432 protein-coding genes, 3 tRNA genes and 11 pseudogenes (1 of these 446 only partly in view) are annotated in these 454,906 nt (G+C 62.8%); 203 read left to right on the top strand and 243 right to left on the bottom strand.

All coding sequences use genetic code 11. The features are described from left to right. The 9 genes from X727_RS160970 to X727_RS161010 form a co-directional block, all read left to right on the top strand. Positions 1-127, top strand: partial view of an aldehyde dehydrogenase family protein gene (locus tag X727_RS160970; protein WP_023744177.1) — the end only. It extends 1,259 nt beyond the left edge of the window; 127 of the gene's 1,386 nt are visible here — the last part of the coding sequence; its start codon lies off the left edge, out of view; it ends in the stop codon at positions 125-127. Positions 128-145: 18 nt separating this feature from the next. Next, a complete protein-coding gene (locus X727_RS160975) occupies positions 146-1,318 on the top strand; it encodes an iron-containing alcohol dehydrogenase (RefSeq protein WP_023744178.1) in 1,173 nt (390 codons plus the stop codon). A 239-nt stretch (positions 1,319-1,557) separates the two neighbouring features. Next, positions 1,558-2,664, top strand: coding sequence for an ABC transporter substrate-binding protein (locus tag X727_RS160980; RefSeq protein WP_023671169.1), 1,107 nt, complete (start codon positions 1,558-1,560; stop codon positions 2,662-2,664). 63 nt (positions 2,665-2,727) lie between these two features. Continuing rightward, complete coding sequence (locus X727_RS160985; RefSeq protein ID WP_023671170.1) at positions 2,728-3,642, top strand: ABC transporter permease subunit; 915 nt, start codon at positions 2,728-2,730, stop codon at positions 3,640-3,642. Further along, complete coding sequence (locus X727_RS160990) at positions 3,639-4,430, top strand: ABC transporter permease (RefSeq protein ID WP_023671171.1); 792 nt, start codon at positions 3,639-3,641, stop codon at positions 4,428-4,430. Before X727_RS160985 ends, X727_RS160990 begins: the two co-directional genes overlap by 4 nt. A gap of 30 nt (positions 4,431-4,460) precedes the next feature. Continuing rightward, positions 4,461-5,525 carry an ABC transporter ATP-binding protein gene (locus X727_RS160995; RefSeq protein ID WP_023725205.1) on the top strand — a complete coding sequence of 355 codons (1,065 nt, stop codon included), beginning with the start codon at positions 4,461-4,463 and terminating at the stop codon, positions 5,523-5,525. Positions 5,526-5,673: 148 nt separating this feature from the next. Further along, positions 5,674-7,227 carry a sodium:proton antiporter gene (locus X727_RS161000; RefSeq protein ID WP_023704038.1) on the top strand — a complete coding sequence of 518 codons (1,554 nt, stop codon included), beginning with the start codon at positions 5,674-5,676 and terminating at the stop codon, positions 7,225-7,227. Between the two features lie 88 nt (positions 7,228-7,315). After that, on the top strand, positions 7,316-8,224 hold the full coding sequence (locus X727_RS161005; RefSeq protein WP_023833586.1) for an endonuclease/exonuclease/phosphatase family protein: 909 nt from the start codon (positions 7,316-7,318) through the stop codon (positions 8,222-8,224). A 7-nt stretch (positions 8,225-8,231) separates the two neighbouring features. Continuing rightward, the gene (locus X727_RS161010; RefSeq protein ID WP_023833585.1) at positions 8,232-9,077 is read left to right on the top strand and encodes an EamA family transporter; all 846 of its coding nucleotides are present in this window, start codon (positions 8,232-8,234) and stop codon (positions 9,075-9,077) included. Between the two features lie 119 nt (positions 9,078-9,196). Here X727_RS161010 and X727_RS1000000166045 read toward each other — a convergent pair. From X727_RS1000000166045 to X727_RS161080, 14 genes and pseudogenes are all read right to left on the bottom strand, one after another. Further along, positions 9,197-9,466: pseudogene (locus X727_RS1000000166045) on the bottom strand (MFS transporter); the annotation flags it as partial. A gap of 109 nt (positions 9,467-9,575) precedes the next feature. After that, positions 9,576-9,893, bottom strand: a complete 318-nt coding sequence (locus X727_RS161020) for a Dabb family protein (protein WP_023683219.1) — start codon at positions 9,891-9,893, stop codon at positions 9,576-9,578. A gap of 20 nt (positions 9,894-9,913) precedes the next feature. Continuing rightward, entirely contained in the window at positions 9,914-11,542 is a 1,629-nt protein-coding gene (locus tag X727_RS161025; protein ID WP_023833584.1) for a choline dehydrogenase, read from the bottom strand. Between the two features lie 12 nt (positions 11,543-11,554). Then, complete coding sequence (locus X727_RS161030) at positions 11,555-12,316, bottom strand: 3-ketoacyl-ACP reductase (protein ID WP_023825182.1); 762 nt, start codon at positions 12,314-12,316, stop codon at positions 11,555-11,557. After that, positions 12,313-13,815 (bottom strand): GMC family oxidoreductase, encoded by a 1,503-nt coding sequence (locus X727_RS161035; protein WP_023833583.1) that lies wholly within the window; start codon positions 13,813-13,815, stop codon positions 12,313-12,315. The genes X727_RS161030 and X727_RS161035 overlap by 4 nt, the downstream gene beginning before the upstream one ends. Before the next feature lie 5 nt (positions 13,816-13,820). Beyond that, positions 13,821-14,936 carry an ABC transporter ATP-binding protein gene (locus X727_RS161040; protein WP_023671180.1) on the bottom strand — a complete coding sequence of 372 codons (1,116 nt, stop codon included), beginning with the start codon at positions 14,934-14,936 and terminating at the stop codon, positions 13,821-13,823. Positions 14,937-14,956: 20 nt separating this feature from the next. After that, the gene (locus tag X727_RS161045) at positions 14,957-15,916 is read right to left on the bottom strand and encodes a carbohydrate ABC transporter permease (protein ID WP_023671181.1); all 960 of its coding nucleotides are present in this window, start codon (positions 15,914-15,916) and stop codon (positions 14,957-14,959) included. Next, the gene (locus tag X727_RS161050; RefSeq protein WP_023671182.1) at positions 15,913-16,863 is read right to left on the bottom strand and encodes a sugar ABC transporter permease; all 951 of its coding nucleotides are present in this window, start codon (positions 16,861-16,863) and stop codon (positions 15,913-15,915) included. The genes X727_RS161045 and X727_RS161050 overlap by 4 nt, the downstream gene beginning before the upstream one ends. 253 nt (positions 16,864-17,116) lie before the next feature. After that, complete coding sequence (locus X727_RS161055; RefSeq protein ID WP_032888198.1) at positions 17,117-18,370, bottom strand: ABC transporter substrate-binding protein; 1,254 nt, start codon at positions 18,368-18,370, stop codon at positions 17,117-17,119. A gap of 58 nt (positions 18,371-18,428) precedes the next feature. Continuing rightward, on the bottom strand, positions 18,429-19,940 hold the full coding sequence (locus X727_RS161060; protein WP_023833582.1) for an aldehyde dehydrogenase family protein: 1,512 nt from the start codon (positions 19,938-19,940) through the stop codon (positions 18,429-18,431). A 10-nt stretch (positions 19,941-19,950) separates the two neighbouring features. Further along, positions 19,951-20,727, bottom strand: coding sequence for an enoyl-CoA hydratase/isomerase family protein (locus X727_RS161065; protein WP_023744185.1), 777 nt, complete (start codon positions 20,725-20,727; stop codon positions 19,951-19,953). Then, positions 20,720-22,321, bottom strand: a complete 1,602-nt coding sequence (locus X727_RS161070; RefSeq protein ID WP_023833581.1) for an acyl CoA:acetate/3-ketoacid CoA transferase — start codon at positions 22,319-22,321, stop codon at positions 20,720-20,722. Before X727_RS161070 ends, X727_RS161065 begins: the two co-directional genes overlap by 8 nt. Then, positions 22,318-23,328 (bottom strand): Gfo/Idh/MocA family oxidoreductase, encoded by a 1,011-nt coding sequence (locus tag X727_RS161075; protein ID WP_023833580.1) that lies wholly within the window; start codon positions 23,326-23,328, stop codon positions 22,318-22,320. The genes X727_RS161070 and X727_RS161075 overlap by 4 nt, the downstream gene beginning before the upstream one ends. Further along, complete coding sequence (locus tag X727_RS161080; protein ID WP_023744188.1) at positions 23,325-24,383, bottom strand: LacI family DNA-binding transcriptional regulator; 1,059 nt, start codon at positions 24,381-24,383, stop codon at positions 23,325-23,327. The genes X727_RS161075 and X727_RS161080 overlap by 4 nt, the downstream gene beginning before the upstream one ends. A 229-nt stretch (positions 24,384-24,612) precedes the next feature. Between X727_RS161080 and X727_RS161085 the strand changes: the two genes are divergently transcribed. The 9 genes and pseudogenes from X727_RS161085 (at position 24,613) to X727_RS1000000165480 (ending at position 33,372) form a co-directional block, all read left to right on the top strand. Further along, complete coding sequence (locus X727_RS161085; protein ID WP_023804702.1) at positions 24,613-25,767, top strand: dihydrodipicolinate synthase family protein; 1,155 nt, start codon at positions 24,613-24,615, stop codon at positions 25,765-25,767. Positions 25,768-25,871: 104 nt separating this feature from the next. Continuing rightward, positions 25,872-26,942, top strand: a complete 1,071-nt coding sequence (gene gmd / locus X727_RS161090; RefSeq protein WP_023804703.1) for a GDP-mannose 4,6-dehydratase — start codon at positions 25,872-25,874, stop codon at positions 26,940-26,942. Between the two features lie 9 nt (positions 26,943-26,951). After that, positions 26,952-27,920, top strand: a complete 969-nt coding sequence (locus tag X727_RS161095; protein WP_023833579.1) for a GDP-L-fucose synthase — start codon at positions 26,952-26,954, stop codon at positions 27,918-27,920. An 81-nt stretch (positions 27,921-28,001) separates the two neighbouring features. Further along, positions 28,002-28,208, top strand: coding sequence for a hypothetical protein (locus X727_RS161100; RefSeq protein ID WP_023710933.1), 207 nt, complete (start codon positions 28,002-28,004; stop codon positions 28,206-28,208). Positions 28,209-28,612: 404 nt separating this feature from the next. Further along, positions 28,613-28,813: pseudogene (locus X727_RS0133255) on the top strand (heat-shock protein); the annotation flags it as partial. Beyond that, positions 28,794-29,198 carry an Hsp20 family protein gene (locus tag X727_RS0133250; protein ID WP_031203865.1) on the top strand — a complete coding sequence of 135 codons (405 nt, stop codon included), beginning with the start codon at positions 28,794-28,796 and terminating at the stop codon, positions 29,196-29,198. The pseudogene X727_RS0133255 and the gene X727_RS0133250, both read left to right, overlap by 20 nt. A 64-nt stretch (positions 29,199-29,262) precedes the next feature. Continuing rightward, complete coding sequence (locus tag X727_RS161105; protein WP_306413578.1) at positions 29,263-29,685, top strand: DUF982 domain-containing protein; 423 nt, start codon at positions 29,263-29,265, stop codon at positions 29,683-29,685. A 112-nt stretch (positions 29,686-29,797) separates the two neighbouring features. Further along, positions 29,798-30,085, top strand: coding sequence for a DUF982 domain-containing protein (locus X727_RS161110; protein ID WP_245260022.1), 288 nt, complete (start codon positions 29,798-29,800; stop codon positions 30,083-30,085). Between the two features lie 614 nt (positions 30,086-30,699). Further along, the gene (locus X727_RS1000000165480) at positions 30,700-33,372 is read left to right on the top strand and encodes a toll/interleukin-1 receptor domain-containing protein (RefSeq protein WP_023833578.1); all 2,673 of its coding nucleotides are present in this window, start codon (positions 30,700-30,702) and stop codon (positions 33,370-33,372) included. On the opposite strand, the gene X727_RS161120 is transcribed toward X727_RS1000000165480, so the two are convergent. From X727_RS161120 to X727_RS161150, 6 genes are all read right to left on the bottom strand, one after another. Beyond that, positions 33,369-33,953, bottom strand: coding sequence for a recombinase family protein (locus tag X727_RS161120; RefSeq protein WP_023833577.1), 585 nt, complete (start codon positions 33,951-33,953; stop codon positions 33,369-33,371). The genes X727_RS1000000165480 and X727_RS161120 overlap by 4 nt on opposite strands. A 291-nt stretch (positions 33,954-34,244) precedes the next feature. Continuing rightward, entirely contained in the window at positions 34,245-34,712 is a 468-nt protein-coding gene (locus X727_RS161125) for a hypothetical protein (RefSeq protein WP_023833576.1), read from the bottom strand. 836 nt (positions 34,713-35,548) lie between these two features. Further along, entirely contained in the window at positions 35,549-37,051 is a 1,503-nt protein-coding gene (locus tag X727_RS1000000167715) for a hypothetical protein (protein ID WP_155923514.1), read from the bottom strand. 53 nt (positions 37,052-37,104) lie between these two features. Beyond that, on the bottom strand, positions 37,105-37,947 hold the full coding sequence (locus X727_RS161140; RefSeq protein ID WP_245274112.1) for a site-specific integrase: 843 nt from the start codon (positions 37,945-37,947) through the stop codon (positions 37,105-37,107). Between the two features lie 281 nt (positions 37,948-38,228). Continuing rightward, positions 38,229-38,303: transfer RNA gene (locus tag X727_RS161145), tRNA-Val, on the bottom strand. A 114-nt stretch (positions 38,304-38,417) separates the two neighbouring features. Continuing rightward, positions 38,418-38,780: a response regulator gene (locus tag X727_RS161150; protein WP_023671195.1), complete on the bottom strand. Its 363-nt coding sequence runs from the start codon at positions 38,778-38,780 to the stop codon at positions 38,418-38,420. 164 nt (positions 38,781-38,944) lie between these two features. Between X727_RS161150 and X727_RS161155 the strand changes: the two genes are divergently transcribed. Further along, complete coding sequence (locus X727_RS161155) at positions 38,945-39,886, top strand: N-formylglutamate amidohydrolase (protein ID WP_023683232.1); 942 nt, start codon at positions 38,945-38,947, stop codon at positions 39,884-39,886. Between the two features lie 337 nt (positions 39,887-40,223). Further along, a complete protein-coding gene (gene hisN / locus X727_RS161160; RefSeq protein WP_023683233.1) occupies positions 40,224-40,997 on the top strand; it encodes a histidinol-phosphatase in 774 nt (257 codons plus the stop codon). A 12-nt stretch (positions 40,998-41,009) separates the two neighbouring features. Here the strand turns inward: hisN and X727_RS161165 are convergent, their stop codons facing one another. The 4 genes from X727_RS161165 to X727_RS161175 all read right to left on the bottom strand — a co-directional run bounded on the left by X727_RS161165 (position 41,010) and on the right by X727_RS161175 (position 43,503). After that, positions 41,010-41,840 (bottom strand): AraC family transcriptional regulator, encoded by an 831-nt coding sequence (locus X727_RS161165; protein WP_023683234.1) that lies wholly within the window; start codon positions 41,838-41,840, stop codon positions 41,010-41,012. A gap of 125 nt (positions 41,841-41,965) precedes the next feature. Next, positions 41,966-42,205, bottom strand: a complete 240-nt coding sequence (locus X727_RS161170) for a DUF1127 domain-containing protein (protein WP_023683235.1) — start codon at positions 42,203-42,205, stop codon at positions 41,966-41,968. 3 nt (positions 42,206-42,208) lie between these two features. Continuing rightward, on the bottom strand, positions 42,209-42,379 hold the full coding sequence (locus X727_RS1000000168420) for a hypothetical protein (protein WP_023683236.1): 171 nt from the start codon (positions 42,377-42,379) through the stop codon (positions 42,209-42,211). A 164-nt stretch (positions 42,380-42,543) separates the two neighbouring features. Continuing rightward, entirely contained in the window at positions 42,544-43,503 is a 960-nt protein-coding gene (locus X727_RS161175) for an alpha/beta hydrolase (protein ID WP_023683237.1), read from the bottom strand. A 458-nt stretch (positions 43,504-43,961) separates the two neighbouring features. Here X727_RS161175 and X727_RS161180 point away from each other — a divergent pair, with 458 nt between their 5' ends. Then, complete coding sequence (locus tag X727_RS161180) at positions 43,962-44,429, top strand: Hsp20 family protein (protein WP_023671202.1); 468 nt, start codon at positions 43,962-43,964, stop codon at positions 44,427-44,429. A 157-nt stretch (positions 44,430-44,586) separates the two neighbouring features. Continuing rightward, positions 44,587-45,351, top strand: coding sequence for a sulfite exporter TauE/SafE family protein (locus tag X727_RS161185; protein ID WP_023686418.1), 765 nt, complete (start codon positions 44,587-44,589; stop codon positions 45,349-45,351). Here the strand turns inward: X727_RS161185 and X727_RS161190 are convergent. Beyond that, positions 45,348-46,244, bottom strand: a complete 897-nt coding sequence (locus X727_RS161190; protein ID WP_023833571.1) for an MBL fold metallo-hydrolase — start codon at positions 46,242-46,244, stop codon at positions 45,348-45,350. The genes X727_RS161185 and X727_RS161190 overlap by 4 nt on opposite strands. An 18-nt stretch (positions 46,245-46,262) precedes the next feature. Then, positions 46,263-47,312 (bottom strand): low specificity L-threonine aldolase, encoded by a 1,050-nt coding sequence (locus X727_RS161195; protein WP_023833570.1) that lies wholly within the window; start codon positions 47,310-47,312, stop codon positions 46,263-46,265. Positions 47,313-47,821: 509 nt separating this feature from the next. Between X727_RS161195 and gltB the strand changes: the two genes are divergently transcribed. Both gltB and X727_RS161205 read left to right on the top strand, forming a co-directional pair. Next, the gene (gene gltB, locus X727_RS161200) at positions 47,822-52,573 is read left to right on the top strand and encodes a glutamate synthase large subunit (RefSeq protein WP_023833569.1); all 4,752 of its coding nucleotides are present in this window, start codon (positions 47,822-47,824) and stop codon (positions 52,571-52,573) included. Between the two features lie 140 nt (positions 52,574-52,713). Continuing rightward, a complete protein-coding gene (locus X727_RS161205) occupies positions 52,714-54,168 on the top strand; it encodes a glutamate synthase subunit beta (RefSeq protein ID WP_023686414.1) in 1,455 nt (484 codons plus the stop codon). On the opposite strand, the gene X727_RS161210 is transcribed toward X727_RS161205, so the two are convergent. Together X727_RS161210 and X727_RS161215 are read right to left on the bottom strand one after the other, a co-directional pair. Beyond that, positions 54,165-55,370: a DUF459 domain-containing protein gene (locus tag X727_RS161210; protein WP_023744195.1), complete on the bottom strand. Its 1,206-nt coding sequence runs from the start codon at positions 55,368-55,370 to the stop codon at positions 54,165-54,167. The two genes, X727_RS161205 and X727_RS161210, sit on opposite strands and share 4 nt — an antisense overlap. A gap of 103 nt (positions 55,371-55,473) precedes the next feature. Further along, positions 55,474-56,697, bottom strand: a complete 1,224-nt coding sequence (locus X727_RS161215; protein WP_023744196.1) for a lytic murein transglycosylase — start codon at positions 56,695-56,697, stop codon at positions 55,474-55,476. Positions 56,698-56,903: 206 nt separating this feature from the next. On the opposite strand from X727_RS161215, the gene galU reads away from it, so the two are divergent. Beyond that, positions 56,904-57,809: a UTP--glucose-1-phosphate uridylyltransferase GalU gene (gene galU, locus X727_RS161220; RefSeq protein ID WP_023671956.1), complete on the top strand. Its 906-nt coding sequence runs from the start codon at positions 56,904-56,906 to the stop codon at positions 57,807-57,809. Here galU and X727_RS161225 read toward each other — a convergent pair whose 3' ends face one another. Next, positions 57,810-59,594, bottom strand: coding sequence for an outer membrane beta-barrel protein (locus X727_RS161225; RefSeq protein ID WP_031203860.1), 1,785 nt, complete (start codon positions 59,592-59,594; stop codon positions 57,810-57,812). A gap of 150 nt (positions 59,595-59,744) precedes the next feature. Here X727_RS161225 and X727_RS161230 point away from each other — a divergent pair, with 150 nt between their 5' ends. Then, positions 59,745-60,740, top strand: coding sequence for a KpsF/GutQ family sugar-phosphate isomerase (locus X727_RS161230; RefSeq protein ID WP_023671954.1), 996 nt, complete (start codon positions 59,745-59,747; stop codon positions 60,738-60,740). 87 nt (positions 60,741-60,827) lie between these two features. Here the strand turns inward: X727_RS161230 and X727_RS161235 are convergent, their stop codons facing one another. From X727_RS161235 to X727_RS161290, 12 genes are all read right to left on the bottom strand, one after another. Continuing rightward, positions 60,828-61,292, bottom strand: coding sequence for an NfeD family protein (locus X727_RS161235; RefSeq protein ID WP_023701036.1), 465 nt, complete (start codon positions 61,290-61,292; stop codon positions 60,828-60,830). 96 nt (positions 61,293-61,388) lie between these two features. Continuing rightward, entirely contained in the window at positions 61,389-62,339 is a 951-nt protein-coding gene (locus tag X727_RS161240; RefSeq protein ID WP_023701037.1) for an SPFH domain-containing protein, read from the bottom strand. 158 nt (positions 62,340-62,497) lie between these two features. Further along, positions 62,498-63,562, bottom strand: coding sequence for a ferrochelatase (gene hemH, locus X727_RS161245; RefSeq protein ID WP_023686407.1), 1,065 nt, complete (start codon positions 63,560-63,562; stop codon positions 62,498-62,500). A 156-nt stretch (positions 63,563-63,718) separates the two neighbouring features. Beyond that, the gene (locus tag X727_RS161250) at positions 63,719-65,746 is read right to left on the bottom strand and encodes a bifunctional UDP-sugar hydrolase/5'-nucleotidase (protein ID WP_023701038.1); all 2,028 of its coding nucleotides are present in this window, start codon (positions 65,744-65,746) and stop codon (positions 63,719-63,721) included. A gap of 197 nt (positions 65,747-65,943) precedes the next feature. Further along, complete coding sequence (locus X727_RS161255) at positions 65,944-66,321, bottom strand: hypothetical protein (protein ID WP_023671949.1); 378 nt, start codon at positions 66,319-66,321, stop codon at positions 65,944-65,946. A gap of 185 nt (positions 66,322-66,506) precedes the next feature. Continuing rightward, positions 66,507-67,952: a homospermidine synthase gene (locus X727_RS161260; RefSeq protein WP_023833567.1), complete on the bottom strand. Its 1,446-nt coding sequence runs from the start codon at positions 67,950-67,952 to the stop codon at positions 66,507-66,509. A 126-nt stretch (positions 67,953-68,078) separates the two neighbouring features. Continuing rightward, entirely contained in the window at positions 68,079-69,317 is a 1,239-nt protein-coding gene (locus X727_RS161265; RefSeq protein ID WP_023833566.1) for a hypothetical protein, read from the bottom strand. A gap of 2 nt (positions 69,318-69,319) precedes the next feature. Then, on the bottom strand, positions 69,320-70,243 hold the full coding sequence (locus tag X727_RS161270) for a DUF3445 domain-containing protein (RefSeq protein WP_023704010.1): 924 nt from the start codon (positions 70,241-70,243) through the stop codon (positions 69,320-69,322). 52 nt (positions 70,244-70,295) lie between these two features. Continuing rightward, positions 70,296-70,958, bottom strand: coding sequence for an aminotransferase class IV family protein (locus X727_RS161275; protein ID WP_032888325.1), 663 nt, complete (start codon positions 70,956-70,958; stop codon positions 70,296-70,298). Further along, a complete protein-coding gene (locus X727_RS161280) occupies positions 70,907-72,052 on the bottom strand; it encodes an aminodeoxychorismate synthase component I (RefSeq protein WP_023833564.1) in 1,146 nt (381 codons plus the stop codon). Before X727_RS161280 ends, X727_RS161275 begins: the two co-directional genes overlap by 52 nt. A gap of 163 nt (positions 72,053-72,215) precedes the next feature. Then, positions 72,216-72,932, bottom strand: coding sequence for a protein in NADH-ubiquinone oxidoreductase complex (locus X727_RS161285; RefSeq protein WP_023751323.1), 717 nt, complete (start codon positions 72,930-72,932; stop codon positions 72,216-72,218). 414 nt (positions 72,933-73,346) lie between these two features. Continuing rightward, complete coding sequence (locus tag X727_RS161290; RefSeq protein WP_023833563.1) at positions 73,347-75,185, bottom strand: M3 family oligoendopeptidase; 1,839 nt, start codon at positions 75,183-75,185, stop codon at positions 73,347-73,349. A gap of 145 nt (positions 75,186-75,330) precedes the next feature. Between X727_RS161290 and X727_RS161295 the strand changes: the two genes are divergently transcribed. The 3 genes from X727_RS161295 to X727_RS161305 all read left to right on the top strand — a co-directional run bounded on the left by X727_RS161295 (position 75,331) and on the right by X727_RS161305 (position 79,279). Next, a complete protein-coding gene (locus tag X727_RS161295; RefSeq protein WP_023686396.1) occupies positions 75,331-76,869 on the top strand; it encodes a sigma-54 dependent transcriptional regulator in 1,539 nt (512 codons plus the stop codon). Between the two features lie 389 nt (positions 76,870-77,258). Then, complete coding sequence (locus tag X727_RS161300; protein ID WP_023671939.1) at positions 77,259-79,085, top strand: DUF882 domain-containing protein; 1,827 nt, start codon at positions 77,259-77,261, stop codon at positions 79,083-79,085. 120 nt (positions 79,086-79,205) lie between these two features. Beyond that, positions 79,206-79,279 (top strand) — tRNA-Gln (locus X727_RS161305). A 137-nt stretch (positions 79,280-79,416) separates the two neighbouring features. Here the strand turns inward: X727_RS161305 and X727_RS161310 are convergent. Further along, positions 79,417-80,055 (bottom strand): 2-dehydro-3-deoxy-phosphogluconate aldolase, encoded by a 639-nt coding sequence (locus tag X727_RS161310; protein WP_023704005.1) that lies wholly within the window; start codon positions 80,053-80,055, stop codon positions 79,417-79,419. Positions 80,056-80,229: 174 nt separating this feature from the next. On the opposite strand from X727_RS161310, the gene X727_RS161315 reads away from it, so the two are divergent. Beyond that, entirely contained in the window at positions 80,230-81,156 is a 927-nt protein-coding gene (locus tag X727_RS161315) for a rhodanese-related sulfurtransferase (protein ID WP_023704004.1), read from the top strand. A 23-nt stretch (positions 81,157-81,179) separates the two neighbouring features. On the opposite strand, the gene X727_RS161320 is transcribed toward X727_RS161315, so the two are convergent. Continuing rightward, positions 81,180-81,542 (bottom strand): nuclear transport factor 2 family protein, encoded by a 363-nt coding sequence (locus tag X727_RS161320; protein WP_023733472.1) that lies wholly within the window; start codon positions 81,540-81,542, stop codon positions 81,180-81,182. 203 nt (positions 81,543-81,745) lie between these two features. Between X727_RS161320 and X727_RS161325 the strand changes: the two genes are divergently transcribed. After that, a complete protein-coding gene (locus X727_RS161325; RefSeq protein WP_023671935.1) occupies positions 81,746-82,483 on the top strand; it encodes a tellurite resistance TerB family protein in 738 nt (245 codons plus the stop codon). 357 nt (positions 82,484-82,840) lie between these two features. Beyond that, positions 82,841-83,602 (top strand): SDR family oxidoreductase, encoded by a 762-nt coding sequence (locus tag X727_RS161330; RefSeq protein WP_023683264.1) that lies wholly within the window; start codon positions 82,841-82,843, stop codon positions 83,600-83,602. Between the two features lie 12 nt (positions 83,603-83,614). On the opposite strand, the gene X727_RS161335 is transcribed toward X727_RS161330, so the two are convergent. Continuing rightward, positions 83,615-84,799, bottom strand: coding sequence for a pyridoxal phosphate-dependent aminotransferase (locus X727_RS161335; RefSeq protein ID WP_023707642.1), 1,185 nt, complete (start codon positions 84,797-84,799; stop codon positions 83,615-83,617). Between the two features lie 83 nt (positions 84,800-84,882). Here X727_RS161335 and X727_RS161340 point away from each other — a divergent pair, with 83 nt between their 5' ends. The 5 genes from X727_RS161340 (at position 84,883) to denD (ending at position 87,881) form a co-directional block, all read left to right on the top strand. Then, positions 84,883-85,569, top strand: coding sequence for a GNAT family protein (locus tag X727_RS161340; RefSeq protein WP_023701049.1), 687 nt, complete (start codon positions 84,883-84,885; stop codon positions 85,567-85,569). A gap of 15 nt (positions 85,570-85,584) precedes the next feature. Continuing rightward, a complete protein-coding gene (locus X727_RS01000000164380) occupies positions 85,585-86,277 on the top strand; it encodes a cation diffusion facilitator family transporter (RefSeq protein WP_245274111.1) in 693 nt (230 codons plus the stop codon). Continuing rightward, a complete protein-coding gene (locus X727_RS1000000168850; RefSeq protein ID WP_245274110.1) occupies positions 86,277-86,621 on the top strand; it encodes a hypothetical protein in 345 nt (114 codons plus the stop codon). Before X727_RS01000000164380 ends, X727_RS1000000168850 begins: the two co-directional genes overlap by 1 nt. Positions 86,622-86,679: 58 nt before the next feature. After that, positions 86,680-86,886 carry a hypothetical protein gene (locus tag X727_RS161345; RefSeq protein ID WP_023671929.1) on the top strand — a complete coding sequence of 69 codons (207 nt, stop codon included), beginning with the start codon at positions 86,680-86,682 and terminating at the stop codon, positions 86,884-86,886. A gap of 11 nt (positions 86,887-86,897) precedes the next feature. Beyond that, a complete protein-coding gene (denD, locus tag X727_RS161350) occupies positions 86,898-87,881 on the top strand; it encodes a D-erythronate dehydrogenase (RefSeq protein WP_023671928.1) in 984 nt (327 codons plus the stop codon). Between the two features lie 10 nt (positions 87,882-87,891). Here denD and X727_RS161355 read toward each other — a convergent pair whose 3' ends face one another. From X727_RS161355 to X727_RS161370, 4 genes are all read right to left on the bottom strand, one after another. Further along, positions 87,892-89,076, bottom strand: coding sequence for a nickel/cobalt transporter (locus tag X727_RS161355; protein ID WP_023671927.1), 1,185 nt, complete (start codon positions 89,074-89,076; stop codon positions 87,892-87,894). Next, on the bottom strand, positions 89,073-89,741 hold the full coding sequence (locus X727_RS161360) for a DUF1007 family protein (RefSeq protein ID WP_023671926.1): 669 nt from the start codon (positions 89,739-89,741) through the stop codon (positions 89,073-89,075). Before X727_RS161360 ends, X727_RS161355 begins: the two co-directional genes overlap by 4 nt. A gap of 89 nt (positions 89,742-89,830) precedes the next feature. Beyond that, complete coding sequence (locus X727_RS161365) at positions 89,831-90,730, bottom strand: LysR family transcriptional regulator (protein WP_023671925.1); 900 nt, start codon at positions 90,728-90,730, stop codon at positions 89,831-89,833. Positions 90,731-90,732: 2 nt separating this feature from the next. Continuing rightward, entirely contained in the window at positions 90,733-91,932 is a 1,200-nt protein-coding gene (locus tag X727_RS161370) for an amidase (RefSeq protein ID WP_023740970.1), read from the bottom strand. A gap of 536 nt (positions 91,933-92,468) precedes the next feature. Here X727_RS161370 and odc2 point away from each other — a divergent pair. Both odc2 and X727_RS161380 read left to right on the top strand, forming a co-directional pair. After that, the gene (odc2, locus tag X727_RS161375) at positions 92,469-93,602 is read left to right on the top strand and encodes an ornithine/lysine decarboxylase (protein ID WP_023671923.1); all 1,134 of its coding nucleotides are present in this window, start codon (positions 92,469-92,471) and stop codon (positions 93,600-93,602) included. 147 nt (positions 93,603-93,749) lie between these two features. Next, on the top strand, positions 93,750-94,421 hold the full coding sequence (locus X727_RS161380; protein ID WP_023833562.1) for an N-acetyltransferase: 672 nt from the start codon (positions 93,750-93,752) through the stop codon (positions 94,419-94,421). Between the two features lie 69 nt (positions 94,422-94,490). Here the strand turns inward: X727_RS161380 and X727_RS161385 are convergent, their stop codons facing one another. From X727_RS161385 to flhA, 7 genes are all read right to left on the bottom strand, one after another. Beyond that, positions 94,491-94,775, bottom strand: coding sequence for an SCP2 sterol-binding domain-containing protein (locus X727_RS161385; protein WP_023714024.1), 285 nt, complete (start codon positions 94,773-94,775; stop codon positions 94,491-94,493). A gap of 194 nt (positions 94,776-94,969) precedes the next feature. Beyond that, positions 94,970-95,518 carry a hypothetical protein gene (locus X727_RS161390; protein ID WP_023714023.1) on the bottom strand — a complete coding sequence of 183 codons (549 nt, stop codon included), beginning with the start codon at positions 95,516-95,518 and terminating at the stop codon, positions 94,970-94,972. Positions 95,519-95,546: 28 nt separating this feature from the next. After that, entirely contained in the window at positions 95,547-95,963 is a 417-nt protein-coding gene (locus tag X727_RS161395) for a hypothetical protein (protein ID WP_023671919.1), read from the bottom strand. A gap of 13 nt (positions 95,964-95,976) precedes the next feature. Continuing rightward, positions 95,977-96,549 (bottom strand): rod-binding protein, encoded by a 573-nt coding sequence (locus tag X727_RS161400; RefSeq protein WP_023703994.1) that lies wholly within the window; start codon positions 96,547-96,549, stop codon positions 95,977-95,979. Positions 96,550-96,840: 291 nt separating this feature from the next. Next, positions 96,841-97,224 (bottom strand): hypothetical protein, encoded by a 384-nt coding sequence (locus X727_RS161405; protein ID WP_023740974.1) that lies wholly within the window; start codon positions 97,222-97,224, stop codon positions 96,841-96,843. A gap of 1 nt (position 97,225) precedes the next feature. Continuing rightward, the gene (gene fliR, locus X727_RS161410) at positions 97,226-97,978 is read right to left on the bottom strand and encodes a flagellar biosynthetic protein FliR (RefSeq protein ID WP_023686374.1); all 753 of its coding nucleotides are present in this window, start codon (positions 97,976-97,978) and stop codon (positions 97,226-97,228) included. A 72-nt stretch (positions 97,979-98,050) separates the two neighbouring features. Continuing rightward, positions 98,051-100,138 (bottom strand): flagellar biosynthesis protein FlhA, encoded by a 2,088-nt coding sequence (gene flhA / locus X727_RS161415; protein WP_023671908.1) that lies wholly within the window; start codon positions 100,136-100,138, stop codon positions 98,051-98,053. A 122-nt stretch (positions 100,139-100,260) separates the two neighbouring features. Between flhA and X727_RS161420 the strand changes: the two genes are divergently transcribed. Continuing rightward, positions 100,261-100,560 (top strand): putative quinol monooxygenase, encoded by a 300-nt coding sequence (locus tag X727_RS161420; protein WP_023817284.1) that lies wholly within the window; start codon positions 100,261-100,263, stop codon positions 100,558-100,560. Positions 100,561-100,599: 39 nt separating this feature from the next. Here X727_RS161420 and X727_RS1000000167710 read toward each other — a convergent pair whose 3' ends face one another. Further along, the gene (locus X727_RS1000000167710; RefSeq protein ID WP_155923513.1) at positions 100,600-100,914 is read right to left on the bottom strand and encodes a hypothetical protein; all 315 of its coding nucleotides are present in this window, start codon (positions 100,912-100,914) and stop codon (positions 100,600-100,602) included. Between the two features lie 170 nt (positions 100,915-101,084). Between X727_RS1000000167710 and X727_RS161425 the strand changes: the two genes are divergently transcribed. From X727_RS161425 to X727_RS161460, 8 genes are all read left to right on the top strand, one after another. Beyond that, the gene (locus X727_RS161425; RefSeq protein WP_023744218.1) at positions 101,085-101,351 is read left to right on the top strand and encodes a hypothetical protein; all 267 of its coding nucleotides are present in this window, start codon (positions 101,085-101,087) and stop codon (positions 101,349-101,351) included. 90 nt (positions 101,352-101,441) lie between these two features. Further along, positions 101,442-102,095, top strand: coding sequence for an XRE family transcriptional regulator (locus tag X727_RS161430; protein WP_027049833.1), 654 nt, complete (start codon positions 101,442-101,444; stop codon positions 102,093-102,095). A gap of 37 nt (positions 102,096-102,132) precedes the next feature. Beyond that, positions 102,133-103,209, top strand: a complete 1,077-nt coding sequence (locus X727_RS161435) for an extracellular solute-binding protein (RefSeq protein WP_023728389.1) — start codon at positions 102,133-102,135, stop codon at positions 103,207-103,209. A gap of 22 nt (positions 103,210-103,231) precedes the next feature. Continuing rightward, on the top strand, positions 103,232-104,104 hold the full coding sequence (locus X727_RS161440) for an ABC transporter permease (protein ID WP_023744219.1): 873 nt from the start codon (positions 103,232-103,234) through the stop codon (positions 104,102-104,104). Then, complete coding sequence (locus tag X727_RS161445) at positions 104,104-104,901, top strand: ABC transporter permease (protein ID WP_023744220.1); 798 nt, start codon at positions 104,104-104,106, stop codon at positions 104,899-104,901. The genes X727_RS161440 and X727_RS161445 overlap by 1 nt, the downstream gene beginning before the upstream one ends. Then, positions 104,898-106,013 (top strand): ABC transporter ATP-binding protein, encoded by a 1,116-nt coding sequence (locus X727_RS161450; RefSeq protein ID WP_023744221.1) that lies wholly within the window; start codon positions 104,898-104,900, stop codon positions 106,011-106,013. Before X727_RS161445 ends, X727_RS161450 begins: the two co-directional genes overlap by 4 nt. Before the next feature lie 50 nt (positions 106,014-106,063). After that, positions 106,064-107,449: an FAD-binding oxidoreductase gene (locus tag X727_RS161455; protein WP_023744222.1), complete on the top strand. Its 1,386-nt coding sequence runs from the start codon at positions 106,064-106,066 to the stop codon at positions 107,447-107,449. 58 nt (positions 107,450-107,507) lie between these two features. Continuing rightward, entirely contained in the window at positions 107,508-107,876 is a 369-nt protein-coding gene (locus tag X727_RS161460) for a cupin domain-containing protein (RefSeq protein WP_081725355.1), read from the top strand. Positions 107,877-107,899: 23 nt separating this feature from the next. Here the strand turns inward: X727_RS161460 and X727_RS161465 are convergent, their stop codons facing one another. The 33 genes and pseudogenes from X727_RS161465 to X727_RS161620 all read right to left on the bottom strand — a co-directional run bounded on the left by X727_RS161465 (position 107,900) and on the right by X727_RS161620 (position 138,827). Beyond that, a complete protein-coding gene (locus X727_RS161465) occupies positions 107,900-109,543 on the bottom strand; it encodes an MFS transporter (RefSeq protein ID WP_023744223.1) in 1,644 nt (547 codons plus the stop codon). A 222-nt stretch (positions 109,544-109,765) separates the two neighbouring features. Beyond that, entirely contained in the window at positions 109,766-110,734 is a 969-nt protein-coding gene (locus X727_RS1000000169530; RefSeq protein WP_280805917.1) for an asparagine synthase C-terminal domain-containing protein, read from the bottom strand. Between the two features lie 14 nt (positions 110,735-110,748). Then, the gene (locus X727_RS1000000169525; protein WP_023833560.1) at positions 110,749-111,741 is read right to left on the bottom strand and encodes an asparagine synthetase B; all 993 of its coding nucleotides are present in this window, start codon (positions 111,739-111,741) and stop codon (positions 110,749-110,751) included. Positions 111,742-111,812: 71 nt separating this feature from the next. After that, positions 111,813-112,079: a flagellar biosynthesis protein FliQ gene (gene fliQ / locus X727_RS161480; protein WP_023671896.1), complete on the bottom strand. Its 267-nt coding sequence runs from the start codon at positions 112,077-112,079 to the stop codon at positions 111,813-111,815. A gap of 24 nt (positions 112,080-112,103) precedes the next feature. After that, positions 112,104-112,511, bottom strand: a complete 408-nt coding sequence (gene flgD, locus X727_RS161485; RefSeq protein WP_023671895.1) for a flagellar hook assembly protein FlgD — start codon at positions 112,509-112,511, stop codon at positions 112,104-112,106. After that, on the bottom strand, positions 112,511-112,954 hold the full coding sequence (gene flbT / locus X727_RS161490; RefSeq protein ID WP_023744226.1) for a flagellar biosynthesis repressor FlbT: 444 nt from the start codon (positions 112,952-112,954) through the stop codon (positions 112,511-112,513). The genes flgD and flbT overlap by 1 nt, the downstream gene beginning before the upstream one ends. After that, positions 112,951-113,298 carry a flagellar biosynthesis regulator FlaF gene (gene flaF / locus X727_RS161495; protein ID WP_023671893.1) on the bottom strand — a complete coding sequence of 116 codons (348 nt, stop codon included), beginning with the start codon at positions 113,296-113,298 and terminating at the stop codon, positions 112,951-112,953. The genes flbT and flaF overlap by 4 nt, the downstream gene beginning before the upstream one ends. Before the next feature lie 30 nt (positions 113,299-113,328). Further along, the gene (locus X727_RS161500) at positions 113,329-114,372 is read right to left on the bottom strand and encodes a flagellar hook-associated family protein (protein WP_023683291.1); all 1,044 of its coding nucleotides are present in this window, start codon (positions 114,370-114,372) and stop codon (positions 113,329-113,331) included. A 3-nt stretch (positions 114,373-114,375) separates the two neighbouring features. After that, on the bottom strand, positions 114,376-115,830 hold the full coding sequence (gene flgK / locus X727_RS161505; protein WP_023833559.1) for a flagellar hook-associated protein FlgK: 1,455 nt from the start codon (positions 115,828-115,830) through the stop codon (positions 114,376-114,378). Between the two features lie 176 nt (positions 115,831-116,006). Then, positions 116,007-117,260, bottom strand: a complete 1,254-nt coding sequence (locus tag X727_RS161510; RefSeq protein WP_023691731.1) for a flagellar hook protein FlgE — start codon at positions 117,258-117,260, stop codon at positions 116,007-116,009. Positions 117,261-117,351: 91 nt separating this feature from the next. Beyond that, the gene (locus tag X727_RS161515) at positions 117,352-118,020 is read right to left on the bottom strand and encodes a response regulator transcription factor (RefSeq protein ID WP_023683295.1); all 669 of its coding nucleotides are present in this window, start codon (positions 118,018-118,020) and stop codon (positions 117,352-117,354) included. A gap of 220 nt (positions 118,021-118,240) precedes the next feature. Continuing rightward, complete coding sequence (locus X727_RS161520; protein ID WP_050587388.1) at positions 118,241-118,834, bottom strand: transglycosylase SLT domain-containing protein; 594 nt, start codon at positions 118,832-118,834, stop codon at positions 118,241-118,243. Then, entirely contained in the window at positions 118,761-120,146 is a 1,386-nt protein-coding gene (locus tag X727_RS161525; RefSeq protein WP_023686354.1) for a flagellar hook-length control protein FliK, read from the bottom strand. Before X727_RS161525 ends, X727_RS161520 begins: the two co-directional genes overlap by 74 nt. Then, a complete protein-coding gene (locus X727_RS161530; protein ID WP_023744229.1) occupies positions 120,143-121,573 on the bottom strand; it encodes a chemotaxis protein in 1,431 nt (476 codons plus the stop codon). The genes X727_RS161525 and X727_RS161530 overlap by 4 nt, the downstream gene beginning before the upstream one ends. Beyond that, positions 121,570-122,916, bottom strand: coding sequence for a MotB family protein (locus X727_RS161535; protein ID WP_023686352.1), 1,347 nt, complete (start codon positions 122,914-122,916; stop codon positions 121,570-121,572). The genes X727_RS161530 and X727_RS161535 overlap by 4 nt, the downstream gene beginning before the upstream one ends. 31 nt (positions 122,917-122,947) lie before the next feature. Further along, positions 122,948-123,574, bottom strand: a complete 627-nt coding sequence (locus X727_RS161540; protein ID WP_023686351.1) for a hypothetical protein — start codon at positions 123,572-123,574, stop codon at positions 122,948-122,950. Between the two features lie 3 nt (positions 123,575-123,577). Beyond that, positions 123,578-125,218 carry a flagellar basal-body MS-ring/collar protein FliF gene (gene fliF, locus X727_RS161545; protein WP_023686350.1) on the bottom strand — a complete coding sequence of 547 codons (1,641 nt, stop codon included), beginning with the start codon at positions 125,216-125,218 and terminating at the stop codon, positions 123,578-123,580. Between the two features lie 189 nt (positions 125,219-125,407). Beyond that, positions 125,408-126,292, bottom strand: coding sequence for a flagellin (locus X727_RS161550; protein WP_023683302.1), 885 nt, complete (start codon positions 126,290-126,292; stop codon positions 125,408-125,410). A gap of 281 nt (positions 126,293-126,573) precedes the next feature. Then, positions 126,574-127,458, bottom strand: a complete 885-nt coding sequence (locus tag X727_RS161555; RefSeq protein WP_023683303.1) for a flagellin — start codon at positions 127,456-127,458, stop codon at positions 126,574-126,576. A 210-nt stretch (positions 127,459-127,668) separates the two neighbouring features. Then, positions 127,669-128,410: pseudogene (fliP, locus tag X727_RS01000000164375) on the bottom strand (flagellar type III secretion system pore protein FliP). Continuing rightward, positions 128,407-128,907: a flagellar basal body-associated FliL family protein gene (locus X727_RS161560; RefSeq protein WP_023686347.1), complete on the bottom strand. Its 501-nt coding sequence runs from the start codon at positions 128,905-128,907 to the stop codon at positions 128,407-128,409. Before X727_RS161560 ends, fliP begins: the two are co-directional and overlap by 4 nt. Positions 128,908-128,924: 17 nt before the next feature. Beyond that, entirely contained in the window at positions 128,925-129,629 is a 705-nt protein-coding gene (gene flgH, locus X727_RS161565) for a flagellar basal body L-ring protein FlgH (RefSeq protein ID WP_023673654.1), read from the bottom strand. Further along, positions 129,626-130,201 (bottom strand): MotE family protein, encoded by a 576-nt coding sequence (locus X727_RS161570; RefSeq protein ID WP_023833558.1) that lies wholly within the window; start codon positions 130,199-130,201, stop codon positions 129,626-129,628. Before X727_RS161570 ends, flgH begins: the two co-directional genes overlap by 4 nt. Before the next feature lie 9 nt (positions 130,202-130,210). After that, positions 130,211-131,452 carry a flagellar basal body P-ring protein FlgI gene (locus tag X727_RS161575; protein WP_023833557.1) on the bottom strand — a complete coding sequence of 414 codons (1,242 nt, stop codon included), beginning with the start codon at positions 131,450-131,452 and terminating at the stop codon, positions 130,211-130,213. Next, positions 131,449-131,976, bottom strand: coding sequence for a flagellar basal body P-ring formation chaperone FlgA (flgA, locus tag X727_RS161580; RefSeq protein WP_023737678.1), 528 nt, complete (start codon positions 131,974-131,976; stop codon positions 131,449-131,451). Before flgA ends, X727_RS161575 begins: the two co-directional genes overlap by 4 nt. A 6-nt stretch (positions 131,977-131,982) precedes the next feature. Then, positions 131,983-132,771, bottom strand: coding sequence for a flagellar basal-body rod protein FlgG (gene flgG, locus X727_RS161585; protein ID WP_023673650.1), 789 nt, complete (start codon positions 132,769-132,771; stop codon positions 131,983-131,985). Positions 132,772-132,783: 12 nt separating this feature from the next. Continuing rightward, positions 132,784-133,119, bottom strand: a complete 336-nt coding sequence (locus X727_RS161590) for a flagellar hook-basal body complex protein FliE (RefSeq protein WP_023737680.1) — start codon at positions 133,117-133,119, stop codon at positions 132,784-132,786. Beyond that, entirely contained in the window at positions 133,119-133,535 is a 417-nt protein-coding gene (gene flgC / locus X727_RS161595; RefSeq protein WP_023686341.1) for a flagellar basal body rod protein FlgC, read from the bottom strand. Before flgC ends, X727_RS161590 begins: the two co-directional genes overlap by 1 nt. Positions 133,536-133,537: 2 nt before the next feature. Further along, complete coding sequence (gene flgB / locus X727_RS161600) at positions 133,538-133,918, bottom strand: flagellar basal body rod protein FlgB (protein WP_023683310.1); 381 nt, start codon at positions 133,916-133,918, stop codon at positions 133,538-133,540. Positions 133,919-134,003: 85 nt separating this feature from the next. Then, entirely contained in the window at positions 134,004-134,870 is an 867-nt protein-coding gene (locus X727_RS161605) for a hypothetical protein (RefSeq protein WP_023673646.1), read from the bottom strand. Next, on the bottom strand, positions 134,857-136,278 hold the full coding sequence (gene fliI / locus X727_RS161610) for a flagellar protein export ATPase FliI (protein WP_023751306.1): 1,422 nt from the start codon (positions 136,276-136,278) through the stop codon (positions 134,857-134,859). The genes X727_RS161605 and fliI overlap by 14 nt, the downstream gene beginning before the upstream one ends. A gap of 4 nt (positions 136,279-136,282) precedes the next feature. Continuing rightward, a complete protein-coding gene (gene flgF / locus X727_RS161615) occupies positions 136,283-137,008 on the bottom strand; it encodes a flagellar basal-body rod protein FlgF (protein ID WP_023671749.1) in 726 nt (241 codons plus the stop codon). A 7-nt stretch (positions 137,009-137,015) separates the two neighbouring features. Continuing rightward, on the bottom strand, positions 137,016-138,827 hold the full coding sequence (locus X727_RS161620; protein ID WP_023686338.1) for a DUF1217 domain-containing protein: 1,812 nt from the start codon (positions 138,825-138,827) through the stop codon (positions 137,016-137,018). Between the two features lie 144 nt (positions 138,828-138,971). Between X727_RS161620 and motA the strand changes: the two genes are divergently transcribed. The 6 genes from motA to X727_RS161650 are packed head-to-tail and all read left to right on the top strand — an operon-like array spanning position 138,972 to position 143,823. After that, on the top strand, positions 138,972-139,847 hold the full coding sequence (motA, locus tag X727_RS161625) for a flagellar motor stator protein MotA (RefSeq protein WP_023671751.1): 876 nt from the start codon (positions 138,972-138,974) through the stop codon (positions 139,845-139,847). A 35-nt stretch (positions 139,848-139,882) separates the two neighbouring features. Further along, positions 139,883-140,815, top strand: a complete 933-nt coding sequence (locus tag X727_RS161630) for a FliM/FliN family flagellar motor switch protein (protein WP_023683478.1) — start codon at positions 139,883-139,885, stop codon at positions 140,813-140,815. A gap of 33 nt (positions 140,816-140,848) precedes the next feature. Beyond that, positions 140,849-141,238 carry a flagellar motor switch protein FliN gene (gene fliN, locus X727_RS161635; RefSeq protein ID WP_023683477.1) on the top strand — a complete coding sequence of 130 codons (390 nt, stop codon included), beginning with the start codon at positions 140,849-140,851 and terminating at the stop codon, positions 141,236-141,238. A 38-nt stretch (positions 141,239-141,276) separates the two neighbouring features. Beyond that, the gene (locus X727_RS161640) at positions 141,277-142,293 is read left to right on the top strand and encodes a flagellar motor switch protein FliG (protein WP_023683476.1); all 1,017 of its coding nucleotides are present in this window, start codon (positions 141,277-141,279) and stop codon (positions 142,291-142,293) included. A gap of 13 nt (positions 142,294-142,306) precedes the next feature. Next, a complete protein-coding gene (gene flhB / locus X727_RS161645; protein WP_023683475.1) occupies positions 142,307-143,389 on the top strand; it encodes a flagellar biosynthesis protein FlhB in 1,083 nt (360 codons plus the stop codon). Beyond that, positions 143,386-143,823 carry a hypothetical protein gene (locus X727_RS161650; protein WP_023671756.1) on the top strand — a complete coding sequence of 146 codons (438 nt, stop codon included), beginning with the start codon at positions 143,386-143,388 and terminating at the stop codon, positions 143,821-143,823. The genes flhB and X727_RS161650 overlap by 4 nt, the downstream gene beginning before the upstream one ends. 31 nt (positions 143,824-143,854) lie before the next feature. Here X727_RS161650 and X727_RS161655 read toward each other — a convergent pair whose 3' ends face one another. Continuing rightward, positions 143,855-144,625, bottom strand: coding sequence for a helix-turn-helix transcriptional regulator (locus tag X727_RS161655; RefSeq protein WP_023683474.1), 771 nt, complete (start codon positions 144,623-144,625; stop codon positions 143,855-143,857). Continuing rightward, entirely contained in the window at positions 144,622-145,332 is a 711-nt protein-coding gene (locus X727_RS161660) for a helix-turn-helix transcriptional regulator (RefSeq protein ID WP_023683473.1), read from the bottom strand. The genes X727_RS161655 and X727_RS161660 overlap by 4 nt, the downstream gene beginning before the upstream one ends. A 507-nt stretch (positions 145,333-145,839) precedes the next feature. On the opposite strand from X727_RS161660, the gene X727_RS161665 reads away from it, so the two are divergent. Further along, positions 145,840-148,746: a pitrilysin family protein gene (locus tag X727_RS161665; protein ID WP_023833556.1), complete on the top strand. Its 2,907-nt coding sequence runs from the start codon at positions 145,840-145,842 to the stop codon at positions 148,744-148,746. Between the two features lie 60 nt (positions 148,747-148,806). After that, positions 148,807-150,000, top strand: coding sequence for a TMEM43 family protein (locus X727_RS161670; RefSeq protein WP_023744235.1), 1,194 nt, complete (start codon positions 148,807-148,809; stop codon positions 149,998-150,000). Positions 150,001-150,087: 87 nt separating this feature from the next. On the opposite strand, the gene X727_RS161675 is transcribed toward X727_RS161670, so the two are convergent. After that, a complete protein-coding gene (locus X727_RS161675; protein ID WP_023725145.1) occupies positions 150,088-151,119 on the bottom strand; it encodes a histone deacetylase family protein in 1,032 nt (343 codons plus the stop codon). Between the two features lie 24 nt (positions 151,120-151,143). Further along, positions 151,144-151,797, bottom strand: coding sequence for a TetR/AcrR family transcriptional regulator (locus X727_RS161680; RefSeq protein WP_023686329.1), 654 nt, complete (start codon positions 151,795-151,797; stop codon positions 151,144-151,146). A 277-nt stretch (positions 151,798-152,074) separates the two neighbouring features. Here X727_RS161680 and X727_RS161685 point away from each other — a divergent pair, with 277 nt between their 5' ends. The 9 genes from X727_RS161685 (at position 152,075) to X727_RS1000000165475 (ending at position 162,943) form a co-directional block, all read left to right on the top strand. Then, positions 152,075-153,754, top strand: coding sequence for an amidohydrolase (locus tag X727_RS161685; protein WP_023833555.1), 1,680 nt, complete (start codon positions 152,075-152,077; stop codon positions 153,752-153,754). A gap of 156 nt (positions 153,755-153,910) precedes the next feature. Next, complete coding sequence (locus tag X727_RS161690) at positions 153,911-155,011, top strand: ABC transporter ATP-binding protein (RefSeq protein WP_023833554.1); 1,101 nt, start codon at positions 153,911-153,913, stop codon at positions 155,009-155,011. A gap of 2 nt (positions 155,012-155,013) precedes the next feature. Then, positions 155,014-155,934, top strand: a complete 921-nt coding sequence (locus X727_RS161695; protein WP_023691712.1) for an ABC transporter permease — start codon at positions 155,014-155,016, stop codon at positions 155,932-155,934. Next, positions 155,927-156,727: an ABC transporter permease gene (locus X727_RS161700; RefSeq protein ID WP_023671766.1), complete on the top strand. Its 801-nt coding sequence runs from the start codon at positions 155,927-155,929 to the stop codon at positions 156,725-156,727. The genes X727_RS161695 and X727_RS161700 overlap by 8 nt, the downstream gene beginning before the upstream one ends. A gap of 23 nt (positions 156,728-156,750) precedes the next feature. Next, positions 156,751-157,785: an extracellular solute-binding protein gene (locus X727_RS161705; RefSeq protein WP_023683465.1), complete on the top strand. Its 1,035-nt coding sequence runs from the start codon at positions 156,751-156,753 to the stop codon at positions 157,783-157,785. A gap of 62 nt (positions 157,786-157,847) precedes the next feature. Then, a complete protein-coding gene (locus X727_RS161710; protein WP_023833553.1) occupies positions 157,848-159,044 on the top strand; it encodes a serine hydrolase in 1,197 nt (398 codons plus the stop codon). Positions 159,045-159,077: 33 nt separating this feature from the next. Next, positions 159,078-160,259 carry a serine hydrolase gene (locus X727_RS161715; RefSeq protein ID WP_023683463.1) on the top strand — a complete coding sequence of 394 codons (1,182 nt, stop codon included), beginning with the start codon at positions 159,078-159,080 and terminating at the stop codon, positions 160,257-160,259. A gap of 114 nt (positions 160,260-160,373) precedes the next feature. Further along, positions 160,374-162,695, top strand: a complete 2,322-nt coding sequence (locus X727_RS161720; protein WP_023833552.1) for a Tex family protein — start codon at positions 160,374-160,376, stop codon at positions 162,693-162,695. A gap of 65 nt (positions 162,696-162,760) precedes the next feature. After that, positions 162,761-162,943 carry a hypothetical protein gene (locus X727_RS1000000165475; protein ID WP_023725140.1) on the top strand — a complete coding sequence of 61 codons (183 nt, stop codon included), beginning with the start codon at positions 162,761-162,763 and terminating at the stop codon, positions 162,941-162,943. 11 nt (positions 162,944-162,954) lie between these two features. On the opposite strand, the pseudogene X727_RS01000000164370 reads toward X727_RS1000000165475, so the two are convergent. Then, a pseudogene (locus X727_RS01000000164370) lies at positions 162,955-163,870 on the bottom strand (LysR family transcriptional regulator). A gap of 106 nt (positions 163,871-163,976) precedes the next feature. Between X727_RS01000000164370 and X727_RS161725 the strand changes: the two are divergent. The 11 genes and pseudogenes from X727_RS161725 (at position 163,977) to X727_RS161770 (ending at position 179,402) form a co-directional block, all read left to right on the top strand. After that, complete coding sequence (locus tag X727_RS161725) at positions 163,977-165,173, top strand: acyl-CoA dehydrogenase (protein WP_023691708.1); 1,197 nt, start codon at positions 163,977-163,979, stop codon at positions 165,171-165,173. A 250-nt stretch (positions 165,174-165,423) separates the two neighbouring features. Further along, positions 165,424-168,783: a transglutaminase family protein gene (locus X727_RS161730; RefSeq protein ID WP_023833551.1), complete on the top strand. Its 3,360-nt coding sequence runs from the start codon at positions 165,424-165,426 to the stop codon at positions 168,781-168,783. Between the two features lie 6 nt (positions 168,784-168,789). Beyond that, a complete protein-coding gene (locus X727_RS161735; RefSeq protein WP_023833550.1) occupies positions 168,790-171,201 on the top strand; it encodes a circularly permuted type 2 ATP-grasp protein in 2,412 nt (803 codons plus the stop codon). 1 nt (position 171,202) lies between these two features. Continuing rightward, positions 171,203-172,087 (top strand): transglutaminase family protein, encoded by an 885-nt coding sequence (locus X727_RS161740; protein WP_023683456.1) that lies wholly within the window; start codon positions 171,203-171,205, stop codon positions 172,085-172,087. Positions 172,088-172,188: 101 nt separating this feature from the next. Next, positions 172,189-173,124, top strand: coding sequence for a glycosyltransferase family 2 protein (locus X727_RS161745; protein WP_023686317.1), 936 nt, complete (start codon positions 172,189-172,191; stop codon positions 173,122-173,124). Continuing rightward, entirely contained in the window at positions 173,117-173,995 is an 879-nt protein-coding gene (locus X727_RS161750) for a glycosyltransferase family A protein (protein WP_023833549.1), read from the top strand. The genes X727_RS161745 and X727_RS161750 overlap by 8 nt, the downstream gene beginning before the upstream one ends. After that, the gene (locus X727_RS161755; protein WP_023686315.1) at positions 173,992-174,753 is read left to right on the top strand and encodes a hypothetical protein; all 762 of its coding nucleotides are present in this window, start codon (positions 173,992-173,994) and stop codon (positions 174,751-174,753) included. Before X727_RS161750 ends, X727_RS161755 begins: the two co-directional genes overlap by 4 nt. 63 nt (positions 174,754-174,816) lie before the next feature. Further along, a complete protein-coding gene (locus tag X727_RS161760) occupies positions 174,817-175,917 on the top strand; it encodes a DNA topoisomerase IB (protein ID WP_023744241.1) in 1,101 nt (366 codons plus the stop codon). Positions 175,918-175,999: 82 nt separating this feature from the next. Next, entirely contained in the window at positions 176,000-176,374 is a 375-nt protein-coding gene (locus X727_RS161765) for a YciI family protein (protein ID WP_023671781.1), read from the top strand. Next, positions 176,371-177,712 (top strand): annotated as a pseudogene (locus X727_RS01000000164365) (RNA polymerase sigma factor). Before X727_RS161765 ends, X727_RS01000000164365 begins: the two are co-directional and overlap by 4 nt. A gap of 175 nt (positions 177,713-177,887) precedes the next feature. Further along, positions 177,888-179,402, top strand: a complete 1,515-nt coding sequence (locus X727_RS161770; RefSeq protein ID WP_023744242.1) for an aldehyde dehydrogenase family protein — start codon at positions 177,888-177,890, stop codon at positions 179,400-179,402. Between the two features lie 207 nt (positions 179,403-179,609). Here the strand turns inward: X727_RS161770 and X727_RS161775 are convergent, their stop codons facing one another. Continuing rightward, positions 179,610-180,479: a hypothetical protein gene (locus X727_RS161775; RefSeq protein WP_023828185.1), complete on the bottom strand. Its 870-nt coding sequence runs from the start codon at positions 180,477-180,479 to the stop codon at positions 179,610-179,612. Positions 180,480-181,062: 583 nt separating this feature from the next. Between X727_RS161775 and asnB (X727_RS161780) the strand changes: the two genes are divergently transcribed. Genes asnB (X727_RS161780) through nadE form a run of 4 tightly spaced genes read left to right on the top strand, consistent with a single transcriptional unit; the run spans position 181,063 to position 185,858 of the window. Next, positions 181,063-183,000: an asparagine synthase (glutamine-hydrolyzing) gene (gene asnB, locus X727_RS161780; protein WP_023744244.1), complete on the top strand. Its 1,938-nt coding sequence runs from the start codon at positions 181,063-181,065 to the stop codon at positions 182,998-183,000. 22 nt (positions 183,001-183,022) lie between these two features. Further along, on the top strand, positions 183,023-183,286 hold the full coding sequence (locus tag X727_RS161785; RefSeq protein WP_023671787.1) for an acyl carrier protein: 264 nt from the start codon (positions 183,023-183,025) through the stop codon (positions 183,284-183,286). A 23-nt stretch (positions 183,287-183,309) separates the two neighbouring features. Continuing rightward, on the top strand, positions 183,310-184,857 hold the full coding sequence (locus X727_RS161790; RefSeq protein WP_023744245.1) for an AMP-binding protein: 1,548 nt from the start codon (positions 183,310-183,312) through the stop codon (positions 184,855-184,857). After that, positions 184,854-185,858 carry an NAD(+) synthase gene (gene nadE / locus X727_RS161795; protein ID WP_023691696.1) on the top strand — a complete coding sequence of 335 codons (1,005 nt, stop codon included), beginning with the start codon at positions 184,854-184,856 and terminating at the stop codon, positions 185,856-185,858. Before X727_RS161790 ends, nadE begins: the two co-directional genes overlap by 4 nt. 69 nt (positions 185,859-185,927) lie before the next feature. Here the strand turns inward: nadE and X727_RS161800 are convergent, their stop codons facing one another. The 5 genes from X727_RS161800 to X727_RS161820 form a co-directional block, all read right to left on the bottom strand. Next, on the bottom strand, positions 185,928-187,043 hold the full coding sequence (locus X727_RS161800; RefSeq protein WP_023683445.1) for a hypothetical protein: 1,116 nt from the start codon (positions 187,041-187,043) through the stop codon (positions 185,928-185,930). Further along, positions 187,040-187,699: a HemK/PrmC family methyltransferase gene (locus tag X727_RS161805; RefSeq protein ID WP_081726034.1), complete on the bottom strand. Its 660-nt coding sequence runs from the start codon at positions 187,697-187,699 to the stop codon at positions 187,040-187,042. The genes X727_RS161800 and X727_RS161805 overlap by 4 nt, the downstream gene beginning before the upstream one ends. Before the next feature lie 238 nt (positions 187,700-187,937). Then, on the bottom strand, positions 187,938-189,044 hold the full coding sequence (locus tag X727_RS161810; protein WP_023744246.1) for a glycosyltransferase: 1,107 nt from the start codon (positions 189,042-189,044) through the stop codon (positions 187,938-187,940). Position 189,045: 1 nt separating this feature from the next. Further along, positions 189,046-190,425 carry a GumC family protein gene (locus X727_RS161815; RefSeq protein ID WP_245261702.1) on the bottom strand — a complete coding sequence of 460 codons (1,380 nt, stop codon included), beginning with the start codon at positions 190,423-190,425 and terminating at the stop codon, positions 189,046-189,048. A 453-nt stretch (positions 190,426-190,878) separates the two neighbouring features. After that, positions 190,879-192,141: a VpsF family polysaccharide biosynthesis protein gene (locus X727_RS161820; protein ID WP_023833548.1), complete on the bottom strand. Its 1,263-nt coding sequence runs from the start codon at positions 192,139-192,141 to the stop codon at positions 190,879-190,881. Positions 192,142-192,522: 381 nt separating this feature from the next. On the opposite strand from X727_RS161820, the gene X727_RS26785 reads away from it, so the two are divergent. Continuing rightward, a complete protein-coding gene (locus X727_RS26785; protein ID WP_196814969.1) occupies positions 192,523-193,626 on the top strand; it encodes an acyltransferase in 1,104 nt (367 codons plus the stop codon). Between the two features lie 42 nt (positions 193,627-193,668). Here X727_RS26785 and X727_RS161825 read toward each other — a convergent pair whose 3' ends face one another. Further along, positions 193,669-194,709 carry a hypothetical protein gene (locus X727_RS161825; RefSeq protein WP_245274109.1) on the bottom strand — a complete coding sequence of 347 codons (1,041 nt, stop codon included), beginning with the start codon at positions 194,707-194,709 and terminating at the stop codon, positions 193,669-193,671. Between the two features lie 609 nt (positions 194,710-195,318). Here X727_RS161825 and wecB point away from each other — a divergent pair. The 3 genes from wecB (at position 195,319) to X727_RS161840 (ending at position 198,603) form a co-directional block, all read left to right on the top strand. Next, positions 195,319-196,473 (top strand): UDP-N-acetylglucosamine 2-epimerase (non-hydrolyzing), encoded by a 1,155-nt coding sequence (wecB, locus tag X727_RS161830; protein WP_023833546.1) that lies wholly within the window; start codon positions 195,319-195,321, stop codon positions 196,471-196,473. Continuing rightward, positions 196,466-197,803: a UDP-N-acetyl-D-mannosamine dehydrogenase gene (wecC, locus tag X727_RS161835; RefSeq protein WP_023833545.1), complete on the top strand. Its 1,338-nt coding sequence runs from the start codon at positions 196,466-196,468 to the stop codon at positions 197,801-197,803. Before wecB ends, wecC begins: the two co-directional genes overlap by 8 nt. Positions 197,804-197,889: 86 nt before the next feature. After that, entirely contained in the window at positions 197,890-198,603 is a 714-nt protein-coding gene (locus tag X727_RS161840) for a WecB/TagA/CpsF family glycosyltransferase (RefSeq protein ID WP_245274108.1), read from the top strand. 40 nt (positions 198,604-198,643) lie between these two features. Here the strand turns inward: X727_RS161840 and X727_RS161845 are convergent, their stop codons facing one another. Further along, the gene (locus X727_RS161845; RefSeq protein WP_023828180.1) at positions 198,644-200,083 is read right to left on the bottom strand and encodes a polysaccharide biosynthesis C-terminal domain-containing protein; all 1,440 of its coding nucleotides are present in this window, start codon (positions 200,081-200,083) and stop codon (positions 198,644-198,646) included. Between the two features lie 167 nt (positions 200,084-200,250). Between X727_RS161845 and X727_RS161850 the strand changes: the two genes are divergently transcribed. Next, positions 200,251-201,369: a glycosyltransferase family 4 protein gene (locus tag X727_RS161850; RefSeq protein WP_023833543.1), complete on the top strand. Its 1,119-nt coding sequence runs from the start codon at positions 200,251-200,253 to the stop codon at positions 201,367-201,369. Positions 201,370-201,387: 18 nt separating this feature from the next. Here X727_RS161850 and asnB (X727_RS161855) read toward each other — a convergent pair whose 3' ends face one another. Then, positions 201,388-203,277, bottom strand: coding sequence for an asparagine synthase (glutamine-hydrolyzing) (gene asnB / locus X727_RS161855; RefSeq protein WP_023833542.1), 1,890 nt, complete (start codon positions 203,275-203,277; stop codon positions 201,388-201,390). A 223-nt stretch (positions 203,278-203,500) separates the two neighbouring features. Then, a complete protein-coding gene (locus X727_RS161860) occupies positions 203,501-204,742 on the bottom strand; it encodes a cellulase family glycosylhydrolase (protein WP_031203845.1) in 1,242 nt (413 codons plus the stop codon). A 16-nt stretch (positions 204,743-204,758) separates the two neighbouring features. Here X727_RS161860 and X727_RS161865 point away from each other — a divergent pair, with 16 nt between their 5' ends. The 3 genes from X727_RS161865 (at position 204,759) to X727_RS161875 (ending at position 209,112) form a co-directional block, all read left to right on the top strand. Further along, positions 204,759-206,765, top strand: coding sequence for a heparinase II/III-family protein (locus X727_RS161865; RefSeq protein ID WP_023833540.1), 2,007 nt, complete (start codon positions 204,759-204,761; stop codon positions 206,763-206,765). Between the two features lie 203 nt (positions 206,766-206,968). After that, positions 206,969-207,961, top strand: coding sequence for a sterol desaturase family protein (locus tag X727_RS161870; RefSeq protein WP_023820700.1), 993 nt, complete (start codon positions 206,969-206,971; stop codon positions 207,959-207,961). Beyond that, positions 207,958-209,112, top strand: a complete 1,155-nt coding sequence (locus X727_RS161875; protein WP_023833539.1) for a GNAT family N-acetyltransferase — start codon at positions 207,958-207,960, stop codon at positions 209,110-209,112. The genes X727_RS161870 and X727_RS161875 overlap by 4 nt, the downstream gene beginning before the upstream one ends. Before the next feature lie 311 nt (positions 209,113-209,423). Here X727_RS161875 and X727_RS161880 read toward each other — a convergent pair. Then, a tRNA-Met gene (locus tag X727_RS161880) sits at positions 209,424-209,500 on the bottom strand. A gap of 236 nt (positions 209,501-209,736) precedes the next feature. On the opposite strand from X727_RS161880, the gene X727_RS161885 reads away from it, so the two are divergent. Next, positions 209,737-210,696 (top strand): Gfo/Idh/MocA family oxidoreductase, encoded by a 960-nt coding sequence (locus X727_RS161885; protein ID WP_023699712.1) that lies wholly within the window; start codon positions 209,737-209,739, stop codon positions 210,694-210,696. Positions 210,697-210,759: 63 nt separating this feature from the next. Here X727_RS161885 and mnmA read toward each other — a convergent pair whose 3' ends face one another. Then, positions 210,760-211,950: a tRNA 2-thiouridine(34) synthase MnmA gene (mnmA, locus tag X727_RS161890; RefSeq protein ID WP_023683624.1), complete on the bottom strand. Its 1,191-nt coding sequence runs from the start codon at positions 211,948-211,950 to the stop codon at positions 210,760-210,762. A 257-nt stretch (positions 211,951-212,207) separates the two neighbouring features. Between mnmA and X727_RS161895 the strand changes: the two genes are divergently transcribed. Further along, on the top strand, positions 212,208-212,483 hold the full coding sequence (locus X727_RS161895; protein WP_013529904.1) for a DUF1153 domain-containing protein: 276 nt from the start codon (positions 212,208-212,210) through the stop codon (positions 212,481-212,483). A gap of 67 nt (positions 212,484-212,550) precedes the next feature. On the opposite strand, the gene X727_RS161900 is transcribed toward X727_RS161895, so the two are convergent. Next, positions 212,551-213,480, bottom strand: a complete 930-nt coding sequence (locus X727_RS161900) for an NADP-dependent oxidoreductase (RefSeq protein ID WP_023833538.1) — start codon at positions 213,478-213,480, stop codon at positions 212,551-212,553. A 92-nt stretch (positions 213,481-213,572) separates the two neighbouring features. Here X727_RS161900 and X727_RS161905 point away from each other — a divergent pair, with 92 nt between their 5' ends. Then, positions 213,573-213,974 (top strand): helix-turn-helix domain-containing protein, encoded by a 402-nt coding sequence (locus X727_RS161905; RefSeq protein WP_023725005.1) that lies wholly within the window; start codon positions 213,573-213,575, stop codon positions 213,972-213,974. A gap of 101 nt (positions 213,975-214,075) precedes the next feature. Here the strand turns inward: X727_RS161905 and X727_RS161910 are convergent, their stop codons facing one another. Further along, complete coding sequence (locus tag X727_RS161910) at positions 214,076-214,453, bottom strand: flagellar export protein FliJ (RefSeq protein ID WP_023669945.1); 378 nt, start codon at positions 214,451-214,453, stop codon at positions 214,076-214,078. Positions 214,454-214,902: 449 nt separating this feature from the next. Here X727_RS161910 and ctrA point away from each other — a divergent pair, with 449 nt between their 5' ends. Then, positions 214,903-215,598 carry a cell cycle two-component system response regulator CtrA gene (gene ctrA, locus X727_RS161915; RefSeq protein WP_006203583.1) on the top strand — a complete coding sequence of 232 codons (696 nt, stop codon included), beginning with the start codon at positions 214,903-214,905 and terminating at the stop codon, positions 215,596-215,598. Between the two features lie 85 nt (positions 215,599-215,683). Here ctrA and X727_RS161920 read toward each other — a convergent pair whose 3' ends face one another. Both X727_RS161920 and X727_RS161925 read right to left on the bottom strand, forming a co-directional pair. Continuing rightward, the gene (locus X727_RS161920; protein ID WP_023669946.1) at positions 215,684-216,052 is read right to left on the bottom strand and encodes a response regulator; all 369 of its coding nucleotides are present in this window, start codon (positions 216,050-216,052) and stop codon (positions 215,684-215,686) included. A 243-nt stretch (positions 216,053-216,295) separates the two neighbouring features. After that, entirely contained in the window at positions 216,296-216,925 is a 630-nt protein-coding gene (locus X727_RS161925; protein ID WP_023669947.1) for a histidine phosphotransferase family protein, read from the bottom strand. Positions 216,926-217,315: 390 nt separating this feature from the next. Here X727_RS161925 and X727_RS161930 point away from each other — a divergent pair, with 390 nt between their 5' ends. Beyond that, positions 217,316-217,852 (top strand): EipA family protein, encoded by a 537-nt coding sequence (locus X727_RS161930; protein ID WP_245259859.1) that lies wholly within the window; start codon positions 217,316-217,318, stop codon positions 217,850-217,852. 155 nt (positions 217,853-218,007) lie between these two features. Then, on the top strand, positions 218,008-219,168 hold the full coding sequence (locus tag X727_RS161935; protein ID WP_023737769.1) for a hypothetical protein: 1,161 nt from the start codon (positions 218,008-218,010) through the stop codon (positions 219,166-219,168). 38 nt (positions 219,169-219,206) lie between these two features. Here the strand turns inward: X727_RS161935 and X727_RS161940 are convergent, their stop codons facing one another. The 6 genes from X727_RS161940 to X727_RS161965 form a co-directional block, all read right to left on the bottom strand. Beyond that, entirely contained in the window at positions 219,207-220,001 is a 795-nt protein-coding gene (locus tag X727_RS161940) for an RNA methyltransferase (RefSeq protein ID WP_023737770.1), read from the bottom strand. A gap of 71 nt (positions 220,002-220,072) precedes the next feature. Further along, positions 220,073-220,411, bottom strand: a complete 339-nt coding sequence (locus X727_RS161945) for a metalloregulator ArsR/SmtB family transcription factor (RefSeq protein WP_023669951.1) — start codon at positions 220,409-220,411, stop codon at positions 220,073-220,075. A 153-nt stretch (positions 220,412-220,564) separates the two neighbouring features. Next, the gene (locus X727_RS161950; RefSeq protein WP_023705952.1) at positions 220,565-221,335 is read right to left on the bottom strand and encodes a HugZ family protein; all 771 of its coding nucleotides are present in this window, start codon (positions 221,333-221,335) and stop codon (positions 220,565-220,567) included. A gap of 35 nt (positions 221,336-221,370) precedes the next feature. Next, positions 221,371-222,537: a CaiB/BaiF CoA-transferase family protein gene (locus tag X727_RS161955; RefSeq protein ID WP_023705951.1), complete on the bottom strand. Its 1,167-nt coding sequence runs from the start codon at positions 222,535-222,537 to the stop codon at positions 221,371-221,373. Between the two features lie 6 nt (positions 222,538-222,543). Then, positions 222,544-223,305 carry a 3-hydroxyacyl-CoA dehydrogenase gene (locus tag X727_RS161960; protein ID WP_023833537.1) on the bottom strand — a complete coding sequence of 254 codons (762 nt, stop codon included), beginning with the start codon at positions 223,303-223,305 and terminating at the stop codon, positions 222,544-222,546. A gap of 106 nt (positions 223,306-223,411) precedes the next feature. Continuing rightward, positions 223,412-223,948: an N-acetyltransferase gene (locus X727_RS161965; RefSeq protein ID WP_023669955.1), complete on the bottom strand. Its 537-nt coding sequence runs from the start codon at positions 223,946-223,948 to the stop codon at positions 223,412-223,414. A gap of 271 nt (positions 223,949-224,219) precedes the next feature. Here X727_RS161965 and X727_RS161970 point away from each other — a divergent pair, with 271 nt between their 5' ends. Then, positions 224,220-225,206 (top strand): glutathione S-transferase family protein, encoded by a 987-nt coding sequence (locus X727_RS161970; RefSeq protein ID WP_023705949.1) that lies wholly within the window; start codon positions 224,220-224,222, stop codon positions 225,204-225,206. A gap of 16 nt (positions 225,207-225,222) precedes the next feature. Here the strand turns inward: X727_RS161970 and X727_RS161975 are convergent, their stop codons facing one another. Then, positions 225,223-225,723 (bottom strand): NUDIX domain-containing protein, encoded by a 501-nt coding sequence (locus tag X727_RS161975; RefSeq protein ID WP_031195895.1) that lies wholly within the window; start codon positions 225,721-225,723, stop codon positions 225,223-225,225. 71 nt (positions 225,724-225,794) lie between these two features. Between X727_RS161975 and X727_RS161980 the strand changes: the two genes are divergently transcribed. Continuing rightward, a complete protein-coding gene (locus tag X727_RS161980; protein WP_023695843.1) occupies positions 225,795-226,721 on the top strand; it encodes a metallophosphoesterase in 927 nt (308 codons plus the stop codon). Here the strand turns inward: X727_RS161980 and X727_RS161985 are convergent, their stop codons facing one another. The 4 genes and pseudogenes from X727_RS161985 to leuA form a co-directional block, all read right to left on the bottom strand. Continuing rightward, positions 226,722-227,339 carry a hypothetical protein gene (locus tag X727_RS161985; protein ID WP_023686189.1) on the bottom strand — a complete coding sequence of 206 codons (618 nt, stop codon included), beginning with the start codon at positions 227,337-227,339 and terminating at the stop codon, positions 226,722-226,724. It abuts the gene before it with no gap. Positions 227,340-227,423: 84 nt separating this feature from the next. After that, positions 227,424-228,226 (bottom strand): annotated as a pseudogene (locus tag X727_RS01000000164360) (alpha/beta fold hydrolase). A gap of 103 nt (positions 228,227-228,329) precedes the next feature. Next, positions 228,330-230,099 carry a hypothetical protein gene (locus X727_RS161990; protein ID WP_023833536.1) on the bottom strand — a complete coding sequence of 590 codons (1,770 nt, stop codon included), beginning with the start codon at positions 230,097-230,099 and terminating at the stop codon, positions 228,330-228,332. Between the two features lie 192 nt (positions 230,100-230,291). Further along, complete coding sequence (leuA, locus tag X727_RS161995; RefSeq protein WP_023833535.1) at positions 230,292-231,968, bottom strand: 2-isopropylmalate synthase; 1,677 nt, start codon at positions 231,966-231,968, stop codon at positions 230,292-230,294. A 482-nt stretch (positions 231,969-232,450) separates the two neighbouring features. Between leuA and X727_RS162000 the strand changes: the two genes are divergently transcribed. The 3 genes from X727_RS162000 to X727_RS162010 are packed head-to-tail and all read left to right on the top strand — an operon-like array spanning position 232,451 to position 234,713. Next, entirely contained in the window at positions 232,451-233,617 is a 1,167-nt protein-coding gene (locus X727_RS162000) for an ATP-grasp domain-containing protein (protein WP_023751274.1), read from the top strand. 5 nt (positions 233,618-233,622) lie between these two features. Beyond that, entirely contained in the window at positions 233,623-234,399 is a 777-nt protein-coding gene (locus tag X727_RS162005) for an esterase family protein (RefSeq protein ID WP_023705945.1), read from the top strand. Beyond that, positions 234,399-234,713 (top strand): nuclear transport factor 2 family protein, encoded by a 315-nt coding sequence (locus tag X727_RS162010; RefSeq protein ID WP_031192978.1) that lies wholly within the window; start codon positions 234,399-234,401, stop codon positions 234,711-234,713. The genes X727_RS162005 and X727_RS162010 overlap by 1 nt, the downstream gene beginning before the upstream one ends. 10 nt (positions 234,714-234,723) lie before the next feature. On the opposite strand, the gene X727_RS162015 is transcribed toward X727_RS162010, so the two are convergent. Continuing rightward, on the bottom strand, positions 234,724-236,259 hold the full coding sequence (locus X727_RS162015) for an MFS transporter (protein ID WP_023744264.1): 1,536 nt from the start codon (positions 236,257-236,259) through the stop codon (positions 234,724-234,726). A 146-nt stretch (positions 236,260-236,405) separates the two neighbouring features. Between X727_RS162015 and X727_RS162020 the strand changes: the two genes are divergently transcribed. Further along, positions 236,406-237,302 carry a LysR family transcriptional regulator gene (locus tag X727_RS162020; RefSeq protein ID WP_023744265.1) on the top strand — a complete coding sequence of 299 codons (897 nt, stop codon included), beginning with the start codon at positions 236,406-236,408 and terminating at the stop codon, positions 237,300-237,302. Between the two features lie 56 nt (positions 237,303-237,358). Here X727_RS162020 and X727_RS162025 read toward each other — a convergent pair whose 3' ends face one another. From X727_RS162025 to X727_RS162045, 5 genes are all read right to left on the bottom strand, one after another. Next, complete coding sequence (locus X727_RS162025) at positions 237,359-238,111, bottom strand: SDR family NAD(P)-dependent oxidoreductase (protein WP_023669968.1); 753 nt, start codon at positions 238,109-238,111, stop codon at positions 237,359-237,361. Positions 238,112-238,156: 45 nt separating this feature from the next. Beyond that, complete coding sequence (locus X727_RS162030; RefSeq protein WP_023744266.1) at positions 238,157-239,245, bottom strand: AbrB family transcriptional regulator; 1,089 nt, start codon at positions 239,243-239,245, stop codon at positions 238,157-238,159. Between the two features lie 80 nt (positions 239,246-239,325). After that, on the bottom strand, positions 239,326-239,634 hold the full coding sequence (locus tag X727_RS162035) for a putative quinol monooxygenase (RefSeq protein WP_023691624.1): 309 nt from the start codon (positions 239,632-239,634) through the stop codon (positions 239,326-239,328). A gap of 79 nt (positions 239,635-239,713) precedes the next feature. Further along, positions 239,714-240,493: an SDR family oxidoreductase gene (locus tag X727_RS162040; RefSeq protein ID WP_023669971.1), complete on the bottom strand. Its 780-nt coding sequence runs from the start codon at positions 240,491-240,493 to the stop codon at positions 239,714-239,716. A 73-nt stretch (positions 240,494-240,566) separates the two neighbouring features. Then, complete coding sequence (locus tag X727_RS162045) at positions 240,567-240,995, bottom strand: DsrE family protein (RefSeq protein WP_023683648.1); 429 nt, start codon at positions 240,993-240,995, stop codon at positions 240,567-240,569. 100 nt (positions 240,996-241,095) lie between these two features. Between X727_RS162045 and X727_RS162050 the strand changes: the two genes are divergently transcribed. The 3 genes from X727_RS162050 (at position 241,096) to X727_RS162060 (ending at position 242,878) form a co-directional block, all read left to right on the top strand. Continuing rightward, positions 241,096-242,184 carry a hypothetical protein gene (locus tag X727_RS162050; RefSeq protein ID WP_023744267.1) on the top strand — a complete coding sequence of 363 codons (1,089 nt, stop codon included), beginning with the start codon at positions 241,096-241,098 and terminating at the stop codon, positions 242,182-242,184. Between the two features lie 65 nt (positions 242,185-242,249). After that, the gene (gene vapB, locus X727_RS162055) at positions 242,250-242,495 is read left to right on the top strand and encodes a type II toxin-antitoxin system VapB family antitoxin (protein WP_023724992.1); all 246 of its coding nucleotides are present in this window, start codon (positions 242,250-242,252) and stop codon (positions 242,493-242,495) included. Further along, positions 242,492-242,878: a type II toxin-antitoxin system VapC family toxin gene (locus tag X727_RS162060; protein ID WP_023744268.1), complete on the top strand. Its 387-nt coding sequence runs from the start codon at positions 242,492-242,494 to the stop codon at positions 242,876-242,878. Before vapB ends, X727_RS162060 begins: the two co-directional genes overlap by 4 nt. A 6-nt stretch (positions 242,879-242,884) precedes the next feature. On the opposite strand, the gene X727_RS162065 is transcribed toward X727_RS162060, so the two are convergent. Further along, entirely contained in the window at positions 242,885-243,832 is a 948-nt protein-coding gene (locus X727_RS162065; RefSeq protein ID WP_023683651.1) for a cation diffusion facilitator family transporter, read from the bottom strand. A 5-nt stretch (positions 243,833-243,837) separates the two neighbouring features. Further along, positions 243,838-246,027, bottom strand: coding sequence for an anthranilate synthase (locus tag X727_RS162070; RefSeq protein ID WP_023741042.1), 2,190 nt, complete (start codon positions 246,025-246,027; stop codon positions 243,838-243,840). A gap of 321 nt (positions 246,028-246,348) precedes the next feature. Here X727_RS162070 and X727_RS162075 point away from each other — a divergent pair, with 321 nt between their 5' ends. Then, a complete protein-coding gene (locus X727_RS162075; RefSeq protein WP_023744269.1) occupies positions 246,349-247,119 on the top strand; it encodes an isocitrate lyase/phosphoenolpyruvate mutase family protein in 771 nt (256 codons plus the stop codon). 1 nt (position 247,120) lies between these two features. On the opposite strand, the gene X727_RS162080 is transcribed toward X727_RS162075, so the two are convergent. The 4 genes from X727_RS162080 to X727_RS162095 all read right to left on the bottom strand — a co-directional run bounded on the left by X727_RS162080 (position 247,121) and on the right by X727_RS162095 (position 251,411). Then, complete coding sequence (locus tag X727_RS162080) at positions 247,121-248,176, bottom strand: succinylglutamate desuccinylase/aspartoacylase family protein (RefSeq protein WP_023744270.1); 1,056 nt, start codon at positions 248,174-248,176, stop codon at positions 247,121-247,123. 91 nt (positions 248,177-248,267) lie between these two features. After that, on the bottom strand, positions 248,268-249,446 hold the full coding sequence (locus X727_RS162085) for an MFS transporter (RefSeq protein ID WP_023833534.1): 1,179 nt from the start codon (positions 249,444-249,446) through the stop codon (positions 248,268-248,270). A 115-nt stretch (positions 249,447-249,561) separates the two neighbouring features. Beyond that, a complete protein-coding gene (locus tag X727_RS162090; RefSeq protein ID WP_023833533.1) occupies positions 249,562-250,953 on the bottom strand; it encodes an FAD-containing oxidoreductase in 1,392 nt (463 codons plus the stop codon). Then, positions 250,950-251,411, bottom strand: coding sequence for a membrane protein (locus tag X727_RS162095; protein WP_023669981.1), 462 nt, complete (start codon positions 251,409-251,411; stop codon positions 250,950-250,952). The genes X727_RS162090 and X727_RS162095 overlap by 4 nt, the downstream gene beginning before the upstream one ends. A 154-nt stretch (positions 251,412-251,565) precedes the next feature. Here X727_RS162095 and X727_RS01000000164355 point away from each other — a divergent pair. Continuing rightward, positions 251,566-252,122: pseudogene (locus X727_RS01000000164355) on the top strand (sugar O-acetyltransferase). Between the two features lie 15 nt (positions 252,123-252,137). Here X727_RS01000000164355 and X727_RS162100 read toward each other — a convergent pair. Then, the gene (locus X727_RS162100) at positions 252,138-253,133 is read right to left on the bottom strand and encodes a helix-turn-helix domain-containing protein (protein ID WP_023695825.1); all 996 of its coding nucleotides are present in this window, start codon (positions 253,131-253,133) and stop codon (positions 252,138-252,140) included. A gap of 123 nt (positions 253,134-253,256) precedes the next feature. Between X727_RS162100 and X727_RS162105 the strand changes: the two genes are divergently transcribed. Next, complete coding sequence (locus tag X727_RS162105; protein ID WP_023686167.1) at positions 253,257-253,895, top strand: isochorismatase family protein; 639 nt, start codon at positions 253,257-253,259, stop codon at positions 253,893-253,895. 521 nt (positions 253,896-254,416) lie between these two features. Continuing rightward, positions 254,417-255,733 carry a hypothetical protein gene (locus tag X727_RS162110; RefSeq protein WP_023833532.1) on the top strand — a complete coding sequence of 439 codons (1,317 nt, stop codon included), beginning with the start codon at positions 254,417-254,419 and terminating at the stop codon, positions 255,731-255,733. Between the two features lie 61 nt (positions 255,734-255,794). Here the strand turns inward: X727_RS162110 and X727_RS162115 are convergent, their stop codons facing one another. The 3 genes from X727_RS162115 to X727_RS162125 form a co-directional block, all read right to left on the bottom strand. Further along, positions 255,795-257,474 (bottom strand): formate--tetrahydrofolate ligase, encoded by a 1,680-nt coding sequence (locus X727_RS162115; RefSeq protein WP_023683662.1) that lies wholly within the window; start codon positions 257,472-257,474, stop codon positions 255,795-255,797. A 312-nt stretch (positions 257,475-257,786) separates the two neighbouring features. Beyond that, positions 257,787-258,911 carry a DUF2333 family protein gene (locus X727_RS162120; RefSeq protein ID WP_023686165.1) on the bottom strand — a complete coding sequence of 375 codons (1,125 nt, stop codon included), beginning with the start codon at positions 258,909-258,911 and terminating at the stop codon, positions 257,787-257,789. 16 nt (positions 258,912-258,927) lie between these two features. Further along, positions 258,928-260,232: a DUF6638 family protein gene (locus X727_RS162125; protein WP_023744273.1), complete on the bottom strand. Its 1,305-nt coding sequence runs from the start codon at positions 260,230-260,232 to the stop codon at positions 258,928-258,930. A gap of 127 nt (positions 260,233-260,359) precedes the next feature. On the opposite strand from X727_RS162125, the gene X727_RS1000000167705 reads away from it, so the two are divergent. After that, complete coding sequence (locus X727_RS1000000167705; protein ID WP_023686163.1) at positions 260,360-260,497, top strand: hypothetical protein; 138 nt, start codon at positions 260,360-260,362, stop codon at positions 260,495-260,497. Positions 260,498-260,565: 68 nt separating this feature from the next. On the opposite strand, the gene X727_RS162130 is transcribed toward X727_RS1000000167705, so the two are convergent. From X727_RS162130 to X727_RS162155, 6 genes are all read right to left on the bottom strand, one after another. After that, positions 260,566-262,476: an ATP-binding protein gene (locus tag X727_RS162130; RefSeq protein WP_023833531.1), complete on the bottom strand. Its 1,911-nt coding sequence runs from the start codon at positions 262,474-262,476 to the stop codon at positions 260,566-260,568. A 24-nt stretch (positions 262,477-262,500) separates the two neighbouring features. Next, the gene (locus X727_RS162135; protein WP_023686161.1) at positions 262,501-263,646 is read right to left on the bottom strand and encodes a hypothetical protein; all 1,146 of its coding nucleotides are present in this window, start codon (positions 263,644-263,646) and stop codon (positions 262,501-262,503) included. Positions 263,647-263,673: 27 nt separating this feature from the next. Further along, positions 263,674-264,762, bottom strand: a complete 1,089-nt coding sequence (locus X727_RS162140) for a hypothetical protein (RefSeq protein WP_023669990.1) — start codon at positions 264,760-264,762, stop codon at positions 263,674-263,676. 321 nt (positions 264,763-265,083) lie between these two features. After that, positions 265,084-265,467, bottom strand: a complete 384-nt coding sequence (locus X727_RS162145) for a cytochrome c family protein (protein ID WP_023669991.1) — start codon at positions 265,465-265,467, stop codon at positions 265,084-265,086. 84 nt (positions 265,468-265,551) lie between these two features. Continuing rightward, positions 265,552-266,730, bottom strand: a complete 1,179-nt coding sequence (locus X727_RS162150; RefSeq protein ID WP_023691608.1) for a glycosyltransferase — start codon at positions 266,728-266,730, stop codon at positions 265,552-265,554. Positions 266,731-266,744: 14 nt separating this feature from the next. Continuing rightward, a complete protein-coding gene (locus X727_RS162155) occupies positions 266,745-267,356 on the bottom strand; it encodes a thymidine kinase (protein ID WP_023833530.1) in 612 nt (203 codons plus the stop codon). A gap of 237 nt (positions 267,357-267,593) precedes the next feature. Here X727_RS162155 and X727_RS162160 point away from each other — a divergent pair, with 237 nt between their 5' ends. The 3 genes from X727_RS162160 (at position 267,594) to choV (ending at position 270,698) form a co-directional block, all read left to right on the top strand. After that, positions 267,594-268,529 (top strand): choline ABC transporter substrate-binding protein, encoded by a 936-nt coding sequence (locus X727_RS162160; protein ID WP_023686157.1) that lies wholly within the window; start codon positions 267,594-267,596, stop codon positions 268,527-268,529. A 136-nt stretch (positions 268,530-268,665) separates the two neighbouring features. Beyond that, on the top strand, positions 268,666-269,520 hold the full coding sequence (gene choW, locus X727_RS162165) for a choline ABC transporter permease subunit (protein ID WP_023669995.1): 855 nt from the start codon (positions 268,666-268,668) through the stop codon (positions 269,518-269,520). Further along, positions 269,517-270,698 carry a choline ABC transporter ATP-binding protein gene (gene choV / locus X727_RS162170; protein ID WP_023669996.1) on the top strand — a complete coding sequence of 394 codons (1,182 nt, stop codon included), beginning with the start codon at positions 269,517-269,519 and terminating at the stop codon, positions 270,696-270,698. The genes choW and choV overlap by 4 nt, the downstream gene beginning before the upstream one ends. A 97-nt stretch (positions 270,699-270,795) precedes the next feature. Here choV and X727_RS162175 read toward each other — a convergent pair whose 3' ends face one another. Continuing rightward, on the bottom strand, positions 270,796-272,823 hold the full coding sequence (locus X727_RS162175; RefSeq protein ID WP_023741054.1) for a transcriptional regulator: 2,028 nt from the start codon (positions 272,821-272,823) through the stop codon (positions 270,796-270,798). Between the two features lie 203 nt (positions 272,824-273,026). Between X727_RS162175 and X727_RS162180 the strand changes: the two genes are divergently transcribed. Beyond that, positions 273,027-274,112 (top strand): pyridoxal-phosphate dependent enzyme, encoded by a 1,086-nt coding sequence (locus tag X727_RS162180; protein WP_023691604.1) that lies wholly within the window; start codon positions 273,027-273,029, stop codon positions 274,110-274,112. Positions 274,113-274,131: 19 nt separating this feature from the next. Then, positions 274,132-275,607, top strand: coding sequence for an aspartate aminotransferase family protein (locus tag X727_RS162185; protein ID WP_023701549.1), 1,476 nt, complete (start codon positions 274,132-274,134; stop codon positions 275,605-275,607). Between the two features lie 18 nt (positions 275,608-275,625). On the opposite strand, the gene X727_RS162190 is transcribed toward X727_RS162185, so the two are convergent. The 3 genes from X727_RS162190 to X727_RS162200 form a co-directional block, all read right to left on the bottom strand. Beyond that, a complete protein-coding gene (locus tag X727_RS162190) occupies positions 275,626-276,030 on the bottom strand; it encodes a YciI family protein (RefSeq protein ID WP_023691602.1) in 405 nt (134 codons plus the stop codon). Between the two features lie 93 nt (positions 276,031-276,123). Further along, entirely contained in the window at positions 276,124-277,533 is a 1,410-nt protein-coding gene (locus X727_RS162195; protein ID WP_023683676.1) for an ATP-binding protein, read from the bottom strand. Beyond that, positions 277,530-278,246: a response regulator transcription factor gene (locus X727_RS162200; protein ID WP_023833529.1), complete on the bottom strand. Its 717-nt coding sequence runs from the start codon at positions 278,244-278,246 to the stop codon at positions 277,530-277,532. Before X727_RS162200 ends, X727_RS162195 begins: the two co-directional genes overlap by 4 nt. 258 nt (positions 278,247-278,504) lie before the next feature. Between X727_RS162200 and X727_RS162205 the strand changes: the two genes are divergently transcribed. From X727_RS162205 to clpS, 4 genes are all read left to right on the top strand, one after another. After that, complete coding sequence (locus tag X727_RS162205; RefSeq protein ID WP_023683677.1) at positions 278,505-278,807, top strand: hypothetical protein; 303 nt, start codon at positions 278,505-278,507, stop codon at positions 278,805-278,807. Between the two features lie 39 nt (positions 278,808-278,846). Then, on the top strand, positions 278,847-279,077 hold the full coding sequence (locus X727_RS162210) for a hypothetical protein (RefSeq protein WP_023670004.1): 231 nt from the start codon (positions 278,847-278,849) through the stop codon (positions 279,075-279,077). A 156-nt stretch (positions 279,078-279,233) separates the two neighbouring features. Continuing rightward, the gene (locus X727_RS162215; protein ID WP_023670005.1) at positions 279,234-279,581 is read left to right on the top strand and encodes a hypothetical protein; all 348 of its coding nucleotides are present in this window, start codon (positions 279,234-279,236) and stop codon (positions 279,579-279,581) included. A gap of 133 nt (positions 279,582-279,714) precedes the next feature. Continuing rightward, a complete protein-coding gene (gene clpS, locus X727_RS162220) occupies positions 279,715-280,020 on the top strand; it encodes an ATP-dependent Clp protease adapter ClpS (RefSeq protein ID WP_023670006.1) in 306 nt (101 codons plus the stop codon). 42 nt (positions 280,021-280,062) lie between these two features. On the opposite strand, the gene X727_RS162225 is transcribed toward clpS, so the two are convergent. From X727_RS162225 to X727_RS162240, 4 genes are read right to left on the bottom strand one after another with little or no spacing between them, the layout of a single operon-like run. Continuing rightward, complete coding sequence (locus tag X727_RS162225) at positions 280,063-282,147, bottom strand: membrane protein (RefSeq protein ID WP_023754937.1); 2,085 nt, start codon at positions 282,145-282,147, stop codon at positions 280,063-280,065. 4 nt (positions 282,148-282,151) lie between these two features. Beyond that, positions 282,152-284,977, bottom strand: coding sequence for a DUF4159 domain-containing protein (locus X727_RS162230; protein WP_023833528.1), 2,826 nt, complete (start codon positions 284,975-284,977; stop codon positions 282,152-282,154). Then, positions 284,974-285,888, bottom strand: a complete 915-nt coding sequence (locus X727_RS162235) for a DUF58 domain-containing protein (RefSeq protein WP_023744281.1) — start codon at positions 285,886-285,888, stop codon at positions 284,974-284,976. The genes X727_RS162230 and X727_RS162235 overlap by 4 nt, the downstream gene beginning before the upstream one ends. Then, a complete protein-coding gene (locus X727_RS162240; protein ID WP_023744282.1) occupies positions 285,888-286,892 on the bottom strand; it encodes a MoxR family ATPase in 1,005 nt (334 codons plus the stop codon). Before X727_RS162240 ends, X727_RS162235 begins: the two co-directional genes overlap by 1 nt. A gap of 144 nt (positions 286,893-287,036) precedes the next feature. Between X727_RS162240 and X727_RS162245 the strand changes: the two genes are divergently transcribed. The 3 genes and pseudogenes from X727_RS162245 (at position 287,037) to X727_RS162250 (ending at position 289,642) form a co-directional block, all read left to right on the top strand. Next, positions 287,037-287,666: a DUF1285 domain-containing protein gene (locus tag X727_RS162245; RefSeq protein WP_023670010.1), complete on the top strand. Its 630-nt coding sequence runs from the start codon at positions 287,037-287,039 to the stop codon at positions 287,664-287,666. Further along, positions 287,666-288,374, top strand: a pseudogene (locus X727_RS01000000164350) (CoA pyrophosphatase). Before X727_RS162245 ends, X727_RS01000000164350 begins: the two are co-directional and overlap by 1 nt. Beyond that, positions 288,371-289,642 carry a CCA tRNA nucleotidyltransferase gene (locus X727_RS162250; RefSeq protein WP_031203840.1) on the top strand — a complete coding sequence of 424 codons (1,272 nt, stop codon included), beginning with the start codon at positions 288,371-288,373 and terminating at the stop codon, positions 289,640-289,642. Before X727_RS01000000164350 ends, X727_RS162250 begins: the two are co-directional and overlap by 4 nt. A gap of 6 nt (positions 289,643-289,648) precedes the next feature. Here the strand turns inward: X727_RS162250 and X727_RS162255 are convergent, their stop codons facing one another. The 3 genes from X727_RS162255 to hemF form a co-directional block, all read right to left on the bottom strand. Next, the gene (locus tag X727_RS162255) at positions 289,649-289,834 is read right to left on the bottom strand and encodes a DUF1059 domain-containing protein (RefSeq protein WP_023670013.1); all 186 of its coding nucleotides are present in this window, start codon (positions 289,832-289,834) and stop codon (positions 289,649-289,651) included. Positions 289,835-290,066: 232 nt separating this feature from the next. Continuing rightward, entirely contained in the window at positions 290,067-290,327 is a 261-nt protein-coding gene (locus X727_RS162260; RefSeq protein ID WP_023737803.1) for a DUF1344 domain-containing protein, read from the bottom strand. A gap of 238 nt (positions 290,328-290,565) precedes the next feature. Continuing rightward, the gene (hemF, locus tag X727_RS162265) at positions 290,566-291,480 is read right to left on the bottom strand and encodes an oxygen-dependent coproporphyrinogen oxidase (RefSeq protein ID WP_023686143.1); all 915 of its coding nucleotides are present in this window, start codon (positions 291,478-291,480) and stop codon (positions 290,566-290,568) included. A gap of 275 nt (positions 291,481-291,755) precedes the next feature. On the opposite strand from hemF, the gene X727_RS162270 reads away from it, so the two are divergent. Continuing rightward, positions 291,756-292,013: a hypothetical protein gene (locus X727_RS162270; RefSeq protein ID WP_023683688.1), complete on the top strand. Its 258-nt coding sequence runs from the start codon at positions 291,756-291,758 to the stop codon at positions 292,011-292,013. Here X727_RS162270 and soxR read toward each other — a convergent pair. Then, complete coding sequence (gene soxR, locus X727_RS162275; protein WP_023691595.1) at positions 292,010-292,456, bottom strand: redox-sensitive transcriptional activator SoxR; 447 nt, start codon at positions 292,454-292,456, stop codon at positions 292,010-292,012. The genes X727_RS162270 and soxR overlap by 4 nt on opposite strands. Before the next feature lie 146 nt (positions 292,457-292,602). Then, positions 292,603-293,061, bottom strand: coding sequence for a tRNA (cytidine(34)-2'-O)-methyltransferase (locus tag X727_RS162280; RefSeq protein ID WP_023833527.1), 459 nt, complete (start codon positions 293,059-293,061; stop codon positions 292,603-292,605). Between the two features lie 445 nt (positions 293,062-293,506). Here X727_RS162280 and X727_RS0133195 point away from each other — a divergent pair, with 445 nt between their 5' ends. From X727_RS0133195 to X727_RS162300, 5 genes are read left to right on the top strand one after another with little or no spacing between them, the layout of a single operon-like run. Beyond that, positions 293,507-293,914 carry a hypothetical protein gene (locus tag X727_RS0133195; RefSeq protein WP_023670019.1) on the top strand — a complete coding sequence of 136 codons (408 nt, stop codon included), beginning with the start codon at positions 293,507-293,509 and terminating at the stop codon, positions 293,912-293,914. Between the two features lie 27 nt (positions 293,915-293,941). Beyond that, on the top strand, positions 293,942-295,837 hold the full coding sequence (locus tag X727_RS162285; RefSeq protein ID WP_023833526.1) for an ABC transporter ATP-binding protein: 1,896 nt from the start codon (positions 293,942-293,944) through the stop codon (positions 295,835-295,837). A 10-nt stretch (positions 295,838-295,847) separates the two neighbouring features. After that, the gene (locus X727_RS162290; protein WP_023833525.1) at positions 295,848-297,731 is read left to right on the top strand and encodes an ABC transporter ATP-binding protein; all 1,884 of its coding nucleotides are present in this window, start codon (positions 295,848-295,850) and stop codon (positions 297,729-297,731) included. A gap of 3 nt (positions 297,732-297,734) precedes the next feature. Further along, positions 297,735-298,211, top strand: a complete 477-nt coding sequence (locus tag X727_RS162295) for a GNAT family N-acetyltransferase (protein WP_023833524.1) — start codon at positions 297,735-297,737, stop codon at positions 298,209-298,211. Position 298,212: 1 nt separating this feature from the next. Beyond that, positions 298,213-298,521: a DUF6665 family protein gene (locus tag X727_RS162300; RefSeq protein ID WP_023683695.1), complete on the top strand. Its 309-nt coding sequence runs from the start codon at positions 298,213-298,215 to the stop codon at positions 298,519-298,521. A gap of 20 nt (positions 298,522-298,541) precedes the next feature. On the opposite strand, the gene X727_RS162305 is transcribed toward X727_RS162300, so the two are convergent. The 3 genes from X727_RS162305 to X727_RS162315 are packed head-to-tail and all read right to left on the bottom strand — an operon-like array spanning position 298,542 to position 299,589. Then, positions 298,542-298,886 (bottom strand): cupin domain-containing protein, encoded by a 345-nt coding sequence (locus tag X727_RS162305; RefSeq protein WP_023683696.1) that lies wholly within the window; start codon positions 298,884-298,886, stop codon positions 298,542-298,544. Between the two features lie 5 nt (positions 298,887-298,891). Then, positions 298,892-299,314, bottom strand: coding sequence for a type II toxin-antitoxin system VapC family toxin (locus X727_RS162310; protein ID WP_023670025.1), 423 nt, complete (start codon positions 299,312-299,314; stop codon positions 298,892-298,894). Continuing rightward, positions 299,314-299,589 (bottom strand): type II toxin-antitoxin system Phd/YefM family antitoxin, encoded by a 276-nt coding sequence (locus X727_RS162315; RefSeq protein ID WP_023701566.1) that lies wholly within the window; start codon positions 299,587-299,589, stop codon positions 299,314-299,316. Before X727_RS162315 ends, X727_RS162310 begins: the two co-directional genes overlap by 1 nt. A 259-nt stretch (positions 299,590-299,848) precedes the next feature. On the opposite strand from X727_RS162315, the gene petA reads away from it, so the two are divergent. From petA to X727_RS162340, 5 genes are all read left to right on the top strand, one after another. Then, positions 299,849-300,409, top strand: a complete 561-nt coding sequence (petA, locus tag X727_RS162320) for a ubiquinol-cytochrome c reductase iron-sulfur subunit (protein ID WP_023670027.1) — start codon at positions 299,849-299,851, stop codon at positions 300,407-300,409. Positions 300,410-300,425: 16 nt separating this feature from the next. After that, positions 300,426-301,769, top strand: a complete 1,344-nt coding sequence (locus X727_RS162325) for a cytochrome b N-terminal domain-containing protein (RefSeq protein ID WP_023683697.1) — start codon at positions 300,426-300,428, stop codon at positions 301,767-301,769. A gap of 23 nt (positions 301,770-301,792) precedes the next feature. Beyond that, positions 301,793-302,665 (top strand): cytochrome c1, encoded by an 873-nt coding sequence (locus X727_RS162330; RefSeq protein ID WP_023833523.1) that lies wholly within the window; start codon positions 301,793-301,795, stop codon positions 302,663-302,665. Positions 302,666-302,850: 185 nt separating this feature from the next. Beyond that, positions 302,851-303,996 carry an alpha-hydroxy acid oxidase gene (locus X727_RS162335; RefSeq protein ID WP_023833522.1) on the top strand — a complete coding sequence of 382 codons (1,146 nt, stop codon included), beginning with the start codon at positions 302,851-302,853 and terminating at the stop codon, positions 303,994-303,996. 9 nt (positions 303,997-304,005) lie between these two features. After that, the gene (locus X727_RS162340) at positions 304,006-304,551 is read left to right on the top strand and encodes an adenine phosphoribosyltransferase (RefSeq protein WP_013529989.1); all 546 of its coding nucleotides are present in this window, start codon (positions 304,006-304,008) and stop codon (positions 304,549-304,551) included. A gap of 90 nt (positions 304,552-304,641) precedes the next feature. Here the strand turns inward: X727_RS162340 and X727_RS162345 are convergent, their stop codons facing one another. From X727_RS162345 to X727_RS162375, 7 genes are all read right to left on the bottom strand, one after another. Then, complete coding sequence (locus tag X727_RS162345; protein ID WP_023833521.1) at positions 304,642-305,106, bottom strand: MaoC family dehydratase; 465 nt, start codon at positions 305,104-305,106, stop codon at positions 304,642-304,644. Further along, positions 305,103-305,564 carry a MaoC family dehydratase gene (locus X727_RS162350; protein WP_023670033.1) on the bottom strand — a complete coding sequence of 154 codons (462 nt, stop codon included), beginning with the start codon at positions 305,562-305,564 and terminating at the stop codon, positions 305,103-305,105. Before X727_RS162350 ends, X727_RS162345 begins: the two co-directional genes overlap by 4 nt. A 78-nt stretch (positions 305,565-305,642) precedes the next feature. Next, entirely contained in the window at positions 305,643-306,617 is a 975-nt protein-coding gene (corA, locus tag X727_RS162355; RefSeq protein ID WP_023695808.1) for a magnesium/cobalt transporter CorA, read from the bottom strand. Between the two features lie 211 nt (positions 306,618-306,828). Beyond that, positions 306,829-307,932 carry a redox-regulated ATPase YchF gene (ychF, locus tag X727_RS162360; protein ID WP_023833520.1) on the bottom strand — a complete coding sequence of 368 codons (1,104 nt, stop codon included), beginning with the start codon at positions 307,930-307,932 and terminating at the stop codon, positions 306,829-306,831. Positions 307,933-308,027: 95 nt separating this feature from the next. Beyond that, on the bottom strand, positions 308,028-308,768 hold the full coding sequence (gene pth / locus X727_RS162365; RefSeq protein ID WP_023744293.1) for an aminoacyl-tRNA hydrolase: 741 nt from the start codon (positions 308,766-308,768) through the stop codon (positions 308,028-308,030). 21 nt (positions 308,769-308,789) lie between these two features. Further along, positions 308,790-309,434, bottom strand: a complete 645-nt coding sequence (locus tag X727_RS162370; RefSeq protein WP_023686131.1) for a 50S ribosomal protein L25/general stress protein Ctc — start codon at positions 309,432-309,434, stop codon at positions 308,790-308,792. Between the two features lie 265 nt (positions 309,435-309,699). Continuing rightward, complete coding sequence (locus X727_RS162375; RefSeq protein WP_023744294.1) at positions 309,700-310,986, bottom strand: ROK family transcriptional regulator; 1,287 nt, start codon at positions 310,984-310,986, stop codon at positions 309,700-309,702. Positions 310,987-311,172: 186 nt separating this feature from the next. Between X727_RS162375 and X727_RS1000000166030 the strand changes: the two genes are divergently transcribed. The 4 genes from X727_RS1000000166030 to X727_RS162390 all read left to right on the top strand — a co-directional run bounded on the left by X727_RS1000000166030 (position 311,173) and on the right by X727_RS162390 (position 316,609). Next, on the top strand, positions 311,173-313,734 hold the full coding sequence (locus tag X727_RS1000000166030; protein WP_023833519.1) for an ATP-binding cassette domain-containing protein: 2,562 nt from the start codon (positions 311,173-311,175) through the stop codon (positions 313,732-313,734). Continuing rightward, positions 313,731-314,720, top strand: a complete 990-nt coding sequence (locus X727_RS162380) for an ABC transporter permease (protein WP_023670040.1) — start codon at positions 313,731-313,733, stop codon at positions 314,718-314,720. The genes X727_RS1000000166030 and X727_RS162380 overlap by 4 nt, the downstream gene beginning before the upstream one ends. Before the next feature lie 46 nt (positions 314,721-314,766). Then, a complete protein-coding gene (locus tag X727_RS162385) occupies positions 314,767-315,768 on the top strand; it encodes a rhamnose ABC transporter substrate-binding protein (RefSeq protein WP_031203833.1) in 1,002 nt (333 codons plus the stop codon). 79 nt (positions 315,769-315,847) lie between these two features. Beyond that, a complete protein-coding gene (locus X727_RS162390) occupies positions 315,848-316,609 on the top strand; it encodes a glutamine amidotransferase (protein WP_023744297.1) in 762 nt (253 codons plus the stop codon). A 22-nt stretch (positions 316,610-316,631) separates the two neighbouring features. Here X727_RS162390 and X727_RS162395 read toward each other — a convergent pair whose 3' ends face one another. After that, a complete protein-coding gene (locus tag X727_RS162395; protein ID WP_023744298.1) occupies positions 316,632-317,063 on the bottom strand; it encodes a MarR family transcriptional regulator in 432 nt (143 codons plus the stop codon). Between the two features lie 138 nt (positions 317,064-317,201). Here X727_RS162395 and X727_RS162400 point away from each other — a divergent pair, with 138 nt between their 5' ends. Beyond that, on the top strand, positions 317,202-318,056 hold the full coding sequence (locus tag X727_RS162400; protein ID WP_023833518.1) for an alpha/beta hydrolase: 855 nt from the start codon (positions 317,202-317,204) through the stop codon (positions 318,054-318,056). A 98-nt stretch (positions 318,057-318,154) separates the two neighbouring features. Here X727_RS162400 and X727_RS162405 read toward each other — a convergent pair whose 3' ends face one another. Continuing rightward, the gene (locus X727_RS162405) at positions 318,155-319,069 is read right to left on the bottom strand and encodes an alpha/beta hydrolase (RefSeq protein ID WP_023744300.1); all 915 of its coding nucleotides are present in this window, start codon (positions 319,067-319,069) and stop codon (positions 318,155-318,157) included. Positions 319,070-319,210: 141 nt separating this feature from the next. Next, positions 319,211-320,455, bottom strand: coding sequence for an MFS transporter (locus X727_RS162410; protein ID WP_023833517.1), 1,245 nt, complete (start codon positions 320,453-320,455; stop codon positions 319,211-319,213). A 203-nt stretch (positions 320,456-320,658) separates the two neighbouring features. Here X727_RS162410 and X727_RS162415 point away from each other — a divergent pair, with 203 nt between their 5' ends. Next, positions 320,659-321,531: a helix-turn-helix transcriptional regulator gene (locus X727_RS162415; RefSeq protein ID WP_023686122.1), complete on the top strand. Its 873-nt coding sequence runs from the start codon at positions 320,659-320,661 to the stop codon at positions 321,529-321,531. A gap of 35 nt (positions 321,532-321,566) precedes the next feature. Here the strand turns inward: X727_RS162415 and X727_RS162420 are convergent, their stop codons facing one another. The 9 genes from X727_RS162420 to X727_RS162460 form a co-directional block, all read right to left on the bottom strand. Continuing rightward, positions 321,567-322,538, bottom strand: a complete 972-nt coding sequence (locus tag X727_RS162420; RefSeq protein WP_023833516.1) for a tripartite tricarboxylate transporter substrate binding protein — start codon at positions 322,536-322,538, stop codon at positions 321,567-321,569. 146 nt (positions 322,539-322,684) lie between these two features. After that, entirely contained in the window at positions 322,685-323,200 is a 516-nt protein-coding gene (locus tag X727_RS162425) for a hypothetical protein (RefSeq protein ID WP_023833515.1), read from the bottom strand. Positions 323,201-323,292: 92 nt separating this feature from the next. After that, positions 323,293-324,228 (bottom strand): ribose-phosphate pyrophosphokinase, encoded by a 936-nt coding sequence (locus tag X727_RS162430; RefSeq protein WP_023686119.1) that lies wholly within the window; start codon positions 324,226-324,228, stop codon positions 323,293-323,295. A gap of 141 nt (positions 324,229-324,369) precedes the next feature. Next, positions 324,370-324,957: a hypothetical protein gene (locus tag X727_RS162435; protein WP_023737819.1), complete on the bottom strand. Its 588-nt coding sequence runs from the start codon at positions 324,955-324,957 to the stop codon at positions 324,370-324,372. Positions 324,958-325,012: 55 nt separating this feature from the next. Next, positions 325,013-326,164: a Xaa-Pro peptidase family protein gene (locus tag X727_RS162440; RefSeq protein WP_023833514.1), complete on the bottom strand. Its 1,152-nt coding sequence runs from the start codon at positions 326,162-326,164 to the stop codon at positions 325,013-325,015. Further along, positions 326,164-326,958, bottom strand: coding sequence for a peptidoglycan editing factor PgeF (gene pgeF / locus X727_RS162445; protein ID WP_023705898.1), 795 nt, complete (start codon positions 326,956-326,958; stop codon positions 326,164-326,166). Before pgeF ends, X727_RS162440 begins: the two co-directional genes overlap by 1 nt. Before the next feature lie 151 nt (positions 326,959-327,109). Beyond that, the gene (locus X727_RS162450) at positions 327,110-328,174 is read right to left on the bottom strand and encodes a class I SAM-dependent methyltransferase (RefSeq protein ID WP_023683719.1); all 1,065 of its coding nucleotides are present in this window, start codon (positions 328,172-328,174) and stop codon (positions 327,110-327,112) included. Beyond that, positions 328,171-329,055: a prolipoprotein diacylglyceryl transferase gene (gene lgt, locus X727_RS162455; protein WP_023672032.1), complete on the bottom strand. Its 885-nt coding sequence runs from the start codon at positions 329,053-329,055 to the stop codon at positions 328,171-328,173. The genes X727_RS162450 and lgt overlap by 4 nt, the downstream gene beginning before the upstream one ends. Before the next feature lie 103 nt (positions 329,056-329,158). After that, positions 329,159-329,398 carry a BrnA antitoxin family protein gene (locus X727_RS162460; RefSeq protein WP_023683720.1) on the bottom strand — a complete coding sequence of 80 codons (240 nt, stop codon included), beginning with the start codon at positions 329,396-329,398 and terminating at the stop codon, positions 329,159-329,161. A 397-nt stretch (positions 329,399-329,795) separates the two neighbouring features. On the opposite strand from X727_RS162460, the gene X727_RS162465 reads away from it, so the two are divergent. The 3 genes from X727_RS162465 to X727_RS162475 all read left to right on the top strand — a co-directional run bounded on the left by X727_RS162465 (position 329,796) and on the right by X727_RS162475 (position 331,282). After that, on the top strand, positions 329,796-330,098 hold the full coding sequence (locus X727_RS162465) for an accessory factor UbiK family protein (protein WP_023711152.1): 303 nt from the start codon (positions 329,796-329,798) through the stop codon (positions 330,096-330,098). Positions 330,099-330,415: 317 nt separating this feature from the next. Next, on the top strand, positions 330,416-330,916 hold the full coding sequence (locus tag X727_RS162470; protein WP_006202532.1) for a YbjN domain-containing protein: 501 nt from the start codon (positions 330,416-330,418) through the stop codon (positions 330,914-330,916). A 6-nt stretch (positions 330,917-330,922) separates the two neighbouring features. Beyond that, complete coding sequence (locus X727_RS162475) at positions 330,923-331,282, top strand: tRNA-binding protein (protein ID WP_023672028.1); 360 nt, start codon at positions 330,923-330,925, stop codon at positions 331,280-331,282. A 10-nt stretch (positions 331,283-331,292) separates the two neighbouring features. Here the strand turns inward: X727_RS162475 and X727_RS162480 are convergent, their stop codons facing one another. From X727_RS162480 to X727_RS162495, 4 genes are all read right to left on the bottom strand, one after another. Beyond that, positions 331,293-332,315, bottom strand: a complete 1,023-nt coding sequence (locus X727_RS162480) for a glycosyltransferase family 1 protein (protein ID WP_023833513.1) — start codon at positions 332,313-332,315, stop codon at positions 331,293-331,295. A 222-nt stretch (positions 332,316-332,537) separates the two neighbouring features. After that, the gene (locus X727_RS162485) at positions 332,538-333,953 is read right to left on the bottom strand and encodes an ATP-binding protein (RefSeq protein ID WP_023817463.1); all 1,416 of its coding nucleotides are present in this window, start codon (positions 333,951-333,953) and stop codon (positions 332,538-332,540) included. Positions 333,954-334,028: 75 nt separating this feature from the next. Continuing rightward, positions 334,029-334,748 carry a response regulator transcription factor gene (locus tag X727_RS162490; protein WP_023672025.1) on the bottom strand — a complete coding sequence of 240 codons (720 nt, stop codon included), beginning with the start codon at positions 334,746-334,748 and terminating at the stop codon, positions 334,029-334,031. Beyond that, positions 334,735-335,268 (bottom strand): MarR family transcriptional regulator, encoded by a 534-nt coding sequence (locus X727_RS162495; RefSeq protein ID WP_023734975.1) that lies wholly within the window; start codon positions 335,266-335,268, stop codon positions 334,735-334,737. Before X727_RS162495 ends, X727_RS162490 begins: the two co-directional genes overlap by 14 nt. Before the next feature lie 245 nt (positions 335,269-335,513). On the opposite strand from X727_RS162495, the gene X727_RS162500 reads away from it, so the two are divergent. From X727_RS162500 to X727_RS162510, 3 genes are all read left to right on the top strand, one after another. After that, complete coding sequence (locus X727_RS162500) at positions 335,514-336,407, top strand: branched-chain amino acid aminotransferase (RefSeq protein ID WP_023672023.1); 894 nt, start codon at positions 335,514-335,516, stop codon at positions 336,405-336,407. 145 nt (positions 336,408-336,552) lie between these two features. Further along, positions 336,553-336,867: a hypothetical protein gene (locus tag X727_RS162505; protein WP_023672022.1), complete on the top strand. Its 315-nt coding sequence runs from the start codon at positions 336,553-336,555 to the stop codon at positions 336,865-336,867. Between the two features lie 230 nt (positions 336,868-337,097). Then, the gene (locus X727_RS162510; protein WP_023711154.1) at positions 337,098-337,736 is read left to right on the top strand and encodes an MBL fold metallo-hydrolase; all 639 of its coding nucleotides are present in this window, start codon (positions 337,098-337,100) and stop codon (positions 337,734-337,736) included. 65 nt (positions 337,737-337,801) lie between these two features. Here the strand turns inward: X727_RS162510 and X727_RS162515 are convergent, their stop codons facing one another. From X727_RS162515 to X727_RS162525, 3 genes are all read right to left on the bottom strand, one after another. Beyond that, positions 337,802-338,227 carry a BA14K family protein gene (locus X727_RS162515; RefSeq protein ID WP_023672020.1) on the bottom strand — a complete coding sequence of 142 codons (426 nt, stop codon included), beginning with the start codon at positions 338,225-338,227 and terminating at the stop codon, positions 337,802-337,804. A gap of 192 nt (positions 338,228-338,419) precedes the next feature. Continuing rightward, the gene (locus tag X727_RS162520) at positions 338,420-338,632 is read right to left on the bottom strand and encodes a cold-shock protein (RefSeq protein WP_023672019.1); all 213 of its coding nucleotides are present in this window, start codon (positions 338,630-338,632) and stop codon (positions 338,420-338,422) included. A gap of 352 nt (positions 338,633-338,984) precedes the next feature. Then, positions 338,985-339,197 carry a cold-shock protein gene (locus X727_RS162525; protein WP_006202520.1) on the bottom strand — a complete coding sequence of 71 codons (213 nt, stop codon included), beginning with the start codon at positions 339,195-339,197 and terminating at the stop codon, positions 338,985-338,987. Between the two features lie 484 nt (positions 339,198-339,681). Between X727_RS162525 and X727_RS162530 the strand changes: the two genes are divergently transcribed. Beyond that, positions 339,682-340,098, top strand: coding sequence for a Kazal-type serine protease inhibitor domain-containing protein (locus tag X727_RS162530; RefSeq protein WP_023833512.1), 417 nt, complete (start codon positions 339,682-339,684; stop codon positions 340,096-340,098). 555 nt (positions 340,099-340,653) lie between these two features. Here the strand turns inward: X727_RS162530 and X727_RS1000000168415 are convergent. The 3 genes from X727_RS1000000168415 to X727_RS162540 are packed head-to-tail and all read right to left on the bottom strand — an operon-like array spanning position 340,654 to position 341,361. Then, positions 340,654-340,791, bottom strand: a complete 138-nt coding sequence (locus tag X727_RS1000000168415) for a hypothetical protein (protein ID WP_023683725.1) — start codon at positions 340,789-340,791, stop codon at positions 340,654-340,656. Positions 340,792-340,828: 37 nt separating this feature from the next. Beyond that, positions 340,829-341,095 (bottom strand): hypothetical protein, encoded by a 267-nt coding sequence (locus X727_RS162535; RefSeq protein ID WP_023683726.1) that lies wholly within the window; start codon positions 341,093-341,095, stop codon positions 340,829-340,831. Then, a complete protein-coding gene (locus X727_RS162540) occupies positions 341,092-341,361 on the bottom strand; it encodes a hypothetical protein (RefSeq protein ID WP_023672014.1) in 270 nt (89 codons plus the stop codon). Before X727_RS162540 ends, X727_RS162535 begins: the two co-directional genes overlap by 4 nt. A gap of 322 nt (positions 341,362-341,683) precedes the next feature. Here X727_RS162540 and X727_RS162545 point away from each other — a divergent pair, with 322 nt between their 5' ends. Both X727_RS162545 and X727_RS162550 read left to right on the top strand, forming a co-directional pair. Continuing rightward, a complete protein-coding gene (locus X727_RS162545; protein ID WP_023805992.1) occupies positions 341,684-341,866 on the top strand; it encodes a hypothetical protein in 183 nt (60 codons plus the stop codon). 203 nt (positions 341,867-342,069) lie between these two features. Beyond that, complete coding sequence (locus X727_RS162550) at positions 342,070-343,704, top strand: sulfotransferase (protein WP_023724948.1); 1,635 nt, start codon at positions 342,070-342,072, stop codon at positions 343,702-343,704. Between the two features lie 7 nt (positions 343,705-343,711). Here X727_RS162550 and X727_RS162555 read toward each other — a convergent pair whose 3' ends face one another. Further along, the gene (locus tag X727_RS162555) at positions 343,712-344,065 is read right to left on the bottom strand and encodes a DUF1428 domain-containing protein (protein WP_023833511.1); all 354 of its coding nucleotides are present in this window, start codon (positions 344,063-344,065) and stop codon (positions 343,712-343,714) included. 71 nt (positions 344,066-344,136) lie between these two features. Beyond that, a complete protein-coding gene (locus X727_RS162560) occupies positions 344,137-344,565 on the bottom strand; it encodes a glyoxalase/bleomycin resistance/extradiol dioxygenase family protein (RefSeq protein WP_023724947.1) in 429 nt (142 codons plus the stop codon). 218 nt (positions 344,566-344,783) lie between these two features. Here X727_RS162560 and X727_RS162565 point away from each other — a divergent pair, with 218 nt between their 5' ends. Further along, positions 344,784-345,398, top strand: coding sequence for a glutathione S-transferase family protein (locus tag X727_RS162565; RefSeq protein WP_023833510.1), 615 nt, complete (start codon positions 344,784-344,786; stop codon positions 345,396-345,398). Between the two features lie 49 nt (positions 345,399-345,447). Here the strand turns inward: X727_RS162565 and X727_RS1000000168410 are convergent, their stop codons facing one another. The 4 genes from X727_RS1000000168410 to X727_RS162580 form a co-directional block, all read right to left on the bottom strand. After that, on the bottom strand, positions 345,448-345,621 hold the full coding sequence (locus X727_RS1000000168410; RefSeq protein WP_023672009.1) for a hypothetical protein: 174 nt from the start codon (positions 345,619-345,621) through the stop codon (positions 345,448-345,450). Between the two features lie 147 nt (positions 345,622-345,768). After that, positions 345,769-347,295: an ABC-F family ATP-binding cassette domain-containing protein gene (locus tag X727_RS162570; protein WP_023833509.1), complete on the bottom strand. Its 1,527-nt coding sequence runs from the start codon at positions 347,293-347,295 to the stop codon at positions 345,769-345,771. A 339-nt stretch (positions 347,296-347,634) separates the two neighbouring features. After that, positions 347,635-350,811 (bottom strand): excinuclease ABC subunit UvrB, encoded by a 3,177-nt coding sequence (gene uvrB, locus X727_RS162575; RefSeq protein ID WP_023744307.1) that lies wholly within the window; start codon positions 350,809-350,811, stop codon positions 347,635-347,637. A gap of 122 nt (positions 350,812-350,933) precedes the next feature. Continuing rightward, positions 350,934-352,199 carry a hypothetical protein gene (locus X727_RS162580; RefSeq protein ID WP_023744308.1) on the bottom strand — a complete coding sequence of 422 codons (1,266 nt, stop codon included), beginning with the start codon at positions 352,197-352,199 and terminating at the stop codon, positions 350,934-350,936. Positions 352,200-352,345: 146 nt separating this feature from the next. Here X727_RS162580 and X727_RS162585 point away from each other — a divergent pair, with 146 nt between their 5' ends. Together X727_RS162585 and X727_RS162590 are read left to right on the top strand one after the other, a co-directional pair. Next, on the top strand, positions 352,346-353,392 hold the full coding sequence (locus X727_RS162585; RefSeq protein ID WP_023833508.1) for a CapA family protein: 1,047 nt from the start codon (positions 352,346-352,348) through the stop codon (positions 353,390-353,392). A 46-nt stretch (positions 353,393-353,438) separates the two neighbouring features. Continuing rightward, positions 353,439-354,407 (top strand): DUF3137 domain-containing protein, encoded by a 969-nt coding sequence (locus X727_RS162590; protein WP_023833507.1) that lies wholly within the window; start codon positions 353,439-353,441, stop codon positions 354,405-354,407. 115 nt (positions 354,408-354,522) lie between these two features. Here X727_RS162590 and X727_RS162595 read toward each other — a convergent pair whose 3' ends face one another. Both X727_RS162595 and X727_RS162600 read right to left on the bottom strand, forming a co-directional pair. After that, positions 354,523-355,017 (bottom strand): DUF2314 domain-containing protein, encoded by a 495-nt coding sequence (locus tag X727_RS162595; protein WP_023744311.1) that lies wholly within the window; start codon positions 355,015-355,017, stop codon positions 354,523-354,525. A 100-nt stretch (positions 355,018-355,117) separates the two neighbouring features. Beyond that, complete coding sequence (locus tag X727_RS162600; RefSeq protein WP_023744312.1) at positions 355,118-355,633, bottom strand: hypothetical protein; 516 nt, start codon at positions 355,631-355,633, stop codon at positions 355,118-355,120. A 286-nt stretch (positions 355,634-355,919) separates the two neighbouring features. On the opposite strand from X727_RS162600, the gene X727_RS162605 reads away from it, so the two are divergent. Continuing rightward, positions 355,920-356,552 carry a hypothetical protein gene (locus tag X727_RS162605; RefSeq protein ID WP_155923215.1) on the top strand — a complete coding sequence of 211 codons (633 nt, stop codon included), beginning with the start codon at positions 355,920-355,922 and terminating at the stop codon, positions 356,550-356,552. Positions 356,553-357,552: 1,000 nt separating this feature from the next. Further along, on the top strand, positions 357,553-358,491 hold the full coding sequence (locus X727_RS162610) for a diacylglycerol kinase family protein (RefSeq protein WP_023737831.1): 939 nt from the start codon (positions 357,553-357,555) through the stop codon (positions 358,489-358,491). A gap of 92 nt (positions 358,492-358,583) precedes the next feature. On the opposite strand, the gene X727_RS162615 is transcribed toward X727_RS162610, so the two are convergent. The 3 genes from X727_RS162615 to X727_RS162625 are packed head-to-tail and all read right to left on the bottom strand — an operon-like array spanning position 358,584 to position 362,325. Then, entirely contained in the window at positions 358,584-359,501 is a 918-nt protein-coding gene (locus tag X727_RS162615) for an NAD(P)-dependent oxidoreductase (protein WP_023683741.1), read from the bottom strand. Next, complete coding sequence (locus X727_RS162620) at positions 359,498-360,712, bottom strand: mandelate racemase/muconate lactonizing enzyme family protein (RefSeq protein ID WP_023711165.1); 1,215 nt, start codon at positions 360,710-360,712, stop codon at positions 359,498-359,500. Before X727_RS162620 ends, X727_RS162615 begins: the two co-directional genes overlap by 4 nt. Continuing rightward, on the bottom strand, positions 360,709-362,325 hold the full coding sequence (locus tag X727_RS162625; protein ID WP_023833506.1) for a GMC family oxidoreductase N-terminal domain-containing protein: 1,617 nt from the start codon (positions 362,323-362,325) through the stop codon (positions 360,709-360,711). Before X727_RS162625 ends, X727_RS162620 begins: the two co-directional genes overlap by 4 nt. Positions 362,326-362,549: 224 nt before the next feature. On the opposite strand from X727_RS162625, the gene X727_RS162630 reads away from it, so the two are divergent. Beyond that, positions 362,550-362,945: an acyl-CoA thioesterase gene (locus X727_RS162630; RefSeq protein WP_023671995.1), complete on the top strand. Its 396-nt coding sequence runs from the start codon at positions 362,550-362,552 to the stop codon at positions 362,943-362,945. Positions 362,946-363,445: 500 nt separating this feature from the next. On the opposite strand, the gene X727_RS162640 is transcribed toward X727_RS162630, so the two are convergent. After that, complete coding sequence (locus X727_RS162640) at positions 363,446-363,814, bottom strand: helix-turn-helix domain-containing protein (RefSeq protein WP_023683744.1); 369 nt, start codon at positions 363,812-363,814, stop codon at positions 363,446-363,448. Between the two features lie 89 nt (positions 363,815-363,903). Here X727_RS162640 and X727_RS162645 point away from each other — a divergent pair, with 89 nt between their 5' ends. Then, on the top strand, positions 363,904-364,509 hold the full coding sequence (locus tag X727_RS162645; protein WP_023671992.1) for an NADPH-dependent FMN reductase: 606 nt from the start codon (positions 363,904-363,906) through the stop codon (positions 364,507-364,509). A 165-nt stretch (positions 364,510-364,674) separates the two neighbouring features. On the opposite strand, the gene X727_RS162650 is transcribed toward X727_RS162645, so the two are convergent. Next, positions 364,675-365,967, bottom strand: a complete 1,293-nt coding sequence (locus X727_RS162650; protein ID WP_023833505.1) for a glucoamylase family protein — start codon at positions 365,965-365,967, stop codon at positions 364,675-364,677. A gap of 258 nt (positions 365,968-366,225) precedes the next feature. On the opposite strand from X727_RS162650, the gene X727_RS162655 reads away from it, so the two are divergent. Beyond that, on the top strand, positions 366,226-367,104 hold the full coding sequence (locus X727_RS162655) for a DMT family transporter (RefSeq protein WP_023701605.1): 879 nt from the start codon (positions 366,226-366,228) through the stop codon (positions 367,102-367,104). A 28-nt stretch (positions 367,105-367,132) separates the two neighbouring features. Here the strand turns inward: X727_RS162655 and X727_RS162660 are convergent, their stop codons facing one another. Both X727_RS162660 and X727_RS01000000164340 read right to left on the bottom strand, forming a co-directional pair. After that, a complete protein-coding gene (locus tag X727_RS162660; protein ID WP_023705877.1) occupies positions 367,133-368,443 on the bottom strand; it encodes a hemolysin family protein in 1,311 nt (436 codons plus the stop codon). A 70-nt stretch (positions 368,444-368,513) separates the two neighbouring features. Then, a pseudogene (locus X727_RS01000000164340) lies at positions 368,514-369,229 on the bottom strand (LssY C-terminal domain-containing protein). A gap of 142 nt (positions 369,230-369,371) precedes the next feature. Here X727_RS01000000164340 and X727_RS162665 point away from each other — a divergent pair. Further along, positions 369,372-370,085 carry a gamma-glutamylcyclotransferase gene (locus X727_RS162665; RefSeq protein WP_245260587.1) on the top strand — a complete coding sequence of 238 codons (714 nt, stop codon included), beginning with the start codon at positions 369,372-369,374 and terminating at the stop codon, positions 370,083-370,085. Here X727_RS162665 and X727_RS162670 read toward each other — a convergent pair. The 3 genes from X727_RS162670 to X727_RS162680 form a co-directional block, all read right to left on the bottom strand. Next, positions 370,082-370,873: an extensin family protein gene (locus X727_RS162670; protein WP_023733327.1), complete on the bottom strand. Its 792-nt coding sequence runs from the start codon at positions 370,871-370,873 to the stop codon at positions 370,082-370,084. The genes X727_RS162665 and X727_RS162670 overlap by 4 nt on opposite strands. A gap of 132 nt (positions 370,874-371,005) precedes the next feature. Further along, the gene (locus tag X727_RS162675) at positions 371,006-372,082 is read right to left on the bottom strand and encodes an extensin family protein (RefSeq protein ID WP_023728209.1); all 1,077 of its coding nucleotides are present in this window, start codon (positions 372,080-372,082) and stop codon (positions 371,006-371,008) included. 198 nt (positions 372,083-372,280) lie between these two features. Then, entirely contained in the window at positions 372,281-372,706 is a 426-nt protein-coding gene (locus X727_RS162680) for a DUF3775 domain-containing protein (protein WP_023683751.1), read from the bottom strand. A gap of 229 nt (positions 372,707-372,935) precedes the next feature. Here X727_RS162680 and X727_RS162685 point away from each other — a divergent pair, with 229 nt between their 5' ends. Together X727_RS162685 and greA are read left to right on the top strand one after the other, a co-directional pair. Then, positions 372,936-373,472, top strand: coding sequence for a tetratricopeptide repeat protein (locus X727_RS162685; protein WP_023683752.1), 537 nt, complete (start codon positions 372,936-372,938; stop codon positions 373,470-373,472). 288 nt (positions 373,473-373,760) lie between these two features. Beyond that, positions 373,761-374,234, top strand: a complete 474-nt coding sequence (gene greA, locus X727_RS162690; RefSeq protein ID WP_023671981.1) for a transcription elongation factor GreA — start codon at positions 373,761-373,763, stop codon at positions 374,232-374,234. A 24-nt stretch (positions 374,235-374,258) separates the two neighbouring features. On the opposite strand, the gene waaC is transcribed toward greA, so the two are convergent. Genes waaC through rfaD form a run of 3 tightly spaced genes read right to left on the bottom strand, consistent with a single transcriptional unit; the run spans position 374,259 to position 377,160 of the window. After that, a complete protein-coding gene (waaC, locus tag X727_RS162695) occupies positions 374,259-375,233 on the bottom strand; it encodes a lipopolysaccharide heptosyltransferase I (RefSeq protein WP_023833504.1) in 975 nt (324 codons plus the stop codon). Further along, a complete protein-coding gene (waaF, locus tag X727_RS162700) occupies positions 375,230-376,237 on the bottom strand; it encodes a lipopolysaccharide heptosyltransferase II (protein WP_023833503.1) in 1,008 nt (335 codons plus the stop codon). Before waaF ends, waaC begins: the two co-directional genes overlap by 4 nt. Further along, positions 376,210-377,160, bottom strand: coding sequence for an ADP-glyceromanno-heptose 6-epimerase (rfaD, locus tag X727_RS162705; protein WP_023691545.1), 951 nt, complete (start codon positions 377,158-377,160; stop codon positions 376,210-376,212). Before rfaD ends, waaF begins: the two co-directional genes overlap by 28 nt. Before the next feature lie 133 nt (positions 377,161-377,293). On the opposite strand from rfaD, the gene X727_RS162710 reads away from it, so the two are divergent. The 5 genes from X727_RS162710 to X727_RS162730 all read left to right on the top strand — a co-directional run bounded on the left by X727_RS162710 (position 377,294) and on the right by X727_RS162730 (position 381,958). Next, on the top strand, positions 377,294-377,926 hold the full coding sequence (locus X727_RS162710) for a LysE family translocator (protein ID WP_023671977.1): 633 nt from the start codon (positions 377,294-377,296) through the stop codon (positions 377,924-377,926). A gap of 124 nt (positions 377,927-378,050) precedes the next feature. Continuing rightward, positions 378,051-379,544: a D-glycero-beta-D-manno-heptose-7-phosphate kinase gene (rfaE1, locus tag X727_RS162715; RefSeq protein WP_023671976.1), complete on the top strand. Its 1,494-nt coding sequence runs from the start codon at positions 378,051-378,053 to the stop codon at positions 379,542-379,544. Between the two features lie 8 nt (positions 379,545-379,552). Continuing rightward, the gene (locus X727_RS162720; protein WP_023671975.1) at positions 379,553-380,125 is read left to right on the top strand and encodes an SIS domain-containing protein; all 573 of its coding nucleotides are present in this window, start codon (positions 379,553-379,555) and stop codon (positions 380,123-380,125) included. Further along, positions 380,118-380,771 carry an HAD family hydrolase gene (locus X727_RS162725; RefSeq protein ID WP_023833502.1) on the top strand — a complete coding sequence of 218 codons (654 nt, stop codon included), beginning with the start codon at positions 380,118-380,120 and terminating at the stop codon, positions 380,769-380,771. Before X727_RS162720 ends, X727_RS162725 begins: the two co-directional genes overlap by 8 nt. Positions 380,772-380,977: 206 nt before the next feature. Then, positions 380,978-381,958 carry a phosphodiester glycosidase family protein gene (locus X727_RS162730; protein ID WP_245261277.1) on the top strand — a complete coding sequence of 327 codons (981 nt, stop codon included), beginning with the start codon at positions 380,978-380,980 and terminating at the stop codon, positions 381,956-381,958. A gap of 422 nt (positions 381,959-382,380) precedes the next feature. On the opposite strand, the gene X727_RS162735 is transcribed toward X727_RS162730, so the two are convergent. Continuing rightward, on the bottom strand, positions 382,381-382,857 hold the full coding sequence (locus X727_RS162735; RefSeq protein WP_023671972.1) for an Lrp/AsnC family transcriptional regulator: 477 nt from the start codon (positions 382,855-382,857) through the stop codon (positions 382,381-382,383). 255 nt (positions 382,858-383,112) lie between these two features. Here X727_RS162735 and trxB point away from each other — a divergent pair, with 255 nt between their 5' ends. Together trxB and X727_RS162745 are read left to right on the top strand one after the other, a co-directional pair. After that, a complete protein-coding gene (gene trxB, locus X727_RS162740; protein WP_023671971.1) occupies positions 383,113-384,087 on the top strand; it encodes a thioredoxin-disulfide reductase in 975 nt (324 codons plus the stop codon). An 80-nt stretch (positions 384,088-384,167) separates the two neighbouring features. Next, positions 384,168-385,064 (top strand): LysR family transcriptional regulator, encoded by an 897-nt coding sequence (locus X727_RS162745; protein WP_023671970.1) that lies wholly within the window; start codon positions 384,168-384,170, stop codon positions 385,062-385,064. Positions 385,065-385,086: 22 nt separating this feature from the next. On the opposite strand, the gene X727_RS162750 is transcribed toward X727_RS162745, so the two are convergent. From X727_RS162750 to X727_RS162755, 3 genes and pseudogenes are all read right to left on the bottom strand, one after another. Continuing rightward, positions 385,087-385,584 (bottom strand): isoprenylcysteine carboxylmethyltransferase family protein, encoded by a 498-nt coding sequence (locus X727_RS162750; RefSeq protein ID WP_023671969.1) that lies wholly within the window; start codon positions 385,582-385,584, stop codon positions 385,087-385,089. 725 nt (positions 385,585-386,309) lie between these two features. Then, positions 386,310-388,437 (bottom strand): annotated as a pseudogene (locus tag X727_RS1000000165470) (elongation factor G). A 247-nt stretch (positions 388,438-388,684) separates the two neighbouring features. Next, positions 388,685-389,545: an alpha/beta hydrolase gene (locus X727_RS162755; RefSeq protein WP_023671967.1), complete on the bottom strand. Its 861-nt coding sequence runs from the start codon at positions 389,543-389,545 to the stop codon at positions 388,685-388,687. A 146-nt stretch (positions 389,546-389,691) separates the two neighbouring features. On the opposite strand from X727_RS162755, the gene X727_RS162760 reads away from it, so the two are divergent. Together X727_RS162760 and X727_RS162765 are read left to right on the top strand one after the other, a co-directional pair. Then, positions 389,692-390,243, top strand: coding sequence for an isoprenylcysteine carboxylmethyltransferase family protein (locus X727_RS162760; protein WP_023833501.1), 552 nt, complete (start codon positions 389,692-389,694; stop codon positions 390,241-390,243). A 48-nt stretch (positions 390,244-390,291) separates the two neighbouring features. Next, entirely contained in the window at positions 390,292-390,687 is a 396-nt protein-coding gene (locus X727_RS162765) for a cupin domain-containing protein (protein ID WP_023833500.1), read from the top strand. A gap of 60 nt (positions 390,688-390,747) precedes the next feature. On the opposite strand, the gene X727_RS162770 is transcribed toward X727_RS162765, so the two are convergent. Continuing rightward, positions 390,748-391,950 carry a pyridoxal phosphate-dependent aminotransferase gene (locus X727_RS162770; RefSeq protein WP_023671964.1) on the bottom strand — a complete coding sequence of 401 codons (1,203 nt, stop codon included), beginning with the start codon at positions 391,948-391,950 and terminating at the stop codon, positions 390,748-390,750. A 274-nt stretch (positions 391,951-392,224) separates the two neighbouring features. Between X727_RS162770 and X727_RS162775 the strand changes: the two genes are divergently transcribed. Together X727_RS162775 and X727_RS162780 are read left to right on the top strand one after the other, a co-directional pair. Continuing rightward, positions 392,225-393,124: an EAL domain-containing protein gene (locus X727_RS162775; protein ID WP_023671963.1), complete on the top strand. Its 900-nt coding sequence runs from the start codon at positions 392,225-392,227 to the stop codon at positions 393,122-393,124. Next, positions 393,121-393,981 carry an EAL domain-containing protein gene (locus X727_RS162780; RefSeq protein ID WP_023833499.1) on the top strand — a complete coding sequence of 287 codons (861 nt, stop codon included), beginning with the start codon at positions 393,121-393,123 and terminating at the stop codon, positions 393,979-393,981. The genes X727_RS162775 and X727_RS162780 overlap by 4 nt, the downstream gene beginning before the upstream one ends. A 101-nt stretch (positions 393,982-394,082) precedes the next feature. Here X727_RS162780 and X727_RS162785 read toward each other — a convergent pair whose 3' ends face one another. Then, entirely contained in the window at positions 394,083-394,283 is a 201-nt protein-coding gene (locus X727_RS162785; protein ID WP_023748189.1) for a hypothetical protein, read from the bottom strand. 233 nt (positions 394,284-394,516) lie between these two features. After that, on the bottom strand, positions 394,517-394,729 hold the full coding sequence (locus tag X727_RS162790) for a cold-shock protein (RefSeq protein WP_015316174.1): 213 nt from the start codon (positions 394,727-394,729) through the stop codon (positions 394,517-394,519). Positions 394,730-395,027: 298 nt separating this feature from the next. Here X727_RS162790 and X727_RS162795 point away from each other — a divergent pair, with 298 nt between their 5' ends. Beyond that, the gene (locus X727_RS162795) at positions 395,028-395,354 is read left to right on the top strand and encodes a hypothetical protein (RefSeq protein ID WP_023748190.1); all 327 of its coding nucleotides are present in this window, start codon (positions 395,028-395,030) and stop codon (positions 395,352-395,354) included. Between the two features lie 163 nt (positions 395,355-395,517). On the opposite strand, the gene X727_RS162800 is transcribed toward X727_RS162795, so the two are convergent. Next, positions 395,518-396,099, bottom strand: a complete 582-nt coding sequence (locus X727_RS162800; RefSeq protein ID WP_023833498.1) for a methylated-DNA--[protein]-cysteine S-methyltransferase — start codon at positions 396,097-396,099, stop codon at positions 395,518-395,520. 177 nt (positions 396,100-396,276) lie between these two features. On the opposite strand from X727_RS162800, the gene X727_RS162805 reads away from it, so the two are divergent. After that, a complete protein-coding gene (locus X727_RS162805; protein ID WP_023833497.1) occupies positions 396,277-397,206 on the top strand; it encodes a lytic transglycosylase domain-containing protein in 930 nt (309 codons plus the stop codon). Between the two features lie 5 nt (positions 397,207-397,211). Further along, positions 397,212-397,700, top strand: a complete 489-nt coding sequence (locus X727_RS162810; protein ID WP_023833496.1) for a GNAT family N-acetyltransferase — start codon at positions 397,212-397,214, stop codon at positions 397,698-397,700. 287 nt (positions 397,701-397,987) lie between these two features. Here X727_RS162810 and X727_RS162815 read toward each other — a convergent pair whose 3' ends face one another. Continuing rightward, a complete protein-coding gene (locus X727_RS162815) occupies positions 397,988-398,326 on the bottom strand; it encodes a hypothetical protein (protein ID WP_023833495.1) in 339 nt (112 codons plus the stop codon). A 330-nt stretch (positions 398,327-398,656) separates the two neighbouring features. Between X727_RS162815 and X727_RS162820 the strand changes: the two genes are divergently transcribed. From X727_RS162820 to X727_RS1000000166010, 5 genes are all read left to right on the top strand, one after another. Further along, on the top strand, positions 398,657-399,208 hold the full coding sequence (locus X727_RS162820) for a DUF4142 domain-containing protein (RefSeq protein WP_023691533.1): 552 nt from the start codon (positions 398,657-398,659) through the stop codon (positions 399,206-399,208). Between the two features lie 303 nt (positions 399,209-399,511). Continuing rightward, positions 399,512-399,976 (top strand): cupin domain-containing protein, encoded by a 465-nt coding sequence (locus X727_RS162825; protein WP_023672418.1) that lies wholly within the window; start codon positions 399,512-399,514, stop codon positions 399,974-399,976. 238 nt (positions 399,977-400,214) lie between these two features. Then, a complete protein-coding gene (locus X727_RS162830; RefSeq protein ID WP_023833494.1) occupies positions 400,215-400,607 on the top strand; it encodes a RidA family protein in 393 nt (130 codons plus the stop codon). Positions 400,608-400,818: 211 nt separating this feature from the next. After that, positions 400,819-401,520: a DNA methyltransferase gene (locus X727_RS1000000166015; RefSeq protein ID WP_081726030.1), complete on the top strand. Its 702-nt coding sequence runs from the start codon at positions 400,819-400,821 to the stop codon at positions 401,518-401,520. Continuing rightward, positions 401,520-402,632, top strand: coding sequence for a DNA methyltransferase (locus X727_RS1000000166010; protein WP_081726029.1), 1,113 nt, complete (start codon positions 401,520-401,522; stop codon positions 402,630-402,632). The genes X727_RS1000000166015 and X727_RS1000000166010 overlap by 1 nt, the downstream gene beginning before the upstream one ends. A gap of 15 nt (positions 402,633-402,647) precedes the next feature. On the opposite strand, the gene X727_RS162835 is transcribed toward X727_RS1000000166010, so the two are convergent. The 4 genes from X727_RS162835 to X727_RS162850 all read right to left on the bottom strand — a co-directional run bounded on the left by X727_RS162835 (position 402,648) and on the right by X727_RS162850 (position 409,364). After that, on the bottom strand, positions 402,648-403,472 hold the full coding sequence (locus X727_RS162835; RefSeq protein WP_081726028.1) for an IS5 family transposase: 825 nt from the start codon (positions 403,470-403,472) through the stop codon (positions 402,648-402,650). A gap of 77 nt (positions 403,473-403,549) precedes the next feature. Then, the gene (carB, locus tag X727_RS162840; RefSeq protein ID WP_023833492.1) at positions 403,550-407,053 is read right to left on the bottom strand and encodes a carbamoyl-phosphate synthase large subunit; all 3,504 of its coding nucleotides are present in this window, start codon (positions 407,051-407,053) and stop codon (positions 403,550-403,552) included. Between the two features lie 234 nt (positions 407,054-407,287). Next, positions 407,288-408,340 carry an SH3 domain-containing protein gene (locus tag X727_RS162845; protein WP_245274107.1) on the bottom strand — a complete coding sequence of 351 codons (1,053 nt, stop codon included), beginning with the start codon at positions 408,338-408,340 and terminating at the stop codon, positions 407,288-407,290. Positions 408,341-408,587: 247 nt separating this feature from the next. Beyond that, positions 408,588-409,364, bottom strand: coding sequence for a metallophosphoesterase family protein (locus X727_RS162850; protein WP_023672422.1), 777 nt, complete (start codon positions 409,362-409,364; stop codon positions 408,588-408,590). A 178-nt stretch (positions 409,365-409,542) separates the two neighbouring features. Between X727_RS162850 and X727_RS162855 the strand changes: the two genes are divergently transcribed. After that, positions 409,543-410,013 carry a nucleoside deaminase gene (locus X727_RS162855; protein WP_023833490.1) on the top strand — a complete coding sequence of 157 codons (471 nt, stop codon included), beginning with the start codon at positions 409,543-409,545 and terminating at the stop codon, positions 410,011-410,013. Between the two features lie 20 nt (positions 410,014-410,033). Here X727_RS162855 and X727_RS162860 read toward each other — a convergent pair whose 3' ends face one another. Further along, on the bottom strand, positions 410,034-410,390 hold the full coding sequence (locus X727_RS162860) for a helix-turn-helix transcriptional regulator (protein ID WP_023683780.1): 357 nt from the start codon (positions 410,388-410,390) through the stop codon (positions 410,034-410,036). A gap of 199 nt (positions 410,391-410,589) precedes the next feature. On the opposite strand from X727_RS162860, the gene X727_RS162865 reads away from it, so the two are divergent. Next, on the top strand, positions 410,590-411,768 hold the full coding sequence (locus tag X727_RS162865; RefSeq protein WP_023833489.1) for an MFS transporter: 1,179 nt from the start codon (positions 410,590-410,592) through the stop codon (positions 411,766-411,768). Between the two features lie 28 nt (positions 411,769-411,796). Here the strand turns inward: X727_RS162865 and X727_RS162870 are convergent, their stop codons facing one another. Next, positions 411,797-412,261 (bottom strand): MarR family winged helix-turn-helix transcriptional regulator, encoded by a 465-nt coding sequence (locus X727_RS162870; RefSeq protein WP_023672426.1) that lies wholly within the window; start codon positions 412,259-412,261, stop codon positions 411,797-411,799. Positions 412,262-412,442: 181 nt separating this feature from the next. On the opposite strand from X727_RS162870, the gene X727_RS162875 reads away from it, so the two are divergent. Next, on the top strand, positions 412,443-413,237 hold the full coding sequence (locus X727_RS162875; RefSeq protein WP_023672427.1) for an SDR family oxidoreductase: 795 nt from the start codon (positions 412,443-412,445) through the stop codon (positions 413,235-413,237). 159 nt (positions 413,238-413,396) lie between these two features. Here the strand turns inward: X727_RS162875 and X727_RS162880 are convergent, their stop codons facing one another. Further along, positions 413,397-413,996 (bottom strand): LysE family translocator, encoded by a 600-nt coding sequence (locus tag X727_RS162880; protein WP_023833488.1) that lies wholly within the window; start codon positions 413,994-413,996, stop codon positions 413,397-413,399. A gap of 96 nt (positions 413,997-414,092) precedes the next feature. Between X727_RS162880 and X727_RS162885 the strand changes: the two genes are divergently transcribed. Further along, the gene (locus X727_RS162885) at positions 414,093-414,962 is read left to right on the top strand and encodes a LysR family transcriptional regulator (protein WP_023683786.1); all 870 of its coding nucleotides are present in this window, start codon (positions 414,093-414,095) and stop codon (positions 414,960-414,962) included. Between the two features lie 63 nt (positions 414,963-415,025). On the opposite strand, the gene X727_RS162890 is transcribed toward X727_RS162885, so the two are convergent. The 3 genes from X727_RS162890 to X727_RS162900 all read right to left on the bottom strand — a co-directional run bounded on the left by X727_RS162890 (position 415,026) and on the right by X727_RS162900 (position 418,063). Next, a complete protein-coding gene (locus X727_RS162890; RefSeq protein WP_023833487.1) occupies positions 415,026-415,676 on the bottom strand; it encodes a dihydrofolate reductase family protein in 651 nt (216 codons plus the stop codon). A 117-nt stretch (positions 415,677-415,793) separates the two neighbouring features. Further along, the gene (locus X727_RS162895) at positions 415,794-416,651 is read right to left on the bottom strand and encodes a protein-L-isoaspartate O-methyltransferase (protein WP_023833486.1); all 858 of its coding nucleotides are present in this window, start codon (positions 416,649-416,651) and stop codon (positions 415,794-415,796) included. Between the two features lie 53 nt (positions 416,652-416,704). Continuing rightward, positions 416,705-418,063 carry an Nramp family divalent metal transporter gene (locus tag X727_RS162900; RefSeq protein WP_023672432.1) on the bottom strand — a complete coding sequence of 453 codons (1,359 nt, stop codon included), beginning with the start codon at positions 418,061-418,063 and terminating at the stop codon, positions 416,705-416,707. Positions 418,064-418,320: 257 nt separating this feature from the next. Here X727_RS162900 and mntR point away from each other — a divergent pair, with 257 nt between their 5' ends. Together mntR and X727_RS162910 are read left to right on the top strand one after the other, a co-directional pair. Continuing rightward, positions 418,321-418,776, top strand: coding sequence for a manganese-binding transcriptional regulator MntR (gene mntR / locus X727_RS162905; protein ID WP_023672433.1), 456 nt, complete (start codon positions 418,321-418,323; stop codon positions 418,774-418,776). A 91-nt stretch (positions 418,777-418,867) separates the two neighbouring features. Next, on the top strand, positions 418,868-419,056 hold the full coding sequence (locus X727_RS162910) for a hypothetical protein (RefSeq protein ID WP_023672434.1): 189 nt from the start codon (positions 418,868-418,870) through the stop codon (positions 419,054-419,056). Between the two features lie 28 nt (positions 419,057-419,084). On the opposite strand, the gene X727_RS162915 is transcribed toward X727_RS162910, so the two are convergent. Then, positions 419,085-421,151 carry a hypothetical protein gene (locus tag X727_RS162915; protein ID WP_031203825.1) on the bottom strand — a complete coding sequence of 689 codons (2,067 nt, stop codon included), beginning with the start codon at positions 421,149-421,151 and terminating at the stop codon, positions 419,085-419,087. Positions 421,152-421,337: 186 nt separating this feature from the next. Here X727_RS162915 and X727_RS162920 point away from each other — a divergent pair, with 186 nt between their 5' ends. The 3 genes from X727_RS162920 (at position 421,338) to X727_RS162930 (ending at position 424,707) form a co-directional block, all read left to right on the top strand. Beyond that, positions 421,338-422,273, top strand: coding sequence for a neutral zinc metallopeptidase (locus X727_RS162920; protein WP_023828078.1), 936 nt, complete (start codon positions 421,338-421,340; stop codon positions 422,271-422,273). A 176-nt stretch (positions 422,274-422,449) separates the two neighbouring features. Next, a complete protein-coding gene (locus X727_RS162925) occupies positions 422,450-423,715 on the top strand; it encodes a tetracycline resistance MFS efflux pump (protein ID WP_023701149.1) in 1,266 nt (421 codons plus the stop codon). Beyond that, positions 423,712-424,707, top strand: a complete 996-nt coding sequence (locus tag X727_RS162930) for an aldo/keto reductase (protein WP_023833485.1) — start codon at positions 423,712-423,714, stop codon at positions 424,705-424,707. Before X727_RS162925 ends, X727_RS162930 begins: the two co-directional genes overlap by 4 nt. A gap of 9 nt (positions 424,708-424,716) precedes the next feature. Here the strand turns inward: X727_RS162930 and X727_RS1000000168840 are convergent, their stop codons facing one another. From X727_RS1000000168840 to carA, 3 genes are all read right to left on the bottom strand, one after another. Continuing rightward, complete coding sequence (locus tag X727_RS1000000168840; RefSeq protein WP_245260145.1) at positions 424,717-424,836, bottom strand: helix-turn-helix transcriptional regulator; 120 nt, start codon at positions 424,834-424,836, stop codon at positions 424,717-424,719. Positions 424,837-424,840: 4 nt separating this feature from the next. After that, entirely contained in the window at positions 424,841-425,101 is a 261-nt protein-coding gene (locus tag X727_RS01000000164325; RefSeq protein ID WP_245274106.1) for a hypothetical protein, read from the bottom strand. Between the two features lie 321 nt (positions 425,102-425,422). After that, positions 425,423-426,640, bottom strand: a complete 1,218-nt coding sequence (gene carA / locus X727_RS162935) for a glutamine-hydrolyzing carbamoyl-phosphate synthase small subunit (protein WP_081726027.1) — start codon at positions 426,638-426,640, stop codon at positions 425,423-425,425. Positions 426,641-426,900: 260 nt separating this feature from the next. Here carA and X727_RS162940 point away from each other — a divergent pair, with 260 nt between their 5' ends. Both X727_RS162940 and X727_RS162945 read left to right on the top strand, forming a co-directional pair. Further along, positions 426,901-427,350, top strand: coding sequence for a GatB/YqeY domain-containing protein (locus tag X727_RS162940; RefSeq protein ID WP_032888139.1), 450 nt, complete (start codon positions 426,901-426,903; stop codon positions 427,348-427,350). Positions 427,351-427,459: 109 nt separating this feature from the next. Next, positions 427,460-428,017: a GNAT family N-acetyltransferase gene (locus X727_RS162945; protein WP_023672441.1), complete on the top strand. Its 558-nt coding sequence runs from the start codon at positions 427,460-427,462 to the stop codon at positions 428,015-428,017. A 7-nt stretch (positions 428,018-428,024) separates the two neighbouring features. Here X727_RS162945 and X727_RS01000000164320 read toward each other — a convergent pair. Both X727_RS01000000164320 and X727_RS162950 read right to left on the bottom strand, forming a co-directional pair. Next, positions 428,025-429,205: pseudogene (locus tag X727_RS01000000164320) on the bottom strand (MFS transporter). A 95-nt stretch (positions 429,206-429,300) separates the two neighbouring features. After that, complete coding sequence (locus X727_RS162950; protein ID WP_023833484.1) at positions 429,301-430,965, bottom strand: Na/Pi cotransporter family protein; 1,665 nt, start codon at positions 430,963-430,965, stop codon at positions 429,301-429,303. A 388-nt stretch (positions 430,966-431,353) separates the two neighbouring features. Between X727_RS162950 and X727_RS162955 the strand changes: the two genes are divergently transcribed. The 5 genes from X727_RS162955 (at position 431,354) to X727_RS162975 (ending at position 437,205) form a co-directional block, all read left to right on the top strand. After that, positions 431,354-431,722, top strand: coding sequence for an RcnB family protein (locus X727_RS162955; RefSeq protein WP_023672444.1), 369 nt, complete (start codon positions 431,354-431,356; stop codon positions 431,720-431,722). A 171-nt stretch (positions 431,723-431,893) separates the two neighbouring features. Beyond that, the gene (gene dnaG / locus X727_RS162960; protein ID WP_023683795.1) at positions 431,894-433,834 is read left to right on the top strand and encodes a DNA primase; all 1,941 of its coding nucleotides are present in this window, start codon (positions 431,894-431,896) and stop codon (positions 433,832-433,834) included. Positions 433,835-434,246: 412 nt separating this feature from the next. Next, a complete protein-coding gene (gene rpoD / locus X727_RS162965) occupies positions 434,247-436,271 on the top strand; it encodes an RNA polymerase sigma factor RpoD (protein ID WP_023672446.1) in 2,025 nt (674 codons plus the stop codon). A 190-nt stretch (positions 436,272-436,461) separates the two neighbouring features. Next, positions 436,462-436,755 (top strand): GYD domain-containing protein, encoded by a 294-nt coding sequence (locus X727_RS162970; RefSeq protein WP_023672447.1) that lies wholly within the window; start codon positions 436,462-436,464, stop codon positions 436,753-436,755. Positions 436,756-436,824: 69 nt separating this feature from the next. Then, positions 436,825-437,205, top strand: a complete 381-nt coding sequence (locus tag X727_RS162975; protein ID WP_023833483.1) for a DCC1-like thiol-disulfide oxidoreductase family protein — start codon at positions 436,825-436,827, stop codon at positions 437,203-437,205. A 45-nt stretch (positions 437,206-437,250) separates the two neighbouring features. On the opposite strand, the gene X727_RS162980 is transcribed toward X727_RS162975, so the two are convergent. Beyond that, positions 437,251-437,508 (bottom strand): DUF2798 domain-containing protein, encoded by a 258-nt coding sequence (locus tag X727_RS162980; RefSeq protein ID WP_023672449.1) that lies wholly within the window; start codon positions 437,506-437,508, stop codon positions 437,251-437,253. 272 nt (positions 437,509-437,780) lie between these two features. On the opposite strand from X727_RS162980, the gene X727_RS162985 reads away from it, so the two are divergent. Beyond that, positions 437,781-438,458: a PadR family transcriptional regulator gene (locus X727_RS162985; protein WP_023733292.1), complete on the top strand. Its 678-nt coding sequence runs from the start codon at positions 437,781-437,783 to the stop codon at positions 438,456-438,458. A 101-nt stretch (positions 438,459-438,559) separates the two neighbouring features. Further along, positions 438,560-438,853 carry an HlyU family transcriptional regulator gene (locus X727_RS162990; protein ID WP_023701148.1) on the top strand — a complete coding sequence of 98 codons (294 nt, stop codon included), beginning with the start codon at positions 438,560-438,562 and terminating at the stop codon, positions 438,851-438,853. Position 438,854: 1 nt separating this feature from the next. Here the strand turns inward: X727_RS162990 and X727_RS162995 are convergent, their stop codons facing one another. The 4 genes from X727_RS162995 to X727_RS163000 form a co-directional block, all read right to left on the bottom strand. After that, complete coding sequence (locus X727_RS162995) at positions 438,855-441,431, bottom strand: polynucleotide kinase-phosphatase (RefSeq protein ID WP_023833482.1); 2,577 nt, start codon at positions 441,429-441,431, stop codon at positions 438,855-438,857. Then, on the bottom strand, positions 441,428-442,006 hold the full coding sequence (locus X727_RS1000000168835) for a methyltransferase domain-containing protein (RefSeq protein ID WP_245274105.1): 579 nt from the start codon (positions 442,004-442,006) through the stop codon (positions 441,428-441,430). The genes X727_RS162995 and X727_RS1000000168835 overlap by 4 nt, the downstream gene beginning before the upstream one ends. A gap of 11 nt (positions 442,007-442,017) precedes the next feature. Continuing rightward, positions 442,018-442,860, bottom strand: coding sequence for a 3' terminal RNA ribose 2'-O-methyltransferase Hen1 (locus tag X727_RS1000000168830; protein ID WP_245274104.1), 843 nt, complete (start codon positions 442,858-442,860; stop codon positions 442,018-442,020). Positions 442,861-442,970: 110 nt separating this feature from the next. Further along, positions 442,971-443,606 (bottom strand): FMN-dependent NADH-azoreductase, encoded by a 636-nt coding sequence (locus tag X727_RS163000; protein ID WP_023672454.1) that lies wholly within the window; start codon positions 443,604-443,606, stop codon positions 442,971-442,973. 109 nt (positions 443,607-443,715) lie between these two features. On the opposite strand from X727_RS163000, the gene X727_RS163005 reads away from it, so the two are divergent. Continuing rightward, the gene (locus X727_RS163005; RefSeq protein ID WP_023748198.1) at positions 443,716-444,672 is read left to right on the top strand and encodes a LysR family transcriptional regulator; all 957 of its coding nucleotides are present in this window, start codon (positions 443,716-443,718) and stop codon (positions 444,670-444,672) included. Here the strand turns inward: X727_RS163005 and X727_RS163010 are convergent. Then, the gene (locus tag X727_RS163010) at positions 444,605-445,231 is read right to left on the bottom strand and encodes a TetR/AcrR family transcriptional regulator (RefSeq protein ID WP_023748199.1); all 627 of its coding nucleotides are present in this window, start codon (positions 445,229-445,231) and stop codon (positions 444,605-444,607) included. The genes X727_RS163005 and X727_RS163010 overlap by 68 nt on opposite strands. Before the next feature lie 66 nt (positions 445,232-445,297). On the opposite strand from X727_RS163010, the gene X727_RS163015 reads away from it, so the two are divergent. The 3 genes from X727_RS163015 to X727_RS01000000164310 all read left to right on the top strand — a co-directional run bounded on the left by X727_RS163015 (position 445,298) and on the right by X727_RS01000000164310 (position 446,728). Continuing rightward, a complete protein-coding gene (locus X727_RS163015) occupies positions 445,298-445,723 on the top strand; it encodes a VOC family protein (RefSeq protein ID WP_023748200.1) in 426 nt (141 codons plus the stop codon). Positions 445,724-445,817: 94 nt separating this feature from the next. Beyond that, entirely contained in the window at positions 445,818-446,096 is a 279-nt protein-coding gene (locus X727_RS1000000168825) for a hypothetical protein (protein ID WP_245274103.1), read from the top strand. After that, entirely contained in the window at positions 446,093-446,728 is a 636-nt protein-coding gene (locus tag X727_RS01000000164310) for an arginase family protein (protein WP_348524521.1), read from the top strand. Before X727_RS1000000168825 ends, X727_RS01000000164310 begins: the two co-directional genes overlap by 4 nt. Positions 446,729-446,732: 4 nt before the next feature. On the opposite strand, the gene X727_RS163020 is transcribed toward X727_RS01000000164310, so the two are convergent. Further along, positions 446,733-447,683 (bottom strand): trypsin-like peptidase domain-containing protein, encoded by a 951-nt coding sequence (locus X727_RS163020; RefSeq protein ID WP_023672459.1) that lies wholly within the window; start codon positions 447,681-447,683, stop codon positions 446,733-446,735. A gap of 169 nt (positions 447,684-447,852) precedes the next feature. On the opposite strand from X727_RS163020, the gene X727_RS163025 reads away from it, so the two are divergent. The 3 genes from X727_RS163025 to X727_RS163030 all read left to right on the top strand — a co-directional run bounded on the left by X727_RS163025 (position 447,853) and on the right by X727_RS163030 (position 450,427). Further along, entirely contained in the window at positions 447,853-448,725 is an 873-nt protein-coding gene (locus X727_RS163025; RefSeq protein WP_023833481.1) for a S1C family serine protease, read from the top strand. Between the two features lie 8 nt (positions 448,726-448,733). Continuing rightward, the gene (locus X727_RS1000000168405; protein WP_196814968.1) at positions 448,734-449,441 is read left to right on the top strand and encodes a helix-turn-helix transcriptional regulator; all 708 of its coding nucleotides are present in this window, start codon (positions 448,734-448,736) and stop codon (positions 449,439-449,441) included. 119 nt (positions 449,442-449,560) lie between these two features. Beyond that, the gene (locus X727_RS163030; RefSeq protein WP_023833480.1) at positions 449,561-450,427 is read left to right on the top strand and encodes an NAD(P)-dependent oxidoreductase; all 867 of its coding nucleotides are present in this window, start codon (positions 449,561-449,563) and stop codon (positions 450,425-450,427) included. A gap of 130 nt (positions 450,428-450,557) precedes the next feature. Here the strand turns inward: X727_RS163030 and X727_RS163035 are convergent, their stop codons facing one another. After that, positions 450,558-451,073, bottom strand: a complete 516-nt coding sequence (locus tag X727_RS163035) for a TIGR00645 family protein (RefSeq protein ID WP_023672463.1) — start codon at positions 451,071-451,073, stop codon at positions 450,558-450,560. Between the two features lie 326 nt (positions 451,074-451,399). Continuing rightward, positions 451,400-453,610, bottom strand: a complete 2,211-nt coding sequence (locus X727_RS163040) for an OmpA family protein (RefSeq protein ID WP_023689763.1) — start codon at positions 453,608-453,610, stop codon at positions 451,400-451,402. A 202-nt stretch (positions 453,611-453,812) separates the two neighbouring features. On the opposite strand from X727_RS163040, the gene X727_RS163045 reads away from it, so the two are divergent. Together X727_RS163045 and X727_RS01000000164305 are read left to right on the top strand one after the other, a co-directional pair. Further along, entirely contained in the window at positions 453,813-454,259 is a 447-nt protein-coding gene (locus tag X727_RS163045) for a YcgN family cysteine cluster protein (protein ID WP_023672465.1), read from the top strand. A 220-nt stretch (positions 454,260-454,479) separates the two neighbouring features. Then, complete coding sequence (locus X727_RS01000000164305; protein WP_023672466.1) at positions 454,480-454,824, top strand: hypothetical protein; 345 nt, start codon at positions 454,480-454,482, stop codon at positions 454,822-454,824. The last annotated feature ends 82 nt before the right edge of the window (positions 454,825-454,906 follow it).

Genomic DNA, 454,906 nt, shown 5'->3' with positions numbered 1-454,906 from the left:
CGACTACCTCGATCCGGCGCTGGTCTGGACCGGCGTCAAGGACACCGGCAAAGGCGTCGCCCTTTCGGCGCTCGGCTACGACAATCTGACCCGGCCGAAATCTTTCCATCTGCGCGAAGCCATCTGATTTTTTGAAAGACAAGACATGTCCAAGCTGATCTCCAAATGGAACTACCCGACCACCGTCCGCTTCGGCGCCGGGCGCATCAAGGAACTGCCTGAGGTGCTCGCTGCCACCGGCATTAAGCGGCCGCTATTCGTCACCGATCCGGGGTTGGCGAAACTGCCGGTCGTCGCTTCGACGCTGAAAATCCTCGACGACGCCAAGGTATCCTATGGCGTGTTCTCCGAGGTGAAGCCGAACCCGGTCGATTCCAACCTCACCGCCGGCATCGCCGTGTTCAAGAAGGGCAAGCATGACGGCGTCATCGCCTTCGGCGGCGGTTCAGCGCTCGATCTCGGCAAGCTGATCGCGTTCCAGGCTGGCCAGACGCGGCCGATCTGGGACTTTGAGGATGTCGGCGACTGGTGGACGCGCGCCAATTCGGATGCCATCGCGCCGATCATCGCCGTGCCGACCACTGCCGGCACAGGCTCGGAAGTCGGGCGTGCCGGCGTCATCACCAATGAGGCGACGCACACCAAGAAGGTCATCTTCCATCCGAAGCTTTTGCCGGCAATCGTTATTGCCGATCCGGAACTGTCGGTCGGCATGCCCGGCTTCATCACCGCCGGCACCGGCATGGATGCGCTGGCACATTGCCTCGAAGCCTATTGCGCGCCGGGCTATCACCCGATGGCCGACGGCATTGCCGTCGAAGGTGTGCGCCTGGTGTTCGAGAACCTGCCCAAGGCCTACGCCAACGGCAAGGACCTTGTCGCGCGCGCCCACATGATGAGTGCGGCCGCCATGGGTGCTGCCGCCTTCCAGAAGGGTCTTGGCGCCATCCACTCGCTGTCGCATCCGATCGGCGCGCTCTACGACACCCATCACGGCATGACGAATGCGGTGTTCATGCCCTATGTCTTGGCCTTCAATCGCGACTCCATCGAGGAGCGGATTGCCCGGCTCGCTGCCTATTGCGGCATCAAGGGTGGCTTCGACGGCTTTGCCAAAGCGATCATCAAGCTGCGCAAGGAATTGAAGGTGCCGCATGCGCTGCCCGATCTGATCAAGGGGCTCGACATGGACAAGAAGCGCAAGGGGCTGATCGCCGACATGGCGGTGGTCGATCCGACAGCCGGCGGCAACCCGGTCAAGCTGACCAAGAAAGCAGCGCTGACGCTGCTCGAGAACACTATCGCCGGCACTGTCTGAGGCGGTTTCTGCGCCGGACGTGATCTAAAAACGAAGGGAAAGGAAGGGCAAGGGGGCAAAAAGCAAGGCAATAAACCATTAGCCGGGAAATTAAGTCGAGGCTAATTGCTACAGCCGGTTAAAAAGAGTTAACTTTTCGTACCGCCGGGGGCCAGTTTCAAAAAGCTTTCATCTGGCTGTCATATGAAACCGATACCGCATCGCAGGCGTCCAGGACGCCAGTTCAACGGAGAGAACACATGTTCAAGTTCACAGGGAAAGTGCTTTCCCTTTCGGCCGTCGCCCTCATGGCGACCTCTGCTATCTCGTCGGCCCAGTCCATGGATGAACTGGTTGCCGCTGCGAAGAAGGAAGGCCAGCTCACGACAATCGCGCTGCCGCATGACTGGTGCGGCTACGGCGCCGTCATCGACGGCTTCAAGGCAAAGTATCCTGAGATCACCATCAACGAACTCAACCCCGATGCCGGCTCCGGCGACGAGGTCGAGGCGATCAAGGCCAACAAGGACAACAAGGGCCCGCAGGCGCCCGACGTCATCGACGTTGGCCTGTCCTTCGGCCCGACCGCCAAGGCTGACGGCCTGATCCAGCCCTACAAAGTGTCGACCTGGGACTCGATCCCCGACAGCGCCAAGGATGCCGATGGTTACTGGACCGGCGACTACTATGGCGTGCTATCCTTCCTGGTGAACAAGGACCTCGTCAAGGAAGCGCCTGCTGACTGGGCTGACCTGCTGAAGCCGGAATTCGCCAACACCGTGGCGCTTGCCGGCGACCCGCGCGCCTCGAACCAGGCCATCCAGGCCGTCTACGCGGCCGGCATTTCCGGTGGTGCGGCTGCCGGCGAAGCTGCTGGCACTGCTGGTCTCGACTTCTTCAAGAAGCTTAACGCCGCCGGCAATTTCGTGCCGGTCATCGGCAAACCGGCGACCCTGGCACAAGGCCAGACGCCGATCCTGGTGACCTGGGATTACAATGCACTTGCCGGTCGCGACACGCTGAAGGGCAATCCGCCCGTCGACGTCGTCGTGCCCAAGACCGGTGTGGTTGCCGGCGTCTATGTGCAGGCGATCAGTGCTTTCGCACCGCATCCGAACGCTGCCAAGCTCTGGCTGGAGTATCTCTACTCCGACGAAGGCCAGATCGGCTGGCTGAAGGGCTATTGCCACCCGATCCGCTTCAACGATCTTGCCAAGAACGGCAAGCTCCCGGCGGACGTGATGGCCAAGCTGCCGCCGGCCGAGGCTTACGCTGCCGCGGTGTTCCCGACGCTGGACGAGCAGGGCAAGGCAAAGGAAGCCGTCACCAAGAACTGGGATGCCGTCGTCGGCGCCAACGTCAAGTAAGGCTTGAAACCAACCGGGCGGCCTCGCGGCCGCCCGGTGTTCCTCGGAGACGGTAGCCGGCGCATGACAGATATCTCGCTTTCCGATCACGCAGTTGCCGGGAAGACCGCGCCCCCCAGTGAGGCGCGTGCAATGCGACTGCCGACGCAATGGCTCGGCGTTGCGCCATTCTTCATCTTCGCCATCATGTTCCTGATCCTACCCACGCTCTATCTGATGCTGGGTGCATTCCAGAACGATGCCGGCGAATTCACGTTCGAAAACATAGCAGCACTGGCGCAGCCATCGATTGTCGCCGCCTACTGGATCTCGCTCAAGGTCAGCCTTTCCTCGTCGCTGATCGGCGCCTTCGCAGGTCTCGGCATCGCCATCGCCATCGTGCGCGGCGGCCTGCCGGAGTGGATACGTTCGGCGACGCTGACATTCTCCGGCGTGGCTTCCAATTTCGCCGGCGTACCGCTGGCCTTCGCCTTCATCGCCACGCTCGGACGCCTCGGTCTCGCCACGGTGCTGCTCAACACCGTGTTCGGCCTCAACATTTATGCGCACGGCTTCAACATCCTATCGTTCTGGGGCCTGACGCTGACCTATGTCTATTTCCAGATTCCCCTAATGGTGGTCATCATCACGCCGGCGATTGACGGCTTGAAGAAGGAGTGGGGCGAGGCTGCGGCGACGCTTGGCGCCACCCAGACGCAATACTGGCGCATGGTGGTCATCCCGGTGATCTGGCCGAGTTTCCTCGGCACGGTCATCCTGCTCTTCGCCAATGCCTTCGGCGCCATCGCCACCGCCTATGCGCTGACCGGCTCTTCACTCAACATCGTACCGATCCTGCTCTATGCGCAGATACGCGGTGACGTGCTGCACAATGCCCATCTCGGCTATGCGATCGCCTTCGGCATGATCGTCATCACCGGGCTGGCCAATGTCTTCTACATTTGGTTCCGGACGCGCTCGGAGAGGTGGCTGAAATGAAGTCCGGAAAATTCTGGGCCTGGGTCGTCTTCGGGCTGGGCGCGGCCTATTTCTTCATTCCGCTGATCGCGACGGTGGAATTTTCCTTGCGCATGCGGCGCGGCGCTTATTCCTTCGACGCCTATCAGATCGTGCTTGGCGACCCTCGTTTTCAGGCGACCTTTGGCTACTCAGTGCTTGCCGCCATCTTCACCATCATTCTGGGCGTGTTGATCGTGGTGCCCGCCGCCTACTGGATTCGACTGCGCCTGCCGCAACTGCGGCCGATCGTAGAGTTCATCACGCTGCTGCCGCTGGTCATTCCCGCCATCGTCATCGTCTTCGGCTATATCAGGATGTACGGTTCGAATTCGCCGCTGCCGTTCCTGGCGACCGACATGGGCACAAATGCCTTGCTGGTCATCGGCTATGCAATGCTGGCGCTGCCCTACATGTATCGCGCGGTCGATACCGGACTGCGCACCATCGACGTCAGGACGCTGACCGAAGCGGCGCAGATCCTTGGCGCCGGTTGGGGCACGATCATTGGTCGTGTGATCCTGCCCAATGTGCTGATCGCCGTGCTGTCGGGCGCCTTCCTTACCTTCGCCATCGTCATTGGCGAATTCACCATGGCCAGCTTGCTCAACCGGCCCGCCTTCGGCCCCTATCTGCAAAACGTTGGCGCCAACCGCGCCTATGAGCCGGCGGCGCTTGCCATCATCGCCTTCGCCATCACCTGGGGCTGTATGTCGCTGATCCAGATCCTGTCCCGTTTCGCGCCGAGATCGGCGAACCGCCCGAACTGATCGACAAAGTACTGATCGAAAGAAAAAGCCATGGCCGAACCATTCCTCTCCATCCAGCATGTGCGAAAATCCTTCGGCGCCACCACCGTGGTCGAAGATTTCAATCTTGATGTCGAGCCGGGCGAGTTCGTTTCCTTCCTTGGGCCATCGGGTTGCGGCAAGACCACCGTGCTGCGCATGGTCGCCGGTTTCGAAGAGCCGTCGGCGGGCAAGATCGTCGTCGCAGGCAAGGACATCACGAGGCTGAAGCCCAACCAGCGCAATGTCGGTATGGTGTTCCAGGCTTACGCGCTGTTCCCGAACCTGACCGTGGCGCAAAATATCGGCTTCGGCCTGAAGGTCGCCGGCATGGCAAGGGCAGAGATCGATTCCCGGGTCGCCGAGATGCTCGACATCATCAAGTTGCCGCAGATGGCGGACCGCTATCCCTATCAGCTCTCGGGCGGCCAGCAGCAGCGTATCGCGCTGGCGCGTGCCATCGCGCCGAAGCCGAAGCTGCTTCTGCTCGACGAGCCGCTGTCGGCGCTCGACGCCAAGGTACGTGTGTCGTTGCGCGAGGAAATCCGCTCGATCCAGAAGAAGCTCGGCATCACCACCATCTTCGTCACACATGACCAGGAAGAGGCGCTGTCGATCTCCGACCGCATCGCGGTGATGTATGGCGGCAAGGCCGAGCAGGTCGGCACGCCGTTCGAGATCTACAACCGGCCGGCGACCAAGTTCGTCGCCAATTTCGTCGGCACGCTGAACGTGCTCGAAGGCACTGTCACCGATGCCGCGTCCGGCAAGGTGCGCGTCAACACGCAGGAAGTCTCGCTAATGGGCAAGCTCAACGGCTCGAAGTCCGGTGACACGCTGTCGCTGGCGCTGCGACCGGAGGCGATTTCGCTCGGACGCCAACCCGGGCGCGATTCAAGCCTGTCGGGCGAAATCTCCGAAGTGCACTTCCTCGGCTCGGTCATTCGCGTTCGCGTCGGCATCGGCGGCAACACGGTGTCGCTCGACACCTTCAACAGCCCGGCAACGCCACCGCCCGCGGTCGGCGAGAAGGCCGACATATCGTTCTCATCAAGCGATATGCTGGTGCTGCACTAGCAAGCAGCATTTTGGCGCGACCGAGGCGGTCGATTCGAGCTGGCGCGATGAACGGCCGTATCATTGCCGGACCCCGAGTGCTGGATAATCAACAGCATCTTGCCATCCAGCCACTGCCCATGATGCCGCTTCGCCGCTACGATGGGCCATGGCGCTATTCGAACTTACCCTCATCCTGCTTCTGGCTGCCGTCGCGCTGACGGCGCTGTCGCGGCGGCTGGAAATTCCCTATCCGTCCCTGCTGGCTCTGGCCGGCGTCGCGATTGCCTTCGTACCCGGTGCGCCGACGATCGAGATCGATCCGGAGCTGGCGCTTGCCCTGTTCATCGCGCCGGTGCTTCTCGACGCCGCCTATGACACGTCGCTGCGCGACCTCAAGCGCTACCGGCTGTCGCTCGCGTTGCTCGCGCTGGGCGCCGTGGTCTTCACCACCGTGGTGGTTGCCTTGGTCGGCTGGAAGATGGCCGGCCTGCCGATCGCGGCGGCAATCGCGCTTGGCGCCATCGTCGCGCCACCGGATGCGGTGGCCGCATCCGCCGTGCTCAGCCAGTTCAAGGTACCGCACCGCATCACCGCCATCCTGCAGGGCGAGAGCCTGCTCAACGATGCCACGGCGCTGCTGATCTACCGGCTGGCGGTTTCGGCCGCGCTTGGCACGATCATGCTCAGCAACGCCGTTCCGGTGATCCTGCTGGCAACGATCGGCAGTGTGATCGCGGGCTATCTGTTTGGCCGCGTCTCGCTGCTGGCGCTCGGCCGCATCGAGGATGCGGCGAGCAGCACGGTGGTGCAGTTTGCCGGAACCTTCGCCGTGTGGATCATCGCCGACAGGCTCGGCCTTTCCGCCATCATCACCATCGTCGTCTATGCCATGACCATTGCGCGCAGGGCGCCGCGCCAGTCGTCGGCGAGACGCCGCGTCAGCACCTATTCGGTCTGGGAGTCGGCCGTGTTCGTGCTCAACGTGCTGGCTTTCGTGCTGATGGGCCTGCAGGCACGCACGATCGTTGGCAGGCTGGCCGGCGACGGGCAAGGCGAAGCATTCCTTTTCGCCGCAACGGTGCTGGTCGTCGTTATCGTCGCGCGCCTTGTCTGGGTGGCGAGTTACGTCGCGATCATCCGGTGGCTTGCCCGCTTCGGCAGCCAAGAGGCAAGGCGGGAATTGCCGACATTCGGCGGCGCCGTCATTGTGGGCTGGTGCGGCATGCGTGGGTTGGTGACGCTGGTGGTGGCCATTGCGCTGCCGGCCGATTTTCCCGGCCGCGACCCGATCGTGCTTGCCGCCTTCGCGGTGGTGCTGGGCACGCTGGTGCTGCAAGGCATGACGCTGAAGCCGCTGCTGCGCTGGATCAACTTCGACCCCGATAGAACCGTCGACAATGAGGTGGCGCAGGCGCGCGTCGCCATCATGCAGGCAGCACTGGACGTGCTGAGCCGCAAGACATCTGCGGCCGCCGCCGTCGTGCGCGAACAGTATGAAGCGCAGCGCCTGATTGCGGAAAACCCGGAGGACGCTCAGGCGGCGACCGAATACGACCGGCTGCGCCTCTATGCCATCAACCGCCAGCGCGACACGCTCGAGGAGTTGCGCAGCAACGGCACGATCGGCGACGAAGCCTACCACCGGCTGGAGGAAGAGATCGACTGGGCCGAACTGGCGGCATCGCCGGCGGGCCGGTTCCAGCCGCTGACCACATCATAGACGCTGGCCCAGTTCCGCCGTCGTGCCGGTACATTGCAACCAATCTGCCGAACCGCTACTGCCAAAGCGAAATTGAGCCGGATAAGCAATGAAGCTGGTCAGCTACAACATCCAGTACGGGTTCGGCGGCGATGGCCGTTACGATCTTTCGCGCGGCACCAAGCTGGTCGACGGCGCCGATATCATCGCGCTGCAGGAGGTCGAGCGGCATTGGCAGCGCACCAATGAGGACGACCAGCCGGAGGTCCTGTCCAAGCTGCTGCCTAGCTATTACTGGGTCTATGGCCCGGCCTTCGACATGGACGCCAGTGAGCAGCGCGACGGCCGGGTCGTCAACCGCCGCCGCCAGTTCGGCACCATGCTGCTGTCGAAGCTGCCGATCGCCTGGTCGCGGCTGCACGCGCTGCCCATGCGCCGCACGCTGCGGCCGCTCAACACGCGCAACGCCGCGCTCGAATGCATGATCCGCACGCCGGCCGGACCGGTAAGGGTCCTGTCGCTGCATCTCGCCCATATCGCGGCGGAGGAGCGTCTGGAGCAGATCGACTATCTCTTGGCCGAGCATCGCCGCGCGCCGTCCGAGGGCGGCCCGTGGAGCGGCGCGGACGATGAGCCTTCGCGCAACTGGACCAGCGGCGAGGCCGAGCCGGAGAACCCGACGGCGGCGATCTGGATGGGCGATTTCAACATGGAGCCTGGCAGCGCCGAATACAGCCGCATCGTCGGCAGCACGCCCTATCATCGCGGGGCGGCCTATCTCGACGGCTTTGTTGATGCCGCTGCCGTCGCTAGCGAGCCGGCTGCCGATTACCACACCCATGTGAAAACGATCGACAGGAAAGTGGCAAAACGCCGGCTCGACCATTGCTTCGTCGGCGGTATGTTCGCCGACCGTGTGCGCTCGGTCAGTGCCGATATAGGCGAGATCGCTTCAGACCATTTTCCGGTCCGGATCGATATCGATCTCGAAACGCCTTTGAGCTCGGGAGATCGGTGAGCCCTCGATGACGCTTTTCGTCTTCTTCGCGGTGCTTGCCGCCGCCGCCATGCACGCGATCTGGAACGCGCTGGTCAAGGTCCATCTCGATCGCTTCCTGTCGATCACGCTGATGACACTGGGCATGGGGTTTGCCGCGCTTTTCGTGCTGCCCTTCGTCGAGTTTCCGAAGGCCGAAGTGTGGCCTTTCATCATCGCCTCGGTGATTTTCCACATGGGCTACCGGACCTTCCTCATCGGCGCCTACAAGGCCGGCGATTTCGCCCAGACCTATCCGCTGGCGCGCGGCACGGCGCCGCTTTTGACCGCCCTCGGCGGCGTTGTCGTGGTGCAGGAGATGCCGGCGCCTTTCGCCATCCTCGGCATCCTGCTGCTGTCGGCCGGCACGTTGGTGATGTCGTTTCGCGGCGGCGCGCATCTGGAGCGGATCAATCTGCGGGCGGTCGGCTTTGCGCTCGGCACTTCGATCTTCATATCCAGCTACACGCTCTCCGACGGCAGCGGCGCGCGGCTGGCCGCAACGGCAACGAGCTATGCCGCATGGCTGTTCATCTGCGATGCCACGTGGGCGCTGGTGCTGTGCCTCATCTTTCGCGGGCCCAAGGCGCTGCCCGTGCTGGCGCGCGACTGGAAGGCAGGCCTGTTCACCGGCGTGCTTAGCGGCGCGGCCTACTGGATCGTCATGTGGGCGATGACCAAGGCGCCGATCGCCTCGGTGGCGTCGTTGCGCGAGACGTCGATCCTGTTTGCCATGATGATCTCGGTTTTCGCGCTCGGCGAGAAGATGACAGGCTGGCGCGGCGCCGCCGCGCTCAGCATCGTCGCCGGTGTCGTGGCCCTCAGACTGGGCTGAGAGCCTGATACTTCAGCAGAGCACCGTCATCACCTGTCCGCGCCGTTCCGGACTGAAGCGGATGACGACGATGATGCAGACGGCGACCACGCCGGCAAACAGCGCCAGCGCGTAGCCACGAGATTGGGCGAGAAGGCAGCCAGCGCGCCGATCACCGAATAGCTGACGATGTTGAGCATCAGAATGGGCTTGCGGCCATATTTGTCGGCCAGCCTGCCGAAGAAGAAGGCGCCGATGAAGCGTGTCGCCAGCGTCAGGAACAACGCTTTGGAGACTGCCGGGACGTCAGTGTTGAATTCGGTTGCGATATCGGTGAGCAGGAACGTCAGAAGGAAGAAATCAAAAGCGTCGAGCGTCCAGCCGAGGAAGGAGGCAAGGACGGTTTCTTCTGCTGCGCGGTGAGAGCCACGACGTTCCTCCTAAACGCCCCCGGGGAACGATATGTTCCTTGGGGCGCAAAAGAGAACAGGCGTCAGCCGGCTTTCGAAAGAAGCGCGGTCACTTTTTCGTAATGTCGAGATCGAACACCATCAGCCCGTCGGTGCCGCCTTCGAGCGCTGCGACCAATCGGGCGCCGGCGCGCTGATGCGCTTCATGCACGAGATAGGCGTCGCGGGCGGCGGCATCGCGGAAGTCGATGGTGAAGGCATGGCTGAAGCCGCGCGCGAACGGCTCCGGGCTGACATTGGTGCTGAAATGGACCGTGTCCATGCCGTCGACGACGGAGCGCAGTGCTTCGAGATCGGCGTGGATTGCCGTGCGCTCGGTGGCGGGCACATCGCTGCGGAAGCGTACGAAGACGCAGTGTCTGATCATTGGTTCGTTCTCCTAAGTGGCTATGCGGCCCGATTGCCGGAGAACACCGCCGGCGGAAGCGGCTCGCGGCCGAGGATGATGTCCGCGCCTTTTTCGCCGACCATGATGGTCGGCGCATTGGTGTTGGAGGAAGGCACGCGCGGCATCACCGAGGCATCGCAGACGCGCAGGCCCTCGATGCCGCGCAGGCGCAGGTCCGGTGTGACCACCGCCATATCGTCATGGCCCATGCGGCAGGTGCCCACGGGGTGATGGTCGGTCTTGGCGGTGCGGCAGGCATAGTCGATCAGCTCGTCATCGCTGGCGAGCGATCGTCCGGGCAGCACCTCGCGCAACACGTAAGGTGCAAGCGCCTTCTGCCGCATGATCTCGCGCGCAAGCCTGAGGCCCTTGATCGACATGGCGCGGTCATAAGGGTCCGACCAATAGTTGGGATCGATCAGCGGGTGGTCGGCCGGGTCGGCGCTGCTCAGCCGCACCGTGCCGCGCGAGCGCGGGCGCAGGAAGGCCGAGTTCAAGGTCACGCCGGGGTTCTTCAACCTCTCGACGCCGGCCTCGATGCCGGAGCCGAGTCCCAGATGGAACTGGATGTCGGGCGAGGCGGCGGTCGGATCGGCGTACCAGAAGCCGCCGGTCTCGAACAGGCTGGAGGCGACCGGCCCTTTCTTCAGCAGCAGATACTGCAAGCCGGCCCACGCGGTGCGGTGCAGCTTGGCGTAGTTGTCATAGGTGTGGTCGCCGGTGCATTCGGCGATGACGAACAAATCGAGATGGTCCTGCATGTTGGAGCCGACACCGGGCAGATCATGCACCGGCGTCACGCCGACCGATTTCAGGTGATCAGCCGGGCCGATGCCCGACTGCATCAACAGCTTCGGCGAACCGATGGCGCCGGACGAGACGATCACTTCGCGCTCGGCGCGCATGATGGTCTTCTCGCCGCCGGGTTTGTCAACGATCTCGACGCCGGTGGCGCGGCCTTTCTCGACGACGATGCGGGTGACCAGCACATCGGTTCGGACCGTCAGGTTCTTGCGGGCGCGGATGGGCTTCAAATAGGCGACCGAAGCGGATGAGCGCCGGGCGTCCTTCTGGGTCAGCTGGTAGTAGCCGACGCCTTCCTGGCTAGCGCCGTTGAAATCCGGGTTGAAGGGGATGCCCATCTCTTGGCCGGCGCGGAAATAGGCCTCGCAAATCGGCAGCGGCGAAATCGGGTTCGACACGCCGAGCGGCCCCTGGTCGCCGTGAAAATCGTTGGCGAAGCGCTGGTTGTTCTCGGCGCGCTTGAAATAGGGCAGCACGTCGCGATAGCCCCAGCCCGCGAGGCCCTCTTCCTTCTCCCATGCGTCGTAGTCGCGAGCGTTGCCGCGCGTGTATATCTGGGCATTGATGGACGAGCCGCCGCCGACCACCTTCGCCTGCGTATACCAGAAGACGCGGTCCTGCATGTGCCTCTGCGGCACAGTCGACCAGCCCCAGGAAGCGATGCCCTTGGTCATCTTGGCAAAGCCCGCCGGCATGTGGATGTAGGGGTGCCAGTCCTTGCCGCCGGCCTCGAGCAGCAGCACGGAATTCGCTGGATCCTCGCTCAGCCGGTTGGCCAGAACGCAGCCGGCCGGGCCGGCACCTACGATGATGTAGTCGGTCATAACTCTATCCACCTACAGTCGAGGCACGGAGAGCGCGCCGTCGACATTGATAATCGAGCCTGTGGAAAAGCCGAGCTTGCCGGCGGCAAGCGTCGCCACCACGGCGCCGATGTCCGATGCTTCGCCCCAGCGTTTTGCCGGCACCAGGCCGCTGTCGATAAGCGCGTCGTATTTGGCTGATACGCTCGCGGTCATGTCGGTGCGAATGATGCCGGGCCGCAGTTCGAACACGCCGATGTTTTCCGGCGCAAGCCGTAGCGCCAGGTTCTTCACCCACATCGAAAGGCCGGCTTTCGAGATGCAGTAGTCGGGGCGTTCCGGCGAGGCCATATCGGCGCTGACCGAGGTGATGGTGATGATCGAGCGCGGATGATTGCTGGGAGCCGCCAGCATCGCCTTGGCGACGGCCTGGCTAAGGAATACGGTGCCGCGCAGATTGATGCCGAGCGCACGGTCGAAGTTTTCGGGCGTCAGTTCCAGCAGGTCGCCGCGCACCACGGCGCCGACGCCGGCATTGTTGACGAGGCAGTCGATGCGGCTGAAGGCACGTATGGCGGCGTCGACGAGGGCCGTGTGATCCTCGAGGTTGGCGATATCACAACGGACATAGGCGAACTCCGCACCCCGTGCGGTGATGTTGGCGGCCAGTTCGTCCGGCGCTTGTTCGGCAAGGTCGGCGATCAAAATGTCGAAGCCGTCCCCGGCCAGCGCCTCGGCGCAGGCGAGCCCAATGCCGCGCGCACCGCCGGTGACGATTGCTGCGGGGCGGGTCATGCCGCGAGGTCCGTTCGGCGAATATGCTCGGCCACGCGCAGCGCCTGTGCCGCAATCGACAGCGCCGGATTCACGGCGGCCGAGTTCGGCAAAAAACTGGCGTCGACAACGAACAGGTTCGGGTGGTCGAAGGCGCGGCAGAAAGGGTCGAGCGGCGACGTCGCCGGATGGTCGCCCATTTTCACCGTGCCGCACTGGTGCGAGGGCGTGCGCTTGTCGAAGGGACGCGACAGCACGATGGGATAACCGCAGGCGCGGAAGTTCTCACGCATCACCCTGGTCAGCCCGTCCAGCGACTGCATGTTGGAGCGCCGCCATTGCATGACGATGTCCTTGCCGTCGACCATGATGCGGCTTTCCGGATCGGGTAGATCCTCGCACATCAGATACCAGTCGACAGCGTGACCGGCCATGTAATCGAGCGCGAATTTCGGCACGTGTTTGACGTTGGCCTTCAACATGTTGCCGTCGATCTTGCCGAGCAGCTGGACGTTGCCGAGCGGCTTGCCGCCTTTGCCGTCGGAGAGATAGTAGTCATTCAGCATCAGCGTCTTCTGGTAGACGCTGTCGTTCCTGCGGCGCGGATCGATCGCCAGCATGGCGCTCGAATTATGGTTCATGAAATTGCGGCCGACCTGGTCGGAGCGGTTGGCGAGGCCTTTGCCATCTGGTGAAGGCGAGCGCAGCAGGATGACGGCGGAATTGACCGCGCCGGCGGACAGGATGACCAGCTTCGGCGCGACTTTCTTCAGCTCGCCATTCTGACGGTAGTGAACGGCAGCGATGCTTTTGCCGTCGGACGACGCTTCGAGATATTCGACATGGCAGCCGGTTTCGAGCCGGATATTGCTGTCCTTGAGTGCAGCCGTCAGCGGTCCGGTCTGCGCATCAACCTTGCCCTGGGCGGTGTTGGGGAATGCGTCCCAGCCGGTCTTGCCCTCTTTCAGCCAGGTGTCGATGTCGACGCCGAGCGGCAGCGAGGCGGGGTGCAGGCCCAGTCCCTTCAGCTCGGCGCGGGCGCGCGCAATCGGCGCTTCGTCGGGCACCGGCTTGAAAGCATAGGGGATCGAGTGGAACGGTTCGGTCGGGTCCTCGCCGAGCGAGCCGCGGACGCGAAACAGCTGCTCGGCTTTCGAATACCAAGGCTCGAATTCATCGTAGGAAAACGGCCATGCCGGCGAGACGCCACCGAAGTGCTCCATGGCGGCGAAATCCTCTTTGCGGTAGCGGATCAGCACCGCGCCGTAGAATTTCGAATTGCCGCCGACATAGTAGTAATTGCCGGGGTTGAAGGCGCCGCCGCCGGGCTCGCGCCACATCTCCTTCGGACGGTAGTGGCCATCGACGAAGATCGAGCGCGTGTCGCGGGCATGCGGCGTTGCCGGCAAGGGCTCGCCGCGCTCCAGCATCAGGACCGAGGCGCCGCTGCCGGCCAGGCCGGAAGCGATCGTAGCGCCGCCGATGCCGGAGCCGATGATGACGATATCGGGGCTGACCATCTCGATCAGCGGATGCGGTGTTCGGTCGCCGGATCGAAGAACACGGCCTTGGTCAGGTTGAAGGCGAGCGGCGTGCTGGTGCCCGGCTGGATGTTGGCGTCGGCCCGCAACCGCGCCACCACGCCCTTGCCGCCGAGATTGGTCACCGCGAACGTGTCGGACCCTGCCGGCTCGACCACTTCGATGTGCAGGTCGGCAGTGGCAATGTTGGAGGCGTTGCGTTCCGCACCTTCCGGATCGGTCAGCGCTTCCGGGCGCACGCCGAAGATGATCGGCTTGCCCTGGAATGCCGAAAGACCCGCCGGCGCGTTGGCCATCGGCAGCGTGATCGGCTCGCGCGCCTCGCGCTCCAACACGACGGACAGCGCATTGCCCGACGTGGCAATGGTCGCCGGGATCAGGTTCATCGCTGGCGAACCCATGAAGTCGGCGACGAACAAATTGGTCGGGTTGTTGTAGATCTCGGCCGGGGTGCCGAACTGCTGCACCTCGCCGTCGCGCATGACGGCGATCTTGGTAGCCAGCGTCATCGCCTCGATCTGGTCGTGGGTGACGTAGACGATGGTTGTGCCGGTGGTGGCATGCAGGCGCTTGATCTCGATGCGCATGTCAACGCGCAATTTGGCGTCGAGGTTGGACAAAGGCTCGTCGAACAGGAACAGCTTGGGGTCGCGCACCAGCGCCCGGCCCATGGCGACGCGCTGGCGCTGGCCGCCGGAAAGCTGGCTCGGCTTGCGCTGCAGGAGGTGGCCGATCTGCAGGACCTTGGCCACCTTGTCGATCGCCTTTTGGCGTTCGTCGGCCGGCACGCCGCGCATCTCCATGCCGAAGGAGATGTTTCCGGCCACCGTCATGTTCGGATAGAGCGCATAGCTCTGGAACACCATGGCGATGTCGCGCTTGGATGGGTGCAGATCGTTGATGGCGCGGCCGTCGACGCGGATTTCGCCCTCGGTGATCTGCTCCAGGCCGGCAATCGTGTTGAGCAAGGTGGACTTGCCGCAGCCGGACGGGCCGACCAGCACCAGGAAGCCGCCCTTTTCGAGCTCGACATCGATGCCCTTCAGGATCTCGACATTCCCGAAGCGCTTCTTCAGCCCATCAATTTCCAGAAAAGCCATGGTCGTTCCTTCCGAATTGATCAGCCCTTGACCGCGCCAGCCATCAGCCCGCGCACGAAATAGCGGCCGGCGACGACATAGACGATCAGGGTGGGCAGAGCCGCGATCATCGCGGCCGCCATGTTGACGTTGTATTCGACGACGCCGGTCGAGGTGTTGACGACGTTGTTGAGCGCCACCGTCATCGGCATGGAGTCGCCTGTGCCGGCGTAAGCCGAAGCGAACAGGAAGTCGTTCCAGATGTTGGTGAACTGGTAGATGACGGTGACGACGAAGATCGGCATCGAGTTCGGCAGCATGATGCGGCGGAAGATCTGGAAGAAGGAGGCGCCGTCGACCTGTGCGGCCTTGATCAGCTCGTTCGGGAATGCCTCGTAATAGTTGCGGAAAAACAGTGTAGTGAAGCCGATGCCGTAGACGACATGGACGAAGACCAGGTTGACCGTCGGATTGCCGAGACCGAAACTCGTACCCGTCGCATTCTGCAGCTTCACGCCGAAACGTCCCAGGCTGCCGAGGATGGTCGCCATCGGCAGCAGCACCGACTGGAACGGAATGAAGCAGGCAAACAGCATCAGCCCGAACACCAGCGTGGCGCCGCGAAAACGCCATTTGGTCAAGACGTAGCCGTTGAGCGCGCCGAGCATGGTCGAGATCAGTACGGCTGGAACCACCATCTTGATCGAGTTCCAGAAATAGCCCTTGATGCCGGCGCAGGTGAGGCCGACGCAGGTCTCGCCCCAGGCCTTCAGCCACGGGTCGAAGGTCGGCGCCGTGGGCAACGCCAGCATGTTGCCGTTCTGGATCTCGTCCATGGTCTTGAACGAGGTCACCAGCATGACGAACAGCGGCATCAGATAAAACAGCGCAAACAGCGCCAGAAGCCCGTAGATGACGATGCGGTTGAGGGTCTTGGTGCTCATGCCGCCGGAGGCCTTTTGGGAAGCAGCGGGGCGGGCAGGGGTGGCGACAGCGCTCATCGCGGCTTCTCCCGCAGTTCGGAATAGAGATAGGGCACGATGATGGCGACGATGGTCATCAGCATGATCACGGCACTGGCCGAGCCGACGGCCATTTCGTTGCGCTTGAAGGTGTACTCATACATGAAGTTGGACGGCAGCCAGGCCGAGCCACCGGGGCCGCCGCTGGTCAGCGCCACCACGAGATCGTAGGACTTGATGGCAAGGTGCGCGAGCACGATGAAGGCCGACAGGAAGATTGGCCGCAGCAGCGGAATGACGATGCGGCGGTAGAGCTGAAAGGTGGTGGCACCGTCGATCTGCGCCGCCTTCATGATCTCGCCGTCAATGCCACGCAGGCCGGCCAGGAACATCGCCATGATGAAGCCGGAGGCCTGCCAGACGCCGGCAATGACCACCGTGTAGATGACGAAATCCTTGTTCTTGATCCAGTCGAAATGGAAGCTCGTCCAGCCCCACTGATGCAAGGTCTGCTCAAGACCGAGGCCGGGGTCGAGGAACCATTTCCAGGCGACGCCGGTGACGATGAAGGACAGCGCCATCGGGTAGAGATAGATCGGCCGCAACACGCCTTCGCCGCGAATCTTCTGGTCGAGCAGGATGGCCAGGAACAGGCCGAGCGCCAGGCAGATGGCGATGTAGAGAAAGCCAAAAATGCCCATATTGACGATCGACGTGTACCAGCTCGATGGCGGGTCGGAGTCGAACGTCCAGCCCCACAGCCGTAGATACGCGCGTGGTCCGGTAATGACATAGGACGGGAAGGTCTTGGAATTGGTGAAGGACAGATAGACAGTCCACAGGATAAAGCCATAGACGAAGACGATGGTGATGGCGAAGCTCGGCGCCAGCACGATCTTCGGCAGCGCGTCCTGCAATCGCGCGCGCACGGAGGGGCGAGACCGCTCGGGTGTCAGCTTGATCTGGGTCGTCGCTACACTGCTCATGAGGCTCCTCCCGTTAGGGTCGTCCGTGCTCTGCCGTCAGGAGGCAAGGCGGCCCCGTGCATACGGGTCTCTGGTCGGCATGGTGTTCAAGAGGGTTTCACCGTTTCACGGAAACGGCGAACCTCTCTAACTCTTTCTTTTACGCAATTCCGGCCGGAAAACCGCTCACACTTTTCCTGGAATTGCGCCAGCCGGCCAATCCTGAGGCGACCCTTCCCCGCCGAAGCGGGAAAGGTGTCTTGCTGGCCAGGGCTTACTTGGCGTCGTCGATTGCCTTGACCAGTTCGGTCACGGCTTCGTCCGAGGTCTTGATCTGACCGTGGACGAACTTCGAAACGACGTCCTTGTAGGCATTGGCGACCGCCGGAGGCGCGCCATAGCCCTGGGCAAGCGAGCCGAACAGTGTGCCGCCTTCGTTGGCAGCCTTCAGGTCGGCGATGCCCTTCTTGCCGCACGCGTCGAAGTCGGTGTCCGGAACGTCGGTACGGGCGGGAACCGAACCCTTGACGACGTTGAAGGCCGACTGGAAGCTCTTCGACAGGGTGGCGGTGGCCAACGCGACCTGGGCGGCCTTGCGGTCGTCCGGAACGTTGAACATGCCGAACATGTCGGAGTTGTAGACCACCGAGCCTTCCGTGCCCGGGAAGCGATAGCACAGGAAGTCGGTGCCCGGCGTTTTCTTGGCGGCGTTGAACTCGCCCTTGGCCCAGTCACCCATCACCTGCACCAGGGCATCGCCCTTGATGACCATGGCGGTGGCAAGGTTCCAGTCGCGGCCCGAGAAGTTCGGGTCGACATAGGTGACGAGCTTGGCGAGGTTGTCGAACGACTTCTTCATCGTGTCCGACTTGAGGGACTCGTCGTCGAGGTCGTTGAAGGCCTTCTTGTAGAACTCAGGTCCGCCGGTCGACAGCACAACCGAGTCGAACATGGTGGCTTCCTGCCAGTTCTGGCCGCCAAGGGCGAGCGGAATAACGCCAGCCGCCTTGGCTTTGTCGAGCAGGGCGACGAAGTCGTCGAAGGTCTTTGGCTCGGTGCCGCCGATCTTGTCCATCACCGCCTTGTTGATCCACAGCCAGTTGACGGAGTGGACGTTGACTGGAGCAGCGACCCACTTGCCGTCATAGACGGAGAACTTCTGCAGGGCTGCCGGAACCGACTTGTCCCAGCCTTCCTTCTTCGCCGTCTCGGTCAGGTCGCCCATGACGCCGGCCGCCGCATAGTCGAGCACGGTGTAGCCGAGCATCTGCGACGCGGTCGGGTAATTGCCGGCCGCGACCATCGCCTTCAGCGCAGTCATGGCGGCGTCGCCGCCACCACCGGCCACCGGCACGTCCTTCCAGGCATAGCCTTCCTTGGCAAGGTCGCCCTTGAGGACGTTGAGAGCAGCCGCTTCGCCGCCCGACGTCCACCAATGCAGCATCTGCACTTCCTTGACGTCCTCGGCATGGGCCGAGAAAGCAAAGGCCGTCGCCAGAGCCGTTCCGATAAGCATTTTGCGCAACATGTTCTACCTCCCTTGTTGCATTACACGACCGGTGGAAGCCCACCGGGTTCTTCCAAACTCAGCCGACCCACCAACCGGTGCGCTGGCCGCGATGAAACTGGATTGTCTTTTCCTCGGTATAATCCTCGACAGCGCGTTTGCCGAGTTCGCGTCCGATGCCGGACTGCTTGTAGCCCCCGAATGGCAGCTCGGGAAAGCCTTCCATGAATGTGTTCACCCAAACGGTCCCCGAACGCACACCACGCGCCACCGACATACAAGTGTCGATGCTGGCGCTCCACACCCCTGCCGACAGACCATAGGGCGTGTTGTTGGCGATGTGCAACGCCTTTTCAATCGATCCAAAAGTCAGCACGGAGAGCACCGGGCCAAACACTTCCTCGCGCGCAATAGCCATGTCTTCGGTAACGCCGCGAATGATGGTCGGATCGAGGTACTGGCCGGCATTGGACGCCAATTGGCCGCCACCGCTATAGACATTGCTGCCGTCTTTTGCTGCTGCCGCAACGTAATCTGCGACCTTGGTCAGATGGTCGGCGGAAATCATCGCGCCAACCTTGGTTCGGTCGTCGAGTGGGTCGCCGACCGTTACCTTGGCGGTCAGGGCCTTGACAGTGGCGAGGAAATCGTCGGCGATGGCTTCATGCACGATCAGCCGACTGCCGGCATTGCAGCATTCGCCGGCGTTGAAGAAGCCGCCGAACACTGCTGCGTCAGCGGCCGCCTCGAGATCGGCATCGGGGAAGACGATCTGGCCGTTCTTGCCGCCGAGCTCCATCGAGACTTTCTTCAGCGACTGCGCGGCGGAAGCCATGGTCATCTTGCCGACGCGGGTAGAGCCGGTGAACGACACCATCTCGACCAGCGGATGGCTGACCATCGGCCCCCCGACATCGGCGCCGAGGCCGGCCAGGATGTTGACGACGCCCGCGGGCAGGCCGGCCTGCATCAGGATGTCGCCGAGCACGAAGGTCGAGGCCGAGGTCATTTCGCTCGGCTTGACCACCGCGGTGCAGCCGGCGGCGAGCGCGAAGGGCAGTTTCTGGCTGACGATCAGGAACGGGAAATTCCACGGGGTGATGATCGAGACGACGCCGATCGGCTCGCGCAGGACCACGCCCAGCATGGCGTCGCCGAGATTGGCGTAGCTTTCGCCGTGCAGCGTGCGGGCGAGCGAGGCGGCATAGCGCCAGATGTCGATGGCGCCGCCGATCTCGCCGCGCGCCTGGGCGATCGGCTTGCCGGATTCCAGCGCATCGAGTCGGGCGATGTCTTCGAGCTGGGCCTCGATCAGGTCGGCCGTCTTGAGCAGGATGGCTGCGCGCTCGGCCGCCTTCGTGCGCGGCCACGGGCCGGTCTCGAATGCCTTGTGCGCGGCCTGCATGGCCGCCTCCACCTCGGCCTCGCCGGCCTGCGCATAGCGCGAAACGGTGAAGCCATGGCCGGGGCTGTTGCGCGCAATCGTGCGGCCGTCACGGGCATCGACATGCTTGCCGTCGATCAGGAGCTTGTAAACCTTCGGCGCCTTGGACGCCTCGGCCGGCATGGAAATGTTGAGCGGTGCGTTCATCATGCTTTCTCTAAGATCTGGAAAAGGCCGGCCTCTGCTTGGCCTTGAAGGCGCTCACGCCGGCTTTGAGGTCGCCGGTCAGCGCAACGAAGCCGCTGGCGAGCGCCTCGGTGGCGGCCGCACTTTCCTCGCCTTCGGCGACTGCGATCATCAGCTTGGCGGCTTCGGTTGCGAGCGGCCCGCGCCCGGCGATTTTTTCGGCCCAAGTCCTGGCCTCTGCCAGCGCCTGGCCGGTCTCGACCACACGATCGACAATGCCGAGGGCGAGCGCGTCGGGGGCGGCAAAGACCTCGCCGCCGAGCGCCATGCGGCGCACGATCTGCGCCCCGAAGCGGCGCACGGCGCGCTGCGTGCCGGACCAGCCGGGGACGACGCCGATCGATGTCTCGGGAAAGCCGAGCTTCACCTGCGTTTCGGCGACACGGAAGTCGCAGGCGACTGCCAGCTCCAGCCCGCCACCCAACGCATGGCCGGAAAGCACCGCGATGGTCGGTTGCCGCAGCCGCGCCAGTCGGTCGAAGACGCGGTGGCCGTAGCGCACCCATTGCACCTGAAAGTCGGCAGCGCTCATCTCGCCCCAGGCCTCGACATCGCCGCCGGCGCAAAAGCCCTTGCCTTCGCCGCGGATCAGCGCGACGCGCACGCCTTCAGCCATTTCGGCTTCGTCGAGCGCTGTCTCGAGCGCGCGCAGCATTGGAATGTCCAGCGCGTTGAACTTCTCCGGCCGGCGCAGCGTGACGATACCGATGGCGCCGTCCTGCTCGAAGGTGACGAGGCGCTCAGCCATGCGCGCCTCCGAGAGAAGCGCCGCCATTCAGCGACAGGCCGATCGGCCGATCCTGGTACAGCGCCGCCGGTGTCACCTTGAGGTCGTTGGCGACGCCGAGCGGTGTTTCGGACTGCGCCAGCACATCGCGTTCGAGGTCGATGCCAGGCGCCAGTTCCGTCACCATCAGACCGTCCGGCGTCAGCTTCATCACGCAGCGCTCGGTGACGTAGGTGATGTCCTGCCCTTGTGCGACGGCGCGCTTGCCGGAGAAGGAGATGTGCTCGACCTCGTTGACCACCTTCTTCACCTTGCCTTCTGCATCGATGCGAATGCCGCCATCGGCGAGCGACAGTTTTGCGCCGGCATTGAAGAAGCCGGAGAAGACGATCTTTTTCGCCCGTGCCGTGATGTCGACAAAGCCGCCGGCCCCGGCGGTGACATGTGGCCGGGCCGAGAGTTTCGACACGTTGACGGAGCCATGGCGGTCGATCTGCAAGAAGGAGAGCAGCGAGGCATCGAAGCCGCCGGCCTGGAAATAGATGAACTGGTGCGGCGAGGGCATGATCGCCTCGGCATTGGAAGCGCAGCCGAACTTGAAGTCGAGCAGCGGCACGCCGCCGACGGCGCCCTGCTCGATCACCCAGGTGACTTTGCCGTGCTGGTCTTCCTCGAGAAGGATACGCGGCACGTTTGCCGAGATGCCGAAGCCGATATTGACCGCCATGCCGTCGCGCAATTCCATGGCGACGCGGCGCGCGATTACTTTCTGGACGTTCATCTCAGCGTTGCGGAAGCTGGACAACGGCCGGAAGATCTCGCCCGAAATCGCCGGGTCGTAAGGCGTCAACGTCGTCTGCAACTGGTTCGGCGCCACCACGATGTGGTCTACCAGCACGCCGGGCACGCGCACGTCATGCGGCTTCAGCGTGCCGTTCTCGACGACGCGCTTGACCTGCGCAATGACGATGCCGCCATTGTTGCGCGCGGCGAGCGCCTGTTCGAGGCCGCCCAAATAGGCGCCTTCATGCTCGTAAGTGAGGTTGCCGCGCTCGTCGGCGGTGGTGGCGCGGATGATCGAAACGTTGGGCACGATCGAGCGGAAATAGAGCCATTCCTCGCCGTCGAACTGCTGCACCGAGACGATCGGCTCGCTTGCAGCCTCATTCATGGCGCAGCCCTGGTGGCGCGGGTCGGCAAAAGTGTCGAGGCCGACCTTGGTCAGCACGCCCGGCCGCTTGGCGGCGGCCTCGCGGTGCATGTCGAAAAGGATGCCGGAGGGCACGTTGTAGGCGGCGACCGAATTGTCGCCGATCATCTTCCATATCTGCGGCGGCTCGGACGAGGAGGGGCCTGAGGGATAGGAGCCGCAGAGCGTGCGCTTCAACAAGCCGGGCTTGGCCAGATGGTCGATGCCCTTGATGCCATACATGTCGCCGGCGGCGATCGGATGCAGCGTGGTGATGTCTTTCGGATGGCCTTCGGCGTCGAAGCGCTCGCCGATGGCAGCCAGGACGGCGTCAGGGCAGCCAAGGCCGCTCGACGACGAGACGGAGACGGTCATGCCGTCCTTGATGAGGCTTGCTGCTTCAGCGGCGGAGACGAGCTTGCTCACACGACACCTTTCGGATCGATAGTGACGGCCTTGCCGGACTTTGCCGACTGCAACGCTGCTTCGGCTGAGGCCAGCGACCAGACGCCGTCCTCGCCGGTGGCGGAGGGCTGGCCTTCTCCACGCATGGCGGCATGGAACTGGCGCAGCGACCTGGCGTAGAGGTCTTCTCGGTCGAAGCTCAGTTCTTCCTCGCCTTTGGCGGTGCGTAGCAGCACCGAGCCGACTGGCTTCTGCGTCATCACATTTTTTGCGACCAGCGAACCTTCGGAACCATGCACCTCAAAGCCGGTATCGGCGAACTTGGTTGTGAAGCCTTCATGCGACTGGGCGATGATGCCCGACCCGAAGCGCCAGATGCACATGGCGCCGTCTTCCAGCCCGCTGCTGGCCATGCCGGCCAACTGGGTGAAGGCCGAAATCTCGACCGGGTCGTCGCCGAGCACGAAGCGCAGCGTGTCGGCATCATGCACGGTGATGTCGAGCACCACGCCGCCGCCGGACTCAGGCTTGGTAATGCGCCAGCCCTGCAGGTTTTCCGGCAAATAGACGGAATGGAAGACGCGCGCGGCAATCGGCTTGCCGATATGGCCGGCTGATATGGCGTCGCGCATGGCGCGGTGGGCGCCGGCATTGCGCAGATGATGATTGGTGCCAAGCACGACACCGGCTTCCTTGGCGGCGGCGACCATTGTGCGCGCGTCGGCGCTGTTCAGCGCCAGCGGCTTTTCGCACAGAACATGCTTTCCCGCCTTGATCGCAGCCAATGCCTGTTCGAGATGCAGTTCATTGGTGGTCGAGATGTAGACGGCGTCGATTTCGGCGCCGAGCAGGTCGTCCAGCCTCGAGACGGCAAGCGGAATATTCTGTTCCGCGGCATAAGTCTTGGCGCGCTGCGGACTGGAGCTCATCACCGCCGCGATCTCGCCACCCTCTTGCGCGCGGATGGCGTTGATCATGAACTGTTTGGCGATCGTGCTGGCGCCGATCAGTCCCCATTTGACGCTCATGCCGCGTCTCCCATTCCTGCTGATGTGTCCTGGGCGCCGCGATCGGGACCGCAGCTGTCCCTGACGACTAGATTGACGGCGCCGATATGGTCCTCGGCATGCGTGATGCGCGACTGGATCATCTTCAGCATGACGTGGGCGGCGCGTTCGCCGAGGCCGGGTGTGTCCACCGAGACGCTGGTCAGCGCCGGCATATAATGCTCGGCCTCGACCACGTCGTCGAAGCCGACGACGGCGAAATCCGCGCCGGGCTCCAGCCAGCGCTTGCGCAGCGCCAGCATGACGCCGAAGGCGACGGCGTCGTTGAAGCACAGCGCCGCCGTCGGCGGCTCGGCCATGGCAAGGGCGGTTTCCAGGCAGGCGATCCCGCCCCTGCGGCTGGTCTCGCCTTCGACGACAAGCACGTCGCGTCTGGCCATGCCCAATGTCTCGCAAGCTTCACGAAAACCGCCCAGGCGCTCCTGATAGACGACCAGGTCGGAGGTGCCGCCGAAGAAGGCCAGCCGGCGATGGCCCTTGCCGATCAGATGGGCGGCGGCGAGATACGCGCCGCGATGGTTGTCAGGAGCGATCACCGGGATGCGGCTGTCCGGCAGGCGGCGCATGGCGAAGACGACCGGCACGCCCGCCATCTCGAGGCGACGGAAGGCGCCCGGCGTGGTGCCGCGTGCCGGTGACACGATCAGGCCTGCGACGCCCTGTTCCATCAGCGACTTCAGCACTTCTTCCTGGCGCACCGGGTTCTCCGCCGTGTTGGCGATGAAGGGCACGATGCCGGCCGACTGGAAGACGCGCTCCATGCCGACCGCCAGCTCGGCGAAAAAGGGGTTGGTGAGATCGTTGATGACCATGCCGATGACGTTGGAATGGGCTTTGCGCAGATTGGCGGCGCCGCGGTTGTAGACATAGCCGACATCCTCGATCGCCTTGCGAACCTTGACCGCGGTTTCAGGCCGGATCAGCCCTGAGCCTTGCAGCACAAGCGACACCGTCGATTTGGACACACCAGCCTCGCGGGCGATGTCCAGGATCGTTGCCTTGGCCCGGCTGGCCATGTCGGTGGTTTCCTCCGCCTAAATGAGAAAATCTATTGGAACGTTCTAATCACTCTGCCAAACGAGAGTCAATCGGGATTCTTGCGGAGATCGAAAAGGTGATGAATGTGGTTCCGAGCAAGGACTCTTAGCCTTCTTCAACGTTTGGGCCGGTTCAATCGCCGGAATCATAAAGTTTCTTGATTTATTGGAACGTTCCATTTATAGGATGCCGAAAACGGAGGTTGCCATGGATATCACCCTGCCTACGCAGAATGGCGGCCGCGTCAGCTACAAGCTCGCGGGCAGTCCGGTCGAGCCCGTAATCGGTGCGGTTTTCCCGCGCATCGCCTATGCCGCGGCCCATGTCGTCGCCGACCCTTTCGCGATGACCGACCCCTGGTCGAAGCCTGCGGTCGACTGGGACAAGACGATGGCGTTTCGGCATCATTTGTGGCGGCTTGGCTTCCGCATCGCCGAGGCGATGGACACCTCGCAGCGCGGCATGGGTTTCGACTGGGCGAATGCGCAGGAATTGATCCGGCGCTCGATCGCCGAGGCGCGCAGCGTCGAATGCGCAGACCTCGCCTCGGGCGCCGGCACCGATCATCTGGCGCCGGCCAATTCGAGATCACTCGAAGATGTGATCGCCGCCTATGAGGAGCAGTTCGCTTTCATTGAAGGCGAGGGCGGCAAGGCGATCATGATGGCCAGCCGGGCGCTGGCAGCGGTCGCAAAGGGTCCGGACGACTATATCAGGGTCTACGATCGCATCCTCAGCCAGGCATCCGGCAAGGTCATCCTGCACTGGCTGGGCGACATGTTCGATCCTGCACTGAAAGGTTATTGGGGCAGCGGCAATTTCGAGGCCGCGCTCGACACCGTCGTCGCCATCATCGAGCGTCATGCCGGCAAGGTCGAGGGGATAAAGATTTCCCTGCTCGATGCCGGCAAGGAAGTTGCCTTGCGCAACCGGTTGCCGGAAGGCGTCGTCATGTTCACCGGCGACGATTTCAACTATCCCGAACTGATTGCCGGCGACGGGAAGCGGCACTCGCACGCCTTGCTCGGCATATTCGACGCCATCGCGCCGGTCGCCAGTGCGGCGCTCGCGAAACTGGCTGACGGCGACCGCGCCGGCTTTGACGCGCTGATGGCGCCGACAGTGCCGTTGTCGCGCAAGATCTTCGAGGCGCCGACGGAGTATTACAAGGCCGGCATCGTCTTCATTGCCTGGCTCAACGGCCATCAGGACCATTTCGCCATGGTCGGCGGCATGCAGTCGGCGCGCGGCATCCTGCACTATGCCGACATCTTCCGCCTTGCCGACCAGGCAGGGTTGCTCGCCGATCCCGAGCTTGCGCTGGCCAGGATGAAGCATTTCTGCGCGGTTGCAGGTGCCTGAGAACGACACAATCGCTGGCTGAAACCTGTCCCCCGTATGGGGGATTTGCGTTCTCGCGCCAAATCTGTATTCGGTTGCCGGGATTGGATGCGGACGGAGCGGCAATGACGGAAAAAGTGGCGCTCATCACCGGGGTTACCGGGCAGGACGGGGCCTATCTCGCAGAATTGCTTCTGCAGAAGGGCTATATTGTCCATGGCGTCAAACGCCGCTCGTCCTCGTTCAACACCGAGCGCGTTGACGACATCTATGTCGATCCGCACGAGCGCGGTGCGCGTTTCTTCCTGCATTATGGCGACCTGACCGACGCGACCAACCTTATTCGCCTGGTGCAGGAGACACAGCCCGGCGAGATCTACAATCTCGGCGCCCAGAGTCATGTCCAGGTGAGTTTCGAGACGCCGGAATACACCGGCAATGCCGATGCGCTGGGAACACTCAGGCTGCTCGAGGCGATCCGCATCCTGCGCCTGGAGAAGTCGGTGCGCTTCTATCAGGCATCGACGTCGGAGCTTTACGGCAAGGCGCGCGAGGTCCCGCAAAGCGAGGCGACGCCCTTCCATCCGCGCTCGCCCTATGCCGCGGCCAAGCTTTACGCCTACTGGATCACGGTCAACTACCGCGAGGCTTACGGCATGTTCGCCGCCAACGGAATCCTGTTCAACCACGAAAGCCCGACACGCGGCGAAACCTTCGTCACCCGCAAGATCACGCGGGCCGTCGCCTCGATCCATCACGGCCTTCAGGCCACGCTCTATCTCGGCAATCTCGACGCCAAGCGTGACTGGGGCCATGCGCGCGACTATGTGGAGGGCATGTGGCGCATTCTGCAGCACAGTGAAGCCGACGATTTCGTGCTGGCGACTGGTGAGGCGCATTCGGTGCGCGAATTCGTCGAACTGGCTTTTGCCGAGACCGGACGCACCATCCGCTGGCAAGGCGAGGGTGTCGATGAAGTTGGTGTCGATGCCGGTTCGGGCACTGTCCTGGTGCGCATCGATCCGCGCTATTTCCGGCCGACCGAGGTCGATCTGCTGCTCGGTGACCCCGCCAAGGCCAAGGCAAGACTTGGCTGGTCGCACACGACCGGATTCAGGGATCTGGTGACGGAAATGGTGCAGGCCGATCTGGCGCGCGCGGCCGGCGGCACGCGGCAGAACAGCCGTTCTGCGTGAGGCAGGCCGATGGACGCGACATTTGAGCTGAAGGGCAAGCGTGTCTTCGTCGCCGGGCATCGCGGCATGGTCGGTTCGGCCGTCGTGCGCCGGCTGGCGAGCGAGGACTGCGAGATACTCACCATCTCGCGCGACAGGCTCGACCTGCTCGACCAGGCAGGGGTGCAGCGCTGGATGGCCGAGCACAGGCCGGATGCGGTGGTGATGGCGGCCGCCAAGGTCGGCGGTATCCTGGCCAATGACCGGTTCCCGGTCGATTTCCTGCAGGACAATTTGGTCATGCAGGGCAATGTCATCGACGGCGCCTTTCGCAGCGAGGTCGGCAAGCTTTTGTTTCTCGGCTCGTCCTGCATCTATCCAAAGCTCGCGCCGCAGCCGATCAGGGAAGACGCCCTGCTGACCGGGCCGCTCGAGCCGACCAACGAATGGTACGCGATCGCGAAGATCGCCGGGCTGAAACTGTGCCAGGCCTATCGGCGCCAGCATGGGGTCGACTATATCTCGGCGATGCCGGCCAGCCTCTACGGACCGGGTGACAATTTCGACCTGCAGAGCAGCCATGTCGTGCCGGCCCTGATGCGAAAGGCGCATGCGCTGGCGCTGAGCGGCGGCAACAGCCTCAATGTCTGGGGCTCGGGCACGCCACGGCGTGAATTCCTGCATGTCGACGACGCCGCCGATGCCTTGGTCTGGCTGTTGAAGAATTATGCCGGCGACGGCCACGTCAATGTCGGTTCGGGCGAGGATGTCACCATTGCCGAGCTTGCCCAGACCGTCGCATCGGTCGCCGGCGTCGAGGCTAATATCGCCTTCGATACGACCAAGCCAGACGGCACGCCGCGCAAGTTGATGGATGTTTCGCGGCTGTTTGCAACGGGATGGCGCCCGCGCTACGCACTTCGCGGTGGATTGGAACAGACATATGCGTGGTTTCTCAACCATATTGGGAAGGGTGGTGTCCGCCTCGGCGCGGCCTGATTCCAATTTTCCTTGAACCATTTCGCTGCCGCCCGCGACCAAGCGGTGTGTAGCAAACACGGTCCATCAAGGAGAACGTCAATGTTTATCACTTCAAGAAACGCATTTCTCGCCGCCATCGCGGTTTCGGTGCTGGCAGGGTGTCAGACGGCACCGCCGAGGGAATGCGAGAAGACCAAGCCCGGTGTCACCTACAACGGCAAATGCTGCGGCATCGGCACACCGTGCCGTGAAGGCAACAACACCCCTCATGACAAGCCCGACAGGCCCGATCCGCGGCCACAGTGATCCGCGAGCCAGAAACGTCCCGGCACGTGCCGGGACGTTTCGCCCCCGACAGGGCGGATACGGATCGGAAGGCCGCTACCCGGTTCCTTGCTGGCCGGCATTTGAACACGAAACGGGACGGCGGGGCAGTAGACGATGCGGTCGCGCAGATCGCGCGAAAACTTCCCGCCGGATCTGTACTTCAAGGGGCTGTTCGACTGTTCGAAGGGAAGGTCCCGTAGAAACTCAGATTTCGCTTTCCGTCGATGCGAAGGATGCTACTAAAAAAAATTCGAGATGCTCTTGAACTCATTTGGGGCGCCTCCTAATTCGATTTCCGCCAAGGCCATAAGGCTCGGCAAAAAATGGCGGCGCCGCACAGGGCGGCGTCCTTGTACCCATGTTGCTTCAAGGAGGATGTGGCTATGAGAACCTTTGATACCCTCTATCGGACCACCGTCGGTTTCGACCGGCTTTTCGACATGCTCGACAGCGGCACGCGTCCAGACTGGCCGCCCTATAACATCGAGAAGGTCGACGAGAACGATTACCGTATCTCGATGGCCATCGCAGGCTTCAGCCAGGATGAGGTTGAGCTGACCCAGCATGGACCCGAACTGGTCGTGNGACTGGCCGCCCTATAACATCGAGAAGGTCGACGAGAACGATTACCGTATCTCGATGGCCATCGCAGGCTTCAGCCAGGATGAGGTCGAGCTTACCCAGCATGGACCCGAACTGGTCGTGGTAGGCCAGAAAGCTGATGATCAGAGCGGACGCCAGCTGCTGCACCAGGGCATTGCCTACCGCAGTTTCAGGCAGACGTTCAAGCTTGCCGACCACATGAAGATCAAGGCAGCCAAACTGGAGAATGGCCTCCTCTCGATCGACATTGTCCGCGAGATTCCCGAAGAGCTGAAGCCGCGCCGCATCAGCATCGGCGTGGGCGACACGCCAACGGCCGCCACTCAGATCACGCAAGACACGGACCGCGCGCGTAAAGCCGCGTAATCCTGTCGATCTGTCACACTTTGAACTGCGGGTCCGCCTCCCGGTTCCGGCCGGGAGGCTGTGATTGCGGAGAAACGAAGATGATCACTGCAGGACCTACTGGCGCGCCTCTGTCGCGCGCCTGCAGTTGGCCTGGACCGCGCAAACCATGAAACTCAATGGTTCGTTCAATTTGGAGGATCATATGAACGATCGGATGTTTGACAGCGCCGTTTTCGTGAAAAGCGGCGACAACCTTGTTCAGGAAATCACGTGTCTCGAGGACGCTCTGGAGTTCCTCTATGAATGGCCGAAGGACAGGCGCGGCCCCATTCACCAAACCGCATTGCGGGCCTGCCAGCGAGCTTTCGATAGCGATTATCCGCTTTCCGCAGCCAGAGACGCGTTCAGCGGTTTTGCGAAAGCAGCCAGAATCCTTGAGGAAGTATCCACGACAATGCCGTGGATGATGGGCAGAGGTGGCGAAGGCGGAGGAGTGACTGCCTAAAGCGCGTCGCGAAACGGATTCATGCGACACGCTTTAAGTCTTTGTTTTGATGCATGTCGTTGTCCCAGAACGGCGGCATACTTCTGGGTGACATGCATTAGGAAAGGAGGTCATGATGCTATCGAAACCTTTTGAAAAGCCAGTCCGGGTGTGGGTGGGATTGGGCTTTCCCCGCCAACTCAACACGGTCGCAGATGCCTATCAATTCGCAGCCGAATGGTGTGGCAACAGCCCGGAGCAGAGAGCTGCTATTCGCGCTTGCAAAGCCGCTCTGATTGGTGATGTGGAACCCGAGACAGCACGAGGCGTCTTCGTCGCGTTCGCTCGCAAGAAGGATATTCTTATGGAGGACGGCATCGAGCCTGCGCCTTCAAGGACGCTAAGCCCGCACCACGTCTAAAGCGCGTCGCGTTTGAACGGACTCAGACGACGCGCTTTAGGTCTTTGTTTTTATGCATGTCGTCGTCTCAAAACCGGGGCCACTTTTGAGCGCCATGCATTAGAATGTCCACAAACACGAGGCGGCTGCCACAAGCGGTGGCCGCCTTACCGGCTAAGTCGTCGAAGGGGTGCGCCAAAAACGGGCTTGGCTAAGTTATTGAAAGGATGGTGGGCGTGACAGGGATTGAACCTGTGACCCCTGCAATGTCAATGCAGTGCTCTCCCGCTGAACGTCGCCTTCGCTCCTGTCGAAAGATTGAAAAAATTCAACTGCTTACGCAGTCTACGATCTTTCTCGGCTACACGCAATCCTCAACAGAAAAAGACGCTTTCGAGTGGCTTGGTGTGACGTGAGTGTGACAGGAAGAGAAGGACGAAAATTTATAGATGGTAATTGCTACCGAGTGCGAAAATAATTGTGGTCTCTCTCAGCTAGACGGTGTGCGGCCATTGAATCATCGCTGGAAAGGCTTACAGAACTGAAAGTCGCGGCGGCTGTAAGTTGCCTGGCGCGCCGAAAAGCGATTCCTTGAAATAGATAAGCGACGACGAAACGATAACAGCGAGATAATAATGTCACCTTTTTCCGTGTTTCTTTCGTATAGTCACAATGACGAGTGGTTGAAGGATGAGTTGGTCAAGCATCTGTCGGCTTTAAAACGGAGTGGAATTATCGATGTGTGGCACGACCGCTTAATTCCAGCAGGTAAAAAGCTCGGTGATGCCATTGACGAAAAAGTTAATACATCAGACATATTTCTTTTCCTGATAAGTTCTGACTTCCTCCACTCTGATTACTGTTTCCACCGCGAGTACGAGATCGCAAAGGTACGCCACTTGGCGGGCGAGGCCGAAATAGTCCCAATAATAGTGCGAGATTGTGACTGGGAGGCGGGGGACCTTCGAAGTTTCAATGCTTTACCGATCGATGGTAACGCTGTGTCCAGAAACGCCGGTTCCAAGCCGGACTCACAGCAGAGGGACGCCGCGTGGCTGAGCGTCATCAATGGCGTTAAGGTCGTGATCGCTGAACTCAAAAAAAAAAATACGCCCCCTTCATTAAGTGATGTTTACATTGATCGTCTGTTCCAAGTCGATTTCATCAAACACCCCAATGTCGAAGCATTTGATGAGCGACGAATTTTTATCGACCCGGACATTTATTGGGAAAATCAGAAGGAACAGCTCACGAGCTTTGAATCATTCGCGGATGCGGTGATGAGTGAGAGGGCATCGATTATTACCGGAGAGGACCGCTCAGGAAAATCTCTCCTCGCCAAAAAGCTGCAAGTTTACCTCGACAGTCTATTGAATCCTGCTGTGCTCATTAAGGGCAAAGCAATTCGGAATGCCCAAATCGAAAAGTTGATTAATAGCTCGCTCACGACGCAGTACGGACAAACCGAGTTCCCAAAGCGTAGGTTTACGATAATCGTAGATGACTTCGACGAATGTGGCCTTCCGGACCGCGTAAAAGAATCTATTATTAAGGATATGGTCTACTCGTACGGCCGCTTGGTCATTTTGTCGTATTCGAGTGCTGCGTCAGTGTTATTCACCGCTGACGAGCTTCCAGACCCGTCAATATTCAAGATCAATGAGCTGACAAACGACAAACTCTACCAGCTTGTTGGAAAATGGAAGTCAGTAGGGCTGGCGCATGACGTTCTACCCGACGACAAAGAAGTTCTCGTTGCTCACGACAAGATTCAGCTGATATTTAATCACTCGGAAGTGGAGCGGTTTGCTTATACTGCGGTTACGTTCCTGGAACTTCTTGACTCGGCGTCTGGAGGAGATCTGGCTGTAGCCTCCTTTGCTGCATGCTATGATACGCTCGTGACGAACAGGCTTCATAAGGCTGGTGTAGATTGGAGAGCGTTCGATGAATCGAAGAATTTCTTGTCCTATCTCGCTTACTCGTCCTTCATAGAGACAGAATCGAAGGAGTTTAAAGAAGAGCTTTTTACTAAATCTCTAGATTTTTACCAAGAGACTTATCTGTCATCCCGGGTTACACTACGCAAAATGGCTCTTTCGTCTTTCTTGGCGAAGGAAGATGACGAGGAAAGCGGGTTCTTCTTTCGCGAAGAGTACCTCTGGTATTTCTTTTGCGCTCGCTTCGTCGCCAAGCAGCTGTCCAAGGATGAGAATGAAAAATACAAATCATTTATAGATCACTGCGCCAAAAATATTTTCCAAAAGAAGTACGCTAACATGATTATTTTCGTGGCGTATTTCTCCGACGATGATCATGTGATGGGATGCCTTCTTGGTACACTGGACGGTCTTTTTTCGAAGGCCGATTCCTGGTTGCTATCGGACCGCGCAAGGGAGTTGATGCTTGGCATAACCTTGGAAGAGAAGCCCGATATTGAAGCTACATCCAAGATTGATGAGAACCGAAGGGTCATTCTGCGAGAAAAGGTCCAAGACATAATTGGCCAAGCCAACAAGGTTGTAGCGCGCTACACATTGCCATTTTTAAGTTCGAGCATAGGCGATTCAGAATTTGTCACTGAGATCAAGCAAGGCGAGATAGACGGCGATTCATATATGCGGAGCGTGAACGCCCTATTCCGTATTCATTCTGTCCTCGGGCAGGTTCTATCGACTAGAGCCGGTACTTATAGCGCCAGCTCTGTGTTGGCTTGCATTACAAAGATGGTTCAAGCTAGCGGCCGATATGCGTCCTTGAATCATTCGGTTGCCACGGTGCTAATGTTTGATGCCGAGAAATCGAGGGCAGAGGTAGATATTGCAATCAAGGGCGAATTGTCGCTGGACGAAAAAATGCGAAAGGTGCAACGAATATTTGCTTTCTGGTCTGTTTACCTCTCACAAGCAGGCTTAGCTAGATACCTTAGTCACAGCCATTCCATTAGAGCGCTAGAACGCCTTGTTGAGCAGTACGAAGGCAGCGATACCTCTGAGCAATACCCCTCATTTAACTTCACTAGTGTGTTGATGGTAGCGAAGCTGTACGAAACTGGGCGTGTAAGTCGGGATGGTATTGACCAGTGTATTAAGAAATATGGTGAAAACAGTGCTCTGATGCTGGTGCTTCGCGTCGCGCTTCAAATCTACTCGTACTATATGCCTATGGATATCGAGGAGAAGCAATGGGTGTCGGCACGTTTGGGGTTGACTGTGAGGCGTATCGAGGCACAACGGTTCAAAGCTTCCAAGCTCGGAAGTGGGATAGTTAATGCGACCCGACGTCTTCCGAATCCGAAAAAGGACTAAGGGGTCTGCCTTAGCAAATGGTGGGCCGTCCCGACCGATATCCGGTGTTTCGCTGCGATTTGGCGCACAGTTAGACCACTTTTTCGATCTTCGTTAATTGAAACACGGTCTGCTGGAATTCGTGGTCTGCCAAGGGTGATACCCTGGGACTTGGCACGCACTAGGCCCGCTTTCACGCGTTCTCGGATCATCGATCGCTCAAATTCGGCGAATACACCCGTCATCTGGAACATGGCTTTGCCTGAAGGTGTCGTCGTATCGATCGCCTGCTGATGCAAGTAGAGGTCAATCCCTTGAGCGTGAAGCTCGTCCAGGGCGGTCACCAGCCCCGCTAAGCTCCTTCCGAGACGGGAAACGTCCCAAGCCATAATCACTTCGAATTTGGCTCTGACAGCATCTTTTAGCAACCGGTCATAACCTGGGCGTCTGTCACGACCCTTTGCGCCGCTAATGCCCTCGTCTTCGTATATGGCCGTCATCTGCCATCCCCTAGCCGTAGCGACTCGTTCCAATTCGATCCGCTGGTTCTCGGTTGTCTGTTCCTTCGTGCTTACCCTGAGATACAACGCTACCCGTTTCATGCTTGCCTCCTGTGTTCAAGAAACACTCCTTTTATGAACGCCGGTTTTGACTTTTTCAAGGCCTTGGAAATCAAAGAGCTACCAAGCCGTAGTCAATAGGGGTTTTTTGAACGGTGACTGTACGCACCTTAGCCTTCAAGTGGGAGGCGCGCCTCGGCAGAAGTTATGCCGATATCGGTGTTGCCTGTAACAACCAAAGTTGGCCGGAGATGGACTTTTCCGCTGGGCCATCCTGATTAGCTTGGGTGGCATCTATCGGAAATTGTGGCGCAAATCCTCACTAATGTACGCTTATTGACAATTGAGTTCTGGCACGTCTGTCTTTGATGATCGGATGACTAAATTCGTTCCCTCGCAGACGTCTTTGTCCTTAACTTTCTCGCAGAGGTCGCGGTTAGAAGCAATTTCATTTGCCTCAAAGCCACTAGCTGGTCCCATCTGTGCGTTCATGGCTGTCATTGCACAGGCCATTTCAGTCTCTTGACGAAACACGGCCCCGCCACAGGTGAGGAACTCTTTTATTTCGGTATCCCTCAAAACCATTGCTGATCGCACACAGTACGCCTCATCAGGGTCGCGATTGCATTTTTTTATCAGATTTTTAAGCTTGGCAGCCGGTTTGTCATGTGCTTGGGCGTCGAGTTCATCGCAGGCGATATCCCATTCGGTCTTACCTCCGGACTTAGCGATTTGAACGCTGCTTACAAGCCATAGGCTGCATAGCCCAATCATAAGGAAACTTTGCATGGGGCGAAACATTTGCGTCTTTCAGCCTCGCTGCTAGTGTACATGGGCAGAGGGGAGATTCTGCCTCCCAAGTTTGTAAACTACGATTATTCGTCGACCCAAGGCCGCTAGATCAATTCTGGATGGACAGCGGGCAGAGTTCAACCGAGCTAATGGTTATGGCGGCCTCGGATCCCAGGCAATCATAGTAGCAGATCTTATTCATCCCTGACGTACGCTCGCCAGTCTTGAAGCACATTACCGCCACCTGAACATTCCCCTCTCGGGTGGTAGATTGCGTTGCACCGCTTAAGGGTAGCGTGGAGATTACAGCCAAGAGCAGATATCGACCCATTTTTTCCTCCTTTTCAATGATAGAATAGCGTACCACCTAGCACGATTGCTCGTGTAGTCCTTTGTTGGCTAGGTGGGCATGTTGCGTTTGCTCGAAACTTTACACAAGCAGAATTCCAAATCCGTAGTCGACGCCGTCACCCTCCTCCTGAATTGACAGACTGTAAACATTCCGAAAGACGCACCGACGACTGTACACTCGGACAAGTTTGGGGCAGGCTTGGACAGGTGACATGCCGGAGGGCATCAGATGTATATACAACGTCGGCGTATTTGGAGTAATTCGAATTTTGTAAACAATTGAATTGTGTATTATATGGGGGCTATCAAAGTCGACCAATTTAGTATTTAAATATATTGAATTCCATATGAACTCTATATAAGCCATATAAGCCCCGTGAGAGGTCTTTACTATTCTTGGCTCCCATCTATGCTGAAGTACGCTGAAGCCTCTGTACGGGCTTCTGTGTGTCATCTAGGGGCATTGGTGCAAAGATGGCCACTAAATAGATCCGTTAATAGAGGAAATGGTGTTCATGCCCCCACGGTTCGCCCTTGGCATTCAGGAAAGCGGCTTTCCGACGTCGATAGTTGTCGTATTCGGGTCGCTGCTCCTGTTCTGCTATCCAATCAGTTAGATCGCGAACGCCTAGCTGGTCCAGTTCGATTGCCTCTGCCGGTAGCTGCTCCATCCATGTGGGATTGGCATCTACGTTGATCTCAAAGCCCAGATGCTCCCTGTAGGCCTCAATCATCACTTCTCTAAGCAGGCCCTGCTTGCCTTCCTCAACGACGAAGCTGTCGTGAATGGGGAGAACGAGCGTACCCTCATCTTTCATCCTGAGCATGACGGTCTCGGCTATGTCAGCGTCCCTCTTTTGGAGCCTGATGCCTTCACCTGTGCCGAAATACTTAGCGATAGGGCGGTGTTTCTCCCTGACGGCATCCATAAGTTGTCGCCAGGTCCACCCTTCAGGAAGCTCGGTTTTCCTTGCTGCGCGTATCTGTCCATCGGCATTGACTATTTTGAAGACGGTTCGCTTGATTAGCTTGCGGTGCGTCAACGGAATGCCTTCAATCTCATATGCGTCGCCTTCAAGAACCAGCCCCTCATCGGCGTACAGCATGACGATCTGCATGTTCGAGTAGTCCAACTCGGCGGTGGGGAAACCGTTGATCGTCAGATGCCTCCGAAGACCGCTGGGAACCCCTTGCCACCATCCTCCGTAAAATCTTCCGCCGTCACTGAATCGACCGTTGTTGAACACACGATAGAGCGAGTTTCTCGAGAGGATATCAAGGTCGAAGCGCCTGTCATCTTCGTCACCAAACTCGTCTGGCTCGTGGTCAATCCTTCTTGAAAGGGCGTGGAACTCGTGGTCAGGAATGAGGATGTCTATCCAGTGATGGTCGAAAAGAAACCCATTGTACGCGGCTAAGTTGGCCTCCATGCGCATTGTGTCTTGGGTTGGCTCGAAAGAGAGCAGGGGAGCTTGGCCTCCTCGGGTTGGTTTTTCCCCCTTCAGCAATACTGTAGGCAATGGCTCCTGTCTAAAAAGGTAGGAAAGCAGAGGTGATTGGGGGTTATCCCTCAAAGTGTTCCTAATAAGACCCGTTGGATCAAGATCTTCTCGCAGTTCTTCTGGTAGTAAAGATTCTTCTACCTCTCTTATTAACTTACTCATCGCCCTAAACCTAGTGGTATATCCCCGTCCAGTTAGAGGGTCATAGTTACCTCCTCTTCGCTCAACATACATATTATCGTCAGAAATCAGATAGTTAATGCAATCTTGAATAGATCTTCGATTGATATTGAGAGGATTATGCCGACCTATTGGGTATCCGTCATTGCTTCTATCTATTATTACGTACCTGTTCTCATCTGTGATATGAGACCTATATATATTTCCAATTATAACGTTGAGTGCAATGCTCAAGTTTCTTTTTGACGTCAGCCCGATCTGCTCTTCCCGCGTTGAGCCTGACTCGTTCGGCCATCTCCTCGATGAAAAAATCAAAGTCGACCCCTAAGCGGAAATTTCTCCGCAACCATTTGGCGTGGCTAAAGTCGTCAATAGCTGGAGCTCGGTAGGGCATCTTCGTCATTCTTTCCGTCAAGCTTACAACGGACGCGTTTCGTATCAGCATGAGCGTATCGCATGAGCATTCTGATGTCGCGGTGTCCGCTGATCGAACCCACTTCGGGCATGGTTAGTCCCTTCTCAAAAAGCCTGCTGATGGCTTCATGCCTCAAATCATGGAAATGAAGGTCGACAAGTCCAGATCTCGCAATAAGCCGATCCCATGCCAACCGGAATGCGACGGGTGTTATTGGGAACACATTGGTTTCGTTGCCCCTCCGAAGGTTCGCCAGGATTTCCTTCGCGCTCATAGTCAAGGGGATCGACCTTGAATCACCGTTCTTTGCCTTTGGGATGACCACTGAGCGGCGGTCTAAGTCCACGGAGTCCCACTTCATGGAAAGAAGCTCTCCGCGCCTCGCGGCCGTCTCTAAGGCAAACAGGATGATTGGGAGGATAAGTGGATTCCTCGTTGCCTTTGAGGCCGAGACAAGTCGTTCAAGCTCGCCGTTTCGAAGGCGCCTTTCCCTGCGGTTGTCTTGTGCGCCAATTCTCAGGCCGGACAGTGGATTGCCTCTTAGAGGAAGGCTCCACTCTCGTTTGGCTATGTTGAACATGTGGGAGAGAGGAGCCAATTGCCGAGCCAGCGTGGTCCGCGAAATGCACGTCAGGCGTCTATCCCGATAAGCCGCGAAATCTGTTGTGGCGAGTACTGAGAGCTTCTTTTTGCACAAGGGGTCGCGCAGAAAAGCATTAAGCACAATGGTTTCATCGACAACTCCACGCTTTGTGACGACAACCTCATCACGGTATCGCTCTACGAGCTGACCCAATGAAATGGCACCCAATGCTTTTGTGTTGACCGGTAGCTCGTTTCGATCTGCCTTGGCCTCCCAATGTCGTGCCCATTGTTTAGCGTCTGCTTTCTTCGAAAACGACCGTGAAATGGTGGGGAACCCCTGGCGGCGAATCTGCACTTGCCATTTGGTCCCGCGCTTCCGAACTGTAGCCATTGCGTCGCACCCCCTGTGACAGAGTTGTGACAGCAGCGAATTGGAACAGACCTCAGGAAAGCTTACAGATCGAATTTCTCTTTGTTTTCAATCTGTCTGGATGGTGGGCGTGACAGGGATTGAACCTGTGACCCCTGCAATGTCAATGCAGTGCTCTCCCGCTGAGCTACACGCCCATCCGAAGCCGCGCATACACCATTTTTGGTCCAGCGCGTCAATAGCCGGAAAGGGAAAGAAAGGCTCGTTTTGTCGCGCCGCCGACGAAGCGGCGAGATCACACTGTGCGTGCTTCAGGCGGCCTGCAGCATTTTTTCGACCTCGTTGACGAGATCGCGCAGGTGGAAGGGCTTGGACAGCACCTTGGCGTCTTTCGGCGCCTTGGAATCGGGGTTGAGCGCGACGGCCGCGAAACCGGTGATGAACATCACCTTCAGGTCGGGATCGATCTCGGTGGCGCGGCGGGCGAGTTCGATGCCGTCCATCTCCGGCATGACGATATCGGTCAGCAGCAGGGAGAAAGGTTCTTCGCGCAGCCGCTCGTAGGCGCTGGCGCCATTGTCAAAATCGCTGACGTGGTAGCCGGCCCGCTCCAGTGCCTTGACCAGGAACCGGCGCATGTCGTCGTCGTCTTCCGCCAGCAGAATGCGTGCCATCTTGTCCCGTCCGAATCACCCCAGCCAAGCCTGCCGTCCGGCAAGCCCGTTAACCATCCTGTATATGAGGAGCTGACGGTAAACATCAAGTGAACGTTGGCGGCATTAATCCTGATTTGACGGGGTTCCTGACATGCCGAAATGCTGGACATGCGGCCGATGAGGTGGCAGTTTCCCATCATGATGCATTGCTGTTTCCGGGTTCGTTCAAATTGACGACGGCAGCCGAAGATTTTTCGGTCGTTCCACCCTTCGAAATCCGATCGGGCGCCGAGCAGCGCGTTCCCTTCGTCTTCAACTCACCGCATAGCGGCCGCTATTATCCAGACCGCTTCCTGGCCATGGCGCGGCTCGACCGGAACGCCATCCGCCGCTCCGAGGACTGCTATGTCGACGAGCTGTTCGGCAGCGCGGTGGCGCTGGGCGCGCCGATGCTGGCGGCGAATTTTCCGCGCGCCTATCTCGACGTCAACCGCGAACCCTGGGAACTCGACCCGCGCATGTTCGCCGAGCCGGTGCCGTCCTTCTGCAACATCCGCTCGGCGCGCGTCGCCGGCGGGCTCGGCACCGTGCCCAAGCTGGTGGGCGAGGGGCTCGACATCTATTCCGGCCGTCTGCCGCTGGCGGAGGCCGTCCAGCGCATAGAGGTGGTCTACAAACCCTATCACGAGACGCTGAAGCGGCTTTTGACCAGAACCCATGCCAGGTTCGGCTATGCCGTGCTGATCGACTGCCATTCGATGCCGGCGAGCATCAGGGTGGGCGACAGCGGCCTGCGGCCGGATTTCATCGTCGGCGACCGTTTCGGCATCTCGGCCACGGCGGCCCTGACCGAGACGGCGATCGGCCTGCTCATCGGCATGGGCTACACCGTCGCGCACAACAAACCCTATGCAGGCGGCTTCATCACCGAGCATTACGGCCGGCCGGCGCGCCATCTGCATGCGCTGCAGATCGAGGTCAATCGCGGCCTCTACATGAATGAGCGGACGTTCCAGAAATCGGCCGGCTTCGATGCGCTGGCCGACGATATGGCGCGCTTTTCGGCCGACCTGATGGCGATGCCCGACCACCACTTCGTCGACCTGCCGCTGGCCGCCGAATGACGCCGGAGCGGCGGCTGTTCATGCAATCCCGCGCTGGCCATCCCGCAGCGTAAAAAAAGACCGCATCGTTTGCACGACACGGTCGAAGTCTAGGGAGGAAACGCCCAAGGAGGGCATGGACAGGAAAACCTGTCCGAGAACAAATTTATTGTGCGATGCACAAATGTCAATCGATCCCACGCTTTTTTAATTCACTCTGATGTGAAAATGCGTTTCGATGGTCCCGATGTGTGACATTTCAGCAACGCTGATGTCTCTGATAAATCGATAAACCGGCTTGTTTTGGCGGGAAAGTGCCGGCAGACCGGGTTGGCACTCTGTAATGCGGGAGAATCACGTGGACATCAGCATCGATTTCATGCGCCGGATCGCGCAAGCGGCGGCGGCTGAAACCTTGCCGCGTTTCCGCGCACAGGGCGCCGTGGCCAACAAGGAAAAAGGCAGTTTCGACCCGGTCACCGAGGCCGACCGCGAGGCCGAGCGCGCCATTCGGGCGCTGATCTCGGCTGAGTATCCCGATCACGGTATCCTTGGCGAAGAACATGGCAGCGAAAACATCTCCTCAAGGCATGTCTGGGTGATCGATCCGATCGATGGTACCCGCGCCTTCATCTCAGGCCTGCCGGTGTGGGGAACGCTGGTCGGGTTGACGGTCGACGGTGACGCCGTCGCCGGCATGATGGCGCAGCCGTTCACCGGCGAGCTGTTCTACGCCAACGCTTCCGGCTCCCACTACGAAGGCCCCGGTGGGCCGCGGAAGCTGTCGACCCGCAAGAGGACGAAGCTTGACGAGGCGACCTTGTTCACCACCACGCCGGCGCTTTTCAAGGGCGAGGCGCGCACCCGCTACGACGCGTTCGAGGAACAGATCCAGCTCGCCCGCTACGGCGCCGATTGCTACGCCTTTGCCATGATTGCCTCGGGCAGCGTCGACATCGTCGCCGATCCCGGATTGAAACCCTACGACATCGTGGCGCTGATCCCGATCATCGAAAAGGCCGGCGGCGTCGTCACCACATTCGAGGGCGGTCCGGCGGAAAAGGGCGGCGACATCCTGGCCGCCGCAACGCCGGAGCTTCATGCGGCTGCAATGGCAGCCCTGCGGGGCTGATAGTCGACCCGATCAGCGCGGCTTGATCGAGCGCTGGAATTCCGCCGGCGTTCGCCCGTAGACCTGCCTGAACGCGGAGCTGAAATGGCTGTGGCTGGAGAAGCCGAGGTCCAGGCCGAGCGTGGTCAGATTGTCGTAGCGGCCAAGCAGGTCGAGCGCGCGCGCCAGCCGCAGGCGCAGATGGTAGCGATAGAGCGGCATCGCCTCGACCTGCTGGAAAACCTGCGTGAGATAAACCGGTGATACCCCGACTTCAGCGGCGATCTCGGCCAGCGTCCAGCGCCGCGAAAGATCCGAGGACAGGACGAGCTTGGCGCGATCGACCAGCTTCTGCCGGCCAGCGCTGGCGCCGGCGGCATGCGAGGTGCTCTCGCCGAGGGAGCGCCGCACCAGCGTCAGCGCCAGGGTTTCGGCCTCCAGCGTTTCGGCAATGTTGCGGCTCAGGCTGTAGCGCAGCACCGCCACCAGCGCCTGAGCCCGCGGGTCGATGCGGCGGCGCTGACGACGAAACGCCACGGCGCTGCCCGAGCGCAACTGCTCCTTCGGCGTCAGCTCCTGCAGTTGCGCCTCCTCGACAACGAGATCGAGGCAGGAATCGCCACCCTCGACGGGATGGCTGATCCGGTAGCCTTCGGCGTTGTTGAAGAACAACAACTGGTTGGCTTCGGCGACCGCATCGTTGCGGCCGACATGGCGCACGAAGACGCCGCGATAGGGAAACACAAGATGCGTGGCAGCGGTGCACTCTTCTTCGCTCTTGTGCCGGCATTCGCCGCTGCAGAGGACATCCCTCACCCTGACGGTGCCGGTGTCCAGAAGCGTCTGTACCGTGAACTGCGACATGGTGAGCTGAGACATGGCCGTTGCGTTCTACCCTTGCGCCGAAAGCTGCTCCGGCACATTAGGCGATTGGCTTGTCCAAACCTGTCAGGAGACTTCACCTGTCGGGCCCTTCGTACGGCCATGGCTCAGTCCCACAAACGGCGCATGTATTCGCAGTGAGCTTGGCTGCGCGACAGGCCGATGTCCTTGAGCTGTTCGTCGGTCATTTCGAGCAAGGCAAGGCGGCTTCGGCGCCTTTCCAGTTGACGGCCGATCCAGTTGGCCGCCGCGATGCCTTGTGTCCGCAAGGACCGCCGGAACGTCGCGGTTTGAGTTGTCGGCTGATGTGCGAGGCATTGCGCCGCCGCTGCATGATCGGGGCGCATCGCTCAGGCTTCCCCGTTGCCGGCCACTGATGCGCCGGCCACTGATGCGCCGGCTTCGTTCAGCGCAATCGCGCATTCCTCACAGCAGACCTCGACGGTCTTGCCGCCGACCTTGACGCGGATCGGATTGGCGTCCAGCTGGCAATCGCAGGCAGCGCAGGTTTTCTCGGTCATGACGTCATCTCCTTGGCGTTCGGTTCGACACGGAGAGATGAGCATTCCGGGGCGGCACCGGCTGTCAGAATCTTTAGCTCTTTGTGTGCTGCCGACGCTGCTCCTGACAGAAGGCTGTCAGCAGGCGCAAGCTCAAGGCGCCGCAACATGCAGCGCCGGTGGCATCAGGCTGTGGGGTCGTCGTTGCCGGGTATGAAGGCGTCGAAGGCGGCGAGCAACTGCTCGCGATAGACATCGGCCTCCTGCAGGATCTCGTGTTTCGAGCCATCGATCATCAGCAGCGAGCCGAGGCGCAGACGCCTGGCGTAGGCTTCCACGGCCTTGGTCGAGACGACCTGATCGGCGCCGGCGGCGATCATCAGCAGCGGCACCTGGATCCTGGCCATGAAGTCGGGCTCGCTGATGGCTTCGCCTGCCTTGATTGCCGCCTGCAGCCAGCGGATCGTCGGCCCGCCGAGCGCCAGTTGCGGATAGTGCTCGTAGATTTTCGTGTTGCGCTGATAGCGCCCGGGGTCCGATGTCACCTTGTTGAGGGCGAAGGGCAGGGTTTCCCTGGGACGCGGACCCCAGGCGGCGTAGAGCCGACCGAAGCCGAGAAAGCACAATACCGAGCAGACGCGGCGCGCCATTTTTGCCGACACGGGCGAGTCGGGCACCGTCAGGAAAGGCGCAATCAGCACCATTCGACGCACCCGGTTGACCATCGACGGCGCCGCGAGCAGCGCGATCACGGCGCCCATCGAATGGGCGAGGATGTAATACGGGCCGCGGCAGTCGGGCAGCACGATGTCCTCGAAGAACTGTTCGAGGTCGCCGGTGTAATCGTAGAAGGAGCGGACATAGCCGCGTTGCGGGTCGGCGATCAGCCGGTCGGAATCGCCCTGGCCGCGCCAGTCGAGCGTGGCGACGCCGAGGCCGCGGTCGGTCAGGTTGCGGATGGTTTCGAAATACTTCTCGATGCACTCGTTGCGGCCGGGCAGCAGCACGACGGTGCCTTTCAGCGGCCGGGTGACCGCGGCAAACAGGCCGTAGCGGATCTTCTTGCCGTCGCGCGTGGTGAAAAAGCCGCCGGCGACATTTTGCGGCGGCGGATTGCCTGGCGTGGGATGGAAGAGATCCGTCATTAGGCGCTTGCGTCTTCGTGGTGTCTCACCCGGCAGGGCGTCGGCATGGTGATAGACGCCAATGGATGAAAAGCAAAGGGAGGACGCCAAGGGGGCGGACGAACGACAAGCAAGGCCGGAAGCAGCCTGCGGCGGCGTGCTTCCGGCCTCTGTCGATCCGGGAGGAAGGGACGTTACACCCGGTCGGCCTCGTCGCGGCGCTTTCATCCGGCGCCGCCTGGTTCTTTATCCTGGGGGCACTCTAGCGCCGGCCGGCTGAACGGGCGCCGAAGCAGCGGTTCATCTGCCGTTCATCGACGCCTCGATTGGCGCTCTTCAAAAATCCTTGAAATGCGCTTTTGCGCTCCCCAAATGTCGGATGCAGCCGCCGATGTCGGGGCTGCTGGTCCACCCGAAACGCCTTTCCAGGGTTTCGCACCGGCCACACGCAAACATGTTGCTCAACAGGAGAACACCTCATGCGTCACGTTGATTTTTCCCCGCTCTATCGCTCGACCGTCGGCTTCGACCGCCTGTTCACCATGCTCGACTCGCTGGCCCAGCCCGATGGCGCGCAGACCTATCCGCCCTACAACATCGAGCGCACCGGCGAGGACGCCTATCGCATCTCGATGGCGGTTGCCGGCTTCTCGGACGAAGAGATTTCGATCGAAGCCCACCGCAACGTGCTGACCGTCAAGGGTGAGCGCAAGGAAGAGGGCAATGGCGAAGGCTCCGAGCTGCTCTACCGCGGCATTGCCTCGCGTTCGTTCGAGCGCCGCTTCCAGCTTGCCGACCATGTCGAGGTCGTCGGCGCCACCCTGAAGAACGGCCTGCTTTTCGTCGACCTTAAGCGCAACATCCCCGAGGAGCTGAAGCCGCGCAAGATCGCGATTACCGCCTCTTCGGCCAACGCCAAGCAGATCGAGGCCAAGAACGCCGCGTGATCAAGACGGCGGCGTCACAACGCCCAAGGTTGAAAGCGTCTCCTCCCGAGACGAAAGCGGCGCCGCGAGGCGCCGCTTTTTTTCGCCGCAGCCTCTGTCACCCCAACCGAAGAGTTCTGGCTCTTTTGCGGCGGGCGCCGTCTTCCCATGAAGGGCGATGTCTGATCTTTCGGCTGATTTTTCCCTGGCCCTAACGGCAACCATTGCGGTGACCTTCCTGCTGGCCGGCATCGTCAAGGGCGTTACCGGTATGGGACTGCCGACGTTGGCGATGGGGCTGCTGGGCACAATCATGCCGCCGGTCGCCGCGGCTTCGCTGCTGATCGTGCCGTCCTTCGTCACCAATATCTGGCAGCTGTTTGCCGGCCCGAGCTTCGGATGGATCCTCAGGCGGCTGTGGCTGATGATGGTCGGCATCGTCGCCGGCACGCTGGCCGGCTCATGGCTGCTGGCCAGCGACAATGTCAAATGGACGACGGCCGGCCTCGGGGCGGCGCTGATCGTCTATGCCGTCTATACGCTGCTGGCGCGGCAGTTGACGGTTCCCGCGTCAGCCGAGCGCTGGTCGTCGCCCATCGTCGGTTTCCTTACCGGCATCGTCACCGGCGGCACCGGCGTGTTCGTCGTGCCCGCTGTACCTTACATTCAGGCGCTGGGCTTGAGCCGTGACGATCTGATCCAGGCGCTCGGCCTGTCCTTCACCGTGTCGACGATCGCGCTCGCTGCCGGCCTTGCCTCGCACGGCGCGTTCCAGGTCGGGCATGTCGCCATGTCGTCGCTGGCGGTTGCGCCGGCCTTGCTCGGCATGTGGCTCGGACAGTTGCTCCGGCAGCGGATCAGCCCGGCGACCTTCCGGCGCTGGTTTCTTGTTTTCCTGATCTTGCTTGGCCTCGAGCTTTTGGCGCGGCCTTTCCTTGCTTAGCGATCGGTGCCGGTTGCGAGAACGGCCTCGACGTTTTGCCGGTGGACGGGCTCGTACAGCGCGAAGTACTCGACCGCGCCCGTGGCGAATATGTCGGCGCCGCAGGTTTTCAGATCCTGCTTCGCAAGATCAGGCTCACGCCGGCAGCGAAGCAGTTGTTGAACGTAGGCTTGCGTCGCGGCGATGAGGCCTTTGTCGTAGCCGCCTCGCTCAATCGCTTCGAGCGAGCCGTGATTGGGCAAGATGCGGTCTATCGACCAGCCGGCCATGCGTTCGAGATCGACCAGATGTTGCGCCAGCCGATCCGCCTCGCTGACATAGGTGATCGGATCCTCGAGCGTGTCGCCCGCCAGGAGCAGGCCGGTTTCGGGCATGAACAGCACCGTGCCGTCATGGCTGTGGATTTCGACCTGACGCAGTTCGACGGCGATCGATCCAACGGCGAGGTCAAGACTGCCTGCGAAGGTCCTGTTCGGCAGCACGAGAGGCTTGATCGGTGGAACACCGCTTTCGATCTCAGCCCGGTTGTTCGCGAGCGCCGAGGCGGTGAGCGTGTTGGCGATAATCTCGCAATCCTGAAACACCTCATTGCCGGCAATATGATCGTCATGCCAGTGGCTGAGCACGACCCGGATCGATGTTGCGCCCATGTCTTCGAGCGTCTGCCTGATGAAGCGCGCGTGAGGCAGCGAAATATGCGTGTCGTAGACAAGCGCCTGCGAACCATCGACGATCGCATAGGTGCAGATGCCGAGGGCATAGGCGCCGTCGTCCAGCCAGTTCGGCTCGTCCGACCAGGCGCGAACGCCGTCAACGCGGCCATCGTAGAAGCCGAGCACGTTTGGCGCCGGGCGAACCAGCCGCATGGTTGAGCCGAGAGGTGGCTTTGTCATTGGCGCGGTCTCGCGGGTTCAGGCGATCATCTGGCCGAAGCGATCGACCTCATCTGAAGTCGTGGCAAAGCTGGTGACGAAGCGATAGAGCAACTCGTCCTCGCCGACATGGCCGTCGAAGCCGTGCGGCCTGTGCCAGTCGTAAAAGGCTGCGCCGACGGATTGCAGCCTTTCGGCTTCCGCCTTTTTCATCACCGCGAACACCTCGTTGGCCTGCGGCAACCAGGCGAGCTTCGCCGTTGCCGAATCCTCGATCGCAGCCGCCAGGCGCGCGGCCATGGCATTGGCATGACGGGCCGTGTCCAGCCACACGCCGTCTGTGAAGTAGGCGTCGAACTGCGCTGCGATGAAGCGCGACTTGGAGAACAGCTGTGCGGCGCGCTTGCGCAGGAAGGACAACTCCTTGGCGCGGTCTAGATCGAACAGCACGACCGCTTCGGCGCACCAGCAGCCGTTCTTGGTGCCGCCGAACGAGACGATGTCGACGCCGCGCTTCCAGGTCATTTCGGCCGGCGTCGTCTCAAGCGCGACCAATGCGTTGGCAAAACGGGCGCCGTCCATATGCAGCGGCAGGGAAAAGCGTTTGGCGATCTCCGAAATGGTGGAAATGTCGTCGAGCCCGTACACTGTGCCGACTTCGGTCGATTGGGTGATCGAGACGGCCGTCGGGCGTCCCCAATGGACGATTTCGGGTGCGAAACGGGCGACGGCGCGTTCAAGATTGTGCGGATCGATCTTGCCCAGGGCGCCGTCGACAGCATGGAGACGCGAGCCGCCGCTGAAATATTCCGGCGCGCCGCATTCGTCCTCGATGATGTGCGATTCGCGGTGCGCAAAGGAAATGCCGCCGGGCTTGTTGTAAGCGGCCAGGGACAGCGAGTTGGCCGCCGTGCCGGTAGCGACGAAGAACACCGCGACCTCGCGTTCGAAGATCTCGCTGAAACGCTGGTAGACGGCCCGGTCGAGATCGCCATCGCCATAGGCGGTCGAAAAGCCGCCAGCATTGGCTGACAGCCCGGCGGCAATGTTGGAATGGACGCCCGCCCAGTTGTCGGATGCAAAGAACATCAGGAAAGTCCCTGCCTGGTTGAGAAAGTCTGGTTGCGACAAGAGCGCGACCATGGCCGTTTCGGGGTTTGACGCGCAAGGGCCAAGGGCTGAAAAAGCGGTAAAGCCAAAGGCGATCACGAAGGAGTGCCGGGACCGAAATTTCGTTTCAACAGCGCCCGCCGTAATTTTCTGTCGCCAAACGTCCAAGAATTTGGTGAATCGGTCTTGTGTGCGCCCAGGATTTCTGCCATAAAAATTTAGGACAGTAGTGCTGTCTTATTTTGTCGCACAAGTCAGGCTGGATTGGCGTATCATTTGGGCCACTCCGGCCGTTGCCGCGAGCGACGGGTAGACGGCTCGGCTGTGGCCTGTACGATACCGGATACGAACCGGCGGTGCACCGCACGGTCCGCCAAGGATTTCGAAAAGACGTGCCGCAAGAATGAGAGCGGAAGCCAGTCGCTTCCCAAGGTAGACCAGCGCCCCAAATGCTAGACGTGCAAGGGGCCGGATCGGAGGACAGGACGATGACGGAACTGACGCCATCTGCGATTATCGGCCAGGCCGCGCAGACGAAAGCGGCAGCCGTTAAAAATACCGTTCTGACCAAAGAAGGCCGAACCACCAACGGCCTGACCGGCAACGGTATGGCCGCGCAGGGTCTCTACGATCCGCGCAACGAGCATGACGCGTGCGGCGTCGGCTTCATCGTCAACATGAAGAACGTGAAGTCGCACCAGATCGTCAAGGACGGGCTCTTCGTGCTCGAAAACCTGACGCATCGCGGCGCTGTCGGCGCCGATCCGCTGATGGGCGACGGCGCCGGCGTGCTGGTGCAAATCCCCGATCATTTCTTCCGCGAAGAGATGGCGGCCCAAGGCGTCGAACTGCCGGCGGCAGGCCAATACGGCGTCGGCCACTGGTTCATGCCGCAGGATGCGGCACTGCGCGCCCATATCGAAGAGATCATCGCCGAATCGGCGCAGTCAGAAGGGCTGCCGCTGCTCGGCTTTCGCGACGTGCCGGTCGACAATTCATCGCTGTCGAAGGCGCCCGATATCGCGGCCTCCGAACCGTTCCATCGCCAGGTCTTCATCGGCCGCACATCAGACATTCCAGATGACGAGGAATATGAGGCCAGGCTGTACCTGCTGCGCAAGGTGATTTCCGGCCGCATCTACGCCGAGAACAACAACAAGGATATCGGCGCCTACTGTGTGTCGCTATCGGCGCGTACCATCGTCTACAAGGGCATGTTCCTGGCCTACCAGGTCGGCGCCTATTACAAGGATTTGTCGGATCCGCGTTTCGAGACCGCGCTGATCCTCGTCCACCAGCGCTTCTCGACCAACACCTTCCCGTCATGGAAGCTCGCGCACCCCTACCGCATGGTCGCGCATAATGGCGAGATCAACACGGTGCGCGGCAACAACAACTGGATGGCGGCGCGCCAGGCCTCGGTCGATTCCGAACTGTTCGGCAACAACATCTCCAAGCTGTGGCCGATCTCCTATGACGGCCAGTCCGACACGGCGTGCTTCGACAATGCGCTCGAATTCCTATTCCAGGGCGGCTACAGCCTCAGCCACGCCATGATGATGCTGATCCCGGAAGCCTGGGCCGGCAACAAGCTGATGGATGCCGACCGCAAGGCTTTCTACGAATACCACGCAGCCCTTATGGAGCCGTGGGACGGGCCGGCCGCGGTCGCCTTCACCGACGGTCGCCAGATCGGCGCCACGCTCGACCGCAACGGTCTGCGCCCGGCGCGCTACATCGTCACCGACGACGACCGCGTCATCATGGCGTCAGAGGCCGGCGTGCTGCCGGTGCCGGAGGAGAGGATCGTCAAGAAGTGGCGGCTGCAGCCCGGCCGCATGCTTCTGATCGACCTCGCCAAAGGCCGCATCATTTCCGACGAGGAGATCAAGTCGGAGATCGCCACCAGGCATCCCTACAAGACCTGGCTCAACAACACGCAGCTGATCCTTGAGGATCTGAAGCCGGTCGAGCCGCGCGCGCTGCGCAAGGATGTCAGCCTGCTCGATCGCCAGCAGGCTTTCGGCTACACGCAGGAAGACACCAAGCTGTTGATGTCGCCGATGGCGACCACCGGCCAGGAAGCCGTGGGTTCGATGGGCACCGACACGCCGATCTCGGCGATGTCGGACAAGTCGAAGCTGCTCTACACCTATTTCAAACAGAATTTCGCCCAGGTCACCAACCCGCCGATCGACCCGATCCGCGAGGAGCTGGTGATGAGCCTGGTGTCCTTCATCGGGCCGCGGCCGAACATCTTCGACCTGGTCGGCAATTCGCGCCGCAAGCGGCTCGAAGTGCGCCAGCCGATCCTGACCAATGGCGATCTGGAAAAGATCCGCTCGATCGGCCACACAGAGGACCGTTTCGACACCAAGACCATCGACATCACCTACGGGTCGAGCGAGGGCGCGGCCGGCATGCAGGGCGCCGTCGAGCGTCTGTGCGAGCGCGCCGAGGCGGCCGTTGCCGGCGGCTACAACATCATCATCCTGTCCGACCGCCAGGTCGGTCCCGACCGTATCGCCATTCCGGCACTGCTGGCGACGGCTGCGGTGCACCATCACCTGATCCGCAAGGGTCTGCGCACCGCGGTCGGCCTGGTCGTCGAATCCGGCGAGCCGCGCGAAGTGCATCATTTCTGCTGTCTCGCCGGCTACGGCGCCGAGGCGATCAACCCCTACCTTGCCTTCGATACGCTGCTCGACATGCACAAGCGTGGCGAACTGCCGGCGGAGGTCGACGCCTACGAGGTGGTCTCGCGCTACATCAAGTCGATCGGCAAGGGCATCCTCAAGGTGATGTCGAAGATGGGCATCTCCACCTACCAGTCCTATTGCGGCGCGCAGATATTCGACGCCATCGGGCTGAAGTCGGATTTCGTCGACAAGTACTTCACCGGCACAGCGACGCTGATCGAAGGTGTCGGCCTGGACGAGGTCGCGGCTGAGACGCTCAGCCGCCACACCGACGGTTTCGGCAACGATCCGGTGCTGCGCAACAGCCTCGAGGTCGGCGGCGAGTACATGTACCGCATGCGCGGCGAAGCCCATATGTGGTCGCCCGACGCCGTCGCCACCTTGCAGCACGCCGTGCGCCAGGGCTCGTGGGAGACGTTCAAGGAGTATTCCGCGCAGATCGACAGCGAGACGGCCCGTGCCCAGACCATACGCGGCCTGTTCAGGATCAAGCTTGCGGAAGAGACCGGCCGCAAGAAGGTGGCGATAGAGGACGTGATGTCGGCGGCCGATATCGTCAAGCGCTTCTCGACCGGGGCGATGTCGTTCGGCTCGATCTCGCGCGAGGCACACACGACGCTGGCGCGCGCCATGAACCAGATCGGCGGCAAGTCGAACACCGGCGAGGGCGGCGAAGAGGCCGACCGCTATCTGCCGCTGCCCGGCGGCAGCAAGAACCCCGAACGTTCGGCGATCAAGCAGGTCGCCTCGGGGCGGTTTGGCGTCACCGCCGAGTATCTCGTCAATTCCGATGTCATGCAGATCAAGGTCGCGCAGGGCGCCAAGCCCGGTGAGGGCGGCCAGCTGCCCGGCCACAAGGTCGACGCCACCATCGCCAAGGTCCGGCACTCGACGCCTGGCGTCGGCCTGATCTCGCCGCCGCCGCATCACGACATCTATTCGATCGAGGATCTGGCGCAGCTGATCTACGATCTGAAGAACGTCAACCCGGCGGCCGATGTCTCGGTAAAGCTGGTGTCGGAAGTCGGTGTCGGTACGGTTGCGGCCGGCGTCGCCAAGGCACGCGCCGACCACATCACCATATCGGGCTATGATGGCGGCACCGGCGCGTCGCCGCTGACCTCGCTCAAGCATGCCGGCAGCCCGTGGGAAATGGGCTTAGCCGAGACGCACCAGACGCTGGTGCTGAACGGGCTGCGCTCGCGCGTTGCGCTGCAGGTCGATGGCGGCTTGCGCACGGGGCGCGACGTCATCATCGGTGCGCTGCTCGGTGCCGACGAGTTCGGCTTCTCGACCGCGCCGCTGATCGCGGCCGGCTGCATCATGATGCGCAAGTGCCACTTGAACACCTGCCCGGTCGGCGTCGCGACGCAGGATCCGGTTCTGCGCAAGCGTTTCAAGGGCACGCCCGAGCATGTCATCAACTTCTTCTTCTATGTTGCGGAAGAGGTGAGGGGGCTGCTGGCCGAGATGGGCTACACCCATATCGACCAGATCATCGGCGACAGCGACCTGCTGGAAAAGCGCGAGATGATCCAGCATTGGAAGGCGCGTGGGCTCGATTTCGGCAAGATGTTCTTCAAGCCGGACGCGCCGCATGAGGCGGTGCACTGGACCGAACGGCAGAAACATCCGATCGACGACGTGCTCGACCGCAAGCTGATCGAACTGGCCAAGCCCGCGCTCGAAAGCAAGCAGCCGGTCAAGATCGAGGTCGACATCCGCAATGTCGATCGCTCCACGGGCGCCATGCTATCGGGCGAAGTCGCCAAGCGCTTCAGGCACAAGGGCCTGCGCGAGGACACGATCCAGGTGAAGCTGACCGGCACAGCCGGCCAGTCGTTCGGCGCCTTCCTGGCGCGCGGCATCTCGTTCGAACTCGTGGGTGCGGCCAACGACTATGTCGGCAAGGGCCTGTCGGGCGGACGCATCGTCATCCGGCCGCCGGAGGAGTCCAGGATCGTCGCGGCGGAATCGATCATCGTCGGCAACACCGTCCTCTATGGCGCGACCGAGGGCGAGGCCTATTTCGCCGGTGTCGCCGGCGAGCGCTTCGCGGTGCGCAATTCGGGCGTCGCCGCCGTCGTGGAAGGCGTCGGCGATCATGGCTGCGAATACATGACCGGCGGCATCGTCGTCGTCATCGGCCAGACCGGTCGCAACTTCGCTGCCGGCATGTCGGGCGGCGTGGCCTATGTTCTGGATGAGGCCGGCGATTTCGCCGCGCGCTGCAACATGGCGATGGTCGAGCTGGAGCCGGTTCCGGAAGAAGACGATCTGATGGAAAGGCTGCTGCATCATGGCGGTGACCTCGACCACAAGGGTCGCGTCGACGTCTCGGGCGACATGACCACCCATGACGAGGAACGGCTTTACCAGCTTATCTCGAACCACGTCCATTTCACCGGTTCGGTACGCGGCCGCGAGATACTCGACGACTGGACGACCTTCCGGCCGAAATTCCGCAAGATCATGCCGGTCGAATACCGCCGCGCGCTGATCGAGATGGAACGCATGCGCATGGGCGTGGCGGCGGAATAGGTTTTTCGACTTGCCGGGAGGCGCAGGCTTCCCGGCGGAACTTTCAGCGACAGTTTGACCTCGGATGCAAGGTTGCCACGGCTGCCTCAAGGGGTTAACGGGTGCGAAAACCGCACCATCTGGACAGCAGGAACTGGACTATGGGCAAGGTAACAGGCTTTCTCGAAATCGACCGGCAGGTGCACAAGTACCAGCCGGCCTCCGACCGCATCCGGCATTTTCGTGAATTCACGCTGCCGATGTCGGACAAGGAGGTCGAGAAACAGGCGGCGCGCTGTATGGATTGCGGCATCCCGTTCTGCCACGGGCCGACCGGTTGCCCGATCCACAACCAGATCCCGGACTGGAACGACCTCGTCTACAATGGCGACTGGGACAATGCGATCCGCAACCTGCATTCGACCAACAATTTCCCCGAGTTCACCGGCCGCATCTGCCCCGCGCCCTGCGAGGAAGCCTGCACGCTGAACCTCGAGGACATTCCGGTTGCCATCAAGACTGTCGAACAGGCAATCGCCGACAAGGCTTATGAAACCGGCCATATCCGGCCTTATCCGCCAGAGAAGAAGACGGGCAAGCGGGTCGCTGTCATCGGCTCCGGCCCGGCAGGGATGGCGGCGGCGCAGCAGCTTGGCCGCGCCGGCCACGAGGTCAGCGTTTATGAGCGTGAGAGCCGTCCCGGCGGGCTGATGCGCTACGGCATTCCCGACTTCAAGATCGAGAAGCACTATATCGACCGCCGCATCGAGCAGATGCAGGGCGAGGGCGTGACCTTCCATTGCGGCGTCAATGTCGGCGTCGACAAGCCGGTGGCAGAGTTGCTCGCCGGATACGATGCGGTGCTCTATTGCGGCGGTTCGGAATCGCCGCGTCCGGCCAATATTCCGGGCGACGATCTCGGCGGCGTCTATGACGCCATGCCCTATCTGGTGCAGCAGAACCGCCGCGTCGGCGGCGAGCCGATCCAGTCGGTGGCCTGGCCGTCGCATCCGATCATCGCCGGCGGCCAGCATGTCGTCGTCGTCGGCGGCGGCGATACCGCGTCCGACTGCGTCGGCACCGCCTTCCGCCAGGGCGCGGTGCGTGTCACCCAGCTCGACATCCGCCCGCAGCCGCCGGAGAAGGAAGACAAGCTTTCGGTCTGGCCTTACTGGGCGACCAAGATGCGCACCTCGTCCTCACAGGCCGAAGGTGCGGAGCGCGAATTCCAGGTGGCGACGCTCGAATTCATCGGCGAGGACGGCCAGCTGACCGGCGTCAAATGCTGCGAAGTCGACGAGAAGCGCAAGCCTATCCCCGGCACCGAATTCGTCATCCGTGCAGACCTCGCCTTCATCGCCATCGGCTTTGCCGGACCGGCTGCCGCCGGCGTCGCGAAAGAGCTGGACGGTGAGATGAAAATCACCACCGACAGCCGCCGTTCCCGCAATGTCGAAGCCAACGATCGCGACTACAAGACCAGCGTCGACAAGCTCTACGCCGCAGGTGATGTGCGCCGCGGCCAGTCGCTGGTTGTGTGGGCGATCCGCGAAGGCCGCCAGGCCGCGCGCTCGATCGATGAAGCGCTGATGGGGTCGACGGTACTCCCCCGTTAACGGTTGATCGCCGTCGTCGTATCCGTCGCGGCAGCGGCCTTGGGCGGCCACGAGAAGTCGTCGGCGCGGCCGGGCGAGGCCTCGGGCGCCTTGCCTTCGAGGATTAGTTTTTCGCCGGGCAGATCCGGATTGGCTTTCGGCGCCGCCGCCGCACCGAGAAGTTCGGTACCGCCGTCGAGCGCCGGATCGTTGAGCAGCATCGGAACGGTGCGGTCGACCACGATCGGGGCGGCGGGCAGCGACGGCGCCTCGACCGGGGCGCCGGCCGGTGCGGCAGCCGTCACCACGCTTCCCGGCGCTGCCAGGCCGAGGATCTTGGCCAGCGGCTTTTCGGTGTAGAAGGCGAGCTTTCGCTTGCCGGCTTTCGAGACGTTGATGCCGTCGTCGGAGCGCAGCCGCACGGCCTGGCCGTTAATGTCGGGGCCGGTCGAGACAAAGGCGCCGTTCTCGTCGACGAACCCATCCCAGACATCGACGAATTCGCCGCCGTTCTTCTCGGCAGCCGAGTGGTAGATGTCGTTGAATGCCAGCATGTCGGAGGTCATCTTCGGCGTCTTGAAGGCTGGCATGCCGACCCACAGATAAGGCACCTTGGTCGCCGCCAGTGCCTTTCCCAAGGCTTCGGTCCGGCGTTCGTATTCCTTGGTCCAGTTCTCGGAGCGCGGCTGCTCGCGCACTTCGTTGACGCGCATCTGCTGGCGGTCGTTGGAGCCGAGCATGACGACGACCACGGAGGGTTTTTCGGTCTCGACCAGCGATTTGACCTGTTCGGGCCAATTGTAGACATCATCGCGCACGAAACCCGAAGAACCGTTGGCGCGCTCGACGATCCTGACGTTGGCATTGTCGGCAAAGGCTGTTTCGAGGCCTTCGGCCAGGCCGTAGGCCATGAAATCGCCGATCACCAGAACGACGCGGGCATCCGGTGTCTTCTCGACAATCGGAGCGGAAGGTTCAACGGGTGCACGGGGCTTCTTCTTGACCTTCGGCTTTGCCTTGCGGACGTCGAGCGGCGGCTCGATGCGTTCGCTGCGGCGCGGGAACAGAAGGTCGCGCAGCGACCAGCCGCGGTTCTGCGGTTGTTCCTGCGCCAAAGCCGGTGTGTCGAAACTGCCGGCGACCCCCGTCGCCAGGACAACGATGGCCAGAACGAGGATCGGCAAGCGGAAAACGATCACACGGATACGCGCTGCCGAAACCAAGCACCCTCTCCATCCCTTGGTGCATGGCCCTCGCAGCGGATCATGCACACATCAATGCTACGGCATCCCTTGTGCGCCGCAATGCGCGGCGCTGCCGATGGCTCTATTTCTTTCTGAGCCATTTGAGCACTTCCATGCTCGGATACCCGTCCTGGGTCAAGCCGACCGTTGCCTGATAGGTCATGATGGCGGTTTTCGTGCCGTCACCGATCTTGCCGTCGAACTTGCCGTCGTAAAGTCCGTGCTGCGAAAGCCGCTTCTGCAACTCCTGCCTTTCCTCGAAGGACAGTTTGGTGAAAGGCCGCTTCCAGTCCTGCACCAGACCATTAGAACCGGCGATTTCGTCGGCAAGAAGGCCGACGGCCAGGGCATATTTGTCCGCGTTGTTGTAGGCCTTGATGACGGAGAAGTTCTTGATCATCAGGAAGGCCGGTCCGCCGCGGCCGTCCGGCACTTTCAGGGTCGCCTTGTCGGTTGCGTTCTTGAACGGCTTGCCATTGGCCCTGGCGACGCCGAGCGCCTGCCACTGCGCCAATGTCTTCGAGCCGGCCGGCAGTTTGCCCGCCGGAATGGTGACCTCGTAGCCCCAGGTCTTGCCGCCCTGCCAGCCATTCTTCTTCAGCAGATTGGCTGATGTCGCCAACGCATCGGGGATCGAATTCCAGATGTCGCGCTTGCCGTTGCCGTCCATGTCGACGGCATAATGCTGGTAGCTGGTCGGGATGAACTGGGTCTGGCCCATGGCGCCGGCCCAGGAGCCCATCAGGTGGCTTTCGTCGATGTCGCCGGTCTGCAGGATTTTCAGCGCGGCGACCAATTGGGTGCGGGCGAATTTCGAACGCTTGGCGTCGCCATAGGCGAGGGTTGCCAGCGAGCGGATGACATTGCGCATGATGTCGTCGCGCTTGAGGATCTCGCCATAATTCGATTCCATCGACCAGATGGCGAGCAGGATGTAGCGGTCGACGCCGAACCTGGCTTCGATCCGGTCCAGCCACGGCTTCCATTTCCTGGCCATCTGCTGGCCGACGGCAACGGACTGGTCGTGGACGCGGTTGTCGAAATAGTCCCAGGCGGGCGCGGTGAACTCGGGCTGGGTGCGTGCCTTTTCCAGCACCACCGGGTCGGGTTCATTGATGCCCCGGAACGCTCGGTCGTAGACCGCGCCGGAAACGCCGCCCGCCACGGCCGTGGCGCGGAAGCCGGCGACCCATTGCCGAAACCCGGCATCGGCGAAGGCCGGTCCGGCCGGCATCAGCAAGGCGAGCGAGAGGCTGGCCGCCGTCAGCACGCTGGTAAAGAGTTTTGCGGCACTGCGAACGGACATATTTTCCCCTTTCTCTATCTCAGGAAAGACCATTCATCGCCGAACCGGGTTAGCAATTGGTTTACCATAGGCGGCGCCTGGAACGAAAAGACACCTGGATGCTTTACCGGTTGATGTTCCCTCAATGGCCCGATAATCCACAATTCCGGCGCGAAAATGTCGCGAGGCGGGATTGCCGGGCACGCCCTCAAACGGATAATTGACGCATGAAGCGAGTTCGCAAGGCAGTTTTCCCGGTCGCCGGTCTCGGCACACGGTTTCTCCCGGCCACCAAGGCCATTCCCAAGGAGATGCTGACCGTCGTCGACCGGCCGGTCATCCAGTATGTCGTCGATGAGGCGCGCGAGGCCGGCATCGAACATTTCATCTTCGTCACCGGCCGCAACAAGGCGGTCATAGAAGACCATTTCGATATCCAGTTCGAGCTCTATGATACGCTGGCACAGCGCGGCAAGGACGATCAGCTGGCCCGCTTGCAGCGGCTGCAGCCGGCGCCGGGGCAGACCTCGTTCACCCGCCAGCAGGTGCCGATGGGGCTCGGCCACGCCGTCTGGTGCGCCCGCGAACTGGTCGGCGACGAACCCTTCGCGCTGTTGCTGCCCGACATGATCATGCAGTCGGAGAAGAGCTGCACGAAGGCCATGGTCGAGCTCTACGAGGAGACGGGCAACAACATCATCGCCGTGCAGGAATGCGATCCGGCCGAGACCCACAAATATGGCATTGTCGGCCGCGGCGAGGACACGCATCACGGCTTCCGCATCACCGAGATGGTCGAAAAGCCGAAGACCGGCACCGCACCGTCCAATCTCTACATCAACGGCCGCTACATCCTGCAGCCCGAGATTTTCAAGATCCTCGAAAGCCAGGAAAAGGGCGCCGGCAACGAGATCCAGCTCACCGACGCGATGCTGAAGCTGGAAAAGCAGCAGCCCTTCTTTGGCTACCACTTTCAGGGCCGCACCTTCGATTGCGGCTCGCCGGAAGGCTTCGTCGAGGCCAATGTCGCCTTCGCGCTGTGGCGCAGCGACATGAACGAGAACATGGCCGGCGTCATCCGCACGCTGCTCGATGAGATGAAGCCGTCCGAGCGTCGCGGCGCTGCTTTTTAGCTACCGCTGCAGCTTCAGCCCCAAATAGATGCTGTTGGCGGTGTAGTTGCGCCCGGGCAGATTGCTGGTCAGCTTTTCGGTGCGGGCGCGGCTGGTGAGGCCGACATAGCGGTTCAGCCACCAGGTCAGCCCGGCCTCTGCACTCAGCGTCATGTCATGGCCGTCGGAGCCGGTGTAATTGCGCCAGTCGAGCCCAAGGGCTGCGTTGCCGGTCAGGTCGGCGCGGATCTGCCGCTCGCCGGTGAGGCGGCCGGAATAGAGGATGTCGCCGCTCTCACCGGCATTCGTTGTGCCTTCGACCGTGGTTCGCCCGGTGAGGCCGATGATGGTACCGCGCTCGGGCGACCATTTGAGGTCGGCATTGATGGTGGCTCCCGAAATCGCCTCCAGGTTCTTGTCGTCGATCGCCTCCCTCAGCCAGCCGGCCGAGAACTCACCCTTGAGCTTCTCGCCCATGTCGACTTCGATACCGGCGCGTGCGCCAAGCCGGGTCGAGGAGCGCTCGAAGCCCTTGTTGTCGACCCGTTGGTCATATACCCGGCGGCCGAGCTCAATCTCAGCAAAGGGCGTCAGAGCCGGGGAAATTTCATAGCCAGTCCGCAACGTTGCGGTGTAGAGCGTGTTGTCCTGGTCCTTCTGCGACAGCGAGGTGCCATCGGTAAGTTCGGCATCGCCATAGATGTCGTGGGAGACGGCGCCGGTCAGCGCAAAGCGCAGCTTGCCGACATCCTTCTCGACGGCGAGGCTGCCGTCGACAGTCTGGCGGATCGGCTGCGATTTGACGCCGGCAATGGCGTCGGGCGCGGAGGCCGATTCCGGTGCAATCTCGTAGCCGAGCTTGGCGATGGCGCGCAGTTCATTGTCGAGGTCGACATTGTACGTGCCTTGGATACGGCCGCGTGCCTCATTGATCTTCTGGCCCGAAATGGTGTTGCGGAAATTGCCGTAGCCGTCGATGACCGCCGAATTCTCGCCCCAATCGGAGGCGGCGGAGAAACGCAGCGCCGTTTCGGACAGCACCGCCGACTTGCCGCCAGCGCTGGAATCGGCGTTCGACGTGACGGCAACGCCCTGCTCGAGCGTCGGCCGCAGCAGGAACGAGCCGACCTTGATGCCGGTTGCCGCGTACGGGTCGTCCTCGAGCTTCTTCTTCAGGCCCTCGATGGCGTCGGTGCGCTCGGCGCCGGGGTCGAGCTTTCGTCGGTCGACGCCGTCGACGGTGAGGACACGGCGGTTGGCTATGTCCTGATCGGCGTCGCCTGCCGCAGTGCCGTCCGGAGTCGTTCCGGTGGTGGTCTGGTCCGTGGCTTTGCCAGGCTTCTTCTTGTCGGCAGCCTTGGTTTTGTCCTTGGCCTTGTCTGCATCCGCGTCGGCGCGTTGCTTTGCCGTCGACGGGCGGCGTGGCAGGACGGTTGGCGGCTTGTCGGCGAACGAATCGTCGATGGTCGCCGGCGGGTCGAAAATGCTGTTTGCGCCGGCCTGTGACGGGTCGGTGTCATCAGGCAAGGCGCCATCGCTGGCCGGCACATAAGCGGTTGGCGTGTTTCCCGTGGGGGCGGTGTCGGCAGGGGCGGGCTTGACCTGCGTGTTGGCCTTGCTCAATTGCCTGGCCCGGCGCTGCTGGTCGGACAGGATCGCCGATTCCGAAACTTCGCCGCGCAGCTCTGTCTCCTGGGCATGAAGCGCAGTTGGCCGCAGCAAAGCGAGCACGCTCGTCGCCAGAAGCAGAGCGCAAAACGCTCTGCCCGTTCGACCTTTTTTCTCTTGAGGTTGGGCCCGCGACATCGTCACCACTGCTTGCGCGGCGCAAGCGCGCCATACTTACCGAACCGTAAACGGGGATGGTTAACGGAGGGTTGAAGGGGTGCCTGTCGGACATGGCTGGACGGCAATTCTGTTGGACAGGCGAACGGCAAAGCGCTAATCGCATCAGCCATGCATGCGGGATCCCAAGAAAAGAAGCCTTTGGAGGCTTCGATCGCCTCGGCGCTGAGAACGGTAGCCACGGAACAGGCCGGCGTGGCGGCATTGGCCGCCGCGCTGGAGAACGAACTGGCCGAACCTTTCGCCCGCGCCGTCGACATGGTGTCGCGCATCAATGGCCGCGTCATAGTCACCGGCGTCGGCAAAAGCGGCCATATCGGCACTAAGATCGCGGCCAGTCTGGCTTCGACCGGCACGCCTGCCTTCTTCGTCCATCCGGCGGAGGCCAATCATGGCGACCTTGGCATGATCGCCAGAGACGATGCCATCATCGCCATGTCATGGTCCGGCGAGAGCAGAGAATTGATGGGCATCGTCGCCTATTCCAGGCGCTTCTCGATCCCGCTGATTGCGATTACCGCGGGCGCGGCCTCGGCGCTGGCGCGCGCGGCCGACGTGGTGCTGCTCCTGCCGTCCGTGCCGGAAGCCTGCCCGCACGGCCTGGCGCCGACGACATCGACCCTGCTGCAACTGGTGGTCGGCGATGCGCTGGCTATAGCGCTGCTCGAAGCGCGCGGCTTCACGCCCGACCATTTCCGCACATTCCACCCCGGCGGCCAGCTCGGCGCCAATCTCACGCAGATCCACGAGATCATGCATGTCGGCGAAAGGCTGCCGCTGGTGGCTTCCGGCACGGGCATGCGCGAGGCGATCCTCGAATTGTCGAACAAGGGCTTCGGCTGCGTGGCGATCGCGACGGCGGATGGCGCGTTGGTGGGCATCATCACCGATGGCGACATCAGGCGTCACATCGGCAGCAATCTCATGGAAATGAGCGTCGATCAGGTGATGACGAAAAAGCCGAAGACGGCCACACCGGACACGCTGGTGGCGACGGCGCTGCAGATTATCAACAATTCGGCCATTACGAGCCTGATGGTGGTCGAAGGCAGGCGGCTCGTGGGACTGGTTCATCTGCACGACCTGCTGCGCATCGGCGCCGCCTGAAAAAATCAAAGGACGCGTCGCGTTCGGGAAGCCCTACGCGACGCGCCCTGATTTTCCGGATCGAAAGCGCCATGCGCTTTCGAAATGTCAAACAGCCTCGACGGTCAGTTCCAGATCGGTGTCGGCCGAACTGACGACGCGCACCTGCGTGCCGGCCGGCAGGTCGGGACCGGAGACGCGCCACAGCGTGTCGCCGAGCTTGATGCGGCCGCGACCGTCCTTGATCGGCTCGGCCAGCGTTGCCATCCTGCCGACCAACTGCGCGCCGCGCCGGTTGAGCAGCGGCTGATCACTCGGGACATTACGCCCGCCGACTAGTTTCTTGCCGACGAAGGCCGAGACCAGCGACAGCGCCAAGAAGGCGAGGACCTGGACTTCCCAGGCCCAGAAGCTTGCGTCCCAGATGAGCAGGGAAATCACACCGATTACCAATGCGGCGATGCCGATCCACAGCATGAATATTCCTGGCGCGATGACCTCCATCACCAGGAGGACGAAGCCCAGAACCATCCAGTTCCACGGACCAAGTTCGGAAATGATGCGGTCAAACATGGGCGTGCGCTCCTACTTCCTGTGGAGCATGATCTTTTCCGAAAACCGGTTCCCACTTTTCGGGATCATGCTCGCGACCTCAGTTCTCGTCAGGTCTCAGTTCTCATTCGGGCGAACCACCGGAGGGCGGCCTGCCTGCCTGGCGGCGCCGGCGGTGCCTTCGCTGCGGAACACCTCCCTGGCGATCTCGCTTATGCCGCCGAGCGTGCCGATCAGCGCCGAGGCTTCCATCGGCATCAGCACGACCTTGCTGTTGTTGGCGGTACCGATCTTGCCCATCGCTTCGGTGTATTTGAGCGCCACGAAGTAGTTGAGTGCCTGCACGTCGCCCTTGGAGATGGCTTCCGATACAACCTGGGTGGCTCGCGCTTCGGCCTCGGCCGAGCGTTCGCGTGCCTCGGCGTCGCGGAAGGCGGCTTCCTTGCGGCCTTCGGCCTCGAGGATCTGCGACTGCTTGAGGCCTTCGGCGGCGAGGATCTGCGCACGCTTGTTACGTTCGGCCGTCATCTGACGACCCATCGATTCGATGAGGTTGGCCGGCGGATTGATATCCTTGATCTCGACGCGGGTGATCTTGATGCCCCACGGATGCGCCGCTTCGTCGACGACGCGCAGCAGGCGCTCGTTGATGGCGTCGCGGTTCGACAGCAATTCGTCGAGGTCCATCGAGCCCATGACGGTACGGATGTTGGTCATCGTCAAATTGAGAATGGCGTTCTCCAGGCCGGCGACCTGGTAGGCGGCCTGCGCCGCATTGAGGATCTGGTAGAAGGCGATGCCGTCGACGCCGACAATGGCGTTGTCGCGCGTGATGATTTCCTGGCTCGGAACGTCGAGCACCTGCTCCATCATGTTCATCTTGGCGCCGATGCGGTCGACGAACGGCACGATGAGGTTGAGGCCGGGGCTTAGTGTTTTGGTGTAACGGCCAAAGCGCTCCACCGTATAATTATAGCCTTGCGGGATTGTCCGGATGCCTTTGATAAGAAGCACCAATACCAGAAAGGCAAGCGCACCAATCGCAATACCGAAACCACTGAAGTCCATTTGAATCTCCCTCAGATGCCGGCCATGGCGTTGATTCCATGCAACCGACTTCACCAAACACTTAGGTGTGTTTCAATAATGTTACAATCAGGTGATCGTTGATTATTGGTGCATGGAATAGCGCAACTGCGGCGATCGATCGCCGCAACGTGGCGGCCTCAGACCCAGCCCGACAGCTCGCGCCGCACCATCGCCTCGATCACCGCCATGCCTTCTGCACTGTCGTTGAGGCACGGGATGTGGGCGAATTTCTCGCCGCCGGCGTGATGGAAGGTCTCGGCCGCCTCGCGGCCGATTTCGTCCAGCGTCTCGATGCAGTCGACGGAAAAGCCTGGGTTGACGATGGCGATCGATTTCACGCCGTCCTTCGCCAGTTTCTCGACCGTCTTGTCGGTGTAGGGCTGCAGCCATTCCTGGGCGCCGAAGCGCGACTGGAAGGTGATGATCAGCTTCTTTTCATCCCACCCCAGTCGTTCACGCAACAGCCGTGTCGTCTTCTGGCAGTGGCAGTGATAGGGATCGCCCTTCTCGAAATAGGGCTTCGGGATGCCGTGATAGGAGGTGATGACCACCTCGGGCTCGAAGTCTAGCGTTGCCAGATGCCGTTCGATCGAATGGGCGAGCGCCTCGATGTAGACCGGCTCGTCATAGTAGGGCGGAACACTGCGCACGGCAGGCGCGCGGCGCATCTTCATCAAGGCGCGAAACAGCTGGTCGTTGGCGGTCGCGGTGGTGGTCGCGGAGTATTGCGGGTAGAGTGGGAACGACAGGATGCGGTCGCAGCCTTGCTCGACCAGCCTTTGAGCGACGCTCGCGGTCGAGGGGTTGCCGTAGCGCATCGCCCAGTCGACCACGACATCGGGTAGGTCGATGAGCGCTGCGGCCAGCTTTTCGCCCTGCGCGCGGGTGTAGGTGCGCAGCGGCGACTCGTTCCTCTCGCGGTTCCATATCCTGGCGTAATTGGCGCCGGACTTCTTCGGTCTGGTGGTCAGTACCAAGCCGTAGAGGATCGGATACCAGATCGCCTTGTTGAGTTCGATGACGCGCGGATCGGACAGGAATTCGCGGAGATAGCGCCACATCGGCTTGAAATCGGTACCGTCGGGCGTGCCGAGATTGACCAGCATGACGCCGATCTTGCCTGCCTTTACCGGCGGATGTCCGGCCGGTAGCGGGTCGAGCGCTTTCGCGGCTTTGGGGTCGACAGGCGTGGAAAGCGTCATGAAGGTCTCCCGACACCGCGAAAACCGACGATGTCGGGCGAAACTAGCGATGCGGCGCGAGTTTTCAATGCTGCGTCTGGCCGCACCTTACCTTGAAAGCCAAAAACCCCGCCGGTTACCCGGACGGGTTTTGCTGGTCGCAAGTGCGAAGCGAGGTTACTTCGCCGGAATGGTCAAGGTCGCGCCGACAGGAAGCCGGCGTGGTTCGTAGCCTTTGTTGGCCTCGGAGATCACCTTCCACTTGGCGCCGTCGCCGTAGGCCTTCTTGGCGAGATCCCAATAGGTATCGCCGGCGACGATGACATGGCTGGCTTCGGCCGGGGCGGCGTCAGCCGGCTTTGCCGGAGCAGGTGCGGCTTCGGCCGGTTTTGCCGGTTCGGCCGGAGCCGGCGTTGCCGGGGCGGTTTCCGCCGGGACAGTCGGCGGCGTGGTGGTGATGTCGCCGGAGCCTGCCGGCAATGCGGGCATCGCCGGCTCCGCCGGTGCAGCCTCGGCCGGTTTTGCCGGTTCCGCTGGAGCAGGTGCCGGTTCGGCTGGTTTTGCCGGCTCGGCGGCCGGGGCAGCCGCTACGGTTGCGGTAACCTCGGTGATGCGGCCGTCGAGCTTGGGCGTATAGGGCCGGTGCGCGGCGAGATAGTCGGCGACCACCTGTTCGAGGCCCGGGCCGTAATCATAGGCGTTCTTGGCCTTCTCGGCGAAGACCTTGTAGCCGTCGCCGCCCTGGCGGACGTAATTGTTGGTGGCGACCAGATAGTCCTTGTCCGGATTGATCGGCGCCCAGGCACCGTTCTGCATCACCTCGACCGACTTGACTCGGCCGGCATTGGGCGCGACCGACTTGTCGAAGGAGTATTTGAGACCTGCCACCTGCGGGAAGCGGCCGCCGCCGTCCTCGACCTGGCTGACGCCGTTTTCCAGCCCGGCAACCAGATCCTTTCCGGAAATCTGGAAGGTCGCCAGCGTGTTCTGGAACGGCAGCACGGTCAGCACCTCGCCCATGGTGACGGTGCCCTTGTCGATCGAAGCACGCAGGCCGCCGCCATTCGAGACGACGATCTCGACGCCCTGTCCCTTGACGCGGTCGAGGATGGCGTCGGAGACGAGGTTGCCCATCGCGCATTCCTTGGTGCGGCAGCTTTCGCGGCTGCCGTCGATGGCCTCGGTGGTCTCGGCCACTTCCTTGTTCTTCAGCGCCTCGATCGGCGCGCCAAGCTCCTTGATGCGGGCAAGAACGGCCGGATCGGGAGTGATCGACTTGTCGAGGAAGATCGGGTCGCCGCTGGCTTCCTTGACGTTGCCATTGTCGTCGAACACGACCTTGAATTCGCCGAGATATTTCGAATAGGACGCGGCCTGCACCACAGGCACCTTGGAGCCGTCGGGGTTGTCGACCATCGTCGGGTAGGGGCCTTCAGCCTTCGGGTCGGTGTTGGACAGAAGCGAATGGCTGTGGCCGCCGACCACCACATCGATGCCCGGGATCTTGGCGATGACATCGCGCTCGCGCCTGTAGCCGATATGGGTGACGGCAATGATCTTGTTGACGCCTTGCGCCTTCAGCTTCTCGACCTCGGCGGTGATCGACTTGACGTCGTCGGCGATGGTGATGTTGGGGCCGGGAGAGGCGAGTTCCGGCGTGTCGTTGGTCACGGCGCCGACAATGCCGATCTTCTGGCCGCCGACCTCAAGCACAATCGACGGCTTGATCTTGCCTGCGGCGCCGGACTTGTCGTTGGGCACGACATTGGCGCTGACGATCGGGAACTTCGCCTTGTCGAGATAAGGCACCAGCGCGCTCTCGCCATCGTCGAATTCGTGGTTGCCGAGCGTCACCGCGTCGGGCTTGATCTGATTGAGGAATTCCTCCTCCGCCGTGCCCTTGTAGGTGATGTAGAACAGCGATCCCTGAAAGCTGTCGCCGGCATTGAGCAGCAGCACGTTCTGGCCTTCGAGCTTCTTGCGCTCCTGTGCGATCGCGGTGACCAGCCGGCCGGCGCCGCCGATGCACTCACCCTTGGTCTCTTCCTCGGCCGAGCAGGTCGACTCGTATTTGTTGTTGCCTTCGATGCGGCTGTGCCAATCGTTGAAATGCAGGATGTTCAACGTGTAGTCGGCAAAGGATGGTGCGGCCGACAGGCCGAGTGTCGAGGCAGAGAGGGCGGCAATGGCGGCGAGCTTCTTCATCTTCGTCTCCCGGATATGATCAAAGGCGTTTAACGCTCTTGCCCGACTGCAGGATAACAGCCAGCATTTCGGGTATGTTCACATCGCGGTTGTGGCGATGCAAGAAGAATCAGGGCGGATAACCGGCATCGGTTTGCCGGCATAAAAAAGGCGGCGGCATCGCGCCGCCGCCATCCGCAAAGCCGCATGGGAAAGGTTCAGCCGCGCCTGGTCAGCACGAAGTTCTGCCCGGCGGAGCTGGTGCAATTCAGCTGGTTTATGGACACCAGCAGGCAGTTGAAAGCGATTGGCTGCTGCCGGATCAGCGAGGTTCCGTTGATCTCGACCGAGGTGGCGCCGGTCTTGGTGTAGCTGCCGTCAGCGAATTTCTCACCGGTCTCCGCCGAAACGGTGGTGAAGACGCCGCCGTTCAATGTCGAGACCGCCTTGCCCTCGGCGTTCAGCCAGGAGCCTTCGACGCCTCGCGCCTGCGATGAGATCGGTGGCCCGTCGGAACCGCCGGTGGTGCAGGCGGCAAGCATCGTCGCAAGAACGCCCGCCGCGCCCGCAGAAAGAATTTTGCGCGCAATCGTCATATCAAATCCTCTCCTGGCGCATCGGCCCAATCGCCAAACGACGTTTGGGGAACCGATGTGCGTGGCCTCAGTTTCCAGAGCCGTCCCTCGTGCGTCCAAACGGATGCACACTGCTCTCGTCCGCATCCCTTCAATCGCCCGATTTCCGGGCGATTGCAAGGCAGTGGGGCAGGGGTATGGAACCGCTATCGAACGAGGATGTTGCGGAATTGCCACGGGTCGCTTTTGTCGAGGTCCTCGGGAAACAGGCCCGGACGGTTATCGAGCGGCGTCCAGTCGGTGTAGTAGCCCTTGACCGGTCCGAGATACTGGGACTGAACTTCCAGGCAGCGCTTGTAGTCCATCTCGTCGGCCTCGACGATGCCGGCTTCCGGGTTTTCCAGCGCCCAGACCATGCCGGCGAGCACGGCCGAGGTGACCTGCATGCCGGTAGCGTTCTGGTAGGGCGCCAGCTTGCGGGCTTCGGCCAGCGACAGCTGCGAACCGTACCAGTAGGCGTTCTTGGCATGGCCGTAGAGCAGCACGCCAAGCTCGTCGACGCCGTCGACCAGCTCGTTTTCGTCCAGCACATGGTGCACGGGTTGCGCCTTGCCGGCGGCGCCGAACATTTCGTGCAGCGACAGCACGGCGTCGTTGCAGGGGTGATAGGCATAATGGCAGGTCGGGCGGTATTGGACCTTGCCCTTCTTACCGCGCACGGTGAAGAAGTCGGCGATCGAGATCGCCTCATTGTGCGTCACCAGGAAACCGTATTGCGCGCCCGGCGTCGGGCACCAGGAGCGCACGCGGGTGTTGGCGCCGGGCTGTTCGAGATAGATCGCAGCCTTGGAGCCATGCTTGTGCTCCTTGCCGTTCTTCGGCATCCATCTCTCATGCGTGCCCCAGCCGAGCTCGGCCGGCTGCAGCCCTTCCGAGATGAAACCCTCGACCGACCAGGTGTTCCAGAACACGTTCATCGGCTTCGGCTTCTTGGTGCGCTGGGTGTCGCGCTCGGCGATGTGGATGCCCTTGACGCCGGCCTTCTTCATCAGCTTCGCCCAGCCGTCACGGTCGTCCTGCGCCGGTTCGGAAAACTCGAGGCCGAGGTCGCCGGCAAGGTTCAGCAGCGCCTGCTTGACGAACCACGAGACCATGCCCGGATTGGCGCCACAGGTCGAAACCGCGGTAGCGCCGCCGGGCTTGTCGTGCTTCTCCTTGATCAAGGCTTCGCGCAGCGCGTAGTTGGTGCGGCTGGCATTGTCGGCCTTGGCGTCGAAATAGAAGCCGCGCCACGGCTCGACGACGGTGTCGATGTAGAGCACGCCGAGCTTGCGGCAGAGCCGCATCAGGTCGACCGAGCCGGTATCGACCGACAGATTGATGCAAAAGCCCTGGCCGCCGCCATTGGTCAAAAGCGGCGTCAACAGTTTCTTGTAGTTTTTCTCGGTCACGTGCTCCTGGACGAAGGCGATGCCGCGCTCGTCGAGCAGCTTGCGGTCGGTGTCGAGCGGGTCGATGACCGTCATGCGCGACTTGTCGAATTTGAAATGGCGCTCGATCAGAGGCAGCGTTCCCCGTCCGATCGAACCAAAGCCGATCATCACGACAGGGCCGGTGATTTCACCGTAAACGGGCCAGTTTTCATTCGCCATTTTATCGAGCACTCCTTCAAGCAACGCGCCAAACGGCCGTTCGACCGCCGCGCGACAAACCATAGATCATTGTCACAATAAAGCGAAAAGCAGGGATAAGGTTAGTTCCCGGCCGTGCAGATACGCCTACGGTTCGAGCAGTTTCGCGAATTCCGGTGTGAACAGCGCTTGTGCTTCGGAGACCGGCATTTCAACGAGATCGCCGCCGCAAGCCTGGATGACGTTGGGCAAACCTTGCAGGCCGAAGACCAGAACCTGCCTGTCGCCATCGCGCTTCAGGCTGGCGCCGAGATAGTCGCCGATCAAATCGTCGATGCCGCATTCGGCCTCGTAATCCACCTCGGTCTGGTCGCTGGGCTTCTTGCGCTTCTCTTTGACGAAGGTGGCCAGCGAGGGGCCTGGCTTGCCGTCGACCGTATCGGAAAACATGTCCTGAAGGGTAAGCAAGGCGCCACGGCGCACGTCCATGACATAGGCGTCGGAATAGTTGTTCGGATGCGCACCGCCGCAATAGAGGCTGCCGGATTCGGACCAACTCATCAGCTTCGGCGTCAATGACGTAACTTTGAACGTCGAGTCTTCATAGCCGCCAAGCGAATCGTCATCCATGCCCTCCATCGGTGGTCCATCGTGGAAGCCGGCGTATTGCAGCGCCGCGCACGTCAAGGCGCTGAGGCTGTCATGCCAATGGCGGTTCTGCAGCAAGGCATTGGCGGCTTCGATCGGCGCGCCGCCGGCGAGATCGACGATGCGCGGCCTGGCGAATTTGGTGCGCGGATCGGTGACATAGCTGTAGGCTGCATCCGGCCAACCTTCCTTGGCGTCTGCCTCGGGCGCGAAATCCAGCTTGAGATAGTCGTAGGGCGATGCCGCCATGGTGATCGGCGCATCGTCGCCCGAGAATGTCATGTCGGTGAAATCATAGAGATCGCGTGGCGTCGTCGCCGGCGTCTCCGTCTGGGCACGGCTGGCGATCCTTGTCAGCTTCAGCGGCAGGGTCTTTTTGGCCGTCCAGGTGCCTTCCAGCGTCTTGCCCTTGTCGGCGGAACTCAACCGCCAGACGGCGCCGATGGGTGGAGCCTGGCCGTCGCCGCACTTCTTGGCATCGCAGGCTTCTTCCTCGGCCAATTGAAAGGTGGCGCCCTTGCTCGACTTCGCCTGCAGAGGAATATCGACGCCCTTGGAGCGGTAGAAATAGCGCGCCGCCAGTGCCTCTCCAGCCGTCGCCGGATCACCGGTAAACTCGACGACGATGTCGATGTTGCCGAGCTTCCCCGCATAGGTCACCGGTTCCGCATGCGCTGTTGCCGGCAACGCCAGGAATGCACCGAGCAGGACGGCTAGCTTCAGAACATGTCGGATCATCGTCACTCCTTAGCCATGGTTTGCAGGCGTTGCACCAGCCGGTCACGGTCTGATGTCATCCCCTTGTAGTCGAGTTGAGCCTCATCCAGCGCCTGCAATTGCGCCGCGAAAGAGGCGGCAAGCGTTGCCCGGTCGGGATGCCGCGCCAGCACTTTCAGCGGGTCGAGATGGATGCGGATGGTGAACAGGATGTCGCGCGACAGAGGCAGTTTGCGCAGCGTCTGGCGCTCCACGCGGATGAAGGCATGGGTGTTGACGTCGCCGTCGGGAAATCGCGAGGGGCGCCTGGTGGCGCGGTCGATGCGCTCGACATTGGAGAGCGGATGATAGAGCGCGTCGCCGGCCTGGATCGACCAGTTGAAGCGTTCGACAGCCTGACCCTGCAGGCCGTCGAACATGCGGTTGATGAGCTCGGCCGGCCTGGTGCCCGGACCGAAGCCGGGCACCGGTGCGTGGATCTGCTGCAGCGGCCGGCCGAATTTCTCGACCAGCGACCAGGATGACGGGAAGCACAGCGAGCCGGCGGCGAGTCGCCAGCCCGTGTCGTCACGGCGCATCAGGATCAGGTCTTCCTGGACGAGCAGCGACGCTGCGACCAGCGGGGCATCGGGGAAGGTGGCGTCAGAGTCGGCTTTGGCGCCAATGACCTCAACCCCGGCATTGGTGCGCCGGTACATCCCGGGAAATGTCGACAGCAGATGTGCTTCGATGAGGCCGCGCACTTCGCGCTGGGCGTCGCGCGTGCCGTCTTCCTCGACAAACACCTTGTCGGGGATTTCGGCATACAGCCGGCGCTTTTCGGCGAGATGGTCGAAGAGATACCGGTCGACCTCGATCCACTTGTCGAGTTCGAGCGGCTTCAGCCCGATGGTGAAGAGCTTTGAGGAGCCATCATAGGGCGTGTGCGTGGGCTGACGAGAATTCATGCTTCGCTAGAAAGTGTCCAATGCCGGCGGTTATTCTCGCAGCCGCTTCGTATCAGGCCAATGTTGCCGGGATCAAGCCGCGCAGAGAATTGCCGACGAACAGTGTTTTGGCGGATTTCAACTCGTCATAGCTGTAGATCGCCTCCTGGGCGCGGCCTTCGTCCAGCAGCTCGGCGCGCAATACGCCAGGCAGCAGGCCGCAGTCGAGCCTGGGTGTCATCAGCATGCCATCACCGAAATCGGCGAAGACGTTGGTGATGGTGCCTTCGCAGATTTCGCTGCGCTCATTTGCGAGCAACACTTCGTCGGCCTGGGTGATCAGATATTCGGAGCGGGCGTGGGTGTAGATCTGTCGCCGGCTGGTCTTGTGGCGCAGCAGCGCGTCCGAGGAAGAGAGCCGGACCCGCGCCAGTCGCAGCCGCCAGACCTTGTCGGCGGCGAACGGCTCATAGGGCTGGACCGAGGCGGTCACTTCGCCATTGCGCTGCAGGGCGAGCCGGGTGCGCAGCGCCGTCTGCTGCGCCCCGATAGTATTCGCCAGCACCTCGCCGATTAGCTGCGGATCGCAGGCAAAGCCGAGTTCTTCCGCCGAGCCGTAAAGGCGCGCGAGATGGCGTTCGAAGCGCAGAAAGCCCTGGCCGGGCTCCCAGCGCATGGTCTCGATCAGCTCGAAATCGGCGGTGTCCCCGTCGCGAAGCGCGCCTTCAGCAGACACTCCTGATACTCCTCTTGCGCCGTCGAATCGAAGACGACGCCGCCGCCGACATTGTAAACGGCCTCGCCACTGGAAAAGAGCGATATGGTGCGGATCGCCACCGAAAAGCGCATCATGCCGCCAGGCGCGATCCAGCCGATGGCGCCGCAATAGACGTCGCGCGGTGTCTCTTCCAGCTCGTGCAGGATTTCCATGGCGCGGATTTTCGGTGCGCCGGTAATCGAGCCACAGGGAAACAGCGCGCCAAAGATTTGGCGGATGCCGAGATCAGGCAGAAGCTTCGCCCGCACACGGCTCACCATCTGATGGACGGTCGGGTAGCTCTCGATGCGGAACAGTTCCGGCACTTCGAGCGTGCCGATCTCGCTGATCAGGGAGATGTCGTTGCGCAGGAGATCGACGATCATCCGGTTCTCGGCCTGGTTCTTTTCGTCGCTGCGCAAGAAGGACTTCAACCGCGCGTCCTCGGCCTTGGTCGCGCCGCGCGGTGCGGTACCCTTCATCGGATGGGTTTCGATCATGCCTTCGGCATTGATCTCGAAGAACAGCTCGGGCGAACGCGACAAGACGATGGGATCGCCGAGCGAAATCAGTGCGCCATACTTGACCGGCTGGCGTCCTGTCAGTGCGTCGAAGGCAGCAACCGGATCGCCCGACCATTGGGCACGGACCGGAAAGGTCAGGTTGCCTTGGTAGCAGTCGCCCTTGCGGATGTGGTCGTGAAGGCGCGCGAAGCGTTTGGCGTAGTCCTGAGCGGACCAACTGGCCCTGGCGTCGAAGATGGGGCCATTGGTGGCCGGCGCATCGTTGCGCGGCACGGCCTCTTCGGCCGGAGCATCGAAGACACCCAGACAAACCAATGGCGCGCGCCGGCCTTCAGGCAGCAGCGGCACGAGTTTCGGTTCGAGCAGATAGCCCGCTTCGTAGGAGAAATAGCCGGCCAGCCATTTGCCGGCATCGCTCGCCGCCTGCGCAGCCGCCAGCGCCGGCAGAAAATCCTTGGCATCATAGGCAATGATGATGTCGGCCGGGTGGTCGAAGACCAACTGACGGCCGCTTTCATCGTTGCGGAAAATGGCAGAGGGCAGGGGCATGGGGCTCGGGTACTGCGGTCGATGACGCCAGAACCGCTCTATATGGGGGCCGGGCGGCGTGCAATCGAGGGAGCGGCGTCGCAGGGCGCAAAGACAGTGGCGAATGCAAAAACAAAGACGGCGCCCGAGAGCGCCGCCTTCTGGTTATGTTGCCGATGACGGATCAGCTGTTGTTGGCGGTCCCGGCGCTCGGGAATTGGCGTGCGAACTCCTTTTCGTCGCCGGCGGCAAGCAGCTTGGCCTGCTCGACCCACTTTTCGCGAGCGATGCGGCCGTCGAAATTCAGCGTGTCCTCGATGCGCTTGACGTCGGCCGCGGTCCAGCCGGCGATCTGCGCGTAGGTCGTGACGCCAAGGCCCTTGAGCAGTTTGTCGTTGACCGGGCCGATACCGATCAGGCGGCGCAGATTATCGGCCTTCCCAGCTGCCGGGGCGGCCTTCTTCGGGACGGCGGCGGGCTTTGAAGCAGCGGCTTTGGGCGCGGCCTTGGCGGCGGCAGGTTTGCTGGCCGCTGGTTTTGCGGCCGCGGATTTGGCCGCAGCTGGTTTGGCCGCGGCGGGTTTGGCGGGGGCCGGTTTCGCGGCCGGGGCGGACTTGGCCTTTGCCGCTGTCGATACCAGCGCGGCCGGCGCCGAACTTGAAGGCTTGGCGGATGGAGCCGATGTTTCACGCAGCCGGCGTTCGAGATCGGCGCGGGTCTTGCCGCAGGCGTCGAGTTCGCCAGTCAGGCGATCGGCGTCGGCGCGCAGTCTGTCACGCTCGCTGCGGGTGCGGTCGAGATCGCCGCGCAGGCTGTCAAGTTCGCCGCGCAGCCGGCCCCAGATAAACCAGCCAACCAACACACCTACAAGGAACGCCAGGACAATGTAAAAGAAGGTCATCGTCTCTCTCCAGTCGGATCCGTCCGCCGCCGTCCCAAGTCATGACCTTGGCAGATCGGATCATCCAATGTGGTTCGGCGGCTCAGGGAACAGCCGGTCTGTCGTCGAGTGTCGGCGTTCGGCTTTGCCGCCCATTGCCAACCGTCGCTGTCGCATTCGTCAGACCGCTGCCATGGGCCGGGATGCTGTCCGGCCTTAAGCCGCGCGCCCGGCTGAGCTTCGGTCGGAAAGCTATCATACGGCTTCGGGAAAGCTAACGGAAAATTTCGCCGGAGAGTTATTCAAGAACAGGTATTTAGAACAAGAACAGCGCTGCCGTCACATGCATCCCGGCTAAACTGTTCTGCGATTCTGCAAAGTCGAGGCCGCTGCTGAACCTGCCACTCTGCGCCATCGGTCCAATGGGTGCGCGCATTAACTGTCGAGCGCTTCCAACTCGTCGATCAGGCCGCCGATCACGCCAAGCCCGATCTGCCAGAAGGCGGGGTCGGTGGCGTCGAGGCCGAAGGGCGCGAGAAGCTCCGAGTGATGCTTGGTGCCGCCGGCGCGCAACATCTCGAAATACTTATCCTGGAAGCCATGCTCAGCGTTCTGGTAGACCGCGTAGAGCGAGTTCACCAGGCAGTCGCCAAAGGCATAGGCGTAGACGTAGAAGGGGGAGTGGACGAAGTGCGGGATGTAGGTCCAGAAGACCTCATAGCCCTCGCGCAGCTTGATCGCCGGCCCCAGGCTTTCGGCCTGCACCTCGAGCCAGAACTGGCCGAGCTTGTCGGAGGTCAGTTCGCCGTTCTTGCGCTCTGCATGCACCTTGCGCTCGAACTCGTAGAAGGCGATCTGGCGCACGACCGTGTTGATCATGTCCTCGACCTTCTGGGCGAGCATCGCCTTGCGCTCGCGCTTGTCGGTGGTCTGGTCGAGCAGCGAACGGAAGGTCAGCATCTCGCCGAACACCGAGGCCGTCTCGGCCAAAGTCAGCGGCGTCGAAGCCATCAGCGCGCCCTGGCCGCCGGCCAGCACCTGATGCACGCCGTGGCCGAGCTCATGCGCCAGCGTCATCACATCGCGCGGCTTGCCCATGTAGTTGAGCAGCACGTAAGGGTGCGCCGAAGGCACGGTCGGATGGGCGAAGGCGCCGGGCGACTTGCCGGGCCTGACCGGCGCGTCGATCCAGTTGCGGTCGAAGAAGGTGCGGGCGATCTCCGCCATGTCGGGGGAAAAGCGCTGATAGGCCGACAGCACAGTGTTCCTGGCGTCGTCCCAAGGGATCACGGCCTGCGGCGTCTCGGGCAAGGGGGCGTTGCGGTCCCAGTGGTTCATCACCTCCATGCCGAGCCAGCGCGCCTTCATCGCGTAGTAGCGATGAGACAGGCGCGGATAGGCTTCGCGCACGGCCGACGCCAGCGCATCAACCACGCTGCGCTCGACGCGGTTGGCGAGATGGCGTGAATCGGCGATGTCCTCGAAGCCGCGCCAGCGGTCGGAAATCTCCTTGTCCTTGGCCAGCGTGTTGGTGATCAGCGTGAAGGTGCGCAGGCTCTTGCGGAAGGTTGCGGCCAGCGCTTCGGAGGCGCGGCGGCGGACCTCCCCATCGGCGTCCTGGAGGCGGTTCAGCGCCGGCTCCAGCGTCAGTTCCTCGCCGTCTATGTCGAAGCGCAGATCGGTCATCGTCTCGTCGAACAGCCGGTTCCAGGCACCGCGTCCGGTGATCGATTTCTCATGGAACAGCTGCTCGACCCGGTCCTCGAGCTGGTAGGGCTTGTCCATTCTGAGGTCGAGCACCCAGGGGCGGTAATGGGCAAAGCCGGCGTCGGCGGCGAGGGCTGCTTCGAGCGCCTTGTCGTCGATCAGGTTCAGCTCCAGCGCGAAGAACAAAAGATGCGCGCTGGCGTCGGTCATCTTCTCCTGGATGTCGCCATAGAGCTTTGCGCGCTGCGGATCGGCGGTGTTGCCGGCATAGATCAGGCCGGCATAGGAGACGATGCGGCCGATCAGTTCCTCCAGCGCCTCATAGGCTGTCAGCGCCTCGCCAAGCCTGCCGGCGCTGCCGCGCTCGGCCTCCGCAGCCAGCGTGCCCTTCCAGCGGTTCTCGAAGGCGACGGCATCGGCCGCCGCCTTGGCAAGGTCGCGCTTCAGTTCGGGCGCCTCCATGCCGGAATAAAGATCGGCGAGATTCCATTCCGGCAGGTCGCCGAGTTCCGCCGCGCTTTGACCGGACGCTACCGCCGCAAGCTGCCGATCGAGAATCCTGCTCATCAACAATTACCTTCTGGAATCAAGGGGAAAGGACAAGCCGGTCAAATCCTAAGGAATTCGTTCACCGGGTTTTTTGAAACCTTGTTTAGAACCCTGTGCCAAGATGATCCATGGGAATTTCCCAGGCGGGCAACTCAAATCAGTCATGACAGGTTCCATTCTTATAGTCGATGACGATCCCGTGCAGCGCCGGCTGCTCGAGGCGGCGGTGACGAAATTCGGCCACAGCGCCATCGTTGCCGATGGCGGCGAGGCCGGTCTGAGCGCGCTTGACGGACCCAATGCGAGGGATATTTCGGCAGTCATCCTCGACCTTGTCATGCCGGGCCTCGACGGCATCGGCGTGCTGAAGGCGATGCGCGAGCGCGGCATCACTGTTCCCGTCATCGTGCAGACTGCGCAGGGCGGCATCGAAACGGTGGTTTCGGCGATGCGCCACGGCGCTTTCGATTTTGTCGTCAAGCCGGCGTCTCCCGACCGGCTGCAGACCGCGATCGGCAACGCGCTCAAGGTCGAGGCCGTCGAGGACGAGGTCAAGCGCACGTCGCGGCGTCGCGGCGGCCACCTGACATTCAAGGACATGATTACGCACAGCCCGGCGATGGACCGGGTTATCCGCCTCGGCCAGAAGGCTGCGGCCTCCAACATCCCGATCCTGATCGAGGGCGAATCGGGCGTCGGCAAGGAATTGGTGGCGCGCGCCATCCAGGGCAGCGGCGAACGCCGCACAAAGCCGTTCGTCACCGTCAATTGCGGCGCCATCCCCGACAATCTGGTCGAATCGATCCTGTTCGGTCACGAAAAAGGTTCGTTCACCGGCGCCACCGAAAAGCACACCGGCAAGTTCGTCGAGGCGCATTCGGGCACCCTGTTCCTGGATGAGATCGGCGACCTGCCGCTCGACGTGCAGGTCAAGCTGTTGCGCGCCGTGCAGGATGGCGAGGTCGATCCGGTCGGCGGCCGTTCCACCGTCAGGGTCGACATCAGGCTGATCTCGGCCACGCACCGCAACCTTCTGCAGCAGGTCAAGGACGGCAAGTTTCGCGAGGACCTGTTCTACCGGCTCAACGTTTACCCGATCGTCGTGCCGCCGCTGCGCGACCGCCGCGACGACATCCCCTATCTGGTCAAGCATTTCATGGACAAGGTGGCGCCGGCGGGCAATCGCCTGCACGGCATCTCGGATGCCGCACTGGCCATGCTGCAGGCCTATGATTGGCCGGGAAACATCAGGCAGCTGGAAAACGCCGTGTTCAGGGCCTCGGTGCTTGCCGAAGGCGATGTGCTCACGACTGACGAATTTCCGCAGATCCGGGCGCAGGTCGACGGCACCGTCAATCTCGACGCCGATGCGTCCTTGTCGGACCCCGGCATGGCCTTGAGCACCGGATCGCAAGGCGATGGCGCGCAGACTGATGATGCCGGTACTGCAGCTGCCGAGCTCGCCCCTCCGGCCAGGTTGCTTCAGCGTTTCGGCACATTGAGGGCGCTGGACGAGCGTGGCAATGTGCGTGCGCTGGCCGATGTCGAACTCGAAATGATCAAGCTCGCCATCGACCATTACAACGGCCAGATGAGCGAGGTCGCACGGCGTCTCGGCATCGGCCGCTCGACGCTCTACCGCAAGCTCAAGGAATACGGCATCGACCCGGAAACCGGCCGCCTCGACCGCCTTGCCTCCTGAACGCCGAATTCCACAGCTTGCCAACGCAAGGCCGGGACCAGCTTGCCATGCCACATCCGGCGCTGCATAAGGGTTGGGGCGGGAATATGGCTGATGCGGACAGCGTTGTTCACGCATTAAGGCCAGCGGTAACAGATCGTGTAGCGGGAAAAGGCTGAATCTTGATCTAAACCAGCAGTTTACCAAGAAATCCTGTGTATTATTTTTGACGGGATATCGCCACGGTGTTACCGCATTTCGGCTTCAATAAGCGATGATTAACCATTAGGATCGATATTCGGATGTGAGAACCACGCATCCGTTTGGACAAATCCGGGGACAAACGGCAGCCTGCAAGGCCTTTTGATTTGAACAAAGTCGAACGACACAGAAACGGGCGGCGCGATCACATGGGCGTCTGGCCGAGATGGCTGGCAGCGTTGATCGTTGCGTTCGCTTTCCTCGCCGCAACTGCTGCCGGCGCCAGCGCTGAAACGCGCTCGCTCAAGCTCTATCACCTCCACACGCACGAAAAGGCCGAGATCGTCTACAAGCGCAATGGCCGCTACGATCCGGCAGGCCTCAGGAAGATCAACATCATCCTGCGCGACTGGCGTCGCAACGAACCGACCAAGATGGATCCGCGCCTGCTCGATCTGGTCTGGGAAGCTTACCGGCAGGCCGGCGCCACCGACTACATCCAGGTCGTTTGCGGCTATCGCTCGCCGTCGACCAATTCGATGCTGCGCAGCCGCAGCCGCGGTGTCGCCAAGGAAAGCCAGCATATGCTGGGCAAGGCGATGGACTTCTACATTCCGGGTGTGCCGCTGAAAAAGCTGCGCAACATCGGCCTGAAGATGCAGGGCGGCGGCGTCGGCTACTATCCGTCGTCGGGTTCGCCCTTCGTCCACATGGACGTCGGCAATGTGCGGCATTGGCCAGGCATCAGCCGCCAGGAACTGGTCAGCCTGTTCCCCAATGGCAAGACGCTGCATGTGCCGAGCGACGGCAGGCCGTTGCCGGGTTATGACCAAGCGCTCGCCTCCTACAAGGCGCGCAAGGGCGCCGGTTCTCCTGCCATCATGATGGCCAGCGCAGGCGGCAGCACCAAGAAATCCGGTGGCTTCCTGTCCGCGTTCTTTGGCGGTGGCGGTGAAGACGAAGCCGACGACAGCGCCGATGTCGCTACCGCCGCGCCGCCGCCGAGAAGCGTGAAGCCGGTGCTGGCTGCCACGAGCAACAACAACAGCAATCTGCCTGGCATCGCGATCGTGTCGCCGCAGAACGCCAAGCGCGCCAACATTCCGCAGCTTGCCGACGACAGCGCTGACGATTCGGAGCCGCAGGACACGCCGGAGACGATCATCGCCGCGCTGCCCGCCAAGGAAGTGCCGCTGCCCGCTTTCGCACCGCGGCCGAAGGCCGATGTCGGCGCGCAACAACCTGAGACCGTGCCGTTCGGCGTGGCCGATGCCACCACCGAACAGACGGTGGCGACGGCGCAGGCGCCGGCCAATGTGCCGTTCGGCACGGCCGATGCGAGCAATGCCGACCAGGGGGCCGATCAAGCTGCCGCTCCGGCGCAGGTCGCGGTCAACGTCCCGTTGCCGACCTGGCGTCCCGACCGCTCTTCGCCGCCGGCTGAGCTTGCGCCGCAGGACAAGGGCGTTCTGCTGGCGCTGGCCGATACGGCTGCCCACAAGCAGACCGCAACCGACGCGTTCTCGGTGCTGCCGTCGCAGCGTCCGGACGAGGTCAAGGCGGTTCTCGAACAGGCCAGCGCCGCCGATACAGCCGGTGCTACCGACGACTATCAGGTTGCGTCGCTCGAGCCTCGCTCGGCGTTCAACGATCCGTCAGGTGTCGATGCCGCATCGCCGCGCGGTGCTATTGCTGCCCGTCCCGCCGGTACCGATCCAGCCTCGGTGATCGGCGCCGGCGTCAAGACGACACGCAAGGAAGCAAGGGCTTCGGCTCGCGACCTGAAGCCAGGACCGAAGGCAGTGGTGGTGGCGGCCGAACCGCAGGCGACGCGCTGGGCGCTGAGCAGCGGCGACAACATCGCCACCGTTTCCAGCCCGACGACTGCGCCGCGCTATGCCTACAACATCGTGCATACGCCGCCGAGCGAGGTCTACACCGCAGGCTTCCAGGCGGACAACCAGATGGCCGATGCCAACCGCTTCACCGGCAATGCCGTAAAATTCCTTTCGGTCGCCCGCTTCCAGACGAAGTAAGGGCGTGACCGGGGCGTTATCGACTCGAAGCCGCGCTGGGCAACCCGTGCGGCTTTTGTTTTTAGCGAGATCTCGAGCACTGGCTTCCATCGCCACAGAATGCTAACCACCAAGCTGCATTCCCGCTTCGTCTAATGGTAGGACAGCGCCCTTTGAAGGCGTGAATCGAGGTTCGAGCCCTTGAGCGGGAACCAAAATCTCAACGCGTAGCAAACCCGGTCGGCGCAGCTGGCGGGTTTTTGTGCCGAGTGCAATTCCGGGAACACTGTGATTTTCCCGGGAAAGCGCGGAGCGCTTCCCTTGGGATTGCGCAAAGATAAAGTAGCGGAGGTTATTTTCCGAGCTTGCTCGCGGTCTGTGCGAGCGCCTCGATCTCATCCCACTTGCCGGCCTTGACCAACTCGTCCGGCGCCACCCACGAGCCGCCGACGCAGATAACGTTGGACAGGCTGAGATAGTCGGCGGCGTTCTTGGCCGAGATGCCGCCGGTCGGGCAGAATTTCACGTCGGCCAGCGGCGAGGCAAAGGCCTTCAGCGAGGCGATGCCGCCGGATTGTTCGGCCGGGAAGAATTTCAGGAACCGCAGGCCGGCCTCGCGGGCAGCCATGATCTCGCCGGGCGTGATGGCGCCGGGCAGCAAGGGAACGTCGCTGTCCTTGGCCGCCGCCAGCAACTCGCGCGTGATGCCGGGGCTGACGATGAACTTCGAGCCAGCCGCCGCTGCCTGGTCGAACTGCTTGGCATCGAGAATTGTGCCGGCGCCGACAATGGCGCCCTCGACCTCACCGGCCACGCGGCGGATCGCTTCCAGCGCATCGGCGGTTCTCAGCGTGATCTCGATCGCCGGCAGGCCGCCGGCGGCCAGCGCCTGGGCGAGCGGGACGGCGTCCGCGACATTGGCGATCTTCAGCACCGGAATGACCGGCTGGCCATTGAGCAGCGACAGGAGCTTTTCGGTCTTGCTGGGCATTGGCTTTTCTCTCCCTGGGTGATTTCAACCGATTAGCAGAAGGCCGATTCCGAGTCCACGAAACTCGGCCTGCCGCGATGTCACATGTCGGCCAACGAGCCTGCGGGCGAATACCGACGAAGTGTCTTTAGCTCTGCCTTGAATCCGCTTTGACCACGGTCTAGTGGCTTGGCGATGACCAACCATGAACCCGTGCGCGTCGCCGCGCTCTACAAATTTGCGAGGCTGGGCGACTTCGACGCGCTGCGGGTCTTGCGCACGCCGCTTGCCGCCTTCTGCTGCGGGCGCGGCATCAAGGGCACGCTGCTTCTGGCGCAGGAGGGCATTAACGGCACGGTCGCCGGCAGCGAAACCGACATAGCCGACCTGATCGCTTATCTCGAGGCCATCGAGGGTCTTGCCGATCTCGAGGTCAAATACAGCACTGCCGCCGAAATGCCGTTCCATCGCATGAAGGTGCGGCTGAAGCGCGAGATCGTCACCATGGGCGTCGAAGACCTCGACCCGGCGACGGGTGCGGGGACCTATGTCGCGCCGGCCGACTGGAACGCGCTGATCTCGGACCCCGGCACCATCGTCATCGACACACGCAACGCGTACGAAGTGTCGATCGGCACGTTCGAGGGCGCGGTGGACCCGCGCACGTCGAGCTTTCGCGAATTCCCGGCCTGGGTGGAAAAACACCGCGACCAACTCGACGGCCGCAAGGTTGCGATGTTCTGCACCGGCGGCATCCGCTGCGAAAAGGCGACGGCCTATGTGAAGTCGCTCGGCTTCGAGGATGTGTTCCATCTCAAGGGCGGCATCCTCAGATATCTCGAAGAGGTGCCGGCCGAAGACAGCCTGTGGCAGGGCGAGTGTTTCGTCTTCGACGAGCGGGTCTCGGTGTCGCATGGGTTGACCGAAGGCGAGGCCGAACTCTGCCGCGCCTGCCGGCATCCGCTGACGCCGGAGAACCGGCTGTCGCCGCATTTTTCCACCGGCGTGTCATGCCCGCATTGCTACGAGGCACGCTCGGATGAGGATCGCACCCGCTATGCCGAGCGCCAGCGCCAGGTCGAACTTGCGCAGGCGCAGGGCAGGGGACATATCGGCAGTTAAGTGCCGCCGACGCCCTGACTGGATCACCACACGACAGAATAGCGGTCGATCACCCACAGCCATGTGCCGTCGGCCTGCCGGCGCGCGACCTCTGAGGTTATCGAGCCGTCGGCAAGCCTGGTCGACGTCAACGCGAGTTCGCCGTTAATGGCCGCCGGGCGCTGCTCGCCGCGCTGGAATTTTCGCCAGCTCGCGGCAAAGGCTTCGAACAAAGCGCGGATCGCCTCATGGCCACGCGTCAATTCGGCTGCTCCGGTGTCGATGACGGCATCGGGTTCGAACAGCGCTACCATGCCCTCAATGTCTCCCGCCCATTGCCGATCAATTAGCAGGCGCTCCAGATCCTGGGGATCTCGTGCTTGGTCGCGGTCTGGCTGATCGGTCACGGCAAAACTCCTCCCTCGCCGACGTTGCGGCGACACTAACCGAAGCCGAGGCGGGTTTCGACACATCGAATTTGATTTGCGGCATTGCCGGCGCCGATAGCAAAGCGCCGGTCCGTCATTGTAATGTCAACAATCGGGACCTACGTCTGCAACGTCCAAAACCTGCCCGTCCACGTTGGCGCGGGCCCTTTTCTGGAGGCACCATGTTCGACCCCAAGAAGCTTCTCGACGATCTGCTCGGCTCGCAAGTTCCCGGCACAACCGGCACCGTTCGCGACAAGGCCGGGCAGGCTGTGCAGATGGCCAAGGACAATCCGCTGGCCGCCGGTGCGCTGGCCGCGGTGCTGCTTGGAACCGGCACGGGACGGCAGGTCACCGGCACGGCCGTGAAGCTCGGCGGACTGGCTGCGATCGGCGGTCTCGCCTACAAGGCCTACCAGAATTACAAGGCCGGCAATGCACCCGAGCAGGCGCCGGCGGCCGGCCAGCCGGAATTGCTGCCGCCGCCCGCCGACACCGGCTTTCATCCTTCACAGGCGCCACAGGGGGAGGACGAGTTCACGCTGACCCTGGTGCGGGCGATGATCTCGGCGGCCAAGGCCGATGGCCATGTCGATGACGCGGAACGCCAAAAGATCGCCGGCAAGCTCAGTCTGGCCGGCATCGGCACGGAAGCGGAAAAGTTTCTGATGGCCGAGCTGGACAGCCCGCTCGACCTCGATACGCTGGTCGCAGGCGCCAAGACCGATGAGCAGAGGCTCGAGCTCTACACGGCGTCCCGACTGACGATCGACCCCGATACGCGCGCCGAACGCGGCTATCTCGACCTGCTCGCCGGCCGGCTCGGCCTGCCGGATGCGCTCGTCGATCATGTCGAGGCGACGGTGTCGGCGGCCAAGGTGCCGGTTCCGTCAGGCACGGCGCCGAACCCGCGCTGGTAGACAACGCAGCCGCGCGCCTGGGGCAGGGGCGCCGAGGCCGGAAAAAATGCGTTAACGTCTCGTTTACCGAGGAAGCGCATGATTTTAGTCAGTCGGATCGGCTTTTCCTCCTCCCAAGCCCGGTTCAGATCAGGGGGCGGTCGCCAATGACCGCCCTTTTTGTCGGACCGATCACATAAAGCGCGTGGCGCTTCATGTTTTTGTCCTGATGCATGTCGTTCTCTCAGAACCGGGGCCACTTTTGAGCGACATACATTAGTGTCCGGCTTGCCATGATCGCCCTCATTTGCGATGGGTCGGTGCATTCGGATGCACCCCGATCTGTGCCGGGGATGCGCGGCGCGCAGGAGCAAAATCATGACAGTCCTCACAGAGAAAACCGCCATTGTTACCGGCGCCGGCACCGGCATCGGCAAGAGCGTCGCCACGGCGCTGCTCAAGGCGGGCTGGAACACGGTGTTTTGCGGCCGCCGCAAAGCGGTGCTCGATGCCGCCATTACCGAGGCCGGGAAAACGGACGCCAAGGCGCTGGCGGTTGCCTGCGACATCAGCAAGGCCGGCGAAGTCGATGACCTGTTCGAGACGGTGGCCGCAGCCTTCGGCCGCGTCGACCTGCTCTTCAACAATGCCGGCATGAGCTACAAGTCGACGCCGATCGACGAGATCCCGGTCGAGGTCTGGAACGATATTGTCGGCGTCAATCTCACCGGATCGTTCCTATGCGCCCGCGCCGCCTTCGGCGTCATGCGCAAGCAAAAGCCAATGGGCGGCCGCATCATCAACAATGGCTCTGTGTCGGCCTATGCGCCACGGCCGGGCTCGGTGCCCTACACCGCGACCAAGCACGCCATATCGGGGCTGACCAAGACGCTGGCGCTCGACGGCCGGCCCTATGACATCGCCTGCGGCCAGATCGACATAGGCAACGCGCTGACCGATATGGCGCACGCAATGACGGTCGGCGTGCCGCAGGCCAATGGCACCATCGCCGCCGAAGCGGTGATGGACGTCCAGCGCGTCGCCGACGCCGTCGTCCACATGGCCAGCCTGCCGCTCGATGCCAATGTGCTGTTCATGACGGTGATGGCGACCAAGATGCCGTTCGTGGGGCGTGGGTGAAGAGCCGAAGGCCTACCTCTTCAAAAACGACTCGATCCGCTCCAGCGCGCGCAAGATGTTCTCTTCGGAATTGGCGTAGGAGAGCCTGATGTAGCCTTCGCCGAGAATGCCGAAATCGGGGCCGCCGATCAGCGCCACGCCGGCCTCCTCGAGCAGTGCCGAGGCGAGCTTCTTGGCCTTCCAGCCGGTCTTCGAAACATTCGGGAAGGCATAGAATGCGCCCTTGGGCGTGATGCAGGAGACGCCGGGCAGCGCGTTCAGCCCCTCGACCACGATCTTCCTGCGGTTGTCGAAGGCGCGCATCATCTTGTCGACATCGTCCTGGGGGCCGTCGATGGCGGAGATGCCGGCGAACTGGCTCGGCGCGTTGACGCAGGACCAGCAATTGACCGCCAGCTTGCGCACCTTGTCGTAGAGATGCGCGCCCTTGTCGCCATTCGGCCAGATCGACCAGCCCATGCGCCAGCCGGTCATCGCCCATGTCTTCGACCAGCCGTTGAGCACGATCAGCCGGTCGCGAATTTCCGGAAAATTGAGCAGCGAAAAATGCGTCTCGCCGTCATAGGTCATGACGTCGTAGATTTCGTCGGAGAGGATAGCGACCTGCGGATGCGCTTGCAGTCCCTTCACCAGCTTCTCGATCTCGGCGCGCGGCGTGACGCCGCCGGTCGGGTTGGCCGGTGAGTTGAGGATCAGGAGCCTCGTCTTCGACGTGATCAGCGCCAGCGTCTCTTCTGCCGAGAAGGCAAAGCCGTTCTCCTCGCGGATCGGCACCGGAATGGGCGCGGCGCCGGTGAACTCGATCATCGAGCGGTAGATCGGAAAGCCTGGGTCTGGATAGAGGATCTCGGCGCCGGGTTCGCCGAACATCAAGATGGCCGCGAACATGGTCGGCTTGCCGCCGGGCAGGATCATCACATTTTCCGGCGAGACCTCGACGCCGGTGGTGGCCAGCGTGCGCCGCACCACCGCTTCGCGCGTCGCCAGCAGGCCGTTGGCCGGGGTGTAGCCATGGTGACCGTCGCGCAGCGCCTTGATCGCTGCGTCGACAATGTGCTGCGGCGTTTTGAAGTCGGGCTGGCCGATGCCGAGATTGACGATGTCGCGGCCCTGTTGAGCCAGTGCAGTGGCGCGCGCCAGCACGGCAAAGGCGTTTTCCTCGCCGAGGCGGTCGAAGGCCGAAATCGTGTGGAGCATTTTTCCCGTCCGTGTGGTTCTTGCTGTTAGGTCGCGTTTTTGTGAGCGTCTGCTCACAAAAGTCAAACGGATTGGAGTTTTGCGTGTCGGAAAATCTCAAAGATTGGCAAGCGCGTCCGCGGCCCGAGCGCAAGCCCATTGACGGCCGCTATGTCCGGCTCGAACCGCTGAGCGCCGAAAAGCACGGCGATGGGTTGTACGAGGCGTCGTCCGTGCCCGACATCGATGGACGCTTTGCCTGGCTGCCCGACTACCCGCCGCAAACCCGCGCCGATTTCCAGCCATGGCTGGATAAGGTCGAGGCGAGCGAGGATCCGCTGTTCTTCACCGTCATCGACAAGGCCAGCGGCAAGGTCGCCGGGCGACAGACGCTGATGCGCATCGATCCCACCTATGGCGTCATCGAGATCGGCAACATCTATTGGGGGCCGCTGATCTCGCGCAAGCCGGCAGCGACCGAGGCGCAGTTCCTGTTCATGAAGTATATTTTCGACGGGCTCGGCTATCGCCGCTACGAGTGGAAATGCAACAACCGCAACGAGCCGTCAAAGCGCGCGGCGGAACGGTTCGGCTTCAAGTTCGAGGGCATTTTCCGCCAGCATCTTGTGGTCAAGGGTGAAAACCGCGATACCGCATGGTACTCGATCATCGACAAGGAATGGCCGGCGCTGCGCAAAGCCTATGAGGCATGGCTCGATCCCGCCAATTTCGATGGCGAAGGCCGGCAGAAGCGGCGGCTCGAGGATTTCCGCGCCGAGTTCGGCGCGTAACAGGAGTTTTTTCCGATGGCGCACAGCCATGATCATGGTTCGCATGCTGGGCATGGCGCCGGCCACGTGCATGGCTCGACCGACAAGAAGCGTGTGCTGATCGCAGCCTGCCTGACCGCCGGCTTCATGGTGGCCGAAGTGCTTGGCGGCCTTTTGACGGGATCACTGGCGCTGCTGGCCGACGCCGGCCACATGCTCGCCGATTCGATCGCGCTCGGCCTTGCCTGGTATGCCTTCCATCTTGGCGGACGGCCGGCGACCGTGCGCCTCACCTATGGCTTCGGCCGGGTCAAGACGCTGGTCGCCTACACCAACGGCATCGCCATCTTCGCCATTGCGCTGTGGATCGTCTACGAAGCCTGGGGCCGGCTGATGACGCCGGCGCCGGTGCTGGGCGGGCCGATGCTGGTGGTGGCGATCATAGGGCTCCTGGTCAACATCGCCTCGTTCTTCGTGCTGCATGGCGGCGACCGCGACAGTCTCAACATGCGCGGCGCCATCCTGCATGTGCTGGGCGACCTGCTCGGCTCGGCGGCGGCGATCGTGGCGGCGCTGGTCATTCTGGCGACCGGCTGGACGCCGATCGACCCGATTCTGTCGGTGCTGGTCTCCGTGCTGATCTTGTCCACCGCGTGGTCGCTGATGCGCGAAGCCGCTCATGTGCTTCTCGAAGGCGTGCCGGCAAGCCTCGACCGNCGTGGTCGCTGATGCGCGAAGCCGCTCATGTGCTTCTCGAAGGCGTGCCGGCAAGCCTCGACCGCGACCTCATCGCCAAGGACATTGCCGGCACCGTCAAAGGCGTGCGCGAAGTGCATCACATGCATGTCTGGTCGCTGGACGGGTCCAGCAACATGGCGACGCTGCACGCCTGCCTCAATGATGGCGTCGATGCGCACCAGGCGGTCAGCGCCATCAAGAAGCGGCTCGCCGCCGAACACGGCATCAGCCACGCCACCGTCGAGCCGGAATTCGGCCAGTGCGCTGACAGCTATGACGAGCACGATCATGACCACGACCATGGTGCGCCACCGCATCACGGCCATTACCACTGACAGGGAATTTCATGGCATTGGCATCCGAGTTGACGAGTTCCCGCTGTAACGGGACGGCATGATGGATCGCGACAACAGAAACGCGCTGATTGCCGCAGCCTGGATCATGCTGCTGTTCGGCATCGCGGCGTTCTATCTGCCGACGGTGATGCTGGCTGTCGGCAATATCTCGACCGTACTTGCCGGCATCGTCGGCATCGCCTTCGTGCTGGCATTCTTTCTGGTGTTCTGGTTGCGGGGTCGCAGCCAGAACAAGGGCAAATAAGAGGCTTTGAAATGCGCATCCTGATTACTGGCGCCGCCGGCATGGTCGGCCGCAAACTTGTCGACCGGCTGGCCAAGGACGGCACGCTCAACGGCCGCAAGATCACCGGGCTCGACCTGCACGACATCGTGCCGCCGCAGGCGCCGGCGATGGATGGCATCAGCATCGCCACGCATACCGGCGACCTTGCCGACGCCGGTGCTGCCGAGAGCCTGGTCGCCTCACGCCCCGACGTCATGTTCCATCTCGCCGGCATCGTGTCGGGTGAGGCGGAAGCCAATTTCGATCTCGGCTACCGCGTCAATCTCGACGGCACACGGGCGCTGTTCGACGCCGTGCGGCTGGCGGGCTTTGCGCCGCGCCTCGTCTTCACCTCGTCTATCGCCGTGTTCGGCGCGCCGTTCCCGGATGTGATCCCGGACGATTTTCATCCTACGCCGCTAACCTCCTACGGCACGCAGAAGCAGATGAGCGAAGCGCTGCTGGCCGACTATTCCAGGCGCGGCTTCTTCGACGGCATCGGCATAAGGCTGCCGACCATTTGCGTGCGGCCCGGCAAGCCGAACAAGGCGGCGTCAGGGTTCTTCTCCGGCATCATCCGCGAGCCGCTGAGCGGCCATGAGGCGATCCTGCCAGTGCCGCGCTCGGTGCTGCACACCCATGCCAGCCCGCGCTCGGCGGTGAACTTCCTGATCCATGCCGCCGGGATCGACAGTGCCGCCGTCGGGCCACGCCGCAACCTCACCATGCCGGGCGTTGCCGTCACCGTCGGCGAGCAGATCGAGGCGCTGGAACGCATTGCGGGCACCAAGGTCGTGAAGCTGATCCGCGAACAGCCGGATGAGACCATCTGGGCGATCGTCAAGGGTTGGCCGACGCGCTTCGAGTCGCGCCGTGCAAGGGACTTCGGCTTCAGCGCCGAAAACAGTTTCGATGAAATCATCCGCGCTCATATCGAGGATGAACTGGGCGGAATGATCGCGGGTCAGGCCTGACCCGCCGAGGTCATACAGTTCCGGACAGGCACGCCGACAACAGCAACAGCCCGAACAGGAAGACGAACGCGGCGCCGCCGATTTCGACGACTGTGTGGATACGGTTGCCCATGCGGCCATCGCCGGCGAAATAGACCGCCCAGTTCTTGGCTGTCACCGCGATCGTCGCCAACGCCGAGACTGTGATGGCGGTGCCGATAGACATCGCCAGCACCGACAGCAGGCCGCCGAGCCACAGGCCGTTGAGCAGCGCGAAGCTGAGCACAATCAGCGCGCCGGAGCAGGGGCGGATGCCGACGGCGGCTACAGCCGACCAGGCCGTGCGCCAGTCGAAGCGATCGCCCGACAGCAGCGCCGGATCAGGCGCATGCGAATGGCCGCACGTGTCGCAGACCTCGCCGGCCGGTTGATCGTGAGCGGCGTGATTGTGATGAGCGTGGTCGTGATGGGAATGATCGTGTGTGTCGTGGTCGTGCGCAGCGTGATCGTGATGATCATGCGAATGGTCGTGATGCACATGCAAGGCATGCGAATGCGCATGCGCCGCGTGGCTGTGAGCGGCATGCGAATGGCCGCCATGGGAATGACCGGCGTGGGCTGCCGACAGGCTGTAGGCGGGCGCCTTGCCGAACCAGCGCAGGACCGTAGGCCCGAGCTTGCGCCACAGCAGCCAGGCGCCGAACAAAGTGACGAATACATAGCTCATGATCTCCATGAACCAGGCTGCGTCGGTCATCGAGATGGCGGTGCCGCGCAGGACGAAATAGGCAAGCAGCATCACCAGGATCGCGGTCAGGCCCTGCAGCAGCGCTGAGACGAAGGACAGCAGGATACCGCGCCTGAGCGCCACTTCATTGGCCACCATGTAGGACGAGATCACCGCCTTGCCGTGGCCGGGGCCGGCGGCGTGGAAAATGCCGTAGGCGAAGGACAGGCCGATCAGCAGCCACATCTTGCTGCCGTCCTCGCGCATTGCTTTCATCGCCGTGGCCAATGCGCGGTAGAATTCCTGCTGGCGCAGATTGATCCACATCAGGATGTGGGCGAACGGGCCGGTGGTGGGCGCCATGCCGTCATTGACACCGATGCCGAGTGAACTCTGGGCATGGGCCTGCCCGAGAAAGTGCGTCATCAGCAGGGCAGCGGCCACGAGGCCGAATGCCAAACGCAGGGACGTTTTCATCACCGGATCTATCCTTCTGGCGGGCAATTCAGTTCGAGCTTGGTGGCGAAGATCTTGCTCATGTCGGTGCCTGTCGGGTCGTTGAAGAACGCGTCCGTCAGGGTCTTCTGGTTTTCCTTGATCGCCTCGTCCGGGTCGGGCCGGATGACGCTCTTGGTGCAGTTCGAGGGCAGGCCTTCCACCGTGATGTTGCTATCCTCGGTGAAGTCGATCGCTGTGTAGAAGGTTGGATCGTAGACGCCGAAATCGATCTTGCCGGCGAGCTTGATCGGCACCTTGGGTTCGGATTCGAACAGGATGATCAACTGGTCGTTGTCGAAATTGGCCATCAGATGCGGTGGCGGCGTCATAGGCACGTCCTTGCCGTCGACGGTGACGAGCTGGAAATAGTTGAATTCGGCCAGCGAGGCATGAACGGTGTCGGCGACATCCTTCAGCTCCTTGTCGTCAAGCTTCAGGTCGGAGTTCTTGTCGAACTCCATCATCACCGTACTCGAAAACAGATCATCGAAACGCCAGAGGTGACGCAGCGCTTTCACACTTTGGTGATCCGGCGAGAGGATCACGTCGAGGCGGGCCTCGGCGAAGACATGAGGATGCGCGCCAGCCGCTCCGACGGAGGCAAAAGTCGTCGCCAGGGCCGAAGCCAGCATGATTGCGTGCCGTTTCAGATGCATTCTCGGTCGCTGTTCCATCGGCCTCGGAGAGATTTCGAGAGGTTACCAGAAACGGGGCGAAATTGGGACCGCGGCACGGCAGGACCGGCTCAAGCGCTCTCGCGGTTCTTGAACCATTGCACCAGGAAATCGACGAAGACACGGACCTTGGCCGGCAGATAGCGGCGGTGCGGGTAGACGGCGAAAATGCCGCTGCCCGACTGGATGCGGTCGTCGAGCAAGGACACCAGCAGCCCGGATGCGAGGTCGGGTGCGGCGATGAAATCCGGCAGGATGGTGAAGCCCAGACCGGACACGGCGGCGGCTCGCGCGGCCATCGGGCTGTTGACCTCGATCGGACCCGATACGTTGACACTGACAGACTCCTCGCCATCGCCCCTGAAGCGCCAGTTGGCGAGCGAGCGGCCATTGGTGTCGACGATGCAGGGCAAGTTGGCGAGATCCTGCGGGCGCGTCGGCTTGCCGTGCTTGGCGATCAGCTCCGGCGAGGCGCAAAGCTTGATCGAAAACGGCCCCAGGCGGCGGGCGATCAGCGATGAGTTCTCCAGCCGCGAGATGCGCACGGCAAGATCGAAACCTTCCTCGACCAGATCGACAAAGCGGTCGTCGAGATGGATGTCGAGCACGATGTCGGGATGCTGTTTGGCGAAGTCGATGAGCGACTGGCCTATCGGCGCGTCGGCGAAGGTGCGCGCCGCGGAGAGCTTGATCCTGCCGCGCACGTCGCCGGAGGATTCGCGCACGGCGTCGGCTAGGCTGTCGACCTCGCGCACGATTTCCGAAGCGCGGCTGTAATAGGTATGGCCGGCCTCAGTCAACGAGAACTGCCGCGTGGTGCGGTTGAGCAGCAGCGCGCCGAGTTCGTCCTCGAGTTCGCGCACATATTTCGACAGCAGCGCCTTGGAGCGACCGATCTTGCGCGCGGCCGCCGAAAAGCCTTCGGCCTCGACGACGTCGATGAAGGCGCGCATGCGGGTCAGTGTATCCATCATCAGGCCTTTCGTGCCGCATCGAGAATTCGCCGGCCGAGCCGTATCAGGGCAATGTCGCTGCCGGGAGGGCCGAGCAGCGAGAGGCCGAAAGGGGCACCGTCAACCGAGCCCAGCGGCAGGGTGATTTGCGGAAAGCCTGACAGACCCGAAAGGCACAAAAGATGCAAGGCCCTTTCGCGGTAGGCCTGGAGCTGCTGCGGCTCGCTTTTGACCAGAGGTGCGGGGCCTGGAACGGTGGGCAGGACAAGAAACCCGTCCTGGCCGAGCAGCGCGGCTAGCTCGGAGCGGAACGTCAGGCGGCGCACCGCCTCGGCCCGCGCGGTCTTTTCGTCGATCGTGCGGCCAAAACCAAAGCGCTCCTCGACGCCCGGCCCGAGATCGCGCTCGCCAGAAATGATCCAGGCGCCATGCTGCTGCCAGGCCTCGGCGGCCTGGAGGCGGCGAAAGCACCAGTAGAGCTCGTCGGGGAAGGAGGCGAAGCTGTACTCTTCCGGCGCCGGCTCACCGATAAGACTGGCGGCCAGCGCTCTCATCCTGGCATATTCGGCTGCCTCAGCGGGGCCGGCCACGAAAGCGTCCAGCCAGCGGATCGAAAGCGGCCGGGTGAGCGGATACGGATGCGGGTCGCGGCCGAGCAGCAATTTGCCGATCGTCTCATAGGTCTCGATGTCGTCGGCGAACCAGCCGAATGTGTCGAAGCTCGGCGCCAGCTTCATCGTGCCTTCGAGCGAAATGCGGCCATGCGTGGTGCGCAGCCCGATCAATCCGCAAAAGCTCGCCGGGGCGCGGATCGAGCCGCCGGTGTCCGAGCCGGTAGCGATATCGGCAAGCTTGCCGGCCACCGCCGCCGCCGAGCCTGACGAGGAACCGCCGGTGACGCGATCGGGAGCGGCCGGGTTCACCGGAAACGGAAAATGCGCGTTCTGGCCCATCAGCGAGAAAGCGAACTCGTCGGTCTGCGTCTTGCCGATGAAGCGCGCGCCGGCGTCGAGAATCATCTGCACGGCCGGTGCCGTGCTGGACGCGGCATGCGCCTCGTCGAACTTCACCGGATTGCCGCAACCGGTGCGGTAGCCGGCGACGTCGTAAATGTCCTTTACCGCCAGCCTGAGCCCGGCCAGCGGCCCCAGTTCCGCATTGGCGACCGGCATGCGGCGCAGGTCAAGAAAGGCGTTGAGCGGGCCGTGCGTGCCTGGCATCGTTCGATATCCGTATACAGGCCCAGCATTGTTCGATGCCGGAAATTTTACAACCTAGGATACGATTTTTATTGATTGTGAAATCTTTCGATCTTATATCGCGCTTGCCCAAAGTCGCACGTGCCTGTGGGTGTCCGCCGATCCTCGAATGGTGAGGGAAATCGGTAAGGTAACTGGAGCTAACCCCTCCAGTCGGTCTAGCGGCCAACCGCCAGCCCGAGGACACCTTGAAGCAACGACGGTGCGGGCCTTTCTGGTGTTCTGCCGGTCGTCCAAAGACCGGGGTTACTGAAGAGGCACACCTTCATTGCCGGCAGTGCGGACGGGTCTCCCATCCAAGCCAAGGCAGACAAAGCGAACCGAGGCCGGGCAAGGCCAAGGTTCACCGCCGCGAGACGGCGTTTCATGGTTCCGGGGTCTCCACCGGCTGGTTCCATGAACTTCCGTCCCGCCTTTGTTTGACCGCGCGTCGCGAGGCCGAGAGCCCGCGTCCGCAGCCTTATTGCGCGCCGCAAGGCGTTAATGGAGAGACCCCGATGGCCACTCAGCGCATCCTCGACTTCCTCGCCACCCGACGTCCGTCCGGCCCCTGCCTCGTCGTCGACCTCGATGTCGTGCGCGACAATTTTCGCGCCTTCGAAAAGGCGCTGCCCGATTCCCGGATCTACTATGCGGTGAAAGCAAATCCGGCGCCGGAAATCCTGCGCCTGCTTGCTGCGATGGGCTCATCCTTCGACACCGCTTCCGTTGCCGAGGTCGAGATGGCGATGGACGCCGGTGCGCCGGCGGACCGTATCTCCTTCGGCAACACCATCAAGAAGGAGCGTGACATTGCACGCGCCTACCAGCTCGGCATTCGGCTGTTTGCCGTCGATTGCGTCGAGGAAGTCGACAAGATCGCCCGCGTCGCTCCCGGCGCCCGCGTGTTCTGCCGCGTGCTGACCGACGGCGAAGGCGCCGAGTGGCCGCTGTCGCGCAAGTTCGGCTGCGTGCCGGCGATGGCCGTCGACGTGCTGCGCCATGCCAGGACGCTCGGCCTCGACGCCTATGGCGTGTCGTTCCATGTCGGCTCGCAGCAGACCGACCTGACGGCGTGGGACCGTGCGCTGGCCGACGCCAAGAAGGTGTTCGCCACGCTCGCCGATGAAGGCATCGTCCTCAAGATGGTCAATATGGGCGGCGGTTTCCCGACGCGCTATCTGCGTGACGTGCCGGCGGCCCAGGCCTATGGCCAGGCCATCTTCTCGGCGCTGCGCAAGCATTTCGGCAATGCGATCCCTGAGACCATCATCGAGCCGGGTCGCGGCATGGTCGGCAATGCCGGCGTCATCAAGTCGGAAGTCGTGCTGATCTCGAAGAAGGCCGAAAACGACAATGTGCGCTGGGTGTTCCTCGACATCGGCAAGTTCGGCGGTCTGGCCGAGACGATGGACGAGGCGATCCGCTATCCGATCGTCACCCGCCATGACGGTTCGGAGACCGCACCTTGCGTGCTCGCCGGCCCGACCTGCGATTCGGCCGACGTGATGTACGAGAAGACGCCGTATCCGCTGCCTCTGTCGCTGACCATCGGCGACGATGTGCTGATCGAAGGCACCGGCGCCTACACGACCACCTACTCGGCGGTCGCCTTCAACGGCTTCGAGCCTCTCCGATCCTACGTGATCTGACGGCTTCGGCCTTCAGATCACCCCAGGCGGACGTTTGCGTCCGCCCGGGTTCGCCTGTGGAACAAGCTCCGCTCGTGAAGGATCGCGGAAATGGACATTGTAAATTACATTGACGGTGCCGTGGGAATCTCCCCCCTCGAGGGGGAGATGGCAGGCAGGCCAGAGGGGGTCGTCTCGCGTGAAGCGCCGGCATCCCTCGTCCACGACGCGGTGTCGCGTCAGGTCGTGCCGACCCCCTCTGTCGCCTTCGGCGACATCTCCCCCTCGAGGGGGGAGAGTGCCCGCGCCATTGTTGTCGTCGCCGAAATTGCGGCAGACATTGCATCGCGTGAAGCGTTGCTCGATCGCGCCATGGGGCCGATGCGGCGCAAGAAATCGTCGGAGAAGCTGCGGCGTGGCCGCCGGCCTTCCGAAGGCCTCGCCTTCGTGGCGCGTGATGCGGCGGGCGCGGTGATCGGCACTGTGCGGCTGTGGGATGTAAGGCTGGGCGAGGGCGGCCCGGCGGCGCTCCTACTCGGGCCGCTCGCCGTCGATCCGGCGCTGAAGAACGCCGGCATCGGCTCAGCGCTGATGCGCCACGCTTTGGCCGAGGCCGCGCGTCTCGGCCATGCCGCGGTGCTGCTGGTCGGCGATGCGCCTTATTACGGTCGCTTCGGCTTTTCGGCGGAGAAGACCGGCGCGCTAGCCATGCCTGGTCCGTACGAGCGGCACCGCTTGCTGGCGTTGGAGCTGATCGAGGGTGCGCTCGACGGCGCGCATGGCACGCTGAGGGCTGCAGGTCGCAAGCTCAAGGCACAGAGGCTGTCGCTGGCCGCCTGATTGTCCAAAAACAAACGCCGCCGGTCCTTTGCATTTCAGCGAGGGCGGCGTTTTGTTTTTGCGAAGGGCTCAGCCGATCAGCTGGCTGAGCGCCATGGCGACCGACATATCGCCTTCGACCTTTATCTTGCCGGACATGAACGCCATGGTCGGATTGAGGTCGCCGGCGATCAGCGAATCCAGATCGTCGAGCGACAGCTTGATGGTGCAGTCGGTCGGCGCATCGGTGTTTGAGACGGTCGCGCCATCGATGACGATGACGCCGTCGGTGCCGGTGTCGAACTTCACGGAATGTTCGAACCCGGCGCTCGCCACGCGCGACCTCATCTTCTCGGCAATGTCCTGAACGCTCATGACTGTTCTCCTGGTCTCGTTGCGTTTTGCCGCGCTTCAGTGACCGGCCTCCGCCGAAGTCGCTGTCTCGCGCGTACCGCGATCCTGGTCGCTTGGCGCATATAGCTTCGAGTTGACGTAAACGTCAACGCGCGATGCGTCATCTCGTTTCAGTCGGAAGGAATGCGGCAGAGACATTCACCCTGCGATGAAGGTTAGTGTTCAGCAGCGGACTTCGCCGCCTCGGCCTGGGCCGATTCCGCCGGGGCCGGTTCGGTCGGCGTGGCCGGATCCTTGCGGCGGCGCATGGCGTTGTCGCGGATTTCGTCCTTGGTCAGGAAGTTGACCTGGTCGATCAGCACTTCATGCACCAGGTCGGCGCCGACGCGCGCGTTGACGGTGTCGCGTATGGCCTTGCGGAAGGCATCGAGATCGATGGTTTCCTTCTTGGTGAAGTCGATCTGAGGATTGGAGTAGAGATAGGAATAGACCTGATCGGTCATCAGGGCTTCGGCCGGAATCGACATCTTCTTTATCTCGGCCGGCTCGACCGTGTAGACGAGCTTGGTGAGGAAATAGCCGTCGATCTTGGAATCGCGGATCAGCGGCACCGAGATGATGTCGGTCTTGACGTAGTCGAGGCCACCCAGCATCGGTTTCGGCGTCTCGCCGACGCCGCGCTCACCGGCCGCCTGGAACGAATAGAACACGGCGCCCAGCGTGGCGGCGCAGATCCAGATCGCGGCGGCGATGAATTTGATCACCGGTTGTTCCCGCCTGGTGCCGAGATCATCAGCTCGCCCAACCGAATTCGCCGGCCGAATAGGTGCCGTCGGCTTCGGCGCGCTGAATGGCGTTCTTCAACAGCGTGGCGACTTCGTTGACCGCGTTGAGGTGGGCGAGGATTGCAGCCTCGTTTTTCGCGAGCTTCTGGCGCAGCCGCGCCAGACTGTCGCGATGCTGTTCCAGGAATTCGATCTCGTTGGCGCCCTTCATGGCGCGGGTCAGCTCATAGAGGTAGCGGCTCTTGCGGGCGTTGGAGGCCTTGAGGTCATAGCTGGTGTCGTTCTTCAAACCGGCCGTCTCTTCCTCGACCGCTTCCTCGATGCGGCCGATGATGGCGGCAAGGTTGCCCGGCCGTGCAAACGGGATCGGCGCTTCGGACGTACGCGCCGGCAGGTTGGAAGAGTATTTTGAAAAATCGGCCATTGAAAATCCTGGTCTAGATCTTGATTTCGGTTTTGATGGTCGTCTCGTCGCCGGTCATCGACCGTGCGGCCTTGCGCTGCAATTCCTCGACCAGCGAGGTGGACAGCCGGGTCTGCTGGTCGATCTCGGTCTTGTGCGGCCCGGTTGACACCGGGCCGATCGGCACGGTGCGCTTGCCGTCCTTGTAGTGGTCGGCGAGCAGCGATTTGGCGATGCCGATCCCGCCGCGCTCGGCCATGACGTCGGCGACACGCTCGGCAAGCTGCGATTTCCACATGTCGCCGGCCAGCCCCTTGCCGTAGACGCCCTCGGTGTCCTTGGGCAGCATGTTTTGGATGAAGGTCTGCAAGACCATCGCCTCGAACTTCTTGAACTTGCTGGCGGGATCGGCATTTGCGGCGGCCGTGTCGGCGGTAGCGCGCGACAGGATCGAGCCGGCATCGACCGAAGCAGCCATGTCGACAGAAAAATTACCGCCAACGCCGTTGGCCCGCTTGGCCAGCGCGGCACGGGCAGCCTCGATATCCGCCGGGTCGACGGCTCGGGCAACATCGAGAACGATGTCACTGGGTGGAGAAATCGCCAAGAAAGTCCGCCTCTTTGCCGGGTTTCCTGAGCGACCATGCCGCAACAAGCTTGTGGCAGGCTTGCCGGTTTGAAATCCTTCGCCGGATGCTGGGCCATTGCTATCAGCAGCGGCAAGTCCGGCTGGGTCGATGCGATCTGGTCGTTTGCGGTGGGCGCTGCCGGCGTCGCCATGGTCAGATCGTAGGTGGCGTAGGCGCAGAGGCCGAACACGGCGCCGTACACCCAATACAGCCCGCCGCACGGAACGAAACCGAACGCCGTCCGCAAGTGACGCGGCTTTAACTTTCGATTATTCCTGCCCGCGCTTCTGCGCGATCAGATCGAGCCGGTCGCGGTCGGAGCGTTCGCGTTCGTCCTGTCGGCGCACGTCCTTGTAGGCGCGCTCGACCATGTTGGTGCGCGCCGTCGCAGTGGCGATGAGCGTGACCTCCTGCCTGGCGCTTTCCAAGCTCGCTTCCTGCCGGACCAGCGCATTGGCGATGCGGCGATGGTAGAGGTCAGGGAACAGCACCGCCAGCGACTGATCGGCGTCGAAATGCTGGACAAGTTCCCTGGCTTCGGTCTCGGCGGTTGCGGCCGCCGCCAGGAAGGCCGCATGGCGCGTCTCGTGCAGGGCCTTCAGCTGCTCCTGCACCTTGACCAGTTTCTTCAGCCGTTCCTTGCGCGTGCTCATCTCACCTCGCCAGCGTCAGATCGACAAAGCCGTCGACGAACAGCGACAGCATGGTGCCGATGGCGAAGTAGAAGATGATCATGCCGCCGGCGATGACGAAAGGCAGCGAGATGAAGTAGACCGGAATCTGCGGCGTCAGCTTGTTGACGAAGCCGATGGTCAAATTGACGAGGATGGCATAGGCGATGAACGGGCTGCCGAGCCGGATGACCAGGAAAAAGGCGTCCGACACCGTGTCGGTGAGATCGACCAGTGCGGCCTGCGGGTTGAAGAAGACGTTGACCGGCGCCACCGTGTAGGAGGCGACCAGAGCGCGGATGATCTCGTGGTCGAAATCGAAGACGAAGAGCAGCAGCAACGCTGAAAACGAGATGATGGCGGCGAGGGCCGCCTGCGGCTCCGGCTCCTCGATGGCGGGGCCGCCGGTGCCACCATAGCCGATCAGCATGGCGATGGCCGAACCCATGAAGCGCAGCGCCTCCATGTAGAGCCTCGTCATCGCGCCGATCAGCCCGCCGACCAAAAGTTCGGAGATGATCATCGGCGCCAGCACCTGCGGACGCGCATCGACGAAGGGAAAGATCTTGTCCCACAGGAAGGCGAGCAGGCCACCGGTGGCGGCGATCGACGCGAACAGCCGGACCTGGATCGGCACGCGGGCGCTGGACAGGCCCGGCATCAGCATGAAGCAGGCGCCGATGCGACAGAAGGCGAGGAAGGCGGCGATGACGACGCCTTGCGACAGTATGTTCACGAGNCATGAAGCAGGCGCCGATGCGACAGAAGGCGAGGAAGGCGGCGATGACGACGCCTTGCGACAGTATGTTCACGAGATCGTCCCGAGCACCTTGATCTCGACGCCCTTGGCGATTTCGACATGGGAGAGAACGGGAAGCGTCGTGAACAGGCGCTCGATGATCATGCGCACATAGGGGCGAGCATCGGGCGCGGTGACGAGGACAAAACGCTCGCCGGCCTCGAGATGCTTGCGGATCGCCTTGGTCGCGTCCTGGCCGAATTCCTCCAGCTGGCGCGGGTCGATGTCGAATTCGCGCACCTCGCCCTTGGCGTCGCGCTTGAGGCTCTGGTGGAAGGCGAGGTCCCAGCGGTTGCCGAGCCGCAGCACCTTGAGCATGCCGCCCTCGGAGAGATCGCCGCAGATCTGCTGGGCCATGCGGATGCGGACATGCTCGACGATCTGCTCGGTGCGGCGCACATGCGGTGCGATCTCGGCGATAGCCTCGATGATCAAATGCAGGTTGCGGATCGATACGCGTTCGGCCAGCAGCAGTTTCAGCACCGCCTGCAGGCCGGGGTAGGAGATGTGCGAGGTGCATATCTCGTCGGCCAGCTTGCGGTATTCCGGATCCTGGCGCTCGAGCAGCGCCTTCATGTCCTTGTAGGACAGAAGCTGCGGCAGGTTGTTGCGGATCACCTCGGACAAATGGGTGAGCAGCACCGACATGTTGTCGGCAAAGGTATAGTTCTCGCGCTTCAGATCCTCGGCGAAGGTTTCCAGCACCGAGAAGGCGCGCATGCCGAAGGCCGGCTCGCGGATTTCCTCGCCGGGAACGTCGGGCAAATCCCGGTTGCCGAGCAGCACCATGATCTCGCCGACGCGCATCTGGTATTCGGCGACGACGGTGCCGTGGACCTTGATCTGATAACTCTTCGGCGGAATGCCGAAATCGTCGGCGACGCGCACTTCCGGCACAACGAAGCCGTATTGCGTGGCAAACTTCTTGCGCATCTTGGCCATGCGGAACACCAGTTCCTGATGCGACACCAGCAGCCGCGTCGACAGCTGCTTGCCGATCAGAAGCTCGATCTCGGCGGTGGTCAGCGAAGCCTTGACCGAGTTCTTCTCTTCCTCGACCTTGTTCGCCTTCTCCAGATCCTTGATCGCTTCGGCGGCGGCAGCCTCGCGGTTGGCGCGCATCGGGATGACGTAGCCAAGGCCGGCCATGCCGGCGGCTAGCGTGAAGAACGGGAAGAACGGCAGGCCGGGCATCAGGCCGAGCAGGACGAGCAGCGAGGCCGCGACATAGAGCGCGCGCGGATGCGCGCCGAGCTGGCCGAACACCGCCTGGTTGGTCGAGCCGCGTGTGCCGCCCTTGGACACAAGCAGGCCGGCGGCGAGCGAAACGATCAGCGCCGGGATCTGGGTGACCAGGCCGTCGCCGACCGACAGTTTGATGAAGACATCGGCGGCTTCGCCCATGCCCATGCCGTGCCTGATATAGCCGATGGCGATGCCGCCGACGATGTTGATTGCGGTGATGATGAGGCCGGCAATGGCATCGCCGCGCACGAATTTCGAGGCGCCGTCCATCGAGCCGAAGAAGGAGGATTCCTCTTCCAGCTCGCGGCGGCGCAGTTGCGCTGTCTTATCGTCGATCATGCCGGCGGACAGGTCGGCGTCAATCGACATCTGCTTGCCGGGGATGGCGTCGAGGGTGAAGCGGGCGCCGACTTCGGCAATACGGGTGGCGCCCTTGGTGATGACGATGAAGTTGACCACAATCAGGATCATGAAGACGATCAGGCCGATGACGAAATCGCTGGCCATCACCAGTTTGGAGAAGCCGGCGATGACATAGCCGGCGGCGTGCGTGCCCTCATTGCCATGCGACAGGATCATGCGCGTGGTGGCGATGTTGAGCGACAGCCGCAACATGGTGGCGATGAGCAGCACGGTCGGGAAGGACGAGAAATCGAGCGGCCGCTGGATCCACAGCGCCACCATCAGGATCAGCACCGACAATGCGATCGAGAAGGCGAGGCCGATGTCGATGAGGAAGGCCGGGATCGGGAGGAACAGCACGGCCAGGATGATGACGATGCCGATGGCGAAGAAGACATCGCGGCCGTTCTTGGCCACTGTTCCTGTCGCTAAGCTTTCGCTGACCGCCATGTCGTCCCCAATCACAAGCCTGCCGAGCACGCGACAGTCGTTCGAGCCTAACCGGTCAAGCTTGCGCGAGGTGGGAGGACTGGTTACCTGCCAGGACGACAGAGGCCTTGAGGAGAGAGATCATGCTGGTGATCATCGGCACCATTCGCCTGCCGGCGGAACGGCTCGACGAGGCAAGGCCGGCCATGCGGCGCATGATACTGGGCAGCCGGGCGGAGCCCGGCTGCATCGAATACTCCTACGCGCAGGACGTGCTCGACGTCGGGCTCATCCATGTAACCGAGGTGTGGAGCGACAGGGCCGCGCTCGACGCGCATTTCCGCTCGCCTCACATCGCCGATTGGCGGGCGAGTTGGGCATCGCTCGGCATAGGCGAGCGCAACCTCATGCTCTATGAGGCCGGCGAGCCGAAGCCGATCTGAGGACCGGGCACAGTCAAGAAGGCGTAGGCCCAAGAAAGTCTAGCAGGCGTTGAGCTGTCTGCAGGACCATCCGCCGCCATCGGTATCGTGGCAGTCTTCATAGCTGCCGTAGCAGGTGTTCGTCGAATTGCGATACCAAGGGTAGCCGCCAGGACAGCAAACATCTTGTTGTGCAGTCTGGATAAATTCCTTTGCCGGCCGGCTTTGGCTTTCCGGATTGCCTCCCGCCAAAAAAAGAGACATCGGGTGTGACACAACAGACCTAACCGGCATATCCATGCTTGAATTGCTCACCGCAGACGAGCTCAAAAAAATCATGCCAACAGCCAATGAAAAAAATCCCCGCGCACTCATCTTCTCCTCCTTGAGGGAAATAGAGACGGGCAAAAATAACACAGCTGCGTCGATTGCGTAAGCGATCGCTCATATACCTCGACACGCTCGCGGGGAATTGAAGCGGGGCGGCAAGCCTGACTGCGCCTCAGCGCCAGAATGGCGCCGCAAGCAGCCGGCATTATGTCGGCGTGCTGATCGTCGCCGAACTGCACAGCGATCCGTCCGATGGTGAGACGCCGGTGCTGGCGCCGGCCAAATTCCGGCATGCGGTGCTGGTGCCGACCATGAACGTCCAGTCCACCGCCGAAACCTCCAGCGCGCCGTCGCCGAGGAACTGGCGGTGGTCGAGAATTTCGACAACCGGGCCGTTGTCGGCTTTTGACCGAGGGCCATCTGATGCGACGCTACGCCGAGGACTCGACAATGCGCGGCGCGACCTGTCGGGCGAAGACTAGGCCTCGGCCGGCATCTTAAATGTCCCTACTCGGCGCTTGCCACGTGTACAGTGTCACTGTACAAATTGTTCAGTGGGAGAAAAAGACGGGATGAGCACCGACCAGGCTCCGGTCAAGAATGGCGTCGCCTCGACGGCGACGCATGCCCATCAGATGCTGGGCCAGCGGCTGAAGAGCCTGCGTCTCGGCCGGCGGCTTTCGCTGCGCGAACTCGCCGAGCTGACCGGGACCAGCGCCAGCTTCATCAGCCAGCTCGAGCGCGGCCTGACCGGCGCCAGCACCGCCTCGCTCAACCAGATGGCCTCGGCGCTTGGGGTGAGCGTGGCGATGCTGTTCGAGGATAGTGCCGCCGGGCAGCGCGGGGTCTTGCTGCGCAGCGAGCGGCCGAGCCTGCCGCCCAGCGACGGCTGCCGCAAGATGCTGCTCTCGCGTCCCCCTTTAAGCGACATGGAAGTCTATGTCGGCGAGTTCGAAATCGGCGGCTCGACCGGCCCAGCGCTCTACACCCATGGCGACGCGCACGAGATGCTCGTCGTGCTGCGCGGCATCGTCGAGGTTTCGCTCGGCGATGTCAGGCATGTGCTGGAAGAGGGCGACAGCATCGAATACGCGACATCGACAGCACATCGCTCAGAGAACATCGGCAGTGGCCGAGCCGAGGTGATGTGGATCATTGCGCCACCGACTTCGGTGCGCGCCGAACTCGATCAATACAGGGCCTGGAAACCGCTCGCAGCCAGGTAGGTTCAATCCATGCGGGTCAAATGGGAGAACAATAATCATGCTGAAAACAAGACATCTTGGCCTTGGCGCCGTGCTGGCGCTCGGCGTTCTGGCAACCGCAGCGTTCGCGCAGGAAAAGCCTGTCGCGGGTGAGGTCAAGGAAGGCTCGCTCAAGGGCAAGACGCTGACGCTCGTCTCCTATGGCGGCATCTACCAGGACGGCCAGGCCGCCGCGCTCAAGGAGTTCGTCGAAAAGTCCGGCGCCACGCTGCTCAATGACGGGCCGACAGAGATCGCCAAGCTGCAGGCGCAGGTCGAATCCGGCAACGTCACCTGGGACGTCGTCGACACCGCCGACCTGCCGCCTTACGTCTATTGCGGCAAGCTGTTCCAGAAGCTTGATTTCAGCAAGCTTGACGTCTCCAAGGTGCCCGAGGGCCAGGTCGGCGAATGCTCGGTGCCGGCCATGAACTACGGCGTCGTGCTGATGTACAACAAGGAGAAGTATGGGGATAACCCGCCCAAGAACTGGGCCGATTTCTTCGACACGGCAAAATTCCCCGGCACGCGCGCGCTCGACGGTTCGGGCGACCCGACGGGCGGCCTGCTGGAGCAGGCGTTGAAGGCGTCTGGCGGCGACCCGAAGGCGATGACGGCGGCCGACATCGACAAGGCCATCGATGTCATCCGCAAGCTCGGTCCCGACACGATCTATTGGAAGACCGGCGCTGAGTCGCAGCAGCTTGCCGAATCTGGCGAAGCCGACATGCTGATGATGTGGACCGGACGTGCCATGACGGCGGTGAAGAACGGCGCCAAATATGCGCCGGCCTGGCAGGACTGGCTGGTGGTGATGGACCAGATGACCATTCCGGTCGGCGTCAAGGATACGGATGCGGCTTATGCGCTGCTCAATGCCTATCTCGGCAAGGGGGCGCAGGAGATCCTGGCGCAGCAGACCTCCTATACGCCGATCAACAATGACGCGCAGCCCAAGGTCGATGCGTCGGTCGCCGCCTTCCTGACCAACACGCCCGAGCGCCAGAAGCAGGGTTACAAGCAGAACATCAAGTTCTGGGTCGAGAACTTCCCGGTGGCGCAGGAGAAGTGGTCGGCGCTGATGGCAGGCAACTGAACAGCCAAGTGAGAGCCAGGCCGTGAGCGCGTCCGAACCCATCGCCCAACCCGCCGCCCATGCGCGGCCGGGTCGGGCATGGCGGCCGTTCGCGCTCACGGCGCCGGCGCTCATCCTGCTTGTCGCGGTGATCGGCTACCCACTGCTCACCATCGTACTGCGCAGCCTGTCGGAACCTGAGTGGGGGCTGCGGAACTATGCCTGGTTCTTCGGCGCGCCGGTCAACCTGACAGTGCTGCAGCGGACTTTCGTCATTTCGGCCTGGGTGACGCTGGTCTGCGTCATCGCGGCCTATCCCTATGCCTATCTGATGACCGCGGTCGGGCCGCGCGTCCGGCTGGTGCTTGTGCTTTGCGTGCTGATCCCGTTCTGGGTGAGTGGTGTGGTGCGAACGCTGTCATGGGTGATCCTGCTGCAGGATTCGGGCGTCATCAATTCGTTGCTGCGCTCGGTCGGGTTCGACGGCGTCAAGCTGATCCGCACCCAGACCGGCGTGGTCATCGGCATGGCGCAGGTGCTGTTGCCGTTCATGATCCTGCCGCTCTATTCCGTGATGCAAGGTATCGACCTCAGGCTGATGCGTGCGGCGCAAAGCCTCGGTGCGCGGCCGTCGCGCGCGTTCTTCACCGTCTATCTGCCGCTGTCGCTGCCCGGCGTCTATGCCGGCGCGATCATCGTCTTCATCCTGTCGCTCGGCTTCTACATCACGCCGGCTTTGCTCGGCGGCCCGCGCTCGACCATGCTGTCGACGCTGGTGCAGACGCAGGTGCTCAGCCTGCTGCAATGGGGCAGGGGCGGCGCCATGGGCGTCGTTCTGCTGGTCACCACCTTCGTGCTGCTGGCGCTGGCAGCACCCGTGATGCGGTCCAGTCATCGGGAAGCGGGGCGGCGCTGATGGAGATGAAGCCGCTCACCCGCGTTCTTCTCGGGCTCGTCTGCCTGCTGGTGGCGATATGGCTGGTGGCGCCGACGCTGGTCGTGGTGCCGATGTCGTTCAACGAAAACAAATCGCTGGCGTTTCCGCCGCAAGGCTTTTCCTGGCAGTGGTACCAGAATTTCGCCACCAATCCGGACTGGTCGAACAGCTTCCTGAACTCGCTGAAAGTCGCCTCCATCGTTGCCGTCCTGGCAACGGTGCTCGGCACGCTTGCCGCCTTCGGCCTCGACCGCATGAAGGCGCGGCCGGCGAACCTTTTGCGTATGCTGATGCTGACGCCGATGGTGGTGCCGGGCGTGGTGCTGGCGATCGGCATCTATGCCGTCTATCTCGACACGCAGCTCGTCGGGACGCTGCTCGGCTTCGTGCTGGCCCACACCATCCTTGCGCTGCCCTTCGTGCTGATCGCGGTCTCGGCCAGTCTCGAAGTGTTCGACCGCCGGCTGGAGACAGCCGCCGCGAGCCTGGGCGCCAGCGCACTGACCACGTTTCGCACGGTGACGCTGCCGCTGATCGCGCCGGGCGTGCTCTCAGGCCTGCTGTTCGCTTTCGCCACCTCGTTCGACGAGATTGTCGTGTCGCTGTTCATCACGAACCCCTATCTCAAGACATTGCCGGTGCAGATTTTTGCCTCGATCACGCGCGACGCCGATCCGACGGTGGCGGCTGTCGGCACGATCCTGCTTTTCGCGACCACGATCCTGATCGGCGGCGGCATGCTCCTTCTTGGCCGCGAGCGGAAAGGACGCCAATGAATCCGAAGCCGACAAGCAAGGGCGCGGCGATCGATCTCGAAGCGATCAGCAAGGCCTATGGCGGCTTCAAGGCGCTGGACGGCGTGTCGCTGCGCATCGAGCCCGGCGAGTTCATGACGCTGCTCGGCCCCAGCGGCTCGGGCAAGACGACGACGCTCAACGTGATTGCCGGTTTCACCGATGTCACCAGCGGCAAGCTTCTGGTCGGGGAAAAAAGCGTCGTCGGCGTGCCGGCGCACAAGCGCAACATCGGCGTCGTCTTCCAGCATTACGCGCTGTTCCCGCATATGAGCGTCGGCCGCAACGTCGCCTATCCGCTGACGCTTCGCGGCGTCGACCAGGCGACGAGGCAGACACGCGTGGCAAGGGCGCTCGACATGGTCAAGATGGGCGATTTCGCGCATCGCTATCCCAGCGAATTGTCGGGCGGCCAGCAGCAGCGCGTGGCGTTGGCACGCGCCATCGTCTTCGACCCGCCGCTGCTCCTGATGGACGAGCCGCTCGGCGCGCTCGACAAGAAGCTGCGCGAATGGCTTCAGCTCGAGATAAAGCGCATCCATCGCGAACTCGGCACCACCTTCGTCTATGTCACGCACGATCAGGAAGAGGCGCTGGTGCTGTCGGACCGCATCGCCGTGTTCAACCGCGGGCGCATCGAGCAGGTCGGCACCGGCCGCCAGCTCTATGACGAGCCGGCAACGCTGTTCGTCGGCCGCTTCATCGGCGATTCCACCGTGCTGCGCGGCAAGGCGCGCAGCGATGGCAACAGCACCGCGCTGAGCATCGCCGGCGAGACGGTGACGGTACCGCGTAAGCTGTCGGGAGAAGCCAGTCCGGTGATGCTGCTGCGTCCCGAAAAGCTCGCGATCCGAAGAGCCGGCCAAAGTGCTGCCAATGGCGCCAACCGCCTGTCGGGGACGATCGCGGAAGCCATCTATCTCGGCTCGGAATCGAAATACGAAGTTAAGCTCGCCGACGGCTCGGCCGCGATCGTGCGCTCACCACTGACCGGCGAGAGTTTTGGCCTCGGCGACAAGGTCGAGCTCTGCTTCGACGGCACCGACGCCAAGCTGCTGGCGGACGACGCAAGCGCCGACACCACACTCACCTGATTCCATCTGGCCTGATCCCATCTGGCCTGATCCCATCTGAAAGTCATTCCATGCAAGCCAAGCGCAACGGCGACATATCGTTCTGGTATGCGGATCTGGGGGCGGTTCCCGTTCCGCGCCCGCCCTTGCCTGGAAACATCGAGGCCGATGTCGCCATTGTCGGCGCCGGCTATACCGGCCTGTGGACCGCCTACTATCTGAAAAAGGCGAAGCCATCGCTGCGCGTCGTGATCGTCGAGCGCGAATTTGCCGGCTTCGGCGCTTCGGGGCGCAATGGCGGCTGGCTGTCGGGCGGCTTCAGCTGGTCGCGCGAAAAATATCTCAAGACATCGAGCCGGCAAGGCGTGATGGCGATGCAGGCTGCGATGGCAGGCTGCGTTGACGAAGTGATCCGGGTCGCGACCGAGGAAGGCATCGACGCCGACATTCGCCGCGTCGACAACCTGACGGTGGCCACCAACGCAGCGCAGTTGGAGCGCGTGCGCGAAGAATGCGAGACGATCCGTTCCTGGGATGTCGACCCGAACCGCGTCGAGATGCTGAACGCCGCCTCAACGCGCACGCGCATCAACATCCGTAACGTCATGGGCGGCTTCGTCGTCCATGGCCAGGCGCGGGTGCAGCCGGCCAAGCTGGTGCGTGGGCTTGCCGATGCCGTCGAGCGGCTGGGCGTGCCGATCTATGAGAAGACGACGGTGACAAGCATCGCCAAGGGCAGCGTGACAACAGACCGCGGTACGGTGCAGGCGGAGACGATCATCCGCGCGACCGAGGGTTTTACATCAGGCATCCCCGGCGAGGAGCGGACCTGGCTGGCGCTCAACAGCGCGCAGATCGTGACTGAGCCGCTGCCCGCCGACCTGTGGCGCGACATCGGTTGGGAAGGGCACGAACTGCTCGGCAATGCGGCGCATGCCTATTGCTATGCCCAGCGCACGCGTGAGGGACGCATCACGATGGGCGGACGCGGCGTGCCTTATCGCTACGGCTCGCGCACCGACGTCAACGGCCAGACGCAGCAGGCCACGATCGACCAGCTGCACACGATCCTGACGACGCTCTTGCCGCAGACCAAGGGATGCCGCATCGATCACGCCTGGTGCGGCGTGCTCGGCGTGCCGCGCGACTGGTGCACCACGGTCGGCCTCGATCCCGCGACCCGCATCGGCTGGGCCGGCGGCTATGTCGGCCTCGGCGTGTCCAGCTCCAACCTTTCGGGGCGCACGCTGGCTGACCTTGTTCTCGGGGCAAACACCGAGCTGACGAAGCTGCCCTGGGTCAACCGCAAGGTCAGGCCATGGGAACCGGAGCCCTTCCGCTGGCTGGGCGTGCATTCGATGTACCAGCTTTATCGCATTGCCGATGGCCGCGAGGCGGCAGGGCTTGCGCGCACCTCGAAGCTGGCCGCGTTGGCCGACAGCATCACCGGCCACTAAAGCCATTTGTTCTCACGCAATTCCGGGGCAGACCCCTTTCCTGGAATTGCTCTTATCCATGGAGCTAGACTTGATCGATCTTTCGACCTTCCACGATCTCGCCAAGGCCGAGATCGGCGCGTTCTCTCCTAAGCCAAGCTCGATTGAAGGCGATCAGGTCGAGGCCGTGCGCTCGTTCTTTCAATCGCCTGACGGGACTGTCGATGTCGGCATCTGGGAATGCACGCCCGGCCGCTTCACCGCCGATCGTTCGGACTCGTCGGAGATCTGCCACATCATTTCGGGGCGCGTGGAACTGAGCCGCATCGATGGCGAGGTGCGGGAACTCGGTCCGGGCGATCTCCTCGTCCTGCCGCAGGGCTGGAAGGGCGAGTGGCTGATACGCGAGACCACGCGCAAGCTCTACATGATCCAGAGCGCCGGCTGACCGGCGCTACGGCTATGGCGAGCTCAGTGATCGATCGGCCCCTTCGGCGAGACCAGCGCGGTGCCGGCGGTCGTCGGGCGCTCGATCAGGCGGCGCACGCGCGGCGGTTCGTCGCCGCTGTGCAGCGCCCGCACCCGCTCGCCGACGACGGCGTCGGCATGGGTGGCGCGCCGGTTGTGGCGGATGTATTCCAGCCAGGTCGGCGTGTGGTAGTGTTCGATCCAGACTGCGGGATTTTCTAGGTCCCGAGCCAGCGTCCAGTTGCGGGCGCCGTCGCGGCGGCGGATGCGCCCGCGCTCGGCCATGGTGGCGAGGAATTCGGGCACATCTTCGTCGCGGATAATGTACTCTATCATGATGGCGATGGGGCCGCTGCGCGGCTTCAGGTCGAGGCCGAGATGCGGCTCCTTGAAGCGGTTGAGCGGGTCGAGGTTGAGAGTCGTCTGCTGCGGCAGCGGCAGGAACAGGCCGATGGCGCCGCCAACAAGCATCGCGATGGCCGCCGCAATCAGCGCGGTTTCGGCGCCATGCGCATCGGCAACGACGCCCCAGATCCAGCTGCCCAGCGCAATGCCGCCGAAGGTCGCCGTCTGGTAGACCGACAGCACCCGGCCGACGACCCAGCGCGGCGTCGACATCTGCACCGTGACGTTGAAATGCGACAGCGCGATCACCCAGCAGGCGCCGCCGATGAGCAAACCCGCCGCAGTCTGCCAGGCATTGAGGCTGATGGCGGCATTGAAGGCGCAGACGGCAAAGCCGGCGAAGGCCATCCGCACCATCGTCTCGCTGGACAGCAATTGTCTGAGACGCACGCTTATCAGCGCGCCGCCGACGGCGCCGATGCCGAAGGCGCCGAGCATGATGCCGTAGGTCAAGGCATCGCCCTTGACGACGTCGCGCGCCACCAGCGGCAGCAGCGCCAAAACCGCGCCGGCGCTGAAGCCGAAGGCGAAGCCCCTGACCAGCACCTTGCCGATGTTGGGCGACATGGCGACATAGCGCAGGCCGGCGCCCATGGCGGCGCCCAGCGTCTCGCGCGGCAGCGTCGAGACCGGCAGCTCCGGCTTCCAGCGGAAGAGCACGATGATAAGACCTATATAGCTCAGCGCATTGGCGGCGAACGCAGCAGCCGCACCAGCGGCGGCAACGATGATGCCGCCGATCGCCGGGCCGACGCTGCGTGTCAGGTTGAAGCCCAGTGAATTGAGTGCAACCGCGGCCGGCAGCTTGTTGCGCGGCACCATGTCGCCGACCGATGCCTGCCAGGACGGGTTGTTGAGCGCCGTGCCGCTGTCGATCAGGAAGGTGAAGGCAAGCAGCGTCCACGGCGTCATCCAGCCGTTCCAGGTGAACAGCGTTAGAAGTGCAGAGACGACCAGCATGAAGATTTGGGCGATCAGCATCACCTTGCGCCGGTTGAAGCTGTCGGCGATGGCGCCGGCGACGAGTGCAAACAGCATGATCGGCAGAGTGGCCGAGGCCTGGACCAGCGCCACCTGATAGGGCGACGTGGCGATGGTGGTCATCATCCAGGCGGCGCCGACGCCCTGGATCAGGCCACCGAAATTCGACACCAGACTGGCCGACCAGACGGCGCGGAAGATGCCGTGCCGGAACGGCGCCAGCGCCGAAACGCGTTCGCTGTCCGGCTCGTCATCGATCATCAGACCTGTCCCACCTTAACGTGCTGGTTTCGTCCGCCGGGACGACAATCATGGCATCCGTTTGAAATAGAGCACGACATCCAAAAGGGCGAACGCGTCTTCGAAAAAGATCATGATCCAACAACAGGATAGCAAGGCGAAAATACGTCAGCCGGGAAGGGTTCGCTACCCAGAGCGATGTTCTCATTGGTCCACTGCTCGGGCTGTCGGCCGCGCGCGAAGTCAGCTTCTGTCCCGGGCAGCGGTATGCAAGGCTTCGGTCAGCGTGCCTGTCGTCTCGCCGCCGGCGTGAAGGCGCAGGAAAAGCTCCATGCCGACAAGCCGCAGCCTGGACGGTTGCTCGCGCCGGGCCAACTGGACCATGTCCTCCAAATTGGCGGCGGGCCATTTCAAGGCATCGCGCAGGAAACCGCCGCGTAGCAAAGTCTCCGTGCCGGCCGAAAATTGCGACGACATCTCGAAGCCGATCTTGCGCGCATGGACGTTCTGGCGCGGAATATGCTTTTCAGCGACCTTTCGCAAAAGCCATTTTCCTGTCTTGTCGCGGTATTTCTGCCGCCTCGGCAAATGGATGGCGAAGTCGATCAGGCGGTTTTCCAGGAACGGGACCCGCAGTTCCACGGACGCCGCCATGCTCAGCCGGTCGTGCCGGTGCAGGATGTCCTGCAGATGCGAATAGAGGTCGTAGAGGCAACTACCGAGAAAGGCGCGATCGGCGGGCGGCGTCACCGGCTCCAGCCGGTCGAAGATCTCGGTTTGCAGGAAATTCAGCTCCGGCGACAAAGCACGCAGGACCATGCTGCGATCCATTTGTGAGTGGCTTCCAGCCGAGACCTTGTAGGGGGCATGACGCTGTTGCTCGAATCTCCGGTCGAGCGAGCGCTTCGAATGGACCAGGAGCCGGGGCCACGACCAGGAACGCCACTTCTTCATGCTCAAGGCCTGCAATGGGTAGCCGCCAAACAATTCGTCTGCGCCTTCGCCGGTGAGCAGCACCTTGACGCCATCGGCCCGGCATTGTTCAGCAAGCGCCAGCAGCGCGACATGGCTGGCGTGCCAGCCATCGCTTTCAAGATGCCAGATTACCCTTGGCCAAAGTTCGAAAAACCGGTTCCTGTCGACCTGCACCCGGCGCAAGGGCACGCCCACATGGCGGCCGGTGCGTTCGGCGTCTTCGGCAAGATCGCACAGGCCTATTTCCAGCGTTATGNAAACCGGTTCCTGTCGACCTGCACCCGGCGCAAGGGCACGCCCACATGGCGGCCGGTGCGTTCGGCGTCTTCGGCCTCGCTGTGACCGAGCTGCGGGTCGACGACATAACCATGGACTTCCGGCCTGAACCGCTTTGCCAGCGCCGTTATCAGGCCGGAATCGACACCGCTGCTGCAGGCGGTGGCAACGCTGGTATCGGCGATGCAGTGAAGTCCGACGCTGTCCTTGAGCAACGCCTCGAGCGTCGCCATCTGTTCAGCATCAGCGGATGCATCGCCGGTAATGCGCGCGGTCTCCAGCACGTCCAGCACATGCCAGAAGCGGCGCTTCTCGATAACGCCATCGGTGATCTTCCACAGGCCGGCGGGCGGCAGGCGCTCGATGCGGTCGAACAGGCTGTAGCTGGAATCGCGGCTCTGCCAGGCAAGCCGCAAGGTGATCTCGCGGCTGTCGATGTCGCGCGGAAAACCGTCGCAGGCGAGGATCGCCTTGTCCTCCGAGGCGAACAGGATTCGCTCCGGCGTGTCGGCCACCGACATCGGCTTGATTCCAAGACGGTCACGCGCAAGCCACAGCGCACTGTTGCGAGCGTCGAAATAGGCGAAGGAAAACATGCCGTCGAACAGCGGCACGGCTTTTTCGGGACCCCAGTGATGCAAGGCTTCGAGAACCACTTCGGCATCGCAGATGGTTCGAAAGACGACGCCTTGGGCCTGCAGCGTTTCGCGCAACGAGCGGTAATTGTAGACCTCGCCATTGTAGACGAGAACGCCATCGCCGGAAGAAGTCAGCATCGGCTCACGGGCGGCGGGCGAGGGATCGATGATGGTAAGTCGGCGGTGACCGAGCGCCAGCCGATTGTTGTGCCAGCTGTCATGATCGTCGGGGCCGCGATGTACCAGCGCCTGCATCATGCTGGCGACATCCGACAGGTCGTTGGCGTCGATCGGGTTTCGTTTGCGCCAGACGCCGGCTATTCCGCACATGGCCTGCCGGTGAGTTCTGCCTGAGTCATGGCCTGCAATCTAGCCGGAACACAGCCGCCTGCAAGCGCTGCCTAGAACCCGTTTTCGATGCGCTCGAAGATGACGTTGGTGAAGGCCGAGATCTGGCTGCCGATGAACGGACCGGTCAGCGCCACGACCAGCATGATGGCGACGATCTTGGGCACGAAGGTCAGGGTGATTTCCTGGATCTGGGTCAGGGCCTGGATCAGGGCGATGCCGATGCCGACCACCATGGCGACCAGCACCACCGGCGCGGACGCGACGAGCACCGTCCACACCGCATACTGGACGATGTCTAGGGCGTCGGCCTCGTTCATGTGAGCGCGCCTCTATGGAACTGTCTAGCTGGCCGGCTTTATCGAAACGCCCGCGCCGACCGGCACTTCGGTGCCGTTCTGCAGCACGGCGATCACGCCGTTGCTTGCAAGCTTGACCGAGGCCACGACGCCGGTCGTCTTGCCGTCGGCCGAGGTGATCGAGCGGCCGATCAAGGCATCGGCCTGCGACAGCGCCGACGACTGCATGATCTGGTCGAGCTTGGTGTTGGTCTGCACCGATTGCTCTACCTGCGAGAAGGTGGCGAGCTGGGCGACATACTGTGTCGAATCCATCGGTTTCGTCGGATCCTGGTTCTTCATCTCGGCGATCAACAGCTTCAGGAACGACTGGTAGTCGACCGCTGTCTTCGACGTCTGCTGGGTACCCTGGTTGGCGCCCGTGGGGATCGTCGTCGTCATGTCCACATTCATCAGCATTGTGCTCCCACGGCCAGCGGGCGCTTCGCACCCTGAACATCGTCATTGCCGCCAAGTGCGCGGCGTTCGAGCGGATAAAGCGCACGGATAGCCTTCAGCGCTTCATAGATATGGCCTTCGCCGACCATGCGGTCGATCTGCTTCAGCGCGCCACTGATCTGCTCATCCTCGAAGCTTGCCAAAAGCAAGGGCAGCGAGCGGCGGAACATGGCGCGCGCCTCGATGGCGCCGGCCGGGTTCATCAGCATCACCTGCAGGATGAAATAGAGCTGCTTGAGCGGCGTCGAGGCATCGTCGGCCTGGATGACATGGTTCTCGAGCAGGAACTGGACGTCGTTCATCAGCTCGACGGTGACCTTGCGGTCGACGCGGATGACGGCGCCGTTGATGTAGATCTTCTCGTTCGGCTTCAGCGATATCTTCAGCGTGTTGGTCATTGAATGCCGTCCCGGATGATCTGGGACACTTCGATCAGCCCTTCGAAATTGTCGGTGCGGCCCTGGCGGATGTCCTCGGCCTCGCGCAGCAGCCACAGGCCGATGGAGATGAGGTTGGCGCGCAGTTCCTTGGGCAGGACATTGTCGCTGGAACCGAGATCCTCGACGAAGGTGGTCCAGACCCGGTTGGTGAAGTGCAGCGCCTCGACCGCTTCCATCGAGGTGTGGCCGACCGCCGCCGCCGCCGCCAGCATTTCGATCGAGCGGGTCAAAAGCTGCCGCTCGCGATCTTTCGCATCGGCAACGGAGTCGGTCTGGATGTCGGCGTAGGAGAATTGGTACATCGTTTGGCTCTACCGTTGCGGTTGAGATTGTCAGGTCAGGTAGTTCAGCAGGCTCATCTGCTGCAGGCGCGCGGTCAGCGCGAAGGACGTCTCGATATGCTGCGTCAGATCCGCGACGCGGGTGGCGGCCTCGGCCGGATCGACGCCCTCCAGATCGAGGATATGGCGCTCGAACAGGTCGACCTGCGTCTTCATGCGGTCGCTCGCGTCGGAAACACGCTTCTCGGCAAGGCCGGTCTCGGCCTGCAACTGGCCGAGTCCGCCCAGCGCCTCGCCGACCATCGCCTGGGCGCGACCGACGACGGTGGTCTTCGCCGCCTGGCTGATGTTGCCGGAGAGCAGGCCGGTGACCAGGGCGGAAGCCATGGCGAGCTTGCGGATGCTGTCTTCATTGGCGCTGGCCGAGGTCTGGGTGGTTTCGCCCAGCGAAATGCGGCTGACGATCTGCTGGTCGGTGGCGTTCGACCAGTTGGCCTGCCAGCCGGCGCCCATGAACTGCGGCACGACATTGCTGGTGATGAAGCCGTCCATCTGGGCGGCGGTGATGTTGGCGGCGAGCGGATCGGTCTGCGTGAAGCCGAAATACGACGAGAAGGAAGCGTCGAACGCCGCCTTGGCCGGCGAGCCGGCGGCGGTGAAATCGTCGATCGGCTTGACGTCGGTGTTGGTGCCGGCAAACAGATATTCGCCGTTGACGCTGGCATTGAGGATAGAGGTCATCTGCTGCACGGCGGCCTTGCCGGCTTGCTGCGTGATGGTGCTCGAGGAATTGCCGGCGGCGGTCAGTGCGGTCAGCAAATTCTGCGCAGTGTCGGAAAGCTGGCCAAGCGCAGCCTGCGTCGAGGACAGCCGAGCGGTGACCAGCGAATTGGAATCGATGATGACGTTCAACCGGTCGAGGTCGCGCGAGAAGGTGACCGCCTGCGAGGTGCGCGCGCCGAGCGCCAGACCGACATCGGCGACGGTGCCGGTCGTCGATTCCTTAGTGGCTTTGACCAGTTCGCCCTGCATGCGCATCTGCTGATAGCGCGCGGCGTTGGAGAGAGCGGCTGAGGAGACGGATGTGGCTTTCATGGCTTATCCCACGGCATCGAGCAGGGCCGACAGCATGTCGTCGACGGTTTTCATCATGCGCGCCGAGGCCTGATAGGTGTGTTCGAGGTCGAGCAGCAGCGACATCTCCTGGTCGACATTGACGCCGGTGTCGTTGGACAGCGCCTCGGCGGTGCGCGATGCCAGCGCCTCCTTGGCGTCGGCGTTGCTCGAGGCCTGCTGGCGCTGGCCTTCGAACCAGCCAATGGCATTGGCGGCGTAGTCGGAGACGCTGGACGTGACGGTGATGCCGGCCGCAGCGTCGAAAGGCATCGGCTTGTCGAGCTTGTCGCCATAGCCGATCAAGAGCTGCGAATAGGAGGCGTTGCCGGCAGTGTTGGCGATATAGGCCGCACCATTGGCGCCGCCGTCGCGCAGCAGCACCGGATTGCCGCCGACGCTCGAGTCCATTGCGGCGTTGACCTTGATCGAGCCGGCAAGCCCGTCGATCAGCGTGCCGGCGGCCGGAATGGCGGGCGCACCCGACCAGGTGAACAGGCCGGTTCGGTCGGGCTGCGAAGGTGCTGTTTCGGCAAAGGCGGTGATGAGGCCGCGCGCCACTTCGTCGAGCTGGCTCTGCATCGTGGCCGCGACGCCGTCGCGCAAGGTGATGAGCCCGGCGAGCTTGCCGTCGGCGCTGGTGTTGCCGCCAGCCCCGGCGCTGACCGGCACATTGTCGATGTAGATGGTGTTGCCTGGTGTGCCGGCCGTGTAGCCCGCCGACGGGGTGAAACTTACCGAGCGCGGAATGGTCTCGAACAGTGTCGTGCCATCCTTGGTGGTGATGACCATGTCGTTGTCGCCACGCGTGAAGGTCGACACCGGCACATAGTCCGCGATCTTCTTCAGCAAAGCGTCGCGCTGGTCGAGCGCGTCGGATGCGTCGGTACCCGAACGGGTTGCGGAGATGACCGCCCTGTTGGCGTCCTGGAACTGACTAAGCAGCGAGTTGAGATCGTCGACCGCCGTCGATATCTCGCCATCGGCCTGGGTGCGGAAATCCTGGATCGCGTTGGTGCCGTCGTTCAGAGCGCGCACCACCTGCTGGGCCGCGTCGATGACGCTGGAGCCGAGGTTCTGGTTCGATGGCGTAGCGGCGTAAAGCTGCAGCGCGTTCTGCAGCTTGCCGATCGCGGTCGAGGCAGAGGAGGCGTTGTCGACGCCGTTGACGGCAACGGCGAGGCGGTCAATTCCGCTGTAAAGCGTGCTCTGGCCGCTCCATGCCGATTGCGCGCTGAGGTTCTGGCGAAACAGCAGGGCGTTGGTGGCGCGCTGGATCTCGACCGAGCGGGCGCCGGGCGCGCTGCTGACGACGACCGCCGTGCGGCGGGCATAGTCGGGGTTGCTGGCGTCGGCAATATTGCGGGAAAGGACGCTGGTCTGCTTCGATGTGGTCTGAAGCGACTGTTGGGCTATGGTCAATGCGGAAGTCAGCGACATGCGGGTCTTTCACGAGGCCAGTGGGGAGGGGATGACGTCTCTGCCCTGTCGGCGGCGTCGGCGTTCGGAAACCTGCAATTCCAGACCACCCCGGCCGGTTTGCCGGTGTGGCCTTGAATTCGAAATCCGCGCACCGCGCTGCTCTGGTTTGGGTTCATTCCCCTGGCGCCCGTCGTTTATCTCTTCAGGTTGACAAGGACATCCATGAGGTCGGAACCGGTCTGGAACACTTTCGAGTTAGCGGTGTAGCTGCGCTGCGCCGCGATCATGTTGGTCAATTCCTCGGCGATATCGACGTTGGAATTTTCCAACGCGCCGGAGATGATGCTGCCGAGCTTGCCTTCATTGGCGAAGCCGATGCGCACGGTGCCGGAGTCGGTGGACTGCGCATAGACATTGCCAGGCAGTGCGGTGAGGTTGTCGGCGCTCTGGACGTCGGCCAGTGGGATCTTGAACAGCGGCTTGGTCGAGCCGTCCTGATACTGGGCGTAAATGACTCCGTCCTCGCCGATCTGGATCTTTTCGATCGTGCTGGGCGCGTTGCCGTTGACCTTGGCTTCGGAGACCGTGAAGCCGGTGCCGAGCTGAGTCAGCTTGGACAAATCGAGGTCGAGCGACGCACCGCCCGGTACGGGGATGGTAATCGAATCGACGGCGCCGGTGAGTTTGCCGGTGGTGGTGTCGAAGGTCAGGTTGGCCGTGGCCAGCGCGCCGCCCGTATAGGGAAAGGATGTGCCCGGCGTCGCCTGGGACTGGTCGAACACAGAGACCGACCAGGTGCCGGTCCCGGTGTTGGTGAAATAGAGGTCGAGCAGCTTCTTGTTGCCGAGATTGTCGTAGGTGACCATCGAGGATTTCGACGTGTATTCCGCCGTCGGGCTGTTGGTGGACGGCAGCGGACCGGCGGGCGGCGTGGCGCCGGCCGGCAGATTGGCGTTGAAGTTGCCCGCGGTGCTGGGCGTCGCGGTCATTTCCTGGTCGGAGATCTGGACCGGCACCAGCCCTTCGAAACCGTTGGCGGTGGCAGCCGGTGTGCCGTTGGCGTAGCTGTAGGCCATCAGCTGGTAGCCGGCGGCGTTGACCAGTCTGCCCTGAGCGTCGGGAACGAATGCGCCGGCGCGGGTGAGGAAAGGCGTTCCGCTGGGGTCCTGGACGACGAAGAAACCGTTGCCGTTGACCGCAAGGTCGGAAACCGAGGTCGTGTACTGCAGCACGCCCTGGGCGCTGATGGCCGAGCGGATGGTGGTGTTGACGCCGCCGGAATTATAGGCGCCGCCGACCTGCGGCATGATCAGCGTCGAAAACTCGGCCGAGGATCGCTTGTAGCCGGTGGTGTCGGAATTGGCGATGTTGTCGGCTGTGGCCGAAAGGCGGTTGGCCTGCGCGTTCATGCCGGAAACGCCGGTCCGCATCATTCCGTAAAGGCTCATCGAACGTCTCCTCAATGCCCAACATCGTTGGGCCCATCTGTGGTCGCGAGGATATAATTTCTGTCTTGCGCGAGGCTGGCGCAGACCGCCATCAGAACACCAGCCGGTAGCCAAGGAAGCGCTTGGAATCTATCGGGTCCTGGCCGAGCTTTTCGCGCAGCTTCTTGCGCAATTTGGAGATGTGGCTCTCGACGACGTTCTCCTCGACCTCTTCGTCGAAGATGCCGTAGATGGCGTTGAAGACCTGGGTCTTGGTGACGCGGCGTCCGCGGTTGCTCGCCAGATATTCGAGGATGCGGCGTTCGCGGCGCGGCAGAGGCAACGGCTGGCCATCGATCTCGGGATCGCGGCCGTCCATGAAGATGCGCATGGCGCCGATCTCGGTATAGCTGACGTCCTCATGGGCGCGGCGGCGGATGGCGGTGATGCGGGCCAGGATCTCCCGGATATGGACCGGCTTGCGGATGACGTCGTCGACACCGCTCTCGAACAGCCGCAGCGTATTTTCAAGCGAGTGCTGTTCGCTGAGCGCGATAACCGGAGCGCCGGTGCGGTCGCGGATCTGGCGTGGCGAGATGGCGCCTTCGCGGCAGTCGCCGATGAGGAAGGCTCGGACCGATCGCAAATCCGTGTCGGCGGCCGATGTCACCCACTCGCCGAATTCACCGGACGCGAAGCCTGCACAGGCGACGCCCTCACGATCGAAAAGTGAATTATAGCCTTCAGTTACGAGCTCACGCTCGTCAACGATTACAATCATCGGCCCCGCCTCCGAATCAGATCATCTGCCCCGTGGGAAGAGCCGTAACCGGTGCCGGGAATCCTGAACAACCATCATTTCTTGTAGCTATTTTCTTGGGAGTTATTTCGAGTTTCGAAATAACCGCAATCAGGAGGTTGTATCGTTGGTTGCCGAACGGGTGACGTGGCACGTCACCCGCCGGGCGTGGATTTGCAGCCGTTCGCAAGAGATGATTCACCTAATGGTTGCAGAAGTTGCGGGCGTTCGGGGTCCATTTGCCGAAGCCGGTGGCGACCATATTGGCGATGACGCGGCAGACATAGAATTTCTGCGCGGGGTCATTGTCGGGGCCGGCGTGGTAGCGGGCGACGGCCATCGACCAGCTGACATGACGCGCATGCAGGCTGGCCAGGAAGCGCGCGGCATAGTCGACATTCTGGCGCGGGTCCAGCATGTCGTCGACGCTGCGGAAATGCGCGGCGTGATAATGATGGTTGATCTGCATGCAGCCGAGATCGATGAGTGTCTTGCCCTCGCGCCGGGCTGCTTCGAAGGCGGCCAGGGCCTCGGTGCGGTTCCTTGGAAATACCGCTTTCCCCTCTATATTCAACGCATTAGGCTGCAGGCTTCCCTTCTTGCCGGTCTCGGTCAGTCCGACCGCATAGAGGATGCCGGCCGGCACGCCATAGCGATCGGCGGCACGCAAAATCTCGGGCTCGCAAGGGTTGGTGGCGGCGGTGGCCGGCTTGGTGGCGAGGCTAGATAAACATATCGTCGCCAGCACGCTCGCGAGCAGGCGCGCCAGCGCGGCCGAATTCCTGGGCATCGTCATTGCGGTTTCTTCCCGACTGGTGGCCGCCCGAACCCGTATTGTTGCCGCTCGAGTTTCCGGGCTGAAAAGCGGACTGGTCGCGGCCTTGCGGCATTGGATGCGAGTTCGCTGCATCGCTGCGGGCCGCTGCGTGGATCGCTATCGAGGGTTGCAGGATGGTCACCTTGTCGACATCGAAGCCGAGCCCGCGCAACGACTTCACGATGGCGTCGCTGTCGGTGGCGAGACGGCGGTAAGCCTCATGGGTTTCGGGCTTCAATTCTATCGAAAGTTGTTCTCCGGAAAGCCTGAGACTGGCGGTGACCATGCCGAGCTCTGCCGGGTGAAGCTCGATCTTCAATATATGTGTCGGAACGGCAACAGAACCGGCCGTCTGGGCGGTCGTCGACGGCGTCGAAACCGCTTGCCGCAGGCCGTTATCCGAAGCCAGCGCGTCGATAAGCGCCGAAGTCGTTTGGTTTATCGGACTATGCGCCGGCGCGGGGAAGCTCTGTTCGGCGACAATGTCGACGCGCGCAGCGAATGGCGGCTGTTTTCCCTGTGTGGACGATGCCGCGGAATGGGCTCCATCGACGGACTTCGCCGACGGCGCGGACCGTTTTGCCTCGGGTGCCGAAACGTCGCTTGCCGTCTGGCCCGCCGGTAGAGGAGGCGTCGGACCATCCTGGTGCGGCAGTTTGCCGGACTGGAGCCCGATCGCGGGCAGCTTTTGCCCCTGATCCTGTGCGGAAACGCTGGTACCGGGCTTGGCCCGTTCCGATCGCGTCGTCGTGTCGAGTCTGTTGTCAATGCCGGACGCTGCGCGGTGTCTCTTCAGAGGCGACGTCTGTGCAGAAGTGGCCTCGCCAGCGGGCGCCGGTTGCCCAGTCTGTCCATTCGTCGCGATGCCGTTCCCGCTTGTCCGGACCGTTGAGAAATGCCTGATATCGTGCAGCGCCAGCACCAGTGGCAAATGATCCTGCAGCGATCCTGCATCCGCGTCTCGTCCGGCCACCTCAGCGTCCTTGGATGGTTTGTCCGGGCCACTATCGGCATGTTCTTTTGCGGCCTTGCCGGCAGCGGATTTCGTCCCCGTTTTGCCAGACTGGGTGTGTGGGATTTCGCTTTTGCCGGGACCGGCAGGGCTGCGTTTGGCCCAATGCAGCTCGTGCGACGCGGCCTCAATTGCTCCCTGGCCTATCGGTGTCGGCGCATCGTCGTCGCCGCGCACCATGTCGCCGAAGCTTTTGTCGCCGCCCTTGGCGTTTGAGGCCGACTGCTTCGATCCGGCGTGCGCGGGAGCCGGCAGGGCCTGGCCAACATTGGTGGTCATTTCGGGGCTGCTCCAAGCATCTGGTCGATCAAATCGAGCTGGTGACGCGTCCTCGCCATGGCGGCGTCGGTGGGATCGGTAGGCTCTACTGCGGCGGGGGCCGGCACCGATGCCGGCACGACCGGAGCCGCATCGCTGGCCGAGGCGACTGCAGGCGTTTCCGCCGCCTTTGGCTCGGGCGTGCTCGGTGCCTGCGCGGCCGGCTCACTTGCCGCCTTCGGTTGGTCGGTTGCGGGCTGTTCACTCGACGTTGTGGCGGCTGGCTGTTCCGGCATCGCGCCTTCGACCGGCGGCAGCTCTGGCTCGTCGGGTCTTTCCACGGCCGCGGTCTTGACCGGCTCCTGCCTGGCCGCGGCAGGTGCGGGCTTTTCGGCAGGCAGCGGCGCCGGCGGGGCGATGACTTCACCCGCCACGGCCTGCGCGGCATCGAGCAGGTCGCGGTCGCTTTGCGAAAGCTGGTTGCGATCGATCTTGTCCAGCTTGGCGCGGACCTCGCCGATGGTGCCGGACGTTACCGTGGACAGGCTGGAATAGAGCTGGGCGCGCGGATCGTCCTGATTGTGGATGCCGTCGCGGCCCCGTTCAGCCCTGGCCGAGGCAAAGGCGGAGAGATCGGCAAAGCCGTCGATCGCGGCGCGGCGGGCGATGCGCAGATAGATCACCTTCTCGCGTTCTGGATCCATCATTGCGGTGATGTCGGCGAGCTTGTCCTGGCTGATCGCCATGTGCAGCGTGATGACGCCGGAGACGAAGGCGTCGGCGAACTGGCTGGCATAGGGCGAATAGAGGTAGTCTTCGACGTATTGGGTTGAGGCAAGCGCGAAACGCGCACCGTCGCCTTGCGCGGCGGCGATGCCGACCGAGCGGCGCAGTGCTGCTTCCTCGACCAGCGTGCCGGGGCTGAGCAGGCGAGCATCGTCGAGCAGCGCAAGCGCGCTGACCGGTTGCTCGGTGGCGAGAAGCGAGCCCTTGACCAGCGCCAGAAAGGCACCGACATCGGGGGGCAGGGTCATCGGATCGATCGGCTTCAGCGCCTCGATCGCAGCCGCCTGCCGGCCGTTCAGATAATCGACAATGCCCTTGGCGATGGTCAGGCTTTGCGGGTCGGTCTTGGCGCGCGACACCGCCGCCTCGACGGTGACGGGGTTGCCGCCACTCATGCCATAGACCAGCAAGGCGCGAAAATTCTTCGGGTCGCTGAAATCATCTGCGTCCGCCGCGCGCAGCCTTGTGTCGGCCATTTCGAGCAGCTTGGCCTGCATCGGCAGCGCGGCGTGATCGCCGGCGGCGATGCGGTCCTGCACAAGCTGCAGCGAGCGCACCAGCTGATAGGGCTGCAAGCCGTCCTCGGCGAAGGCCGATGGCGGATGGACAGCGCTCAGCAGCAGCAGCCCGACCGCGCGGCCGATGATGGCGGCGCGCCTCATCCGTCGGTCGCCATCAGGATTTCGATGCGGCGGTTCGCGGCCGCCATCGGGTCGGCTGCAATTTTCGGCTCGCGATCGGCGAAGCCGGCGACCTCGGTGATGCGGCGCTCGTCGACGCCGCCGCGCACCAGCATGTAATAGGCGGAATGGGCGCGCGCCGTGGACAGCCGCCAATTGTCGTAAGTGTCGCTGCGGAACGGCCGCGCGTCGGTGTGGCCGTTGATGCTGATCGTGCCTTTCTGCTCGTTGACGATGCGGCCGATCTTTTCCATCGCCAGCACCAGTTCACGCCTAGGCACCGCCGATCCGATCTCGAACATGCCGAAATCGAACTGGTCCGTGATCGAAATGACGACACCCTTGTCGGTGGCTTCGACGGAGACGCCATTATGCAATTTGTCGCCTGGCTTGAAGGCCTCGGCCAGTTCCTGCTTGACCTGCGCCGCGGCTCTAACAGTGGCGGCCGTCGGCGCTTTTTCCGCGGCTTCGGGTTTGGGTGCGGGTTGTGCTTCGGCGGCTTCGGCCTTTGCAATTTCGGCCTTCGCTGCTTCAGCCTTGGCCTCTGCTTTGGCTTCAGCCTTGGTCAGCGGCTTATCGGAAACGGATTTCGCCAGCGGCTCGAGCGGCGCCGCGGCCACTGGCGGCGCGGCCGGCACGGCCTTCACCTCCGCCACTTGCGTCTGTGCCGCCTTGTCACCCGGCTTCAGGGGATCGCCTTCGATCTTGGTGCGTTCGGCGGTGGCTTCGGCGCCTGGTGCAGCCACCTGCTGCGACCAGAAATCCGGCGCGAACGGGTCGCGGTAGGATTGGCCGCCGGATGCGCCGGTAGCCGGGCCGGACGCCTGCGCGCCGCCATCGCCCTTCTCGCTGACATTTTGCATGACGCCGGTGTCGGTGGCGATTTCCGACAGCACCGCATAGGGATCGGCAAACAGATGCTCGTCGGAAAGATCCGTCTTTGGCGCCGATTCCTTCGATTGCTTCTTGTCGGAAGTACCGGCGCCGCCGACGCCGTCCTGTCCGGCCTTGCTGGTCTTGTCCCGCGGGTCGTCCGCCGTCAGCCCGACCTTGCTCGGGCCATCGCCGAGGTCTTCGAGGCCCTTGCGGCTGGCGTTGCGATCGACCAGCTTGACCGGATTGAAGTAGCTGGCGACGGCTGCCTTGGTCTGCTCGTTGGCGGCGTTGATCAGCCACATGACGAGGAAGAAGCACATCATGGCAGTCATGAAATCGGCAAAGGCGATCTTCCAGACGCCGCCATGGTGGGCGTCGTCGTGGTCGTCGTGGTTGCGCCGCACGATGATGATCTCATGCCTGGCGTCTGCGGCCTCGACAACGCTCATGACGTCCACTCGTTCGTAAGAGGGCCCTCGCTCATGACAGGGCCTCCGACAAGGCGGCCGACCATTCGGCAATGCGGGTTTCGAACACCGCCTCGTCAATGGCGACGGTAAGGTCGAAGCCGGGCGCCTCGACGAAATCGAGATTGGCCGCGCGTGGGCCGAGCGAAGCCTTCAGCGTCTCGAACAATGACAGCGGTCCGCGCACGGCGATGCGCACCGCCTCGCTGTCGCCGACGGCTTCGCGGATCGTGCCGGCAAGGGTTTCCAGCGAACGCTTCTGCAGATCGTCGCTGACAAGGCCGCCAATGATGCGCGCAATGGTGGCGCCGACGAGGTCGCTGACCTTGGCCTCCATGATCTCGATGCGGGCAGTGACGACCGCGCCGAGATCGCCGCCGAAACTTTCTAGAAAGGCCTTTGCTTCATCGGCGTTGGCCTGTCTCTGCGCCTCGAGCGCTGCCTGGTGGGCGATGGCAAGGCGGGCTTCAAGGGCGGCTTCGGCATCGATGACCGCTTCGGCGATCAGCGCGCCGATGTCGGCCTGCGGCGCCGACGTCTCCGGCCTTGGCTCGGCCATGGCGGCGAGCGAGGGCTGGCCGGCACGCTGGCTGCGTGCGCCGAAATCCGGCAAAAGGTCGAAAAGCGCTGCCGAGGCCATGGTCTATACCGCTGCTTCCTGGGCCGCCCATTTGCGCAGGATCTGCGCGGTGCGCTCCTCATTGATGTCGACCATGCGGGCAAGCCGCTCCTGCGGCGCCGGCCTGATCTTCTGACGAAGATCGTCGAGTGGAGTCGGGCCTGGGCGGCTGCCGGGCAAGGCAGCCGGCGCCTGTTCGGCGCTGGCGGCTTCGGGTGTCGGCAGTGAACGCTGGACGTCGTCGAAGCTCGGACCGGCAAGTGCCGGCGTCGGCCGCGCGCTCAGCGCGGTGGCCATCGGCCTCAGGCCGAAGAAGGCGACCAGGAACACCACGACGATGAAAGCGCCGGCGTTGATCATCGTACCGGCATGGGTTCCGATCGACGCCATTATGCCCGGCTGTTCGACCGCCTCGCCGTCGAGCCCGTCGATGAACTCGACGGCCGAGACATCGATGATGTCGCCGCGCTTGTCGTCGAAGCCAGTGGCCGAAGCCACCATCTTCTGGATGTCGGCAACGCGCTTGGCGATCTGCTCGGGCGTTGCGTCCTTGCCGAGGATGGTCATCAGCCGCTGCTGATTGACGACGACGGCGATCGACATCTTGGTGACGGAATAGCCGTTCGAGACTGTGGCGATCTTCTTGGAGTTGATCTCGTAATTGGTGATCTCCTCCTTGCGATCATTCTCCGATGACGTCTGCGGACCATCGGTGCTGGTCGCCTGGGTCTCGGGCAGGTTCTGCTCGACGGTGGCCGGGGTCGAGGCCTGCCTCTGATTGCTGTTTTCGTTGGCGCGCACCGACTGCACGGAACGCTCCACGCGTGACTCCGGATCGAAGATCGTCTCTTCGGTCTGGCGGGTGTCGGTGTTGACATCGGCCTTGACGCTGGCGCGGAAATTGTCGGGGCCGAGATAAGGCGTCAGCGCGCGGCGGATGTTGTCGCCGATCTGCGCCTCGACGGTCTGCTCGACGCCGAGCGTGCGGGCAGCACTTGTGTTGGAGGGATCGTCGCCGGCGGCGAGAAGGTTGCCGTTGGAATCGAGCACGGTAACCTTGTCGGCCGACAGGCCCGGCACGGCGGCGGCGACGAGATGGCGGATCGACATGGCGCTCTTTTCGGCGTCGATGCCGGAATAGCGGATGACCACCGAGGCGGAGGGTTGCTGTTCGTCGCGGCGGAAATTGGCGCGCTCGGACATGACGATGTGAACGCGGGCGGCCTTGATGCCGGATATCGACTGGATGGTGCGGGCGATCTCGCCTTCCAGCGCGCGCACGCGGGTGATCTGCTGCATGAAGGAGGTCAGGCCAAGAGAACCGACATTGTCGAACAGTTCGTAGCCGGCATTGGCGCTGGTCGGCAGGCCCTTTTCGGCGAGCAGCATGCGCGCCTGCGCGGTGGTGCCGGCCGGCACCAGCACGGAGGTGCCGTCGGAGCCGACGTCGAAGCCGATGCCGGCTTCGCCGAGCACCAGGCCGATCTGGTTCACGTCGGAGCGATCGAGCCCGACATAGAGCGTCTCATAGGCCGGGCGGTTGAGATAGACCGAGCCGATGCCGATGACGGCCATCACCAATGCGGCAATGCCGGCCAGCATGGCAAGGCGCCTGACGCCAAATGCCCTGAGATTCGAGATGATGCTCTGGATCTGTTGCGGCACGATTCAAGCGCTCCCAGCATGATATTCCGTGGGAACACTAGACCGCGAAGCTTGTGCGAAGATGATAGAGCATGTCGCCCGGAAGTGTGCAGCGGTTCCGGGTCAACGACATGCGTCAAAACACACCCATACAGGAAAGGGCCGCGCTGTTGGCGCGGCCTATTCAAGGAAGAGAAAGCCGGGTCAGGCTTACTGCTTGAACAGCGCCAGGATCGACTGCGAGTTGCCGTTGGCGATCGACAGCGACTGGATGCCGAGCTGCTGCTGGACCTGGAGGGCCTGCAGCCGCGTGGATTCCTTGTTCATGTCGGCGTCGACCAGCGCGCCGACGCCCTTGTCGATGGAGTCCGAGAGGTTCGACAGGAAGCTCTTCTGGGTGTCGATGCGCGACTTGGCGGCGCCGAGATAGGCGGCACCCGTGGACAGCTTGGCAAGCGCCGTTTCAACGGCGCCGAGTGCGGTGTCGATGGCCGCCGGGAGGACCTGGGTGGTGCTGGGATCGAAGAAGGTCGTCGCCAGCAGAGCGCCGACGATGCCGCCAGTGCCAGGAAGATCGAGAACCTGCGTGTCGGCCGCCTTGACGTCGATGGTGTCGATGGCGACGGTCGTGCCGGTGCGGTTATAGGACGCGACGATCTTCAGGTCGGAGGTCGCAGCAGCGTCGTTCTGCAGCAGGTTCGAGCCGGCATAGGAGGCGTTGGTGACCGACGACTTGATCTGGTCCTGGATGGCCTTGATTTCGGTCGCGATCTTCTGCTGGTCGTCCTTGCTGGCGCTGCGTGCAGTGACCAGCTTGGCCTTGATCAGGTCGACCTGGTCCTTGATGTCGGTGATGGCGGTGTAGGCGGTATCGACCTTGCCGGCGCCGAGGCCAAGCGCGTCCTGAACGGCCGAAAGCGCCTTGTTGTCGGACTTCATCGTGGTGGCGATCGACCAGTAGGCGGCGTTGTCGCTGGCGGTGGCGACGCGGTAGCCGGTCGAAATGCGTGACTGGGTGGTTTCAAGCTGCTTGTTGGTGTTGTTCAGGCTCTGCAGCGCGGTCAGAGCCGAAGCGTTCGTCATGATGCTAGCCAAGATATTTACCCCTTTTCAAACACTGGCGTGTCCCGAACACGCCGGATCAACTTCATCAAGGGGGTAGGCATAAGCCCATCGACCGTATGGTCTGCCCGCCATGGAATGGTTAACCATGACTACCGGGATATGGTTAACGGCCTGTTAAACCAAGCCATTCAGGGCGCTGGCCAAGAGCAAAAATCGGCAGCCATTCAGCAAGACAATCAACAGCCGCAAAAGAAATCGGGCCGCGCTGTTGGCGCGGCCCGACGGATGGTGTCAGTCGTAATGTCGAGAGATCAGCCGCGGAAGAGCGACAGGATCGACTGCGAGTTGCCGTTGGCGATCGACAGCGCCTGGATGCCGAGCTGCTGCTGGACCTGCAGGGCCTGCAGCCGCGTCGATTCCTTGTTCATGTCGGCGTCGACCAGCGCGCCGACGCCCTTGTCGATCGAGTCCGACAGGTTCGACAGGAAGCTCTTCTGGGTGTCAATGCGCGACTTGGCGGCGCCGAGCGAGGCAGCGCCGGTGGACAGCTTGGCAAGCGCGGTTTCAACAGTGCCGAGCGCGGTGTCGATGGCGGCGGGGGTAACCGCCGTGGTGCTCGGGTCGAAGAAGGCAGCGGCGAGCAGGCCGCCGACGATGCCGCCCGTGCCGGCGACATCGAGAACCTGCGTATCGGCTGCCTTGACGTCGATGGTGTCGATGGTGACGGTCGCGCCGGTACGGTTGTAAGCCGCAACGATCTTCAGGTCGGACGCAGCGGCAGCGTCGTTCTGCAGCAGGTTCGAGCCGGCGAAGTTGGCGTTGGCGACCGAGGACTTGATCTGCGCCTGGATGGCGTTGATTTCGGTCGCGATCTTCTGCTGGTCTTCCTTCGAGGCGCTACGGGCAGTGACCAGCTTGGTCTTGATCAGGTCGACCTGGTCCTTGACGTCGTTGATGGCGGTGTAGGCGGTGTCAACCTTGCCGGCGCCGAGGCCGAGGGCGTCCTGCACGGCCGAGTTGGCCTTGTTGTCGGACTTCATCGAGGTCGCGATCGACCAGTAAGCGGCGTTGTCGGAAGCGGTGGCAACGCGGTAGCCGGTCGAGATGCGGGCCTGCGTCTGCTCGAGGGATTTGTTGGTGTTGTTCAGGCTCTGCAGCGCGGTCAGCGCCGAGGCGTTCGTCATGATACTGGACATGGCTACTCGTACCTTGATTTTTACAGGGTGTTTTTGACATACCGGCTTTTCCGGTATGACGGAGCGGCATCATGCCAATGATCGTGAGACCCGATCACCCGCCATCTGCGAGCAATATGCGGGCAAGTCCCTACCAAAGGGCTAAACGGGACGGTTAACCGGAAATATATTGCATAAAACTTTAGCAAGGCGCCAACGGCGCGCGGACGGTCAGGTGAAGGAGCGCACCAGGCTGCCGACAAGCAGGTTCCAGCCGTCGATGAGGACGAAGAACAGGATCTTGAAGGGCAGCGAAACGACGGTCGGCGGCAGCATCATCATGCCCATGGCCATGGTGATGGTGGCGACGATCAGGTCGATGACGAGGAACGGCAGCACGATCAGGAAGCCGATCTCGAAGCCGCGGCGGATTTCGGAGATCATGAAGGCCGGCACCAGGATGCGCAGGTCGACGGTGTCCCTGGCAACGACCTGGCCGCGTTCGCGGGCGAGATCGGCGAACAGGTCGAAGTCCTTGTCGCGGACATTGTGCAGCATGAAGGTGCGGAACGGGTCCGAAATCTTTTCGAACGCCTCGGTCTGGCTGATCTGGTTGTCCATCAGCGGCTTGACGCCGGTGTTCCAGGCCTGGTCGAAGGTCGGCGCCATGACGTAGAAGGTCATGAACAGCGACAGCGAGATCAGGATCAGATTGGCCGGCGTCGACTGCAGGCCGATGCCGGCGCGCAGGATCGAGAAGGCGATGACGAAGCGGGTGAAGCTCGTCACCATGATCAACAGGCCCGGCGCCACCGACAGCACGGTGATCAGACCGAACATCTGGATGATATAGCCGACGGTGGCGCCNGGTGGCGCCGTCGGCCTTGCCGATGCCGCCGAGATCGAGCTGCTGGGCGGCGGCGACAGAGGTGGCGGCGACGACGATCGCGGCGGCGAGGACGAGTTTTCTCATTCGAGCAGCAATGTCCTGATCAGAACCTGTTTGGCATGGCCACCGCTGCGGATTGCGGCGCGCTCCTCGAGGTCGGCTTTCAAATGCTGGTAGCCGCTGGCGCCTTCGATCTGATGCATCTTCAGGGTGCGGACCATGGCAAGCAGGTCCTGGTGAATGCTTTCGGTAAGTTCCGGCGGCTGCGGCGCATCGTAGACCACCGACGCTTCCAGCCTTATCCAGGTGTCGGCAGGCGAAGCCAGATTGGTGGTGATCGGCGCCAGCTGGACAAGCGTCGGCCCGGTGCCGGGCGCATGTTCGGCCGCCTTGCTCGGTTGCTCGGCGTTGGACTGGTTCTCGGGCGCGGCGGGCACCGGCACCGGTCCCCCGACGCCCTTCAGATAGCCGCCGGACATCCAGCCCATGCCGATCGCGGCGCCCGTCATCGCCAGCAGCATCGCAAGCTGGATGACAAGCGACGGGCCCTTTTTTTGCTGAACCTGTTCGACATTTGCCACGGCGCCGTTCTCCAGTCCTAAAAGGGGAGGACTTGGTCGAGGATCTGCTGACCGTAAGCGGGCTGCTGGATTTCGCTGACGCGGCCGCGGCCGCCATAGGAGATGCGCGCCTCGGCGATGCGTTCATAAGAGATGGTGTTTTCAGCGCCGATATCGGATGGACGCACCATGCCGGCGATGGTCAGCACCCTGAGCTCGTAATTGACGCGCACCTCCTGTGAGCCCCGGATCATCAGATTGCCGTTGGGCAGGACTTCGGTGACGACGGCGGCGACGTTGAGCTCGAGGTTCTCCGAGCGCTTGATTTCGCCGTCCGCATTGGTTTCGGTGGTGGAGCTCAGCCCCGCGTCGCCCTTGCCGCTGGTGGTGGCACCTTCCCATCCGAGGTTGACGTCATAGCCGAGCTTGCGCCCGGCGGTGCGGCTGCGGTCGTTCTGGTTCTTGAAGTTGGCCTTGTCGTTGAGCTTGATCCTGACGGTGAGGATGTCGCCGTCGCGCAGCGCGCGTGGGTCGGTGAACAACCGGCTCTGGCGATCATCCCACAGCGAGAATTTCTTCACTGGCGCGGGTGGCGTTTCGGGATAGGAGTAGGGCGCATTGACGCTGCCGGTAATGCCGGTGCCAACCGGCGACAGCGCCGGCTCCCTGCCGATCTCCCTGGGGTCGGAGGCGCAGCCGGCAAGTGAAGCGGTGGCGACCAGGGCGAGTATATGCGACTTCATGACGGGTCTACCCTTCGCGCCGCGCTGGCCATGATGCCGGTGAGCGTGGCTGCCGCCTTCTGGTCCATTTCGTTGAGAATGACGCCGGCCTTGCGCGAATCGAGTTTCATCAGGATGGCGGCGGCGAGATCGGTGTTGACCATGGCCAGGCGCTCGGCCGCGGCATCCGGTTTCATGCCGGCATAGATCTTGACGACGCCATCCTCGGCGCGGGCCAGGAAAACTTCACGCCGCTTCAGCCATTGCTCGTATTCGGCGCGCTTGTCGTCCAGCGCCTTCATGCGCTGGTCGATGCCAGCCTGCAACTGCTTCAACTCGTCGGCCTGCAGCGCGTAACGGCGGTCGCGGGCGGCGTCGGCGATGTTGGAGCAGAAGCGCTGGATCTCGCTTTCATCGGGCACCTTCTCGCGGACCAGCTGCTGCACTGCCGCCGGCTGTTGCCCGCCAGGAAGAACCTGCCGCACCGCTTTTTCCGCGCGAACAGTGCCGCCGGCAAGGACGGTGGCGGCGATGACGCAAGCTGCCAAGGCTGCGCTTCGGCGGTGCTGCTTTTGGGAAAAGAAATCGATCATCGGTATGGCCTATTGGAGAACCAGATCGGCCTGCAAAGCGCCGGCCGACTTGATGCCTTGCAAAATGGCAATGATGCCGTCCGGCTTGACGCCGAGACGGTTGAGGCCCGACACCAGCGTTTCGAGGTTCGGTCCGTCGAGCACATTGACGCGGGCGTCAGGCCGCGTGGCATCGATGGTGGTGAAGGGTTCCTCCGCTGTCACGCCCTTGGAGAACGGTTCCGGCTGGACGATCTTCGGCTGTTCGGTGATGCGCACGGTGAGCGTGCCGTGGCTGATCGCCACCCGCGAGATCTTGACCTCGTTGCCGATGACGATGGTGCCGGTGCGTTCGTCGATGACGACGCGTGCCGGCGTGTCGGTCTCGACCACCAAATTCTCGATCTCGGCGTAGAAGCGCGCCGCCGAAACATTCTTCGGCCGCCTGATCTGCACGGTACGTGCATCGCGCTCCGCCGCCATGCGCATGCCGAAGCGTTGCGAGGTGTAGCCGTTGATGGCGTCGGCGATGCGGACGGCAGTGGAGAAATCGGGGTTGCGCAATTGCAAGGTGAGCAGCGCCTGGTCCTCGAATTCGGCGCGCACAGTGCGCTCGACGATGGCGCCGTTGGGCACGCGGCCGGCCGTCGGCACGCCCTGCGTCAGCTTTTCGGCATCGCCTTGGGCAGTGAAGCCGGAAACGATGACCGAGCCTTGCCCGACAGCATAGATCTCGCCATCGGCCGCCTTCAGTGGCGTCATTATCAGCGTGCCGCCGGCAAGCGATGTGGCGTCGCCCATGGAGGAGACGTCGATGTCGATGCGGGCGCCAGACTGCACGTAAGGCGGCATGTTGGCGGTGACGATGACGGCGGCGACGTTCTTGGCCCGCGCGCTGCCACCTTCGGTGGCAATGCCGAGATTTTCGAGCATGGCGCGGATCGACTGTTCGGTGAAGGGCGAATTGCGCAGGCTGTCGCCCGATCCGGCGAGGCCGATGACGAGGCCGTAGCCGACGAGCTGGTTGTCGCGCGAAGCCTGCAGCTGCGCAATGTCCTTGATGCGCGATGCGACCTGGCCGGGTGGCAGAGAGCTTGGGCCGTTGGAGACCCTGAACATGCGGTTGGTGGTGGCCGGATCGTATTCGGGATCGACAAAGGCGCCGCCATTCTGGCCGGCAAGATCGCGCTTTTGCTTCGGCGTAAGACCGTCGGCCAGCGCCGGCTGCAGGCCGACAACGGCCGCGAGCAGAAGGGCAGCTCCGCGTCTCATGACGCGCTGACCCGGATGGTGCCGTCAGCCATCACCGTGCCGGAAAAGATCTTGCCGCTGTCTGTGTTGCGGACCTTTATCAAATCGCCGGCGGCACCCGGCTGCAGCGACACCGCCGTGGCCGAAATGGTGAGGTCGCCGGCGATGAAATAGACCTGCACGGCGGCACCCTGTTCGACCAGCCAGGCGTCGCGGATGGCGGCGACCGGGATATAGCGGCCGGGCAGCAGCGTGCGCTTGGCGACCTTGCCCTGGAGTTCCATGGCCTGCGTGGCGACCGCATCCGGCCTGTGCTTGCCGGGGAGCAGCGTCACCGGCTTCAGCGCGCCGGTGTCGATCATCTCGCCGGGATAGATGACCCGGTTGGGGATCAGCACGATCTCGCCGGTTGCCTGACTGCTTGCGACCTGGGTGGTGGTCTCCTGATTTGCCGCTTCCTGCGCAAACGCCGGCACACCGCCGGCTACCAGCGCGAGCATCAGCGCGGTGCGGCAAAGCGCGGAGCGGGAGGCCGGAGAGACCATCAAACCTTACCTGATGTTCTTGGACACGACGGAGGCCATGTCGTCGGCGGCCTGGATGACCTTGGAGTTCATCTCATAGGCGCGCTGCGCCGAGATCAGCTCGGTGATTTCCTTGACCGGATCGACGTTGGAGGCCTCGAGATAACCCTGCTCGACCGAGGCGAAGCCGGGATCGCCGGGCACGCCGACATTGGCCGGGCCGGAGGCCGGCGTCTCCTGGAACAGATTGTCGCCGAGCGGCGCCAGGCCGGCTTCATTGGCAAAGTTGGCGAGCTGCAGCTGGCCCAGCAGCTGGAGGTCGGTCTGGCCGTCGATGCGGGCAAAGACCTGGCCGGTCTTGTTGACGACAACTTCGATGGCATCGGTCGGCACGGTGATGGCCGGGATGACATTGGCGCCGTCGACGGTCACCAGCTGGCCGGTGGCGTTGGTATTGAAGGCGCCGGCGCGGCTGTAGAGCGTGCCGCCGTCGCCGCCCTCGATCTGGAACCAGCCGCGGCCCGTCAGCGCCATGTCGAAACTGTTGCCGGTCGAAGTCAGTTCGCCCTGCGTATGGACGTTGCGCACCGCCGTCGTCTTGACGCCGAGGCCGATCGACACGCCTTCCGGCACAAGCGATGAATTGGAGCGGTTGGGCACGCCCTGCGTGCGGTCGACCTGGTAGAGCAGGTCGGAGAATTCGGCGCGCGCGCGCTTGTAGCCGGTGGTGTTGATGTTGGCGATGTTGTTGGCAATGACTTCCAGATTTGTCTGCTGGGCATTCATGCCGGTCGCTGCGATGGCGAGTGCTTTCACGGCAAGTTCTCCTCAGATGCCCATACGGCTGATTTCGAGATAGGCGGAGACGACCTTGTCGCGGATCGCGATCGTGGTCTGCAGGGCCTGCTGGGCGCTCATGACGGCGTCGACGACCTGACGGGTATCGGCGTCGCCCCTGAGTGCCTGGATCGACACCTGCTCGGCATTCTGCAAGGTGTTGACGGTCTTCGAGGCGGCCTGGCTCAGCGCCTCGGCAAAGGTGGTGCCGATTTCGCTGCCGGCCATCGGCGCCTTGGTGCCCTGGAACAGGTCGGTCGTGGTATCGGCGCCACCGATCTCCGGCTTGAGGGGAAGCGATCCGATACCGCCAATGCCGCTGATCATTACTGGTTCCTCATCAGGTCGATGGTCATGGAGATCAGATCACGCGCCTGCTTGATGACCTGAAGGTTGGCTTCGTAGGAGCGGTTGGCTTCGCTCATGTCGGCCATCTCGACCAGCACGTTGACATTGGGCATCTTGACGTAGCCCTTGTCGTCGGCGGCCTCGTTGCCGGGCTGGAATTCGACGGGAAAGTCGCTGGGGTCGCGGTCGATGGAGTTGACCTCAACCGTCGTGCCACCCGAGGCACGATCGAGTTCCGAGACGAAACTGATGGTCTTGCGGCGATAGGGGTCGGCGCCCGGGGTGTTGCCGGTCGACTGCGCGTTGGCAAGGTTTTCCGAAACGACGCGCAAACGGTCAGACTGGGCGCTGAGGCCGGACGCGGCGATCTTGAGGGCTGAGGTCAAGGCGTCCATGGTCAGCTCTTCACCGCCATCATCATCATCGAATGGAAGGCCTTGACGATCGCGGTGTTGAGTTCAAACGAGCGGCGGACCTCGCCGGCCTTCATCAGTTCGTTCTCGACCACCACCGTGTTCTTCGAGGGCATGATGGCGCCGGTCGTCTCTTCTGGCTTGACCGTGAAGCCGGCATTAGTGGCGGCAGTGCCGAGGTGGCCTGCCTGGGTGGCGGTCAGCGACACTGCCGTGCGGTCGAGCACCTTCTCGAACGGCTCGACATCGCCGGCGGTGTAGCCCGGCGTGTTGACGTTGGCGATGTTGCCGGCAATGGCCGACTGGCGCACCGACAGCCATTGCGACTGCTTGGCGGCGAGATCGAAAAGATTGACGGGCTCCATGGGGATCTCCGGGCTGGTACGTACAAGACTAGGCTGCCAGTCTTGCGCGGACCTTGCGCGGCTCGGGGGTAAATCCGGTGTGCCGCTATTTGGAGAGTTCGATCACCTGGTCGGTGCTGGTGACCATGACCCACTTGCCGCCCCGTTGCTCGATCGACGAGACGACGCTGGTATCGGGCAGCTTCGAGCCGCGCTGGACGATCCACAGGCCGGCATCGTCCTCGATCATGGCGCGGCCATTGGCGACATGAACCATGCGAAATTTGGCGTCCGCCGGGAAGGGCTGCTCGTCGACGCCGGGAGGCTGGGTCTTGTCCTCGGGGTCCTGCAGCGTGCCGGTGGCGAACAGGTCGACATCGGGAACATCGTTTGCCGTCAGCGGCTGACCGCTGTTCTCCATCTGCGAGCCGCCGCTGACCCGCCCTGCATTGGTGCCGCTGCCGCCGAACTTGATCGCCTGCACGCCGAACTGGTCCTGATTGAAGAAGATATACCAGGGAAACAGCGCGCAGATCAGGCCAAGCGTGATGCCGAGCGCGGCAAAGACGATATCGCTGCGGCGGTCGGATTTCTTGTCGAGCCTGGGATATTGCGGCCTTGGCGGCTGCGGCCATTCGGTGACCGGGAACAGCCCGTCGAGAAGCGAGTCACGACTGGTCTCGATCGCTTCTTTGGGGCCGGCGCGAGGGGTCCTTGGCAATTCAGGCTTGACGACGCTGGGCAAGGCAGGCTCGGCCAAGCGAGGCACAGTGGACTCGACTACGCTGGCTACCCTGGGCAAGAATGGCCTGGCGGCCCTGGCCAGAATGGCCTCAGCCTTGGCGGCCTTGTCGAGATCGGCCTTTGCCCTGACAGCTCTCGCTTCGTTGGCCCGGGCTTCCTCGGCGGCACTGGCCTCTGCGATCATCTCGCGCAAAAGCCGCTCGGTGTACTGAAGCTCAGTCTCCTGCATCGACACTTTGCTTGCCTTTCAGATGACGGGCGAGGTCGGAGAATGCGTCGCTCGAGGCGCGATCCCTGGGCGACTGCGTCAGCGCCTCGTAGATCAGCGGCACCTGGCGCACGGCAATATCGAGCTCGGCATCGGCGCCGCCCTGATAGGCACCGAGCAGGCGGATGTCGCGGGTGTCCTCGAAGCGCGAGATCATCGATTTCAGCCTGGTCACCAGCATGCGTTGCTCGGGGCTCCATGCCTTGTCGGCGAGGCGCGAGATCGACGACAGCGGATTGACCGGGGGGTAGCGGCCCTGTTCGGCAATGGCGCGGTCGAGCACGACATGGCCGTCGAGGATGCCGCGTACCGAATCGGCGACCGGGTCGTTGTGGTCATCGCCGTCGACCAGCACCGAGATGATGGCAGTGATCGATCCCTGTCCTTTGATACCGGGGCCTTCAGCGCCAGGTCCGGCGCGTTCGAGCAGCTTCGGCAGGTCGGTGAAAACCGAAGCGGGATAGCCCCGGGCGACCGGCGGCTCGCCGGTGCCGGTCGCCACCTCGCGCAGCGCATGGGCAAAGCGGGTAATCGAATCCAGCACCAGCAGCACGCGATGGCCCTGGTCGCGAAAATGTTCGGCAACGCGCATGGCGGTATCCGGCGCGCGCCGGCGCATCATGGCGCTCTCGTCGCTGGTGGCGACGACGGCGACCGTCTTGGCCATGCTCTCTGCGCCGATCGTGTCTTCGAGGAATTCGCGTACCTCGCGGCCGCGCTCGCCGATCAGCGCCACGACCACGGTGTCGAAGGCGTCGGCGCCGGCCAGCATGGCGAGCAGCGTCGACTTGCCGACGCCGGAACCGGCAAAAATGCCGAGGCGCTGGCCGAGGCAGAGCGGCGTGAAGATGTCGATGACCTTGACCCCGGTCGTGAAGGCGGTGCCGACGCGCTGCCGCGCCATGGCGCCGGGCGTGGTGCCGTCGCCGCTCGCAGCCTCGCCGATCCTGATCAGCGGCGGGCCGCCATCGATGACGCGGGTCAGCGCGTCGATGGCGCGCCCGCGCCACGAGGCAAGCGGCGTTACCGTCAGCGGGCCGCGGCGAAACACGGCGTCGCCGATGCCGGCGTCGGCGCTGCGTTCGAAGGGGGCGATGACGACTTCGTCGCGGCCGATCCTGACGATCTCGCCGCGGCGCGTGCCGGCATTGCCGCGCTGTTCGACGAGGTCGCCAAGCCTGGCGACTTCAGACAGGCCGCGCACCTTGTAATGCGTTGGCGAAACCTCCGAAACACGGCCGCCGCGCCGCAGCAACGTCTCGGTGTCATCGAAGCGGCGCCAGATCCGCTCCAGCGCAGCCAGCCGGTTTTCCGGTGCTGTCTCCGGTTGCCGTTCAAGCGCGCGTATCGATGATTTGCTGCTCGACATGCTGCTACGACTTGGAGCCGAGCGTCTTGATGGCGTCGTCGGTCGAGGCATCTGTCTGGCGCATCAGCGCCGCCGTGTTCTCGAAGGCGCGCTGGACCATGATCAGGCGCGTCATCTCCAGCACCGGATTGACGTTGGATTCCTCGACATAGCCCTGCGCGACGCCGAGATCGGAACGGTCGGTGACCGGCTCCGGCGCACGCGCGGGCACGATGCCAGAATTGCCGTAGCGGACGAAATTCGGGCCGGGATCGAAATTGAACAGGCCGATGGCGCCGACGAGCTTGTCGCCCTGGCGCAGCGAGCCGTCGGCGCCCGCCTTGGGTGGGCCGTCGCGCGGGTCGAGCTGGATCGGCGCACCGCCGGCGTCGAGCACCGGATGGCCTTCGAGCGACATCAACTCGCCGTTCTCGTTCATCGAAAAACGTCCGTCGCGCGTCATCACGGTGCCGGCCGGGGTGTCGATGCCGAACCAGGCATCGCCCTGGACGGCGAAGTCGAACGGGTTGCCGGTCTGCGTCATCGCGCCATGCGCGCCGGACAAATAGGTCTTGCCGGAGGAGGCGAAGGACACCGATTTGGGGCCGCTGCCGGAGACGACATCCTCGAACTTCACGCCGGTGGCGCGAAAGCCGATGGTCGAGGCGTTGGCGACATTATCGGCGATGGTGTCGAGACGGCGCTCAAGCGCGATCTGCGAGGAAAGGGCGACGTAAAGGCTGTCCTGCATGGTGTTCTCAGAATCTCAGTTTCTGCATGGCCATCATCAGATCGGTCGAGATGCCGACGGTGGTCGGCTGCGCAAACAGCACACCGATCGATGTCTGGGCGGTCGAGGTCGGATGATTGATTTCCCAAAGGCTGGTGAAGCGGGTGAGGAATTTCTCGAGCTTGGCCGGGTCGGTGAAATCGGTGAGGTCGAGCTTTGCGTCGAAGGCCTGCGCCTGCTTGTCGATATCTGCGGCAGCGAAGGAATCGGGCAGGCCGATGGCGGTGCGTACCACGCTGGCCAGGGCCGTGTCGGCCAGCACGTCGTACCAGTTGGTGATGGTCGAGGCCTTGCGCTCGAAATAGAGCGCCAACCGCACGCCCTCATTGGTCTTGCCGGCGTCTTCTTCCAGGGTCTGGCGCATGTATTTGTCGACCACCGGCTGCTGCGACGGGCTGCGGGTCGTTGCCGCTTCGCCGTAGGCCTCGAAATTCAACGAGGTGGCGAGCCTGGCATAGGCCTTGTTGGAGAGCTTGTTGGCGACACTGGCGGGATCGCGGACACCGCCCTCAAGGACATCACGGACGAGATCCTTGTTGGTGGTCGCCGGATCGAGCCCGCTTGCGGACAGAGCATAGTTATAAAGGCGGCTGTCGGCCATCAGGTCGTCGACCGATTTCACCTTGGTGATGTTGGCGAGGTAGTAGCTGGTCTCGGCCTGGACGGCGTCCGCATTCGGCTTGATGAGGCCAAGACTGGACTCGGTCGTGTAGAGCTTCGGCGTGGTCTTCAGCACCGCGTCGCGCGTGATCGTCTGATCGCCATACTGGGCAAAATCAAAGGCGCTGACGAAGTTGGCGTAGCTCTTGTCGGTCAACAGGTTGGCGGGACTCAACGGATCGGTGACGCCGCCATTGACCATGGTGCGGATCTGCTTCGTCGTCTGGGTCGATGCATCAAGCCCATAGGCAGCCATGGCGAAGGTCAGCAGGCGCTTGTCCTTCAGCAGGTCTTCGATGGACTTCACCTTGGAGATGTTGGCTGCGTAGTAGTCGGCCTCGCCCTTGATGTATTGCGCGGTCGGCTTGACGAGCAACAGTCCGGTTCCGCCGATCACAGCCTTCGGCACCGCCTGCTGGACGGCGTCGCGCGCCGTAGCCTGGTCGCCATATTGGGCAAAGTCGAAAGCCGCGACGAAAGCCGCATAGCCCTTGTTTGTCGACGTGTTTGCGGGGCTGTTCGGGTCGGTGACGCCGCCTTCCAGCATGGCCCGCACGGTCGCAGCCGGCTCGGCGTCGGCGTCCAGGCCGAACGCGGCCATCGCATAGGTGAGCAGGCGATCGTTGCCCATCAGGTCGTCGATCGATTTTACGTTGGAAATGTTGCTCAGGTAGTACGAGGTTTCGCCCTTGTAGTAGGTGAAGCCGTTCTGCGAAGGGCCGACCGAGACCTGGAGACCATAATTGTTGGTCACGCCCTGCTGTGCCGAATTGTAGCTCGTGGCATTAGCGCCAAGTGCGGCGAAATTGAAGGCCGACACGAACTCGGCATAACGCTTGTCGCTCAGTTTGTTGGCGAAGCTGTCGGAATCCGACACCCCTTCCTTCAGGGCTTTGACCATGAAGGCCTTGGCGTAAGCCATGTCGCCGAGACCGAAGGCTTTCATGGCATATTTGAACAGCCGGTCGTTCTTGACGAAATCGTCGATCGATTTCACGCTGCCGATGTTCGCGAGATAGTAGTCGGTGTCGCGCTTGGTGATCGGCTCCGCCTCGATGCGGTCGATCGCCTTGGGGATGTCCCTGGCGATGAGCTGGTAGCTGGTAAAAGTGCTCAACACGACATGCCTCCGGTCGCAGCTTCAAAAGCAAGACTATGCGGACTTGCTTGCGCGAGGCTGAATCGCCTCACCTTGCATGATTCAAGCCTCACACAAGGCACGGGGGCTATCGGTTAGGCCTGACGTGATGCGGAAGGATCTGGCGTGGGCATTCTGATCGGACTTGTGGTGACGCTCGGCTGTGTTCTCGGCGGCTTCATGGCGATGGGCGGCCATCTGCATGTGCTGATGCAGCCTTGGGAAGCGGTGGTCATCTGTGGCGCCGCACTTGGAACCTTTCTCGTCGCCAACCCGATGAAGACGGTCAAGGACACCGGCAGGGGTATCCTCGAAGCGTTCAAGCAGGCGGTGCCGAAAGAGCGCGACTATCTGGAGACGCTGGGCGTGCTGCACAGCCTGATGCGCGAACTGCGCTCGAAGTCGCGCAGCGAGGTCGAGGCGCATATCGACAATCCGGAGGAGTCGGCAATCTTCCAGGCGTTCCCGACCGTGCTCAAGAACCACGACCTGACGAATTTCATCTGCGACTACTGCCGCATCATCATCATCGGCAATGCCCGCTCGCATGAGATCGAGGCGCTGATGGACGAGGAAATCCAGACCATCAAGTCCGACAAGATGAAGGCTTACCATGCGCTGGTGGCGGTGGGCGATGGTCTGCCGGCGCTCGGCATCGTCGCCGCCGTGCTCGGCGTGGTCAAGGCGATGGGCGCGCTCGACCAGTCGCCCGAAATCCTCGGCGGCCTGATCGGCGCTGCCCTTGTCGGAACCTTCCTCGGCATCTTCCTGTCCTATGCGGTGGTCGGGCCGGTCGCCACCAAGATCAAGACGGTGCGCGAGAAGAAGAACCGCCTCTATATCATCGTCAAGCAGACGCTGCTTGCCTACATGAACGGCGCCCTGCCGCAGGTGGCGATCGAGTTCGGTCGCAAGACCATCTCGTCCTATGAGCGGCCGACGATCGATGCCGTCGAGCAAAGCACGATGAACACAGCTTCCGCCGAGAAGAAAGCGGCTTGAGCCATGCATGACGACAGACAGGACCGCACGCCGTCATGACAAGTCCTGGCAGCCCCTCGCAAGCCCGCTCGCTGATCATTGAGCGTCTGGTCGGTGACAGCGGTGAGGCCGCTCATGTCATCGGCACCGGGCGCTCGATGGGCGAGCGCGCCCTGCCGCTGCTGCAGAAGAGCCTGGCCGGCGAACTCGGCGCACCGGTCACCGTCGACCTGCGCGCGGTCGAGATCAGCCGTGTTCCCGATGCCCGCACGAATGCCGGCGATGCCTTTGCCATGGCCATCATAGCATCGCCGACGTCTTCGGATGCGATGACGCTGGTGGCTGATGCGCCGGCCATCGCCGTGATGGTGTGCGCGCTGTTCGGCGGCGATCCGGATCAGCCGGTTTCGCCGATCGAGCGCGCTCTGTCGCAGATCGAGACCGATGTCGCGACCACGGTCTTCCAGGAAGTTGCGCAGGCGTTGAACGGATCGGGCCGGCGCTCGCTCGAGCTGCGGCTGCCGGTGCCGCGGGCGCTTTCGGGCAGCGAAGCCAAGCGTCGCGTGCTGCGCGATGGCGCGGCGGTGCGCATCGTCTTCGGCATCTCGACGCCGACCGACAGCGGAACGGTCACGGTGATGATCCCGCAGCGCATTCTGCTTGCCACACGCGGTATCGCCGATGTCCACGACAGCGAAGGCACGACCTCCGACTGGCGGGCACGTTTTTCCGAAGAAGTGATGCGCTCGACGGTGACGCTCGAAGCGACCATGCCGCTGGCCCGCCTGACGCTCGGCGATCTCGCCGGTTTCGAGCCAGGCCAGGTCATCGAGTTCGAGGAAACCGCGCAGTCGCAGGCCAAGCTGAGCGCGCGCGACAAGACGCTGTTTGTCTGCGAGTTCGGTAAACTCGGGCAGAACTACACCGTCCGGATCAGGCATCCTTACGATGCCGGTCAGGATTTTATCGATGGGCTCATGCCGGGCTGACGCCGGGCAAGCCCAAGCATTTGGAGACGACTGATGGCCAAGACCAAGGTGGAAGCCAATATCGACCAGCCGGACGAACAGCTCGACCGCGCCATCGAGGAATTGCGCGGCGTCCTCCAGGAGGAGGAAAAGCGCCCCGACGCCGCCTTGCGGGCTGCCACGTCCGGCGCCAATTCCAACATCATCATGAGCATCCCGGTCGATGTGCAGATCATCCTCGGCAGTACGGAAATGCCGGTGTCGGACCTGATGGCGCTGCAGAAGGGCTCGACGGTGGCGCTCAACCGGCGCATCGGCGAACCGGTCGATGTCGTGGTCAACGGCCGCAAGATCGCGCGCGGCGAGATCACCGTGCTGGAAAGCGATCCGTCGCGCTTTGGCATCAGGCTGACCGAAATTATCGCGGCGACCAAGGGCGCTTGAGCAATGAATGACATGCGGTCTCAGCAGGAGCGGATGCCATGACGACGCCGGTGACGCTCACGCGCCCGCAAAAGGCCGCCGCCATCCTGGTGGCGATGGGCAAACCTTCGGCCAGCCGGCTGCTGAAATTCTTCAAGCAAGAAGAACTGAAGGCACTGATCGAAGGGGCGCGGCTGCTGCGCACCATTCCGCAAAGCGACCTCGAACGCATCGTTGCCGAATTCGAGGCCGAGTTCACCGAAGGTGCGGGCCTGCTCGATTCCGCCGACCGGATGGACACGATCCTCAATGAATCGCTGTCGCCCGAAGAGATGAGCGCCATCATGGGCGACAAGCGCTTCGAGGTTGCGCCGGAAGGGCCACCGCCGATCTGGCCGGAGCTGGAAAAGCTCGAACCGACGCGTCTGGGCACATTCCTTGCCGCCGAGCATCCCCAGACCGCGGCCATGGTGCTGTCGAAGCTTGCGCCGCAAGCCGCCGCCAACATTTTGCTGACCATGGAAAAGCCGATGCGCAGCGAGATCATCAAGCGCATGGTGACGATGGCGACCATTCCGGACGCGGCCACCAGGATCATCGAGAACCAGCTGCGCGCCAGCGTGCTGGCGCAGACCGCGACCAAGGATATCTCGGCGGGACAGGCGCGCGTCGCCAGTATGCTCAACGAGATGGACAAGCCTCAGTTGGAAGAGGTCATGCAGGATCTGGAAGAGGCCGGCACGCCGGACCTCGGCGGTGTTCGCTCCAGGTTGTTTGCCTTCGACGATCTGCCGCTTTTGACGCAGAAGGCGAGGGTACTCCTTTTCGACGGGCTGTCGACCGAACTGATCACGCTGGCGCTGCGCGGTGCGGCGCCCGCATTGACGGAATCGGTGCTGTCGGCGATCGGCGCACGGTCGCGGCGCATGATCGAGTCCGAGCTCGGCCAGGGCTCGGAAGGCATTCAGCTTGCCGACATCATGACGGCGCGCAAGAACATCGCGGTGGCGACAATCCGGCTTTCGCGCGAGGGGGCTTTCGAACTGCCCTCATCGCAGCAGAGCGAAGCGGCTTAACGCCGAGCGCTGAATGGCTGAAGCGGCGGACAAAGACTCCAAAACCGAAGACGCGACCGAAAAGAAGATCCGCGACACCGTCGAACAGGGCAAGCTGCCCCATTCGCGAGAGGCCGCACTTCTGGCGTCCTTCATCGCCATACTGGTGTTCACCGTCTTCTACGCCAAGGACGCGGTCGTTGATCTCGGCATGTTCCTGTCGATGTTCCTGGAAAAGCCCGAGGCGTGGCCGATGGACACCGAGACCGACGTCATCGCGCTCTACAAGACCGTGATGATGGAAATAGGCAACGCCGTCGTCAGCCTGCTGGTGCTGCTGGTGGTGGCCGGCATCGGCGCCTCGGTGCTGCAGAACATGCCGCAAGTCGTCGGCGAGCGGATCCGGCCGCAACTGTCGCGCATCTCGATAGCCAAAGGCTGGACCAGGATGTTCGGCATTCAGGGCTGGGTCGAGTTCCTGAAATCGCTGGGCAAGCTCGGCTTCGCCAGCATCGTGCTCTACTTCACGCTATCGCAGGACTACCGCCAGCTCCTGGCCGGCATGATCACCAACCCCGTCGCTTTCGGCCTCGTCATCAAAAGCATCACCGTCGACATATTGGTGGCGATCGTCTTCGTCATGGGGCTGATCGCGGCGGTCGACGTCGTCTGGTCGCGCTTCCACTGGAAGCAGGATCTGCGGATGACCAAGCAGGAGGTCAAGGACGAGTTCAAGCAGTCCGAGGGCGACCCGATCATCAAGTCGCGGCTGCGCTCGCTGGCGCGCGACCGGGCGCGCAAGCGGATGATGACGGCGGTGCCGCGCGCGACGCTGATCATCGCCAATCCGACGCACTTTTCCATCGCGCTCAGATATGTCCGCGACGAGGATTCAGCACCCATGGTGCTGGCCAAGGGCCAGGACCTTGTGGCGCTCAAGATTCGCGAGATTGCCAAGGAGCACAACATCCCGATCTTCGAGGACGTGGCGCTCGCCCGCTCCATGTACAAGCAAGTTTCGGTTGATAGCGTGATCCCGTCGCAATTCTACCAGGCCGTCGCCGAACTGGTGCGGATCGTCTACTCCAAAAAGGCTGAGCGGAGACAAATTTCATGAACCGCCAACCGCACGCAAAATCCCGCGAACTCATCGTCGCCAAGGCCATCGAGCAGGTGGTCGACGAGTTGCGGCTGATCGACGTCGCCGACTACATCGCCTTCATCCGGCTCGAGCATTTCGCTTGCCTGTCGGATCTGGTGGATTCGGCTGTGGAGCTTTTTTTCCTCCCAGGCACGCTCAGGCTCGGCCATGGCGGAGAGGCACATGTCGACTGGAGCGGCAGCCCGCGCATCGTGCTCGATCTCGAGCTTCGGCCGCCGGGCGTCACCGTCTATTTCCAGCTGACGCTGAGCGAGGAGAGGTCTTCGGTCGCGGTCAACTATGTGTCGTTCGAAAAGCCCGGGGAAGACCCCGAGCACAACACCGCTTTGCTGGAGACGGTGATCGAAGAGGCGCGAATCCGCAGGACCGAGCCGCTCGCCTATCGCTGATCTTTTGTCTTACTCCAACTGCCAGACGCGATCACTCGATCAGCCCCAGCCGCAGCGCCTTGGCCACCGCCTGGTTGCGGTTGACCGCGTTGAGCTTCTGCGTCGACTGGGTGAGATACTGGTTGGCGGTGTGGACCGACAGCTTCAACAGCCTGGCGATCTCTTCGCTGGTGTTGCCGTTGGCGGTCAGCTTCAGGCACTCCAGTTCACGCTTGGAGATCGACCGCATCCGGCCGGCATCGTTCGGACGAATGCGGGCGACGGCGGCGAACAGCGAAAAACAGCGGGCGTGGATTTCGTAGAGCGTGTCCTCCGGCAAAGCGATCGTCGAGCCGAGGAACACCACCAGCCCGCAATGGCCGCGATCGGCATGGACGGGAAAGCCAATGCCGTTGGTGCCCGGCGCCAGCGGCTCCGTCCGCTCCGCCCAGGCGAGGTTCTTGAAGACGGCGTCCGAGCCGGCGATGCCGTCATCGGCCCACCAGCGCGGCGCTGTCGAGGCGCCGCTGTGGCGAACCATCTCCTCACCGTTGGCGCCGGCAATGAATTTGGTTGTCACCGCGGTGGCGGGATAGTCGGAATCGAAGCTCGGCACCAGGCGCGCCCGTTCCGGCGAGGGGCTGACGAAGTAGAGGCCAAACGCCGACGCGTTGATGTCGACGGCGATCCAGCGGCAGCGGCGCACCGCGTCCGGGATGGTAACGGCATGGTGCGTCTCGGAACCGATGGAGAAGGCGCCGAACGGATTGCGCTGCTCGTTGAAAAGGGCTTCGGCCGCCGCCTTGATGTCAGCATGTTTCAAATGATGCCGCTCCTGATCGCCGTGGCGATGGCCATCGCGCGGTTCGACGCCGCGAATTTCTGGATGGCGTGGGTGATGTAGCTGTTGACGGTGTTGGACGAGACCCCGAGGATCACTGCGACCTCATCGGTGGTTTTGCCTTCAGACACCCAGAACAGGCATTCGCGCTCGCGGTCGGACAGCGGGTCCTGCATGGCGACGGCGGCGATCAATTGCGGGATGGCGGACAGCGCGTAACAGCACTTCAACTGAGCCTTCATCAGCGCCGGCTGGTCGATACTGCCGGCCTCGGCCGCCGAGAAAAGCGCAAACAGCCGCTGGCGGCCGACATTGAGCCGCAGTGAATAGACTTCGGCATGTCCAAGCACGTCGAGCAGGCGCGCCTCTTCGCCTGTGAGCAGTCCGCCGGCGTCGGGTGCCGCGGCGGCGACCAGGGGCCTCGGGCGGATGCCAGGTGCAACGGTCAGCGGTCCCTGGGCAAGGCCGGCGATCAGCCGCTTGCCGATCAGTTCAATGGCGTCGAAGATCCAGTTGGATGAGACGATGCGGGCGTCGTTGCGGTCCTGGTCGTGGACGATGGCGACGAGCATGTAGCTGTCGGCGCCGATCTCGGCGGCAAGCTGCATGAAAAAGGAGGTGAGATCGCCGCGCGATTCGAGGCGCGAGCCTAACGTATCGGATTGGAGAAGCGCGGCGGAACTGCTCATTGGATGCTTTGGTTGTATGTCATGGCCGGAGTCTTTTCTTGAGCCCGGACGCTGGGGTTAGCAGCGGCCGAACTTGAAGACGCATCACGTTTACGAAGCACTCACACGGCGCGGCGGTCGCGCTGATCGCCGAATCCATTCAGGGAACGCGAAGCCGTCCGCGTCTGGTGCCGGTCATTGGCCGGAACTTGAGACTTTGGGTGGTCGCCGCGCCCCCCAAGGACCGGCTGATTCGGGTCTAATCTACCCGCAGATGAATCCGACATCAAACGCGATTTGACAAAATCAATATTATTGGACTCAAGCGACTCAGGGGCTGCTTTCGCGGCCTTTTCCGCCGCAAAAGGCCTGAAACGCCGACACGAAAAAGCCAGAGGGTGTTGCGATACTGCCGTATCGAGGGCCGATCGATTCCGATAGGGTCTCGGCAGCCGGCAGGGGTGGGCATCCCTTCGGTCATACGGCGGATTTGGCGGCGCTTGCTCGCGGCCATCAGCATCGGGGGTCATGATGAAGCAGGTTTTCCTGGCGTTCACGGTGGTGCTTGCGGCTCTTGCCGGCATGGCAGCGCCCGCCAAGGCTGAGCCGACCGTTACCTATGCGCTCGACAACGGGCTGCAGGTGGTGCTGGTGCCCGACCATCGCGTGCCGAAGGTGGTGATGAACCTGCGCTACCGCGTCGGGTCGATGAATGAACCCGCGGGACGCTCGGGCTTTGCGCATCTGTTCGAACATCTGATGTTTTCCGGCACGCCGGCCTGGCCGAACGTGTTCGGCGCGCACGCCGCGCTCGGCAACGAGATCAATGCCTGGACCACCGAAGACGGCACGGTTTATTACGTCGACGGGCTGTCGTCGTCACTGCCGATGATCTTGTCGCTGGAGGCCGACCGCATGGCCAATCTCGGCCGCTCGGTGACTCAGGCCAAGCTCGATCTGCAGCGCTCGGTGGTCAAGAACGAGATGCGCCAGAACGTGCTCGACAAGGCCGGCGCATCCGGCTGGGAAGCTTTCTGGTCCGGGCTGTTCCCGAAGCCGCATCCCTATAGCCGCATGGTCATCGGCTCGGTCGCCGATCTCGATGCGGCGACGCTCGACGATGTCAGGGGTTTCTTCAACAGCTACTATCTGCCCAACAATGCGGTGTTGGTGCTGGTCGGCGACTTGGAGATCGACGACACCAAGGCGCTGATTGCCGACACGTTCGGCCGCGTGGCGCGCGGCGCCGATGTGGCGCGGCCCGCCGTGCCGGAACCGACGCAGGCCCGGCTCAAGCTGGTGCTCGAGGATCGCGTGCCAAGCCCCATCGTTGTGGTCGGCTTCAGTGGCCCGGTGGCGCAGTCGCCCGACAATGGTGCGCTCAGCATTGCCGCCGAACTGCTCGGCAACGGCGAATATGGTTTTTTGCGCAACCGGCTGGTTTCGCAGTTGGGCATTGCCACCTATGCCAGCGCGAGCTGGACCGGCGGTCTGCTCGGTGGCCGCTTTACCTTCGAGGCGGGTGCCGCCGAAGATGTGGCGCCGGAAGCGCTGGAAAGCGCGATGAAAACGGCGTTTGCGGATTTCCTGAAGACCCCGCTCGATCCGGTCGATGTCGAGCGTGCGCGCACCGGCATCTTGCAGGCAGCGCGGCTCGGCAGCGAAGCATTGAAGGATCGCGCCGGCGTCGTCTCCTACAATGCCGACGTGCTCGGCGATGCGCAGAGCGCGCTGGTCGACGACCCGCGGGTGAAGGACGCCAGCGTGGCGGATCTCGAGGCAACGATGAAGCGGCTGTTGAAACCGGAAGACGCCAGCGTGCTGGTGCTGAAGCCCGGCCCGCGCGGCGGCTATCCCGATGCACTGATCGGCTCGTCCGGCACACCGCAGCCGTTCACCGCGCCGGAGCGAGCGGCGATCGACATTCCGAAGCATGCGGCCGGGCAAGCGCCTTCGGCAACACTGCCCGCCATGGAAACGGCGACGCTCTCGAATGGCATCAAACTCGTCCACTACACAATGCCGGAAGCGCCGATGGTCTATGTCGCGGCCAGTGCCGCCGGCGGCTGGAACAGCGTGCCGGAAGGCAAGGAGGGATTGCTGGAGCTTGCAGCAAGCATGGCGACACGCGGGGCCGCCGATCGCGGCTCGGCTGATTTCGCCAAGGCGGCCAGCGACATCGGCGCCGGCGTCAGCCACCAGGCCGGAACGCTGGCCACGATGATGACGCTTGGCGTGCCGCCGGAAAAGCTCGACCAGGGTATTGGGCTGCTCGCCGACGCGGTACTGAAGCCTCGTTTCGACAAGACCGAATGGACGGTGCTGATGGCGCAGACGGTCGACTGGCTAAACGGCCGCGAGGCGGATCTGCCCGGCGTTGCCGGCCGCATGGCAAAGGCGACGCTGATCCCGCAGGTGCCGGGCAAGGCAGCGGTGGACTGGTCGGCAAAGGCGCTGGCCTCGATCTCGCTCGACGAGGCGAGGGACGCATTCAAGGCGGAGTTCACGCCGAAGGCGGTGACCTTCTACAGCGTCGGCCCGATGCCGGTCGCGACCGTCGCCGCCAGCCTTGAAAAAGCATTTGGCGCGTGGACAAGCGACACCGCCGGCTATGCCGTCGAGCCGTCGCCGGCGGCGCATTTCAACGGGGGACAGAAAGTGCTGCTGGTGCCCGAACCCGGCGCCAGCCAGTCGGCGCTGTTCGTGGCGCGGCCGGCGCCCGGCACCGACGAGAGCGAGCGCGCTGAATCGACCGCGGTCTCCAACCTGCTTGGCGCCGATTTCTCCAGCCGGCTGAATTCGGTGATCCGCGAGGAGAAGGGCTACTCCTATGGCGTGTCGAGCTATCTGATGAGCCCGATGAAGGCCGGCTCGGGATTGGTCGTGGCAACCACCGTCGAGCGCGCCAACACCGGGCCGGCGATTACCGAAATCCTGAAAGGATTTGCCGGCCTGACAACCTTGCCGGTAGCGCAGGACGAGGTCGACCGCACGGTGACCGTCTATCGCCGGGCGCTGGCTGGATCGGCCGAGACGTCGGCTGGTCTGTTCTCCTCGCTGATTGGCGCGGTCGGCAGCGGATCGACGCTGGAGGACCAGCAAACCCGCATGGCGGCGCGCACAAAGCTGACGCTCGATGCGGTTCAGAAACAGGCGCTGGCCCTGGCGTCGCTCGATCCGTCGCTGATCGTGGTGGCGGGCGACCCCGATGTGGTGATGCCGCAGCTTGCCGCGATCGGCCTCAAGGACGTCGAGATCGTCAAGCGTGACGAGGCTGGCGAAGACACGGCGATGCGGGCGCTCGATCTTCTCGGGGGCAATCGCCAGGCGCCGCTGTCTGCCTCGCCGTGGCGGGTTGGCGATGGCGGCACGACACGCGCGGTGCACGCCTGCGCCGGCGACAGGGATTGCGGCGCGCAGATCCACGCCGACTGATCGATACGAGGCGGCCGCCGGCCGCGTTTAAATCTTGGGCAACTTTGTTTCGGGGAAACGATGAGCGATTCATTTCGGGAAGTAACGTCCGTCTCGTGGTTCGGGCGGATCAAGCGCGCGGTCGGCGGGGTCATCTTCGGCCTTATCCTGATCGTGCTGATGGTGATCGGGCTGTTCTGGAACGAAGGCCGCGCCGTGCAGACGGCGCGCTCGCTGGCCGAAGGTTCTGGAGCGGTGGTTTCGGTCGGCGCCGACAGCGTCGATACCGCCAATGACGGCAAGCTGGTTCATGTCAGCGGACTGGTGACGGCGGACAGCGGCCTGGCGGATCCGGATTTCGGCATCGCCACGCAAGGGCTGCGGCTGTCGCGCAGTGTCGAGATGTATCAGTGGAAGGAAGAGTCCAAGTCGGAGACGACCAAGAAGCTCGGCGGTGGCGAAGAGACGGTGACCACCTACAGCTATTCCAAGGTGTGGGACGACAGCCAGATCGACTCGTCGGACTTCAAGAAGCCGGACGGCCACCAGAATCCGCCGATGGAAATCCACGGCCGGACCTTCCAGATTCCTGAGGGCAAGCTTGTCGCCTTCGATCTCGATACGCCAGTGCTGGACCGTATCGAGGGTGACAAGGACTATTCGCTCTCAGCCGACCAGTCGGCGGCGATAAAGGCTGCCTATACCGGAACGAAACCGCTCAGCATCGTCGATGGCAAGATTTTTCTCGGCAATGACAACACGACGCCCGCTTTGGGCGACTATCGCATCGGCTACGAACTGGCGCCGCTGGGCGTGATCAGCATCATCGCGCGCCAGGCCGACAGCCGCTTCGAGCCCTACCAGACGCAAGCCGGCGATGCGCTGCTGATGGTCGACACCGGCAACGTCCCGGCCGAAAAGATGTTCGCCGACGCCGTCAGCGCCAACACGCTGATCACCTGGCTGCTGCGCGGCGCCGGCTTGCTGTTGCTGACCATAGGCTTTGCGCTGTTCCTCAGCCCGATCGGGGTGATCCTCGATGTCATACCCTTCCTCGGCAGCATGGCGCGGATGGGTACCGGCATTATCGCCTTCGTCCTGGCGATCCTGGTCGGCACGGTGACGATTGCGATTGCCTGGTTCTGGTACCGGCCGTTGCTGGCGGTGGCCATCCTGGCGACAGGCGTGATTGCGGCGGTGATTGTCTACCGCATCGGCCGGTTGCGAAGGCCAGCCGTTCCGGTGGTTGCACCCAACCCGGCTGCGGCCGCCTAGATGGTCGGGGCGGCCGGAGCCGCCCCATATCTCCTTGGCGCAATTCCGGCCGGAAAACCGCCTCACACTTATCCTGGAATTGCTTTCCTATTTGTCCTCGAAGCCGGTGAGCACGCCGACGGCGTTGATGCCGATCTCCTCGACGGCGTAGCCGCCTTCCATCACGAACAGCGTCGGCAGGCCGAGCTTGGCGATGCGATGGCCGATCTTCGGATAGTCCGGGCTTTTCAGCTTGAACTGGCTGATCGGGTCCTTCTCGAAGGTGTCGACGCCGAGCGACACGATGACGATATCGGGGGCGTAGGCGGCGAGCTTGGCGCAGGCATCCTCCAGCGAGGCGTTCCAGGCGTCCCAATTGGTGCCGAAGGGCATGGGATAATTGACGTTGAAACCTTCGCCGGCGCTGGCGCCGCGTTCATCGGCATGGCCGAGGAAGAACGGATACTCCACCATGGGATCGCCATGCAGGTTGAGAACCTGCACGTCGGCGCGTTCATAGAAGATCTCCTGCGTGCCATTGCCGTGGTGATAGTCGACGTCGAGGATCGAGACGCGTTTTGCGCCCTGATCGAGGAACCACTGCGCGGCGACCGCGGCATTGTTGATGTAGCAGTAGCCGCCCATGAACCCGGCACCGGCGTGATGGCCGGGCGGGCGGCAGAGCGCGAAGGCCGACCGCTCGCCACCCTTGACCAAGGCCGCCGCCGTCAGCGCCACGTCGTAGGACGATTTGATCGCGGTCCATGTGCCTTCGACGAAGGTGGCGCCGGCGTCGAAGGAATAGTAGCCGAGCAAGGCGTCGACGCGCTTGGGTGGCACGTCGCCGCGCAGGCCGCGCGTCGGCCAGGTGAAGGGCATCGCCGTGCCCTCGAAGCCGGCGGCCTTCCACGCCGGCCAGACGGTCGGCAGGAAGTCGATATAGTCGGCCTTGTGGATGCGCTTGGCGGCTGTGAGATCGTGCTCGACCGGTCCGATGATCGGCCCCAGCTTCTCGCTCTCGACCCGCGCCTTGATGAACTCGGCCCGCGACGGCTTTTCGAAACCCGGCACGATTGCCGACGTGACCAGTTCCATCTGGCCGGCATGGCCGGTATGAAGCGGCGAATAGACAGTCTTCATGAATTTCCTCTCGAAATAGCGAAATCAGTCAAGGTTGAGATAGGGGGTGACCAAAGCGAGCCACATTCTTTCCACATCGTCCTCGATGAGGTCGTATGTCTTGCGATCCCGCTTCAACCCCACAAGCCGGCAGGCGTGCCCGACATCCATCATCAGCACGCCGAGCCGGCTGGCGATCTTGTCTTCAAGGGCCGGGTTCACATGCTGCAGCCACGCGGCGTAAAGCGCGATGATCTGCTCGTCATATTCGTCCTGGATCGGCCTGAGGTCGGCATTGCCGGATATCGCCTCGATCACCGGCATCAGGGTGGCGTTTTCGAGATATATTCTGGAGGTATCGATGAAGAGCTTGCGCACCTCCTGCCGAAACTCGTCGCGGTTGGTGGGTGGGGTGACCTCGATGCGCCTGGCGATCACCTCGGGAAACGACGACAGCCAGCGCCGGGCGAGGTCGAGGAGAATGGCTTCCTTGTTGGGAAAGTACTGGTAGACCGAACCGACCGACAGGCCCGCGCGCCGGGCAATGGCGAGCGTCGTCGGCGTCTTGGTTCCCTGCTCCCGCGTCAGGATCAAAGCCGCGTCGAGTATCCGGTCGACCACCTTGCTCGACCGTTCCTGCCGCGGCTGCTTGCGCGGTTCGAGCGCCATCCTGGTTTCGCGGCTGAGACTGCGCTTCACGGATTGATGCCTTCGTTCCCTGCCGGTTTCAACACAGGTCCCGGTCTCAACATTGGCGTGGTGTGTTGTCCACAATACATTCGAAATTCGGCACGTTGACAAACGCGAATAATTAGTCGCATTCTTTTATCCACGCTGTTTTGAGAGATCACAAGGGGAATTTCGAAACAGCGCACTGGCATCAGTTTTCGTCCGATAACGCCGCTCCAGCGGAGTGGCAGCTTGTCGGACAAGAGGGTTGTCGGTCTCAGCCAGTCGTCAAAAGCGCGGAGTCGCGATGTCTGTCACGGGTGCGGGTCAAAATGCTGATCTGATCGTCATCAATGGTCGCGTGCGGACCATGGACGATGACAATCCCGCCGCCGATGCGATTGCCGTCAAGGACGGCGCCATCATCGCCATAGGCAACCACGCCGCCATCGAAAAACTCAAGGGAACGACCACAGAGGTGATCGACGCCAAGGGCGGTTCGGTCCTGCCCGGTTTCATCGAAGCCCACATGCATCTGTTCTCGGGAGGGGCCGAGCTCGCGCATCTTCAACTCGGCGGTATCCATGGCTTCGAGGCGCTTCAAAGCGCCATCCGCGACTACGCAACGACGCGGCCCGAGGCGAAAATGCTTGTGGGCCAGGGCGTCGACTACACCGTGCTCGGCGACGAGCGGGTGACACGCCATCATCTCGACGCCATCCTGCCCGACCGCCCCTTCTGCATGGCAGCGCCCGACCACCATACGATGTGGGCCAACACCAAGGCGTTGGAGATAGCCGGCATCCTGAAGGGACGCACGCTCGGTCCGGGCAACGAGATCGTGATGGGTGGCGACGGCCTGGCCGCGGGCGAATTGCGCGAGGGCGAGGCCTTCGGTCCGGTGCTCGACCTTGCCGGCGAAAGCCGGGTGCGGCTGGGGCTGTCGACCGGCGGTGAGCCCGACCCAATGCCGTCGGCCGCCGAGCGGGCCGCTGACCGTGACATCATGCGGCGCGGGCTTGCATGGTGCGCGCGCCACGGCATCACCTCGATCCAGAACATGGACGGCAATCTCTACCAGCTCGAACTGCTTTCCGAGATCGAGGCCGAGGAGGGATTGCCCTGCCGCGTCAAGATCCCGTTCCACTACAAGAATTTCATGACACTCGACATGCTCGAGAAGGCGTCCGTCATGGCCGAGCGCTACCACAGTGAGTGGCTGTCATCGGGCATGGTCAAGGTGTTCTATGACGGCGTGCTCGATTCCTGGACCGCTGTTATGGTCGAACCCTATGCGGATCGTCCCGACTGGGTCGGCGAGCCGCTGTTCACGCCGCAGCAATTTATCGATCTCGCCGTGGCTATCGACAAACGCGGGCTGCAGATCGCGGTGCACTCGATCGGTGACGGCGCGGTGCGCGCAGTGCTCGACGGTTACGAGGCGGCGCAGAAGCTCAATGGCAGGCGCGACAGCCGGCACAGGGTTGAGCACATCGAGGTCACCACAGCAGCCGACGTGCCGCGTTTTGCCGAACTCGGCGTCATCGCCTCGATGCAGCCGTCGCATCCGCCCGGCGCCATGGATTTTCCACTGGAGCCGACGGTGTCACGCATCGGACCGGCCCGCTGGCCGCTGAGCTATGCCTGGCGCACCCTGAAAAGCGCCGGCGCCCATGTCGTGTTCGCCTCGGACTGGCCGGTGGCGGCGATCGACCCGATCCTGAGCATTCAGGCGGCAGTGCAGCGCAAACCATGGGCAGAAGGCGATCCTGACCAGAGTTTCTCGCTGCAGGAAGCGATTGCCGCCTACACGGTCGAGGGCGCCTATGCCGAATTCGCCGAGCATCGCAAAGGCGTTCTGAAACCCGGCTACATGGCGGATCTGGTGGTTTTGTCGGCCGATATCGAGAAGACGGCGCCGGCCGATCTGCACAAGCTGCGACCGGTGACGACGGTCTGCGGTGGCAAGGTCACCTACCAGGCCTGACAATGGCATGCGGCTTGCACAGCTTGCCGCTTGCAAGACGAAATGACCGACTGAACTGTGATTCAATGCCGGACTTGCCAACCTACCGGCCGTGTGGTCACATCGAACAGGGGAAAAACTCCGCCAGCAAGAGCGGGGTCAACAGTGAGGCGTATCGTGCCGGAAAAACCGGATCGGAATGCAATTGAAGTCGTAAACGTCAGTAAAATTTTCGGATCGGGTGAGGGGCAGGTCGCTGCCCTCGATACGGTCTCGGTATCCATCCGCGAGAATGAGTTCTTCACCCTGCTGGGACCATCCGGCTGCGGCAAGACCACGTTGCTGCGGCTGATTGCCGGCTTCGACTTTCCAACCGCCGGCGAAATCCTCCTCTACGGTCAGGACATCGCGCCGTTGCCGCCCTTCAAGCGGCCGGTCAACACCGTCTTCCAATCCTACGCGCTGTTCCCGCATATGACGGTCGCCGACAATATCGGCTTTGGCCTGGAAATGCTGGGCAAGCCGAAGGCCGAGATCAAGGCGCGCGTCGCCGAGATGCTGAAACTGGTGAAGATGGAGGCGCTGGCGGGTCGCCGAACCAGCCAGATCTCCGGCGGCCAGCAGCAGCGCGTGGCGCTCGCCCGGGCGCTGGCGCCGCAACCCAAGGTGCTCCTGCTCGACGAACCGCTCTCGGCGCTCGACTACAAGCTGCGCAAGGAAATGCAGATCGAATTGAAGCGGCTGCAGCACGAGACCGGAATTACCTTCATCTTCGTCACCCACGACCAGGAGGAAGCGCTGACCATGTCGGACCGCATCGCGGTGATGTCGTCGGGCAAAATCCTGCAGGTCGGCTCGCCGCGCGACATCTACGACCGGCCGGCCGAGCGTTTCGTCGCCGACTTCATCGGCGAGTCGAACTTCCTCAAGGCGGATGTGGTTAGCGCGACTGGTGGCCGGGCGACGGTGAAGCTGCCGTCTGGTGTGGAAATCCCAGCCTCGCTGCCGGAAGGCTTCAGCCCCAGGGGCAAGGTCACCATCGTCGTGCGTCCAGAGCATGCGCAGTTGGGCACGGCCAGCCCGAGCGCTTCGCTGTCCGGTACCGTCGAAAACATCGTCTATCTCGGCACCGACACGCACTTCCATCTGCGCCTTGCCGGTGGCGAGCCGTTCATCGTGCGGCGTCAGAACAGCCGCGGCGCCGGTGACGGCTTCGTGCAGGGCGGCCAGATCGGCATCACGATCGGCAACGACGCCGCGCAAGTGCTGAAGGACTGATCATGGCGACCGCGGAACAAGTCGCCAAGGCAGCGGAGCGACGCGATGTGCGCGACCGCTGGCTGCTGTCAGCGCCAGCCTTGCTGGTGATCTTCCTCGCCGCGACCGGCCCCTTGCTGATCGTGCTGATCTACTCGTTCCTGACGCCTGGCCCCTATGGCGATGTGAAGTGGCAGTTTTCGCCCGATGCCTGGCTGTCGGTGTTCATGGAACGCGACATTTTCGACGATACGCTTTCGCTTGCGGCAGCGCATGTCACCATCTTCTGGCGCTCGATCAAGCTGGCGGTGATAACGACGATCGCCACTTTGGCATTGGGGTTTCCAACCGCCTATTTCATGGCGACGCGCAGCGAGAAAACCAGGGATCTCTGGCTGTTCCTGATCACCATTCCGTTCTGGACCAACCTTCTGATCCGCACCTTCGCCGTGCTGCAGATCATCCGCAACGAAGGCATCATCAACACCATCCTTATCAAGCTTGGTATCGTCTCGGCGCCGGTGCAGATCCTCTTCACCGACACGGCGATTCTGATCGGCATGGCCTATGTCTATCTGCCGCTGATGGTGCTGCCGATCTATGCCAGCATGGAGAAGCTTGATTTTCGCCTCGTCGAGGCGGGCTACGACCTCTACGCGACCCGATTCAAGGTATTGCGGAAGATCATTTTCCCGCTGGTCAAACCCGGCGTCATTGCCGGCTCCATCCTGGTCTTCATTCCAGCCCTTGGCGCCTATGTGACGCCGAGCGTGCTTGGCGGCGGCAAGAATATGATGCTGTCCAACCTGATCGAATTGCAGTTCGGCCAAGGCCGCAACTGGCCGCTCGGCTCGGCGCTGTCGATCACGGTGATGATCATCGTCATGGTGGCGCTGCTTGCCTATGTGCGCAATGCCGGCAAGTCGGGGGCGCGGCATGGCTAAGAACTTTTCCATCAAGCACCAGACCGGCTTCACGGTGATCGCTGCGACCTGTTTTATCGTGCTCTATCTGCCGATCATCGTGCTGGTCGCCTATGCCTTCAACGCGGCGAACTCGACGTCCGAATGGGGCGGCTTTTCGATGCGCTGGTTCCAGTCGGCTTGGCAGAACGTGCAAGTTATCGACGCGACGCTACGCTCGTTCCAGATCGGCGCCGTCGCTGCGGTGCTGTCGACAATCTTTGCCACCATGGCCGCGCTCGCCACCACGCGCACCGCGTCCTATCCGGGCCTCACCTTCAAATATGCGGCGATCAACCAGCCGCTGATGGTGCCCGAGATCGTCACCGGCGTGGCGCTGCTGATCTTCTTCTCGCGCATCAAGATCTTCACCGGCTATTCCGGCATTGGCTATCTGATCGCCGCGCACACGGCGTTCTGCATCCCGTTCGCCTATCTGCCGATCCGGGCGCGGCTGGAAAACATGGACCTGACGCTGGAGCGCGCGGCCGCCGATCTGTACGCGACGCCTTGGAAGACCTTCCGCCGCATCACGCTGCCGCTTTTGTGGCCCGGCATACTGGCCGGACTGATGCTGGCCTTCGTCATCTCGCTCGATGACGTCGTCATCACCGAGTTTGTCAAATCGGGCGGCCAGGATACGCTGCCCACCTACATGCTCGGCCAGATCCGCCGCGGCATCACGCCTGAGATCAACGCGATATCGACCGCCTTCCTGCTGCTTTCGGTCGCGATCGTCACGTTGTTTTTCTTCGTCAGCAGGAAAAGAGACTGAACCGACAAATGGGAGCTAAAACCATGAACTGGAAAACAACGACAGCCGCCATGGGGTTGGCGCTGCTCGCAACGACGAGCCTGGCCAGCGCCGATGGCGAGCTGAACATCTACAATTGGGGCAACTATACCAGCCCCGACGTGATCAAAAAGTTCGAAGCCAAATACAACGTCAAGGTGACCATCACCGATTACGATTCCAACGATACGGCGCTCGCCAAGGTACGCCAGGGCGGCACCGGCTTCGACATCGCCGTTCCGTCGCAAACCTACGTGCCGATCTGGATCAAGGAGGGCCTCGTGCAGGAGACCGATCCGGGCAAGATGGAGAACTTCAAGAACGTGGCGCCGGAATGGGCCAATCCAGACTTCGACCCCGGCCGCAAATATTCCGTGCCGTGGGCGCTGGGCACCGTCGGCGTCGTCGTCAACACCGATGCCTACAAGGGACCAGCCGACAGCTGGGGCATCATCTTCAACACGCCGGACGAGCTGAAGGGCAAGACCAATGTCGTTCCCGAGATGAATGACGTTATCTTCGCGGCGATCAAATATGTCGGCGGCCAGCAGTGCACCGACGACAAGACGGTGCTGAAGAAGGTGCGCGACACGCTTGTCGCGGCCAAGCCGAACTGGATCGCCATGGAATACAACACCATCGAAAAGATGGGCGCCGGCGACTTCAAGGCGACCAGCGACTGGAACGGTTCGGCGCTGCGTCAGCGGCTGGCCAATCCGGCCATCCATTACAATTATCCGAAGGAAGGCTACGGCCTGTGGAGCGATAACGTCGTCGTTCTCAAGGAAGCCAAAAATGTCGAGAACGCCAAGCTGTTCCAGAACTTCATCATGGATCCGGAAAACGCGGCCGGCCTCTCGGCCTTCCATCGCTACGCAAACGCCATTACCGGCTCGGACAAGTACATGCCGGCCGATATGAAGGATGCCCCGGAAGTCGTCATTCCGGAGGCTGCGAAGGCACAAGGCGAATTCCAGAAGATGTGCGCGCCTGAGATCCAGGACATCTACACCAAGATCTGGACCGAACTGCAGAAATAACCGCAGTCTGACAGACCCGGCGGCATGCGCCGCCGGGTCTTTTCTTTTCCGGAATGGCTTTCATGGACTCCTATCGCAACAGCGATCCGCGGCCGTCGATCATGCAGGGCTCGCCGCCTCAAATGGTGCTGCCGAAGCTCGACTGGGACCGGCCGCCATGGAATCGCTGGGCCTTCCAACACATCCGCGAATTCCTGCCGACCATCGAGGTCTGGCGCGGTAATGGCCATCGCCATCGTCTTGAGCGCGCAGGGACCGATCTCGACGCGCTGCCGGTGGAAGACAGCAAGGGCCGTTCGACGACGCTCGTTGGCCTGCTCGACGAGACCTACACGGACGGCTTCCTGGTGCTCAAAGACGGCAAGGTCGCCTATGAGCGCTATTTCAACGGCATGGCCGAGCGCACGCTGCATCTGTCGCAGTCGATGGCGAAGTCGGTAACAGGCACCGTGTTCGGTATTCTGGTTGGGCGCGGCTTGATCGACCCGGCCAAACCGGTGACCGCCTATCTGCCGGAGCTCGGCGCGACCGGCTGGGACGGCGCCAGCGTGCAGCATGTGCTGGATATGACCACCGGCGTGCGGTTTTCCGAGGAATACACCGACCGTTACTCCGACATCGGCCAGGTTGATGTCGCCACGGGCTGGAAGCCGGTGCCGCCGGACAGCGATCCGGATTTCCAATGGCCGCCGCATCTGTTCGAGTTGATCCTGCAGCTGAAGGACAAGGTGCGGCCGCATGGCGCCGCGTTCGAGTACCGCTCGATCGAGACCGACGTGCTTGCCTTCATCATGGAGCGGGTCACCGGTAAACGGCTGGCGCAGCTGGTGTCCGAGGAGCTGTGGCAAAAGCTCGGCGCCGACGAGAGCGCCTGCTTCACGGTCGACAGCGCCGGCTATGCGCTGGCCGATGGCGGCTTCAACGCGACGCTGCGCGACTATGCCCGCTTCGGCCAGCTGATTCTCGACAAGGGCCGCGGCATCGTGCCGGCCGACTGGATCGAGGCGACGCGCAACGGCAGGCATGGGCCGGACTTCAATCCGAGCCTGCCCGAAGGCAGCTATCGCAACCAGTTCTGGATCGAAGACCCGCGCTCGCGCGCGCTGATGTGCCGGGGCGTGTTCGGGCAGATGATCCATGTCGACTGGGACACCGGCATGGTCGTGGTCAAGCTTTCGACCTATCCGGATTTCAGCAATGTCGCCTATTCGGTAGCAACGCTGAAGGCGGTGCACGCCATCGCCAAGGCGCTTGGTTGACCCACAACAAATCATCCCTCCGAGGAAACGTTCATGACTGGCAAGACCGCGTTCGAGACCCGCTACGGCTTTGCCCGCAATGAGGTGCTGCTCTCCAACTGGCGCGAAAGCCCGTTCAACCGCTGGTCGTTCCAGAACCTTGGCGAGCTGGTGCCGACCGCCCCCGTGGCGGCGACGCTGGGAAGCGTCGAGGCACCGGTGCGGGACCTGAGCGGCCTGCTCGGCGAAAACGTCTCCGCCGCCGGCGCGCCGGAGACGGTGGCCGAATTCCTCACACGTTCGAGCAGCGACGCGCTGACGGTGATGAAGGCTGGCAAGGTCATCGGCGACTGGTTCGCGCCCAATATGGATTTCGGCGCCCGTCACATCATCTTTTCGATCAGCAAATCGGTCACCGCGATCATCGCCGGAATACTGGAAGGCGAGGGCGTGTTCGACCCGGAAGCGCCGGTGACCCAGTACATTCCGGAAGCCGCCGGCTCGGCCTATGCCGATGCAAGCTGCCGGCATGTACTCGACATGAGCGTCAGCCTCGATTTCGAGGAGGCCTATCTCGATCCCGAAAGCGCCTTTGCCCGTTACCGCCGCGCGACGCTGTGGAATCCGGGCGGCGGCACTGAAAGCTTGCGCGAATTCATTCTGACCTTGCAGCGGCTCGAAGAACCGCACGGCAAAACCTTCCGCTACCGTTCGCCCAATTCCGATCTGCTCGGCCTGCTGCTCGAACGAGCTTCCGGCCAGCGCTTCCCGGACCTGATGCGCGAGAAACTGTGGCTACCGCTGGGTGCAGTCAGCGAGGCTTCGATCGGCGTCGACATGGAAGGTACGGCGCGCACCGCCGGCGGCATTTCGGTGACGCCGCGCGACCTGGCGCGTATCGGCGAGATGATGCGGCAGGGCGGCACGGCCAATGGCCGCGGCATCGTGCCAGAAGGCTGGGTGCGCGATACGACCGTTGCCGGCGGCAGCGCGGAGGCCTGGCAGCGCGGCACAATGGTGCATCTGTTCCCAAAGGGCCGTTACCGTAACAAATGGTACCAGACGGGGGCGGCAAACGGCGCCTTCTGCGGCATCGGCATCCACGGCCAATGGCTCTACGTCAACCCGAAGACGGAAGTGGTGATTGCAAAAATGGGGTCGCAGCCGGTGCCTGAAGATTATCCGCTCGAACGCGAGATCGTTGCCTTTTTCGAGGCGCTGAGCGGGATGGTCTGAGGACGAGCCAAAGCAAGGCGCTTTCCTGTGGACCTCTTTGACGCTTGAGAACACTGCGGTTGGCGGGACGGACATCAGCGCCTATGGTCGCCGCTCTTTGCGACAGGGACCAGCATGGCAGCAGACAGCAAACGCATCGCATCCATCATCGCGGCAGAGATCGGGGCGCGGTCGGAGCAGGCATCGGCAGCTATAGGGCTGCTCGATGAGGGCGCGACGGTGCCGTTCGTGGCGCGCTACCGCAAGGAGGTCACCGGCGGGCTCGACGACACCCAATTGCGCGACCTTGCCGAGCGATTGGCCTATCTGCGCGAACTCGATGCGCGCCGCGACACCATTCTCGGTTCGATCCGCGAGCAGGGCAAGCTGACCGAGGAACTAGAGGCCAAAATTGTGGCTGCCGCCACTAAGGCTGAACTGGAAGACATCTACCTGCCCTACAAGCCCAAGCGCCGCACCAAGGCCGAGATCGCCCGGGAGCGCGGGCTGGGGCCATTGGCGGAGGCTATTTTGGCCAACCGGTCGTTGGTGCCCGCCGAGGCGGCGCTGGCTTATGTGACCGAGGATGTGACCGACGCCAAGGCCGCACTGGAAGGCGCACGCGACATCCTGTCGGAACAGTTTGCGGAAAATGCCGATCTGGTCGGCAAGCTTCGCACCTACATGAAGGAGCGCGCTTTCATGCGTGCCCGTGTCGTCGACGGTAAGCAGGAGGCCGGGGCGAAATTCTCCGACTATTTCGAGCATGTCGAGCGTTGGGCAAATGTTCCGAGCCACCGCGCGCTGGCCATGCTGCGCGGCCGCAACGAAGAGGTGTTGTCGCTCGACATCGAGGTCGATGCCGACGATGCCTCGCCGGTGAAGCCGGTCGAGCGGATGATCGCCAATGCCTACGCCATCGGCGGCAGCCTGCCGGGCGACCGCTGGCTGATGGAAGTGGCCGGCTGGACCTGGCGGATCAAGCTTTCGCTGCACCTGACGCTCGATTTGATGCGCGACCTGCGCGAGCGGGCGGAGGAAGAGGCGATCCATGTCTTTGCACGCAACCTCAAGGATTTGCTTCTGGCAGCACCCGCCGGCTCGCGGCCGACCATGGGACTCGATCCCGGCATCCGCACCGGCGTCAAGGTCGCTGTCGTGGATGGCACCGGCAAGGTGCTGGCGACGACGACCGTCTATCCATTTCCGCCGCGGAACGATGTGCGCGGCACACAGGCCCAGCTCGCAGCACTCATCCGCCAGCATAAGGTCGAGCTGATTTCGATCGGCAACGGCACCGGCAGCCGCGAGACTGAAAAGCTGGTCGCCGACATGCTGTCCGACATGCCTTCGGATGGTGGGCCAAAGCCGCTCAAGGTGATCGTCAGCGAGGCCGGCGCCTCGGTCTATTCGGCCTCGGCGACAGCGGCGGCTGAGTTTCCCGGGCTCGACGTGTCGCTGCGCGGTGCGGTGTCGATCGCCAGGCGCCTGCAGGACCCGCTCGCCGAACTGGTCAAGATCGAGCCGAAATCGATCGGCGTTGGCCAGTACCAGCATGATGTCGACCAGTACCGGCTTGGCCGCTCGCTGGAGGCGGTGGTGGAGGACGCGGTGAATGCTGTCGGCGTCGATCTCAATACCGCCTCGGCGCCGCTTTTGGCCCGCGTGTCAGGCCTAGGCGCGTCGCTTGCCGATGCCATTGTCGCGCATCGCGATGCGACCGGGCCGTTCGCCAGCCGCAAGGAACTGCTCAAGGTGGCGCGGCTCGGACCGCGCGCGTTCGAACAATCCGCAGGCTTCCTGCGCATTGCCAATGGCAGCGAGCCGCTCGACGCCTCGTCGGTCCATCCGGAAGCCTATGGCGTGGCCAAGAAGATCGTAGCCGCCTGCGGCCGCGATGTGCGCTCGCTGATGGGCGACAGCGCAGCGCTCAAGGCGCTCGATCCGCGAGTCTTCGTCGACGAACGCTTCGGCCTGCCGACGGTGCGCGACATCATTGCCGAACTGGAAAAACCCGGCCGCGATCCGCGCCCCGGCTTCAAGACCGCAACCTTTGCCGATGGCATCGACGACATCAAGGATCTGAAGCCCGGCATGCTTCTGGAAGGCACCGTTACCAATGTCGCTGCCTTCGGCGCCTTCGTCGATATCGGCGTGCACCAGGACGGGCTGGTGCATGTCTCGCAACTGGCCGATCGTTTCATCAAGGACGCGCATGAGGTGGTGAAGGCCGGCGACGTGGTGAAGGTGCGGGTCGTCGATGTCGACATCAAGCGCAAGCGCATCGCGCTGTCCATGCGCAAGGACGGCGGCGAGGGCGGGACGCCGAAGGGGCCGCGCGACAATGGCGGCGGCAAGCCGGCGCAACCTTCGCCGATGCCGCAGCGTCAGCCGGAACGACCGGCACAGCAAGGCGCGTTTGGCGCAGCATTGGCCGATGCCTTGAAGCGGAAGTAGCCTCGAATGGTTCCTTGCAATCGCTAGAGCGTTATCTACCATCCTTGTGTGGAGATACGCGCGATATGGCAAGTTTCGAGAAAGTGAGTGTCCAAGAGTTGGGGCGTCTTTGGGACGAGGGCATGGCGAGTGGCAGTTCGGTCGATGGAGACCAGGCTTTCGCCCGGATCAAAAGCAACCTCGATGCGAAAGTTGCCGAACGCAAGTCGCAAAAACGCTGCGCTTCCAGCCGGAAACCGAGCCGATGAAGCGGAAGTAGCTACCAGGCCAGAACGGCCGGTTCCTTGTCAACCTGGCCCAGCAGCCAGTCGCGAAAACTGACGACGGGCGGGTGGCCGCGCTTGTCGTTCGGGACGACGAGGTAGTAGGCGCTGCGGCTTTGCATCGGCTGTCCCGGTGCCGGCACGAGCTGACCGCGCTGCAATTCGCCGGCGATAAGAACTTGCGGCAGGAGCGCGACGCCAAGCCCCGCCATGCAGGCTTGGGCAACGGTGCCGAATTGCTCGAACTGCATGCCGGGTCCGATCGCTGCGCTCAAGCCCTGTTCCTCGAACCATTCGCCCCAGGCCCCGGGACGCGTCGCCATGTGCAGCAGCGGCAGGCGGCTGATGTCGGCCGCCGTGGTGATATCGCGGCTGGCAAGGAAGTCTGGCGAGACCACCGGCATTACGGTCTCNCTCGCGCATCAGAAGCGTGGAGTCGGCGTCCGGCCAGTCGGGCTGGCCATGATGGATGGCGGCGTCGAGCCGCTCGCGGGCGAAGTCGAAGCGGCCGATGCGGGTGACGAAGTTGATGGTGATGTCAGGGTTTTCTGCGACGAAATCCGGGATCAGCGGCATCAGCCAGCGCGTGCCGAAGGTCGGCAGTATGGCGAGGTTCAGCATGCCGCTATGCCGATTGCTCATCAATCCGAGCGCGGCGTCGCGCAATTGCCCGAGTGCCGCCCGCACGGCTTCGGCATAGATTTCGCCCGCCGTGGACAGCCGAACATTGCGGCTGTCGCGCTCGAACAGCCGGCGGCCGAACTGTTCCTCCAGAAGTGCTATCTGGCGGCTGACGGCCCCTTGGGTCAAATCGAGTTCCTGGGCGGCAGCGGTGAAGGAGCCAAGGCGGGCCACGGCCTCGAAGGCGGCAAGGGCGCTGGTGCTGGGTAAAAGCCGGCGTTGGACGTTCATGATCCATTACTAAACCTCATTGATCTGTGATGCAATTTTGTTTGATTTTTCCGAAGCGGAGGTGGATAAGCCCGAGCACTTCAAGATTTTGGGAGAGAGCGAAGCCATGGCCGCCGACAAGAACGCGTTCGTCTGGGAAGACCCCTTCCTGATCGAGAACCAGCTTTCCGAGGATGAGCGCATGGTGCGCGATGGCGCGGCCGCCTTTGCCGCCGACAAGCTCGCGCCGCGCATCGAGGAGGCCTATCTCGAGGAAAAGACCGACGCCGGCATTTTTCGCGAGATGGGCGAGGCCGGCCTGCTCGGCATCACCATTCCCGAGGAATATGGCGGGCTCGGCGCCAATTACGTCACCTACGGGTTGGTGGCGCGCGAGGTCGAGCGGGTCGATTCCGGCTACCGGTCGATGATGTCCGTGCAGTCGTCGCTGGTGATGTATCCCATCCATGCCTATGGCACGGAAGAGCAGCGCAAGAGATACCTGCCGAAGCTGGCTTCGGGCGAATGGATCGGCTGTTTCGGCCTGACCGAGCCGGATGCCGGTTCCGATCCGGGCGGCATGAAGACGCGGGCCGAGAAGACGGCGAACGGCTACAAGATTTCCGGCTCGAAAATGTGGATATCCAACGCGCCGATCGCCGACGTGTTCGTGGTCTGGGCGAAGCTGAAGGGCGACAACGGCAAGGACGAAATCCGCGGTTTCGTGCTGGAGAAGGGCATGAAGGGGCTGTCGGCGCCGAAGATCGGCGGCAAGCTCAGCCTTAGGGCCTCGATCACCGGCGAAGTGGTGATGGAAGGCGTCGAAGTCGGCGAAGACGCGCTGCTGCCCAATGCCAGGGGCCTCGGCGGCCCATTCGGCTGCCTCAACCGGGCCCGCTACGGCATTTCCTGGGGCGCGATGGGCGCCGCCGAGGATTGCTGGCACCGGGCCCGGCAGTATGGACTCGACCGCAAGCAGTTCGGCAAGCCGCTCGCCGGCACGCAGCTGTTCCAGAAAAAGCTCGCCGACATGCAGACCGAGATCGCGCTGGGCCTGCAGGCCAGCTTGCGGGTCGGAAGGCTGATGGACGAGGGCAAGATGGCACCGGAGATGATCTCGATCGTCAAGCGCAACAATTGCGGCAAGGCGCTCGACATCGCCCGCCAGGCCCGCGACATGCATGGCGGCAACGGCATCCAGATCGGCTACCACGTCATGCGCCACGCGCAGAACCTGGAGACGGTCAACACCTATGAAGGCACGCATGACGTGCATGCGCTGATCCTTGGCAGGGCTCAGACGGGGATACAGGCGTTTTTCTAAAGCTGTGCCGATGTTCAGGTGAGGCCGGCCTGCAAATGGCCGATGTCTGCGCTTCCGGTGCTCGCGTACCAAAAGTACGCTCTGCGCCGGTTCTCGGTATCAGCCATTTTCGACTCGGCCTGACCTGAATCTCGACACAGCGTAGCCGGCTTCGGCTGCTTAATTTAGGTGCAGCGCAACATCTCTGCTTGGAGAATGGCCAATAGATGTGTCAGGGTTCGGCTGAAGAAACGCCGATCTCCGGGGCCCCATGGCAATACTGGCAGCCGTCTACCACCTGACCCATTACAAATATGACCGGCCGGTGGTTCTCGGGCCCCAGGTCATCAGGCTGCAGCCGGCACCGCATTCCCGCACCAAGGTGCTCAGCCATTCGCTGAAGGTCGGGCCGGCGAACCACTTCGTCAATCTGCAGCAGGACCCCTACGGCAATTTCCTGGCCCGCTTCGTCTTCCCGGAGCCGGTGACGGAATTGAAGATCGAGGTCGACCTCGTCGCCGACATGACGGTCTACAATCCGTTCGATTTCTTCGTCGAGCCATCGGCCGAGACCCTCCCGTTCGAGTACCCCGAAGACATCAGGGACGATCTCGCCATCTACCGCACGCCGGAGCCGGCGGGGCCGCTGCTGTCTGCTTTCCTCGCAACCATCGACCGTAGCGCCACCAACACCGTCAATTTCGTCGTCGACCTCAATGCGCGGCTGCAGCGGGAGATCGCCTATATCGTGCGGATGGAAACCGGCGTGTTCTCGCCGGAGGAAACGCTGGCCGCGAAAAAGGGATCGTGCCGGGATTCGAGCTGGCTGCTGGTGCAAATCCTCAGGAATCTCGGCCTCGCCGCGCGTTTCGTCTCAGGCTATCTGATCCAGCTGAAGCCCGATCTGGTCGCGCTCGATGGCCCAGCCGGAACCGCCGTCGACTTCACCGACCTGCACGCCTGGTGCGAGGTCTATCTGCCGGGCGCCGGCTGGATCGGCTTCGATCCGACGTCGGGCCTGCTCACCGGCGAAAGCCATGTGCCGCTGGCGGCCACGCCGCATTTCCGCAACGCCGCGCCCATTTCCGGCATGGCGAGCTTTGCCAATGTCGAGTTCGGCTTCGACATGCGTGTCGACCGCATTGCCGAACATCCGCGCATCACCAAGCCGTTCTCGGATGAGAGTTGGCAGGCGCTGGATGCGCTGGGCAACAAGGTCGACGCCGCACTTCAAGCGGGTGATGTCAGGCTGACCATGGGCGGCGAGCCGACCTTTGTGTCGATCGACGATTTCGAGTCCGCCGAGTGGAACACCGCCGCCGTCGGCCCGACCAAGCGCGAAAAGGCCGACGCGTTGATCCGGAAACTGCGCGAGCGCTTCGCGCCGGGCGGTTTCCTCCACTACGGCCAGGGCAAATGGTATCCGGGCGAGAGCCTGCCGCGCTGGACCTTCTCGCTGTATTGGCGCACCGACGGCCAGCCGGTGTGGAGCGATCCGTCGCTGATCGCACACGAAAAGAGCGATGCGAAGGTCGGGCCGCAGCAGGCGAAAAGCCTGCTGACGGCAATCGCCGGCGAACTCGGCATCGACAAGGCGATGGTCAGCGAGGCCTATGAGGACCCGGCCGAATGGCTGCTGAAGGAAGGCAAGCTGCCCGACAATGTCGATCCGTCCAACTCCAAACTGGAAGACCCCGAAGAGCGCAGCCGCATGGCGAAAGTGTTCGAGCGCGGGCTGACCAAGCCGTCCGGCTATGTGCTGCCGGTCCAGCGCTGGAACAGCCAGGCATCGGACCCGCGCTGGCGCTCGGAGAAGTGGAAGACGCGGCGCGGGCGGCTGTTCCTGGTGCCGGGCGATTCCCCGGTCGGCTACCGCCTGCCGCTGGGCACGCTGCCCTATGTGCCGCCGGCACAGTTCCCCTATATCGTGCCGGTCGATCCGTCGCTGCCGCGTGGACCGCTGCCGGCGCGGGAAGCCATACTGCCAGAACCGGCTCCGGCCGAACTGGAAGGCGCCGAGGAGATGGCGCGGCGCCAGCAGGCGGTATCGTTCACTGCGGCGACCGGCCAGCAAGACCGGGTGGAGCAGGAGATCACCGAGATCGGCGGCGCGGTGCGTACAGCACTTTCGGTCGAGCCGCGCGACGGGCGGCTTTGCGTGTTCATGCCGCCGGTCGAGGCGCTGGAAGACTATCTCGAACTCGTCGCAGCCGCCGAAAACGCGGCCAAGGCGATCGGCCTTCCCGTGCATATCGAAGGCTATGGACCGCCGCACGATCCGCGCCTCAACGTCATCAGGGTGGCACCCGATCCCGGCGTCATCGAGGTCAACATCCATCCGGCTGCCAACTGGCAGGACTGCGTGGCGACGACGACGGCGATCTACGAGGAAGCACGGCAGACGCGGCTTGGCGCCGACAAGTTCATGATCGACGGCCGCCACACCGGTACCGGCGGGGGCAACCATGTCGTCGTCGGCGGCGCGACGCCCAATGACAGCCCGTTCCTGCGCCGGCCCGATCTGTTGAAGAGCCTGGTGCTGCAATGGCAGCGGCGCCCGTCGCTGTCCTATCTATTCTCCGGCCTGTTCATCGGCCCGACCAGCCAGGCGCCGCGCTTCGACGAGGCGCGGCACGATTCGCTTTACGAACTCGAGATCGCGATGGCGCAGGTGCCGCACCCGGGCCAGGGCAACCCACCGCTGCCTTGGCTGGTCGACCGACTGTTTCGCAACCTGTTGACCGATGTCACCGGCAATACGCACCGCTCGGAAATCTGCATCGACAAGCTGTTTTCGCCCGATGGCCCGACCGGCCGGCTTGGGCTTGTTGAGTTCCGCGGTTTCGAGATGCCGCCCAATGCGCGCATGTCGCTGGCGCAGCAATTGCTGGTACGCGCCATCATCGCCCGTGCGTGGAACAACCCGCTTGATGGCCGCTTCGTGCGCTGGGGCACCTCGCTCCATGACCGTTTCATGCTGCCGCATTATGTCTGGGCGGATTTCCTCGACATGCTCGACGACCTCAAGCTCAACGGTTTCGAATTCCGGCCGGAATGGTTCGATGCCCAGCTGGAGTTCCGCTTTCCGTTCTGCGGCGAAGTCCAGCATGCCGGCATCAAGCTGGAACTGCGGCAGGCGCTGGAGCCGTGGCATGTCATGGGCGAGCAAGGCGCAATCGGCGGCACTGTGCGTTTCGTCGACTCCTCGGTCGAACGGCTGCAGGTCAGGACCGAAGGGCTCAACCCGGAACGTCATGCCATTGTCTGCAATGGCCGAATCGTGCCGATGAAGGTCACCGACAATCGCGAGGTCGCGGTAGCCGGTGTGCGCTTCAAGGCCTGGCAGCCTTCGTCGGGCCTGCACCCGGCGCTGCCGGTCAACACGCCGCTCGTCTTCGATATCTACGACCGTTGGTCGGGGCGGGCGGTGGGCGGCTGCGTCTACCATGTCGCGCATCCAGGTGGGCGCAGCTACGACACCTTCCCGGTCAACGGCAATGAGGCTGAGGCGCGGCGTCTCGCCCGCTTCGAGCCGCGCGGCCATACGCCGTCGGCCTATGTGGTGCGCAATGAAGAAGCCTCTGAAGACTTCCCCATGACCCTTGACCTCAGGCGGCCAGCAAGACTCTGATCAGCGATGGCAAAGGGGAATCAGAAAAAGGTCCGCGGCAAGCCGCTGAGGCACAGTCTGCTGGAGCACTACCAGCCGATTGACGGCGTCGTCGACGAGATGGTCGATGCTTCGGGCCGTCCGCGTCCGGCCTGGGCGCCCTTCATCGAGGCGCTGGAGGAGCTGGGCCCGGAAAAGCTCGGCCAGCGCTTTGCCCGCGCCGACCAGTATCTGCGCGACGCCGGCGTTTATTACCGCGTCTATGACAAGGCCGGCGCCAATGAGCGCGAATGGCCGCTGGCGCATATCCCGCTGCTGATCGAAGACAAGGAATGGGCCGGGATCAGCGCCGGTCTCGTCCAGCGCGCCGACCTTTTCGAGGAGATAGTCGCTGATATCTATGGCCCGAACCGGCTGATCGAGAAGGGAATCCTGCCGGCAGGCCTGATTGCGGCGAGCCCCGAATTTTTGCGCCCCGTCGTCGGCACCATGCCGGCCAGCGGTCATTTCCTGCATTTTTGCGCCTTCGAGCTCGGCCGTGGGCCGGATGGAAGCTGGTGGGTGCTGGGCGACCGCACGCAGGCACCGTCGGGCGCCGGCTTTGCGCTGGAAAACCGCGTCGCCACGACGCGGGCTTTGTCCGACATCTATGGCGAGATGCATGTGCATCGCCTGGCCGGTTTCTTCCGTCGCTTTCGCGATGCTCTGATCGGCATGGCGAAGGAGAATGACGGCCGCGTCGCCATTCTGACGCCGGGGCCGCTCAACGAGACCTATTATGAGCACGCCTATATCGCCCGCTATCTCGGCATCATGCTGCTCGAGGGCGAGGATCTGACCGTCGCCGGCGGCAAGCTGATGGTGCGCACGGTTTCGGGGCTGATGCCGATCAGCGTGCTGTGGCGGCGGCTCGATGCCGCCTTCGCCGATCCGCTGGAACTGCGGCCAGACTCGCATATCGGCACCCCGGGGCTGGTCGAGGCGATCCGCCGCGGCACGGTTTCGACGGTCAATGCGCTGGGTTCGGGCTTGATGGAAACCCGGGCGCTGCTCGCTTTCCTGCCGAAGATTTCGCGCGCATTGCGCGGCGAAGAACTTCTGTTGCCAAGCGTGGCGACCTGGTGGTGCGGGCAAGCAACCGAACGGGCCCATGTGCTTGCCAATATCGATCGCATGGTGATCGGTCCGGCGCTGTCGACGCGGCTGGCCTTTGAGGATGACGGCCAGACCAGGCTCGGTTCGGCACTGACGCCGGAGGAACGCATCGCGCTGATCGCGCGCATCGAGAGCGATGGCAGCGGTTTCGTCGGCCAGGAAGCGGTGACGCTGTCGACGACGCCGGTCTATGTCGGCGGCTGGCTGGAGCCACGGCCGGCAAGCCTGCGCGTTTATCTCGCGCGCACGCCCGATGGCTGGACGGTAATGCCCGGCGGTTTCGCCCGTGTCGGCCTTTCGCTCGACCCGACGGCCATCGCCATGCAGCGCGGCGGCCAGGCGGCCGACGTCTGGGTGGTCAGCGACCGGTCGGTCGAGCGCGAGACGCTGCTGCCGCAGGAGCATGACAGCTTCGTCCGCACCATGCCGGGCAGCCTGCCCAGCCGCGCGGCGGAAAACCTGACCTGGCTCGGCCGCTATATCGAGCGTTCGGAAGATACGGTGCGTATCCTGCGCGCCTATCATGTGCGGCTGGCCGAGACGTCCGATCCTGACATGCTGCTGCTCGCCGATATCAGGGACTATCTCGAACCCTTCGGCATCGATCTCGAAGCGGCCATTCCGCCCGGATTGATCGGCACGCTGGACAGCGCCGTCTACAGCGCCGGACAGATCCGCGACCGCTTTTCGCCCGATGGCTGGCTGGCGCTGAAGGACCTGTCGAAGACCATTCATCAGTTCGCCACCACGGTGGCGCCGGGTGACGACGCGACACGGGCGATGACGGTCATGCTGCGCAAGCTCGCCGGTTTCTCTGGCCTGTTGCACGAGAATATGTACCGTTTCACCGGCTGGCGTTTCCTCGAGATCGGCCGGCGGATCGAGCGCGGCATCCAGATCGCCCGTACGCTAGCCCGACTGACAAGGTCCGGTGCGCCGGACGGCTCGCTCGACATGATGCTGGAGATCGGCGACAGCGTCATGACCCACCGCCGGCAATATCCGGTGCGGGCCGGACGGCGCACGGTGATCGACCTCTTGGCGCTCGACCCACTCAACCCGCGCTCGATCCTGTTCCAGCTCGAACGGCTGAAGGCGGAGATCGGCCTGTTGCCATCGGTTGGGCCGGAGGGGCATATGTCGGTCGCGGCCAAGGAAATCCTGCAGCTCAACACGGCAATTGCCGTCATGGAGCCATCGGAGATGTCGGCGGAGGTGCTGGACGATCTCGCAACTGAGATCGGCAACCTCTATAGCAGCCTGGCTAAAGCGTATTTCGGTTAACATGCTGTACGATATCAGGCTTCATCTCAGCTACGATTATGACGCCGCGGCCGGTGGCAGCCGGCATCAGGTGCGTGTATTGCCGCCGACCATTGCCGGCGTGCAGCGCGTGATCGCGGCCTCGCTTTCGTTTGTGCCGACCCCATCGGAGCGCACGGATTTTGCCGATTTCTTCGGCAACAATGTCACCGCGATCGCCTTTCGCGACGTCCATGACGGGCTCGACATCAGAATGAGCGCGCGCGTGTCGGTGTCACGGCCGGAGCCTGGGCTCGACGTGTCGCCCGATCTGCAGCGCCTGCGGGAAGAACTCGGCGCCGTACGGTCACTGGCGCCGGATGCACCGCATCACTTTCTCGCCGCCAGCGATCATGCCGGCATCGATGCGGCGATCACCGCCTATGCCCGCGACAGCGCCGGCGGCTCGACGGTCGGCATGGCCATCGATCTGTGCAACCGCATCCACCGCGACTTCACCTATGACGGGGAAGCGACCACGGTGCGTACCGGGGCCAGCGATGCCTTCCGTTTGAAGCGGGGCGTGTGCCAGGACTTCTCCCACATCATGATCGCCGGCCTGCGCGGGCTAGGTATTCCTGCGGGTTATGTCAGCGGCTTCCTGCGCACCATTCCCCCGAAAGGGAAGCCGCGGCTCGAAGGCGCCGATGCCATGCATGCCTGGGTCAAGGTGTGGTGTGGGCGCGATGCCGGCTGGCAGGAATTCGACCCGACCAATGGCATGCGGGCCAGCAACGACCACATCACCGTTGGCTATGGCCGCGACTATTCCGACGTGGCTCCGATCGTCGGCGTGCTGAAAACCACCGGCGGCCAGGTCGGCGACCAGGCCGTCGACGTCATCCCGGTCGCGCTCGAGAAGGCCTGACAGCCTCGAAGCACAGCTTCTCAACAACGGCCATGCCCGTTATGCTCGGTCGAAACTTCGGGGAGGATCGGTCGGCAGGCATGCTGATGCGGAGTTCGGTATTGACGGCAATCAGCGTCATCATCCCGGCGCACAATGCGGCGGCAACCATTGCGGCCACGCTGGCCTCGCTTCGTTCCGAAGCCGAGGTTATCGGCGAGGTGCTGCTGGTCGACGATTCCTCCTCGGACGGGACGGCAGAAGCCGCGCTGAATGCCGCCACGCAATTCTCGTTGCCGTTGCGCGTGCTCAAGAGCAGCTGCCGGGACGCGGGCGGCTCCCGCAATGTGGCGCTGGCGCAGGCGCAATGCTCCTGGATCTACCTGATCGACGCCGACGACTTGCATCTGGAGGGCGGGCTGCGGTCGATGCTGGTCCGGGCGGGGGAGCAACCGGCCGCCGACATGGTGATCGGCGCCTACCGTCGGCGCACCGATGGCGAGAACCGGAACCTCAAGCTTCCAGCCGGCTACATAGAAGACGGTATAGCCAATGCCTCGGCCTATCTGGAAGGTCACATTCGCTCGATCGCCGTGGGCAGTGCGCTGGTTTCCCGGCGCGTCGTCGGCGACACGCGCTTCCCGACCGGGCTTGCCTATGACGAGGACACGCTGTTCTGGTCCAGGCTGATGGGCAGGGCGTCGCTTGCCCTGATCGTGCATCCCGTCATGATCTACCACGTTTCGGCAGTGCGTTCCGATGATCGCTTCATCACCAGGCCGGTGCGCCGCTTTCTCGACTGGCGGCTGGCGCTGCGCGAGCTGACTGACTGTGGCATCCCACTGTCGTCGCTAAAGACCAGGGAGGGGCTGGTCGCCCTCAAGATCGCCCGGGTTCACTATGCGCGCGGCGATCTGGAGACGGCGGCGCGGTTCCTGAGGATCGCGGCGGCGGCGCCGAAGGTGCGGTCGAACACCTGGCGTTGCAGGCGCTACCAGCTGAAGCTGGCGCTGCGGCGCTGGTTTTCCTCTCCGCGCGTCCAGTTGCAACGTGCCTGAATCAGCCCCGCCGCAGCTTGCCGTCATTGTCATCGGCTATCGCGCGCCGGCTCAAATCGTCGAGGCGGTGACATCCCTGCTGGATCAGGATGAGCCGCTCGAGATCATGGTGGTCAACTCGGGCGGAGGCGAGGTCCTGGCGCTGCTGACCGGCGCCGGGGTCAAGGTGCCAGTGATCGAGGTCGGTCGAAGGCTGTTTGTAGGCGCAGCCCGCAACCTCGGCATTGCGGCCACCAAAGCGCCTTTCGTTGCCTTTCTTGCCGATGATTGCCTCGCCTGTTCGGGCTGGGCCGAGGCACGGATGCAGCGGCATCTGGCTGGCGACCGCGCCGTGGCGAGCGCGATGGTGAATAGCCATCCGCGCAATCTGATCGCCTGTGCGGCTCATCTGATCATGTTCATGCGACGGCTTCCCGGTCTGCCGTCGGATCGTGCGCTGCGTTACGGCGTGTCGTTCGATCGGCGGCTGTTCGATGAATTTGGCTTGTTCGATGAAACCATGCCTGCTGCCGAAGACACCGAATTCCTGGGGCGGCTGCCGCAGGAACTGCAGCCGGTGTGGGAGTCTAAGGTGCAAACCGTTCATCGCAACGAAACCCGGCTGTCCAGATTGCTTGCCGATCAGTACAGGCGCGGCTGTCGCCGCGGCGATTACCTCGCAGCGTCCGCCCTGAACACTCCGTTTCGGTGTTTTCGCGACACGTTTCGCGATCGGCGGAATGCCCGCAAGCTGGCGAAGATCGGGCTTTCCGATCGGGATCGAACTTTCGCGATGATGTCGATGCCAATTGTCTGGCTTGCCCTGCTGGTCAAATCCGTGGGTGTCTATATTGGCGTGCGAAATCGCGTGAAAGCGGCAACAAGAAAATGATAACGAGCCAAATCAAGCCTCGACGCTGGCGACGGAGCCGACTGTTCTGGACGCGGCAGAGAACGGTCGCAGTTTTCAGCTATCGTTATGACGCGCATCTGGTTGCCGATCTGATCACCAATATCGATCCGGTAGTTGACGGCTGGATTGCCTATGACGATCGCGGGGCGACCGGCGTGTTCAGCAGCGAGCCGCAGCGGCGGCGGATCTTGCTCGACGCAGCGCATGAAGCTGCCGCCGACTGGATCCTGGCTATTGATCCCGATGAGCGGCTGGAACGCGGTACCGCGGAGCGGATCGGACAGCTGACGGGGGATTACAGGCGCATGGCCTGGGGGTTCCGGCTCCGCGAATTGTATTCGCCGACCGAGTACCGGGTCGACGGGCTGTGGGCCGAAAAGTTCCAGTATCGTCTGTTCAGAGCCTACGATCCGGCGAAGTACCGACCAGAGGACCTGCACGGGCTCTGGTATCCTCCCGATCTTGGTTTCAAGGCCCGCAACAGCGGGCTCAACCTCTATCATTTAAAGATGATGGAGCCGAAGCGGCGGATCGCCCGCCGCAATCTCTACCACCACCTGGATCCAAAGGGGCTCCTGCAGGATGTGGGCTATGACTACCTTGCCGATGAGGCAGGGGCCGTGTTCGAACAGATTCCGCCCGGGCGCGACTACCATCCGCCTCACGTCGACGATGGCGGCCTCTGGATGGCCGTGCCGGCTGGTGCCACCATTGGTGGACCCGACCACATTCCATAGCAACGCGGTGGAACCAGCAGTCGGCCTGGCGCTTATCTACGAGAAAAATTTCGTGGAGCGGGCATGCTTGACAAATCTGGGACGCCATCCGGCCGGTCGGCTGCCGGACGGGGGGACGATGGAGCGCCGAAGAACGGCGCGCAGACCGCTGCCGAACAGGCCTCGCTCACCTATATCAGCGACAGCGAGCCGGGGATCCGGCGCCTGAAGGCGGGCGAAGGCTTTTCCTACAAGGGCGCGAAAGGACAGGCCGTCGGCGCGGCAGCCATTGCCCGCATCAAGGCGCTGGCCATTCCGCCGGCATGGACGGATGTGTGGATCTCGCCCGATCCCGCCGGCCACATCCAGGCGACCGGCCGCGACCAGCGCGGGCGCAAACAGTACCGCTACCATCCGCTGTGGGCCGCCGAGCGCGACGGCGCCAAATACTCCAGCCTTGTCGCCTTTGCCGAAAGCCTGCCGGAGCTGCGCCGCCGGATCGATGCCGATCTGCGCCGCCGTGGCCTGCCGGCCGAGCGCGTCGTGGCGGCAATTGTCTGGCTGCTCGACAACACGATGATCCGGGTCGGCAATGCCGCCTATGCCCGCGACAACAAGAGCTTTGGGCTGACGACGCTGCGCGACCGCCACGTCGACATCAAGGGATCCAGCCTGCGCTTTGCCTTCAAGGGCAAGTCCGGCAAGGAATGGAAATTGAAGCTGGTCGACCGCCGCATCGCCCGGGTCGTGCGCGGCGCGCAGGATATTCCGGGGCAGCAACTGTTCCAATATCTCGACGAGGACGGCGAGAGGCATGGGGTGCGCTCCGACGATGTCAACCGCTATATCCGCGACGCGATCGGCGCCAATTTCAGCTCCAAGCATTTCCGCACCTGGGGCGGTACCATCCATGCCGCGTCGCTGTTTGCGCGGACGGATCTTCCCGAAAGCCAGGCGCAGACCAAGCGTGTAATGAACGCCGTCATCGACAAGGTGGCCGAGCGGCTCGGCAACACACGCGCCGTCTGCCGCAAATGCTACATCCATCCACAGGTTTTCGAAGCCTGGGTGGAAGGGCGGCTGCTTAGCGAAATGACCGAGGCCAACAAGCGCAAGCGATCGATAGACGGTCTCGATGATGAAGAGGCTCTTGTGCTGAGATGGTTGAAGGCAAGCGAAGGCTGACAAAAATGGCGTAACTTTTTTGTCGACGCCATGTCGGCATAGGCCCTACTGTTTCGTCCTTTGAGACAGAAAAGGACGTCCCATGCTCTACGCTATCCTCTGCTATGCCTCCGAAGATGTCGTCTCCTCTTGGAGCAAGGCACAGGATGACGAGGTCATGGCAAAGCTCATGCATGTGCAGGAAAAATACGCTCAAGCCGGCCGGCTTGGGCCGGTGGCGCGGCTTTTGCCCACCACCGCCGCGACGACGCTGCGCAAGGTCAAGGGCGAATCGGTCGTCATCGACGGACCGTTTGCCGAGACCAAGGAACAGTTCCTCGGCTTCTACACGCTGGAATGCGCCGATCTCGACGAAGCCGTCGACTTCGCGCGCGAGCTTTCCGAGGTCAATCCCAGCGGCGGATCCTATGAGATCCGACCGGTTTCCGTCTTCAACCCAACCAGAGTAGCCACATGACAGACCTCGCCTGGATAAGCTCGGCGATCAGCGCTGCCCGCCCGCAGGCTATGGGTGCGCTGCTGCGCTATTTCCGCAATCTCGATACGGCGGAGGAAGCTTTCCAGGACGCGTGCCTGAGGGCACTCAAGAACTGGCCGCAGAACGGGCCGCCGCGCGATCCTGCGGCCTGGCTGATCTTTGTCGGCCGCAACACCGGCATCGACGCGGTGCGCAAGCGCGCCAAGCAGGCGCCGATGCCGGAAGAGGACCAGATCTCGGACCTGGAAGATGCCGAGAGCGATATCGCCGAACGGCTGGACGGCGCGCACTACCGCGATGACATATTGCGGCTCTTGTTCATCTGCTGCCATCCGGATCTGCCGCCTACGCAGCAGATCGCGGTGGCGCTGCGCATCGTCTCCGGTCTCACCGTCAAGCAGATCGCGCGTGCGTTCCTGGTCGGCGAAAGCGCCATGGAACAGCGCATCACGCGCGCCAAGGCGCGCATTGCCGATGCCGGCGTGCCGTTCGAGACGCCCGGCGCGGTCGAGCGCTCGGAGCGGCTCGCCGCCGTTGCCGCCATGGCCTATCTGATCTTCAACGAAGGTTATTCCACCAACAGCGGCGAGNCTCGCCGCCGTTGCCGCCATGGTCTATCTGATCTTCAACGAAGGTTATTCCACCAACAGCGGCGAGGCGCCGGCGCGTGCGCCGCTTTGCGAGGAGGCGATCCGGCTGGCGCGCCTGTTGCTGCGGCTGTTCCAGACCGAGCCGGAGATCATGGGCCTGACGGCATTGCTTTTGCTGCAGCATGCGCGCGCGCCGGCCCGCTTCGACGAGAATGGCGAGATCGTGCTGCTCGACGACCAGGACCGCTCGCTGTGGAGCCGCAAGATGATCGACGAAGGCCTGGCGCTGGTCGACAAGGCCCTGCGCCACCAGAAGCCCGGACCCTACCAGGTGCAGGCGGCGATCGCCGCCCTTCATGCGCGGGCGGCAACCCCCGAGGAGACCGACTGGACAGAGATCGACCTGCTCTACAGCCTGCTGGAGGCGATGCAACCTTCGCCGGTGGTGACGCTGAACCGTGCCGTTGCGGTCGCCAAGGTGCGCGGGCCGGAAGCTGCCCTTGCCATGATCGAGCCGCTTGGCGAGAGGCTGTCCGGCTATTTCCACTTCTTCGGCCTCAAGGGCGGTCTGTTGATGCAGCTCGGCCGTGGCGAAGAGGCGCGTGTCGCCTTCGATCGCGCCATTGCGTTGGCCAACACGGCAGCGGAAGCCGCCCATATCCGCATGCATATCGACCGGCTGATGCGAGACGGAGCCGTGAAGGCGCCGGCGAAGACAGCGCACTAAGCCTGTTCCTCCTCTGGCTCAATCGTGCAATCTCGGCTTGGACCATGCCGGGGTGGCGATTTTCCCCTGAAACGAGTAATGGCACGCCATGACAGCGCCTGCGGCATGCGGGCGATAATGGCGCCAAGGCTCGACCGCCGCCCTATGATGGCGAGCGGATCTGAAAGGGACAAAAATGACGATAGCGAAGGAAACGGCCGAACTTCTGGCGAAACTGGGTGTGGCCAAGGACGCGCTGACCGGCGGCGACCTCGTCGTGCGCAGTCCGGTGACGGGTGAACAGATCGCGGCGCTGAAGACGATTTCGCCGGCCGATGCGGCCAAGACCATCGATGCCGCGCACACGGCGTTCCAGGCCTGGCGGATGGTGCCGGGTCCCCGGCGCGGCGAACTGGTGCGGGTGCTCGGCGAGGAGTTGCGCGCGCACAAAACCGAGCTCGGCCGGCTGGTGTCGATCGAGGTCGGCAAGATCCCGTCGGAAGGCCTCGGCGAAGTCCAGGAAATGATCGACATCTGCGATTTCGCCGTCGGCCTTTCCCGCCAGCTCTACGGTCTGACCATCGCCACCGAGCGTCCGGGACATCGCATGATGGAGACCTGGCATCCGCTCGGCGTCGTCGGCGTCATTTCGGCCTTCAACTTCCCGGTCGCGGTGTGGTCGTGGAACGCGGCGCTCGCGCTGGTCTGCGGCGACGCCGTGGTGTGGAAGCCCTCGGAAAAGACGCCGCTGACGGCGCTCGCCTGCGAGGCGATTTTTGCCGGCGCGGTCAAGCGCTTCGGCGCAGATGCGCCGCAGGGCCTGGCACCGGTGCTGATTGGCGACCGCTCCGTCGGCGAGATCCTGGTCGACCACCCGAAGGTGGCGCTGGTTTCGGCCACCGGCTCGACCCGCATGGGCCGGGATGTCGGCCCGCGTCTGGCCAAGCGCTTTGCCCGCGCCGTGCTCGAACTCGGCGGCAACAATGCCGGCATCGTCTGCCCGACCGCCGATCTCGACATGGCGCTGCGCGCCATCGCCTTTGGCGCCATGGGCACCGCCGGCCAGCGCTGCACGACGCTGCGGCGCCTGTTCGTGCATGACAGCGTCTATGACGCGCTGCTGCCGCGGCTGAAGAAGGCCTATGAGAGCGTCTCGGTCGGCAATCCGCTGGAGACGTCTTCGCTCGTCGGGCCGCTGATCGACAAGGCGGCCTTCGACGCCATGCAGAAGGCGCTCAAGGAAGCCACCGCTCACGGCGGCAAGCTGACCGGCGGTTCGCGGGTCGAGAATGGCCATCCCGATGCCTATTACGTGCATCCGGCGCTGGTCGAAATGCCGAAGCAGGTGGCTCCTGTCACCGAAGAAACCTTCGCGCCGATCCTCTACGTGATGAAATATTCCGATTTCGATGCCGTGCTCGACGAGCACAATGCGGTCGGCGCCGGACTGTCGTCGTCGATCTTCACCCGCGACCTGCAGGAATCCGAGCGCTTCCTCGGCGTCGATGGTTCGGATTGCGGCATCGCCAACGTCAACATCGGCACGTCGGGCGCCGAGATCGGCGGCGCCTTCGGCGGCGAGAAGGAAACCGGCGGCGGGCGCGAGAGCGGCTCCGATGCCTGGAAGGCCTATATGCGCCGCGCCACCAACACGGTGAACTATTCCAAGGCGCTGCCGCTGGCGCAGGGCGTGTCATTCGACATCGATTGAGATGCTGCGCCCGGCTTTTGACCAGTTGATCCACCCGAACCCGTCGGGCGGATCGCTGCCGCTCGCGCGGATCGTTCCGCTTTCAGGCTTCGCCCCCGCTGTCCAGATGTCCGTATCCCGACGGCGGAAAGGCCACCTCGGCCATGCGCCCGGACGGGTCCTCGCGGTCGGCACGATCGGCTGCGCAACAGCGTCTGCGCCGAACGTTCAGCCAGCGTGCGGCGACGCCGGTCGGCAGGCCTCGAACGCGGCATCGATGACGGCAAGCTTGGCGGCCTGCACGGTCATGTATTCCTGGTAGAAGCTGTTGGACACCCACATCACCGAATGCCCGCGCCGGCCCAGCCAGCCGACGCTGCCGAGCTTTTCGGCGTCGCGCAATTTGCGCGCAAGATGGGTGCGCGAGAGTTTTAGCCAACTGGCGAATTCGCCGATCGAAACCACGCTGGTCGGGATCCGGTCGAGGGCGGCATTGTCGGGATCGATGCCGGACATCAGCCAATCCATGACGATGCCGCCATTGTTGAGCCAGATGAACAGCGAAAACGTCTGCTTGGGCTCACGCACTGGGTTGGAGGAGAGCAGGCCTTCCGCCACCAGCGGCTGCAGCCTGGAAATCATGCCGTGCTGCTCGAGAAAGGCGGCGAGGCGGCTGCCGCTGTCGAGACCGTCGAGCGTGCGCAGATGCGCAACCACCCAGCCGTCGAATTCCTTCAGCGTCGCTGCCGTCACCTGAAAGGGATGGGCTCGTCCATCACCGGTGTGCGGCAGGTATTCGATGATGTGATAGTATAGCATCTCCTTGATGAAGGCTTCGGCCGTGTTGCGGCTAGCGACGGAATAGTGAAGCACGGCATCGATGAAGCGGGCCAGTGTCAGTTCCGTGCGGGGATCGCGCGGGTCGCGGGCGAAATGCAGGGCTAGGCCGGTGTGAGCCAGCAACCAGCGCTGTTGCGTGGCGAACACGGCGGCCAGGCGTGGGCTCGTTTCATAGATATGCAGCAACGCCTTCGACTGCGCCTCGACATGACGGTGCAGCGCCGGATGGCCGGCAATATATTCGAAATTCAGCGCCATCCTCCTCGTCCTCCGGCCAGCCCCCCGGCAGCGAAGACGTGCAATCACATTTCCAGCCTTAGCCGCCCGTGTCCGGCCATGCCAACCCGGACAAAAGGCCTAGAGCGATCAACCGTTCTACAGACACGTTGAAACCCCCGTCATCTCTTGATTTCGAGGCAAATTGCTTGAGAAGCGCCGCGCGCTTCTGCAGAGAAAACCGTGTCACACTTTTTTGGAAACGCTCTGGTCCGTTCGCGCCTAGGGCGTGTCGGAAAACGCTAAGCCATTGCAACCGTTGAAAAACCTACCGCAATAATAGTCAGCCCGGCAGCCTGCGGTTGAATTTGCCTTAAGATCGCCAGCACGTTGCGCGCGGTCCGTTTGTATCCAGGCGGTTCGCCACGTCGGAGCGCCTGGGCTATCGTTCCGGCTATTACGGCCGCAAGCGCGAGGTGATGGAGAGCCATCGCGTCCTAGCCACCAAGACCACATCGTGGCAAACTTCTTGTTAACCACATGCTCGGTGAAATTATCGGATTAACCCCAGATGCCACTATCGAGGTTATGTTCCGTACCTTAGCGTTCAATATGAGTTCAAGGGATGTGTGGATTCGGGGGTTATTTCGGGTCAATCCGGGATGCGGAAGCTTTGCTCACGCACATGGTAGCCGCAATTGCCCATCGTGGGCCGGATGAGCAAGGGAAATTCGTAGCACCCGATGCCGGGCTCGGGCATGCGCGGCTGTCGGTGATCGGCATCGGCGATGGCCAGCAACCGATGTCCGACGAGGCCGGCAATTTGACGATTGCGTTCAACGGCGAGATTTTCAACTACATAGAACTGCGCGAAGGGCTGATCGCCAAGGGCCGGCACTTTCGGACGTCGAGCGACACAGAGGTCATCCTTCAGCTCTATGAGGAGATGGGCGAAGACTGCTTGTCTCTCCTGAACGGTGATTTCGCCTTGGCGATATGGGACAATCGGCAGCGACGAATGGTGCTTGCACGAGACCGGATGGGTGTCCGGCCGCTCTTCTACACAAGTAAGGACGGGGTGCTTTACTTTGCCTCGGAGATCAAAGCTCTGTTGAAGGTCCCGGGCGTCTCCGCTGAAATTGATCCGATTGCGCTGGATCAGATCTTTACGCTGTGGGCGCCGATCGCTCCGCGCACGGCGTTCCGCAATATCCACGAGTTGGAACCGGCAAGTGTGATGATCGCGACGCAGGGGCAGGTCACGGTCAGACGGTACTGGCACCTGGACTATCCGCATCGTGATGAGCCGTCGAAGATCACGAACGAGGACCACGCGGCAGAGGAATTGCAAGCCCTTCTGACCGATGCGGTGAGGCTTCGCATGCGGGCCGACGTGCCGGTCGGTTCCTATCTTTCCGGAGGGCTCGATTCGTCGCTCGTTTCGGCGCTTGCCGCCGGCATGACTCCTCGGAGACTGGAGACATTTTCCGTAACCTTCGACAGCGCCGAGCATGACGAAAGCGCCTTTCAGACCGAAATGGCCTCGGCGCTCGGCACGCGCCACCACGCCATAGAATGCGGCGCCCGCGATATCGCCAGCGTCTTTCCTGACGTCATCCGCTTTGCCGAGCGGCCGATCATCCGCACGGCGCCAGCGCCACTCTACAAATTGTCCGCCCTGGTTCGCCAGGCCGGCCTGAAGGTGGTGCTGACGGGTGAAGGCGCCGACGAGGTCTTCGCCGGTTACGACGTCTTCAAGGAGGCGCGTGTCCGCCGGTTCTGCGGGCGGCAGCCCACATCGCGCATAAGGCCGCAGCTGTTCCGCCGGCTTTACCCGTATCTGCCGGGCCTGCAACAGCAATCGGTGGAGTATCTGGCTGCCTTCTTCGGCACCAGCAACGCTGCCCTCGACGATCCGCTGTTCTCGCATCGGCCACGCTTCAAGACCACGGCGGCGGCGAAAATCTTCTTTTCCGGCGACCTGCGCGCGACGTTGAAGGGTTATGACGCAGCTGAAGAGCTGACCAGCCGCCTACCCGAGGCGTTTTCCCTATGGCATCCGCTGCATCAGGCGCAATATCTCGAAACCCGCTTCCTCCTGCCCGGCTACATCCTCTCCAGCCAAGGCGATCGGATGGCCATGGCGCACGGCATCGAAGGGCGGTTTCCTTTCCTGGATCATCGCGTGGTAGAGTTCGCGGCAAGACTTCCGCCGGAGATGAAACTGAAAGGCTTGATGGAGAAGCACATATTGCGCAAGGTGGCCAGGCACCACCTTCCGGCGGCGATCGGTAAACGCACCAAGCAACCTTACCGCGCCCCGGAGGCCCGCTCCTTCGTCGGGGCGGAGGAACTAGACTATGTTCGTGACTGCCTGGGCGAGGCGAGCATTACCGCCGGCGGCCTGTTCAACGCCAAGGCGGTGGCCAAGCTCCACGAGAAATGCCGCATTGAGACCGCGACCGGATTTCGCGACAACGCCGCCTTCGTCGGCATTCTGTCGACGCAGCTGTGGCAGAAGAATTTCGCCGGCCAAGCGGCCGGCGCGGCAAGAGCGGCCTGAGACGGCGAGGAAAAGGAAAGACATGATGACGGCAATCAAGGACAGGGTCAGAAGCTTTATCGTCGACAACTTCCTGTTCGGCGACACCTCCTACAAACTGTCGGATTCAGCCTCGCTGATCGAGAACGACATTATCGACTCGACTGCGGTACTTGAGCTGGTGGCCTTCATCGAGGACAATTTCGGCATCGCGATGGTGGATGCCGACATCGTTCCGGCCAACCTGGACTCGCTTGACCGCATCTCGTCCTTCATCGAGGCGAGAGCACAAACGCTGGCAGCGTAAGCGCCAACGGCGAGGAACGTCCCGTGCGGATCGAGCATTTTCTGGTGGCGAAGGCTGCTGCCCACCCGGCCAAGACGGCATTGGTCACCAAGGGCAAAAGGCTGAGCTACGAAGAACTCGACGACCTTTCGAGCCGGCTGGCCACCGCTCTCTTCATGAATGGGATCAGGCGCGACGACCGCGTTCTGATCTTCATGGACAATTGCTGGGAGGCCGCCGTATCGATCTTTGCCGCACTCAAGGCAGGTGCGACCTTCAGTCCGATCAACCCCTCCACAAAGGCCGACAAGCTCGGTTACGTCATCGCCGATTGCGACGCCAGGGCGGTCCTGACGCAGGCGAAGCTGATGCCCGTGGTCACCGAAGCCTGCGCATCGCAAGGCAAGCCCGGCATCTTCGTGGCTTCCACCCCTGGGGCCGACGGGCAATGCCCGGCAGGGGCCGCGTCCCTGACTGACTGCCTGACGTTCGATGGCGCGGAGGTAAACCATCGCGGCATCGACGTCGACCTTGCGATGCTGATCTACACGTCAGGTTCGACCGGCCGGCCCAAGGGTGTGATGATGACGCATCGCAATTGCGACGCCGCCGCGGGGTCGATCGCCACCTATCTGCGCAACGCGCCGGACGACATCATCCTGAACGTCCTCCCGCTTGCCTTCGACTATGGCCTCTACCAGTTGCTGATGGCAGTCAGGCTCGGGGCCACGCTGTTGCTCGAGAAGTCCTTCGCCTTCCCGCACGAGATCTTCGAACGCATCCGCAAAGAGGGCGTCACCGGCCTTCCGCTGGTGCCTACCATGGCGGCGATGATCCTGCAGATGCGTGATCTGGCGCCGGGTTTCCTGCCCAGCCTCCGCTATATTTCCAACACCGCGGCCGCCTTGCCGCCAGCCCACATAGAACGCCTGCGCTCGCTGCTGCCCGGCGTCCGGATCTATTCGATGTATGGGCTGACCGAATGCAAGCGCTGCACCTATTTGCCACCCGAGGAACTTGACCGCCGGCCAGGGTCGGTCGGCATAGCCATCCCCAACACGGAAGCCTTTGTCGTCGACGACCTTGGACAACGCGTGCCGGCGGGCGTGGCAGGTGAGCTAGTCATCCGCGGTCCGCACGTGATGCAGGGCTATTGGCGCAACAAGGCCGCGACGGAACGAGCGCTCCGGCCGGGGCCTAACCCTTGGGAAAAGGTGCTCTATACGGGCGACCTGTTCCAGACCGACGAGGACGGCTTTCTCTATTTTGTCGGGCGTAAGGACGACATCATCAAGACGCGTGGCGAGAAGGTCGCCCCCAAGGAAGTGGAGGCCGTGCTCCACGCCCATCCAGGTATCGCGGAAGCGGTGGTCGTCGGCGTGCCGGATCCGGTGCTGGGGCATGCGATTGGCGCGCTCGTCGTGCGGTCCGATCCGGCGCTTGGCGGAAAGGACATCATTCGTCACTGCGCGCGCCACCTGGAGGATTTCATGGTCCCCAAAATCATAGAGTTCCGGAGCGAATTACCGAAGACTGAGTCGGGCAAGGTCAGCCGCCGGCTCGCGGCTGAGATGATGGAGGCCGAGCAATGAACATCGGCTCAACCCAGGATGCGCCGGCCTTCACGCAAGCCCTGGCCATCGATCCCGCCGCCGAAACGGACAGGATCGTGGCGGCGCTGCGCGAGCAGTTGCGCGGCATTCGCAAGCGCGGCCTCGTGCTTGGTCTTTCGGGCGGTATAGATTCCAGCGTTTCGGCTGCATTGGCCGCGCGGGCCGTCGGCCACCAGAATGTGCTGTGCGTCCTCATGCCGGAAAGCGATTCCGACCCCGAAAGCCTGCGGCTCGGCCATCTGGTCGCCGACACTTTCGGCGTCGAGGCCGTTGTGGAGGATATCGGGCCGACCCTGCGGGCAATGGGCTGCTATGAACGCCGCGACGCCTTCATCCGCGAATTGGTCCCGGACTATGGCAAGGGCTGGGCCTCGAAGATCGTGATCGCGAACGTGCTCGAAGGCGAGGGCTACAACATCTCGTCGCTGGTGGTGCAGGACCCGCAAGGCAAGCAGACGAAACTGCGGATGCCGGTGGCAGTCTATCTCGGCATCGTTGCCGCCACCAACATGAAGCAGCGCACCCGCAAGCAGCTCGAATATTATCATGCCGACCGGCTGAACTTCGCCGTGCTCGGCACACCGAACCGGCTGGAATACGATCAGGGGTTCTTCGTCAAGAACGGCGACGGCGCCGCCGACGTCAAGCCGATCGCGCATCTCTACAAGACGCAGGTCTATGCGCTAGCCGCCTATCTCGGCATTCCGGAAGAGGTCCGCAACCGGCCGCCGACCACCGACACCTACTCGCTGGCGCAGACGCAGGAAGAATTCTACTTCTCCCTGCCTTACGATCGGATGGATCTGTGTCTCTACGGCCTCAACAACGGCGTGTCCGCCGAGGTGGTAGGGCAAGCGGCGGGATTGGCCGCCTCACAGATCGAACGCGTCTGGGCCGACATCGCCGCCAAGCGAAAGGCGACGCGCTATCTGCACCTGCGCCCGCAGCTCGTTGACGGCGTGGACGAAGTCGGCTCCTGACCTGATGCATTATGCCATTCCGGACGGAAACCGCGCACCCTTTCCTGGAATTGCTCTAGGCGGAACGCCTCAGGTGAAGCGGCCGCCGATCAACTGGCTCCACTGCTCGCCCGCAAGCCCGTTCAGAAAGACCTGCGCGTTCTTCATGGCATCGAGAAGCTCGGGATCGCGTGAATGCACGACGGTCGAGGCGACCGGTATGAAGGCTATGCGTCTTACAAGCATGGCGTCCAGAAGCGCGGGCTGGACGCGGCCGCGCAAGCCGGAGACACCGCGCCGGGCGGCATGCTCGACCAGGCAATCGATCACCGGCCCGGCCTGGCCGGGAAGAGCGAGGACCTGCAGCACGCGGCCGATCCCGTCCGGTCGAGCGTAGTAGGCGAAAGCGCCGACATTGGCGCCGTTCGGCGATGCCACCGACACGCAGACAAGCTCTCCGAAATCCGGCTTTTGCGCCGCATCGCCCAGAATATGGTCGAGCTGACCTTCCGCCCACTGCGGACGTAGCGGAAACTGGGCGCAAAGCGGCTCCAGCAGCCCCGCAAAGCTGCCGCTGTCGATCTCGGAGGTCCGAAATGCCCCCCGGCTCGATGCGTTGGCGACGACGCCGGTCCAGCGTCGTTGACCGCCCTCCATTTTGCGAAGGTAGAGCCGGTCGACCATCCGGGCGAGCGGGTTCAACATCCAGGCAAGCTTCATGTGACTGGCAAAAAGGCTGAGCACGAAGGTCGCCGGCCGCATCACGCGAACCCAGTCAAGGCTGTATTGCGGCAGCACAACGCCGCGAAGCCGCGTCCACAGTTTCACGGACGTATCATTGGCGGTTTCGCTGAAGGAGATGTCCTGCGGACCATCGAGGAAGGCCTTCAACAGGCGGGCACCGGCCATCGGATCGGTCTCGTGATCCTCGACCATCAGCGAGCTGCAGATGGCAGCGTAGAGCTGCCGGCCGTTGAATTTCATCGGCAGCGCATGAACGCCGACGAAGCCGGAAACCTGGCCGGCGTCATTGACATGGACAAGCGAACGGAGCCCGCTGCCCCAGTCGGGTGCGTCCAGATAAAACCGCCTCATGTAATCGACGAGGGAGGCCGGCGCTGGCCCCCGCTTCTTGCGCAGCATGCGTTGAAACATGCCCGCGACGGCCGCAAGGTCGGCCTGATCGAGGGCGCGGACGACGCTCACGCCGGGCTCCCGGTTCCGGGAACCCGGCCACCATGTTTGCGCGCCATGGCGACACGGGGCTGGCCGTCGGCCGTCACGGCAAAGGTTGGGGTTTCGTAGGATTTCGTTCTCGATAAAAGGGTTGCTATCTGCCGATCCTGACCTTCGCCGAACTCAAACAGCAGCCATCCGCCTGGCTTGAGGAAAGCTGCGGCATCCCGGACCAGCCTTTGGAGGATCGAAATACCGTAAGGGCCGCCGTCGAAAGCTTCCCGAGGTTCGTTCTCCAACAGATGCGCGCTTTCGCTATCGAGACGGGACGACGAAATATAGGGCGGGTTGCACAAAACCATGTCGGCAGCGCCGTGGAGGCCGTCACCCTCGATCGCGGCAAATAGGTCGCCTTGCCGGACCTTGATCCTGTCCTGCAGGGCGAGGCGCACAACATTGCGGCGGGCAAGCGAAACCGTGCTGTCGGTCAGGTCCGCCGCCCATGCCCGAGCCCGAGGACATTCGCTGACGATGCCCACGGCAAGATTGCCGCTGCCGCAGCACATGTCGATCAGGATCGTTTCGTGCGCCTGTTCGCCAAGAATGGCCGCGGCCGTCCGGCCAAGCAGTTCCGTTTCGGCTCGCGGCACCAGGACGTCAGGCGCGAGTTCCAGCTCAACCCGCATGAAGCGGTGCAATCGCGGCCAATTGCGATCGTTTGCACGGCCGGCAGGAAGACTGTGATGCTGCGGCAAGGAAAATCCCTATCCTGAGGATAAAACGCGGGTTCCCTGTTGTTACCAACTCCGGGTAAATTGATGTTAAAGATCATGATTGGATTGGGAGTAACCGGCCTATGTTGGCGGCGTCCTGTCCCATCAATGGCGGATTCCTGTGCCGCCGCAAGCCGATCCATGCGCTAATTCAGAGCAACGCCTCGTACCGGTCTCCGATCTTTTCAATTTCGAAATCCGCCGCCCTGCTTTTCAGGATCGCGGCGGTTGTCGGCTGGTCGAGCATTCCGGCCATCGCCACTGCCAGGGCCGCGGCATCGCCGACCGGCACCAGGGCGCCGAAGCGGCCGTCATCAAGTATTTCGCGCGGGCCGTGCGGCGCGTCCGTGGAGACCACCGGAATCCCCGCTGCCATGGCCTCGACCAGAACATTGCCGAAGCCCTCGCTGGTCGATGATAGGACGAACAAGTCAGCTACGGCGTAGCAGGCCGCCAGATCATTGACATAGCCCGCAAACAGAACGTCTGCGCCGATACCGGATTCTTCGGCATAGGCGCGCAGCTCGTCGGCCAGCGGACCCTCGCCGAAGATGACAAGCCGAGCCCGGCGGCCGGCGCGCAGCACAGCGAAGGCCCGCAGCAACGTCCAATGATCCTTAACCGGCACCAGGCGTCCGGCGGTGATGATGACGGGGCCGTCGCCCAGCGCCGCGAGCTCTGCCTGCCAGGCGTAGGAGCGTTGCTGGGATGCCGCAACCGGCGGCAGCGGGTTGTTGATGACCACGACCTTGGATTTCGGGAAGCCTCGGGCCACAAGATCGCCGCCGACGCCCTCAGAAACCGCGATGGCCCTGTCGGCGCGGGCCGCAACCAGGGCCGAAAGCCAGACCGCCATTTTCGCGCCAAGGTTGCCGGAAGGCAGTGAGGCGGCGGCGTGGAAACTCGGGAAGAACCGCGCCCTGCTTCGCGCGAGGGAAAGCGCCAGCGCCACGACCAGATTGGCGAATTCCGGGGCGCTGTAGATCGCGTCGGGAGAAACGCGGCCAAGCAGGCCCGCGCTTCGCACGATGCCTTTCAATGTCGCCCACTTGCCATAACCCTCGCCGCGAATGGGGAGGCCGAAATCGACCAGATGTACGGCAGGCGAAAGCAGGGCGGCATTGGGCCCCTGCGCGTTCCAGGTAAAAAGCGTGACGTTGTGGCCGCGCGATGCCAGTTCGTTCGCCATCAGGACGAATACACGCTCGGCGCCGCCGCCCCTGAGGCTGGCAATGTGAAAGACAATCCGCTTCGCCATTTCAGGCGCGGCTGGCAATGACGTCCGGGCGGTTCGGCGGAAGACGCATGTCGCGCACGATACCCAGGGTAATGGCGAGCAACATGCCAAGGATCATGCCGCCAATGGCCCCCAGGCCGATCATCACGACCGTGCGCGGGGGCCATGAACGGCCCTTTGGCGGCACTGCGGTGGAAATCACCTGCACATTGGTGCTGTCGATCTGTTCGCGCTCGGTTATCTGGCGTGCCCGCGACAGGAAGCTCTCATAGATAGCCGTCTTCGACGCGGCGTCACGTTCAAGCTCACGCAAGGCGACCTCGGAATCGCTATCCGAGAACACGTTGCCCTTCAAGTCATTCATCTTGGCATTGAGGGAGGCCGACGAGGTTTTGGCGGCATCGAGATTGACCTTCGCCAGGCGCAGGGTGCGCGCGTATTCGGCGCTGAGTTGCGCGCTGACCGTGTTGTACTCCGTCTTCAGCCTGACGATCGACGGATGACGGGGGCCAAAGGTCATCGACTGCGAATCGATCTGCTGGCGCAGGCCGTTGGCCGTTGCGCGCAGCGCCACAAGCGCCTCCGACGTGGCGGGACCGGAATTGGTGCCGTTTGCGCCGGCGGCAAGCAGGGCGTCGTAACTTGCCTGCGCGGCGATGACGCGCGATTGCGTCTCCACGATCTGGCCGTTGAGCTGGGTCATGGTTTGCGAGGAAACAAGCTGCCCATTGCTGGTGGCCAGATTGTGGCTGCGCCTATAGGCCTCGACCTTCTCTTCGGCCGCCTGCACATCGCTCTTGAGCTGGCCCAGCCGCCCGTCCAGCGCGGCCGCGGCACGGCTGGCGCCGGAAGCCTCGGCGCTGGCCAGCTCTTCCTGGAAAGTCTTGACGATATCCTGCGAAATCAGGATCGCCTTAGCGGGGGTTTCCGCCGATACCATCAAGGTCGTGACAAACGACTTTTCATCCGCGATGCTGCTAACCCGTTCCGCGAGGTTCTTCAGGGCGGTAAGCTTTGGATCGGGTTTGGCGCCGTCCGTCCCTGTGCGGCTTCGGTCCGCGTCGAAGAACTCAGGGTCACTGGCCAGGTCAAGATCGTCTACAACACGTGAAAGCACGCTGCCCGAGGTCAAGATGCGCTCTTTGCTGCGCGCGCTGAGCAGCTGTCCATCGACCTGGGCCGATTGCGGGTAAAGATCGTTCGGAACAACCTGAAGATTGGCGGGATTGATGAGGATGTCCGTGGTCACGGTGTAGCGCTGCTTGCTCAGCAGAGCGTAGGCACCGCCGATGATCCCGCCGGCGATTGCCAGCAGGCATACCAGAGCAAGGCCGGCGCGCAGCCAGACAAACAGACGCCCGAAATCGAGTTCGAGAAAGGTTCCGATCTTGTTGAGCGTCACCGTCGTGACGGGCTCGGCTACAGGCGGCGCCACGGGTGCAGGCGACACAGGGGCCGACGTTACAGGGGCCGACGTTACAGGGGCCGACGTTACAGCGGGTGCCGCCGCATGTGCCATGATCGGCGCGGTTTGTTGCGGCTTTGGCCTGCTGGCGCGCCGCGCATTTTCGATCCGTTCATAGGGGCTAATGCCGGCGGCGGCCGCGGTTGGAGGAGGACCGGAAGCGGCGGACATCATGCTAACCCTTTAATGTTCAATACGCACAGCCTGCTTTACGGAAACATCGTTAACATTTCATTTTCCAGGCGTGTCAGGCGCGTTCCGGAACAGCGATCTATCCACCCTTCGTCGGTATTCTGCCACGCCCGTCGTAGCCTGGCAAAGCGTGCAGGCGTTTCAAATGGAAATACAAGAGGTCGTCGCGAGAGCACCCACAAGGAACGGGCTTTGGCGTCATGTCGATGTTGATGCTGGTTGGCCTTGAAGGGGCGTGCCGGTTTGGCGCCCATCCGGCTTTCGATAAGCGAGCAACAAGATGACGAGCAGCATGATATCCGGCGCCTTCGAAGAAAGGGCATTGTTTGACAATGCCGCGAGAATGGACGCGGCCGCTGCGATATGGGCGGCCCGTGGCGTATTGCGCAGGAGCTTGAAAAGGAACCGGAAGAAAGAAAAGGCGAAGAGCAGGGCGATCGGCAGGCCGAACAAAAGCGTAAGAACGACCGGCGTGCTTTCGATGAAGGGGAGGTTGAGCTTTTCGTTGACGATCTTCAACAACTCGTTGGGATTCATGCCAAGCAGGATGTCCCTCCATTCAACAAACTTGAATACATCGTAGATCTTGACGCGCGCGTCGTAATTTTGATCAAAGAGCGTGTTGCTGAAGCGGTTCAGCAGCCCCGCCGAAAAGAGTATCGCAATCATTATGGCGCCACCGGCCAGCGTCAGCATCAGCACCAGGAGTTTGGCCTGGCGTTGATGTCTGGGTGACAAGTCCGGCCAAGGCAGGAACACGAGCAGGAACAGGATCTCGCCGCAAGCGAGCAGCAGGGCGGTGCGCGCGCCCGAAGCGGCCGTGCCGATGAAGAGAATGAAGATGCAAAGCGCACACACCCAGATACGCCACCGCGTCAATGCAACGAAACCTATGGCGGTGGTGCAAAGCGCGCCCAGCGCCAGCGGATGGGCCGACAGTCCGATCGGCCGAAAGTCCAGCTCAACGAGGGGATAGGGCAGGAATCGATGCTGGGTGACGGCCTCGATCGTTCCGATGATGGCGCTGAGGACGATCATGCCGACGATGACATTGCCAAGCGCCCTGCGCACATGGTCACCCAGGGCAAGCATGATCATCGCCGCGGCACAAGAGACCAGATAGGAATCGATTATGAAGCCGGCCGAGCCGGCACGGCCTATCACGAAGAGATAAGGCACCAGCCACAACAGCAGCAGCGAATATAACAATGTCGCCTTGAACAGCCTGACTTCATCGCCTTCGAGCCGAATTGGCCGGGTCGTGGCGATGACGACAAGCAGCAGAAAGATCGCATAGGTCCCGATATGCAGCTTTTCGGGAAACGACCCCCCCTCCGTCGAATAGGACATCACCATATTCATCAATTGCGGAGAGATGGTCGAGCGGAGCAGGAAAGCGAAGGCCGCGAGGAGAAAGAACAGGAGTGTGAGGGCGTCTTGGCGGCTGGCCTGCGCGGTCACGAACTGTTGCTCTGTAGGGGTGACACTCACGATTATCTGACCAGCGTTGCGGCTTGCGATTGAGATGGCAGGGGACGAACGCACCCCCGGGTACATTTTCCTGCACGAACGTAAAGGAATATGGATAACCCGATCTTAACAGTGGCGATGCCCGGCATGGGCCGCCACATGTCAGCTTTGTCGAAAAGCCGGACACCGCTCATTGAAATCTCACCAAAGTGCGCCGAGAGGGAACGAATGCACGCAATGCACTTGTTGCGCGACATGCATCGGCAGCCGGATTTACGCTATCCATGAAGTCGGTAACTCACACTTAATTGGCCGGTCGTATTGATGGCGATGCTTTGCACGGCGCCCGACGCGCTGCCTGTGGACGGCACAATGGCATCAGGCGCCGGCAAAGCGCAGGAGATCAAGGTGAAGAAATTCTATTCGATTCAGTATCTTCGCGCCTGCGCCGCCTTGCTGGTTCTGTTCGCACACGCCTTTTCCTATCAGGTTGGCGTGGACAATCTGATTATCGTGACGGCGGGCCGCCTGGGCGTCGTTCTGTTCTTTGTCATCAGCGGTTTCATAATGGTCCATATTACGGGAGATGGTCCGTTTTCCGCTGCCACCTTCCTGAAACGCCGAGCAATCCGGATCATCCCCGTTTACTGGCTTTTCACCAGCCTCGCCGCGGTTCTGGCGGCGCTCGCGCCAAGTCTCTTCCAGAAGACCGTCTTTACATGGCCCCACTATCTTCAGTCGCTCCTCTTCATTGTTCACGAAGCGCCTGGACGGGATAGCGCCAGTCCAATCCTCTCACTCGGCTGGACGCTCAATTACGAGGTATTTTTCTATATCGCTTTTGCGGTGTTCGCATTCCTGTCCGTGACCTCGCGCGTATTTGTGCTGACGGTCTTTTTCATTGCGATGTGGATAGCCGGGCTGTGGCTGGCTCCCACCAACCCTGTTATCCAGTTCTATCTCAACCCTTCTCCGGTGGCATTCGTAATCGGCATGTGGATAGGGCGGCGCTATTTGGACGGTGATTTCACTTCCGACATACGCCATGCCTGGATATTCGGCGTAATGACCGCTGCAGGCGTGGTGCTTTCATTCGTCGATGACGGTACGCCGCTCTTGGGTCAGATCAGCTTCGCGGGACAAGCAATGTGGGCGGCGGGCCTGCTTCATCTCAGCCTCATTCTGGAGCCGAAACTCAAGCACTGGAGCCTTCTCGAGCAGTTGGGCGACGCTTCCTACGCGCTTTATCTGTCGCATATCTTCGTGATCGGCGCTGTGGCGTACCTGGCCAGACGCACCGTCGGATACGAGCATCCGACAACGGTATTGTTGGTGTCGGTGGTCAGCATCGTGGCAGCCTGCCTCGTCAGTCTGGTGATTTACGAGATGATCGAGAAGCCGATTCTTCAGACCCTGAACGGCAGAAGGAAGACGAGAAACACACCGCTTCCTCATATTGCCACGGAGAACAAATAAGCAGGCCACGCAACGGGACGCTCACGGCTTTCAGCGCTTCAGTCAGCCCGCGCTGTCCACGACCTCGACATTGCCGGCGCGGTTAAGCGTATGAATGCCCGTGCGTGCCCATGCCGGACCCGCGCCGATCGGCCGGGGCGAGGCAAAACGGACATCGGACGCGTCGAGTCGCTCAAGCCGCATCAGCCCCAGACCACCGCCATAGGCCCTCGATCCGTTCTGCACCGGCAGCACCAGGGCATCGTCGTGGCGGATAAAGGCGCCGCCCGGCCGGGTGGCCGAATGATCGACGGCAATGGGATTGAGCGGATGGGCGACCCATGGCCCGCGCAGCGAGGGCGCGCAATAGACCGCCATCGTGTCCGACGCGCTGCCGTAGCCGAACCGCTCCGTTCCAACCAGCCAGAAGCGACCGTCGGATTCGAGCAGCGTCGCGTCGTTGAAATCCCTGTCCGTCATCAGCACCGTGTCGCGGACCCAGCGGTCGGGAAACTGCGCGGCGCGATAGAGCACAAGTTCGCGAGCCGAACCACTTTCGGGGATCATGAAAATCTCGCCATCGTGTGCGAACACCTGCGGATACGACAGGTGGTGCGCTTCCTCCAATACAACCCTTGGAACACCGAAAGTGCCATCGTCACCGAGCTCGGCGACGGAAATCACGCCGCGACTCGTCGCGTAGGGGAATTCCTCGACAAACAGATGATGGCGGCGGTCGGTCTCGAAGACGAACGGGTCGGCATAGAAGCGTTGGCCATCGTCCGGCAGGACTGTGAACGGTTTGCCGTCGAGTTGCCCGGTTTCGGCGATGCCTGGTCCGTCGATCACCCGATAGGCAACCTGCCAATAGAAGGGGCGTCGTCCCCGCCTGATTTTTTGCACGGCGCGATCGATCAAAGCCCTGCCGAAAAGGGGCACATAGTGTCGAACAAAACTGTCGTTCTTCAGGATCGGCACCGGGTTGTCGCTTACCGGCACAAGCTTGCCCGCAAAGAAGCGGGCGACGGTTTGCATGATCAGCGACATGGCGCCGGCGAGCAGGTCGTTGCAGCTTCGAGATAGCCAGAGCCTGTCTGCCAGCATCGGTCTAGCCTGGGCCACGACAACGCCATCGAGGCGAGCGCCAAGTTCAGGCAATTGTCCGCTCGCCAACATTGCGGCAACGCCGGCTGGAAAGCTGTTGCGGCCGCAAAATTCGAGCCTCAGGACTGGCGCGCCTTGCCCCGTTGCGCTGGCAGTGAGATCTATGACGAGGTCCGGAGGGCCGCGATCGATGGGCGGCAGCGGCTCGGACCGGCCCGCCAGCGAGGGACCGAAACGCCGGCTCTCGATCGCCAAGACAGTGTCCAGCCCCCGAGCGGTTGGCGCCGCCGCCGGCGCGTTGCAACTCGAGACCACATAACCTGCCGCATCCAACCGCTTAAAAAGCTCATTTTCCCAGCGCCGGGATGCGACGGCGTGGCCGATGATTAAAATATTAGTCAACCCAAGTTATTCTCGTTAAAGCAAAAAATGGCTTTGCTTTGGTATCTTTCCCCACTGTTCCTGGCAAGGGTTGCCCAAGGGGGGCTGCGGACTCTAGCGTTAATCATACGTTAATTTTTTTGAATACGAAGGCGGTTCAGGGCGCTATTGTTAGGCTGTAAGCACATATCAGCCGGGCGCCCACGCTTTCGGTGACCAGGGTCAACCATGAACGCCGTTTCACATCCGAAATTGCCCTCAAGGCGAAAACTGCTGATCGTGTTCGGCACGAGGCCGGAGGCGCTCAAATGTTTTCCGGTGGCGCGCGCCGCGCTTGCCCATCCGGGCTTTACCACGGAAATATGTGTGACGGGCCAGCATCGCGAGATGGTCGATCAGGTCATTGAACTGACGGGCCTGCCGGTGCACTACGATCTCAACATCATGCAGCCAGGTCAGACGTTGTTCGACGTGACCTCGCGCGTGCTCCTCGGAATGGCGGGGGTGCTGGAGAAGGCGAAGCCGGACATCGTCGCCGTCCAGGGCGACACAACCACCGCGATGACCGCGGCTCTAGCTGCCTTCTACAAGCACATTCCGGTTGCCCATATCGAGGCGGGATTGCGCAGCCACAACATCAACTCTCCCTTTCCGGAGGAACTGAACCGCAAGATTGCCGGCAACATCGCCACCTGGCATTTTGCGCCGACCACCGAGGCGCGCGACAATCTCATCGCCGAAGGAAAGGCTGCGAACACCATCTTCGTAACCGGCAATACCGTGATCGACACGCTGCTGCATTTCTCCAGCGAGATCGATGCCGACAAGTTGATGAACGCCAAGCTCGCCGCTCGTTTCCCCTTCATCGATCCGACCAAGAAAATGATACTCGTCACCGGTCATCGCCGTGAGAATTTCGATGGCGGCATCCAGAGAATCTGCACCGCGCTGAAGGCATTGTCGGCGCGCAGGGATGTGCAGATCATCTACCCGGTCCATCCCAACCCGAATGTGCGCTCCGTGGTCGAGGCCGAAATCGGGACGGTGCCGAACATCCACCTGATCGACCCGCAGGACTACTTGCCGTTCCTGTACCTGCAGAAACAGAGCTACCTGGTGTTGACCGACAGCGGCGGCGTGCAGGAAGAGGCGCCTTCACTCGGCAAGCCGGTGCTGGTGATGCGGGAAAACACGGAGCGACCCGAAGGGATCGCCGCTGGTACTGCCCGGCTGGTCGGCACCGATATCGAAAAAATTCTGGCCAATGCCAATAGCCTGCTCGATGATGAGAGCGTCTATCGCGGCATGGCGGAGAGGCACAACCCATACGGCGATGGCCAAGCTGCGAGCCGGATCGTTGAGGAATTGCTGAATCATGGCTGAAATCAAAACCGTTTCCGTTATCGGCATGGGCTATATCGGCCTGCCGACCTGCGCCATTTTTGCAAGCCGCGGACTCGATGTAATCGGTGTCGATGTCAACGAGGCGGTGGTCGCGAAGGTCAACCGCGGCGAAATTCACATCATCGAACCGGACCTGGATGGTTTGATCCAGAAAGTTGTCGCCAATGGCAAGCTCAAGGCATTCAGCACGCCTCAGCCGGCCGATGCCTATATTATCGCCGTTCCAACTCCGATCACCGCGGATCGCAAGCCGGATGTCAGCTACGTGCTTGCGGCAGCGCGAAGCATCGCTCCGGTGCTAAAACGAGACGACCTGGTGGTGCTGGAATCAACATCGCCGGTCGGCACGACGCGCGTCATGACAGCGCTGCTCGCGGAACTGCGACCCGATCTCAAATTTCCCGTCGCGCATGGCGAGGAAGCTGACGTCCTGGTCGCCTACTCTCCCGAGCGCGTGCTGCCGGGAAAGGTGCTGACCGAGCTGATCAACAATGATCGCTCGATCGGCGGACTGTCCCGAAAGTCTTCGGAGCGGACAGCGGCACTCTATTCAAGCTTCGTCGCCGGCGACCTGTTCATAACCCAGGCCGAAAGTGCGGAACTGGTTAAGCTGACCGAAAATGCGTTCCGCGATGTCAATATCGCCTTCGCCAATGAGCTTGCGGCGGTGTGCCAGGATCTGTCGCTCAATGTCTGGGAGGTAATCGATCTCGCCAACCGGCATCCTCGCGTGAACATCCTGCAGCCGAGCCCGGGCGTGGGCGGCCACTGCATTGCGATCGATCCGTATTTTATCATCGACGCCGCACCGAACAATACGCGGCTGATCAGTTCGGCGCGGCGCATCAATTCCGAGCGACCCTTGTCGGTGGTCAGGGACATCGAGGCATTGCTCGACCCGACCCGCAAGCAGACGATCGCCTGTCTTGGCCTCAGCTTCAAACCCAATATCGACGATATGCGCGAGAGCCCGGCTGTCGAGGTTGTTAAGCTTCTATCCAAGATTCCCAATATCAAGATCGTCGCTGCCGAGCCCAATGCGCGTCAGTTGCCACACGAGCTCGAGGGCAGCGGCGTGATGTTCACCGATGCACTTTCCGCTATTGACCAATCCGATATCGTCGTCCTGCTGGTCGACCATCGACAATTCAATCTGATCGATCCCGAAGCGCTCAAGGACAAGAAGCTCGTCGACACACGGGGCCTGTGGACCTGGCGCAAGGCGCGCAAGCCCGACGCCCGCATCGAAGGCAAGAAATCCGAAATGGAACGCTCGCAGTCTCTCGCTCGTACCGGAGAAGCGGCATGAACTCGCATGACCCGGCATGGGCGCAACACTCTCTATTGGCATCACGCCGCCGCGAGTTTCTCGGTGCGACCATCCATGCGCTGACCATGGCCGAGACGCTGGCCATCGCAGACGAGGCGATGGCGACGCGGCGGCCGCTTCATCATGTTGTCGTGAACGTCGCCAAGCTTGTGAACATGCGCAAGAATGCTGAACTGCGCGAGGATGTCGTCGGGGCGGATATGGTCAATGTCGATGGCAAAGGCGTGCTTTGGGGCGCGCGGCTCTGTGGCGTCGAGTTGCCCGAGCGTGTGACCGGCGTCGACGTCATGATCAACCTGCTGGCGCTGTGCGCCAAGCGTGGCTATCGCCCCTACCTTCTGGGCGCTGAACAGCACATTCTCGACGCAGTTGAAAGCCGACTTGCCAGAGATCATCCGAGCCTGGCCATTGCCGGCCGGCGCAATGGGTATTTCAAGGCGGAGGAAGAGGCCGCGATCGTCGAGGCCATCAACGCTTCAGGTGCCGACTGTCTGTTTGTGGCGATGCCGACGCCGAGCAAGGAGCGCTTTCTCAAGCGCTATCGCGACGTACTCGCTCCGAGTTTCGTCATGGGCGTGGGCGGCAGCTTCGACGTCTATGGTGGAAAGGTCGCCCGGGCACCGAGACTGGTTCAGGCGGCGGGCCTGGAGTGGCTGTTTCGCGTGGCGCAGGAGCCGCGACGCTTGTGGCGCCGCTACTACGATACCAACACCGCCTATGCACTGCTGCTGTGGCGTGAGTTCTGGTCTCGCCGGGGACGCCGAAACGTCAATCCGTAGGCTCGCGACTTTCAGACAAGCATGCCTCATAGCGCGGGATTTATGCGATCCGGAGCCGTGCCCTTAGCTTGCCGATGAACTGCGTCACGGCCGCGGGGTGAAACAACCAGGTCAGTCCCAGGAAAGCCGCAGCGCCGGCGACGCCGCCCGCCGCGAGCGGAAAGATCGCCGGCATATTGCCCAGCGCAGTGCTGGCAAGGCTGGCGGCCAGTCCGGTGCAGATAGAAATGATGGCCGAGACAGCGATGTCGCGCCAGGGAACCGGCACCGGCGTGAGCCTCTCGGCGATGACGATGCAGGCTGCAAGACCTGCCAGCGATCCGCCCGCCAACGCCAAAGCCGCGCCAACCTCCGCCATGGTGGGAATCAACAGAAAAGACAGTGAAATCGTTGCCACCGAGCCGAAGGAATTGGCGATGATCAGCAACCACGGCCGCTTATGTGCGTGCACCACGACGCCATAAACGAAGCTTGTGAGATTGGCACAAAGGACGCTGAAGGCGATGATCGGGAACAGCAGGCCGAAGCGACCATGATATTCCGCGGGCAGCAGGAGTCGCGTGATGTCGCCGCTGAGCGCGATAAGCATTGCTGCGACCGGCAGGCAAAGGCGTATCATCAAGGCCATGAGTTGCGACAACAACCGCCCGGACGCCTCGGATCCCTCGTCGTCGAAGCGGCTGACCACTTCTGGAAATGCGCCCATGTTGATTGCGTTGGCGACCATATCGATCGGCTGCCGAGCCAATGCGTAGGCGGCTGCGAAGACAGCCACCGCGCCGGCATCGTAGTAGAACTTGAGGAAGACGCGTTCAGCGCTGTTGAGACCGAAACCGACCAGCGCCATGATGACGAGGGGCACGCCGAGGGCAAAAAACTCCTTGTGGGTGAAGCGCGGCGGGCCGCCAATAACGCGCCCGGATGCCACCACGCACGCCACGATGCCGGCAATCAGCACGGCGAGGCTCGAGCCGAGCGATACCGTCAGAAACGAGCGTTGGAAGATAAGGATGGCGGCGATCGGCAAGGCCAGTTGCAGCAGGCCGCGCAGATATTCAAGCATCGAATAGAGGGAATGACGCTGCTGCATTTGCAGCACCGTCAACGCGAACCGGCTGATGGAGCCGGCAATCAGATAGCTGCAGACGGCGATTGCAAATTCGATCCAGCGCTCCGGCACGATCACCGCCGAGGCGATCACGGATATGATCAGGGCCAGCACCGTGGTGGCAAGCAATACCTGTCCGGCAAGCATCAGGCTGCCACGGCTGACGTCGCCTTTTCCACCAAGCCGCAGCAAGGCAATGCGCAGCCAGTTGGTAACGGCAACATCCGTCATTTCGCCCACGGTGACCACCAGGGTCAGCAGGCCATACTCGGTCTGGTCGATCAACCGCGTCATGACGACCAGCAGGAGCAGAGCGGAAACCCGCGTCAGCAGAATAGCTGGGCCATAGATGAGTGTGGAACGGAGCAGCAAAGGGTTGTCCCGGAAAATTTGCCGTCGATTAACCGTTGACCGACGGGTATTCCAGCATGATGACGGCAAAGGGTGAACGGATACAGTTTGAACCAAAAGATTTGTCGTAAACCTTTTTTGGAATCTTTGCTTTACGGTCACCCGGCATCCGCAATCCAAATGGTGTCATGTTGCAGCGTCTCGCCCACAATAGAAAAATACATGTCCTGGTCGCAACGCCCTCGGGCGTTTCGGGACAAGGCGGCATCGACCGGATCATGGGGGCGCTGAAGCAGGAGTTCGAACGGCAAGAGATCGCCGACATCGATCTGCGCTTTCTTTCCAGCCGTGGCCCGGGACATGTCGGGCTTTCGATCTTCTACATGCTTGGTTTTTGCGCGCGGATGCTTGGGGCCCGCCTCGACAGACGCGCCGACGTCATTCACATCAATATATCGGTCTCCGGCAGCACCTATCGCAAGATGATGATCGCCGCCTGCGCCAGGCTGTTGTCGATACCATATGTCCTTCATCTGCATGGGGCGCAGTATCAGACATTCTGGAAAGATGATCATAGTTTCATGAGCCGCCGTATCAGGGCTCTGTTCGAGCATGCCGGCCGGGTGATTGTCCTGGGCGGGCTTTGGCGCGATTTCGTCGCCAGCCGGGCACCGGCGAACGGCGGCAATATTGTCATCGTTCCCAACGCCACGGCAGTTCCTTCCCTGGCGCATGTCGGCGGAGGCGATCACGTGCACATCCTGTTCCTCGGCCGCATCGGCGAGCGAAAGGGCGTGCCGCAGTTGGGCGAGGCGCTGGAGCGGATGAAACATCTCAGGGGTTGGCGTGCCACGATCGCCGGCGATGGTGAGGTCGAGCCGGCACGAGCGAGGTCGGTCGCTCTAGGGATTGCCGACCGTATTGCTTTTCCGGGCTGGGTGGGACCTGACGAGGTCGCATCACTGATCGCTTCGGCCGATATTCTGGTGCTCCCCTCGTTCGCCGAAAATCTGCCAATGTCGGTGATCGAAGGCATGGCGGCCGGCCTGGCTGTCGTGGCCACCCCGGTTGGCGCGGTCGAGGACATCATCACCCACGAACAATCCGGTCTGTTGGTGCCGCCCGGCGATGTGGCGGCGTTGACCGAGGCGTTAACTCGGCTGGTCGAGGATACGGCGCTGCGCGCGCGGCTTGGCGCCGCCGCCATGGCGGTGCACCGGGAAAGGCTTGAGCTTGCACCGTTTGTCGACGCGATCTGCGATGTCTGGAGATCGGTCGCGTCCGAGGCGCGATCGGTCAAGCGCTGACGCTGTCCTTCATTGTCGTCACTGCGGCGGGCCAAGCGCGAATTCGCGGTGGAATATCTCCAGGTTCAAAAGCGCCCATATCAGTTTTTCGTGGTCCGCGGCGCGCTCGGCGTGCTCCGTGACAATCTGGTCCAGCTTCTTGGCGCTCAAATAGCTACGGATGACCGAATGGGACGAACACAGATGGTCTCGTACATAATCGCTCATCGACCCGCGGAACCATTCGGCGACGGGCACCTTGAAGCCGATCTTTGGCCGGTTGAGGGCCTCGTCGGGAACCATGCCGGCCATGCAGTCGCGCAGGATCTGTTTGCTGCCCAGGAGACCGAGCCTGTAACGATCGGGCAGCTGGCTGACGAAGGAAACCAGATCGCGATCAAGGAATGGCATTCGCCCCTCGATTGAACCGGCCATCATCATCCGGTCGCCCCGTTCCAAGAGGTTGTCGGGCAACCACGATGTCTGATCAAAAAACAACACACGGCGCAGATGGGATTCCGTCACACTCGAAGAGAACGGGAAATCGTTGCGGTCATGGCCGCGAGTGGCCAACCCACCGAGGAGCGAATCGCGTTCCCGCGCCGTCATGGCTCCAAACCAGGAGATCATCCGGGTTGCAAAGTCCCGTTCACCCGCGCTTCGGGCAAATATGTCGAACTTGGCCGATGCGCCGGGCAATGCGCGCATCAAAGGGGCGAGGAGATTGTTGTGAAGCGACGCTGGAACAAGTGACCGGTAGACACCCGCCAGAGACTCTGCGCGATGTTTGGGGTAGCCGCCGAGAATCTCGTCCGCCCCTTCGCCCGTAAGCACCATCTTGACGTCCCGCGAGGCTCGAACCGACATCAGGCAAATTGGAATGTCCGTACTTTGTGAAACAGGTGCCCCCCGATGGCGGACCATCTTAGGCAGATGATTCATCAGGTCATCCGCCTGGATGACGATTTCGCAATGATCGGTCTTGAAATGATCGGCGACGCGCCGGGCGAATGGAAGCTCGCTGTAAGCCTGTTCGCTGAAACCGACCGAAAACGTACGAATCGGGTTGTCGCTGTGCCTGGTCATCAGGGCAACGATTGCCGACGAGTCGAGCCCCCCGGATAGAAAGGCGCCAAACGGCGCATCACTGCGCATCCTGATCTCGACAGAACGGTCGAGCAATTCCAGAAATCGTCGCTTGGCGGTTCCTGGATCGATATCCGCTGTCAGATCGGTCTGATCCGGGGGCGCATAATAGCGCGTTTCCGTTACTTCCCCTTGCGACCACACAGCGTAGCTTCCCGGGTTGAGCTTGCGGATCTGTTTGAAAAGCGTCCGCGGTCCAGGCACGTAACGCCAGGTCAGATACTCGCGCACTCCATCCAGATCGAGCTGCTGGCCATCTGGCTGCGCAGACAACAACGCGCTGATCTCCGAGGCAAACGACAGCAAATTTCTGCCTTGCATGAGGTAAAGGGGTTTTTTTCCAAAGGGGTCGCGAGCGAGGATCAATTCGCGCCGTTGAGCGTCCCACAGCGCAAAAGCGAACATCCCGCTCAATCGGTCGAACATGGCCAGGCGCCACTGGTCATAAGCCCTGAGCAGCACTTCCGTGTCGGAGCGTGTGCGAAAACGGTGGCCGAGACCGATCAACTCCTCACGCAGCTCGATGTAGTTGTATATTTCGCCGTTGAAAATAATCCGGAGCCGTCCGTCCTCGGTCTGCATCGGCTGATTTGAATCGGCGTTTAAGTCAATAATCGCCAGGCGGCGATGCACCAATGCCAACTGGTCCTCGCCTGTGTTCAGGTCCAGGAGTTCGATGCCTTCCGCATCGGGACCACGATGCTGCAAGGCATTCGACATCCCGGCGGCCCGATCTTGTGGCTTCTCGACCCTGCGCCCAATCCAGCCGGCAATTCCGCACATTCTTTCCCTTGGCCCTCTTTCCCTTGTTTGCGTATGATCGAGGACACCAATCTACAGCGAATATATTAAATAGCTGCTCGGTGGAGTGATTTTAAAACTGAGCCTGATTTGGTTCGATCAGGCCCTCTCGGCTGCAACTGGAGACGACAGTCCTTGGGTTTCCACGCGATTGATCGCCAGCAACCAGGCAGACCGCTCGAACCGATCCTGACCCGATGACGAGTTATCGCAGGCCTAGTGCCCGCAACATCTCCCGGTCCGGGATCGCAGGCCCCTTGGGTTGGATAACACTCATTCCGTAAGGATTGGAGAATTCCCAGGCCGACCACGGCATCGCGAAACGTTCCGCCTCTCTGCGCACTGCCATGAGATAGCGCAGGCGATCAGCATCGAAAGCTCCCATGCGGCCATCCGCAGACATCAGGATAACGCCGAATTCGCCCACGAACAGGCGTCGGCTCGCTATGCCATGGGCTTCAGCCCAGTCGACCGCCTGACGGAAACCCGCTTCGAGCTGGCTCTGCCCCCAATTCTGCTCAAAGTATCGGGCGATCGTTTCACGCGCCGAGGCCATGTTCATCACCTCTTCGATCTGGCTCAAGCCGGCGGCGTCCATCTGCGCCTTGAGGGTTTCGGCGACCACTTCGGGCGTGCTGGCGTCGGCAGGCCAGGGAAGGCCGGAGGAGAAAGCGTTCTTGTCATCGGCCCGCTGGTGCGTGAAGCTGTGCGGATCATACATGTGGAAGCTGTAATAGACGTTGGGGTCGTCGAAGTTGGGGTCCAGGTTGACCAGTCCGGCGATGCTCCCGCCGCAGGCGCCGGTCGCGACGATGGTGAGTTCGCTGTTGACGGCGCGAATATCGCGAACCGTGCCTGCCATGATCCGCTGCCAGTCATCGCTGCCGCTTGAATCGCAAGGGTAGTAGGCGGGCTCGTTATAGGGCTCGAGGGCGACCTTGTCGGCGCCAATTTTGATCAGCATGGCAGCCACCGCCACTACCATTTTGCGATAGCGGGCAACACCCTCGCTGTCGGCCCCGCCATAGATCATTTCCATGCTGTAAGCCGGAACCTGGCTGACGCCATGCAGATCGAAAACCACCTTGAGCCCGCTTGAAACGACCCGCTGCACCGCAGCGGCAAGCATGTCCAGCGCCTGTTGTCGTTTGGCGCCCTCGCTGGCAAGCAGAGGGCCAGGGTCGACACTCAGCCGGACAAAGTCGAAGCCCATGGATCGAATGCGATCAAACTGGTCGCCGTCCGGCCAATCGGTGAGCGGCCTGCCGCCCGCAAGCCATTCCTTCTCGCTGCGATAGGGCGGCCATTTGTAGGAACCATCTTTCTCCACCGGCGACCAGTTGAGCCATTCATGGACGCCGACGCCGCGCTCAAGCGGGATCGGCGCCGCCTCGGCTGACATAGCCATGCCAAGCGCGCACGCTATGACGTAGACAACTTTTCTCATCGCAAAACTCCGCGTCATGGCCGAAGATATTAACCGCGGGAACGGAAAAGAGGATGCCGCCACACGCTTTTTCGACGGGATGGTGTATGAGGATCAAAATCTTGGCGGAGCGCGGATGAGGGTCGGGTGGTATTTCAACCGATTGCGCAGCATGGAGTTGGCCGAGATATTGCATCGGTTGGACGAGCAGCGCCGGAGGACCGTTTCGCGCCGCCGCGACAACGGCTGGCAGCGCTATGCGTCGCCGCAGTTGCACCCGGTGCTGCACGGATTGCGGAATGCTGTGCCGGCCGCTGCGACACCAGCCCAGCGGCAAGCTATCGAGGCGGCTGCGCAAAACACTCTTCGAGGCCAGTTTTCAGCACTTGGGCAGACCTGGCCACAGCGAGACCCCTATACTCTCTTTCCACCCGAGCTCTGGCGCCTTGATCCGGTGACCGGCCGGCTTTGGCCGGGCTCCAAGACCCATACTTTCGATATCGATTTTCGCCATGCCACCGGCCGTGGCGATGTAAAATATGTTTGGGAAATCAACCGGCTGCAGCAACTGCCGCCACTGGCTGCCCATCTGCTTCTCACCGGCGATGATCAATCCCGTGCGGCCATCGAGGCGGCGATCGAGAGCTGGCATTTCGCCAACCCACCATTTCGGGGCGTTGGCTGGGCCTCCGGCATCGAGGTCGCGCTACGAGCCATCAGCCTGATTGTCACGCTCGACCTCGTCGGCGACCGGCTTGGCGCGGCGACGCGAGAAAAAGTCGGTGAAATACTGGCGGCAAGCGCCTATTGGCTGCCGCGGTTTCCCTCCCGTTTTTCGTCCGCCAACAACCATCTCGTCGCGGAACTGGCTGGCGAATATCTGATCGGTCTGGCTTTCGGGGCCGAGGTGGCTCGCGAGTCGCTCCTGGCTGAGGTGCTCAAACAGATCCTGGCCGATGGCGCCGGGGCCGAGCAGACCCCGACCTACGCCGCCTTCAGTGCCGAACTTTTCCTGCTGTGCGCTGCGGCGGCGCGCCAGGCCGGACTGCCTTTTCCCCAGCCCGTCGAAGCGCGTTTGGCCGCTTTCGCCAATTTCGCAGGCTGGCTCCCGCCGAAAACCAGCGGCTTCGGCGACAATGATGAAGGCCGCGTGATCACGCTGGGGGGCGAAACCGATTATGTCGGATCGGTCGCGGCCGCCATCCGTGGTTTTCTACGGATGCCGGGCAGCGCACCGGAGCCTGGCGATTTTCGTGCGCTTTTCTTCGGCGCGCCACCGCGGCCGGCGCCGGTGCCGAATGGATTGCATACGTTCACGCAAGGCGGGCTCTCCGTCTGGCGCGGCGAGATGAATGGTCGCAACGTCCATCTGACATACGACCACGGCCCGCTGGGCTACCTTTCGATAGCGGCGCACGGTCATGCCGACGCGCTGTCGCTCACCCTGTGCATTGACGGCGATCCGGTGCTGGTCGACCCCGGCACATGGCTCTATGGTTCGGGGGGAGGCTGGCGCGACTGGTTCCGCTCGACGCCGGCGCACAACACGCTGAACCTAGAGGGTAAAAGCCAAAGCATCATCTCCGGGGCGTTCAACTGGTCGCACAAGGCGGTTGCGACATTGGTGGAGAGCGAGCCGGGGCCGCACTGGAGGCTGTGTGCCCGACATGACGGGTACAAAGGCCGCTTCGGCGTTGTGCATCAACGCGCCGTGACACGCGATGGCGACGGCATCCTCGTGACCGACCAACTGCTCGGCGGCAGCCGCGTCGCTGAGATCGTCTTCCAACTCGCCGCCGACCTCCACGCCAACAGGGATGGAAACATTGTCACGATATTGCGCGGCGCTGAACCTTTGATGACTATCCACTTTCCAGACGCAGCGATCCACATCCGTTCCGGCGGCGACACACCGGGCCAGGGCGGCTGGGTTTCGCCGCGTTTTGGTGCAAGGCAGCCAGCCGAACGCCTCGCATGGCGTGGCCAAGTAGGCGAAAAGGGAGTAGTCATCCGGCTCGCGCCAAGTCCGCCGCAGACCCGATAACGGGCAGGTTGCAGGCGCAGCGTTCGACATTAATTACGTTCAGATATTTAGCGGTTTTGACACCGTTGATCTGCTAATTTGGCCATGATTGTTCTGCCAGTCGCATCCCGATACACAGTTGCGGGCAGCATATGATGGGCCTGGCAATATGTGCTTCGCGACGAGCCGGATCGCCATTTCACCACCTAGGAGCCACTGCATCGATGTTTTCGGAATTCGCCAGAGTGATCGTGGAAAAACTCTCACACATCAATCTGCTGACACTCGGTCTCCTGTTGCTCACGGCGCTGGGGAGCGCGGTGGTCGCCTACTGGCGAACGGTCGAACAGAAATCCTTCCGGGACTTTTTCGACTTCGCCTTTCCCGCGGAAGTCATCATGCACCCATCGGCGCGAGCGGACGCATTGTTCTGGATCACGAAAAGGCTGGTGATGCCCTTCCTGCTCATTCCCGCCGGTGTCACCTTCGTTGCCGCCACGGGATATGCAACAAACCAGGCAGTCGGCTGGCTCTTCAGCATCTCGCAACCGCTGATACCCGGCCCCGCCGGCCCAGTGACGATCATCCTCTTCACCGCAACCATGCTCGTTGCTTACGATATCTCCTACTACCTATATCACGTTGCCCAGCACCGTTTTCCGTTCCTGTGGGAATTGCACAAGGTGCATCATTCGGCCGAAGTGATGGTTGGGATCACCAAGGACCGGGTTCACCCCCTGGACGATCTGATGAACCGGATCTGGGACGGCGTCATACCGGGGATCAGTTTCGGCTTGTGGAGCCTGATTGCGCTTAATCCGGTCGAGATCGCCATATTTGGCATCAACGTCTATGTCATTCGCAACATTCTCATGATGGACTTTGTTCGCCACACGCATCTGAAGATTTCCTTCGGCCGGTTGAACGGCGTCATCTTGTGTCCGCACTGGCACCAGGTGCATCACAGTGTCGACCCTCGCCACTACGACAAGAATTTCGGGCTGCTTTTTTCATTCTGGGATCGCATATTCGGAACGCAGTTCATCCCGGATCCGGACGAAGACCTCAAGTTTGGACTGATAGATCGCGACGTACGCGACTATCAGTCGCTTTTCGGACTTTACGTGCTGCCGCTCAAGAAAATGGCAAACCATATCATGCGACTTTTTCAAAAGCGCATCGATGTCGCGCAGCCGCAGGACCGTCTCCAACCATGAACAAAATGGCTTCGATTGACGCTGTTGGTGCGGAGCGACTGGAAATCGTCAGTTCGACGGATCGCCTGGCCGCCATCGAAGCCGAATGGGTAGACCTATGGCATCGTACCCATGCACTGATCTTTCAGAGCCATGCCTGGGTTTCGGCATGGTGGAGCACCGTGCGTGACCGCGACCGGCGCTCGCTGCGGATCGGCCTGGTATGGAGCGATGACAGGCTGGTCGCTGTCATTCCCCTGGCGATCGGCAGACGAAAAGGACTTCGGCTCCTCGAATGGGCCGCCAATAGCTATACGGACTATGGTGATATTCTTGTCGCGCCGGAATGCTCCCTATCGGCCCTCCAGAACCTCTGGAACCGGATCTGTTCGGCGGGTGGCTTCGATCTTGCTTTTATCAATCGTCTGTCGCCGGATGCGGGAGCCCGCAGGATTTTTACACCGGGCTCTTCCAGCGGCGTCAAGCTTCGCGCCAATCACCGGGAGGAAGTCAGTTATCGCGTCGCTGGACAGTGGGCCAGCGGAGCAGCGTGGCTGGCGGACCAGCCGAAAAAGATGCGCCAGAACTATCGGCGCGGCATCAAGATACTGGAGGAAACAGGCGAAGCGAAATTCCGCCTCCTGTCGGCCGACGAGCCGCTGCAGCCATTGCTGGAGCGACTGTCGGCGCTGAAGCGCAGATGGCTGGAAAAGCACACGCGTGAATCCGACCTTTTCGAAGAGGGCGAGCCGGTTCTTGCCGCCCTGGTGGACGCGCTGTCACGCGCAGGTGTGCTGCGCATTTTCGTACTTGAATGCAATGGTGCGATGGTCGCGGTTTCCATCAACATCGTCCAGCACAACGTCATGATGGCATTCGTTACCACCTACGACCCTGATTTTAGCCGAGCGTCGCCGGGTGCGGTCCTGATTACGGAGTATATACAGTGGTCGTTTGATCACGGCTTGGGATTGGTCGATTTCCTCTGTGGCGGAGAGGCCTTCAAACATAGGTTTGCAACACAGGCCGTTACCCTCCAATCGGTTCTTGGGGCACGCACTGTGCAGGGCGCGCTCGCTTCTCTCGCTGATCGTATCTGTCAGACGATCCGCGTACGCACACGCGGATTGGCGTCGGCGAATCCAGAGCGCCCGCCCGATGAGACTGCTTAATTTAGCTGGATAACTCGGGCATAAGCCGCCGAGCGTTGAGGGCTTGGCGTGCGACATGGGCGCGCCATTCGAAAATCCGCGTCTATTGCGCCTCGGAATCGGGACCGAATGTGGTCCGCAGGTGGAGGCTTCAGCCAATTCTCGCAAATCACGTCTCTCAAGGCGCAGTTTGTCGTCTGCGAAGCGTCGCAACACGTTCGTTGGGGTCACAACGGTAGCAGGCTAGGTCCTGAAAATCATTGAAGATTTTTTCGGACAGGGCGCCTACCATAGGTCCGCGTTTTACTGTGATTTCAACAGCTTAGGTAGGCTGGTAGCGGGAGAGGGACTTGAACCCCCGACCCCAGGATTATGATTCCCGTGCTCTAACCAACTGAGCTACCCCGCCAGGGCGGCGAAAGGCCCGAAATCCGCCTTAAATCGAAAGGCATTTCGAGGCGTTCGCCAAGGTCGCGCGGATATAAGGTTGGGAGGGCGAGCCTGTCAAGCATCGATGCGCGAGGGGCGCCGGCATATTGTCGCCGGTAAAAGCTTTGCCGGGCTGGCATCTCCGGTAAGCCACCGGGGTTGAGTTCGACGGGGCACGCCGCTATGTCTCGGCCAAGAAATTAGAGTTTGAAGCTGATGAAGCCGCGCATTGCAGTCCTCGGTTGCGGATACTGGGGCAGCAACCACATCCGCACCCTCAAGGCGCTCGGCGCGCTGCATGCGGTTTCCGATGCCAATCGGGCGCGGGCCGAAGGCTTTGCCAGCGAGCAGGACTGCCTGGCGATCGAGCCCGACCAGCTGTTCGTGCGTGATGATATCGACGCCATCGTCATGGCGCTGCCGCCGCAGTTCCATGCCGATCTTGCCGTGCGCGCCGCTGAGGCCGGCAAGGACGTGCTGGTGGAAAAGCCGATTGCGTTGACCGTGCCCGACGCCGAGCGCGCCGTGCAGGCGGCCAGGGACAATGGCCGCGTGTTCATGGTCGGCCATGTCTTGCGCTTCCATCCCGCCTTCGAGACGCTGAAGGCGCTGATCGACAATGGCGAGCTCGGCGAGGTTCGCTACATCCACTCGCACCGGCTCGGCCTCGGCAAATTCCACACCGAGAACGACGCACTGTGGGATCTGGCGCCGCACGATCTGTCGATGATCCTGGCCATCACCGGCACCGAGCCGATCGACGTCAGGGGCGAGGGGGCCGCACTCCTCGACAATCTCAGCGATTTCGCGCATCTGCACATGCGTTTTCCCAATGGCTTGCGCAGCCATCTCTTCACCTCGCGGCTCAATCCCTATCGCGAGCGGCGGCTGACCGTGGTCGGCACCAAGGCAATGGCGGTGTTCGACGATGTCGAGCCATGGGAGCGCAAGCTGGCCGTCTACCGCCACGCGGTGTGGCAGGACAGCGGCCAGTGGGCCTTCACCACCAACGAGCCGTCCTATGTCGCGGTCGGCCAGGGGATGCCGCTGACGCGCGAGCTCGAGCACTTCATCCAGTGTATCGAGACGCGGGCCGAGCCGCGCACCAGCGGCGAGGAAGCCATCAGGGTGCTGCGCATCCTGACGGCGGGTACAGTCACGCACACAAAGTCCTGAGACCGTTTCGAAACCCTGCTCTTAAGGCAGATCGAAACCAAACTGCCTCCGAGAGGGTAGTGTTTACTCTGCGGGAATCTGCGCCGGCCTGGCTGCGAGCCGGCTGAGCATGGCTTCGGCCTCGGCGCCGCGCTCGGAGCGCTCGATGAAGCCGCCGCCGAAAACGCGGGCTTCGTTGCCGTCGTCGGAATAGAGCACGCAGGCCTGTCCCGGCGCGATGCCGGACTCGCCGTCGACCAGTTCGACAAAGGTGCTGCCGGCGCGGTGATGCAGCACGGCCGGGCGCGGCGGCCGCGTCGAGCGGACCTTGGCGAACAGCTCCATGCCGGCGGCCGGAATGTCGGACAGCGCGCGATCGCCCAGCCAGTTCATGTTGCGCAGATAGATCTTGTGGGTCTCCAGCGCCTCGCGCGGGCCGACGATGACACGGGCCCGGTCGGCGTCGAGATGGACGACGTAAAGCGGCTCGCCCGAGGCGATGCCGATGCCGCGGCGCTGGCCGATCGTATAGCGCAGGATGCCGTCATGGCGACCGAGCACGCGGCCGTCGATATGGACGATGTCGCCTGGGTTGGCGGCAGCTGGCTTCAGCTTGGCGATGATGTCGGAATATTTGCCCTGCGGCACGAAGCAGATGTCCTGACTGTCCTGCTTGGCGGCAACGGTCAGCCCCATTTCTTCGGCGATGGCCCGCACCGCAGGCTTGGACAGCCCACCCAGCGGAAAGCGCAGATAGTCGATCTGCGCCTGCGTGGTGGCAAACAGGAAATAGCTCTGGTCGCGGTCGGCATCGACGGGCCGGAATAGCGCGCGGTGGGCGCCATTGGCCCCGGAGCGGATATAGTGGCCGGTGGCGAGCGCATCGGCGCCAAGGTCCTTGGCGGTGGCCAAAAGGTCGGCGAACTTCACCGTCTGATTGCAAGAGACGCACGGAATGGGCGTTTCGCCGGCGACGTAGCTTTCGGCAAACGGGTCGATGACCGCCTTACGGAAGCGCTCCTCATAGTCGAGCACGTAATGCGGAATGCCCAGTGTCTCGGAAACGCGGCGGGCATCGTCAATGTCCTGGCCGGCGCAGCACGACCCGGCCCGGTGCGTTGCGGCGCCATGGTCGTAGAGCTGCAGCGTGACGCCGACGACATCATAGCCTTCGCGCTTCAAAAGGCCGGCAACGACAGACGAATCCACACCGCCCGACATGGCGACGACGATGCGGGTGTTTTGCGGGCTGGCGGGAAGGTCGAGGCTGTTCATGGTTCTTTCGTTCTGCGCGGCGCTTCAATGGCAGTGGCGCGAATATAGGTCAACCACACCAGCGGCGCCAGCTTTGCGGCGGTGCCGATTTTGCGGGAAAATTGCGCGCCTGCCCGCCGTTGCCTCAAATGCCGACGAAAAGACTAACGCGGCGTTCATGATCCTTACCTACTCATTAGGGTTCGCTTAGGCAATTTTTAAAGCTGTGGCGGTAATGTGGTGGGGATTGGGTCTTTGAGTTTTTAGTAGAGAGTACGATGACCGATCTTGTTAGACCGCGAGTCAAATATGTTATTGGGCCTGACGGCAGCCCTCTTACGATTGCCGATCTTCCGCCGACGAATACACGTCGCTGGGTTATCCGGCGCAAGGCGGAAGTGGTTGCTGCGGTGCGCGGCGGGCTTTTGAGCCTCGACGAGGCATGCCAGCGCTACAAGCTGACCACCGAGGAATTCCTGTCCTGGCAAGCGTCGATCGACGAATACGGCCTTGCCGGGCTGCGCACGACGCGCATCCAGCAATACCGGCACTAGAGCCAGGACCACAATAGAAAAGGGCGCGGTAACCGCGCCCTTTTGCCTGTCGGTAATGCCTGCTGCTTCAGACCGTCAGCACCACCTTGCCGATCGGCCTGGTGGCGAGAAAAGCGTGCGCGGCGCTCGCCTGTTCGAGCGGAAAGCTCTTTGCCACATGGACCGCAAGCTTTCCCGCATCGACCAGTTTGCCAAGTTCGACGAGGCCTTCACGGTCGGGCACGACGGACATGCGCTCGACGCGGATCCCACGCGCAGCAGCCTTGGCTCGGGTGGTGTCGTGGACATTGAGCAGCGACACCAAGGCGCCACCGTCCTTCAGGACTGTCAGCGATTGGTCGGCATGGTCGCCGCCCATCGGCTCCAGCACCAGGTCGACGTCGCTGACCTCGGCGGTGAAATCTCCCTTGATGTAGTCGATCACTTCATCGGCGCCGAGCGAGCGGGCGAAATCGAGTTTCTTCGGGCTGGCGGTGGCGATGACATAAGCGCCGCGCGCCTTGGCGATCTGCACCGCCAGATGCCCGACGCCGCCTGCCGCGGCATGGATCAACACGCGCTGGCCGCGCTTCAGGCCGCCATGGCGGACAAGGCCTTGCCAGGCGGTCAGACCGGCCAGCGGCAGCGCGCCGGCATGATTGTGGTCAATGCCTTGCGGTTTCGGTGCGATTTCATCGGCCGGGGCGACAGCGAGTTCCGCATAGGCCGCGGCCTGCTTGGGAAAACGCGGCATGCCGAACACGGCGTCACCGACCTTGAGGCCTCCATCGACGCCTGGGCCCACCGCCTCGACCGTGCCTGAAATATCCCAGCCCAAAGTGAAGGGCGGTTCGCCCAGCAAAGGATAGTAACCGGCGCGCACCGAGCCATCGACCGGATTGATGCCGGCGGCATGCACGCGCACGAGCACTTCGCCTGACTTGGGCGAGGGCGCGGGGCGATCGGCGATGACGAGGACGTCGGGTCCGCCGACTGAATTCTGGACAACGGCACGCATGGGAGGCTCCTGCTGGGGTTTTCTGAGCCACTATCATTTCGATAGTAACATTCCCTTGTCCAGTATGTACCTTTTCCATATATAGGCACCTCATGGATAGTGATAATGATTGCGGCTCCGGCTATGACGCCTTCCAGCGGACGTGTCCTTCGCACGCCGTGCTCGAGATGCTGGCCAGCAAATGGGTCTATCTGACGGTTTGTGCGCTGCGCCGTGGCCGGATGCGCAATGGGGAACTGGCGCGTAAGCTCGACGGCATCACACCCAAAATGCTGACGCAGACCCTGCGCGTCCTCGAGCGCGACGGGCTGGTGCGGCGCGAAATCTTTCCGGTGATCCCGCCGCGGGTCGAATATGAATTGACCGAACTTGGCCAGAACTTGGCGGGGCTGCTCACCCAGATACGCTCCTGGTCGGAAGAGCATGTGCCTGACATCAAGCAAGCGCGGGCGAGGGCGGCGGCGAACCAGGACGGGGATTTGGCACGGGCCTGAGGCTGCGGCCGCCTTGCGGCCAAGTCAGCAGCGCTGGAGCCTTTTGGTCCGGAGCAAGAAGATCGGCGTCAGGCGGCGCCGGTCGGGCTCAAACCCTGCCGTCAGCCGATCATGGCGCTGCGACCGCCGAGTTCCGCGTCGCGGATCTTGGTGTCGCGCGATTCCAGCATCTCGGCCTTGGAAAGCTCCGCTTCAGCTTCGCCGAGTAATGATTCGGCAGCGCTTCGCTGCTGGGCGAGGTCGCTTTGAGAGTTTCTGAGGTTATCACGGCGCAGACGCGCCGCCTTGGCGAAGGTCGGATAGGCAAAATGATTGATGTCGGTGATGCCGGCCTTCTTCTCCTCGGCGGTGATCTGAAGCTCCAGTTCAACGGCCATGCGCTCGAACTCGGCGATCATCATGTCGAGCTGCAGCAGCTGCCGCCGCTTCTCATTCACCTGAAATTGCTTCAGCCGAACGAGGTTTTCACGTGACTTCATGATTCGGTACTCCCGGAAACGCACACCTGCACATATCGTCCAATCCGCCCGCCAGGGCCTGGCGCCGCCCGTATCCACCGGCATTCCCCGAACTATGGGAAACAAATCCCTAAAGTTTTTTGCCGGCGGTAACCATTCGTTTACGCGCATTGTTAATCATAAGGGCGAGGACTTAAGGCCGGGTAAAAATTCCGGCTCCCGATACGGAAGCCGGCCAGCGAGTCCCTTGAGTCACTTAGTCCGACTTATTAATGTGTAGCATTAGCGATTTGGTTCTGTGATTCATCATTAGATTCAAGAGGGTGTAGAAAGGGGTTAAAAAATCTGGTACCGTCCTTGGTGCGGAATTAGGTTTTGTTAACCATTCGATGGCAGCCTCTGTTCAGGCAATCACTGCTCCGGTCCCGGATGGGTCGTGACATGGTCCGGCGGCAGAAAAGGGGAATGAAATGCGCGTTCTGCTGATAGAAGACGACAGTGCAACCGCTCAGAGCATCGAGCTGATGCTCAAATCTGAAAGTTTTAATGTTTACACGACCGACCTCGGCGAAGAAGGTGTCGATCTCGGTAAACTTTATGATTACGATATCATTCTTCTCGACCTCAACCTTCCCGATATGTCCGGCTACGAAGTCTTGCGGACACTTCGCCTGTCCAAGGTGAAGACGCCGATCCTGATCCTGTCCGGCATGGCCGGTATAGAGGACAAGGTGCGCGGCCTGGGCTTCGGCGCCGACGACTATATGACCAAGCCGTTCCACAAGGACGAACTGGTCGCCCGCATTCATGCCATCGTGCGCCGTTCCAAGGGCCATGCCCAGTCGGTCATCACCACCGGCGACCTGGTGGTCAATCTCGACGCCAAGACCGTCGAAGTCGGCGGCCAGCGCGTGCATCTGACCGGCAAGGAATACCAGATGCTGGAGTTGCTCTCGCTGCGCAAGGGCACCACGCTGACCAAGGAAATGTTCCTCAACCACCTTTATGGCGGCATGGACGAACCGGAACTGAAGATCATCGACGTCTTCATTTGCAAGCTGCGCAAGAAGCTCGACGCAGCATCCGGTGGGCAGAACTACATCGAGACGGTCTGGGGTCGCGGCTATGTGCTGCGCGAGCCGGAAGACATCCGCGTCAGCGCCTGAGCGAACACCATCCGATTGAATTTAATGAGAAAACCCGGCTCAGGCCGGGTTTTTTGCTGTCCTTCTTGGCCGAGGACGTGCCGAGTCAGGCGGCAACCTTCAAGGTACGAAAACGTTCGAGCAGTTGCGGCCGGTTGAACGGCTTCAACAGATAACCCTGGGCGCCGGCGCGCTTTGCCTTCATGATCGAGGCAACATCGACCTCGACCAGTGAGATCAGAATCTGCGGTTTGATCGTGCTCTCCATGGCGCGAACCTGGCGAATGACGTCGACCGCTTGCATGTCCGGCAGGGCGCCGTCGACGACAATCACATCAGGCATCTCGGCAGCGCACATCTCGACAGCATCAAGTCCAGTTGCCGCTTCGATCACCACCATGTCGGAGCCGCCAAGAATCCGTTTTGCAACCTTTCTGATGACGCTCGAATCGTCGACAAACATGCAGCGCTTCATTTCCGGGTCCTCTTTGCCATGGTGCGAACCGGCGGCATCCGGGTATCGGGATGCACACTAGGCCAATCTGGTAAAGAAGCAGAAAAGCCGTTAGGTAAAGTTTTTACAAACATGTCGTTTGCAGCCCCATTCTGCAGGGGCGTTGCCGGCGATGAAACTTGCCTGTTCTGAATTGCCGCAAATATCAGCGGGAAAAGATACTTGATTGTTCTTGATGCTCGGCGTCCTGCCGAACGGCTTCGCTCAGGCCGCGGACAGCACGATCTCTTCGGCGGTCGCGTGAATCGAGATCGTCATGTTGGCCTCACGCGCCAGCAGCAGCGTGTAGTAGGGCTGGACGGTATGGGCGTCGATAGGCTCCTCGGGCTTGTTGCCGGAATGGAGTTCGAGGAATTTCGGCGGCACGCGCAGCATCGGGCCGCTTGCGGCAAGCGCAAAGCGCGGCTCGGTGTCGAGGTTTTCCAGCGTGACCACCAATCTGCCGCCGCGCGGGATGGCAGCATTGGCGACGAGCAGCAAATTGAGCAGCAACTTGACCTTGTTCTTGGGCAGCAGGGCGCGAACCCCGTTCCAGATCAATTCCGGCTTCTCGTTCTTCAGGAAGGCGATGGCGACGGACTCGGCATCGCCGGTGTCGATCATCATGCCGGCCGAACCGGCGGCGCCGAAGGCGATGCGAGCGAATTGCAGGCGGGCCGAAGCGTTTCTGGCGCTCTGCCGGATCAGTTTCATGGCGTCTTCGTCGGCGCCGCCCTCGTCCAGGAGTTCAAGGCCGTTGTTGATGGCGCCGACCGGCGAAATGATGTCGTGGCAGACTCGGCTGCACAACAAGGCTGCGAGATCGGGTGCGGAGAGAGAGAAAAGCTCAGCCATCGGCGAAAAATCCCTGCTAAAATTCACATCCTGGTGGCCGCGCGACCGACTGCCACGCTCACCACCCGAATCACGCTCTCTCCCCAGGCATTCTGAATACACAGCGCCCGAGCGTGCAGCAACAATCCACAATTCTCGTGAGAAAAAACGGCATCTTTGCACAGGATGGGAGCCCGCGCAGACAGTCAGAAACAGCCTTCGAACCGCCATGTTCATGTGGGAGGTTAATGGTTGAAAAAGGATTACGGCATAGTTTGCCCGTAACAGTCATCCTTAACGGCCGCCTAAAGAGCCGGACGGGGTGCGAGGCGTCGGCGAAAGTGCTCCCTGACGGAGATTGGAAGCATGGTTTCCCGATTCTACGACCGGACGTTTGTCCGCGTCTTCTTCATGGCGATTGCCCTCATGGGCGCTCTCGCTTTCTCAACCTCTGCGTCGCGGGCACAGGAATACACCGCTCAGGAGATCGTCGATTCCGGTCACAAGTTCTTCGGCGCGACGTCGGGCGGTCTCGCCACCGTCGTCGAGAAGATTTTTGCCTCCTACGGCCTGCCCAATGGCTATCTGCTCGGCGAAGAGGGCTCCGGCGCGCTGATCGGCGGCCTTACCTATGGCGAAGGTACGCTCTACACCAAGAATGCCGGCGACCATAAGGTGTTCTGGCAAGGGCCTTCGCTCGGCTGGGATTTCGGCGGCGAGGGATCGCGGGTGATGATGCTCGTCTATAACCTCGACGACGTCAGCAATCTCTACAATCGGTTCGGCGGCGTTGCCGGTTCGGCCTATGTCGTGGCCGGCGTCGGCTTCAACGTGCTGCAGAACAACAGGGTGCTGCTGGTGCCGATCCGCACCGGCGTCGGCGCGCGGCTTGGCGTCAATCTCGGCTATCTGAAGCTGACGCAGAGGCCGACCTGGAATCCTTTCTGAGCGATTCCGACCACACTTCGACCCGATCAACAGATTCTGACCCGGTGCAGCTGCGGCAAACCCTTGCCGCAGCGCTGGATTTGCGTCATGCGAACATGGCAAAGTCCAGACTTGGCGGTTGCCGGATAGCGGCCCGCCCGTAACGGGTAGTCACCTTGGTTCAGTCGATCCTGTTCTTCGCCCTCGGCTTTCTGTGCGCAGGCTTTCTGGCGCTGCTGGTCGCGCCGGCCATCTGGCGGCGGGCGGTCGCGCTGACACGCAAGCGTGTCGAGGCGTCGGTGCCGCGAACGCTGGCCGAGATCCAGGCCGACAAGGACAGCTTGCGGGCCGAGTTCGCCATGACGACGCGCCGGCTCGAAATCAGCATCAAGACGCTGCGTGAGCAGGCGAATGAGCAACTCGTCGAAATCAATCGCGGCCGCGAGGCGCTGAAGGGCCTGGCGGTCGAGCGCAAAGACAAGAAGCAGGCGCTTTCGGAGCTCGGGGAAAAAAACGAATTGCTGCTGCATCGCGAGCAGCAGATACAACAGCTGTCGGACAGGCTTGCACAAACAGAGCGCATGATGGAAAAGCGCGCGCTCGAGCTGGAAAAGCTCGAGCATATGTACGACGACGCGTCCTTCTCCTCCAGCAATCGTCAGATCGAACTGGTGGCTCGCGAATCCGAGCTGGAAAAACTTGCCAACGACATTTCAGTGCTGCGCGGCCAGCGCAAGGAGGCCGACAGGCGCCATCAGGAAGTCGTCGCCGAGGCCAAGGCCACGCGCGATGCCTTGAAGGCCGAAAAGAAAAGAACCGCTGATCTCGACAGAAAGCTCGAGCGTCTGCTCGCCACGCTTGCCGATCGCGAGGACAAGCTCGATCGCCGCGAAAAGGAACTGGCCCGGCTTCGCGAACGGGTGAAGGGCGAGGCTGCGGGAGGCGCCGCGGCTGCTGGCCTAGTTGGTGCGCAAGACAGCGCCCGCGCCAGGAACGAGGACATCGACAAGACGCTCGCCAAGCTCGAAGGCGACCGAGAGCGGCTCGAAGCCAGGCTGACGACGCTGGCCCGCGAAAACAAGCGGATGAAGGCGGAGCTTGGCGGTTCTGGATCCGCGAAGCCCGGGAATGGCCCCGGCAATGGCAATGATGCCGGTTCTGCCTTGCGCGAACAGATGAACAATCTGGCGGCTGAGGTCGTCCATTTGACGGCCAAGCTCGAAGGACCCGGTTCACCGATCGCCAAGGCGCTGGCGGCGCCGCAGGAAACGCGGTCGGGAACCACCAGCCTCGCCGATCGCGTGCGGGCGTTGCAGAAGGCAGATTTGCCGAGCTGAGTTTCAAGCCCCGGCTTGGAATTGCCTGACTACGCCTATCAGGGCGAAAAATGGTGCAGCGCAATGGCTGACGCGGCAGCGACATTCAGGCTGTCGAACCCTTCCGACATCGCGATCCGCACCGTCCGCAGGCGGGCAAGCAGGCTCTCCGGGAGGCCCTCGCCTTCGGTGCCGAGATAGAGCGCCAGTCGTTTCGGTCGCGCGGCATCACGAATGTCAGCCTCACCACGCGGCGACAAAGCGACCTGGCCGAAGCCCAACTCGCCGAGCTTCGCGATGAAAGCTTCAGTGTCGCCGAAGGACGCAAAGGGCACCTTCAACGCGGCGCCGACGGAGACGCGGATCGCCTTGCGATACAGTGGGTCGCAACAGGTGGCGTCGACGAAGACGGCATCGGCGCCGAAGGCGGCGGCATTGCGGAAGATCGATCCGATATTGTCATGGTTGGCGATGCCGATGAGAACGACGATCAACGCTTCGGCAGGCAAGGTGTCGAGCAAGGCCTCGGCGGGCTGTGGCGTGCCCTTGCTGCCGATCGCCAATATACCGCGATGCATGTGGAAGCCGGCGATCCTGTCCATGACGGCGCTTGCCGCAACGTAGACCGGCAGGTCGGCAGGGGCCTTGCGCAGGATGTCGTGGAGCCCGGCCAGCCGGTTTTCGAGGACCAGGACCGACTCCGCAGCAAAGCGTCCGGCTGACAGCAGGACGTCCAGCACCACCTTGCCTTCGGCAACGAACCGGCCATGGCGGCCGGTGAGATCGCGCTCGCGGATGTCGAGATAGGCGGCGACCCGCGGATCGCGCGCGTCGTCGATCTGGATCGGATCCATCAATACCTCGGCCGGCGAAAAATCGTCAGCGAGGTAAGGAGCGATCGGAGCCGCCAGTCAAGCCCTGCAGGTCAAGTCCCGGCGCGGCGCAGACGCGTTGCCATCTGGGACAAGTCGCCTATCCCGAAAATGCCGTCCAGCATGCGCAACAGTTCGCGCACCGCTTCGGACTTGCAGGAATAGTAGATCATCTGCCGGTCGCGGCGGGTCTCGACAAGATCGAGCGCCCTGAGCTTGGCCAGATGTTGCGACAAAGCGGACTGGCTGAGCATCACCTTTTCGGCGATGGCGCCGACCGACATTTCACCGTCGGCCAGATAGCTCATGATCAAGAGCCGCTTTTCGTTGCCCATAAGGGTCAGAAATGTCGCCGCCGATTCGGCATTGGCGATTAGTTTGGTCGAGACCATCGATGCCCCATGTTTTCCTGCTCATCCAAACGCTATGGGGGCAAATAGCGTTGGCTGCTATAATTCAGCTATGGATCACGCTGCTGATTCAGCGTCGCCTGAATCGTAGATGATTTCGCCCAAATCTCAAGACGTGCTTTTGATTCATGACGATTATCCTTGCGTAGCTGGCGCACGACCGGCTTTGGCCATGTCGACCAGAACCGGCCGCAGGTCGCGCGCGGTCTTCAATGGCTGCGGAAAATAGACCCTGCAAACGGTGTCGCCCGATGCCAGGTCCATGCCATCGGCATCGAAGCCGGTCATGGTCCAACCATCACCTTCAACCCTGGCGAAATGATGGGCATAGACGGCGATGGCGTCGAGATGGTCGGCATTCATGTGGTCGAGAGCGGATTGTTCGCTGGCGGCCAGCTCGTCGACGATCAACCCCTCGGTGATGAGATCGGCACGGTCGAGCAGGTAGGCCTTGCCGAAGCCGCCATTCAGCCTGGCGCGCTCCGGCTCGAGGCGAAAGATCGAGAAATCGCCGAGCCCGGCATAGAGCTTTGCCTTGGGATTGCGGTTGAGATAGCGCCGCTCGGCGCGGGCATGCGCGCTCGACCCGCGTTCCAGCGGCTGCGCCCGGCAGACCAGCGTTATCCTGGGATGCGCCAGCGGATCGCCCTTGCCGGGTTCGCCGACAAGCAGCGAGCAGCGCGGCTCGGCAAGGATGGCGCCGGTATGGGCTGACAGCGCCGAGACAAGGATCAGAGGCGTGCCATCGATGTCGGTGGCGACTCCGACCCTGGAGGCCAGCGGTGCGCCGGTCGACGGCTCGATCACCGCGAAGGCGCCGAACCGGGCGCTGCGGATCAGCGTTGCGGCCAGCCTGATCGCCTCGGCGTCCGTCGCGCGTATGACGTCCTTCTTCGGCTGGTCCAAAATGCTCACCAGGTAAGTTGATTTTCTAAATCCAGTTATTGGCCAATCATGCCGGCTTTGACAAGCGCTTTGATCTCGGCTGTCGAAAAGCCGAAGCGCGCCAGCACAGTCTGGGGCAGCTGATCGTCATCTTCAGGCATGCCGGCAAGCGCCGGCTGCGAGGCCGAGAAGCGTGGCGCGGGCGCGGGGCGCTCGAGCGCACCGGCTTTCACAAATGCGTGACGCGCCCGGTTGTGCGGATGATCCCTGGCTTCGGCCAGCGACAGAACCGGCGCCACGCAGGCGTCGCTTGCGGCAAACAGCGCGTCCCAGTCGTCGCGTGTCTTCTGCCGGAACCTGTCGGCAATGGCCGCGCGCATGTCCGGCCACAACGCCTTGTCGTATTGGCCGCGGACAAAATCCTCGCCGAGCGGCAGCAGCCTTGCGAAGGCGGCGAAGAAGCGCGGCTCAAGGCAACCGACCGCAACGTGGCGTGCATCCGCCGTCTCATAGCTATCGTAGAAGGGCGCACCGGAATCGAGCAGGTTGGCGCCGCGCCGGTCACTCCACAGACCTGCCGACATGAAGGCGTGTATGGGAGCCGCCAGCATCGAAGCGCCCTCGACCATCGCCGCGTCGATCACCTGGCCTTTGCCGGAGCGCGAGCGCTCGAACAGCGCTGCAAGCACCCCGGCGATCAGCATCATGGCGCCGCCGCCATTGTCGGCGATCAGATTCAGCGGCGGCACCGGCCGGCCTTCCTCCCGGCCGATGGCATGCAACACACCGGAATAGGCGAGGTAGGTGATGTCGTGGCCGGCGCGACCTGCGAGCGGCCCGTCCTGGCCGAAGCCGGTCATGCGGCCGTAAATCAGCGCCGGATTGCGCGCCAATGCAGCATCCGGGCCGAGACCGAGCCGCTCCATCACACCGGGGCGAAAGCCTTCGACAAACAGATCGGCCTTTTCGACAAGGTGCAGCAGCAGTTCCGTGCCTTTTGCCTGCTTGAGGTCGACGCGCAGGATGGAGCGGCCGTGACGGTCGAGATTGTACGCATCGGAGAGCGGCAGCAGGGGTTGGTCCGAACCGGTGCGCTCGATGCGCAGCACCTCGGCGCCCATGTCCGACAGCATCAGCCCCGCCAGCGGCACCGGGCCAAGCCCAGCCATCTCGATGACTTTCAGGCCGGCCAGCGGACCGGTCTTCACTGCGCCGGCCGCCATGGCCGTCTATTTCGGCGCCATGCGGATTGCCCCATCGAGGCGGATGGTTTCGCCGTTCAGCATCTGGTTTTCGACGATATGCAGGGCGAGCGCGGCATATTCGGACGGCTCGCCGAGGCGGGACGGGAAGGGCACGGCCGCGCCGAGCGAATCCTGCACCTCCTGCGGCATGCCGGCCATCATTGGCGTCTTGAAGATGCCGGGCGCGATGGTGCAGACGCGAATGCCGGAGCGCGCCAGGTCGCGGGCAACCGGCAGCGTCATGCCGACGACGCCGCCCTTGGATGCGGCATAGGCGGCCTGGCCGATCTGGCCATCATAAGCGGCCACCGACGCGGTGTTGACGATGACGCCGCGCTCGCCGCCCTGCAGCGGTTCGAGTTTGGCGGCACGGTCGGCGACGAGGCGGATCATGTTGAAGGTGCCGATCAAATTGATCTCGATCACCTTGCGGTACTGGTCGAGCGGATGTGGACCATCCTTGCCGATCGTCTTCACGCCGATGGCAATGCCCGCGCAATTGACCAGGATGCGCGCTGGCCCAAGTCTCTTTTCCACCTCGGTGACCGCGGCCGCACCGCCGTCGGCGCTGCTCACATCGCACTGGATGGCGGCGCCGCCAATGTCGCCCGCCACCTTCGATGCCCGGTCGATGCCGATATCGAAAATGGCGACGCGCGCGCCCTTGTCGGCCAGCGCGCGGGCGGTTGCCTCGCCGAGGCCGGAGCCGCCGCCGGTTACGATCGCAATCTGGCCGTTCGGGTTCATGCTGCATGCTCCGTGCTGTTCCGGGTCATGCTACGGAGGTCGCCGCCATGGTGCAACCTGACCAATGGGGATCCATCGCGACCGGTGCCGTGACCGATCCTGGAGCTCAGGCCATCACTGGTGCCTGCTCCGCGATCCTGGCAAGGCTGGCATGGCCGACCTCGCCGGAGAGCCGCGCCACGGCACCGGGCACGATCTCGTGCGACAGCAGCCGGTCGAGGTCGACCGGGCGCGGCATGGAGATCTGGCCGCGGGGGATCTTTCTGAAGCCGAGCGGGCCGTAATAAGGCTCGTCGCCGACAAGGATCACCGCCGGCGCGCCGGCCTTGGCGGCCGCCTCCAGCGCGATCGCCACGAGCCGGCGGCCGATGCCGAGATTTTTGAAGGCGGGCCGCACGGCAAGCGGCCCGAGCATCAGCGCGCGGCCGGCGCCGGCGGCGATGCGGGTCATGCGCACCGAAGCAATGACGATGTCGCCATCCATGGCGACAAAGGACAGCGAGCGCTCGTGGCCGCCGGTCTCGCGGATCTTGTAGGCGGCCAGCACGAAACGGCCGGGGCCAAAGGCTTCGTCGTTGATGGCTTCGATTTCGGGATCATGCGCCGGAGTTTCCGGCAGGTATTTCACGTCGGCAAGGCTCATGGTCTTCGCGGTCCGATAAAGAGGAAAGGTTGCTGCAAGCGGCAGCGTTCGCCAGTCAGCGCTTTCTAAGCGCGGGCGCCCTTTCGTCGTCGGTCAAACCGGATCAAGCCAAGATCGAACATGCGGAGTGTCCGCTAGCATCAATTTCCGGCGGCTGCAATCGGCTGTTTTCATCCGGCGTTTCATACGAGTGACGCTCTGTTCAGCAGATGACGGCTTCGGCATTGCCGCCTTGCGACTACATTGGCCAAGGCACGCAAGGAGATTTCGTATGGGATTGCTGGTCGAAGGCAAATGGCAGGGCCGTCCGGCCAATGTCGATAGCAGCGGCAGGTTCATCCGCGCCGAGACGCAGTGGCGTGACTGGATCACGCGCGACGGCGCGCCGGCGCAAGGTCGTACGCGCGGCTTCAAGGCCGAGCCCGGACGCTACCATCTTTATGTCTCGCTCGCCTGTCCGTGGGCGCACCGCACGCTGATCTTTCGCGCGCTGAAGAAGCTAGAAGACATCATCCCGGTTTCAGTCGTGCATCATTTCCTCGGTGCTGAGGGCTGGACGTTTTTGGCCGAGGATGGCGCCACCGGCGACACGCTCTACGGCCTCGACTTCCTGCACCAAATCTACACCAAGGCCGATCCAGCCTATTCGGGCCGGGTTTCGGTGCCGGTGCTGTGGGACAAGAAGGAAGAGACCATCGTCTCCAATGAATCCGCCGAAATCATCCGCATGCTCAATTCGGCCTTCGACGAGTGGGGCGATGCCGCTCTCGATTCCTATCCGCCAGGCCTGCGCGGCGAGATCGACAAGGTCAATGCGCTGGTCTTTCCAGCCGTCAACAACGGCGTCTACCGTGCCGGCTTTGCCACCACGCAAGCGGCCTATGAAGAGGCGTTCGGCGAGCTGTTCGCGGCGCTCGACACGCTGGAGGGCCGACTGTCAAAACAGCGCTATCTCACTGGCGAGCGTGTCACCGAGGCCGATTGGCGGCTGTTCACCACGCTGGTGCGTTTCGACCCGGTCTATTTCGGCCATTTCAAATGCAATCTGCGCCGTATAGCCGACTATCCGAACCTTTCGAACTATCTGCGTGACCTCTACCAGGTGCCTGGTATCGCCGGCACGGTGAACCTGCACCACATCAAAATGCACTATTACGGCAGCCACGAGAGCATCAACCCGACGCGCATCGTGCCGGTCGGGCCTGGGCTCGACTATGGCGCGCCGCACGACCGGGCGCGGTTCAGGCAGGCGGCGTGAGCATCGGATTGACAGCCTACCAGTACGGCGATACCGGCTGGCCTTCAAAAACCTCGGCAAGCCGCCGCAGCGTCGCCGGCGTCGTGCCATGCGGCAAGCGGTCGAGCGGAAAGAAGCCTGCTTCGGCGATCTCGTGGTCCGGCAGTTTCGGCGCGGTCTGGTTGAAGGTTTCGATGAGATAGAGGCCGACATGGTCGCGGCGGCTGGAGCGGCGGTTGAAATGCATCGATTTCAGCACCGGCTGGGCTGTCAGCGCGATGTTGCCTTCCTCGGCCAGTTCGCGCACCAGCGCCTCACCGAGCGTCTCGCCGACTTCGACGCCCCCGCCCGGCAATTGCCAGCCGGGAACGTAGGTGTGGCGGATGAGGAAGACAGTGTTCGAGGCGCGATCGTGGATCAGGCCGCGCACGCCCAGCGTCATCGGCCGCCGCAGCAGGAAATAGAGATGGAACAGCCTTGCCCTGAGGCCTGCCCAACCGGTCTGGCGAAACGCCTGCTCCGGGTCCGATATAGCCATGACTAGCGAAACCGTGGATGGGCAGGAAACAGTGAGTGGAAAGCGGGGAACGCGTCGCCTATGAAGGAAGGATGTTCAGGCTCGCGCATATTTCCGATGTCCATCTGGGGCCGCTTCCCGGTGTAACCTATCGCGAACTCGCGTCCAAGCGCGTCGTCGGCTACGTCAACTGGCAGCGCAACCGCCGCCGCCATATGCACGATGCCGTCATCGACACCATCGTCGCCGACATGAAGGCGAGCACACCCGACCACCTCACCGTTACCGGCGATCTGGTCAATCTGGCGCTCGACGGCGAGATCGAGATGGCCAAGCACTGGCTTGAGACGCTGGGTTCGCCGGAGGATGTCTCGGTGGTGCCGGGCAACCACGACGCCTATGTGCCGGGCGCCTTCGACAAGGTCTGCCGCTCCTGGGCGGCGTGGATGAGCGGCGACGGCGTGACTGCGCCGATCGACCGCAACGCTTTTCCCTATCTGCGCGTACGCGGCAATGTCGCGCTGATCGGCGTTTCGACGGCGCGCGCCACGGCGCCGTTCATGGCCAACGGCTTCTTCCTCGAAGGTCAGGCGCAAAGGCTGGCGACAGTGCTCGACGCAACGAACAAACGCGGCCTGTTGCGGGTGATCATGATCCATCATCCGCCGGTGCGCGGCGCCGTCGCCCAGCAAAAGCGCCTGTTCGGCATCTCCCGCTTCCACAAGACCGTTCATAGGCATGGCGCCGAACTTGTGCTGCACGGCCATTCGCATCTGCCGTCGCTGTTCTTCATCGGCGGGCGCGGCGCCAGGATTCCGGTCGTCGGCGTCGCCGCCGCCGGGCAGTCGCCAGGCAGCAAGAACCCGGCGGCACAGTACAATCTGCTCGATATTGACGGGGAGAAGGGCAATTGGCTGATTCGCCTGACGCGGCGCGGCCTGACCGGGCCGGCCTTGCCGCCATCGGACCTGCAGGTCATTGAACTCGGCGCGCAGACACCGAGGCCTTCAGATCGTTGATCAGAAGCTGATCTTCATCGCCATCAGGCGATCCCAAAACAGCGCGGCCGCCACCGCCAGGCCAACAAGCGCGCCGGCGGCGACGAAGCCCAGGCCTGCAAAGAAGGTTGACCAGCTCTTGCCTGGCGCGGCTGCTTGCAAGGGCGGCTCCGCTTCGACCACCGCAGGGCGTTTCAGGTCGGCGACGGCCGGCTCGACACCGCCCTCCATCATGCGCTGGCGCTCGACGATACGCTCCGCCACATAGCGCGTGACCTGATCGGCGACCGGTTTCATATCGGTCGATTCGGCGAGCACGACGCGGCCGATGCGGGTATCCCTGAGAAAGCGGTAGGTGCGGCGGTCGCGCCCCATGGCGACATGGCTGACGGCGTCGATCCACAGGCGGGGCTGCAGGCCGGAGGAGACGACGAAGTCGAAATTGTCCATGTCAGCGGGCACGTCGGCAAAGACCGGGGCGAGCTCGGCCGCGAGCAGATCAAGCCGCATCCGGTGCGCCTCGCGCATGTCGACCACGACATCGTCGCGATCGGCGAAGGCATTTTTCACATCGCGAACGGCGTCGGACAGTTTGCGGGAGGTGTCGATGGGGGTGATGTTTTCGCCAGTGTCCTTCATCGGCGTCGCCTCGCTGATATGGTTAATTGCGAGTTAACACAGGCGGCGGCAAAATGCACTGGCGAGATGCGGGGCGCAAGTAAGTTAGCTCGCCGCGGCCTCGAATGTCGGACGCAGGCGCCTGCCGCGGCGTGCCATGTTTCGGCGCACGGCCTGGGCGACCACATCAGGCACTTCCTCGACCAGCATATGGCCGGCATCGAGCACGTGATGAATATGAAAATGCGCCGGCAGACAATCAGCCTGGGTAAAGGGCAGCACCGGATCGTCCGTTCCCCAAACCACCATCACCGGCATGTCGAGGGTGTCCAGCTGTTCGCGGGGTATGACCCCCTGCCGCTCGTTCCTGGTCATGACGGCCGATATCTCAATCAGCTTGCGCAACTGGCCGGGCGACGGCGTAGGTCCGCCAGGACGCCAACGATGCGTTCGGGCGGCGGGCTTCGCGGTCCCGACATGGCGGCAAGGCAGGCGCGGATTTCCCGTCTGTCGGCGGCCGCGGCGTAGCGGCGCAACAGCGGTCCGTTGATCTCGGGGCCAACACCGCCCGGCGCCAGAAGCGTCAGCGAGCCTATCCTTTCAGGCTCGGCAAGCGCCATCAGGGAGGCGACCGCGCCGCCCATCGAATGACCGGCGACATGCACCCTTGCTATCCCGCGTGCGGCGATATCGGCGAGAACCGCTCGCGCCGCTGTTTTGGCCGGGCCGCTGCCAGGAAATTCGAGAGACAGTCCGTGTCCCGGAAGATCGTAGGCCAAGGTCCTGACATCGGGCCCTAGCGACGCGGTCACCTCGCGCCAGATATCATGGCAACCACCGAAGCCATGCAGCAGGACGACCGTCTTCGGCCCGGCGCCCCGCTCGGCAACATAGAGGGATGAGACCATGAAAATGTGCGATTATTGCAAGACTGGAGAGGAAATTCGAATCGAGGCTGGATTGCTCCCAGTCCAGACCGATGGCCAGTAAAGTTTTCGCGATCCGGAAAGACTAGCTGGCGTTGCCGAGGCCCGCGGCGCGCAGCGCCTCAACCAGCCGGTCGGTCAGATCGGCGGGATATTTGAGCTCGGCGAAGGCCGCGCGCGGATCGGCGGCGAATTTCGGGAATTTGGTGGTCAGCTCATCCAGAAGCTTGGCTGCCAGCTGTTCGCGGCCGGCAGCCTTGGCGCCGATCAGCCGCGCCGCCAGATAATGCGATTTCATCGCCGTCGTGCGCAGCGACTCGCTGGCTATCGCGGCCTTGTTCATCTCGCCCAGCATGAATTGCCCGGCGAAAAGCCCAAAATCCCACCATGTCGGATGGCCGCTGAACGTCTCGACGGCATGGGTCAGGATGGGTGTTCCCTCGGCATATTTGCCGGCAAAGATCAGGCCATAGCCGTAAGCGGCAGCCATGCCGAGGTCGTAGGGGTTGAGCTCATAGGCCTTGCGCATCCAGCGGATCGATTCCTCGGTGTTGCCGAGGCGCGAATTGAGGTAGCCATAGGCGCGGTGCGCATAGGGGCTGGTCGGTCCCATCTGGATGGCGCGATGGGCGAAAGACATTGCCTGTTCGACCGTCGCGCCAGGCGGATAGGCGTAATGATCGGTTGCGGCCTCAAGGGTCAGGGAGGCCAGTTCCGAATAGACCAACGACGATTTCGCACCCTGGCCGGCGAGGTTGTCCAGGCAGCGATAGGCGGCCTCGTGCGTCCTGGTGCTCTGGTCGAGATAGTATCTGTCGTTGAGGATCAGGCAGCTCGTCAGCCCGGTCTGAATGCCGTTCTGTTCGATGTAGCTGTAGAGCGGGCCGGAGGCGGGAACGGTCGAGCTGAGGATGGCGGCGATACGATCCTCGACGGTGCCAGGTGCGCTGTCGGCGGCCGTCAGACTGCGGGACAAAAGCACGCGGCCGGTCGCCACGCTCTGCAGTTCGAGCGTCACGTCACCTGCCATTGGTCCCGGCAGGACATCGAAAACGAAGCTGGTCGGGTCGGTGCTTGGGTCGCGCTTGCTGTCGGCGTCGCGGCCGATGAAGTCGATGGTGTCGAAACCGGCAAGGCCGGCGCGCAGCGAAGCGGCGACGCGGCCGGCCTCGGGGCCGGTGGCCTTCACGGCGATGTAGACGAGGGGCAGGGCCTCCATCGACGGCGATGCGATGCTGCTCGTTACGCCAGCGGTCTCGACCACCGAGGTCGGATCACTGCTGGCAAGCAATGCGCCGCTGCCCTGGCGCAGGATGAGCACGCCCAGCATGAGGATGACCAGCGTCATGGCGACCCAGAAGAACTGGAGATGGCGCGCCAGCGAAGGCCCAGGTTCTGTAACCCCCGCGGCCGTCGCGCCAGCGGGAACGGCGTCAAGAGCCGTCTGGTCGGGCGATCCGGGCAAGGCGGCTACCGCCGCCGCAAGCGGCTCCTGCCCAACCGGCAGGCGTATGGCGTTGAGCTCATAGGACGGCACGTAGCCGCCGCGCGGAATGGCAATGCGAACCGGTTCGGCTATGCCTTCATTGGCGAAATAATGCTGGAGAAGTTCGCGTAGCCGGCCTGCCTGCACCCGGACAACGGCGTCGGTCGACGAATCGAAATCGCCGTCCTTGCCGAAGACGTCCATGGCGATGGAGAAACCCTTGAGCCTGTCGGCTTCGCCGGCCTGCTCGCGCTCAACAAGATAGCGCAGCAACTTGCGCGCGCGCTCGGAACGGCCGAACGTTTCGCTGGCGAGCAGTCGCTCCAGTGTCTCGCGCACTGCGGGGGCGGCAGGCGTGGCATGCTGCAAGTGTCGATCCTCTCGAACTCGGCACAGGTTGAGGCGCAATCATATAGAGCCTGCACTTCCATACAAGCATGCTTATGTTATGCGATCGCGTAACACACCGGATAGTTACTGGTGGAGACACGAAAAACCGGAATTTCTCCCGGCAAATGAGGGATTTCCGGGCGCCGCGGACATTCGGCGCCCAGGAAAATATCAGCCGGCCTTGCGGCTAATTATTCGGTTGGCGGCCGAAACAACGGCTTCCAGCGAGGCGGCGACGATGTTGGTGTTGATGCCGGCGCCGAACAGCTTGCCGCCGGGATATTCCATCTCGACATAGGAAATCGCCGAGGCGTTCGAGCCGCGCTGGAGCGAATGTTCGGAATAATCAAGCACCGACATGTCGACGCCAACATGACGCGACAGCGCATCGACGAAGCCGTCGATCGGGCCGGTGCCGGAGCCGGCGATTGTCGTCTCCTTGCCGTTGTCGAGGATCACCGCCTCGACCACGCGCCGGCCCTTTTTCTCGGTATCGGGATAGGTGTGATGGTCGAGGAACTTCAGTCGTGCGCCGGGCTGGTCGACATAGGTTTCGATAAAGCGGTCATGGATGCGTTTTGCCGGCACTTCCTTGCCTTCGGCGTCGGTGATCGCCTGGATCTCCTGGCTGAACTCGATCTGCAGGTTGCGCGGCAGATTGAGGCCGTAATCGGCCTGCAGTACATAGGCGATGCCGCCTTTGCCCGACTGCGAGTTGATGCGGATGATCGCCTCGTAGCTGCGTCCGACATCGGCCGGATCGATCGGCAGATAGGGCACTTCCCAGACCGGCGTGTTGGCCTTCTTCAAGGCCTTCATGCCCTTGTTGATGGCGTCCTGGTGCGAGCCGGAAAAGGCGGTGTAGACGAGTTCGCCGACATAGGGATGGCGCTCGGAGATCTTCAGCTGGTTGGAATATTCGTAGACGTCCTTCATCCGGTTGATGTCGGAGCAATCCAGATGGGGATCGACGCCTTGCGTGTACATGTTGAGCGCCAGCGTCACGATGTCGACATTTCCGGTGCGCTCGCCATTGCCGAACAGCGTGCCTTCGACGCGGTCCGCACCCGCCATCAGGCCGAGCTCGGTGGTGGCGATGCCGGTGCCGCGATCGTTGTGGGGGTGCAGCGAGATCAGCAGGTTCTCGCGGTCGTCCAGGTTGCGGCACATCCATTCGATCCGGTCGGCATAGATGTTGGGCGTCGACATCTCGACCGTCGACGGCAGGTTGATGATCAGCTTGTTGTCGGCTGTCGGCTTCACGATCTCGGTGACGGCGTTGCATATCTCCAGCGCGACTTCGAGCTCGGTGCCGGTAAAGCTTTCGGGCGAATATTCGAAGCGATAACCGCCGCCGGCCTTGGCCGCCATGTCGGTGATCATCTTGGCCGCGTCGGTGGCGATGCGCTTGATACCGCCGACATCCTTCTCGAAGACGACGCGACGCTGCAACTCGCTGGTCGAATTGTAGAAATGCACGATCGGGTTGGTGGCGCCCTTCAGAGATTCGAAGGTGCGGGTGATGAGTTCGGGACGGCACTGCACCAGCACCTGTAGCGAAACATCAGCCGGCACATTGCCTTCCTCGATGCACCAGCGGGCGAAATCGAAATCGGTCTGCGAGGCCGAGGGGAAACCTATCTCAATCTCCTTGAAACCCATGTCGAGCAGCAGGGCGAACATGCGCGCCTTGCGCTCATGACCCATCGGATCGATCAGCGCCTGGTTGCCGTCGCGCAAATCGACCGAGCACCAGACCGGTGCCTTGTCGATGACCTTGTTGGGCCAGGTGCGGTCGGTGAGACCGACCGTCGGGTAGGGCTGGTATTTTCGGGCCGCGCCCGGCATGTGGCCGGCCGCGCGTTTTACGCTTTCGGCTTCGCCGGCGCGGATGTCTTCTCGTGCGTTCATCGTCTTGTTCTCCCGGCGGCTCGCGGATCGGTCTTCGGACGGATTCCAGGGCGAGCAGCGCCTTATCAGATTTTCGTTCGCTTGATGTGAATTGCCAATTTCTGAACTGGCCAAGGAGCGTGCGCGTAAGCGGCGGTTCGACCGCCGGGCGCTCCTTCAGCGAACCCGGCGATCGCCGATAAGGCCGAGAAGAAGCAGGGTCGATGCCAGCGCGCGCACGGTCTCGCCGGCAAAGCCGGTCGGACGGGAAGCGACGGAGGAGACGCGCGTGTTCATGGCGGGGTTCATACAGGAGCCGCCATGGACAGGCAAGTGGGCTGCCATTCCACCACTCGCGAGCACTCTTCCCCATGCGCGGCAAATGCGCCAGACTTGCGTGTAGCCGGGGCCGCAATGCTTCGCCGTCGGAGGGGTCATCCGTGAATTTTGTTTTCTTCTCGCCGCATTTTCCCGCCAACGGCGCCGATTTCTGCGACCGGCTGAAAAAGGCCGGCGCTACGGTGCTGGGCATTGGCGATGCGCCTTATGAGGCGCTGGACGGCAAGCTGAAGGCGGCCCTGTCGGAATATTACCGCATCGCCGACATGGAGGACTACGATCCGGTGTTCCGGGCGATGGGTCATTTCATCCACAAATGGGGCCGGATCGAGCGCTTCGAGTCCCTCAACGAGCATTGGCTGGAGCTGGAGGCCAATATCCGCACCGACTTCAATATCTACGGCACCAAGCTCGATTTCGTGAAGAATTTGAAGCGCAAGAGCCGCATGCGTGCATTCTTCCGCAAGAGCGGCGTCGACACCATCGCCCAGCGCAAATGCTCCGACCGGGCCGGCGCCATGACCTTCATCCGCCGCGTCGGCTATCCCGTGGTGGTGAAGCCCGATTCCGGGTCCGGCGCCTCGAACACCTTCAAGATTTCCAACGCCAGGGAGCTTGACCAGTTTTTCAGAGACAAGCCCGAGGACGTGACCTTCGTCATGGAGCAGTTCATCGAGGGGCTGGTGGTGACCTTCGATGGGCTGGTCAACCGTGACGGCGAGGTGGTGCTGGCGGCCAGCCACCGCTACGACCAGAGCATCATGGAAGTGGTCAACAAGGATCGCCACATGAGCTACACCTGCTTTCCCAAGGTCCGACCGGCGATCGAAGAGGCCGGCCGCAAAATCCTCAAGGCGTTCGACGTGCGCGAGCGCTTCTTCCACATCGAGCTGTTCGAAACCAAGGACGACCGCGTCATCGCGCTTGAGGTCAACATGCGGCCGCCCGGCGCCTGGATGACCGATGCGATCAACTACACGTTCGACATCGACGTTTACGCGGCCTGGGCGGACATGGTGGTGAAGGATGCCGCCGGCGGGCCTTACGAGGGCAAATATTTCACCGCCTATGCCAGCCGCAAGCAGCACCTCCACTATTTGCACAGCCATGAGGACGTGATAGCCGCGCATCGCGACAAGATCGTCCATCATCAGCCGATAGAAGAGGTTTTCAGCCGCGCCATGGGAAATTACGCCTACCAGATGCGCTCGAAAGACGAAGCAGCACTGCGCGCGGCCGTCGCCTACATCCACGCGGAAAAGGCTTGAACGCGATGGACATCTCCTATCACAAGCATTTCTCCGGCAATCTCGGCCGCGACATGGAATACAAGCGCTACGGCCATGCCGGCCGGCCGGTGGTGGTGTTCCCGACGTCGCAGGGGCGGTTCTACCAATTCGAGGATTCCGGAGGGGTTGGAGCGCTGGCCGAATTCATCGATACCGGCCGCATCCAGCTGTTCGCGGTCGACGGCGTCGATTCGGAATCGTTCTTCAACAAGCATGCCGGCGCCGCCCACCGTATCGGTCGCCACGAGGCTTATTTCCGATATGTGCGCGAGGAGGCGCTGCCGGAGTTTCTGGCGACCGCCGAGCAAGCCAATGGCGGGCGCAAATTAAAGCCGCTGTTCACCGGCTGTTCGATGGGCGGTTATCATTCCTCGAACTTCGTCTTTCGCTTTCCCGAACTCGCCAGCGGCGTCATCGCGCTGTCGGGCGTCTATTCGGCGGGCGACTTCTTCGGCAAGGTGCTGGAAGGCGACATTTTCTACAATTCGCCGCTCGACTATCTGCCCGGCATCGTAGACCCAAAACTGCTTGCCCGGCTGAAGTCGCTGAGGATGATCTTCTGCTGCGGGCAGGGCGCCTGGGAAGAGCGGATGCTGGTCGAGACCCGCAGGCTGGAACAGATCCTGCGCGACAAATCCATTCCCGCCTGGGTCGACTATTGGGGCGGCGATGTCAGTCATGACTGGCCATGGTGGCACAAGCAGCTGGTCTATTTCTTCGGCCGCTGGCTGGATGATGATCTGATGCACCGGCTCGATTGATGACCACACCCGAACCTATCCGCCGCTTTATCGAGGCCACCAATGCGGGTGATAGCGAAGCCGTTCTCCACACGTTCACAGCCGACGCGTCCCTGACCGACTGGGGGCGGTCCTTCCAAGGCCGCCAGCAGATCGCGCGCTGGAACCAGTCGGACAATATCGGCGTGAAGTCCAATCTTCGCATTGTCCGCATCGCCGAGGTCGAGGGCAGCTACCGCGTCCGCATTGCCGTGAAAGGCAATGGCTTCAACGGCGAGGGTGACATGACCTTCGTGCTGGACGGCCACCGCATAGCGAGCCTCGTCATCTCCTGACGCGGCTCAGCTACCCTTCCTGGCAAACCGGCAGAGCAATGGTCTCGTGTTCCACCGCCGATCCACGGCGCAAGCCGAGAAAGACGACAAGGGCGGTGACGATGGTGATTGCCGCCAGCACGATCAGCAGCCTGTCGAACGCGATCTCATAGGCCTGGACCAGGACCGTGGCTCCGGCACCCGGCAAGCGGGCTGCCGCTTCGCCGATGTTGCCGGTCACCAGCAGCTGCGCGGCGGCGGTTGCATCCAGGGAAGACGCCGTTCCCTGAGCCGCCAGTTGGGCTGCCGTGACACCCGACAGGACTGCCATGACGATCGCCAGCGCCACGCCTTCGCAAGCGACGCGGGTGGTGTTGAAGATGCCGACCGCCATGCCGGCACGCTCTTTCGGCACGACGCCGACGGCAAGTCCGTCCATCAGCCCCCAGGGCAAGGCGATGCCGACGCCGATGAGGATCAGCGGCGCCACCAGCGCTGCGACGACAGGCGGTGTCAGGCTCAGCCAGACAAGGCCGTCGGCGGCCACAAGCAGGCCGACACCGCAGATCGTTGCCGGAGCGATCCAGCGCGCTACCTGGCCGGCGAGCAGTGGCAGGATCAACAGCGGTCCCGACAGGCAGATCATCAACTGCCCCGCCTTGATCTCGCTCATCCCCTCGATGCCGATGAAGCGGATAGGCAACAGCACCAGCAGGACGACGAAGCCATAGGCGGGAGCGGCCGCCAGGAACTGGACGCCGACGAAGCGGGGAAAGCGGAACAGCGAGAGATCGAGCATCGGCCGGCGCACGCGCCGCTCGACGACGACGAAAGCGGCAAAGCAAAGGGCGGCCGCCACGAGAAGCCCGATCACCAGGGGATCGGTCCAGCCGCTCTGCGGCGCTTGCAGCACGCCGTAGGTCAGCGATGCCAGCGCGATCGTAAAGGTGCCGGCTCCCGCCCAGTCGAGGCCGGTCGAATCCGGATCGCGCGATTCCCTGATGGTGCGCAGGCCGAGCAAAGCGGCTGCAATCGCGAGCACTGCCACCAAGACGAAGATCGATCGCCAGCCGAAAGCATCTATGAGCAGGCCCGACGCGATCGGCCCAAAAGCGAGGCCGATGCCGAAACTGGTGCCGAGGAAGGAGAAGGCGCGCAGCCGCAATGGCCCATCGAATTCCTGGGCAAGAGCGGAGGCGCCGCCGGCAAAGGCGGCGGCACTGCCGAGCCCTTGCGCAGCCCTGAGCACATCGAACCAGACGATATCAGGGGCAAACATCGATCCCAGCGATGCCAGCACATAGGTGGCGAGGCCAACAAGGAAGAGCCGCTTGCGGCCATGATTGTCGGCCAGCGCGCCTGATGCCATCAAGGTGGCGGCGAAGGTCAGCATGAAGGCGTTGGTCACCCAGTTGAGCGCGATCGGGCTGCCGCCGAGGTCGGCCGCAATGCGGGAAAGCGCGACGGCCGGGCCGGTGAAGGTCAAGGGCATTGTCATGGCGGCAAGGCATACCGACAACAGGACAAGCCATGGCGCGACCGCGCCGTTTGTGGTCTTCGAGGTCATGGATTTCCTATCTGAACCAGGATCCGCCGGCCTGCCGCAAGCTTGCTGCGCCGGTCGTAACGGGAAGATAGGCTCGCGACACTTCGAGAAAAATAGTGTTAAATCTCCAGATATACCGGACTGAAACGCTCGAATCGAGAGATGCGATGGAACGCCTCAATGGGCTCCTGGCCTTTGCCCGCACGGCTGAGTTCGGCAGCTTCATCGCTGCGGGCCGCACGCTCGGCATCTCGGCATCGGCCGTCGGCAAGAGCGTCGCCAGGCTCGAGCAGGATCTCGGCGTAAGGTTGCTTCAGCGCAGCACGCGCCGCATCGGCCTGACCGAAGAGGGCAAGCTGTTCAACGAGCGGGTGCGGCGCATCCTCGACGACATCGACGATGCCGAGGCGATGCTGTCGCGGAGCCGCGAAACACCGCATGGGCGGCTGCGCGTTTCGACGCCGATCGTGACCTATCATTTGCTGTTCCCGGTGCTGTCCGAGTTCATGGCGCGCTATCCCGAAATCGAACTCGACATCGACTTTAACGACCGCATCGTCGACCTCATCGACGAAGGCGTCGACATCGCGATCCGCAGCGGCAACCTGCCGGATTCGCGCCTGGTGGCGCGGCCGCTTGCACCCTTCCGGCTGCTGTTGTGTGCGGCACCCTCCTATATCGAGCAGCACGGCAACCCGAGCCGCCCGGACGATCTCGTGAACCATTACGGCATCCGCTTCCGCTTTCCCAACAGCGGCAAGCTGCAAGGCTGGCCGTTCATCGGCGGCAGCGCCGAGCCGCAGGTCCGCTCGATGCTGACCTGCAACAACACGGAGGCGCTGAAGGGCGCCACGATGGCCGGGCTCGGCATCAGCTCGATGCCCGATTTCCTGGTCCGCGAGGCGCTGCGTGACGGCCTGCTGCGCACGGTGCTGGACGACCATGTCGACGGCCGCGGCCAGTTCCGGTTGCTGTGGCCGTCCAATCGTCATTTGTCGCCGAAGGTTCGCGCCTTCGTCGATTTCCTTCCCGACCGGCTTGCCGCGACGCTGGGCGGCTCTTGAATTAGTCCTTCGCGGCCGACGGCGATAACGAAGACAGCGAGGAATAGCTCTGCTTCTCAGTAGGTGGCGCGGCCGCCAGACAGGTCGAAGGTCGCGCCGGTGGTGAAGGAATTTTCGTCCGATAGCATGAAGGCGATCATCGCAGCCGCCTCTTCGACTTCGACGAACCGGCCTCGCGGCACCTTGCCCAGCATGTAGGCGACCTGGGCCTCAGTGAGCTGTTCGAGGATGCGGGTGCGGGCGGGCGATGGGGTCAGCGCGTTGACGGCGATGTCGTGGCCGGCCAGTTCCTTACCGAGCGATTTTGTCAGCGCGAGCACGCCGGCCTTGGCGGCGGAATAGGCGGCGGCATTCGGATTGCCTTCCTTGCCTGCGACCGAGGCGATGTTGACGATGCGGCCGTAGCTGCGCGCGATCATGCCGGGCACCAGGCGCTTGCAGCAGTAGAAGACGCCGTTGAGGTCGATGTCGATTATCTGACGCCAGGCGGCAGGATCATAATCCGCCACCGTCGCTGCCGGTCCGGCGATGCCGGCATTGTTTACCAGCAGATCGACCGGACCAAGCGAGCGCTCGGTTTCGGTCGCGGCGCTGTCGACGGCCTCCATCAGCGATTGATCGCACAGCAAACCCTCGACCCGGCCGAGCGGGGCGAGTTCGGAAACGGCCTTCGCCATGGCGGTCTCGTCCACATCCCAGATGGCGACGCTGGCGCCCGATGACAGCAGTCGCCGGGCGACAGCAAGGCCGATGCCTTGCGCGCCGCCGGTCACCACGGCGACCCGGCCTGAGAGATCGACGGCATTCACACGACGTTTCATGGGCACTTTTCCTCTTCCCTGGATATTTGAATCTCAGTCCCTGACGGCTCTCGCCACCAGCCGCGCTATGCTCGGCCCGGCGATGAGCACGACCAGGAAGCGGGTCGACTGCAAGGCCATGACGAAGGATATGTCGACGTTCTGCGCGGCGGCGGCAATGATGGCGACGCTGTCCATGCCGCCGGGGCTGGTCGCGAGATAGGCGGTCAGCGGATCGATGCCGAGGACGTGGCTGATCAGCCACGCAAGCCCGCCGCAAAAGGCGATCAGCACGACGATAGAGCCGACGATCTGCGGCAGCGCCCGTGTCGCATGGCGCAGGATCGCCCGGGTAAAGTTCAGCCCTATCGACCAGCCGACCATCGCATAGGAGAGCGCCAGCAGCCATGGCGGCAATTGCATCGCCGCGCCGAAGCCGAGATGGACTATGGTGCCAAAGATGAAAGTGCCGAGGAAGAAGGGTGACGGCAGCCGGCACAACCGGCTAAGCAGGCCGCCGACCAGCGCCACGCCGAGCGTGGCGGCAAAGGCTGCCGGTTCGATCAGCGGGAACCAGACGATGGCTGGTACCTCGATGCCCGACGTGTCGACCCACATCTTGGCGACGAGCGCCGCCGTCATCGAGACGAAGATGACGCGCAGATACTGCATGAAGGCGACGAGGCGCTGATCGGCGCCGAAGGCACCGGCCATCAGCACCATGGCAGTGGCAGCCCCCGGCGACGAGCCCCAGACCGCGGTGGTGCCGGGCAGGATGCGCCAGCGGCTGATCAACCAGCCAAGCAGGCTGGACGCCGCAAGGGTCGCCAGCACCACGACAAGGACCAGCGGCCATTCCTTGTAGAACACCGAAAAAATGTCGGTGGAGATCGACGCCGCGACCAGACAGCCGACCAAGGCCTGGGCGGCGGCGAACAGCGGCCGCGGCACGCGCACCGTGGCGCCATTGGTGCCGGCAAGGATCGCCGCCAGCATCGGGCCGATCAGCAGCGCCGCCGGCAGTGCGGCGTATTCCAGCGCGCCGGCGAACAGCAGCGAGACGATCAGCAGCACCAGCCACTGCCGAACCGGACGCATGCGCGCCATGCGTTCGACGGCCGGTTGGTCTGGCGAAGAGTCCATGTTTGGGTCTTAGACCTGGAAGAGAAAAATGCGAACGCTGTCTCGGACGAAATTCACGACCCCGACCCCGCGTTGGGATGTCACTCGTTCTTGATGGCGGGCAGGCCGAAACCGCCGGCCGGATGGGTCTCGACCTGGAATTCGAAGCCGGCGATGATCGGCCGGGCCTTGGCGATCGCTGCCTGGACCTCCGGCAGTTGCAGCGAAGCCTTGTGGCTTGCGGCGTCGGTCCACACTTCGGTCACCCAGATCGCGTCGGCATCGGCCGGGTCGCGGGCGATGACATAACTCAGGCAACCCGGCATGGCGCCGGTCGAGGCGAGCAGCACATCCATGATCGCGTCGCGCTGGCCGCGCGCCGCCCGCATCTTTCCGATCAATCCGTACATTGCCTCTCCCCTTTCTTCCAACCTCAGCAAACGTGCGCACGACATGCATGGTTGCGAGACGCAGTATGCAATTGCCGGCTCACGGCATCAACTGGCCACCGTTCACCTCGATGACCTGACCGGTGATGTAGCCGCTCAAAAGATCGGAGGACAAGAACAGATAGGCGCCGACGCAGTCTTCGGCCGTGCCGGCACGCCCTTGAGGAATGGTGGCGACCATGCCCTTCATCTGCTCGTCGGTGGAATAGCGCTCATGGAAGGGTGTCGCGATGGTGCCCGGCGCCACCGCATTGACGCGGATGCCGAAGCCGATCAGTTCCTTGGCCATGCCGCGCGTCACATTGGAGACAAAGGCCTTGGCCGAACCGTACAGCCCGGCGCCGCCGCCAGCGCCATTGCGCGCCGCGATCGACGAGGTGTTGACGATGAAGCCGCCCTGCTTCTTCAGCCATGGCATCGCCTTGCGCGAGGCCGTCAGCACCGAGCGGGCGTTGAGGTCCATCACCGCGTCGTAGTGCGCCTCGGTCTGCTCAGCATAGGGCACGCGGCCGAGCATGCCGCCGGCATTGTTGACCAGCCCGTCGAGCCGGCCGAATTTTTCGGCGCTCTCCTCGACTACCCGCTCGACATCGGCTGCCTGTGAGAAGTCGCCCTGTGTCAGGAACACCTCACCGCCGCTGTCGCGGATGGTTTTGGCCAGCGTTTCTGCGGCCTTCCGGCTCGAATTGTAGTGCAGCGCGACCCGGCATTTCTGGGCGGCGTAGGCCAGTGCAAGGGCGGCACCGATGCCGGTCGAAGCGCCGGTGACCAGCACCGCCTTGCCGGCAAGATCGGGGATGACGAGGGTGGTCGCGGTCATGAGCACTTTCCTTCGGGCTGTTTGGCCACCCTTCGTAGGCTCTCATGGCCTTCACGTTCAAGCCCGTGGCGGCTCAGGGCCGGAGATAGGCGTAGCCCTGGCGCTGCAGTTCGGCGAGCTTGACGACGCCGCCCTTGTCGGCGGCGTGGAAGCCCTCGAGCAGGTCGGCAAGCGTGATCTCCATGCCTTGCATGGTGTTGCCGCAGGCATGCGGCTCAAGGCCCTGTTGGACAAGGCCGGCAAAGCGTCCCGAGATCGCCGCCGATAGGCCTTTCGACTTGAAGCCGGCAAGGGCCGGACCATGCACGACCAACACGATGTCGACATTGCCGCCGGTGCCTTCATAGTGGTTCTTGATGTTGCCGAGCACGAAGTTGACCTTATCGAGGTCGCTGAGGTGATAAGCGACCTTCGGTCTGTCTTCAGCGGCGGCGGCCCGGCTCAGCCCGAACAGGCCGGCGGCACCGGCAAGGCTGGCCCGGAACATGTCGCGTCGACGCATGGCATCCTCTCGGCTTGGCGCTCCCCGCAAATTGCGTGGCTGCGGCCATGATACTAGCATAAATTCACGTTACGTCCTGTCGATGCGAGGAGGGGGTCACATGGCGTTCAGGAAGTGGAAGGTTGTTGCCAGCGCTGGATTTGGCGCCGTGCTGCTCGGCGCGCTTGCGGGTTCGGCCGCGGCCGACGATGTGCTTAAATTACCCGAACTCAGCCCGAATGGCGCCGATGCCTGTTTCGGCCGCGTCTATGATGCGGCGCACCTCAAGGCGCATCCAAAGCAGAAGGTGGCGCGGATCTTCTTCCTCTATGGCCATGATCCGGTGAGCCATCCGAACGAGGAGCCGATGGCAAACGCCGACACCTCCTACAACGGTTTTCTCACCACCATGGTGCGCGGCGCCAAGGCGCCGCAATGGGCCGGCGGCTGGTGCAATCACGAGTCCGAGGACGGCAAGTCAGGTCCGATCCGCTGCGGCATGGACTGCGACCGCACCATGGCGTCGCTGAAGCTCGATGACAAAGGCCGCCTGATCCTCACCGATGTCTCGTCCGATCTCTATCTCGACGCCGGATCGGAGGACGAACTGGGCGAAGCCGAATATGACCGGCAGGCGCTGGGCTCGGAGGACGATAATTTCCGTCTTGACCCGATGCCGGCCGCAACCTGCCAGGCTGAATTCGCCAAGATCGACCCGATCGATCCGGCGCTTGGGGCTCCCTTGCGCGAGCGACTGAAACCGGACCAACCCTTCTGCTTCGGGCGAGACTACGATGCCGCGCATCTCTCCTCGCATCCCGACCAGGTGACGCAGTCGATCCGGGTCTTCCGCGGGCCGGTCGAACTCGCCTCCTTTGCCTCAGGCGATGTCGCCAACTGGCCCGACGGCTCCGATGTCGCCGTTTCGGTGACCACCAGGAAGAACGGGACGAAGGTCACGCAGACCTATTCCTGCCAGGGTGAAGCGGATCAATGGCGCTGCGCGGCCAGTTCGAAGATGAGCAACTTTTCCTGCGATATCGCGCAAAAGGAAATCTTCCTCAAGCGCGGCGCCAACGGCACCCTCATGCTGGCCAACCCCAATAGCAGCCTGGCGATTGTCGATCTGTGCTCGGCGGATGGCAAGACCAAGTCCGATGACAAGGTCTACCGGTTGGAGGCTATGCCGCAGTCGGCCTGCACTCGTTGAGTTCGATCTTGTCTATGACGCTACCATGGTATATATCTTTGCTATATCTCATTTGAGGATAGCACATGGACAAGGCAAAGGTGTTCTGGTCAGGCCGGTCACAAGCTGTGCGCTTGCCTAAGGAGTTTCGGTTCGAGGCAGACGAGGTTTCGATCCGTCGTCATGGGCAAACTGTCATCTTGGAGCCGCTTGCGCAGGATTGGGCATGGCTCGACCAGGTCATCGGACCGGTTGACGACGATTTCGTCCAGGGAGCGCTGGAGCGTCAGGATGGTCAGGATCGACCTGCTTTGGATGACCTCTTTAAGTGACCTACCTGCTCGACACCAATGCCGTCATAGCGGTCATCGCGGGCGACGAGGGTCTGCTGGCTTTGCTCAAACGGCATGCACCACAAGACTTTGCTCTCTCGGCGGTCGTTTTGCATGAGCTGTACTACGGCGCTGAAAAGAGCCAGCGAAAGGTCCAAAATCTGGCGCGCATCGAAGCCTTGCAGTTCCCGGTACTTGAATTCGACCGAGACGACGCGAGACATGCCGGTGAGATTCGTGCTGGGCTTGCGGCACTGGGAACCCCGATTGGTCCCTACGATGCGCTGATTGGCGGGCAGGCACGTGCTCGGGACCTCACGCTGATAACCCGCAATATCCGGGAATTCGAGCGGATCAAAGATCTCACTATCGAAACGTGGTAACTCGCCTCAAGCAAACGGCACCGCCGTCGTGCCTTTCGGCAGCTTCGCCTCGTCGTCCGGTTCGACATGGATGGTGACGCGCACCGAGGGGATTTCGGCCTTCAGCGCGTCCTCGATGCGGTCGCAAATGACGTGGCTGGCGCCGACCGTCATGTCGGCGTCGACGACCAGGTGGAACTCGATGAAGGTGGCGCGGCCGGCGATGCGGGTCTTGAGGTCATGAACCTCCAGCGCGCCCTTGCAATTGGCCGAGATGATGTCGCGAATGTGCATGTGTTCGGTCGTGTCCACTGCGCGGTCCATCAGCCCGTTCATCGACGAGCCGATGACGTGCCAGCCCTGCCACAGGATGTTGAGCGCGACGATGACGGCAAGCGCCGGATCAAGGATCTGCCAACCGGTCAGGATAGCGCCGACGAGGCCGCCGAAGACGCCGACCGAGGTCACGACGTCGGTCATGATGTGCCGGCCGTCGGCGACCAGCGCCGGTGATTTTGCGCTGCGCCCGGCGCGGATCAGCGTCCAGGCCCAGAAGGCGTTGATGACGGTGGCGACACCGTTGATCGCCAGGCCCTCCCAGGGTTGTTCGAGCGGGGTCGGCGTCTGCCAGGAGCGCCAGACCTCGTTGAGGATCAAAAGCGCGGCGAGCACGATCAGCACGCCTTCCAGCACCGCCGAAAAATACTCGGCCTTGTGGTGGCCGAACGGATGGTCCTGGTCGGCCGGCTTGTAGCTGACCAGGACCGCCCAATAGGCGGCGGCCGAGGCTATGACGTTGACGATCGATTCCAATGCGTCCGAATAGAGCGCAACGGAGCCGGTGACGTACCAGGCGGCAAGCTTGAGCGCGAGCACCACGCAGGCGATGACAATCGACCAGAAGGCAAGGCTGGCGATCCTTTGCCTGGCCGCTGCCTTCGCTGCGATCGCCGCCATGTTGTCCGTTGCCGCCATCGTTTCTAGGCGGCCTTTTCCTTGGCCTTGCGCGGCAGATGCGCAACGATGTTTTCGATGATGCGCATGCCGGCATTGTGGCCGAGCGTCATGATCGATTCCGGATGGAACTGGACGGCGGCGATCGGCTCCTTGCGGTGTTCGAAGGCCATGATGATGCCATCCTCGGTCTCGGCGGTGACGATGAAATCGTCGGGCAGCCGCACCGGATCGGCAAAGATCGAGTGGTAGCGGCCGACGGTCACTTCCTTGGGCAGGCCGGAGAAGATGATTCCGGGCTTGGAGACGCGGATGCGCGACGGCTTGCCGTGCATCGGCACGTGCAACTGCCTGAGTTCGCCGCCATAGGCCTCGGCCAGCGCCTGCAGGCCAAGGCAGACACCGAAGATCGGCAGGTCGCGGGCGCGGGCGTTCTTGATGGTCGCGGCGCAGTCGAAATCCTTCGGCGTGCCCGGTCCGGGCGACAGCACGACGAGATCGGGCTTCAGCCGTTCGAAGACTTCTTCCGGCACCGGCGAACGCACGGTCGAGACATTGGCACCGGTCTGGCGGAAATAGTTGGCCAGTGTGTGGACAAAGGAGTCTTCGTGGTCGACGAGCAGGATGTTGACGCCGTCGCCGACGCGCGCGGTGGTGCGTTCGGCGCCTGCGGCATTGCCCAATTTGGCGTCGCGAATGGCGGAGAGCATGGCGGATGCCTTCAGTTCGGTTTCGGCTTCTTCTTCCTCGGGGATGCTGTCGAAGAGCAACGTGGCGCCTGCTCGCACCTCGGCAATGCCGTCCTTGATGCGGATGGTGCGGAGCGTCAGGCCGGTGTTCATGTCGCCGTTGAAATTGACCATGCCGATGGCGCCGCCATACCAGGCTCGCGGGCTCTTTTCGTTCTGCTCGATGAAGCGCATGGCCCACAGTTTCGGCGCGCCGGTGACGGTGACCGCCCAGGCATGCGACAGGAAGGCGTCGAAGGCATCCATGCCTTCGCGCAGGCGCCCTTCGATGTGATCGACGGTGTGGATCAGGCGCGAATACATTTCGATCTGGCGGCGGCCGATGACGCGCACCGAGCCCGGATCGCAGACCCTTGACTTGTCGTTGCGGTCGACGTCCGAGCACATTGTCAGCTCGGATTCATCCTTCTTGGAATTGAGCAGCTTCAGGATCTGCTCGCTGTCGGAAATGGCGTCGTCGCCGCGCTTGATGGTGCCGGATATCGGGCAGGTCTCGACGCGGCGGCCATTGACGCGCACGAACATTTCGGGCGAGGCGCCGATCAGATACTCGTTTTCGCCGAGATTGATGAAGAAGGAATAGGGCGACGGATTGATCGACTTCAGCTTGCGCGAGATTTCGGAAGGCTGCGTCTCGCAGCGTTCGTAGAACATCTGCCCGGGCACGACCTCGAACAGGTCGCCGCGCTTGAAACTGTCCATCGCCTTGCGCACCAGATTGGCATATTCGCCCGGCTCATGGTCGCCGCGCGGCGGGATGCGGTCGGCGGTCTTGAACGGTTCGGCAATTTCGTCGCGCGGCAGCCCCTCGGTTGAAAAACCGTCGCCGGAATAGTCGTAGCGGTCGGTCCAGGCCTTGGTCGAATAATGGTCGACGACCAGGATCTCGTCAGGCAGGAACAGCACGAGATCGCGCTGGCTCTGTTTGCGCTCAAGCTTGTAGTCGACTGGATCGAACTGGAAGGCGAGGTCGTAACCGAAGGCGCCGTAAAGGCCGAGATTGGCGTCTTCATCGGTCTTGAACAGAGCGGTGATGGCGCGCAGCACAGTAAACACAGAGGGGACGCGGCTGCGCTCTTCCTCTGTGAAGACGCGGCCGGGCTTGGCGACATCGAGGCGGATCAGCTTTTTCGAGGTTTCAGCAATCGTCACCTCGGCAATGCCGGCCAGCGTCTTGCCGATCACCGGCAGCAGCACTTCGCCACGGCCATTCAGCGCCTCGATGCGCATGGCGCGGCCACGCGCGGAAATCACCAGCGGCGGATCGATGATGGCCGTATCCCAGCGTGTGTAGCGGCCCGGATATTCGTAATTCGAGGAAAACACCGCACCACGGCGCGAGTTCAAGCCATCGACATAGGCATCGATCGCACCGGCGTAAGGCTTGTCGTGGCGTTCGCGGGTGATGGTGACACCACCTGCGGTCACGAAGCTTTCCGCGCCGTTTTCCAGAGCCTTCATCGTCATTGCCGTCTCCATATGGCTTGTTGGGGCAACGGACCCGGGAATGGCTTTGAAAAAACAAATGGCCGCCCGGACATTCCGTTGCGGCCACCCTCTATTTTCACGCGCACGCGTTCGAACAGGCCGCTGTCAGCGAGCCCACCACCAAATGGTCTTGATCGAGCGCATGTTCATGGGCGAAATCCATAGCGGCGAAAAGCCGGATGCGCAACAGGTTTGAAAGGCCTGTTTGTGGCCGCCGCTTCTGCAGCCCATGGCACATCGCCAAGGCTTGGGGTCCTGCCTAGACTGTTCGTCCAACATCGGAAAGACGGGAAGACAGCAATGACCGAGCAGATCGAGCGCGCACGCACGTTCCATGCCCTTCATGTCAAGGGCAACCCGATCGTTCTCTACAATGCCTGGGATCCGGGCTCGGCCAAGATCGTCGAGAGGGCGGGCGCCGAGGCGATCGCCACCGGAAGCTGGCCGGTCGCGGCTGCTTTTGGTTATGCCGATGGCGAGAAAATTCCGCTGGAGCTGGCGCTGGACAACATCAGGCGCATCGTGGCGGCAGTCGACCTGCCGGTGACCATGGACCTCGAAGGCGGCTACGGCGTCGAGCCGGTGACTGTCACCCAGACGGTGACACGTGCCCTGCAGGCCGGCGCCATCGGTTTCAATTTCGAGGACCAGATCGTCGGCGGCGCCGGTCTGCACGACATCGCCGTGCAGGTGAAGCGCATCGAGGCGGCAGCGGCGGCGGTGAAGGCTTCCGGCATTCCCGCCTTTATCAACGCACGTACCGACATTTTCCTCAAGGCCAAGCCGGATGCGCATGACAGCGTGCTGCTCGACCAGGCCGTCGAGCGGGCGCACGCTTATGAAAAAGCCGGAGCGAGCGGCTTCTTTGCGCCGGGGCTCGGCGACGAGGGTCTGATCGAGGCGCTGTGCAAGGCGACGGCATTGCCGGTCAACATCATCGCGCTGGCGCATGTGCCGCCGCGCCAGCGCCTGGCCGAGCTTGGTGTCGCCCGTGTCAGCCACGGCCCGGTGCCGTACCGGCAAATGGCCGAATGGCTGGAGGCCAAGGCGCGGCTGGCGATTTCGGGTTAGCTCAGTCCTCCAGCGTGCCTAACCTCGCGTCGGCGCTCTTCTTGTTGCCAACCAGCTTCAAGAGATCCTCGCCGGCGCGGATGATGCGGCGTGAGCGGCGGGTCAGGATGACGCCGTCCTGCGGCGCCAGCACTTCGGTGCGGCCACCGGCCTCGCCCGGTGTGTGGACGATGGTGGCGAGGCGCGCGCCCTCGGCGACGCGGTCGCCGGGCTTGACGTCGTAGAGGATGGCGCCGGCCCGGGGCGCCGGCATCATGTCGATGTTCTCCAGCGGCGCGACGAGGCCCTTGAACGCGCCGGGTGCGGGAAGGGCGGTATCGGCGATGACGCCGCGCGCCGCCAGCAGCCGGTAAAGGCCTTCGGCATCGGAACTTGCCAGCGCGCCGTCGACATCCAGCATGCCACGGTATTCAACCGTGGTGGCAACGCGGCGGTCGAGCTTCGCCACGTTGGCGGGGACGTTCTGGTAGGGCATGATCGTGGCGCCCTCGAAGGTGCCGTCGGTGTCCTCGCTCCACAACACCACGGCGTCGATACCCATTGCGGCGGCGCAATCGGCCATCGCCGGCCACAGGCTGGCGTGGACGTAGAGATAGGCAAGGCCCTCGTCGTCGCAATGCAGGTCGAGCACGATGTCGTGGCCGAGCGACAGCTGCACCAGACGGGTCTTCAATCGCTGGTCGGGGGTGCCAAGCGTGGTGTCGGGCAAAAGCTTGGCGTCCGGTGCTGCGAGCAACGGAAAGCCGCGGTTGAAATTGTTGCGGGTGCCGAGATGAAAGCGGCCCTGGTGCTCGCCGAAATGATATTGCGCGCGGCCGATCGGATTGGCCCAGGGCACGACCGTGATGCTGCCCTTGATGCGGCCTTCGGCTTCGGCCTTGTTCAGCGCCGGCATCAGCGCGTCGATGGCGACGACACCAGGCAGTTCACCGGCGTGGAGTGCTGCCTGGAGATAGGCCGAAGGTGCTGCCTTGTCGGCGCCGGCGAAGCGGAACACCGGGAATTCGTAGGAAACGCCTTCGGTATCGCCGGCGATGCGTTCGATCGATTTCTGCATGGGATGCCTCCAGGATAAGAGGCAGAACACATGCACTTTTGCCGAAGGGCTGTCGATTGGTCCAGTTCGCGCCGCCATGGGCGCAATGGAATTATTCGGCGGCGGCCGGAACCGTCGTTATCGGCGCCGATCCTTCGAGCGCCTGCGAGACAACGGCTACGCTGACCGCCAGCAGGGCCAGCACCGCGCCGGCCAGCGGCAAATGAGCATAGGAAACGCCGGCCGACAGAGCCACGCCGCCGATCCAGGCGCCGCTGGCATTGCCGATATTGAATGCGCCCTGGTTGAGCGTGGCGGCGAGGTTCGGCCCTTCCGAAGCCGCTTCGACGACGCGGATCTGCAGCGGCGGCACGACGACGAAGATCAGCAGTCCCCACAAGAAGACGACGCCGATGGCGACGCTGGCGATAGCGCCGAACTGCGTGAAGCCGACAAACAGAACTGCCATCAAAAGCAGCGTGCCGATGACCGTCGGCATCAATTTCCAGTCGGCCAGCCGGCCGCCGATGATGTTGCCTATGGTCATGCCGGCGCCGAACAGTAGCAGGACCCAGGTGACCGCGGAGGTCGACAGGCCGGAGACATCGGTAAGGTAGGGCTTGATGTAGGTGAAGACGGCAAACAGGCTGGCCGAGGCCAGCGAGGCGATCAGCATGGCGAGCCAGACTTGCAGCTTGCCCAGCACGCGCAGTTCACTGCGCAGGCCGCCGCCGCTCGGTTCGGCGACATTGGATGGCACCAGCCAGGCGATGGCCGCAACAGAGATCAGGCCGATGCCAACGACGGCAAAGAAGGTGGAGCGCCAGCCGAAGGCTTCGCCAAGCGCCGTGCCGGCGGGAACGCCGAGAATATTGGAGAGCGTCAATCCCGCGAACATCATCGCCATGGCGCTGGCGCGCTTGTTGCGCGGCACCAGGCTGGCGGCAACGACCGAGCCGATGCCGAAGAAGGCGCCATGGCCGAAGGCGGTGAAAACGCGAGCGGCCATCAGGAGCCAGTAATTGGGCGCGATGGCGCAGAGCAGATTGCCGACGACGAACATCGCCGTCAGCGCGACCAGGACCGGCTTGCGCGGCAAATGCGCGGTGGCCATGGCGACGATGGGTGCGCCGAAGACGACGCCCAGCGCATAGCCGGTGACCAGCAGGCCGGCCGAGGGGATCGACACGCCGAGATCGGCCGCAACCTCCGGCAACAGGCCCATGATGACGAATTCGGTGGTGCCGATGCAGAAGGACGCAATGGCAAGCGCAAGGATCGGCAAAGGCATGGAAAATCCAGACTGAATCGGTTCAATTCAGACTGAACGAGAAGCCTTGCCGCGCGCAATGCACATTGCTGCAACGCACCAATGCAGAAAGCGCTGAGCTTGACGCGGGGCTATGTCAGGCGAGCGGCTTCAGCTCCTGGGCGATGGTTGGCAACAGCTCCGAGACGTTGGGGTGGATATGCACGGCGCGCGCCAGCGTATCGACCGGCGCCTTGGCGTACATCAGGTCGAGCACGCAGTGCACCGCCTCGTCGCCGCCGGGGCCGAGCACGGAGCAGCCGAGGATTTGCCTGGTGTCGGCATCGACCAGGATCTTCATGAAACCTTGCGTCTCGCCCTTTTCGATGGCGCGGCCGACGCGGGTCATTGGCCGCTGGCCGACCAGCGCCTTGCGCCCGGATTTCTTCACCGCCGCCTCGGTCATGCCGCAGCGGCCGAGCGGCGGATCGATGTAGAGCGCATAGGCCTCGATGCGGTCGCTGACCTTGCGCGGATCGTCGTCGAGCAGATTGGCGGCGACGATCTCATAATCGTTGTAGGAGGTGTGGGTGAAGGCGCCCTTGCCGTTGCAGTCGCCCATTGCCCAAATGCCGGGCACGCTGGTGCGCAGCTGGTCGTCGACGGTGACGAAGCCGCGCAGATCGACCGCGACGCCGGCCTTATCGAGGCCGAGATCGTCGGTGTTGGGGGTGCGGCCGAGTGCCAGAAGCACATGCGAGCCGACCGCCGGCGGCTTGCCGGATGAGAAGGTCACGGCGATCTCCTTGCCCTGTCTGGCAAAGCGGATGTCGTCGGCGCCGACATGGACTTCTATGGCTTCGTTTTCGAGGATCGATAGGACGGCCGCCGACACGTCCTCGTCCTCGCGGCCGGTCAGGCGCGAACTCTTCTCGATGACGGTGACTTCAGAGCCGAAGCGGCGAAACATCTGCGCGAATTCAAGAGAGATGTAGCTGCCGCCGACGACGATAAGATGGCGCGGCAAAACATCGAGATCCATCATCGAGGAGTTGGTGAGGTAGTCGACGTCGTTGACGCCCGGCAGGTCGGGCACCGAGGCGCGGCCGCCGGTGTTGAGGAAGATCTTTTCGGCGGTCAGAAGGTCGCCGCCGACACGCACGGTGTTGGCGGATTCGAAGCGGGCGTGGCCGCGATAAAGCGTGCAGCCCTTCATGCCGGCGATCCACGTCTCCAGATTGCTGCGGGAGTCGTTTGTGACCTTGTCCTTGCGCGCCTTGATCCTCTTGTAGTCCACGCCGACAGGGCCTGAGAACGTCACGCCGTAGTCCGCGGCACGCCGCGCCAGATGCGCGGCATAGGCGCTGGCGACCATGGTCTTGGTCGGCATGCAGCCGGTGTTGACGCAGGTGCCGCCGACCAGCTTGCGCTCGATCAGCGCCGCGCTCATGCCGGCTGACGTCAGCCGGCCGGCGAGAGGAGGGCCGGCCTGTCCGGCGCCGATGATGATGGCGTCGTATGTCTTGGCGTCTGAGGCTTGGGCAGTCATACCACCGCCGCCACGATCAGCAGGCCGCCGATGATCGCCACCGCGTCCTCGATGAGGGCGGCAGGCAAATCCTTGCCGAAGGCGGCGGCCAACCGGCCGCGCGCTTCGGCGCCGCCATAGGTGCCGATGACAGCACCGATGGCGCCGGCAATCAGGCCGCCAATGGTGGAACCGGCAGTGGCGCCGATCACCGCGCCGCTGAAGGCGCCAAGCAGGATGCGGGCGCCGAATTGCTGCGGCACCTTGCGGCTCGGCGTCGAGGGCAGCTGGTCGGTGACCAGTTCGACGATGGCGAGGATGGTGAAGATGCCGACGGCGGCCCAATGGCCCATAAAACTTGCCCAGGTGCCGGCCACCGGCAGCCAGCCGAGATAGGCGCCCCAGGCGATCGCGCCCGGCGCGGTCATGGCGCGAAGACCGGCAATCACGCCGATCAGAAGTGCAAGCAAATAGAGCATGTCGATCCCCTCGAAAGCAGGCCCGGGACTGGCCTACGAGGGCAAGCTAGCATAGGTCCTGCGTTTGACGAGAGTAGGCGATGGTGCTTCTTCCATCAGTGAGCATTGTACTTTGGTAACCAGTCGAACATGACGAAGGGACGGAGTCGCTGTGATGGCCGGAAGCGAACGCACAAGGATGATTGCAGGCGAATGGTACATCTGCATCGACGACGAACTGGAGGCGCTGCGGGAGATCGCGCGCGATGCGGTGTTCGAGCATAATACGCTACGGCCCCAGCAACGCGGCAATATCGGCCCGGCGCTATTGGCGCTGCTCGGCAGCGCGGGCGCAGGCTCCCGCATCGAGGCGCCGTTCCACTGCGCCTACGGTTTCAACATCCATCTCGCGACGGCGCCTTCCTCAATGCCGGCTGCACCATCCTCGACACCGCGCCGGTGCGTATCGGCAGGCGGACGCTTCTCGGCCCCAATGTGCAGATCTACTGCGCCGAGCACCACAAGGAGGCCGCGGGCCGTCAGGCGGGACTGGAGATTGCCCGGCCGGTCACCATTGGCAATGACGCCTGGATCGGCGGCAGCGCCATCATCCTCGGCGGCATCAGCATCGGCGATGGCGCCATAGTCGGCGCCGGCGCGGTGGTGACGCGCGACGTGCCTGACAACACCACAGTGGTCGGCAATCCGGCGCGGGCGGTCAAGCGGGGCTGAACTCGTCGTGGGCGGTCAGTATGAAGCCGTACGTGCCATGCGCTCGTCCGGACCGGCTCGCCGCGAGAATTCACGCCGGTATTGGGCCGGTGACGTCTTGAGCCGTGCGGCGAAATGCTGGCGCAGCGAGGTGGCGCTGCCGAAGCCGGCTTCGAAGGCCACCATGTCCATCGATTTTTCCGTCGCCTCCAGCAGCCGTTGCGCCAGTTCGGTGCGTTGGCCGGCCAACCATTCGCCAAAGCTGGTGCCGATCGATTTCTGGAAACGGCGGGTGAAAGTGCGCCGAGTCAGGCCCGCGGCCTCCGCGACGCGGTCGAGGTTGTGCGTTTGTCCGAGCGTTGCCCGCACCGTGTCCAGCGCCAAGGTGAAGCGGTCGGTGGCCGGGGTTTTCGCCAGCGGGCGCTCGATGAACTGCGCCTGCCCACCCTGCCGGTGCGGCGACAGTACAATGTGCCTTGCCAGCCGCAGCGCTACCTCTGCGCCATAGCGCGCGCGCACAATGTGCAGGCAGCAGTCGAGCCCGGCGGCGACGCCGGCCGAGGTGACGATGTCGCCGTCGTCGACATAGAGCACGTCGGCGTCGACTTCGATGTCCGGGTACAATGCCTGCAACCGGTCGGTGGAGGCCCAATGTGTCGTCGCACGCCGGCCCGCAAGCAGCCCGGCGGCGGCAATGGCGAAGGTGCCGAGACAGAGGCCGACGATCAGCGCACCGCGCCGGTGCGCGTGGGTGAGCGCTGCCAGGAGCGGCGGCGGAAGTGGGGCCTCGAGATCCTTCCAGCTCGGAACGATGACGATGTCGGCATCGTCGAATGCGGAAAGGCCATACGGCACCGCGATGGTCAGCCCGGCATCGGTGTGGATCGCTCCATCGTCGAGCGCGCAGACGCGAAAGTCGAAACGCGGCAGGCCAAGCTTGGTGCGGTCGGTGCCGAACACCACGCACGGCACGGAGAGGTGGAACGGGCTGATGCCGTCAAAGGCGAGAACGGCAATGATCGGGTCGGCCATGCGTGTTTCCAGCAAGCGAAAAGCGGATTGTCCCAATTCTTTCGAATGATGTCAATCGGGCCACTTTTGGCAGTCGGGCGATTCGCCTATTTCCTGTCCCATTCAAGCTCGAAGGAGAACACCATGTCCGCCAATATCACGCCGCGCCGCGCACTCATCGTTATCGATGTCCAGAATGATTATGATGGCGGCAACCTCGCCATCCAGTGTCCGCCGTTCCGCGACAGCGTCGTCAATGTCGCGCGCGCTATGGATGCCGCCGCTGCGGCCGGCGTGAAGGTGGTGGTCGTCAAGCAGATGGCGCCCGAGACCTCGCCAGTCTTCGCCAAGGGCAGCCATGGCGGCGAACTGCATCCCGAGATCGCTCGGCGAAGCCGCGACCACTATGTCGAGAAGTCACTGCCTAGCGCCTTTGCCGGCACCGACCTCGAGGCGTGGCTGCGCGCCAATACCATCGATACGATAACGGTGATCGGCTACATGACGCATAATTGCGACCTGTCGAGCATCATCCACGCCGCGCATGTCGGCTTTGCGGTCGAGTTCCTGTCCGACGCCACCGGTTCGCTGCCTTACGCCAACAGCGCCGGCTACGCCTCGGCCGAGGAGATCCACCGCGTGGTGTCCATCATCCTGCAGTCGCGCTTTGCGGCCGTGCTCAAGACCGCCGAATGGATCGATTGCCTGAAGACCGGTGCTTTGCCCGAACGCGACACGCCCTATGCGTCCAACCAGCGCGCGCTGGCGCGCAACGCTGCATAGGCAAATTGCCGCGAAGGAACAGGGGCGCCGCAGTCTGCGGCGCCCTTTGGCGTTCCTGATCACGAACACCGGGGCGTGGCCTCGTTTGGAAGTCTTTTCGGCTGGGCCCATTCACTTTCGGGATGATGAGCCGGCTAAACGCAAGAAACTCAGATCGGGCTCTATCTCAGGATGGGGAACTGGAGAACAGAGTGAAGTCTTTCACAGACGAAGGCCTCTCTCCGAGGAACGGTATATCTGGATCAAGGGGTGGGACGGGGTAGACTTCCCCGGGAGAAACAAGTGAAAGCGCGAATTGCACGAACTACAGTCGTTCTCGCCTTGGCTGGTGCCGCGGCACTCTTGCCATGGCCCGCTTTCGCCCAGGTCCCTTCGCACGCGCCGGGGACGATCTGCTTCACTCAATCCTTCTGGTGCTGGGCGCAGCCGCCCGGCCCGCCCGGATATCCGTGCGGGTGCCCGTCGCAATACGGCTATGTGCCGGGCTATCTAGGGTAGTCGTCAGGCGGGGGGATTTCACGATGACGACGACGCCGGCCGACCCTCTCGTTTCTGGACTCATCGCGGACGCCAAGCTGGTCGCCAACTACGGCCGCTACGGTGTGTTCAAGGACAGTTCCCTGTTTGCGGCCATCCGCAATGCCGAAAAGCTCGACGATGCGACGGCCAGCCAGCCTGAGGTCGTCAATCTTCAGACGGTTTTCAACGATTGTTCCGGCACCGTGCCATTTGCCACCCTGGCGGCACTGCGATCGGGCTGGTCGCCCGGTGACATGTCGCGCAAGACCGCGCTGGCGACGTACTTTCTCGTGGCTCTTTCCGTGCTTTTCATGGTTGTAACCGGAAGATTGACGTACATTTACAACAAGGGAGTCGCGATAAACTCCGAACTCATAGAAATCGACAACAATGATTTCAGCGCACGGTTCGGACAGGCGATACGCCAGGTTTGGGCGACGAAGAAACAACTGAGCTCGGCATCGTCCGAGCAGGCTTCGACCACGGATCTGACGCTTCTGAAGGACGCCTATTACAATTCGGAAGATAGCCTTCACGCTCTCGACCAGCGCTTTTCCTCCCTGGTGAGAAGAGCGCAAGGGTTCATGACTGAGGACGCGCAATTCCCGATCTGGGGAATGCAATGGATGTACTGCAAATTTTATTCAACCTCCACGGCAGATGGCGTAGCGGCGGGCCAGGCTCAGTATTCCCAGCAAGGTGCCATAGACCAGTTCTGTGACCAGCCGCTGGGGGTGAGTAAATCCACGCCTCCAGACAAGCTCAAGGAGCTCCCCAATCAGCCGGATGCCTATTGCGCGCAGATAAACACCGAAAAGAAAAACCCGAACAATCTTGAAGGTACGTCTTCGGAAAAAGTGACGGACGTGAATGCCGATTTCGACGAGGCAACGCGCAGCCTGCAGTGCGACGGAGTGATCACGATCGCGCCGAACTCGATCTACACGCTGACCGCGCAGATAAAGACGCTGGACGAGGTTCTCAGCCCATATGCCTTGTGGATACTCCCGGCCTTCTACGGCGCGCTCGGAGCCATCATGTTTCACATGCGGATGATCCTCAATCCGCTGCTGCCCAATCCACCGCTGTCGCGGCTGATCCACAGGATCGCACTGGGGGCGCTGGCCGGCATGGTGCTTGCCTGGTTTGTAGCACCGGGCACCAAGCTTGGAGAGGAGGCTTCGGGAATAGGCTTCAGCCTCTTCACCTTCTCCTTCCTGTTTGGGTTCAGTCTGGATATCTTCTTCACCATTCTCGACCAGTTCGTCAGCATGTCGGTCGCCGGGATCAAGAAGTTCGGGTCCTCGACAGTGGCGTGAGAAGCCCGGCAAGCAAAAGGGCGCCGCATGGCTGCGGCGCCCTTGGTTGTCGAGACAAATCTCAGAACAGGCCTTCGATCTGGCCGGCCTCGTTGAGGAAGATTTTTTCCGAGGACGGCGCCTTGGGCAGGCCGGGCATGGTCATGACCTCGCCGCAGATGACGACGACGAAGCCGGCGCCCGCCGAAAGCCTGACCTCGCGCACCGGCACGGTGTGCCCGGTCGGCGCGCCGCGCAGGTTCGGGTCGGTCGAGAAGGAATATTGGGTCTTGGCCATGCAGACCGGCAGGTGCCCGTAGCCGGCCTGCTCCCAGGCATGCAGCTGGTCGCGCACCGACTTGTCGGCGATCGCCTCGTCGCCGCGATAGATGCGCTGGACGATGGTGTTGATCTTCTCGAACAGCGGCATTGCGTCGGGATAGAGCGGCGCGAACTGCGAGGCGCCGGATTCGGCGATCTCGACGACCTTGCGCGCCAACTCCTCAATGCCGGCAGAGCCATTGGCCCAATGCTTGCACAGGATCGCCTCGGCGCCGAGCGAGGCGACGAAATCCTTCATCGCCTGGATTTCCACCTCGGTATCGGTGGTGAAATGATTGATCGCCACGATCGCAGGCACGCCGAACTGTTTCACATTCTCGATGTGGCGGCCCAGATTGAGGCAGCCCTTCTTGACTGCCTCGATGTTTTCCTTGCCGAGGTCTTCCTTCTTGACGCCGCCATTCATCTTCATGGCGCGCACCGTGGCGACGATGACGGCAGCCGCCGGCTTCAAACCCGCCTTGCGGCACTTGATGTCGAAGAATTTTTCAGCACCGAGGTCGGCGCCGAAGCCGGCTTCGGTGACGACGTAGTCGGCGAGCTTCAGCGCCGTCGTGGTGGCGACGACCGAGTTGCAGCCATGGGCGATGTTGGCGAACGGACCGCCATGGACGAAGGCCGGGTTGTTTTCCAGCGTCTGCACCAGGTTTGGCTGCATGGCGTCCTTCAGCAGCACCGCCATGGCGCCGTCGGCCTTGAGGTCGCGGGCATAGACCGGCGTCTTGTCGCGGCGGTAGGCGACGATGATGTCGCCAAGGCGCTTTTCCAGATCCTTGAGGTCGGTGGAAAGGCACAGGATAGCCATGACTTCCGAGGCGACGGTGATGTCGAAGCCGGCCTCGCGCGGATAGCCGTTGGCGACGCCGCCGAGCGAGCAGATGATTTCGCGCAGCGCCCGGTCGTTCATGTCCATGACGCGGCGCCAGGCGACGCGGCGGGTGTCGATGCCGAGCTCATTGCCCCAGTAGATGTGGTTGTCGATCAGCGCTGACAGAAGGTTGTGCGCCGTGGTGATGGCGTGGAAGTCGCCGGTGAAGTGGAGGTTCATGTCCTCCATCGGCACGACCTGCGCGTAGCCGCCGCCGGCAGCACCGCCCTTGACGCCGAAATTCGGGCCGAGCGAAGCCTCGCGGATGCAGACGATCGCCTTCTTGCCGATGCGGTTCAGACCGTCACCAAGGCCGACGGTGGTGGTCGTCTTGCCTTCGCCGGCCGGCGTCGGGTTGATGGCGGTGACGAGGATCAGCTTGCCGTCCTTGTTGCCCTTCACCGATTTGATGAATTCGGCCGAAATCTTCGCCTTGTCGTGGCCGTAGGGCAAAAGGTGCTCGGTCGGGATGCCGATCTTGGCGCCGATCTCCTGGATTTGCTTTTTCTTGGCGCCGCGCGCGATCTCGATGTCGGACTTCACTTCGGCCATGACGGCTTTCCTTCGGATTGGACGGTGGAGGGGACGGGTTTGATCTCACTCGCAGGCATGTTGAACCCGGGCGCGGGCATGTTCTAACCCTGTCGCTCCCGCGGCGTCAACTTGCATGCAACTATGTTTCCTATGAAGAAAGTGTCTCCGCGGCCGGCCGACCTGTCGCCGGTTCTTCCTGGCTCCGTTGCCGCGCCGTATAGAAGCCAGAGGACGCGACGTTCCGCCGTCTCAAAACAGCCGCCCAATGCACGGAATGCGACAGAGGCGACGGCGCAAATTCGCCATCGCTCGCCGGGAAAGCTGTGGACGCTACTGAGTCAGGACGTTGCTGATCTCGACCATGTTGGAGCGCACGCGAAGCACGTAGAAACCCATCGTCGTCAGGTGCGTCGGCATGATCCAGCCATCCTCGCGGCCATTGGCGATGATGAAGGGCTGGATGCGCAGCGCCGAGACGAATTGCGCATCCATCGTGTCCCACAGATTGCCGAGATGCTTTTCCTTGATGACGTCCTCGAAGTCGGCCTGGGCGCCCTTCATCAGGCCGTAATAGGCATAGAGCTGGCCATAGGCGAACCAGAAGCGGTCGTCGGCGCGGAAGTCGAACCAGCCATTGTTATGGTTTTCGGCGCGCTCCTTGAGGATCGCCGAGGTCGAACCGATGTCGGAGGAGATGCGGTCGATATACTGCTTCAGATTGTCGGCGCGGGCATCGAACGTCGCCTGGCAGCTGCCGAGGCGGGCGTTGAAGGAGCGCAGCTTGGTGACGGCATCGCGATAATAACTCGGCGTAGGCGTCTTGGGGCCGAACGGGTTGAGGCCGAAATACCAGGTCTCCTCGTCGAACTGCAGATTGCCGCGCGCATCCTGCAGGTCGCCGTCGATCTGCGATGTGGTGCGAACACGGCCGAGATTGTCGGCAAGCTCGGTGGCGGTACGCCGCACCGCCTGGTTGATGCCGCGCTGGAACGAGGCCTTGTTGTCCATGAACGGCGTGTTGTCCCAGTCGATGCCGAACAGGCCGAGTTTGTAGAGGATCATCGACGAGATCCAGGCATTCTGGTTGACGTTGAAGTCCGTCAGGTCGGCCGCCACCTGGGCGATGCCCGAATTGCCGCAGGTCTTGGCGGTGTCGGTGCCGGCGCCGGCGGCGACCTGTTCGCCGGCGGAAATGTTGCGGTTCTCGAAGGTGTATTTGTCCACGTAGTTGGGATCGAACTTGTTCCACCACTGGGTGGCGTAGAAGAAATTGGCGTAGAGGCCGATCAACACCAGAAGCGCGAGGCCGACCACAGCCTTCAGGATCCAGCCGCGCTGCGTATACCAGCGCCCAGCCCAGAGGAACGGCCACAGGATCGCGCCGATGACGAGGCCGATGCCGCGGCCTATCCATTGGAAGATGCGGGTGAAGAAATTCACGATCGGATCAAGCATGGCTCTCGTTCACCCCTCAGTCAGTCAGGCCGTAAAGGCGCGTGCGAAACGCCACTTTGTCTTTCAAATATGTGGTTTTCAGAACGTCCACAACATGCGACCGCCAGGCGTCGCTGTAGCCGTCATAGTCCTTGTAGAAGCCCGGCTTGTTGAAGACGTAACGCGAGACGAAGTCCTGCGGCACGAAATCCGAGATCAGCTGGTTGGTCAGCCAGGCGTCGGGATGGTCGGGCTTGCCACGCACGACCAGGAAGCGCTGTTGCGGAAACACATCCTCGATCTTGAGATGGCCGAGTTGGGCGATCTCACGCTTGGCGGCGTTGAGAAAGGGGAAATTGCCGTCCTTGGTGATCAGATCGGCATGGCCATGGATCCAGGTCTGCAGCCAGACCTTGTCGACCTCGGTCAAATTGCGGTTCGGCTCTGTGTCGCGGATGAGAGAGCGCACCACCATCTCGGCGCGATGCTCGAGATAGCCCGAGCTTTCGACCCATGACGCGCGGGGCAGTTCGATGCGGCCGGTGCTGGCCAGGAACTTGAACACCTTGTCGGCATCGTTGATCGAGAGATAGCTGACCTGCCAGGGCCGCGAACGGCGAAAGCCGGGGGCGGCCGGGTCGCCGATGACGGTGGTCATATCAGGATCGACGAAGACGTAGACGCCGCCGAAATGGCTGGTCCAGTAGGCGTTGTGGCGGAAGATCACCTGGTCGGGCACCAGCGCATTCTCACGGATATCGCCGCAGACCTTCGCCAGCTCCACCATACGGCTCAGCATGGTGTTGTCGCGCCAGGCATCGGGCTCCTGCTTCAGCCGGTCGACCAGCTTGCCGAGTTCGGCGGCCTTGCCCAGCACGTCCTCGGCCGAAAGCACCCTGAACTCGACCTGGCTGATCGACAGCAGATCCTCGATGTCGTTGACCAGGGGAACGGAATCCTCGATCTCCCCGTAGATGACATCCTTGATGGTCAGCGCATCGATGGCGCGCTGGTTCTTGGACATGAACTCGAACATCAGCTGCGAGGTGTTGGAAAAGGCGGTGTGCACCACCGGCAGATCGATCTGCGACGGCGTCAGGATGATGAAGCGGCGGTTGACCTCGTTGGGATCGAGATAGTCGTAGTCGCCGCATTCCTCGGCCACTTCGGGCGAGAAGCCGGTGCGGTCGATCTGGAAGCTCTTCAGCTTGGTCGGTTTGAGGCCGAAGGCGACAAGCGCCTTGTTGTAACGCTGGATGAGGTGCGGCTCGTCGACGGTGAGCAAGCGGCCGTAGATCAGCTCATTGTCGCGGAGAAGGTCGGGCTTTTTGGCGTGGCTCATGCAGAACGTTCCGAGTGGCGTTGCCTGTTGTGGCGAAGCGCCAACGCTGACGCCTCCCTCTCCCCGTTCTGCACGGGGAGAGGGCAAGGGTGAGGGGCAGCGCTAGCATTCAAGGACATGTCTCCCCATGGCCTTTGGCGGCAATAAATCGAAGATCATTGGTCCGGATGTGCCGATCGAGGCGCTGTTCGATAGCTGCCAATATGGTCGTAGCGATCTGTGGTCCACGCATGCGCCGCCCCTCACCCTTGCCCTCGCCCCGTGAAGGACGGGGAGAGGGGGGCGTCAGCGTTAGCGCCAAGCCTTTCAGCACCCGCGGGCAGCGAAGGAAGCTCACGCATTCCACAGCCCCTTCTTCTTCATCTCCTCCATCTCGCGCCCCGCCCGTTCGCGCAGGCGTGCGTCGCGCAGCAGCTTCTCCACCGCGGCGTCGTCGGATTTGTCGGAATAGCGGAACTCCGAGTCGGCGTAGCGGTTGATCTCCTGCATGACCATGTCCATCGAGAACGGCCCACGCAGTTCCTCGATCATGGCTTTCTTCTCGTCGTAGCCCTTGTGCATGAAGGCTTCCGGCTTCTCGAACCAGTCGTCGGGCAGCTCGATGTCCATGGCGCGCATCTTGATGGCGTCGGTGACGTTCTTGATGGCTCGGCCGGTGAAGCGCGGCTCGGCATCCTTGATCAGGTGCAGATAGGTGCCGATGTCGGCCATCGATTTCGGCGCGCCATTCTCCTTCATGTAGCGCTCATAGACCTTCATCAGCCCGTCTTCCTGAGGCTTCTCGTGCTCCTCATAGGCTTCGGTCACCGCGCGCTGGATCTCCTGCGCGGCGTAGAGCTTGTGGTCGCCGAGTGGGATCTTGTGGTTCTTGCCGGCAAGCAGGACGAAGATGTCGATATAGTCGTCGCGGCTCTGTGGGCCGTCGACCAGCCAGCGGGCCCCGGCGCGCTGGCGCAGCGCATCGTCGACATTTTCGGGATAGTTGGAAAACATGCCGAACGAGCAATTGCCGCGCACCACCGTGCCGGCGCCGGCAAAGGCGTCCATCAAGACGCCGGTGATTTCCTGTTGGCCGGCCGAGGCGCGGTCGTCGGAGCGGCGGGCCGCCACCTGGTCGATGTCGTCGACGGTGCCGAAACCGATGACGCGTGGGTTCAAGACATTGTTGATGAACTGGCGGCAATTCTGGCCAGATTTGCCCTGGTAGGACGAGATCTGGTCGACGCCGAAATTCTCATAGGCGAAGGGATAGCCGGCAACCTGGCAATAATTGTTGACGAGGCCGGCGATCATCTGGATCAGCGTCGTCTTGCCGGTGCCCGGCGCGCCGTCGCCGATGAAGGTGAAGAGGAAGCCCCCGAGTTCGACGAACGGGTTCAACTCGCGCTCGAAATCGTAGGCCATCAGCATCTTGGCGAGCTTGACCGACTGGTATTTGGCAATGTGGTTGCCGACGACCTCTTCCGGCTTCTTGAAGGTCATCACCAGCGGCTTGGAGCGCTTGCCGGGCGCGACGTCGAAGCCGTCGAGGGTGAAATCGTCGGCGTCGATGCGGATATGGGCGTTCTCGAACGGACCGATGCCGTCGAAGCGGCCTTTGCGGGCCAGCAGCCCATCAATGGCGACCCGTGCAAAAGCTCGCGCGCGCGTCGTCAGGTCGCCATCGTCCTTGGAGCCTGCAATCGCCTTGTCCAACCCGGCGACAATCGACTTCACCGCGTCCTGCGGCGTGTCGAACAGGAAGTCCGGTTCGGCGATATCGTTGGGAGCCTCGCCGTCGCTGTCGATCAGCTGGAACAGGTAAGAGGCGAGGCTGAAGGCTGAAACGTAAGCCGAGGCTGACAGAAGCTTCTTGAAGGTCGCCGCCTCATCGCCCTCAAGAGGCGCGCGGGTGTTCTTGGCCTGGAGGCTTTCGAGGTCGGAGCCCTCGGCGAAGACGTCGGAGATGGCGAGCGCAATCGCCAGGCCGCGGCGGGCGCGGAACAACAGCGTGTGCTGCGGGATGCTCATCAGCTGGTCGTCGGGATGGATCGCGGCGACGGTCTTGGTAAGCTCGACCTCGCGGGTACGGCGCACCGAGCCGACAGAGACTGTCGAGACAAAGCGGCGATTGGTGCCGGCAAGTGCTGTGCCGGATTCGCGCGCAGAATCCTCCAGCACGACGAGGCGAGTGATGAAGCTTTGCGCGGTTGCGCGGTGCTTTTCGATAGCCGCTTCCGGAATGGTGGTCAGGCCGGTGTCCATGAAGGATGCTCCGCGATGTGACGGTCAGACATCTGAAATCACCTGCCCATTTGACAGGATGTGAACCTTGTAGCCGGAAAAGATCTTTTGAGCTTCGCCGGCGGCGTAGAGTGCTTGATAGGCTTCGTGCGGGATCAGGGCGTGGTTCTCGTAGCTCGACACACCCTGGCGCGCGGCTTCGAGATCGTCGGTGTTGATAAAGAATTCCTGCGTCGTCTTATCGCTCGAAAACAGGCCCTTGCGGCCGGGTTTCTCGCCCTTGGAGTAGACCTCCTGGATGGTCCAGGTGAGCAGCCAGGCATTTTCCGGTTTGCGCACCTTGGCCAGCACCTCGGTCACGGTCGAATTGTTGTCCGTAATGCCTGCGGAATAAAAGGGGCCGAGCACGACGCGGCGCAGCTGCTTAGGGTGCAGCGGCTCGAAATCCTTGTCGAGATTGACCGCAATCGTTGCGGGCGAAAGCGTGTAGGCGGAATTCTTCTCGGTGAAATCGTCGAAGCGATGGGCGAGTTCGGGGTTGAGCAGGCCGTCCACCGGCAGCGGGATGTCGACCCGTTCATTGAGCTTGCCGCTGCTGTCAACGAGCTGCCGGATCATGCTTTCGGAGGAATCCTCCACCGTCACCATGTAGACCAGCGGCAGGTTGGCGCTGCCGTCGAAGCTCGCCCAGTGCACGAGGTAATAGGGGCGCCCGGTCTTTGGATTGACCGAGACCTTGGCCGTCTGCGCCAGCGAGAACGGGCCAAAAGTCTGTTCGCTCTTGACGTCCTCGAGATAGAGCCGCTCGGCCATCGACTTCTGCAGCGCTTCGGGGAATTCCTTGTGGCGCAGGATGAAGTCGGCCATTTCCTCGCGCAATTCGCCGGCCAGCGGAATGTTGGCCAGCCGCGCCTCGGCCTGGCGGCGGTCGTTTTCCAGTTCGAGCAGGTTCTGGAAGACGGGATAGCCGCTGTCGGCGCGCGAAATGCGGAACGTGTCCATGAAGCCGAGCCGGTTGCGCCAGCAGGAAAACGATTTGTCCAGCCGGGCAATGTATTCGGCGACAATCTTGGCGACGATGCCGTGCCGGTAAAGCGGCGAGCGGTCGTCGCGCATGAACACTTCGAGGCCGCTGAGTGCCGCCGTGATGGCGGAAAAATAGCGCGCCGCCGCTTCGTTTTCGGGAGTCATGCCGGTGTGCCCGCGTGCAGCCGCTCCTTACGACTGCACGTAGTTGGCCGAATTGTGCTTCTTCATCACGTCGTCGAAACGGCGGGCGAAGGCGTCGTCGGCGAGCTTCTTGCGGCGCTGGATGTCGGAGCTGGCGACCATGTTCTTCTCGTGCATTTCGAGGAGATCGCCGATGTGCTTTTGCGAGGCGGCGCCAATGCCGGCCATGGTCTCTTCGGCGGTGTTGTCAACCTGGCTGCCCAGCGTGTTGATCTTGTGGGCGACATCCTGCTGGGCGGCGGTCTTCAAGGAATCTTCCAGTGCCTTGTAGAGCACGATGCGCTGCTCGGTATCGATGGTCAGCTTGTTGATCAGCGTCGACTGCGCTGCGATCTGATTGTTGAGCGAATCGACGAAGGTCTGGAACATCGAGGTGTAGCGTTCCAGCGTCTGGCTTTCGGCCAGAAGCTCCTGCTCCTTGGCCTGCTTTTCATTGTATTCGGTCGCCAGTTTCGAGCGCTCGCCCTCAAGCTGCGTGCGCTCCTTCTGACTGGTAGAAGCGGCGATCTTGTTTTCGATGTCGAGCAGCAGCGGATTGACCTCCTCGATGCGCTTCTGCACCGCCTCGAGGTTGGTCATGGTGACCTTGCGGCGCTCGATCACCTGCGACAGGCTGTTTTCCGAGGTCTTGTAGCGCTGGTCGAGGACCTCTTTCTGCGCTTTCAGGATGCCGACGATGGTGTCGGACTTGACCAGAAGCTCCTGCAGATTGCCGGCCAGCGACATGTTGCGGACGCGGTCGGTGCGCATGCGCTGCTTGCGTTGCGCCGAGAAGACGCCGACGAAGCTTTCCCAGCCGGTGTAGTTCTTCATGCTCTCGAATTCGGTGCCGAAGACGTTGGTGGCGTCTTCCAGCCCGATGATCAGGTCGGCAATGTTGCCTTCCATCACCTTCTGCTGCTTCAGCACGTCCTCGATGCGGGCATTCTCGATGTCGAAATTGGCGTCGCCGATCTTCTTGTCGGCGGTGGCCAGCGTATCAAGCACCGTGCCCGACTGCTCGATCTTGGAGCGCATGTCCTGCACGACCTGCCTGGTCTTGGCAATTTCGGCATCGAAATTCTGCAATGTCGCCATAGGGGCCTCCCGCTTCGGCTTCCGGTCGCTGGCTGCGAACAGCGGCGAATATATGTGGGGTATCAGGGGATTGAAAGACGCAAGACAAGACCCGCCCCGAAAACAAAAAAATGCCTGGTCGTCTTGAAAGGCAATGAAGGCGGGGTCATGGCGTGATTAACCAGCCGGCCAAGTATTGTTCAATTGTCATTGAACTTTGACGGCTGCGAAGAAGTCGATCTCGGACAGTGTGGGTGTGCTGAATTCGACAGAGGGCTCAATGAGTTGCAAGCGCGAGACAGCTGGCGGAAGCCGTCGCCATCACGCTACGCATCGCGCCGTTCAAGGCTTCGGATCGGCCTTCAGATAGGCGATGACGTTGGCGATGTCCTCGTCGCTGCTCAGGCCGGAGAAGCCCATCCTGTTGCCGGGTACTTTCAGCTTGGGAGCGCCGAGATAGGCTTTGAGGTTGGCTTCGTCCCAAACGAGGCCGGCCGCGCCGGCGTCCTTCATGGCCTGCGAATAGTTGAAGTTCTGGGCGGTGCCGGCGGTGCGGCCGACGATACCGAGGAGATGCGGGCCGACCTTGTCGCGGTCGCTTGCCGCCTCGTGACAGGCCATGCAGCGGTAGAACACTTTCTTGCCAAGTGCTGCATCGCCGTCGGCCAGCGCGGCGAGGATACCGGCCAAGTAAATGACAAGGCCTGATGAAATGGCTCGAAGCATGGCGGTTCCCGGCTGGCTCTGGCTGAGGGCAAAATAGGCTGCAGGCCTTAACAAACGCCGTATGCCGGTGGATAGCAGCCGGGCTCAATCTGTGCGCGGGATCGCCGCGACCGCCTGCTTGACCTGCTTTTCAATCGCCGCCGACGAATGATTGTCGCGCACGAAAGCGCGGCCGATCTCCGCCATCTCGGCGGCCGCTTGCGGGCGTGTCGCGAGATCGATGATTTTCAATGCCAACTTGCCGGCATCGTCGCTGGACAGGAAATGCCTGCCCGCCTGCAGGCCAAGCCCTTCGACGGCCTTTTCGGTGGCGGCGACGACAAGGCCCGCCGCCATCGCCTCCAGCACCTTGATGCGGGTTCCGCCGCCGAAGCGCAGCGGGATCGGCGCATAGCCGGCACGCCCAAGCAATTCCGGCAGATGCGGTGGGTTCTCGATCAACCGCAGACCATGCCTGGTGCATAGACCGCGCACGACATCGCGCGGGTTTCTGCCGGCGACGGTGATCGACCAGGGCCGGCCGGAGGCGGCGAGGCGCGGCGCCATCGCGCGGCCGATCTGCTTGACGGCGTCGATGTTTGGGAAGTAGCCGAGATGCCCGATGAAGCACAGGCTGAGCTCACTGAAGCGCTCGGCAGCAATCGGCAGGGAAAGCACGCTCTCGTCTGGAATGGGGTTGGCGACGAACCTGACGTCGTTGACGGGGCCGAGAGCGGACAGAAGCGCTTCGTCGGCCCGCGAACAAACCCAGACCTGGTCGGCCAGGGCAGCCGCACACCTGTCGGCTTCGCGCGCCTCTGCCTTCCTTCGCCTGTTTTGGCGCCAGTCTCGAATTTGCTGCCACAGCGTCAGGCCGGCGATCCGGTCGGACACCGTCCGGGAATCAATGTTGTGCTGGTCAAGGACGGTGCGCGCGCGATGCTTCGGCGCCAGCGTCAGCAGCTGCGAAAGCACGATCTCCTCGATCACCACGAGATCGGGCGCGAATTCCCTCCAGATGGCGTCGGCTTCGGCCAGCTCGTCGTCCGGCATCATATGCACGGTCGGGTGCGGGCTGCGCCTGCCCCAGGGCGCCCTGCCGCGCGCTGCCTCGATGATCCGGTGACGGATGTTCGGCGGTGTGGAGGGTGCCGGGGCGCCAGTCAGGCTTACCGTCAGGACCTCGCCCATCGATGCCAGGGCGCGTGCATTGGCGGCGTTCCGGATCTCTCCGCCGGAGACCGGCGGAAACGGGCAATCAACTGTGAACTGCAGAATTTTCATGTTGTCCCGGCCGTTCAGCCTCTGGTGAAGCCAATGAAATCGTCGGGCGCGGCGCGGCCCATTTCCTCTTCCCAGTGGCGGCGGCAGAGCGAGATATAGACGTCCTTGCCGATCGCCACCTGTTCGCCTTGTCTGGCCACCTTGCCGTCAGCGCCGAGACGCACGACCATCGTCGCCTTGCGGCCGCAGCGGCAGATGGTGCGCACTTCGCGCAGATCGTCTGCGATGGCCAGAAGCGCTCGCGAACCGGAAAACAGATTGCCCTGGAAATCGGTGCGCAGGCCGTAGCACATCACCGGGATGTTCAGCCGGTCGGCGATACGGGCGAGCTGCCAGACCTGCTCTTCCTCGAGAAATTGCGCCTCGTCGACAAAGATGCAATGCACCGTCGTATGTTCGTGATGCGCGGCGACGCGAGCGTAGAGATCGTCGCCGTCGCGGAACATCTCGGCCTCCGTCTCCAGGCCGATGCGCGACGAGATCAGCCCGGTGTCGCCCTTTCTGTAGTGGCCGGCGACGAACAGCATCGTCGTCATACCGCGTTCGCGATAATTGTAGGACGCCTGCAGCAGCATTGTCGTTTTGCCGGCATTCATCGTCGCATAGTGGAAGTAGAGCTTGGCCATGCCGTCCTTTTAAGCCGAGTTGGCGCGGCGCGGGGAGAGGGCACCGCTGCATTTGATGGGAAAAGCCGTCTGCAATCGAAAAAGCGGCGGGCGTGTCGCTGTTTGGCCAGTCCGCGCCGTTGATCGTGATTGTCTTAGCGCTTGAAACCACACCAGAATGGTGTTTGGCTGACGAAACAAGGCGGGCAGAGAAACCGTAACTACGCTTCGCCAAAGAATCACAATGGGAGACTGCCAATGTCGCGTATGAACACCTTCGTCGCCGGCCTCGGCCTGGCGACTTTTCTGTCCACGAGCGCTGCACTTGCCGGCGATCCGGAGAGCTGCAAGGCGGTGCGCCTTTCCGATGTCGGCTGGACCGACATCCAGGCAACCACCGGCGTCGCTTCGGTGCTGCTCACCGCGCTCGGCTACGAGCCGCAGACGATCCAGCTATCGGTACCGGTGACCATGGCGTCGCTGAAAAACAAGGATCTCGACGTCTTCCTCGGCAACTGGATGCCGTCGATGACCAACGACATCAAGGACTACACCGCCGATGGTTCGGTCGAGACGATCGGCACCAACCTGACCGGCGCCGGCTACGGCATCGTCGTACCGACCTATGTCGCGGAGGCCGGCGTCAAGTCGCTGACCGACATCGGCAAGTTCAAGGACAAGTTCAACGGCAAGATTTACGGCATCGAGGCGGGCAATGACGGCAACCGCATCATCCTCGACATGATCAAGAACCCGAAGGACAATCTCGAAGGCTTCGAGCTGGTCGAGTCCTCGGAAGCCGGCATGCTGACGCAGGCCGAGCAGTCGATCAAGAACAATGAGTGGATCGCGTTCCTCGGCTGGACGCCGCATCCGGTGATGGGCGCCATGAAGCTCACCTATCTCGACGGCATGGGCGACAGCGGCTTCGGCGCCGCCACCGTCTACACCAATGTGCGCAAGGGCTACACCACCGAATGCCCGAATGCCGGCAAGTTCATCGCCAACCTGAAGTTCAACCTGGACATGGAAGGCGAGATGATGGACGCGATCCTGAAGGGCGGCGACGCCAACACGGTCGCAGCCGACTGGCTGAAGAAGCACCCTGACGCGGTTGCGCCGTGGATTGCCGGCGTCACCACCTTCGATGGCGGCGATGCGGCAGCGGCGGTCAAGACCGCGCTCGGAAGCTGAGCCGACTAATTCGGCCAAGCCGAACCAGGAAGGGCAGCCAATCTAGAAAAGGCTGCCCTTTTTCATATCCTGTGAGAAGATGACCTAATGAGAGCGGAGGCCGGAAGCAGGCGGTCTCTCGCATGAGAGGGGCGATATGGATCCGATTTCGAAATTCATGGTCGATCACAAGATACCGATCGGCGCCTGGGGAAAGGCGTTCTTCGGTTTCCTCACCGACAATTTCGACACCGTGTTCAGGGCCTTCTCGAATGGCCTCAATTTCCTGCTCGACGGGCTGGTTGGCATCCTTTTGATGGTGCCGCCGGTGCTGCTGGCGCTGATCATCGCCATCATCGCCTGGCTGCTGCAGCGCTCGCGCCCGCTGGCCATAGGCGTCTTTCTCGGCCTGATCTTCATCATCAACCAGAACCTCTGGAAGCAGACGGTGCAGACGCTGGTGCTAGTCGTGGCCGCCGCCGCCATGGCGATGGCCATCGGCGTGCCGCTCGGCATCTGGGCCGCGCACAAGCCGAAGGTCTACCGCATCATGCTGCCGGTGCTCGACCTGATGCAAACGCTGCCGACCTTCGTCTACCTGATCCCGGTTCTGACCCTGTTCGGTCTCGGCAACGCGCCCGGCCTCATCGTCACCATCATCTTTGTCATCCCGACCGCGGTCCGGCTCACCCATCTCGGCGTCGTCTCGGTGCCGAAGTCGATCATCGAGGCCGGCGAGGCGTTCGGCGCCACCAAGCAGCAGCTGCTGTGGAAGGTCGAGCTGCCCTCGGCCTTGCCGACCATCATGGCCGGGCTGACGCAATCGATCATGCTGTCGCTGTCGATGGTGGTGTTTGCAGCACTGATCGGCGCCGGCGGCCTCGGCACTGAAATCAACCGCGCGCTCGGCTCGCGCCGCATCGATCTCGGGCTCGAGGCGGGCCTGGCGATTGTCGTACTCGCCATCGTGCTCGACCGAATGACGCGTATCGGCGTTGGAGGCAAGAAATGACCGTCGCCGTCGATTTCAAAAATGTCGATATCGTCTTCGGGTCCGACCAGGCCGGTTCGCTAGCGCTGATCGATGGCGGCGCCACGCGCGCCGAAATCCTCGAAAAGACCGGCAATGTGCTGGGTTGCGCCGGCGCCAGCCTGACCGTGCATGAGGGCGAAATCTCGGTGCTGATGGGCCTGTCCGGCTCGGGCAAGTCGACGCTGCTGCGGGCGGTCAACCGGCTCAACGTGGTGTCGCGCGGCCAGGTGCTGGTCAAGGACGGCGACAATATCGTCGATGTCGTGACCTGCGATCAGGCGACGTTGCGGCGGCTGCGCCAGAAGCAGGTGGCGATGGTGTTCCAGCAGTTCGGCCTGCTGCCTTGGCGTACGGTGGAGGAGAATGTCGGCCTCGGCCTCGAACTCGCCGGCGTGCCGGAGCAAGAGCGCAAGGAGCGCGTGCAACGCCAGCTGAAACTGGTCAATCTCGACCAGTGGTCGAAGAAATACGCGCATGAGCTGTCCGGCGGCATGCAGCAGCGCGTCGGCCTGGCCCGTGCCTTCGCCACCGAGGCGCCGATCCTGCTGATGGACGAGCCGTTCTCGGCGCTCGATCCGCTGATCCGCACCAAGCTGCAGGACGAATTGCTGCAGCTGCAGGCGGAGCTGAAGAAGACCATCATCTTCGTCAGCCATGATCTGGAAGAGGCGCTGAAGATCGGCACCCACATCACCATCATGGAGGGCGGTCGCATCGTGCAGACCGGGGCGCCGGAAGACATCGTGCTCAAGCCCGCCAATGACTATGTCCGCGACTTCATCGCCAATGTGAATCCGTTGTCGGTGCTGACCGCCTGGAACGTCATGCGCGACAGCCGCGACCTCGAGCACGGCGATAATGGCTGGGTGTGGCTCGACCGGCGCAAGACGACGCGTTTCAAGATCGACGAGCACGGGCTGGTGGCGGCGGCGGAACGCGACGGCAAACCGGCGGTATGGGTGTCGTGCGCCGATGTCGAGGCGCAGCCGGAGGAGACGGCGCAAGTGTTCTGGGCCAACCCCGGGACCTCGCTGAAGACGGTGATGCTGGCCATGCACCGCTCGCAGACGGCACCCGTGGCGCTGTTCGACGACCAGTCGCGCTTTGTCGGCGCGATCGGGATACGCGATGTGCTGAGCGCGGTGTTGCGGCGCTAGATCATGATGAGATTTGGTTGAAATCTCATCATGATCTAACCCTTTGTTGGAGCATGATCTTTTCCAAAAACCGGTACCCACTTTTTGGGATCATGCTCTAAGCCAGCCCGATGCGCGTGGCGCCGAGCTTGAACAGGGCTGTGGCATCCCGGTCGAAGCGGAAGGTGTCGATGAAGTCGTCGGCTCGGTAATCCGGAAGCGTCTTGCGGATGGCGGCGGCGAAGTTTTTCGCCTCGTCCAGCCGCCCAGCCAACGCCAGGCAGTGGGCGGCGATCGACAGGATGATGACATGTGCGTTGGGGCGGGCGGCCGCCTTCAGCGCCCATTCGGCCGCCTCGTCGAACTGGCCGAGGCGGACATGCGCCATGGCGCGTGCGCCCAGCATGCCGAACAGCATCGGGTCGAACGGCGACAGATGGCGCGAATGATCCGACGATCCGATCGCCGCGTGCGGGTCGCCCGACTGCGAATGCACGAAGGACAGCGCATAGTGGCCAAGCGCGAAGTTCGGGCTGAGGTCGACGGCTCTTTGCAGTTCTAGCACGGACGCATCACCCTCGCCGCGCAGCCACAGCGCCCGGCCCATCGCCCAGTGCGCGGCGGGATTATGATCGTCGACCAAAACGCTCTGGCCGGCCGCCTCAAAGGCAAGCGCGCTGTCCTGGTCGCGGTCGCCCCAGCGCTGGAAGGCGCTCTGCCAATGGGTGAAGGACAGGCCGGCATAGGCGCGGGTAAAGGTCGGATCCTGCTGCAGTGCGATGCCGAAGAAATGCCTGGCCTGCTCGTTTTCGCTGCGGGTGAAGCGATACATATGCCAGAGTCCTCGATGGTAGGCCTCCCAGGCATTGAGCGAATTGGGCGCCTTCAGCATGGCGCGGTTGCGCTCGACCATCTCTATCTCGGATGAGATGAAGGCCACGATGCTGTTGCCGATATCGTCGAGGACAATGAAGATGTCCTCGGGCTTGCGCTCGAAGGTCTCGGCCCAGACGATCCTGGCCGTGCGCACCTCGACAAGCTCGACGGTGACGATCAGGCGGCCGGTCAGGCTGCGCACCGTGCCGGTGGCGACATAGTCGACATCCAGCCTGCGGCCGGCATCTTCCGGCGCGATGTTCTTTTCCGCCAGCGCAAAGACCGAGCCCCGGGCGATTACAAAGAAGTCCCTGAGCTTGGCGAGGCGGGTAATGATGTCGTGGGTCAAGCCGTCGGCCAGCCCACCACAAACGCCGCCGGCATCTTCGGCAAATGGCATCACGGCAAGCGAAGCTTTGTGGGGCGCCGCGGCTTCGGTGGGGGCACGCGCGATCGGGCTGTGGCCCGCCACCGGCGCTACCGCAGGCTGTGCCGGCAAAGTCGCGCAGTGACGTTCCGCGCGAATGGCAAGCCACGCCTGGCGCACAGGGCCGAAATCCAGCTCTTCCGATTGGAAGAGCGATGCCGCAGCGGCAAGATGGTCTTCGCAGGCGCCGAACTGGCCGCGCCGCGCCAGCCTCACCAGGAGTGCGACATGGGCGCTGCTGTCGAACGGGGTCAATTCCAGCCATTTTTCGAGATGGGCGGAGACGTCTTCGGAATCGGCCGGCAGCGTCTTGACCAGATGTTCCAGTATAGCAGCTTGGCAGGAACCGAAACGGCGGCGCTGCGCGGTCAGCCAGCTGTTGAAGAGAGGGCTGCGGTCGATCTCCAGCCCTTCGAGGAAGTCGCCGACGAACAGGTCGGAGAGCAACTGCAGTCGCGTCGGCTCGAGCGTTTCGATGCCTGCGGCAGTTGCCGCGCCAACATCCAGCACGTCGACCGAGATACCGTCGAGATCAAGCACGATCGTATCATGCACGGTTACGATCCGGCCGCGGCCCGGTTCGTCGAGCGCGGCCCGCAGCTTGCTCAGGCACCAGCGAAGCTCACCCCTGGGATCATTTGGAACGTCCCACAGCAACTCGCAGAGCTTGCCACGTCCGACCGGATGGGGCGCCAGCGCCAGATAGGCCAGCAGCGCGCGCAGCTTGCGCGATGCCGGCAAGGCCACCGGAGCGGCGTCGCGCACAATCGCCAGCGGGCCGAAAAGCCGCAGAGACAGGCCTTTCCGGCTGCTTGCCTGGCTCGATTCCACGCCTGTTTCCACGCGTTTTCCCACGCTTGCCCACCGGACCTTGTTTTATCACCGAACGCGACAAAGTGCACACCCGGCTCGCAGATTGTGTGCCGAATGTGGTGCTTTCCACATTGTGGCACTTCAAAGACCTGTAGTGCGGCAAGGTGTCGAAACCTCGTCGCCCAAACCGCCGGTGTGTAACCGGCCCGTGAGCAAGAACCAGGAGTTTACCCATGTTGCATCAGCAGAAAATCAGAACCACGGCAGGCCGCGGCCGCCTTTTCGACAGCATTCTCGATACGGTCGGCGACACGCCGGTCATCCGCGTCAACAATCTCGGCCCGGCGCATGCGACCATCTACGTCAAGGCCGAGTTCTTCAATCCGGCTGCGTCGGTGAAGGACCGGCTGGCGCTCAACATCATCGAGGAAGGTGAACGCACCGGCGCGCTCAAGCCGGGACAGACCATCGTCGAGGCGACCAGCGGCAACACGGGCATCGGTCTTGCCATGGTCTGTGCGCAGAAGGGCTACAAGCTGGTGGTGACGATGGCCGACAGTTTCTCGGTCGAGCGCCGCAAGCTGATGCGGATGCTGGGCGCCAAGGTGGTGCTGACGCCGCGCGCCGAGAAAGGCTTCGGCATGTACAAGAAGGCGGTGGAACTGGCCGAAGCCAATGGCTGGTTCCTGGCCCGCCAGTTCGAGACCAAGGCCAACGCCGACATCCATGAAGCAACCACGGGACGCGAGATCGTCAACGATTTCGCCGGCTCGCGGCTCGACTATTTCGTCACCGGCTACGGCACCGGCGGCACCGTCGCCGGCGTGGCGCGGGTGCTGCGCCGCGAGCGGCCTGAGACCCGGATCGTGCTCACCGAACCGGCCAACGCGCAGCTTGTCGGCAGCGGCAAGCCGCAGATGCGTGGCGCCGGCGGAGCGCCGGCCGCCAGCCATCCGTCCTTCGAACCGCACCCGATCCAGGGCTGGACGCCGGATTTCATCCCGCACGTCCTGCAGGAGGCCATCGATGGCAACTTCTATGACGAGGTGATGCCGATCGCCGGGCCGGAGGGCATGAAATGGGCCAAGGCGCTGGCGCAGCAGGAAGGCATCTTCACCGGCATTTCCGGCGGTTCGGCTTTTGCCGTGGCGCGCCAGATCGCCGGCACGGCACCGGCCGGATCGGTGATCCTGTGCATGCTTCCCGATACCGGTGAACGCTACATGACCACGCCTTTGTTCGACGGCATCGAGGCCGAGATGAATGCGGAAGAGCTTGCTCTCTCGCGCTCGACGCCCGGTTGCCAGTTCCCGGCATGATGACGCGGGAGCAAATTGCATGGACGCGATGCCTGGACACTCGGCTACCAGTGCCGAGGAAACGCTTGACCCCTCGGACTGGGCCGATGTGCAAAGCCTGTCGCATCGGATCGTTGACGATGCCGTCGCTTACCTGCGCGATGTCAGGCAACGGCCGGTGTGGCAGGAGATGCCTGGAGATGTGAGGGATTTCTTCACCGCCTCGCTGCCGCAATCGCCGACCCCGCTTGCCGACATCTATGGCGATGTCGTGGACAAGGTGATGCCCTATCCGATGGGCAACATCCATCCGCGCTTCTGGTCCTGGTATATGGGGTCGAGCAATTTTACCGGCGCGATCGGCGATTTCCTGGCGGCAATCCAGGGCTCCAATCTCGGCGGCGGCAACCATGCCGCCGCCCTGATGGACGGCCAGGTGGTCGACTGGTGCAAGCAGATGATGGGCATGCCGGCTTCGGCCAGCGGTACGCTGGTCAGCGGCGGCTCGATGGCCAACATCATCGGGCTCACCGTGGCGCGCAACACCAAGGCCGGCATCGACGTGCGCGAGCACGGCGTTGGAGCAATCGAAAAGCCTTTGCGTTTCTATGGCTCGGACCAGGTCCATTCCTGTCACCGCAAGGGGATGGAAGCGCTCGGTCTCGGCAACAAGGCGCTGCGCCGCATTGCCAGCGACGCCGGCCTGCGCATCGACATTGAAGGTTTGAGGACTGCGATATCGGAAGATCGCGCGGCCGGGTTCAAGCCGGCCTGCATCATCGGCAACGCCGGCACTGTCAACACCGGCGCCATCGACGATCTGCAGGCGCTGGCCAAGCTGGCGCATGAGGAGGACCTCTGGTTCCATGTCGACGGCTGCATCGGCGCGCTGATCGCGATCGCGCCTGAGAATGCACATCGCGTCGCCGGCATCGAATGGGCCGATTCCATCGCGCTCGATCCGCACAAATGGCTGCATGCGCCGTTCGAGGCAGGCTGCGCGTTGGTCAGGGATGCCTCGGCGCATCGCAAGACCTTCGCGGTGACGCCGGAATATCTGGAATCGACACCGCGCGGGTTGGCCTCCGGCCAATGGCTGCACGACTATGGCCTGCAGACGACACGTGGCTTCAAGGCACTCAAAGTGTGGATGGCGTTGCGAGAACACGGCGTCGAAAAATTCGGCCGCCTGATCGACCAGAACATTGCGCAGGGGCAGTATCTCTCAGGGCTGATCGCGGCCGAACCAGCGCTCGAACTGACGGCGCCGACCAGCATCAACATCGTCTGCTTCCGCTATCGCGCGGATGGTCTCGATGGCGAGCGCGCGAAAGCGCTCAACACCGAGATCATGCTGAGGCTGCAGGAAGACGGAACCGCCGCCATTTCCGATACCACGGTGCAAGGCCGGCATTGCCTCAGGGTGGCGATCAACAACCACCGGACCCGGCGCGAGGATCTCGACCTTCTCGTCGCCGAAACGGTCCGCCTGGTCAACGAGATCGCTTCTGCCTGACCGGCCATGGGGTAGTTCTCAGCCGCTGGCGGCCTCCTTTAAATCGCCCTCCGTAGCGGGAAACGTCACGCCGGGAAGGTAAAATGTGATCGGCCGGATTTCGTAGACTGCCGAGGGATTCACGCGGCGCAAGTCGCGCGCAGCCGCAATCGCCGCCTCCTGCGTGGCGCAGTCGAGGACATAAAGACCCAGCAATTGTTCCTTGGTCTCGGCAAACGGCCCGTCGATGACGATGCCTTCGCCCGGACCGCGCAGCGTCACGGCGTCGGCGGTCGCGCCCAGTCTTGCCGCCGGCCCGAGCTTGCCTTCGCGGGTCAGCCTGGCGTTGACTTCGAGCAGGTCGTGCATCAGCGCCGCATCCTGCTGCGGCGTCAGGGACTGGATGGTCTGTTCGACGTGATAGGCCAGGATGGCGTAAAACATGCGGCGATCTCCTCCTGTTCGAGCGGCTGCACTATTGCAAGGTTGGGTTGGCTGATCCACCCCCGGTGCCCATCGAGACGCTAGTCTGCTGCCTCATGCCGCCAGCGGCAGGCTGAGCTCCGTCAGCAGGCCGCCGCGGGGACGGTTGGACAGGTTGACATCGCCGCCGGCGGCACGCGCAATGTTGCGGGCAATGGTCAGGCCGAGGCCGAGACCGCCGGTCTGGCGGTTGCGCGATTGCTCCAGCCGCACGAAGGAACCGAACACCTGGTCGAGCTGCGCCTGCGGTATGCCCGGCCCCTCGTCGCGGATGACCAGCGTGACCGTGCCGTCCGACTGCCGCAGGCTGACATGGGCTTTCTTGCCGTAGGTCACGGCATTCTGGACCAGATTGTTGACGCAGCGCTTCAGCGCCACCGGTCGCGCGATGCAGATCATGCCACGCGGCCTGGCGCCGTCATGGTCGAACGTGACGTCCTCGAAACTGTCGGCGATCGATTCCACCAGCGACCAGAAATCGATCCGCTCGCTCTTCTCCTCGGTGACTTCGAAGGTGGCGAAGTCGATGACGGAGCTGGCGATGCTCTCGATGTCGGCGAGGTCGTGGGCCAGCGCCTCGCGGGCCGTCGATCTGCGCAACAGTTCGAGGCGCAGCCGCATGCGGGTCAGCGGCGTGCGCAGATCGTGGGCGAGCGCGGCGGCCAGATGTTCGCGGTCCTCGACATAGTCGCGCAGCCGGACCTGCATGGCGTTGACGGCTTTGGCCGCGGCGCGGATTTCGCGGCTGCCGGTCTCGGCGATCGGCGGGCTCTTCAGGTCCGTGCCGATCCGGTTGACCGCCGTTTCCATCATCCGATAGGGCGCTGTCAGCCGGCGCAGCGACCAGATCGACATGATCACCACCAAGGCCGCGATCAGCGAATAGAGCGGCAGGCTGTCGAAGCTCAATATCGGTCCGACCGGCGTGTTGGGCTCGGTGAAATTCAGCCATTGGCCGTCGGCGAAGCGGACAGATGCCGTCAGCTTGTCGCTCTGGGCGAAGCTCGCCGCCAGCGATAGCAGGTCACGCTCCACCGCGCCGACATCCTTGGTCACGGCCACACCGCCAGGCGCGTTGGCTGCCTGGGTTGCCGGATCGCGCCGGACGCGGGCGTCGGTGATGCCGAATTTCGACAGCCGCCCGACCAGGATGTCCTCGAGTTCGGCCAGTTCGTCGTCGCCGGCGATCGACGAGGTGACCGCGGGCGTGTCCGAAACGGTGAGCGCATAGGTGGCGTTGAACAGACCGGAGGCCGTCAGCTTGCGCTGCTCCGGCGTGTCGTCATGCATCAGCTGCACCAGCGAATAGGCGCGGTCGTTCAGCCGGTAGAGATCGACCTCGTCATTGGCGACGGCGCGATCGCGCGAGACGATATAGAGCGTAGCGACCTGGCTGATCAGCAGGCCGGCAATGACGATGAGCAAAACCCAGACCGGCAGGGTTTGCGGCAGGAAACGTCTCATTCGGAGGTGGTCTCGGGCAGAAACTGGTAGCCTCCGCTGCGCACGGTCAGGATCAGTTTCGGCGTCTTGGGGTCGTCTTCCATCTTGCGCCTGAGGCGGCTGACCAGGACGTCGATGCTGCGATCGAAGGAATAGTCGCTGTCGCCGCCGGAAAGCTCGATGAGCTGGTCACGGGTGAGCACTCGCTGCGCGCTTTTAACGAAGGTCTGCAACAGGTTGAACTCCGCCATCGTCAGCTCGACCCTGACGTCGCCCGGCGCCATCAGCCGGCGGCGCGAGCAGTCCATCGTCCAGCCGGCGAAATGATAGATCTGCTTGGTGGTGGCGCGCTTCGGCTCGGCAGCACCATTGCGCCTCAAAACGGCGCGGATACGGGCCAGCAGCTCGCGCGGATCGAAGGGTTTGGGCACATAGTCGTCGGCGCCCATCTCCAGGCCGACGACGCGGTCGGTGGTCTCGGTCACCGCCGTCAGCATGATGATCGGCGTCGAGTAGCTGGCGCGCAGGTCGCGGCAGAGCTCCAGCCCGCTCTTTCCCGGCAGCATCACATCAAGCACGATCAGGTCTACCTGCGTGCGGCGCAGTATGTCTTCCATCTCGACGCCGTCGGCGGCAACCGTAGTGCGCAGGCCCCGCTTCTGGAAGAATTCCTGAAGCAGGTCGCGAATGCCCTTGTCGTCGTCGACGATCAGTATGTGCGCATCGGATTTCACGGCGATCCTGTCATTGCTGGCGGCCGGTCGGCGGCTGCCTTCTGAGTCTGCTTCTGTGGCGTCACCCACACGATAGAATTCTGGCCACATGTTGGCCAGCGGCGATGATCGCCCGCAAAGCCGATTTGCCAGAAACAATCCAGAAACAAAATTCTATAGTCCGGAAAAACTCCCGAAAAAAATCAAGGGCATAAAAGGTGCCGTGGCGGTCAGGACATCGGCTGCGACGCGAAGTCTCCGGAGTAACGGACATCACCAATGCACAGGTTCACGATCAGCTTGATGGGTGCGCTGCTCAGCATTCCGCTCGTCACAGCCGCGGTCGGAGCCACAACCGCAAAGGTGACGCCGATCACAAGGAGCGAGCGCTGCATCGATCTCAATCGCCAGGTAGACGAAGCCCTTGAAACCCATGCCGCGGCAACGCAGGTCACCGCGGCGAAAGCACTGCAAAGAAAGGGAAACCGGTTCTGCGCCAACAAGAAACAGGCACAGGGTATCCGGATGCTCGCGAACGCTTTGAAGCTGCTTGGAGTGACACCGATCGACCCGGTTCAGTGACACTCGAAACTCGACCCGCACAAAGAAGGAAATGAAGCCATGAAAAAGTCCATCCTCTCCGCCACCGGTCTCGCCGTCGCTCTCGCTTTCGCAATGCCGGCTCTGGGCAATGCCGCTGCCACCACGACCGCTGCTCCGGCTGCTTCCACGACCACCGCTCCGGCGACCACGACCGCCAAGCCCCCGGTGAAGAAGGTCGTCGCCAAGAAGCCCGTCAAGAAGCACAAGAAGGCGAAGAAGGTCGTCAAGACGGACGCCCCGAAGGCCTGATCCAGACAGCCAACAGGCTTGTCTGTAACAAGGCCGCTCCAGCACCCCCCCCGGCTGGAGCGGCCTTGTCGTGTGAGTGCATGATTACCCGTTGATGGGTGCCGGCCACCCAGGACTTTAACCCGTTTGCAATGCCGGTCCGGTAGGATAGCCCGCATGAAGAAGCGGCTTTCATCCATTCTGCGCTCGATGGCCATCGGCGGCCTTGTGGCCTCGGCAATGGTCAGGGTGCTGATCCAGTTCACCGCCAGCCCGGTGCCCGATCCGGTGAGCGGGCGCACGGAGCCGTCGCTGTTTGCACCGGCAATCTCCAGCAGCTGGCAATACATCACACCATGGCAAAGCCTGCTGCTTACCGTGATCACCGGCGCGGCGCTGGCCTGCTTCTTCGGCTGGCTCGCGGTCGCCTGGGTCGAATACAAGGCGGCCGGATCAAGGCCGGATGCGGCATCCAGCGCACGGCAATTCCAGGCTCGTCGCGTCGCCGATCGCCAGAGCCGTTGAACCGCAGCGTACAGTTCCTAAATTTGTGAACGGCAGCACTTCCGGGAAGCCGGTTTGGCGCGCCGATCAAAATGGACGACGGCTTTCCCCCATGACAAAGTGAGAGCGACCCCTCGCGCGATACCGGTTCCCGATGCCTGAAATCAGTTCCAAACCCCGCACCAAGACCAAGCCGCGGACCGAGCGGCCGAAGCTCTACAAGGTCATCCTCATCAATGACGATTTTACGCCGCGGGAATTCGTGGTGACGGTGCTGAAGGGCGAGTTCAAGCTCAGCGAAGACCAGGCTAACCGGGTGATGATCACCGCGCACCGGCTCGGCGTTTGCGTCGTTGCCGTCTTCACCAGGGATGTCGCCGAGACCAAGGCGACACGGGCCGTCGACGCGGCCAAGGCCAAGGGGTACCCGCTGCTGTTTACGACGGAGCCGGAGGAGTAGGTTGAGCGTCTTTCTCCCCGTATAGTGACGGAGAAGGGATCCTTACCTTCCCTCTCTGTACCACATCGCGCCCATGGCCAGCAGCAGCAGGCAAAGGCCGAGGAAGCCGCCGAACAGGGGTACGCGCGAGACGGCTTTGAGCACGCTGTCGTCGGTGCTGCGCAGGCCGATCCAGTCTGCGCCCGAGGCCGCACCGGAGGCGCGGACCGGGACGATGGAGGGCAGGGCGACGCTGCCGGTGAGCTGGCCAAGGGTGGAGGAGGCCGCCAGCCGGCGCACGCTGCCGCCCGTGGCCTCAGTCGGAGCCTTCAAGCGGTCCTCGGTAGAGACGACGTCGGAGAATTCCGGCGCGTTGACCGGGCCGACATGGGCGAGTGCGGTCAGGTCACCATTGCCGATCTGGTAGAGGCCGATCTCCTTGGTCTCGATGCTGCCCAGGAAAACGCCGGGTTCGGACTTCTCCAGCTTGACGATCAGCGCCTTGCCCGAAGGGGTGATCACCTGCGCCGGGCCGGGATCGTCGCTCATCGTCTGGCGGCGGATTTCCAGCATCATGCCGCGGCCGTCGGCGGTCAGCCGCTCTTCCTCGAGTTCAGGTTCCTTCATCAGCCAGTGGGCGATGCGGCGGTAAAGCTGGACATGCGGCCCGCCACCCTCGAAGCCGCGCGCCCATAGCCAGCCCTGATCGGACAGAAGCATGCCGACGCGGCCTTCGCCCTTATGATCGAGCAGAAGCAGCGGGCGGTTGTCGGCGCCCTTCATCACCACTTCGCCTTCGGGGTTCTGCACGCCGATGGTGCGGAACCAGCGGCTCCAGCGCGGCGGCTCGGTCGCCGAGCCGTCGAGGCCGCGCGTCACCGGATGGCGCTGGCCGAGATCGGTGAGGCGCGGATAGAAGGCCTTGTCGATGACTTCGCCGGTCGGCATTGCCGGCAGCGACGACATTAGCGGGGTGCGGGCGATCGAGGAGTCGCCGGCATATTCCGGCCCGGCGGCGATCAGCAGCGCGCCGCCCTTTTCGACGTATTCGGAGATGTAGTCGTAATAGAGGATCGGCAGCACGTCGCGGTGCTGGTAGCGGTCGAATATGATGAGATCGAAATCCTTGATCTTCTCGACGAACAACTCGCGGGTCGGGAAGGCGATCAGCGACAGTTCGTTGATCGGCGTGCCGTCCTGCTTTTCCGGCGGCCGCAGAATGGTGAAATGGACGAGATCGACCGAGGCGTCGGATTTCAGCAGATTGCGCCAGGTGCGCTCGCCGGCATGCGGTTCGCCGGAAACCAAAAGCACGCGCAAGTTCTCGCGGATGCCGTCGATCAGCGCGATGGCGCGGTTGTTGGCGTCGGTCAGTTCGCCCGGCTCGCGGTCAATGGAGAGTTCGACGATGTTGCGGCCGGCGCCGGGGATGGTCACCTGCAGCGGCATCGCCTGGCCGATGGTCGCCTCTTCGACCGCGACCTGCTCGCCATTGACCGAGACGCGGACATCGACCGGGCCGGTTTCGCCGTCGGTGGCGATGACGCGGTAGGTCATGTCGAGCGGCTTGCCGACGAGGCCGAAGCGCGGCGCGTTCTCGAAGCGGATGCGGCGGTCCTTCTCGTGCTCGTTGCCGGTGATCAGCGCGTGCAGCGGCGCATTGAAGTCGGGGGCGGCCGGTGCGTCATGCACCTCGCCATCGGTGATCATGATGGCGCCACCGATGCGCGAGGGCGGCACGTCGCGGAAAGCGCCTTCAAGCGCTGCAAAAAGCTTGGTCTCGGTGCGCTCGTCGGCGGCTTCCGACTTGCCGGCCTCGACGACGCGGACGTCGAACTGCTTGAAGCGGCCAAGGCGCTGCTGCAAACCGGCAAGCGCTTCGTCGGTCTGTTTGGTCCGGTCGCCGATATCCTGGCTCTGGCTGCGGTCGACGATGACGGCAACGACGCTCTTCAGCGCCTCGCGCTCCTCATCGAGGAAGACCGGATTGAGGAGTGCTGCGCCCAGCGCAATCAGCGCCGCGAAGCGGAAGATCGCGCCGCGCTGGCGAAACCACAAGCCGACAGCCGCCAGCACCAGCAGCGGTGCGAGCACCAAAGCCAGCAAGGGCCAGGACAGCAGCGGTTCGAAGGAAATCGACCAGTTCATAGGCTTACTGCCCCAGCCGTTCGAGCAGGATCGGCACGTGCACCTGGTCGGATTTGTAGTTGCCGGTCAGCATGTACATCATGATGTTGACGCCGGCGCGCAGCGCATAGATGCGCTGCATCGGATCCGATGGCACGGTCGGCAAAAGCGGGTCACCATTCCCGGCGACGGCCCAGGCGCCGGCAAAATCATTGGCGGTGATCAGGATCGGCGAGACGCCGTCGCCGACGCGTACCGGCCGATGCTCGGCATTGCTGGCCTCGAGCGAGGCTTCCACCCAGAGCGGGCTGCCGGAGAAGCGGCCGGGAAATTCGGGCAGGATGAAGAAGGATTTGGTCAGCACATGGTCGGCGGGCACCGGCTCCAGCGGCGGCACGTTGAGATTGCCGAGAATGTCGCGCAACCGTTCCGTCGCCGGGCTCGCCGAATCCGCACCGATGCCGTTGGCGAACTGGTCGCGCGTGTCGAACAGCACCGTGCCGCCCTGCTGCATATAGGCGTCGATGCGGGCGATCGCGGCTTGGCTCGGCATCGGCGCGGAAGGATCGATCGGCCAGTAGATCAGCGGATAGAAGGAAAGCTCGTCCTTCGAGATATCGACGCCCGCCGGCGCGCCCGGCTCGAGCGCGGTCTTCTCGATCAGGAAGCGGGTCAGGCCTTCGAGCCCGGCGCGGCTGATCGAATCGTCACCGGGCACACCGGTCAGCACATAGGCGATGCGGGTCTTGGCAATATCCTCGATTGCCGCGGCATCGCCGGGCTTGGCGTCGTCGGCGTGGGCGAGGTCGGCATGGCCAAACAGCATGCCGAGGCCAAGCAGCAGCGCAGCCGTCGTTGCCGCGGCCGATCGGCCGCGGCGCGGTCGGCGCGACATCAGCCCGCCCATCCAGAACACCGCCAGCGTGTCGAGCAGCATAAGCACAAGTGCCGCTGTGACCAGCGATCCCTTGAGGTCGCGCGATTCATCGAAAGCGTACTGGATATTGGTCACCGGCACTGTGAATTGCGGGCGCACCAGCGGCGCGAAGGCGGTGGCCGGTTCGAGCAGATTGTGGGCGAAAACGCCGGTTTCCGAGCCGTAGAGGCCGGGCGGGTTCTCGAACGTCACCGGCAGCGTGCCGGCGCCGGGGACCAGCGGTCGCGCGTCCGGCGTCGGCGGCACCAAAGTGCCGTCGGCGGCTATCATGCGATAAGGCGCCAGCGACGTAGCAGCGGCTTCGGCGTTGACAACCGCCGCACCCTGGTTGCGCGACAGCTGCACGATGCGCCGCAGCATCTCGACGAAGCTGCCGGAGATCGGCAGCGTCGACCATGTCGCTTCCGGGGTGATATGGAACAGCACCAGCGTGCCCTTGCCCTTCTTCAACCCGGTCACCAGCGGGGTGCCATCGGCAAGGGTTGCCCAGGTGCGCTCGACGATGTCCGGCGTCGGTTCGGCCAACACCTGCCGGCTCACCGTGACCTCGGCCGGCGGTGCGAGGTCGGCGAACGGGCCGTTCTTCGGGAATTCGGTCACCGCCTGCGGCGTCGTCCAGGAGAGCGCGCCGCCAAGCGAGCGCTCGCCGGTGCGCAGCCTGACCGGCAGAAGGTCGTCGTCATTGCCGGCGGCGGCCAGCCGCGAACCGGCAAAGCGCACCAGCGTGCCGCCATTGTCGACCCAGTCGACCAGCCGCTGATGGACCTGCGGCGGAATGGTACCGATATCGGCCATGACGATCATCGCCGGCTTCTGGTCGAGAAGCTGCGGGATGGCGTCGGCGAGATCGACGCTCGACGGTTCGACCAGATCGGCGAAAGGCTGCAGCGCGCGCCTGATGTAATAGAGCGGCGACAGAAGCGGCTGCGCCTGGTCGGCCTCGGCCTGCGATAAAAGTCCGACGCGGCGGCGCTTGGAGCTTTCGTCGAGCACGCGCACCGCACCTGCCTGGCGTTCGCCGTCGAGCGCGATCGAGGCGAAGTCGTTGCGCAGTTCGAACGGCACCGCCATCGTGCCGGTGGCGGTGGTCTCACCCGGCGCGAAGGTCAGCGTCGCGTCGGCGATGCGGCGGCCCTTGTCGTCGAAGGCGCCGGCGGTGACTTGTGCCGGCGCCGGGTCGCCGGGCGCGCGGATGGCGGTCAGGGCGAAGCCGTCGACCTCGTTCTCGGCGCCGGTGAGCCCAGTCAGCGCCAGCCGGTCGGAATCGGTCCAGACGACACGGGCGGCGTTTTTCGACAGCAGTGTGTTGAAGGCGGCCTCGTCGCCTTTTGCCGCAAGGCCGTCGGCGAGAACGGCAACGCTGGCGCCGGGCAAGGTTTCCAGCACGCCGGCGACGCGGGCATAGACAGCGGGTCGGTCGGTCGGAATCGGCCTCGGCTTGGCGGCGCGCAGCCGGTCGAGGGCAGCCGCCGCATCGAAGGGGCCGATCTCGGCGTTCGGCTTTTCGGCGGTGAAGGCGATGACGACCGGTACGCCGTTCGAACCGGCATCGGCGATCAGCCGCTGGGCGGTGGCGACGCGCTTGCCCCAGTCGGCAGCACTCGCCCAGTCATTGTCGATGACCAGCGCCAGGGCGGCGCCCTCGGCCGGCAATTTTTCGCGCGGATTGAAGACGGGTTCGGCTAATGCCGCGACGACAAGGGCTGCCATCAACAGCCGCAGCAGCGTCAGCCACCACGGGCTCTGCTGCGGCGTTTCCTCGCGCTTCAGCACGCGAGCGAGGATCTTCAGCGGCGGAAAGATTTCGGACTGCGGCTTGGGCGGTGTGAGCCTGAGCAGCCACCAGATCACCGGCAGCGCGAGCAGGCCCCACAACACCATGGGAGCGCCAAAGGAGAGCGGCAGCCAGCTCATGCGCCGGCCCTTCCCACGAATGCGCCATCGGCGGTCATCGCCATGTGGATGCGCACCAGCGCCTCGGAAGCGAGGCGGTCGGTGTGGTTGACGGTGTAGCTCCAGGCGAGGCGCTTGCACCAGCTGGCCAGCTCCTGGCGGCGGGCGGTGTAGAGCAGGCGGTATTCGTCGCCGAGCATTTCCGCGCGGCCGGCGGTCAGCTTGTCGCCGGTCTCGGGATCGGTGAATTCGGTGCGGCCGGCATAGGGAAAGGTCTCCTCCGCCGGATCGGCAACCTCGATCAGATGCGCACGCACGCCATGCCGCGCCAGCACATCGAGCCATTCCATGGTCTCCTCGACCGGGTCGAGGAAATCGCTGACGACGACGATGTCGCAGAAGCGGCGGATGGCGGACAGGTCAGGCTTTGCTGGCGGGTCGGCGGCGTGCATCAATTGCGCCGCGATGCGCTCGGCGCCGTTGCGGGCGGTGAACGGATCGGTCAGGCCGGGCCAGGCGATGCGCTCGCCGCTGCGAGATAGCAATTCGGCCATGGCCAGTGCCAGCACCAGCGCGCGCGATTCCTTGGAAACGCCGGCGCCAGTCGATTTGTAGAGCATGGAGGGCGATGGGTCGGCCCAAAGCCACACCGTGTGGGCTGCTTCCCATTCGCGGTCGCGCACATAGGTGTGGTCGTCGCGGGCCGAACGGCGCCAGTCGATGCGCGAGGAATCGCCTTCGACATAGGGGCGGAACTGCCAGAAATTCTCGCCGATGCCGCGCTTGCGGCGGCCATGCCAGCCGGCAATTACCGTATTGACGATACGGCGTGCCTCGACCAGCAGGTCCGGCACCAGCGAAGCCCGCAAGCGGCCCCTGGCGAGCGCGTCGCGCGTCGCTGCCGGTGCCTGGACTTCGCCGATACGCGCCATCAGATTCCTTTGGCCAGTTTCGCCACCACGTCGCGCACGGTCGTGCCCTCGGCGCGCGCGGCAAAGGTCAGCGCCATGCGGTGCTGCAGCACTGGTTCGGCCAGCGCGCGGATATCGTCGACCGACGGCACCAGCCGCCCGTCATAAAGCGCGCGCGCACGGGCGCACAGCGTCAGCGCCTGGCTGGCGCGCGGGCCGGGACCCCAGGCGACATGCTTGTCGGTCTCAGCATTGCCCTGGCCGGGACGCGCCGAACGCACCAGTTTGAGGATGGCGTCGACGACGCTTTCGGGCACCGGCATACGGCGGATCAGCGTCTGGATTTCCCTCAGCCGCGCCGGCTGCAGCACGTTTTGCGCCTTGGCGTCCTCGGTGCCGGTGGTCTCCAGCAGAATGCGCCGCTCGGCCTCGATTTCGGGATAAAGGATGTCGACCTGCATCAGGAAGCGGTCGAGCTGCGCTTCGGGCAGGGGATAGGTGCCTTCCTGCTCCAGCGGGTTTTGCGTCGCCAGTACATGGAAGGGTGCGGGCAGGTCGTGGCGAATGCCGGCGATGGTGACGTGATATTCCTGCATCGCCTGCAGCAGCGCCGACTGGGTGCGCGGCGAGGCGCGGTTGATCTCGTCGGCCATCAGCAATTGCGCGAAGATCGGGCCGGAGATGAAGCGGAAGGAGCGCTTGCCGGCCTCGTCCTGTTCCATCACCTCTGAGCCGAGAATGTCCGACGGCATCAGGTCGGGTGTGAACTGGATGCGGCGCGAATCGAGGCCGAGCACGACACCGAGCGTTTCGACCAGCTTGGTCTTGGCAAGGCCGGGCACGCCGACCAGCAGCGCATGGCCGCCGGCAAGCAGCGCCACCAGCGTGCGCTCGACCACCACTTCCTGGCCGAAAATGACGCGGCCGACGCCGTCGCGCACCCTGGAAATATCGGCCAGCGCCGTCTCGGCCTGGGCGATCATGTCCTTTTCGCTGATTGGGCTTTCCTTGACCATTACGCTCATGCCGCATCGATCCTTGTGCTGGAAGTACCGGCTTGCACTGTAGTGCCTTAGAATGCCGCGATTCGGCTTCGCCTGGCGCCTACGAATGAATTTAAATCACAGACTTAGGCTGACAAGCGGAACAACAGTGACTATTTCGTGACCATGACGGAACGCTCCGAACATCGCGAACACAGCCTTGCTGCCGCAACCGAGGCGCGCGGTCTCGAAGCGTTGATCTCGCGTGCGGCTCGCGCCGGCAAGGGCGCGGCGCCGGTGGAGCGCTGGAATCCCGACTTTTGCGGCGATCTCGACATGGAGATCAAACAAGACGGAACGTGGTTCTATCTCGGCACGCCGATCGGCCGCATGCCGCTGGTGCAGCTGTTTTCCAGCGTGCTGCGCAAGGACGAGGATGGCAGGACCTATCTGGTGACGCCGGTCGAACGGGTCGGCATCCGCGTCGTGGACGCGCCTTTCATCGCGGTTGAAATGGATGTTTCCGGCGCCGGCGCCGAGCAGACCATCACTTTCCGCACCAATGTCGGCGATGTCGTCGAGGCCGGACCTGGCCATCCGCTGCGCTTCGTCGACGAGAACGAGACCGGCGGCCTGAAGCCCTATGTGCTGGTGCGCGGGAGGCTGGAAGCGCTGGTGGCGCGGCCGGTGATGTACGAACTGGTCGAGCATGGCGAGGAGATCGATATCGGCGGCAAGACGATGTTTGCCGTGCGCTCGAAAGGCGAAATCTATCCGATCATGCCGGCGGAAAAACTGAAGCGGCTGAGCGCATGATGGATCAGGTGAGGCCGCCGCCGTTTTCCACAGCGGATTTTCGCGCGCGGGTCGCGGCGCAAGCTGAAGCCCATGCCGGCGACGATTATGGCGATCATCGCTTCAACCCCGGCCATCCACGGTTGACGCAGCTCAAAGCGCTGCGCGACGCCGCGGTGCTGATCCCGGTCGTCGATCATGGACGCGATGCGACCGTGCTTTTGACCAAGCGGGCGGAAAAACTGCGCAGCCATTCCGGGCAGGTGGCTTTTCCTGGCGGCACCATTGATCCCACCGATGCGACCCCGGAAGCAGCGGCCTTGCGCGAGACCTTCGAGGAGATCGGCCTCGGCCATGACCGCATCNCCCACCGATGCGACCCCGGAAGCAGCGGCCTTGCGCGAGACCTTCGAGGAGATCGGCCTCGGCCATGACCGCATCGAGATCATCGGCCGCATGCCCGATTATGTCGCCGGCAGCGGCTATCGCATCGCGCCGGTGCTGGCGATCGTCGAGCCCGGTTTTACGCTGTCGCTCAATTCCGACGAGGTCGACGCCGCCTTCGAAGTGCCGCTTTCGTTCCTGATGGATCCGGCCAACCACACCAGGGACAGCCGCATGTGGAACGACCTGGAATGGTTCTTCTACGATATGCCCTATGGCGGCCAGCGCATCTGGGGCGTCACCGCCGGCATCATCCGCACGCTCTATGAAAGGCTCTATGCTTGAGTGATCCGATATCGCTGGCGGGCAGAGCCGACTGGCTGGGTGAAAAGCATCTGCAGCGGCTGCTTGCCGTGCTGGCGCAGGGCGGCGAGGAAGCCCGCATCGCGGGCGGCGCGGTGCGCAATGCGCTGATTGGGCAGCCGGTCGCCGATATCGACGTTGCTACCACTTGCCTGCCCGAGGAAACCGTTCGCCGCGCCGAGGCGGCGGGCTTCAAGGCGGTGCCGACCGGCATCGAGCACGGCACGATCACGGTGATTGCCGGCGGCGCGCCCTATGAGGTCACCACGCTGCGCGCCGACATCGAGACCGATGGCCGCCGCGCCAAAGTGTCGTTCGGCCGCGACTGGAAGGCCGACGCCGAACGGCGCGATTTCACCATCAACGCGCTCTATGCGGAGGCTGACGGGACGGTCGTGGACCTGGTCGGCGGCGTCGGCGATATCGAGGCACGAAGGCTGCGCTTCATTGGCGATGCCGAGCAGCGGATCCGCGAAGACTATCTGCGCATCCTGCGTTTCTTCCGCTTTTTCGCCTGGTATGGCGAGGGTCGGCCCGATGCCGAGGGATTGAAGGCCTGCGCCCGGCTCAAGGACGGTCTCGCCCATCTCTCGGCCGAACGCATCTGGTCCGAGCTGAAGAAGTTGTTATCGGCCCCAGATCCGTCGCGCGCCTTGCTGTGGATGCGCCAGGCCGGCGTGCTCACCAGCGCCCTGCCGGAAAGCGAGAAATGGGGCATCGATGCCATTCATGGGCTGACCAAGACAGAGAAGGATCTGGGCTGGGCGCCGGACCCGCTGCTCAGGCTGGAGGCGATCGTGCCGCCCGATGCGGCGCGGATGAAGACACTGGCCGAGCGGCTGAAACTTTCGACCACTGAGGCGGAGCGCCTGCGCCACTGGGCGCTGACGGCTGCCGTCGAGCCCAAGACAAGCGAAGCGGAACTGGCCAAGAAACTCTATTCCGGCGAGCGCCAGGGTTTTCTCGATCGCCTGCGGCTGTCGCTGGCGTCGGCGCGAGCGCGGGCTCTCGAGGACAATGACGCGCTGGTTCAGGCCGGCGGGTTTTCGCGCCTGCTCGCTTTTGCGCTGAAATGGGAAAAACCGGTGTTCCCAGTCAAGGGCGGCGATCTGACGGCGCTTGGCGCGTCGCCGGGGCCAATACTCGGTGCGATCCTGAAAAATCTGGAAAAGGAATGGATCGGGTCCGGCTTTGCGCTCGATCGCGACGCGCTGCTGGAGCGCGCCGCGGAAGCCTTGAAGGCCAGATAGGACTGCTCAGGCCGCGTCGCGAACTTTCTCGATGCGCGAGCGGATCGCCTCGATCATCGTCTCGCGAATGACCGTTTCGCCATGTGTCTCGCGCATATGGTCGACGGCGCGGCGCATGACCTCGGCTTCCTCACCGGCACGCGTGTGCCACTCACAGCCGGGAACCAGCGAGCCGCAATGGAATTCCTTCATGGGATTTTCTCCTTTTCCTCCTTGGAGCCTGTGCCTCTCATGGGCACACGAAGCTCCGCCATCTCTGTTCCGCGCCCTGTCACAGCAGTCGGTTTCGGGGGCGCGCACGGGGGAGTTAGCATAACACGGTTCCACGAGTTTGGTTGCCGTGGGGGCGAAAAAGGCGGAGCAGCGCTGCTCCGCCCCCTCTTGCCAGGCTAAGCCAAGGCGAGAACGTTCGGTCTTGTCCCGATCACTTCTCGATCTTGACGGACTCGGCAACCTTGTTCTTGCCGCTCATGTCCCAGGAAACGCGGACCTTTTCGCCTGCCTTCAGGCCAGGATCCTTGAAGGTCTTGGGCAGCGTAAAGGTCGATCCATCGTCCAGAACGAGGCTCATGGCCGTGCCATCATAGGTCTTAACCGTGCCCGTGGTGTGCTTGACTGCGGCAAAGGCAATCGAGCCGGAAGCGAGAAGGGCAGCGGCGGTTACCGATACAATGAGCTTTCGCATGTAATACTCCTGGAAATGCGGGCATCCGTTTGGAAAATGCTCCGCCTTGTTCAGGGCCGTCCGGTAGCGTCGTGTCGCGGTTCGGGACTGAACCGCCGGCGCTTCCCGGCCCGAAACGACAAATAGTCGTTTTATTTCAATTGCCTATTAGACGAAAAAGATAATGGCGATGCCACATTGGCTGCCCAGATTCGGCGAATGGGACGTCAATGCGGCTCACGTTTCGCTCACCGATTTTTTACGGCCACCTGACCTCCGGCGGCAGGCTGGACAGGATCGAAGCGACATTGCCGCCGGTCTTCAGGCCGAAGATGGTGCCGCGATCGTGAAGAAGGTTGAATTCGACGTAACGGCCGCGGCGAATGAGCTGCTCGTCGCGGTCGTCGTCGGTCCAGTTCTCGTTGAAATGGGCGCGAACCAGGTGTCCGTAGACGACAAGGAAAGAACGCCCGACATCCTGGACGAAGTTCAAATCGGCATTCCAACCGCCTTTCTCCTCCCCCGAATGCAGCCAGTCGAAAAAGATGCCGCCGACGCCGCGCGGCTCGTTGCGGTGCGGCAGATAGAAATACTCGTCGCACCAGGCCTTGAACTTCGGGTGGTCGGCGACCGCGGCATTCTTCTCGCAGGCGAACTGCATGGCTCGATGGAAGGCGACCGTGTCGGGGTGATCTTCCGTGCGGTTGCGGTCGAGCACCGGCGTCAGATCGGCGCCGCCGCCAAACCAGTGGCGCGACGTCACGACCATGCGGGTGTTCATGTGCACGGCCGGCACGTTGGGGTTCCAGGGATGCGCGATCAACGAAATGCCTGATGCCCAGAAGCTCGGGTCTTCCTCGGCGCCGGGCATCTGCTTCCTGAATTCGGGCGAGAATTCGCCATAGACGGTCGAAGTATGGACGCCGACCTTCTCGAAGACGCGGCCGCGCATCATCGACATGGCGCCGCCGCCGCCCTTTCCATTGTCGCGTTCCCACGGCGTCTTCTCGAAGCTGCCGGGCGACCATTCGGCCAGTGGTCCCTGCAGTTCCTGTTCGATCTGCTCGAAGGTTGTGCAAATGCGCTCGCGCAGCGTCTCGAACCAGAGCCTAGCCTTCATTTTCTTCTGTTCGATGTCGGGTGGCAGGCCTGCCGGTATTTCTGGTCGTTCCAAAATGCTGTCTCCGGTCGCGGCCGACAAAGGACCTAGTGGAGTGAATTTGACATTTGCACACAGCGTGGCGCAGGGCACGATGCAAATGTCAAATTCGAAAACTCCACCAGAAACATAAACTTGCTAGCGGTCCTTGTGATTCCAACATTCGCAACGGCGCCTGGGGATTAGGGAGGCGAATGTTGGAATCGGACCACTAGCCTTTTCCGGGCGCGATCCCTAATCTCTTAGGGGCAAGGGTCAAGTGTCATCTGGTTCGGCCCAGGAGTTCTTTCATGCGCACGCCGGCAAGACCGCCGCTGCATGGCCTGAAGAAAAGGCTCGATCGTTCACGCGCCGAGCGCGAGCGCATGCCGCGTGACGGGTTTTTGCGCGAGACCTTCGTCCTGCCGCGCCCGGATGCGCGGCTCAAGGCCAAGGAATGGTTCGAGCGTTTTCCCAAGCAGGCCTACTGGACCGAGATCGAAAGCTGGTTCGAGCGGCCGGGCGACGTAATCGAATTCACCATACGGCGGCTGCCCGCGGCGGATTAGGATTCCACAAGCAGTCGCCTTGCGCCCGGCCCTTGCGCACTCAAGCGATCTTCCCTGTTTCGCAGCGGGCATTTGTCGATCGACATGCAGCCGCAGCCGATGCAGTCGGTAAGGCCGTCGCGCAGCTTCTTTAGCTGAGTGATCTTGCGATCGAGGTCGTCGCGCCAGCCGGTCGACAACAGGTTCCAGTCCTCGCGCGTCGGGGTACGGCCTTCTGGCAGCGATTCAAGTGCGGCGCCGATCTCGGCCAGCGAGATGCCGACCTCCTGGGCGATCCGGATGATCGCCACCCGCCGCAGCACGTCGCGGCCATAGCGCCGCTGGTTGCCCGACGTGCGGTGGCTGCGGATCAGCCCGCGCGCCTCGTAGAAATGCAGCGCCGACACCGCCACGCCGCTGCGCATGGCCAACTGGCCGACCGTCAATTCCTTTACCGGAGCCATCTCGATTTTCCGCTTGACCTCAGCTTAAGTTGAGCTTGTAGCCAGGAAATGTCGATAGGGCAATTGAGGAGAAGGCGATGTGCGCCTGGGTGAGAATGATGCAAGACGCAAGGGCCGTTGGCGATGACGACTACGCGTTGAAGGTTCTAGCCGAGCTGCCGGATGGCTTCACCGGCGACCATGGCGACGGACAGCGCGACGTTGATGCTGCGCGTGCCCGGCTGCATCGGGATCGTCAGCCGCGCATCCGCCGCCTGATGGACAGGATCCGGCACGCCGGCGGATTCGCGGCCGAACAGCAGGATGTCGCCTTGGGCGAAGCTGAAGCCCGAATAGGGGGTCGCGGCTTTGGTGGTGAGCAGCACCAGCCGGCAGGCTTGGCCCTTGCGCCAATCCTCGAAGGCGTTCCAGTCGACATGCCGGGTCAGGGCAGCCATTTCGAGGTAGTCCATCCCGGCGCGCTTGAGCGCTTTGTCGGAGAGCGGAAAGCCGGCTGGTTCGATGATGTCGACGCCAAGGCCGAGGCAGGCGGCGAAGCGCAGGATTGTTCCGGTGTTGCCGGCGATGTCAGGCTGGTAGAGGGCGATGCGGAGACGGTGGTTCATTTCCGCGTCTTTCTAATAAGTGGCAGATCGGCCACAGCGGGTGGCTGGTTTTGGAAATTGCTGGACCTGCGGGTGGCCATTTTCTGCGAAGTCGATTATACCGCAGGCATTGTCAACCCGAACCGATGGAGGGGTATTTCATGATGACCATGCACATCCTGCGCCCCTCCCGTGGGCTTACCTGCCTGCCGGCGGTTTCGGTACGACGATTTACCTGATTTCTTAGATCTGATCGCACCGATTCCCGCCGAACCCAATTTTCGGCTCTTGAAGGAATCCTGCGATGTTTTTCAACCGGTTAAAGGGGCCTAGAGCCCCAGCTGAGCATGTCGCGACCGAGGCCTATCCTCGTGTCCCGACGGATGCAATCCGTGCCTCCGGCCGAATGCCGGCGCACGACATTGCTTCGCCTTTTTATGTCTATTTTCACACGGAGGACGGACCGATGTTCGATCCCTATAAGATACCGGGTTCAAGAAGCCTGCACGAACGCAAGACGGCGACCTGGGCGTTGCTGGTCGGCGAGACCTATTCGTCGGCGGTTCACGCGCAGACGCGCCGGCGTCCGCATCGCGGCATGTTGCCGGATGTCGATTTCTCGCGTGCGGTTCCCGACCACAGCCGGCCGTCGCTGGTGCGCCGGATCATCCGGCTGATCCGGCCGGGCGCGAAAAACCGGACTGGCGGCGGCGTGCCGTCAGCTCAGTCGAAGGCTTCTGTCGGTGAAAAGCCCGCAAGTCCCTATATTGCGCGAAGCAGGACCGATGGCCCGGGTGATTCCGGGCCGTCGGTCCCCGCCGACGTACGGTCTGGGGACGCGGAGCGCCCCGGGGATTTTTCCCGAGCCGCTTGAGCGGACAAAAGTTTTGTGAGCATCACTATGTTTAGCTGGTTTGAAAGAAGGCTCGATCCGTTCCCCGCAGCGGAACCGGTCGAGCCGCCGAAGACGCTGGTTGCCTTCTGCGTGCATTATACGCGCGGCGCCTGGCCATACATCATCATCGACGCGGTGCTGGTGACGGCGATTGCCATCGCGGAAGTGTGGATGTTCGGCTTCATGGGCCACATCGTCGACTGGCTGTCCGGGCAGAACCGCGAAACCTTCCTGCAGACCGAGAGCTGGAAGCTCGCCGGCATGGCCTTCGTCGTGCTGTTCGCGCTGCCAGGTACAGTATGGCTGCATTCTTTGCTCAACCAGCAGACGCTGATGGGCAACTACCCCATGCGCATCCGATGGCAGGTGCATCGTTATCTCTTGAAGCAGTCGATGAGCTTCTACCAGGACGAATTCGCCGGCCGAATCGCCACCAAGCTGATGCAGACGGCACTCGCCGTGCGCGAATGCGTCATCAAGGTGATCGAGGTGCTCAATTACGTAATCGTCTATTTCCTCGGCATGCTGTTCATCGTCGGCTCGGCCGACTTGCGGCTGGCGGCACCTCTCGGCGTCTGGCTGCTCGGCTATATCGGGTTGTTGCGCTATATCATCCCGAAGCTGGGCAAGGTCGGGGAGGCGCAGGCCAATGCGCGCTCGACTATGACCGGCCGCGTCGTTGACAGCTACACCAACATCCAGACGGTCAAGTTGTTTTCCCATGCACGGCGCGAAGCAACGTTCGCCAAAGAAGGCATGGCAGGCTTCCTCGACACGGTCTACCGGTCGATGCGGCTGGTGACGGTGCTTTACGGCCTGCTCTATATCCTCAACGCGCTGCTCCTGTTTTCGGTGACGGCGACGGCGCTGTGGCTGTGGCTCGGCCAGGCGGTGACGATCGGCGCCGTCGCCGTGGTCATCGGCCTCGTGCTCCGTATGTGGGGCATGTCGCAGTGGATCATGTGGGAAATGTCGAGCCTGTTCGAGAACATCGGCACGGTGCAAGACGGCATCGCCTCGATCTCGCTGCCGCGCCTGGTCGAAGACCGGCCGGGGGCGAAGGACATTGCCGTCACCAAGGGCGAGATCCGCTTCGACGACATTCGTTTCCACTATGGCAAGCAGAAGGGCGTCATCGAGAACCTGTCGCTCACGGTGAAGCCCGGCGAGAAAGTCGGCATTGTCGGGCGCTCGGGCGCGGGCAAGTCGACGCTGGTCAATCTCCTGTTGCGGTTCTACGACCTCGAGAACGGCCGGATCCTGATCGACGGCCAGGAGATCGCTTCGGTGACGCAGGATTCGCTGCGCGCGCAGATCGGCATGGTGACGCAGGACACTTCGCTGCTGCATCGTTCCGTGCGCGACAACATCCTTTACGGGCGGCCCGATGCGACGGAGGAAATGGTTGTCGAGGCAGCCGGGCGGGCCGAGGCGCTGGAGTTTATCGGCAGGCTTTCGGATCACACCGGACGTAAAGGGCTCGACGCTCATGTCGGCGACCGCGGCGTCAAATTGTCCGGCGGCCAGCGGCAACGCATCGCCATTGCTCGCGTTATGTTGAAGGACGCACCGATACTTATCCTTGACGAAGCGACGTCGGCGCTGGATTCCGAAGCCGAGGCCGCCATCCAGGAGAATCTCTACAAGCTCATGCAAGGCAAGACCGTCATCGCCATTGCGCACCGGCTGTCGACCATCGCGGCGATGGACAGGCTCGTCGTCCTCGACAAGGGCCGTGTCATCGAGGAGGGGTCGCACGAGGAACTCGTCGCCAGCGGCGGGCTCTACGCGCAGCTCTGGCAGCGCCAGTCGGGCGGGTTCCTGCTCGATGACGGTCCGGTCGATGCCGCCAATGACGCTGTTGCCAACGACATCGGCGTGAAGGGTGAAGCCGCAGAGTGATGACGTCAGCATGATGACAGCCGTCTATCGCTGGTTCGAGGACTGGGTCTATCCGTTCAGGGAGCCGGCGGACCTTCGGCCACCGCCAAGCGTCGGCGGCTTCCTCTGGCACTATGTCGGCCAGGCGAAGTTCGCCTTCTTCGCCATGCTGGTCATCGGCGGCATCGCGCCGCTGATCGAGGCCGGGCTTTTCTACTTCGTCGGGCGGCTGGTCGATATTCTCGACCAGCTTCCTGGCGAGCGCAGCTGGCACGCGCTGTGGACCGCCGCCGGGCCTGAGCTTGTTTTCATGATCGCAGTGGTGCTGGTCATCCGCACCGTCGTCGTCGGCCTGTCGGCGCTGGTCAACGAACAGACGATCACGCCGGGCTTCTACAATCTGGTGCGCTGGCAGGCACACCGGCATGTGTCGCGGCAGTCCTACACTTTCTTCCAGAACGATTTCGCCGGCCGTATCGCGACAAAAGTCTGGCAGGCGGGGCAGGCGACCGGCGACCTGATGGAGAGCTTCATCGAGGTCATCTGGTTCATGCTCATCTATACGGTGACGACCTTGGCGCTGGTCGCCGGGCTGGATCTGCGCCTGGCCGTGCTGGTGGTGATCTGGATCCTCGCTTTCGCCTGGCTGGCCAAGCTCTATCTGCCCTCGATCCGCAGGCATGCCGAGGCGACGGCTGAAGCTGGCTCGATGATCAATGGGCGCATCATCGATTCCTATTCCAACGTGCAGACGCTGAAGCTGTTCTCGGCCGACGGCGACGACCGCTACATCAAGAACGGCTTCGACATCTATCTCGATGCACTACGGCCCTTCACCCGCCGGCTGACCGGCGTGCGAATGGCGCTGACGACGCTGTCGGGCATCATGATCACCGCGATTGGCTGCTTTGCCGTCTATCTCTGGGTCGAAGGGTCGATCACTGTCGGCGCCGTCGCCTTCACGCTGTCCCTGGTGCTACGGCTCAACATGCTGCTCGGGCGCGTGATGATGCAGCTCAACGGCATTTTGCGAAACCTCGGCGTGCTGGAAAACTCCAAGGCGCTGATCTCGCAGCCGCTTGGCCTTGTCGATGCGCCCGATGCGAAGGAGCTTGTCGTCGTCGGCGGCCGCATCGAGGTGAAGAATGTCGAGTTCCACTACGGCAAGGGGTTTGGCGTGCTGAACGGCATCGATCTCGTCGTCAAGCCTGGCGAGAAGGTCGGGCTGGTCGGGCCGTCCGGTGCGGGCAAGACGACGCTCGCCAACCTCATCCTGCGCCTCTACGACCTCGAGAGTGGGAAAGTCCTGATCGACGGGCAAGACGTCGCCGAGGTGACGCAGAACTCGCTGCGCGCCAATATCGGCGTGGTCAGCCAGGACACGGCGCTGTTCCACCGCTCGCTGCGCGACAACATCAAGCTCGGCATGCCGGATGCAAATGACGCCGAGGTGATCGCGGCGGCGAAGAAGGCCGAGGCGCACGAGTTCATATTGGGCCTGCGCGACAACCGGGACCGTACCGGCTACGAGGCTTTTGTCGGCGAGCGCGGCGTGAAACTGTCGGGCGGCCAGCGCCAGCGCGTCGCGATCGCCCGCGTCTTCCTCAAGGATGCGCCGATCCTGATCCTCGACGAGGCGACCTCGGCGCTCGATTCCGACATCGAGGCGGCGATCCAGGAGAATCTGGCCAGGCTGATGGAGAACAAGACGGTCATCGCCATAGCGCACCGGCTGTCGACCATCGCCGCGCTCGACCGTCTTGTGGTGCTGGACGGAGGCCGCATCGTCGAACAGGGCACGCATGACGAGCTGGTGGCGCTCGACGGGCTCTATGCGCGGCTGTGGAAGCGGCAGTCCGGCGGCTTCCTCTACCACGAGGAAAGCGTGCTGGAAGAGACACGGCCGGCGGAGTAGGGCATGGCAGCGTCGCCTGATGTCGGCTACGTCCTCAAGCGGCTGCGGCCAACCGCGCCGGCCTTCGACGCGCTGAAGGAGGAGAGCCGGCTGGAGGGCTACTGGATGCTGGTGCGTCTGGCGGATGGCTGGGCAGGCGGCCGCAACAAGTTCCTGAAACGAGGCGAGGCGCTGTTTGGCGCATGGCATGGCCGAGAACTCGCTGGTGTGTGCGGGTTGAACGTCGATCCTTATTTCGAAGGCCGGGACCACGGCCGGGTCAGGCACCTGTTCGTCAGCGCGCGTCACCGCCGCAGCGGCATTGGCCGCATGCTGGTCGAGACCGTCATTGACAGGGCACGTCATCATTTTGCCGTGCTGAACACCCGCGCGCCACAAGAAGCCTTTGGGTTCTATGAACGGCTTGGCTTCCAGCCGGTGGTGGGCGAAGAATTCGTCACGCACCGCATGATGCTCTCTCAAGACAGAAAAGGAGGCTGAGATGTCACTGCGTCCGCCATCCCTAGGCGCCTCGGCTGCCGAAGCCGCGTTCGACGCCCTCGGCCATGAGATACTGGCTGAAAAGGCCGCAGCGCTCGGCCGTGCCGGCCAACGGGTCGAGGAAACGCTGGCCAAGCTCCGTCAGAACAACGACGACGAGGAGCAGCGACCGCGGCTGCTCAAGGAGGCTGCCGCAGCGGTGCACGCCTATTTCATCCAGCGCGAACTCTGCGGCCTGCGCCGGCATGAGTCGGTCATCCGCGAATACGATATCCCAAGGGCCGTGCTGGTCAGGCTCGGTGCAAGCTAGAGGTCACCAGCCGGCAACAATCATTCCAGCCATTCGGTGATGAAGCTGCCGTTTTCGTGGATGTCGGTCGTTTCGAGCGGGCCTGGGCCAAGATTGGTGAATTTGTGCGGCGTATCGGGCGGCACGATCAGGATTTGGCCGGCCGTGGCCTCTATCTGCTGGTCGCCGATCGTGAACAGGCCGGTGCCTTGCCGGATGATGAAGATTTCACAATAGGGATGCGTGTGCAGGCGCGGGCCGCCGCCAATCTCTTCCTGATAGTTGAAAATCAGGCAGGAGTTGGAGTCGTAGGCGCCGCATTGCAGTTCGCCCTGCCAGCGGCCGGGCGTCCTGGTCCAGGTCTCGCGGTCGATAATATGTGCCATAGCCTCTAACCCTTCGTCGGTATCCAGGGGTTGAAAAGCTTCACGCCGGTGCCTTCAAAATCCTTGGTGTTGCGGGTCACGACAGTCAAGTTTTTGACGAGCGCGGTAGCGGCTATGAGGGCGTCGCGCTCCGGCTTTGGATCGGGAACGTGGAGGTTTGCGCAACGCACGACAACAGCCGTGTCTATGCTCAATATCCGGTCGTCAAACTGTGGAATGAGTGTCTGATCCAACCATTCACGGTACATGGTGGCCTGGCGAGTATCCTTCCTCGACAAGAGCAATGTTCCGATTTCGAGTTCCAGGATCGAAATGACCGACATGAAAAAGCTGGCGATGTCGTGGGTCTCTGACCAGGCCAAAACGTTGCGATCGGCCTTGTCCCGACGACGCAGATTCGAAACGACATTGGTGTCAAGAATGAACATCAGTCGAGTTCGGGAATCTTGAAAAACGGTCCTTCCAGGCGAGGTGGTTCCCAATCGAAATCTGCTTCGGGGCGATCATCGGCAATCGCGTCCGCGAGGCTTCTCGGCTTCTTCTCTAAACGCTGATATTCCTCCATCGACATCAGCACATGGGAGGGCTTGCCGCGGTCGGTAATGATGACCGGCCCGTTCTTGGCTGCCCGTTTGGCATGCGCCGTGTCCTGGTTGAATTCACGGCTCGACATGATGGTTATCGTCTTCGTCGAGATATTCATATCAACACCTCCATCCGGAAGATGTAGACATATTGCTACATTCGGCCAAGCTCGTCAAATTTCTCTTCGTGCGGAACGCCCGCGACAATCTGCCCTTGTGGCCTCAGCCCGCTGGACAAAAACGGGCTTCACGCATAAACCGAAATCCAAATGCCGGAGGAATTCGCTAGCTTGTTCGCCATGCGCTGTCGGGCCGGCGCGATGGAGCGGGGACAAAGCTCGGCCGCCGGCTCGGAAGAGGCGAAAGGATCAGGCACCCGTGAGCGCAACCGACACCCAGGATCCCAACCGTCGTGATTTTCTCTACGTCGCCACCGGCATGGCCGCAGTCGTTGGCGCAGGCGCCGTTGCCTGGCCGTTCATCGACCAGATGCGCCCCGATGCCTCGACGCTGGCGCTGGCCTCGGTCGAGGTCGACGTCGCCTCGCTGACGCCTGGCATGTCGCTGATCGTCAAATGGCGCGGCAAGCCGGTCGTGGTGCGCAATCGCACCGAGCAGGAGATGAAGGACGGCGAGGCCGTGAACCTTGCCGACCTCAAGGATCCTATTGCCCGCAACGCCAATCTGCCCGCCGATGCGCCGGCGACCGACGCCAACCGCACCACGCCCGGCAAGGAAGCCTGGATGGTGATGGTGCAGGTCTGCACGCATCTGGGGTGCATTCCGCTTGGCCAGGAAGGCGATTTCGGCGGCTGGTTCTGCCCGTGCCACGGTTCGGTGTACGATACCGCCGGCCGCATCCGCAAAGGCCCGGCGCCGGAAAACATGGCCGTGCCGGTATTCAAGTTCATTTCCGATACCAAAATCCTTATCGGTTGAGGCAGGGGATATTTCGATGAGCGAGGGACACTCGACCTATACGCCCAAGACCGGTATCGAACGCTGGTTCGACGCCCGCATGCCGCTGCCGCGCATGATCTATGACAGCTTCATCGCTTATCCGGTGCCGCGCAACCTCAACTATGCGTGGACCTTCGGCGGCATCCTCACGATCATGCTGGTGGCGCAGATCCTGACCGGTATCGTGCTCGCCATGCACTATACCGCCGACACCAATCTCGCCTTCAATTCGGTCGAGAAAATCATGCGCGACGTCAATTCGGGCTGGCTGTTGCGCTACATGCATTCCAACGGCGCCTCGTTCTTCTTCGTCGCCGTCTACATCCACATCTTCCGCGGGCTTTATTACGGCTCCTACAAGGCGCCGCGCGAGCTGCTGTGGATCCTCGGCTGCATCATCTATCTGCTGATGATGGCGACCGGCTTCATGGGCTATGTGCTGCCCTGGGGTCAGATGAGCTTCTGGGGCGCCACCGTCATCACCGGCTTCTTCAGCGCCATTCCGCTGGTCGGCAACTGGATCCAGGAACTGCTGCTCGGCGGTTTCGCCGTCGACAACCCGACGCTCAACCGCTTCTTTGCGCTGCACTATTTGCTGCCGTTCATGATCGCCGGCGTCGTCGTGCTGCACGTCTGGGCGCTCCACGTGGTCGGCCAGTCGAACCCGACCGGCATCGAGGTGAAATCGAAGACCGACACCGTTGCCTTTACGCCCTATGCGACCATCAAGGATGCATTCGGCATGATCGTGTTCCTGTTCTTCTTCGCCTATTTCGTCTTCTACCTGCCGAACTTTCTCGGCCATCCGGACAATTACACGATCGCCAACCCGCTGAAGACGCCGGCCCACATCGTGCCGGAATGGTACTTCCTGCCGTTCTACGCGATCCTGCGCGCGATCACCTTCAACATCGGGCCGATCAACTCCAAGCTCGGTGGCGTGCTGTGCATGTTCGGCGCCATCGTCATGCTGTTCCTGGTGCCGTGGCTCGACACCTCCAAGGTGCGCTCGGCGGTCTACCGGCCCTGGTACAAGCTGTTCTTCTGGCTGTTCGTCGCCGACGCTGTCCTGCTTGGCTGGCTTGGCTCGCAGCCGGCGGAAGGCGGCGGTCTGTTGACCCTCCTGATAGGTGAGGTCTCGGGCAACTACGTTGGCTACGCTCAAGCGGCGACACTGTTCTACTTCGCCTTCTTCCTCGTCATCCTGCCGGTGCTTGGCCTGATCGAGACGCCACGCAGACTGCCGAATTCGATCACCGAGGCGGTGCTGGAGAAGAACAAGGGTGCCGGAGGGGGACATCCGGCCGGTGCGACGGCGGCGCCGGAAACCAAAGGCTGAGTGAGAATCTAAGGGGATTTGGCATGAAAAAGATTCTCACCTCGCTCGCCCTGCTAGGCGTGTTTGCCGCTGGCATCGGAGCCGTCGGCAGTATGGCGATCGCCGCTGAAGAGGCGCACAACGCGGCGGCACCGACGCATTTCCCGATCCACGAGCCGAAGGAGATGGACTGGACTTTTGCCGGTCCGTTCGGCACCTACGACAAGGCGCAGCTGCAGCGTGGCTTGAAGGTCTACAAGGAAGTCTGCTCGGCCTGCCACTCGATGAATTTGGTGGCGTTCCGCACGCTGGAGGACCTCGGCTATTCGGAAGCGCAGATCAAGTCGCTGTCGGCTGAGTACACCATCCATGATGGACCCAACGATGCCGGCGACATGTTCGACCGCCCGGGCAAGCCGTCCGACCATTTCCCGGCGCCGTTCGCCAATGAGGAGGCGGCTGCCGCTTCCAACGGCGGCGCTGCCCCACCGGATATGTCGCTGCTGGCCAAGGCGCGCGGCGTCGAGCGCGGCTTCCCGCGTTTCGTCTTCGACATCTTCACGCAATATGCGCAGGGCGGCCCGGACTACATCCATTCTCTGCTGACAGGCTACGACGAGACGCCACCTGCCGGCATGGTGATCCCCGAAGGCACCCACTACAATCCATACTTCATGTCCGGCGTGTCGCTGAAGATGCCTAAGCCGCTCTCCGACGGCCAGGTGACCTACGATGACGGTTCGCCGCAGACGATCGACCAGTATTCGCGCGACGTCTCGGCGTTCCTGATGTGGGCGGCCGAGCCGCATATGGAAGACCGCAAGAAGACCGGCTTCCGCGTTCTGGTGTTTCTGCTTCTGTTCGGCGCGCTGATGTATCTGACCAAGCGCAAGGTATGGGAAGGCGTGGCGCACTAAGCCGCATCTTATTCCTCGGAAATGGAAAGGGCGTCTTCGGACGCCCTTTTTGCTTGCCAAACCGGACATGGTTCGCATCTTGGCGCAGCAGCCGTCCAGTAAGAAGTCCGTTGGCACGGCGCCATGCGATTGGTATTGCACGCGCGCCCGGCGGATCGCCGGCTAGAGGGGCATTTGGATCGATGATGCGGCTACGCGACTGTCACAACTTTTCCGATTTCCGGCGCATGGCCCAGCAGCGGTTGCCGGGCCCAATCTTCAACTACATCGATGGCGCGGCCGACGACGAGGTCACCTATCGCCGCAACACCGAGAGTTTCGAGCGCTGCGACCTCGTTCCCAACGTGCTGCGCGGGGTAAGCGAGATCGACATGTCGGTGACGGTGATGGGCCAGAAGCTGGCCATGCCCGTCTATTGCTCGCCGACCGCCTTGCAGCGGCTGTTCCATCATCAAGGCGAGCGCGCGGTGGCCAAGGCTTCGGCCAAATTCGGCACGATGTTCGGCGTGTCCTCGCTCGGCACTGTCAGTCTTGAGGAAGCGCGCAAGATCAGCAGCAGCCCGCAGGTCTACCAGTTCTATTTCCACCGGGATCGCGGCCTCAACCGGGCGATGATGCAGCGGGCGAAAGCGGTTGGAGTCGAAGTGATGATGCTGACCGTCGACAGCATCACCGGAGGCAACCGCGAGCGCGACAAGCGCACCGGCTTTGCCATCCCCTTCAAGCTCAACCTTGCCGGCATGCTGCAGTTCGCGCTGAAGCCGGGCTGGGCGATCAACTATTTCACCCATGAGGGGTTCAAGCTGCCGCAGCTCGACGAGCATGTCGACATGGGCGGCGGCACGATGTCGATCAGCCGCTACTTCACCGAGATGCTCGATCCGTCGATGACCTGGGACGATGTTGCCGAGATGGTCAGACTGTGGGGAGGTCCGTTCTGTCTCAAGGGCGTCATGTCCGTGGAGGATGCCAAGCGCGCCGTCGAGATCGGCTGCAGCGGCATTGTGCTGTCCAACCATGGCGGCCGGCAGCTGGACGGCTCGCGGGCGGCGTTCGACCAACTGGCCGAGATCGTCGATGCCGTCGGCGACAGAATAGACGTCATCATGGATGGCGGCGTGCAGCGCGGCACCCATGTGCTGAAGGCGCTGTCGCTCGGCGCCAAGGCTGTTGGCGTCGGCCGCTATTATCTGTTCCCACTAGCGGCGGCCGGCCAGCCGGGCGTAGAGCAGGCGCTGGAGCAGATGCGGGTCGAGATCGAGCGCGGCATGAAGCTGATGGGCTGCAGTTCGATCGAACAATTGTCGCGCAACAACCTCCGTTTCAGGTAATCTCGACCCATGAAATCCTCGCTCGAAGACACGCTGCTCGCCGCGATCCGCACCATTCCGGACTACCCCAAGCCCGGCATCCTGTTTCGCGACATCACCACTTTGCTCGGCAATGCGCGCGCCTTCCGCCGCGCCATCGACGAGCTGGTGCATCCCTATGCCGGCCAGAAGATCGACAAGATCGCCGGCATCGAGGCACGCGGCTTCATCCTCGGCGGTGCGGTCGCGCACCAGCTTTCGGCCGGTTTCGTGCCGATCCGCAAGAAGGGCAAGCTGCCTTACGAGACGGTACGCGTCGCCTACAGCCTGGAATACGGGCTGGACGAGATGGAGATGCACAAGGACGGCGTTGCGCCGGGCGAGAAGGTGATCCTGGTTGACGACCTGATCGCGACCGGCGGAACGGCGGAGGCGGCGGTCAAGCTGCTAAGGCAGATCGGCGCCGATATTCTTGCCGCGTGCTTCGTCATCGACCTGCCGGATCTCGGCGGACGGGCGAAGCTCGAAGCGCTGGGCGTGCCGGTGCGGACGTTGATCGGGTTTGAGGGGCATTAGTGAATAGTGAATAGTGAATGTCAGCGTTCAATGACAGGCGCTAGGCTTACTCACACACTCTGATACTCACTACTCACTACTCACTATTCACTACCCAGCCTTCACCAGCACCGCGCTGTCGAACTCCAGCACCTTGTCGCCCGTAGAATCGAATCCTTCCGAGCGCAGCGCGAGCAGCCGCCAGCCGGGGCGGGTGGCGAGCGGGCGGTGGGACAGGGCCGTGCGCATGAAGGTGACGGTTTCTCCGGCATAGACCGGCTTTGGCCATTTCAGGTTCCTGAAGCCGGGGGAGGGGCCGAATTCTGGTACCGGGCCGGGTCCGGTCCATTGAGAAGCGTCCATAGGATTTTTGAGATTGAGCTTCATCCAGGTGGCCGCGGTGTGCCAGCCTGAGGCGCAGAGGCGGCCGAACACGCTTTTCTTCGCCGCCTCCTCGTCGACATGAAAGACCTGTGGATCGTACTTGCAGGCGAACGCCTTGATCGCCTCGGCTTCGAATGTGTGCGAACCGAGGTTGATGGTATCGCCGATGCGGAAGAACGCGTCGAGACTCATGCGCCGGCCTCGCGGGTCAAGAACATGACGGTGTTTTCGAGTTCGAAGACGCTTTCACCGCGCTGGTTGAACAGTTCGCTGCGCAAGGTGACGAGGCCGAGCTGAGGCCTGGATTTCGACAGGCGCCTGGCAAGCACGCTGGTGCTGCCGGCCAGCGTGTCGCCGGCCAGCACCGGCTTCTTCCATTTGACCTGGTCTATGCCGGGCGCGCCTTGCGCGGTCGAGTCGAGCAGGAAGGCGTCGCACAGCATGCGCATGAAGATCGCGCAGGTGTGCCAGCCGGAGGCGGCCAAGCCGCCAAGGATGCTGGCCTTGCCGGCGGCTTCGTCGAGATGCATCGGCTGCGGGTCGAATTCGGTGGCGAATTCGATGATTTCGGCCGCACTCACCTGCTTGGCGCCGAGGTCGATCGATGCGCCCTCGGTGAAATCCTCGTAGGCCCAGCTTTTTGCGGTCATGATCCCAATCCGGTTGTACGATCACCGGGCATCCGGATGCCGTCCGGGCGGCGTTTGGTCAAGCGAATTCTATTGGGCCTACAACCAGCCGCGGCGGCGGAAATACCAGAACGGCAGGATCGCCGACAGGATCATCAGGCCGATGGCGAAGGGATAGCCGAGCTCCCATTTCAGCTCCGGGATGACGTCGAAATTCATGCCGTAGATCGAAGCTACCAGCGTCGGCGGCAGGAAGATGACGGCGGCGACCGAGAAAATCTTGATTATGGCGTTCTGCTCGATCGAGATCATGCCGAGCGTCGCGTCGAGCAGGAACGAGATCTTCTGCGACAGGAAGGTGGCGTGGTCGGCGAGCGACAGCACGTCGCGCGATACTGTCTTGATGCGGGCGCGGACGTCCTTGCTCATCTTGATCTGGGTCGCGACATGGGCAAGGAAGCCGGTGAGGCGCTGCAGCGAGATAAGGCTGTCGCGGATCGAGGAGGCAATGTCCTCCTTGCGGCCGATGGCCTTGAGCAGTTCCTGGAAGTCGCGATTGCGCTTGTTCACCTTGGTCGACCGCGCTTCGAAGATATCGCGCGAGATCGTCTCGATGTCACGGCCAGCGCGTTCGAGAATATCGGCTAGGCGATCGACGATCGCCTCCAGCAGGCCGATCAGGATGGTGTTGCCGGTGGTGCAGCCTGTCGCCACCTTCTCGGCGCGCAGGGGAAAGGTCTTGAACGCCTTCGGCTCATGATAGCGGATGGTGACCAGTCTCGGGCCGGCAAGCACAAAGGTAACCGGTGACATCAAGGGATCATCGATTTCGGTCTGCGCCGGCAAGGTGGCGGTCATGAAGTAGGCGCCGTCCTCGATGTAGAGGCGGCTCGAAATCTCGATCTCCTCCATCTCCTCGCGCGTCGGGATGGCGACGCCGAGCCAGGTCTCGATCGCTGTTTCTTCTTCCTTGGTCGGGTTGAGAAGGTCGGCCCAGACGACGTGATCGCCATTGGCCACGAGATCGTCGGCGGGGCGCAGGCGGTCATTGTCGACGACGAAGGCCTTGATCATCGCCGCTCTCCATTGGTTGAGCCCAAGAGGTTCCGTTCGATAGCGATGGGTCTTGCACGCGCGGCAGTTCCCACGGCCACGGCCAGTCGGATGCAGAGGGCCTTAGACCCGGTGCCAAAGGCAGTCAAGCGAAGCGGCAGGCTGGCTCCTCCACTTGACGCAGCTGTGATCGGCCGCCGTCAGCGCGCGAGCCGCGAGATGCCTCGGCGTCTCAGGTGTTGAACTTGAACAGCAGGACGTCGCCGTCCTGGACGACATATTCCTTGCCTTCGTCGCGCGCCTTGCCGGCTTCCTTGGCCGCCACTTCGCCGCCTAGCGTGATGTAGTCGTTGTAGGCGATGGTCTGCGCGCGGATGAAGCCGCGCTCGAAATCGGTGTGGATGACGCCGGCCGCCTGCGGGGCCTTGTCGCCCTTGTGGATCGTCCAGGCGCGCGTCTCCTTCGGCCCGGCGGTGAAATAGGTGATGAGATGCAACAGATCGTAGCCGGCGCGGATGACCTTGTTGAGGCCAGGTTCGTCGAGGCCGAGCGAGGACAGGAACTCCATCTCTTCCTCGTCGGAGAGCTGGGCGACTTCGGCTTCGATCGCGGCCGAGATCACCACGGTGCCGGCGCCCTGCGCGGTCGCCATCCTTTCCACGGCCCTGGTGTGCTCGTTGCCGGTGGCGGCGTCGGCTTCGGCGACGTTGCACACATAGAGCACGGGGTGCGAGGTCAAGAGGTTCAGTCCCTGCAGGATGCGCAGGTCTTCCGCTGAAATGCCGTTGAGCAGGATGCGGGTCGGCTTGCCGGCCTGGAGGAGCTCGAGTGCGGCCTCCATCATCGGCAGCACGGTGGTTGCTTCCTTGTCCTTGCTGCCGGCGCGCTTGCGGATCTGCACGATGCGGCGCTCGAGGCTGTCGAGGTCGGCGAGCATCAGCTCGGTCTCGACCGTATCGGCGTCGGCGACAGGGTCGATCTTGCCCTCGACATGGGTGATGTCGTCATCCTCGAAACAGCGCAGCACATGCACGATGGCGTCGACCTCACGGATGTTGGCGAGGAACTGGTTGCCCAGCCCTTCGCCCTTGGAGGCGCCGCGCACCAGGCCGGCGATGTCGACGAAGGAGATGCGGGTCGGGATGATCTCCTTAGACTTGGCGATTGCGGCGATCTTCTGCAGCCGCGGATCAGGCACCGCCACCTCGCCGGTGTTCGGTTCGATGGTGCAGAACGGATAGTTGGCGGCCTGCGCCGCCGCCGTCCTGGTCAATGCGTTGAAAAGCGTCGACTTGCCGACGTTGGGCAAGCCAACGATGCCGCATTTGAAACCCATGTGTCCGGTCCTATCGGGAAACTAGAAATTTGATGAGGGCTATGGGCGATAGGGGTGAGCAACGTCAAGCCCCGCGGTCCCGATCCTATCGACGCTCAGTCCTTCTTGCCGAACAGTTTCTTCAGCATGGCGGCCATCGGGCCGCTTTCCGGCAGCTTGGCCGGCGCCTGCTGTGGCCGTGCCTGGCGGATGTGGCTTTGAGCTTTCGGGCCCTCAGCCTTCGGCGCCTTTGGCGGCGGACGGTCGTCGTCGCCGGTTGGCGTTAGTTTGTCGCGCAAGGCCAGCGTCACCCGGTTCATGAAAGAACTGTCGTCGCCCTTGGCCAGCAGCCCGGCATCGTCGGCGATGGTGTTGAGCAGCACGTCCAGCCATTCGCGGTCGGCCTTGGCGAAGTCGCCGAGCACATGGCCATGCACCATTTCCCGGACGCCGGGATGGCCGACGCCGATGCGCACGCGGCGAAAGTTCTTGCCGACATGCTGGTCGAGCGAGCGGATGCCGTTGTGGCCGCCGGCGCCACCGCCGACCTTGACCCGCAATTTGCCGGCCGGCAGGTCAATCTCGTCGTAGAAGACGGTCAGCGCCTCGGGGCCGAGCTTGTAGAAGCGCAGGGCTTCGCCGACCGGCTGTCCCGACAGGTTCATGAAGGTCTGCGGCTTGATCAGGAGAATCTTTTCGCCGGCAATCGTGCCTTCGGCGATCAGGCCCTGGAACTTCTTCGACCAGGGCGAAAACGAATGGCGGCGGGCAATTGCGTCCGCCGCCATGAAGCCGACATTGTGCCGGTTATCAGCGTATTTCGCGCCCGGATTGCCGAGGCCTGCAAAGACAAGCATCGTGAACTCCAGGCCCGAAAATTACTTCTCTTCGGCAGCAGGAGCCGCCGCTTCGGGGGCTGCCGCTTCCGCCGTCTCTTCCGTCTCCGGCTTCATCGCCGAGGAGCCGGCAATGGTCGCGATGGTGAAGTCGCGATCGGAGATCACCGGCTTGACGCCGGCCGGCAAGGTAACCGCCGAGATGTGGATCGAATCGCCAATGTCGGCGCCGGTGAGATCGACGGTGATGAATTCCGGGATCGCATTGGCCGGGCAGTGGAACTCGACTTCGTGACGCACGATGTTGAGCACGCCGCCGCGCTTGATGCCGGGCGACTTGTCTTCATTGATGAAGTGGACAGGCACGTCGACGTTGACCTCGGTGTCCTTGCCGATGCGCAGGAAGTCGACATGGACCGGGAAATCCTTGACGGGGTCGAGCTGGAAATCCTTGGGCAGAACCTGGATTTTCTTGCCGTCGACATCGATCGTGGCGATCGTGGTCAAAAACCCGCCGCCATGGATTTTGTAGAAGACGTCCTTATAGTTCAGCGCAATCGCCAGGGGAGGCTGTCTGTCGCCGTAGATAACTGCAGGCACTTTACCGTTGCGGCGAACTGCACGGGCGGACCCCTTACCGACCTGTTCGCGCGCTTCGGCCTTGAGCTCGTAAGTATCGTGGCTCATGGCATTTCCTTTCGCGTTTTATGGAGCGTTTGCGGTGGCAGTGTGCCTGGACCGTAAACGTCGAAAGCCGCCAGGCCTGGATGTCCGAATGCCAGAAACCGCATACGCGGAGCTTTGTTCGGGATCACAAGGGAAGGCAGCCTTCCGCCGCGTTGCCTCCAAGGGTGTCTACGCGGGTGGCGGCTCTATAGCGGAAGGCGGGCAGGCGTGCAAGCCATGGCGGGCAAGGGCGGCCGATGCCTGCGTTGGGCGCGCCGCATTGCGCTCAGGCCGGCAGGTCGGTGGGCGGATTTGATCCGTTTCCCTTGGCGCCACCGAGCGTGGACAGAGCGCTCAGCAGTTTCGTCCGGTCCTTGCCGATCATGAGCACGCCGCTGTCGGGCGCCAGCAGCGCCGAGAACGGAAGCATGGCAGCGCCGATCGAGGAGGCCTCAGGGCCGAATTGCCCCGACACGATCTCCGGCGCGACGATGCCGATTGCGCTGGCCTGGTTGAACTGGGCCTGCACCCTTGCCAGCAGTTCGAGATGGATCGGCCTGGGCAGGATCGAGTCGAGAACGATGGCCTCGATGTCGATGATGGAGGTGATGGCGATGATCGCCTCGACCAGCGCGCTCGCACAATCGTCGATCCATTCGAACAGCGGCACGCGCGCTTCGGCTGGCAACGGATCGAGTTCCCGCACACGATTGATCACCACGCCGCGCGACCTCAGGTGATTGACCAGCACATAGATCGAGGCGCGATGCAGCAGGCTCTGGTAGCGCGCAGGCTTCGCCGCCACCGAATCGAGGCTTGAGGGCGAGACGGGCAAGGGTCCGAGGGCAGCGCTGTTGCCATGCGGCCCGGTGTGGACCCTGCCGCCTTGCACCAGGCCGCCGCCGACAAAAGTGTCGATCGAGATGTGCATGAAATCGCGGAAGCGGGCGCCGGCGCCCTGGACAAGTTCGGCCAGCGCCGCCGACGTGGCGTCGTTTTCCACGAACACCGGCGTCTTCGCCGGCGTGGCAAAGCAAGTCGTCAGGTCGATCGCCTCCCAGCGGCTGCCGAGATCGTCGGGAAAGCCGAGTTCCTCGCTCCAGCCGCCGAGGAAATAGGGTGAGGCAATGCCGACGCCGACGATGCTGGCATCGCCAAGCCCATCCACCAGCTTTTCGAAGGTGGCCAGCGCCATGTTGCCGGCCTTCAGCACCAGATCAGGATCGGGGAAGCGGTATTCGTGCGACTCTCTTGCTCGGATTTCACCGGCGAAGTCGACCAGAACGGCTTCCAGCGCACGCCGGCCGATCTTGATGCCGACGCTGTAGATGCGTTCCGGTGTCAGCCGGTACAGCGTGGAGGGCGATCCGCGCTGCCCGAACCTTTTTCCCACTTGCTTTACGAAACCGGAGGATTCCAGGCCGTCGACGATCGCAGCGACCGCCGCCGGCGTCAGGCTTGCTGCGCGCGCCAGATCGGACTTGGAGGCTTCCTTGAGGCGACGGATGGCGTCGAGCACGAAACGCTCGTTGTAGTGGCGAACTTTGACAGAATTGCTGCCTTTCCCTGACAAAACCCACGTCTCCTCAAATGTCGCCGTCTTACCGCAAGAGGCCGAAACCACCTTCGGCCGAAGCATCCTGCGATGCCTGTGCGAGAGGCGACAGTGCGCGTCGGAACCATGGAAGTCAATTTTGCCGTTGCGCCTTTGCGCTATTTAATATAGCAAATTGAAAAAATAACTAGTCAGGGAGGAGACGTGCTGCACTCGGGCACACAAAGCGAAGCCGACGCTGCGGTGGTGCGGGCTGTTCCTGTTGCCCTGGTTCAGGCGACGAAGGCTTTCGGCGGCACGATTGCGCTCAAGGACGCCTCCTTCGAATTGCGCTCCGGCGAGGTGCTGGCGCTGCTTGGCGAAAACGGCGCCGGCAAGAGCACCTGCGTGAAGCTTCTGGCCGGTGTGCATTCTCCCACCAGCGGTCATGTCGAGGTTGACGGCAAATCAGCCGTCTTCCATTCGCCGCATGACGCGCAGGCGGCCGGCATTGCGGTCATGCACCAGCATCCTGGCCTGTTTCCCGATCTGTCGGTGGCGGAGAACATCTATCTCGGCCACATGCCGCGCGACCGCTTTGGCGGCATCGACAATGCCGCCATGCTGGCCGGCGCCCGCAAGGTGCTGGCCACCGTCGGGCTCGATGTGCCGGCGGCAACGCGGCTGGGAACACTGCGTACCTCTGAACAACAACTGGTCGAGATCGCCCGCGCGCTGTCGCTGGATGCCCGCGTGCTGATCATGGACGAACCCACGGCCGCATTGTCGCAACGCGAGGTCGAGCGGCTGTTTTCCGTCGTTGCCGATCTCAGGCTGCACGGCGTGGCGATGATGTTCGTCGGCCACCGCATGGATGAAATCTTCCGCATCGCCGACCGCATCGCGGTGCTGCGTGACGGGCGCCTGATCGGCGTCAAGCCGAAAGCCGAGCTTGGCCGCGCTGCCGCCATCAGCATGATGGTCGGCCGCGAAGTCACCGACCTCTATCCCGAACGGCGCCATGCCTCAGGCGCGCTGGTGCTGGAGGGGAAGGGACTTTCGCGCGCCGGCGGCTTTACCGGCATCGACCTCAAGCTTCACGCAGGTGAGGTGCTCGGCCTTGGCGGTCTGGTCGGCAGCGGACGCACCGAGATTGCGCGCGTGCTGTTCGGTATCGACCGGCCCGAGGCCGGCGAAATCCTGATCGACCGCAAGCCCGTGCAGTTCGCCTCGGCGCGCGACGCCATGGATGCGCGCATCGCCTATGTGTCGGAAGATCGCATGGGCCAGAGCCTGGTGATGGATTTCTCCATCCTCGACAATGCGGTGCTACCTGTTCTCGACAAGGCCGCACAACGCGGTCTCTACGGCACCGACCGCGCCATCGGTCTGGTGGCGGACTGGCTGAAGCGCATGAAGCTGCGCTTTTCCGGCTACGGGCAGCCGGTGAAAGAGTTATCCGGCGGCAACCAGCAGAAGGTGGTGCTGGCCAAATGGCTGCGCACCGAGCCGCGCGTGCTCATCCTCGACGAGCCGACGCAAGGCATCGATGTCGGCACCAAGGCGGAAGTGCATGCAATGATCGCTGACCTTGCCGCGCAAGGCATGGCGATCGTGCTGATCTCGTCAGAGATGCCCGAGCTGATCGGCATGTGCGACCGCATTATCGTGCTGCGCGAAGGCCGCCAGACTGCTGAGTTTTCGCGCGGACAAGCCACGCAGGAAAAGGTACTGGAAGCGGCGACCAGGACCGATGAACGCGCCGGCCAGGCAGCGCAGATAGAACGCGCCGCCGAGGAGGAAAAGGCAAAAGGACCGTTCGATTTTCTGAAGCGGCGGGAATTCGGCCTGCTTGCGGCGATGCTCGCCGTCGCCATTCCGGTCACCATCATCAACCCGCGCATGGTGAGCGCGGCGAACCTCACCGCTGTGTCGATGGACGCGGCCTTGCTGATTGTCGCCGCACTGGCGCAGATGCTGGTGCTGATCACCCGCAACATCGACCTGTCGATCGCAGCTGTGATCGGCCTCTCCGCCTATATGGCGGCCAGCATGGTTCAGGCCTATCCCGGATTGGACATCGGCATCGGCCTGATCACCGCCTGCGCGGTCGGCGGCTTTGCCGGACTGCTCAACGGCCTTGTCGTTACCAGGGGAAAGATCCCGGCCATCGTCGTTACGCTGGCTTCGATGTCGATCTTCCGCGGTTTCAACTCGATCTGGGCGGCGGGCGACCAGGTCAGCGCCGACGAAGTCACGCAAGCCTGGCTCGACATGACCGGGCTGAAGATCGCAGGCGTGCCGCTGATCGTCATCATCGCCATTCTCATCCTGTGCGCCGGCTATGTGCTGCTCTATCGCACCGCAACCGGACGCGAGCTGTTTGCCACCGGCTCCAACCCGGACGGCGCAAGGCTGATCGGCATTCCGGTCGACCGGCGCATCCTGCTGGCCTTCGGCATGGCCGGCCTGCTAGGCGGCCTGTGCGGCGCCCTGTGGGCTTCGCGCTACGCCACCATCGATGCCCGCGTCGCGCTCGGCTTCGAACTCACGGTGATCGCCTCTGCGGTGGTCGGCGGCGTCGCCATCCGCGGCGGCTCGGGCACGCTGCTCGGCATCATCCTTGGCGCGCTCACGCTCTTGGTCATCAAGAACGGGCTGACGCTGGTGCGCGTCGATCCGCTCTGGCTGCAGGGCGTCTATGGCCTGGTGATCCTGGTTGCCATCGGCATCGACACCTTCATCGTGCGGCGCGCCGAACAGGCGAGACAGGCGAGGGCGAGATGAGAAAGTTTATCCGCTCGATCGACTTCTGGGATCTGCTGCTGGCGACCGCCTGCCTCGCCGTCTTTATCTATGCGGCGGTCTTCGTGCCGAATTTCGTCTCCGGCTTCAACCTCTCGCAATTGGCCGCAAGCGCCTCGGAAAAGGCGTTGCTGATCCTGCCGATGACGCTGCTCATCATCACCCGCGAGATCGACCTGTCGATCGCCTCGGTGCTGGCGCTGACATCCGTGGTGTTTGGCCTGCTCGTCCAGGGCGGCGTGCCGACGCTGGCGGCCATTCCGCTGACGCTGGTCTTCGGCGGCCTGCTCGGCGCCTTCAATGGCTATCTGGTTTCAGGGCTGGGGCTGCAGTCGCTGGTGGTGACGCTCGGCACCATGGCGCTCTATCGGGGCATTGGCTACATCCTGCTCGGCACCGGTTCGGTCAACATATTGCCGCCGGCGGTCGTCGATTTCGGCATCAGCAATCTGCCGGGCACACAAATCCCGTGGACCATCGTGCCGTTCCTGCTGCTGGCGCCGATCTTCGCGGTGGTGCTGCAGAAGACGCCGACCGGCAAGCGCATCTATGCGCTCGGCGGCAGCCCCGAAGTGGCGCGTTATTCCGGCATCGATACGCGCAAAATGGTGCTGAAGCTGTTCGTCGTTTCGGGCATGGTCGCAGCCATCGCCGGCATCGTCTATACCGCGCGCCTCTCCAACGCCCGCGCCAACAATGCGCTCGGCATGGAGCTCGACGTCATCACCATCGTGCTGCTCGGCGGCGTCAGCGTCTTCGGTGGTAAGGGGCGGCTCACGGGGGTCATGCTGGCGCTGCTGTTGATCGCCATCATCCGAAATGTGCTGGCGCTCAACCAGATCGGCGGCGACGCTCAAGGCATGATCATCGGCCTGCTTCTGATCGGCTCGCTGCTGGTCGGCAATTACTGGCGCTCCCTGGAGGAGCGGCTGTCAAGATCGCGCGTCCTGCGCGAAACCAAGGGGTGATCTCGGGCCCCTTTCTTCAAGCCCGAATTCTGACGGAGGAGACACAATGAAAGCGTTTAGAATAGCCCTGCTCGCATCCGCGGTTCTGCTTGCGCCGGCCTCGCTGGCCTACAGCCAGGAATGCGCCAAGGAACCGGTGACCGTCGGCTTCCTGCCCAAGCTCGACACCGATCCCTACTTCAAGGTGGCTTTCGGCGGCGCCGAGGAGGCTGCGAAGGAAATTGGCGGCACCGCCACCCAGGTTGCCCCGTCGCAAGCGACGGCCGAGGCACAGATCGAATTCATCAACAGCCTTGTGTCGCAGAAGGTCGGGGTCATCGCTATCGCCGGCAACGACGCCAATGCGGTTGCGCCTGCGCTGAAGCGCGCCGTTCAGCAAGGCGTCCGGGTGATCTCGTACGATTCCGACGTCGCGGCCGATGCGCGCGCGGTGTTCGTGAACCAGGTGAAGGGCGACAGTCTGGCCGAAATGATGCTGGAAAGCGCATTCAACCTCAGCGGCGGCGAAGGCGAGTTCGCCATCCTGTCGTCGACGCCGACGGCGACCAACCAGAACGCCTGGATCGACTTCATGAAGGCGAAGATGGCGGCAGAGCCGAAATACGCCAAGATGAAACTGGTGCAGGTCGCCTATGGCGAGGAGAGCGAGCAGGTCAACCAGCAGCAGGCCTTGGCGCTGGTGCAGGCGTTTCCGGATCTCAAGGTGATCATCGTGCCGGCAGGCATTGGCCTTCCGGCGGCCGCGCGCGCACTCGAGGAAGCCGGCATGATCGGCAAGGTCAAGCTGACCGGCCTTGCGCCGGCCACTCTGATTTCGAAATACATCAAGGATGGCTCTGCCCAGGATATCTGGTGGAATGTCACCGATCTCGGCTACCTGACCTATCAGGCGGCCCAGGCGCTGGCGCAGTGCAAGATCACCGGCAAGGAAGGTGAGAAGTTCACGGCGGGCAGGCTCGGCGAATACACGATCGGGGCCAGCGGCGAACTGATCCTTGGCCCGGCCAAGATCGTGACGCCGGAAAACCTGGCCGAGTTTAAGTTCTAAGCCTCCCAAGGCCCGGCGGGCGCCGGTTCAAGCCGGCGCCCGCTCGTTCAATTGTCAGTCGAAAAGCGTGAGGGCGACGATGAAACTCTTGCTGGCAGGCGAGACCTTCGCGGCGACGACCTCGGTTGCCGCCGGCGGCGATGTGCTGACGAGTGCGACGTGGGTAAACGGCGCGACGGCCTTCAATGCCGCACTTGCCGCAGAGGGCATAGCGGTGACGCAGATCGGTGGCGATCGCTGCGCGGCCGAATTTCCGTATGACCTCGACGCGCTGGCCGAATACCAGGCGGTGGTGATCTCCGATGTCGGCGCGCTGACCTTGCTGGTCACGCCGGAGGCCCGCGCCGGGCGCATCGGCGCCAACCGCCTCGACGTCCTCAAGGCCTATGTCGAAGGCGGTGGCGGGCTGATGCTGGCCGGCGGCTATATGGGGTTCCAGGGCATGTTCGGCACGGCGCGTTTCCACGACACCCCGGTCGAGGACATCCTGCCCGTGCGCTGCCTGCCATTCTCGGACGGGCTGGAAGTGCCGCAAGGCCTGCAGCCGTCGATCCTTCAGGCGTCGCATCCAATCCTTGCCGGTGTCGCGGGCCCGTTGCCGCCGATCCTCGGCATGAACAAACTCGATTTCAGGCGCGATGGCTCGTCCCAGCTGCTGGCGACCTGCCATTATCGTGGCACGGACTGGCCGCTGCTTGCTGCTCGCAGCGTTGGCCACGGCCGCACCGTCGCGTGGGCGACCGACATCGGCCCACACTGGCTGTCGCAGGACTTTTTGGGATGGCCGCTCTACGGCAAGCTGATGGGCAACGTCGTGCGCTGGCTGGCCGGCAAGGATTAAGCCTGGCGTGTTTGTAGGGCAGCTAGTCCGGCTTGCTGCTCAACGCTTCGCGCAGCGCCTGGATCCGCCGATTCAAGGCATCGAGATCAGCCATCGTCATGCCCGAGCGTTCGATCAGGGTTTCGTTGAGGCAGTTGCACTGGACGAGCAGCGCGCGGCCGGCAGGCGTCAGGTCGACCTGCACTTGGCGCTCGTCCGTCTGGCTGCGCTGGCGGGTGACGAGACCGGCCTGTTCCATGCGCTTCACCAGCGGCGTGATGGTGCTCGATTCCAAAGCGAGTCTGTGCGCAATCGAGCCGACCGACATCCCGCCGGCTTCGGCAAGTGCGTTCAGCACGAGATATTGCGGATAGGTGATGCCCATCTCGTCCAGCATGGGCTTGTAGGTGCGGTTGATTGCCATGCTGGTGGCGTAAAGCGAAAAACAGATCTGGTTGTCCAACGGGAGAGGCACGAGGCATTCCTTTGCCGACTGAGCACATCAATATGTACCACGAAAAATGATATCGCGATATATATTTTCTGTAGACAAGGATTTGGACCTGCGCTAGTCATATAGTTATCGCGATATTGATTATCGCGGAAGCAATCAATGGAGAGCGAGATGACCAAGGCCGGCAGCAGCACGATCACCACCAAGGACGGCACCGAAATTTTCTACAAGGATTGGGGAACGGGACAACCCATCGTCTTCCATCACGGCTGGCCGCTGAGCAGCGACGACTGGGACGCCCAGATGCTGTTCTTCCTGTCCAAGGGGTACCGCGTCATTGCCCATGACCGGCGCGGCCATGGCCGCTCGACCCAGACCGATACCGGCAACGAGATGGATACTTATGCCGCCGATGTCGCGGAACTTGCGGCGCATCTCGACCTCAAGGACGCTATCCATGTCGGTCATTCTACCGGTGGCGGCGAAGTGGCCCGCTATGTCGCGAAGTACGGCTCCGGCGGCCGTGTCGCCAAGGCCGCATTGCTCGGCGCGGTGCCGCCGATCATGCTGAAGACGGCGGCCAATCCCGGCGGCCTGCCGATCGAGGTTTTCGACGGTTTGCGCTCCGCCCAGGCAGCCAACCGCGCCCAGTTTTTCCACGATGTCGCGGCCGGCCCGTTCTACGGCTTCAACCGCCCCGGCGCCCAGGTGTCGCAGGCTGTCGTCGAGAATTGGTGGCGCCAGGGCATGATGGGCGGCACCAAGGCGCATTACGATTGCATCAAGGCGTTCTCGGAAACCGACTTCACCGACGATCTGAAGGCCATCGACGTGCCGGTGCTGGTGATGCATGGCGACGACGACCAGATCGTTCCGATCGCCGACTCCGCGCTGCTGGCTGTCAAGCTGCTCAAAAAGGGCGAGCTCAAGGTCTACAAGGGCTTCCCGCACGGCATGGCGACGACCCATGCCGATGTCATCAATGCCGACCTCCTGGCCTTCTTCAAGGCGTAGAACCGTTCAGTTGAATAGACATCGTCCAGTCGGATAAGCAAGGCACCCGCCGCCGGGCGGGTGCCTTTGCTTTCATCGAAATGTCAGCGAGACGGTGCCTATTTATCGAGAAAACCAGTGATCAGCTTGACGGTGTCGTCGGGGTTTTCCTCCATGATCCAGTGTCCGGAAGCGGGCACGATGCCGCCCGTGACATCGGTCGCAACAACCCGCAGGACATCGGCCTGCGTAGTGCCAGCGGATTTTTCACCGCCGACAGCCAGCACCGGCATGGTCAGTTTGCCGCCGGCGGCAAGCATCGCCTGGTTGTCGATCGCGTCCTGGTCAAACGCCTTGAACTGCTCGAAAGCGTCATGCATCGCATGCGGGCGGGCATAGAGCTTGGCGTAGTGCCTGCGCGTCGCCTCGTCGATCTTCTTGGGGTCAGCCGACAGCTCGTTGTAGAAGCGGTCGAGATAGATGCGCTCGCGCCCCGCGACCAGCCGCTCCATATCAGGGCCGCGGAAGTTGAAGTGCCAAAGCAGCGGGCTTTGCTTGATCTTTTCCCAGTCGCCTATGCCGGGCAGCGGCGCGTCGATGATAACCCATTTGGTGATGCGCTTGGGATACTGAGCGGCGAGCGCATAGCCGACCATGTTGCCGATGTCGTGGGTGACGAGATCTGCCTTGTCGATCTTCAGGGCATCCAACACGCCGGCGATGTCGACGGCCTGGTTCTTCTTGGCGTAGCCCGCTTCCGGGTGGGCCGACAGACCCATGCCGCGCAGGTCCGGCACGATGACGGTGTGGTCCTTTGCGAGGGCGATGGCCGCGGCGCCCCACATGTCTCCGGTATCGGCAAAGCCGTGCAGCAGCACGACGGCGGGACCCTTGCCGCCAACGCGCACATAGAGTTTGGTGCCGTTGGTTTCGACGGACTGCGTCTTGAAACCCGGCGGAAAGGGAACGATGCGTGCCGTCGCCGGCAAGGTAACAAGAAGCACACCCAATACGGCTAATACGATCTTGCGCATGTCATCCCCCAGAGACGTCGAAGGCCCCAAGCCTTCGTTGATGACTATCTCTAGCAGGCTTTTCAACCAGCGCATGGTGAAAGAATCACAGAGGGCGCAGCAATGCCGCGCCCTGCGTCAAATCCGCAAAATCGACCGGTTTTATCTGGCCGCCGCTTGCGCCTTCCTGGCTTCCTTCATGTTGGGCAGGAACACCGTCAGCAGGCCGAGCAGCGGCAGATACGAGCAGATCTGGAAGACGAAATCGATGCCCTTCATGTCGGCGACGACGCCGAGCACGGCGGCTGCAATGCCGCCCATGCCGAAGGCGAAGCCGAAGAAGATCCCGGCGATGGTGCCGACACGTCCCGGCACCAACTCCTGCGCAAACACGACGATGTTGGAGAAGGCCGAGGACAGGATCAGGCCGATCAGCACCGTCAGCACCATCGTCCATTCGAAATTGGCGTAGGGCAGCGCCAGCGTGAACGGCAGCACGCCGACGATCGAGAACCAGATCATCGCCTTCTGGCCGTAGCGGTCGCCGAACGGTCCGCCGAGCAGGATGCCCAGCGCCGAGGCGCCGAGGAACAGGAACAGCATGACCTGGCTCATCTGCACCGACACGCCGAACTTATGGATGGAATAAAAGGTGTAGTAGCTGGAGAGAGAGGCGATGTAGGCGTTCTTGGTCAGCACCAGCAGCGTCAGCACCGCCAGCGCTCCCATCACCTTCTTGCGCGGGAAGGGGGAGACGAAGCTTGCCGCCTTGCGATTGCCCTGCGCGGCGCGCATCCGGCTGTACCAGCCGCCGACCCGCGACAAAACGATGATGCCGATCAGAGACCCGACGGCGAACCATGAAATGCTGGTCTGGCCGAAGGGCACAACGATGAAGGCAGCGAGCAGCGGCCCCATCGACTGGCCGAAATTGCCGCCGACCTGGAACAAAGATTGCGCCAGGCCAAAGCGGCCGCCGGAGGCAAAGCGGGCAATGCGCGAGGATTCCGGATGGAAGATCGCCGAGCCGATGCCGATCAGCGAGGCGCCGACCAGAAGCAGCGCATAGTGGCCGGCATAGGCCAGAACGATCAGGCCAAGCAGCGAGGACGCCATGCCGTAGGGCAGTGAATAGGGCATTGGCCGCTTGTCGGTGATCATGCCGATGACCGGCTGCAGCAGCGACGCCGTGACCTGGAAGGTGAAGGTCAAAAGACCGATCTGCCAGAAATCGAGACCGTAATTCTCTTTCAGCAGCGGATAGATCGCCGGCAGCAGCGATTGCATGATGTCGTTGATGCCGTGGCAAAAGCTCACCGCCAGAATGACGGTGAAGGCGGTCGCCTGGGCTGAAGGGAGGCTGGCGCTTGGCTGCGGTGCAATGCTGGTGGCTGTCGTATCGGTCAAGGCAGGCTCCGAGGTCTTTTTGGCGGGTGTTTGCCCGCGGGCAGGCTTGGCGGCCGCTCCCGCGGACCGCCTTAAGGACGCTCGTCTGAAGCGCTTGGGCGACGCCCCTGCGGAGCGCCTTGGGGATGGCTGCCTTATAAGCCGCTTGCGAGGCGACTTCTTTCGTGGTTTGGTCCAATAGTTTCGCAAGTGGGCCATAGCCGATGCCACATGGCAGGGACATCTTCCGCGCCGGCAATGCCGATCTCGGCCGATTGCACGAAAGCCGCTGGCAGTGGCTGGAGGAGGTTTCCGGGCCAGCGGTGGCTTTGCCGACCGAATATCCGGACGGTTACCTCGTGCCGCAACACCGCCACAGCCGCAGCCAGCTGCTGCATGCGCTGGTCGGTGTCGTGCTGGTGACGACCAGGTACGGGCGCTGGATGGTGCCGCCCGACCACGCAATGTGGATACCGGCCGGCACCGAGCATTCTGTCGAAATGCTGGGCGACGTCTCGATGCGCTCGGTCTATGTCATGCCGGGCGCTATCCCCGGCCTGCCGGAAGGCTTGCGTGTCGTCGGCGTCACCGAGCTGATGCACAGCCTGATCGTAGAATCGGAAAAGCTGCCGCAAGGCGGCGAACTGGAAGGCCGCGGCGGGCTGATCATGAACCTGTTGCTGCACGAGATCCCGACCTTGCCGGAACGGCCGCTCGGGCTGCCGTTCCCGTCCGACCCGAAGCTGGCGGCGCTCTGCCGACGCTTTGTCGCGGCACCTTCGCCGCACGCCACGATCGACGAGTGGGCGGATGCCGCAGGCATGAGCCGCCGTTCGTTCACCCGCGCCTTCCAGCGCCAGACCGGATTGTCCTTGTCGACTTGGCGCCAGCAGGCCTGCCTGTTTGCGGCACTTCCCAGGCTCGCCGATGGCGAGCCGATCACCAGGGTGGCGCTCGACCTCGGTTATGACAGCGTGCCGGCATTCATAACCATGTTCAAGCGCATGCTCGGGGCCTCGCCGCGCGGCTATATGCGCGGCGCCCGCGACGAAGGCATGCGGCGGGCTCAGCCTCGACTTGAGGCCCCGGCGCCGTAGCGCCAGGAAAAGCCCGCAGCACTTTGTCGTAGGCCCTAGTCCAGCTGAACGCCGCTGGCCTTGACGATCGGTTCCCATTTGGCGAGTTCGGCCTTCACATGCGCTCCAAGCTCTTCCGGGGTGGAGGCCACGATCGAGGCGCTGAACTGGGCCATGCGGGCGATCACATCAGGGTCTTTCAGGGCTTCAACTGCCGCCTTCTCAAGAACGGCGACGACCTCCGGCGGCGTGCCTGCGGGCGCGAACAGAGCGTTCCAGCTGTAGGTTTCATAGCGGGGAATGGTTTCGGCAATGGCCGGTATGTCGGGGAAGGAGGGAACGCGCTCCTTGGTGGTGACGCCAAGCGCTCTCAGCGTCCCGCTCTTGATATGGCCCGATGAAGAGGGGAGGTTGTCGAACATCATCGGCACCTGATTGCCGATAACGTCGTTCAAGGCCGGTCCGGCGCCCTTGTAGGGAATGTGCTGCATACTGACGCCGGCCATCGTCTTGAAAAGCTCGCCGGAGAGATGCAGCGGGGTGCCATTGCCTGATGAGGCGTAGGCATATTTGTCCGGATCCTTCTTCAGCATCTCGATCAGTTCCTTGACGTTCTTGGCAGGGAATTCAGGGTTCACAACCAGGACGTTTGGCACCAGCACGAGCAACGATATCGGCGCAAAATCCTTCTCCGCATCGTAGGGCTTTGTCTTCAGGATCAGCGGGTTGAGCGCGTGGGTTGCGACCGTGCCCATCAGGATCGTGTAGCCGTCCGGTTCGGCTCGGGCGACCTGGGCAGCGCCGATGCTGCCCCCGGCGCCGCCGACATTTTCGACGACAATCTGCTGGCCCAGCTTTTCGGACATCTTGTTGGCGACCAGGCGCGCGACCAGATCCGTCGAGCCACCGGCAGAAAAGGGGACAACCATGGTGATGGTCCGGTCCGGAAAATCGGCGGCCCAGGCCGCCGGTGCTGAAAGGGTGGCTGCGATGGAAACCGCGAGCCCGAGCAAAGTCCTACGCCGCATCTGCTACTCCTCCGTTGATTGGAGGGGCAGTATGGCCATGGTGAACTCCTCGCACAATGCAACCATGGACTGACTGCCCGCCTCAGGAGATCGGGCTTGACACCGATGCTTCGGTTGGCGTGCGCGAGAACGCCTCACCCCTCAGTTCAATCAGCCTTGGTCCAGCTGAAAACAAGCCATTTGTATCGTGACGTCTCTTCAGGCTCGGCCGTGTAGGTCATCTGCATGTCGCCGCCCTCGGCGTAGATGTCGAGCCTGGGCGCCGTGTCCAGTTCGAGCCACAGGGAATCGTTCTTGAACGACCATGTCCCGCACCAGACGCAAGGCCCCGATGCCGGGTCACCCGGTTGGTGAAAATTGTAGCGGCCGTCCGCCGTGATCTCCAGATAGTCGAAGGCGCCATAAAAGGCGGTCACAGTCTGCTGAAATTCGGTCGCAGCCGCTTCCTGGTCGGGCTTCGCCGGCTCTTTCAGATCACGCGGTGGCCGGATTGCGGACCCTGCGATGCTCCATTTGCCGATGAAATCCTTTTCGGTGGGAAGATATTCCGTTTGCGCCTGCGCGGTCGAAACCGGAGCGATTGTCGGCGCATAGGCCGCGCTGGCGATGCCGATTGCGAGAAGCATTCCTGCGATGCCTGCAGCCTTGATTTGATTGCGCATCAGCTGGCTCCTTTCACGACGGTTTGGGGCAGATTCCAAAAACGAGATTACCCCCGAGCCAGGCCCGTGGGCACGCTTTTGGGCAACATGGATTAATCGAACAGGCTCGACACGGACTCTTCGGTCGCTGTGCGCGAAATCGCCTCGCCCATCAGGTCGGCGATGGAGATGACGCGGATATTCGGGGCGTCGAGCACGCCTTGCGTCGGCTGGATGGAATCGGTGATCACCAGTTCCTGCAGCTTCGAGCCGCTGATCCGGGCGACCGCACCGCCCGACAGCACGCCGTGGGTGATATAGGCGGTGACGCTGGTAGCGCCGTTGGCGAGCAGCGCATCGGCGGCGTTGCACAGCGTGCCGCCGGAATCGACGATGTCGTCGATCAGCAGGCAATCCTTGCCGGCGACCGCGCCGATGATGTTCATCACTTCGGATTCACCGGGACGTTCGCGGCGCTTGTCGACGATGGCCAGTTGTGCGTCGAAGCGTTTGGCGAGCGCGCGGGCGCGCACCACGCCGCCAATATCGGGCGAGACGACGACGACATTGGCAAGCTGTTTGTATTTTGCCTTCACGTCGCGGGCCATCACCGGCACCGAGAACAGATTGTCGGTCGGAATGTCGAAAAAACCCTGGATCTGGCCGGCATGGAGGTCGAGCGTCAAAACGCGGTCGACGCCAGCGCGGGTGATCATGTTGGCGACCAGCTTGGCCGAGATCGGTGTGCGGCCCGAGGCCCGGCGATCCTGCCTGGCGTAACCGAAATAGGGGATGACCGCGGTGATGCGCTTGGCCGAGGAGCGCATGAAGGCATCGATCATGATGAGCAGTTCCATCAGATGATCGTTGGTCGGGAACGAGGTCGACTGCAGGATGAAGACATCCTCGCCGCGCACGTTTTCCTGGATTTCGACGAAGATTTCCTGATCGGCGAAGCGTCTGACGCTGGCCTTGCCCAGCGGGACATTGAGATAGCGGGCGACCGCTTCGGCCAGCACCCGGTTGGAATTGCCCGCGAAAAGCTTCATGCACCGTTCCTGGCGAAGGATGGGGAGGTCCTCTTAATCGGGCTTGTAGCGAGCCGTGCCGGTATTGCAAGCCTCGTTGACGGGAATCCGCCGGCTAATCTCAAAAACGTCAACAGTGAACGGAAGCCGGTAACAGGCGGATCAGCCGGCGCTGCCGCCGAGCCAGGCCGCGAACTGGTCGATCGTCTGGTCGGCGATCGCCTGCATGGTAGCGGGTGCAACCGCGGGCCAGCCTTCGGCGGCATTGACCGAGGGCGCCTTCTGCTGGCCATTGATGCGGTGTAGCCGGTTGCCGGCGGGGTCATAGACGTCCCAGACATAGATAACGGTGGTGTCCTTGCCTTCCGTCATCGTCGAGAAGTAGCCCTTCAGCACATGGGTGGCGGCTTGGTCGGCGCTGCCGGCAAGGGTGATGCCGCGCTGCTTGGCGCGTGTCTGCAGTTCGGCCGTCAGCGGCGTTGCCGCTTCCACCGAGGCGCCGACGATCGGCGCGATCTGCAGCCGGGTCTTCGACAAAGCGGCGGCGCTCTGCGCGGGGTTGGCGGGTGTCGTGGCGCCGACGGCCGGCGCTGGTGTGGCGGCGGGCGCAATGCCCGGGGCAGCCAAGGGCTGAGCCGAGGCTGCCGGCGGCGTGATGGCGGACGGCTCAAGGACGTCCTTGGCGTTGGTGCAAGCGGCCAGCACAAGCGCTGCGAGCAATGACACGGTCGTCACATGCGATCGTCTCATCTGCCCGAAAACTCCTTAGTCGCGAACGCCCCCGCGTGGACCAACCATTATGGATTCACTGTACGATCAAGTCGAGATCATGGCGTGAAAGCGGCTTCGGCTGGGATTCGGTGGTCAGGTAGGTGCGGCCAAGCGTCATCGCCGTCTCGGTTTCGGAGTCCATGATGATCATGTGCGCGAACAATGTCATGTTGGGCGCGATCGGCTCGGGATTGCCCTGGTAGAACATCGGCATATCCATCCAGGACGGGGTGAAGCGGGCGCCGACGGAATAGCCGCAGGCGTTCAACCGATGCTTGGTCAGGCTGTGCGCCTCCAGCGTGCGGGCATGCGCGTCGAAGACGTCGCCGAAGGTGTTGCCGGGCGTCATCGCCTTCTCGACCGCCAGAAGAGCCGCGCGGGCGGCGTCGAACAGCTCCTGATGGCGCTTCGACGCCTTGCCGGTCAGCACGGTGCGCATCATCGGCGCGTGATAGTGATGGAACACGCCGGCCCATTCGAGCGTCAGCTGATCGTTCTTGGTCAGCTTGCGGCGCCCGGCCTTGTAGCGGCAGAGCAGCGCGTCGATGCCCGAGCCGATGATGAATTCATTGGCCGGATAGTCGCCGCCGCCGGCAAACACCGCGCCCTGCATGGCGGCAAGGATCAGCGCTTCGTCGCCGCCCTGCTTGATCAGCGGCAGGGCCGCGTCGAGCGCGTCGTCGGAAAGGTTGGCGGCCTTTTCGGCCTTGGCGATTTCAGCCGGGCTCTTGAACAGGCGCAGACGGCCGACAATACCGGAGGCGTCGGCGATCTGGCCGAAGGTCTGCAGCTGCTCGTCGACGCGGCGGCCGTTGAAGGCGGTCAGGCCATGGGTGTCGTATTCGACGCCGATGCGGGCGCCGAGGAGATTGAGGTCGTTGAGCAGGTTGCGCAGGTCGATCGCCGGGTTGGCGCCGTCGCGGTCGGTCCACAGCACGATGTTGCCGATGATCGAGGTGTGGCGCGCCTGGCGCAAATCGGCCGAGCGGGTGAGCAGCACCATCGAGCCGTCAGCCTTCACAACCAGGCACTGGAAGAAACAGAAGCCGAACGTGTCGTAGCCGGTTAGCCAGTACATGCTCTCCTGGGCGAAAAGCAGTACAGCATCGAGCTTCTTTTCCGTCATCTCGATCATCAACCGGTCACGCCGGGCGTCAAATTCCGACCGTTCGAAATGCAGCGCCATTATCCGTTCTCCAAAACAATTGCCGAAACCTGCCGACCGTAGTCCGGTTCCTTGCGATGCGTCGCGCGCCGGTAGGAAAAGAAGAGATCCTCCTCGGCATAGGTGCAGCGGCCAAGCCCCTCGGCGGTCACGCCAGCTTTCTTCAGCCGGTCGACCGTATAGAGGTTGAGATCGAACATTGCATGCGCCGGATTGGCCGAAGGCGCGAAATAGCCGATGTTTTCGGCATCGGCTTCGACGAAACGGGCGACGAATTCCGGCCCGACCTCGTAATTGTCGGGGCCGATCGAAGGACCGAGAACCGCAATGATGCGCTCACGGCGGGCGCCGAGGCTTTCCATCGCGGCAATGGTGTTTTCAAGCACACCGGTGAAAGCACCCTTCCAGCCGGCGTGTGCAGCGCCAATGATGCGCGCTTGCGCATCGGCGAACAGCACCGGGCCGCAATCGGCCGTCGAGGCGCCGATGGCGATGCCCGGCCGGTCGGTGACGATGGCGTCGGCCTTGGGCCGCGGGCCGGGAAAGGGTTCCCTGGCAATAACGACATCGGGCGAGTGGACCTGATGCGCGGTCAGGAGATGGCTGGCCGGCACACCCATCCAGGCGGCGACGCGGCGGCGGTTCTCGGCGACCAGCATCTGATCGTCATCCGAGCCGGTGCCGATGTTAAGTCCCTGATAGATGCCGCCGGAGACGCCGCCGATACGGGTGAAATAGCCATGGCGGATACCTCGCGGCTTGGCCGCTTCCAGCAGCGGCGAGCGAACAGGATCCGGTTTGGTCTGATTCAGCATGGATGGGTTTGTTGTCCGCGCCGGCGTTTTCGTCAAGGCGAAGTTCGGCCGAGTGATTGCGACAGTGCTGCCGCGTCGACTTTGCATTGGCCAAAAGCAGGCATGCGACCACAAGCGACATGGCGAGACGGCTTGTAACGATCTCTGAGGGTCAGACTGGCTGATGCGGCAGGATTTTCAGGATTTTGAACAGCGTGCCCATGCCGTCGGGGCCGGCCAGGCGCTCGACGGCATCGGCAATGGTTTGTCGTGCCTCTTGGCTTGCCTGGCTGCCCAACTGGCCAGCTCGCTCAAGCAATCCCGTGCCAAGCAGAAAGTCGCCCTGCGTCGCCAATTCCACATCGAGGCCATGCGCCCGCACGACGGCGGCCAGTGCAGCGAAGTCGACATGGGCGGTGAGATCGGCTTCGCCGGGATTGGCCAGCACATCTTCGGGGGCGTGCCTGCGCACGGCCTGCAATGTGTCGCCGAAACCGGGCTGGAGATGGCCGTAATCGGGGAACAGCCCGGCGCCGCCGTGGTCGGCTATGCGTTCGGCAATGGTCGCCATCAGTGCCGCGCGGGCCGGTGCTATTTCGAAAATAGAGCCTTGTGGCGCCTCGGCGGCGTCTTCCGGCAGCAGCGTCGCCTCGACCGAGCCGGCGCCGGCGAAGAAGCTCAACTCGTCTGAGACATCGAGGCCGATCACCCGTTCGCGCCAGCCGGCGCCGGCGCGGATGAACTGGCGGATCGGCACAGCGTCGAACAATTCGTTGCCGACAATCAGCAACGGCGCCTGCGGTAGTGTGGCGATGGTTTCGTGCCAGCCGAGCTCAACCGAAGTTTCGGCAAGCGTCTGCTTCTGGATTTCAGTCAGCCGCGGACTGGTCTCGACCAGAGCGAAGGATGCTCCGGCGGCGATAGCCGGATCGAGCCGCGTCAGGGTGCGAAGCATGTCCTTCATCAGCGTGCCGCGGCCAGGCCCGATCTCCGCGATGGTGACCGGCAGGGGTCGGCCGATCGCCAGCCAGGCCTGATAGAGCCAGACGGCGACGAGTTCGCCGAACATCTGGCTGATCTCGGGTGCGGTGACGAAGTCGCCGGCGGCGCCGAACGGCTCGCGCGTGGTGTAGTAGCCGTCGCTGGGATCGAACAGGCAGAGCGCCATGTACTCGTTGACGGGGAGGGGGCCGAGCGCGCCGATCAGGTCGACGATGCGGGTCTTCAGCCGTGTCATGCCGGCTGTGGTTGCGGCGCCGGTTTGGCTGTGGCCATCGCCCAGATGCCGGCCAGCACCATCGGCAGCGACAGCACCATGCCCATGGTGAGCCAGCCGCCGAGGAGGTAGCCGAGCTGCTGGTCGGGCTCGCGGAAGAACTCGACGAAGATGCGTGACAGGCCGTAGCCGCAAATGAAGGCGCCGCCGACAAAGCGCGGCGTCTTCAGCTTCAGCCGCGAATGGGTGAGGAAGCGCAGGACCAGGAACAGCACCGCGCCCTCGAGCAGCGCTTCGTAGAGCTGGCTCGGATGGCGAGGCTCCAGGCCCGCGACACAACCCGCCACGGTCTGCTGGAGACGCTCGTTGCAGAAGACGACGCCCCACGACACGTCGGTCACGCGACCCCAGAGTTCGGCATTGACGAAGTTCGCGATGCGGACGAGGCCGAGCCCGACCGGCACGCCGGCTGCCACCACGTCGAACAGCGTCCAGGTGCGGATGCCGCGCTTGAGGGAAAACAGCGTCATGGCGAGGATGACGCCAAGCAGGCCGCCATGGAACGACATGCCGCCCTGCCAGACGGCGAAGATGTCGAGCGGGTGGTCGATATAGCGCTTTAAATCGTAGAAAAGCACATAGCCGGTGCGTCCGCCGAGCACGACGCCGACGGCGGCCCAGACGATGAAATCGTCGAGGTCGATCGGCTTCATCGGCAAGACGCCATCAGGCCACAGCCTTGTGTTGGTGACGAGCCGCTTGGCGTACCACCAGGCGAACAGGATGCCGACGATATAGCCGATGCCGTACCAGTGCACAGCCAGCGGGCCGATCTGAACCAGGATCGGGTCGATGTTGGGGAAGGACAGCGACGCCATCGGCAGCGGGAAATAGTCGTTCAACAGGATCTCCTGGGAGGGCTCGCGTTAGGGCGCGGACCATGCGGCAGGGTTTTGGCGGGGTCAAGGCAAGGTGACGACAGCCTGATCGTCAGAGATAATGGGCTCAACCCTGCGGCTTGCCGGCGACCAATTGCCTGAGCGCATCGTTGATCCTGTCTTGCCAGCCGGGGCCATCTTCCTGGAAATGGTCGAGCACGGCGCGATCGATCCTGATCGAGACAAGCTCGCGAACGTTTGGTGCGGCGGAGGGTTCGCGAATGGGAGGCGCGGGTTTCTTGACCGGCTTGAAGGCCGCTTCAGCGGCTTCCATCGGATTGGTCGGTCGGCGCGGGGGCGTTGCCATTGGTTGATCCTGAATGAGAGTGACTCTTGCCTGGAGCAAGTCGTGAGGAAAACTAGGCCGCTGGTCTGTGAAGACCAGTAACTTCACTTGGTTCTCTCTGCCATTGCCCTGTATTTGGCTTCAAGCCTGTCCAGCACCTCGTCGCTAGGCTAGACCCGGCCCGCACTGGCATCCGAAATGCCCTTTGCGAGTGCTGCATCGAGTGCTGCAAAGCGCTTCTCCAAGTCCGCACTGTCCGTCACGGCAACCGTCGTTCCAAGAATCCATTTGCGATAATAGCAATCTGTCGGCCGGACCGTGAGCCAAATCGCGTCCGACATGAAGCCGCACCAGCTTCAACGTTCTTGCATTCCGCAGGCAGTGCCACTACGTCAATTCCAGCAAGCGAGGATTTGCCATGTCGACCGGACCGAACCGCATTCTCGATGAATTCGCCAAGCTGATGACCGATGCCGCGGGTGCCGCACAAGGCGTGCGCCGCGAGGTGGAGACTGCCTTCAAGGGGCAGGCCGAGCGCATCCTCAACACCATGGATGTGGTGCAGCGCGAGGAGTTCGAGGCTGCCCGCGACATGGCTGCCAAGGCCCGCGAAGAAAACACCAGGCTGGCCGCCCGCATCGACGCGCTCGAGGCCAGGCTTGCCGAATTGACCGGACAGGCCGCACCTGCGGCTGCGGCAAAGCCCAAAGCAAAAAAATAAAATTTGAACTTTTCCACAAAGCACAATCCGAAAAAATGCTTTGCCGTGAATCGTTTACCGGCAATGCATGAATCTTTGTGACAGCGCCTTTCCACATGCTGATGACGCAGTGCGAAAAATTAGGCTGTTCACGCGACTCCCGATCAATAGACTGAATTTGTTGCATGATTCGGAGCAGGGTCATGCGGCCGGGCGGTGGGGTCCGGTCCGGGGTCTTTGTGTCGTGAAGTCCTGGCCGTCCGAGTTCAAGACAAGATTGTTCGTCGTGTGTGCCCCGCGGAGCGTGTGGCGCTCCCCCTGAACACAGGAAGCATTCCATGGAACTTCTCGAACTCGAATTCTCCCGCGAAATCCATCCGGTGGATGTCATCGAGCAGGTCGCCCATAACAATGACTGGTCCTTCGAACGGGCCGGCGATGACGAAATCTCGATCTCGGTTGCCGGCAGCTGGACCGATTATCACGTCTCCTTCTCGTGGATGGAGGACTTCGAGGCGCTGCATCTGGCCTGTGCTTTCGACATCAAGGTGCCGGAAGCCCGCGCGCTGGAAGTGATGCGGCTTTTGTCGCTGATCAACGAGCAGATGCTGTTTGGCCATTTCGATCTCTGGGAGCAGGAGGGCGCGATCATGTTTCGCCAGTCGCTGCTGCTTGCCGGCGGGGTCGAACCGTCGAGCCAGCAGGTCGAGGTGCTTTTGTCGTCGGCGCTTGAAGCCTGCGAGTGCTATTTCCAGGCCTTCCAGTTCGTTGTCTGGTCGGGAACCTCGGCCAAGGATGCGCTGGCCGGCGTCCTGTTCGAGACCTATGGCAACGCTTGAGCTTCCATGAGTTCGAGCAGCGCGCGCAAGCCCGAGATCAGCTTTGCCGATTTTGATCGTGTCGACATCCGTGCCGGCACGATCGTCGAGGCCGAGCCTTTCCCCGAGGCGCGCAAACCCGCCTTCAAGCTGAAGATCGATTTCGGCCCTGAGATCGGCGTGAAGAAATCCTCGGCACAGATCACGAAATACTATGCGCCGGAAACGCTGGTGGGACGGCAGGTGTTTGCGGTGGTGAATTTCCCGCCGCGCCAGATCGGTCCGTTCATGTCGGAAGTGCTCACGCTCGGCTTCCCTGATGAGGAAGGCGCCGTGGTCCTTGGCGCCATCGAGCGCAAGGTGCCGGACGGCGGCAGGTTGTTTTAGGAAGATTGCGTCAGGCGGCCAGCTTGCGCCTTGTGCTCAGCGCCTCTTCGACCGTGTCCATGAACATTTCGGCGCAGGCTTTCCAGCTGTAGCGCATGGCGCGTTCGCGCGCCTCGGCGCGGTCGACATTGAGCGCGGCGAGCGAGGCCTCGCGCAGATCGGTCGACACCGCGCCGCCGATGCCGTCGCCGACAATGTCGATCGGTCCGGTGACCGGATAGGCGGCCACCGGCGTGCCGCTGGCCAGCGCCTCGATGATGACGTTGCCGAACGTGTCGGTGCGGCTGGGGAAAACGAAAACATCAGCCGAGGCGTAGATCTCGGCCAGCTCATCGTTCGGGCGATGGCCGAGGAAATGCGCCTGCGGGTACTTCGCCCTGAGCCTGGCCAGTTCCGGTCCTTCGCCGACGATCACCTTGCTGCCGGGCAGGCCGAGATCGAGGAAGGCGCTCAGGTTCTTCTCGATGGCGACGCGGCCGACGCACAGGAATACCGGGCCGGGAAAGCCGAGGTCCTTCTTCTTGTCCGGGCGGAAGTGATCGGTGTCGACGCCCCGCGTCCACGGCCTGAGCTTGGTGAAGCCTCGCGACGCAAGGTCCTCCGCCAGCGACTGGGTGGCGACCAGCGTGCCTTGTCCGGAATTGTGGAAATCACGCAGCCAGCGATAGGCCCAGCTCTCCGGCACCGGCAGGCGGGCGCTGAGATATTCGGGAAAGCGGGTGTGATAGCTGGTGGTAAAGGGACGGCCAGCATTGCGGCAATAGCGCCGCGCCATGATGCCGAGCGGGCCTTCGGTGACGATATGGATATGGTCCGCCTTGCGAGCCTCGATCAGCCGCGCGACATGACCGGGCGTGGTCAGCGCCAGCCTGATGTCGGGGTAGGTCGGCAACGGCAAGGTGCGAAAGATGTTCGGGGTCAGGAAGTCGACCGCAACGTCGAAGGTTTTCAGCGTTTCGGTGAGCCGCTCCAGCGTGTGGACGACGCCGTTGACTTGCGGCCGCCAGGCGTCGGTGACCATCAGGATGCGCATGGCGGTCCTTTGCTCGGGTCGACGGTTGCCTTGATGCGATAGCGGTACGGCCCGGCTGCCCTCGCTTCGCTCCACCGCACCCGGGCAGGCACGAGGTCGAAGTAAGGCGGCTGAGCCGAATCAACTGATGTCGCGCGCTTCATGCGCGCTCTTGACCATGGTTTCATGACGGGCGGATGAAGGTGGTTTTTGGCCGAGCCCGCCTTCCAGATCATGCTTTGGTCAGGCGGGCACCTTGATCACCGCCCGCAGGCCGCCGAGCGGGCTGTCTTCCAGCATGATGTCGCCGCCATGGCTGCGGGCAATATCGCGGGCGATAGAGAGACCAAGGCCGGTGCCGCTGGCGTCGAGGTTGCGCGCCTCGTCGAGCCGCACGAATGGTTTGAACACGTCCTCGCGCTTTTCCGGCGGGATGCCCGGACCGTCATCGTCGATGGTGACGACGAGTGAGCCGCGGCCGTGATCGGCGCTGATCTCCACCGTCTTGGCATAGCGCAAGGCATTGCCGGCGACATTGGACAACAGCCGGGCGAAAGCGTGCGGGCGCACATGCACGTCCGGATCACCGGCAAGCACGGTCGATAGCTTGCGCTTGTGCAGCGACGCCTCGTCGCCGAGCTTTTGGAAATAGGCCTCGAGATCGAAATGGCCGGCATCTTCCGACGCTTCGCCGCGGGCAAAGGCGATATAGCCTTCCAGCATCGACTGCATGTCGTCGATGTCCTGGTTGAGCGCGGCCTTGGTCTCGGGCTTGCCGCCGGCCAGCGCCAGCTGCAGCTTGAAGCGGGTGAGGATGGTTCTGAGATCGTGGCTGACGCCGGTCAGCATGGCGGTGCGCTGTTCCAGCTGGCGTTCGATGCGCTCGCGCATCTGGATGAAGGCAAAGCCGGCCCGGCGAACCTCCTCGGCGCCGCGTGGGCGGAAATCGCGCGGCATCGGCCGGCCCTTGCCGAAGCTTTCGGCGGCCTCGGCCAGAGACAGGATCGGCCGGATCTGGTTGCGAAGGAAGGGGATGGCGATCGTCAGCAGCACCAGCGACGTCCCGACCATCCAGATCAGGAAGATGTGGGTGTTGGAGGCATAGGCCTGGCTGCGGCGCACGAAGACGCGCAGCACCTTGCCCTCGAGCTGGATGCGAACCTCGACGATGTTGGAATTGCCGACCGTGTCGATCCAGAACGGGCGGTTGATCTGGCGGGTGATCTCGGTGGAAAGGACGTCGTCAAGGATCGAGAAGAAGGGCTTGGGTCCAGGCGCCGGCAACGGGTCGGGCGGCAAGAGGTCGACCTTCAACTGCATGCGGTCCTGGGCGATGCGGATGATGTTCGCGTAGTCGCCATCGTGCGGATAGGTCTCGATCATGTCGATGATCGCGGCGATGTCGCGCACGGTGGCCTGCGACAGGCGCTGCGTCACGGTTGCCCAGTGGCGTTCCATGAAGTCGAAGGCGACGACCGACTGCAGAAGGATCATCGGCGCGATGACGATGATCAGCGAGCGGGCATAAAGCCGCTTGGGCATATAGAACGCAACCAGCCGCCAGAACCGCTTCCAGGCACGCGGCATTGCTTTCAGCGCCCGTGATACGCGCGCGCCAAAGCCGCCCTGTTCCGGCCGTTCCAGTTGCGTGGTCGCCATTTGTCCTTCCGCTGGGCCAATCGCCGCTGGTCGATGGCCGCACATCTATGGCCAAGGGCGGCCGTCAGCGGCATTCTATTCCACGCTGAGCCGATACCCAATACCGCGCACCGTCTGCAGCCAGACCGGATTGGACGGATCGCGCTCGATCTTGCGGCGCAGCCGGTTGATCTGAACGTCGATGGTGCGCTCGCCGACTTCCGAATCGTCGCCGACAAGTTCATGGCGCGGGATCGTTTCGCCGGCCCGCGCGGCAAAGATCGCCAGGATCTCCTGCTCGCGGTCGGTCAGCTTCAGCGCCTCGCCGCCCCGCTTCAGCTCGCGCCTGGCGATCTGGAAAGTATAAGGGCCGAAGACCAGCTGCTCGACCTTGGGCGTCGTCGCGGGGCCGCCACGGCGCAGGATGTTGTTTATGCGCAGGATCAGCTCGCGCGGGTCGAAGGGCTTGGGCAGATAGTCGTCGGCGCCGGCCTCGAGCCCGGTGATGCGGCTGTCGGTTTCCGATAGCGCGGTGAGCATCAGGATCGGCACGTTCTTCTCCGCCCGCAGCGCCTTGGTGAGGTCGACGCCGGTCTCTCCGGGCATCATGACGTCGAGGACAAGGAGGTCGAAGTCGAGCCCGGCGAGCTTTCGCCTGGCCTCGCCGGCATTTCCGGCGACTGTGACGCGAAAACCGTTTTCGGTCAGATACTGCTTGAGCAAATTGCGAATGCGGGTGTCGTCGTCGACCACAAGCAGATGCGGCGCGTCATCGTCCGGCGCCGTCGGCTGGTCCACCCTCTCAATGGTCTCCATGGCTTTTCCCTGACATGTTTGCAGGCACAATGTCGATCTGCGCCCTTAGTTCCGGATTGACCATGGCTTCCAGGAATCGTTCGATCAAGGGACGCTCGCTGGCTCCGGAATCTTCCAATGCAGCACGGATGCGGCGTGACTGTGGCCGCGCCAGGGCCAGCGCCAGGGCGCGGCCCTTGGCTGTCGGATAGAGCTCCCGCTGGCGGCGGTCGCGCGGACCCTGCAATTGGACGACATGGTCGGTGTCGATCAGCTGCTTGAGCACCCGCGCCAGGCTCTGCTTGGTGATCTTGAGCACGTCGAGCAGTTCGGCGACCGTCAGTCCCGGCCGGCGGTTGACGAAATGCAGCACACGGTGATGGGCGCGGCCAAAGCCGTAATCGGCCAGGATTTGGTCCGGATCGGAAGTGAAATCGCGATACGCAAAGAAGAACAGTTCGATGATGGCGAAGTCGATGCCGTCCTCGTCGGTGATCGGCGTCTTGATCGGTTTTCCGGCAGCTGGGCTTCGATCCGTCATCATTTCTCCGTCCATAGAGGGAAATTATGTCAGTACTATTGACGTAATTTCCCCGCAATGGTAATTTTTGACAAGCTTTTCGGGTGAATGCGAACGAAAAGGCAAGGGAGTGCGGTTTTTCCGGAACTTCCTGAGTTTGCCAGAGTTCGATTCTCCGCTTACGCTTCAAGGGCCGCCCGACGCGGCTGTCGCGCAACAAAAAACAACACTAATGATGTGCGGGTCGCCGCCCGCGGGAGGTTTCCATGGCATCCGTTCCCTTCGACCAACTGGACGGCTTCATCTGGATCAACGGCGAGTTCGTCAAATGGGCCGACGCCAAGATCCACGTGCTGACCCACGGCCTGCACTATGCCAGCGCCGTCTTCGAGGGCGAGCGCGCCTATGGCGGCGCCATCTTCAAGCTCAATGAGCACACCGAGCGTCTGCATGAATCGGCGCGCCTGCTCGGCTTCAATATTCCCTATTCCGTGGCCGAGCTCAATGACGCCTCGACCACGCTTCTGAAGAAGCAGGGTTTCCAGGACGCCTATGTCAGGCCGATCGCCTGGCGCGGCAGCGAACAGATGGGGGTGTCGGCGCAGAACAGCCGCATCAACTGCGCCATCGCCATCTGGCAATGGCCGAGCTATTTCGACCCGGCGCAGAAGCTCAAGGGCATCCGTCTCGATCTGGCGGAATGGCGCCGGCCCGATCCGCGCACCGCGCCGTCGAAGTCGAAGGCCGCCGGCCTCTACATGATCTGCACCATGTCCAAGCATGCCGCCGAGGCCAAGGGCTATGCCGATGCCATGATGCTCGACTGGCGCGGCCAGGTCGCCGAAGCAACGGGCGCCAACATCTTCTTCGTCAAGGATGGCAAGATCCACACGCCGAAGCCCGATTGCTTCCTCGACGGCATCACCCGCCGCACCGTCATCGGCCTCGCCAAGGACCGCGGCCTTGAAGTCGTCGAGCGCGCCATCATGCCTGAGGAACTCGAAGGCTTCGAACAGTGCTTCCTCACCGGAACGGCAGCGGAAGTGACGCCGGTCTCCGAGATCGGTCCGTACCGATTCGAGGTCGGCGAGATCGCCAAGACTTTGATGAACGACTATTCTGCTGCGGTGCAACCTAAGCATGCGATAGCCGCAGAATAACGAAAGTCACAGCTTTTTTCGCAAGCAGGGGCGGTTTTGAGGCCGGCCCCTTTATTTCAGCATCTGTGCATTTGACTTTCGTACAATTCAGCGTCTCATGATGGTGTCGGCCCGGGAGGCTGGCAGCTATGGAGGGACTAGGTACATGGATACGAATACGCTCATTGCGCTCGTTGTACAGGTAATTGCAGGTGTTGTCGGTGGTCAGGCGGTCGGCGTTGCGCTGAAGAATGCGGCGATGGGCCAGTTGACCAAAATCCTCGGCGGCGCGGTTGGCGGCGTTGGCGGGGCGGCGATCCTCGGCAGCCTGCTCGGCGGCACGGCCGACCCGGCAGCGGCTGCAACGGCAGCGGGCGGATTGGGCGATACGCTGAACCTCAAAAACCTGCTCGGCGGCGCCGGCGGCGGCGCCATCCTGACCGGCATCATCGGTGCGGTCATGGGCGCGATGAAGAAGTAAGCCTCTAGATCATTCGCCGTTTCACGGCGAATGATCTAGTTTGTTGTTTCACGCAATTCCGGACGGAAGACCGCTTTACACTTTTCCTGGAATTGCCCGAGACTCAGGCTTCGTCAAATGGGCGGCCGTTGGGCCGCCCATTTCTGTTTTGGGACGGACTGTTTGCCTTTCAGCAGTGGACGGCCTTCGCCCACGCCTCTACATCACGCTGGAACAGCGAAAGGACAATCATGGGTCAGCTCAATGCCGGCATCGTGCCGGTCACGCCTTTCCAGCAGAACTGCACCATCCTGTTCGACATGGATGACAAGCATGGCGTCGTCGTCGATCCGGGCGGCGACATCGACAAGGTGCTGGCGGTGCTGAAGGACAATGCGATCACCGCCGCTGCGATCTGGATCACCCATGGCCACATCGATCACGCCGGTGGCGCCATGGAGCTGAAGGAAGCACTCGGCATCGAGATCGTCGGCCCGCACGAAGCCGACAAGCTATTGCTCGACAATCTCGAGAACCAGGGCCAGCGCTACGGCATTACCGGGGTGCGCAACTGCGTCCCCGACCGGTTTCTCGCAGAGGGCGAGACGGTTTCGTTCGGCTCACATATGTTCGAGGTGCTGCACTGCCCCGGCCATGCGCCCGGCCATGTCGTATACTACAATCGCGCGGCGAAGTTCGCTCATGTCGGCGACGTGCTGTTTCGCGGCTCGGTCGGGCGCACCGACCTGCCGGGCGGCGACCATGCGGCGCTGATCGCCTCGATTAAGAACAAGCTTTTGCCGCTCGGTGACGAGATCGGCTTCATCTGCGGCCACGGCCCGGGTGGCCGCTTTGGCGAGGAGAGGCGGACCAATCCCTTCCTGACTTAGCGATGTCTTTCTGCCAAAAAAAAGCGCTGGCCTTGCGGTCAGCGCTTTTTGTGGGACAGGGAAGCTCAATTCGCGACGCAGAAATGCTGCTCACCGTCATTGCCGGTGAACGTGCCGCTGCGGGCATTGAAGCTCCGGTAGCGGTCCGAGCAGTATTCGTACCAGTCGCGGGTCCACGGCTCGGCATAGCGGTCGGCATAGACGACCCGCGGTTCGGCATAGTAACGGCGCACCGGCGCCGGCCGCACTTCGCGGTAGTCGTAATCGTCGTCATAGCTGCTGTAGCGCGGCTGCGGGTTGCTCAGCGCACCGGCGATCAGAGCGCCGGCCGCAAGGCCGACGACACCGGCCGCAAGCGCGTCGCCATTATGATGACGACCATGGCCATGATGCCAGCGGTTCCAGTCCTTGGCATTGGCGGCAGGCAAGGTGGCGAGGGTGGTCGCGGCGAGAGCGGCGCCCAGGATGGCGGTCTTGAAAATGCGATTCATTTTGGTCTCCTTCGTGCCGGCCCGGATAGTTTTCGGGGATGCGGTCCAGCCTAGGGGACGATTAATAGAAGACCGTGGCTGAACGGGGGCTGAACGGAATTGGCTGATACGATCCAGTTCTTGCGGCAAAACCAAGCGCGTACGCAAGGCGCTCCGCCTCGTCAATCTCCGTCCGGACTGTCTTGAGCCGGCTTAGCCGACCGACAGGTTGACGGCCTTCGGACCCTTGCCGCGCTTGTCCGGCTCGGTGTCGAATGTCACTTTCTGTCCATCCTCAAGACCGGAAAGACCCGAAGCCTGCACGGCCGAAATATGAACGAAGACATCCTTCTGCCCGTCGTCGGGCGTAATGAAGCCGAAGCCTTTGGCATGATTGAAGAATTTGACAGTGCCGGTCTGCGGCATGGGAAGCTCCCTTTGATCCCATAAAGTCCAGTTTCGGGCCGGCAAATGCCCGAAGGGAAATTTGTCCTTTATTTTAGCGCTATCGGCAAGAGAAAGTTTTGGCCAGGGCGGCAACGCTGAAGGCTGGTCAAATAGATTGTGGCACGGAAGGCAATTCGCGCCAGACGATTGCTCCGGCGATCAGCCACGCCATGGACCGGTAGAGCGTCCTTTGCCTGCGGCGACGGCGGACATGAAAAAGGCGCGACCAGAAACGTCGCGCCTTCGAAACTCTGGACGGCTGACAAAGCCGGTTCAAACACGCTTGAGGTGCTTTTTCGAGCGCCCTGACGGGCGCGCGGGCACCGCCGGTTCAGGCCGCGCGGAGGTTGACCGCCTTCGGACCCTTGCCCATGCGGTCGGGTTCAACGTCGAAGGTGACCTTCTGGCCGTCGACGAGGGTACGCAGGCCCGAGGCCTCGATCGCGGAAATGTGGACGAACACATCCTTGGCGCCGCCGTCGGGCGTGATGAAGCCGAAGCCTTTGGTCGCGTTGAAGAATTTAACGGTGCCGGTCTGGGCCATTGGGGAAACTCCTTCACCCGTGTCAGTCTTATGGTTTGCCCGCCGCCTGGCATCGTGGGCAAGTCCCGGTGGTTGCTTCGGCAGTCCTGCATTTGCGCATGGTAAAACCCCCCGCCGAAAATGGGGCCGTCAGAGATTCACAGTATCGGGGAAAGGTCGTCCAAAACGTTCCGCTCTCCGGGTCGCAAATGCCCGAACACAAAATTTATCGCACGGAAACGTGATCGTTGCAAGATAGCGCCGCGGGCCGCGTCCATCGACGCATCCCAACGAAGGCGCTTCGATAAACCTGGGTTCTTAAGAGTTCATCAGCCAGAGCCCGGCCACGCATGGTCCAGCGGTCTGGTCCAGGGCCAAACCAATGCGCGGGCCGGGCATCGCATGGCTCCCGCGCCGCAAACGGGGGTTGCATTTGGCAAGGGAATGGCGAGGATCGACAGGCGCGTTTTGCGCCGGGGACGGGGGTCTCGAGGGAGGCATATTCATGAGATTTCTTGCGACGACCTTCTCGCGCCAGGGTTTTACTATTCTCTTCCTGTCGGGTCTTCTTGCGGCCTGCACCGTCGTCGTCGATGACGGGCCGGGACCACGTCCGCGCCCGCCACGGCCGGAACCGGAATTCTGCACCAGGCAATACGAGCCGGTCTGCGCGCGGCGCGGCGGTGACCGCCAGACCTTCGCCAATGCCTGCCTTGCCGAACGGGAAGGCTACCGCATCGTTCGCGACGGCCCTTGCCGCGACGGCGGCGGTGGTGGCGGTGGTGGCGGCGAAGAGCCGACATTCTGCACGCGCGAATACGCCCCGGTCTGCGCCCGCCGCCATGGCGAGCTGCGCACCTTTCCCAACGCCTGCGAGGCCCGTGCCGCCGACTACCGCGTCGTCGAGGACGGCCCCTGCTGATTTTTCCTTCTCCCCTGTCGGGTGAGTCCGCCGGAGGCGAATTCACCGTCCCACTGGCACGATAAAAAAGGCGGCGAATGCCGGGACCCTGCGAAGCAGCGGGGACCGGGCGGGTGGACCGGACCACCCTTGGTCCTTCGCAGGCTCAGGGCGTTCGAAACTCGAAAAGCCAACAATTGGCTTTTCGTCTGCTGCGCGGACCGCTTCTCACCCCCAAGGGAGAAGGCAAGGTCGCGGATCGGAGTGGTTGCCTACGCCGAATACGCCCCGTCGGCCGGGCCGGCATAAAGCTCTGCGCCGTCCTCGTCGCAAATGCGCAGACGGTCGGGGATCTGCGGCATGGCGAGGCTGTGGAACAGCGCGGTGGCGCCCTGCAGGGCGGCGCGCAGGTTCGGCGCGTCCAGCGATACCTTGTCGAGCGTGGCTTCGTCGACGTCGCGCGAGCGGCTCGACGAAGAACGTCAAGCAAGCCTCCGTTGCAGAGTTTTGCGCGAGATCGTCAGTCCGAGATCGTCAGTCCATTGCCGGCAGGTGCGCCAGGCGCGCCCTGCCTGGTCAGCCCTTCGACTTCGGCTTCAGGCTGCTCTCTGCCTGCTTGACCGAGGAACCGAACGGGGAGGCGGCCTTGGCCACCACCTTGTCTTTCTTGGGCTTGCGAGTTTCGCGATTGCTGCGCTGCTGACCCTTGGCCATCCGTCTGCTCCTTCGTACGTGCTGGGTGGGTGCGGTGTCAGACGGCCGGGCTGTCGGGGACAGCCGGGGCGTCCGCCACTTCGAGGTTGTCTTCCGTGGTGACCCGCTCATAGGTCTCCTGCTCGCTGCGGATGCGATATTGCGGCGAGCCATCCTTGACCGGCAATCTGCTCTTGATCTGAAACAGCTCGGCGGTCTTCTGGGCGAGCCCGCTGCGGCTCTTCATGCGCACGGTCTGGCCGACGGCGAAGAGGTGCGAGGGCGTGTCGGTGCGCGGACGCGCATTCTGCTGGAAGCGGATCATGCTGCGTTCTCCTGGTCGCGCCTCAGCGCTGTTTCGAGTTCGAGGTAGTCGATGGCGACAAGCTGGCTGGTGGCCGGGTTCTTCACCGCCCTTGCCGGCAAATGGATGAAGGTGGCGACGCGACGCCAGGCAAGCCGCGACATGCCCTCGATCAGCTCTTCGTCGTGATCGATGTCATAGTCGCCGGCCGGCAGTTGCCCTTCCAGCCCGCCAAGCACGAAGGGTGCCGCGAAATGGGCGATGGAACGGGTGGTGCGATCCGGCATTGGCTTGGCTCTGGTTCGTCGATGCTTTCCGGCATCAACAGGGAACTCAACCATCGGCGATTGGAATGAGTTTGGCGGGTCGAGTATCTCCGACGCCGCTATATGCCAAGCTTGGCCCAAAAAACGATCTCAGATCAATAATCCGAAATTGTTGGTTATTCAAGCTGATTTCCGCCACGGCTCGACCGGTATAAAAAATTTCTCGTATAAACCCTAATAAATCTGCTATCGTGGAACAATATCAGCCAATTTCTTATTTAGAGAGCATCGGAATAATTATTCCGGTGCCCCTAAGATTATTTTTTACGAAAGGCAAAAATATATGAGATTCATGAAAACGCCGGATCGTCCGACCGCAACAATCGAGCCAATCGTCCTCTTCCCCAAGGCAATATCAGTGCGCCTGACGATAAGAAGCGACGAAGCGGCACGGCGCAAGATTGCCGACACCGACGGCACGCAACGGCGGGAGCGCCGGCTCGCCGAGAGCCACCGGCTGATTTGAACGCTACATTTTGCTGTAATTCCTCTAGAGTTTCGAAGAGGTCCGCGCCCTTGGCGAGCCCACTCTTCCCTTGAACCTGCAGCGCCGATGGCCTAGATCGCGGCAAGCGGACAAAACACGGCAGGTTTCCCATCAACAGAGATCAGAGAAGAGCGGCGGGTGCTGGAGCTGGCGGACAGGCGCCGCTGGGCCTCGACCAATATGTGCAGCAGGCGCTGCAGCTGCATCAGGCCGGGCGCCGGCAGGAGGCCGAGACGCTGTACCGGCAGGTGCTGGCGCGCAAGGCCAATCACCCGGCAGCGGCGCATTTCCTGGGCCTGTTGCTGCACCAGACCGGGCGCAGCCCCGAAGGGCTGGAGCTGATCGAGCAGTCTGTGCGTCTGCAGCCGAAGAATCCCGATTTCCTCAACAATCTCGGCACGGTGATGCGCGATCTCGGCCGCGTTGCCGCGTCCGCCGATTTCTTCCGCGGCGCGGTCGATCTCAAGCCCGACCAGCTCGCGGCACGCGACAATCTGGGTTCGGCGTTGAAACAGCTCGGCCAGTTCGAGGCTGCGGAGGACATCTATCGCGGCACAATCGGGCGCAATCCCTTCCATGTCCGCGCCCGCATCGGGCTTGCCGAAACGTTGCAGGAAGCCGGTCGTCTGGATGAGGCGCTGGCGACCTTTCGCGAGGCGCTGACGATCCGGCCCAAGGATGCCGACCTGTTGCATGGGCTCGGCGTCGGGCTGATGGAAAAAGGCAAGCTCGATGAAGCGGCAGACCTGTTTCGGCAGGCGTTGGCGATCACGCCAGGCATGGCAAAGGCCTGGCTGATGCTGACGCAGGTCAAGCGCCAGAAGGAGCGCGACGCCGAACTCGCCGGCATGGAGGCCCAGCATGCCAAGGCGCCGGCCGACAGCCTGGCACGCATGCAGCTGTCCTTCGGTCTCGGCAAGGCCAATGACGATTTGAAGGACTACAACAGGGCCTTCGACTATTTCGCTGAAGGCAATGCGATCCGCCGCAAGGGCATCGATTATGATCCGGTCAGGACGCGGGCCGAATTCGAGGCGATGAAGACGGTGTTCAACGCCGGCTTTTTCGAAAAGCACAAGCCAAGTGCAATCTCCGACGACACGCCGATTTTCGTCGTCGGCATGCCGCGCTCCGGCACCACGCTGGTCGAACAGATCATCGCCAGCCATCCACAAGTCTATGGCGCGGGCGAGCTCAGCATGTTGAAAACCGCGGTCGGCAAGCAATTTCCGCTGACCATGCCGGGAGGTTTCCCCTGGGGACTGGTCGATGTATCCGACGCGGAGTTTGCGGAGGCGGGCCAAGCCTATCTCGACATGCTGCATGAGCGCTATCCCAACTTCAGGCATGTCACCGACAAGATGCCCGGCAACTTCCTGCTCATCGGCTTCATCCATATGATGCTGCCGAAAGCCAAGATCATCCATTGCGCGCGCGATGCGGCGGCGACCTGCCTTTCGATCTACAAGGTGCATTTCCGCGGCGACAACCACCGCTACGGCTATGATCTGGGCGAGCTCGCCGATTTCCACAACATCTACACCGACATCATGGCGCATTGGCACGATGTTCTGCCGGGCGTCGTCCATGACGTGCGTTACGAGGATTTCGTGGCCGACCAGGAGGGACAGACGCGGGCGCTGATCGGGCATCTCGGCCTGTCCTGGGACGACAAGGCGCTGTCGTTCCACGAGACCGACCGCCCGGTGCGCACGGCCTCGGCCGCGCAGGTGCGCCAGCCGATGTATCAGGGCTCGGTCGATCTCTGGAAGCGCTATGGCGACAGGTTGAAGCCGCTGCTGGACAAGCTGGACTGAGCAGCGGCTAAAGCTCGATGAAGGGCTGGAAGCCGCCGAAGATCATGCGCTTCATATCGAAGGGCATGGGCCCCAAATCGGGTGTCAAACGGGGATCGGCCATCACCTTGGCCATTACCACGTCGCGGCTTTGCCTGGACGAATAGACGGCCCAAGCAAAGACGACGATCTCGTCGTCTTTTGCCTGAACGGCACGCGGAAACGAGGTCAACTCACCATAGGGCACGTCGTCGGCGATACATTCGACATAGGCGAGCGCTCCGTGTTCCTTCCATATCGGGCCTGCGAGGTTGGCCAGCTTCTTGTAGTCATCGATATTTGCCTTCGGCACGGCGAGCACGAAACCATCGACATAGGACATCAGGTTCTCCTTGGAGTATCTCACAAAGCTCCTTACCGGCGTCAGCCGGTGAGGAGCTTTGTCAGCAGTGGTCAGTCTTTCTTCGCCGGCGCGTTCATCGCCCATTCGACCCCGAAGGGATCGCGCATGTTGCCCCACTGGTCGCCCCAGAACATCAGCTGCAGCGGCACTGCGACTTCGCAGCCGGCATCGACCGCGCGCTTCCACCAGTCATCGATCTCGTCGGCGCCGAGATGGAGCTGCATGGTATAGCCCTGCGGCTTGACGGCAGGCATGCCGTTTTCGGGGTAGAAATCGGAAATCATCAGCGTCGAGCCGTTGATGTGGAGATGGATGTGCATGGTGCGGCCCTGGTCATCGGGCGGATAGAAGAACACCTGCTCGGCGCCGAAGGCCTTCTTGTAGAACTCGGCGGCCTTGAAGGCGCCGTCCAGTTGCAGATAGGGGGTCAATCCACCGAGAACTTTCGCGGCCGGCTGAATGGGGGTCTGGTCGGTCATGTCTTGTTCCTCTTTGGGTTTGGTCTGGGCGCTTGGTTGGCCTTGCGAAGCCTAGGACGAACGAGGCGGCGGCGATCCTACATGTCTGATGCGATTTTCTGGGCCGATGCGATTTTTGGGGTGAAATGAACTTGCGTCGGCGGCGCCCAATCAGAGCGCAATCCTCGGTATGAGCAGGCTAGAAAAGGGGACTGCTTCTCCAACCCGCTGAGACGACAATGATCCTCTATTACCAGACCCATTCGCCCTTTGCGCGCAAGGCGCTCGTCTTCGCCCATGAGGTCGGGCTTGCCGACCGGCTCGAGGTCATTCATCACGAGACCAGCCCGACCTTGCGCAATGCCCGTGTCTACGCCGAAAACCCGCTCGGCAAGGTGCCGGTGCTGCTGCGGCCGGATGCGTCGCCGCTCTTCGATTCCGATGTCATCTGCGCCTATCTCGATACGCTGCATGATGGCCGCAAATTGCTGCCGCAGGACGGCGAAGCGCGCTGGCAGGCGTTGCGGCTGCAGGCGGTCGCCCAAGGCCTGGCGCAGACGGGCATAGGCCTGCGCTGGGACACGGAAAGGCGGCCCGAACAGTTGCGCTATGCAGCGCTTGCCGAAGGCTACCGGGAAAAAATCGAGGCCAGCTATGACTGGATCGAAAGCGCGCTGAACGCCGAGACATCGCTCCATGTCGGCCATATAGCGCTTGCCACCACGCTGTCCTGGATGGCGTTCCGCCAGCTGCCGTCCTTTCGCGCGCGGGCGCGGCTGACGCGCTGGTTCGAGGCGTTCGAAAAGCGTCGATCGATGCAGGCGACGCCGCTGTCTGGCGATACGCATGACTGAGCAACGGTCGCCCCGTGGCGGCCTGCATCGATCTTTCCCGACCGCATGGTCAGGGCGCCCTGCAGATCCGCGGGCCGTTTTGCGCGTCGATGAGGATTTCCGGCCAGCCGATATCCTTGCGCAGTTCGATCGGCAGGGCCAGAAGCTCGCGCTCGCTGCGATAGCGGGCGCGGTTCTGTGCGTAACGGGCGGCGACGCGGCCTATGGATGACAGGATGGACATGATGCGTTCTCCTCAGATGAAGCCGGCATCATCGTGTCGGCATCCCAAGGACGCAGCAGGTTCAGGCGATCCGACAGAGCGCTGAAAATATTCTGGGAGATGTGAAACCATGGGCCGCAACACAGTGCGGCCCATGGTGGTAGTTCCTCAGCCCACCGTTTCAGCCACCGAGCGGAAGAAATCCTCGGGGTCTTCGACTTCGGTCAGCTTCCGCTTGTCGACCAGCCAGAAGCGGTTGCCGACGGCGCGGATGAAGGAGCGGTCATGCGAGGCGAGCACACAGCTCGCCTGGTGCTTGAGCAGTTCCTCCTCCAGCGCTTCCTGGCCGTCAATGTCGAGATGGTTGGTCGGCTCGTCCAGCAGGTAGAAGTTGGGGTGGGTGAGCCTGAGCGCCAGCATCATCAGCCGCGCCTTCTGGCCGCCGGACAGCACACCGATCTTTTTCTCCTGCATCTCAATGACCACGCCGGCGCCGGCAAGCAGCGAGCGGGCGCGTTGCTCGCCGACATCGTAGCGGTGCGAGACCAGGGCCAGCGGCGTGTCGTCGCCACTGATGCCGGCCAGCGCCTGGTCGCTGTAGCCAAGCACCGTCGACGGCGTCACCTTGACGTTCGGCACCGTGTCCGGCTCGGCGATGGCGTTGCGGATCAGATCGACGAAACGCGACTTGCCGACGCCGTTGCGGCCGAGCAGCACGATGCGGTCGCCCTGGCAGATGTGGCGCTTGCCGGTCTTGAACAGCAGCGTGCCGTCCGGCGTTTCCACTGCGGCGTCATCCAGCGTAATCAGCACCTTGGCATGGGTGCCGCGGTTGGCCAGCCGGATCGCGCCGGCCGATTTCTCGCGATGCGCCGATACCGCGGCGTCTTCCAGCTTCTCCGCCCGTTCCCTGAGTTGCTTGGTCTTCACCGTCAAAAGGTCGCTGCCGGAATTGATGCCGATGTTGTTGAGCTTGGCGGCCTGCTTGCGCAGTTGCTGCGCCACCTTCATGTCTCGCTCGAACCGGCGCGCCGTCGAGGCGTCCAATTCGTCCAGGGCCTGCCGCGCCCTGGAATAGTGCAGTGCAAACACCGGCGAGTCCTCCGGGCGCAAGAACAGCGTGCGGTTGGTGACGGCATCGAGAAAGGCGCGGTCGTGACTGGCGATGACCACCGGCACTTCGCGCGGCAGGGCGTTCAGCCAGCTTTCCAGCTGGCTGATCTTAGCGAGGTCGAGATGATTGGTCGGCTCGTCGAGCAAAAGCACATCCGGATCGGTGACCCAGACGCGGGCGATCAGCGCCAGCCGCTGCCATCCGCCGCTCAGCGCCTGCATCGGCCGTTCGCGCATCGGCTCGGGCACGTCGAGCGAATCCAGCACCACGTCGACGCGCCACATCTCGCTGTCGGCCTGCTCGGCCGGCAAGGCATCGGCCACCACCTGATGGAAGCTGCGGCTGAGAAGGGCTGGCGGAACCGACTGCTCGACATGGCCGACACGCAGGCCGCGCGTGCGAGAAATGTCGCCCGAGGTCGGCTCCAGCGCGCCGGTCAGGCATTTAAGCAAGGTCGACTTGCCGCGGCCATTGGCGGCGACGATGCCGAGCCGGTCGCCGGCGCCGATGGTGAGGTCGAGATTGGAAAACAGCGGCGCACTCATGGTGACGCCGAGGGATTTGAGGCTGATCAGGGCCATTGCGATTTCTCTGGTCTTGCCGGAGACAACTCCGGATGCACTTTGACGGTGTGCTTGCCGGCCGTCAGGCTCAGCTTTGCGCACCACGAAGGGCAGACCAAAAAATCGAAACGGGAAAAAACCCGTGATGTCCCTGGTCAGCCCTGCAAGCGAACTCGCAGGGCCGAAATCGGGCCACGCTGACGATGGTGATCGATAGACACGCAGCCCTCCTTTCAAGACAAAACTTTGAGTGTGTGGAGCGATTACACCAAAGGCGGGGGTGGAGGCAAGTGGCGACGGATGCGGCGGTGGTGGAGCGCTCTTCCCTTCTCCCACAAGGGGAGAAGGAAAGAGGTGCTATTTCCCCGGCCGCCCCGTCTTGCCCGGCCGGCGCTTTTCGCGGCGGGCGTCGCCTGGGTCTTCGTAGGAGCCGATGCCGGCGCGCTGGCGAACGAATGGTTTTGGGGAATCGTCGCGTTCCTTCGCGCCCCCCTCTGCCCTGCCGGGCATCTCCCCCACTCGGGGGGAGATTGGCTGGGGCTTGGCCGGCACTTTCCCTTCGACCGGCTTTTCCGTGCGCCGCACGGTCATCTCGTCGAGCGAATTCTTCTTGAACAGTGGCTTGGTGGCGCCGCCCGGAATGCCGAAGTCGGAGCCGTGCGCTTCCTGCGCCGACTGTTTCTTGAACAGCGAGCGCGACACCGCGCCTGACGGTGTCGGCATGTCGGTACCAGGCCCCATATCGTCGATCGACGGCTTGGCAAACAGCGGTTTCTTCACCGGCACGGCGCCGTCGGCGCCCATTTCGTCGAGCGCCGGCTTGCGGAAGAGGTTGGACCGGGCAGCCCTGGCCGCCTCTTCGGCGGCACGTGCCTCATCGAACTTGCGGAACCGCTCCTGTTCCTCAGCCGTACGGTGCTTGGCCACGCCCTTGTTGTGCTTGCCCTTCTCGCGGCCCGAAACCGGGCTTTCCATGTCGGCATATTTGGCCAGCGGGTCTTCCGCGATCGACAGTTCCATTTCGCGCAGCCGCTTGATCTCGTCACGGATGCGGGCGGCCTTCTCGAAGTCGAGATTGGCGGCGGCGTCGCGCATCTGCTTTTCCATGGCGTCGAGATGAGCCTTGAGATTGTTGCCCATCATCGCACCGGCGCCGTCGGTGAACTGCGAGATATCGGCGCGGACATGGTCCTTCTCGTAGACCGAGTCCAGAATGTCGGAGATGCGCGACTTCACCGATTCCGGGGTGATGCCGTTGGCCGCGTTCCATTCCATCTGCTTTTCGCGGCGGCGGTTGGTCTCGGCCATCGCCCGCTCCATCGAGCCGGTGACCTGGTCGGCATAGAGGATGACCTTGCCGTCGACGTTGCGGGCGGCGCGACCGATGGTCTGGATCAGCGACGTCTCGGAGCGCAGGAAGCCCTCCTTGTCGGCGTCGAGGATGGCGACGAAACCGCATTCAGGAATGTCGAGGCCTTCGCGCAGCAGGTTGATGCCGACCAGCACGTCGAAAGCGCCGAGGCGGAGATCGCGCAGAATTTCGATGCGCTCCAGCGTGTCGATGTCGGAGTGCATGTAGCGAACGCGCACGCCTTGCTCATGCAAATATTCGGTCAGGTCTTCGGCCATGCGCTTGGTCAAAACGGTGACCAGCGTGCGGTAGCCGGCGGCCGTGGTGTCGCGGATTTCGCCGACGACATCGTCGACCTGGCTTTTCGCCGGGCGGACTTCGACCGGCGGATCGATCAGGCCGGTCGGGCGGATGACCTGCTCGGCGAACACGCCGCCGGCCTGTTCCATCTCCCAGGCGCCGGGTGTCGCAGAAACCGCGACGGAGAGCGGTCGCATGGCGTCCCATTCCTCGAAGCGCAGCGGACGGTTGTCCATGCAGGAGGGCAGGCGAAAACCATACTCCGCCAGCGTCGCCTTGCGCCGAAAGTCGCCACGATACATGCCGCCGATCTGCGGCACGGTGACGTGGCTTTCGTCGATGAAGACCAGCGCATTGTCGGGGATATATTCGAACAAAGTCGGCGGCGGATCGCCCGGCTGGCGTCCCGTGAGATAGCGCGAATAGTTCTCGATGCCGGCGCAGGAGCCGGTGGCTTCCAGCATCTCAAGATCGAAGCGGCAGCGCTGTTCGAGCCGCTGTGCCTCCAGCAGGCGGCCGGCGCGCTCGAGCTCGACCAGCCGGTGCTTGAGCTCCTCCTTGATCGACTTGATCGCCTGGTTGAGCGTTGGACGCGGCGTCACATAGTGCGAGTTGGCGTAGATCTTGACGCTCTTCAGCTCGCCGGTCTTCTGGCCTGTGAGCGGATCGAATTCGGTGATCGCCTCGATCTCGTCGCCGAACATCGAGATGCGCCAGGCGCGGTCTTCAAGGTGAGCCGGGAAGATTTCGATCGTGTCGCCGCGCACGCGGAACGAGCCGCGCACGAAATTGATGTCCTGGCGCTTGTACTGCTGGGCGACGAGATCCGCGAGCAGAGCCCGCTGGTCGAGCCGGTCGCCGATCTGCATCTGGAAGGTCATCGCCGTGTAGGTCTCGACCGAGCCGATACCGTAGATGCAGGACACCGAGGCGACGATGATGACGTCGTCGCGCTCGAGCAGCGAACGCGTCGCCGAATGGCGCATGCGGTCGATCTGCTCGTTGATCGAGGATTCCTTCTCGATGAAGGTGTCGGTGCGCGGAACGTAGGCTTCCGGTTGGTAGTAGTCGTAATAGGAGACGAAATACTCCACCGCATTGTCTGGGAAGAATTTCTTGAACTCGGAATAGAGCTGCGCGGCCAGCGTTTTGTTGGGCGCCAGGATCAAGGCAGGGCGCTGCGTCTGCTCGATCACCTTGGCCATGGTGAAGGTTTTGCCGGAGCCGGTGACGCCGAGCAGTACCTGGGTGCGGTCATTGTTATCGACGCCCTCGACAAGATCCTTGATGGCGGTCGGCTGGTCGCCGGCCGGCTCGAAATCCGACACCATCTTGATAGCGATGCCGCCTTCGGATTTTTCCGGGCGGGCAGGGCGGTGCGGCGTCCACAGCACGCCGTCCTTGTGCAGCGGGTTGCCGGATTCGATCAGCGCCGACAGCGCCGCGACCGTCGCGGTGACGCTGCCCGAGGCCATCGTCTCGGCGTCTTCCAGCGAGATGTCGAGACCGGCGACCGGGTTGAGGCCGGCGGCGGTGCGCTCGCGCGCCGTTGCCGCGCCACCCATCGAGGTCCCGCGCGAACTGCGGCCGGGCGCAGCGGACCGCTCCGGGATCTTCTTCGCGGACCTTGGTGATTTGCCATCGCCCTTACCGGTGAGACGGCCTTCCTTCTCGGCCTCCTGCTCGATCTGCTCGGCCCAGTCGGCAATCGAGCCGCTCAGCGGCGTGCCGGTGAAGTCAGCCTGCGGCGCCTCGGCGAAGCCACCCTTGTGCAAGGGCTCCGAAGCATCGAGGAAATCGGTCAACGGGCTGCGCCGCTTGGGCAGCGAAGCGCTGTTGTCACCCGCCGGAGACGGTGTCTTTTTCTCGGGAAGTTTGGCCATGCCCCAAATATGGGCAGAGTCCGCCAAAATGGAAAGAGTGCAGTGGCAAGGGACACTAAGCGGGTCGAAGCTCCTGACACAAGGGTGTCAGGAGCTGTGTCACGCAAAGCCGGGCCACCTGCTCAATTGAACCACAGCGCGAAGGTCAAAAACCCACCGCCACCGAACTGACGCTGGATCTGGTCGAACTCGCCGCTGGTCACGATCTCACCGCTCTCGAGGTAGGGCGCGATGGCCGGGCCGGTAATCGACAGCACGAGGTCGAAAGGCTTCGGTTCCTCGAAGAAACGCTTCATGTTGATGCCCTGGCCGGTGCTGGCCGTGATGCGGAAATGCGGCAGCAGCTTGCGGCCTTCCAAAAGGTCTTCGGCCATGGTCAGAGTGGCGAGCCAGGCCTCGACCTGCTCCTCGCCGACTTCGAGCCCGGTGAGCGGGTTCTCGCCCTTCTGCTGCGGTCCCGGCAGCCATTCGCGGTCATTGTCGGTCTCGGCGCGGATCGCCTTCCAGTCCTGGCGCGACAGCCGGATCATTTCGAGCAGATGGCGGCGCGCCGCTTGACGTCGCTCGGGCTCGACCACCGGCCAGTTGACGAGGTGAACCATGGAGATGAAATCCGCGATGCGCCATTCCGATGAGAAGATGCTGCTGCCCATGTCCCCGGCGGGAGGCACCAGAACGTCCTGCAGCGGCAGTTTGGCGTGCGGGAACAGCATGTGGAACGAGCCGTCGAACATGGTCCTGAAATCATGCGCCAGCCAGAAATCGGCCTGCGCCATCAGGAATTCGGCATAGCCCTGCAGCCAGAAACCGTCGGCCCGGTCGAAGCGGAATGTGAGCGAGGGAGCGGCGCCGTCCGACGAGATACCGCCGCGCGACAGCGAGGCCATGATCGCGGCCATGCTTTCATCCGGCGCGATGGCACCGTCTTCGTTGAGATCGATGCCGGCATGGGTGAGGTCGACGACCATGCCGATATCGGCATCGGCGGGTACCGAGCCCAGAGTGGCCGCGGATGTCTCCAGCCGGTCGCGGAAGGCGACCAGAATGGCGCGGAACTGCTCATAGGTCAGCGGTTCGGGATTGGGATTGTCCGGAATCGGCAGCCGCATCAGCGGCAGCATGAAGGATTGCGGGCTTTCGAACCCGTGGCGGTGCAGACCGCCGGCGAGGATTTCCAGCGCGGTGAAGAATTCGCCGGCGCCGGCGGCATAGGCTGACGCCGGATCGCCTTTCGCTGCAGACTCAAGCGTTGTGAGCGCACGGTTGCGCTCGGTCACCGTTTTGGCCTCGAACAAAGCGGTCGCTGCTTCGGGCGCGGCGGCGCGGGCCGAAGATAGCGGCATCAACAGGAGGAAGGCGGACGCCAGCAGGCCTGCAAAACGTGTCATCTCATCCCTCCACTATGCGATGCGCAGACATTACACGCATTTGGCGCCGTGTCTGCCGGCGGCAGTGTTTCAAGGACTGACGGTCGACACTCCCCGGGCAGACCGTCTACACAAGCTAACCGATTGGGCAAACGATTGGGCGTCGCGTGTCGAACTATCCGCTTTCCTACAAACTGTCATGGCTGCCGCGCTTCCTGAAGCCGTCGCTTGGCGGCGATGTCAGGGATTTTGCGCCGATCGCGGCGACGACACTCATCGATCCACCGCCAGGGCGGAAGGTGCGGCTGGCCTTTGTCGGCGATATTTCGGCGGTGGCCAACCATCGTGCGCCGGAGTGCGATCCGGCGATCGCAAAGCTCTTTGGCTCAGCCGATCTGGTGATCGGCAATTGCGAAAGTCCGGTCGTCGAGCGGCCGAGCGTGGCGTTTGGCACGCGGCTTGGCACTCACCATGCGATGAGCGAGCGGTTTCTTGCCGCGGCGCTTGCCGCCGTAGGCATCGCGCGCGAAAGGCTCGTGCTGTCGCTGGCCAACAACCATGTGCTCGACCAGGGCGTCGCCGGTTTCGACGAGACGGCTGCGGCGCTGAAGCGGCTTGGCATCCGCACCATCGGCACCGCGAAAGAAGGACCGGTCGAGCAGGTCAAGGCCGGGCCGCTGACGATCGGCTTTGCCGCCTTCACACTGTGGCGCAATGGCGACGCCGGGCCATTCACCGAGCTCGTCTCGATGCAGAGCGATCCGGCGGCATGGCCGAGAGGCGCGGCCGACAAGAACATCGATCTCACCTGTGCGGTGCCGCACTGGGACTGGGAGTTCCGGCATTTTCCGCAGCCGCAAACGCAAACGCTGGCGAGGTTGCTGGCCGGTCACGGCGTGGGGCTGATTGCCGGGCACCACGCCCATGTCGTGCAGCCGGTGCAATGGGTCGGCAAGACGCTCGTGGCTTACGGGCTTGGCGACTTCCTCGGCACGGCGCTGGCGCGGCAGCCCTGGCCCGGCCGCATCGCCGGCATTTTCGTCGTCGATGTCAGCGCCGATCTCGGCAAGCGCGGTGCGATCGCCGGCTACCGGATGCATCCCTTCATGCGGCTGCGCGCAGGCGGGCATGAGCGGCTGGTTCCGGTCGAGGCGCTGACTGGCCGGATGAAGGGCAAGGTCGAGGCCAGGCTGAAGGCGATCTTTGGCGACTGACAACTTTCCCGTTATCATAGGTATAATAGGACTTTGCGAGGGGGCGATGGAAGCAGCTGAGTTCATGCCTGATGAAGCGGTGGTCGCCGGCATCAGGAAGAATATCGAGATCTATGAGGCTGGACGGGCTTCGGCCTGCCGCCAGGTGCGCTGGCGGGTGCCGGTGTTTCTGGGGCTGCTGCTGGTTTTTGTCGTGCTGGTGGCCTGGCTGTTCAACAAGGTCGCCGACGTGAACGAGCAATGGTTCTCGACGCCGCATGTGTTCCTCTATGCCGGCGGTTTCTTCGCGGCGCTGCTGCTGTACTTCCTGGCGATCAGGCCGGCGACGCGGCTGCAGCAATCGTTCCGTGACACGCTGCTGCCGATCATCTTCGGCTTCATCAGGGATGTGCGCTATCAGCACAGCGTGACGCCGAATTCCTTCGACCGGCTGCCGCGCGCCGTGGTCGGCGCCTTCAACCGGCAGAGCTTCGACGACATCGTATCAGGCCGCTACGAGGATTTTCCGTTCGAGCTCTACGAGGCGGAGTTGCGCCAAGGGTCGGGCAAAGGCTCGTCGACGGTCTTCAAGGGCGTCGTCGTCGCCTTCGAGACCATTGCGCCGTTCCCCGGCATATTGGTCGCGACGCGCCGCAGCAACGCGGTGGTCGGTTTCTTCCGCGGCATCTTCGCCGGCAAGATGCAGGAACTGTCCAGCGGCGATCCGCTGCTCGACGGCGACTACGAATTTCGCACCGACAATGTCGCCGCCGCCCAGCCGCTGGTGAGCGGCCGGCTGGCGCAGGCGCTGAAATGGCTGCACGAGACATGGCGCGATGATCCGGCGCGGGTGGCGCTTAATGGCAGCGATGGTTTCCTGCTCTTGCCGCAGCCGAAGAATTTCTTCGAACTGCCCGCCATTTCCGTGCCGCTCGATTACACCAAGCACATCGCGCCGATGATCGCCGATATGGGCGCGATCCTGGCGACCGCGGCGCTGGTGCGCAAGACCGGCGCGACGGATGGCGAGGCCTAAAGCGCCGCGCGTCGAAACGAATTCATGCGACGCGCTTCAGGTCTTGTTTTCATGCATTCGTTGCCCCAAAACGGCGGTCCTGTTTGGGCGCATGCATTAGCCAGGCTGCCGCGCGTCAGCAGGCGAAGCCGTAGTTCTGGCGGTAATATTCGACGTCTTCTTGCGCCATCGTCTTGAACATCACGCAGACGGTGAAGCTCCCGACCTGGCGACCGTTTCTGGTGTAGCCCCAGTCGGAAATATCGTCCCGCTTGAATTCGAGTTCCTGGCCGGCCACGACATTGTGCACCGCTTGCGGTTCATTGGCCAATGTTCCTGCAAATCCGGTCGCGGTCTTGTGGAAGGGGATGATCCAGAAATGCTCCGAGGCGTCTCCGTCCCTGACCTCGACTTTCAACTTGTAGCTGGTTGTCCCGGCTGGCGGCGCATCCGACAAGGACAGGAATTCATCGAGGCTGGCGCGCGCCTGCGCAATGGCCGCCGCCATGTCCGGATCGTCCCTGGCGACGCCTACAACCTTGTCGCCGCCCTGGCCGGAATCCTGCGCACCGGCCGGAACCGGCCCCAACGCCAGCATCAGGGACAGCATGGTTCGAACTGCATGCTTCATGAAATGGCGCTCCTGCGTGTCGATGCCTGACACCATCATGCATTTATCTGGAGTTTTCAACGGCAGTGCGACAGCGTGGTATGGTCCGGCGGCAGCCCGCTCACAACCCGCTCGGCACCAGCCCTGCCAGCCAGTTCGCGGACCGCTTGGCCATGCCGACCGTTGTCGACGCGACGCGGCCGAGATCTGTCTTGACCACGGCGTAGCCGTTCCTGGTGCGGTAGAGCACGCCTGTTCCGCCATCGACCACTTGCTCGTAGGCGACGGGCCGTACCGCTGCTGCCTCCATGGCCGTCGTCGGGGAGCCGACGGGAACGCTCGGCCGATGGCTCAGTTCCGGCGGCAACGGGGTTTGGACATTCCGGCTGGCCGGCTTCAGTTCCGGGCGGGATGCGGCCGCCGCCAGTTGCGAAGAAGACGCCGACCCCTTGCTGCGGCAGATGCCAGAGACCAGCGGATAGTCGAAGTTCTTCTGGTGCAGCATCTGGCTTTTCATCGCCGCTTCGCAGTCGGCGATAGTCGCCCACTTCGCCGGCGTCTCGCCGATATATTCGCAAAGCTTGGCGTCGCAGTCACAGCCGACAATGGTCATGGCGACAAGGGCGGTCTTGAGCACGGTCTTGTCCTTCGGATTGCCCCCCGGCAGCCAGTCCTTCCATCGCGCGCGAACAAGGCGGGATTTTGGCCGCGATCACGCGATGAGCCGGGGGATGCGTTTTTCGGGTACGGCTCACTATAGGTGGATTTCTAGACACCCGGTAGCAGATAGGGCGGGGGCGTGATGCATTTGCAGGAAGAAGCCTGAATAAATCTTGTCGGCTATGGCCGCGACAACTGTTTCTTGGCCCGGTTTTCTACTACGATACTCACGGGGCGATACAACAATATAGGAGGGGTTTGTCATGGGAAGAATTGTCCGGTCCGCTGAGCCTGTGCCGAAAAGGGATTCAACGCTCGAGGGCATTCCAGGCGATGCTCCGCTCGGCGTCGACGATGACAAGCAAGAAGATCAAGGATCGAAAGGCGGCGACGGCTATCTCGACCGGGTTGCGAAGTACGTGCCTGCCGAAGTCGTGGCATTTTTCATCTTCGTCAACTCCATCCTGGTCAATGCCACTGAGCAGCCGGTTGCCAAGGCGTTGACCGATGCGGTGGCGGAAGAGACCAAAGGCAATCCGGGGGACATTCCGGGTAAGGTGCAGGCAGCCATCTATAAGATTGAAATGGCCGGTATCAGCGTCTGGACCATTTCATGGATCATGTTGATCGTCGCGCTGGCGATGACGCCGGTGTATCTGAAATCGGTCAGCGATTCAGCCGACAATGCGGAGGCTCCGGGAGCCAACATCGTCATGTCGATGCTCGCCTTCCCATTCTGGGCCTATGCCGTCAACGCGCTGGCCCTCAGGCCATGGCATGACGGTGCGCTGGCCAGCATCATGCTCGCCACCTTCACGCTCATCAGCGGCGCCATACGGCCGGAATATATAAACGCTGGCCTCAATTTGATCCCGGGCATCGGCCCGAAGAAGTAGCTTGGCCCGCCGGGCAGGCCGCGGTGCAGGGCGCGTCTTCAGTCGGAGAGGTGTTCCAGCCTGGCGCCTGCTTCGAACAGCGCCGACAGCACGATGTGCAGTCTTGCGCACGGCGACGATCAGCCGGTGCGACGGGTGGCCGGATCGATCGGAACCGGTTGGCTGAACGGCGTGCGGGAGCCTTTGGGCGGAGCGAAGTCCGCCGCCGAAACACGGTGAGCATGATCGCGTCGTTGCCACCGATCTCGACGAAGGACACGCCTCTGTCGATCAGGCGCGGGATCATGTCGGTGAATTGCTGACCGCGCCTGGTGATGAAGTGGTTCCGTCAGCGCCGAAATCGCGTTCCAGCAAAGTATCGGCTTCTTCACGCGTCGCTTCGCCGACCGGACCTTGGCCCAAAAGACAGTCGGCGCCGGGATTTCTCCCAGCGCCTCCCTGTCAGATCAGGACACGGTCGCGGCAGCAACTTCCGCAAAGTCGTCGCGCCATGCCGGCCTTGATTTTGACGGTCCTGCCAGTCACCGCCCGAGGGCAGTGCCCGTTCCAGACCACGCCGTTCTCCACCCTTGCGAGCTTCGTTCGGCGCGCCATCGAAGGTTTTCGCCGTCCTTGATGGCAGCATCGGTCNGCACGCTTTCCGCGGCCCCGTAGGTCTCGGCATCCGTCCCTCGAACAAGCAAGCCTGCTCTCGCTTCGGGCCGTACGGGCCTCAGGAAATCCGCCTTTTCGCTTTGCCTTTCGGCGTGGCGATCGGTAGCCGCCTGAGATGGTTAAACTTACGCCGGGTAAGGGTTTTGGGGAATGGGCGTGAGCCTGTGGATAACGGGATTATCGGGGATCGTTTGCCACAAAGCTCGGAATTTCGACTCCAGCTGCATTAGACAGCCCGCCGGCTTTTTGGCGCCTGATCGGCTGTGCCCCTTGCTCCGCCGGCTGGCGCGGGCTTCAATGCAGGCAAAGCATCGAGCCTATCGGCTCGGTGCGGGGAGGGTGCGCATTGAAAGTCGGGGTGGTGCTCAATCCGATTGCCGGCGGCGGCCGGCTGAAACGGCATTGGCCGGAGGTCGCCGCATCGCTGAAAAAGCATTTCGGCGAATTCGAGCTGCGCGAGACGCAGGCCGAGGGCGACGCCGAAAGGCTGGCGCTCGACCTCGCGGCAAGCGGCTTCGAGCTGGTGATCGCGGCCGGCGGCGACGGCACCGCCAGCGAGGTGGCCGACGGATTGCTGCAGGCTTTCGATGAGAGCGGCCGGACAACCGAACTTGGCTTGCTGCCTTGCGGCACCGGCATCGATTTCGCGCGCGGACTTGGCCTGCCGAAAGAGGTGGATGCGGCGTTGAAGCGGATCGCCGAAGCCAAGGCGCGCAAGGTCGATGCCGGGCGCATCTGCTACATCGACGACCATGGCGCGCTGGCCAGCCGGCACTTCATCAATATCGCCAGCCTCGGCCTGTCCGGCGCCACGGACCGTGCGGTCAATGCCGACAAGCGCAAGGGCAGGATGTCGGCCAAGGCGCTGTTTTTCTGGCGCACCGTGGTCGAGTTCATCCGCTACCGCTTCCAGGACGTCAGGATCACCGTCGACGATGGCACCCCGGTCGAGGCGCGCATGGCGCTGGTGGCGGTCGCCAACGGAAAGTTCTTCGGCGGCGGCATGATGATCGCCCCGGACGCCGCACTCGCCGACGGCCAGTTCGACATCGTCATCCTGCGCGCGGCCGGCAAGCTGAAGCTGATCTGGGATATTCGGCTGCTCTATGGCGGCCGGCACCGCAACCATCCGGCCATCACCATATTGCGTGGCCGGAAAGTGGTGGTCGAACCTATCGGCGATGTCGAGAAGAACGGCGCGCTGGTCGACATAGATGGCGAGTCGCCGGGGCGTATACCCGCGACGTTTGAGATCCTGCCCGGAGCGCTGACGCTGAGATATTGAATCAAGCCGTTGAGGGATTGATTCAGGTGGTTTGAGCGGCGATTCCGGCGAACCGGCCAAGGGCCTGAAATCGCAGGACATATTTACCCGGCTTAGCTTTCCAGCTTGGCTGGGAAACCGGGCGCGCGCAGATCCATGTCGACGGCATCCTCGAGCAGTTTGACGATCTGGGTCGACCAGGCGCCGCCGCCATATTCCTGTTTGCCCATCAGGAAAATCTCACTCACAAGCGGCGCCAATTGGAGTGGCAGTCTGAACTCCCTGCCCATCGCAAGCGCAAAGCCGAGGTCCTTCAGTGCCAGGTCCATGGTGAAGCCAATGTCGTAGGAGCCGTTGAGGATGAGCTGGCTTTCGGTCTCATGGACGAAGCTGTTGCCGGAAGAGGCGACGATGGCGTGGTAGGATTGCGCGAGGTCGAGGCCGCCTTGCTTGGCCAACATCAGCGCCTCGCCGGCGGCGACGAGATGGATGAAGGCCAGCATGTTGGTGATCACCTTGATCACCGCCGCCGAGCCGACCGGACCCATCAGGAACGACTTTGCGCACATCGCTTCGATGGCTGGACGATGGCGCTCGTAAAGCGCAGCATCGCCGCCGACAAGCGCGGTGATCTTTCCGACCGCGGCCAGATGCACGCCGCCGGTGACCGGGCACTCCAGCGTCTCGATGCCTTTGGCCGCGGCGAGGGCGGCTAGGCGCAGGATCTCGTCGCGGCCGTTGGTCGACATCTCGATCCAGGAGCCGCCCCTGGGCAGACCCTCGAGCAGGCCGCCGGCATTCGCCAGCACCGCTTCGCTGACCTTGGGCGAGGGCAGGCAAGTAATGGCATTGCCGGCCTGTGCCGCCGCTTCGGCCGGGCTGGTCGCGGCCGTGGCGCCGAGCGCCACGAGGCGCTCGACGGCGGCGGGGTCGCGGTCGAAGACGATGACGACAAAACCGTTGCGCAACAGGCTGGCGGCGAGGTTGCCGCCGAGATGGCCAAGGCCGATAAAGGCGTAACGTTCGCTCACGGCATCAGCGGCATTTGCATCATCTGCAAATGCAGGTCCTTGCCGGTGTAGGGATGCGCCTCGCAGACCGCCTCGTTGAGCTCGACGCCGAGGCCGGGCTCCTTCGACGGAATGACATTGCCGTCCTGCCACTCGATCTTCTTCTTCAAGAGCGTGGCGTGGAAACCGTCCCACTGCTTCAGCGATTCCAGGATGAGGAAATTGGGCAGCGTCACCGCCAGCTGGATGTTGGCGGCGCCGACGATCGGCCCGCAATAGCAGTGCGGCGCGATCTGGATGTGGTATGCCTCGGCCATGGCGGCGATCTTCTTGGTTTCGAGAATGCCGCCGGAACGGCCAAGGTCCGGTTGCAGGATGGTGGCGGCGCGGTTCTCGATGATTCGGGCGAATTCGAACTTGGTCGTTAGCCGCTCGCCGGTGGCGATCGGGATCGACGTGCCTCGCGCCACCTGAGCCATCACTTCGGGCATGTCGGGCGGCACCGGCTCTTCGAACCACAAGGGATCGTAGGGCTCGATGGCGCGTGCCATGCGCAGCGCACCCGACGCGGTGAACTGGCCATGCGTGCCGAACAGAATATCGGCGCGGGTGCCGACGGCTTCGCGGATCGCCTTGACCATGCGGGTGGAGACATCGATGTCGATCAGGCGCGGCTGGTGGCCGTCGAAGGCGGTGTAAGGACCGGCCGGGTCAAGCTTGACGGCGTTGAACCCCTGCTCGACATATTCGAGCGCGCAGGCGGCCGCCAATTCGGGGTCATTGTAGACGTTCCGGCCGTCCGGCGCGTCCTCCGAATGGACGCTGCCGGTGTGCGGATAGAGATAGGTGTAGGAGCGCAGCGTCTCGTGCACCTGGCCGCCGAGCAGTTTGTAGACCGGCTTGTCGGCTTCCTTGCCGACAATGTCCCAGCAGGCCATTTCCAGCGCCGAGAAACAGCCCATGCCGGTAACGTCGGGGCGCTGGGTAAATCCTGAGGAATAGGCGCGGCGGAAGAAGGTCTCGATGTCATGCGGATCGTGGCCGATCAGGTAACGCTCGGCCATGTCCTCGACCAGCTTCGCTGTTATGTGAGCCGAGAAGGTGGCGTTGTAGGCCTCGCCGTAACCGACGACGCCGCCATCGGTGGTCAGCTTGACGAAGATGAAATACTTGCCGCCGATGCCGGGCGGCGGGTTGCCGACTACCCAGGTCTTGACGTCGGTGATCTTCATTTTTGGTCCTCCAGAACCAGTTCGGCGCCCTTCCATCCGGTCATGACCGAGGCGGCGTTGGTGTTGCCGGTGATGTTGGCGGGAAAGATCGAGGCGTCGATTACGCGCAGACCTTCGAGCCCGTGCACTTTCAGGCGCGGGTCGACGACGGCGGCCCCGGCGTCCGGCCCCATGCGGCAGGTCGAGACCGGGTGATAGACGGTGCCTGAGCGCTTCCTGAAATCCTGGATCAGGTCGGCATCCGATTGGATCGATGGGCCTGGCAAAACCTCCTCAGTGATGATCTCGGCCATGGCGGGCATCGAGGCTATCTTGCGCACGAATTTCACCGCCGCCAGCATCTCGTCGACATCGGCGTTGGTGGAATAGGCGTTGGCGACGATCCTGGGATAGTCCAGCGGATTGCTGGAGCGGATCATGATCTCGCCGCGGCTGGACGGGCGGCAGTTGGAGAGGCCGATGGAAAAGCCCGGCCACGGATCTGGCGTCAGGATCGGCCGCTCGCCGCTCTTCGGAATGACGGTCGAGAAAGCCTGGAAATAAAGCTGCATGTTGGGGCGCGAAAACGCCGGGTCGGTTCGGAAGAAGCCGCCGCCATGGTTCATCGACAGCGACAGCGGGCCGGAGCGGGTGAGGATGTACTGCATGCCGACCAGCAGCTTGCCCCACCAGGGCCGCAGGATTTGGTTGAGCGTCGGCACGTTTCCCTTGAAGGTATAGTTGATGCCGACATGGTCCTGCAGATGCGCGCCGACATTTTCGTTGGCGTGGACGACCGGGATGCCAAGCCCCATGAGCAGTGACGAGGGGCCGACGCCGGAAAGTTGCAAGAGCTGCGGCGAGTTGATCGAGCCGGCGGACAGGATGACTTCGCGGCCGGCCCGCGCCGTCTTGGTCTCGCCGTTCTGCAGATATTCGATGCCGACGGCTCGCTTGCCCTCGAACAGGATCCTGCTCGCCAGCGCATTCGTCTCGACGCGGACGTTTTTGCGCTTCATCGCGGGGCGCAGGAAGGCGCGCACGGCCGACATGCGGCGGCCGTTTTTGGTGGAGATCTGGTAGGTGCCGACGCCTTCCTGGGCGGCGCCGTTGAAGTCAGGGTTGAGCGGCAGCCCAGCCTGCTGGCCGGCTGCGAGGTAGCGCCTGGTCAGCGGATGGACGGCGTTCGTCGTGTCGGTGATATGCAGCGGCCCGCCGGTGCCGCGCCATCTGTTGGCGCCGGCCTCATTGTCCTCAAGCGCCTTGAAGCCCGGCAACAGATCGTCATAACCCCAACCGGGATTGCCGGCATCGCGCCAGTCATCAAAATCCTCGCGCGCGCCTCGGATCCAGACCATGGCGTTGATCGAGCTTGAGCCGCCAAGCAGCTTGCCGCGCGGCCAATGGTCGACATTGCCGGCAAGGCCGGGGTCCGGCTCGGGCTTGTAGTTCCAGTTGACCGCGGGGTCGAAGAAAGTCTTGCCGTAGCCAAGCGGCATCTGGACATAGAAGCGGCGGTCGCTGCCGCCGGCTTCCAGCACCAGCACGGAGTAACGGCCGGAAGCCGACAGCCTGTCGGCGAGAACCGAGCCGGCTGAGCCGGAGCCGACGATAATGAAGTCATAGGTCTGCATGATTGGTGTCGGCGGCTCCGCAAAACTGGCTGCAGCCTATCCGCGGCAGGCTTCCGAAGTCGCGGTGCCTTCCGGCATGCGTTGTGAAAAATGCGACCGTGAGACGCCTGGCCGGAAAAGCTGCCATGGAACCGACATTGCGCCGGGAGCCTCGCCCGTCGCGTTGACCTCTTGGGTCCATGACGCTAGGGGATCGAGGGCAATCGTTTCAGGGGATCCGGCAGATGGTGCATTACGCGGACGGACGGCCCATCGGCGATCTGACCTTGCGTACGCTCGCCATGCCGGCCGATGCAAATGCGGCCGGCGACATCTTTGGCGGTTGGGTGATGGCGCAGATGGATCTTGCCTGCGGCATCCGTGCGGCCGAGCGGGCCAAGGGTCGCGTGGTGACGGCGGCTGTCAAGGAAATGTCCTTCGCCAAGGCGATGAAGATCGGCGACACGCTGTGCATCTACACCCATGTCGAGCGCGTCGGCCGCACCTCCATGACGCTCAAGGTCGAGGCCTGGGCGCAACGCTACCTCTCCGACCTGATGGAGAAGGTCACCCACGCCGATTTCGTCATGGTGGCGCTGGATAGCGACGGCAAGCCGAAGCCGATTCCAACCGAAAGTTGACATCGTCGATTCTGCCAAGCTTGCGCTTATGTAACATCCCCCGCGCGGGCGATGCGCTGCGCGACATCCAATGGTTGCCTTCACATCCGATTCTGCGGGCGGCGGAGGGAAGACAATGCGTCAACACATGCTGAACGGCTGGCTCGTGGCGGCCCTCGTCGCGGTGATCTGCCTGCTTGGCACGACCGCTTATACCGAGATCAGGAAAGAGCTTCCAAGCGTTGCCTGCACGCACGACCGGACCGTTGGCAACGAGCGGACTGCCCAGCGGTCTGCAAGGGTAGAGACGTGCGGCGCAGTGTGTTGCAGCAACCCTGCGTCAAAGGCCTGAGGGCCCGTCAGCGGAAGACCTCGTCAGCCTCAAAATGATGATGCGCCGGCGAACGAAACGCTGCAGCTATGTCGCCATGGCGTGACCAACGATGCAAGGGCGGATCCAGTTAAACCCGGGTACGCGTCGTGGACGGCAAAATCCGTAAACTATTGCTGAGCAACGGTTTTCAGGCGTGCACGCCATCGAATCTTTCACGCGCCGCCTGGACCCGCGAGGTGTTCTTCCGCGCCCATTCGCCGAGCGCGCCGACCGGCACCAGCAGCTCATGGCCGAGCTCCGTCAGCTCATAGTCGACGCGTGGCGGGATGGTCGGGAACACGGTTCGGGTGACGAAGCCGTCGCGCTCAAGACCGCGCAAGGTGGTGGTCAGCATCTTCTGCGAAATGCCGCCGACAGCGGCGCGCAACTCATTGAAACGCAGCGGTCCGCCGCCCAGCTTGCCGACGACCAGAACGGTCCATTTGTCGCCGACGCGCTGCAGGATTTCCGAGACGGCGCGGCAGTCTTCGGTGTTGTGCGGGTGCCTCAGTAACATAACGGTGCCTCCTTGCGCTGCCATTTGTCAGTATCTCATATAGCGCCGGTATCCAAACGATACCAGCTTTTGCATATATGGAGAGCCCCATGTCCAAGCCCAAAATCGCCATCGTCGTCGGTTCGACACGCGCCGCGCGTTTCGCCGATGTGCCCGCCCAGTGGATCGCCAAGATCGCGAAATCCCATGCCGACATCGACGTCGAGACCGTCGACCTGCGCGACTGGCCGCTGCCCTTCTTCGACGAGGTCGCCTCGTCCGCCTGGGCGCCGTCGCAGAACGAAGTTGCCCAGCGCTGGCAAAAGAAGGTCGCCGAATTCGACGGCTTCATCTTCACCGCCGCCGAATACAACCATGGCCCGACGGCCGTGCTGAAGAACGCCATCGATTACGCCGCCAATGAATGGAACAAGAAGCCGGCCGGTTTCGTCGGCTATGGCAGCGTCGGCGGCTCGCGCGCTGTCGAACATTTGCGTCTTGCCGCGGTCGAATTGCAGATGGCGCCGGTCAAATCCGCCGTTCACATTGCCTGGAGCGATTTCCTGGCGGTGCGCCAGGGCGAGAAGAAGCTCGAGGAGATCGAGCATCTGAACCAGGCTGCCACGGCGCTGGTCAACGACGTTGCCTGGTGGGCCCGCGTGCTCAAGGCAGCGCGTCAGGCCGACGCGATTGCCGGCGAAGCCCAGGCGGCCTGAGCCTTATCCTCCCAAGGATCGATGATTTTTCCAAAGGGCGGCGTTTGCGCCGCCCTTTTTCATTCACGTGAAGAGGCGCTCTCGGCTCCCTTGGCCGGATGGTGGAGTCGGACCGGCAAGGTCGCGCTGATGCCTTGACGATCCCGCGCGAAGGATCGCCGCCTGTCACAGCCACCCGCCGGAAAACCCGGCCCGGCGCAGTCCTGTGGTGATGGCCGGCACGCGGCGCATCAATCGCCACAGGAAGTCGGACCGGTAGTTCTCGATCATCAGGGCGATCGGCCCCTGGTTGATGCCGACATGGTCCGGCGATACCCAACCGCAGGCGCGGCCGTCGTCGGCAGCGATCGTCGGGTTGAAGCTCGCGGTGAAGCCGTAAGAGTTGCCGTCGCGCAGGTCCATCTCGTGGAAATGGCGCAGCGCCGGCAGCACGATTTCCGGCGCAAAAGGCAAGGAGGCGATTGCCGCCCATGGCGACAGCGTGCCGTCATCGGGGCCAAACGGTGCGCCGCGGGCGAGATAACCGAAGAAGCGGCGTCCATCGGCTCGCCGCGCGATCGGACCTGGGCCGTCGCTGGCGGTGACGCCCCAGCAATTCTCGCCATAGCCCGCGAACCCCCTCGGATTGCGGATTGCGTAATCGCGCTGCAGATACGTCGCCTGGCGGCTGTTTTCGAAATAGTCGCTGTCGTGACCCTGCATGAAAGCATCGCGGATGTCGCGAAAATCGATCCAGATATGCGAGAACTGGTGGATGAAAAGCGGGCCGGCATAGACCATCTCGCGGCCGTAGATTGTCTTCCACTTATATGTGGACAGCCAGGCCGCGTAGCTCTCGGGCGGCAGCGAGTGGGTCGGCGAACCGAGACCCAGAACGTACAGGATCAGCGCCTCGTCAAATCCTTCCCAGCGGTAGCGCAGAAAGCCTTTTGGCCGCCAGCCATGGGTGACGGTGGCGCCGCCGTTCTGCGCCCAGCGCCAGTCGGCACGGCGGTAGAGCGCATCGGCAAGCTTGCGGATTTCCGGTTCGAGCTCATCGTCCTCGTCGAAATAAGCGCCGGCAGCCAGAACACCGGCAAGCAGAAGTGCGGTATCGATCGTGGACAGTTCGCAATTCCAGACGCGGCGGCCGGTCTTCATGTCGAGGAAATGATAGTAGAAACCCTTGTAGCCGGTGGCATCGGGCTCCGGCCCGTGCGGGGCGTTCCAGAAGAAGCGAAGCGTGGCGAGCGTCCGCTCGATTGCGGCATCGCGCGTCATGAAACCGCGATCGACACCGACGGGATAGGACGACAAAGCGAGCCCGACAGCGGCTATGCTGGCAGGCGACGTCGGCGTGTTGCGGTCGGCGACCAGGCCGTTGGCAGGGTTGGCCTCGTTGAGAAAATACTCGAAGGACAGGCGCTGGATATCTTGGAGAAGCTCGTCGTTTAGCGCGTGTTCGTTCGATGCATCCATGACAATCGATATAGAGGCTTTGGCTGCTTTTGCCATTCTTCCAGCGGATCAATCATGGGTGAGGGCAGGCTGGGGCCGATAGCGAAAGGCGCTGCCGACGCACCGAATTCAAATCGAGGGGCTGCGAAGACCGGTTGGACCGCCATATGCACGGCCCTGCCATCTGGCCTGGCCGTCCTCCCCTGATATATCCGGCTGCGATCCATCACATGAGCATGCCCCGTGAAGTCACCCAGCCTGTCAGGCGTCGTTTCCCCCATGACCCCGGTGCTGGTCTGTGCACTTGCGATCTTCCTTCTGTCCGCCATGGATGCGGCGATGAAAATCCTGGTCATCGCCGTCGGTGTCTACAACACGGTGCTGTGGCGAAGCATGCTTGCGAGCGTGGTCGCGGGCACGGCCTGGGCGGCGGGGCCGCGTTCCCTTCCCACGCCTTCCGTGCTGCGGCTACACGCGCTGCGCGCCGTGATCGTGGGCATCGTTCTGCTGTCGTTCTTCTGGGGCCTTGCCAGATTGCCGCTAGCGGATGGGATCGGGCTTAGTTTCGTCGCGCCGCTGTTCGCTCTCCTGCTGGCGGCGCTGCTTTTGGGCGAACGCATACAGCGCCAGGCGATCTGGGCGTCGCTGGCGGGCATCGCCGGCGTCGTCATCATCATGGCCGGACAGTTCGGGCAAGGGAACTATACCGGGGATGCCCTGCTTGGCACGGTGGCGGTGCTCGCATCGACGGTGTTCTACGCCTACAATCTGATCCTCTCGCGGCGGCAGGCGCTGGTGGCCAAACCAGTCGAGATCATGCTGTTCCAGAACCTGTGCGTTGCCGCCGTCCTTCTCCCCGCCGCTCCCTGGCTCGCGGTTGCCCTGCCGGGCAATCTCTGGCTTCCACTGGCCGGGGTGACGGCGCTGTCGCTCTCCGGCCAGTTCCTGATGAGCTGGTCCTACGCGCGGGCCGAAGCGCAATATCTAATCCCGACGGAGTATTCCGCCTTCATCTGGGCGATCGTGTTTGGCTGGCTGTTCTTCGACGAGGCGGCGACCTGGACCACGCTGGCTGGAGCGGCCCTGATCGTGGCCAGTTGCCTGATCGCCTCGCGCTCCAATCCGAAGCTTGCCGAACCGATCGAAGCCGCGGTCTGAGGGCGCTATTCGCTTTGACGGCAGAGCGTCAACGCACCACTTCGCGATGGCCGCTGGGCAGCCGGGTGGCGATCAGCTTGTCGATGCGGCGGCCGTCGAGGTCGACGACCTCGAAACGCCAGCCTTGCGCGTCGACGCATTCGCCGGTCGCCGGCAGATGGTGCATGTGCGACAGCACATAACCGGCGACGGTCTCGTAATCGCGATTTTCCGGCAGGTCGATACCGAGAACGTCAGCCATCTCGTCGGCTTGCATGTATCCCGCGAGCAGCCATGAGCCGTCCTCGCGCTTGACGGCGTTTTCCTCGTCGCCGGCATCAAGGTCGGCGCGGAAGACGCCGGTGATGGCCTCGAGAATGTCGGCAGGCGTGACGATCCCTTCGAAATGGCCGTATTCGTCATGCACCAGCGCCATCGGCACGTCGGATTCCTTCAGCTTCTGCAGCACATCCAGCGCGTCGGCCTGGTCGTAGACGATGGGGGCGGCGCGCACATGCTTGCGCGGATCGAGTGCGCGGCCGGCGAGCAGGGCGGCCAGCACGTCGCGCGTCTGAACAACGCCAACCATGACGTCGACGCCGCCATCGCCGGCCGGCAGGCGCGAATGCTGGGTCTCCATCAAGAGCTTGCGGATGGCACCCTCATCGGACTGCAAATTGATCCAGTCGACCTCGGTGCGCGGCGTCATCACGGCGCGCACGGCGCGATCGCCGAGCCGCATGACGCCGGCGATCATGCGCCGCTCGTCGGATTCGATGGTGCCGTGGTGCTCGGCCTCGGCGACCAGCATCTTGATCTCTTCGTCGGTGACCTTTTCCTCGCTCTCGCCGCGCTGGCCAAGCAACCACAATATGGCGCGGCCGGAAATGTCGAGCAGGAACACCAGCGGCGCCGAGACGGTGGCGAGGATGGTCATCGCAGGCGCTGCGCGGGCCGCAACACGCTCGGGATCGCGCAGCGCGATCTGCTTGGGCACCAGCTCGCCGACGATCAGCGAGAAATAGGTGATGATCGCAACGACAATGCCGACGCCGAGCGGATCGGCGATGTTTTCGCGCATGCCGGTCGAGGCCAGGTACACCGACAGCCTGTCGCCCAGCGTGGCGCCGGAGAAGGCGCCCGACAGCACGCCGACCAGAGTGATGCCGATCTGCACTGACGACAGGAATTTGCCGGGATTGGAGCCGAGCGTCAGCGCACGCCCGGCGCCATTGACGCCGCGGTCGATCATCGCCTTGAGCCGCGCCGGGCGCGACGACACGATGGCGAGCTCGGACATCGACAGAAGGCCGTTCACACAGATGAGGACGACCACGGTGGCGATTTCGACGTATAGCATCAGGGCTCAATAGCATTGCGGCGGGCCGCAGGAAAATAGTCCGCGATGATTTTTGGAAAATGACAGTGGTTCAGGGGAATTGCCTGAGCACCCCGACAACAGCCTTGCCGTCGGTGAAATAGGGATCGCCGCCGCCGTTGCGTCCGGTCCTGGTGGCGCCGATGCCCGGGATGTCGCTCACCGAGATCNCGAGATCACCATGCCGGCCGCCGACAGGTCGTGGATCACGAGATCGCGCTCGGCGTCGATGTCAGGGGCGATATGGTGGGTGATGGCGCCGGTATCGTGGCTGAGACCAACGCCGCGGTCGAAGCTGGCCGAGCCCATCCAGAGCGTTCGGCCGTCGTCGCCGGTCGCATCGCTGCGCCAGAAGCGGACATGATGGCGCCGGTCGGCGCTCCCGCCGACCGGCTTTTCGAAGGCGAGATCTTGGGCGCGGCCTTCGAACAGCAGCCGGCTGACCGGGGCGTCAGGATAGGGATGGTCGAACAGCACGCTCTCACCGATTTCGATCGCGGTCTTTAGCGTCACGCCATCGGCCGTATCCCATCCGGTCATGGCGAAGGCATGGACCATCTCTTTTTCGGTACCGACAAGGCCGATATTGATCGGGTCGCCCGGAATGCCTTGCGGCGTGTGTGTCACCATCTCGAAAGTCTGCGTGCGAAAGCCGCGGTCGCGAACCGTCCAGAATTCCGGCGCAGCGACATAGGCGAGGGCCAGCCAGACCGCCAGAAGAGCGGCGAGCCAGGTCAATGCGCGTCGTTGCAGGCTTCGTCGGCTCATGAAAGCGGCTCGATCCGTGCGGTATCTGTGCCTGACGGACCCTGGAAATCAATGGCCAGCGGCGAGCAGCCGTTCTATCGTCGGCCATCGTTTTTGCGGGGGGTGAGCAGCAATGGATAAGAAGCCGGTGGGTCGCAGCTCGATGGCATTGACCGCGGACCTTGTCGCAAGGGTCGAGCGTGTCGAACCGGATCCGGGTCCCGAGCCCGGAACAACCGAGCATACAGACGCGGAGTTCGATAGTCTTGTCGAGCAACTTCTGTCGGAGCATCGGCCTGAAGCGCTATGGGTCTTTGCCTACGGGTCGCTGATCTGGAACCCCGAATTTGCCCATGTCGAGCAGCGCCCGGCCACGGCGCCAGGATGGCACCGCTCGTTCTGCCTGACGCTGACCCGTTGGCGCGGAACCCGTGATTTGCCGGCGCTGATGCTGGCGCTCGATCGAGGCGGCAGCTGCAACGGCATCGTCTATCGGCTGCCCGCGGAAGACCATGTCGGGCAACTTGGCCAGTTGATGCGCCGCGAGATCGATGCCAATCCGCCGACTAACGTGCCATGCTGGATCAAGGTCAAGACCAAGGATGGGCCGTTGCGGGCCTTGGCTTTCGTCGCCGCGCCAGACGGCAGGGCCTATGCCGGCCGGCTGCCATTGGAGCAGGTTGCCGACACGCTGGCGCGGGCTGCCGGGCATTGGGGCTCGTCGGCTCAATACCTGTTCCGAACCGTCAGCAAGTTGGAAGAAAGCGGTATCCGCGACAGGAACCTTTGGCGCATCCAGGATCTGGTGGCCCAGCAAATCATCGCTTCCACCAGGAACGCCAATCCCGACTCATTTCTGAACGGTGAAACGCCTTAGCGGCAGGCGCGGTAGCCGCTTTTGCGGTTCTTGATGTCGAAATGGAAATGGTTGCGGTGATCGTAATTGTAGCCGGGACCGAGCACGGTGGTGAAATACTGGCAGCCGTCGGCGCGCACATTGTTGAGGAAGCCGCGGGTGCGGAAGGCAAACAGGCCGGGCTTGCGCACGTCGATGTCGTCGCCGTTGTTGAGCTCGATGCTCATGACGTCGAGGGCGTTGCCCTTGCCGTGCTCGGACAGGACACCTTCGCCGGCGATGTTGCGGCAGGAATAGCTCGAGCCCTGGTGGATGGTCTTGACGCCCGAGAAATAGCGCCAGCGGGCGGAGGGAACCAGTTCGTTGCTGGTCCAGGCGGCGAAACTTGCGGCCATGTCGCAGGTCAATGTTGCGGCGGGCTTCATCTGGATGCCGCCGATGGCGGATACCTTGACCGGCCAGTCTATGCCGCACTGTCCCTCATGGATCGGCTGGACATCGGTGTAGACGACGCGAAGGCGCTTCAGCTCGCCACGGCAATCGGTTTCGCTGGCCGGCATCTGCTGCGGCTCCGACTCCGACATCGGCTCGTCCATGCGCGGATAGGCGGCAGTCATATAGGGATTGGACGGGACGAGCTTCTGCATGCCTTCATATTGCGGCACGGCCGCGGTCTGCGAGCCGACATCGACGGCCGGCTGCAGCGACAGCACGCTGCCAGTGTTGCAAGCCGAAACGGCGGCCAGCGCAAGACCGGCGGCCAGTATCGCTGCGCTTTTTGCCTTCGCGGCGCGAAATATTGCGGCCATGGGCGGAATCCTGTCCTTGATCGGTGGGATTTTAACGATCAAGGGTAAAGGAAAACTCAGCGTCCCCGTTCATGCCTGCGGCCGAAATGCGGCAGCCAGACCATCACCGGCATGACGATCACTGGAGGGCCATCACTGGCAGAAAGTGCCACCATTCCGGCGCGGTTCGAGATCGAGATGGAAATGCAGGGAATGGTCCGGGTCCGCGCCCGGTCCAAGCACGGTCTTGAACGGTCCGCAGGCGGCCTTGCGCACCGCATTGAGGAATTTGCCGTCCTTCTCGGGCGGCGTTGGACCGACTTCGACCTTTCTGCCATCCGACAACGTGAAGCTGGCAATATCGAGCGCGTTGCCGAAGGCATGTTCCGACAGATGGCGCGTGCCGTTGCGCGGCCGGCAGACAAAGGCCGATGCCTGGTTGATCGATTTCAGGTCGGCTCCGAACTCGGCTTTCGCCGCCGGCTGTATGATTTCGGCGGCAAAGCGGGCTGCCGCTTCGGCCATCGGGCAGTTGAGTTCGGTCGCGGGGCCGATGGCGATGGATTTTCCGAGCGACTTCAGCACCAGGGGATAGGGGATCGAGCAGCCGATGTCGGGATTGCTTTCCGCCTTATGCTCCTCGAATTCGACACCAAGGGCCGTCAGCCGCTCGCGACAGGCGACTTCCGCCGCCGGCATTTTTGCATCGGGCACATCGGCCGAGCGCGCATCGGGCAGCATCTTCTTGTCGCCGGCATCGGGTTTTTCAGGTGGTTGCGGAGCAACGGCCAGCGGCTGAGCTTCAGGTTCCGAAGTGTCTGGCTTTTGTGTCGGAATCGGCACCGCGGCCGGCGGCTCGGGCTCGCTTTGCCTATCGGTCGACGGCTTCGGGGCTGACGGTCCGGGCCGCGCCTGCTTTTTAAAACGGGACTTTTCTTCGTTGAATCGATCGTCATTGGACCGGTTGGGCGCGCCAAGGGGGTTCGGACCTTCGGCCTTTTGCTTTTCGATCGGTGCCGCGCCGGTCTTCGGCGCCTCTGAAGGACGCGCCTCGGGCAGCGGGACAACGCGCGAGGGCTGCACCGGAACATCGGCGGGCGAGGGCTCTTTATCCGGGGTCTTTTGTTCCACCTGCTTTGGCGTGATGTGCCGCTGTGGCCTGGGCTTCTGGCGGTGCTTGCTGCGCGGCTTAGGATGCGAGTCGACCCGCGGTGAAAACAGCTGCTCCAACCGCTGTGACAGCGGCGTGTAATGCTTTTTGCGCTGTTTGGCGTCAGCTTGCGTCAGCAGGGGCGCCAGCAGCAGAGCCGTGACGACCATGACCAGTGCAACCCTGCATGTTCGGGAAAGTACAACAGACCCCATCGTCCTCAACGGCGCGAACGCCTGGAGGTTGCCTGCGGCCCATCACGAACGGTAACGACGTCGTTACGCGCCAATCGCTTCCAGCCCTTCTTCCAGCCAGTCGGCCAAAAGCGGCATGCCGAGCAGGTATTTCGCCGTGCGCTTGTTGGCGCGGTCGCGCGCGGCGGCAACCGCATCGGACCATTCCGCTGCGTCATAGTCGCCGCGGCCGACCCAGGCCAGCGCGATCAACTCGGCCGCTTCGTCGACGTTGAGGTCGTTGATCAGCTCGCGCAGCTCTTCCTCGGTGAGGTCTTCCGCGCTTTCCTCCGCCAGACCGTCATGGTGGTGATTGGCATGTGATTCACCATCGAGCTCGACCTCATGCTCGGCACCGTCGGCATAGTCTTCGTTGACGGCAGCACTCAGTCCCTTTGCCTTGAGAATGAACAGGCGCACGGTGTCCGGGCCGATCGATAGCTCCCATTCCCGCTCACGGCGCTGCTGCACTCTCGGGCACCCCCGCTGATCATTTCCTGAATGATAGCGGATTTGCAGCGCGCGTCACGTCATGTTCTGATCCCTGGCTCCCGCCTTTGACCGAATTCAGGTTAGGCACGGCCGCACAAATAGTTTCGGCGGCTGCGGGTTTCCGGGATGAAAAGTCTGCATCCCGGCGTTAGCTTTTCATTATCGTCATTTTCCCTCAAGATCGTCATTATCCCTCAAGGAGGCTTCGATGCATAAAAGAGTGTTGATCCAGGCGGCTGCGGCGCTTGTGGCGCTGCAGTTCTTTGCGGTTCCGGTGTTTGCGGCCGGCGGCGGTGGCGGTGGTACCGAGACCACCACCCAGTGCAAGAAGGGGCAGGTCTGGGACAAGAAAAAGCAGAAATGCGTCGCGCCGAAGTACGGCATGCTGGACGACGACAACATCTACGATGCTGGTCACGACCTGGCCATGGCCGGGCGTTATGATGAGGCGATCGCCGTGCTCAGCCTTGCCGCCAACAAGCAGGATCCACGCATCCTCAACTACCTCGGCTATTCGCATCGCCATTCCGGCCGTGTCACCGTCGGCCTCGGCTATTACGAGGAAGCGCTCCGCATCAACCCGGACTACACGCTGGTGCGCGAATATCTCGGCGAGGCCCATCTGCAGATCGGCGATCTGGCCGGCGCTCAGGCGCAACTGGCCGAGATCGAGAAGCGGACGGGCAAGGATTCGCGCGAATACGGCATGCTGGCCGAACAGATCTACCATTTCATGAGAAGCTGACCCCACCCCAACGGCTTCTCTGGGCCGGCTGCGAGCAATCGCAGCCGGTTTTTGTTGTCGCAACTGCAACACGCTGCACATGCCGTGACGGCAATTGCGCAAGTCGGCTCATGATTTTTCAAAAAGCCTGCTTTTTGAGCGTGAAAAACGCGCGAGGATCGCTATATTGGGGAAAACTGCGGTGAAACGGTTCCGTTAGCCCGAGGCTGCCGGACCCGTTTTCTTTTTATACCCATCGACAAGGCTTTCCCCGAAATGCGGGGGTGGCGGCAGGAAAGGTCAGGCATCATGAACAAGGTCCCGATGACAGGCGAGGGGTTCGCGTCATTGAAGGAAGAGCTGCGTTGGCGCCAGCAGGAGGAGCGGCCGCGCATCATCGAGGCGATCTCCGAAGCGCGCTCGCATGGCGACCTGTCCGAAAATGCCGAATATCATGCCGCCAAAGAGGCGCAGAGCCTCAATGAGGGCCGTGTCAACGAACTGGAAGACTATATTGCTCGGGCCGAGGTGATCGACGTCACCAAGCTTAGCGGCGACAAGGTCAAGTTCGGCGCCACGGTGGTGCTGGTCGACGAGGACACCGAGGAAAAGAAGACCTACCAGATTGTCGGCGACCAGGAAGCGGATGTGAAATCGGGCCGTATTTCGATCTCCTCGCCGATCGCGCGCGCGCTGATCGGCAAGGAAGTCGGCGACGCCATCGAGGTCAACGCCCCTGGCGGCGCCAGGGGTTACGAGATCGTCCAGGTGCAGTTCATCTAGCACCTCAGATCCTTCTGAAAGGCTCTAGGCTGGTGCTCGTGATTTGAGCGCCAGCTGCTTCTCAGCTTCCGCCACCACCTTCGCCGGCGTTAGGTGCTCCCCCGATGCGGCCAGCAGCGTTGAGGCATACTGCCCGCGCGGGCCGGTCAAACCCGGCTCGGTCGCAAGGAACACCGCGACCGTCGGCAGGCCAAAGGCGCTGGCGAGGTGGGTCAGACCGGTGTCGGCGCCGATAACCAGCGTCGAGCGGCCAAGGATCGCGGCAATGTCTGCCAGCGGCGATCTCGGCACCACGATCGTTGACGGCACGGCTTTCGCGATTGCCTCGGCGACCGCCTTCTCACGCTCGTTCGACCAGGTGGTGACCGGCGTCATTCCGCTACCAACCAGCAGGCGAGCCGTTTCGATCCAGTCTTCGGCGGGCCATTTCTTGTCCTCGCGGCTGGTGCCGTGCAGCAGGAAGGCCGTCTTGCCGTCAATGCCGGCCAGGCCGCCGGGAGGCGGCACAATCCCGGATGCGAGCGCCGAAAGATCGGGCTCGTAGCCCAGCGCCAGCCCGAACAGCCGGCGCGTGCGTTCGATGGCGTGCAGGTTGCGCGGCACGGCGTATTTGCGCTGGTAAAACAACGTTGCCGAGGGCTCCCGCGCGCTTGCGCGGTCGAAACCTGCGATTGGTGCCGCTGCCTGTTTCGCCACCAGGGCCGATTTCAGCAGCCCCTGCGCATCGATGACGAGGTCGTACTCGCCTGCTTGCAGAGCGCGGCGCAAGCTTGTCGCCTCCCGCCATGTGCCGGCGTTGAACAGATGCTTGCGCCAGCGCCGGATGGCGACGGTATGGATCTTTGCTATCGCCGGATGCAGCGCGACGATGCCGGCAAAGGCCTCTTCGACGCACCAGTCGAAGGCGATATCGGGGCGCTTGCGGCGTGCATCTTCGACGGCGGGGAAGGTGTGGATGACGTCGCCCATCGAGGAGGTCTTGACGATCAACACCTTCATGCGGCGGCCGGGAGTTCCAGCAACCTGTCCGCCGCCGCTGCCACTCGGGCAACGTCCAGCGTCTTCAGGCAGTTGAGGTGGCCGAGCGGGCAGATCTTCCGGTGGCAGGGCGAACAGGACAGATGCAACCAGATCAGTTCGCGCTGTTCAGCCAACGGCGGCGTGTTTTCCGGCGAGGTCGAACCGTAGACGGCAACGACCGGCGTGCCGACGGCGGCCGCGACATGCATCAGCCCGCTGTCGTTGGACACCGCCAGCCTGGCCGCGGCGATCAGGTCGATGGCGTCCTCCAGTCGCGTCTTTCCTGCCAGATCGACGACACCGGGCGCGAGTGCTGCGATCTCGGCGGTGACGTCGCGATCGTTCTTCGAGCCGAACAACGCGACCTCGAATCCTTTCGCCATCATCTCTCCGGCGAGGCCGGCATAGCTTTCGCTAGGCCAGCGTTTGGCCGGACCGAATTCGGCGCCGGGCATCATGGCGACGAATTTTCCCGGCTGCACTGCGAAGCGAGCGAGCAGCTCTTTCTGATTGCCGGCGTCGACGGTGAGCCGCGGCGGCCGGAAATGTCCGCCTTGGGCGAGGCCAAAATAGGCCTGCGCAGTGCGCCGTTTGAGGGCATCGGGCAGCGGCACGATGTCGGTCAGCAGGCCGTAGCGCATTTCCCGGAGATTGCCGAAGCGGCGGGGGATGCGGGCAAAGAACGGGATCAGCGCCGATTTCCAGCTGCCCGGCAGGACGTAGGCCATGTCGTAGCGGCCGCGCAGCAGGCGGCCGAAGCGGCGGCGAATGATGAATTCGAGCGCACCGGGTTGCAGCGGGAAATCGATCTGCTGGCGAATCTCGGGCATGCGCTTGACCAGCGGGGCCGCCCAGGCCGGGGCAAGCACGTCGATGGCGGCGTTGGGATGGAGCTCCTTCAACGCCGAAAACAGGCACTGCGCCATGACCATATCGCCCACCCAGCGTGGGCCGATCACGAGGATCGTTGGGCTTTCAGCCATTCGACATAGTCTCTGACGCCGGTTTCCACGCTGCGGAATTGCCCATTATAGCCGGCTGCGCGCAAGCGGGACATATCAGCCTGGGTAAAACTCTGATAGCTGCCCTTGAGGTGATCGGGGAATTCGATGAACTCGATCTCGCCCTTGCCCAGCGTATCGATCACGGTCTCGGCAATGGCGCGGAACGGCTGGGCGCGGCCGGTGCCGCAGTTGAAGATGCCGCTCGAGCCGCGCTTCCACAGCCACAGATTGACGTCGGCGACATCGCCGACATGAATGAAGTCGCGGCTCTGTTCGCCAGGCCCGAAGCCGTCATGGGCGCCGAACAGCTTTGGGTTTTCGCCGCGCCCGACCTGATTGAACAGATGGAAGGCGACCGAGGCCATGGCGCCCTTGTGCGCCTCGCGCGGGCCATAGACGTTGAAGTAGCGCAGGCCGGCGACCTGCGAATGATCGGTGTCGAACACAGTGCGCCTGACATAGTCGTCGAATAGTTTCTTCGAATAGGCGTAGACGTTGAGCGGCCGCTCAAGTGCGGGGTCCTCGCGAAACTCCGAACCGCCGCCGTAGACGGAAGCCGAGGAGGCATAGAGGAACGGTATGCGCAGCGAAAGACAGCCATGCAGCAAGCGCTTTGAGAAGGCGTAGTTCACGTCCATCATGAACTTGCCGTTCCATTCCGTGGTGGTCGAGCAGGCGCCCTGGTGGAAGACGGCCTCGACGCGGCCTAGGTCGCCGGCTTCCAAGGTGGCCAAGAATTCGTCCTTGTCGAGATAGTCGGCTATCTGCAAATCGGCCAGGTTGGCGATCTTGTGGCCGTCGGTGAGGTCGTCGACGACGAGGATGTCATCATGGCCTTCGGCATTGAGTGCGGCGACGATGTTGGAGCCGATCATGCCGGCCCCGCCCGTGACGATGATCATGAATGCCTCTGGTTGCTTGCGATTCCGGTCCTTATAAGGGAGGCCAAGCGTACTGTCGATGAAGCACCACGACGCCACAGTGAGACCGCGAAGCGGCCGCTTTATTCGAGGCCCGCAAGCTAGGGGACAAAAAATGCCGTCGACCGAACTGCTCATTGCGTTTTTCGCCACCACGGCGATCTTTGCCTATATTCCAGGACCGGCGATGCTCTATGCCGCCGCGCAGACCATGGCGCGCGGGCGCTGGTCGGGGCTGACGGCGGCACTTGGCATCCATCTTGGCGGTTATTTCCATGTCTTTGCGGCTGCCGCCGGGCTGTCGGTGCTCTTCCATGCGGTGCCGCCGCTCTACATGGCGGTCAAGCTCATCGGCGCGCTCTATCTGATCTGGCTTGGCGTGTCCTTGTTCCGCAAGCGCGGGGACGGTGACACGGCGCTGCCGGCGATCGAGCGCAAATCGGCGCGCCGGGCATTTTTCGAGAGCATCACCGTCGAAGTGCTCAATCCGAAGACGGCGATCTTCTTCATGGCGTTCCTGCCACAGTTCATCGATGCCTCGGCGGGTTTCCCGGTGTGGCTGCAATTCGTCGTGCTGGGCACCATCGTCAATTTAATGTTCTCTTCGGCAGATATTGTCTGCGTGTTGCTGGCAGGCATGGTGATCGCCCGGCTGAAGCGCTCCAGCCGTGCGCAGCGCATCATGCAGCGGGCGGGCGGGGCGGTGCTGGTCGGACTGGGCGTCCACGTCGCGTTGCAGAAGAGCTGACGGCCGCCCTGACGTTGCGCTGCGCGGATTTGCGGTATATCGGCTTCGCCATGAACGATCCGGCCCGTAAATTGACAATTTTCAGCGTGATTGAGGTCGGCCTTTCCCTCGCATTGCCAGTGACATGATCAAGCACAATCCGCCTTCGCCCGAACCTTTGCACCGCGCCATTGCCCGCTTTGGCGACGTTGCCGTGCTGGTGGTCGGCGACTTCATCCTCGACCGTTTCGTCAACGGCGTCATCGAGCGCATCTCGCCGGAAGCGCCGATCCCGGTGCTGCACGGGCGCGGCGAGACCTCGACGATGGGCGGCGCAGGCAACGTTGTCGCCAACATCGTCTCGCTGGGTGCCAGCGCTATTCCCATATCGGTGATCGGCACCGATGTGGCCGGCGACAATCTGGTGCGCATGCTGCGCGAACTCGGCGCCGATACGGCTGATATGGCGCAGGAGCGCGGTCGCATGACGTCGTCGAAGAGCCGCTTCAGCGCGCTCAATCAGCAGGTGCTGCGCTTCGATGAGGAAGAGATCAAGCCGCTCGACGACAAGGAACGGGCGGACCTGGTCCGGCATTTTCGCGCCGCACTCACGCGCGCCGACATCGTCATTCTGTCCGACTATGGCAAGGGCATCTTGCTCGACGGCGTCGCCGCCGACCTGATCGCCATCTGCCGCGAGGCGGGAAAACCGGTGCTGGTCGATCCCAAGGGCCGCGACTATGCGCGCTATGCCGGCGCGACCGCCATCACGCCCAACCGCAAGGAGCTTGGCGAAGCTGTCGGTCGCCCGGTTTTCGCCGACGACGAGATCGTCGCGGCGGCACGCCAGCTGATTTCGGCACATGGCTTCGACTTCGTCGTCGCCACCCGCAGCGAAAAGGGCATGAGCGTCGTCGGCGCGGATGAGGCGCGCCACATCGCCACCCAGGCGCGCGAAGTGTTCGACGTTTCGGGCGCCGGCGATACGGTAATCGCGAGCTTCGCGCTGGCTCTGGCCGCGGGCGCCGATCGCGTCATGGCCGCCTCCATCGCCAATGCCGCCGGCGGTGTGGTGGTGGGCAAACGCGGCACCGCGCGGCTGACCGTGGAGGAACTCACCGGCGCGCTGTTCCGCTCGCACGGCCCCACCGCCCATAAGGACGCCATCCTCGATGCCGCATCGGCCGCGCGCATGGTGGCGGCGTGGAAGGACGAGGGCCTGAGCGTCGGCTTCACCAATGGCTGCTTCGATATATTGCATGCCGGCCATGTCAGTCTTCTCCACGCGGCGCGCAGCCAGTGCGACCGGCTGGTGCTCGGCCTCAACAGCGATGCCTCGGTGCGTCGGCTGAAAGGCGCAGGGCGCCCGGTCAACGATCAGCATGATCGTGCCTGCGTGCTCGCCGCCCTGGCCTCGGTCGATGCGGTCGTGGTGTTCGAAGAGGATACGCCGCTGGCGCTGATCGAGGCGCTTCTGCCCGACATTCTGGTCAAGGGCGCCGACTACACGGTCGAAACCGTTGTCGGCGCCGATGTGGTGCAGAAGGCGGGCGGGCGCGTCGTCCTGGTCGACCTTGTCGCCGGCAAGAGCACCACCGGCACGATCGGCAAATTGCGCGCCGGCGGCGGTACCAACTGAGGGATTTCATGTCCGGACTGAATGACTATCTGGTCCGCTCGGCGGCCGCGATCACCGCGACAGTCGAGCGTGACCTGACCGCCGAGATGGAACGTGCTGTGAGTGCGGTCGTCGCCGCGCTTTCCTCGGGCAAGGCGCTGCTGGTCTGCGGCAATGGCGGCTCGGCCAGCGACGCCATCCACATTGCCACCGAACTGGTCGGCCGCTTCCTTAAGGAGCGCAAGGCCTACAATGTGATTGCGCTGCCGGCCAACGCGGGCATGCTGACCGCCTGGGGCAATGACTATGGCTTCGACACCGTGTTTTCGCGCCAGGTCGAGGCGCATGGCGCGCCCGGCGGCGTGCTGCTTGCCATCTCGACCAGCGGCAATTCGCCGAGCATTCTGGCTGCCGCCGAACAGGCTCGGATGATGGGCATGACGGTGGTCAGCCTCACCGGCGACAGCGGTGGCAAACTCAAGCCGCTCACCGACATACTGCTCAACGTGCCCTCGACCTCGACGCCGATCATCCAGCAGGGACATCTCTGCCTCTACCACTATCTCTGCGAGGTGGTGGAAGACCGTCTGTCGAATGGCTGACACCGGGGCCTACGGTCCATACCCGCTGGCTGAGCCCGGCCTGTGGGTTGAGCGGGTGGGTTCGCGGGTGTTTCCAGCCAACGCGCCGGCGCTGTTCCTCGACCGCGACGGCACCATCAATGTCGACACCGGCTATCCCGACGATCCAGCCAAAATGGCGCTGCGCGACGGCATCGTGCCGGTCATCGCGGCGGCCAACCGGGGCAACATCCCGGTGGTCATCGTCACCAACCAGTCCGGCATCGCGCGCGGCTATTTCGGCTGGAAGGAATTTGCCGCGGTCAACGGCCGGGTTCTCAAGCTGCTTGCCGCCGGCGATGCCTTCGTCGACATGGTTCTGGCCTGCGCCTACCACGAGGCGGGCAGCGGGCCACTGGCGGTCGCCGACCATCCAATGCGCAAGCCCAATCCGGGCATGCTGCTACAGTCCCGGCAGCGCCTCGGCCTCGATCTCAAACGCTCGCTGATCGTCGGCGACAATCCCGCGGATATGCAGGCCGGACAACGTGCCGGCCTGCCGCGCGGCTGGCTGGTGGATGGCGAGGGAAGTAATGAGCCGGGCTTCGAGGTTCTGCCGCTGCGCAACCCCGATGATCTGGAAGGGCTTTTGAGGGCTGTCGAGTCGCTCGGATCGAGACTGATTTAGCTTTCCGGATCTGTTGCGACGCAATCTCAATGGGTTAGCTTGAGCGTTTCACCGTTTCGCAGAAACGGCGAGCCGATCCATTTCTTTGCTTTGACGCTATTCCCCAGGAAAGCACCACGCTCTTTTGCGGAAAAACTGCAGAGATCAGACATCATTCAAGCAAGAAATTTGCAGATGTCATTCCATCGAAGAACGAGGGGAATTCATTGAAGAAAGCAATCTCTGTTGCCGTTGTCTTATCGGCATTGGTTGTGCTGTCAGCCATAGGGTATGTCTGGCAAAAACACGGCGTGTATGGGCTCAATGCACTTCTTCGCCGCGGCGGAAGCTACTGGATCGCCGTTGCACCCGACGATGCGCGTCTCTCGCCTGCCATGCAGCTTGCGTTGAAATCGGAAATTCCTGATGTGACCGCTGGAGCCAGCTCATGGAATGAAACCGAGCCTGGATTCCAGGTCAGAGAAATCCCCGTCATGGCGGGCGACCGTGAAATTGACCGGCTCTATCTCAACCGTTTCGATCCAGCCAAATTCCGTTTCGTTGCCCGTAACGAGCCCAGTGGTGCCAAGGACATCGACCAGTGGGAAGCGGCACTCAATCCACAAGGCACAGGCGGCACCGTTCTGATCGTCAATGGCAGTTATTTCGGACTGAAGGGCGAAGCCGACACGCCCTTTGTCAGCATGGGTGCGAGGCTCGGGCCGGATGAATACGATGCGAAGGCCGGCGCCTGGTTCGTGAATGCCTCCGGCACGCATGTGGTCGATCTCAATTCACGTGACTGGCGCGCAGTCACGGAGAATGCCGAAAACGCTATGGTTTCCTATCCATTGCTTGTCGGTGAGGACGGCCGCAACAATGTACGCGCCAAGAGCAACTGGTTGGCCAACCGCACCTTTATCGCGGAAGATCGTCAGGGCTGGATCATCGTCGGTTCGACCAAGGACGCTTTCTTCTCGCTGGACCGGCTAGCAAACTTCCTGTTGCAGACCGACCTCGATCTCAAGACGGCGCTAAACCTCGATGGCGGGCCTGTTGCCTGCCTCAGCGTCCGCTCCGGGAACTACCGGTTGAAACACTATGCCAAGTGGGAAGCCCAGGTCGCAGATGGCGACGTCTCACTGCTTCAAGCACCGCTAGATGTGCCCTGGGGATTGCCTGTTGTTCTCACGGTGGAGCGCAGGTAGCAGATCCTGCCCTTGGCAGGGTGGGTCAAAGTACTCCCGATTCCGTAGCTGAAACCGGATGGCATATTCAACCTTGGCCGCTCATGTTCACGCAATCTGACCCGGAATACCCTACGATTTCGGCGCCAGAATTCGCTTTCTGGCTCATATTCGTCGTCAACATAATTGTGATCGGCGCGGCGTTCTCACGTCAAAAAACATTTTCCGTCTCAAATGGTTGCCGCATGTCATCACATTCGTCTGGCTTGCTTGCTCACCTATTTTGCTGGCCTTTTTAGCTTTGCCGGAGATGTCCCCTGGTGAGAGCCCCGGCCCTGGGGACGGCTTCATTCTTTTGCCAGTTGTCGGAGAGGTAGCAGTGTGTCTGTTGGGGTATGTCTTGGTCGGCGTCGCACATGCTTTTTCGAAGTTAATCTCGCTTATCAGGCGCTGAACGCCACCAGCCCTTCGTCCTTGACGCGGCGGATGGTCAGCGCGGTGCGCACCGTGTCGACATTCGGCGCCGAAGCCAGTTCTTCGATGACGAAGGTCTGGAAGGTGCCGAGATCACTCGCCACGCAATGCAGCAGGAAGTCGGATTCGCCCGAGACCATCCAGGCGTCGCGCACGATCGGCCAGCCGCGAGTGCGCTCGGCGAAGGTTTTGAGTTCCGCGTCGGCCTGGTGATGCAGGCCGATCAGGCAGAAGGCGACGACATCCATGCCGAGCGCCGGCGCGTTGAGCAAAGCGCGATAGCCTTTGATGATGCCGGTTTCCTCCAGCCGCCGGACACGGCGCAGGCAGGGCGGCGCGGAAATGCCGACGCGGCTCGACAGTTCGACATTGGTCATGCGCCCGTCGGCCTGAAGCTCGCGCAGAATCTTCCAATCGATGGCGTCGAGGTCGGCTTTCAGGGGCATGGCGGTCTCTGCTTAGCGCAAGAATCTTTCGCGATCTCGTCATTAAACGACTTTTGTGGCGATGCCAGCCCTTGGTCGGGCGATTTTGCGACCGTAACGGAAGCGGCCATTGCGCGAATAAGCCTGTGGGCCGAAGCTTTCCGGGGACGACGGCCTGATCGTCTTGCTGGTGTGGTTGGCAACCCTTACATTACCAGCACCGTTTCACGTCTTTTTCCAAGGCACACTCGATTGTCCGCCCCGCAGAGGCTTTAGATGACCACCAAGCACGCGCCTGTCCTTATCATCGGTTCCGGCCCGGCCGGCTATACGGCGGCGGTCTACGCCGCGCGCGCCATGCTGAAGCCGATGCTCGTCGCCGGCCTGCAGCAGGGCGGCCAGCTGATGATCACCACCGATGTCGAAAACTATCCGGGCTTCGCCGATCCGATCCAGGGCCCGTGGCTGATGGAGCAGATGCTGAAGCAGGCCGAGCATGTCGGCACTGACATCGTCAACGACATCATCACCGAGGTCGACCTCAATGTGCGGCCGTTCCGCGCCACGGGCGATTCCGGCACCACCTACACGGCCGATGCGCTGATCATCGCCACCGGTGCGCAGGCGAAGTGGCTGGGCATCCCCACCGAACAAACCTTCATGGGCTTCGGCGTGTCGGCCTGCGCCACCTGCGATGGTTTTTTCTATCGCGGCAAGGATGTCGCTGTCATCGGCGGCGGCAATTCGGCGGTGGAGGAGGCGCTCTATCTCTCCAATCTGGCGAAGAGCGTGACCGTCATCCACCGGCGCAACGATTTCCGCGCCGAGCGCATCCTGCGTGAGCGGCTGTTGAAAAAGGACAATGTCCGAGTCATCTGGGACACGATCGTCGACGAGATCACCGGCCGGCCCGGCAAGACGCCGCTGCCGCCTTCGGTCGAAGGGCTGAAGCTCAGAAATGCGATGACCGGCGAGGTCAGCCATCTCCAGGTGGACGGCGTGTTCGTGGCGATCGGCCATGCGCCGGCGGTGGAATTGTTTGTCGGCAAGCTGAAGCAGAAGCCGAACGGCTATCTGTGGACGGCGCCGAATTCGACCCGCACCGATGTGCCCGGCGTGTTCGCCGCCGGTGACGTGACCGACGATATCTACCGTCAGGCGGTGACCGCCGCCGGGCTCGGCTGCATGGCCGCGCTCGAGGCGGAAAAATACCTGGCCGGCATCGAGGTGCACCGCGAAGCGGCGGAATAAAATCTATCAAGACGGCGTCGCAAGCCGTTCAAAAGCCTGATTTTTCATTCAGACGCCAAAAACAGAACGAGGGGAACTCAATGGCGTTGGACTGGGACAAGCTTCGCGTGTTTCACGCAGCGGCGGAGGCTGGGTCGTTTACCCATGCCGCCGAGACTTTGCACCTGTCGCAATCGGCGATTTCACGCCAGGTCAGCGCGCTCGAACATGATGTCGGGGTGCCGCTGTTCAATCGCCATGCCCGCGGCCTGGTGCTGACCGAGCAGGGCGAAATGCTGTTCCGCACGGCGCATGACGTGCTGATGAAGCTGGAGACCATCAAGTCGAAGCTGACCGAGGCCAAGGACCGTCCCTCAGGCGTGCTGAGGGTAACGACCACGGTCGGGCTCGGCGCCGGCTGGCTGACCGAGCGGGTGCAGGAATTCATCGAGCTCTATCCGGAAATCAGCCTGCAGCTGATCCTGGCCAATGAGGAACTCGACCTCACCATGCGCCAGGCCGACTGCGCGATACGGCTGCGCCAGCCGCAGCAGCCCGACCTTATCCAGCGCCGCCTGTTCACCGTGCATTTCCACCTCTATGCCTCGCCGTCCTATGTCGGCAAGCACGGCAAGCCGACCTCGGTCGCCGATCTGAAGAACCATCGCATCGTCACTTTCGGTGTGCCGGTGCCGTCGCATCTGTCGGAGCTGAACTGGCTGGAAACGATCGGCGATTTCGACGGTGGGCAAAGGGTGCCGACGCTGCAGATCAACGACATCTTGTCGATCAAGCGCGCCGTGCAGGGCGGCGCCGGCATCGCCATGCTGCCCGACTACGTGATCTCCAAGGAATCGGATCTGGTGCAGCTTTTGCCGGAGACCGAGGTGCCGTCCTTCGACACCTATTTCGCCTATCCCGATGCAATGAAGAACCAGGCCAAGCTGCACGTCTTCCGCGACTTCATCATCGCCAAAGCGCGCAGCTGGTCATTTTAAACATGCCCTTGGGAGGTGCTGGTCACCCCCGCCAAGGCGTCAGCCGTGGCAGCCAGCCGGGAACATTGCGGCGGTAGGTCTCGTATTCGCCACCGTAGCGGCGGGCGAGAGTCGGCTCCTCATAGAACCTGACGAAAGAGCCCATGACGATCGCGCCGATGGCGGCATAGGCAGCGACGCTCCAGCTTGAAAACAGCAACGCCTGGCCGAGGATGATCGACAGCACGGCGACGTACATCGGGTTGCGGACATGGCGGTAGACGCCGCCGATCACCAGTCTCTCGGTGGGTGCTACAGGCGCCGGCGTGCCCATGCCTTCGAGCGCGAAGCGGGCAAAGGAATGGACGAGCAGGGCGATGGCCGCGACGATTAGGATGGAGCCAGCCGGCACGAAGCCGGGCACCGTCGACAGCGGCAGACGGTAGCGGTCCGTCAGCAGCCAGGGCACCAGCCCGGCCACGACACAAGGTGCGGCGATGAAGAAGACCGCGCTGCCGGCGATCGCCTGGGGTGTCCGCATGTCAGGTCTCCCTTCTTCCGGCCGACCCTTCCCATCCCGCTGCCGCAAAAATAAACGCCTGCTGCCCGATTCAACGTCATTCGGCTTTTTGCCCGCGAGCGCGAGAATCAGCCCGACTTGCGGTTCTGCGAAGGCAACCGCACGGTCGCGCCATTCATTTGGCAACTTTTCGTGGTCCTATGGCCCCTAGACATGGGTTAGACCACAGCCTGTACCTTTTTGCATGCGTGTGTTGCAAAATAGATGCTTGTTTCTTGGGCATGAACAGCACATATATAGATCATCTCCTGGGCGCGTTCTCCTCCCATTAGCGCCCTCGAGTGTTCCCCTCTGGAGGTTAGCCTTAACAGGCACTTCCAATCAAACTCAGCCGGATCTTCATTGATCCGGCTTTTTTGTTTCCGGGCCTGCCGTAGCCAGCGAAAAATCGAGCAAAATCGCCGCGTAACAGTGACATGTAACCTCAGGTAACATGCCGCAGGCGCGATTCATCGTTTAAGCAGATCATAGGACGCGGTGTGGTTCGACCGGGAGATGGGGGCATCACTCGGAAGATCCGGGCTCAGGCGGCTACCGCGTCCGAACCTATTCGTCTGTCAGTGCCGCATGGCGCGGCGGATACGTGCGGCGGACCTGCCGTTTTCCTCCCAAGAAGACGGTCCGCAATAAGAGCGGCGTCCGGGTCATCCGGGCGCCGTTTTTTGTGCGGATCATCCTTCGGCCTGTCAGGCAGCCTTGCCGTTGGCGTTCATCGCCTCGTCGGCCAACCGACCGGTCAGCTCGGCCATGTGATCGAAGGCGCAACGATAGCTGGCGACGCCGGAGGTCGCCGAGCGCAGTTCGATGATCAGGTCGCCGATCTCGGCCTGCGGCATGGTCGCCTCCACGACATCCCATCCCGGCCAGTCAGGCCGCGCGTCGTAGCCAAGGATCTGGCCGCGCCGTTGCGGGATCAGCGCGATGATCTTCGAAGTGGCTTCGGACGGCGTGACGATCTCGACCTTCATGACCGGCTCGAGCAGCACCGGCGAGCAGGCCGCCATGCCTTCCTTCATGGCCAGCTTGGCCGCCATCTGGAAAGCCATGTCGGAGGAATCGACGGCGTGGTAGGAGCCGTCGGAGAGGTTGACGGCGACATCGACGACAGGGAAGCCGAGCGGGCCGGATTTCAGATAATCGCGCACGCCGGTTTCGACCGACTGGATGTAGGTCTTGGGCACGACGCCGCCGGTGATGGTGTCCGAGAACTGAAAGCCGGAGCCGCGCGGCAGCGGCTTGATCTCGATCACCACATCGCCGAACTGGCCATGGCCGCCGGACTGCTTCTTGTGGCGGCCGCGCTGCTGCACCGTCTTTCGGATCGTCTCGCGATAGGGGACGGCAGGCGCATGGCCTTCGACCGGAATCTGATTCTTGCCTTCCAGCCGCTCGCGCACGACCCGCAGATGCATCTCGCCATGGCCGGACAGCACGGTCTCGGCCGAGTCCTGGTTGTGGCGCAAGGTGAGCGAGGGATCTTCCTCGGCCAGGCGCTGGATGGCCGCCGACATTTTGACCTCGTCCTTGCGCTCCTTCGGCCGTAGCGCAAAGGCAAAGACCGGCTGCGGCGGCGTAAGCGTGACCAGCGGCTTGATACCGCCCTTCGTGGAACTCAACGTCTGGCCGGTCTTGACCTCGTCCAGCTTGCCCAACGCCACCGTGTCGCCGGCCTTGGCAGCGGTGAGCTTGGACTGGTCCTTGCCGAGCATCTTGTAGATGCCGGAGACCTTCGCCGTCTCGCCANGCCTTGGCAGCGGTGAGCTTGGACTGGTCCTTGCCGAGCATCTTGTAGATGCCGGAGACCTTCGCCGTCTCGCCATTCGACAAATAGAGTTCGGCTGCATCGGCGATCTGGCCGGAGAGTACGCGCGACACGGACAGCTTGCCGCCATGCGCGGTGTGGATGGTCTTCATCACCTGGACCACGGTGTGATTGCCGTCGGGGACGCCGAGCCGTTTGCGCGTCGCCTCGACATCCGGTGCGTCATGGCGGATCGCCTTCAAAAGGCGCAGCACGCCGTTGCCTTTTTCGGCGGTGCCGATAAGCACCGGCGTTATGGCGCCGGCGCGCAGGTCGGCGGACAGATCGTCGAAGACCGCGTCTTTCGGCGGCTCGATCTCCTCCAGCAACTGCTCCATCAACTGGTCGTCATGGTCGGCAAGCGTCTCCAGCATGGAGAAGCGAGCCTCCAGTTCGCGCGCCTTGTCGTCAGTTGGAATTTCGGCAACCTGGCTTTCGGCATATTCGCGGTAGATGTAGGCGCGCTCTAGCGCCAGGTCGATGGAACCGATCACCACATTGTCCTTGCGCAGCGGAATCTGGCGCAGCAACAGCGGCGCCGCGCTCGTCGGCTGCAGCATCTTCAGCGTATCGCGTACGCCGGCGATTGCCTTGTCGACCTTGTTGAGGAACAGGATGCGCGGCACGCCGAGATCGTCGAGCTTGCGCATGATGAGCTGCAAGGCTGGGATCTTCTTCTCGTCGGCCTCGGCGACGACCACCGCGAGATCGCAGGCTGCCAGCACCGGCTCGGCCTCGAAGGAGAATTCGATCGATCCGGGACAGTCGACGAAGGTGATCTGCTCGCCCATGAATTCGGTGGTGGCAAAGGTCGCCTCGACGCTCATGGCGTGCGCCCGCGCCTCGGGCGAATGATCGGAAACGGTGCTTCCCGATGAAACGGGATTTTGGCGGGGGATGGCGCCCGTACGGGCGAGGATGGCTTCGAGAAGTGTCGTCTTACCGCTTGCAAAGGGACCGACTATGGCAATGCATTTCGGTCCCGTGCGTCGTCCTCCGGCGCGAGTACCCATGGCTGACCTCCACTCAGGCTTGGCCCTTGGAGTGCGATCAGCAAAAGTGGAAACGGTTTTGCGCCGATCGCACCCTGTCGTGAGCGGCGGCCGGCCTGTTCGACCGTCGCGGGGCGGGGTTGTTTCTCTTAGCCACCTGCCCAAGCCCATCGTCCCACGGGTTAGCCGGCAGGGCAAGGAAAATAGGAATCCGGTGCGCCGTCAGGCGGCCGAGGCAAGACCCCGGGATCAGAACCGTCCGGCGATTTCAGCTTGCCTGGGTGCGGCGCGTGGGCGTGGCGGCTGCACTCTGCTTCACCACCATCTCGGCGTAGCGCGACAGCAACGGGTTGAACAGGTCTGGGCGTTCCCAGAACGGTGCATGGCCGGCGCCTGATATGACATGGCATTGTTCCCACAGCAAGCCATAGGCCACCGTCTCGAAGTAACTCAGCCGCACCAGCGGATCATGCTCTCCATTGATCACCGCAACCGGGAACGGGGCGTGCTCGACCACCTGTTTCTGGTCGGCGCCCTTGCCGGCAAACATGCTGCGCGCCACGCCGGCGCGAAGCCTGCCGTCGGTGCGCCTTATGGCTTCGCGGAAAGACGGACTGGCGGTATCGCCGAAGCAAAGCGCCTCGAAGCGCTCGATGTCGCGTTCGGAGTAGACCTTCTTGGAGGCCAGCAGCATGTCCCAGTTGGCGTGAAAGCCGCGCAGCATGCCAAGCGGCCCCCGCGACACCGGCGGCGCTCCGGTCAGCACCAGGCCGCTGACCGCATGGTGAAAGCTGGCCAGTTCGACCGCCACATGGCCGCCGAGCGACCAGCCGAAGATGATGGCGTGGCCGATGCCCAAAGCGTCGAGAAGCCGGGCTGTGGTCTGGGCAAGGCCGGTAATCGTATAGGCGGTCGCCGGGTCGCGGGCATCGGAGGACTCGCCGTGGCCGGGAAGGTCGAAGGCGATCAGCCGATGGCCGTCGGCAAGCGGGCTATCGAACTGACGGGCAAACACGGCGCGCGAACTGCCCGACCCATGGATCATGACGATGGGCATGCCGGACCCAGACGACTGGCTGAGGCGCAAGTCGGCCTGCGGCGTGCGGATGGTGCGGTGAGTGATGCTCATGCTGGATTAGACCTTGAGATTTGCCTGACCGCCAACATCGCATCGCTGGCTCTATATGTTCTTTAAACATGTGGTTAAGAAAGGATTTCTAAGAGATAGCCGGCACGATCGCTGGCTCCATGGCAATCACGCGCGGAATCCCGACAATGGAACCAGTCCTTGATCTTCTTGTCTCGATCTGCAGCATCGCGACGCTTGGCCAATATGTCTGGTCGATGCGGGCGCATTTCCAATCGCAGGCGATGTCTCCAGGCGCCATGGTGATTTCGGCGGCGGTCATCGCCACGGCGCTGTTCCTTCTCGCCATCCTTTGGATCCAATCGCAGCCGGGTTCGGCAAAGCTCACCGGACTTGCCGTCGAACTGGCGAGCTCTGCCCTGTTCTGGTGGGCGATTGTCACGTCGCGCAAGGCGCGATTGCGCTTCGCCTTCGCACCCGACGATCCACACAGCCTGCTGACCGACGGCCCCTACGGCCATGTCCGCCACCCCTTCTATACGTCCTACATCGTCTTCTGGATCGGGTGGGGGATCGCGACCTGGTCGATCTGGGCGGTGGTGCCGATCGCCGGAATCGCTATCCTCTATGTGTTTGCGGCGCTGGACGAAGAGAAGAAATTTTCGCGCACGCCGCTGGCCGGAGCCTACGCGGACTATCGCGTACGTGCCGGCCTGTTCTGGCCCCGGCTGGGGTGGTAGCCGGCACCGGGGCAGGGTAGGTTCTGCCAAACTTAGGGATCACCAGAGATGAAGATCATTGCCTGCGGCAGCGTGCCGACCATCATCGCGCCGGACCAGTATTTCACCGGCCGCGTGCTGCAGACGCCCATCATCGAGAAGGAAGCGCCGGCCCGGCTCAGAGCCACGCTGGTCAGCTTCGAGCCCGGTGCGCGTACCCACTGGCACACGCATCCGCTCGGCCAGACGCTTTATGTCACTGCGGGGGCCGGCCTTGCGCAGACATGGGGCGGGCCGATCCAGCAGATCAAGGCGGGCGACGTGATCTCGTTCGAGCCCGGCGAGAAGCACTGGCACGGCGCGGGTCCAAAGACGACAATGACCCACGTCGCCATGCAGGAAGCGCTGGACGGCGTCCATGCCGATTGGATGGAAGCGGTCACCAGCGAGCAGTGTGGCGGCTGAGGTCTGCTCCTGACAAAAAACCCGGCTCGAAGCCGGGTTTCACGTCTCGGTGCCGCCAGTTCAGGTCAGCGATGCCGTGAACCGCTGGATGCGGGCGCAGGCTTCCTCCAGCAGCGTCTCCGACGTGGCGTAGGAGATGCGGAAGTTGGGGCCGAGGCCGAAGGCCGAGCCGAACACCACTGCGACACCCTCGCCTTCGAGCAATTCGGAGCAGAAAGTCTCGTCGGTGTCGATTATCTTGCCGGCTTTGGTCTTCTTGCCAATCAGCTGGGCGCAGGACGGGTAGACATAGAAGGCGCCTTCCGGCGACGGGCAGGTTATGCCGCGCGCCTGGTTGAGCATCGACACGACGAGGTCGCGACGGCCCTGAAAGATCGCCTTGTTCCTGGCGACGAAATCCTGCGGGCCGTTGAGCGCCTCGACCGAGGCCCATTGCGCGATGGTGCAGGCGCCCGAGGTCTGCTGGCCCTGGATCATGTCCATCGCCTTGATCAGCTGGACGGGACCCGCGGCATAGCCGATGCGCCAGCCGGTCATGGCGTAGGCTTTCGAGACGCCGTTCATGGTCAGCGTGCGCTCGTAGAGTTTCGGCTCGACCTCGGCGATCGTCCTGAAGACGAAGTCGCCATAGGTCAGGTGTTCGTACATGTCGTCGGTCAGTGTCCAGACATGCGGATGCTTCAAGAGCACGTCGGCCAGCGCGCGCAGCTCGGCTTCCGTGTATGCGGCGCCGGACGGGTTCGACGGCGAGTTCATCAGCAGCCATTTTGTCTTCGGCGTGATCGCCTTTTCCAGCGCGGCGGGAGTGAGCTTGAAACCATTGTCGATCGAGGTGTCGGCGAACACCGAGGTGCCGCCGCAGATCGCCACCATTTCGGGATAGCTCACCCAATAGGGGCGGGGGATGATGACCTCATCGCCTGGGTTCAGCGTCGCCATGAAGGCGTTGAACAGGATCTGCTTGCCGCCGGTGCCGACAATGGTCTGCTCGGGCTTGTAGTCGAGATTGTTCTCGCGCTTGAATTTTTTCGCGATCGCCTCGCGCAGCGGCGCGATGCCCGAAACCGGCGGGTATTTGGTCTCGCCGCGGCGGATCGCCTCGATCGCCGCATTCTTGATGTTGTCGGGCGTGTCGAAATCCGGTTCGCCAGCGCCGAGGCCGATAATGTCGCGGCCGGCATTTTTCAGCTCGCGGGCTTTCTGCGTCACCGCGATGGTGGCGGAAGGCTTTACGCGGGCAAGGGCGTCGGCAAGAAAGGCCATGACCAGATATCTCCAGAGGGGTCGGCGCAACCGCAAACAGCTGCGGCGCTTCTCATGTCGCATCGACCCGGCAAGTGCAAGCATTGTCGGATGAGCCAGGGCTCAAGGACCTGTGAAGATGCCTTTTTGGAGCGCGTGCATGACGGTTTCACTCTGCGTTGCGGGCTCTGCAATCGACGCCTATCCCCAGCAAGACTAAATTCATCAACGGCCGCTAAAACCTTTGACGGCAGGATCGCCAGCCATTTCGCCTGTCTCGCGGAGCGAGGGACCCTTGTCGCGCAGCACCGGGCTTGCCCACATCATCCGTCACGATGACGGCACCGTTTCAGGTGTCTGGGGTCCCTACACGCTGCAGAGCGCCTTTCAGCCGATCTTCGCCTTCAAGGAGAGCAAGCTCTCGATCGCAGCGTTCGAGGGGCTGATCCGGCCGTTTCGTGACGGCGAGCCGCAATCGCCAATGAACTTCTTCCGCACCTGTCCGGCCGGCGACCGCCTGCACATCGAGGCGCTGACGCGCACGCTGCATTTGCTCAACGCCGGCGCCTGCCTGCCGCAAGAAGCTTCGATCTTCGTCAATTTCGATCCGTCGGTGTTTACCGAGCGCTCCATCGCCGATAACGCGCTGCGCGACATGCGGCTGGTGCTGCACGAAGCCGGGATCGATCCGCGCCGCATCGTGTGCGAGGTGACCGAGCAGAAGTCGGCGTCGCAGGAAACGCTCTACAGCTTTGTCGAGGCGCTGCGGGCCAATGGCTTTCGCATTGCCGTCGACGATTACGGCGCCGATGAATCCGACATCAACCGCATCAAGGAGCTCAAGCCCGACATCGTCAAATTCGATGCGCACTGGATCACGCAGCTCATGGAATCCGGCGCCGGCTTTGCCCTGCTGACTGCCATGGTGACGAACTTCGAACTACAGGGCATCCGCACCGTGTTCGAAGGCATCGAGGAAGGCTGGCAGCTTGAATTGGCCGAGAAATCCGGCGCATCGATGGTGCAGGGCTTCGTGCTGGCGAAGCCGGAACTGGCGCCGACCAGCTTTCGCGCTTTCGGCAAGGATGGGCAGCCGTCTGTCGCGGCGGCCGAGCCTGGCAAGACGCCTGCCGGCCCGACTGCAGCGCCTCCGGCGCGGCCGGGCAGGGTGTTCGGGCGCAGGACCGGGCCATGACCGGGCAGCGCGAGAGGCGTCGCGATATCGGCGAAGCGATCTTTGCCGACGAGGTCGGCATCGAATACGGCGTCTACGGCACGTTCCGGCTGAAGAGCGCCTACCAGCCGATCTTTGCGCCACGCGGCGGCGCGTTGGCCGCGGTTGCAGTCGAGGCGCTGATCGAACCGCAGCGCGCTTCCATGCCGGTTGCACCCGCCATGTTCTTCGACAGTGTTGCGCCGGGCGACCGCCTGTTTGTCGAGACGATGTGCCGGATGCTGCATCTGAAAAACTTCCGCAACATCGGCGTCGACGGGCTCGGCCTGTTCTTCAATTACAACCCGATGATCAACGATCATCTCGGGCGGGCGCTGGCCGAGATCCGGCTGATGACGCGGCATCTCGGCGATCTCGACCTGCATGCCGCCATGCTGGTCTGCGAGATCACCGAACAGGCGGCCGACGATAATGTGCTGGCCCCGCTGATGCGCGAGATGCGGCGCCACGGCATCCGCATCGCCATCGACGATTTCGGCACCGGCCACTCGACCGCGGAGCGGATGAGCCTGCTTCAACCGGATATTGTGAAGATCGACGGCGGCTGGTTCGCCGAATTCTGCCGCCACGCTGCCGCCGAGCGCTTCTTCCGGCCGCTCGTCTCGTCGCTGCACGATCGCGGCGCCAAGGTGCTGGTGGAAGGCATCGAGCAATCCGTGCATCTGCGCGTCGCGCTGGATGGCGGCGTCGACCTGCTACAGGGGTTCCATCTCGGCCGCCCGGCGCTGGCCGGCACGATCTTCAACCGGGAGCCGCTGTCGATCGAGGCGCTGCTTGGCGCCGACAACAAGGTGGTGCCGCTGCATCTGCGGCGCTGATTTTGTCCTCACGCTTGCCGCCGCTTCGCGGCTCGTTCCGGACGGGACGCCAACGGGCGCGATGCCCGGTTGGGCTTGCGGCCTTCGGCCGTAGCGCGCATTCAAAGAGGGCGAACTCGGCCCGCGTGAAGTTCAGCCAAAGCCTGCTCGGCAAACTTATCCAGCCGGCCAGCCTTGGCGTCCGCCTCGATCTGCATATCCCACACCTCTGCCTGATACGCTGCGAACCATTTGGCAAAGGCCTTTAGTTCTGTGGTGTTCAGGGCTGCGATGGATCTTTCAATCTGTTCGAGCTTGGTCATGGGGCGAAACTAATAGCATGGCCATCGTCCAATTCCAGACAAACAAAAAGGCGGGATAAATCCCGCCTTCCCATTTTCGGTAGCCTGATCGGAGCTTTAAGTCCGGGCCGGCAGCTATCTGCTGATCCAGCTTGTCGGGTCTTTCCGCTCCAGCGCGCTTCTCGCGCGACCGTCAGTACATCCGTGACTTGCCGCGCGCCCCGAACTCTCGTCCGGCGCGCGCTATCGCAAAATCAGGCTGCCTTGCTCAGAGAACCAGCGGACGACTTGCCTGTGCGGCGGTCCTGCTCGATCTCGAAGTTGATTTTCTGGCCTTCGACCAGGGTCGACAGTCCAGCGCGCTCGACAGCGGAGATGTGAACGAAAACGTCCGCACCGCCCGAATCAGGCTGAATGAAGCCGAAGCCCTTGGTGGCATTGAACCACTTGACCGTACCAGTTGCCATATGAATAGTCCTCGCATTTGCTTTGGTTTGACCGAACCGAGGTTCAGCCGGTTTGTATCGAGATTTTGGAGATAGACGTCAGCAAACGCGAAGATCGCGAGGCCCGGATCGATCGGCCGAAATATCAATGGAGCTGATATAGGCGGGTTTCGCACCAAAAACAAGATGGCTCGAAAAATGGCGTTGCGGTGGCGCCGCCCAAAGGCCGCCCCAATCGCATGAAAGCGTCGAGCAATCGGGAAGACCGGGACGCCCGACGGCGTTAGTCCGGTTTTGGGAGACTGTCATGAAAACGGTTGTGAAAACCATTCTGCTTGCCGCCTGCCTGACGCTGGCGGCCGCCGAGGCGCAGGCAATTTCGCGCTACGACCCCACTCGTATGAGCTGCGACACGGTGCAAGGCACGATCGCCCGCCAGGGCGCGGTCATCCTGCGCTATCAGTCCAGGCGCGTGCCGGGGCTGCCGCTCTTCGACCGCTATGTGCAGAGCCAGCAATTCTGCAATGTCGGCGAGGTCAGAAAGCGCGCCTATGTGCCGAGCGCCGATACCGAATCCTGCCCGGTCTATCTCTGCAAGCGGATCGAGAACGACCATTTTCACCGCCGCTTCCTGCGCCGTCATTAGGGCATATTGATATTCGGGTGAGGCCGGCCTGCGAACGATGGTCTTCTGCGCTTCCGGCGCCCACGTACATTAAGTACGCTCCGCTCCGGTTCTCGAAGACCATAGTTCTCGGTGCGGCCTGACCTGAATCTCAACATACCCAGCCGGCATACCATTCAAGCTCTTAGAACCCGAACGAGACCTGCGCCGCCGGCGGCGGGCCGACGCGCACGCCTTCCATGGCCAGCATCTTTTCCTTGGTGGCCGAGCCGCCGGGCGCCGAGAAGCCGCCGATCTTGCCGCCCGCGGCTAGAATCCGATGGCAGGGGATGACCAGCGGCACCGGGTTGGCGCCCAGCGCTGCCCCGGTTTCGCGCGGCAGGCCGGCTTGGCCAGCGCGCTTGGCCAGTTCGCCATAGGTGGTGGTTTCGCCGTAATGCAGTTTCCGCGCCGCCTCGTAGATGGCGAGACGGAAGTCGTCGACGCCGTCGAGATCGACCGGCACGCCGGAGAAATCGACGTCCTCGCCTGACGCATACGCCTTGATCGAGGCGATCAGCTCGACCACCCATTGCGGCTGCCCAGTGTTCGCAGTGGTATTGGCGGCAACACCGGCATGCCGCATCAGCCGGCGCTCCACCGCTTCGCGGCTCCTTTCGGGCAGGCAGAGCCGGATCAGGCCCTTTTCGCTCCAGGCGATGCCCATGAAGCCGATCACTGTTTCTAACACTGCGTGGCCGGCTGTGATCGAAGATGCCGTTTCCATGATGCGCTCCTTTCCGCAAAGCGGCGAAAACCGGGATGCCAACCGGTACATATGCAGAACAATATGGCATCTGATCCCGGCTCTCGCCACCCGAAAACCACCAGATGGTCCCGATTGCCCACCAGGAATCGCTGGTGTAAGGACTTCTTAACAACCGACAAATCGGACCCGCGCGGCTTGCCAGCAAAATTCAACCTTTTCGCGATCTCTGTGATCGTCGGCGCAGCTGCCCTCAGCGGCTGCCAATCGACCTCGCAGATGAAGGCCACGCCTGCGCTGACCGAAACCGCGACCGCTGCCGGCAGCGATGCCGGCTTCACCGTGCCGCTGCCCGATACGGTTTCGGTGCTGCCGCAATCCTCGGGCATAACACCCGTTCAGTCGGCCGAAGCGACGCCGGCCACGCCAGCGCTCGATGCCGCTGCGCTGCCGGTTGCCGCGACCGCAGCCTTTGCCGGCGCGACGCCCACGGCCCCGGCCGCGCCTGCGGTGATGGCCGCCAATGCCTGGCAGGCGCCTGCGCCCGCCAAGGCCGGACAGCCGGTCGCGGCGCAATATACGACCGCCAGCCTTGTCATGCCGGCGACCGCCAAGGGCGGCCAGAACGCCATGCCCGGCGTGCAGCAGGTAGCCTATGTCGTGCCGCAGAATCCGGCTTCCCTGGGCCAGTTTCCCGCCGCGCCGCTCGGTCTCCCGGAAGAAGAGCATGCGACCGGCATGCGCGGCGACGTCGACCGGCTGATCCAGAAATACGCTGCTCTCTACGAGGTGCCGGTCGATCTGGTGCGCCACGTCGTCAACCGCGAAAGCACCTACAATCCCAAGGCTTACAATAACGGCCATTGGGGGCTGATGCAGATCAAGCACGCGACGGCGCGCGGCATGGGCTATGACGGGCCGGCCAAGGGCTTGTTCGACGCCGAAACCAATCTGAAATACGCGGTCAAATATCTGCGTGGCGCCTGGCTGGTGGCGGGTGGCAACGCCAAGAAGGCCGATTGGCTCTACCAGACCGGCTATTATTTCGACGCCAAGCGCAAAGGCCTGCTCGAGGCGACCGGCCTCGGTGTCGACCGCAAGCGCCGCCGGCTGCAGCCCGACGCCTGAGCGCGATGCCTGAACCGCGCCCGCCGGCTCCAAACGACATCCGGCTGCGCAAGATCCTCGACGAGACGCTCGTTGCACCGCACTGGCCGGACGGCTTTACCATGCGCTGCTTCGAACATGGTGACGCGCAGCCCCTGCACGCGCTTTTGACCGAGGTGTTCGACGACGGCGCTGACGGCCCGTTCGACGAATGGTGGCCGCGCATATCCAGCGATGCCGAATTCGACCCGGCGCTGTGTTTCCTGGTCATCGACGCCAAGGGACGGCTGGCGGCGGCAGCGCTGTGCTGGACCAGGGCCTTCGTCAAGGACCTCGCGGTCCATCCCGAAGCGCGCGGCAAAGGCATTGGCGAAGCGCTGATGTGGCAGGCCTTCAACACCTTTCGCGATCGAGGCGCGGCCCATGTCGACCTCAAGACCAACACGGTCGAGAACGCCGCCGCGCTCCGGCTCTACGAGCGGCTGGGAATGATGCCTGTCGCCTGGGAAGGGTAAGGGCTTTTTTCTTGCCGCAATTCCCTGGGGAAAACGCTACGCGCTTTTCCCGGGAAAACCGGTTCCCACCTTTCCTGGAATTGCTCGAGCGCTGTTGAAAACCTCCGGATTGTGAACTGCTTCACATTGGCCGCCGCAACCGGATGCTACCTCACCATCCATGCCTTTCGACCGATGGCGGATCGACGACTGGCAGATGTGGGGCGGCTGCACCGGCATGTGTTCAGCCACTCCTTGGCGGGTCCCAGGCGGGGGTTTGGGGCCCGCCAGTCATTTTACGGCAGCCCTCAGATATCGGGCGCATTGCCGATCTTCTTTTTGAGCTCAAGCGCCCAGGCGCGGCCCTCGTCGCCGCCCCACAGCAGCCAGGCGATATGGCCGGCCGATGGATTGTCTTCATTGCCGTAATTCTTGCCGCGCTTGTCGACCTCGTGGCGGGCGAAGTAGCTGACCATGCGGCGGATAGTGGATGGCGCCAGCTTTTCGCGGTTCTTGAGTTCCGTCGCCCGCGCCACGCCGATCTCGGTGCCGCCCCGGCCGAATTCTCTTCGCAGCTTCAACCCCTTGGCGGCGTTATCGGCTACCACTTGCGGGCAGCGCAGATCGATCTCTTCATCCTCTTGCATGTGTCTCCCCAACTCCGGAAACCTAACCTGCGGACGCAATGCGGGAAAAGCAACCGGTTCCCAATGCCGCGCCGTCCATCGGGACCAGGATCCGCGCGCCATCGGCATCTGCGAGATCCTGTGGAACCTTATGGATTTCACGCCTGAGGGTCGGCCGAACTGGACCGAACAGCTGCAATATGGCGAGGCGTGCTGTCCTGAGGTTGGTCCGCCAGGGGCTCGGGACGGCTCTTCGGCAGATGGTCGCTGACGAATAGTTCTCCGGACGCAACCCTGCCGCCAATGCCGCGTTTGATTAGCCGAGGGAAATTTTCAAATCGGAGACCTCAGATGAAAACGCTTCTCACCATTGCCGCCGTCGCCTTGTTCGCCGGTGCCCCTGCCGCCCTTGCGGCCAACTCGACTGCGGTCGCGCCTGCCATGGCCGCCAGCAAGGTCGATACCCCAACCTTCGTCAAGACCGTGCCCAGCTCCAACGAATTCGAAATCCAGTCGAGCAAGCTCGCCGAGGAGAAATCCAAGGCGGCTGACGTCAAGAAATTCGCCAAGCAGATGGTCAAGGACCACACCAAAGCCGGAAAGGAGTTCAAGGCGGCGCTGAGCCAGGGCCAGACCACCGGTTCGACCAAAGCCGCAGGACCGGCCCTGCAGCCGAAGGAGCAGGCAATGCTCGACGAGTTGAAGAGCGCAAGCGGCAAGGATTTTGACGCCAAGTACATCCAGATGCAGACGGACGCGCACAAGGAGGCAGTTGCCCTTTTCAGCAGCTATGCCAACTCGGGCGACGACCCGGCGATGAAGGAATTCGCCAAGAAGACGCTGCCGACGCTGCAGATGCACGAGAAGCACGTGAAGGAACTCGCGGCCGCGCATCAGGGTTGAGGGCTGGTGACTGGCCAGCAATAGCATTCTACGGCGCCCCCCCCTCTGTCCTGCCGGACATCTCCCCACGAGTGGGGAGATCAGCAGCGTCGGCGCCGTGCTTTTCTTGCGACGGTGAAAATTGGCGAAGGCTGAGGCGACAGCCAATCTCCCTCCTCGTGGGGTAGATGTCCGGCAGGACAGAGGGGGGCGCCGTAGAGTGCGACGGCCGATGCCTGCCGTTGGCAAGGCATTGCGGCAAAGTGGCTCTGTGGGTGCGCCGGCAGTGACATACATTGCCGCCACCAATTCAATGGAGCTCCCATGCCCAAGATCGACCTGTCCACCGTGCCTGTCCGCAAGGGCTCCGGCTACCCCGCGCCCTTCGACGCCCCTTGCGCCGAGCGCACACGCCACCGCCTCGGCGATGCCGGCGGCCTCACCGATTTCGGCGTCAACCTGATGACATTGCCATCAGGCGGCTGGTCCAGCCAGCGCCACTGGCACAGCCATGAGGACGAGCTCGTCTATGTGCTGGAAGGCGAACTGGTGCTGGTCGAGGATGGCGGCGAGACGCTGCTCAAGGCCGGCGACTGCGCGACCTTTGCCAAGAACAGCGGCAACGGCCACCACATGATCAACCGCTCGTCCACAACGGCGCGCTATCTCGAAGTCGGCTCGCGCAATCCGGATGATCTCATCACTTGCTCCGACATCGACATGATGAGCCCGAGTTCGGATGGCAGGTTCCTGCACAAGGACGGCATGCCCTATCCGGGGCAGGGGTGAGCGCTGGACCATGCTTCGGCGCTGGTGTTCGCTGGGCGACAGGATAAGTTCCTCACGATTAAAGGTGGCGCCGGCCCCCTCATCCGACCGCTTCGCGGCCACTTTCTCCCCGCTGGGGAGAAGAGGGAAGTGCTGGCGCTGACCGGCTCCTCTCCCCTCGGGGAGAGGTCAGCCGAGCGAAGCGGAGGCTGGGTGAGGGGGCCTTGGCGCCAGCTTGGCAAACAAGGGGAAGATCACCATGAAAAAAGAAGTCATCGAAGTGCCCGTCATGTCGGCCAAGGTGCGGGCGCTCGGGCTGCCGTGCTCGACGGCGGTGAGGGCCAATGGCTTCGTGTTCATCTCGGCGACGCCGCCGGTGGACATGGTGACCGGCGAGATGGTGCGCGGCGACATCGAAACGCAGACCGAGGCGTCGCTGAAGGCGCTGAAGCACTGCCTGGAAGCGGCCGGAACCTCGCTGGACAACGTGGTGATGGTGCGCATCTACGCCGTCAATTCCGGCTTCTACAACGCCATCAACCGGGTCTATGCCCGGTATTTCAGCGTCAACCCGCCGGCGCGCAGTTTCGTGCCGGTGGCGTCATGGCCGATGGAGTTTGATATCGAGATCGAGTGTGTGGCGGTGGCGTGAGGGGTTTGCTCTCCCTTGCTGGTTCGGGAGATTAATCAGGTCAAGCTCTTTGCTTTATGACTTGGCGGAATCGTACATTCTCACCACTGTTCGACGGCCTTTGATTGATACTCGTTTTTAGCACTATCAAGAACCAGATAGGGTTTATATCGTTTAGCCATTTGGAAGTAATTGTCGGCATAATGCCCTCGGGATTTCAGGGGCAATCGCTATGAGTGGGCAACTTTTCTTTGGAGATAATCTCCACATTCTGCGCAGATATGTGAATTCTAATAGCGTGGATCTGATCTATCTAGACCCTCCGTTTAATTCGAATGCCAGTTACAATATACTATTCAAAGGTCCCGGCGGCAAAAAGTCTCAAGCGCAAATCGAGGCGTTTGATGATACTTGGCATTGGGGCATTGCCGCGGAGGAAGCGTACGACGATGTTATGCGCTCGGGAGCGCGAACGGCAACGACGCTGCGTGCGCTACGCAATTCTCTCGGCGAGAATGATCTCCTTGCCTATCTGAGCATGATGTGTGTTCGCTTGATCGAATTACACAGAGTTCTGAAATCGACAGGCAGCCTCTACCTGCACTGTGATCCAACGGCGAGTCACTATCTAAAGGTGATCCTTGACAGCATATTTTCCCCAATATCGTTTAGAACGGAAATAAGCTGGAAGCGATCCTCTGCACACAACGATGCAAAACAGGGTAGGAGGCAATACGGCAATATCAGAGACGTTATTCTATTTTACTCGAAGAGCGCGGCTGAATGGACTTGGAATTGGCAATACACTGAATATGATGTGAATACATTGCGGATTTCTATAAGTATACAGATGGAAACGCGGCCCGTCGATATCGCCTTAGCGACCTTACTGCGGCTAAGCCCGGCGGAGATACTCGCTATGAATGGCGCATAATGCGCCCACTTGGTGGAAATTGGGTTGCCGACCTTACGGACAGTTATAAGTCTCCGAAACCGATGTGGGAGTATGATGGCAAGATTCCCTATGGCAAGCGGATCTGGGCTTACTCTTACGAAAATATGGTCAAATTCGAAGAGAGCGGTAGAATAGCTTACGCGACATCGGGGATGCCTAGCTATAAGCGTTATCTTGATGAGATGCCAGGTGTCCCGCTGCAGAACAATTGGGATGATATAAAACCACCGAGCTCTAAAGAAAGGCTTGGATATCCAACACAGAAGCCGATTTCTCTTCTAGAACGAATTATTCGTTCATCGAGCAACGCCGGCGATATAGTACTCGATCCATTCTGTGGCTGTGGCACTGCCGTACATGCAGCGGAAAAGGGTGGGCGTCACTGGATTGGCATTGATGTCACATTTCCGGCGATACAAGTCATAAATGATAGGATCCGGCATTACCTTCCTTCCGCCCAGTATGTGGTTGGCGGTATCCCGCAGACTACCGAAGATGCCGCGGCTCTGGCCGATCTCGACAAATTTCAATTCCAGTTTTGGGCTGTTGCGTTGGTCGGCGCGCATTCCCGCTACGGTAAGGGTGGCGATCAGGGAGTGGATGGACAATTCTTTTTCAAGATGGACAGCAAAACTGATGGAACGGGTATCATATCGGTCAAAGCTGGGAAGAACCTCAACCCGGCCATGATAAGAGAATTGCGTGGGACAGTTGAGCGCGAGCAAGCTGAGATGGGCGTTTTCATCTGTCTGACGCCGCCTACACCACAGATGGAACGCGAGGCAGCTACCGCCGGCTTCTTTGAAAGTTCGCAAGGGCGACATCCTCGCATTCAAATTAAGACTATCGATGAATTGCTTTCAGGCAACGGTATAGATTGCCCATTGCTATACACTACTGTCACAATGGCAGAGGCAGGGCGAAGGTCGGACAAGTTGTCTCAAAAACGGCCGACCCTACCGTCTTCTGAACTGCTTCGTCAGCGCAATCTTCTGCTTCCGATTACTGGCAAGAAACTGCCGTTAAAAACTAAACAATCAGAACTGGAATTTGAACCGCTACGGCGAGCTATAAAGGGGTTGGTTGCTTAGAGTCCGTTTTGAAATTCACGGATGAGCGTTTCGGCGGATGAGATTGCCGCCCATAGCGACAAGGATCATGGCTTGCGAGACGTCGATGCGCTGCTCGTAGTCGCGCACGAGGCGGCGCCATCTTGTCATCCAGCCGAAGGTCCGCTCGACGACCCAGCGGCGGGGCAGGATCTGGAAGCCCTTCTGGTCGTCGGATCGACGGATGATCTCGACCACGAAGTCGAGATAGGTGGCTTTGTCCATGAGCTTCAGCCGGTCATAGGCGCCGTCGGCGAACAGATGCTTCACCCAGGGCCAGCGCCTGCGGATACCATCCAGGATCGCCTGAGCGCCGGCACTGTCGGAGATGTCGGCGGTGGTGAGATTGACCATCAACAGCCGCCCATCCGTATCCACGGCAATGTGTCGCTTGCGGCCGACAATCTTCTTGCCGGCGTCATAACCCCTTGTTTCAGCTTGCGGAGCCTTGACCGACTGGCTGTCGATCACACCAGCCGTGGGACTGGCCTCGCGCCCGGCTCGTTCGCGATCCAGCATCAGCGCCACGTCGTGGATGGTCTGGAACAGAAAGCGCCGAGCCAACTCGCGGAACCAGCCGTAGACCGTTTGCCAGGGTCCGAAATGGATCGGCAGCATCCGCCAACCGCAACCCGAGCGGACCAGGTAGCGCACGGCGTTGACCACCTCCCGGAAATCAACCTCGCGCGGACGGCCGCGACGCCCAGGTTTGGGCATCAGCGGTGCGAACTGCTCCCACTTCTCGTCCGTCAAATCAGACGGGTAGCGCTTGGTCTTCTTGGCGATCTGGGCCATCCGGCCACGGCTCTGCTTTGTCCACATCTAAAGCTTGAATCATAACCCAGCCTCAGACGAAACCCCCGGCAAGCCGATTTTCAAAACGGTCTCTTAGGCGCTCCTCAGGCAAAATACTCCTGCAGCGGCCTGACTTCCAGGCTCCCCGCCTTCAACGCCGCAATCGCCTCCGCCACCGCCGCGGCGCCCGACAGCGTCGTATAATACGGTACCTTCTGCATCAGCGTTGCGCGGCGCAGCGACTTCGAGTCCGACACCGCCTTCTGGCCGTCCGTCGTGTTGAAAACGATCTGCACCTGGCGATTGCGGATGGCGTCTTCGATGTGCGGACGTCCCTCCAGCACCTTGTTGATCTTCTGGGCGTCGACGCCGTTTTCGGCGAGGAAGCGGGCCGTGCCGGATGTCGCCAGCACCTTGAAGCCCTGGCCGGCGAGGCGCTTGACCGCCGGCAGGATGCCGGCCTTGTCCTCGTCGCGCACCGAGACGAACAGCGTGCCGGAGCGCGGCAGGTCGACGCCGGCCCCTAACTGGCTTTTGGCGAACGCCAGCGCGAAATCGCGGTCGAGGCCCATGACCTCGCCGGTGGAGCGCATTTCGGGCCCAAGCAATATGTCGACGCCGGGGAAGCGGGCGAAGGGGAAGACGGCTTCCTTGACGGCGATGTGGCCGGGGTTCCTGGGGTCGGGCAGGGCGCCGTAATGGGCGAAGGCGTCTTCCAGTTTCTCGCCGGCCATGATGCGGGCGGCGATCTTGGCAATGGGCCGCCCGATGGTTTTTGCGACGAAGGGCACGGTGCGCGATGCGCGCGGATTGACCTCCAGCACATAGACCGTGCCGTCCTTGATCGCATACTGCACGTTCATCAACCCGCCGACATTGAGCGCGCGGGCAAGCGCCGCCGTCTGGCGCTCCAACTCGTCGACCAGTTCGGAAGGCAGCGAGTGAACGGGGAGCGAGCAGGCGCTGTCGCCGGAGTGGATGCCGGCCTCTTCGATGTGTTCGAGAATGCCCGACACAAAGGTCGACGTGCCGTCGCAGAGGCAGTCGACATCGACCTCGATGGCGCCCGAGAGATAGGTGTCGAACAGCAGCGGGTTCTTGCCCAGCAGCGTGTTGATCTGGCCGGTCTTGTCGTTGGGGTATTTCTGCTTGATGTCCTCCGGCACCAGGCCGGGCACGGTGTCGAGCAGGTAGCTCTGCAGCATGCCCTCGTCATGGATGATCTGCATGGCGCGGCCGCCGAGCACATAGGACGGGCGCACCACCAAGGGAAAGCCGAGCTCGCCGGCGACAAGGCGGGCCTGCTCGACCGAATAGGCGATGCCGTTCTTCGGCTGGCTAAGGTTGAGCTTGTGCAGCAGCTTCTGGAAGCGGTCGCGGTCTTCGGCGAGATCGATCATGTCCGGCGAGGTGCCGAGGATCGGAATGCCGGCCTTCTCCAGCGCGTCGGCAAGCTTCAGCGGCGTCTGGCCGCCGAACTGGACGATGACGCCGACCAGTTCGCCCGAGGCCTGTTCGGCGCGCAGGATCTCCAGCACGTCTTCGGCCGTCAGCGGCTCGAAGTACAGCCGGTCCGAGGTGTCGTAGTCGGTCGAGACCGTCTCGGGGTTGCAGTTGATCATGATCGCTTCATAGCCGGCGTCGCGCAGCGCGAAGGCGGCGTGGCAGCAGCAATAGTCGAACTCGATGCCCTGGCCGATGCGGTTGGGACCGCCGCCGAGGATGACGACTTTTTTCCGCGATGACACTTGCGCCTCATTGGCCAGCGCGCCGGCGAAAGGCACTTCATAGGTCGAGTACATGTAGGCGGTGGGCGAGGCGAACTCGGCCGCGCACGTGTCGATGCGCTTATAAACCGGATGAACGTCGAGCTTTTCACGAATCTTCGCAATCACTTCGGCGTCGGTCTTCGTCAGCGAGGCGAGGCGGGCATCGGAGAAGCCCATCGCCTTCAGCATGCGCAGATTGACGGCGTCTTGCGGAATGCCGTGCTCGCGGATGCGGGCTTCCATGGAAACGATGCCGGCGATCTGTTCGAGGAACCACGGGTCGATCTTGCACATGGCGTGCACGTCTTCCAGCGAGGTGCCCATGCGGATCGCCTGGGCCACCATGCGCAGCCGGTCGGGCGTCGGCGTGCCGAGCGCGGCGCGGATGGCGTTGCGGTCGTCGGCGTGGTTGGCAGCCACGGCACCGTGGCCGAGGCCGGGGATCTCGATCTCGTCTAGGCCGGTGAGGCCGGTTTCCAGTCCACGCAAAGCCTTCTGCAGGGACTCCTGGAAGGTGCGGCCGATGGCCATGACTTCGCCGACAGACTTCATGGCGGTGGTCAGCACCGGCTCGGCGCCGGGGAATTTCTCGAAGGCAAAGCGCGGGATTTTGGTGACGACGTAATCGATGCTCGGCTCGAAGGAGGCGGGCGTGGCGCCGCCGGTGATGTCGTTCTCCAGCTCGTCCAGTGTGTAGCCGACGGCGAGTTTTGCCGCGATCTTGGCGATGGGGAAGCCGGTCGCCTTCGAAGCCAAGGCGGAACTGCGCGAGACGCGCGGGTTCATCTCGATGACGACGAGGCGGCCATCGGCCGGATTGACGGCGAACTGCACGTTGGAGCCGCCGGTCTCGACGCCGATCTCGCGCAGCACCGCGATCGAGGCGTTGCGCATCATCTGGTATTCCTTGTCGGTCAAGGTCAGCGCGGGGGCGACGGTGATCGAGTCGCCCGTATGCACGCCCATCGGGTCGATGTTCTCGATCGAGCAGACGATGATGCAATTGTCCGCCTTGTCGCGGACGACCTCCATCTCATACTCCTTCCAGCCGAGCACGCTCTCTTCGATCAGCACTTCGGTGGTCGGCGAGGCGTCGAGGCCGGACTGGACGATATCGTAGAATTCGGCGCGGTTGTAGGCAATGCCGCCGCCTGTGCCGCCCATGGTGAAGGACGGGCGGATGATGGCGGGCAGGCCGACATGGTCGAGCGCCTGGGCGGCAATCGCCATGCCATGGCTGATGTAGCGCTGCTTGCGGTCGCCTTCGCCGAGGTTCCAGCGGGTTTCCAGCGCGTCGAGCGCGGCATCGAGGTCGGCAGGCGCCTCGGCCTTGACGGCGGCGCGCTCGGCCTCATGGGTCTTGCGGTCGGCGTTCTTGACGTCGGTGGCATTGGCAAGCATCGACTTCGGCGTTTCCAGGCCGATCTTCTTCATCGCCTCGCGAAACAGCGCCCGGTCCTCGGCCTTGTCGATCGCCGTGGCGTCGGCGCCGATCATCTCGACATTGTAGCGCTCGAGCACGCCCATGCGGCGCAGCGACAGAGCGGTGTTGAGCGCGGTCTGGCCGCCCATGGTTGGCAACAGCGCGTCGGGCCGCTCCTTGGCGATGATCTTGGCGACGACTTCAGGCGTGATCGGCTCGATATAGGTGGCGTCGGCCAGCTCCGGGTCGGTCATGATGGTGGCCGGGTTGGAATTGACCAGAATGACGCGAAAGCCCTCCTCCTTCAGCGCCTTGCAGGCCTGTGTGCCGGAATAGTCGAACTCGCAGGCCTGGCCGATGACGATGGGGCCGGCCCCGATGATCAGGATCGACTTGATGTCGGTGCGTCTTGGCATCGTTGTGAGTTCCGTTCGGCGAGCGGCTTGCACGAAAAACCGGGACGGGAAGACCCGGCCGGTTGTGCTTGCGATTCTGGTATCAGGCTAGGAGGGCCTTATAGGGAAGAGTTTTGGGAGATGTAACCCCGAAAATGAGGCTATGCAGTAGGGATCAGGCAGTAGGGATCAGGCAGCAGGGATTAGGCAGGAGCGAGGTTAAGCCGTCTATTGCCTATCCCTACTGCTTAACACCTAATCCCCCAGCGCGAGCTGATCCGTAATCTCAAACCGCTCGGCAGCGCCGATCCGGATCATGTTGAGGCTGCCTTCCCTTGTGAAGCGGAACTCGCTGGGCGAATCCGAGTTGGCCGGCATGCCGGCAGAGAAGGAGATGACGCGCGTGCCGCCATCGGGCCAGGTCACGGTGATGTCTGCCTTGTCGGCGCCATTGTGGACGATGTTGACGGCGCAGCGGGTCATCGGCTGACCGACATAGCGCGCGCAGGGAATGTCGGCCGTGGCGCCGGGGGCGGGCGGGGGTTCCAGCCGTGCAACGGTTTGCGTAGCGGTCGCAGCTTTGGCCTGATCTGGCCGTGGCGTCGGGGATAGTACCCCCGGCGCGGACGCTGTATCCGGCGCTGCTCCCGCAGACGCGGCGGCGGCGAGTTCCGGCGTCCCTGTGGCCTCCGTCGCCGGAGCCTCCGTGGCAGGGATCTCGCCCGTCCTCGGGCTTTCATTGGCTGCGAAGGCGAGGCCGTAAGCATCCTGCATGGCGGTCCTGCCGATCTCGGCGGCGGATTTCGGTGCGCCTGGATCCGTGCCGCCAAGGCGCTCCGTCAGGTCGAGCGGGGCCGGCTCGGGTGCAGCCGGGGTGGGTGGAGGCTGAGTGGGTGCAGCCGGAGCGGCAGAGGCGGCGGGTGCAGTTGTCGGGGGCGCTGCGGCCACGTCGGCCGGCTGCGTCGGCATGTCGGGCGCGAGCGCCGGGCCGCCGGCTTCAGCGCTGGCGGTCACCTGGGGCGGCGCGGCGTCAACTTCGACCACGGTCGGGTTGTCGGGGATAAGATAGCGCGCGGGCGCCCAGCCTTTGACCAGTGGATTGTCGATCTCCTCGACCTTGCACCAGCGGTGGCCGTCCACTTCGTTGCAGCCGAAATTCCTGACGCTCGAGCCGATCGGCAGACGCGCCTGGGTTCTGCCGACCGGCGACGGCGTGGCGCGGATGTTGAGGAGATCGCCTGGGCCGAGCTCGGTCACTATGGAAACGATGTCAGCAGGCGCGTCCTCGGCATTGGCCGGCAAGCTCACCAACAACGGGCCCACCACCAACGGACCCGCCAACAACCGGGCTGCCCGCAGGAGCGGAGCGCCAGTCAGTCGATGCAAAATGGTTCGGATTGTGCGCCTCATCATTTGGCCGTGCGCCGATTACCCTTGCGGCAGCAATCCGCCGTAAGCCAAGGCGGTTTTATAAGGGACGATACGCGGCCATGTAAGTCTGAAAATGCGTCCGATGTTTGGTGCCGCGAGGCGGAAGCAGGACGCAGCCGTGCGGTCAAGCGGAGCCTTGCCAAGAGGGTTTGGGCATGAAGCCGGTCCTCAGCGCATGCGCCCATTCCGGTCGGCCCGCCTGTGCGGCCTGTCTCGCCGCCGCTTCGTGGTCGTAGTCGACGGCGATGGTCTCGAAACGGTCTGGACCATCGCCATCCAAGGTGAGGATGCCGTAGCGCGCATGCGGGCTGCCTTGCTCCGAAACATGCGCCGGGGGCGTGTCATCTTCATAGGCGGGGGCGCCGACGCTGCCGGGATTGAAGAGCAAGGGGCCGCCGGGGATACGGACCAGTTCCGCGCGGTGGCTGTGGCCGCACAGCACGATGCGGCAGGCCGGGTCCAGCGCCTGCAACCGCCGCTGAATAGCGGCAAGCGGCGCGCGCACCAGTTGGCCATCGACGATCGCGTCGAGCAGGTATTTCTCGTCATGGTCGGGCCGCGCATGGAAAGCGACTACGCCGGGAACAATCTCCAGCGTGAAGGGCAGGGCGAGCAGGGCTTCGCGCTGCGCTGATGTCAGCCGTTCCTGCGCATAGCGGTCTGAAGCCCACATCATATCGTCGGCCGGATCGACGGCGACGCGGCGGTCATGGTTGCCGCGCACCGTCGGCAGGTCGAGCGCTTCGAGCCGCTCGAACGTCTCGCGCGGCCAGAGCGGGCCGGAGACACAGTCGCCAAGGTTGACGGTGAGATCGGCGCCGCCGCGCCGCGCTAGATCGGCGAGCACGGCATCCAGCGCCAGCACATTGCCATGGATGTCGGCGAGAACGGCAATGCGCATGCGGCGGGCTCCTTGGTGCAGCCCGTTGAGGCTTGCGGCCCGGCTTCCTATCAAGCCGCTGCCTTCATTATCAAGCCCTTGAGATCGTTTGAGACAGCCGGGAGCCCCGCCTATCGCGGAAGCACTCCATCTGCTAGCGTCCACGCCGCTCCAGAGTTCATCCGGGGGAGGACAGGCGATGACCCGCGACCAGATGGTTGCCCACCTTCGCGCCGCCAATGATGTCGCGCGCGAGACTGCCGCGCACGGGCACCATCCTTTCGGCTGCGTGCTCGTCGGCCCCGACGATCGCATCCTGATGCGGCAAGGCAACATCAACACCGTCCGCCACGCCGAAACCGAGCTCTCCCGGCGTGCCGCGGACGCCTATCCGCCGGAATTCCTCTGGTCCTGCACGCTGGTCACAACCGGCGAGCCCTGTGCGATGTGCACGGGAACGCTGTACTGGGCCAATATCGGCCGGCTGGTCTACGGCTTCGAGGAAACCAAGCTTCTCGCGCTGACTGGCGACCACGCCGAGAATCCGACGATGAACCTCTCGTCGCGCACAGTCCTCGGCTCCGGGCAGAAGCCGGTCGATGTCCACGGCCCTTTCCCCGAGATGGACGAGGAGCTCCTCGCCCCGCATATCGGTTTTTGGGAGCGCTAGGACCTTGACTTCTAAACCGGTTAGGCCGGCATTTCGATGTCGTGGCCACCGACGATGGGCAGTGCCGGATCATCTCCGGCCGCCGCAATCACGCTATCGAGCAGACCGGGGAAGCGGGCGTCGAGGTCGGCGCGGCGCAGCGTGATCATCCGGTTGGTGCCAGCCACTTCGGCGCGGGTGACGCCGGCCTCGCGCAGTTTGGCCAGGTGATAGCTGAGATTGGTCTTGGAGCCGAGGTCGAGGAACCGGCTGCAGTTCAGCGGCACGCCTTCCTTGCTGGCGAGATAGCGCACGATGGCGAGTCGGGTCGGGTCGCCAAGCACGCCGAGCACGACCGGCAGGCTGATCTGGTCTGTATTGGGGTGCGGCAAAGTCATGGCCCGAAACTAAGCACAGTCGGTGGCGATTTCAACGCGTCCATGTTTCGCGGGCATGCACAGTCCGCTTCGCGATTGGCCCAATGGCTGTCCTGACACAGGGCTGTCAGCAGGCTTCAGCTATTTTCGTCTGGCTTCATTGACATCACGCCCTGTTATGTCCAATTGTTCAATAACTTTTGAACTAAGGACACGCCCTATGGACAAGCGCCTCTTTTGGCTTGCGCTCGGATCGTTCACGATCTCGACCGAAGGCTTCGTCATCTCCAGCCTGCTGCCTGACATCGCCACCGACGCCCGCATTTCCATTCCGCTCGCCGGCACGCTGATCACCGCCTTCGCGCTGGCTTACGCCATCGGCACGCCGATCCTGGCAACGCTGACCGGCGAATGGGACCGGCGCCGCGTCATCTTGTGGACGCTGGCGTTCTTCGTCATCGGCAATGTGGTGGCGGCGCTGAGCTCGTCCTTCGAGCTGCTGCTCATTGCCCGCATCATCATGGCGCTGTCGTCAGGCCTGTTTGCCGCTACCGCTCAAGGCACGGCGGTGGCGCTGGTCGATGACCACCACCGGGCGCGGGCCATTGCCGTCGTCGTCGGCGGAACCACGGTGGCGGTTGCGCTCGGTGCACCGCTCGGCGCGCTGGTTGCCACGATAGCCGGCTGGCGCGGGACCTTCTTTGCCATTGCCGGGCTCGGCGCGCTGGTCGGCGCCATCCTGTGGTACCGGCTGCCGCGCGGCATTGTCGGTACCAAGCTGCCGCTCAGTCGGCGGCTGGCTGCGGCGCTGCGCCCCGGCGTCATGCCGATCCTGCTGACCACCGCTCTTGCCCTGATCGGCGCCTTCTCGGTGTTTTCCTATATCGCGCCGCTGGCCATCCAGAGCGGCGGCCTCAGCCCGATTGCGCTCCCCGGCATGCTGCTCGCCTTCGGTGTCGGCGCCGTCATCGGCAACATAGCCGGCGGCCAGGCGGCCGACCGTTTTGGTGCGACGCGCACCGTCGGCTGGTCTCTGGCGCTGAGCGCCGTCATGCTGGTGATGCTCTCGGTCATCCCGACCTTCCTGCCGCAGCATCTCGCCGGGCCGGCATTGATGGCCATGATGGTGCCGTGGGGCATGGTCGGCTGGGCATTTCCGCCGGCGCAGGCCAGCCGCATCATCAAGCTGGCGCCCGACGCCGCCCCGATCGTGCTGTCGCTCAACGCTTCGGCCCTCTATCTCGGCGTGGCGCTGGGTGCTGTGGTCGGCGGCGCCGTGCTGCGCTACGGCGTGCCGGCCGATCTCGGCCTGGTCGCCGCCATCTTCCCGCTGATCGGGCTTGGCGTGGTGCTGGCCGGCCGCTGGGCGGCCCGGCCGGTCGCCATGCCGGCGGAATAGACCTTTGCAGTGACTGGCGGCCGCTCTTTCAGCTTGAAGGGGCGGCCGCGGGCACGTCGTAGTCCAGCGCCGCGACTTCATCCAGCATAGCGCGCAGATCTGCCGCTCGTTGCGGGCCGACCAGCGCCTCGAAGCGCTGCTGGGCAATGGTCCACAATTTCGTCGTCTCCTCGAGCTTGGCCAGGCCTTGGTCGGTCAGCCGCACCCGCTTGACGCGGCGATCGTCCTTGTCAGCGAAGGTGTCGACATAGCCGTCGCGGATCAGCGGCTTCAGCGTGTGGCCGAGCGCCGAGAGATCCATGACCATCGCTTCGGCTATCGTGCCCATCGCCGGCTCGTTGCTGACATGGATCTGGTAGAGCAGGCCGTACTGCGTGCCCTTCAGACCCGAAGGCGAGATTACATCGTCATAGAAGCGGCCGAGCTTGCGCGCGGCCCGCCGCAGCGTGGCGTTGTTGCAAAGGCTAAATCCCGGCAGCGCGGTCTTGCTCATCACGACTCCTTGCCGGCAAAACCGCTGCCGGCCTGCCGCAGAAATAGTTTCTGCTGCCTCCGTTGACAAGATGGTGGTATATGCCTACTTCCCGGAAAGTGGTATATGCCACTAATTGGAGATCAGGGCGGGACGAGGGTTCATCGACCTGTCTCGCCGGGCAGAAAAAAGGAACAGGACAATGAGTGGACAGGACAACAAGGGTACCGCAGTCGTCACCGGCGCATCGGCCGGCATAGGTGCTGTCTATGCCGACCGGCTGGCCGGGCAGGGCTACGATCTGGTGCTGGTGGCGCGGCGCGCCGACCGGCTGCAGGAACTGGCTGAAAAGCTGCGATATGCTTACAAGCGCAAGGTCAGCGTGATATCAGCCGATCTTGCCGAGGACAATGATGTGCGCCGCGTCGAGCAAGCGATCGCAGCCGACGACAGCGTCACGCTGCTGGTCAACAATGCCGGCATTGGTGGCCAGGCCGTGGTGGCAACGGCCGACGCCGACGAGGCCGAGCGCATGATCAAGGTCAACGTCATCGCCTTGACCCGCCTGACCCGCGCCGTTCTGCCGGGGCTTCTTGCGCGCAACCGCGGCGCCATCGTCAACATCGCCTCTGTGCTCGCCTATGATACCTCGTTCGGCGGCATCTACAGCGGCACCAAGGCCTATGTCGTCAACTTCACCGAGGCCCTGCACCGCGAAGTCGCCGGCACCAATGTGAAGGTGCAGGCGGTGCTGCCGGGCGCGACCCGCACCGATTTCTGGGAGCTTGCCGGCGGCGACATCGACAATCTGCCGAAGGAGATCATCATGTCCGCCGACGATATGGTCGATGCCGCGCTTGTGGGCCTATCCAGGGGCGAAGCCGTCACCGTGCCGGCACTTGCCGATGCGACCAAGCTCGACACCTTCCTCGGCGCAAGGCAAGTCTTCTACGGCAGCCTGCACGCCGACAAGCCTGCTGCCCGCTATGCTGCTTGAGAGTAGCTGGTTCGCTTCGCGAACCAGGACCCCCACCCCGCTCACTTCGTTCGCGGCCCTCCCCACAAGGGGGAGGGTAAAGTGCGCGCTCCCCTACCTCCCCTTTGTGGGGAGGTCGGACCGCAGGTCCGGGTGCGGTACTGGCGCCGACCTCTGCGTTTACGCTCCCCGCCACATCGGTATGATCGACGCAGCCAGCACCAGCGCCAGCACGATGTTGAGCGCGCGCCATTGCCATTCGGTCTTGAGCAGCCGTGCCAGCACCATGCCCGCCACGCACCAGATCGACAGCGAGACGGCTGCAGTGAAGCCGAAGGTCGAGCCGAGCAGCAGCGCGAGTTGTCCCGGACCGTCGGCAAGGGCTGCGAACGAGGCCGCCGCACCCAGTCCCATCGCCCAGCCCTTCGGGTTCATCCATTGAATGCCGGCGCCGCCGAAGAAGCTGTTGGGTTTTGCCATCGCCACATCGAGATCAGGCGGCCCGGCGCGGCCGATCTTGATTGCCAGCCAGATGAGATAGAGCGAGCCGATGATTTTCATCGCCAGTTGCAGCGACGGCATGGCCAGCAGCAGACCGGCGAGCCCGGCGGCGGCAGCAGCGGTCACGGTGGCGAGGCCGGCAGCGCTGCCGATCAATAGGGGAACGGAACGGCGAAAGCCGAACTGCGCACCTGAAGCAGTCGACAGGGTGGTGGCGATTCCCGGCGTGACGGTGGCCACGAAGGCAAACAGGATGAGCGGAAAGATGGGCTGCAACATGAGGCGTCCTCCATCGAAGGCCCTACGGTAGACTTCTGCATACTTCAGTAAATGCAATGTTTGCGATGGTTGGCATTAGTAGGTATAATGCCAACCATGATCCGTAACCTCGACACAGCGCTGATCCGCACCTTCGTCACTGTCGCCGACAAGGCCAGCATGACGGCGGCGGCGAACGCGCTGCATCTGACGCAAGGCGCCGTCAGCCAGCAGATCAAAAGGCTGGAAGAAGCGCTCGGCTGCAGCCTGTTCGAGCGCGACCGGCGTGGCTTGCGGCTGACGCGGCCCGGCGAGCGGCTGTTCGGCAAGGGCAAACGGTTGCTTGGCCTCAATGACGAGATCTGGGCCGAGATGGCGGGCACCGAGGTCGCCGGCCAGGTACGGCTCGGTGTTCCCTATGACCTTGTCGGCACCTTGCTGGCGCCGGTGCTGAAAGCCTATGCCGAGACCTATCCGAAGATCGAGATATCCCTACTCTGCGCCGCCTCGCCGGATCTTGCCGCGGCTCTTGCAGCCGGCACCATCGACCTTGCCGTCATCGAGGAACCGGTCGGCCCGTCCGCCGGTGAGTGCCTGGCCATTGACCGGCTGGTCTGGGTGGGGGCCAAGGGCGGCGTCGCCCGCGCCAAGCGGCCGCTGCCGGTGTCGATCGTCGCCGACACCTGCGCCTTCCGCCCGGTGGTGCTGTCGGCGCTGAACGAGCACGGGCTGGAATGGCGCACCGTGTTCGAGAACGGCAACATCGACGCCACGACCGCGACAGTGCGCTCCGACCTTGCCGTCACCGCCTGGCTGGCCTCCACCGTGCCTGCCGATCTTGACATCCTGGCTTTTGATGCCGGGCTGCCGCCGCTGCCGAATTTTTCCATCAATCTGCATTTGCCGAAGTACGGCACGGCGCCGGCAGCGCAGGAGTTCGCGCGGTATATCCGGGGTGGGTTGGCACGGCGGGCTGTGGCGGCTTGACAGAACTTGCATTTCCTCTCCCCCGTCGATCGGGGGAGAGGAAAGGTGCCAAGCCTGTCCCTGTTACTTCCAGTTCTTACGCCGCTCGAGCTCGGCCTCTGACGGCTTCTGCGTAGCGAACGACCCGACCTTGACCTCACCCCCGCGTTCGTAGGTCGCCATGATGACGCCTGTGGTAGTGGCCTGCGACTTGACCAGCTTGAAAGCGGCGGGCATCGCACCACCATCGAACAGCCGCTTGCCCTTGCCCAGCAGCAGCGGGAAGATCATCAACCGGATCTCGTCGATCAGCCCGTTGGCGAGCAAAGTCTGGATCAGCTCGCTCGAACCCTGGATGAGCAGGTCAGGCCCATCTTCCTTCTTGAGGCGGCGCAACGCCGCGACGATATCTTCTCCAAGCCATTGCGTATTTTCCCAGGTGAGCGAATCCGGCCGATGCGTCGCCACATATTTGGTCGCAGGGTTGAAGGCATCTCCGATGGCATCTTTCTGATACGGCCAGTAAGCGGCGAAGATGTCGTAGGTTCTGCGGCCGAGCAGCAGGGCGAAGGGTTTGGAGAACAATTCCTCTATGGCCACCCCCGCCACCTCGTCGAAGTAGTGGAACGTCCAGCCGCCGAATTCGAAGCCGCCAACCGGGTCTTCTTCCGGGCCGCCTGGCGCCTGCATGACGCCGTCGAGGCTGACGAAGGTGGAAGCGATGATCTTTCGCATTGGATTTTCCTTTTCCAGGATCCGCGCCGTCAGGGCCGGATTTCGATCTAAGGACGGACAGGCCGGCGGCCGCCCGACAGGCGTTGGCAAAAAAACGCTGCCGGCCGACAAGGGTACCTACCGCCGTCGCCCGCCGCCAAGCGCCTGCGACGAAAACCAGACGTCGCCGATGATGGCGGTGGCGGTCCGGTCCGGCGCCCTGTCTGATGTCAGCCAGATCGAACGGCTGCGCGCCGCCTTCTGGAGGTCGGGGATTTTGGCCGCCGAACCGGCCGCCGAGGCGCCGACGCAGGGGATGAACCACGAGCGCATGAAGGGGTCGCAGGCAAAGCCCTTGTCGTTGCGGGTTACCATCACGGCCAGGCCGACGCCCTGGGACGGACGCCAGGGAAAGATCATGCGGCCACCGGGTTTCAGCGCCCGCAGCCAGGCAGCCGGCGGTGCGACGACACCGGCATTGACATAGATGATGTCGGACGGCGGCAGATCGCCGGTGACGGCATCGCCGTGGACGACGCCTACATTGCCGTAGGTTTCGAGATTCTTTGTTGCTCTGGCAGCAAGATCTGCCTCTATTTCGAAGGCGGTCACCGGGCCGGGCGCAACCAGCCGCGCCAGCAAGGCGGTGTAGTAGCCTGTGCCGGCGCCGATATGGGTGACGGCCTCGTCCAGTCTGGGGGCGATCCTGCCTATCCACATGGCGTGCAGGGAGGGTTCGCCATTGTTGATGCCCTTGTCGGCATCGAGCGCCACCAGCACGTCCTGATAGATGTGAACAGGATCGGCGCTCGGCGTCATGATCTTGCCGTTGCCGGTGGTGAGCGCCCTGCCGGCGACTACCGCCCAGGGTCCGGGACCGAGAAAGGCCTCGCGCGGCACGGTGGCAAACGCCTCTTCGAGGCGCGGGTCGGCCGAGCCGGCATTGGCCGCCATCAGTTGCACGTAAAATTTCCTGGCGTCTTCGACACTTGTCATGATGGCGATCAAGATAGCGCAAGCGGCCGGTTTGTCGCGGTCGGGAATGAAACTCAGCCGACGCCGAAGACGGTGTCGTAGAGCAGCTTGAAGTTGAGCACCAGGATGACCGCCGCGACGACCCAGGCGAGGACCGCCACGCCGCGGGGAATGGCAAGGTTGCCCATCTTCTTCTTGTCGGAGACGAACTGCACCAGCGGGATGACTGCGAAGGGCAGCTGCATCGACAGTACCACCTGGCTGAAGACCAGCAACTGGCCGGTGCCCTTTTCGCCATAGAGCGCGGTGACGACCACCACCGGGACGATGGCGATGCCGCGCGTCAGCAGCCGGCGCGCCCATTGCGGAATGCGCAGGCGCAAAAAGCCTTCCATGACGATCTGGCCGGCAAGCGTTGCCGTAACCGTCGAGTTGAGGCCGGAGGCCAGCAGCGCCACCGCAAACAGGATGGAGGCGATGCCGAGGCCGAGCAGTGGCGACAAGAGCTCGAAGGCTTGGCCGATCTCGGCGACATCCTGATGGCCGGTGCCATGGAAGGCCACCGCCGAGACGATCAGGATCGAGGCGTTGACGAACAGCGCCAGGACGAGCGCGATGGTCGAGTCCGTCGTCGCCCATTTAATGGCGTCGCGCTTGCCTTTTTCGGTCCGTTCATAGGCGCGTGTCTGTACGATCGAGGAGTGCAGGTAGAGATTGTGCGGCATCACCGTGGCGCCGATGATGCCGATGGCGATGTAGAGCATCGCCGGATTGGTGACGATCTCCGTCGACGGCACGAACATCGAATGCAGGATCGAGCCGACCGGAGGGGCAGCGGCAAAGATCTGGATGGCGAAACAGCCGAAGATGATGATCAAAAGCGCGATGACGAAGGCTTCGAGATAGCGGAAACCCTTGTTCATCAAGAGCAGCACGATGAAGGCGTCGAGCGCCGTCAGCAACGCGCCGCCGATCAGCGGAATGCCGAACAGAAGCTGCAGCGCGATCGCCGTGCCGATCACCTCGGCGAGGTCGCAGGCGATGATGGCGAGTTCGCAGGCGATCCACAGCACGAAACTGACGGGACGCGGATAATAGGCGCGGCAGGCCTGGGCGAGGTCGCGGCCGGTGGCGATGCCAAGCCGGGCGGCAAGCGCCTGCAGCAGGATCGCCATCAGGTTGGACAGCATGATGATGAACAATAGCGTGTAGCCGAACTGGGCGCCGCCGGCGAGGTCGGTGGCCCAGTTGCCCGGATCCATATAGCCGACCGAGACCATGTAGCCCGGTCCCATGAAGGCGAACAGGCGACGGAACCAGACGCCGGACTGCGGCACCGCGATCGTGGAGTTCACCTCGCGCAGGCTGGGAGGATTGTCCTCCGGCCTGTCAAATCGCCAGGATGATCCCAAGGTAGCGTCAGCTTCGGACATGGAGGGCTTTCCACTGGGTGGATCGGTTGACGTCATCCTATCTATGCCAGGGCTCAACATTATGCAATAGGCTATATTTCATTGTATGTGCTTCCTGTTGCGCCGACCGGCAGGCCGGCCGGGGATCGCAAACGCCGGTTGCGCCTACCATGGAATGGAAATAAACGGCTGGAACAGTTAAGCCCGTGCTATGAATGGCAAAGGGCGATTGCTTTGCCCAAAGCCGATTCTTGTCAAAAGATAGGAAGGAGCGCGTGTTGGCGCTGAAGCACAGACCGGTTGGACGCGAGGAGCCGCTGCCTGACGCCGAGATTCATTCGAAAGGGTTCCGGCAGCAGCGCGAAGCGCGCCGCGGCGCGCTGGTCGAGGATTATGTCGAGTTGATCGCCGACCTGATCGAGGACGGCAATGAGGCGCGTCAGGTCGATATTGCTGCGCGGCTCGGTGTCGCCCAGCCGACGGTGGCCAAGATGCTGACCAGGCTGTGCGCCGACGGGCTCGTTTCCAGAAAACCCTATCGCGGTGTGTTCCTGACCGACGCCGGGCGCAAGGTGGCGGAAGAGAGCCGCATCCGCCACCAGACGGTAGAAGCGTTTTTGCGTTCGCTCGGTGTCAGCGCCGAGACGGCGCGCATCGATGCCGAGGGCATCGAGCATCATGTCAGCGCCGAGACGCTGGAAGCCTTTCGCAAGGCGATGATCGCGCCGCGCTGAGGGGTGCCGGGGCCGCACCACTGGAACCTCCGCACGTCAGGCTCGTTGCTCCTGACGTTGCGCGTGATTGTCGCGCGCCAAGGAGGAAAACATGGGCGTCGAACAGGCACCGACCGCGAAGGGCAAGCAGGCGGCCGAGGGTTTGAGGCAGGCAGCGGCAAAGGACGAACGCAAGACCGAGGTCGAAACCGGCCATGCGCTGAAAAAGGGCGCCGCGCGTTTCGAGGAACGCTCCAAAAGCTCGGACGGCAAAAGCGCCGGCACCAAGCAGAAGATCTGAGTTCTGTTCGCAAGCGGCAACCTGCCGCTCATTCCTCGGTGTCCTGCACCCAACTGCGCGGATGGCCGTCGACGCGGAACTGGAATATGAAATAGGGCGGAATGCAGGAGCCCTTGCCAGGCTTGGCTGCGGCCAGATCGTCGTAGCCGGCGGTGCAGATATAGTCCTCGCGGCAGGGATGCGCCTTGTCGCAGGCGCGCAGGCCGGCGGTCTTGGTGAATTCCTTGGTGCAGAATTTGTGGTCCTTGCCCGACGCGATGCAGTCGTTGAAACCGGTCTTGGCGAGGCGGCCGCAAGTCGCCTCGTCGGGAAGCTTGTCGCAGCTTGCCTTGCGCAGCATGCCCCCGGGAAAGCCACCGGTCTTCTGCTCGGGGTTGTCGTAGCGTTGGCGCGCCGCGCCATAGCCGGCGAGCTTGATTACCGGTTTCTTGTCGCGCGCCGGATCGATGGCGCAGGCTTTTGCGGTGGCCGGCGACAGGCGGCAATATTTGTCGCTGCCCCAGCTCGACATCTTAATCTCGCCGAACTCGACGGGGTCGCCGACTGCGGTGGCCGCCTCGCTGACGCAGGTGCCGAAGCCCGGATGGATGTCGCTTTCATGGACGCCGGCGCAGCGCAGGCTTTCGCCGCAGCTCCAGTCCTTGAAGCTGGCATCCTTGCCGCTGTAGCAGATCGAGCCCCAGCCATTGTAGAGATCAGTGCCTTTCAGCGCTTCGGCGAGTTTGGCGTCCGGACGGGCGGCGAAGCCGCGTGAGAAATCCGGATGGCCGCCGGCGGCGAAGTCCTCGACGATGGCGCGGCGGCGAGGCAGGTCGGCGAAGAACACCGCCGAGCCGGGGACGAAGACGGCGTTGCGGCGCGGCTCGCTGGCCGGATCGGCGCCGGTGTAATGGAAGCCGGCAATGCCGTGCGTCTGGTGGCAGCCGGTGCAGGTCATTTCGTTGAGACGCAGATTGAAGCCGGCCACCGATTTCACGCTGCGCAGCTCGTTGCCCTTGGCGACATAGTCCTGCAGTGCCTTGTCGATGTCGGCATCGTCGAGCAGCCCATAGGCGATGTTGTTTTGCGATCTGGCCATGCCGCCGGGTGCGACCGAGACGGCGCTGGTCGCCAGGAATTTGTCGTCGATGACCAGCCGGCCGCGGTCGAGATCGTAGATGTTGCGGTCGGTGAGCAGCCATTTGGCGAAGGCCGGCCGGTCGGCCAGAACCACTTTCCGGTCGATCTGGTTCTCCATCTTCGATTCCTGGAAGGTGGACGTCGTTGGGTCCCATTTGAAAATCTTGAGGAGATATTCGGCGTGGCCACCGAAGTCGCGGCGGCTCGAGGCCGACAGCCGGAGAACCTGCATGTTCAGCTCAAGCCGCATGATCTGCGACGAATTCAGCATGGCGTTGGAGAGCGGCCCTTCGTCGGAGCGCAGCCAGGCTGCCAGTTGCTCGGGCGCAAGGTTCTTCTGGCCGGCGGCGAGCCAGCGCTTGGCGATTTCGGCACAGGAAACGGCGGTGGCGCTTGGACGGTCTCTCGAAGCGCGGGGGCGAGCCTCGCCGGGCCTGGCGTTGAAGACCAGACTCATGGTCAGCGGCAGCCGCGACGAGATGCGTTGCGCTGTCTTTCCCTTCGTGGGCTTCTCCGCCACCGAATAGTGGAAGCGGTAGATCAGCCTGATCTCGCCGCATTCGGTGTGGCCGAGATAGCCGCGGTCCATGCGGTTGACGACGCCGGTCAGGTCGAGCGTCGAGCCGTCATCGTCGATGTATTTCGGGTTGAATTTCTGGCTGGGGTCCTTCGACTTCGCCAGCGCAGCGACATAGGGATCGGGGCTATTGGCAGGCTCGTCGGCGATCTGCTGCTTGACGGCGTTGCGGACAGGGGTCAGCGCGCGCACCGAAAACAGGCCGCGATTGTCGACCTCGCGCGTGAGACCCAGCGCCGGGCCGAGCAGGCGGCTGATCGAGAGGCCGCCACGCTCAAGCGCCTGCAATGTCTCGGGATCGGTCACGGCGACGCTGGAATCGAGCGTCACGGCGCGCGCCGGCAACGGGCCGAGGCATAGCACCACCGCCAGCAGCAGAAATCGACCGATCGTCCGCAAGTCCCGACACCCCCGTTCGAACCGGATGCTACAGCGCGCATGCCGCCTCGACCAGAGTGCGAACGCGATGCCGCTGCCACGAAAAATACTGTGACTTGGCGCAACCATTGCGATAATTGTCTGTTGGGTCGGACTGGGCCACGACATCGGCCAGGCCAGCCGAAAATTTGCATACGGGGAGTTGCCATGCTCTGGAAGGGCCGCCGTCAGAGTGACAATGTCGAGGACGAGCGCAGCGACAGCGGCGGCGGTGGTGGTTTGGGCGGCGGCAGCCCTGGCCAGTTCCGCATCCCGATCGGCGGCCGCACCGGCGGCGGCGGCAGCATATTGCTGGTCGTCCTCGTGGTGCTGGCCGGATGGTATTTCGGCTTCGACCCGTCGCAGATCCTGGGCAGCGGCGACGGCGGCGGCGTGCTGCCGGGTGGCGGTGGCCAGATTACCGACAACAGCGGCGGCCAGGACGACGGCGCCGGCACGCCTGCTTCCGACGAGATGAAGCAGTTCGTGGCGACCGTGCTGGCCGAGACCGAAGAGACCTGGACCGGCATCTTCCAGTCGCAGGGCCTGAAATACGAGGACCCGAAGCTTGTGCTGTTCAGCGGCCAGATCCGCTCGGCCTGCGGCTCCGCCTCGACGGCAGCCGGACCGTTCTATTGTCCCGGCGACCACAAGGTCTACCTCGACACCACCTTCTTCCAGCAGCTCGACCAGCAGTTCGGCGCCTCGGGGGATTTCGCCCAGGCATATGTGATCGCCCATGAAGTCGGTCACCATGTGCAGAACCTCACCGGCATCCTGCCCAAGTTCAACCAGATGCGGCAGTCGATGGGTGAGGCGGAAGCCAACCAGATGTCGGTGCGCATCGAGCTGCAGGCCGACTGCTTCGCCGGCGTTTGGGCGCATTTCACCGCGCAGAAGGGCATTCTGGAACAGGGCGACATCGAAGAGGCGCTCAACGCCGCCAAGCAGATCGGCGACGATACGCTGCAGAAGAAGATGCAGGGCTATGTCGTTCCGGAAAGCTTCAACCACGGGACGTCGCAGCAAAGGCAGAGCTGGCTGGCGCGCGGCTACAAGAGCGGCAAGCTGTCGGATTGCAACACGCTGACCGGTCCGGTTTGAGGCGCTCGCAAGTTCCAGCCGACCGCGGTCCAAAGCGCATCCGTCGGCGGGCCGATTCACCACCGGCAACAGATGTCAGGAGGAGAACGCCTGAGGCGTTCTCCTATTGTTCCAAAGTGGCGCCTCGCCTATAACGGGCGCCCGCCCAAGGGCGGTCCCAGGGAGCAGACGCCATCATGATCGACCCCAAAACCGCCAGGCGGGGCCTTGCGCTCGTCTTCACCACGCTGCTGCTCGACATTATCGGCTTCGGCATGATCATGCCGGTGTTGCCGGCCTTTCTCAGGGAGCTTTCCGGCGTCGGCATCAGCGAAGCGGCGATCGAAGGCGGCTGGCTGTTCTTCGTCTATGCGGCGATGCAGTTCTTCTTCGCGCCAATCATGGGTGGATTGAGCGACCGCTTCGGGCGGCGGCCGATCCTGCTTGCCTCGGTGCTTACATTCTCGATCGACAATCTGATCTGCGCCATCGCCTGGTCCTATCCGATGCTGTTCATCGGCCGCGTGCTGGCCGGCGTTTCGGGCGCCAGCTATTCGACGACGTCGGCCTTCATTGCCGACATCTCGAACGACGCCAACCGGGCGAAGAATTTCGGTCTGCTCGGCATCGCCTTCGGCGTCGGCTTCGTCATTGGGCCGGTGCTGGGCGGGCTGCTCGGCACGTTCGGGCCGCGAGTGCCGTTTTACTTTGCCGCCGGGCTTGCCTTCGTGAACTTCCTCATCGCCATGTTCTTCCTGCCTGAAACGCTCGATGAAAAGCACCGCCGCCGCTTCGAGTGGAAACGCGCCAACCCGGTCGGCACGCTGCTGCAGATGCGCCAATATCAGGGCATCGGCTGGATCGGGCTCGCCTTCTTCCTGATGACGCTCGGCCACATGATGTATCCTGCGGTGTGGTCGTTCGTGTCCAATTATCGTTATGGCTGGAGCGAGCAGCAGATCGGCTTCTCGCTCGGCGCCTTCGGCCTGTGTGGGGCGATCGTCATGGCGACGGTGCTGCCGCGCGTGATCCCCAAACTTGGCGAGTGGAAGACGGCGGTCATCGGCCTGACATTTACGGCGGCCAGCGCCTTCGGCTACGCCTTCGCCTCGCAAGGCTGGATGATCTATGCGGTGATCGTCGTCGGCTGCCTCGAAGCACTGGCCGATCCGCCGCTGAGAAGCCTTGCCGCCGCCAAAGTGCCGCCATCGGCGCAAGGCGAATTGCAGGGTGCGATGACATCGATCTTCTCGATCACCTCGATCATCACGCCGCTGCTCTACACCGCGATCTTTTCCTGGTTCACCGGACCGAATGCGCCCGTAGTGTTCGGCGGCGCCCCCTATCTGGTTGGCGCGTGCTTCCTGACGCTTGCGGTCATTGTCTTTGTGACGAAAGTTGCGAGGCCGACGGCGGTGAGAAGCGTTGCCACCGGCGCTGCGGAAGATGGAGCCCAGATATGAGCCATGACAGCCGCATAGAGCTAACCAAGGACGGTTTGTCGCTGTCGCGGCTGGTGTTCGGCGCCTGGCGCCTGCTCGACAGCGCCGCGCGCCCGGACGCCGACCAGATCGCGCGGCTGATCGGCACTGCGGTCGATCTCGGCCTGACCAGCTTCGACCATGCCGATATTTACGGGCATTACCAGGTGGAAGCTGCCTTTGGCGCCGGCTTGTCGCGCTGGAAGGGCAAGCGCGACAGCATCGAGCTGATCTCGAAATGCGACATCATTCTGGCATCGGCCAACCGGCCTCAGAACCGGCTGAAGCATTACGACACCAGTGCGGCCCACATTGCCGCCTCGGTCGACCGTTCGCTCGCCAATCTCGGCACCGACTATCTCGACCTGTTGCTGCTGCACCGGCCGGATCCGCTGATGGATGCCGACGAGACGGCGGCGGCTCTTGCCGGGCTGGTCAAGTCGGGCAAGGTGAGAGCGGTCGGGGTCTCCAATTTCACGCCGTCGCAGTTCGACCTTCTGGCTTCGCGGCTGCCGTTTGCCTTGGCCACCAACCAGATCGAGATGNATTTCACGCCGTCGCAGTTCGACCTTCTGGCTTCGCGGCTGCCGTTTGCCTTGGCCACCAACCAGATCGAGATGTCGGTGCTGAAGACCAATGCGCTGATGGATGGCAGCCTCGATCACGCGCAACGCCTCGGCTATGCGCCGATGATCTGGTCGCCGCTCGGCGGCGGCTTGCTGTTCACCGGCAAGGAAGGGCGCGAGGCGCGGGTCAGGGCGGCAATCGCGGCGGTGGCTGCCGAGATCGGCGCCGGCGATCTCGCCGCCGTCGCCATCGCCTGGCTGCTGCGTCATCCGGCGCGGCTGGCGCCGGTGCTGGGCACGATGAAGCCCGAGCGGCTGGCCGCCATGGTCAAGGCGCTGGAGATCGACCTCGACCGCCAGCAATGGTTCGCCATACTGGAGGCCAGCGAAGGCCGGCCGGTGGCGTAAGGTCAGATACTAGGCTTCGATCCATTCGCTGGGCACGTCCAATGCCTTCGACAGCATGGTGCTGGTTTGGGCCGATGGCTTGCGGCGATTGGATTCAAGGTCCGACAGGAAGCCCTGGCTGACACCGATGGCATCAGCGAACTCGCCCTGCGTCAGCTTGCGCCAGTTGCGCAGCGCCTTGAGCCCAGCTGGAACCTCGCAAAATATCCATGGTCACCTCGGCGGGCAGAGGCTTTTCCGTTTTGAACTCGGCCTTCCGCTCATCGTAGATCGCCACATCCGCAGCGTCTTCTCTGGCTTCTTCGGCGGCATGCAGCAATGCCTCGTAGTCAGCCTTCGGGATGACGACCAGTTCTTCCCCGGTTGAAGTCCTTATGATTTGCGGAGCGTTCATGATGTGCTGTCCTATGGCCGGCTGTAGGTCGTCGTTTCGCGCTTGCCGATGTAGATCGCGAGGATTGTCGTGCGATCTTCATCAATATAACGCGGTAGCAACCGATCCGAAGTCTGTAACCGTCTCGGCCGGCAAGACGTTCTACATCCCCACGCCCGCTGATGGCATAAGTGTTCAAACCCTCAGAGACCTGCTCGCGGACATCGGCCGGCAGGTTGTCGAGATCGCGAGCTGCCGACACCGAGAGGATGATCGTCTTGACTCGCGCAATATCGCAGATTTATCGCTCGAGGCTAAGCGATATTATCGCTGCTACAGGGCTCAGGCCCGTTCGGCCAGCAGTTCCTCGCCGCGCTTTTCGCGGATCAGGTTGACGAAGCGGCGGAATAGATAGTGCGAGTCCTGCGGGCCGGGCGAGGCCTCGGGGTGGTGCTGGACCGAGAACACCGGACGTCCGGTCAGCGCGATGCCGCAGTTCGAGCCATCGAACAGCGAGACATGGGTTTCCTCGACGCCCTCGGGCAAGGAGTCGGCATCGACGGCAAAGCCGTGGTTCATCGAGACGATCTCGACCTTGCCGGTGGTATGATCCTTGACGGGGTGGTTGGCGCCGTGATGGCCCTGGTGCATCTTGGCGGTCTTGCCGCCCAGCGCCAGGGCCAGCATCTGGTGGCCGAGGCAGATGCCGAACACCGGAATATCGGTCTTGAGCAGGTCCTGGATGACCGGCACCGCGTATTCGCCGGTGGCTTCCGGGTCGCCGGGGCCGTTGGAGAGGAAGATGCCGTCGGGCTGCATGGCCAGGATTTCTTCCGAACCGGTACCGGCCGGAACCACGGTGACCTTGGCGCCGAGGCCGGAAAGCAGGCGAAGGATGTTACGCTTGACGCCGTAGTCGATGGCGACGACGTGCATCGACGGCTCGGCCTGTTCGCCAAAGCCTTCGTTCCACACCCAGGGCGTTCCACGCCAGACCGAGGACTGGCCGGAGGTGACTTCCTTGGCGAGGTCAAGCCCGATCAGGCCCGACCAGGCGGCGGCCCGCCGCTTCAAATCGTCGAGGTCGAAGATGCCGTCGGGCGCGTGCGCAATGACGGCATTGGGCATGCCCTTTTCGCGGATCAGCGCGGTCAGCGCCCGGGTGTCGATGCCCGACAGCGCGACGATGCCGCGCTTCTTCAGCCACTGGTCCAGCCCGGTGTCGGCGCGGTAGTTGGACGGGTTGGTGACATCGGCCTTGAACACCGCGCCAACGGCGCCGGCACGGGCGACCGGGTTCAAGTCCTCGATGTCCTCGTCATTGGTGCCGATGTTGCCGATATGCGGGAAGGTGAAGGTGACGATCTGGCCGGCATAGGACGGGTCGGTGAGAATTTCCTGGTAGCCGGTGAGCGCGGTGTTGAAGCAGACTTCGGCAACGGCGGAACCGGTGGCGCCGAGGCCGCGACCCTCGATGACGGTGCCGTCGGCCAGCACCAGGACGGCGGTCGGCTTTTCGGTTGCCCAAGGCGGGGTCAGTTCGGGGGTCATCTCGGCCATGGCGACGCTCCTGTCACGCTGCGCGCTTCGATGGCGGGCCATCTGCGCAGCAAACGGCGCGGCCGATCTCTCGAGCCTGCGCGCATCAATTCTTTGTCTTGTGCAAGGCCGAGTACATAGGGGAAGGCGCCAGAGCGGTCAATGATACCCGTGCCAAAAACGGCGAGCATTTGTTTCGTCGAACGATATCAGGGCTTTGGCGCGTTTGCTTTGCGGATGGGCCGCGGTTATTGTCCGCGCCGTTCGAAGGAGAAAGCATCATGCGCGCAAAAATCGCCGAATCCCTGAAAAGCGCGATGAAGGCGCAGGACAAGCACCGGCTGCCGACGCTCAGGCTGATCCAGGCCGCCATCCACGACCGCGACATCGCCAATCGCGGCTCGACCAAGGACCCCGCCAGCGACGAGGAGATCCTGCAGATCCTGGCCAAGATGGTGAAGCAGCGCGAGGAATCGGCCAAGGCGTTCGAGGACGGCAAGCGCCCGGATCTGGCCGCGCAGGAGCGTGGCGAGATGGAGATCATCCGCGGCTTCCTGCCGACGCAGCTGGATGAGGCCGCCGTAACAGCTGCGGCGCGCGAGGCGATCGCTGCGACCGGTGCCGCCAGCCAAAAGGACATGGGCAAGGTGATCGCCGCGCTGAAGCAGAAATATGCCGGCCAGATGGATTTCGGCAAGGCCAGCGGCATCGTCAAAGGCCTGCTGCAGTAGGAGCCGACACCGCTTCAATGGCGAAGGAGAGCAGGGGCATTACCTCTGGGCAAGAAACGGTCCGCACCGGCTTAAGCGAGCAAGCGTTGACCTGCCGGAGAGACCCACCATGATCGAAATCGTCAAACCCACGCTCGAACATCTGCCCTCCTACAAGGCGGCGCTCGAGCGTGGCTGGTCGCCGGACAATGTCCGGCTGATGGAAGCGACGCGCGAGCAACTTGCGGCGATCGACGAGGATCCCGCGGCGTTCCTTGCCAGCCTCGACGATCCCGAGGCCAAAGGAGGCCCGATTACCTTGCCGGACGGCACGACCGTGCCGCGGCTGCCGGGCTTCCGGCGCTGGATCTGGGACGGCGAGGCCGCCGGCTCGATCGGCTTTCGCTGGCAGCCGGGTACGGCCGCACTGCCGTCGCATGTGCTCGGCCATATCGGCTATGCCGTGGTGCCGTGGAAGCGCGGACGAGGCTATGCGACCGAGGCGCTGCGGCTGATGCTGGACGAGGCGAGGGCTGTTGGTTTGCCATATGTCGAGCTCACCACCGACCTCGACAATCCGGCCTCGCAGAAGGTGGTGCTGGCCAATGGCGGCCGTGTGGTCGGTCCGTTCATCAAGGACGCCGCGTATGGCGGCGCCGAGAGTTTGTTGTTCCGGATCGATTTGTAGTCCGATGCTATTCGGCCGCTGCTGGCAGCGGCGGCGCTGCCCGGCTGCGCCCCTCCCAGATGTAGGAGGCAAGTGCCACCACCACCGCCACCAGCATGGCGGCAGCGCCCACAACCGGCAGGCTGCGATAGCCGTAGCCGGCATTGAGCATGGCAGCGCCCAGCGACGCGGCGAGCGCGATGCCGACATTGAAGCCGGAGGGGATGAGCGAGGAGGCGAGGTTGGAGGCGTCCGCCGTCCAGGCCAGGATGCGGGTCTGGATCGGCGTGCCTATGGCGAAGTTGAGGCCACCCCAGATAACGATGGCGATGACCATCGGCACGGGGTAGGGGCTGACGGCATAGATCACGCCCAACATCACCGCTTGCAGCGCAAGCATTGTGATCAGCGACGGCATCAGCTTCCAGTCGGAAAGCTTGCCGCCGAGAAACACACCGACGGTGGCGCCGACGCCGTTGAGCAGCAGCACCCAGGGGATCAGGCCCTCGTCGAGATGGGTCACCTCAAGCAGGGTCGGGGTGATGTAGGTGAACAGGCCGAACTGGCCGATCATCAACATCAGCATCAGGATCAGCGAGGTCCAGACTTGCTGGCGCGCCAGCACGCGAACCTCGCTGCCAAGACTGGCGGATGGCCTTGATGCGCCTGTCGCGCGCGGCAAAAGCGCAGTCATGGCGGCAAAGGCTACCACGCCAAGCGCGCACATCACCCAGAAGGTGGCGCGCCAGCCCCAGAGATTGCCGATTGCGGTGCCGGCCGGGACGCCGATGACATTGGATACGGTGAGGCCGGAGAGGATCACAGCCACGGCCATGCCGCGCTTGTCCTCGGGCACGAGGCCGACAGCCACCACCATGGCGACGCCGAAATAGGCGCCGTGTGCGACGGCGACCGCAATGCGCAAGAGCAGCATCGAGGCAAAATCGGGCGCCAGCGCGCAAGCGGCCTGGCCGATGGTGAAGGCGACGGTCAGGCAAAGCAGCAGCGTCTTGCGGGGAATGCCCTTGGTGGCGAGCGCCAGCAATGGCCCGCCAACCGCGATGCCGCCGGCATAGCCTGAGACGAGAAGCCGGAGGTCGGGATCGAAACGCCAAGGCCGTCGGCCACTTGCGGCAGCACGCCGGCAATGACGAATTCGGTGGTGCCGAAAGCGAAGGCGGCGATGAACAGGGCAATGAGCGGAAGCATGGCGCGGAAGCGATCCTTGAACGAGTTGGCCTCAAATCATGGATGGCGCTTGCCGGCAATGCAGAAATTTTTGCGGCCGGTTTAGGTTTTCTTGATCAGCTCGCCTTCAACCTGGAGCCGCCGAGCAGGCCGCGCTCTTCCAGCACCGGGTAGGCCATCGACGCCAGCAGCGAGTTGATCTGCTTCAGGTCGCGGATGGTGTCGAGGTGGATGGAGCTGGTCTCGACGCTCTTGGCGGTGCCGTCGCGCAGGCGCACGAAATGGCTGGCGCTGGTTTCCTTTTCGCGGTCGCGCAGCCGGTCCTTTTCCAGCACCAGCTGGCGGGCAGTCTCAGGGTCGCGCGACACCAGCACGTTGAAGGCAAGCCTGGCATTGGCCAGCACCGAGGTGTGAAAGGCGAGCAGCTCGCTCCAGCCCTCGGGCGTGAACTCCAGCCCGCGCTCGAACTTCTTCTTCACATGCACCAGCATGTTGCGCACGATGATGTCGCCGACCTGCTCGAGCTTGACGCAGGCGCCTATCAGCTCCTGGCAGCGCAGCGCCTCGTCCTCTGTGAGCGAGTTCCTGGTCAATTTGGCCAGATAGAGCTTGATCGCCGCGTGCTTCCTGTCGACGCGGTCGTCAAGGGCGGCCAGCGCCTTGATCTTGTCGCCGTCGGCGCTTTCATACAGCTCGATGATACGCTTGAGCATGATCTCGACCGTCTCGCAGACGCGCACCACCTCGCGGGTGGCGTTGGCCAGCGCCTGGCTCGGAACGTCGAGCGCGCCGTCGTTGAGGGCGGAGAGTTCGACCACATCGAGCTCTGTAGCCGGCGCCGGCTTGGTGCCCATTGCGACGATCTTCTCAGAAGCACGATAGATCGGGCTGGCAAGCGGCAGGCCGGCGAGCAGGATCAGCACATTGAACAGTATGTGGGCGTTGACGATCTGGTCGGGCACGGTGGCGCCGAGGAAGGCGACCGGTGGCTTCAGCGTCATGAACAGGATCAGCATCACCAGCGAGCCCATGCCGCGCATCAACAGATTGCCGATCGGCACGACGCGCACGCCAGGTTCGGCACTTCGGGTGAGCAGCGGCGCGATGACCGACGAGCCGAGATTGACGCCGAGCACCAGCACGATGCCCAGTTCGGGCGGGATGAAGCCGCGGCCGGCCAGCGTCACCATCAAAAGCACGGCGGCGATCGAGGAGTGGAACAGCCAGGTGACGAGCGCGGCGAGCAGATAGGCGGTGACGTAGTCGCTGGAGAAATATTCGATGATGAGCGGCATCAGCGTGCTCTGGCGCAGCGGCTCCGAGGCCTGGCCGATCATCTCCAGCGACAGTACCAAAAGGCCGATGCCGACCAGGATGCGGCCGAACTGGCGCCAGTCGCGCCGCTCGGTGGCCATGAACATGACCGTGCCGGCGACGAGGCAGATCGGCACCAGCAGAGTCAGATCGAAGGTCAAGAGCTTGACCACCAGCGCCGAGCCGATCTCGGCGCCGCGCACAGCCAATTGGCCCGACATGCCCGAGACGATGCCGGCGCCGGCGAAGGAGCCGACGAGAAGCGTGACGGCGGTCGAGCTCTGCAGCGCGATGGACAGGCCGCAGCCGGCCAAAACCGCCATGATCGGATTGCGCATGGTGGAGCGCAGCCGGTGACGCAGCACGTCGCCATAGGCGCGCTCGACGCCTGTCTTGACCATGCGGGTGGCAAACAGCATCAGCGCCACCGCGCCCGCCAGATGCAGCAGGACGACGGAGCCGCTCATTTCGAAACCCGCACGCAGACAGCTACCGCGACGCGGAGGGCGCGCAGTGCAGGGAGGAAAACGGGGCTGCGAATCATGGTCATGACAGTCTTGAACAATATCCGGAATATTTTAGCCGGGTAATAAAATCTTGTCGATTTCAAGAGCCGTCGCGGCGCGACAGGGCGTGTCGGAAAATGGACGGATGCGCAAATGGTTGCATGGCGGATCCCTGGTGATGGCAGCGGATCGTCCCGGTTTGCCGGACTCCCGGCAATCGCCTTTGCGATGATGTTCAAATATCCAGGATAAGCACCGGATTTCATTACGTAAATGTAATGCTAGTGTTCAGTTTCGGTTCATCCTTCGGGCGCTATTCCCTAGGCATCGACAACCAAGGAGCCCCGCTATGAAACGTGTTGTTCTTTCCGCCCTCGCTTTCTCGATGCTGGCCGCCACTTCGCTTACCGGCCAGGCCGCACCGGTGAACGCACCGGTCGCACCGCAGTCGAATTACACGCGGGTCGACTGGCAGAGGCCCGGCAAGCATGTCGATGTCAGGAAGCGCGTCGTGAAGAAGACGGTGGTCGTCAAGCGCAGCCATTGGCGCAATGGCCAGAAATATTCCAGCTGGAAGCGGCACCAGCCGATCCGCGATTATGGCCGCTATGGCCTGCATCGCCCCGGCCGCGGCCAGGAATGGATCCGCGTCGGCAACGACTATGTGCTGGTCAGCGTCCTGTCCGGCATCATCTTCGGCGCCATTGCCGCGCATTAAGCCCGGCCTCGCCGGCGCAATGCAGAGACTTGAAAGGAGGCGGCCCGAAACGGCCGCCTTTCTTTTGGCTGTAGAAACCGGGCTTTTTGGCTGTGGAAACCGGGTATGGTCCGCAATAAGGGTCGTCGGATTCCGCGAGCATGATTATATGAGGGACAAACGAGTTCCCCAATGCGCTTTCCGCCCGCCTTTCTCGATGAGATACGCGACCGTGTGCCGATTTCATCGGTCATCGGCCAGCGCGTCGCATGGGACAGGAAGAAGACCAACGCCTCGCGCGGCGACTATTGGGCCTGTTGTCCGTTCCATGGCGAAAAGAGCCCCTCCTTCCACTGCGAGGACAAGAAGGGCCGCTATCACTGTTTCGGCTGTTCGGTGTCGGGCGATCATTTCAAGTTCCTGACCGAGCTCGACGGATTAAGCTTTCCCGAAGCGGTCGAGAAGATCGCCGACATGGCCGGCGTGCCGATGCCGGTGCGCGACGAGCGGGAAGAACAGCGTGAGAAGGAACGCGCCAGTCTGACCGATGTCATGGAGATGGCGACTGCCTTCTTCCAGGAGCGGCTGCAAGGACCGGAGGGTGCAAAAGCCCGCGCCTATCTCAGGGATCGCGGGCTGACGCCGGCGACGCAGCAATCGTTCCGGCTGGGCTTTGCGCCCGACAGCCGCAATGCGCTGAAGGAACATCTTGCCGCCAAGGGTGTGCCCAAGGCCGACATCGAGGCCTGCGGGCTGGTGCGTCATGGCGACGACATCCCGGTCTCCTATGACTGGTTCCGCGATCGCATCATGTTCCCGATCCCGGATTCGCGCGGCAAGATCATCGCCTTTGGCGGCCGCGCACTGGCGCCCGATGCGCTGGCCAAATACATGAATTCGCCCGACACGGAGCTCTTCCACAAGGGCAACGTGCTCTACAATTTCGCCCGCGCCCGCAAAGCGCTGGCGAAAGGCGGCACGGTGATTGCCGTCGAAGGCTATATGGACGTGATTGCGCTGGCGCAGGCCGGCTTCGAGAATGCCGTGGCGCCGCTCGGCACCGCGCTCACCGAAAACCAACTCGAACTTCTGTGGCGCATGGCGCCTGAGCCGATGCTGTGCTTCGACGGCGACCAGGCCGGGCTGAAGGCGGCGTGGCGCGCCGCGGATCTCGCGCTGCCGTCGGTGCAGGCCGGGCGGTCGGTGCGCTTTGCGCTGTTGCCGGAGGGCAAGGATCCCGACGATCTGGTCAAGGCAGAAGGGCCGGACGCGTTTCGTGCCGTGCTGGCGGAAGCGCGGCCTCTCGCTGATTTGTTGTGGATGCGTGAGACATCCGGTGGCGTCTTCGACACGCCGGAGCGGCGGGCGGGGCTGACAAAGACGCTGCGCGAACTGACCAGCCGCATCCGCGATGAGAGCCAGCGCTACCACTACCAGCAGTGGATGCGCGAGCGGGAGCTGACCTTCTTCAGCGCCCAGCGCGAAGTGCGGCAAGGTCGCCAGGACTGGAAACCGGGGCAGGGCAAAACGCCCGCACCCGGCGGACAGTTCGCCAAAGGCAGCGGGGCAGGCGCGCGCGCCGCGATCACCGAAAGCCTCGGCCGCTCCGCCATGGTCAAACGCGGTGGCGAGATGATGTCGGTGCGCGAGGCGACGATCATCGTAGCCCTCGTCAACCATCCGGCGCTGATCGACGAGAACTTCGCCCATGTCGAGTTCCTCGATCTCGCCAACACCGATCTGCAGCGGCTGCACGCCGCCATCCTCGATGCGATGGCGCACGACATGGCCAATGACCGTAGCGCGGTGATCGCCACCATCGAACGTGCCGGCTGCAGCGATATCTGGGGGCGCGCCGTGGCGCTCATCCAACGGGCCAGGCAATGGCCCGCGCTGGAAACCGCAGCGCTTGACGATGCCCGCGACGCCTTCAACCAGGCGCTGCACTTGCAGCGCAGCGCGCGCACCTTACATAAGGAGCTGAAACAGGCGGAAGCAGCGCTCGCCAGCGATCCCACTGACGAAAACTACCGGCACCTCATCGAGATTCAGGCGCAATTCCGTGATGTACAAGCAACGGAAGCGCTGATCGAAGGCTTCGGTGTATCCTCGGGCAGGGGTGGGCGCGTCTAGGTCGAAACCTGCGCAAGAATGAATGTTGTACGTGCTGCGCGTCGAATCGACGCCTCTAAGTCGGGTAATTGATTCGCTTTTTTGATGCGAATCATGCGAGAGGCGCTTGACCTTCTGGCAGAATGACGGAATCAGGACGATTCGAAACCTTAACCCGCGCCGGCGTCGATGGAAATGCACTGACGCGAGGTGCTGATCACTGGACAGGCTGTCAGCCTGCCACAGATATCAGGGTTAATCTGGACTTAATGCATATCGCCCAAAAGTGAAAACCGGTTTTGGGGGCACGATATGAACAAACAAAAGAGTTGATTCGGTTACCGGCCCGGTTAAGCGCCACCAGCGCATGTAGTTTGACCGGTGCGGCAGCTACGCGGCTTCGATGCTCGGCCGCTAGGAGAAGATAAAGACTATGGCGACAAAGGAAAAGGAAGAGGTCGAGACCGAACGTGAAGGCGCCACCGATGGGCCTCTGCTCGACCTTTCCGATGATGCTGTCAAGAAGATGATCAAGGCCGCCAAGAAGCGCGGCTATGTGACTCTCGACGAACTGAACGCGGTGCTGCCGTCGGAAGAGACCGATCCGGATCGCATCGAAGACATCAATGCGATGCTGTCCGACATGGGCATCAACGTGGTCGAGGACGACGATCAGAGCGAGGAGCCCGAGGCCGCCGACAGCAATGCCGACGCCGAGGAAGACGCCAACGAACTGGCCGAGCAGACCGGCACCGCCGTCGCCGCCACGACCACCAAGAAAGAGCCGACCGACCGCACCGATGACCCGGTGCGCATGTATCTGCGCGAGATGGGCTCGGTCGAGCTCCTGTCGCGCGAGGGCGAAATCGCGATCGCCAAGCGCATCGAGGCCGGCCGCGAGACGATGATCGCGGGCCTCTGCGAAAGCCCGCTGACCTTCCAGGCCATCATCATCTGGCGTGACGAGCTCAACGAATCCAAGATCCTGCTGCGCGAGATCATCGACCTCGAAGCCACCTATGCCGGCCCCGAAGCCAAGCAGGCGCCGGTGGTCGAGCGCATCGAGGAGGCGCCCAAGGCCGAGGACAAGCCGAGGCGTGGACGCGACGAGGAAGACGACATCACCAATGTCGGCGCCGACACCCGCGGCCTGGTCGATGACGACGAGGAAGACGAGGACGAGGCGAGCCTGTCGCTGGCGGCGATGGAAGCGGAGCTGCGCCCGCAGGTGATGGAGACGCTCGACGTCATCGCCGACACCTACAAGAAGCTGCGCAAGCTGCAGGACCAGCAGGTCGAGAACCGTCTGGCCGCGACCGGCACGCTGTCGCCAAGCCAGGACCGCCGCCTGAAGGAGCTGAAGGACCAGCTGATCAAGGCGGTGAAGTCGCTGTCGCTCAACACGGCGCGCATCGAGGCGCTGGTCGAGCAGCTCTACGACATCAACAAGCGGCTGGTGCAGAACGAAGGCAAGCTGCTGCGCCTGGCCGAAAGCTATGGCGTGCGCCGCGAGGAGTTCCTCAAGGAATATCAGGGCTCCGAGCTCGACCCGAACTGGACGCGCTCGATCGGCAACCTGACCTCGCGCGGCTGGAAGGAATTCACCAAGAACGAGAAAGACGCGATCAAGGATCTGCGTTCGGAAATCCAGAACCTCGCAACCGAGACGGCGATCTCAATCCTGGAATTCCGCAAGATCGTCAACCAGGTGCAGAAGGGCGAGCGCGAAGCCGCGATCGCCAAGAAGGAAATGGTCGAGGCCAATCTGCGCCTCGTCATCTCCATCGCCAAGAAATATACCAATCGCGGCCTGCAGTTCCTCGACCTGATCCAGGAAGGCAATATCGGCTTGATGAAGGCGGTCGACAAATTCGAATACCGCCGCGGCTACAAGTTCTCGACCTACGCGACATGGTGGATCCGGCAGGCGATCACGCGTTCGATCGCCGACCAGGCGCGCACCATCCGCATCCCGGTGCACATGATCGAAACGATCAACAAGATCGTGCGCACGTCGCGCCAGATGCTGCATGAAATCGGCCGCGAGCCGACGCCGGAGGAACTGGCAGAAAAGCTCGCAATGCCGCTCGAAAAAGTGCGCAAGGTCTTGAAGATCGCCAAGGAGCCGATCTCGCTCGAAACCCCTGTGGGTGACGAAGAGGATTCGCATCTGGGCGATTTCATCGAGGACAAGATGGCGATCCTGCCGATCGATGCGGCGATCCAGGCCAATCTGCGCGAGACCACCACGCGGGTGCTCGCCTCGCTGACGCCGCGCGAGGAGCGGGTGCTGCGCATGCGCTTCGGCATCGGCATGAACACCGACCACACGCTGGAAGAAGTCGGCCAGCAGTTTTCGGTCACGCGCGAGCGTATCCGCCAGATCGAAGCCAAGGCGCTGCGCAAGCTCAAGCACCCGAGCCGGAGCCGCAAGCTGAGGAGCTTCCTCGACAGTTGATACCGGCAACAGACCAGCATTCGAAAAGGGCGCCGATGGCGCCCTTTTTGTTGCCGGGTGAAGGCTCTTGTCGCCCATCTCCGTCGGGAGGATACTTGCCTGGTCGGATGCATGTTCTGGGCGAAAAACCGGATGTCCGCCCCGGCTGATGTCCTCAGCCGTGCTCCGTGGCGCCGGAGGGAGGTGTGTGATGACAACCTACATCCTGCTGATGAACTGGACGGAACAGGGCGCCAGAAATATCCGAGAGTCGCCGAAGCGGCTCGATGCCGCCAAGAAGCAACTGGCCGACATGGGCGGCTCGTTCAAGGCGTTTTACCTGACTATGGGCGAATACGACATGGTGGCGATTATCGAGGCGCCCGACGATGCTGTGCTTGCTCGTTTCGCCCTGATGCTGGCAACGGGTGGCAGCGTCAAGACGCGAACGCTCAAGGCTTTCCCGGAATTTGCCTATCGCGAGATCGTCACTTCGCTTGGATAGCGCTGGGCGCGGGTCCGTGCGGCTCGGCGTCATATTGCGGGGCCGTGCCGTCAGGGTGATAGTCGCGCCATGTCCAAGCCTGCGCTGACCGTCTGGTACAACACACGCTGCCCGGTTTGCGATGGCGGCATCACCTGGCAGAAACGGCGGCTGATCGAGGCGATCAAGGCCGGGCGGATCGAATTCCGCGACATCAACCTCGAACCGGCGGCGCTCTCTGGCTACAGCGCCTCGCTGGAGGACATACGCCGCCGGCTGCATGCCACCGATGCCGAAGGCAGGCTGCTGGTCGGCGCCGATGTCGCGGTTGCCGTCTGGCGGGCGACGCCGGGCGAGGGCTGGCTGGCGACGCTCTTCGGCAATCCGGTCGCGCTGCCGCTGACGCGCTTGGCCTATGATCGTTTCGCCGATCTTCTCTATGCCTGGAACCGGCGCAAGGGCCGCTGGTAGCGAGGCAAGGCCCGAAGATATCTGCGGGCCTTACCGTCATGGGCGTTACCGGGACGCCGGCTCGCAAAGCCAGCCGACAATGCGGCGCACCGCCGGCAGCACCATGAGCAACGTTGGGAACGCTACCAGCCAGGACAGGCCCCAGGCAGTGAGCCAGACAGCCGGCAAATCAGGTTGCAGTCCAAGGCTTTTCAGCGTCGATATGAACGAGACGATGAAGGTCATCAGCAGCGACAGCACCAGCGGACTGACGATCGCGGCATAGCGCGCCGGCAGCTTGCCGCGCTTACGGGTCGTGGTCATTTTTGGATTTTCCTGAAACATCCGGTCCGTCGCATTTGGCATCCATTGCGCCGGGTTTCCGGCGGAACTGCCCGGAAAGACCGGGGTGGATGCGTTGCTTGACGTCAGACGCTTACGGAGAGGTTTTGGCCCTCACGCGCTTTCTAGCTGCCGGCGGCGGCGAAATCAACCTTCTGGCGCCGCCTTTAGATACATCGTAAGATATATCTTGACTCGTCGGCGGGGCAAGCCTAATTAAGATGTATCGTAAGATATAACTCAAGGAGCAATTCATGCACAGACATCATCCCTTTGGCGAGCGCGCCGAGCGCGCATTCCTGCACATGGCAGGCAAATTTGGTGGAAGAGGGGGCAGCGGCTTTGGTCCGTTCGGCCATGGCGGACGTGGCGGTGGACGCGGCGGCCCGGGCGACATGTTTCGCGCCGGGCGCATGCTGGCCGACGGCGATCTCAAGCTGATCACGCTGTCGCTGCTGGCCGAGGCGCCTCGCCACGGCTACGACATCATCAAGGCGCTGGAAGAGCGCACCAGCGGCATCTACAGCCCGAGCCCGGGCGTCGTCTATCCGACGCTGACCTTCCTGGAAGAGGCCGGCTATGCGGCTTCAGCCGCCGACGGCAACAAGAAGGTGTTTTCGATCACCGAGGCGGGCCAGGCGCATCTCGCCGAGAACCGCGAGATGATCGACGGCGTGCTGGAGCATCTCGAGCGCTTCGGCCGCAAGATGGCGAAAGCGCGGGACTGGTTCGGCTGGAACGACGACGGCGAGGAAGGCGGACGGCGTGGTGGACGGGGTCGCTCGGAAGCCCGCGAGGAGTTCCGCGCCGTGCGTCACCGGCTGCGTGCCGCGCTCGGCGATCTCGTCGACGCGTCGGCTGAAAAGCAGGCCGAGGCGATTGCAGTCCTGGAAGCCGCCGCTGAAGCCCTGGAAGCGCTATCGCGCGGTTGACCCCTGGCGAGAACGCTTGCCCGTTCGACTGAGGAACGGTACTGAAAATCATCCTGCACCGCGAGACGTGGTGCAGGATGATTGCCGTTGGAGGAAGCCCCATGTCTTTTCTGAAGCGTCTTTTCGGTGGTGGCGGTGAGGGGGGCGAGCCCAAGAGCGCAGCACCGGCAAAGCAGGTTGAGCACAAGGGATTTTTGATCAGTGCCACGCCCTACAAGGCGGAGGGGGGCCAATACCAGACCTGCGGCGTGGTTTCGAAGGAAGTCGACGGCGTGATGAAGGAACACAAATTCATCCGCGCCGATCGCTTTGCCGGACTGGGCGACGCCGTCGACATCTCGATCAAGAAGGGCATGCAACTGGTCGACGAGCAAGGCGAGAGGATGTTCGGGTAGCCTACAGCCTCGGATCGATTGGCTCGCTCTCCAGCGCCAGGACGCCGAAAACACACTCGTGAACACGTCGCAGCGGTTCCTTGGCGACAAACCGCTTCAGTGCCTCGTGACCGAGCGCGAACTCTCTGAGCGCCAGGCTGCGCTTGCCACCCAAGCCTCGTTCGCGCAGGCGCACGAGATTGTCCGGCGCATCGTATTCGGGGCCATAGATAATGCGAAGATACTCCTGGCCGCGCACTTTCAGCGCCGGTTGCATGAGCCCCTTCTTGTTTCGGCTGACGAAGTCGTGCGGCTTCACTACCATCCCTTCGCCGCCTGAGTCGGTCAGCGTCTCCCACCAGGCGACGGCCTCCGCACAAGAACCGGCATCGGCCAGGTCAACCATCCGCCATTGCGTTCGCGTTACCACGCCGCCCCCGGCAGCCAGACGGTCCGCAAGCGTCATGTGCCAAACGTGGTTCTGGTCGTACCAGACGCATCCCTCACTTGCCAGCAGGTGGAACGGCGCGACCTTCAGGTCGTCGACGCCCGAGACCGGCCACACGTAAGGCGCCCAGGCAGTGGCGTATCTGGCGGCACGCGCGGCGCGGTCCTCAATGCGAGCCTTGAGCGCGGCCGTATCCACGCCGCGTGCCATCGCACGGGCCAGCGCTTCGCGGCTGGCCTGGAGCCCAGCGGCCGCAGACGTTGCCACTGGGGCGTACTGGCTTTCAATCAGGCTGCTTGCCTTGGCCGACCATGGCATGATCTCGGTGTCCAGCAGCAACCAGTCGCTGTTCAATTCCTGCCATAGATCCGCAGCGTCGACGCTGGCGCGCAGGCGATTGAGCAGGCGCTCCGTCATGCCGCTGTCGCTGAAAAAGGAGCGTCCGGTCCGGGTCCAGATCGCGCCTGTCTCGTCGCCAGATACCCCGAACCGGTCGCGCGCCGTCTGCGCGTTTCGGCACAGAGCGATGACTGCCCGCGAACCCATGTGCTTCTCTTCGCACAGGATTTGGGTGACGCCACGCTCGCGGAAATGACTGAGAGCTTCCTCGGGGCGTTCCAGCCAGCCGGCTTGGCTGCTGGTCTCGGATGGCGACATTGTCGGCGGCAGATATACCAGCCACTGCGGCGACAGCGCGAAGCGGCTCATCACCTCAAGTGCCGCCGACGCGTTCTCCTCGGCCACGACAACCCTGCCTTTCAGTTCGGTCTCGATCCAGCGTCGCCCAGAGACATCCTGATAGTCGAGCACGCCGTCGGCATCGGCCTGTGCCGATTTGCCAAGGCCCGGTCCGCCGAGGGGACGCACGGGTTCGGACCAGGTCTCGACTGCCGGCACGTCGACCAGTTCGCGTTCCGGCCAGCGCAAGGCAGTCAGCTTGCCGCCGAACACGCAGCCGGTGTCGATGCAAAGCGTGTTGTTGACCCACTCCGCCAACAGCACCGGCGTGTGCCCGTATACTACGCTGGTTTTGCCCCGATAGGCGGCTGCCCAGTCGGCACGGACGGGCAGGCCAAATTCGTCGATTTCGCCCGTGGTTTCGCCATAGAGGGCGAACTCGCGCACCGCGCCGGAACCGCGCCCGATCATCTCTTCCTTGAGTCCGGCATGTGCCACGGCGAGGCGTCCGCCGTCCAGCCAGACGTGGCTGCGCAGGCTGTCGAGGAAGGCCGGCAAAGCCTCTCGCAGGCCGCGATCCTGAGCGTCCAACTGGTCGATGGTTTGCTGCAGGCCGTGGGCGATCGTGACCTTGCGGCCTTCCAGCCAGCGGCTGAGTTTGCGTTCGTGATTGCCCTGGACACAGTAGGCGGTTCCCGCCGCGACCATGCTCATGGCGATGCGCAAGACGTCGGGCACGTTGGGACCACGATCGACGAGGTCGCCGACAAAGACGATCTTGCGGCCTTCTGGCGGCGTTACAGTGACGGTCCGATCACCATGGCCGTCGGACCAGGCGATGCTGTAACCGAGCTGACAGAACAAGGTCTGAAGTTCGTCGGCGCAACCATGGACATCACCTATGACGTCGAAAGGACCGCAATCGTCGCGCTTGTCGGTCCATAATGGCTGACGCGAGACCTTGGCCGCGTCGATACTGGCCTCGCCGGTGAGCTTCCAGACCTGACGGAAACCTTCGCGTTGCAGGCCGCCGAGGCCCTTGCGAATTTCGTTCGTCATGCGCTGGGCAACGCCGGCGCCGAAGGGACGATCGGCTCGTAGCGCGTTGCGGGCGACGCAAACATCAACACCCGGATCGATGACCACGGCGACCGGCAAAGCGTGCCATTTGCGCGCCAGCTCGACCCACGCCTTGCGATCAGCGGGTCGCACATTGGTCGCGTCGATGACGGCCAGCTTTCGATGCTTGAGCCGTTTGCCGGCGATTTCGCGCACCAAATCAAAAGCGTCGGCCGAGACATCCTGATCAGTCTCGTTGTCGCTGACGAGCGCGCGGCAGCGATCCGACGAGATGATTTCGGTCGGCAGGAAGTGCCTGGCGGCGAAGGTCGACTTGCCCGATCCCGTCGAGCCGATCAGCACGACGAGGGCGAAGTCAGGGATGGTGAGGTCGGTCTTGTCTGGCTCTCTCATCGGGTGAACACCGCCATCTGCGTCGGCGCGCCGAGCACGGGGTCCACGGCTCCGATGCCACTTAAGGCGGCGCTATAGCCATAGATCTCGCCGATCCTGACCGCCCAGGCTTCAAACCGAACCCGGCCCCATTCGAAACGGTGATCCGGATGGCGAAAAGCGCCAGCGGCCAGACTGGGGAACAAGGGGTTGTAGTCAGCGTTCGGCGTAGTCACGATCACGAATTTTGGCGCTGTCTCGCCGAAGATAATACGCTCGATCATTGGCAGCCGGTCTTCGTCGAGATGTTCGATGACCTCGACCAGCACAGCGACGTCGGCTTCCGCCCATCGGCTGTCGCGATATGTCAGCGATCCGTGCAGCAACGTGACCCGGTCTTCAGGCGGCCCCCCGAACTCGTTCAGTTTGAGACGCTTGGCGGCCCATTCCAGTTCACGAATAGCGGGGTCGAGCCCGAACAGCTTGTGGACCCATTTTTCGCGCACGAGCCGATAGAGCAGCTTGCCTTCGCCACACCCCAAATCTGCAACACTGGCCCCTCCGGTCGCCCGAATGGCTTGCACCACGGCGTCCATGCGCAGGTCGTTCAGCCGGATGGGCGCCTCCAGCGCTTGCTCAGGTGCAGCCCGGGCTTCGGGGGGTAGACCTCATTGGCCGTCTCCGGAGCCAGCCGCTCCAGGGCGATGCGGGCCAACGCACCTCGGTTGCGCAGATAACGGCGCACGATCAGGTCTTTGGCTGGGTGGTTTTCCAGCCAGCCCTCGCCCTTGGACAGCAGCTTGTCAATCTCGGCCTCGCCCACCCAGTAGTGCTTGGTGTCGTCCATCACCGGGATCAGGACATAAAGGTGGTTGAGCAGGCTGCTTAGGCGGCCGGTGCCAGTCAGCCTCAGATGACCGTATCGTGGTCCACCCGCGCCAGATCCGACAGTTTCGACCGGCGCCAGGTTGACGGTCCATCCCAGCGGTTCGAATAGATCTCGAACCAGGGCCTCGCCGCCACGCATCGGCAGCGGGGTCACCACAGCTTCGAGCGGGAGGTCGCTATCGGCCAGTTGCTGGCGCACCTTCGAGATGCCGGTCATCGCTGTCCGCAGTACCTTGTTCAAAGCCACAGACAGAAATGACGATGCCGTATAAGGTCGGTCGTTTACATATTGATCCAGCAAGCCCTCTGCCTGGCCTTTGCCCCGAACGAGCCCTATCGGATCGACATCGAGCAGAAGCACAGCCTCACAACGCTCATCGGTCGCCTCCGGATAGAACAGCCAGGCCTTGCCGAAGGATAGGTCAGTCTCGTGCAGACGTTCGGGATGCTTGTGCAGCAAGAAGCCGAGATCTGTGGCTGGATGATGGGTTGTCGCGACGGAAAGGAACATCAGCGACCGATAACGCAGACAGGCCGAATAACCAATGGCGTTGCGCGGCAATCTAGTAACGCGATAGATCCGTTTTCGACACGCAACCTATCGCGCCGCCTGACAAGGAAAAAGGCAGGCGCCGAAGCGCCTGCCTTTTCAATGCGAATGACGGGGTGTGCTTACGCGGCGATTTGCGCGCTCGCGGTCTTGGCCACCACGGCATCGACCTTGGCGGTCGCATTGGCGAGCGCGGCGGTCACGGCGTCGGGACCCATGCCGACGCCTTCGATCCGGATGACGTCGACGTCGGTCATGCCGAGAAAGCCGAGCACGCCGCGCAGATAGGGGATGGCGTGATCGAACTGCACGGCCGCACCTTCGGAATAGATGCCGCCCGAGGCGAGTACGATATAGACCTTCTTGCCGGTGACGAGGCCCTTGGGACCACCCTCGCCATAAGAGAAGCTCTTGCCGGAGCGGGAGATGTGATCGACCCAGGACTTCAGGGTCGAGGAGATGTTGAAGTTGATGAAGCCGGTGGCCAGGATCACGGTGTCGGCTGCGAACAGTTCGTCAAGCACGATGTCGGAGACGCCGACGACTTCGGCCTGGCGCGGCGTGCGGGCTTCAACGGGGGTGTAGATGCCGGTCGCATAATCGGTGTCGATATGCGGCAGCGGGTTGGCCACGAGGTCGCGTACGACGAGCGTATTCGACGGGTCGGCGGCGACGAGCTTTTCAGCGAATTCGGTAGCGATACGGGTCGAGTGCGAGGCAGCGCCGCGCGGGCTCGAGGTTACAAGCAGGATAGACATAGCGGTTCTCTCCAGTGGGAATTGATTTCTCCCGCCTGATATGGGCCTACCGACCCATTCAAAAAACTGGTATATTTTCTATACGATCCATCCATAAAGTAGGTATGCCGTGCAGCCCAATCCGACGCTCGACCAATTGCAGATCCTGGTTGCGGTCGCCGACACCGGCAGCTTCTCAGCCGCCGGCCGCAAGCTTAACCGCGCGCAGTCCGTCATCAGCTACGGCATCGCCAATCTTGAAGCGCAGCTTGGCCTGAAACTGTTCGAGCGCGAGGGCACGCGCGAGCCGCAGCTGACCGAAATCGGCCGGGCGATGCTGGAGGACGCCCGGCGCATGGTCGGCGTGCTGCAGCGCATCCGTTCGCGTGCCGACGGTCACCATCAGGGGCTGGAGGCTGAAGTTGCGCTATCGGTTGACGCGGCGCTGCCCTCGCCGGTGCTGGTGCGGGTGCTGAAGGCGTTCGAGGCGCAGTTCCCGACCGTGATGATGCGACTGCATATCGGCACGCTCGGTCTGATCCCCGACCATGTCGTCAGCGGACAGTCGGATCTTGGCATCGGTGGCTTGCTGGGCGAGGTCGACGTGCATCTCGTGCGCATCGGCTTCATGTCGATCGTGCTGGCTGCCGCCCCCACCCACCCTCTGGCACTGCTGCCGAAACCGGTGGCGCTCGAGGATACGCGAGAGCACACCCAGCTGGTTGTCAGCGACCAGTCGGAACGCACCAAGGGACGCGACTTCGGCGTCTTTGCCTATCGTACATGGCGGCTGACAGATGTGCGTATCAAGCATACGTTGATGCGCGAGGGGCTGGGCTGGGGCGGGTTGCCGCGCTGGCTGATCGCGGACGATTTGGCCAGCGGCAGGCTGGTCGAACTCGACCTTGAACCTTTTAGCGAGGTGCGCTCATCGCTCTACGCCATGCACCGCGCCGACCGCAGCCCGAAACCGGCGGCGGCCTGGCTGATCGACCAGTTCAAACGCCAGCTCGGCTGCTTCAACGAGTTCGACCCGGACGACCTGCCTGAGGGCGAGCCGGAGACAGCCCATCGATCAGAGCCATGAGCACGGCGCGATAGTCTTCGGCCGAGGCGCCGGCCTCGACGGCAAGTGCTGCGCGGTCGAAGGCGGCGGCGAGCAAAGCGGTCAGCGCATCGGCAGGCAGTCTGGTCATCGACTGTTCGCGCATCGCCGCAACCAGGCCTTCGCGCAGCGACCGGTTGCCGTGGTGATTGTCGATCGCATCCATGGCGGCGCGGCCAAGCACGGCCGGCCCGTCGAGCAGCAAAAGCCGCGTGCGGCCGGGCGCGCGCATGGCGGCGAGATAGGCGTCCGAGCCGGCAATCAGCGCATTGCGGGCAAACAAAGAAGGCGGCGAGGCGCGCTCGATCTCTTGCGCCACCGCCGCCGCCTCCTGCTCGACCACGGCGGCAAACAGCGCCTGCTTGTCGGCAAAGTGGTGATAGAGCGCGCCGCGGGTGACGCCGGCGGCCGCAACGATCTCCGGCGTGCCGGTCTCGGCATAGGACTTTTCGATGAACAGTTTGCGCGCCGCAGCGATCAGGTCGGCGCGCGTCGCTTCGGTGCGGTCGCGGTTGGAGCGGCGCGGGGTTTCTCGTTGCATACATGCAGCCTGTATGTTATTTCGAATTACATGCAAACTGTATGTTGGCTGACGGGAGAAAGAAAGATGAAGACGACGAGCTATTATCCGGTGCTGATGACGGGCGACGTAGCCGGCACGAAAGCCTTCTATATCAATCACTTCCGCTTCAAGCCGCTGTTTGCGAGCGACTGGTATGTGCATCTGCAGTCTGCCGAGGATCGCCGGGTCAATCTCGGTATCGTCCAGGGCGACCACGAGACGATCCCCGAGGGGGGGCGCGGCCGCACATCGGGGCTGCTGATCAATTTCGAGGTGAGGGATCCTGATGCTGTCTATGAACGGATCGTTGCGGCCGGCCTGCCGATCCTGTGCCCGCTGCGCGACGAACCCTTCGGCCAGCGCCATTTCATCACCAGGGATCCCAATGGCGTGCTGATCGACGTCATCAAGCCGATCCCGCTCGGCCCGGAATTTCAGGCGCAATTCGCGGCGGGCGCGGCGGGCGCCTGAACGATGGCAGCAAATGTCGGCAGCGGCTCCGGCCGCTGTGGCCGGACCCGCACCATGCGGTCTATGTTGGTGATGTTGAAGCTGGGCCTGCCGCATGCGTGACATCTGCCTTGTTCGGGCGCCATCCAATCTCGGCCTTCGGCCCTTGGAGCCGGGCCATGTGCCCGGCACCTGGCGTGCGCCGCAGGCGCTGAGCCAAGCTGGTTTGATCGAGTCGCTGGCGCCGGGGCGGGTGGTCGATCTCGACAGACCCGCCTACAGTACCGAACCGCAACCGGGCACTAGGCTGCGTAATGGTCCGGCGATCCGCCGCTTCAACCTCGATCTTGCCGAGATCGTCACCCGTGCGCTTGGCAAGGCGAGTTCCCGCTGATCATCGGCGGCGACTGCTCGATCCTGCTTGGCGCACTGGTCGCCGCGCGGCGCTCGGGCGCGGTCGCCCTGGTCCATGTCGATGGCCACAGCGATTTCCGCCATCCCGGCAACTACGATGTCAATGCCTCACTCGGCTCGGTTGCCGGCATGGATCTGGCACTTGCCACCGGACGCGGCGAGGCTTTGCTGGCGCAATGGCCAGGTGTTGTCGGTCCGCTCGTCGCCGACGAGGCGGTGGTTCAGATCGGCGAACGCGAGAGCCGCGATGCCGATTTTGCCTGGCCCGACATCAATGCGACCGCCGTCACGCGCATCGACGTCTTTGCCGCGCAGGAACTCGGCGCGGCTGGAGTGTTGCAAAAGACAAGAGCGACGCTGGCGCGCGCCGGCTGTCCCTACTGGCTGCATCTCGATGTCGATGTGCTCGACCAGACGGTGATGCCGGCGGTGGATTCGCCCGGCAGCCCCGGCATCGACCCCGATGAACTCGTTGCCATTCTGTCGGCGCTGACAGCGGACCAGCGCTGCACCGGCTTGGACATGACGATCTACGATCCCGACCTCGACCCGACCGGTGACCTTGCGCGACTGCTGGTGTCGCTGCTCGGGCGGGTGCTCAACCCTCGATAAGGGCTCAACTCGCCCTTGCTACCGGCGTCACCGTCACTTGGCTGACGCCGGTGCGGCGCACCACGGTGCACAGCGTCTCGCGGCCGATGCGTTCGGCGTCGAGCATGCGCACGAGGTCGTCGACGCCGGTGACCGGGCGACCGTCTATTGACGCGATGATGTCGCCTTCCCTGAGGCCGGCCTTCGCCGCGGGTCCGTCTTTCTCGACGCTGCGCAGCCGTACCGCCGTACTGGTGGTCACCTGCGACAGAAGGGCGGCGCGGCGCGGCAGGTTGGTGGTGTCGGCGGAGATGCCGATGAAGGCACGGCGCACGCGGCCGAAGCGGATGATCTCCGAAATGACGAAATTGGCGGTGTTGGAAGCGACCGCGAAGGCGATGCCTTGCGCGCCGTGGATCATGGCGGTGTTGACGCCGATGACCTCGCCTGCCGACGACACCAGCGGTCCGCCGGAATTGCCGGGATTGAGCGCGGCATCGGTCTGGATGACATCGTCGATCAGCCGCCCGGTCGAGGCGCGCATCGAACGGCCAAGTGCGGAGACCACGCCTGACGTTACGGTCCATTCGAAGCCGAGCGGATTGCCGATGGCAATGGCGATCTGGCCGCGCCGCAGCCGCTTGGAATCGCCGAGCGGCGCGACTTCGGTGAAGCTGCCATCGGCGCGCACCAGCGCGATGTCGGTGTCGGGGTCGCGGCCTAGCACACGGCCTTCGCTGGAGGCGCCGTCGGGCATAGAGACGCGCACCGTTTTGGCATCGCCAACGACATGGAAATTGGTGACGACCAGCCCGTCCGGGGTGATGACGAAGCCGGAGCCATGGCCACCTTGGCCACCGACGCGCTCGATGCGGCAGACGGCTGGGCCGATGCGGTCGACGGCGTCGGCGACTGTCGTCGAATAGGCGTCGAGCAGTGTGTCGTCGGTTTCGAACTTGTGGGCGGCGAGGGCCATTGGCGGGGCTCCGTGTTTTCAGGCGCGATGATGACTATATGTGCGGAGCGGCTCGAACTGCCGCGACCTGACCAGATGGCCAGTCAAACCAGTAACTAGCCGTCAGACGAGTACCTCCGGGCGCACTGCCGAGCGATATCTGGGGCATGAGAAAACCCAGGAGATCATCATGAGTGACTTCAACCTTAATGCATTTTCCGAGGCCATCGCCGATCTCGCCGCCAAGGCTGCGCCGGCAACGGCAAGTTTCACCACCCATCACCATCGCACCGCCAGCGCCTTCCACTGGCGTGACGGCTATTTCGTCACCGCCGAGGAAGCTGTCGAGGCCGGTGAGGAGATCGAATTGACATTGGCTTCGGGCGAAGCGGTGAAGGCCGAACTGGTCGGTCGCGATCCGTCGACCGGCGTAGCGCTTCTGAAGCCGGCCGGCGCGGCCGCGGCGCCTGCGCTCGCCAAGGCGGATGGGGTGCGGCCGGGCAACGTCGCCATCGCTGTCGGCAGCAGTCAGGGCTCGGCGCTGGCTGTCTCGGGCTCGGTCGGCGAGGTCGGCCCCGCCTGGCGCTCGATGCACGGCGGCACCATCGATCGGCGCATCAATCTCGCCGTCAATGCCGGCGGCCGTTTCGAGGGCGGGCCGGTGCTTGACGCCAAGGGCGCGCTGATCGGCATGCTGCTGTTTGGGCCACGTGGTCGTGCGCTGGTCATGCCTTATGAGACGATCGAGCGGGCCGTGGCGACGCTGCGTGAAAAGGGCCATGTCGCGCGCGGCTATCTCGGCGCCGGCCTGCACCCGATCCGTGACGGCGCGGCGCGCGGCGCCATGGTCATGAGCCTCGACGACAATGGTCCGGCCAAAGCCGCCGGCCTTGCGCTGGGCGACATCATCGTGGCGTGGAATGGCGAGGCCGTGCACAGCCCGCGCGAACTGATCCGAAAGCTTGGGCCGGATAGCGCGGGCGCTGCGGTGACGCTCGGCGTGGTGCGCGGCGGCGAGCAGCGCGACGTCGCGCTGACCGTCGGTGAAAAACCGCTGAGCTGAGAGGGCCGATGGAAAGCGACACGCTGACAAGGCCGGAGGCGGGTGGGCCGGAGGTGGGTGGGCCGGAGGTGGCGGGCGGCGGACGCCAGCTCGTGGTGCTGATCGCGCTGCACGATGCCGCGCGTGCCGAGCGCCTGTCAGCTTCGCTTGCCATGGCGGACGATCTGCTTCCGGTCGTAGCCGGCAGCGGGATTGCCGACGTCGCTGTCTTCGATGACGCTGTTGCGAACAGTGCGGCCTGGCTCGATCGAGCCGATGGTGGCAACAGCGCAATCCCACGGGTGCTGCTATCCGCGAGCGCTGGCCGGCCGGAAAACCGGGTGCTTGCCGTGCTGCCTTTGGCGTCGGATGCGAATCTGATCGCGGCTGCCGTCAGACTGGCGGCGGCCGGCTACCGGGTGTCCAGGGATGGGCGTTCGACGCCCGCTCGCCACGACGATTTCGATGCCGCCGCCAACGGCGGAAGCCATAGCGGGCTGTTCGGCGAGGAGCCGTTGGACGATGGCGCTACCGCCCGTCCGGCGCTGTCGCCGCGCGAGGCCGAAGTGCTGGCGCTGCTGGCCGAAGGCGCACCCAACAAGGTGATCGCGCGGCGACTGAACATCTCCGTGCACACGGCAAAGTTCCACGTCGCCGCGATCCTGATCAAGCTGGGTGCTGCGAACCGCACGGATGCCATCGCGATCGCGATGCGGCAGGGCCTGGTGCTGGTCTAACCCCCTTTTCCGTTTGAGCCTACGTTGCGTAACCCGTTGCAGGCTGCCGAGGCCTTGCGCAGTGCATTGCCGCCGCGCAATGGTTCGCGTCAGTGATGTAGCAAGGGAGGTGCCAAGACATGTCGCTCAAGGGAAAGACGCTGTTCATCTCCGGCGGGTCGCGCGGCATCGGGCTGGCGATAGCGTTGCGGGCGGCGCGCGACGGCGCCAATGTGACGATCGCGGCCAAGACCGCCGAACCGCATCCGAAGCTGCCGGGCACGATCTATTCGGCGGCTGAGGAGATCGAGCAGGCCGGCGGCAAGGCGCTGCCTGTTTTGTGCGACATCCGCGTGGAGGCGCAGGTGGCCGAGGCGGTTGCCAAGACCGTCGAAAAGTTCGGCGGCATCGATATCTGCGTCAACAATGCCAGCGCCATCCAGCTCACCGGCACGCTGCAGACGGACATGAAGCGCTACGATCTGATGCACCAGATCAACACGCGCGGCACCTTCCTGGTGTCGAAAATGTGCATTCCGCACCTGAAGTTGGCAAGCAATCCTCACATCTTGAATCTGGCGCCGCCGCTCGACATGAAGGCCAAATGGTTCAAGAACCATGTCGCCTACACCATGGCCAAGTTCGGCATGTCGATGTGCACGCTGGGGATGAGCGCCGAGTTTGCCAAGGACGGCATCGCGGTCAATTCGCTGTGGCCGATCTCGACCATCGACACGGCTGCGGTGCGCAATCTGCTCGGCGGCGCGACGGTGGCGGCGATGAGCCGCTTACCCGACATCATGGCCGATGCCGCACACGCCATCTTCCTGCGCTCATCGCGCGAGACATCAGGCAATTTCTACATCGATGAAGAGGTGCTGCGGGCCGAGGGCGTGACCGATTTCGCGGTCTATGCGCCGGGCGCGACCGGGCCGCTGGCCGGCGACTTTTTCGTGCCGGACGCGGTATTTGCCAATTCGCCGACGAACGTCAAAAGCATCTACTGACGGAAATCACGGGCCGACGGCGCTGCTTCCTCATCCACCTGCCGGCGTTTTTCGAAAAACCAAGCAATTGGCTTTTCGCCCGCTGTGCGGACCAGCCTCACCTCCCCATAAACGGGGAGAAAGGGGCTCATCACTCCTCGCCCTTCTTGCCTTTGCTCAGTCCCATCAGCCGGTCGATATAGGCCAGCATCAGCGCCGAGACGACGAAAGCGAGGTGGATGATGGTCAGCCACATCAGCTGGTCGATCGTATAGGAAGACGAATTCAGGAACACCTGCAACAGGTGGATCGAGGAAATAGCGACGATGGTCGAGGCGACCTTGACCTTCAGCGAACCGACATCGATCGTACCCAGCCAGTGCACACCGCCATCCTGGTCGTCGAAGCGGCTGACGAAATTCTCGTAACCGGAGATGATCACCATCACCACCAGCGAGGCGACAAGTGCGGCGTCGATGAGGCCGAGCATCTTCAGGATGGTGTCGGTGTCGTCGAGTGTGAAGGCGACCATGACGAACTCGTAGAGTTTTTTGCCGAAGGACAGCGCATAGACGGCGAGCGCCAGGGCCAGCCCGATGTAGAAAACCACCAGCAGCCAGCGTGAGGCGAGGATGATCGATTCGATGGCGAGTTCGAGACGTTTCATGCAGCGGTTCCGGTCAGCTTTCTGAGGTCGACTGGGGTATTTCGATCAGCTTGCCGCAGTTTGCAAGGCAAATTGCGACGCAAAAAAACCCCGCCGGGAGGGCCGGCGGGGTTCAATGCATCCCGCTGGAGTCGGGACGGGGCAGGGAACGCCCAGGCTTGAATCTGGGGAGGGCGGCCGCTCTATTCAATGAGCCGGTTCTAATACCAGTACAATTCTTGCTGAACCGGGATTGCTGTCCGCAGCTCGACCCATCCCGATCTGCCGGGATGGGTCCTTGTTGTCGATCTGATTCCAGAAAGCTGCTCAAGCCATTGGAAAGCAGATCAATTGTTACTCGCCACCGGTGCCACCAGCGAGGTGATGCGACGGATGCCGACACGGCGGTTCTCGCGGTTGGGCGCCGTGGTGTTGACCTTCAGGTATTCCTCGCCATAGCCCTGAGTAGTCAGGTTTTCCGGCGGGATCCCGAAGGCATTGGTCAGCGCTTCGGCGACAGACTCAGCGCGCCGGTCGGACAGAGCAAGGTTTGCTTCCGGCGTGCCAACCGCATCGGTGTGGCCTTCGATCAGGAAGGTTTCGGCCGGGTTCTTCTTCAACAGTTTCTCCATGGCCGTGGCGACGCCTTCCAGTTTCTGCACTTCGGTGTCGGATATCGAGGCCGAGCCGAACTCGAAGTTCAATGTATCGAGGTCGACGCGACGGGCAATGTCGCGCACGCGCGCCGAACGCTTCACTTCGTCGATGGAATAGAGGCGCTGGACCTTCTCCACCGGCGGTTGTTCGAGGAACTCGTAATAATCGTCCGGGCTTTCGACATCTTCCGAATCGAGGATGTACTCGCGGCGCGGGATGGTGAGCCGCATCGGCGGCAGGTCGTCACCGGGATCGCGCCAGTCATTGTCGTCGTCATAGCTGCGCTCGTCGACATAGCTCAGCACATATTCGTGCCCATCCGGCGTGATGCGCGATCGCCTGATGACGTCGCCATTGCGGTTGCGGATGGTGACGATCTGGATGCCATTGTCGCGCTCGACGATTTCCCGAGAGCGATCGCCCGACAGTTCCTCATAGTAAACATTCCTGGCGCCGCGGTGCATGCGCGGAGCGTCATTGCTTTCCACGATCGTCTGGTTGTTGAACTGCAGGATGACGCGGTCGCCGAGTTCCTTGACGACGTCGACGCCTTTCGGACGCCGGCGGTCGCGGACGTTCTCATCGGGTGCACGCTCGACGCGTTTGCCTTTTTCCTCCGTCACCGGGGCGATCTTTTCTGGCTGAATTGCCTGCTGAGCTGACTTGTCGTCGGTGGGCGGCGGTCCCTGGTCGACCGGAGCCGGCTTCGGGGCTTGCGCCTCGGTGCCGCCCTGCGCGGGCTGCTCGCCCGTCTGGCCGCCAGCATTCTGGCCGTTCCCATTTTGGCCGTTCCCATTTTGGCCGTCGCCATTCTGGCTGTTGCCGCCCTGGTCCTTGCGGTGCTTGCGCCTGGCATCCTTCTGGCTGTCCAGGATGGGTGCTTCGTCGGGGTTGGCCGTGGCTTCGCCTTGCGCCGGCGTCTCACGTTGCGCGGGCTGCTCGGCATTGGCCGGTTGCTCCGCAGGCTGTGGTTCACCGGTCGCAGGCTGCTGTTCGCCCGTCACCGGCTGTTCGCCGACAGTTTTTTTGCCGTGCTTTTTCGCCTGATCCTTCGGCTGTTCACCTTCGGCGGGAGCCGCTTGCTGATCGGCCGGGGGCTGAATCGGCTCGGCCTGCGGCGCGGGCTCTCCGGCAGGCGCAACTTTGACGTCTGGCGCTTTGTCGGCAGGCGCGGCCTCAATCTGCTGATCCTGCTTGCGCTTTTTCTTGCCCGACTTGTTGTCGTTTGCCGGCGCCACCTGTTCGGTGGGCGCTGCCTGCTCGGCAGGCTGCTGGGCCGGCTGTTCAGCGGGCGCCGCTTCGATCTGCTGTTGGTCGCGCTTCTTCTTGCGTGGCTTTAGCGGCTGTTCTTCATTTGCCGGAGCTACCTGTTCGGCCGGTTGTTCAGCCGGTGCTGCCTCGATCTGCTGCTGGTCACGCTTCTTCTTGCGTGGCTTGAGCGGCTGCTCATCGGTCGCCGGCGCTGCCTGGGCGCCGCCCTCATCCGCAGGCGCCGCCTCGATCTGCTGCTGTTGATTGCGCTTCTTTTTGCGCGGCTGCTGTTCCTCGGCGGCAGGTGCGGCCTGTTCGGCCGGGGCCTGCTCGGTCTGCTGCTGATCCCGCTTCTTCCTGCGCGGCTGTTGTTCCTCGGCGGCAGGGGCGGGTTGCTCTGCAGCCGGTGCAGGCTGCTCGGCGGCCGGCGCTGCCTGTTCGGCCTGCTGGCGTTTCTTTTTGCGCGGCAGTTCCTGGTCGGTCTGCTGACCATCTGCAGCAGGGTCGTCCTGGACCAGGATCAGTGGCGCGGCCGTGTGCTGCAAGGGGCCGAAAACGGCGTTGCCCTGCAACGGGGATGCGCCCAACGGCGCGGATGCCATAAGCAGGCCAAGTGCCGTACCTGCCAGTACCCGTGGTTGGCGTTTCATCTTAAATTCTCCTTGTGGGGTCCCATCCCTGCCCAAACTGTCCTTGACCGGATTGGTTCCGGTTTGCAGGCATTACCCGCACCCAAGGACGATTGACCGGCGTTTTGAAGGCAACTTCATGTTTTTCCTATGGTGCGGCCGGAACTTGAAGTCACACAACAGCTTGACCTTGCCGCATGCGGAGGCCACATCTCGACCCATAATGGAAACGCCGTTCTGGAAGACCAAGACGCTGGAAGCGATGACGCCCACCGAGTGGGAATCGCTGTGCGACGGCTGCGGAAAATGCTGCCTGTCTAAACTCGAGGACGAGGATACCGGCGAGATCTACTGGACATCAGTCGGCTGCCGGCTGTTCGATGGGCAAAGCTGCCGCTGTTCGGACTATGCCAACCGGCTGGCGCGCGTGCCGGACTGTGTCGGGCTGACGCCGCAGAATGTGCGCACCATCACGTGGCTGCCGAAAACCTGTGCCTACCGGCTGGTTGCCGAGGGGCACGACCTCTATTGGTGGCACAGGCTGGTGTCGGGAAGTGCCGAGACCGTTCATGATGCCGGCATCTCCATGCGCGGCCGCGTCCGCGCCAGTGAGACCGATCTGGCCGAGCCGGACGATTATTTCGACTATATGCTCGACGACGAGCCCTGAGCATTCTGGAACGGACGTTGCCATAGGGCGTTCCGCGCCATTGGACGTTTTTGACGGTCAGGATCGTTTGCAGCGGTGGAAGGGGCGGTTGCTTTTGACCTGTCGGGCAGATTAACCGAAAATGAACGGCCGGTTCGCGAAGAGTTCAGATTGCAAGGAGCATTCTCCCCCCATCGGTTCGACCAAGACGGGCGCAAGCCCTCAACAAGGAGAGAAGACAATGTTCAACTCATTCAAGACGGCAGCCCTTTCGGGTCTCGTAGCTCTCGGCACCCTTGCCGCAGTGCCCGCCCAGGCGGACTCGATCTATCTCGGCTTCGGCAACAACCATGACCGCCGCGTCGGCGTCTACACCGGCGACGATGAGGACGGCTTTCGCCGTGACCGCAATTGGCGCCGCTGCTCGCCGGACCGCGCCCTCGACAAGGCCGAGCGCATGGGCCTGCACCGCGTCCGCATCGTCGATGTCAATCGCCGCGTGGTGAAGGTCGCCGGCCGCCAGTATGGCGATCGCGTAGTGGTCGTGTTCGCCAATGAGCGCGGCTGCCCGGTTATCTATCGCTAAGAGAACCAGACTGATCTTCTGCGAAGATCAGTCTGGGATACGACCTTCTGCGAAGGTCGATCCGGAGGCATGTTCCTCTGCC

Origin of the sequence: Mesorhizobium sp. L103C105A0 (genome assembly GCF_000502215.1) — a bacterium.
Lineage (GTDB): Bacteria > Pseudomonadota > Alphaproteobacteria > Rhizobiales > Rhizobiaceae > Mesorhizobium.
This window is presented reverse-complemented; position numbering and strand designations above follow the sequence as displayed.

Coding starts and splice junctions, on each gene's coding strand:
- X727_RS161285 (WP_023751323.1), bottom strand. CDS start 72,932: ATGACCTTCTTTTACATTGTCCTGGCGTTCCTTGTAGGTGTGTTGGTT.
- X727_RS161705 (WP_023683465.1), top strand. CDS start 156,751: ATGAACTGGAAAACAACGACAGCCGCCATGGGGTTGGCGCTGCTCGCA.
- carB (WP_023833492.1), bottom strand. CDS start 407,053: ATGCCAAGACGCACCGACATCAAGTCGATCCTGATCATCGGGGCCGGC.
- X727_RS161520 (WP_050587388.1), bottom strand. CDS start 118,834: ATGACGATGCCCAGGAATTCGGCCGCGCTGGCGCGCCTGCTCGCGAGC.
- X727_RS161605 (WP_023673646.1), bottom strand. CDS start 134,870: ATGCAGGAGACTGAGCTTCAGTACACCGAGCGGCTTTTGCGCGAGATG.
- X727_RS161230 (WP_023671954.1), top strand. CDS start 59,745: ATGCATGCGGGATCCCAAGAAAAGAAGCCTTTGGAGGCTTCGATCGCC.
- X727_RS162470 (WP_006202532.1), top strand. CDS start 330,416: ATGGAACTTCTCGAACTCGAATTCTCCCGCGAAATCCATCCGGTGGAT.
- X727_RS161715 (WP_023683463.1), top strand. CDS start 159,078: ATGACTGGCAAGACCGCGTTCGAGACCCGCTACGGCTTTGCCCGCAAT.
- X727_RS26785 (WP_196814969.1), top strand. CDS start 192,523: ATGGCATCAGGCGCCGGCAAAGCGCAGGAGATCAAGGTGAAGAAATTC.
- X727_RS161555 (WP_023683303.1), bottom strand. CDS start 127,458: ATGTCCAGTATCATGACGAACGCCTCGGCGCTGACCGCGCTGCAGAGC.
- pth (WP_023744293.1), bottom strand. CDS start 308,768: ATGCTTGTCTTTGCAGGCCTCGGCAATCCGGGCGCGAAATACGCTGAT.
- X727_RS161575 (WP_023833557.1), bottom strand. CDS start 131,452: ATGAGACGCGGAGCTGCCCTTCTGCTCGCGGCCGTTGTCGGCCTGCAG.
- X727_RS01000000164325 (WP_245274106.1), bottom strand. CDS start 425,101: ATGAACGCTCCGCAAATCATAAGGACTTCAACCGGGGAAGAACTGGTC.
- X727_RS161895 (WP_013529904.1), top strand. CDS start 212,208: ATGACCGATCTTGTTAGACCGCGAGTCAAATATGTTATTGGGCCTGAC.
- X727_RS162520 (WP_023672019.1), bottom strand. CDS start 338,632: ATGCCGCAGACCGGCACTGTCAAATTCTTCAATCATGCCAAAGGCTTC.
- X727_RS162745 (WP_023671970.1), top strand. CDS start 384,168: ATGGCGTTGGACTGGGACAAGCTTCGCGTGTTTCACGCAGCGGCGGAG.
- X727_RS162800 (WP_023833498.1), bottom strand. CDS start 396,099: ATGGAAACGGCATCTTCGATCACAGCCGGCCACGCAGTGTTAGAAACA.
- X727_RS160975 (WP_023744178.1), top strand. CDS start 146: ATGTCCAAGCTGATCTCCAAATGGAACTACCCGACCACCGTCCGCTTC.
- X727_RS161095 (WP_023833579.1), top strand. CDS start 26,952: ATGGACGCGACATTTGAGCTGAAGGGCAAGCGTGTCTTCGTCGCCGGG.
- trxB (WP_023671971.1), top strand. CDS start 383,113: ATGACCACCAAGCACGCGCCTGTCCTTATCATCGGTTCCGGCCCGGCC.
- flgD (WP_023671895.1), bottom strand. CDS start 112,511: ATGAATGTGGACATGACGACGACGATCCCCACGGGCGCCAACCAGGGT.
- X727_RS161530 (WP_023744229.1), bottom strand. CDS start 121,573: ATGAGGCGCGCCGCCATCATCGGCCGCGCGGTCGGGCTGCTGCTGCTG.
- X727_RS1000000168405 (WP_196814968.1), top strand. CDS start 448,734: ATGGAAAGCGACACGCTGACAAGGCCGGAGGCGGGTGGGCCGGAGGTG.
- asnB (WP_023833542.1), bottom strand. CDS start 203,277: ATGTGCGGAATTGCCGGCTGGATTGGGCGCAGGGTCGAGAAGCCACAA.
- X727_RS161920 (WP_023669946.1), bottom strand. CDS start 216,052: ATGAAGCGCTGCATGTTTGTCGACGATTCGAGCGTCATCAGAAAGGTT.
- X727_RS161785 (WP_023671787.1), top strand. CDS start 183,023: ATGATGACGGCAATCAAGGACAGGGTCAGAAGCTTTATCGTCGACAAC.
- X727_RS161965 (WP_023669955.1), bottom strand. CDS start 223,948: ATGAGCCTTGCCGACGTGAAATACCTGCCGGAAACTCCGGCGCATGAT.
- X727_RS161435 (WP_023728389.1), top strand. CDS start 102,133: ATGCTGAAAACAAGACATCTTGGCCTTGGCGCCGTGCTGGCGCTCGGC.
- X727_RS162290 (WP_023833525.1), top strand. CDS start 295,848: ATGATGACAGCCGTCTATCGCTGGTTCGAGGACTGGGTCTATCCGTTC.
- X727_RS161885 (WP_023699712.1), top strand. CDS start 209,737: ATGAAGCCGCGCATTGCAGTCCTCGGTTGCGGATACTGGGGCAGCAAC.
- X727_RS162945 (WP_023672441.1), top strand. CDS start 427,460: ATGATCGAAATCGTCAAACCCACGCTCGAACATCTGCCCTCCTACAAG.
- X727_RS162110 (WP_023833532.1), top strand. CDS start 254,417: ATGACGACGACGCCGGCCGACCCTCTCGTTTCTGGACTCATCGCGGAC.
- X727_RS162100 (WP_023695825.1), bottom strand. CDS start 253,133: ATGGCCGACCCGATCATTGCCGTTCTCGCCTTTGACGGCATCAGCCCG.
- X727_RS161640 (WP_023683476.1), top strand. CDS start 141,277: ATGACGACGCCGGTGACGCTCACGCGCCCGCAAAAGGCCGCCGCCATC.
- X727_RS162655 (WP_023701605.1), top strand. CDS start 366,226: ATGACCCCGGTGCTGGTCTGTGCACTTGCGATCTTCCTTCTGTCCGCC.
- flgF (WP_023671749.1), bottom strand. CDS start 137,008: ATGCAGGACAGCCTTTACGTCGCCCTTTCCTCGCAGATCGCGCTTGAG.
- X727_RS162080 (WP_023744270.1), bottom strand. CDS start 248,176: ATGCAGAAATCGATCGAACGCATCGCCGGCGATACCGAAGGCGTTTCC.
- X727_RS161325 (WP_023671935.1), top strand. CDS start 81,746: ATGTTCGACCCCAAGAAGCTTCTCGACGATCTGCTCGGCTCGCAAGTT.
- X727_RS162790 (WP_015316174.1), bottom strand. CDS start 394,729: ATGGCAACTGGTACGGTCAAGTGGTTCAATGCCACCAAGGGCTTCGGC.
- X727_RS161570 (WP_023833558.1), bottom strand. CDS start 130,201: ATGATCGATTTCTTTTCCCAAAAGCAGCACCGCCGAAGCGCAGCCTTG.
- X727_RS162570 (WP_023833509.1), bottom strand. CDS start 347,295: ATGGCCCTGATCAGCCTCAAATCCCTCGGCGTCACCATGAGTGCGCCG.
- X727_RS162270 (WP_023683688.1), top strand. CDS start 291,756: ATGCGCACGCCGGCAAGACCGCCGCTGCATGGCCTGAAGAAAAGGCTC.
- X727_RS162115 (WP_023683662.1), bottom strand. CDS start 257,474: ATGGCCGAAGTGAAGTCCGACATCGAGATCGCGCGCGGCGCCAAGAAA.
- X727_RS162855 (WP_023833490.1), top strand. CDS start 409,543: ATGACCCGCGACCAGATGGTTGCCCACCTTCGCGCCGCCAATGATGTC.
- X727_RS161235 (WP_023701036.1), bottom strand. CDS start 61,292: ATGTTTGACCGCATCATTTCCGAACTTGGTCCGTGGAACTGGATGGTT.
- X727_RS162940 (WP_032888139.1), top strand. CDS start 426,901: ATGCGCGCAAAAATCGCCGAATCCCTGAAAAGCGCGATGAAGGCGCAG.
- X727_RS161005 (WP_023833586.1), top strand. CDS start 7,316: ATGAAGCTGGTCAGCTACAACATCCAGTACGGGTTCGGCGGCGATGGC.
- X727_RS162440 (WP_023833514.1), bottom strand. CDS start 326,164: ATGGCGCTGCATTTCGAACGGTCGGAATTTGACGCCCGGCGTGACCGG.
- X727_RS162390 (WP_023744297.1), top strand. CDS start 315,848: ATGAAACTCTTGCTGGCAGGCGAGACCTTCGCGGCGACGACCTCGGTT.
- X727_RS162835 (WP_081726028.1), bottom strand. CDS start 403,472: ATGTGGACAAAGCAGAGCCGTGGCCGGATGGCCCAGATCGCCAAGAAG.
- X727_RS161330 (WP_023683264.1), top strand. CDS start 82,841: ATGACAGTCCTCACAGAGAAAACCGCCATTGTTACCGGCGCCGGCACC.
- X727_RS162435 (WP_023737819.1), bottom strand. CDS start 324,957: ATGAGACGATCGCATGTGACGACCGTGTCATTGCTCGCAGCGCTTGTG.
- X727_RS161870 (WP_023820700.1), top strand. CDS start 206,969: ATGTTTTCGGAATTCGCCAGAGTGATCGTGGAAAAACTCTCACACATC.
- X727_RS162145 (WP_023669991.1), bottom strand. CDS start 265,467: ATGCTTCGAGCCATTTCATCAGGCCTTGTCATTTACTTGGCCGGTATC.
- choV (WP_023669996.1), top strand. CDS start 269,517: ATGACCGTCGCCGTCGATTTCAAAAATGTCGATATCGTCTTCGGGTCC.
- X727_RS163035 (WP_023672463.1), bottom strand. CDS start 451,073: ATGAAACGTCTCGAACTCGCCATCGAATCGATCATCCTCGCCTCACGC.
- X727_RS162180 (WP_023691604.1), top strand. CDS start 273,027: ATGTTGCATCAGCAGAAAATCAGAACCACGGCAGGCCGCGGCCGCCTT.
- X727_RS161945 (WP_023669951.1), bottom strand. CDS start 220,411: ATGGTCTCGACCAAACTAATCGCCAATGCCGAATCGGCGGCGACATTT.
- X727_RS161060 (WP_023833582.1), bottom strand. CDS start 19,940: ATGAACGCACCGCTCAACATTTCCATGCCGGCCGAGGCGTCCAAGGCG.
- X727_RS162475 (WP_023672028.1), top strand. CDS start 330,923: ATGAGTTCGAGCAGCGCGCGCAAGCCCGAGATCAGCTTTGCCGATTTT.
- X727_RS162560 (WP_023724947.1), bottom strand. CDS start 344,565: ATGACCGACCAGACCCCCATTCAGCCGGCCGCGAAAGTTCTCGGTGGA.
- X727_RS162340 (WP_013529989.1), top strand. CDS start 304,006: ATGAAATCCTCGCTCGAAGACACGCTGCTCGCCGCGATCCGCACCATT.
- X727_RS161125 (WP_023833576.1), bottom strand. CDS start 34,712: ATGTTTCGCCCCATGCAAAGTTTCCTTATGATTGGGCTATGCAGCCTA.
- X727_RS161050 (WP_023671182.1), bottom strand. CDS start 16,863: ATGAGCAGTGTAGCGACGACCCAGATCAAGCTGACACCCGAGCGGTCT.
- X727_RS163000 (WP_023672454.1), bottom strand. CDS start 443,606: ATGTCTATCCTGCTTGTAACCTCGAGCCCGCGCGGCGCTGCCTCGCAC.
- X727_RS160995 (WP_023725205.1), top strand. CDS start 4,461: ATGGCCGAACCATTCCTCTCCATCCAGCATGTGCGAAAATCCTTCGGC.
- X727_RS162040 (WP_023669971.1), bottom strand. CDS start 240,493: ATGACCGCGACCACCCTCGTCATCCCCGATCTTGCCGGCAAGGCGGTG.
- flgH (WP_023673654.1), bottom strand. CDS start 129,629: ATGAAGTCGCATATACTCGCCCTGGTCGCCACCGCTTCACTTGCCGGC.
- X727_RS162045 (WP_023683648.1), bottom strand. CDS start 240,995: ATGCGTCGACGCGACATGTTCCGGGCCAGCCTTGCCGGTGCCGCCGGC.
- X727_RS161430 (WP_027049833.1), top strand. CDS start 101,442: ATGAGCACCGACCAGGCTCCGGTCAAGAATGGCGTCGCCTCGACGGCG.
- X727_RS162640 (WP_023683744.1), bottom strand. CDS start 363,814: ATGTTACTGAGGCACCCGCACAACACCGAAGACTGCCGCGCCGTCTCG.
- nadE (WP_023691696.1), top strand. CDS start 184,854: ATGAACATCGGCTCAACCCAGGATGCGCCGGCCTTCACGCAAGCCCTG.
- X727_RS161770 (WP_023744242.1), top strand. CDS start 177,888: ATGACGATAGCGAAGGAAACGGCCGAACTTCTGGCGAAACTGGGTGTG.
- rpoD (WP_023672446.1), top strand. CDS start 434,247: ATGGCGACAAAGGAAAAGGAAGAGGTCGAGACCGAACGTGAAGGCGCC.
- greA (WP_023671981.1), top strand. CDS start 373,761: ATGAACAAGGTCCCGATGACAGGCGAGGGGTTCGCGTCATTGAAGGAA.
- X727_RS162955 (WP_023672444.1), top strand. CDS start 431,354: ATGAAACGTGTTGTTCTTTCCGCCCTCGCTTTCTCGATGCTGGCCGCC.
- X727_RS161865 (WP_023833540.1), top strand. CDS start 204,759: ATGGCCGAAGATATTAACCGCGGGAACGGAAAAGAGGATGCCGCCACA.
- X727_RS162065 (WP_023683651.1), bottom strand. CDS start 243,832: ATGGCGGCAACGGACAACATGGCGGCGATCGCAGCGAAGGCAGCGGCC.
- X727_RS161380 (WP_023833562.1), top strand. CDS start 93,750: ATGGCAGGCAGGCCAGAGGGGGTCGTCTCGCGTGAAGCGCCGGCATCC.
- X727_RS161240 (WP_023701037.1), bottom strand. CDS start 62,339: ATGGACTTCAGTGGTTTCGGTATTGCGATTGGTGCGCTTGCCTTTCTG.
- X727_RS161900 (WP_023833538.1), bottom strand. CDS start 213,480: ATGCGTGCCGTTGTCCAGAATTCAGTCGGCGGACCCGACGTCCTCGTC.
- X727_RS161670 (WP_023744235.1), top strand. CDS start 148,807: ATGAGCGATTCATTTCGGGAAGTAACGTCCGTCTCGTGGTTCGGGCGG.
- X727_RS163040 (WP_023689763.1), bottom strand. CDS start 453,610: ATGAAACGCCAACCACGGGTACTGGCAGGTACGGCACTTGGCCTGCTT.
- X727_RS161020 (WP_023683219.1), bottom strand. CDS start 9,893: ATGATCAGACACTGCGTCTTCGTACGCTTCCGCAGCGATGTGCCCGCC.
- X727_RS162545 (WP_023805992.1), top strand. CDS start 341,684: ATGAGATTCATGAAAACGCCGGATCGTCCGACCGCAACAATCGAGCCA.
- X727_RS161720 (WP_023833552.1), top strand. CDS start 160,374: ATGGCAGCAGACAGCAAACGCATCGCATCCATCATCGCGGCAGAGATC.
- X727_RS161110 (WP_245260022.1), top strand. CDS start 29,798: ATGATGCTATCGAAACCTTTTGAAAAGCCAGTCCGGGTGTGGGTGGGA.
- X727_RS161405 (WP_023740974.1), bottom strand. CDS start 97,224: ATGAGCACGCGCAAGGAACGGCTGAAGAAACTGGTCAAGGTGCAGGAG.
- X727_RS161185 (WP_023686418.1), top strand. CDS start 44,587: ATGTCTGATCTTTCGGCTGATTTTTCCCTGGCCCTAACGGCAACCATT.
- X727_RS0133195 (WP_023670019.1), top strand. CDS start 293,507: ATGTTCGATCCCTATAAGATACCGGGTTCAAGAAGCCTGCACGAACGC.
- X727_RS162685 (WP_023683752.1), top strand. CDS start 372,936: ATGCATAAAAGAGTGTTGATCCAGGCGGCTGCGGCGCTTGTGGCGCTG.
- X727_RS162135 (WP_023686161.1), bottom strand. CDS start 263,646: ATGACTCCCGAAAACGAAGCGGCGGCGCGCTATTTTTCCGCCATCACG.
- X727_RS162815 (WP_023833495.1), bottom strand. CDS start 398,326: ATGCAAGAGGATGAAGAGATCGATCTGCGCTGCCCGCAAGTGGTAGCC.
- X727_RS162245 (WP_023670010.1), top strand. CDS start 287,037: ATGACGGAACGCTCCGAACATCGCGAACACAGCCTTGCTGCCGCAACC.
- X727_RS162865 (WP_023833489.1), top strand. CDS start 410,590: ATGGACAAGCGCCTCTTTTGGCTTGCGCTCGGATCGTTCACGATCTCG.
- wecC (WP_023833545.1), top strand. CDS start 196,466: ATGGCTGAAATCAAAACCGTTTCCGTTATCGGCATGGGCTATATCGGC.
- X727_RS161345 (WP_023671929.1), top strand. CDS start 86,680: ATGATGGATCGCGACAACAGAAACGCGCTGATTGCCGCAGCCTGGATC.
- X727_RS161510 (WP_023691731.1), bottom strand. CDS start 117,260: ATGAGCCTTTACGGAATGATGCGGACCGGCGTTTCCGGCATGAACGCG.
- mnmA (WP_023683624.1), bottom strand. CDS start 211,950: ATGAACAGCCTCGACCTTCCCGCCAGCCCGCAAAACACCCGCATCGTC.
- X727_RS161165 (WP_023683234.1), bottom strand. CDS start 41,840: ATGTCGCAGTTCACGGTACAGACGCTTCTGGACACCGGCACCGTCAGG.
- X727_RS162280 (WP_023833527.1), bottom strand. CDS start 293,061: ATGAACCACCGTCTCCGCATCGCCCTCTACCAGCCTGACATCGCCGGC.
- X727_RS161205 (WP_023686414.1), top strand. CDS start 52,714: ATGGGCAAGGTAACAGGCTTTCTCGAAATCGACCGGCAGGTGCACAAG.
- X727_RS162335 (WP_023833522.1), top strand. CDS start 302,851: ATGCGGCTACGCGACTGTCACAACTTTTCCGATTTCCGGCGCATGGCC.
- X727_RS162620 (WP_023711165.1), bottom strand. CDS start 360,712: ATGAAGATCACCGACGTCAAGACCTGGGTAGTCGGCAACCCGCCGCCC.
- X727_RS162415 (WP_023686122.1), top strand. CDS start 320,659: ATGCCACATGGCAGGGACATCTTCCGCGCCGGCAATGCCGATCTCGGC.
- vapB (WP_023724992.1), top strand. CDS start 242,250: ATGGACAAGGCAAAGGTGTTCTGGTCAGGCCGGTCACAAGCTGTGCGC.
- X727_RS162510 (WP_023711154.1), top strand. CDS start 337,098: ATGGGTCAGCTCAATGCCGGCATCGTGCCGGTCACGCCTTTCCAGCAG.
- X727_RS162670 (WP_023733327.1), bottom strand. CDS start 370,873: ATGGCCGCAATATTTCGCGCCGCGAAGGCAAAAAGCGCAGCGATACTG.
- X727_RS161985 (WP_023686189.1), bottom strand. CDS start 227,339: ATGAAGGACACTGGCGAAAACATCACCCCCATCGACACCTCCCGCAAA.
- X727_RS162095 (WP_023669981.1), bottom strand. CDS start 251,411: ATGCTCTATTTGCTTGCACTTCTGATCGGCGTGATTGCCGGTCTTCGC.
- X727_RS162230 (WP_023833528.1), bottom strand. CDS start 284,977: ATGAGCTGGCTGCCGCTCTCCTTTGGCGCTCCCATGGTGTTGTGGGGC.
- waaF (WP_023833503.1), bottom strand. CDS start 376,237: ATGGCTGAAAGCCCAACGATCCTCGTGATCGGCCCACGCTGGGTGGGC.
- carA (WP_081726027.1), bottom strand. CDS start 426,640: ATGGCCGAGATGACCCCCGAACTGACCCCGCCTTGGGCAACCGAAAAG.
- X727_RS162385 (WP_031203833.1), top strand. CDS start 314,767: ATGAAAGCGTTTAGAATAGCCCTGCTCGCATCCGCGGTTCTGCTTGCG.
- flgK (WP_023833559.1), bottom strand. CDS start 115,830: ATGTCGCTGACTTCCGCATTGACCATAGCCCAACAGTCGCTTCAGACC.
- X727_RS161660 (WP_023683473.1), bottom strand. CDS start 145,332: ATGAGCAGTTCCGCCGCGCTTCTCCAATCCGATACGTTAGGCTCGCGC.
- X727_RS162650 (WP_023833505.1), bottom strand. CDS start 365,967: ATGGATGCATCGAACGAACACGCGCTAAACGACGAGCTTCTCCAAGAT.
- X727_RS162015 (WP_023744264.1), bottom strand. CDS start 236,259: ATGACCTCGAAGACCACAAACGGCGCGGTCGCGCCATGGCTTGTCCTG.
- X727_RS162235 (WP_023744281.1), bottom strand. CDS start 285,888: ATGGCGCGTATCGGCGAAGTCCAGGCACCGGCAGCGACGCGCGACGCG.
- X727_RS160990 (WP_023671171.1), top strand. CDS start 3,639: ATGAAGTCCGGAAAATTCTGGGCCTGGGTCGTCTTCGGGCTGGGCGCG.
- X727_RS162400 (WP_023833518.1), top strand. CDS start 317,202: ATGGAGAGCGAGATGACCAAGGCCGGCAGCAGCACGATCACCACCAAG.
- X727_RS162190 (WP_023691602.1), bottom strand. CDS start 276,030: ATGTTTTACGCCATCCTGGCCTATCACGTCGAACAGACCATCCAGTCC.
- X727_RS162590 (WP_023833507.1), top strand. CDS start 353,439: ATGGAAGCAGCTGAGTTCATGCCTGATGAAGCGGTGGTCGCCGGCATC.
- X727_RS161035 (WP_023833583.1), bottom strand. CDS start 13,815: ATGGTCAGCCCCGATATCGTCATCATCGGCTCCGGCATCGGCGGCGCT.
- X727_RS162035 (WP_023691624.1), bottom strand. CDS start 239,634: ATGTACGGATTGATCGGAAAGATGCGGGCGGCGCGCGGCCAGCGCGAC.
- X727_RS01000000164305 (WP_023672466.1), top strand. CDS start 454,480: ATGTTCAACTCATTCAAGACGGCAGCCCTTTCGGGTCTCGTAGCTCTC.
- X727_RS162130 (WP_023833531.1), bottom strand. CDS start 262,476: ATGGACACCGGCCTGACCACCATTCCGGAAGCGGCTATCGAAAAGCAC.
- X727_RS161365 (WP_023671925.1), bottom strand. CDS start 90,730: ATGGATACACTGACCCGCATGCGCGCCTTCATCGACGTCGTCGAGGCC.
- X727_RS162350 (WP_023670033.1), bottom strand. CDS start 305,564: ATGACCGCAAAAAGCTGGGCCTACGAGGATTTCACCGAGGGCGCATCG.
- X727_RS162315 (WP_023701566.1), bottom strand. CDS start 299,589: ATGAATATCTCGACGAAGACGATAACCATCATGTCGAGCCGTGAATTC.
- X727_RS162260 (WP_023737803.1), bottom strand. CDS start 290,327: ATGCGAAAGCTCATTGTATCGGTAACCGCCGCTGCCCTTCTCGCTTCC.
- X727_RS161980 (WP_023695843.1), top strand. CDS start 225,795: ATGTTCAGGCTCGCGCATATTTCCGATGTCCATCTGGGGCCGCTTCCC.
- X727_RS162595 (WP_023744311.1), bottom strand. CDS start 355,017: ATGAAGCATGCAGTTCGAACCATGCTGTCCCTGATGCTGGCGTTGGGG.
- X727_RS161455 (WP_023744222.1), top strand. CDS start 106,064: ATGCAAGCCAAGCGCAACGGCGACATATCGTTCTGGTATGCGGATCTG.
- X727_RS162850 (WP_023672422.1), bottom strand. CDS start 409,364: ATGCGCATTGCCGTTCTCGCCGACATCCATGGCAATGTGCTGGCGCTG.
- X727_RS1000000168835 (WP_245274105.1), bottom strand. CDS start 442,006: ATGGACGCCGTGGTGCAAGCCATTCGGGCGACCGGAGGGGCCAGTGTT.
- X727_RS162765 (WP_023833500.1), top strand. CDS start 390,292: ATGAAGATCATTGCCTGCGGCAGCGTGCCGACCATCATCGCGCCGGAC.
- X727_RS162460 (WP_023683720.1), bottom strand. CDS start 329,398: ATGGCAACGCCCCCGCGCCGACCGACCAATCCGATGGAAGCCGCTGAA.
- X727_RS162195 (WP_023683676.1), bottom strand. CDS start 277,533: ATGAGACGTTTCCTGCCGCAAACCCTGCCGGTCTGGGTTTTGCTCATC.
- X727_RS1000000167710 (WP_155923513.1), bottom strand. CDS start 100,914: ATGAGTGCGCGGGGATTTTTTTCATTGGCTGTTGGCATGATTTTTTTG.
- X727_RS162140 (WP_023669990.1), bottom strand. CDS start 264,762: ATGGCGACATTGCAGAATTTCGATGCCGAAATTGCCAAGACCAGGCAG.
- X727_RS162225 (WP_023754937.1), bottom strand. CDS start 282,147: ATGAACTGGTCGATTTCCTTCGAACCGCTGCTGTCCTGGCCCTTGCTG.
- X727_RS161120 (WP_023833577.1), bottom strand. CDS start 33,953: ATGAAACGGGTAGCGTTGTATCTCAGGGTAAGCACGAAGGAACAGACA.
- gltB (WP_023833569.1), top strand. CDS start 47,822: ATGACGGAACTGACGCCATCTGCGATTATCGGCCAGGCCGCGCAGACG.
- X727_RS162370 (WP_023686131.1), bottom strand. CDS start 309,434: ATGAGCCACGATACTTACGAGCTCAAGGCCGAAGCGCGCGAACAGGTC.
- hemH (WP_023686407.1), bottom strand. CDS start 63,562: ATGACGCTTTCCACGCCTGTCGACCCCAAAGCCGCGAAAGCGCTCGAC.
- X727_RS162555 (WP_023833511.1), bottom strand. CDS start 344,065: ATGTCCTATGTCGATGGTTTCGTGCTCGCCGTGCCGAAGGCAAATATC.
- X727_RS161170 (WP_023683235.1), bottom strand. CDS start 42,205: ATGCGCCCCGATCATGCAGCGGCGGCGCAATGCCTCGCACATCAGCCG.
- fliQ (WP_023671896.1), bottom strand. CDS start 112,079: ATGAACGAGGCCGACGCCCTAGACATCGTCCAGTATGCGGTGTGGACG.
- denD (WP_023671928.1), top strand. CDS start 86,898: ATGCGCATCCTGATTACTGGCGCCGCCGGCATGGTCGGCCGCAAACTT.
- X727_RS161535 (WP_023686352.1), bottom strand. CDS start 122,916: ATGAGCGTTGTCGAGGCCGCAGACGCCAGGCATGAGATCATCATCGTG.
- X727_RS161590 (WP_023737680.1), bottom strand. CDS start 133,119: ATGATCAGCGGCATTGGCGGTATCGGATCGCTTCCCCTCAAGCCGGAG.
- X727_RS162985 (WP_023733292.1), top strand. CDS start 437,781: ATGCACAGACATCATCCCTTTGGCGAGCGCGCCGAGCGCGCATTCCTG.
- X727_RS162630 (WP_023671995.1), top strand. CDS start 362,550: ATGGTGCATTACGCGGACGGACGGCCCATCGGCGATCTGACCTTGCGT.
- X727_RS161500 (WP_023683291.1), bottom strand. CDS start 114,372: ATGAAAGCCACATCCGTCTCCTCAGCCGCTCTCTCCAACGCCGCGCGC.
- X727_RS162755 (WP_023671967.1), bottom strand. CDS start 389,545: ATGAGCATCACTCACCGCACCATCCGCACGCCGCAGGCCGACTTGCGC.
- X727_RS162505 (WP_023672022.1), top strand. CDS start 336,553: ATGGATACGAATACGCTCATTGCGCTCGTTGTACAGGTAATTGCAGGT.
- X727_RS161860 (WP_031203845.1), bottom strand. CDS start 204,742: ATGAGAAAAGTTGTCTACGTCATAGCGTGCGCGCTTGGCATGGCTATG.
- corA (WP_023695808.1), bottom strand. CDS start 306,617: ATGATCAAGGCCTTCGTCGTCGACAATGACCGCCTGCGCCCCGCCGAC.
- X727_RS163030 (WP_023833480.1), top strand. CDS start 449,561: ATGTCGCTCAAGGGAAAGACGCTGTTCATCTCCGGCGGGTCGCGCGGC.
- X727_RS162760 (WP_023833501.1), top strand. CDS start 389,692: ATGGAACCAGTCCTTGATCTTCTTGTCTCGATCTGCAGCATCGCGACG.
- X727_RS161190 (WP_023833571.1), bottom strand. CDS start 46,244: ATGACAAAGCCACCTCTCGGCTCAACCATGCGGCTGGTTCGCCCGGCG.
- X727_RS161875 (WP_023833539.1), top strand. CDS start 207,958: ATGAACAAAATGGCTTCGATTGACGCTGTTGGTGCGGAGCGACTGGAA.
- X727_RS162780 (WP_023833499.1), top strand. CDS start 393,121: ATGACCGGGCAGCGCGAGAGGCGTCGCGATATCGGCGAAGCGATCTTT.
- X727_RS161960 (WP_023833537.1), bottom strand. CDS start 223,305: ATGAACCCGAACGGCCAGATTGCGATCGTAACCGGCGGCGGCTCCGGC.
- X727_RS161270 (WP_023704010.1), bottom strand. CDS start 70,243: ATGAATTCTCGTCAGCCCACGCACACGCCCTATGATGGCTCCTCAAAG.
- X727_RS161385 (WP_023714024.1), bottom strand. CDS start 94,775: ATGAGCGTTCAGGACATTGCCGAGAAGATGAGGTCGCGCGTGGCGAGC.
- X727_RS161055 (WP_032888198.1), bottom strand. CDS start 18,370: ATGTTGCGCAAAATGCTTATCGGAACGGCTCTGGCGACGGCCTTTGCT.
- X727_RS161775 (WP_023828185.1), bottom strand. CDS start 180,479: ATGGCGCTGAATTTCGAATATATTGCCGGCCATCCGGCGCTGCACCGT.
- X727_RS161075 (WP_023833580.1), bottom strand. CDS start 23,328: ATGAGCGTCAAATGGGGACTGATCGGCGCCAGCACGATCGCCAAACAG.
- X727_RS162875 (WP_023672427.1), top strand. CDS start 412,443: ATGAGTGGACAGGACAACAAGGGTACCGCAGTCGTCACCGGCGCATCG.
- X727_RS161045 (WP_023671181.1), bottom strand. CDS start 15,916: ATGAGCGCTGTCGCCACCCCTGCCCGCCCCGCTGCTTCCCAAAAGGCC.
- X727_RS162075 (WP_023744269.1), top strand. CDS start 246,349: ATGACCGAGCAGATCGAGCGCGCACGCACGTTCCATGCCCTTCATGTC.
- choW (WP_023669995.1), top strand. CDS start 268,666: ATGGATCCGATTTCGAAATTCATGGTCGATCACAAGATACCGATCGGC.
- X727_RS162880 (WP_023833488.1), bottom strand. CDS start 413,996: ATGTTGCAGCCCATCTTTCCGCTCATCCTGTTTGCCTTCGTGGCCACC.
- X727_RS162050 (WP_023744267.1), top strand. CDS start 241,096: ATGGCGTTCAGGAAGTGGAAGGTTGTTGCCAGCGCTGGATTTGGCGCC.
- X727_RS161065 (WP_023744185.1), bottom strand. CDS start 20,727: ATGGCTGAGCGCCTCGTCACCTTCGAGCAGGACGGCGCCATCGGTATC.
- X727_RS1000000165475 (WP_023725140.1), top strand. CDS start 162,761: ATGGCAAGTTTCGAGAAAGTGAGTGTCCAAGAGTTGGGGCGTCTTTGG.
- X727_RS162330 (WP_023833523.1), top strand. CDS start 301,793: ATGAAAAAGATTCTCACCTCGCTCGCCCTGCTAGGCGTGTTTGCCGCT.
- X727_RS162030 (WP_023744266.1), bottom strand. CDS start 239,245: ATGGACTCTTCGCCAGACCAACCGGCCGTCGAACGCATGGCGCGCATG.
- X727_RS161665 (WP_023833556.1), top strand. CDS start 145,840: ATGATGAAGCAGGTTTTCCTGGCGTTCACGGTGGTGCTTGCGGCTCTT.
- X727_RS161525 (WP_023686354.1), bottom strand. CDS start 120,146: ATGACCACCAATGTTGGCCAGGCCCTGCCGGCTCCCGCGCACGCCGGA.
- X727_RS162150 (WP_023691608.1), bottom strand. CDS start 266,730: ATGAAAATTCTGCAGTTCACAGTTGATTGCCCGTTTCCGCCGGTCTCC.
- X727_RS162070 (WP_023741042.1), bottom strand. CDS start 246,027: ATGACGATGAAGGCTCTGGAAAACGGCGCGGAAAGCTTCGTGACCGCA.
- X727_RS162660 (WP_023705877.1), bottom strand. CDS start 368,443: ATGCTATACGTCGAAATCGCCACCGTGGTCGTCCTCATCTGTGTGAAC.
- X727_RS162300 (WP_023683695.1), top strand. CDS start 298,213: ATGTCACTGCGTCCGCCATCCCTAGGCGCCTCGGCTGCCGAAGCCGCG.
- X727_RS161255 (WP_023671949.1), bottom strand. CDS start 66,321: ATGACGATTGCGCGCAAAATTCTTTCTGCGGGCGCGGCGGGCGTTCTT.
- X727_RS161290 (WP_023833563.1), bottom strand. CDS start 75,185: ATGAGCAGGATTCTCGATCGGCAGCTTGCGGCGGTAGCGTCCGGTCAA.
- fliN (WP_023683477.1), top strand. CDS start 140,849: ATGGCCAAGACCAAGGTGGAAGCCAATATCGACCAGCCGGACGAACAG.
- X727_RS162785 (WP_023748189.1), bottom strand. CDS start 394,283: ATGACCAAGCTCGAACAGATTGAAAGATCCATCGCAGCCCTGAACACC.
- X727_RS161755 (WP_023686315.1), top strand. CDS start 173,992: ATGATAACGAGCCAAATCAAGCCTCGACGCTGGCGACGGAGCCGACTG.
- X727_RS161335 (WP_023707642.1), bottom strand. CDS start 84,799: ATGCTCCACACGATTTCGGCCTTCGACCGCCTCGGCGAGGAAAACGCC.
- X727_RS162485 (WP_023817463.1), bottom strand. CDS start 333,953: ATGGCGACCACGCAACTGGAACGGCCGGAACAGGGCGGCTTTGGCGCG.
- X727_RS161465 (WP_023744223.1), bottom strand. CDS start 109,543: ATGATCGATGACGAGCCGGACAGCGAACGCGTTTCGGCGCTGGCGCCG.
- X727_RS162380 (WP_023670040.1), top strand. CDS start 313,731: ATGAGAAAGTTTATCCGCTCGATCGACTTCTGGGATCTGCTGCTGGCG.
- X727_RS162750 (WP_023671969.1), bottom strand. CDS start 385,584: ATGCGGACACCCCAGGCGATCGCCGGCAGCGCGGTCTTCTTCATCGCC.
- rfaD (WP_023691545.1), bottom strand. CDS start 377,160: ATGATCATCGTCACGGGCGGGGCCGGCATGATCGGCTCCAACATCGTC.
- X727_RS161100 (WP_023710933.1), top strand. CDS start 28,002: ATGTTTATCACTTCAAGAAACGCATTTCTCGCCGCCATCGCGGTTTCG.
- X727_RS162625 (WP_023833506.1), bottom strand. CDS start 362,325: ATGCAGACCTATGACTTCATTATCGTCGGCTCCGGCTCAGCCGGCTCG.
- X727_RS162890 (WP_023833487.1), bottom strand. CDS start 415,676: ATGCGAAAGATCATCGCTTCCACCTTCGTCAGCCTCGACGGCGTCATG.
- X727_RS161805 (WP_081726034.1), bottom strand. CDS start 187,699: ATGCGGGTTGAGCTGGAACTCGCGCCTGACGTCCTGGTGCCGCGAGCC.
- X727_RS161930 (WP_245259859.1), top strand. CDS start 217,316: ATGGCGATTGCCCTCATGGGCGCTCTCGCTTTCTCAACCTCTGCGTCG.
- X727_RS161810 (WP_023744246.1), bottom strand. CDS start 189,044: ATGGCGAAGCGGATTGTCTTTCACATTGCCAGCCTCAGGGGCGGCGGC.
- X727_RS162005 (WP_023705945.1), top strand. CDS start 233,623: ATGGACATCTCCTATCACAAGCATTTCTCCGGCAATCTCGGCCGCGAC.
- X727_RS162010 (WP_031192978.1), top strand. CDS start 234,399: ATGACCACACCCGAACCTATCCGCCGCTTTATCGAGGCCACCAATGCG.
- X727_RS161360 (WP_023671926.1), bottom strand. CDS start 89,741: ATGCATCTGAAACGGCACGCAATCATGCTGGCTTCGGCCCTGGCGACG.
- X727_RS161295 (WP_023686396.1), top strand. CDS start 75,331: ATGACAGGTTCCATTCTTATAGTCGATGACGATCCCGTGCAGCGCCGG.
- X727_RS162240 (WP_023744282.1), bottom strand. CDS start 286,892: ATGAGCGTAATGGTCAAGGAAAGCCCAATCAGCGAAAAGGACATGATC.
- X727_RS161650 (WP_023671756.1), top strand. CDS start 143,386: ATGAACCGCCAACCGCACGCAAAATCCCGCGAACTCATCGTCGCCAAG.
- rfaE1 (WP_023671976.1), top strand. CDS start 378,051: ATGATCAAGCACAATCCGCCTTCGCCCGAACCTTTGCACCGCGCCATT.
- X727_RS162565 (WP_023833510.1), top strand. CDS start 344,784: ATGATCCTCTATTACCAGACCCATTCGCCCTTTGCGCGCAAGGCGCTC.
- X727_RS162205 (WP_023683677.1), top strand. CDS start 278,505: ATGCACAGGTTCACGATCAGCTTGATGGGTGCGCTGCTCAGCATTCCG.
- X727_RS161265 (WP_023833566.1), bottom strand. CDS start 69,317: ATGATCCGACATGTTCTGAAGCTAGCCGTCCTGCTCGGTGCATTCCTG.
- X727_RS161840 (WP_245274108.1), top strand. CDS start 197,890: ATGGCCGAGACGCTGGCCATCGCAGACGAGGCGATGGCGACGCGGCGG.
- odc2 (WP_023671923.1), top strand. CDS start 92,469: ATGGCCACTCAGCGCATCCTCGACTTCCTCGCCACCCGACGTCCGTCC.
- X727_RS161010 (WP_023833585.1), top strand. CDS start 8,232: ATGACGCTTTTCGTCTTCTTCGCGGTGCTTGCCGCCGCCGCCATGCAC.
- X727_RS161250 (WP_023701038.1), bottom strand. CDS start 65,746: ATGAAGAAGCTCGCCGCCATTGCCGCCCTCTCTGCCTCGACACTCGGC.
- X727_RS163020 (WP_023672459.1), bottom strand. CDS start 447,683: ATGGCCCTCGCCGCCCACAAGTTCGAAACCGACGACACACTGCTCGAC.
- X727_RS162105 (WP_023686167.1), top strand. CDS start 253,257: ATGTCCGCCAATATCACGCCGCGCCGCGCACTCATCGTTATCGATGTC.
- fliI (WP_023751306.1), bottom strand. CDS start 136,278: ATGTCGAGCAGCAAATCATCGATACGCGCGCTTGAACGGCAACCGGAG.
- flhA (WP_023671908.1), bottom strand. CDS start 100,138: ATGGCGGTCAGCGAAAGCTTAGCGACAGGAACAGTGGCCAAGAACGGC.
- uvrB (WP_023744307.1), bottom strand. CDS start 350,811: ATGGCCAAACTTCCCGAGAAAAAGACACCGTCTCCGGCGGGTGACAAC.
- X727_RS162215 (WP_023670005.1), top strand. CDS start 279,234: ATGAAGAAGCGGCTTTCATCCATTCTGCGCTCGATGGCCATCGGCGGC.
- X727_RS163015 (WP_023748200.1), top strand. CDS start 445,298: ATGAAGACGACGAGCTATTATCCGGTGCTGATGACGGGCGACGTAGCC.
- X727_RS161040 (WP_023671180.1), bottom strand. CDS start 14,936: ATGGCTTTTCTGGAAATTGATGGGCTGAAGAAGCGCTTCGGGAATGTC.
- X727_RS161280 (WP_023833564.1), bottom strand. CDS start 72,052: ATGCCCCTGCCCTCTGCCATTTTCCGCAACGATGAAAGCGGCCGTCAG.
- X727_RS161315 (WP_023704004.1), top strand. CDS start 80,230: ATGACCAACCATGAACCCGTGCGCGTCGCCGCGCTCTACAAATTTGCG.
- X727_RS162825 (WP_023672418.1), top strand. CDS start 399,512: ATGCCCAAGATCGACCTGTCCACCGTGCCTGTCCGCAAGGGCTCCGGC.
- X727_RS161760 (WP_023744241.1), top strand. CDS start 174,817: ATGCTTGACAAATCTGGGACGCCATCCGGCCGGTCGGCTGCCGGACGG.
- X727_RS162085 (WP_023833534.1), bottom strand. CDS start 249,446: ATGCCTTTGCCGATCCTTGCGCTTGCCATTGCGTCCTTCTGCATCGGC.
- X727_RS1000000168420 (WP_023683236.1), bottom strand. CDS start 42,379: ATGACCGAGAAAACCTGCGCTGCCTGCGATTGCCAGCTGGACGCCAAT.
- X727_RS162255 (WP_023670013.1), bottom strand. CDS start 289,834: ATGAAGGAATTCCATTGCGGCTCGCTGGTTCCCGGCTGTGAGTGGCAC.
- X727_RS160985 (WP_023671170.1), top strand. CDS start 2,728: ATGACAGATATCTCGCTTTCCGATCACGCAGTTGCCGGGAAGACCGCG.
- X727_RS161730 (WP_023833551.1), top strand. CDS start 165,424: ATGGCAATACTGGCAGCCGTCTACCACCTGACCCATTACAAATATGAC.
- ctrA (WP_006203583.1), top strand. CDS start 214,903: ATGCGCGTTCTGCTGATAGAAGACGACAGTGCAACCGCTCAGAGCATC.
- X727_RS161175 (WP_023683237.1), bottom strand. CDS start 43,503: ATGACGGATCTCTTCCATCCCACGCCAGGCAATCCGCCGCCGCAAAAT.
- X727_RS162770 (WP_023671964.1), bottom strand. CDS start 391,950: ATGGCCTTTCTTGCCGACGCCCTTGCCCGCGTAAAGCCTTCCGCCACC.
- X727_RS161085 (WP_023804702.1), top strand. CDS start 24,613: ATGGATATCACCCTGCCTACGCAGAATGGCGGCCGCGTCAGCTACAAG.
- X727_RS161150 (WP_023671195.1), bottom strand. CDS start 38,780: ATGGCACGCATTCTGCTGGCGGAAGACGACGACGACATGCGCCGGTTC.
- X727_RS162325 (WP_023683697.1), top strand. CDS start 300,426: ATGAGCGAGGGACACTCGACCTATACGCCCAAGACCGGTATCGAACGC.
- X727_RS162090 (WP_023833533.1), bottom strand. CDS start 250,953: ATGACTGCCCAAGCCTCAGACGCCAAGACATACGACGCCATCATCATC.
- X727_RS161905 (WP_023725005.1), top strand. CDS start 213,573: ATGGATAGTGATAATGATTGCGGCTCCGGCTATGACGCCTTCCAGCGG.
- X727_RS162495 (WP_023734975.1), bottom strand. CDS start 335,268: ATGACGGATCGAAGCCCAGCTGCCGGAAAACCGATCAAGACGCCGATC.
- X727_RS161685 (WP_023833555.1), top strand. CDS start 152,075: ATGTCTGTCACGGGTGCGGGTCAAAATGCTGATCTGATCGTCATCAAT.
- X727_RS162975 (WP_023833483.1), top strand. CDS start 436,825: ATGTCCAAGCCTGCGCTGACCGTCTGGTACAACACACGCTGCCCGGTT.
- X727_RS161450 (WP_023744221.1), top strand. CDS start 104,898: ATGAATCCGAAGCCGACAAGCAAGGGCGCGGCGATCGATCTCGAAGCG.
- X727_RS162710 (WP_023671977.1), top strand. CDS start 377,294: ATGCCGTCGACCGAACTGCTCATTGCGTTTTTCGCCACCACGGCGATC.
- X727_RS162895 (WP_023833486.1), bottom strand. CDS start 416,651: ATGACAAGTGTCGAAGACGCCAGGAAATTTTACGTGCAACTGATGGCG.
- X727_RS162535 (WP_023683726.1), bottom strand. CDS start 341,095: ATGATCCGCTTCCAGCAGAATGCGCGTCCGCGCACCGACACGCCCTCG.
- flgA (WP_023737678.1), bottom strand. CDS start 131,976: ATGGTCTCTCCGGCCTCCCGCTCCGCGCTTTGCCGCACCGCGCTGATG.
- X727_RS162530 (WP_023833512.1), top strand. CDS start 339,682: ATGAGATTTCTTGCGACGACCTTCTCGCGCCAGGGTTTTACTATTCTC.
- wecB (WP_023833546.1), top strand. CDS start 195,319: ATGAACGCCGTTTCACATCCGAAATTGCCCTCAAGGCGAAAACTGCTG.
- X727_RS161955 (WP_023705951.1), bottom strand. CDS start 222,537: ATGGCGGCCGGCGCAGTGAAGACCGGTCCGCTGGCCGGCCTGAAAGTC.
- X727_RS162295 (WP_023833524.1), top strand. CDS start 297,735: ATGGCAGCGTCGCCTGATGTCGGCTACGTCCTCAAGCGGCTGCGGCCA.
- X727_RS161540 (WP_023686351.1), bottom strand. CDS start 123,574: ATGGCCTCGGCAGCGCTTTTCGACCTTTTGCCGGATTTCGGCGCACGC.
- X727_RS163025 (WP_023833481.1), top strand. CDS start 447,853: ATGAGTGACTTCAACCTTAATGCATTTTCCGAGGCCATCGCCGATCTC.
- pgeF (WP_023705898.1), bottom strand. CDS start 326,958: ATGCTGAATCAGACCAAACCGGATCCTGTTCGCTCGCCGCTGCTGGAA.
- X727_RS162885 (WP_023683786.1), top strand. CDS start 414,093: ATGATCCGTAACCTCGACACAGCGCTGATCCGCACCTTCGTCACTGTC.
- X727_RS162125 (WP_023744273.1), bottom strand. CDS start 260,232: ATGAGCCACGCCAAAAAGCCCGACCTTCTCCGCGACAATGAGCTGATC.
- X727_RS161710 (WP_023833553.1), top strand. CDS start 157,848: ATGGACTCCTATCGCAACAGCGATCCGCGGCCGTCGATCATGCAGGGC.
- X727_RS161700 (WP_023671766.1), top strand. CDS start 155,927: ATGGCTAAGAACTTTTCCATCAAGCACCAGACCGGCTTCACGGTGATC.
- X727_RS1000000166010 (WP_081726029.1), top strand. CDS start 401,520: ATGCGCCCACTTGGTGGAAATTGGGTTGCCGACCTTACGGACAGTTAT.
- X727_RS162870 (WP_023672426.1), bottom strand. CDS start 412,261: ATGAGCAAGACCGCGCTGCCGGGATTTAGCCTTTGCAACAACGCCACG.
- X727_RS162155 (WP_023833530.1), bottom strand. CDS start 267,356: ATGGCCAAGCTCTACTTCCACTATGCGACGATGAATGCCGGCAAAACG.
- X727_RS162465 (WP_023711152.1), top strand. CDS start 329,796: ATGTCGACCGGACCGAACCGCATTCTCGATGAATTCGCCAAGCTGATG.
- clpS (WP_023670006.1), top strand. CDS start 279,715: ATGCCTGAAATCAGTTCCAAACCCCGCACCAAGACCAAGCCGCGGACC.
- X727_RS161940 (WP_023737770.1), bottom strand. CDS start 220,001: ATGGATCCGATCCAGATCGACGACGCGCGCGATCCGCGGGTCGCCGCC.
- X727_RS161975 (WP_031195895.1), bottom strand. CDS start 225,723: ATGGCTATATCGGACCCGGAGCAGGCGTTTCGCCAGACCGGTTGGGCA.
- X727_RS162900 (WP_023672432.1), bottom strand. CDS start 418,063: ATGTCCGAAGCTGACGCTACCTTGGGATCATCCTGGCGATTTGACAGG.
- X727_RS161080 (WP_023744188.1), bottom strand. CDS start 24,383: ATGGCCAGCCGGGCCAAGGCAACGATCCTGGACATCGCCCGCGAGGCT.
- X727_RS162430 (WP_023686119.1), bottom strand. CDS start 324,228: ATGAAGCTTTTCGCGGGCAATTCCAACCGGGTGCTGGCCGAAGCGGTC.
- X727_RS162525 (WP_006202520.1), bottom strand. CDS start 339,197: ATGGCCCAGACCGGCACCGTTAAATTCTTCAACGCGACCAAAGGCTTC.
- X727_RS162120 (WP_023686165.1), bottom strand. CDS start 258,911: ATGCTTGATCCGATCGTGAATTTCTTCACCCGCATCTTCCAATGGATA.
- X727_RS162310 (WP_023670025.1), bottom strand. CDS start 299,314: ATGTTCATTCTTGACACCAATGTCGTTTCGAATCTGCGTCGTCGGGAC.
- X727_RS161925 (WP_023669947.1), bottom strand. CDS start 216,925: ATGGCTGAGCTTTTCTCTCTCTCCGCACCCGATCTCGCAGCCTTGTTG.
- X727_RS161000 (WP_023704038.1), top strand. CDS start 5,674: ATGGCGCTATTCGAACTTACCCTCATCCTGCTTCTGGCTGCCGTCGCG.
- flhB (WP_023683475.1), top strand. CDS start 142,307: ATGGCTGAAGCGGCGGACAAAGACTCCAAAACCGAAGACGCGACCGAA.
- X727_RS162995 (WP_023833482.1), bottom strand. CDS start 441,431: ATGAGAGAGCCAGACAAGACCGACCTCACCATCCCTGACTTCGCCCTC.
- X727_RS162405 (WP_023744300.1), bottom strand. CDS start 319,069: ATGCGCAAGATCGTATTAGCCGTATTGGGTGTGCTTCTTGTTACCTTG.
- leuA (WP_023833535.1), bottom strand. CDS start 231,968: ATGCCGGGCGCGGCCCGAAAATACCAGCCCTACCCGACGGTCGGTCTC.
- X727_RS162910 (WP_023672434.1), top strand. CDS start 418,868: ATGGGCGTCGAACAGGCACCGACCGCGAAGGGCAAGCAGGCGGCCGAG.
- X727_RS161740 (WP_023683456.1), top strand. CDS start 171,203: ATGCTGTACGATATCAGGCTTCATCTCAGCTACGATTATGACGCCGCG.
- X727_RS1000000168825 (WP_245274103.1), top strand. CDS start 445,818: ATGCGTGACATCTGCCTTGTTCGGGCGCCATCCAATCTCGGCCTTCGG.
- X727_RS161765 (WP_023671781.1), top strand. CDS start 176,000: ATGCTCTACGCTATCCTCTGCTATGCCTCCGAAGATGTCGTCTCCTCT.
- X727_RS161695 (WP_023691712.1), top strand. CDS start 155,014: ATGGCGACCGCGGAACAAGTCGCCAAGGCAGCGGAGCGACGCGATGTG.
- X727_RS161725 (WP_023691708.1), top strand. CDS start 163,977: ATGGCCGCCGACAAGAACGCGTTCGTCTGGGAAGACCCCTTCCTGATC.
- flgC (WP_023686341.1), bottom strand. CDS start 133,535: ATGGACGCCTTGACCTCAGCCCTCAAGATCGCCGCGTCCGGCCTCAGC.
- X727_RS162725 (WP_023833502.1), top strand. CDS start 380,118: ATGGCTGACACCGGGGCCTACGGTCCATACCCGCTGGCTGAGCCCGGC.
- X727_RS161030 (WP_023825182.1), bottom strand. CDS start 12,316: ATGACCCGCCCCGCAGCAATCGTCACCGGCGGTGCGCGCGGCATTGGG.
- X727_RS161970 (WP_023705949.1), top strand. CDS start 224,220: ATGGGATTGCTGGTCGAAGGCAAATGGCAGGGCCGTCCGGCCAATGTC.
- ychF (WP_023833520.1), bottom strand. CDS start 307,932: ATGGGTTTCAAATGCGGCATCGTTGGCTTGCCCAACGTCGGCAAGTCG.
- X727_RS162305 (WP_023683696.1), bottom strand. CDS start 298,886: ATGGCACATATTATCGACCGCGAGACCTGGACCAGGACGCCCGGCCGC.
- X727_RS163010 (WP_023748199.1), bottom strand. CDS start 445,231: ATGCAACGAGAAACCCCGCGCCGCTCCAACCGCGACCGCACCGAAGCG.
- X727_RS161215 (WP_023744196.1), bottom strand. CDS start 56,697: ATGTCCGTTCGCAGTGCCGCAAAACTCTTTACCAGCGTGCTGACGGCG.
- X727_RS161630 (WP_023683478.1), top strand. CDS start 139,883: ATGACAAGTCCTGGCAGCCCCTCGCAAGCCCGCTCGCTGATCATTGAG.
- X727_RS161025 (WP_023833584.1), bottom strand. CDS start 11,542: ATGACCGACTACATCATCGTAGGTGCCGGCCCGGCCGGCTGCGTTCTG.
- X727_RS161825 (WP_245274109.1), bottom strand. CDS start 194,709: ATGCTGGCAGACAGGCTCTGGCTATCTCGAAGCTGCAACGACCTGCTC.
- X727_RS1000000166015 (WP_081726030.1), top strand. CDS start 400,819: ATGAGTGGGCAACTTTTCTTTGGAGATAATCTCCACATTCTGCGCAGA.
- X727_RS162160 (WP_023686157.1), top strand. CDS start 267,594: ATGTCGCGTATGAACACCTTCGTCGCCGGCCTCGGCCTGGCGACTTTT.
- X727_RS161395 (WP_023671919.1), bottom strand. CDS start 95,963: ATGGCCGATTTTTCAAAATACTCTTCCAACCTGCCGGCGCGTACGTCC.
- X727_RS162810 (WP_023833496.1), top strand. CDS start 397,212: ATGCCTGAACCGCGCCCGCCGGCTCCAAACGACATCCGGCTGCGCAAG.
- X727_RS162925 (WP_023701149.1), top strand. CDS start 422,450: ATGATCGACCCCAAAACCGCCAGGCGGGGCCTTGCGCTCGTCTTCACC.
- X727_RS162970 (WP_023672447.1), top strand. CDS start 436,462: ATGACAACCTACATCCTGCTGATGAACTGGACGGAACAGGGCGCCAGA.
- X727_RS162285 (WP_023833526.1), top strand. CDS start 293,942: ATGTTTAGCTGGTTTGAAAGAAGGCTCGATCCGTTCCCCGCAGCGGAA.
- X727_RS162990 (WP_023701148.1), top strand. CDS start 438,560: ATGTCTTTTCTGAAGCGTCTTTTCGGTGGTGGCGGTGAGGGGGGCGAG.
- X727_RS161910 (WP_023669945.1), bottom strand. CDS start 214,453: ATGAAGTCACGTGAAAACCTCGTTCGGCTGAAGCAATTTCAGGTGAAT.
- X727_RS1000000168850 (WP_245274110.1), top strand. CDS start 86,277: ATGCGCGAAGCCGCTCATGTGCTTCTCGAAGGCGTGCCGGCAAGCCTC.
- X727_RS163045 (WP_023672465.1), top strand. CDS start 453,813: ATGGAAACGCCGTTCTGGAAGACCAAGACGCTGGAAGCGATGACGCCC.
- X727_RS162185 (WP_023701549.1), top strand. CDS start 274,132: ATGGACGCGATGCCTGGACACTCGGCTACCAGTGCCGAGGAAACGCTT.
- X727_RS162515 (WP_023672020.1), bottom strand. CDS start 338,227: ATGAATCGCATTTTCAAGACCGCCATCCTGGGCGCCGCTCTCGCCGCG.
- X727_RS162480 (WP_023833513.1), bottom strand. CDS start 332,315: ATGCGCATCCTGATGGTCACCGACGCCTGGCGGCCGCAAGTCAACGGC.
- X727_RS162500 (WP_023672023.1), top strand. CDS start 335,514: ATGGCATCCGTTCCCTTCGACCAACTGGACGGCTTCATCTGGATCAAC.
- X727_RS1000000168415 (WP_023683725.1), bottom strand. CDS start 340,791: ATGGCCAAGGGTCAGCAGCGCAGCAATCGCGAAACTCGCAAGCCCAAG.
- X727_RS161225 (WP_031203860.1), bottom strand. CDS start 59,594: ATGTCGCGGGCCCAACCTCAAGAGAAAAAAGGTCGAACGGGCAGAGCG.
- X727_RS161460 (WP_081725355.1), top strand. CDS start 107,508: ATGGAGCTAGACTTGATCGATCTTTCGACCTTCCACGATCTCGCCAAG.
- X727_RS162665 (WP_245260587.1), top strand. CDS start 369,372: ATGGCATTGACCGCGGACCTTGTCGCAAGGGTCGAGCGTGTCGAACCG.
- X727_RS162425 (WP_023833515.1), bottom strand. CDS start 323,200: ATGCGCAATCAAATCAAGGCTGCAGGCATCGCAGGAATGCTTCTCGCA.
- X727_RS162450 (WP_023683719.1), bottom strand. CDS start 328,174: ATGACACGGCTGAAGACCCGCATCGTCGACCTGATCGGCGCGCTCGGC.
- X727_RS162735 (WP_023671972.1), bottom strand. CDS start 382,857: ATGCCCCTGAAAGCCGACCTCGACGCCATCGATTGGAAGATTCTGCGC.
- X727_RS160980 (WP_023671169.1), top strand. CDS start 1,558: ATGTTCAAGTTCACAGGGAAAGTGCTTTCCCTTTCGGCCGTCGCCCTC.
- X727_RS162020 (WP_023744265.1), top strand. CDS start 236,406: ATGGAACGCCTCAATGGGCTCCTGGCCTTTGCCCGCACGGCTGAGTTC.
- flaF (WP_023671893.1), bottom strand. CDS start 113,298: ATGTACCAATTCTCCTACGCCGACATCCAGACCGACTCCGTTGCCGAT.
- waaC (WP_023833504.1), bottom strand. CDS start 375,233: ATGAAGGTGTTGATCGTCAAGACCTCCTCGATGGGCGACGTCATCCAC.
- X727_RS162830 (WP_023833494.1), top strand. CDS start 400,215: ATGAAAAAAGAAGTCATCGAAGTGCCCGTCATGTCGGCCAAGGTGCGG.
- X727_RS162490 (WP_023672025.1), bottom strand. CDS start 334,748: ATGGAGACCATTGAGAGGGTGGACCAGCCGACGGCGCCGGACGATGAC.
- X727_RS161445 (WP_023744220.1), top strand. CDS start 104,104: ATGGAGATGAAGCCGCTCACCCGCGTTCTTCTCGGGCTCGTCTGCCTG.
- soxR (WP_023691595.1), bottom strand. CDS start 292,456: ATGGCTCCGGTAAAGGAATTGACGGTCGGCCAGTTGGCCATGCGCAGC.
- asnB (WP_023744244.1), top strand. CDS start 181,063: ATGTGTGGATTCGGGGGTTATTTCGGGTCAATCCGGGATGCGGAAGCT.
- X727_RS162950 (WP_023833484.1), bottom strand. CDS start 430,965: ATGAGCGGCTCCGTCGTCCTGCTGCATCTGGCGGGCGCGGTGGCGCTG.
- dnaG (WP_023683795.1), top strand. CDS start 431,894: ATGCGCTTTCCGCCCGCCTTTCTCGATGAGATACGCGACCGTGTGCCG.
- X727_RS162645 (WP_023671992.1), top strand. CDS start 363,904: ATGTCCAAGCCCAAAATCGCCATCGTCGTCGGTTCGACACGCGCCGCG.
- X727_RS161370 (WP_023740970.1), bottom strand. CDS start 91,932: ATGCCAGGCACGCACGGCCCGCTCAACGCCTTTCTTGACCTGCGCCGC.
- X727_RS161180 (WP_023671202.1), top strand. CDS start 43,962: ATGCGTCACGTTGATTTTTCCCCGCTCTATCGCTCGACCGTCGGCTTC.
- X727_RS161300 (WP_023671939.1), top strand. CDS start 77,259: ATGGGCGTCTGGCCGAGATGGCTGGCAGCGTTGATCGTTGCGTTCGCT.
- X727_RS1000000165480 (WP_023833578.1), top strand. CDS start 30,700: ATGTCACCTTTTTCCGTGTTTCTTTCGTATAGTCACAATGACGAGTGG.
- X727_RS1000000167705 (WP_023686163.1), top strand. CDS start 260,360: ATGGCCTTTGGCGGCAATAAATCGAAGATCATTGGTCCGGATGTGCCG.
- galU (WP_023671956.1), top strand. CDS start 56,904: ATGAAGCGAGTTCGCAAGGCAGTTTTCCCGGTCGCCGGTCTCGGCACA.
- X727_RS161515 (WP_023683295.1), bottom strand. CDS start 118,020: ATGATTGTAATCGTTGACGAGCGTGAGCTCGTAACTGAAGGCTATAAT.
- X727_RS161260 (WP_023833567.1), bottom strand. CDS start 67,952: ATGGCGAATGAAAACTGGCCCGTTTACGGTGAAATCACCGGCCCTGTC.
- X727_RS161195 (WP_023833570.1), bottom strand. CDS start 47,312: ATGTTCTTTGCATCCGACAACTGGGCGGGCGTCCATTCCAACATTGCC.
- X727_RS162605 (WP_155923215.1), top strand. CDS start 355,920: ATGGGAAGAATTGTCCGGTCCGCTGAGCCTGTGCCGAAAAGGGATTCA.
- X727_RS162420 (WP_023833516.1), bottom strand. CDS start 322,538: ATGCGGCGTAGGACTTTGCTCGGGCTCGCGGTTTCCATCGCAGCCACC.
- X727_RS162980 (WP_023672449.1), bottom strand. CDS start 437,508: ATGACCACGACCCGTAAGCGCGGCAAGCTGCCGGCGCGCTATGCCGCG.
- X727_RS161735 (WP_023833550.1), top strand. CDS start 168,790: ATGGCAAAGGGGAATCAGAAAAAGGTCCGCGGCAAGCCGCTGAGGCAC.
- X727_RS161310 (WP_023704005.1), bottom strand. CDS start 80,055: ATGCCCAGCAAGACCGAAAAGCTCCTGTCGCTGCTCAATGGCCAGCCG.
- X727_RS162580 (WP_023744308.1), bottom strand. CDS start 352,199: ATGACACGTTTTGCAGGCCTGCTGGCGTCCGCCTTCCTCCTGTTGATG.
- X727_RS162820 (WP_023691533.1), top strand. CDS start 398,657: ATGAAAACGCTTCTCACCATTGCCGCCGTCGCCTTGTTCGCCGGTGCC.
- X727_RS162345 (WP_023833521.1), bottom strand. CDS start 305,106: ATGAGTCTCGACGCGTTCTTCCGCATCGGCGATACCATCAACCTCGGT.
- X727_RS162920 (WP_023828078.1), top strand. CDS start 421,338: ATGCTCTGGAAGGGCCGCCGTCAGAGTGACAATGTCGAGGACGAGCGC.
- flbT (WP_023744226.1), bottom strand. CDS start 112,954: ATGACCAACACGCTGAAGATATCGCTGAAGCCGAACGAGAAGATCTAC.
- flgB (WP_023683310.1), bottom strand. CDS start 133,918: ATGGAGCCCGTCAATCTTTTCGATCTCGCCGCCAAGCAGTCGCAATGG.
- gmd (WP_023804703.1), top strand. CDS start 25,872: ATGACGGAAAAAGTGGCGCTCATCACCGGGGTTACCGGGCAGGACGGG.
- X727_RS161420 (WP_023817284.1), top strand. CDS start 100,261: ATGCTGGTGATCATCGGCACCATTCGCCTGCCGGCGGAACGGCTCGAC.
- X727_RS162540 (WP_023672014.1), bottom strand. CDS start 341,361: ATGCCGGATCGCACCACCCGTTCCATCGCCCATTTCGCGGCACCCTTC.
- X727_RS1000000168410 (WP_023672009.1), bottom strand. CDS start 345,621: ATGTCCATCCTGTCATCCATAGGCCGCGTCGCCGCCCGTTACGCACAG.
- X727_RS162210 (WP_023670004.1), top strand. CDS start 278,847: ATGAAAAAGTCCATCCTCTCCGCCACCGGTCTCGCCGTCGCTCTCGCT.
- X727_RS162860 (WP_023683780.1), bottom strand. CDS start 410,390: ATGACTTTGCCGCACCCCAATACAGACCAGATCAGCCTGCCGGTCGTG.
- X727_RS161850 (WP_023833543.1), top strand. CDS start 200,251: ATGTTGCAGCGTCTCGCCCACAATAGAAAAATACATGTCCTGGTCGCA.
- X727_RS161675 (WP_023725145.1), bottom strand. CDS start 151,119: ATGAAGACTGTCTATTCGCCGCTTCATACCGGCCATGCCGGCCAGATG.
- X727_RS162720 (WP_023671975.1), top strand. CDS start 379,553: ATGTCCGGACTGAATGACTATCTGGTCCGCTCGGCGGCCGCGATCACC.